Genomic DNA, 450879 nt, shown 5'->3' with positions numbered 1-450879 from the left:
GACCAGCACATCCGGGCCGACGCCCGCGGCGATCAGGCGATTGGCCAACTGATTGGCGCGGGCATCCAGCTCGGCGTAACTTAGGCGCACATCGCCGAACACCAGCGCCTCAGCGTCCGGGGTACGCGCCACCTGCGCCTCGATCAAGCGTTGCACCGGGGTATCCAGCGGGTACTCGGTGGCGGTGGCGTTCCAACCGCGCAGTGCCAGCTCGCGTTCTTCGGCGTCGAGCATCGGCAACTGATCGATACGCCCCTGCGGGTCGGCGATGATGCTGTGCAACAGGTGCAACCAGTGCTTGGCCAGCCGTTCGACGCTGGCCGCCTCGAACAGATCGGTGGCATAGATCAGCACCGCGCTGAAAGCATCACCGTGATCGTAGGTTTCCAGTGCAAGATCCAGCTGCGCGGTCTGGTTGTCCAGGTTCAGCGCCTCGACCTGCAGGCCAGGCAACTGCTGGGCGATCCGGCCAGTCCCGACGTGCTGGTGGTTGTACATGACCTGGAACAGCGGGTTGATGCTCAGGCTACGCTCGGGCTGCAAGGCCTCGACCAATTGCTCGAACGGCAGGTCCTGATGGGCCTGGGCGCCCAGGGCCATCAGCCGGACCTGTTCGAGCAACTGGTCAAAGCGCAGGCCCTGGCTAATCTCGGCACGCATCACCTGGGTGTTGACGAACAGGCCGATCAGGCCCTCGGTTTCCAGGCGGTTGCGGTTGGCGTTAGGGACCCCCACACGGATGTCGACCTGGCCACTGTAGCGGTGCAACAGCGCCTGGAACGACGCCAGCAGCAACATGAACGGCGTGGCCTCATGGGCTTGGGCCAGTTCTCGCAGCGCATACCCAAGCGTGCTGGGAAGCGCCACCTCCAGACGCGCACCCCGGTAGCTCTGGCGCGGCGGACGGGCGTGGTCGGTGGGCAGTTCCAGCACAGGCCGCTCGCGACCCAACGCCTGCATCCACCAGCCCAACTGACGCTCACGCTCACCCGACTCCATCCATTCGCGCTGCCAGTGCGCATAGTCGCCATACTGGATAGCCGGCGCCGGCAGTACCGGTTCGGTCCCCATCGCGAAGGACGCATACCCACCCAGCAGTTGCTCGACCAGCACACCCATCGACCAACCGTCGCTGATCAGGTGATGCAGCGACAGCAGCAACAGGTGGTCGTCATCTGCCATGCGCAGCAAGCGCACCCGCCACAGTGGGCCTGCGGTCAGGTTGAACGGTGTGCAAAGCTCAGTCGCCACGCTGGCCTGGACCTTGCGCTCACGCTCGGCGCTCGGCAACGGGCAATCCTCGACCTGCAACAGGGCGATGCCATCTTGATCGAAACGCTGGCGGACTTCGCCCTCGACCTCTTCCAGCCGAGTGCGCAGGCTAGCCTGTTGGCGGCCCAACCAGGCCACGCTTTCGGCCAATGCCGCGACGTCCAGCGCCCCGCGCAAACGCAGGGCCGCAGGAATGTTGTAGGCGCAGCCGTCAGGTTCGAGTTGCCAGAGGAACCACTGGCGCTGCTGGGCATACGACAGCGGCGTATCGCTGCCGTCGATGGCGGGCACGATTGGCAGTCGGGCAACCTCGATCCCCATCTGTTGCAGACGGGTGAACAATTGCCGGCGCTTGCCGCTGTCCAGCCCCCTGATCCGGCTGACCAGTTCCTCGGTGCGTGCGGCCCCCTGCTTAAGCATTGTGTTCCTCCAGTTCGTCGAGCACACCAAAGATCAGGTCGAGCTCTGCTTCACGGTCGTCGCTGACCGTCGTTGCCTGTATGTGGGTCGCCTGCGCACCCAGCGTGCGCAAGGCTTGAATGTCTTTGAGTTGCACATCGGCGCCGAACGCTGCACGCAGGCGCGATTGCAGCATCACCAGTTGCAGCGAATGACCGCCCAGCTCGAAGAAGTCGTCGTCCAGGCCAATGCGCTCGACGTGCAGCACCTCTTGCCAGATCGCCGCCAGGGCTACTTCCAGGTCGGTGACCGGGACGCGGTAGTGGCTACGCCCTGCCCCGGCTTCGGGGGTAGGCAGCGCGCGGCGTTCGAGCTTGCCGTTGGGGCTCAGGGGCATTTGTGCCAGCGCGACCCAGTGGGTCGGGATCATGTAGTCCGGCAGGCCAGCCTTGAGGCGGACCTTGAGGGTGTCGCGTAGCAACAGCGGGTCGGCATCGACTTCGCTCGGCACCACATAACCTACCAGTTGCAGGCTGCCGACCAATTCCACGGCCAGCACCACCGCTTCACGTACCTCGGGCTGCTCCATCAGCCGCGCCTCGATCTCACCCAGCTCGATACGCAGGCCGCGAATCTTCACCTGATAGTCGATACGCCCGGCGTACTCGATCACCCCGTCCGCGCGCTGACGAGCCAGGTCGCCAGTGCGGTACAGCCGCTCGCCATTGCCAAACGGGCTGGTGGCAAAGCGTTCGGCGGTCAATGCCGGGCGGCGGTGGTAACCGCGCGCCAGGCCTTCGCCGCCCAGGTACAGCTCACCGATTACCCCGACCGGCACCGGGTTCAGTTCGGCGTCCAGCACGTAAGTCGTAAGGTTGGCGATCGGCTGGCCAATAGGCACCGTGTCGGTGCCCTCCTCGCGGCAAGTCCAGTGGGTCACGTCGATGGCCGCTTCGGTCGGGCCATACAGGTTGTACAAACCGGCCTGCGGCAGCTTGGCGAAGACCTGCTGCTGCGCATCCACCGGCAACGCTTCACCGCTACAGACGATGCGCTTGAGGCCGGTGCAACTGCTCACCTGGGCATCCGTCAGGAACGCCTGCAACATCGACGGTACGAAGTGCAACGTGGTGACCTGATACTGGTGAATCAGCTCGACCAGCCGGGCCGGGTCGCGGTGGTCGCCCGGACCAGCAACGGCCAGACGTGCGCCGGTCATCAGCGGCCAGAAGAACTCCCACACCGACACGTCGAAGCTGAACGGGGTCTTTTGCAGCACCGTGTCGCTGGCATCCAACTGATAGGCCTGCTGCATCCAGCACAGCCGGTTGGTCAGCGCGCTGTGGCGGTTGCCTGCGCCTTTCGGCTTGCCGGTCGAGCCCGAGGTGTAGATCACGTAGGCCAGGTTTTCCGGGGCCACGGCGATGTTCGGGTTGTTGCTCGAATAGGCGCTCAGGTCCAGCGTGTCCAAAGCCAGGACCGTCAGCCCTTCAGGCATCGGCAGGCTCAGATGGCTCTGGGTCAGCAGCAGTTCAATGCCGCTGTCCTCGAACAGATAGGCCAGGCGCTCGCTCGGCAGCTCCGGGTCCATCGGGACATAAGCACCACCGGCCTTGAGGACTGCCAAGAGCCCAACCACCATCTCGACGCTGCGCTCGACGGCAATCCCGACCAGCACATCCGGGCCGACGCCCGCGGCGATCAGGCGATTGGCCAACTGATTGGCGCGGGCATCAAGCTCGGCGTAGCTCAGGCGCACTTGGCCGAACACCAGTGCCTCTGCATCCGGGGTACGCGCTACCTGCGCCTCGATCAGGCGTTGCACCGGGGTCGCCAGCGGGTACTCGGTGTCGGTGGCGTTGAAGCCTTCGAGCAGTTGCCGACGTTCATCGGCCGCCAGCAAGCCCAGGTTGCCCAGCAGCTGCGCGGCGTCGGCGCAGAAACCATCGAGCAACTGCACCAGATGGCGCGCCAGCATCGCCACCGCCGCATCGTCGAACTGGCCACGGTCGAAGCTCAGGTGCAACTCCAGCCCGCTGCCCTGCCCCACGGCCAGGGTGAGCGGATAGTGGGTGTGCTCACGCTGCTCCAGACCTTGGAAGCGCACCTCGCCACCGGCCTGACGCAGCGCATCGGCCACCGGGTAGTTGTCGAATACCACCAAGGTGTCGAACAGCGCATCGCCGCCCTGGCCATGCCAGCGCTGCACCTCGGCCAGCGGCGTGTATTCGTGCTCGCGCAGATCAAGGTTGAGTGTCTGTACCTGCTGCAACCACTCGGCCACAGTCTGGGTAGCGCCGGGGCTGGCGATCACCGGCAGGGTATTGATGAACAGGCCGATCTGACGCTCGATACCGGGCAGTTGCGCTGGGCGGCCTGCCATGGTGGCGCCGAAACACACGCAAGGCTGCCCGGTGTAACGCTGCAACAGCAGCAGCCAGGCGGCCTGGATCACGCTATTGAGGGTGACCTTGTGCCCACGCGCGAACGTATCCAGGCGTTGCAACGCCGTAGCCGACAGGCGTTGGTAGTGATCGCCGAAACCTTCGCCGCCAGCCGCCCGAGGCAGTGCCAGCGCCAACCGGGTGGGGCTGTCCAGCGCTGCCAGCCGGGCACGCCAGAAGGTCTCGCTGGCGGTGCTGCCCTTGGCCTGTAGCCAGCCGATGTAGTCACGCAGGCGCCCTGGGCCAGTATCGACCGTCTGGCCCTGGTAGCGTTGCAGCACCTCGCCCAGCAACTGGGCGTTGCTCCAGCCGTCCATGAGCACGTGATGGTGGGTATACACCAGCTGGCACAGCGTATCGCTCAGGCGCACCAGCACGACCCGCAACAGCCCAGGCTGGCGCAGGTCGAAGCCACGCTGGCGCTCCGCTTCGGCCAGTGCCTGGACGGCCGTCTCGGCGTCTTCGCGGTCGCGCCAGTCGAGGTAGGTGAACGGCAACTCGACCTGGCGCTGTACCGCCTGCAACGGCTGGGTCAGGGTAGCGTCCCAGATGAAGCCGCTGCGCAGGATATCGTGGGCATCCACGCTGGCCTGCCACGCCGCGCGCAAGCGCTCGGCCTCCACGCCTTCGACCTGCACGCTGAGCTGATTGATGTAGCTGCCGCTGTCAGGCGCGAGCAGGCTGTGGAACAGCATGCCCTGCTGCATCGGCGACAGGCCGTAGAGGTCCTCGACCTCGGCCAGCGGCAAGCCCAGGGCGTCGAGCCCGGCCTGGTCGATGCCGGCCAGCGGAAAGTCCGACGGCGTGGCCTGCGGCGCCGGCAACGCACAACAATGGGCAACCAGCGCATGCAGACGGCTGCGCACGCCTTCGAGCAGCCCGGCAATCGTCGCCTCTTGGTACATCTGCGTACTGAAACCGAACTGCAAGCTCAGCTCGCCGCCATACACCTGCCCTTCCACCGTCAGCCAGTTCGCCAGTGGCGCGTCGGCATCCTGGGCCGCGCCGCTGCGCTCGGTGGCCGGCTCCCACAGGGCGCGCTCGTCGAACTGCTGGTCGAACTGCCCCAGGTAGTTGAAGGTGATGCGTGGCGAGCGCTGCCCGGCCAGCGCCTGACGCTGCTCGACGCTGCCCAACTGGCGCAGCAGGCCGTGGCCCAGACCTTTGTGCGGCACGCCGCGCAATTGTTCCTTGATGGTCTTGAGCGCAGCGCCGGGTTCGGCGCAGGGCGTCAGGCGCACCGGGAACAGCGTGGTGAACCAGCCCACAGTGCGCGACAGGTCGATATCCTCGAACACCTCTTCGCGGCCATGGCCTTCGAGCTGCACCAGTACCTCGGCTTGGCCGCTCCAGTCGGCCACGGCCTGGGCCAGGGCCGTCAGCAGCAGGTCGTTGACCTGGGTGCGGTAGGCCGCTGGCGCCTGTTGCAGCAACTGGCGGGTGAAGGCCGCATCGAAACGGGTTTGCAATGTGCAGGCATGGCGGTTGCTAGCCTGGCCTTCGGGATTGTCGCAAGGCAACTCGCCAGCCACGGTCTGTGCGCACCAGTAATCGAGTTCTTCTGCGTGACGCTCGGCCAGCGCCGGCAGGCGCGCGGTCCAGGCCTGCCAGGCGCTGGTCTTGGCCGGCAAAGGCTGCTGCTGGTAGGCCTGCTGCAGGTCTTCGAGCAGCACCCGCCAGGACACGCCATCGACCACCAGATGATGGATCACCAACAGCAGGCGCTGGCTGCCATCCGCCAGTTGCGCCAGCACCGCACGCAGCAACGGGCCCGCCGTCAGGTCCAGGCTGCACTGGGCCGCCTGGCACAGCTCGGCCAGCGCTTCGGCGCTCGCCACGGCATGCTCGCTGAACACCTGTTGAGCATCAGCATGCCAGGCCTGCCATTGGCCCTGGTGCTGGCTGAAGTGCAGGCGCAGGGCATCGTGCTGGCGCAGCAGTTGCGCCAGCGCAGCGCCCAGGCGTTCGCCATCCAGAGGCTGGCGCGGGGTCAGCAGCAGCGACTGGTTCCAGTGGCTACGCACCGGCATGGCCTGCTCGAAGAACTGCAACTGGATCGCGCTGAGCTGCGCCTGGCCCTGTACTTGCCCCTGTTCGGCCTGCACCGCCAGCGCATGCCCGGCCGCCGCGGCGAGGCTGCGCACGGTCTGGTACCGGAACAGGTCGCGCGGGCTGAACTGCAAGCCCTCGCGGCGCGCGCGGCTGACCACCTGGATGGCGATGATCGAGTCACCGCCCAGCTCGAAGAAGTTATCGTCGATACCGACCTGGGCCAACCCCAATACCTCGGCCCAGACCTGCGCCAGCAGGCGCTGGTGGTCATCGAGCGGCGCTGCATACGCTTCGCGCGGCGCGGCCTCGGGCTGCGGCAGGGCCTTGCGGTCGAGCTTGCCGTTAGGCGTCAGCGGCAGGCTGGGTAATGCAATCAGGTGGGTCGGCAGCATGAACTCAGGCAGCGCCTGTAGCAGCCAGTCCTTGAGCGCCTGCTGCCAACCCTCGCCCTGTTGCGTGAGCACCAGGTAGCCCACCAGTCGCTTGCCATCGAGCGCCAGCACCACCGCCTCACGCACGCTCGGGTGCTGGGCCAGGCGCGCTTCGATCTCGCCCAGCTCGATGCGCAGGCCACGAATTTTCACCTGATGGTCGAAGCGCCCAAGGTATTCGATGACCCCATCGACACGCTGGCGCACGCGGTCGCCAGTGCGGTACAGGCGTTCACCCGCGCTGAACGGGTCAGCGACGAAACGCTCGGCAGTCAAGCCGGGGCGACGGTGGTAGCCACGGGCCAGGCCAATACCGCCCAGGTACAACTCGCCAGAGACCCCAGGCGCGACCGGCTCAAGCCCTGCGTCGAGCACGTAGGTGCGCAGGTTGGCGATGGGCTGGCCAATCGGCACGCTGTCGCGGCCTTCGTCGCGGCAGGTCCAGTGGGTGACGTCGATGGCCGCCTCGGTGGGGCCGTACAAGTTGTACAGGCCGGCAGCTGGCAGCCGGGCGAACACGTGCTGCTGGGCGTCCACCGGCAGCGCCTCGCCGCTGCACACCACCCGGCGCAGGCTGCTGCAAGCTTCGACGCCCGGCTCATGGATAAAGGCCTGGAGCATCGACGGCACGAAATGCAGGGTGCTCACCTGATAGCGCTGGATGCTCGCGATCAGCCGCGCCGGCTCACGGTGCTCGCCGGGTGCGGCCACCGCCAGGCGCGCGCCACTGATCAGCGGCCAGAAGAACTCCCACACCGACACATCGAAGCTGAACGGGGTCTTCTGCAACACGGTGTCGCTGGCATCGAGCTGATAGGCCTGCTGCATCCAGCACAGGCGGTTGGTCAATGCGCGGTGGCTGTTGCCAGCCCCCTTGGGGCGCCCGGTGGAGCCAGAGGTGTAGATCACGTAGGCCAGTTGCGCCGGATCCACCGCCAGCGCCAGCGGCGTGGTGGGCTGCGCGTCCAGGTCCAGGGTATCGAGGGCGACGCAGCGCACCTGGTCCGGTAGTGGCAGGCTGGCCAGCAGCGCCTGTTGCGTCAGCAGCAGGTCGATGCCGCTGTCCTCGACCATATAGGCCAGGCGCTCGGCCGGGTACTCCGGGTCCAGCGGCACATAGGCGGCGCCGGCTTTGAGGATGCCGAGCAGGCCAACGACCATCTCTACGCTGCGTTGCACGCTGATACCCACCAACTGGTCATTGCCGACGCCCTGGGCCCGAAGGTAATGGGCCAGGCGGTTGGCCTGGGACTCCAGCTCGGCGTAGCTCAGGCGCTGGTCGCCAAACACCAGCGCCTCGGCGTCGGGGGTGCGCCGGGCCTGATCTTCGATCAACTGGTGCACGGCGCGCTGCAACGGGTAGTCGGTGGCGGTAGCGTTCCAGTCGTGCAGGACACGCTGCAAGGTGCCGTCATCGAGCATCGGCAGTTGCCACAAAGCACGCTGCGGCTGCTGTACCAGCGCGGCCAGCAAGGTTTGCCAGTGAGCGGCCATGCGCTCGATGGTGGCAGCGTCGAACAGGTCGCTGGCATAGGTGAAGGCCGCACGCAGCACGCCGCCCTTTTCATAGGTGTCCAGGCTCAGGTCGAACTGGGTGGTGCGGCTGCGCCAGTCCAGGGACGACAACTCCAGGCCCGAGGCCAGGGTCACGGCGGTCAGGTCGGTCACTTCGGGCTGGTGGTTGTACATCACCTGGAACAGCGGCGCGTGGGCCAGGCTGCGCTCGACCTTGAGCGCATCGACCAGGCGCTCGAACGGCAGATCCTGATGGGCCTGGGCGCCGAGCACGGTCTGGCGTACGGCTTGCAGGTAGGCTAGGCCATCCTGATGCGTATCCGGCTGCACGCGCAGCACCTGGGTGTTGACGAACAAGCCGATCAGGCCTTCGACCTCGCTGCGGTTGCGATTGGCCACGGGGCTGCCGATGCGCAGGTCGGCCTGGCCGGTGTGACGCTGCAACAGCAGGCCGAAACCACCCAGCAGGAGCATGAACAGGGTCAACTCGTGCTGACGGGCAAACCCGCGCAGTTGCTCGGCCAGCACTGTGTCCACGGCAAATTCCAGGCGCCTGCCACGAAAGCTCGGGGTCGCCGGGCGCGGATGGTCCAGCGGCAGTTCCAGCACTGGCTGCTCATCGCCCAAGGTGGCTTGCCAGTAGGCGAGCTGACGCTCCAGCTCGCCCGCCTCCAGCCAGCGGCGCTGCCACAGGGCGTAGTCGACATACTGGATCGGCAGGGCCGGCAACTGCGGCAGCTGGCCTGCGGCGAACGCGTCATAGCAGCGGCTGAACTCGTCGATCAGCACGTTCATCGACCAACCGTCGGAAACGATATGGTGCAGGGTCAGCAGCAACACATGCTCCTGCTCGGCCAGCTTGAGCAAACGGATGCGCAGCAGCGGGCCGTGCTCCAGGTCGAACGGACGCAGCGACTCGGCCTCGACTTCGGCGCGCACCTGCGCTTCACGCTCACTGGCTGGCAGGTCGCGCAGGTCAACCCGCTGCACCTGCGGCGGCGCCGGGCGATGCACCTGGGCCAGACGCTGGTCGTCCTGCTGCTGGAACACGCAGGCCAACGCCTGATGGCGCTCGATCAGACGGGCGAATGCCTGTTCCAACGCGGCGTCGTCCAACGCGCCCTTGAGTCGCACCGCTCCGGGCAGGTTGTAGGCCGCGCCCTGCGGGTCGAGCTGCCAGAGCACCCACATGCGCTGCTGGGCGAAGGATGGCGCCAAGCGGTCGTCGGCCACTACCCCGGCAGGGATCGGGAACTGGGAAAAGTCGATGCCCTCCCTGGCCAGGCTTTCAAGGAACACGCGGCGCTTTTCCAGCGGCAGTTCGATGAAACGGCGGGCCAGTTGCAGGGACTTTTCGGCATTCATCAGGTTGCTTCCGTACAGGTGGGGTACCACGGGCAGTGCCCGGCTATCCCTACGAAACGGATACAACCTGAAAAAAGTTAATGGCTCGCGCCGCAGCCAGACCGGCGCCGGGCGAGCCTTGAAACATTTTCTTTCATTTGACCTGACAGGTTTCTCATTCTCATCCGTCCTATTAAGTGCAGCCTTCACGGTTGAGCCGCGCCTCGACCGCACTTTTCATGCAGAAGACCGACCGATGGCCCGACACGCGAAAAAGAAATCCAACTCAAAACTGTGGTTCCTGGTACACAGCTGGCTCGCCCTGCCGATCTGGTTCTTCGTCCTGATCGTATGCTTCACCGGCATGCTCGCGGTGGTCAGCCAGGAAATCGTCTGGCTGGCCAACCCGGACGTGCGTGCCAGCCAGCCCGACGACGCCCATGCCGAGCGCCTGAGCTTCCAGCAGGTGCTCGACGCCATGCACAAGGCTAAGCCGGAGTTGGCCGTGAAGTTTCTCAGCCAGCCCGACGGCTCGCACTTTGCCCTGAACGCCTCGGTGACGCGCCCCGATGGCACCACCGCGCTGCTCTACGTAAACCCCTACACCGGCGCGATCCAGGGCCAGCGCCCGGACTTCGACTTCGAAGCCTTCACCCGCGCCCTGCATGGCTGGTGGCTGGTGCCGTTCACCCAGGGCTACAGCTGGGGCTGGTACTTGGTGTCGCTGCTCGGACTACCGATGCTGGCTTCGCTGGTGACTGGACTTGTGGTGTACAAGAAATTCTGGCGCGGGTTCTTCAAGCCGGTGCGCACCGGGCACGGCGCACGGATCTTCTGGGGTGACCTGCACCGCCTGGCCGGGGTGTGGTCGATCTGGTTCATCGCGGTGATCTCGATCACCGGCACCTGGTTCCTGATCCAGGCGATCCTGGGCGATAACCATGTGACCATTTCCAGCGAGCCGATCGTGCCGGTGATCGCCCGCGAGCAGGTGCCACAAACGCCCGACGGCAGCCCGGCGCCGCGCATCGACCTGGACGAGGCCGCACGGATCGCCACCCAGACCATCCCAGGCCTGGACATCAGCTTCATTTCGCTACCGGCCACCGCCTACAGCCACATCAGCATGGGCGGGCGCGGCTGGTATCCGCTGATGTTCCAGACCGCCGAGGTCAATCCCTACACGCGCAACGTCGATAGTCAGTTCCTGCTGGGCGACCGCTCCCCCCTGGAGTTCGTCACCGAGTCGATGCGCCCGCTGCACACCGGCGACTTCGGCGGCCTGGCGATCAAGCTGATCTGGTTCTTCTTCGGCCTGGTGCTGACGCTGATGGTGCTCAGCGGCCTGTTGATCTGGACCAAGCGCACTGCCCAGGCCACCGCCGCCGCCCTCAAGCGCAGCGAGCGCCCGGCGCGGGTGAAGCCGCACCGTGAAACCACCGTGGAGGCCCAGCCATGAGCCAGGCGAATACCCTGCCGCAAGGCGGCCTCAAGCAGTGGTGGCTGAAATGGCGCTTCCACCTGAACATCCTGCTGATCCTCATCCCGCTCGGATTCATGCCCAAGTACTTCGCCGACGCCAGCCTGTTCCGAGGCGACAGTGGCCTGGGCGCCAACATCGTCAAGGACATTCAGGTCGGGCGCTGGCACCTGGATCTGGCCGAGCTGCGCGACGAGCCACCGCGCGCCGACGGCCCGGCGGGCGACTTCAAGACCTTCAACGCCGCCCTGTGCGCCACCTGCACCGAAGGCGTCAAGGCCATCTACCTGCGCATCGGCAAGCCACGCAGCCTGCGCGCCGCCGGCACGATCTTCTTCGGTGCGCCGGCACGCATGGTCACCAACCTGCCAATCCCTCCGCGCACCCGCCCGGATGCCGACATCTGGATCACCGTCGAGGGCTGGGACGGCAAGCTGTATCAAGCCTCGGTGCCACTGGCCAAGGCATCCCCGACCACTGCGGCTTGGCTCGAGAAACAAGGAGGCAACAAATGAAACACCTGATGCGCAGGCTCGCCCTGCCCCTGACGCTGCTGGCCGCGACCCCGGTGCTGGCCCACAACCCGATGTGCGATTGCACCGAAAGCGGCGATCAGATCACCTGCAAGGGCGGCTTCTCCGACGGCAGCGGCGCACCGGGGGTGACCTTGGATGTGATCGGCTATGACGAGCAGGTGCTGATGGCCAGCAAGCTGGGCGATGACTCCACGTTCACCTTCAAGCGCCCGGACGGCGAGTTCTACGTGTTGTTCGATGCAGGCCCAGGCCACGTCGTCGAAGTGGATCATGCCGACATCGGTGCGCCATGAGCCGCGCACAGATCGTGCGCCCGGCCGGTGCCGGGCATGAAACCCTCTATGTGCTGCTGAGCGCCCTGCTGATCGTGGTGCTGGCGGCAAGCGTGGTCGCGCTGCGCGGTGAGCGCGAGGACGAACAGTCCGTCGAAGCCCACCAGCTCGACGCCCGGCGCGACCTCAACGCCGCCGAGCAGGGCATCCATACCGACCTGTGGGTGGCGGCGGACGAGGTCCGCGTACTGCGCGAAGAAAGCGGCGCCATGCCCTCCGCCGAGGCCCTGGCCGAGGACGGCCTACCACCCTTCGTGAACGACGCCAGCAGCCAGGCCCGTGGCCGCCACCAATGGTCGCAACTGGGCGGCAATGCCTACCTGGGACGCAGCCGGGACGTCGGCATCGCCGGCAGCTTCCTGCTGATCGTGCCCCAGGCCGCCGACGCCCAGCCCGATGTCTGGCTGCGCCGCGACAGCGCTGCGCTCGCGCCCGACGCCCTCGACGCGAATACCCTGATCGCCGCCGGCTGGCAGCAGATCGCCACCCATTTCGATGCCGGGGTTACCCGCCAGCACCGTCACTGACTTCAAGGACCCGCCCATGCTCCGCTTCGCCCGCACCCTGGCGCTGCTGTTGGCCGCCACCCTGCCCGCCCTGGGTTTCGCCGACAACGGCAAGCCACTGCGCATCGGCATCACCCTGCACCCCTACTACAGCTACGTGAGCAACATCGTCGGCGACAAGGCCGAGGTGGTGCCGCTGATCCCGGCAGGCTTCAACCCCCACGCCTACGAACCGCGCGCCGAGGACATCAAGCGCATCGGCACACTGGACGTGATCGTGCTCAACGGCGTGGGCCACGACGACTTCGCCGACCGCATGATCGCCGCCAGCGAAAAACCTGATATCAAGACCATCGAATCGAACAGCAATGTCCCCCTACTGGCCGCCACCGGCATCGCTGCGCGCGGCGCCGGCAAGGTGGTCAATCCGCACACCTTCCTGTCGATCAGCGCCACCATCGCCCAGGTCAACAACATCGCCCGCGAGCTGGGCAAGCTCGACCCGGATAACGCCAAGTTCTACCAAACCAATGCCCGTGCCTACGCCAAACGCCTGCGTGCCCTGCGCGCCGAGGCCCTGGCCCAGGTCACCGAAGCCCCCGGCACGACCTTGCGCGTGGCCACCATCCACGCCGCCTACGACTACCTGGTACGTGACTTCGGCCTGGAAGTGACCGCCGTGGTGGAGCCGGCCCACGGCATCGAACCCAGCCCTGCGCAGTTGAAAAAGACCATCGACCAGCTCAAGGCACTGGATGTGAAGGTGATCTTCTCGGAAATGGACTTCCCCTCGGCGTATGTCCAGACCATCCAGCGCGAATCGGGGGTGCGTCTGTATCCGCTGACGCATATCTCCTACGGCGAATACACCCAGGACAAGTACGAGGTGGAAATGAAGCGCAACCTCGACACCGTGGTGCGGGCCATCCAGGAGAACCGCGCGTGACCGCCGCAGCCCACCTGAGCGCCGCCTACGGCCCACGCATCGCGTTCGAGGGCATCGACCTGACCCTGGGCCGCACGCGCATCCTCGAGAACGTACGCTTCGAGGTCGCCCCCGGCAGCGTGCATGCGATCGTCGGGCCCAACGGTGGTGGCAAAAGTTCGCTGATCAAGACCCTGCTTGGGCAGATGCCACACCAGGGCCAACTGACACTGCACTGGCCCGGCGCGCGCGAAGTGATTGGCTACGTACCCCAGGCGTTGGAATTCGACCGTGGCCTGCCGATGACCGTGGACGACTTCATGGCCGCCATGTGCCAGCGGCGCCCGGCGTTTCTCGGCCTGTCGCGGCGGGTACGCCCGGACATCGACGCGGCCTTGGCCCGGGTCGGCATGCTCGAAAAGCGCAAGCGCCGCATGGGCGCGCTGTCTGGCGGTGAACGCCAGCGCGTGCTGCTGGCCCAGGGGCTGATCCCCGAGCCGCAATTGCTGGTGCTGGACGAGCCGATGTCGGCCCTCGACGAAGCGGGCATCCAGGTGTTCGAGCAACTGCTGCACGGCTGGCGCCTGGCCGGCACCACGGTGCTGTGGATCGAGCACGACCTGGAAGCGGTGCTGCGCCTGGCCGACCGGGTCACCGGCCTGAACCGCCAGGTGCTGTTCGATGCCCCGCCCGCCCAGGCCCTGACCCCCGAGCGCCTGCTCGGGCTGTTTTCCGTCCACCCACGCAGCGAGAGCCTTGCCTGATGAATTACGACGCTTTCCGCGAGATGCTCCAGCAGTGGGCCAGCGCAGGTTACCTGCCCGAGGCGCTGGCCTACGGGTTCGTGGTCAATGCCCTGCTCGCCGGGTTGATGATCGGCCCGGTGCTGGGTGGGCTCGGCACGCTGGTGGTGGTCAAGCGCTTTGCCTTCTTTTCCGAGGCGGTCGGCCACGCCGCGCTGACCGGCGTGGCCATTGGCATCCTGCTCGGTGAACCGTACACCGGCCCCTACGGCAGCCTGTTCGGCTACTGCCTGCTGTTCGGCATCCTGCTCAATTTTCTGCGCAACCGCACCGGGCTTTCGCCGGATACGCTGATCGGGGTGTTCCTCTCGGTGTCCCTGGCGCTGGGCGCCAGCCTGCTGCTGATGCTGGCCGGCAAGATCAACGTGCACATTCTGGAGAACGTGCTGTTCGGCTCGGTGCTGACGGTCAGCGGCCAGGACCTTATGGTGCTGGGGATCGTCGCGACGCTGGTACTGGCGCTGGCCGTGCCACTGTACAACCGCATCATGCTGGCCAGTTTCAACCCGCAACTGGCGGCAGTGCGCGGGGTGGCGGTGAAAACCCTGGACTACTTGTTCGTCGTGCTGGTGACCCTGGTGACGGTGGCCGCAGTGAAGGTGATCGGGGCGATTCTGGTCGGCGCCCTGCTGGTGATCCCCGCTGCCGCCGCGCGCCTGGTAAGCCAGTCGCTCAAGGGGTTTTTCTTCGTGTCGGTGCTGATCGCCACCCTGAGCACCCTGCTCGGCATCCTGCTGCCGATCGTCCTCGACCTACCGGTGCCCTCGGGCGCGGCGATCATCCTGGTCGCCGGGATCTGCTTCGCCCTCGCCGCCCTGGCCCGCGCCCTCGTTCCACGCCTGCAAGGAAACCCGGCATGACCCCGATGCTCAAACGCCTCACCCTCGCCGTCGCCCTGGCCGGCCTGCCGGCCCTAAGCCTGGCCGCGCAGCCCGCTGCCAAGCCCGCCAACGTCCAGGTCCTGACTACCCTGCCACTGACCCACAGCCTCGCGGCCGCGCTGCTACAAGGCACCGCGGTGCAACTGACCCGCGCGGCACCGGCCGAGTTGCCGGCCAGTCGCCAGCCGTCGTACTTCAGCGGACGCGGTGGGCCCAGCCTGCACAAGGCCGCGCTCAAGGCCGACGCGGTGATTGGCGTGCGCTCGATCTGGCGCGACGACCCGCTCTACCCCATGGCCCGACGCAGCAATATACGCATTGTCGAGATCGACGCCGCGCGCCCGGTGGACGGCGCCCTGCCCGGTATCGCGGTCACCGGTGACGAGGCGTTCGGTGCCTACCCGTGGCTCAACCCGACCAATCTGGGGCGCATGGCCGATGTGCTGGCCAACGACCTGGAACGCCTGTCGCCTGCGGAAAAACCCAAGATCCAGGCCAACCTTGCCGCCCTCAAACGGCAGATGCTGGAGCTGACCGCCAGCAGCCAGGCACGCTTGGCCGAGGTGGACAACCTCAGCGTGGTCAGCTTGTCCGAACGCCTGGGGTATCTGGCCAGCGGGTTGAACCTGGATCTGGTCGAACAGCCCCTGCCAGCCGACGACAAGTGGGACGACGCGGCGCTCAAGGCGCTGACCGACAACCTCAAGCAGCAGGATGTGGCGTTGGTGCTGCATCACCGCCAGCCCGACCCGAAGGTAGCCGCAGCCATCCAGGCCAGCGGCGCCAGGTTGCTGGTGGTCGACGCCGATGCTCAGGATGCCGTGGCCGGGCTCAAGGCCAGCGTCGAACAGGTAGTCGAAGCGTTGGCGAAGGGCTGATCGCAACCCCTTGTAGTAACGGTCTTGCTCAGTAATTGAAAACTGGCGCGCCCCCTGTGGGAGCGGCTTTAGCCGCGAACACCGGCAAAGCCGGTGCCATCCACCGCGTCGTCTGCTTCGCGGTGGTCCGCCACTCCGGCAAGCCCGCTCCCACAGGACTGTGCAAAGCCTGAATCCAGCGCTGCTCCTGTAGGAGATCACCCAGCCCTTTGGGCTGCGCTGTCGCGCAGAGAACTGATTTCGCAAGCGCTCCGCGTACCCTGTGGGAGCGGCGGTTCGGCGCCCCGACTTGCCCGCGAAGCAGGCGACTCGGTGTATGGCACCGGCTTCGCCGGTGTTCGCGGTGGTCCGGCACTCCGGCAAGCCCGCTCCCACAGGTCCCTGCTAAATCAACAAGTTATGTGTAGCTCTATGAGAGCGGCCTTGTGTCGCGAAAGGGCTGCGAAGCGGCCCCAGGACTTGTGCAGCGGCCGAGACTTTTGGGGCTGCTGCGCAGCTTTTCCGGCCGGTACGGCGCCCCGCCAAGGCCGCTCCTGAAGCCCTGCACGCCTCATGATCAGCGCTTCATGCAGCGCTGATAGCGCTCATCCACTCGACCCGCGAACCATGCCGTGGTCAGCTTGCGCGTAATCTTCGGGCTCTTGAGTTCGATCCCCGGCAATACCGCACGCGGCAGCGCCTTGCCCGCCTTGCTCTCAGCCAGACGGAACACCCCCTCGTACAGCGCAGTCTGCTCCAGCGCCAGGCTGCTTTCCTGTTCCAGTTGCGAGCGGATCTGCGGATTACGCAGCCCCAGCGCCGGCCCCAGTTTGCGCGCAGCCGTTTCGGTCTTGCCGGGCAGCAACGCACCCGGCGCGATCAGGTCGCCGTCCAATGCCAGCGATGCCCCCGTGACGCGGCTGAGCGCTGCCTGAAACGCCGCATTGCGGCTGGCGTACCAGCCCGCATTGAAGTCGGCGAAGCGGTACAACGGGCGCTCGTAGTGGGTGGGGTAACCCAGCAGGTGGGCGATGCCGAAATACATCCCGCCACGGCGGGTGAACACTTCCTGGCGCAGACTGCCGGTGTAGGCATAGGGGTAGCCCTTGGCGTGCTGCTCGGCAAAGTCGATGCTCACCTGCATCGGCCCGCCTGTGTGCACCGGGTTCAGCCCGTCCAGCAGCGTGCGTCCCAGCGGCAGGCGACCGATCACCTCATCGTACAGTTCGCTGAGCTGACGCTCGCTGCGCACGGCCAGCAGGCGCTGCTGGTAGGTCTTGCCATTGCTCGAGGGGGTCTGCAAGGCGCCGTCGACCAACAGTTTCGGGATATGCAGGCGCGCCGCGCGGCGGTCGATCTCCTGGCGCGCGATGCGGCCCAGGTTGGGCACCTGGGGGTCGGCGCTGAACGTCGACTCCTGCTCGGTCACCGCCAGCACCGCGCACAGGTTGCGCTTACTCGGCTCCAGCGCCTGGGCCTGGAACGCCACCTGGATGTCCTCGGCCCAACCTTCGCGGTCCTTGACCTGCGCAGGCAGCAGGCGCAGCAGCTGACTGCGGACCTGGGCCGGGTCGGCCTCGGGGGCTGCCTCGCGGCGCCCCACACAGCCTTGCAGCGACGCCAGGATGAACACCGCCAGTAGCGCTAGCCGTCCGCTCATGATCCACCTTCTGTGCCTATGACTCTACTCAGCCTAGCGGCACCGGGCAGTTCGTTTCAATCAGCAGTCCGGGGTGTTCAGGTCGGTGCCGATGGTCACCGCGCTCACCCGTACATTGGCGAAGGCCTGCATGGCCTGGGCATCGAAGGTGCGCTCGCAGTTAAAACGGGCATCGATCACATAGTCGCTGCCTTTGGATCGGGTCATGGCCGCGCGCCACTTGTGAGCCGCCCGGGTCGGCGCGTCCTCGACCAACTGCGCCTGCACCAGCACCTGCACGAAGCCGACCGCGCGTGGCCCTTCCCACAAGCCGTAGACCGAGGGATCGCCGACGTTGCCGCACAGTTGCAGGCAGTCGGCATAGAACGCAAGCCCGCCGCCACCGGCCGCGTCCAGCGCACCGAAGGTCAGCGGGCGATTGGCCGGCGGGGCGTACTTGCCGATGAAACTGTGCAGGTCGGCCAGGCAGGTCGGCGACAACGTCAGGCGCAGCTCATTGACCGAGCCGCCTGCGACGTTGGCAACGATTTCACACCCTTGGACCCGGTACGTGCGGCTCTCGCCATGGCGCGCCTGTGCGGCCCCAGCCAAGGCCTCGAAACGGCGCAGGTGGGCACCGAGCATGTCGCCGTTGAACACATCGGCCAGCCTGCCGGGCGCGGCCCAGGTGTTCGGCGCACAGGCGCAGGCCACCAGCAACAGCGACACTAAGGCGCGGGTTTTCATTGCAACATCCTTGTAGGCAAACATAGAAACCGCGCGCACTGTAAAACACATAAGGGCCAAACGCCATTACTGCGGCTGTTCACCCACCAGGTAGGTCTTGCTGATGTGACGGAACAGCGGGTGGCTGGCACTGCCCAGCAATTCGAACAGGACCATCTCGCGCGTGACGACCTGCGCCCCGGCGCTGCGCATACGCGCCAACCCCGCCGCCTTGCTGGCGGCAGTGCGGCTGTCGCAGGCGTCTTCGACGACGAACACCTGCTTGCCCAAGGCCAGCAGCCCGAGCACGCTTTGCAGCACGCAGACATGGGTTTCCATGCCACACACGATCACCTGCTCGCGGGCCATCAGTTCAGCCGGCAGGCACTGGGCGCTCACGCAGGAAAAATGCAGCTTTTCCACGATCAACGCGCCAGGCGCCGCAGCTGTCAGGGCTTCGAGGGTGTGGCCAAGGCCTTTGGGATACTGCTCGGAAATCACCGTCGGCAGTTCCAGGTCAGCGCACGCCGCCAGCAACCAGCGCGCCCGTGCGGCAGTGCCGAGCGGATCGCTCATGGCGTGGATGAGCTTTTCCTGGATATCGACCACCAGCAACGTGGCCTTGGATGAATCGATCAACATGCGCTGCTCCTTGCCTGGGAAAGCCCGCAGCCTCCCCCAGGGACAAGCGCACGTCAATCAGGCCGACAGTCGAAGAGGTTCGAGGGTTGTGCCCAACAGGCTGAGCACGCGGTCTTCGTGTTCGTGGATGAAGAAGTGCCCACCGGGGAACATCTGCAGGCTGAACGGACCCTGGGTTTCCTTGCTCCAGGCCTGCAACTGCTCGTGGTTGGCGCGGTCAGTCTCACCGCCAAGCACATGCAGCGGGCAGCGCAGCGCGGGCCGCTGGCGGTAGGCATAGCGGCCGCATAGCAGAAAGTCCGCGCGCACCACCGGCAACGTCAGGCTCATCAACTCTTCATTGGCCAGCACCGCCTCGGGCGTACCACCCAACTTGCGCAGTTCGGCCACCAGTTCCTCGTCGCGCTTGGGCTCGCGCCAGTTCTCGCCCTCGTAGTCTTCACGCCGGGTGGGCGCCGCAGTGCCACAGGCGAACAACGCTACCGGTGGTGGGCACCCGAGCGCCTGCAACTCGTGGGCTAGCTCGAAGGCCACCAGCGCACCTAGGCTGTGCCCGAGCACGGCGTAGGGCGCACTGGTGGCCAGGCGCTGCTCGTGGGCCAGCTGCCGGGCCAAGGCCTGCATATCGGTATGCAACGGTTCAGCCAAACGCGCACCGCGCCCAGGCAACTCCACCGGACGCACCTGCAGCCAGGCTGGCAGCTTGCGCCGCCAGCGGCTGTAGACCATGGCGCTGGCCCCGGAATACGGCAGGCACAGCAGATTCAATGTGGTCACCGGGCCCGCCTCACTGCCCAGCGGCGGCGGCCATCTGCTGACGCAGGCTCAGCGGGCGCATGTCGGTCCAGACTTCGTCGATGTAGGCCAGGCACTCCTGCTTCAGGCCGCTCTTGCCCACCGCGCGCCAGCCGTTGGGGATGGCCTTGTAGTCGGGCCAGATGGAATATTGTTCTTCGTGGTTGACCACTACCTGGAACACGATGTCGTCGCGGTCGAATACGGAAGTCATTGCCTGTCTCCTTGGATGATGAGGGCCGAATGCGCGTGCGCAGCGCGGCTTTCAAGGAGACGAAGCAACGCCTGGAAAAATTAACCGGGCGTGGGCGATGACTGCCTGGATAGCCGCGCGGGCCTGGGGGCTGTTCTTCCAGCAACTGGAACCCAGCAGGCTGGCGGCGGCCTGGACGATGTGCCCGGCGTCGGCCTCGGCCAACTGCGCCAGATTGTGGTAGCCCAGTTGCTCCAGGCGCTGCAATACAGTCGGGCCGACCCCTTTGAGCGCAAGCAACTGGCGACGCTCCTGTTCGGTAAATGCCATGTGCACCTCCCTGTGGGCATTGGCTTTGCAAGTGGCGCGGATGATGGCATATATCAACCTTTGCCTGCCAACCTGGACCTGGAGAACCGCCCCAATGCTCGGTGTGACGGACTATGGCGCTTTCGTGATTGCCTTCATCATCCTGCTGGCGATCCCGGGGCCTGGGAATTTCGCCTTGATCACCGCCACAGGCAAGGGCGGCATCAAGGGCGGACTGGCCGCGACCTGCGGGGTGATTCTCGGCGACCAAGTGCTGATGTGGCTGGCGGTAGCCGGTGTTGCCACGCTGCTGGCAGCGTATCCGGCGGCGTTTCATGGGGTGCAGTGGGCAGGCGCGGCGTACCTGGCCTGGCTGGGCCTGCGCATGCTGCTGAGCAAGCCCGGCGAGGCCCCGCGTGACAGCGGCATGAGCAACGGCCATTACCTGCGCCAGACCCTGATGATCACCCTGCTCAACCCCAAAGCGATCATGTTCTACATGGCCTTCTTCCCGCTGTTCATCGACCCGGTGAAGCACCAGGGCATGCTCACCTTCGGCTTCATGGCGCTGACCGTGGCCACCCTGACCTTTGTCTATGGACTGGTGGCGGTGCTGCTGACCCATCACCTGGCCGAACGCATGCGCGCCAGTCCACGGTTGAGCCACCTGCTGGAGCGGCTGGCCGGGGCGTGTCTGGTGGGGTTCGGAATCAAGCTGGCGGCGATGCGCTAGGCATCGCGCAGCAGGTCGTGGGCATCGAGCAGGCGGAACGCCACTTCGGGGTTACGCTCAAGCCCCCGGCGAATGGCCGCCGGGATCGACTGGCGGGTCTTGCGGCACAGCCCTGGCAGTGCTTCCAGCTCAATGGCGATACCGCGCATGGTGCGTACCTCGTTGGAGCCTGGGGCGATATGCACACGCAAGCCGAGGTTCTGGTACATGAGCTGTTGAAGGCGTTGCAGGTGTTCGAGGTCCTTGAGGTTTTCCAGGCGCTCGATCAGGCGCTTTTCTTCTTCGCGGGTCAGACGCAGGATACGCTGGCCGTCCACCGGACCGTCGAGCAGCCGCTCGCGACCGCAGTCGCAGGCGCCGGGCGGGCATGGGTGGCGTTGGGCAGGTTGGCTGGTCATGCGCCAAGCATAGCCTGAAAGCATGCTACCAATTGTTACGCGCCCACCAGCAAGGGGACTGACCTGCTAAAGTGCACGCCCTCTTCGGTTACAACGACGGAAACACGCTGCATGCACAAGATGATCGAGTTCCTGGCAGTGGTCGTGGTCTGCACGATCATTGGCGTGGTGTGTGAGCACCAGGGCGTCAACCAGTACCTCAAGTGGCTGCTGATGACGCTGCCCGCAATCGTCTGGGTGCGGATGCGCAAGCCGTTCGTACGCTGAGCACCGCCCTACCCGTCTCGCTCAGCCCAGCGCCTCACGGAAACGCCGGGTGCTGGCGATTGCCAGCAGCAGCCCCACCACCGCCACGCCGCCGCCCACCAGGCCGATGTCAGCCACCCCCAGCTGGCTGCTGACGATGCTGCCCAGCAGCGCTCCACCGCCGATGCCGATGTTGTAGATGCCAGAGAATAACGCCATGGCCACGTCGGTGGCGTCCGAGGCGAGTTTGAGCGTCTTGGACTGTAGCGCCAGGCTGAAACTCAGGATCGCCACGCCCCACAGCATACTCAAGGCCGCGAACACGTAGAAGTTGCCCGACAGCGGCAACAGCAACAGCAGGCACGCCGCCAACACCCCGATCGACACCACCAGAAAGCCATGCGCGAAGCGCTCGCTGTAGCGGCTGAACAACACTGAGCCAAACACCCCGGCGCCGCCGAACAGCAGCAACAGCAAAGTAGTGCGCTCGCCGCCGATCTGCGCCACGTGCAGGGCGAACGGCTCAATGTAGCTGTAGGCTGTGAACTGCGCGGTAATCACCAGGGTCACCAGCATGTAGGTGATCACCAGTGCCGGACGTTTGAACAGGATCGGCAGGCTGCGCAGCGAACCTGAGTTCTGGCTCGGCAGCAACGGCAACGACTTCATCAGGCACAGCAGAGTGGCCAGCGCCACCCCGGCAATGCACAGGAACGTCACCCGCCAGCCCAGCGCCTCGCCCACCACCCGCCCCAGCGGGATGCCCATGACCATCGCCAGGGTGGTGCCGGTAGCTAGCAGCCCGAGGGCCTTGGCCTGTTGGCCCGGAGGGGCCACGCGCACCGCCAGCGAGGCGGTGATGGCCCAGAACACGGCATGCGCCAAGGCGATGCCGATGCGGCTGACCAGCAGCATGGCGAAGCTCTGCGACAGCCACGACAACAGATGGCTGACGATGAACACCACAAAGACCACCAACAGCAAGCGACGCCGCTCGATGTTACGGGTCATCAGCATCATCGGCAGCGAGGCCAGCGCCACCACCCAGGCATAAATGGTCAGCATCAGCCCGACCTGCGCGGTGCTCATCTCGAAGCTGTGGCCAATGTCGCTGAGCAACGCCACCGGGACGAACTCGGTGGTATTGAAGATGAACGCCGCCAGTGCCAAGGCGATGACGCTCAACCAACTGCCGCTGCCAGCGGTGGGTGGCAAGTGGGGGGGGATAGGTCCATTCATGAACAGCGCGTGGCTCCAGGGCAAAGCGACGGGGGCGCGCATCGACGGCCGGCACGGGGCCGCTCAAGGCACGTTGAATGTATTGGAAGGATGAGCGCATGGTACGCATCAAGCCGCAGGCTCACAACCTTGCCGCGCACCTGCCCCTGGTGCCATGGCTGTTCAGCGCCGAGCGGGGCAGGTCCGAATACCGAACCGCCCCGCAATGGCATCAGCCCTGCAAAGTCGCCATGTCAATCACGAAGCGGTACTTCACATCGCCGACGATCATGCGCTCGTAAGCCTGGTTGATGTTGCGGATGTCGAGCATCTCGATATCGCAGGTGATGCCGTGCTCGGCGCAGAAATCCAGCACTTCCTGGGTTTCGGCGATACCGCCGATCAACGAGCCGGCCAAGACACGGCGCTGCATCACCAAGTTGGCCGCATGCACCGGTGGTTCGACCGGTTCGATCAGGCCCACCAGAATGTGCACACCGCCGAACTTGAGGGTTTGCAGGTACGGGTTGAGGTCGTGCTGGACCGGGATGGTGTCGAGCAGGAAGTCGAAGCGCCCCGCAGCGGCACGCATCTGCTCGGCGTCGGTGGACACGATCACATGGTCTGCGCCTTGACGACGGGCTTCCTCAGCCTTGCTCGCCGAACGGGTGAACAGGGTCACCTCAGCGCCCAAGGCCTTGGCGAACTTGATCCCCATGTGGCCCAGACCGCCCATGCCCAGCACGCCGACCTTGTGGCCAGGGCCTACGCCGTGGTGTTTGAGCGGCGAATAGGTGGTGATACCGGCGCACAAAATCGGCGCGGCGCTGGCCAGGTCCATGCCCTGCGGGATACGCAGCACGAAATGCTCGCTGACCACGATGCTGTTGGAGTAGCCGCCCATGGTGTTGCTGCCATCGACGCGGTCCGGGGTGGCATAGGTCATGGTCGGGCCTTGCACGCAGTATTGCTCGACGTCCTGGCGGCAGGCCTCGCACTGGCGGCACGAGTCGACCATGCAGCCGACGCCGACCAAATCACCGACCTGGTAGCGGGTGACCTTGTCGCCCACGGCGGTGACCCGGCCGACAATCTCGTGGCCTGGCATCAGCGGGTACACGGCAATGCCCCACTCGTTGCGCGCCTGGTGGATGTCGGAGTGGCACACGCCACAGTAGAGGATCTCGATGGCCACATCGTCGGCACGTGGGCTGCGACGCTGGAAGGTCATGGGGGCCAGCGGGCTGGTGGGGGACTGGGCGGCGTAACCGATGGCGGTATACATAGGGACCTCGCAAAGTGAAACGGTTCAGTGGCTACCATTGTGCGTACCATCGCCCGCTTCGCCCACCGACGATTCTCCGGCATACTTGCCTGATTCTCCGAGATCACCAATCGCCTCTGGCACACAGCGCCTATTCTGCGAAGATTGCACTGTCCGATTCTCTGCCCTGGTTAGACCATGCACTTGACCCGCCACGTGGATGCCAACGCCACGCTCTGCTCACTGATCCGCAGCCTCGCCACACGCCCAGGCTTCGTGCCCACCACCCTGCCCCAGGTGCAGGTACTGACCTGGGACCACTATGTCGCCAGCAGCCCGCAGATCTACGAGCCGAGCCTGATCATCCTCGCCCAGGGCAGCAAACTTGCGCGCCTGGGCCCGCGCACGCTGGAATACGGCGCCGGACATTACCTGGTGCAGGCGTTGAGCGTACCGTTCATGTGCGAGACCTTCGCCACCCCCGAGGTGCCGCTGCTGGGCGTGGCGGTGGACATCGACCGCGCCCTGCTGGGGGAGCTGGTGCAAAGCATGAACCTGGCGCCAGATCCAGAGGTTCAGGTGCAGACCCCGCAGTCGATGAGTTCGGCAGCGCTGGATGCCGGCATGCGCGCCAGCGTCGAGCGCCTGCTCGAATGCCTGCAAGACCCGCTGGATGCCAAGGTGCTGGGCCCTGCGCGCATACGCGAGGTGCTCTATACCGCCCTGCGCGGGCCACAGGCCGGGGTGTTGCGGGCGCTGGTGGAGCAGCAAGGCCACTTCGCGCGCATCGGTGCGGTGCTGGCGTTTTTGCGCGAGCACTACGCCGAACCCTTGGGCGTGGATGAACTGGCCAGCCGCGCCAACATGAGCGTGTCGACCTTCCACGAGCACTTCAAACGCGCCACCGACCTTGCGCCGATGCAATACCTCAAGCGCCTGCGCCTGCTCAAGGCGCAGCAGATGCTGATCGGCGAAGGGCTGGGGGTGGCGCAGGCGGCGCACCGGGTTGGCTACCAGAGCACCTCGCAGTTCAGCCGCGAGTACAAGCGCGAATTCGCACGCAGCCCAGGGGAGGAGCAGGCTTACCAGAGCTTGCCGGTCTGACACTTGCCTGTGGGGCAAGCCGTAAGGGCGACTCATCCGCACCGCCACACCCGCGAATGCGCGAGCTAACCCAACACCAAACGCCCGCCCTCAGTTGAGCGGCCACTGCGCCAGTGGCCAGTACTGGCCCTTGCGTGATTCGTACAAGGTGAACTCACGCGCCAGCAGATGAAACTGCGGCGCCTCCATCGCCTCCGGCACCTGGGTGCGAAAGTCCCGTGAGAGGGTCAGGTGCGGGCGGTAATCCCGCGCTTGTGCCTCGATGCCCAGCGGCAGCAAGGCCTGCTGCAGGGCGTACACCAGCTGGCGCAACGCTGCCGGGGCCTGCTCGGGCTCGAGCACCAGCGCGCCCGCGCGAGGCCACACCTGCAAGCGGTCGAGCAACAGGCGCAGCGGGGCCTTCGGCCGCTGCAGGCGCTCCACCGCCGCGCAGATGGCCGGCAACTGCGCAGCGTCCACATCGCCCAGAAACAGCAAGGTTACGTGAAAGTTGTCGGCCGGTATCGGCTTGCCGCTGCGCAGGTTCAGCCCGCGTCGCCAACGGGCCAGGTCACGGCGCTGGCCCTCGCCTACCGGCAAGGCGAAGAACAGGCGTTTGAAGGGGGTGCCGCTGGGGCGGGAATCCTGTGGCATGGGGCGCTCCTTGGGGGTATGCCTGAGCTTGAATCGTTTGCGCAGCCTATAGGCCATTACACCTAAGTCGCCCGGAATTGTCTTAACAAGTCCGACCACGACGTTTATGCTGGCGGGCTCGTGCCATGGCGCATGGCCATTTTTTCGACAAGTAAACGTCCATGAAAATTGCACTCGTACTGATCTTCGTCCTCTCGATCGCCTATGTTCACCTGCGCGGTCGAGTGCGTCACAAGCTGACCCGCCAGCTGGGCGACCACTCCAGCTTCCTCGCCCCGGTCAATAGCTTCCTCTACCTGTTTTCCAAGCTGCCGGCCAAGCCATACCTGCCGGTCGAAGCATTCCCCGAACTGCAACCGCTCAAGGACAATTGGCAGGAAATCCGCCAGGAAGCCCAGCAACTGCTGCACGCCGGCGAAATCAAGAAGTCCGACAACTACGACGATGTGGGTTTCAACTCGTTCTTCAAGACCGGCTGGAAACGCTTCTACCTCAAGTGGTACGGCGAAAGCCACCCCTCGGCGATGAGCCTGTGCCCGCGCACCACCGAGCTGCTGCAAGGCATCGGTACGGTCAAGGCGGCGATGTTCGCCACCCTGCCGCCGGGTGCCAAGCTGGTGCGCCACCGCGACCCGTACGCCGGCTCCTACCGTTATCACCTGGGTTTGGACACGCCCAACGACGACGGCTGCTACATCGACGTGGACGGCGAGAAGTATTCCTGGCGTGACGGCGAAGCGGTGATGTTCGACGAGACCTATATCCACTACGCAGCCAACACCACCGAGCACAACCGCATCATCCTGTTCTGCGACATCGAACGCCCGCTCAAGTACCGCTGGGCGAGCGCCTTCAACCGCTGGTTCAGTCGCAACGTCATGGCCGCCGCCGCCGCCCCTAACGATGCCAACGACAAGACCGGCGGCATCAACCGCCTGTTCACCCGCATCTACCGCATCCGCGAGCGTGGCAAGGCATTGAAGAAACGCAACCGCACCCGTTACTACCTGGAAAAATGGGCCGTGGTCGCGGCGCTGGTGCTGGTCTTCATCTATATCTGACTCCCCATGGGGGCGGCCGACTGCCGCTCCCGTCGGCGCAGCACCGCAGCACAAGACCCGCGCCGTGATCTTCGACTAGCCTGAAGGCTCCTGTTGCCAACCTGACAAGGTGAAGACGATGAGCATGATGGACTGGGACGCCTACCGTAAGCAGTTGATGGCCGGCATCGGCGATCTCAAGCAACTCTCCCCCGACACCGTGGCCGGCTACATGACCGCCAGCGGTGCCGGCGCCAAGACCCACCACCTCGATGCCAAGACCCGCGAGTTGATCAGCCTGGCGGTGGCCGTGACCACCCGCTGTGACGGCTGTATCGCGGTGCATTCGCAGCAGGCGCTCAAGCATGGCGCCACCCGCGAGGAAATCGCCGAAGCGCTGGGCGTGGCCGTGGCGATGAATGCTGGCGCGGCGCTGGTGTATTCGGCCCGCGCGCTGGATGCGCTGGGCAAGGCCTGAAGCGTGAGCGGCGCCTGCGCCCTTGCGCGCAGGCGTCGAGACACCCAGACTTGGCGCCCCAGCCTGCGCAGGAGCCGCCATGATCCACATTCGCCCCATGACCCCGGAAGACTTCCCGCGCTTCTGGCCGACCTTCCAGACCATTGTCCAGGCCCGCCAGACCTACGCGTTGGACCCCGCCCTGAATGAACAGCAGGCGCGCCAGTTGTGGCTGGAAGTACCGCTGCACACGCTGGTGGCCGAACAGGACGGTGAGTTGCTTGGGTCCTACTACCTCAAGGCCAATGCCGCTGGCCCCGGCTCACATGTGGGCAACTGCGGCTATATGGTCTGCGAGCAGGCCAGGGGCCGCGGCGTGGCGCGACTGATGTGCGAGCACTCGCAAAAGCTGGCACGCCAGGAGGGGTTCCTGGCGCTGCAATTCAATTCGGTGGTGGCCACCAACGAGGTCGCCGTGGCGCTGTGGCACAAGCTTGGTTTCGATACCGTCGGGCGCCTGCCCAAGGCCTACCGGCATGCCCAGCAGGGGCTGGTGGATTGCCTGGTGATGTACAAGTGGCTGGCCGACGAGCCCGTGGTGGAAAAACCACCGCTGTTGATCGGGCGCAAGAACATCGAGGCACGCGTATCGCGCCGGCGCGGGCGCTGAACCACTGCATCTCTAAAATTGGCACCATTCCCTGTAGGAGATCACCCAGCCCTTTGGGCTGCGCTGTCGCGCAGAGAACTGATTTCGCAAGCGCTCCGCGTACCCTGTGGGAGCGGCGGTTCGGCGCCCCGACTTGCCCGCGAAGCAGGCGACTCGGTGTATGGCACCGGCTTTGCCGGTGTTCGCGGTGGTCCGGCACTCCGGCAAGCCCGCTCCCAAAAATTCCTTCTAAATCAACAAGTTATGTGTAGCTCTATGAGAGCGGCCCTTCGCGGCACAAGGCCGCTCCTACACCGATCAGGTCAGAACGCCAAGCCCACCTTCACACCAAACTCGTCACGCTTGAGTTTGTCGTTGTCCAGCACGGCCGAGTTCTCATCGGCCTGGTATTCGGTGCGGGTGTAGTACACCCCGGCCTGCACCGGCATACCGCCCTGGCGATTCATCAGCAGGGTGACTTCGGCATACGGGTTGGTGCGGTCCTTCAGGTCGATGCTGTCGCTGCCAAAATCATCCACCTTGACCCGTGCACGACCATCGATGGTGCGCCGGGCGCCCACTTCGACGCGCAGGGTAGCGGTGTCGAACTGGTGGTTGTAGCCCAGTGCCGCCTTGGCGAACGGCGACTTGTAGGTCAGCCGGGTGTCGAGGTCGTTGATCTCAGGCTCGAAGCGCGTCCAGCTGTAGCCAGCGCCCACACCGATATCGACGAAGTTGCGCGCATCCAGCGCTGCGCGCCAGCCCAGGTCCAGCTCGGCCTGAGCCTCCTTGAGCTTGTTGTCGTTCTTCTTGCCGTACTTGGCTTCGGCGCCGAGCTGGTAGATCAGCCCGGATTCGGCGGTCATCTTGTTACCGAAGCTGGCGAAGACACCGCCCTGCCCCATGTGTTCCTTGTCCGAGTCGCTGCCACCTTCGAACTTGAAGCTGTCGTAAGCACCCAACAGGCCGAAGGTGAACAACGGGTCGGTGCTCGGCGCCGCGCTGGCGGCAAGGGGGGTAGCGATCAGGGCCAGCAGGCAGGCGTGAGGCAGCAGGTTGCGGGTCGACATTGGCAAAGGTCTCCATGACGTAGATGAATGACGAACGACCCCTTCGAGACCACAGCGGCGGAAAAAGTTCGGAAAAAAATCAGTAAAAAAGCGCTTAAACCGTTGCTGTGTCACATTTTTGCCAATCCGATGCGCGCCCGACTCGGTGACCTTGTAAAAGCGTTCGGCGTGATGATGCCTATGCGCCGAATCCATTTGTCGTCCCTGGCGAACCCGTGGCATAGATACACGTCACACCCCCACGTCACGACATTACGCTGCCAAGGAGATAACGCCCATGAGCACTTCCCCCTACGTCCCGCCCAAGGTCTGGCGCCACGAAGCCGCTTCCGGCGGGCAGTTCGCCAGCATCAACCGCCCGGTCGCTGGCCCCACCCATGACAAGGCCCTGCCGGTCGGCAAGCACCCGCTGCAACTGTATTCGCTGGCCACCCCCAACGGCGTGAAAGTCACCATCCTGCTCGAAGAGTTGCTAGCCCTCGGCCACAGCGGCGCCGAGTACGATGCCTGGCTGATCCGCATCGGCGAGGGTGATCAGTTCGCCAGTGGCTTCGTCGAGGTCAACCCGAACTCCAAGATCCCGGCCCTGTTCGACCACAGCCAACAGCCGCCGGTGCGGGTGTTCGAGTCAGGTTCGATCCTGTTGTACCTGGCCGAAAAATTCGGCGCTTTGTTACCCAAGGATCTCGCGGCACGCACCGAGACCCTGAACTGGCTGTTCTGGCAGATGGGCTCGGCCCCTTACCTGGGCGGCGGCTTCGGGCATTTCTACGTGTATGCGCCGGAGAAGTTCGAATACGCCATCAACCGCTTCACCATGGAAGCCAAGCGCCAACTGGATGTGCTTGAGCGCCGCCTGGCCGAAAGCGCCTACCTAGGCGGCGACGCCTACAGCATCGCCGACATCGCCGTATGGCCCTGGTACGGCCAGCTGGTGCGCGGCAACCTGTACGGCGCGGCTGAGTTCCTGGCTGTGCACGAATACCCGAACGTGCAACGCTGGGCCGAAACCATCGCCCAGCGCCCCGCAGTACAGCGCGGTACCCGGGTCAACCGGACCTGGGGCGATGAAGCCAGCCAGGTGCCGGAGCGGCATGCCGCTGCCGACCTCGACTGAGCCTGACACCCGCCCGGCAGTGCGTCGGGCGGTGCCTGTCGAGACGAGTAATTAATCCTAAAGATTTGCCTGCGCCCGCCGTCACCCTGGGTCAGGCTATCTGGATCAAGGACGATATTTCGTGAAGCAATTCCTCCAAGCCACCGTCATCGCAGCCTTGCTGTCGATGACCGGTTGCGTTTCATACAAAGTCACAGGCCCCGTAGGCGCCCCGGCCCACCCGGCCAGTATCAGCAGCCCACGCAGCGCCCAGGTGGCCGATGTGCAGGTGTCCGCCCCCGGCATCGACAAGCCCACTGGCCAGGCCATCAGCCGCTCGCTGACCCAACAGCTGAACCGCTACGTCGAGCAAGGCGGCTACTTCAAGCAGGTCACCGAATACCCAACGCGCCTCGGCGAGCAGGACGTGCTGCTGAAGTTCGACATGACTTCGCTGGAAGGCCATCGCGCACCACACCCGGCCTACTTCCCCGGCGCCCTGCTGACCCTGACGTTCTGGATCTGGTTCAACGGCCCGATCTACGTCGACAGCTTCGATGTGGCCGGCAACCTGGTGGTGGTCGACCGCGACGGGGTCGAGCTGGCCCGGGCCAAGGACCAGCTGCGCTTCGAGCACAACGTCGGCCTGTACGGCGGCGAATACTGGGCGCCCTCGATGGGCGGCCAGCAACTGACCAAACTGGTGGGCAAGCTGCTCGACGACGCCACCGTGCAATTGGCTAATCGCTAGAACAAGGAACGATCGATGAACATCCTCAAACACGGCCTGCTGCTGGGCGCCCTGGCCCTGGGCGGCTGCGTCTCCTACTCCACCGGAGACCTGCCAGAGGTCGGCACCTGGCCCCCTGCGCCCAGCAGCGCCGCCGACAAACCCACCACCTACCTGCGCAGCACCGCCCTTTACCAGGTCAACGACGGCGCGCAAGTTCCGGTCAGTGGCGCCCAGGCCGACATGTGGGAAAAAGCCATCAGCGAGACCTACCGGCAGTCCGGCCGCTTCGCCCAGGTCAGCACGCAGAAAGGCGATGCGCAGCTGTACGCCGAATCGACCCTGACCAACCACGAGCAGTACGTCCCGGCCTCGGCGTTCATCACCGGTTTCACCCTGTTCCTGATTCCATCCACGGCCAAGAACACCTTCACTCTGCAGACCGTGTTCAAGGACCAGGATGGCAAGGAGCTGGGCCGCATCAGCAAGAGCGAATCGGTGCGCACCTGGATGCAACTGGTGCTGATCGTTGGCCTGCCGTTCCAGGCAGACACCCGTGATGTGGTCAGCGCGCTGACCCGCAGCACGCTGGACGAGGCCGTGCAGCGCAAGCTGCTGTAGCCGCGACCTGCCCGACCCGCTCCCGGCGTGGGGGCGGGTCCGGCGCGAAACACACCCCGCCTCCCGACGCCCCCTGCTTGCATCAACGCCCGCCAAACCGCCCCGCAGAATGCCGCGCTGCAACGAACCATTTCCCCGCTGCATGCCTGCGTCCGACAAGACCTTCTTGCTACACTCGCCGGCATGATTTTCCACCTGCACAACTGTGGTGACAGCATGATCGAGGTAACCGAGGTTTCCATTGCCGAGCTGCGCAACGCGCTCGAGACCGGCCGCACGACCGCCGTGGCGCTGGTCAAGGCCTACCTGGCACGGATCGACGCCTTTGATGGCAAGGACACCGCCACCGCCCTGAACGCCGTGGTCGTGCGCAACCCCGAAGCGCTCAAGGAAGCCGAAGCCTCCGACGCACGCCGCGCCCAAGGCCAGACCCTCGGCCCACTGGACGGCATCCCCTACACCGCCAAGGACAGCTACCTGGTCAAAGGCCTGACCGCCGCCTCCGGCAGCCCGGCATTCAAGGACCTGGTCGCCCAACGCGACGCCTTCACCGTCGAGCGCCTGCGCGCCGCTGGCGCCATCTGCCTGGGCAAGACCAACATGCCCCCGATGGCCAACGGCGGGATGCAGCGTGGCGTCTATGGCCGCGCCGAAAGCCCGTACAACGCCAACTACCTGACCGCCCCCTTCGCCTCGGGCTCCTCGAACGGCGCCGGCACCGCCACCGCCGCCAGCTACAGCGCCTTCGGCCTGGCCGAGGAAACCTGGTCCAGTGGCCGCGGCCCGGCTTCGAACAACGGACTGTGCGCCTATACCCCTTCGCGTGGGGTGATCTCGGTGCGCGGCAACTGGCCACTAACGCCGACCATGGACGTGGTGGTGCCCTACGCCCGGAGCATGGCCGACCTGCTGGAAATCCTCGACGTGGTGGTGGCCGACGATGCCGACAAGCGTGGCGATCTGTGGCGCCTGCAACCGTGGGTGCCGATTCCGGCTGCCTCCAGCGTGCGCCCAGCGTCCTACCTGGACCTGGCCGTCAAGGCCGACGCGCTCAAGGGCAAGCGCTTTGGCGTACCACGCATGTACATCAATGCCGACCAGGACGCCGGCACCTCGGAAAAACCCGGTATCGGCGGCCCGACGGGCCAGCGCATCCACACCCGCGACAGCGTGATCGCGCTGTGGCAGGACGCCCGCAAGGCGCTGGAAGCGGCAGGTGCCGAAGTCATCGAGACCGACTTCCCGCTGGTCTCCAACTGCGAGGGTGACCGCCCGGGCGCGCCGACTGTGTTCAACCGAGGCATCGTCAGCAAAGCGTTCCTTCACGATGAGCTGTGGGAGCTGTCCGGCTGGGCTTTCGACGATTTCCTGCGCGCCAACGGCGACCCCAAGCTCAATCGTCTGGCCGATGTCGACGGCTCGCAGATCTTCCCTCATGATCCAGGCACCCTGCCCAACCGCGAGGACGACCTGGCGGCCGGTATGGACGAGTACGTCAACATGGCCAAGCGCGGCCTCAAGAGCTGGGACCAGATCGCCAGCGTGCCGGATGGCCTGCGCGGCCTGGAAGCGACCCGCAAGCTCGACCTGGAAGACTGGATGGACGCGCAGGGCCTGGACGCGGTGCTGTTCCCCACCGTGGCCGACGTCGGCCCGGCGGATGCCGACGTGAACCCCGCCTCGGCGGACATCGCCTGGAGCAACGGGGTCTGGGTGGCCAATGGCAACCTGGCGATCCGCCACCTGGGCGTGCCGACCGTGACCGTACCGATGGGGGTGATGGCCGATATCGGCATGCCGGTCGGCCTGACCTTCGCCGGGAAAGCGTACAGCGACAACGACCTGTTGAAATTCGCAGCCGCGTTCGAAGACACCGGCTCGCGCCGGATGATCCCGCCGCGCACCCCAAAGCTGGGCTGATCGTCGGCTGAGGCTGTGCGCTCTCTGTAGGAGCGGCCTTGTGTCGCGAAAGGGGTGCCCCCCCCGCGATTTGCGCATCATGCGGGTATTGCTGGGGCCGCTTTGCGGCCCTTTCGCGACACAAGGCCGCTCCTACACAGTGACGGGCCGCAAGCTCGGCATCCAAAACCCTGGCCAATTTCAACAGCGCATGCAAAAATCAACCAATTGTTGATTTTTGAGTGCCCGCCATGATGACGCCCGCCGAAGAGCGCCAGCTCACCTTCGCTGTGCTAAAGGCCGCCTTGCAGGCCTTGGCCAGCGTTGCCCCCAGCAATGTCGAAATTCTCCTGCATGACCTTGAGCAACCCGAACGCTCGGTGGTGGCGATCGCCAACGGCCAAGTGTCCGGTCGCCAGGTCGGCAGCCCGATTATTGCCGCCCCCGAGCAGGACCAGGGCTTCAAGGCACTGCTCCAGGCTGCCCGCGACCAACACGGCAACACCCCGCTGGTGCTGCCCGACTACCCCACCGCCCTCAAGGGTCGCAGCTTGCGCAGCGCCACCGCCATTTTCCGCGACAGCACCGGCCAGCCGTTCGCCAGCCTGTGCGTGAACACCGATATCACCGGCCTCGATGCCGCCGTCGCATTCCTCCAGCATTTCCAGGCGCTCGGCGCGAACCCCACGCCGCTCACCCACGACGCACCCGCCGACATGCCGGTGCTGATGGCCGAGATCATCCAGGCCGCGTTGCAGCGCAGCGGCCAGGGACGCATGAACAAGCAAGCCAAGGTCGAGGCCGTGCGGATGATGCAGGATCGCGGCCTGTTCATCGTCAAGGGCGGCGTGGAGAAAGCCGCCGAGGCCCTCGGCGTGACCCGCTACACCATCTACAACTACCTGGAACAGCTGCGCGGCGAGCACGCGCCGGCTGTCCGCGACTGAGCACCGGAGCCGCCATGACCCTGCACATCCACACCCCACTGATCGAATCCCGCCCGCTCTCGCTGAGCACCGCCCGTTCGATCTGGCTCAAGCTCGAAGCCTTGCAGCCATGCGGCTCGTTCAAGCTGCGCGGGGTCGGCCATGCCTGTCAGACCCACCACGCCCGAGGGGCACGCCACTTCGTCTCGTCCTCGGGCGGCAATGCCGGGCTGGCGGTGGCCTACGCCGGGCGCCAACTGGGCGTGCCAGTGACCGTGGTGGTACCCGAGACCACCACCGAGCACGCCAAACAGCTGCTGCGCCTGGAGGACGCCCGCGTGGTGGTGCGCGGCAGTTCGTGGCAGGAGGCCAACGCCCACGCCCAAACCTTGCTCGGGCCTGAAGATGCCTTCATCCACCCGTTCGACGATCCGCTTTTGTGGACAGGCCATGCCAGCATGATCGACGAAGTGGCCGCGACGGGCATGAAGCCCGATGCGCTGGTATTGTCGGTCGGCGGCGGCGGCCTGCTCAGCGGCGTGGTCGAGGGCCTGCGGCGCAACGGCTGGACGGATGTACCGGTGCTGGCGGTGGAAACCCACGGCGCGGCTTCGCTGCATGCGGCAATGGCCGCCGGGCACAGCGTCGAGCTGCCGGGCATCACCTCGGTGGCGACCTCGCTCGGCGCCAAGCGCGTGGCCGATCAGGCGCTGGCCTGTAGCCGCGAGCATCCGCTGTACAGCCACGTGGTCAGCGACCGCGAGGCATTGCAGGCCTGCGAACGCTTGCTGCGCGATCACCGCCTGCTGGTGGAGCCAGCTTGCGGCGCAGCCCTGGCGCTGCTGGAGCGGCCAGAGGTGCTGGCGCCCTATCGCCAGGTACTGGTGATCGTCTGCGGCGGCGCCACAGCCACCTTGGAGCAGATCCGCGCCTGGCGGGAACAGGCGTAAGCCGTCCACCTCTGCGCGATATCCGAATCCAGCGCCCCCCTGTAGGTGCAGCCTTGCCGAGGCGCACCTACAAGAGCTTGCCCCCTGAAATCGGCAAAACTTTCCTCACAGGATAAAAAATTTCACAAACCGCTGGACCTCCTACCCCCACTTCGCCTATAAATCTCCCAAGGGAAATTTATATTCCCACCAAGAAAATATCTCCGCATCGCCCCTTTCGCCCTTGTGCCAGCCCTGCCCCCCTTCACGCCACGAGGACACCCCCATGCACCCCGCTCCCGACCATTTCATCCTGCGCGTCAGTTGCCCGGCCGTGTCCGGCATCGTCGCAGCGGTCACCACCTACCTGGCCGAGCACGGTTGCTACATCAGCGAGATGGCGCAGTTCGACGACGAGGATAACGGCCGCTTCTTCATGCGCGCGGTGTTTCGCTACAACACTGGCGTGAGCGGTGACACCCCACAACTCGAAGCAGGCTTCACCGACGTGGCCCAGCGCTTTGCCATGGATTGGAGCCTGCACAGCAGTGCCAAGCCCATGCGCGTGCTGCTGATGGTGAGCAAATTCGACCATTGCCTCAGCGACCTGTTGTACCGCCACGCCAAGGGCGAGCTGGACATGACCATCACCGCCGTGGTGTCCAACCACCTTGACCTGCGCGCCATGGCCGAACGCCAGGGCATTCGCTTCGTCTACCTGCCAGTCAGTAAGGAAACCAAGGCCGACCAAGAAGCCGCGCTGATGCGTATCGTCGAGGAGACCGGCACGGAATTGGTGGTACTGGCGCGCTACATGCAGATTCTGTCGGACGACCTGTGCCGCCAGCTCAGCGGCAAGGCGATCAACATCCACCACTCCTTCCTGCCCGGCTTCAAGGGCGCCAAGCCTTATCACCAGGCCTACCAACGCGGCGTGAAGCTGATCGGCGCCACCGCCCACTACGTCACCAGCGACCTCGACGAAGGCCCGATCATCGAGCAGGAAGTACAGCGCGTGGACCATGCCTACACCCCCGACGACCTGGTGGCCATCGGCCGTGACACCGAAACCATCGCCCTGTCGCGCGCGGTCAAGTACCACCTCGAACACCGGGTATTTCTCAATCACGACCGCACGGTGATCTTCAAATGAACGCCCTCTCCAGCGTCACGCTGATCGACGGCAAGGCCACCGCAGCGCGGGTCCTGGCCGAGGTGCGCGAGCAGGTCGGCAGCCTGCGCGACAATGGCCTGCAACCGGCTCTGGCAGTGGTGCTGGTGGGCATGGATGCGGCCAGCCAAGTATATGTGCGCAACAAGGTGCTCCGCGCCGAGGAAGTGGGCATTCGCTCGTTGGAACACCGCCTGGCGCCGGACACTACCGAGGCCCAACTGCTGGCGCTGATCGAACGCCTGAACCGCGACCCGGATGTCAACGGCATCCTCGTGCAACTGCCGCTGCCGAGACACATCGACGAACACTGCGTACTGCAAGCCATCGACCCACTCAAGGATGTCGACGGTTTCCACAGCCAGAATGTCGGTGGCTTGGCCCAGGGCCGCGACGTGCTCACCCCTTGCACCCCCAGCGGCTGCATGCGCCTGCTGCGTGATACCTGTGGCGAGTTGCGCGGCAAGTACGCGGTGGTGGTGGGCCGCTCGAACATCGTCGGCAAACCCATGGCTGCCTTGCTACTGCAAGCCGACTGCACGGTGACCGTGGTGCATTCGCGCAGCCGCGATATGCAGGCGCTGTGCAGGCAGGCCGACATCGTGGTGGCCGCGGTGGGCAAACCGCGCCTGATCGACGCCAGCTGGCTCAAGCCTGGCGCGGTGGTGATCGATGTCGGCATCAATCGCATCGAGGAAAACGGCCGCAGCCGCCTGGTCGGCGATGTCGACTTCGACGCAGCCCTTTCCCAGGTTGCCGCCATCACCCCGGTGCCCGGCGGTGTCGGCCCGATGACCATCGCCTACCTGATGAAAAACACCCTGCTGGCCCTCGACCTGCAACAACAGGCCGCCCACCTGGAGCGCACCGCATGCCCTTCGCCCTGCTGAAACACGGCCTGAGTGCCGATTACCCGGTGGACGTCGACCTGCCGCCACCTTGCGAACTCAAGCCGCGCTACGACGTGGTGATCATCGGCGGCGGCGGCCACGGCGTAGCCATCGCCTACTACCTGGCCAAGTACCACGGCATCACCAATGTCGCGGTGCTGGAAAAAGCCTACCTGGGCGGCGGCAACACCGCGCGCAACACGGCGGTGATCCGCTCCAACTACCTGACCAGCGAGGGCGTGCGCTTCTACGCAGAATCCGTGCGGCTGTTCCAGAACCTGTCCAACGAGTTCGACTTCAACATCATGTACTCCGAGCGCGGCCAGCTCACCTTGGCGCACACCGACGCCACCGTGCGCGCCTTCCGCCAACGTGCCGAGGTGAACAAGCACTTCGGCGGGCGCACCGAGATGATCGACCGCCAGCAGATCCGCGAATTGGTCCCCAGCCTGAACCTGGACCCCGGCCACCTGCCAGTGCTCGCAGGCCTGTGGCACATCGACGGTGCCACCGCGCGCCACGACGCCGTGGCCTGGGGCTATGCCAAACAGGCGGCCAAGCGCGGCGTGGAAATCCATCAGCTCACCGAAGTGCAGGAGCTGGTGATCCGCAACGGCCGCATCGAAGCGCTCAAGACCAACCGTGGCAACGTTCAGTGCGGCTGCGTGGTGCAGGCGGTGGCCGGGGCCAGTTCGCTGCTGATGGCCAAGGCCGGCATCCGCGCCCCGATCCACACCTACCCGCTGCAAGCGATGGTCACCCAGCCGTTCAAGCCGTTCCTCGACCCGCTGGTCAGCTCCTCTGCACTGCACTGCTACGTGCAGCAGACCAGTCGTGGCGAGATCGTCTTCGGCGGCGGCTCCGACCCCTACCCGCTGTACAACACCCGCTCGACCCTGGACCTCAAGGAAAGCCTGCTGGCCCACGCCATCGAGATGTTCCCGTTCATGGCCAACGCCAAGCTGATGCGCCAGTGGGCCGGCAGCACCGACATGACCCCGGACTACAGCCCGATCATGGGCCTGTCGCCGATAGACAACTACTACCTCGACGCCGGCTGGGGCACCTGGGGCTTCAAGGCAACGCCCATCTGCGGCAAGAGCATGGCCGAGCTGGTCGCCAGCGGCGGCAAGGTTCCCGAACTGATCGCTCCGTTCGCCCTGGAGCGCTTCAGCCGCTTCCAGCAGGTCAACGAAATGGGCGCCACCGCGGCCAGCCACTAAGGAGCACACCGATGAAGATCCTCACCTGCCCCTTGAACGGCCCACGCAACATCAGCGAGTTCACCTACGGCGGCGAGTTCAAGCACATGCCCGACCCCGCCACGTGCAGCGACGCCGAGTGGGCCGACTACGTGTTCAACAGCGAGAACCTCGCAGGCGTGGTACTGGAGTGGTGGCTGCACAACGCCTCCAGCTACTGGTTCCTGGCCGAGCGCCACACCGTCAGTGACCAGGTGCTGCGCACCTTCGACCCCAAAGACGTATTCGACCAGCGCGTCGACTTCACCCCCGCCGCCAGCCCGGAGATTGCCGGATGAACAGCCACACTCGCCTCCCCGCGCCCATGGGCCTGCTGATCGACCGCGAGCGGCCCGTGCATTTCAGTTTCGACGGCCAGCGCTACCAGGGCTTTGCCGGCGACAGCATCGCCAGCGCGCTGCTCGGCAACGGCCGCTGGCTGCTGTCGCGCTCATTCAAGTACCACCGCCCGCGCGGCCCGCTGAGCCTGGCCGGACAGGACGCCAACACCCTGGTGCAACTGCCCGACGAGCCCAACGTACTGGCCGACCTGCACGCTGTCAGTGATGGGCTGGTGGTCGAAGGCCAGAACTTCAACGGCAGCCTCGACCACGACCGCGACGCCTACCTGGGCACGTTCTCGCGCTTCATGCCGGTGGGTTTCTACTACCGCTCGTTCTACAAGCCCAAGGGCATGTGGAAGGTCTGGGAGCCGCTGATCCGCAAGAAAGCCGGCCTGGGCGTGCTCAACCTCGATTTCAAGCCGCAGTATTACGACAAGGCCTATCTGTTCGTCGACCTGGCGGTGATCGGCGCCGGCCCCGCCGGTCTGCGCGCCGCGCTGGATGCCGCCAATGCCGGCGCCAAGGTGCTGCTCATCGAACAGCAGCCTATACTGGGCGGCTCGCTCAACTACGCGCGTTTCGACATCCAGGGCGAGCGCGCTGCCAGGCTGCGCCAGGAGCTGCTGGGCGCCATCGAAGGCCACCCGAACATCCAGGTACTGTGCGAGGCCACCTGCAATGGCTGGTTCACCGACAACTACCTGCCAGTGATCCAGCACCGGCGCATGTACAAGGTGCGTGCCACACGCTGCGTGGTGGCCGCCGGTTCCTTCGACCAGCCGGTGGTGTTTCGCAACAACGACCTGCCCGGGGTCATGCTGACCAGCGCCGCGCAGCGCCTGATGAAGCTCTACGCGGTCAAGCCCGGCCAGCGCGCAGTGCTGCTCACCGGCCACGACGACGGTTACCTGGCGGCCCTCGACTTGCAGGAGCAAGGCGTCACCGTCGCCGCCCTGGTCGACCTGCGCGCCGCCCCGGCCGACCCGGCGCTTGCCGCCGAACTCAAGCGCCGCGACATCCCCCTGCACCTGGGCAGCACCGTCTACGAGGCGCTGCATGAACGCGGCATGCGCCACGTCAGCGGCGCCGAGATTCGCCCGATCACCGGGCAAGGCAAGGTCGGAGAGCACGGCCTGCGCGTCGCCTGCGACCTGTTGTGCATGTCAGCCGGCTACATGCCGGTGTACCAGTTGCTGTGCCAAGCCGGTGGCAAGCTGGCGTACGAGGTCAACCGCGACGCGTTCACCATAAGCGGCCTGCCCGCAGGGTTGGATATCGCAGGCTCGGTCAATGGCCAGCATGCCCTGGATAACGTGCTCACCGACGCCACCCGCGCCGCAGCCCAGGCCCTGGCCGCACTCGGCCTGCCCACCCCGGCGCAGGGCACCTTCGGCCCCGAGGCGAAGGTCAACTTCCCCTGGCCGATCTTCCCCCACCCCAAGGGCAAGGATTTCGTCGATTTCGACGAAGACCTGCAAGTACGCGACATCGTCAATGCCACCCGCAGCGGTTACCGTGACGTGCAACTGGTCAAGCGCTTCTCCACCGTCGGCATGGGCCCCTCGCAAGGCCGCCATTCGGCGCTGCCCACCGCGCGTCTGGTGGCCCAGGCCACAGGCCGCAGTATTTCAGAAACGGGGGTCACCACGGCGCGTCCGCCGTTCCAGGCGGAAAAACTTGCGCATGTGGCCGGTCGTGCCTTCGACCCCTACCGGCAAACCCCGATGCACCGCCGTCACCTGGAGGCAGGCGCCAAGATGATGCCCGCCGGTATCTGGCAGCGCCCCGCCTACTACGGCAAGCCCGACGCGCGTGAGGCGTGCATGCAGGCCGAGGCGCGCCAGGTGCGCGAAAAAGTCGGGCTGATCGACGTGTCCACCCTCGGCGGGCTGGACGTGCGCGGCGCGGACGCTGCCGAGCTGCTCGAACGCCTGTACACCTTCGGTTTCGCCAAGCTGGCCATCGGTCGTACGCGCTACGCGCTGATGACCAACGAGCATGGCGTGGTGATCGACGACGGCGTGTGTGCTCGGCTCGGTGCCCAGCATTTCTATGTCACCGCCACCACCAGCGGCGTCGATCGTATCTACCAGCAGATGCTCAAGTGGAACGCCCAGTGGCGCCTGGACGTGGACATCACCAACGTCACCGCCGCCCTGGCGGCCGTCAACCTCGCCGGTCCACTGTCGCGCCAGGTGCTGGCCAAGGTGTGCGACGACGTCGATTTGTCAGCTCAGGCCTTCCCCTACCTCGGCGTGCGTCTGGGCACGGTGGCCGGGATCCCGGCGCGGATCATGCGCGTGGGCTTCGTCGGCGAGCTGGGCTATGAAGTGCACGTGCCCGCACGCCATGCCGAACGCCTGTGGGACGCCCTGATGCAGGCCGGCCAGGGCGAAGGCATCCGCCCGTTCGGGGTCGAGACCCAACGCCTGCTGCGCCTGGAAAAAGGCCACGTGATCATCAGCCAGGACACCGACGGCATGACCCACCCCGGCGAGATCGACATGCAGTGGGCGATCGGTCGCAAGAAGCCGTTCTTCGTCGGCAAGCGCTCCATCGAGATCCTCGAGGCCCAGCCGCTCAAGCGCAAGCTGGTCGGCTTCACCCTGCCCAAGGGCGTTACCCAGCCATTGGAAGGCCATTTGGTACTGGATGGGGCGCACATCAGCGGCAACGTCACCTCCTGCGAATACTCGCAGACCCTCGGCCGCATCATCGGCCTGGCCTACGCTGGCGCAGGCCAGGCCACCCCCGGCATGCACATCCCGATTCGCGTGGAGGGCGGCGAGATCGTCCAGGCGCAGGTGGTGCCACTGCCATTCTTCGACCCCGAAAACGCCCGTCAGGAGGTGTGAGTGATGACCCGTCCATTGAAAGCCGAAGCGTTCGATGAACGCCGCCACCCCTCGGTGTTGCTGTCGCCGTGCACCCTGACCGACCTGACCGAGTTGCCCCGCGTGGGTTTTCGCGGCGCCGACAGCGCAGCCTGGCTACAGGCCCGAGGCTATCGCCTGCCGGCCCGGCCCAACCATGCCGAGCGCCAGGACGACGGCGGCTGGGTGGCGCGTTTGTCGAACACCGAATACCTGGTGCTGGGAGCCCTCGCCGAGCGTGGAGCGCGCGTAGCAGCACTCGAAACCGAGTGGACGCTGGACGATGACACGCGCAACTACCTGCTACCGCGCCAGGACAGCCACGCCTGGGTGCAACTGGCCGGCGACCAGGTCAGTGCGCTGATGGCCAAGCTGTGCGGGGTGGACCTGCGCGACGGCGCATTTGCCGTGGGCAGCGTGGCACAGACCTCGGCGGCGCGGATCAACGTGATCGTGGTGAATGTCGGTGGGGCGCTGCACGTGTTGTTCGACCGGGCGTCACGGGCGTACTTCCTTGCGGCATTGAAGGATGCAATGGCTGAATTCGAGGGGGTGGTCGAATCCCTTGAGAAATCGTTGGGATGAATGGATCGTCTGGCGAGACCTATCGCAGGCTTCGCCAGCTGCCCAAAGCCGGCACTGATTTCAAGCCATTGGCCGTGGCGGTGAGCGCTGGCAAAACCTGCAATGGGGTCAACGCGCAGGGCAACCGCTTTTGTGCATTCCCCTGTGTGCATCGTCCATCAGTGCCTTGGCCATTTCGCCAAGGTAGTGGGCGGCCCAGACCAGAGTGGGTTCGTTGTCCATCACCCCAATAAACGAAGCACGCCGCGCACTGGCGAGCAGGATCGAGGCTTGCTCCAGGGCGTGATCGGCGCAGTTGCCCGGCACCACCTGGAACAGTCGCTTGCCTTCGACGGCGCCCTCCATGCAGGTGGCGGTGCCGACGGTCCAGCCAAGTTTTCCCAAAGGGTCCAAAGTGTGCTCGCTCATGAGAACTCCTCTTGTCGAATGACACCAAAGCGCACGCGTGCGAGCGCCGAGGTCAATGCAGCGTGCAGGTGTCACGTCGCGTCTTGAGCTGCACCTGCGCCAGCGCGCACTCCACCAACGTGCGCACGGCATCGAGTTCGTGCATCACGCTCAGCAGCATCATCGTGGCGGGTGATCTGGGCAGGAAAGCCAGGGATTGCCTACCAACGGCAAGGCCACATTGGGTGTATTCCAGGGCTTCGGCCAGGGTGTCTTCGAGGTAGTGAGGGGTATCGGGGAATTGGGGTGGATCGGGGACGGGTTTGAACATGGCATAGCTCTCTAGTTGCACTGATCGGGCCGCTATCCATTCACTTGCAGGTGAAGGGTGGCGGCTACGTACGGGCCTGCAAGACCGGGGCAACTAGAGAAAAGCCCGGCTGGCCCGAAGGCCACCCGCACGCAGCCACCATCAAGCCAAACCAGACTTATAAAGCCTTGGTTCTGGTGGTACTGGTTCTAGTTGTCCCGCGCAGGCTTGCAGACCCGGCCGCTGTTTTCGCAGCGACTTGGCGAGACTAGACCTCAGTACGATGATGCAAAAGGTGGCAAAGCATGGTTCGGAAACGGCCTACACGGAATAGGGAAAATCTGATTAATTTCTGTAGGACCACGCAAGAAAGTTGCTCTCACGATCAAGGTTTGCAACGTCTGCGGTAGGAAGTGGATGGCATTTCCCCCAAGGGAATGGCCAAATAGCATCATCCGTTTTCCATTCCGCAAGACACTGGACTGTCCTTGATGCTCATCAACCTGCTTACCAGCCTGCAACCCGCCCTCTGCGTCCAAAACACCAAGGTGCACCTGGCGCAGCACAATGGCCACGATCACCCCATGGACGTTTACCTCGCGGGCGAGTTTGACGACTGGCAGTCATGGCAAAGCCGCAGGAACTTCGAATGCGACTACCTGCTCGGACTCGTGGAAATACCTGGCACACACAAATGGCTGCTTGCCGGGGTCTACGATTGCTTGACGCTCAATCAAGAAAAATCCAAGCCCGAGAAACGCGAGTTCGTCTACCACTACCGCCGCATACCAGAGTTCGCCGAATTGGAAGGCCGCCTGATCCTCGACTATGTCAAACCCCGGGGCAATTACCTTTGGTTGGAAACCTGCCTCAGGAGCATGGTCATTTCCTCGATTCTTGAAAAACCCATGACCGTCGGCAAATTTCCCGGCTACAAGGACGTGGACATCAGCCACGTCGAGCTCAAGACCATCGTAAGGGAGGGTCTTGAGTCGTGGCATACAGCGCTTTCGAACGTCGCGGGCGTCTATTTGATTTCCGATCGGACAAAGGGCGAGGAGCAACTCTACGTGGGCTCAGCAACCGGCACAGGCGGCCTTTGGGACCGTTGGGCAACCTACGCCCATAGCGGCCACGGCGGGAATGTCAGGATTCGCGAGCTGCACAAACGACGCGGCGATTCATTTGCCGAAAACTTTCGTTTCAGCATCCTGGAGATCGCTGACAAGCACACAGGCAAGGATGAAATGATGCTCAAGGAAATCCACTGGAAGCGCAGGCTGCTGACCCGGGACAGTGGGTTGAATGGGAACTGAAGCCCAAAATTGGGGGGATTGCCAAGTAGGCCCAATGCGAAGGGCAAGCGATGCAGCAACTGAATCGCCCCCTCAGGGCGGTTCAAGCCGAGACAGCCAAGGTCAACGGCCAGGAACCCTATACGTGGCTGCGCCACGTAATGGAGCGGTTGCCCCATCCTGTGATAGGTGGGGTTAATGGTTCGCACTCCCTCAAACACCTGATCGATCCGAACATTTCTGGCCCCAGCGCGCGGATGATATGCCTATCTCATCCATGAAATCCGCCAAAAAAACCTTCAGCCGCCCATGCCGCACCTGCGCAAGACGCGCGCCCTCCGTGGTCTGAAAACCCTCGGCCAGCTTCAGCAGCTTGGTGTGGAAGTGCTCGATGGCAAATGCTCGATCCCGATAATCGCGACCCTCGGCGGTGGGGTTCTCGACATCGTACAGCGCCGACCCCATGCGCCCGGACACATAGAAACAGCGCGCCACGCCGACCATGCCGATGGCATCCAGGCGGTCGCTGTCCTGCAGAATCCTGGCTTCCAGGGTCAAGGGTTCGAAACCAGCTGAAAAACTATGGCTGAGCACTGCATGGGTCACTTGATCGATACGCGGCGCCGGCCAGGCCATGCCGGCCAGGATGACCCCGGCCCGTTCGGCCGAGAGCGTCGAGGCCTGGGCGCGCAGGGACGAGTTTTTCTCCACTGCCACGCAGTCATGCAGCAAGGTGGCGGCCAGCAGCACCTCCAGGTCCCCGCCTTCCACAGCCTGTATGCGCCGGGCGTTGGCCCAGACCCGCTGCAGGTGCGACAGGTCGTGGGAGCCGTCCGCCTGGTCAGCCGGCAGGTAAGCGAGCAGCTCGCCGGCCAATTGCGCAAACGGCTGGAACGCCGTGCCGGACATGCCCTCAGCCCTCGACCGGCGGAGTCGCCTGGGCGGCGGCCTCATCTGCCATGCGCTGGCGCTCGGCCTTGCAGATGTACTTGTCCTTGCTCTTGGGTGCCAGCTTGGCGCTGGCCTTCTTGGCGTGGGCCTTGAGCAACTGGTTGATCTTCTTGCGGCGGTTCATGCTTGGCAGCCTCCTTCGGGCGGGTCGGGGCGCACGATACAGCAAGTGCCGGCGCCGTGCATGAGGTGGCCGGCGCTCATCGCGAGCAACGCGCGGTTGAGTAAAATGCCGGGCAAGCCGGCCTTGGATGGCACCGGTTTGCCCATCCACTCAAAAAAGGAGCACACGACATTGAGTGAACGCAAAAAAGCACTGCTCAAGTACCTTGGCCTGCTTGCCTGCCTGTGGCTGGCGGCACGCCTTAGCCCTGAGCACTTCACCGTGCTGATGTACGCCGTTGTCACCCTTACCTGCCTCGCTGGCATCGTCTACGGCGTGGCGAACCGCAAGCGGATCCTGACGTTCATCAACCACTGGCCGACTTCGTTCTTCTGCTCGGTGGTGATTTTCTTCATCTGCAAGCTGTCTGCCGAAAAGCAGATAAACGCCCAACTGGGTATCGAAGCCGAATACATCCGGCAATCGGCGAGCGTGGGTGGCGTGCTGCTGGCCATCCCGCTGTCGCTGATGCTCATCGGTTTGTACCTGCTCATCACCAGCGCCTACCGAAAGGTCGTCCAACCCGTGTCTCGCGCCAAGCCAGCCCCCACGGAGCAAGGCCAGACGCCGCCCGAATCGCTTGCACAGCTCAGGCCGTTCTTCGCCATCGCCGTGCTCACGTCCAGTCTGTTTCTGTTGACGCAGTCCGACAACAGCGTGCGTTATTGGGTACTGGTCGATGCGATGCTGTACTCCGACTGCGGCCCGCCTGAAAAACCATGGGGCTACGTGCGCAAGAACCTCGACAGTTGTTACCGCGTAGATACCCGCCTCTTTCACGGCGCCGAGTTGATCGCGTTCGCCAGCCGCAAGCCGGGTTGACGCACCTGGGTGAACCTGGCCGAAATAATGGCAAACTGCTACTTTACTAGCCGTTTTGCTCTCAAGGATTTGCCGCCGTCATGGACCGCGCCTACAACACCGCACCTGCGCACACCGAGCCGCGTCGCTCGTACCTGTCCCGTCACTGGCGTGGCGAACTGTCATTGACTCGCACCTTCTGGCTCAACGGCGTTGCCGTACGCCTGTTGTTCGACGCTCTGGCAACGCCGCAGGTGGAAACCCTGCTGGGCAACCCCTCGCGCGACCCGATTGATTCGGCCTACCTCGCCGGGGTGCTGATCGGTATAAGCCTTATCCTGTGGTTGTGGCAACTGGTGGGGCTGTGGCGCTGCGCGCGACGCCACAGCGAGTTTGTCGGGGTGGTGGTGCCATTGTTGATCGTCGCGGTTCTGGCTCACTACACCTACACCTTCACGCAAGGTTTCATCCCAGGCTTTATCAAGAGCTTCAACGAGCAGCTCGAATACAGTCGTCAGTCGCGTTAATCGGCAAGCCGCGTCCCGGCGATACGCCAAGCGGTCGAAGGACCTCCCGAGCCCGTCGCAAAACACTGCTACGCTTGCTGAACACAAGATGAAAAACATTTCATCTTGGTTCATCCGAACCTGGCATGGCAGCCCGGACACCCCCCTTGCACGGAGCCCTAAAGCGGAGGAGCGCCATCATGGCCCTTGCCGAGGATCTGGCCTTGTTGATCCGTCAGGAACAACTGCTGCAATTCGAACACTTCGACGAAGCGGTCGCCTGGCAGTTGGGCTCGCGCCTGCACGCGCGCGCCGAGGCGCAAGGCTGGGCGCTGTTGATCGAGGTCAGACGCTTCGACCAAGTGCTGTTCCTCGCCGGCCGGCCTGGCATCACCCCGCACAACCACGACTGGATCCGCCGCAAGCGCAATACCGTGGCGCGTTTTCTGTGCAGCTCGTACCGTATTGGCCACCAGCTGGCATTGGACCAAAAAGACATCACCCAGCGTTACAATCTTCCGCTCTGCGACTACGCCAGTGCCGGTGGCAGTTTCCCGATCACCGTCAAGGGTGCCGGGGTGATTGGTTGCGTGACCGTTTCGGGGCTGCCGGAGCGGGAGGATCATCAGGTGATCGTCGATGCGCTGTGCGACCTGCTCGGGCACGACCGCGCCGCGCTGTCACTGGCGGCCCCGGCCAAACGCGCCAGCGAGAAGGCCGCGCGTGAACCGGTGAGCGGCTGAGCACGCCAGTGCGTGTGAACGCCGCCCTACCCAGCCTTGGGCAGCGAGCGACACCTAGTCTGCCCTGGCCGTGTGCTCGGTCAGGCGGATGATCTGCCGCGCGATGAATGCCCCGGTCAGAATCACACCGAACAAGCGCAGTGTCTGCATCGCCAGCACCAGCCCCACATCGGCGCGGGTTTCCACCGCGATGATAGCCATGGCATCCAGCCCGCCGGGACTGGTGGCCAGGTACATCGACAGGAAGTCGGTGCCGGCCATGCGCGCCAGCAACCAGGCACAGCCAGCATTGAGCACGATCAGCACCAGCGCCCCGATGATCATCGCCGGCAGCCGCTTCGCGACATAGCGCACGGTCTGGCGGTCGAAGCGTAGCCCGATGTAGCAACCGATAGCGCCGTAGGCGAACGCCAGCAGTGGCTCCGGCAACCTGATGTTCAGCAACCCCGCCAGTTGCAGGCTGCCGCCCAGCAACAGCGGCACCAGCAGCGCGCCTGCCGGCAGCCTGGCGCCAGCCAGCACGCCCACACCGATCACCGCCAGCCCCAACAGCAGGTTGACCACCTCCAGTGGCGCCGCGCCTGGATGCTGCACGCTTGGTGCGGCCACACCCTGGCTAGTACTTAGCCAATGACTGACCAGCGAGCCGGCCAGCACCACGCAGACCACGCGCACGTACTGCATGGTCGCCACCACGCGTGGGTCGGCGCCGCTCTCTTCGGACATCGACACCATCGCCGACGCGGCCCCCGGCGCAGTGCCCCAGGCCGCCGTATTGCCCGGGATGCCGCCAAAACGCACGGTGCCCAGCCCTACCACGGCACTGAGCAACACCGTCAGCAGCGTGGCAAACAGCATCAGGTGCCAGGACTGCGCCAGCGACACCAACACCGCCCAGGAGATCGAATGCGCCACCAGCAGCCCGACACAGCCTTGCCCGAAGCGAAACACCTGCCGATGCAGGCGGATTCGCGCCCCACTCACGCCAAAGCCAATGGCCACGATCATCGGCCCGAGGAACAAGCCTGCCGGCACTGCTAGGCGGTGCAACAGTTGCCCGGCAGTGGCCGCCAGTACCACCAGGGCCAGCCATTGAAACCACGTGCAGCGCAGCCAGTGAGCGGGTAGAAGCAAGGTCTGGATCCTCGAACAGGGCGATACAGTGAACAAATTATCGACGGCGCAATCGATCAGGTCTATTTTCCACTTTCGATGAATCCATAACTGAAATTCATGAATCATGGACCTTCGCGACCTCACGTATTTCGAAACCATCGCCGAACTTGGCCACCTCGGCCGCGCCGCCGAAAAGCTCAACCGTAGCCAGCCAGCGCTGAGCAAGAGCATCCAGCGCCTGGAGGAATCACTTGGCGCCCGGCTGTTCCAGCGCGATGGCCGGCGCATCAAGCTCACCGATGCCGGTGCGCTGTTGCAGGCCCGTGGCCGACAGTTGCGCCTGAGCATCAGTGAAACCGAACGCGAGGTGCGCGACTTCGCCAGTGGCCTGACCGGCAACATTCGCCTGGGCTGCGCGGCGAGCATGGCCGAGCACCTGTTGCCGCAGTTGGCGGCCAGCTTGCTGGAGCGCGCGCCGGCGATCACCCTGAGCCTGTCCATCGCCCAGGACGATGTGCTGCGCGAGTCGCTGCGCGCCGGGCGCCTCGATGCGATCATCTGCCCACTGATGGTCGATGACCCGCAGTTTCTCGCCTACCCGCTGATCCACGACGAAGCGGTGGTGGTGGCCAGTGCCGACCACCCGATCTTCGAAGGCAGTGTCGAACTCAAGGACCTGTGCCAGTACCACTGGGTACTGGGCGCCCCGACGGTCAACGCGCGGCGCTGGATCGACAACGCGTTCCTGTCGCGCCAGTTGCCAGCGCCACGGGTGAAGATCGAGACCAATGCCATCTCGCTGCTACCCCGCCTGATCGCCCGCACGCAGCTGCTGAGCTTTCTGGCCCGGGAAACCCTGGAGCATGGCCACGGCATGTCGCAGCTACGCGAGGTCCGTCTGGCCGAGACCACCATGCGCCGCACCGTGGCAGTGTGGCTGCGCGCCGACGGCTACGTGCCGCCGGCAGCACAGGTGATGGTGGAGTTGCTCAGAAGCGGCGCAGCGCTGGCCGGACAGGCGTAGCGCCGCGCCGCTTCAGCCAGCGCCCGAAGTGCGTCCCCCATGTGCTCTGGCGCCTGCGGCATGCGTCTATCAGGACTTCCCCGAATGCGCCCATCCCTCACACCAGGCCCTAGCATGCAGGCACTCCTCGAAGACATCCTCGACCACGTACGCCCCTTGCTCGGCCAAGGCCAGGTGGCGCAGTACATCCCCGCCCTCGCCCAAGTCGATCCGAACCAGCTGGGCATTGCCGTGCAAAGCCTGGATGGCCAGTTGCACTGTGCAGGCGATGCCCGTACACCGTTCTCGATCCAGAGCATTTCCAAAGTCTTCAGCCTGGTGCAGGCGATCAGCCACAGCGGCGAGGCGATCTGGCAGCGCCTGGGTTATGAGCCCTCGGGTCAGGCGTTCAACTCGCTAGTACAGTTGGAAGTGGAAAAAGGCCGCCCACGCAATCCGTTCATCAATGCCGGGGCGCTGGTGATCTGCGACATCAACCAATCGCGCTATGCCACCGCGACCTTGTCGATGCGCGACTTCGTCCGGCGCCTGGCGGCCAACCCCCGGCTGGTCAGCGATGCCGTGGTGGCCGACTCGGAGTACCAGCACCGCGCGCGCAACGCCGCCATGGCCTACCTGATGCAGGCCTTCGGCAACTTCCACAACGAGGTCGAAGCCGTGCTGCGCAGCTACTTCCACCACTGCGCACTGTCGATGAGCTGCGTGGACGTGGCCCGTGCCTTCGCCTTCCTGGCCAACCGCGGCCACTGCCCGCACAGCGGCGAACAGGTGCTCAGCCCGCGCCAGGCCCAGCAGGTGAACGCGATCATGGCCACCAGTGGGCTGTACGACGAGGCCGGCAATTTCGCCTACCGCGTGGGTTTGCCGGGCAAGAGCGGCGTCGGGGGCGGCATCGTGGTGGTGGTGCCGGGGCGCTACAGCATCTGCGTGTGGTCACCGGCGCTGAATGCCTCGGGCAACTCGCTGGCGGGACTGCGCGCACTGGAGTTGCTCAGCGAGCGGCTGACCGGGTCGGTGTTTTCGCCGGTCGGCTGAGCGCCGCTGCCCGACCCTGCGCGCAAGGAATGAAACCTGGCGCGGAATTATTTTGCGCACCCGAGCCTCTGATCCCATAGGACACGCAAGGGACCCTGTCATGACTACCAGCAAGCAACAGCCTATCCGCCTCAAGGACATCACCATCGTCGACGACGCCAAGATGCGCAAGGCAATCACCGCCGCAGCCTTGGGCAACGCCATGGAGTGGTTCGACTTCGGCGTCTACGGCTTTGTCGCCTATGCCTTGGGCAAGGTGTTCTTCCCCAACGCCAGCCCCGGCGTGCAGATGATCGCGGCGCTGGCGACCTTCTCGGTGCCGTTCCTGATTCGCCCGCTGGGCGGTTTGTTCTTCGGCGCCCTGGGCGACCGCTATGGGCGCCAGAAGGTGCTCGCCGCGACCATCGTGATCATGTCCCTGAGCACCTTCGCCATCGGCCTGATCCCCTCCTATGCCAGCATCGGCATCTGGGCGCCGATCCTGCTGTTGATCGCCAAGATGGCCCAGGGCTTTTCGGTAGGCGGCGAGTACACCGGGGCGTCGATTTTCGTCGCCGAATACGCCCCTGACCGCAAGCGCGGCTTCCTCGGCAGCTGGCTGGATTTCGGCTCCATCGCAGGCTTCGTGCTTGGCGCAGGCGTGGTGGTGCTGATCTCGACGATCCTGGGCGAGGCGCAGTTTCTCGAATGGGGCTGGCGCCTGCCGTTCTTCCTGGCCCTGCCATTGGGGTTGATCGGCCTGTACCTGCGCCATGCGCTGGAAGAGACCCCAGCCTTCCAGCAGCATGTCGAGGCCCTCGAACAAGGTGATCGCGAAGGCCTGGCCAGCGGCCCGAAAGTCTCGTTCAAGGAAGTCGCCACCCAGCACTGGAAGAGCTTGCTGACCTGCATCGGCGTGGTGATTTCCACCAACGTCACCTACTACATGCTGCTCACCTACATGCCCAGCTACCTCTCGCACAACCTGCACTACAGCGAGGACCATGGCGTGCTGATCATCATCGCGATCATGATCGGCATGCTGTTCGTACAGCCGTTGATCGGCCTGCTCAGCGACAAGTGGGGGCGCCGGCCATTCATCCTGCTCGGCAGCATTGGCCTGTTCGTGCTGGCGGTGCCGGCGTTCATGCTGATCACCAGCGGCAAGCTGGCAGTGATTTTCGCTGGCTTGCTGATCCTGGCGGTGCTGTTGAACTTCTTCATCGGTGTAATGGCCTCGACGCTGCCTGCGATGTTCCCGACCCACATTCGCTACAGTGCCCTGGCCAGTGCGTTCAACATCTCGGTGCTGATCGCAGGCCTGACCCCGACCCTGGCCGCTTGGTTGGTCGAAAGCACCGACAACCTGTACATGCCGGCCTATTACCTGATGGTGGTGGCCGTGATCGGGCTGCTCACCGGGCTGACCATGAAGGAAACCGCCAACCGTCCCCTGCGCGGTGCGGCCCCGGCTGCATCGGACCTGCAAGAGGCACGCGAACTGCTGCGCGAGCACCACGACAACATCGAGCAGAAGATCGAGGATATCGACGCGCAGATCGCCGAGCTTGAAGCCAAGCGCCAGCAACTGGCGCAGCAGCATCCGCGTATCGACTGAGACAGGACACTAGCGCAATCCCCCGAAATCCTTGCCTGATCCTGCGAACCTGCCGGGCCCGACATGGGAAACACGCTACATGCGCGCTAGAGTCTTTGATCTGTACCCTCCCGAGCCGCGCCTCGACGCGCGGCAGGTCAAAAAAACCACGACACATCGACCGATGATCAGCAGGTGAGCCATGGAACTACGAATCAACCAGAAGACCTATCAGGTCGAGGCTGACGCCGACACGCCCTTGCTCTGGGTAATCCGCGACGACCTCGGCCTGACGGGCACCAAGTACGGCTGCGGCTTGGCCCAGTGTGGCGCCTGCTCGGTGCTGGTGGATGGCAACGTGGTACGCGCCTGCGTGACCCCGGTGGCCGGGGTGGTCGGTCGCGAGGTCACCACCATCGAGGCGATCGAGGACGACGCGGTCGGCAAACGCGTGGTGGCGGCGTGGGTCGAGCATCAAGTGGCGCAGTGCGGCTACTGCCAGTCCGGCCAGGTGATGGCGGCCACCGCACTGCTCAAGCACACGCCTAAACCGAGTGCCGCGCAGATCGACGCGGCGATGGTCAATCTGTGTCGTTGCGGCACCTACAACGCCATCCATGCCGCCGTGCAAGACCTGTCCGAAGGGGGTAACGCCTGATGAACGCTCCCCTGGACACCCCCGCCGACCTGCTGCGGCTGCCCGCTGGCGAAACCGTCAACCTGTCGCGCCGACGCTTTCTGGCGGGTACCGCCATCGGCGCACTGGTGCTGGGCTTCGGCCTGCCGGTGGGCACGCCACGCGCCCACGCCGCCGCCAGCCCTGAGCGCGGCACCCAGGTGCCGGCGTTCCTGGAAATCCGCCCGGACGGCAAAGTCCGCCTGCTGTGCCCCTTCATGGAGGGCGGCCAGGGCACCTACACGGCAATGGCACAAATCGTCGGCGAAGAGCTGGATGTAGACCCTGCCGACTTCCTGGTCGACAGCGCCCCGCCTGGTGAAGCCTATGTGGTGATGGAAAACGGCATGCGTATCACCGGCGGGAGCATGTCGGTGCGCATGAGCTATCCGACCATGCGCCGCCTCGGCGCACTGGCCCGCGCCATGCTGCTGCAAGCCGGCGCCGCGCAACTGGGTGTGCCGCTGAGCGAGCTGTCCAGTGCGCCTGGCAAGGTGCTGCATGCTGCCTCTGGCCGTACGTTGAGCTATGGCGAGCTGGCTGGCGCTGCGATGGACCTGCCAGTGCCGGATCCGGCCAGCGTGCAACTGCGCGACCCCAGCCAGTTCCGCTGGATCGGCAAGCCAGTGCGCCGCGTGGATGCCTACGACAAGTCCACCGGCAAGGCGATCTACAGCATCGACATCAAGCTCGACGACATGCTGCACGCCGCCGTGCAGCACGCTCCCCGCCTGGGCATGACCGTGGCCGAGGTGCGCAACGAAGCGCAGGTCAGCGCCATGCCGGGTGTGCATTCGGTACACCGGTTGCCCGGCGCAGTGGCCGTGGTGGCCGAGCGCTGGTGGCACGCCAAGCGTGCTGCCGAAGCCTTGCAGGTCGACTGGCAGGCACCTGCCGCCGACAGCCCGCTGCGGGTGATGCCGGCAGACTTTTCAAGCGATGCCTGGCGCGACCACCTAGCCGCCCAGACCGGACCGGCCCGCGATGACGAGCGCGCAGGCGACATCGCCGCTGCCCTGGCCGGGGCCAAGACCACCGTTGAAGCCAGCTACCGCAACCAGTACCTGAACCACGGCCAATTGGAGCCGCCCTCGGCCACCGCCCGCTTCAACCCCGACGGCAGCCTGGAGGTCTGGCTGCCCAACCAGGCGCCAGACATGTTCCGCGCCGACATTGCCAAGCGCACTGGGCTGGCGCCCGAGCAGATCACCCTGCACTCGCCGCTGCTGGGCGGCTTCTTCGGTCGGCATTTTTTGTACGACTCGGCCAACCCCTACCCGCAGGCGATTGCCCTGGCCAAGGCGGTTGGACGCCCGGTCAAGCTGATCTGGAGCCGTGAGGAAGAGTTCCTGCGTGATGTGCTGCGCCCGGTGGCGGTAGTCAAGTTCCGCGCCGGCCTGGACGAAAAAGGCCTGCCCGTGGCCATCGAGGCGATCAGCGCTACCGAAGGCCCGACCGAGGCCCTGGCCGGCAAGCAAGGCGAAAAAATCGACCCCACCGCACTCGAAGGGCTGTCAGGCAAGGCCTACGCCATTGCCAACAAGCGCATTGCGCAGATTTATGTCAAAGGCCCGGCGATGCTCGGCTACTGGCGATCAGTGGGCAATTCGCTCAACGATTTCTTCTATGAAAGCTTCCTCGACGAGTTGGCTGACAAAGGCGGGCATGACCCGTTCGAGCTGCGCCTGCACCTGCTGCGCGACAATTCCCGCCTGACCACCCTGCTGCGGGCGGTGGGCGAATTGTCCGGTGGCTGGAAGCGCGGCCCGTTCACCGCCGCAGACGGCAGCCAGCGCGCCCGTGGCGTGGCCATGGCCTCGCCGTTCGGCTCTCAGGCAGCAGTGATCGCCGAGGTGTCCATCGACAACGGACAGGTCAAGGTGCACGACATCTGGCAGGCCATCGACCCTGGCAGCATCGTCAACCCGGCGATCATCGAAGCCCAGGTCAACAGCGCGGTCGCGCTGGGCTTGTCGCAAACCCTGCTGGAAGAAGCGGTGTGGCGCAACGGTATGCCGCAGGCGCGCAATTACGACCTGTACCCGATCCTGCCGCCTGCGCGCATGGCACGGGTGCATGTACGCATTATCGAGAGCGGCGAAAAAATGGGCGGCATCGGCGAGCCACCGTTGCCAGCAGTGGCACCGGCCGTGGCCAATGCGGTCGCGCGGCTGACCGGGCAACGCATCCGCAGCCTGCCACTTGACCGCCATTCGTTCAGCTAAGGAGCGCCCATGAGCAATCGCCGATTCGCACGCAGCGCGACCTGGCTGGCCGTGCCCTGCCTGGTCGCCGCCGGCCTGCTGGCCTGGTATGTCACCCGCGAGCCCGCCTCGCCGTTCACCGCCGACGCCGGGGTGGACACAACGCTGGTCAGCCGTGGCGAATATGTCGCCCGGCTCAGCGACTGCGTGGCCTGCCACAGCCTGCCAGGCCAGGCGCCCTTCGCAGGCGGGCTGGAAATGGCCACGCCGCTGGGGGCGATCCATGCCACCAACATCACCCCCGACCGCGAACACGGCATCGGCGCCTACAGCCTGGCCGACTTCGACCGTGCCGTACGCCATGGCGTGGCCCCGGGCGGGCGCCGCTTGTACCCGGCCATGCCCTACCCGTCCTACGCCAAGCTCAGCGATGACGATGTGCGCGCGCTGTACGCGTTCTTCATGCAGGGTGTGCAACCGGCGGCCACCGCCAATGTGCCCAGCAGCATCCCCTGGCCGCTCAACCTGCGCTGGCCGATCGCGCTGTGGAACGGGTTGTTCGCACCCACCAACGCCTATGCCGACAAGCCCGGCCAGGATGCACTGTGGAACCGTGGCGCGTACATCGTCCAAGGCCCCGGCCACTGCGGCAGCTGCCACACGCCGAGGGGCCTGGCGTTCAACGAAAAAGCCCTGGACGAGGCCGGCGCGCCGTTTCTCGCCGGCGCACTGCTCGACGGCTGGTACGCACCGAGCCTGCGCCAGGACCACAACACCGGCCTTGGTCGCTGGAGCGAGCCCGAGATCGTGCAGTTCCTCAAGACCGGACGTAACCAGCATGCGGTGGTCTACGGCTCGATGACCGAGGCGTTCAACAATTCCACCCAGTTCATGAGCGACGATGACCTGTCCGCCATCGCCCGCTACCTCAAGTCGTTGCCGGGCGATGCGCAGCGCGACGGCGCACCCTGGCAGTACCAGGCCGTTTCCGCGAACGAGCGTCTGGACGCACCGGGCGCACACACCTACGTGACGCGCTGCGCCAGTTGCCACGGCCTGGACGGCAAGGGCCAGGCCGAATGGATGCCACCGCTGGCCGGGGCCACCTCGATGCTGGCCAGCGAAAGCGCCTCGGCGATCAACATCACCCTCAACGGCTCGCAGCGCATCGTCGCCGCCGGGGTGCCGGACGCCTACCGCATGCCGGCGTTTCGTGGCCAGCTGTCCGACCAGGAAATCGCCGATGTGCTGAGTTTCGCCCGCACCACCTGGGGCAATCAGGGCGCAGCGGTGCAGGCACAGGCCGTGGGCAAGTTGCGCGGGCATACCGACCCGGCCAGCAGCAGCCCGATCATCCTGCACATGCGCTGACAGCCGCCAAGCGTGATCAAGCAACATTGAACGAGGTGTGAGCAAACCATGGAAAGCATCGACCTGCTGGTGCTACGCACCGCCCACGACTGGCTTGCCGACGGGCATCGCGTATTGCTGGCGAGCGTTGCCCATACCTGGGGATCGTCGCCGCGCCCGGTGGGTTCGATGATGGCCCTGCGCAGCGATGGGCGGGTGGTCGGGAGTGTGTCTGGCGGCTGCATCGAAGACGACCTGATCCACCGCTATACCACCGCCTACGGCGGCCAGGCGTTCGTCGATGGCCCGCCCGAGCGGGTGCGCTACGGTGTCAGCGCCGACGAGGCGCATCGCTTCGGGCTGCCCTGCGGCGGCACCCTGGAGTTGATCCTGGAGTTCAACCCCGCGCGCGCGGCCCTGTGCCAATTGCTCACGCTGCTGGACGACGGGCAACTGGTGTGTCGACGCCTGGCCCTGGCCGATGGCAGCGTCAGCCTCACCCCCTGCGCCAGCCCGGCGCCGTTCGACTGTGACAGCCACTACCTGCGCAACACCCTCGGCCCCGGTTACCGCATGCTGCTGATCGGCGCCGGGGCGTTGGCCGAATACCTCGCCACCATGGCGCTGTTCAACGGTTTCCGTGTGACGGTGTGCGACCCACGCCCTGAGCACAGTGCCAGTTGGGCGGTGCCGGGGGTGGAGACCCTTCAGGGCATGCCAGATGATGTAGTGCGCGCATTTCGTGTCGATGCGCGCACCTGCATCATCGCCGTCAGCCACGACCCGAAGCTGGATGACCTGGCTCTGCTGGAGGCCCTGCAAGGCCCAGCGTTCTATATTGGCGCGATTGGTTCGCGACGCAACAGCCAGCTGCGCCGCGAGCGGCTGATCGAGCATTTCGGCCAGACCGAACGCAGCCTCGAACGCCTGCATGGGCCGATCGGCATCTACATCGGCAGCAAGACCCCGGCGGAAATCGCCGTGAGTGTGATGGCCGAGGTGTTGGCAGCGAAGAATGCGGTGACGCTACCGGGAGCGGTGAGTGTGTTGCAGGCCAAAGCGCAGCACGAATCAGCGGCCTGAGGCTTCGAGCGACGATCCGCCGCGAAGCAAGGGGCGCAGTGGATAGCACCCGAAGCAAGCGCGGTACCTGTAGGAGCGGCCTTGCCGGGACGCCGGACCGGCGAGGCCGCTCTCATAGAACTACACATAACTTGTTGATTTAGAAGGAATCTGTGGGAGCGGGCTTGCCGGAGTGCCGGACCACCGCGAACACCGGCAAAGCCGGTGCCATCCACCGAGTCGCCTGCTTCGCGGGCAAGTCGGGGCGCCGAACCGCCGCTCCCACAGGGTACGCGGAGCGCTTGCGAAATCAGTTCTCTGCGCGACAGCGCAGCTTAAAGGGCTGGGTGATCTCCTACAGGTACAGCGGTGGATTTGGTCGGCGATCATTTTGGCTCGAACAACGTCACCGCCCGCGCATCCACCGCCTTGGGCAGCAGACCTTCGCGATAGAACGCATCGGCGATGCGCTGCTGCTCGGCCAGGTTGTCAGCCTTCACCGGCTGCACGTCATAGCTGCGCCGCGCATTGGCCTGCTGCACCGTGGCGCTGTCGAGGTTGCCCCACAGCGGACCGAGGATGCGCGCCGCCGCCACCGGGTTGGCCTTGGCCCAAACCCCTGCTTCGCGCAAGGCCTGGTAGACCTGCTCCAGCACCTCGGGATGCGCCTTGGCGTAGTCGCTGCCGGCCAGGTAGTAGCGCTGGTAGCTGGCCAGCTCCCGGCCATCGGCGAGAATCCGTGCGTTCTGCTGACGCTGCGCACTGGCAACATAGGGGTCCCAGGTCACCCAGGCATCGACCTTGTGGTTCTCGAAGGCCGCACGCCCGTCAGCAGGGATCAGGTACGCCGGCGTGATGTCCTTGAAGCTGAGTCCGGCCTTGGCCAGGGCCTGGATCAGCAAGTAATGGCTGCCGGCTGCCTTGGTCACCGCCACGCGCTTGCCCTTGAGATCCGCCAGGGTCTTGAGCGGCGAGTCCGCCGGCACCAGGATCGCCTGGGCGCTGGGCGACGGGGTCTCGCGGGCAAAATAGGTAAGCTTGGCGCCAGCGGCCTGGGTGAACACCGGCACGGTATCGGCTACATCGGCCGAGACATCGACATTGCCCAGGTTCAGCGCCTCCAACAGCGGCAGGCCGCTGGGAAACTCGTGCCAGCTGATGCGAATGCCTTCAGCCTGAAGGCGCTGCTCCAGGGTGCCGCGGGCCTTGAGCAGGGTCAGCAGGGTCGAGGATTTCTGGTAGCCGATGCGCAAGGTCTGCTCGGCACTGGCAAGGCTCGGCAGCAAGGCGCTGGCCAGCAGCGCCAGGGCGACACGGCGCAGGGGTTTGAACGTCATGGGGCGAGTCTCCAGGTCAGGGTTGCGCGGCCAGCGTGGCGTTGCTCGGCACGCTAAAGCCGCTGGCGAAGGTCGGGGCTACGTCGAGGCGTTGGTTCATCAGGCCGTGGGCGTGGTAGAAGTCGGCGGTTTCCTGTTGCTCGGCCACGGTGCGTGGCTCGATCACTTGCCAACGCAGTTGGCGCCGTTCGAATTGCAGGCGTGCGGCTTCCTCGGGGAAGCCAATGATCGCGGCCAGGGTCTTGGAGTAGCTGTCCAGGTGCTGGTTGGCCCACACCTGGGCGCCAGCCAGGCGGTTGAGGTAGTCCTGCAACGCGGCGCGTCGGGCAGGCTCGCCCAGGGCCTTGTCGGTGGCGGCGAGGAAGCTGTTGCCGCTGGACAGGCCACGACCGTTCACCAGCACCCGCCCCTGCCCGCTCAACTCGGCCAATGCGGTGTAGGGCTCCCAGGTCGACCAGGCGTCTACCGAGCCGTTGGCCAGGGCGATCTTGGCGTCTACAGGGCCGAGAAAGCGAAACTCCACGTCCTGTTCGCTCAGTCCGGCCTGGTCCAGTGCCTTGAGCGCCAAGTGGTGGCCAATCGAGCCGCGTCCGGTGGCAATGCGCTTGCCCTTGAGGTCGGCTGCGCTGCGCAGGGGTGCCTCCGGGCGGACCAGCAATGCGGTGCCGTAAGGGTCGGACTTGTCCACCGCGATGGCCTTGACCGGCGCCCCGGAGGCCAGCACGAACAGCAACGGCGCATCGCCAATGATCCCAGCATCGATGGCACCGGCATTGAGCGCCTCGGCCAGGGGGGCGGCGGCAGGAAACTCGGCCCAGCGGATGTCGTAGGGCAGATCGCGCAGGGCGTCGGCCGCTTCCAGCTGGGCGCGCATGTTGCCCTTCTGGTCGCCGATACGCAGGGTCAGGCGCTCGCTGGCGGCAGCCTGGCTGGCCAGCAGCACGGCTGCGGCGAGGGTCAGCAACTTCGAATAGATGGACATGGCGCTCCTCGGGGTCGTGGCGGGCGGCGTCTTGCGGCCCAGAAGCTGCGACTGTAGCGAGAAGCGATTAATAACAAAAAGTGATTTTAGGAATAACCTAATATGCAAAATATAGAGCACCCACTAGGAGCGGCCTTGTGTCGCGAAAGGGCTGCGTAGCAGCCCCAGAAATTTCGCATGATGCCGAGATCCTGGGGCTGCTACGCAGCCCTTTCGCGACACAAGGCCGCTCCTACAGGAATCTATGGCATTACATACAACCAAGATTATGCTAATACCTTATTTTTCGTTCCCTTGCGTGAGCGCCGAACATGAAAATCGATGACATGGACGCCTTCGTGGCGGTCATTCGTTGCCAGTCGACCAACCTCGCCGCCGAGGCCCTGCAACTGACTCAGCCGGCCATCACCCGCCGCGTGCAGAACTTCGAGCAAGACCTCGGCGCGACCCTGCTCGACCGCAACACCAAACCGCTCAAGCCCACCCCCATGGGCCTGCGGGTGTACGAGCAGTGCAAGGCGATCCTGCGCGAGATCGACTCGTTGCGCGAACTGGTGGCCAATGACGGCGCGCCCTCCGGCACCCTGCGCCTGGGCGTGCCGCAAACCCTGGGCGACGTGGTGCTGCTCGATGCCCTGGCACAAATCCGCGAGGTCTATCCGCAGTTGCGTACCCAGGTCAGCAGCGGCTGGGGCAGCAGCCTGATTGCACGCATGCAGAACGGCGAGCTGGACGCCGCCGCCGCGCTGTTTCCGCCCGGCAAGATCTTCCCCGAGGGTATCGCCAGCCAGTCCATCGCGCGCATGCCACTCAAAGTGGTGGCGGCCAGGGGCAGTGCCGGCAAGCGCAGCTACAAGCTGCGCGACTGCTACACCCGTGGTTGGGTGCTCAACCCTGATGGCTGTGGTTTCCGCGCCGGCTTGCAGCGGGCGCTGAGCGAACAGGGGCTGAGCCTTTCGATCAACCTGGAGACCTTTGGCACCGAGCTGCAACTGGGGCTGGTGGCCAACGGCCAAGGCCTGGGGCTGGTGCCCGAACCGCTGCTGCTGGCCAGCCGCCACCGGGATGCGCTGGAGGTGCTGAACGTCAGTGACTTCAAGCCGCAGGTGGACCTGTGGCTGTTCCATCCGCGCTACCTGGGGAATCTGCAAGAGCCGGTGGAGTTGTTCGGCGAAGTGGCGGGGCACAGGTTGCTGGGTTGAGCGCACTGGGGCCGCTTGGTGGCCCCAGGCAATAAATGCAAAATTTGCATAACAAAAAACCAATAAATTCTCAAAACTGATAATTAGCATAGAACCAAAAAGACTTTTACAGCGTTCATTCATACGAATACGGTCTTAGCCACACACCGTCATTCAGGGATGAACCCCCATGAGTCACCCTTCCGACAGCGCCCTGGCCGAGCTTACCGAGGCCCTTGCGGCCAATGCCGAGCGCTACGACCGCAGCGCGCAGTTCCCACACGACAACTTCGACCTGCTGCAGCGCCACGGCTTGCTGGCCCTCACCGTACCGCGTGCCCTGGGCGGCGGCGGTGCGGACCTCGTTACCGCGCGCCGGGTGATCGGCGCAGTCGGCAAGGGCGACCCGGCCGCCGCGCTGATCCTGGTGATGCAGTACCTGCAACACTTTCGCCTGCAAGACGACGCACGCTGGCCCGCCCACCTGCGCCAGCGGGTCGCCGAAGAGGCGGTGCGCCACGGCGCGTTGATCAACGCCCTGCGCGTCGAACCCGAACTCGGCACCCCCGCGCGTGGCGGCCTGCCGGCCACCGTCGCACGGCGCAGCGCCGAAGGCTGGCGCCTGAGCGGGCGCAAGATCTACTCCACCGGCAGCCACGGCCTGAGCTGGTACCTGGTGTGGGGCCGCAGCGACGACAGCGATCCGCTGGTGGGTGGTTTTCTGGTACACCGCGACACCCCCGGCATCCGCATCGTCGAGGATTGGGATCACCTCGGCATGCGCGCTACGTGCAGCCACGAAGTCCGTTTCGACGACGTGCTGATCCCCCTCGACCACGCCGTCAGCGTCAGCCCCGCCAGCGCGCCGCGCGCCGAACTCGATGGCGAAGGGCTGCTGTGGATGGGCGTATTGCTGCCAGCGGTGTATGACGGCGTGGCGCGTGCCGCGCGCGACTGGCTGGCCGGTTTTCTCAGCGCGCGCACGCCGTCCAACCTCGGCGCGCCGCTGGCCAGTCTGCCACGCTTTCAGGAGGTGCTCGGACGCATCGACACCCTGCTGTTCGCCAACCAGAGCCTGCTCGATTCGGCCGCCGCCGGGCACATCGACCCGCGCCATGCCGGGCAGATCAAGCACCTGGTCAGCGCGAATGCCATCCAGGCCGTGGAACTGGCCGTCGAGGCCGCCGGCAATCCGGGGCTGTCACGGCGCAACCCCCTGGAGCGGCATTACCGCGACGTGCTGTGCAGCCGCATCCACACCCCTCAGGACGACGTGGTATTCGGCCAAGTCGGCCGCGCCGCGCTGACGGAGGTGGCGGCATGAGCCATTCGATCATCGCCAGCCAGCTCGACGCCCAGGCCAACCAGACCTTGCGCGATCAATTGGTCGATCACCAGGTCATCGACATCGCCCCCGGCCAACTGGCCCTGGACGTACCTGCCGACGTGTTCATCCTGCGCCCGATCAACGTGCGCGGGGCGCGCGTCGACACGCCACCAGCCGGCTGGCCGTGGGGGTTGAAGTGGGTGCAACTGGTGTCTTCGGGCATCGACTTCTACCCCGACTGGGTGTTCAACGGCGCCCCAGTGACCAGCGGCAAAGGCGCCAACGCCGAGCACGTAGCCGAGTTCGCCCTGGCCTTGGTGTTCGCTGCGGCCAAGCAATTGCCTGGGCTGTGGGTCAAGGACGCTGACTGGCGCTTGACCCCGCTGGCCCCAGTGCGCGGGCGCACCCTGGGCATTCTGGGCTTTGGCAGCATCGGCCAGTGCCTGGCACGCAAGGCACTGGCTCTCGGCATGCGCGTGCTGGCCCTGAGCCGCCCCGGCCAGCCCATCGCCGAGGTTCCAGGGGTGACGCGCGCGGCCGATCTGCGCGAGCTGTTTGCCGGTAGCGATCATCTGGTCCTGGCAGCCCCGCTGACCCCCGCCACGCGCGGGCTGATCGATCATGCGGTACTGGCCCACGCCCGCCCCGGTCTGCATCTGATCAACATTGCCCGCGGTGGCCTGCTCGACCAGCAGGCGCTGCTCGACGCCCTGGACAGCGGCCTGATAGGCCGCGCCAGCCTGGACGTCACCGAGCCTGAACCACTTCCGGCCGGCCATCGGCTGTACCAGCACCCACGGGTGTTCCTGTCACCGCATACCTCGGCCATATCCGATGAAGGCTACCCGGCCTTCCTCGACGCGTTCATCACCAACTTCCACCGCTACCGCGAGCAGGCGCCCTTGGCGAACCTGGTCGATACCGCACGCGGCTACTGATCACCGGAGAGCACACCATGAGTTCACTGTCTGCCGTCACCACTCGCCCCTCCCCCAGCGTGCGCGAGCGGGTCAGCGCCGAGGAATGGGAGGTCCGCGTCAAGCTGGCCGCCGCCTACCGCCTGGCCGCCCAGCTGCGCTGGACCGACCATATCTACACGCACTTCTCAGCCCGTGTACCGGGCCCGGAGGAGCATTTCCTGATCAACGCCTTTGGCTTGTTGTTCGATGAAATCAGCGCCTCCAACCTGGTCAAGGTGGATGTCGATGGCACCCTCATCGACGACCCGCTGGGGCTGGGCATCAACCAGGCCGGCTACGTGATCCACAGCGCCATCCACCGTGCCCGCCCCGACCTCAAGGCGGTGCTGCACACCCACACACGTGACGGCGCGGCGGTCTCGGCTCAGCGCGACGGCCTGTTGCCGATCTCCCAGCACGCCCTGGCCTACTACAGCCGGGTGGCCTACCACGACTACGAAGGCGTGGCGCTGGACCTGGACGAGCAGCAGCGGCTGGTGGCCAACCTGGGCCAAAGCAACATCCTGATTCTGCGCAACCATGGCCTGCTCACCGGCGGCATCAGCGTGGAGCACGCGTTCCGTGAGCTGCATGGATTGGAGCGGGCCTGCAACATCCAGGTGGCAGCGCAGGCCGGGGGCAATGATCAGTTGCTGCATGCGACGCCTGCGGCAATCGCCAAGGTGCATGAGCAGTCCAAGCGGTTTTCCGATGGCCAGGGCGAGGGTATCCAGCGGCACTGGGATGCGCTGATTCGCCAGCTGGAACGGGAGGGGCGCGATTACCAGGATTGACTGAGATCCTGTACTGGCCTCTTCGCGGGTAAACCCGCTCCCACAGGGATCTCACCGCTCTCGCCAGCAGCGCCGTACCTGTGGGAGCGGGTTTACCCGCGAAAGGGCCGGTACAGGCAACCCAAACTCCAATGAAGGACCACCCCATGCCCCCACTGCACCGCCTGTTCGCCATCGGCGCCCTGGCCTTGGCCCTCAATGCCTGCTCCCCCGCCGACGACACCTCGGCCAGCAAGACCCTCAACATCGCCTTCTGGGGCGACAACACCACCTTGGTCAGCGTCGACCCGTTCCAGGTCTACTGGCTGGAGCACCGCGTTCTGCTGCGCAACGTTGCCGAATCGCTCACCGACCAGGACCCGGACACCGGCCGCATCATCCCCTGGCTGGCGAACAGCTGGGAAGTTGCCAGCGATGCGCTGAGCTACACCTTCCACTTGCGACAGGACGTCACCTTCAGTAACGGCGAGCGCTTCGATGCCCACGCGGTGAAGACCGCCTTCGACAGCAACAAAGCCTTCGCCACCCAGCTGCCAGCCACCTTCGGCGCCACCTACCTGGCCGGTTACGATCACGCCGAAGTGGTCGACGACTTTACCGTGCGCCTGGTGCTTTCCAAGCCCAACGCCGGTTTCCTGCAAGCCACCTCCACCACCAACCTGGCAATCCTCGCGCCCGCCTCGTACCGGCTGACAGCCCAGGAGCGCTCGCTGGGCAAGATCATCGGCACCGGCCCGTTCGTGCTCGAACACTACACCCCGGAAGTCGGCGCCAAGCTGGTCAAGCGCGCCGACTACGCCTGGGCCTCGGCCAACGTGCGCAACCGCGGCGCCGCCCACCTGGACAGCGTGCAGGTCAGCTACATCCCCGAGGAAAGCGTGCGCAACGGCCTGTTCCTGCAAGGCAAGGCCGACATCCTGTGGCCGCGCAACCCGTTCTCGGAGGTCGACCTCAAGCTGTTCCAGTCCAAGGGCGCGACCATCCAGAGCCGCTCACTGCCAGGGCCTGCACTGAACCTCTACCCCAACACCCGCAACGACCGCTTGCTGGGCGATCGCCAGGTGCGCCTGGCCTTGCAGAAGGCCATTGACCGCACCAGCTACGCGCACACCGTCTACAACGCCGAGTTCCCGGTGGTGAGCGGCGTGTACGACGTGACCACGCCGTACTTCAAGGCCCAGGCCGACAAGCTCGCCTATGACCCCAAGGGCGCCGAGCAACTGCTCGAAGCCGCTGGCTGGCACAAGGGCGAGGACGGCTACCGGCACAAGAACGGCCAGCGCCTGACCCTGCGCTACAACCTCACCCCCGCCGAAAGCGCAGGCGATGTGCTGGTGCAAGATCAGCTGCGCAAGGTCGGCATCGACCTCAAGCTCAATGTGCTGACCCGCGCCGAGTGGGTCGCCGGCAACACCTCGGGCAACTACGACCTAACCTCAACCTACATGACCCGCGCCGATCCGATCATCCTGCAAACCATCCTCGACCCACGCGCCGCCAACAGCGCGACCCTGGCCACCAACAGCTACGAGCCGCACACCCTGCCCAAGGTCCAGGCGCTGTTCGACAGCGGTATCACCGCCACCGCCGACACACAACGCGCCGCCGCCTACGGCCAATTGCAGGACCTGTTGGTGGATGAAGCAGCAGCCTTCCCGCTGTACGAGCGGGTCTGGCAGGCGGCCACCGCGCCGCGCGTCAAGGACTTCCGCTGGACCGCCGAAGGCTTTGCCTTCCTCAGCGACATCCAGGTCGGCCAGCCATGAAACGCTACCTGATCGGCCGCATCGGCCAGGCGCTGCTGGTGCTGTGGGGCGCCTACACCATCAGCTATTTCATCCTCTACCTGCTGCCCGGCGACACCTTGGCGATCATGCTCAGTGCCTCGGGCATGGAGGCCGACGGCCTGTCGCCTGAAGACCTGGCCAAGGCCCGCGCCTACTACGGGCTGGACAAAGGCCTGTTCGAGCAGTATTTCGACCTGCTCTGGCGCGCCCTGCAAGGCGACCTGGGCCAGTCTCTGTCGCTCGGCCGGCCAGTCACCGCGCTGCTGGCCGAGCGCCTGCCGCAGACCCTGGCGCTGGCAGGCCTGGCGATAGGCTTGTCGCTGCTCGGCGGTGTAGGCCTCGCCTACCTGACCGCCTACCTGCAATGGCGCCCACTCAAGACCGCGCTGACGCGCCTGCCGTCGCTGGGTTTCTCGGTGCCGGTGTTCTGGATGGGGCTACTGTTGATCCAGGTATTCGCCTTTGGCCTGGGCTGGTTCCCGGCTACCGGCAGCCAGGGTCTGGCCAGCCTGGTGCTGCCGGCGATCACCCTCGCCATCCCCAGCGCCGCGGTATACGCCCAGGTCCTGCAACGCGGCTTTCAGGGCGTGTGGCAGGAGCCGTACATTGCCACCGCCTTCGCCAAGGGCCTGAGTCGGGCCCAGGTGCAGGCCCGCCATGGCCTGCGCAATGCAGCGCTGCCGTTGCTCACGCTGGTTGGCCTGCAAGTCGGCAACACGGTGTCCGGCGCGGTGCTGGTGGAGACCATCTTCTCGCGCAACGGCGTCGGCCGCCTGGCCCAGGAAGCGGTGTTGCGCCAGGACATCCCGGTGGTCCTGGCCATCGTCGCGGTGTCTGCCGCCGCCTTCGTGGTGGTGAACCTGATCGTCGATCTGCTGTACCCGTGGCTCGATCCACGCATCACCCATACCGCCAAGGTGAGCTGACATGACCTCCGATACCACGCGTACCCTGTGGGAGCGGGCTAGCCCGCGAACACCGGCAAAGCCGGTGCCAAACACCGAGTCGCCTGTTTCGCGGGTAAACCCGCTCCCACAAAAAACGGGCTCTTTAGCGCCCCCTGACACCGGCATCACTTCCGATGCCACACGTATCCTGTGGGAGCGAGTTCACTCGCGAACACCGGCAAAGCCGGTGCCAGGCACCGAGTCGCCTGATTCGCGGGCAAGCCCGCTCCCACAGGGCCCTGCCAATTCAACCGGTTTCGTGGCGTCGCATGACACCGGCACCTGGCAACGCCGCAGCCGCTGGCAACGCCTGAAACAGGCTACCGCCCCGCTGCTGCGCCGCCCCGGTTTCAGTCTGGCCCTGCTGGTGGTGCTGTTCGCCCTGCTGGCGGCGCTGGCACCGCAACTGCTGACCAGCTTCGACCCCTACGCCACCTCCCCCGCCGACAAGCTCAGCACCCCGAGCCTGGCCCACTGGTTCGGCACCGACGAGTTGGGCCGCGACCTCTACACCCGGGTGGTGTATGGCGCGCGCCTGAGCATGCAGGCCGCACTGCTGGCAGTGGCCATCGCCCTGGTCGGCGGCCTGGGCCTGGGGGTGTTGGCCGGCTTCGCCGGTGGCCGCCTGGACGCGGTGCTGATGCGCCTGATCGACGTGCTGCTGGCCTTGCCCGGCTTGCTGCTGGCCCTGGCCATCGTCACCGCCATCGGCTTCGGCACGGTGCCGGTGGCCATCGCCGTGGGCGTCGGCATCATTCCGGGCTTTGCCCGCACCACCCGCGCCGAGGTGCTACGCATCAAGACCTTGCCGTATGTCGAGGCCGCACGCCTGGGCGGCGCCAGTTGGGTACGCACCCTGCTGCGCCATGTGCTGCCCAACGCCTGGGGGCCGGTGGCGGTACTCGCCACGCTCGACGTCGGCGCCGCCATCCTGGCCACGGCGGGCCTGAGTTTCCTGGGCTTTGGCGCCGCGCCACCGGCAGCGGAGTGGGGCACGCTGATTGCTAATGGTCGCCATTTCCTCATCACCGCGCCGTGGGTGTCCCTGTTGCCGGGGTTGTTCGTGGTGGCCGTGGTGTTCAGCCTCAATCACCTGGCGCGCAGCGTCGAGGAGCATGCCCGATGAGCCAACCCGCGTTGATCGAGGTCCGTGACCTCAGCGTCAGCTACCACTTCGCCGGGCAGCGTACCCAGGCGGTGCGCCAGCTGTCGTTCACCTTGAAGCAGGGCGAAACACTGGCCATCGTCGGCGAGTCCGGCTCGGGCAAGTCGACCCTGGCCAATGCCCTGCTCGGCCTGCTGCCAGGCAATGCGCAGATCGATCAGGGCCAGTTGCTGGTCGCCGGGGTCGATGTGGCCAAGGCCAGCGAACAAGCCAGGCGCCAGTTGCGTGGGCGCACCGTCGGGCTGGTACCGCAGGACCCGATGGTCAGCCTCAATCCGACCCTGCGTATCGGCCAGCAAATTGCCGAAGCCTTGGTGCTGGCGCGTGGCCGGCGCTATCCGGGGCTGGACGCCGATGTGCTGGAACTACTGGCCCAAGTGGGCCTGGACGACCCGGCGTTGCGCGCCCGCCAGTACCCCCACGAACTGTCCGGCGGCATGCGCCAGCGGGTGCTGATCGCCATCGCACTGGCCGGCGAGCCACGCCTGATCATTGCCGACGAACCCACCAGCGCCCTGGATGTGACGGTGCAACGCCGCATCCTCGACCACCTGCAACAGCTGGTGGCCGAGCGCGGCATCGCGTTGCTGATCATCACCCACGACCTGGGCATGGCCTGTGATCGCGCCGACCGCCTGCTGGTGATGAAACACGGCGAGCAAATCGAGCACGCCTCGCCGCGCCAGGTGCTGTGGGGCACCCCGCATCCCTACACACGCGACCTGCTCGCCGCCGCGCCCGCATTCGTGCCGCGCCAGCGACCAAGCACGGGCCACGGCGCAACAGCGCTGTTGCGCCTAGGCAATGTCAGCAAGCGTTTTGCGCTGCCAGGCAAAGCCGAGCCGTTCACCGCCCTGCACGACCTGAGCCTGGAGGTCAGGGCCGGTCAAACCTTGGCGATCGTCGGCGAGTCAGGCTCGGGTAAAAGCACCGCGCTGCGTATCGCCTTGGGGCTGGAGAGGCCCAGCGAGGGGCGCGTGGAGTTTGCCGGCGAGGACGTCACCCACTACAGCTGGCGGCAGTTCAGGCCGCTGCGTCGGCGGATCCAGTTGGTCCAGCAGAACCCCTTCGCCGCGCTAGACCCACGTTTCACGGTGTTCGACAGTATCGTCGAGCCGCTGGTGGCGTTTGGCGTGCTCAAGGGCCAGGCACTGGAGCGCAAGGCCCGCGAGCTGATCGCACGGGTGCAGTTGCCGGTGCACTTTCTTGACCGCCTGCCCCGTGAGCTATCCGGTGGTCAGCGCCAGCGGGTCGCCATCGCCCGGGCGCTGGCACTGGAGCCGGAGGTGTTGCTGCTGGATGAACCGGTGAGCGCTCTGGATGTGTCGGTGCAGGCGCAGATCCTGGCGCTGCTCGATGAGCTGCAACGCGAGTTGGGGATCGCCTATGTGCTGGTGTCCCACGATCTGGCGGTGGTGGCCAGCATGGCCGACCAGGTGCTGGTGCTGCGGCGTGGGCTGGTGATTGAGCAAGGGCCGGCGCTGGAGGTGCTCAGCCGACCGGCCAGTGCCTATACCCGCGAGTTGATCGCGGCGATACCTGGGCATTCGCGCAGTGTGCTGCCGGTGGCAGTGTAGCCATTGCCCGAATGGCCGGGGCGCGTGGGCGCAGGTCCGCTCCCACGCCAATCAAAATCAATTAATTGCATAGTAATAAAAATATATATCAGCCTCACACATAATTAGCTTAGAACCACAAAGCCTTTCACAAGCCCCTCTCCCCCACGCTAACGTCCCCCTTACCAGTCCGACCCCACACCCGGCGGAGGCCTCCATCACCTGATTGCAGAAGGACTCCCCATGAGCAAGCGACACATCAAACTCGGCGCGATGATTCACGGTGTCGGCCACGGCTGGGGCGAGTGGCGTCACCCAGACGCCCTCGCCGATGCGAGCGTCAACTTCAGTTTCTACAAACAGCAGGCGCAACTGGCCGAGGCGGCGAAGTTCGACTTCGCCTTCATCGCCGACAGCCTGCACATCCATGCCCGCTCCAGCCCCCACTACCTCAACCGTTTCGAGCCGCTGACGATTCTCTCGGCATTGGCCGCCGTCACCTCGCACATTGGCCTGGTGGCCACGGTCACGGTCAGCTACACCGAGCCCTTCCAAGTCGCCCGCCAGTTCGCATCGCTGGACCTGATCAGCGGCGGGCGCGCCGGCTGGAACGTGGTGACTTCATGGTTGTCGGGCACCGCCGACAACTTCGGTAAGGCCGAACACCCGCCACACGCCGTGCGCTACCGCATCGCCCGCGAGCACGTCGAAGTGGTCAAGGGCCTGTGGGATTCGTGGGAGGACGACGCGTTCACCCGCGATAAACAGTCCGGTGAATTCTTCGCCCCCGACAAGCTGCACACCCTCGGCCACCAGGGCGAGTTCTTCAAGGTCAAGGGGCCGCTGAACATCCAGCGCTCGCCCCAGGGCCAGCCGCTGATCTTCCAGGCCGGGGTGTCCGAGGACGGGCGCAACTTTGCCGCGCAAAACGCCGATGCGATCTTCGTCAGCCCCGAGTCGTTCAGCGATGCCCGCGCCTACTACCAGGACCTCAAGCAACGCGCCGCCAAGCATGGCCGCGATCCGCAGCAGCTGTTCATCCTGCCGGGTATCCGCCCCATCGTCGGGCGCGACGAGCAGGAGGTGGAGCGCCGCTACCAGCAGGCCGTGGATCTGGTGAGCATCGAGGATGCCCTCGTTGCCTTGGGCCGGCCCTTCAACGACTACGACTTCAGCCAGCACGCGCTGGATGCGCCCTTCCCTGACCTGGGCAGCCTGGGTGACAACAGCCACAAGGGCACCGCCGACCAGCTCAAGCAACTGGCCCGTGACGAGCAACTGACCCTGCGCGAACTGGCGCTGCGCTTCTCACGCCCGCGTCGTGACTTCGTCGGCACTCCCGAGCAGGTAGCCAACGCCTTGCAGGACTGGTTCGAGCACGAGGCCGCCGACGGTTTCATCATCAACCAGTTGCTGCCCGATGGCCTGCAGCACTTCACCGAGCTGGTGGTGCCGCTGTTACAGGCGCGCGGGCTGGTGCGCAGCGAATACACCGGCAACACCCTGCGCGACAACTTCGAGCTGCCGGTACCGGCCAACCGCAACACCCTGCGCCGCGAGCACAGCGCGGTGGCGTGAGATCGCCGGGGCCGCCTGGCGGCCCCCTGCCCATGAACCCATAAAAGGAAGTTTGCTCCATGCCCCTCGAATTCATCGGCCTCATCGGGCCCCAGGAAGGCAGCGAATCACAGGCACCTCGCGGTCCGTTGGTGGACCTGGAATTCATCAAGGCGTTCGCCCAGGCCCAGGAGTACGGCGGCTTCGACAAGGCACTGCTGGCGGTCAACACCAGCGCGCCCGACTCGATGATCCTGGCCAGCTATGTGGCCGCGCTGACCGAGCGCATCGGCCTGCTGGTGGCGCACCGCCCAGGCTTCCAGGCGCCGACCTTTGCCGCCCGTCAGTTCGCCACCCTCGATCAGCTCAGCCGTGGCCGCGCCTCGATCAACGTGATCACCGGTGGCGACAGCGGCGACTTGCAGCGCGACGGTGACTTCCTCGACAAGGACGCGCGCTACGCGCGCACCGACGAGTACCTGGACGTGCTGCGCAACACCTGGACCCAGACCGCGCCGTTCGACCACCACGGTGCGCATTACCGCGTCGAAGACAACCTGACCCTGGTCAAGCCGGTGGACAAGCTGCCGATCTACTTTTCCGGCGCATCGGATGCCGCCGTGGAGGTCGCCGCCAAGCACGCCGACGTGTACATGATGTGGGGCGAGCCCCTGGAGCAGGTGCGCGAGCGCATCGCCAAGGTGCGCAAGGCTGCCGCCCGCTACGGGCGCGAAAAGCACATCCGCTTCAGCCTGTCGCTGCGACCGATCCTCGGCGCCACCGAGGACGAGGCCTGGGCCCGTGCCGAACGCATTCTGGCCGATGCCAAGCAGCGCATCGGGATCCGCCAGGGCAACCGCCGCGAGAAGAACTTCGGCAAGAGCAACGTCGGCTCCGAGCGGCTGGTGCAGTTGGCCGGCAAGGTGCACGACACCCGCTTGTGGACCGAAATCGCCGCGCTCGGCGGCGGCGCCGGCAACTCCACGTCACTGGTGGGAACGCCAGACCAGGTGGCCGAGGCGGCGTATGCCTACCATGAGCTGGGGGTGAGCACCTTCCTGTTCCGAGGCTTCGACCAACTGCGCGATGCGGTGGAGTACGGGCAGGAGCTGATTCCCCGAATCAAGGCGCTGGTGGCGCAAACGGAGTCTGCGCGCGATCAGCGAAGAGCCTGACTTGTACCAGGGCTGACAACCATGGCCTGACAGGTACAGATGTGGGAGCGGGCTTGCCCGCGAACACCGGCAAAGCCGGTGCCATCCACCGAGTCGCCTGCTTCGCGGGCAAGTCGGGGCGCCGAACCGCCGCTCCCACAGGGTACGCGGAGCGCTTGCGAAATCAGTTCTCTGCGCGACAGCGCAGCCCAAAGGGCTGGGTGATCTCCCACATGTGTTGCAACGTACCAAACCTGTCAGGCAATGGTTGCCAGCCTTGGCACATGTCTTAAGACAACCGTTGCTTTCGGCTCGAAACCATTAAATGCACTAATTACATTTTATAAGAAAAATAAAATCACAAAAACACATAATTAACTTAGAACAAAATAGCCTTTCACAACCCCCGTAAAGACCATTAAGTTCTGTAAACCGACCCCGACATGGCGGAGGCAAATGGATTCGTGCCAACCGTCGTCGGGCCTCGCCATGCGTCCGCCTGCCCTGTTGCGCACATCCGAACCAACCTTCTCGGAGACCGTGACATGGGATTGTCCCGTAGAGATCTGATCGCCCGCCTCGCCGCCATTGGCGGCTATTCGGCGGCACTCGGCGCGCTGGGGCAGAACGCCCTGGCCGCCACCTTCGAACCCCTGCAACTGGCTGCCAACGGCGGCAACGGCAAGCGCGTGGTGATTGTCGGCGCAGGCATATCCGGGCTGGTATCGGCCTACGAGCTGCGCAAGGCGGGGTTTTCGGTCACCGTGCTGGAGGCCCGCGAGCGGGTCGGCGGCCGCGTCTGGACCTTGCGCCAAGGCGACCGTATCGAACACAACGATAGCAGCAGCCAACGCGTCGAGTTCGACCAAGGCCAGTTCTTCAATGCTGGCGCTGCGCGCCTGCCCAGCCACCACCTGACCATTCTCGGCTACTGCCGCGAGCTTGGCGTCGAATTGCAGGTGCTGGTCAACAGCAGCCGCAACGCCCTGGCCCAACCCGATCTTGCCCGCCCGCCGCTGCTGCTGCGCCAGGCGGTCAATGACACCCGTGGACACTTCAGCGAGCTGCTGGCGCGCAGCGTCAACCGCAACAGCCTGGATGCTGAACTCGACAGTGGCCAGCGCAAAGCGCTGTTGGACTTCCTCAAGGTCTACGGCGACCTCGACAGCCAACAGCAGTACCGCGGCTCGGTACGCGCCGGCTACACCCGCTTCGCCGGTGCCGGCGACCAGACGCCGATCCAGCGTCAACCGGTGCCGCTGGAGCAGTTGCTGGACAGCAACCTGCTGCTGCCACTGGTGTTCGACGAGATCCCCGAGTTCTCCTCGACCATGTTCCAACCGGTGGGCGGCATGGACCAGATTCCCAAGGCGTTCTACCGCAAGGTCCAGGACAGCGTGCGCTTGGGCGCCGAGGTGCTGGGCGTGGAGACCGGCGAGCACGGCAGCAAGGTGGTGTGGCGTGACCGCAAGAGCGGCCAGCAGCACGTCGAGCACGCCGACTACGCCATCGTCACCCTGCCCCTACCGCTGCTGGCCAAGTTGCCGAACAACTTCGATGCGCCGTTCAAGCAGGCCATCGCCAGTGCCGAGGGCGACAAGGCCAACAAGGTCGCCTGGCAATCGCCACGCTTCTGGGAGACCGACTTCCAGATCTACGGCGGCCTCAGCTACATCAACCACGAGGTGCGTACCCTGTGGTATCCCAGCGACCGCCTGAACAGCGCCGAGGGCGTCCTGGTGGCCACCTACAACACCGGCAGCGTGGCCGAGCAGTTCGCCGCCAAACCACTGCAGGCGCAGATTGCCTCGTCGCGCCAGGCCGTTGAGTCGCTGCACCCTGGCCACAGCCAGAAGCTTGGCCGGCCGGTGGTGGTGAACTGGTCGAAGATCCCCTTCAGCGAAGCGCCCTGGATCGTCCACGACGAAGTCGCCCAGCCCGGCTACGACCGGCTCAACCAGCCCCAGGGCCGCACCTGGCTGGCCAGCGATGCGCTGGCCCACGGCGGGGTCGGCATCTGGCAGAACAGCGCCGCCGAATCCGCACGCCGCGTGGTCAGCCTGATCGCCCGGCACGCCAGCCAGACCACCCGCGGCGCTGCCGCCTGACCCCTTCAGGAAACCTGCCCATGCCTCGTCTTCTTCTGCTTGCCGGAGTGCTCATGTCCCTCTCCCTCAACGCCCAGGCCGACGCCATCAAGCGTGTCGCCCCACCCGGCTCGAACTTCCCGATCTCGCAACTGGTCACGCTGCCGGCTGGCAGCCAGCTGACCTTCATCAGCGGCACCCTGCCGGATGTGGCCGACCCCAAGGCCCCCAAAGGCAGCGTCGCAGCCCTGGGCAACACCGAGACGCAAACCCGCTCGGTGCTGAAAAAACTGCGCGCAGCGTTGCACAGCCAAGGGCTGGATCTGGGCGACATCGTCCAACTGCGGGTGTTTCTGGTGGGCGATCCCGCCAACGGTGGCGCACTGGATTTTGCTGGGCTGCAAGCGGCGTACACCGAATTCTTCGCCACCGCCGAACAACCCCGCACCCCGACCCGCACCGCCTTGCAGGTGGTGGCCTTGCCACTGCCAGGTGCGCTGGTGGAAATCGACGCGATCGCGGCCAAGGCGCCTTGAGCGCGCCACCCCGCTCAACAAGGAACAGCGTGCATGAAGCCAGTCTTTACCTCTGCCTCGTTGCTCCCCGTGGCCTTTGCCGCCGGGTTGCAAACCTCCCCGACCCTGGCCGACGAGCCTAGCGCCCAAGCTTTGGGCACGGTCATCGTCACCGGCAACCGGGGCGCTGAAAAACGCACCGTCACCACCAGCCCAGTGCCGATCGACGTGATCAGCGCCAAGCAATTGCAGGACACCGGCAAGCCCGGCCTGATGGAGGCCCTGAGCGCCAGCGTGCCGTCGCTCACCCTGCCGGAAAAGACCGGCTGGGACGCCAGCGGTATGGCCCGTGCGCCCAACTTGCGCGGGCTCAATGCGGCCCAGGTGCTGGTGCTGGTCAACGGCAAGCGCCGCCACACCAGTGCCACGCTGAACATCAGCGGCATCAACGCCGGTGCCGCGCCGAGTGACCTGGACCTGATCCCGATCAGCGCCATCGACCACGTCGAGGTGCTGCGCGACGGCGCTGCTGCCCAGTACGGCTCGGACGCCATCGCCGGGGTGATCAACGTGATCCTCAAGGCCGATACCCGTGGCACTGCCGTGACCACTGCCGGCCAAGGCTACGACGGCAAGAAACAGACCGTGCAGCAAAGCCTGAACAAAGGCTTCGAGATCGGCCACGACGGCATCCTGCAACTGGCCCTGGATGCGCGCAGCCAGAACGACGACAACAAGGCCAGCGCCAACGGCTACAGTCAGGCCGAGGCGCTCGGGCAGGCGGGCAAGGTCACCTACGGCGGCTACGGCACGCCGAAGATCAACCTGCTGACCCTGGGCTACAACGCCGAGTTGCCGCTGCAAGATGACCTGAGCCTGTACTCGTTCAGCACCTGGTCGTACCGCAAGGCCGAGCAAGGCCAGAACTTCCGTCTGCCGACCATCGCCAACACCGTCACCATCGGCCCCAACGGTCGCCCCTATGGCTACACCCCCACTTGGTACATCGAGGAATACGACTACCAAGCCGCGTTCGGCGCCAAGGGCCTGGCCGGTGCCTGGGACTGGGACCTGTCGAGTACCTACGGGCGCAACCAAGCGGCCCAGGGCACCTGGAACAACCAGAACCCATCACTGGGCGCCGCCACGCCCAACCACTTCGAATCCGGCACCTGGGTCAGCTCGCAATTGACCAGCAACCTCGACCTGCGGCGCAGCTTCGAGGTGGGCCTGAGCAAGCCGCTGGATTTTTCCTGGGGCCTGGAGCAACGCCGCGACACCTATCAGGTGCAAGCCGGCGACTGGGCCAGTTGGGCCGACGGCGGCTACTGCCCTACGCCCGGCAACTGCGCCGCCTCCGGCGCCCAGGTGACCAACGGCATCTCGCCGAACGACGCCACCAGCGCCAGCCGCAACAGCTATGCCGGATACCTGGATGTGGGTTTCAACCCGTTGCCGCAGTGGTACTGGGGCGCGGCGGTACGCTATGAGCACTACGACCGTGGCATCGGGGCCACCCGCAGCGGCAAGCTCACCACCCGCTACGAGTTCACCCCGGAACTGGCGCTGCGGGCCACGGTAAGCAACGGTTTCCGCGCACCGTCACTGGCCAACAGCCTGTTCAGCGCACGCTCCACCACCTACGGCGTGGTCAATGGCGTGTACCAGTCGATCAACTACGGCGTGCTGCCGGTGGATTCGGCGGCAGCCAAGGCGCTGGGTGCCGAGGCGCTGAAACCGGAGAAATCCACCCACTACAGCCTGGGCCTGACCTGGCAGCCCAGCGAGCGCCTGAGCTTCACTGCCGACGCCTACCTGATCAACGTGCGTGACCGCATCACCCTCACCGGCACCCTGCTTGGGCCAGAGGTCACCCAGGCGCTACAGGACAACGGCATCGACTCGACCTCTGGCGGCCAGTACTTTACCAACGGCGCCGACACCCGCACCAAGGGCTTGGACCTGGTGAGCAGCTACGATCACGACCTGGGCCGCGCGGGCACGCTTAAGTGGACTGCGGCGTTCAACTGGAACGACACCGAGATCCTCGACTACAAGGAAAGCGTGAACATCCTCGGCACCCCCTATGAGCTGATGAACCGCCAGGCGCGCAACCTGCTCACCGAGGTACAACCACACACCAAGCTGATCCTGGGTGCCAACTGGCGGTTGGATCGCTACCGGGTCAACCTGGGGCTGACCCGCTATGGTTCCTGGCGCGAGGTCAACGCCGCCAACGACCGCTCGCTGGACCGCGAGTACAAGGCCCGCTGGATCACCGACCTGGATGTGGGCTACCAGCTGACCAAGGACCTGGAACTGGCGGTGGGGGCGCGCAACTTGTTCGATGTGTACCCCGAGCGCCAGGCGCCAAGCAGCAAGACCATGCTCAAGGGGTATGGCGTGTACTCGCCGTACGGGTTTACCGGGGGGTATTACTTTGGGCGGATGACGTACAGCTTCTGAACCGCGTACAGCGCGGTACCTGTAGGAGCGGCCTTGCCGGAGCGCCGGACCGGCCAGAAAGGGCTGCAAAGCAGCCCCGGGATCTCGGCCAAGGCACATATTGTCGGGGCCGCTACGCGACCCTTTCGCGGCACAAGGCCGCTCCTACAGGGTCGTGCGATGTCCAAATCAACACCGGCTTAGCCGGTGCCATCCACCGCGTTGCGTGCTTCGCGCCAGCCCTCCCACACGCGTACCTAGCGACTGAAGCGCGGAATCGAAAGCCCCAGGCTCTCGCGCAACGTGCTGCCCTCGTACTCTGTGCGGTACACCCCGCGCTCCTGCAACAGCGGCACCACTTCCTGGGTGAAACGACGGAACTGCCCGGGATGCCCGATATAGATATTGAACCCGTCCAACGCCCGCGCCTCGAACCACTCGGCCATCTTCGCCGCCACCGTCTGCGCAGAGCCGACGAACGCGCCGGGACGCAGCTGGCGCCCGAACTCCACTGCCTGGCGCAGGCTGAAGCCCTTGTCGCGGGCCTGGTCGGCGATGCGCTTGGCATTGGTGAAGAAGCTGCTGCGGGCGAACTCCAGGCTCTGTTGCGGGAACGGCGCATCCAGATCGTACTGGCTAAAATCGTGCCAGCCGAAATTGCGCCCGAACTCCTTGAGCGCCAGCTCGAAGCTGTGGTCAGCCTGGTGGTAGTGACGCTCGATCTCACGGGCGTGCTCGTCGGTATCGCCCACGTAGATCTCAGCGCCCGGCAGCACCAGTAACTGCTCAGGATCACGGCCCAGGCGCGCCGCGCGGCCCTTGATGTCACGGTAGAACGCCTGGCCCTGCTCGATGCTCGCGGCATGCGTGAACACCACATCGGCGGTGGCTGCACCCAAGTCGCGGCCTTGCTCGGAGTCACCGGCCTGGAAGATCACCGGCTGGCCCTGGGGCGAGCGCTGGATGTTCAGCGGCCCGACCACCGAAAAATGCTCGCCCTTGTGGTTCAACCCATGCAGCTTGGCGGGGTCGAGGAAGCGGCCGCTGGCGCGGTCGCGGGGGAAGGCGTCGTCCTCGTACGAATGCCACAGGCCTTGCACCACCTGCACGTGCTCCTGGGCACGGGCATAGCGGGTGTCATAGTCGTAGTGCTCGTCCAGACCGTAGTTACCGGCGGTGCCCGCATCGCCGCTGGTGACCACGTTCCAGCCGGCGCGGCCCTTGCTGATCAAGTCCAGCGAGGCGAGCCGGCGGGCGACATTGTAAGGCGCGTTGTACGAGGTGGTGAGGGTGCCGACCAGACCGATATGGCGGGTACTCACGGCCAGGGCCGAGAGCAGGGTTAGTGGCTCCAGGCGGTTGAGGTAGTGCGAGGGCGAACCCTCGGTGATGAACTGGCTGTCGACGATGAACATCAGGTCGAACAGGGCGGCCTCGGCCTGACGGGCGATGTCGATGTACCAATCGATGTTGACGCTGGCATCGGCGGGCAGTTCGGGGTCCAGCCACAGGTTGTGTCGGCCGGGGCCGCCGCAGCCCATGGTCAGGGCGCCGAGCTTGATTTTGCGTTGGGTCATACGGGGGAGTCCTTTGCAATCAAGGGGAGGCCTTCGCGGGCAAGCCCGCTCCCACAGGGATTTACGCTCGGCCTGTAGGAGCGGGCTTGCCCGCGAAGGAGTCGACGGAAATCGTCAGTGCTGGCTGACAGTCGGCTGCTCGATGGCCGCGCCAAACGAGGTGTCGAACAGGTCGGCGGCCGGGTAGGCCTGGATCAGCCCGAGCCCGGCGAAGAAGTCCACGGTCTTCTGCGCGTCGACGATGACCTGCGGGTTCAGCGGCGCCAGGTCGGTACGCGCACGCGCAAACCAGGCGCGGGCAATGTCACGGTCGGCGCGCGTGCGCTTGGCCCAGGCATCGGCGTAGGCCTCGGTGTGCGCCGGGTCGCTCAGGGTCCACTCGCGGGCCTTCTTCAGGCGTTGTAGAAAGTCGGCAATCTGCGCCCGCTTGGCCTGCACCGCCTTGCTGTTGGCGACTACGAAACTTTGCGCAGGAATGATCCCTTCGGCGGTGGCCAGCACCCGGGCCCCCTGGCGCTCCTGCTGGGTGACATAGGGTTCCCAGGTGGCGATCACGTCCACCGCGCCCCCGTCCAGCGCGTGGGAGGCGTCCAACGCGCTGAGGTAGCGCAGCTCCAACGCATCACGCGGTACGCCGGCCTTGTCCAGGGCACTGAACAGCAACTGCTGGCTCCAGGAGCCCTTCCAGATTGCCGCACGCTTGCCGCGCAGGTCTTGCAGGCTGTGGATTGACGAGTCCTTGCGGGCCAGGATGGCCACCCCTTCGAGGTTCTGCCGGCTGACGGCAATCACCTTGATCGGCGCGCCCAAGGCGCCCAGGAACAACGGCGGCGCATCCCCCAGCAGGCCGATGTCGAGGCTGCCGACGTTAAGCGCCTCGGCCACCGGGGAGCCTGCGGTGAACTGCTTCCACTCAAGCGTATAAGGCAGGCCATCGAGTACTCCGGCGGCTTCCATCACCGCACGGGCATTGTAGCTTTGGTCGCCGACCACCAAGGTTTGGGCGGCGGCGGCGAGGCTGAAGGTGGTAGCCAGCACAGTGGCGGCCAGTTGCTTGAAGTAACGCACGGGGGTCTCCAGATGCCCGCCTGGGGCATGTCAGGGACGATCCGCGCGTGCGGTCTCGTGGCAATTGTTTTATATCTTTTAGGTCTTACTTAGCTGATTTTTATAATCTATAGATCAATCATGCGGCTGTGAAATGCGCTTTGGGCATAACCTCATGCCTTTGGCGCTGGCTGGATTTGAAAGCAGAATCGCTTTTGTGTAAATGCACTATTTGCATATTAGCTTATGATAATTTTGCATTTTACGAATAGAAAAAGGCTTTGCTAGGGTGACAACAAACCCGAACGCCGAGCCTGAACCATGAGCCAAAACCCGGCGCGCTTGCGCCACTTCATCGAGAGCCTGGCCGGGCTGCTCGACCAGCAGCCCGACGAAGCCACCCTCCTCGACCGCGGCCAGGGCCTGCTGGCCAGCCTGGTCGCGCATGACGACTGGCTGGCGGAAGAACTCGCCCAACCCGATGCGCAGCGCTATCAGCAGTACCTGCTGCACTGCGACTCGCGCCAGCGCTTTTCGGTGGTCAGCTTCGTGTGGGGGCCGGGCCAGCGCACGCCCATTCACGACCATCGGGTCTGGGGGCTGATCGGCATGCTCCGCGGCGCCGAATACTCCCAGGGCTTTAGCCGTGACGCCGCGGGCGCGTTGCAGCCGAGTGGCGCACCGCTGCGCCTGGCGCCGGGTCAGGTGGAGGCCGTATCGCCGCGCATCGGTGACATCCACCAGGTCAGCAATGCCTTCAGCGACCAGGTATCGATCAGCATCCACGTCTATGGCGGCAATATCGGCGCAGTCAAGCGCGCGGTGTACGCCGAAGATGGCAGCGAAAAACCGTTCATTTCCGGCTATTCCAACAGCCGCCTGCCCAACATCTGGGACCTGTCCAAAGAGAACCCTGCCCCATGAGCACAGTCACCACCCGACGCTACCAAGACATCCGCCGCGCCCTGCTGGACCGCGAGGAGCTGGCCCTGATCGATGTGCGCGAAGAGGACCCGTTCGCACAGGCCCATCCGCTGTTCGCCGCCAACCTCCCACTGTCGAAACTGGAGCTGGAGATCTACGCCCGAGTGCCGCGACGTGACACCGAGATCACCGTCTACGACGATGGCGAGGGGCTCGCCGCAATCGCCGCGCAGCGGCTGCTGGCGCTGGGCTACAGCGATGTGGCCGTGCTCGAAGGCGGCCTGGCCGGCTGGCGCGCCGCTGGCGGCGAGCTGTTTCGCGACGTCAACGTCCCCAGCAAAGCCTTCGGTGAGCTGGTGGAAAGCGTGCGCCACACTCCATCGCTGGCGGCCGAGCAGGTACAGGCGCTGCTCGATGCAAAGGCTGACGTGGTGGTGCTCGACGCGCGGCGCTTCGATGAATACCAGACCATGAGCATCCCCGGCGGCATCAGCGTACCCGGCGCCGAACTGGTACTGCGCGTAGCAGAACTGGCACCGGACCCAGCCACCCAGGTGATCGTCAACTGTGCCGGACGTACCCGCAGCATCATCGGCACCCAGTCGCTGCTCAACGCCGGTATTCCCAACCCGGTGGCGGCCCTGCGCAACGGCACCATCGGCTGGACCCTGGCCGGGCAACAACTGGCCCACGGCCAGGACAAGACCTTCACCCAGGTGAGCGCCGGCACCCGCGCCAACGCTGCCCGCCAGGCGCGTGCGGTGGCCGAGCGCGCCGGCGTGCAGCGCCTGGACCACGCCGGGCTCAAGGCCTGGCAGGCGGACGCCAGCCGCACCACTTACCTGTTCGATGTGCGCACCCCCGAGGAGTACGCCGCAGGCCATCTGCCCGGCAGCCGCACGGTGCCCGGTGGCCAGCTGGTGCAGGAGACTGACCATGTGGCCAGCGTGCGCGGCGCGCGTATCGTGCTGCTGGACGACGATGGCGTACGCGCCAACATGAGCGCATCGTGGCTGGCGCAGATGGGCTGGGAGGTGGCGGTGCTGGAGGGTCTGTCGGCAGCCGATTTCAGCGCCAGGGGCGATTGGCAGCCGCCGCTGCCGGCGCTGCCCACGGCCAACGCGATCAGCGTCGAGCAGTTGCAAGACTGGTTGCAGGAGGACGGCACCGTGGTGCTGGACTTCACCACCAGCGCCAACTACGTCAAGCGGCATATCCCCGGCGCACATTGGGTGATCCGCGCGCAGTTGGCCGCTGCGCTGGAGCAACTGCCGGTCGCCCAGCGCTATGTACTGACCTGCGGCAGCAGCCTGCTGGCGCGCTTCGCCGCGCGCGACCTGCAAGCGCTCACGCGGACTCCGGTGTACCTGCTCGAAGGCGGCACCGCGCGCTGGATCGCGGCCGGGTTGCCACTGCAAAGCGGCGAGACCCACCTGGCCGTAGCGCGCAGCGACCGCTACAAGCGCCCGTACGAAGGCACCGACAATCCGCGAGCGGCCATGCAGGGCTACCTGGATTGGGAATTCGGGCTGATCGCTCAACTGGAGCGTGACGGCACCCATGGGTTCGTAGTCCTGCCCTGACACAGTCCGCGCCTGACGTGCCGTGGGCACCGGCACGTCAGGCGCGGTCGCATACAACTTTCGCCCGCCGCGCGCATCCAAGCCCCTGTAAACTGCCCTTTTCCAGGAGGTCACCATGTCGATGCGCACTGCCCTGCTGTTATCGTGCTTCACCTTGGCCCTGGCCGGCTGCTCAAGCTCCAGCACCGAGCACCTGCCAGCCCCCACCACCCAGCAGGTCGACCTGCAACGCTACCAGGGCACCTGGTACGAGCTGGCGCGGCTGCCGATGTTCTTCCAGCGCAACTGCGTGCAATCCGAAGCACACTACGCCCTGCGCGAGGACGGTCGCATCGATGTGACCAACCGCTGCAAGGAGCAGGATGGTCAATCCAACCAGGCCCAAGGCATCGCCGAACCGCAAGTGCCGGGGCGCACCGACAAGCTCTGGGTACGCTTCGACAACTGGTTCAGTCGCCTGGCGCCAGGCCTGACCAAGGGTGAATACTGGGTCCTGTATGTCGACCCGGACTACCGCGTGGCGTTGGTCGGCCACCCCAACCGCGAATACCTGTGGATGCTGTCGCGCACCCCGAGCGTAAGCCAGCAGACCCGCGACCAGCTCCTGGAGATCGCCCGCAAGCAGGGTTACCCCACCGAGCAGCTGATCTGGCGCCACGCCGATACCCCGTGACGCTCGCCCTGCACGTCTGTAAGGTGAGCCTCCCCAGGCTCACCCAACGGATTGCGTGCAATGGTCACCTGCCACCTCAAGTACATCATCGACCCCTACCAAGTCCCGGCCTTCGAGGCCTATGCCAGGCTGTGGATACCCATCGTCAACCGCATGGGCGGTAATCACCACGGCTACTTCCTGCCCAGCGAAGGGGCCAACAACGTAGCCTATGCGCTGTTCAGCTTCCCCAGCCTGGCGGCCTACGAGCAGTACCGCACGGCCTCAGAAACCGACCCTGAGTGCATCGCCGCGTTTGCACTGGCCACCGAGCAACGCTTCATCCTGAGCTACGAGCGCAACTTCCTGAAGCCAGTGCTCGGATAAACGCACCGTGCAGATCGAGGCGACGGCTCGGCGCCCTGAACGGCGTGCGTCTGCCTTGATCGGGCCGATCGCAGCGCCGCTGGGCTGAAACACATCCAACTGAACCAATCCGCTCCTGCGGCACTCCTCTGCAAGGCGCCTAGCGCCGAACCCAAGGATCGCCGACGATAAGGAGTGCCCGTGACCACCACCGCCCCCCTCTACCGCAGCCTGCCCGGCACGCTGCACACGACCTTGCTGGCCGGCAGCGTGCCGCTGTTTCTTGGCGGGCTGCTCAGCGACATCGCCTACTACCAGAGCTACCAGATCCAGTGGAGCAACTTCGCCTCATGGCTGATTGCCGGCGGCCTGCTGTTCAGTGGCCTGGCGCTGCTGTTCGCTCTCGTTGGCGTGCTGCGTGGCGCACGCAAGCGGTACTTCGTGGTACTGCTGGCGGCCTGGTTGCTGGGCCTGGTGAATGCCTTCGAACACGCCAAGGACGCCTGGGCGGTGATGCCGTCGGGGCTGGTGCTGTCGCTGATCGTCAGCGTGCTGGCCTGCGTGGCCACCGGAGTTGGCCTGCGCACGGAGGTCGCGTCATGAAAATTGCACTGAGCGCCCTGAGCATGGCCCTGCTGCTGAGCGCCTGCGGCGGTGACGGCGAGCCGACCCAGAGCCGCGGCCCAGAGCCAAAACTGCCCGCCCCCGAACGCGGCCTGCTGCCGAGCATGAAGATCGCCGAACCGGCTGCCTGGGGCGACGCAACGCCCAAAGTGCCCGAGGGCTACCGTATCCGCGCCATCGCCAAGGATTTGAAGATCCCACGCCAGACTCTGGTACTGCCCAACGGCGACATCCTGGTCGCCGAGGGCCGTGGCGGCAACGCTGCCAAACTCAAGCCCAAGGACGTAATCGCCAGCCAGATCAAGGCCAAGGGCAATACCCAAGTCAAAGGCGGCAACCGCCTGACCCTGCTGCGCGATGCCGACGGTGACGGCACCTACGAGTTGCAGACGGTGTTCGCCGACAACCTCAACGCGCCCTACGGCCTGGCCTTCTACGCCGGCAAGCTGTATGTGGCCAACCAGGACGCGCTGGTGCGCTTCGACTACCAGGACGGCCAGACCCAGGCAGGCGGCCCGCCGACCAAGGTCACCGACCTGCCCGCGCAGATCAATCACCATTGGACCAAGTCGCTGGCGATTAGTCCCGATGGGCGCTATCTGTACGTGGGCATCGGTTCGAACAGCAACATCACCGAGCGCGGCATGGAGGCCGAGGTGGACCGCGCCATGGTCTGGGAAGTAGACGCAGCGACCGGCGCCCACCGCCCCTACGCCACCGGCATTCGCAACCCCACCGCGCTGGCCATCCAACCGGGCAGCGGGCAGCTGTGGGCAGTGGCCAACGAGCGCGACGAGCTGGGCCCGGACCTGGTCCCCGACTACCTCACGTCGGTGCAGGACGGGGCGTTCTACGGCTGGCCGTACAGCTACTGGGGCCAGCACGTCGACGACCGCGTGCGCCCGCAGAACCCGGACAAGGTCAAAACCGCGATAGCACCCGACTACAGCCTGGGCTCGCACGTGGCGGCGCTTGGGGTCGATTTTTCCAACGCGGCCATGGGGTCAGCGTTCGCCGACGGTGTGTTCGTCGGCGAGCACGGCAGTTGGAACCGGCCGAACCCGGTGGGCTACAAAGTGATCTTCGTACCGTTCAAGGCGGGCAAGCCGGCCGGTGACCCGGTGGACTTCGCCACCGGTTTTCGCGGCGAAGATGGCAAGACCCGTGGCCGCCCAGTGGGCGTGACGGTGGACCCGAAAGGCGCACTGATCATTGCCGATGACCTGGCCAACACGGTATGGCGCGTGACGCCTGCCCGCTGAGCACCCGCAGGCCGCGATGCGAGGCGATCTGCTGTACGCCTCGCAGCCGCTGCCAACAGCCTGACCAGGATGCCCCTCAGGCGCCAGGCCAGGCGCGCAACAGGGCGATGAAGCGGTCCAGCGGCAAGTGCTGGGCCGGCATCTTGCGCTGGCTATACCACTCGATGATCACATCCTCGTCCTCGAAACTAACCGTGTAGGCGTTGCCTCGGTAGGCGTCTACCAGGCGGTTGCGCCTGGCCGCCAGGGCTTTTTCGAGCAAGTGCGCGAGGGCTTCGCACGTGCCTTCTTCGTCGAGAAAACGTTGCAGGTCGGGTGCGGCGGGCACATCGGCGGGGTAGGACATAGGCAGGTTCCTTCTCTCAGCGAACCGGCACGCGGGCCGGTGCCGGATTGCGGCTTCACTCACTAGGATAGGTCGATAATGGCTATTTGCCAGTCATGCTGACTCAACGCTTGTACAAGACCCAAGTGCCGCCAAGCAGGCTACCTATTCCCCGCCCGATCGCGCACCGGACACTGCGCCCGATACAGATTCAATGCCGTATTGATGATCCCGATATGACTGAACGCCTGCGGAAAATTCCCCAGCATGCGCCTACCCGCCGGATCGTACTGTTCAGCCAAAAGCCCGACATCGTTGCACAGCCCGCTCAGCCGCTCATACAGCGCCTGAGCCTCCTGCTGGCGCCCCAACAGCACATACACATCCGCCAGCCAGAACGAACACACCAGGAACGTCCCCTCCCCCGGCGTCAGCCCGTCGGCAGCGCTGTCGCTGTCATAGCGCAGCAGCAAGCCGTTGCGCAGCAGGCGTTTCTCGATCTGCTCAAGGGTGCGCAAAAAACGCGGATCGTGCGCCGGCAGGAACCCGGTCAGGGCAATTTGCAACAAGCTCGCGTCGAGCGCTTCCGAGCCATAGGCCTGCACGAAATGCTGGCCATTGGCATCGAGCCCCTGGGCGCACACATGCTCATGGATCCGGTCGGCCACCTCGCGGTAATGCCGCGCGTGCTCACGCCCTTGTTCGGTGGTGTCCGCCAGCCCCGCTGAACGATCGAAGGCGACCCAGGCCATGACCTTGGAATGCACGAAATGCTGGCGCGGGCCACGCACTTCCCAAAGGCCTTCGTCCGGCTCACGCCAGATGCGCTCCAAGTACGGCAAGATCGCACGGGCAATCGCGGCGCTGCGTGGGTGGCGCGGCAGGCCACCTCTGATGGCCTGGGTCATGGCATCGGCAAGCTCGCCATATATGTCCAACTGCAACTGATCGGCCGCCGCATTGCCTACCCGTACTGGCTGCGAGTGCTCGTAGCCGGCCAGCCACGGCAAGGTAAATTCAGTCAGGTCACGCTCGCCGGCCAGGCCATACATGATCTGCATCTGCTCGGGGTTGCCGGCCACCGAGCGCAACAGCCACTCGCGCCAGGCCTGGGCCTCGTCGAAGTAACCCAGGTTCATAAGGGCCAGCAGGGTCATGGTGGCGTCGCGTAGCCAGCAGAAACGGTAATCCCAGTTACGCTCCCCGCCGACCCGCTCCGGCAACGAGGTGGTCACGGCAGCCACCATGCCACCGGTGGGCTGGTAGGTCATGGCCTTGAGGGTGAGCAACGAGCGGCGCACCTGCACCGTGTAGGGGCCGACGTCGGGGCAGCGATCAGCGAAGGCTTGCCACTGCGCCAACGTGTCGGCGAGGGCCTGTTGGGCATCGGTGCCAGGCTGCACCGGCAGGTGCGAAGGTTGGTGGCACAAGCTGAACACCTGGCGTTCGCCTGCGCGCACGCGAAAACGCGCAACGCTGTGGTGATCCTCGCCATGGATCTCGCAGGTGCTGCGCAGGATCAGCCGATCGGGGCCGGCGACCGCGCTGAGGGTCAGCGGGTCGAGCTTTTCCACCCAAGGCACGCTACGCCCGTAGTCAAAGCGCAGCACCAGATCCAGTTCGAAGGCGGTTTCGCCGTCCAGGCCTTCGACGATACGCAGCACCTCGTTGCGCTCGCCCAGCGGCATGCAGTCGAGCATCCGCGCTCGGCCACTGGCAGTGTTCCAAGTGGTTTCCAGCACCAGGGTGTCGCCCACATAGCGGCGTGTGCACTGCTCGACCGGATCGCTTGGGGCGATGCGCCAGCGGCCGTTGCCAGCATTGCCCAATAGCGCGGCGAACACCGCAGGGGCGTCGAAACGCGGCAGGCACAACCAGTCGATGGCACCGTCGCGGTTGACCAGCGCCGCGCTGCGGCAGTTGCCGATCAGCGCATAGTCTTCGATGGGGGCAGACATCCGGGCTCCTGCGGTAGGTGGGCTTCGCAGGGTTGGATGCCACAGCGGGCGTGGTCGTTCCATGGGAAAGACTGCTCTCATAGAACTACACATAACTTGTTGATTTAGAAGGAATCTGTGGGAGCGGGCTTGCCGGAGTGCCGGATCACCGCGAACACCGGCAAAGCCGGTGCCATCCACCGAGTCGCCTGCTTCGCGGGCAAGTCGGGGCGCCGAACCGCCGCTCCCACAGGGTACGCGGAGCGCTTGCGAAATCAGTTCTCTGCGCGACAGCGCAGCCCAAAGGGCTGGGTGATCTCCTACAAGTGCACGTGCAAGTGCAGGTGCAAATGTTCAGCCCAGGCGGTGCCACTCGCGCTTGTCACGGCTGAGCAATTCATTGCCGGCCTCGGGCCCATCCTCGCCCGCCGCATACTCATGCACCTCCCCCGCCCCGTTGGCCCAGGCATCCAGGAACGGCTGCACCGCGCGCCAGCCATTCTCGATGTTGTCGGCGCGCTGGAACAGCGTCTGGTCACCGATCAGGCAGTCATAGATCAACGTCTCATAGCCAGTGGCCGGGGTCATCTTGAAGAAGTCCTTGTAGGCAAAGCCCAGCTCAACGTTCTCCATCACCAACTCCGGCCCCGGGCGCTTGGCCTGTAGGTCGAACCACATGCCCTCGTTGGGCTGGATCTGGATCTTCAGGTAATTGGGCTTGGGCCGTTCCAGCTCACTTTCACGAAACTGCGCATAGGGTGCGGGCTTGAAGCAGATAGCGATTTCAGTGTCGCGTACGCTCATACGCTTGCCGGTTCGCAGGTAGAACGGCACCCCGGCCCAGCGCCAATTGTCGATCATCACCTTGAGAGCAACGTAGGTTTCGGTCTGGCTGGCCGGGGCGACATTCGCCTCTTCACGGTAGCCTGCCACCGCCTTGCGGCCCTGCTTGCCACGGGTGTACTGGCCACGTACCGAGTGCTTCAGGGCCATTTTTTGCGACCAGGGGCGAATGGCACCGATCACCTTGGCTTTCTCGCCACGTACGGCATCGGCGCCGAACGCCGCCGGCGGCTCCATCGCGACCATCGCCAGGAGCTGGAACAGGTGATTGGGGACCATGTCGCGCAGCGCGCCAGTGCTGTCGTAGAACGCGCCGCGCGTCTCCACCCCCACGGTCTCGGCGGCGGTGATCTGTACATGGTCGATGTAGTGATTGTTCCAGAACGACTCGAACAAACCATTGGAGAAGCGGCTGACCAGGATATTCTGCACCGTCTCCTTGCCCAAGTAATGATCGATGCGGTAGATCTGCCGCTCGCTCATCACGTTGAGCAGGCAGGCGTTGAGGGCCTCGGCGCTGGCAAGGTCGGTGCCGAACGGCTTTTCCACCACCACCCGACGAAAGCCACCTGCCGACTCATCCAACAAGCCTGCTTCGCCCAGGCGCTGGGCCACTTCGGGGAAGAAGCGCGGGGACGTGGCAAGATAAAAGATCGCATTGCCGTGTGCGGTCTTGTCGATGCGCTTGGCCAAGGCCTGGTAGGTCTGGGGATCGAGAAAGTCGCCAGTCTGGTAGTCCAGGCGCTTGGCCAGGCGTGCCCAGAGTTTTTCGTCCAGGCACTTAGCCGCGCCCTCGCCGCCCTGGTCGCGCGTCTGCATGAACGCGTGCAGGCGCTCTGCGAATTGCTCGGCGCTGGCCGGGTTGTGGTCGACGCCAACGATACGCAGGTTGCGGTCAAGCAGGCCGTCGCGGCTAAGGTTGTACAGCGCCGGCATCAGCAGGCGCTTGACCAGGTCGCCGTTGGCGCCGAACAGGAACAAGGTGCAAGGCGGTGCAGCCGGGATTTTCTGTTCGCTCATTGGGCCTTTTTCTCCACGTGGCCACCGAAGCCCAGGCGCATGGCCGAGAGTACCTTGTCGCCGTAGGTGCCCTGCTGCTGACGCGAGCGAAAGCGCGCGAACAGCGCGCTAGATAGCACCGGCACTGGCACGGCCTGCTCCACCGCGGCATCGATGGTCCAGCGCCCCTCGCCGCTGTCGGACACCGAGCCGCTGAACTGACTGAGCTGCGGGTCGGCTACCAGGGCATCGGCGGTCAGGTCCAGCAGCCAGGAGGTGACCACGCTGCCGCGCCGCCAGACTTCAGCGATCTCGGCCAGGTTGAGGTCAAAACGCTGGTCTTCGGGCAACTCATCACCGCCCTTGCTGCGCAGCAGGTCGAAGCCCTCGGCATAGGCCTGCATCAGGCCGTACTCGATGCCGTTGTGCACCATTTTCACGTAATGCCCGGCACCGGGCGGTCCGGCGTGGATGTAGCCGTGCTCGGCCCGCTGGTGCTCGCCGCTGCGGCCCTGGGTACGCGCAATGTCGCCAACGCCGGGGGCCAGGGCCTTGAACAGCGGCTCCAGGCGCTCGAACACCTCCTGCTCACCGCCGATCATCATGCAGTAGCCGCGCTCCAGCCCCCACACACCGCCCGAGGTACCCACATCCAGATAGTGCAGGCCGCGCTGGGCCAACTGCGCGGCGCGGCGCACGTCGTCTTTGTAGAAGGTGTTGCCACCATCGATGATGGCATCGCCCGGCTCCAGTAATTCGGCCAGTTGGGCAATGGTCTGCTCGGTCGCCTCGCCTGCCGGCAGCATCACCCACACCGCGCGCGGCGCCTTGAGCTTGTGCACCAGTGCGCCCAGGTCATGGGCACCTTGGGCACCCTCGCCTTCCAGCGCACTGATCGCATCGCGGCTGCGATCATGCACCACCGTGCGATGGCCGGCGCGCATCAGGCGCCTTGCGATATTGCCGCCCATGCGGCCCAGCCCGACGATTCCCAGTTGCATGTGCCGACGCTCCCGATAGAAATGGATGACAACCGTTGAGGATTTCAGATTAGTCCAGCAGACCGCCCGAGGGTTCACCGACGAACGGCGCGACCACCATAAACAAAAAAGTTCCATTGCACAGGGAAAGAATTCAGAATGCGCGCCGCATGAAGCGACTACGCTTTGAAATGTCACCAGCCTGAAATGCGAGGTGTACTCATGGGTACTCTGATGCCGTCCACCCCCACCCAGACCCTCTACGTCACTATCCGCCGTGACGAGCTGCGCCAGCTGAAGGACGAACGCGAACAACTGCGCCTGCAGGTCGCTCAACTGAGCATGTTGCTCGAACAAGCCAACCTGGCCGACAAAGCCGTCAACCGCTAATAGCCCCCTGCCAGGTTCTCCCGGCGCTGCTTCTCGAAGAGGCCGCGCCGCCGCTCTATCCCTTGCCCTGCCCTCGCGCAGGTCGCGTTTGCTTCACCGCGTTTTGCCTCTCCCCTCGTCGATTACCCCACCCGCACAGCGCCAACGTTTGCGAGGACGAACGGTCGAGCATTTTCTGACCAATCGGTCACAAGCATGTCGTTTCGTCGCCTACACTCCGGGTTCGGCCCGCGATTTGCTCGGGAAAAAGTGACGTAAAAAAGTCGAACTTTCCGAAATAGCGGCCGGTCAGGAAGTAAGTAGGCCAATGCAAAGGGACTTCCCCGCTCGGCCAACCTCTCCCATACAGTCCACACGTCTCAGGCCGGAGTGCCAGACGTGCCGTGTGTGCGCACGGAAATGGGGCAAGGACCGCACTACGAAGATGCAGTACCGAAAAAAGAGAGACCTAACCAGAACGAGCCAACACAAACGCATCCCGCATGAACAAGGGACGGAGAGACGTATGATCAGTGCCGCTGTCGAACCTCACGTAGAGTCATTCAACCTGGATAACCGCGAGCCGGTGCCGCCGAGCCTCGTACCGACAGCCAAGGCACCCGGCGTACAGCGCCAGCAGAACCCCAACAAGTGCAAGGTATTGTTCGTCACCTCGGAAATCGCCGACCTGGTCAAGACTGGCGGTCTGGGCGACGTTTCTGCCGCACTGCCCAGGGCCCTGGCCCACCTGCATGATGTGCGCGTGCTGATCCCGGGCTACCCGCAGGTGCTCGAAAGCGACAACCCCATTCATATCGTCGGCGAGCTGGGCGGTCACGCGGCGCTGCCAGCGTGCAAGATCGGGCGCATGGACCTGGCCGATGGGCTGGTGATCTACGTGCTGATCTGCCCCGAGCTGTACCAGCGCGATGGCACGCCCTATGGCGCTAACAATGGCCGCGACTGGCCGGACAACCACATCCGTTTCGCCCGCCTGGGCCTCGCTGCCGCAGAGATCGCTGCCGGCGAAGGCATGGCCCACTGGCGCCCGGATCTGGTGCACGCCCACGATTGGCCGGCAGGGCTGGCGCCGGCCTACATGCACTGGCGCGGCCTGAGCACTCCGACCCTGTTCACCATTCATAACCTGGCCTACCAGGGGGTGTACAGCCGTGCTTGCAGCCCGGAGCTGGCGATCCCCGATCACGCCATGCAGCAGGAAGGCATGGAGTTCTACGGCAAACTGTCGTTCCTCAAGGCAGGTCTTGCCTATTCCAGCCACATCACCACGGTCAGCGCTACGTATGCCCGTGAGATCACCACTCCGGCGTTCGGCTGCGGCCTGGATGGGTTCCTTGCCAGCAAGGCCCAGCAAGGCCTGCTCGGCGGCATCCCCAATGGCATCGATGAAAGCTGGGACTCGGCCACCGACCGGCACCTACACCACAACTTCAGCCTCAACGACTGGGACGGCAAGGCGCGCAACACCCAGCAGGTGCGTGAGCTGTTCGAGCTGGAGCCTTGCACTGGGCCGCTGTTCGCGGTGGTCTCGCGCCTGGTCTACCAAAAAGGCCTGGACCTGACCTTAGGGGTGGCCGACTACATCGTCGAGCAAGGCGGCCAGATCGCGATCATCGGCCGGGGTGAGCCGGAAGAAGAACAAGCCATGCGTGAGTTGGCCCTGCGCCACCCAGGCCGCATCGGCGTGCGCATCGGCTTCAACGAAACCGATGCGCGGCGCATGTTCGCAGGTTCGGACTTCCTGCTGATGCCATCGCGCTACGAGCCCTGCGGGCTGAGCCAGATGTACGCGCAGCGCTTCGGTTCGCTGCCGGTGGCGCGTAACACCGGCGGGCTGGCCGACACCATCGAAAATGGAGTAACGGGCTTTCTGTTCGACGATTCCACCGTCGAGAGCTACCGCGAAGCCCTGAGCCGGGCGTTCTACGTGTACGCTAAGAAAGACCTGCTCAATGCCATGCGCTGCCTGTCGATGACCCAGCCGTTCAACTGGTGCCAGGCGGTGGAGCCTTACGCACGCCTGTACGAGGAACTGGTCAAGCAGACACAACAGGCTCACTACTGAAGGCGGGGGCGATAATGCACAAGCATGGCGCACACCTATTGGACGCCGGGAGGGCGCAGTTCGCCCTATGGGCCCCGGATGCGCAGCGAGTGAGCGTGCTAGTCGAACAGCGCGCACCGGTCGAGCTGTCGGCCGATGCCGGTTGGTTCAGCGCTGTCGTCGCCGCCCAGGCAGGCGAGCGCTACCGCTTCGTCGTCGATGGACAGCTGCACGTGGCCGACCCGGCTTCGCGCTATCAGCCCGAAGGCGTGCACGGCCCCAGCGAGCTGGTCGACCTGGGCGCCTACCCCTGGCGCCATGACTGGCAGGGCCGGCCCTGGCACGAGGCGGTGATCCAGGAACTGCACGTGGGCCTGCTCGGTGGCTACGACGGGGTCGCGCAGGTGCTGCCGCGCCTCGCGCAACTGGGCATCAGCGCCATCGAGCTGATGCCGTTGGGGCAGTTTCCGGGGGCACGCAACTGGGGCTACGACGGGGTGCTGCCGTTCGCCGCGCAGCACAGCTACGGCACCCCGCAGCAGCTGTGCGCGCTGATCGACCAGGCCCACGCCCAGCGCCTGATGGTGCTGGTGGATGTGGTCTACAACCACTTCGGGCCCGACGGCAACTACCTGCACCAGTACGCCAGCCCGTTCTTTCGCGAGGACCGCCAGACCCCGTGGGGCGCGGCCATCGATTTTCGCCGCACCGAAGTGCGCGAGTATTTCATCCAGAACGCACTGATGTGGCTTTGCGACTACCGCTGCGACGGCCTGCGCCTGGATGCGGTGCATGCCATCGACCAACCGGACTTTCTGCACGAGCTGGCAGGTCGGGTGCGTGCCGCCGTGGAGCCAGGGCGCCAGATCTGGCTGGTGCTGGAGAACGAACACAACCAGGCCGGGCTGCTCGAACAAGGCTTCGATGCCCAGTGGAACGACGATGGCCACAATGCCCTGCACGTGCTGCTGACCGGCGAAACCGAGGGCTACTACGCCGACTACAAGGCCCAGCCGATCGAGCAACTGGCACGCTGCCTAGCCGAGGGGTTCGTGTTCCAAGGCCAGGCTAACCGGCATGGCGTGCCGCGTGGCGAGCCCAGCGCGCACCTGCCGCCAAGCGCCTTCGTGCTGTTCTTGCAGAACCACGACCAGGTCGGCAACCGCGCTCTGGGCGAGCGCCTGAGCTGCCTGTGCCCGCCGCAGGCATTGCGCGCCGCCACCGCGCTGTTGCTGCTGGCGCCCATGATCCCGCTGCTGTTCATGGGCGACGACGAAGGCTGCCGCACACCGTTCCTGTTCTTCACCGACTTCCATGATGAGCTAGCCGATGCGGTGCGCGAAGGTCGGCGCAGCGAGTTTGAACATTTCCAGGCTTTTGCCGACCCCGAACAACGCCAGCGCATCCCCGACCCGAATGCCGTGAGCACCTTCGAACACTCGCGCCCCAACCACCAGGCGGTGCTGGCCGGTTGGCACGGCCTCTACCAGCAACTGCTCGAGCTGCGCCACCGCCATGTCATCCCACACCTGCCCGGCACCCGTGCCCTGGGCGCTGACGTGCTCGGTAGCCAGGCGCTCAGCGCCCGCTGGGAACTGGGCAACGGTCAGCGACTGCGCATCGACCTGAACCTTGCCGCGCACCCCCAGCCGGTGCAACTGCCGGCCTTGGAACACCGCCTGTACGACAGCAGCAACAACGCCCACCCCGACTCGACGCTGGCCGCGCACAGTTGCGTGGTCAGCCTGCTGCCCCCCGCACAGGAGACGCCATGAGCGAACACCCCTTGCACCGCCTCGCCGCCCGGGTTGGCGTGGCACGCGATTGGATCGACGCGAACAACCGCCCGCAGCAGGTCTGCGACGAGGTGCTGCGCCAGGTGCTCGCAGGCCTCGGCCACCCTGCCCACGACAACGCCGCCATCGCGGCCAGCTTACGCGCGGTGGAGCAAGCCGAGGACAGCGACCACCTGCCGCCGCTGCTGACCGTCGAAGTTGGCCAGGCGCTGGCGCTGCAACGCTGGTTCAGCGCCGCCGCCCAGGTGCGCTGCAACCTGGAAGACGGCAGCCAACGCAGCCTGCAACTCGACGCTCAGGCATGCCTGCCGGGCGAGCTACCGATCGGCTATCACCAATTAGCCATAGACGGACGCCCCTTCACCCTGGCCGTGGCCCCCTCGCGTTGCCATGCCCTGCAAGACCGGGTCAGCGAACCACCGCCACGCTGCTGGGGGCTGGCGGTTCAGCTGTATAGCCTGCGCCGTGCGGGCGATGGCGGTTATGGCGATTGTCAGGCCCTGGAACAATTGGCACGCAGCGCCGCCGAACGCGGTGCCGATGCCCTGGCGATCAGCCCGATCCATGCCCTGTCGAGCTTCGATCAAGCGCACTACAGCCCCTACTCGCCCTCCAGTCGCCTGCTGCTCAACAGCCTGTATGCCAGCCCAGCCGCGATTCTCGGCGAACGGGCCGTGCGCCTGGCAATCGAGGCCTGCGCCCTGGAGCCGATCTTCGACGACTTGCGCCAGCAGCCTTTGGTGGACTGGCCGCGTGCAGCCCATGCGCACCAGCAACTGCTCGAGGCTCTCTACCAGGACTTCATCCACGCCAGCCACCCACTGCGCGAGGACTTCGACAGCTTCCGCGCCAGCGCGGGGGAAGGCCTGGAACACCATTGCCGTTTCGAGGTGCTGCAAGCGCACGCGGTCGAGAACGGCCTGGGCGCCGACTGGCGCAACTGGCCAGCCGCCTGGCAGGATCCCGAGCACCCTGAGGTGCACGCCTTCGCTAACGCATACCCGGCACGGGTCGAGTTCCATGCCTTCTGCCAGTGGCTCACCGAACGCAGCCTGCAACGTGCCCAGACCGCTGCGCGTGGCAACGGCATGGCGGTCGGGCTGATCGCCGACTTGGCGGTCGGTGCCGACGGTGCCGGCAGCCAAGCCTGGAGCCGTCAGGACGAACTGTTGGCCGACCTCAAGGTGGGCGCACCGCCGGACATCCTCAACCGCGCAGGGCAAGACTGGGGCATCTGCGCATTTTCCCCCGACGGCCTCAAGCGTAATGGCTACCGCGCGTTCATCGAGATGCTGCGGGCCAACCTGGCCCACGCCGGGGGCCTGCGTATCGACCACGTCATGGGCCTGCGCCGGCTGTGGCTGATCCCGCGCGGCGCGGCCCCCCGCGAAGGTGCCTATGTGGATTACCCGCTGGACGACCTGCTGCGCTTGCTGGCACTGGAGTCGGCACGCCACGAGGCGATCATCCTCGGTGAAGACCTCGGCACCGTGCCTGAAGGCCTGCGCGAGCGGCTGGCCGACAAGGCGGTATTGGGCATGCGTGTGCTGCCTTTCGAGCAAAACGCACCCGGGCAGTTCACAGCGATCCTCGACTGGCCTGACAACGCACTGGCCACCACCGGCACCCACGACCTGGCGCCATTGGCCGGCTGGCTGTCAGGCCGCGACATCGACTGGAGCCAGCGCCTGCACCTGCTCGATGCGCCCAGCGAGCTGCACTGGCGCCAGCAGCGCCAACGCGAGCGCGAGGGCCTGCGCCGCACCCTGGAACACAACTATGGCCCACAGCGCGATGACCCAGCGCTGATCGATGCCGCGATCCGCTACGTCGGCCACACCCGCGCACCGCTGGTGCTGATACCGCTGGAGGACCTGCTGGGCTGCCAGGAGCAACCTAACCTGCCGGGCACCACCAGTGGCCATCCCAATTGGCAGCGGCGCTTCAGCGCCGCGGTGGATACGTTGCTCGATGACCCCGACGCCGCACGGCGCCTGGAACTGCTGGCCCAGGCCCGCGAACAAGCCTGGGAGCGTGACCGATGAAGCCCTTGAGCGCCACCGTGCGCCTGCAACTGCACAGCGATTTCAGCCTCGACGATGCCGTACCCCTGGTGCCTTACTTCGCCCGTCTGGGACTCAGCCATGTGTATGCCTCGCCGATCCTCACCGCCCGCGCCGGCTCCCGGCATGGGTACGATGTAGTCGATCCGACCCGCGTCAACCCCGAACTGGGCGGTGAAGCTGCGCTCGAACGCCTGGTGACGGCCTTGCGCCAGCACGGCATGGGCTTGATCCTCGACACGGTGTCCAACCATATGGCCGTGGGCGGCGCCGACAACCCCTGGTGGCAAAGCCTGCTGGCCTGGGGTCGGCGCAGCCCGTATGCCGAGTTCTTCGATATCCAGTGGCACTCCAGCGACCCGCTGCTGGCCGGGCAATTGCTGCTGCCGTTTCTGGGCAATGACTATGGCTTGGCCTTGCAGGATGGGCAGATCCCGCTGACCTTCGATGCTCAAACCGGCGTGTTCGAGGTGGCGCATCACGCGCATCGCTTCCCCATTTGCCCGCTGGACTACCCGCGCATCCTCGAACAGGTCATCGACCCGCGCCTGCACGCCCTGGCCCAACGCTTCGCGGCCCTGAGCGATGCCACCGAGCCGCTGGCCGAGGCCGCCCCGCTGCACCGCGAACTGGCCCGCCTGGCCTGCGCAGGGGCACCGCTGGACACGGCCCTGGCGGCCTTCGACAGTCGCACGCAGGCCGGTTTCCAGCGCCTGCACCAGTTGCTCGAACGCCAGAGCTATCGCCTGGCCAGCTGGCGCACCGCCGCCGACGACATCAACTGGCGGCGTTTTTTCGACATCAACGAGCTAGGCGGCCTGCGCGTGGAGCGCGCGGCCGTGTTCGAGGCGACCCACGCCAAGCTGTTCGAACTGATCGAGCGCGGCTTGGTGGACGGCCTGCGCATCGACCACATCGATGGCCTGGCCGACCCGCGCCGCTACTGCCGCAACCTGCGCCGCCGGGTCAACGGCCTGTTGGCAAGGCGACCACTGCATGCTGCGGTGGCGCATTTCCCGATCTACGTCGAGAAGATCCTGGGGGCCGGCGAGCACCTGCACCGCGACTGGCTCACCGACGGCACCACCGGCTACGAGTTCATGAACCAGGTGTCGCTGCTCCAGCATGATCCAGCCGGTGAGGCGCCACTGAGCGAACTGTGGAGCAGCCTCAGCGAACGCCCGGACTTCGCCGAAGAGGTGCGCATCGCTCGCCACCTGGTGCTCAATGCCAGCCTGGCCGGCGACTGCGAATCAGTGGCCCAAGCGCTGCTGCAGGTCGCACGCGACGACCTGATGACCCGCGACCTGACCCTGGGCGCCATCCGCCGGGCGCTGCAAGCGTTGGTCCAGCATTACCCGGTATACCGCACCTATTTCAATGCCTGCGGGCGCCCGGCCGAAGACGAAGGGTTCTTCCAACAAGCCCTGGAAGGCGCCCGGCAGACCCTGGGCGAGGCCGACTGGCCGATGCTCGAACACCTGCAACGCTGGCTCGGCGGGCAGCCCTGGCGTCAACTGCCACCGGGCAAGCCACGCAAGCACTTGCGCCACGCCTGCGTGCGCTTCCAGCAACTGACCGCACCCAGCGCCGCCAAGGCGGTGGAGGACACCGCGTTCTATCGCTCGGCCCGGCTGCTGTCACGCAACGACGTCGGCTTTGAAGCTGAGCGTTTCAGCGCCGAACCCGCCGAATTCCACACTCAAGCCCAACGCCGCCTGCGCGACTTCCCCGACAACCTGCTCGCCACCGCGACCCATGACCACAAGCGCGGCGAGGACTGCCGCGCGCGCCTGGCCGCTCTGAGTGAACGCGCGCCCTGGCTGGCCAGCCGGGTGGAGCACTGGCGCGAGCTGGCAGCACCGCTGCGCCAGACGCTGGACGACGGCCCGGCACCAAGCCCTGGCGACGAGCTGCTGCTCTACCAGACCTTACTCGGCAGTTGGCCACTGGACCTCGACCTGCATGATCCCGACGCCCTGCGCCGGTACGCAGCACGCATCGGCCAATGGCAACAGAAGGCCCTGCGCGAAGCCAAGCTGCGCAGCAGCTGGGCAGCCCCGAACGAGGCCTATGAACAGGCCTGCGCCGATTACCTCGACAACCTGCTGCTGGGTGCGCAGAACCAGCAGTTACGTCAGTCGCTGCACCAGTCTGCACGGTTGCTCGACTGCCCCGGTGCGCTCAATGGCCTGGTCCAATGCCTGCTACGCCTGACCACCCCTGGGGTGCCCGACCTGTACCAGGGCAACGAGTACTGGGACCTGAGCCTGGTCGACCCGGATAACCGCCAGCCGGTGGACTACGCTGCAAGGCGGTCCAGCCTGGATGACCGCGCGCCACTGGCCGAGTTGCTCGCCAACTGGCGCGATGGGCGTATCAAGCAGGCGCTGATCGCACGGGTGCTCGATGCGCGTCAGGCTCACCCGGCGCTGTTCCAGCAGGGCGACTACGTGCCGTTGCCGGTGCTGGGGCGCTACGCCAATCAGGTGCTGGCCTTTGCCCGAGTGAGCGAAGGCGTACGCGCCATCATCGTTGTACCGCGGCTGGCCAGCGCCCTCCTGGGCTCGGCCAGCACCCCGCTGATCCCAGCGCAGAACTGGGACGATACGCGGCTGGTATTGCCGTTTGCCTTGTCACCTGCCAACTGCCTGGGACTTTTCGGTGGCGTTGCGGTCAGCCCTTCAAGGGAGCTGAAAATCCGCAACGTGCTGGCGGAGTTTCCGGTCAATGTGTTGATCGATCATGCCTAACTGCATTCAGGAGCGTCGTGATGAGTGTCGATGAAAAGCGTATCCGTGAGTTCGCGTATCAGATTTGGGAATCGGAGGGTAAACCCGAGGGGCGTGAGGCCGAGCACTGGGACAAAGCCCGCAAGCTGGCCGAGGCCGAAGCGCTCGCGCCCAAGGCGCCACCGCGCAAGAAGGCCGCCGCCAAACCCAAGGCCGCAGCACCTGCCGAAAAACCCGCAGCACTGAAAAAGCCCAGGGCCGTGAAAAAGCCAGCCGCTGGCTGATCCTGGCCAAGCCCTTTCGCGGGTCGCCCGCGTTCGACCAGCGCTAGCGCTGGCGGCGTGCATCGACCCGCGAAGCGGCCGTTGCAGCACACATCCAGCTTCCGCTTCAACCACGGCGACACGAGGACTGCCATGAGCCCGCGCACCCCAAAAAAAACCCGATCCGTCGCCCCATCGCGCATCCGTGAAGGGCTGCCGTTCCCGCTTGGCGCCACCTGGGACGGCCTGGGGGTCAACTTTGCCCTGTTCTCGGCCAATGCCACCAAGGTTGAGCTGTGCGTGTTCGACTCCACCGGCGAGCATGAACTCGAACGTATCGAGCTGCCCGAGTACACCGATGAGATCTACCACGGCTACCTGCCCGACGCCCACCCTGGCCTGGTCTATGGTTACCGCGTGCACGGTCCGTACGAGCCGCGTAACGGCCATCGTTTCAACCCTAACAAGCTGTTGATCGACCCGTATGCCAAACAACTGGTCGGCAGCCTGAAATGGTCCGAGGCGCTGTTCGGCTACACCATCGGCCACCCGGACGACGACCTGTCGTTCGACGAGCGCGACAGTGCGCCATTCGTGCCCAAGTGCAAGGTCATCGACCCCGCCTTCACCTGGGGCCGCGATCAGCGGGTCTCGGTCCCATGGGAGCGCACTATCCTCTACGAGGCCCACACCCGTGGCATCAGCATGCGCCACCCTGCGGTGCCCGAGCACCTGCGCGGCACGTTCGCAGGGCTGGCCAACGATGAACTGCTGGGGCATATCAAGGCGCTTGGGGTGTCGAGCATCGAGCTGTTGCCGATCCATGCGTTCGTCAACGATCAGCACCTGCTGGACAAAGGCCTGAACAACTATTGGGGCTACAACAGCATCGCCTTCTTCGCCCCGCACCCGCGCTACTTGGCCAGCGGCAAGATCGCCGAGTTCAAGGAGATGGTCGCGCACCTGCACGACGCGGGTCTGGAGGTCATCCTGGACGTGGTCTACAACCACACCGCCGAGGGTAACGAGCGCGGCCCGACGCTGTCGATGCGCGGTATCGACAACGCCTCCTACTACCGCCTGATGCCAGATGACAAACGTTACTACATCAACGATTCCGGCACCGGCAACACCCTCGACCTGAGCCACCCTTGCGTGCTGCAACTGGTCACCGACTCGCTGCGTTACTGGGCAGGCGAGATGCACGTGGACGGGTTCCGCTTCGACCTGGCGACCATTCTGGGTCGTTACCACGACGGCTACAGCGAACGTCATGGGTTTCTCGTGGCCTGCCGGCAAGACCCCATGCTCAGCCAGGTCAAGCTGATCGCCGAACCCTGGGACTGTGGCCCTGGCGGCTACCAGGTGGGCAACTTCGCCCCCGGCTGGGCGGAGTGGAACGACCGCTTCCGCGACACCGTGCGCAGCTTCTGGAAAGGCGACGAAGGCATGCTCGCCGATTTTGCCGCACGCATCACCGCCTCGGGCGACCTGTTCAACAATCGCGGCCGACGCCCCTACGCCTCGGTCAACTTCGTCACTGCACACGACGGTTTCACCCTGCGCGACCTGGTTTCGTACAACGACAAGCACAACGAAGACAACGACGAGAACAACCAGGACGGCACCAACAACAACCTGTCGTGGAACTGCGGCGCCGAGGGCCCCACGGACGATCCTGAGATCAACGCCCTGCGCATGCGCCAGATGCGCAATTTCTTCGCCACCCTGCTGTTCTCCCAAGGCACGCCGATGATGGTGGCCGGCGATGAATTCAGCCGCACCCAGCACGGCAACAACAACGCCTACTGCCAGGACAGCGAGATCGGTTGGGTGAACTGGGACCTGGACGAGGATGGCAAGCAGCTGCTGGCGTTCGTCAAGCGCCTGATCCAGCTGCGCCTGTCCTACCCGATCCTGCGCCGTTCGCGCTTTCTGGTGGGCGACTACAACGAGGCGATCGGCGTCAAGGACGTCACCTGGCTGGCCCCGGATGGCCGCGAGATGAGCGTTGAGCAATGGGAAGATCCCCATGGCCGTTGCCTGGGCATGCTCATGGATGGCCGCGCCCAGGAAAGCGGCATCGCCCGCCCCGGCGCAGAATCGACCTTGTTGCTGATCGTCAATGCTCACCATGACAAGGTGCCGTTCACGCTGCCGACGGTGCCGGAAGGAACCCACTGGAACTGCCTGGCCGACACCGACCGGCCACAGCTGCGCAAAGCCCAGCATTTGCCGTTCGACACGGTGTTCGAGGTGCAGGGACGCTCGTTGCTGTTGCTGGCCTTGCAGCGCGAAGAAGACTGAACCTGGCTGGCGCGGGCCGGTCCTAAGCATTACCCAGGATCACCCGCGCGCCTGTGGAAGCGGGGTTACCCGCGCCCACCAGGATCGCGTGAACCACGCCAGGAGCCCCCGTGAACCCCGAAGCTGGGCATTCAAGTTTCAACCGCGTCAACCAAGCCCCTGCCGTGCGCCGGGTCAAGGTTCTGACGGTTAATACCCACAAAGGCTTCACCGCCTTCAACCGGCGCTTCATCCTGCCGGAACTGCGCGAGGCGGTGCGTACCACCCAAGCTGACCTGGTGTTCCTCCAGGAAGTGCTTGGCAGCCACGATCGCCATGCGGCGCGTTATCCCGGCTGGCCGCAGACGTCGCAGTACGAGTTCCTCGCCGACAGCATGTGGAGCGACTTCGCCTACGGCCGCAACGCGGTGTACCCCGACGGCCATCACGGCAATGCCCTGTTGTCCAAATACCCGATCATCGAGCACCGCAACCTCGACGTATCGATCACCGGCCCCGAACGCCGGGGGCTGTTGCACTGCGTACTGGAGCTGCCCGGTCAGCGCAATGTGCATGCCATCTGCGTGCACCTGTCGCTGCTGGAAAGCCACCGGCAAAAACAGCTGCAACTGCTGCGCACACTGCTCGATGCCCTGCCCGCCGAAGACCCTGTGATCATCGCAGGCGATTTCAACGACTGGCAGCTGCATGGCAACCGCACCCTGGGTCTGCAACGCGACCTGCATGAAGCGTTCGAACGCCATCAAGGGCGCCTGGCGCGCACCTATCCGGCCCGTTTGCCGCTGCTGCGCCTGGACCGCATCTATCTGCGCAATGCCAACAGCCATGCACCACGCATTCTCGGCCACAAGCCCTGGACGCACCTGTCGGATCACCTGCCATTGACGGTGGAAGTGCAGCTGTTGTGAACCCAGCTCGGCGTATGCGATGCAACGATTCGGCATAGCGCTCTACGGGCAAATCGCCAATACCGCTATATCAGAAAATAAACTCATTGATATCAGTGATATAGCGACTCCAATACGTTTTTCGCAGGGTTTTCACATCTTCTTGACGCAAGCCCCGACGTCTCCTTAGCTGAACAGAACCAACAGACGTAAACATGCGTGCCAAGCCCCTCGCGCTCACCCTCGTGCCTGCGCTCGGCGGCTGGCGCACTGGTGTGTGTCGCCCTCTGTTTTGTCGTCAGCCCGTGACATCAGGCCAGGCCCCAGGCTGTAGCAAGGTCGGGTTGCGCCGACAAGACAGGAGATCCACCATGAAAGCCGCCGTCACTCCCACGCGTTTCGATACCCTGTTCTGCGCGGTTTCAACGTCACTGCTGCTCGCCAGCCCATTGGACGTCTTCGCCTTCGAACCGCGAGAGGACGACCCATTCACGCAGGTGTTGGTCAGCCCTCGCCTAACGTCGCTGTGGCGAGCGCCATCGAATGCCAACGGCCTCAGTCAGGACGCACTGGCAGCGTTCAGCGAGCAGATGAGCGAACGCCACGGCCTCGGCGTAGCCGACCTGGTGGCCCAGCAATGGGCACAGTACGCTCCGGGCGCGGCGCGCCCTGACGCTCAGGAGCCTGCGCAACACGGGGCGTTTGACCCGCAACTGATGATCGCCCCAGACCTATTCGTACGGGAGAGCGCCGCAGGCAATGTGCACCGCGCGGGGATCTTCGTCGGCCACAGCAACCTGCAAAGCCAATTCACTCGCCTGCGCCCGCTGCTCGGCAACCCGCCGCGTAGCGCGGTGAACCTCAGTGGCGAGAGCCTTGGACTGTACTGGAGCATGGCCCATGTCCAGGGCTGGCACGTGGACGCCGTGGCGATGGGCACGCGCATCGACATCAGCGGGCGTTCCGACAGCGGCCAGCGGCTCGACGACAGTGGCCATGCCATGACGTTTTCAGTCGAAGGCGGCTTTCCGATTGGGCTGGGTGGCAACTGGGTGATCGAGCCTCAGGCGCAGTTGATCAACCAGCAGTTCTTCCCTGGCAGCCAGACCGAGCGGCAAACCTTGCACGTCTTCGACAACGCGCCAAGCTGGAGTGGCCGGGTCGGCGCCAAGCTGTCGACGCGCTACGAAGTCCGCGGCATGCCGATCGAACCCTACGTGCGCACCAGCCTGTGGTACGACTTCAGCAACTACGAAACGGTCAAGCTCGATCAGGTGGACAAGATATCCAGCTCGCGCAGCTCGGCCACCGTGGAACTCGGGCTGGGGCTGGTGGCGCGGGTGACGTCGAACGTGGCGCTGTTCGTGAGTGCCGACTACAGCAGCGACGTGGATGACAATGACCTCAATGGGCTGATCGGCAGCCTGGGCGTGAGGATGCGTTGGTAGCGTCAACCTTGCCTGGGATGCTGCCCAACGGAGCATGGCTCGGCGCCTAAGGGCGCCGGCCAAACGCCTTCACGCCGGCCTCTCGCTGCTAGGCCGACTGCTTGCGCGCGGCGGCATCAGGCTGGTTTCATCAGCAATACCCCAAGCGGCGGCAGGTTCAACGACAGCGACACCGGCTGTCCGTGGCTGGCGATAGGATCGCTGGCCACCGCGCCCAGGTTGCCCACGTTGGACCCGGCATACTGCTCGGCGTCACTGTTGAGCAGCTCTTGCCACTGCTCGCCGAACGGCACACCAATGCGATAGCCGGTGCGCGGCACCGGGGTGAAGTTGGCTACCACCAACACCGGCTCGCCCTGACGGCTCCAGCGCAGCCAGGCGTACACGCTGTTGTGCGTGTCATCGCCGATGAGCCACTGGAAACCTTGGGGCTGGCAATCCTGCTCGTGCAGGGCCGGCAGGTCGCGGTACAACCGGTTCAGATCGGACACCAACTGCCGCACGCCCTGGTGCTCGGAATACTGCAACAGGTACCAGTCCAGTTGGTGATCATGGCTCCACTCGCGCCACTGGCCGAACTCGCAGCCCATGAACAGCAGCTTCTTGCCGGGGTGGGCCCACATGAACGTGAGGTAGGCGCGCAGATTGGCGAACTTCTGCCAGCGATCGCCGGGCATCTTGTCGATCAGCGAGTGCTTGCCATGCACCACCTCATCGTGAGAAATGGGCAGGATGAAGTGCTCGGAATACGCGTACATCAGCCCGAAACTCATCTCCTTGTGGTGGTAGCCACGGTGGACCGGATCATTCTGGATGTAGTGCAGGGTGTCGTGCATCCAACCCATGTTCCACTTGTAGGCAAAGCCCAGGCCACCTTGCTGGGTCGGCTGGCTGACGCCGGGCCAGGCCGTGGACTCCTCGGCGATGATCAACGCGCCGGGGGCCTCGACCGCTGCCACACCGTTGAGGTGGCGGATGAAGTCGATGGCTTCGAGGTTTTCACGCCCGCCGTGGCGGTTCGGCACCCACTCGCCGGCCTTGCGCGAATAGTCCCGGTAGAGCATCGACGCTACGGCATCGACGCGCAGTCCATCGATGTGGAAATGCTTGAGCCAGTGCAGCGCCGACGCCAGCATGAAGCCGCGCACCTCGTTGCGCCCCAGGTTGTAGATGAGCGTGTTCCAATCCTGGTGGAAGCCTTCCAGGGGGTTCTCATACTCGTAGAGGGCGGTGCCATCGAAACGCGCCAGGCCGTGTTCGTCGGTGGGGAAATGCGCCGGGACCCAGTCCAGGATCACGCCGATGCCGCCTTGGTGGCAGGCATCGATGAAGTAGGCGAAGTCCTCGGCGCTGCCATAGCGCGAGGTGGGCGCGAACATCGACAGTGGCTGGTAGCCCCAGGAGCCGCCAAAGGGGTGCTCCATGATCGGCATCAGCTCGATATGGGTGAAGCCCAGTTGCTGCACGTACGGCACCAGGCGCTCGGCCAGCTCACGCCAGTTGTAGAAACGCGCGACCTCGCCGGCATCGTCCACCTCGCAGCGCCAGGAGCCGGCGTGCAGCTCGTAGATCGACAGCGGTGCGCTGTAGGCATGACGTTGTGCGCGCTCAGCCATCCACTGCCGATCGCCCCACTCGTGGGCCAGGGCGCCAGCGACCTTCGAGGCCGTGCTGGGGGGCAGCTCGGTGGCCCGCGCCAATGGATCGGCCTTGAGCGGCAGCACGCCGGCCTGGCCGAGCACTTCGTACTTGTAGGTTTCGCCGACGCCGAGCCTGGGGATGAACAGCTCCCACACCCCGGCACCGTGGCGCAGGCGCATGGGGTGGCGGCGACCGTCCCAATTGTTGAAGTCGCCCACCACCGAGACACGCCGTGCGTTCGGCGCCCAGACCGAGAAGCACACTCCGTCGACACCCTCGACCTGCATGGGCTGAGCGCCGAAGCGGCTGGAGAGATCGCGGTGATTGCCCTCGGCGAACAGGTACATGTCCATCTCGCCCAATTGCGGACCGAAGCTGTAAGGGTCCTCGGTGACCTGCTCGCCACTGGCCCAGCCGATGTGCAGCAGGTACGGCTGGTCGTATTCCAGGTGCGCGGTGAACATACCTGGGACACTCGCTTGACGCATGTCGGCCAGGACGCGCCCGTCGTCACGGGCCAAGATCCGTACATGCAGGGCGTTGGGCAGGAATGACCGAATCCACAGGCCGCCTGCACCATCAGGGTGCGGCCCAAGTACGGCAAACGGGTCGGCGTGCTCGGCGCGGGCCAGGGCATCCAGGTCCCGTTGCCGAAGGCCGCCAGTGTCACGCGTGGTTGCATTCATCTTACTGCCCCTTCCATGAATATATGAACGGCTTCGCTGCCCTCAGGCAGCGTTGTGGGAGCGAGCTGGGCGTAGCGCCAGCCCACCGCGAACACCGGCACAGCCAGTGTGATGCAACGCATTGCCTGCCGCGCGCACAGCCAACGCCAATCGTCTGTCGAGAGGCTCACGCTTCCCCCCAGGTACTGATCAACCCATGCAGTCCATGCAAAGGGACGGCCAGCCAGCTGGGCCGGTTTTCAGCTTCGTAGGCGATTTCGTAGGCGGCTTTTTCCAGGCAGAACAGCTCCAGCGCGGCACGCTCGCCCTCCGCGTGCTGCCAGGCATGCGGCATCGCGGCACTGGCCAGGCCATAGGCCTCGACGAACGCATGGCGCGACTGGTGCAGGTACTGCCGGGCGACGCGCTTACGCGCCTGCTGCTCAGCCTCGCAAAGGTCCGCCGTAGAGGCGCTACGCAGGATCATCGCAGCAGCATAGTCGAACGAACGCAGTACGCCGCTGACATCCTTGTACGGGCTGTGCTTGGCCCGACGTTCTTCAAGCGGCCGAGCCGGTTCGCCTTCGAAATCGATCAGGTAGGCATCACCCTGCACCACCAGCACCTGGCCCAGGTGCAGGTCGCCATGCACTCGCATCAACAGGCCGCCGCGCGCCTTCTCGGCCAGATTGGCGACCTGCTCGCGCAGGCCAGCACGCTGTTGCTGGAGGTCGTCCAGCATGGCCTGGCTGTCAGGATCGAGGGTGTCACGGTGCTGAACCAGCAGGTCCAGGGCATGCTCAAGTTCAGCGCCAATCTGCCCGCCCCAGCGTTGGCTGTCGGCCTGCGCGCTGACACGCGGCTCGAATGCCGGGTCTTGACTCGGCGCCGCCAACAGCAGGTGCATCTCGCCCAGGCGCTGACCGAGCAAGGCGGCGAACCCTGCCAGTTCGGCGAGGGCATCGGCGTGGGCCTGGGGCTCGCCACTGTCGGCGTCCCTCTCGTCGCGCACAGCCCGCTCCAAGGTGTTCTGGGTCCAGTCCCAGGCATCGCCCTGGTTGCTCAAGTAGCCTTGGGCAATCATCAATAGGTGCGCCTGATCGTGCGCATCGACGCGGCTGACCCAGGCCAGCAGCGGCGAGATGTTAGCAAAGCCCGCCGCGCTGAGGTAGGCGCTCATTTCAAGCTCAGGGTGCACGCCTGGGTTGACCCGGCGGATCAGCTTCAGGACAAGCCTGTCGCCCACCACCACTGAGCTGTTGGATTGCTCGGCCCCCAGGTAGCGGACCTCGCTCTGCTCGTTCAAGCCCAGCGCCGCCAAGGCCTCGGTACTGTGGAACTGCAACTCGCCCAGGTGCTCGCCGCACGGTAGGCGCACGCCATCCTGGCAGCCACGCAGCACACTGCGCACGAACGATTCGAGCACGAAAGCGTCGGTGATCAGCCCCACTTGGCGGCCACGGCGTACCCGTGACAGCGCCAGTTGCTGAGGCAGCGCCGCATTGATCTGCTCCTCGGGCAATAAACCGAACGGCAGTTGATAGGCACTGCTCTGGCCATCGCTGCGCACCTCGATTTCGGCCAGCAAAACCGGAAACGTGGCGGTGCCCATGCGTACGCCGTAGCGCAGCCGGACCTGCTCGATAGGCCCCTGCTTACCCGCGAACCAGCGCCGCTTTGGCAGGTACTGAGGCAACACGGTGCCTTGCAGCACATCGCGCGACGGCGCTTCCAGCAGCTCTTCCATGCGCTTGCGCAGGACCAACGTGGTCAGCTCCGGCAGGCTCTCGGCAGGCTGGACATGCCAGCTGGGCATGCGTTCGCGGCTGGCCAGCACGAACCAGTAGAAACCGTAGGGCGCCAGGGTGAGCAGGAACGGCAGTTGCCCGATGGGCGGGAACGCGCTGCCGCCCAGCATCTCCACCGGCACCCGGTCGACATAGTGCGTAAGATCCAGCTCTGCTGCCTGCGCGGCGCGCGAGACATTAGCCACGCACAGCACGATCTCGGTATGCCCATCGTCGCCGGTGTATTCGCGCAGGTAGGCCAGAATGCGGCGATTGCTGGGGGTGAGCATTTTCAGCGTGCCACGCCCGAAGGCCTTCTGCTGATTGCGCACCGCCAACAGGCGACGGTTCCAGTTGAGCAGCGAATGCGGGTCGTGGGCCTGGGCCTCGACGTTGACAGTCTGGAAGCCGTACAGCGGATCCATGATCGGCGGCAGCACCAGGCGCTGCGGATCGGCCCTGGAGAAACCACCATTGCGGTCGGGCGACCACTGCATGGGGGTACGCACCCCATCGCGGTCACCCAGGTAGATGTTGTCGCCCATGCCCAGTTCGTCGCCGTAGTACAACGTCGGCGTGCCGGGCATCGACAGCAGCAGGCTGGTGAGCAGCTCGATGCGTCGCCGATCCCGCTGTAGCAGCGGTGCCAGGCGTCGACGAATGCCGAGGTTGATGCGCGCACGGCGATCCTCGGCGTAGTAGTTCCACAGGTAGTCGCGCTCGCGGTCGGTGACCATCTCCAGGGTCAACTCATCGTGGTTGCGCAGGAAGATCGCCCATTGGCAGTTGGCGGGAATTTCCGGGGTCTGGCGCAGGATGTCGGTGATTGGGAAGCGATCTTCCATGGCCAGGGCCATGTACATGCGCGGCATCAACGGGAAGTGGAAGGCCATGTGGCACTCGTCGCCATCGCCTTCGCCGAAGTACGGCCGGGTATCCTCTGGCCACTGGTTGGCTTCGGCCAGCAGCATGCGGTCCGGGTAGTTGGCGTCGATCTCGGCACGGATCGCCTTGAGCACCGCATGGGTCTCGGGCAGGTTCTCGTTATTGGTGCCATCACGCTCGATCAGGTAGGGAATGGCGTCCAGGCGCAGCCCATCGACGCCAAGGTCGAGCCAGAAACGCATGACCCCGATCACCGCTTTCATCACTTGTGGGTTGTCGAAGTTCAAGTCTGGCTGGTGAGAGTAGAACCGGTGCCAGAAGTACTGCCCGGCCACCGGGTCCCAGGTCCAGTTGGACTTTTCGGTGTCGAGGAAAATGATCCGCGTGCCATCGTACTTCTGGTCGTCATCGGACCACACGTAGAAGTCCCGTGCCTTGCTACCGCGCTTGGCGTGACGCGCCCGTTGGAACCAGGGATGCTGGTCGGAGGTGTGGTTGATGACCAGCTCGGTGATCACACGCAGGCCACGCTTGTGCGCCTCGGCGATGAAGCGCCGGGCATCAGCCATGCTGCCGTAGTCGGGGTGCACGGCCTTGTACTCGGCGATGTCATAACCATCGTCGCGGCGCGGCGATGGGTAGAACGGCAACAGCCAGAGGGTGTTGACGCCCAGTTGGGCAATGTAGTCGAGCTTGCTGATCAAGCCTGCGAAGTCGCCGATACCGTCGTTGTTCGAGTCGAAGAACGACTTGATATGCAGCTGGTAGATCACCGCATCCTTGTACCACAGCGGATCGTCGATGAAGGCTGCCGGGCGGGAACGCTTGGCCATGTACGACTCCTTTGATTTTCCGGTTCGGTACGCTCCCAGTAGGAGCGGCCTTGTGTCGCGAAAGGGGCGCGCAGCGGCCCCGGGATCTCAGCGACATGACACATTGCTGGGGCTGCTTCGCTGCCCATTCGCGACGCAAGGCCGCTCCTGCATCAGTCAGTGGTGCTTGCTGATGCGCCAGATCCCGAACGGTTGGTGCCAGGGTTCGATGCGCATCCATTGGGTCTTGCCATGCCAGGTCCAGCGATGGCCATTCATCAGGTCTTCGCCTTGGGTATCGGCATTGTCGTCCAACCCCAGTTCCCACAACGGCAGCTCGAAGCTGGCCTCCTGGGCATTGAACGGATCGAGGCTGATGGCTACCAGGATGAAGTTGTCGCGCTCGGGGGTGCGCTTGGCGAAATACACGATCTGGTCGTTCCAACAGTTCAGGAACACCACCCCCAAGTGCGTTTGCAAGGCGCGGTTGTCGCGGCGGATGCGGTTGAGCTGGGCGATCTCGGCAACGATGTTGCCGGGCGCGGTGTAGTCGCGTGGGCGAATTTCGTACTTCTCCGAATCCAGGTACTCCTCCTTGCCTGGCAGCGCTTCGCTCTCGCACAACTCGAAACCCGAATACATCCCCCACAGCCCCGAACCCATGCTCGCCAGGGCGGCGCGGATGAGAAACCCGGCACGGCCACAGGTGTGCAGAAAATACGGGTTGATGTCGGGGGTGTTGACGAAGAAGTTGGGCCGGTAGCACAGGCTCCAGGGCGGCTGGTTGAGCGTTTCGAAGTACTCGCGCAGCTCCTGCTTGGTGTTGCGCCAGGTGAAGTAGGTGTAGCTCTGCGCATAGCCGACCTTGCCCAGGCGCGCCATCATCGCTGGCCGGGTGAAGGCCTCGGCGAGAAACACCACCTCGGGGTACTGGCTACGCACATTGGCGATCAGCCATTGCCAGAACGGCAGCGGCTTGGTGTGCGGATTGTCGACGCGGAAGGTCTTGACCCCCTCCTCCACCCAGCCAACCACCACGTCGCGCAGCGCTAGCCACAGGCTTGGCACTGCGTCGGGGGCATAGAAATCGACATTGACGATGTCCTGATATTTCTTCGGCGGGTTCTCGGCGTAGCGGATCGTGCCGTCGGGACGCCAGCTGAACCAGCCGGGGTGTTGCTTGAGCCAGGGATGGTCCTGAGAGCACTGGATGGCAAAGTCCAGGGCGATTTCCAGGCCATGCTCGGCGGCAGCGGCCACCAGGCGGCGGAAGTCCGCGTGACTGCCCAGTTGCGGATGGATGGCCTCGTGCCCGCCCTCGGGACTACCGATGGCGTAGGGACTGCCGGGGTCGCCCGGTTGAGCCTGCAATGCATTGTTGCGGCCTTTGCGGTGCTGCATGCCAATGGGGTGGATGGGCGGGAAGTACAGCACATCGAAGCCCATGTCACGGATCATCGGCAGGCGCTGGTGCACGTCGTCAAAGGTGCCGTGGCGCTCCGGCGAATCGGTGCACGAGCGCGGGAACAACTCGTACCAGCTGGCGAACTGCGCCGCTTCCCGGTCGACATCCAGCGGGTACTCACGGCTGCGGGTCAGGTAACTGCGGTGTTCGGCTTCGCTCATCAGGCGTGCGGTGTAGGGGTTGAGCAGTTGGGCCACCTGATCGTGCACCGACAGGCTCGGCAAGCGCTGTTGCAACTCCAGCAACTGCTCGCTGAGCAGGCCTTCGCTGCGCTCGACGCCTTTGCCCAGCATCAACCGACCTTCCTCCAGCTCCAGCTGTATATCCTGGCCAGCGGCGTATTTCTTCTCCAGGTCGTAGGCATAGGTGGCGAACGGGTCGATCCAGGCCTGGAGGCTGAACAGGTGCAGGCCCAGTTCGTTGGGGCTGAATTCGGCCAGCCACAGGTCGTTGCCCGTTGACTGCATCGGTATGGTGTGCCAGCGCCGACTGTGGGCCTGGCGCCAGTACAGCATCACCGCCATGCGGTCGTGGCCGTCGCTGTAGACCTTGGCGCTCACCGCTACGCGTTGCCCGCGCACGGCCTTGGCAGCGAAGGCACCACCGTCCAGCTGCGGGCTGACGTCCTCGATCACGATACGCGGGGCCAGCAATGCCTGGGAGAGGCTGATGGCCTGGTCCGGGTGATCGCCTGCCAAGGGCACGCTTTCGAAAGGCTCGTTACCTGACATCGCACTCGCTCCGTTGAGATTGTGGCGGTAAGGGTTCAGAGCCGTGTCACGCACGTGGGTTCAAAAAAATGAGCGAATGGCGCATCGCGCAGGTCCAAGCCTGCAACGCCGCTTCATCCACCACGCGAGGTCAGGCCCATGAGTATTCCCATTCCACCGGAAACGCCCGATCCAAATATCGACGACCCGGCGCTGCCACCGCCGGTGCCCGAAGAAGAGCCGGACGAGTTGCCGATCGAGCCGAGTACACCGCCCACGGTAGGCGATCCGCCGAGCGAGGCGCCGCCGGTGAGAGGTAGAGCATAGACAAGACGCAAGGACTGCCAGGGTTGGCCGCTCGTTTCATCGGCAAGACTGCGTGCATGGGTGTCCATCAGCGCACCCGACCTGCCGGGCCAGGACTTCTGCACGACCGACACAAAGCCTGGCTCGACGCACTTTCCATTTTTGCCACGTACTGCGCCAGCTGTAGCGCACCACCAAGACTTCGCGTTCGGCATGGCGAACTAAGCTGGCGTCGCAGGCTTGGCCAACGCAGAGGATGGGCAGCGGTTGCGCCTGAAGAGCTTGGCTGAGGCACGTAAGTGCTTTCTTGCGACTGCTCTGGATAGGACTGAAGCAAGCGCGTTCAGGCTGGAGCACATTAACGTTTACGTAAAGGCTACTAGACAAGCGACGGCGCGAAGCTTACGTTAACGTAAAGGTGAAAAGCAAAACCCGGTCATTCTGACCTGCCCCACAGGTAAGGCGGCAGGTTTATCGACTAGGGTGAAACCCAATTTCAAGAACAATAAGGTGCACCGTCCATGTATTACCCGACCTTGAACTTCGCCCTGGGCGAAACCATCGACATGCTGCGTGACCAGGTGCGCACCTTCGTGGCCACGGAACTGGCCCCGCGCGCTGCGCAAATCGACCACGACAACCTGTTCCCCGCCGACATGTGGCGCAAGTTCGGTGACATGGGCCTATTGGGTATCACCGTGCCAGAACAGTACGGCGGGGCAGGCCTGGGCTACCTGGCGCATGTCGTGGCAATGGAAGAAATCAGCCGCGGCTCGGCCTCGGTGGCGCTGTCCTATGGCGCCCACTCCAACCTGTGCGTCAACCAGATCAACCGCAACGGCAATCACGAGCAGAAGCTCAAGTACCTGCCCAAACTCGTCAGCGGCGAACACATCGGCGCGCTGGCCATGAGCGAACCCAACGCCGGCTCCGACGTGGTATCGATGAAATTGCGCGCGGAAAAACGCGGTGACCGCTACGTGCTCAACGGCAGCAAGACCTGGATCACCAACGGTCCCGACGCCAACACCTACGTGATCTATGCCAAGACCGACCTGGACAAGGGCGCGCATGGCATCACCGCGTTCATCGTCGAGCGCGATTTCAAAGGTTTCACCCGCAGCAACAAGTTCGACAAGCTGGGCATGCGCGGCTCCAACACCTGCGAGTTGTTCTTCGATGAGGTCGAGGTGCCCGAGCAGAACATCCTTGGCCAGCTCAACGGCGGCGTGCGCGTACTGATGAGCGGCCTGGACTACGAGCGCGTGGTGCTGTCGGGCGGGCCGACCGGCATCATGCAAAGCTGCATGGACCTGGTGGTGCCCTACATCCACGACCGCAAGCAATTCGGCCAGAGCATCGGTGAGTTCCAACTGATCCAGGGCAAGATCGCCGATATGTACACCCAGCTCAACGCCAGCCGCGCCTACCTGTACGCCGTGGCCCAGGCCTGCGACCGTGGCGAGACTACCCGCAAGGACGCAGCCGGGGTGATCCTGTATACCGCCGAACGCGCCACGCAAATGGCCCTTGAGGCGATCCAGATCCTGGGTGGCAACGGCTACATCAATGAATTCCCGGCCGGGCGCCTGCTGCGCGATGCCAAGCTGTACGAGATCGGCGCCGGCACCAGCGAAATCCGCCGGATGCTGATCGGCCGCGAACTGTTCAACGAAACGCGCTAGGCGCAGTTGCAAGCCTGAAGTGGCAAGCTGCAAGCACGAGCAGCCTTGCGTACGACCCATTCTTGCCGCTCGACGCTCATGGCGTGAAGCGGCCGAAGGCACAACGATGATTCTCAAATCCCAGTTGAACACCCGCGCCCCGGACTTCATGCAGAACAGCGCGGCCATGTTGGAGCACGTCGACGCCCTGCGCACCCTGCTCGCCCAGGTGCACCAGGGCGGTGGGCCCAAGGCCCAGCAACGGCACACCGCGCGCGGCAAGCTGCTGCCCCGCGAGCGCATCGACCGGCTGCTCGACGTCGGCTCGGCGTTTCTCGAAATCGGCCAACTGGCCGCCCATGAGGTGTATGGCGAGGACGTGCCAGCTGCTGGCGTGATTGCCGGCATCGGTCGGGTCGAAGGCGTCGAGTGCATGATCGTGGCCAATGACGCCACGGTCAAAGGCGGCTCCTACTACCCACTGACCGTGAAAAAGCACCTGCGCGCACAAACCATCGCCCTACAGAATCGCCTGCCGTGCCTGTACTTGGTGGACTCCGGCGGCGCCAACCTGCCGCGCCAGGACGAGGTATTCCCCGACCGCGAGCACTTCGGGCGGATTTTCTTCAACCAGGCCAACATGAGCGCCCTGGGCATTCCACAGATCGCCGTGGTGATGGGCTCGTGCACCGCTGGCGGTGCCTATGTGCCAGCCATGGCCGACGAGGCGATCATGGTACGCCAGCAAGCGACCATCTTTCTCGCCGGCCCCCCGCTGGTCAAAGCCGCCACCGGCGAGGTGGTCAGCGCCGAAGCGCTGGGCGGGGCCGACGTGCACTGCCGCACCAGCGGCGTGGCCGACCATTACGCCGACAACGACGAACACGCCCTCGCACTGGCCCGGCGCTGCGTGGCCAACCTCAACTGGCAGAAGCTGGGCAGGCTGCAATGCAGGATACCGGTCGCGCCGCTGTATGCCGCCGAGGAGCTGTACGGCGTGGTGCCGGCCGACGCCAAGCAACCCTTCGATGTACGCGAGGTGATCGCGCGGCTGGTGGATGGCTCGCAGTTCGATGAATTCAAAGCCCTGTTCGGCACCACCCTGGTGTGCGGCTTTGCGCACCTGCACGGCTACCCGGTGGCGATCCTGGCCAACAACGGCATCCTCTTCGCCGAAGCTGCGCAAAAGGGTGCGCACTTCATCGAACTGGCCTGCCAACGTGGCATCCCGCTGCTGTTCCTGCAGAACATCACAGGTTTCATGGTGGGCAAGAAGTACGAAGAAGGCGGCATCGCCAAGCACGGCGCCAAGTTGGTGACCGCCGTGGCCTGTGCCCAGGTGCCGAAGTTTACGGTGATCATCGGCGGCAGTTTTGGCGCTGGCAACTACGGCATGTGCGGGCGCGCCTACGACCCGCGTTTCTTGTGGATGTGGCCCAATGCGCGCATCGGCGTGATGGGCGCCGAGCAAGCCGCCGGGGTACTGGCCCAGGTCAAGCGCGAGCAGAGCGAGCGCAGCGGCGAGCCATTCAGCGCCGAGGATGAGCGCCAGCTCAAGCAACCGATCCTTGATCAGTACGAACGCCAAGGCCACCCCTATTACTCCAGCGCAAGGCTGTGGGACGACGGCGTCATCGACCCGGCGCAGACCCGTGATGTCCTGGGCCTGGCCTTGTCAGCCGCACTGAACGCCCCGATCGAACAGAGCCGCTTCGGCATTTTTCGGATGTGACCCATGACCGACTTCGACACCCTCGAACTGCACCACGACCCGCGCGGTTTCGCCACCTTATGGCTGAGCCGCGAAGACAAGCACAACGCCTTCAATGCGCAGATGATCCGCGAGCTGATCGTCGCCCTGGACCACCTCGCCGAAGACAGCAGCCTACGTTTCGTGATCCTGCGCGGCCGTGGCCGACATTTCAGCGCCGGTGCCGACCTTGCCTGGATGCAGCAGTCAGCGGCGCTGGATTTCAACACCAACCTGGACGACGCACGCGAACTGGGCGAACTGATGTACGCCCTGCACCGGCTCAAGGTCCCGACCTTGGCGGTGGTGCACGGTGCAGCTTTTGGTGGCGCGCTAGGGCTGATCAGTTGCTGCGACATGGCCATTGGCACCGAGGATGCCCAGCTGTGCCTCTCGGAGGTACGCATCGGTCTGGCCCCGGCGGTGATCAGCCCGTTCGTGGTCAAAGCCATCGGTCAGCGCGCCGCCCGGCGCTACGCCCTTACCGCCGAGCGCTTCAGCGGCGTGCGTGCCCGCGAGCTGGGCCTGTTGGCCGAGGTGTATCCCGCGCAGGCACTCGAAGCGCACGTCAATGCCTGGATCGACAACTTGCTGCACAACAGCCCCCAAGCGCTACGCGCCACCAAAGATCTGCTGCGCGAAGTCGATGACGGCGAACTGAGCCCTGCTCTGCGCCGTTACTGCGAGAACACCATCGCGCGCATTCGGGTGAGCGCCGAAGGGCAAGAGGGCCTGCGCGCGTTCCTCGAAAAGCGCGCCCCCGCCTGGCAATCCGTACACGAGCAGGAGCCGCGCCCATGAGCCGCCCCACCCTCACCACCTTGCTGGTCGCCAACCGTGGCGAAATCGCCTGCCGGGTGATGCGCACCGCCAAAGCCATGGGCCTGACCACCGTGGCCGTACACAGCGCCATCGACCACGACGCACGGCACAGCCGCGAAGCCGATATCCGCGTCGATCTGGGCGGGAGCAAGGCCGCCGACAGCTACCTGATGATCGACAAGCTGATCGCCGCCGCCCACGCCAGCGGCGCCCAGGCCATCCACCCGGGTTATGGCTTCTTGTCGGAGAACGCAGATTTCGCTCGCGCCGTGCAAGCGGCCGGGTTGCTCTTCCTGGGGCCACCTGCCAGCGCCATCGACGCGATGGGAAGCAAATCGGCGGCCAAGGCCCTCATGGAGGCCGCAGGCGTCCCGCTGGTGCCGGGCTACCATGGGCAAGCCCAGGATCTCGACACCTTCCTCGATGCAGCCGCGCGCATCGGCTACCCGGTGCTGCTCAAGGCCAGTGCCGGAGGTGGCGGCAAGGGCATGAAAGTGGTCGAAGCACCCGAGCACATGTCCGACGCCCTGGCCTCGGCGCAACGCGAGGCCCAGGCCGCCTTCGGCGATGCACGCATGCTGGTGGAGAAGTACGTGCTCGCGCCACGCCACGTGGAGATCCAGGTGTTCGCCGACCAGCACGGCCATTGCCTGTACCTCAACGAACGCGATTGCTCGATCCAGCGTCGCCACCAGAAGGTCGTCGAAGAAGCTCCAGCGCCGGGGCTGTCCGCCGAGTTGCGCCGGGCCATGGGCGAAGCGGCGGTACGCGCCGCCCAGGCCATCGGCTATGTCGGTGCCGGCACGGTGGAGTTCCTGCTCGATGCACGGGGCGAATTCTTCTTCATGGAGATGAACACCCGCTTGCAAGTCGAGCATCCGGTCACCGAGGCCATCACCGGGCTGGACCTGGTGGCCTGGCAGATACGTGTGGCCTGCGCAGAAGCACTGCCGATCAGCCAGGAAGAGGTCGCGCTGAACGGCCATGCCATCGAGGTGCGGCTATATGCCGAAGATCCTGCCCATCAATTTCTGCCGGCCACAGGCACACTGGCCGTGTATCGCGAATCGACGCCCGGCCCGGGCCGCCGGGTCGATAGCGGGGTCAGCGAGGGCGATACGGTGTCGCCGTTCTACGACCCGATGCTGGGCAAGCTGATCGCCTGGGGCGAAGATCGCGAACAGGCGCGCCTGCGTCTGCTGGCGATGCTCGACGAATTCGCCATCGGCGGCCTGAAGACCAACATCGCGTTCCTGCGGCGCATCCTCGCCCATCCGGCGTTTGCCGCGGCCGAGTTGGACACAGGCTTTATTGCGCGTCATCAGGACGAGCTACTACCCGCGCTCGATGCACGGTCCGCGTCATTTTGGGAGGCCGCCGCCCATGCCTGGCTGCAAAGCGAACCACAGGCACCCCGCCAGGACGACCCCACCTCGCCCTGGGCCACGCACAACGGCCTGCGCCTGGGGCTGCCGGCACGCAGCTGCGTGCACCTGCAATGCGCCGGCAGCGAACAGGCGGTAGCCCTGGAGCGCAGCGCGCCCGGCACCTGGCGCCTGGAGGGCGAGCAGTTGTGCCACGACCACGATGGCCTGCGCCAGCGCCGCCTGGCCGTACGTCGCGGCGACAAGCTGTACCTGCAATGGCAGGGCGAGCTGCATGCCATCAGCCGGCACGACCCGATCAGCGCCGCCGAGGCCAGCCACATCCACCAGGGCGGACTGAGTGCGCCCATGAACGGCAGCATCGTGCGGGTGCTGGTCACTCCCGGCCAGGCGGTACAAGCCGGTACGGCGCTGGTCGTGCTGGAGGCGATGAAGATGGAACACAGCATCCGCGCGCCGCAGGATGGCACGGTGAACGCGCTGTTCTGCCAGGAAGGCGATATGGTCAGCGAGGGGGCGGTGTTGGTCGAGATGCAGGCGTGAGGCCTAGGTGTTCGCCGAGAGCTCTTGGGCGCTCGATCTCATGGGCGCTGAAAAACCTCCGGCGAACACCTACCTTGAACGCGATACGCCCTCAAAGCACCGCCTGCATGCGCACCACAACCCCCAGAAACTCACACCCCTCTTCGCACACCAGGGTCGGGTAGCTGTTGTTGAGCGCCTTCAAATACCACTGCCCACCCTCCTCGGCCACCTGGCGGAAGATCGGCGATTTGCCCGGCAAGCGAGCGATCACCAACTTGCCGGGCTCGGCCTGCAGCCCATCATCGACGAGAATGCGCACCCCTTCAGGCACGCTCTTGCCACTGCTGGCGCTCATGCTGTCGTTCTCGACCGTCAGCCAGAACGCCTTGCCTTGGGCCATGTACTCGGTCTGCTCGAACCCATTGGGCGTCTCGGCTTCAGGCTGGCCTAGCGCTGACCAGGCGAGCACCGGGTAACGGAAACACACAAAGTATTTCGCCTGTCCCTCATCGTCATCATCATCGTCGCCAGCCGAATAGCGGGCGCGCTCCTCGCCAACCTGGCCAAGCACGCGCAGTTGCAGGCTCACCTGGTAATGCGGCATGCCCAACTCGACGAACACCCGGTTCATCGAATCGACCCGTGGCTGGCGCCGTTTGCGCAGCCAATGCCCGACGCTGCCTTGGGAAACCCCAACACGTTCGGCCAGCTGCTCCTGGGAGATATCGAGCTCCTCGATCCGGTCTCGGACGAGTGCAATCCATTTGTCCATGTTCATCGCAGGCACGATACGGACTACCCCCTCATGCTCAATACACATCAAGTATTATTTCTTGAATCACAGAAAAATACTTCTGGTATTAATATCCCCCTGCACCCTTTCCCGATTGGTATTGGCAGGTAAATCAGGATGAACAGTTCGAATAAAACGGATACAGATCTCGACGCCGAGGCTGCCCGCCGTGCGCTGGACTACTACCTCAACCCCACCCCCACCACCCCCAACCTCGAGCACACGCTCTGGACCCTGCGCGAAGGCGTGACCCACCAGCAGGCCAACGATCACGCATTGCAGTTACTGCGCTGCGCTGCCGCCACGGCTCACGAAACCGGCACCCACCTGCAGGGCACGACGCGGGAAGTGATGTTTGCACTGATGCACATGATCAACATGGCCCGTGCCCTGCTGGAGCAGCGCAACGCCATGACGGCGGAATGAACAAGAAGGGAGACGTGACAGCCGAGACCCAGGGCGCCCGGGAATGAGGCGTGCAACCAGCCAGTTTTTTACCGTTTTCGGCAAAAAACATTTGACTGGTAAATGATAACCATTATTATCGCACTCAGCAGGTCGCGAGACCCGCTGGATAACCTGCAAAGTCCTCAGGTCGGACTCTCAGATTATCTCCTCATCAGGCTAATCACGGTTTTTGACCCGGCTTTTTGCCGGGTCTTTTTTTTGGCTCTTCAGGCTAATGAAGATCGTTGATGGGCGCGATCATAGCAAAAATGTTTCAGGGCATGAACGCTCATTACAAATCTTTGCCGAATCAGCACTTGAGAATCAATCTCGTTAAGATTAAGCTGACTTTGCGCCACGGAAGATGCGCCCCCTTTTCACCGCGCGAGCAAGGAACTGTCCATGAGCCGTCTGTTACTGCGCCTCCCGCACGATCCACACGCCGCCGAACAGTCTGTCGAAGACACCTTGCTGCACAGCCTCAAGCGCCTGCCGCGTCGGGTGCAGCAAGTCTTTCTGCTCAACCGCCTCGACCAACTGGGCTTCGCCGACATCGCCGTTCGCCTGGATCTGCCGCTGATGAGCATCGAACGCCACATGAACCAGGTCCTGCAAGCCACCAGCAGCCCAGCCGACAGGCTAAGCCGCATTGCCGGGCACTGGTACGTGCGCCTGCAAAGCCCACAGGTGACCGCCAGCGAACGCATCGATTTTCGGCGCTGGCTGGATGCCGCCCCCGAGCACCTGCAGGCCTTCCAGCGCACCGAGCTGTGCTGGCGCAGCCTGCTTGCCCCCGCTCGCCAGCTCGGGCATGACCGCTGGTATCGTCAGGGGCGCGCGGCGCTGTCGCTGGGCGGCTGCTCACTGATCGTCGGGCTGGGCCTGGCGGCGCTGCTAGCACTCGGCCTGTAGGCCTGATGCAACACCGCGCAACGTTCCAGGCACAGTGCGCGCGGGCCGGCAGACACAATCTGCGCCACCTTGGGTGTTAAAGTAGCGTCACAACAACGCCAAGACAGGAGCCTGGCAATGACCGCGACGCTGTCCCCGCTGCATATCGACTGCGATTTCGACTCCGGCAATATTCTGGTGCTCGATGCCAGCGATCCGGCGCACGTGCACCTGAACATCCGCCCCGACACCCACAGTGAACATTTCCAGTGGTTCCACTTCAAGGTCAGCGGCCTCACCCCTGGGCAGGTCCACCGCTTCAGCCTGGACAACGCCTACCAGTCGTCCTACAAGAACGCCTGGAGCGGCTATAACGCGGTCGCCTCCTACGACCAGCAGACCTGGTTCCGGGTACCCAGCACCTTCGACGGCAAGGCCTTGGCATTTGAAGTGAAGGCCGAGCACGCGCAGATCTGGTTCGCCTACTTCGAGCCTTACCCACGCGCGCGCCACAATCAGTTGATCGAGCGCGCCCAGCAAATCGACGGCGTCGAGCTACTGGCCCATGGCCGCAGCGTCCAGGGCCGGGACATTCCACTGCTACGTGCAGGTCATGGCGAGGCCGGCAAGCGCAAGCTATGGATCATCGCCCAGCAGCATCCGGGCGAGCACATGGCCGAATGGTTCATGGAAGGGGTGATCGAGCGTCTGCAAGCCAACGATGAGGTCATCCAGCAACTGCTGGCCATGGCCGACCTGTACCTGATTCCCAACATGAACCCGGACGGTGCTTTCCTCGGCCACCTGCGCACCAACTTCAAAGGCAAGGACCTCAACCGGGCTTGGCAGGATGCCAGTATCGAACTCAGCCCCGAGGTGTTCTTTGCTCAGGCGCAGATGAAGCAGTACGGCGTGGACGCCTTCATCGACGTCCACGGCGACGAGGAGATTCCCCACGTGTTCACCGCCGCCTGCGAGGGTAACCCGGGCTATACCCCGCGTATCGCGCAGTTGGAAGAGCAGTTCCGGCGTACTCTGTGCGGCTTGACGGCCGACTTCCAGACCCAGTTTGGCTACACCCGCGATGCGCCCGGGCAGGCCAATACGACACTGGCGTGCAACGCCGTGGGCATGGCCTACGACTGCCTGTCGCTAACCCTGGAGATGCCGTTCAAGGACCACGACGACGCGCCAGAACCGATCGCCCAATGGTCAGGGGCACGCTCGAAAGCCTTGGCAGGCGCCGTGCTGGAGACGTTGCTGAAGATGGTCGACGACTTGCGCTGAACAGGGGTGTTGGCCCACGGATGGGCCACCTCGGTCAAAACGCGACATCCAGAATCACATTGTCCACGTAGCTACCGGCCGGCGGCGTCGCCTGGTCGGTATAGACCTTGGCGTTGTAGTTGAACACCTGGCTGCCGGTGCCCGTACCGTTGCCGGGATTCACATCGGCATCGCTGCTCGAACGCCGCGCCGCACCCACCGAACCCCAGCGGGTAGTGCCGGCACTCTTGAAGATGTCGTAGGCCAGGTAGTTGCTGGTGCCGGACTTCATCCTGCGCCGCCCACCTGAAACGTTCTGCCCATCATCGAGCCCCACGGTGTAACTGCTGCCCTTGGTGCACGACAGGCTCACGCTCTGGCTCACCGTGCCAAACCCGGCGACCACCGGGGCGCTACCAAAGGCGATGTTGGGGGTGGTGATCTGGCAATCGTTGGTCACGCTGAGGCTGACCGTGAGGGTCTGGGTGCCGCTGCCAATGTCGCGGCCCAGGACACACGCGCCCAAGGCGCCGACGCCTGCGCAGTAGTTCCAGCTCCAGGCAATGCTCAGTGTCTCCTGGTACAACCCAGCGGCCACGTTGGCCCCCACCGTGGTGCGCAGGTACAACGGCACGGCCTTTGGGGTACTGCTACCGAGCAACCCCAGGGCATCGATGACACCGTTGCGGGCGAAGTCGAACTGTACGCCACGGGTGATCGGGTAGCTGGTCGTGGCATCGGCGTAGAGGGTATAGGGAATGATGTCGCCGGTCGGCCCCACCAGCCCGCTGGTGGGGGCCGTGATGGTGGCATAGAAATGATCGTTGCTGGCCAACAGCGTCAGCAATGATCCGGTGCACTGTAAACCGGCATTGGTGGTCGAGCCGCTCTGCACCGTGGTACGCACCAGGGTTGAGTTGAGTGAGCCGAAAAGCACCGGCGTGGTGGCCACCGAACTGCACAACGCCCAGGCCCCGCCAGGCAACCCCAGCAGCGCCGCCAGCATCGCACGCAATGCCACGCTCATTGGCACACCAGCGGGCCGATCAACGGAATGGGCCCCTGCCCTTCAGGCAAGGCGAATGCGACCTGGCACTGCCCGCCGCCCTCGGCCTTGTCCACGCGCAGGTGATTGTGCGGTGAAAGGTTCTCCAGATACACCAGCCCGTCCCACCCCACCACCGCCTCGGCGCCGCTCTCCTGATGCGAGACACGGCTGCCCAGCTTGAGCACCTGCTGATTGCCGTCCACCAATACCAGGCTCGCAGCCAGTACCTGGCGCAGCGGAAATTCCAACAGGTAGCCACTGCCACGGCGCACCGCCACGCGCTGCTCCACTTGCGGCGCCAGGACATCGGCTGGCAGCTGCATGGGGTCGATTTCGTATTTGCCGCGGTAGTAACCGCTGCTGTAGGGCACCAGCAGGTGCCCGTTGCGATCGGTGCGTCCGACCGGTTGATTCTCGTAATGCACCGGCACATCGGCGTAACCGTTGGTGCTGACTACCACGAACGCATCGTCGATGCGATTGGCAGCGAACAGTCCGGCATCCATCAGCACCAGCGAGCCGCTGGCGTCCGCCCAGCGGGTCATTTGCTCGGCGGTGCCATACACGCCGGCTTGCACCTGCACCGACTGCAAGCGCCAGGTCAGGTCGGCCTGGCGATAGGCGCCGGCGCTGCCGCCGCTGGCGTAGCCGAGGTTGTAGCCGACACCGCCGCCCACCGGCACCGCGCGGCTGTAGTTAACCCGCTGCAGATCCTGGCCGTCCTTGCCGCGCTCGGCGCTGAAGGCCAGGGTGCCGTGCACGTCGAAGGGGATCACCCACTGCGCCTGCACCGCCCAGGTGCTGTCGCCGACGTCGCGGTTGGCCGACAGGTACAGGCTGCTGTTGCCCCACAGCGGCTTGCTCCAGCTCAGGTTCAACAGTCGGGTGCGCGCCCCGTCGCCGGCACGGATATCGAAGTAACCCGCCCCGAGGCTGCCATAGCGGTCCAGGTTCAGGCTCACAGTGGCCTGCTCGCTGCGCCGGCTCAAACGCGTGTAAGGGCTGTCGACCAGCGACAGGTCGGCGTACTCGCCGTGACGCTCGATACGCTGGTAGTTGAAGCCGATGCGGTTGCTGCTGTACTGGTAGCCCAGCGCCACCTGCTGACCTGTGTCGCCGGCGAAGCGGCTTTGGGTCAGCGCGGCATTGACCACGCCGAAGGTGCCGATGCGCAGGTTACCGCCCAAGCCACCGAGCATCAGCGATTCGGACGTTTCGGCGTGGGTTTCGAGGGTGAAGGCGTCCGACAGCCCATGACGCAGGCTCGCCGTGGCCACGCCCGGGCCGTAGGCGAAATCGCGCACACCGTAATCACGGCGCAGGTTGCCCGCAGCCACGGAAAAGTCCGAGAGCCCCTTGGCCAGCAAGCTGCTGGTGACATAGAACGGCAAGGTGGTGGAAACCTGCCGACCCAAGGCATCGGTGGTCACCACCACCGCTTCCCCTGCGCCGTTGATGAACGGCACGTTGGTCAGGGTATAGGGGCCTGGCTGCAACTCGGTGCTGCTGCTTTTATAGCCGTTGATGAACAAATCCAGGGAGGTCGGCACCGCCGCTTCGCCGGCGAAGGCTGGCAGCGGGTAGGTGACCAGGTCGGGACGTGCGCCGAAGTCCCGCGACAGTTGCAGGCCACCTAACCTCACCGAGGTCGTCCACGGCAAGGCGCCGCTGACCACATCGCCCACCTCATAGCTGAGCAGGCGTTGCTCGTCGGTGTAGCGAAAGGTCGTGTCGTAGCGCAGGTAGCCCTGGCGGCCTTCGTTCGCGACACCCTGGAGCGACTGGCGCCATTGCCCGGTGCTGGAAAGCGTGCCCCAGGTGTCGAACAGGCGCAACTCGTTCCAGGCCGCCAGGTAGGTACCGCCATCGTCAGTGTCGTTGAGGTAAGCGTCGTAGTTGAACAGCGCACCGAAGCTGATGCGCGTATCGCTGGCCGGGTACAGCCCACGCTCGCCCACCTGCTGGTGAGGCAACCAGGCCGGCGGCACTTGCAGCAACAGGCGCTGGTTCTGGCTGTCGTAGTCGCTGTGCAAGTCAGGGATGTCATCCAGCGCCACTTCGCCTTGGGGGTCGCCGGGCAAGTGAATACCCGCTTCGCGCAGCACCTCGCTGGGCAGGTACAGGCGCCCCGCCCGCTGCTGCACCGGCACCAGCTCAGCCTTGCCGACCTGGTTCACCAGCAGGTCCAGGTACAGCGTGGCGTCGGCAATCGCCGCACTTTCGCTGGGCAGCGGCGGCAGATCGTCGGCCGCGCACACGACAGCGCCGAGCAGGGTCAGGCCCAGCCACAACCGATAGGTTGTCGCCCACATCCAGCTCACACACGATGTCCAACCATTGACGGGTCCTCCCTGGCCCCTGACGTTCGTGTACCCGGTTCGCTACTGGCCTTGGCGTATCGCCTGTGCCACATCCTGGCCGTTGACCCGCCCCTTGAGCAGCGTGCTGGGGCCAGGGGTGGCGGGCGCCGGCCAGCGCATGCTGGCGCCGGGCAGTACATAGCCGAGCAAACCTTCCACCACAGGCCGTTCCTGACCGCCCTGCTGCAACACCACATCGGTCAGACGCGCATGCACAGGGCCCGTGTTACGCAGCTCCAGGTACGGCTTGCCTTGTACCGATACGGCGCGCCAGCTCAACTGGGGCTTGCCGACACCCTCGACGCTGCGCCGGCCCTGCGGGTCAGGCTTACCCCACAACCCGTCGCCGTAGACGAACAGTGGCACCGAGTAGCGCATCTGCAAGCGGATCGCAGCCTTGGGGCCCTCAGTGGACGGGTCGACCGGCAACGGCGAGGGGATCTCGTCGATGATGATGCGATAGGCCTGCTCCTGCCCCGCCGGCGACTGGCCGGTGCGCGTCAGGCGGATCAGTTGTTTCTGTCCGGGCGGGATGTTGGCGACTGGCGGACTGCCGATGATCTCGCGCTGCGCCTGGAACTGCTCCTGGTATTCACCCTGGCGCCAGGCGAACACCCGCACTTGCAAGCTGGCTGGGGCGCTACCGCGGTTTTCCAGCCACAACGCACCGGCCTTCTGGTCGGCCTCAAGCACAGGGTCGATCGGCCAGATCAGCACCGAGGTGGCAGCGCTGACCTGCGCGCTGGCCATCAGCATCAGCCCAAGGATCGTCCACATCCGTAAAACGCCTGCCTGCATGCCCCTCTCCTCGGTTCTGTTCGCGGCGCACCTGGACTCACCAGGTCACCGTCACCTGCACGACATCGGTATAGGTCCCGGCCGGCAGGTTGCCCGGCAAGGTGGTACGCCCAAAAACCGGCAGTTTGATGGCCGTCGGGTCGCTGTAGCTCAGCGTGATGCTGCTGCCGACCCCCAGCACCTGGCTGAACGCCGCATCGCTATACAGCTGATAGGCCAGCAGTTGCGTACCCCCGCTGCGCTTGAGGTAGCGCGTGCCGCTGGCGGGGTTTTGGCCGCCATCAAGGCTCATGCTCAAGCCAACTCCGGGTGTGCACTGGAACGTCACCGTGGTGCCCCCCAGCGAGGTACTCACCACGCCCGTGGCCAACGCCGAACGCGTGCCATAGTCGAGCACCCCGTAGGCGGTCACCCCTCCGACCACCAGGCAGCCATTGGCGATGCTCGCCGACACTTGGAAGGTGCTGCTGGTCACCGCCTGCGCAGTGGGCACCAGCGCCAGCGCAAGGCCCAGGCCCAGCAACCGCAGCGCGCACGGCATGGCTCAGAAACTCAGCTCGACCGCTACCGTGTCGGTGTAGACCCCGGCGGGCAAGCCAGCCTTGCCCTTGGCCTGGCCGTACAGGTTGACCGTCTGTGCCGCCCCGCTGCTGGTCGGCAGGGTGATGGTGCCGTCGATGGCCAACAGTTGAGTGCGCCCAGCATCGGTGTAGAAGTCATACGGCACGAAGTTGCCGGCACCATCGGCCAGGGCACGAGTACCGCCGCTGGACTGACCATCATGGGCCCCGGCCCTGACCTTGATCACCGGTACAGTGCCCGAGGAGCACAGGATGCTCATGGCGCCGCCACCACCACCGAGCACCTGGGCGTTGGCGCTGGTGAACAGCGAATCCTGCGTGCCAAAGTTCAAGGCGCCGAAATTCAGCCCCGAGGTGCCCGAGGTGCCATTGACCTGGCAGGCTGCGGTCAGCGTCAGTGTCGAGCTGATGGTGCCGGTGACGGTGGCCGCCTGGGCGTGTAGCGCCAGGCCCAGGCCAAGGCCTGCGAGCAGGCAACGGGTAGAAAGCGTGGTCATGCTGAGGTCTCCTTACGTGTTACCAGTCCAGGGTCACTCTGAGGGTGTCGCGGTACAGCCCGGCGGGCAGCGCGCGCGGCTGCGCGACCACCACGCCGTAGATGGGCACAGGTACTTGCTCGGTGCTGTTGACCGTGAAAGTGCGCGCTTGGCCGATCGCGTAGCGGCTGCGACCGCTCGGATCGATCGCCAACTGATAAGGAATGGTTTCGCGGCCGTTGCTGAGGCGGCGTACGCCGTCACTGCCATTGAGCCCTTCGTTGATGCGCACACTGAAAGCACGCACCTGGGGCGAGCAACTGATTTGCAAGCTGCCCTCACCACCGGCTTCATCCACGCGCCCGCTCAACGGCTGGTCCCAGGTAGGTCCCTGGGCGCCGAAGTCGATCATGCCAGGGTTGCCCAGGGTCGCCGGTTGAGGATTGCTGCTGACCTGGCAGGCGGCGCCAATCACCAGCCGTGCCTGGATGAAACCGCTGCTACTGCCATGCGCCATGCCACCGGGCAGCAGCAGCGGGCCCAGGGACAGCAACAGCAGGGTGGTACGTTGCAGCGCATCCTTGTGCATGGCAGCTCCTTACCAGGTCACGGTGACTTTGAGCAGATCGGCGTAAAGCCCGGCGCGAGGCACCCAGGCCAAACGGTCGATCCGGGCATACAAGGGCAGCTCCACCGACCCGCTGTCCGGCACGCGTGCCGACTGTGCCACGCCAACCTCCAGCGGCTCGCGCCAGGCGGCGTCACGGTAAACGCGGTACGGGATCGGGCGGGCACCGGCATCGCTGCTGACCAGGTAGCGCACCTGGCCAACGCCGCCATGCTGGCCGCCGTCGACGCGGATCTGGTAAGGGGTGTCGGGGTTGCACTCAAGCCGTGGGGGGCGCGGGCTGTACAGCACCCCGCTCAATGTTGGATACGCGCCATCCAGGCGCGCGGAGCTGCCCAGGTCGATCACCCCCGAGGCCTGAGGGCCAGCGTCGCGGGGCTGAGTGACCAGCATGCAGCCACGCTGCACGCGGACTTGCACATCGACGAGAAAGTCCGCCGCTCCGGCACTGCCGCTCAACCACAGGCCTAACAACCCGGCCACCCAGCGCTCCGTCACCTTTCAATCCTTGTTTTGAAGGGATTAACAGCAGTGTAGCGGTGGGAATTGATCGCGCCGCACGCAAGATATCTCTCTTTAGCACTAGTCAGAAGGCGTGATCGACTGCACAAGGACGCCCACATTCTCTGCTCAGCCAACGAAACCCCTGAACTTCCTGCCGCTCAAATAGCCATAAGCCGGTAAATCCATTCATCTTCTGATACCGTACGTGACAACCTTAGCCAGCTACCTGATTTCATGCCCGGACGGACCCTACAGGAGAATCCCTTGAGCACTGCCCCGACCCCGCTCGATAAGGCCGTCGAACGCTGCGCCCAAGAGCCCATCCAAATTCCAGGCAGCATTCAGCCGCAGGGTTTCCTGCTGGTCGTGGAAGAGCCAGGCCTGACCGTTCTGCAGGCCAGCGAAAACGTGCAGCAATGGCTCGGCCTGACAGCCCCCGACCTGCTCGGCAAGCCCGTGGTGCAACTACTGGAGGCGGGCCAGGACCTGCCCGCGCTGCTCACCAGCATGCCGGCCGATGAGGTCTTCCCGTTTCATGTCGGTGATCTGCGACTGCACCCCGAGGCGCCCTACCGGGAACCGCTTCGGGTACTCGCGCACCGCCACGACCAGGTGTTGCTGCTCGAATGCGAACCCCGGCACAAGACCGGCCAAGGCGCCAGCGACTACTATCCACTGGTGCGTGCCTTCGTCAGCACCCTGCACCAGGCGGGCAGCATCGAAGAATTGCTGCAACACTCGGTACGGCAGATCAAGCGCATCACCGGGTTCGGCCGCGTCAAAGCCTATCGCTTCGACGAGCAAGGCAATGGCACGGTACTGGCAGAGGACGCCGAGCCCGACTATGCGCAGTACCTCGGCCTGTGCTTCCCGGCCTCGGACATCCCGCACCAGGCGCGCGAGCTTTACTGCATCAACCGCATCCGGGTAATCGAGGACGCCAACTACCAAGCGTCGCCACTGATACCCAGCGCTAACCCCCGCACCGGCCGGGCCCTGGACCTGAGTTTCGCTTCCTTGCGCAGCGTCTCGCCAGTGCACCTGCACTACATGCGCAACATGGGCACCCTGGCATCGATGTCACTGTCGATTGTGGTCGACGGCAAGCTCTGGGGCCTGGTGTCGTGCCACCACGCCACACCGCGCCCGGTGGACTTCCAGACCCGCACCGCCTGTGAGTTGCTGGCCAGCATGCTGTCGTTGCAGATAGAAGCCCTCGAAACCCACAACAGCACGCACTTCATGCTCGAAATGCGCCAGCGCATCGTGCGCATGCTCGCCTCGATGGCCGACCACGACAGTGTCAGCGATGGTCTGCTTGCACTGCCCGAGGTGATGCTGCGCTTTGCCGGCGCCTCGGGCGCGGCGGTCATCAGCGCCGATCGCTGCGACCTGATCGGCAACACGCCACCGGCCGCGCAGGTCAACGCCCTGGTGCACTGGCTGGCGCAGCGCGGCGACCAGGCGGTGTTCCACACCGACAACGTCCACCGCGACATCGAACTGCTGCCCGAGCTTGCCCAACACATCGGCGGGGTCCTCGCGGTGGCCATCTCGCAGATCCATTCACATTATCTACTGTGGTTCCGCCCCGAACAGGTACGCACGGTGAACTGGGCCGGCGAGCCGCAAAAGCAACCCGACGCCCAGGGCAACCTCAACCCGCGCCACAGCTTCGCCCGCTGGCAACAGGCCTTGCGTGGTTTTAGCGCGCCGTGGGAGCCGCTGATCGTCGACGGCGTGCTGGAGCTGCGCGGTGCGGTACTCGGCATCGTGCTGCGCAAGGCCGAGGAAATGGCGCAACTGGCGGGCGATCTACACCGCTCGAACAAGGAGCTGGAGGCGTTCTCCTACAGCGTCTCCCACGACCTGCGCGCACCGCTGCGCCACATTGCCGGCTACAGCGAACTGTTGGGCGAAATCGAAGGCGAACACCTCAGTGAGCGTGGCCTGCGCTTTCTCACCCACATCGAAGAAGCCGCGAAGTTCGCCGGCACGTTGGTCGACAACCTGCTCAACTTCTCGCAGATGGGCCGCGCAGCGCTACGCTTGTCCGATGTGGACCTCAACGCGCTGGTGCTCACCGTGCGCCACGAGATGGCCCCGGACTATGCCGGGCGCACGATCGACTGGCGCATCCAGCCATTGCCCAAGGTCTTCGCCGACCCGGCCTTCATCGCCATGACGCTGAACAACCTGATCGGCAATGCTGTGAAGTACACCCGCGCACGCGAATTGGCGGTGATCGAGATTGGCGCAATCGAGCACGACCATGAGATCGAGATCTACGTGCGCGACAACGGCGTAGGCTTTGACATGGCCTACGTCGACAAGCTGTTCGGCGTGTTCCAACGCCTACACCGCATGGAAGAGTTCGAGGGCACCGGTATCGGCCTGGCCAGCGTACGGCGGATCATCGAGCGCCATGATGGCCGGGTCTGGGCCAATGCCCAACTCGGCCAAGGCGCCAGTTTTCATTTCACTTTGCCGCGCAAACCGGCGGCACACTGAGGCTTCGCGCAACATGCTCAAACCCATCCTGCTGGTCGAAGACAACCCCAGGGACCTGGAGTTGACCCTCCTTGCGCTGGAGCGCAGCCAGTTGGCCAACGAAGTCATCGTGCTGCGCGACGGCGCCGACGCCCTGGATTATCTGCTGCAACGCAACGCCTACGCCGACCGCGATGGCGGCAACCCGGCGGTCATGCTGCTGGACCTGAAGCTGCCCAAGGTCGATGGCCTGCAAGTGCTCAAGGAGGTCCGCGCCACGCCGCAATTGCGCAGCATTCCCACGGTCATGCTGACCTCCTCGCGCGAGGAGCCCGACCTGCTGCGCGCCTATGAACTTGGCGTCAATGCCTACGTGGTCAAACCGGTGGAGTTCAAGGAATTCGTCGCGGCGATTTCCGACCTCGGGGTGTTCTGGGCGGTACTCAACGAGCCGCCACCCGGTTCGTTGCGGCTGAACCGCCGTAGCGGCAACTGAGGGCGCACGATGCAGCACACGCCGTTACACCTGCTGATGGTCGAGGACAGCAGCCTTGACGCCGAACTGACCTTGCTGAGCCTTGAGCGCAGCGGTTTGCAGGTGGTATCCAAACTGGTATTCGAGCATGTCGGTGTCGAACACGCCCTCACCACCGAACGCTTCGACCTGATCCTCTGCGATTGCGTACTGCCAGGCTCCTCCGGCACCGACGTGCTGGCCATCGCCCAGCGCCTGGCGCCGGATGTGCCGTTCATCTTCCTCTCCGGGATCTACGGCGAAGAACACGCGGTAGAGATGATCCGCCTGGGCGCCACCGACTACGTGCTCAAGAAGAACTTGCCGCTGCTGCCCAAGGCCGTGCGCCGGGCGCTGACCGAAGTGCATGAGCGCCAGCGCCGTCGGCGTGCCGAAGAAGCCCTGGCGCAGGTCGAGGCTCGCGCACGCATCGCCATTGATGCGGCCGGCATGGGCACCTGGGATTTTCACCCTGAACAAGACCTGTTGGTCTGGGACGACCGCTGCAAGAATCTGTTCGGCCTGCCCCCCGATACCGAGATAGACCTTGATGTGTTCTACGCCGGGATCTACCCCGATGACCGCGCCAAGGTTCGCGAGGCCGTCGAGCGGGCCATGCGCCCGGACAGCGACGGCTTGTATCGCATCGAGTTCCGCAGCGCCCCACCCGGCGGCCTGGAGCCGCGCTGGCTGCTGTCCAGCGGCCAGAGCCAGTTCATCGACGGCCGCTGCGTGCGGTTTTCCGGCGTACTGCAAGACATCCACCAGCAGCGCCAGGCTACCCGCGCGCTGGAGCAGCTCAACGAAATGCTCGGCGAACGCGTGGTACGCCGTACCCGCGAGCGCGACCGCGCCTGGGACCTGTCCCAGGACCTGTTGGCCGTGATCAACAAAGACCTCACCCCCGTGGCGCTGAACCCCGCCTGGGAAGCCACCCTGGGCTTCACCCGCGAACGCCTGACGCAAAGCTCACTGTTGCAACTGCTGCCCGAAGCGGACCAGGAGGCGCTGCTGGCCGAGCTGTCTGCGCTGTCCCTGGGCCGTACCAGTGCACGCTTCATTGGCCGCATCCTGCACGCCAGCGGCCAACAGCGCTGGCTGTCCTGGGTGGTGGTGCCTGATGAGAACCTGCTGTACGTCGTGGCACGTGACATCACCAGCGAGCGCGAGGCCGTACTGGACCTGGCCGAAGCCAACGATCGCCTGCGCGAACAGATCGCCGAGCGCGAACGCATCGAGGCTGCGCTGCAACAAATGCAGCGCCTGGAGGCGGTCGGCCAGCTCACCGCCGGGGTCGCCCACGACTTCAACAACCTGCTGACAGTGATCCTCACCGGCGCCAGTTTTCTTGCCCGCGACCTGGACAGAGGCAAGTTGGACAAGGCCCACACTCGCCTACAGCACATCCGCGAAGCGGGTGAACGGGGCGCCAAGCTCACCGCGCAGTTACTGGCCTTCTCACGCAAGCAGCGCCTGGAGCCGGTAGCGCTGAACCTCAACAGCACCCTGGCGGGCCTCGAAGAGCTGTTGCGCCGCACCTTGGGCGGCAGTATTTCGGTGCGCCTGGACCTGGACAACGACCTCTGGCAAGCACTGACCGACCCCACCCAGACCGAGATGATCATTCTCAACCTGGCGATCAACGCCCGCGATGCCATGCCTGGCGGCGGACAACTGACCCTGGCGACCCGCAACACCCGTGTCAGCAACTGCCCGCACCGCCCCGAAGACCCGGAACCCGGCGAATACGTGGTGCTGAGCATTCGCGACACCGGCTTCGGCATGAGCGAGGAGGTGCTGGCCAAGGTGTTCGAGCCATTCTTCACCACCAAGGACATCGGCAAGGGCTCAGGCCTGGGCTTGGCCCAGGTGTTCGGCTTTGCCAAACAATCCGGTGGCGGCGTGCGCATCGACACCACGCCAGGGCACGGCACCCAGGTCAGCGTGTACTTGCCTGCCGTGCGCCAACGTGCAGCGGACGTGCCCAACGTGCAAGTGCGAAGCGCCCCGCCCTCGCGCGATACACGTGCACGCAATGTGTTGTTGGTGGACGACGACCCGCTGGTGCGGGAAATGATCGGCGATGTACTGCGCCGCAGCGGCTATCAGGTGCGTCAGGCTCACAGCGGCGAACAGGCACTGGCCTTGCTGGATGCACAGGTGGAATTGCTGCTCACCGATTTTGCCATGCCTGAGTTCAATGGTGCGCAACTGGCACTGGCAGCCCGCGAACGCTTCCCGCGCCTGCCCGTGGTGTTCCTGACCGGATATGCCGACTTGCAGGGCCTGGAATTGCCAGACAGCCTGGTGATCCAGAAGCCCGCCAGCGAAGACACCTTGGTCCAAGCGTTGGCAGAACTGATGGAAAAGCGCGGGGCAGAATGAAAAAAATCGCCATTAGGCGATTGGGAGGGGGTGTTTTGAATAGGCTTGGAGAGTAATGGCAGGGGCGGCTGGATTCGAACCAACGCATGGCAGGATCAAAACCTGCTGCCTTACCGCTTGGCGACGCCCCTGTATCGGATGTGGCGGTTGCTGAATGAACCGCTGATCTGACTATTGACTGCCAGCTTCGTGTGTCGCTGTGCAGCAATGGCCAGCACTTTACCAGCGTTGCGTTTGGCTGCAAAGCTTTTTTTTGAAAAAAATGCTGAAAAACAGCAAGTTAGTTCAAGGCCTGGCGTGCAGCTTACCGTTCGTCGTTTTTTTCCCGCTTCGCTTCAACCCCTGCGCGATATCTCCTTCCAAACAGGTAGACCTATTAACCTGCGCATCACAAGGAGGGCGCCATGCCAGTTTCCCATGACCTCTACCAAGACCTGCATTACCCACGCGAGATCGTTCAGCAACGCCGCCAACAAGACCCGCAACTCGACCGCCTGCTCGATGAATACGTCGACATCGACAACCAGGTCCTGGCTGCCGAGGCGATCTCGGCAGGCAATTTCGTCGACGAAGACCTGCGTCACCTCAAAGAAAAGCGCCTGGCGGTGAAGTACATGATCGAGCGCCGTCTCGAGCGCAAAGACTGAAGGGCCGTTCAGCGCCATCGCAGGCGCACGCCTGCGATCAACGCACCTATCGCATTTCACGATACCTCTGCGGCACAATCCCGATTGCTCGAAACCTCGCGCTTCGCGCAAGCTGCACCCTGCCCTGCCGTGCCCTTGAGGAGCCTATCCGTTGTCTACCTGGATTCCCGCCACGTTACGCCGCCGGCGCCCCCCAACACGGCACGACAGCCTGTTGATGACGCACTTCCAGACCCGCGCAGCCGAGCGCGGCTACACGCTGAGCGAGGGCCAGTGCCGGGTGATCGCGGCCATGGCCGAGCAGCTGGCTACGCTGGAGGCGGGTCAAGCAACAAGCCTGTACCTGTACGGCGCGGTGGGGCGCGGTAAAAGCTGGTTGCTCGACGGTTTCTTCGAGGCGGTCACGCAGCCCCACAAGCGCCGCCTGCACTTCCATGATTTCTTCGCCCGATTGCACCAGGGCATGCACCGCCACCGGGGGCTGGACGATGCCCTTGGCGCCACCCTCGACGAGCTGTTGGGCGAGGTCAGGGTGCTGTGCTTCGACGAATTCCATGTGCACGACATCGGCGACGCCATGCTGCTGACGCGTCTGTTCAATGCCCTGTTCGCGCGTGGCATCCTGCTGCTGGTGACCTCCAACTACGCCCCCGAGGGGCTGCTGCCCAATCCGCTGTACCACGAACGCTTCCTGCCGGTGATCCGCCTGATCAACGAACGCATGCAGGTCCTGGAAGTAGGCGGCGATACCGACTTTCGCAGCCTGCCAGCCAACCGTGCGCACCAGCGGTTCACCCAGGGACACTATGTCTGGCCGGGCGATGCCGCGCAGCGCCAAGCCCTGCGCCTGCCTGCACCGCACGCGCAGGTGCTGCAGATCAACCAACGTCCGCTGCGCGTGCTGGCCGAGGACGGCGAACAGGTGATGTTCGCCTTCACCGACCTGTGCGAGCAAGCAACCGCCGTGATCGACTATCTGGTGCTGGCTGAGCGCTACAGCCACTGGGTCATCGATGGGCTGGATGACCTGGGCGAGTGCTCGCTCGCCGCTCAGCAACGCTTCGTCAACTTGGTGGATGTGCTGTACGACCAGGACCGACAGGTCACGGTGATCGGCAAGCGTGCACTGGCCGACAGCCTCGATGGGCCACTGGCCGACCTGATGCGCACCCGTAGCCGGCTGGGGCAACTGCATCAGATCGGGCCGCAGGCCTGAGCCCGGCACTGGGCCAAGGGTTGGCCGTGGCCATCTAGCCTGCGCGGGGCAGATCCGCCAGTACCGCCTCGATTTCACCCAGCACCGCAGGGTCGTCCAAGGTCGAAGGCGGCGTGTAGTCCTGGCCATCGGCGATCTTGCGCAAGACTGCCCGCAGGATCTTGCCCGAGCGGGTCTTGGGCAGGCGCTTGACCAGCCTGACCCGATTGAAACAGGCCAAGGCGCCGATGTGCTCACGCACGCTGGCCACCAACTCGCCCTGCAGTTGCGTTTCAACGATGCCCTGGCCGTCCTTGAGCACCACCAGCGCCAGCGGCACCTGGCCTTTGATGTCATCGTGCACACCAATCACCGCGCACTCGGCCACAGCCGGGTGGCGTGCCACCAGATCCTCCATCTCGCCGGTGGACAGGCGATGGCCAGAGACATTGATCACATCGTCGGTGCGCCCCATGATGTAGACGAAACCGTCGTCGTCCAGGTAGCCGCCGTCACCGGTGTGGTAGTAGCCGGGATAGCTGTGCAGGTAGGCCTCCAGGTAGCGCGGGTGATCGCCCCACAAGGTCTGGCTGCACCCTGGCGGTAATGGCAAGGCGATGACGATGGCGCCCTGCTGGTTCGGCCCCAACGACTTGCCGTCGTCGTCCAGGACCTGCACGTGATAGCCCGGCACTGCACGGTTGCTCGACCCCGCTCGCGCCGCGCTGCCCTCCAGCCCAACACACGGCGCGGTGACCGGCCAGCCGGTCTCGGTCTGCCACCAGTGGTCGTGTACCGGCTTGCCAGTGACCCGTTCCAGCCATTCGTGGGTACTGGAATCGAGCTTCTCACCGGCCAGGAACAGTTGGCGCAACGACCCCAGGTCGTGGCGGCGGATCAATGCCCCCTCGGGGTCTTCCTTGCGAATCGCGCGCATGGCGGTGGGCGCGCAGAACAAGGCATTGACCTGGTACTGCTCCACCACCCGCCAGTACGCCGAGGCGTCCGGGGTGCGGATTGGCTTGCCTTCGTAGAACACCGTGGTACAGCCACTCATCAGTGGACCGTAGACAATCAGCGAGTGCCCGACCACCCAACCCACGTCGGAGATGCCCCACCACACATCGCCCGCCTGCATGCCGTAGATATGCCGCATGGCAAAGCACAAGGCGACCGCGTTGCCGCCATTCTCGCGCACGATGCCCTTGGGTTTGCCGGTGGTCCCGGAGGTGTACATGATGTACAGCGGATCGCCCGCCGCCAGCGCCACCGGCGCGACCGGCTCGGCGCCGGCCAACGCCTGCTGCCAGTCCAGATCGCGACCCGCCTGCAACGATGCGTACGCTTGCGCCCGCTGTAGCACCAGCACATGCCGAGGTTGGTGCCGAGCCAGTTGCAAGGCGCGGTCGACCAGCGGCTTGTATTCGATGACCCGGTCGAACTCCAGCCCGCAAGAGGCCGTGAGCAGCAATGCCGGACGGGCATCGTCGATGCGCAGCGCCAACTCGTTGGCCGCGAAGCCACCGAACACCACCGAATGCACCGCGCCGATGCGCGCGCAGGCCAGCATGGCCATGGCGGCCTGGGGCACCATGGGCATGTAGATGATCACCCCATCGCCCTTGCCCACGCCGAGTGCGCGCAGCAGCCCAGCCAGGCGCGCCACTTCATCGCGCAGCTGATGATAGGTGAACGTCTGCTGAGTGCCCGTCACGGGGGAGTCATAGATCAGCGCCAGTTGCTCGCCACGGCCCTGCTCGATCTGGTGGTCGAGGGCCAGGTGGCAGGTGTTCAAGCGACCGTCTTCGAACCAGCGGTGAGTGCCGTCGGCGTTCTGTTGCAGGGTGAGCGTTGGTTTGCGCTGCCAAGCCAACTGATCGGCCTGGGCTTGCCAGAAGGCTGCTGGGTCGGCAATGGAATGGGCGTAGCTGTGCTGATAGGTCATTGGTTCGCAACCCGGTACTTGTTGTTATTGAAGGGCGGACCTTGAGTATGGCTGCCCGAGGCCGGGCCGCCATGGGACTTACGTCGTAACGGTTATGCACAATTGCGAGGGGTATATCCGCCGGTACAGCTTCAAGCACTCGGCGCGCTCAAGCAGGCTGGCCGACTATCCAAAGCCCCATTTCGGTGCAATCCGCCCTAGAATGAGCCCCCTCCCCTCATCAGAGCAGGCACATGGACATCGATCAGGCCCGAACCTTCCTGGAAATCATCCGCAGCGGCAGCCTGGCCGCCGCTGCCGAGCGCCTGTTCGTATCCCAAACCGCCATTACCGCACGGGTTCAGCGCCTGGAACAGCAACTGGGCTGCCAGCTGTTCGTGCGCAGCCGCACCGGCGCGACGTTGACCCGCGACGGCGAAGCGTTCATCACCTATGCCAACCAACTGGTACAAACCTGGGAAGCCGCGCGCCGCGACCTGCCGCTGCCCCAGGGTTGTCAGCAGGTGCTGCATGTCGGCGGCGAGGTGAGCCTGGGCAATCCGATGATGCTCGATTGGGTCAGCGCCTTGCACCACGCGCTGCCCAGCCACGCCATCCGCAGCGAGGTCAGCGACGGCGAATCACTGCTGCGCAAGGTGGAGATGGGCCTGCTCGACGCAGCACTGGTGTACCAGCCCACCTATGGGCCGGGGCTGCAAGTGGAACAGCTGATGGAGGAGAAGCTGATCCGCATCCGCCGCGCCGATGCACCCGAGCCGTACATCTACATCGACTGGGGCGAGGCCTTCCGCCGCCAGCATGACGCCGCCCTGCCCGAACTGTCGCGCCCGGCCCTGAGCTTCAACCTCGGACCGCTGGCGTTGCAGTTCATCCTCGACCAAGGCGGCAGCGGCTACTTCCGCACGCGCGTGGTGCAAAGCTACCTGCAAGGCGGGGTGCTCGAACGGGTCCCGCAGGCCCCGGAATTCACCTACCCGACCTTCCTGGTGTACGCCCGCAAGTGCGACAGCGAAGCACTGCAACAGGCCTTCGGCGTGCTACGCCGGCTGGTGGCGGCCGGCCAGAGCGACTGGTCACAGCGCTGGGACCCGCTGATCTGAGGCCTGCCCGGAGGCGCTGAGCAACTGGCGCTTGAGGCCGGCAATCAGGTCAGTCTGGGTAATTACCCCCACCAGCCGGCCCTCGTCGAGGACCGGCAGGCAGTGTTGGCCCTGCTCGCCCAACAGCGGTAGCAAGCGCTCCAGCGGGTGGCGGCTACTGACACTCACCACCTGCCGGTTCATCACCTGCTCCAGGCGCACGCTCTTGCGCCGTAGCACCGCGCGCCAGCTGAAACATCCACGCGCCATGGCCGGGCCGATCAGATCGCCGAGCCCGACCACCCCGACCAAACGACCGCCTTCAAGCACCGGCAAGCTTTTCAGGTGATGGTCCGCGAGCAGCTTCCAGGCCTGTTCGAGGGTGGTGCGCGGGGTCACCGACTGCACGTCGCGGGACATCACGGAGGCGGCGGTGATGCCGTTCAGGCTGCGTTGCAACGCGTGCTGCTCGGTTGCCAGGATGATACGTTCCAACTCGTCGCGGGTGACGTCGACGAATTCGCCTATGTCTTCCAGGGCTTGGTCGAGGTCCTCGCCGCGGATGCCGACCCGCTCGTCCGGCAGCGGATCATGGGTGTGATGGGGCGTCTTGCGTGGCGCCGCACCTTTGGGGTAGCGCACCCCGGTGAGGCGGTTGTAGAGCACCGCCACGATCACCAGTATCAGCGCATTGAGCATGACAGGCTCGATCAGATGGTCGCCCATGGCCACCAGCCCCGGATCGGCCAACACGGCGCTCACCGCCACCCCGCCTCCAGGCGGATGCAGACAGCGCAACAGCCCCATCACCAGGATGCTGAGGCCCAGCGCGGCGGCGGCCACCCAGGCGCCATCGCCAAAGCCGTGACGCATGCCAAGCCCCACGGCACAGGCCACGCCATAGCTGCCCAGCACCGGCCAGGGCTGGGCCAGAGGGCCGGAGTGAACGGCAAAGACCAGCACCGCCGAGGCTGCCAATGGGCCGAGCAGATGCAGGGCGATGGCCGGACCAAATGCCAGGCTGCACACGTAACCGGCCAGAAACAGGCTAACCAGCGCACCAACGCCGGCACGCAGCCATTCTTTCGCAGGCATGTTCAACGGTGCTGGCAGCAGGCGCTGTAAGCGATTTTCATAACGCGAGGCAGACATCGAATTAAGCGGGGTCGACTGTTTGATTAAAAAGAAAAGCCCAGCACAACCGGCCTGGGCCCTGTATTGCCAAGGCAATAACGCAAGGGGCTCCGTCCATGGAGAGATGGAAACCGCGCAGGTTTCGTGGGTAGGGATTGTGCCGGGCGGGCCGGACGGGGGCTAATTCAAAAAAGTGCGTTTGAAGTGCAATTTTTTTGCAGGGTCGATGACGTGACCTGTATGCCTCGCCTACAGGGGCGTACCCAATCAACGCTGCCTGCGCGGCAACTCGATACTCACCCGCAAACCGCCCAGCGGACTGTCGAGCAAGGCCATGCGCCCGCCCCAGGCCTCGACGATATCGCGCACGATGCCCAGGCCCAGACCGTGACCATCGACCTGCTCGTCCAGCCGTGAGCCACGCTCCAGCACCTGTAAACGCTGGCCTTCGGGGATGCCTGGGCCATCGTCATCGACCCACAGGCGATAACCGTCTGGATTCGATTCAACCCCCATACGCACTTCGCTGTCGGCCCACTTGCAGGCGTTGTCCAACAGGTTGCCCAAAAGCTCCAGCAGATCTTCGCGGTCCCACGGCAACAGCAACCCAGGCGGCACATCATGGGCCAGCAGCAAGCCTTCGCCATGGATCATCCCCAATGTGGCCAGCAAACCCGGCAACTCGGCGTCGCAGTCGAACTGCGCACCCGGTAGCGCGTCGCCGGCCAGGCGCGCGCGATTTAGCTCACGGGCCAGGCGTTGCTGAATCTGCTCCAACTGCTCGCGCAGTTGCGCCTGCACCTCGGGCAGCGCTTGCAGGCGCTCGCTCGCCGCCAGGCTCAACAACACCGCCAGCGGCGTTTTCAGGGCGTGCCCCAGATTGCCCAAGGCGTTACGCGAACGGCGCAAACTGTCCTCGGTATGCGCCAGCAGATGGTTGATCTGGTCCACCAAGGGTTGCAGCTCCACTGGCACTTGGGCATCCAGCTGCGAGCGCTGGCCCTGCTGCAATTGGGCGATCTGCTGGCGCGCGCGTTCCAGCGGACGCAACGAGCGGGTCACGGTGATGCGCTGCAACACCAGCACCAGCACCAGCGCCACCAGCCCCAGGCCCAGGCCAATCTGCTGCATGCGCCGGAACCCGTCACGCACCGGCGAATAGTCCTGCGCCACGCTGATGGAAATGTCCTGGCCCAGACGCCGGTAGTCTCCGCGATAAGCCAGCAGTTGCTGGCCCTCTGGGCCTAGCTCGTGGCCATCGTCCAGGCCCGGGCGTTGTGGCTTGGGCATGTCCAGATCCCACAGCGAGCGCGAGCGCCAGGTGCCCTTGTCGAAATCGATGCGAAAGTAGTGGCCCGAGAACGGCCGTTGATAGGCCGAGGAGATCCGTCGCTCGTCCAGTTGCAAGCCATCCGGGCCACGCACCAGCGCCACCAGCAGGTTCTCGCTTTCCTTGCGCAGGCCGGTTTCCAGGTAGCGTTGCAGACCGGCCTCGAACAGCCACAGCGTCAGTTGCGCCAAGCCCAGGCCCACCACCACCAACACGGCTACCAAGCCCAGGCTCAGACGCGCCTGGATCGACTTCACGCAGGACTCCCAGCGTACACGTAGCCCTGGCCACGGCGGGTCTCGATCACGCTGCGGCCAAGCTTGCGGCGCAGGTGGTTGACATGCACTTCGAGCACGTTGGAATCGCGCTCGGTTTCACCGTCGTAGAGGTGTTCGGCCAGGTGGCTCTTGGACAGCACTTGCCCTGGATGCAGCATGAAATAACGCAACAGGCGAAACTCGGCGGCGGTCAGCTGGATGTCCACCCCTTCACGGCTCACGCACTGCCGCGATTCGTCCAGATGCAGGCCCGCAGCCTCAAGCTTAGGTTGGTTGGCCAGACCCTTGGCCCTGCGTAACAATGCCTGCAAACGCAGTTGCAGCTCTTCCGGGTGAAAGGGCTTGGTAAGGTAGTCATCGGCCCCCGCCTTGAGCCCTTCGATACGCTCGGCCCACGATCCCCGGGCAGTGAGAATCAGCACTGGGGTTGCCAGGTTCGCGGCACGCCACTGGGTCAGCACCTCGAGCCCGGGCAATCCCGGCAGCCCCAGGTCGAGAATGATCAGGTCGTAAGGCTCGCTTTGGCCCTGGTATACCGCATCGCGGCCATCGGCCAGCCAGTCCACCGCATAGCCCTGGCGCTGCAGGGCGGTGGTCAGTTCGTCGGCCAGGGGCACATTGTCTTCGACCAGCAACAGGCGCATTCAGTCGTCTTCCTCGTCTTTGAGCAACGCACCGGTACGGGCGTCCAGCTTGATCTCGCGCACGACACCCTGGGGCGTGAGCAGCTCGACTTCGTACTCGTAGCGGCCATGCTTCTCTTCCAACTCCGCCTCCAGCAAGCGCGCCCCGGGGTAACGCCCCAGGGCACTGTCGAGCAAGTGCTCGAACGGCAGGATGACGCCCTTCTGGCGCAACGTCAGGGCTTCATCCTGGTCCAGGTCACGGGCACTGGCCAGCGAACAGACGGCCAGCAGGGCCAAGGCCAGGTAGCGCGCCGTTCGCGGTAACTCGGTCATCAGTTGTCTCGCTCGTCCTTCAGTACTTCGCCGGTCTTGGCATCGAGGTCGACGTCCCATTCGACGTTCTGCGCGTCACGCAGTTCGACCTTGTAGATATAGCGACCGTATTCGTTTTCCAGCTCCGAATCCGTCACGCTAGCGCCGGGGTGTTTGGCCACGGCACTGGCCTTGAGTTCATCCAGCGACTTGATGGTCTTGGCGTTCACCAGCTTGACCACTTCATCGGGCTGCACGTCCTTGGCGAAGGCGGCGTTGGCACCGAAAGTCAGGGCAGCGGCAGTGAACAGGGCAGTCAAAGTCTTCATGGGGTCTCTCCTTCACAGGGGTGCAAGTTGTCTACGGGGTTAAGATTAACCAGCCGTGCTTAACTCAACCTGAAAACAGCTGGCGCCATGATAGCGCAGCTGCGCAGACAGCCTGAACCAGCCCAGGCACGGCTGCGCGCCGTGCGCCAAGGCAATCTGCCTTTATACTGCATGGCCTGTTACCCAAGGGACCTGCCATGAGCGCCATCCACATCAAATACCCCGCGCTGACCTTCAAGGCCGGCCAACGCGCCTTGCAGCGAATCCGCGAGCGTGGCTTGCAGGCGCAGGATGTCGGTGTACTACCCGGTGCTGCGGGCGGCCCCAAGCCCCTCGGCATCCAGGGCCTGGACTTGGCGCTGTTCGGTGAATGGCTGCCGTCGGCACCGCGCCAACGCGCGCTGATCGGTGCCTCCATCGGCTCCTGGCGGTTCGCCAGTGCCTGCCTCGACGACCCTGTGGCGGGCCTGCGCCGGCTCGGCGAGCTGTACACCGAGCAGGACTTCGCCAAGGGTGTCACGCCGCGCGAGATCAGCCAGAGCTGCCAGCGCATGCTCGACGACCTGCTGCAAGGCCGCGACGGGCAGATCCTCGCCAGCCCCCATTACCGCCTGAACATCCTGGTGGTCAAAAGCCACGGCCAACTGGCCCACGACCACCGTGGCCGGCTCGGGGTGGGCCTGGGTTCGGTGCTGGCCAGTAACCTGCTAGGTCGCGCCAACCTGGCCCGGCACTTCGAGCGGGTTATCCTGCACGATGGGCGGGCCGCACCGCCCCTGCAAGCGCTCACCGACTTCCCGTCACGCTGCCTGCCACTGGACTTGGCCAATCTGCGCCATGCCCTGCTGGCCTCAGGCTCGATCCCGATGGTCATGGAGGGGGTGCGCGACATTCCCGGCGCTGGCGCCGGCACCTACCGCGACGGCGGCTTGCTGGACTACCACCTCGACCTACCCTACCTGGGCGACGACCTGGTGCTGTACCCGCATTTCACCGACAAAGTGGTGCCCGGCTGGTTCGACAAGGCCCTGCCGTGGCGCCGAGGCGATGCCACGCGCCTGCAGAACGTGCTGTTGATGACGCCTTCGCCGCAGTACCTGGCCACCCTGCCCTACGGCAAGCTGCCCGACCGCCAGGATTTCAAGCGTTTCATGGGCGATGCACCTAGCCGCAAGCGCTATTGGTACAAAGCCATCGCCGAGAGCCGCAGGCTGGGGGACGAACTGCTCGAATTGATTGCCACCGGGCAGTTGCACGATCGCCTGCAAGCCTTGTAGCGGGCATGCTGGTAGACTGCGCGCAACTTCGTTACACACAGAGTCATGACAGCGTGGAAATCTTCAAGGAATTTACTTTCGAATCGGCCCACCGCCTGCCCAACGTCCCGGCTGGCCACAAGTGCGGCCGCCTGCATGGCCACTCGTTCAAGGTTGCCCTGCACCTGACCGGCCCGCTCGACCCGCACACCGGCTGGATTCGCGATTTCTCGGAGATCAAGGCGATCTTCAAGCCGATCTACGAGCAACTGGACCACAACTACCTGAACGACATCCCTGGCCTGGAGAACCCCACCAGCGAAGTCATTGCCAAGTGGATCTGGGAACAGGTCAAGCCGCTGCTGCCGGAGCTGTCGAAGGTGCGTATCCACGAAACCTGCACCAGCGGCTGCGAGTACACCGGCGACTGATTCGGGTTTTCAGCGCGCCTGTCGCGGGCTTGCCCGCGACAGGCGCGCTGCGTTTGGCGCAACGCCTCAATCCGGCCCGCGATCCAGTGCATCACGCAGAAAGCTCGGGGCGATATAGCGCTGATAGTGCGCTTGCGAGAGCAAGAAAAACTCCCGATCGATGGCGTCTCGCAGTTGCGGCAGCTCCCAATTACGGAACTCCGGCAGCAGCACCATCCCGTAGGCTTCCAGCTCGCGGATCATCCGCGCGCCACGGGCGATCAGCTGGTAGGCCCAGCAATATTCCGACTGATGCCCGACGAAACGGATCGAGCGCTGCTCCAGCTGCTGGCGCAGCAAGGCTTTGTCGAACACTTCGAGCTTGGCCATCATCACCTGCACCAGCAACTGCTCCAGGCGCAACCAGACGGCGCGCTTCTGCTCCTCGTCGTAGCCGTTCCAGTGGATCACTTCATGATGGAAACGCTTGCAGCCACGGCACACCAGGTCTCCATAAACGGTGGAGCACAGGCCGACGCAAGGGGTCTTGATGGACTGGTTGGACATGGGTGAACAACGGTCTGACAACGGAACACCGCGCCATGTTAGCCCTTTGTCTAACCAGGGTCATCCGTTAAAGTCATGTTCGCCGCCTTACCAACTGGCTTTTTTTGCCGTAGAATCGTTCCGCCTTTTCAAGGCAACAATGTCCGTTGGAAGCTGTTTTCAAAGCGTCACGAGCACAGTTCATCCGGTAGAACGGCGTTGGTTCGGGCCAGGCCTTGCGCATGTCCCGCACCAACCCCTCATCAGCCTTCCGTTCTACAGGCGTAAAACTTTGAAAACAGCTTCTGTAAGGATTCTCTGCGACCCTGGTTGGGCGGCTCACAAAGCCGTCGCCGCGCATGGGTGCATGGAATGCTGGATGAGCGTCCCGGACCCCCTTTAGGGACCACTGATGAGGGTAATAACTGTGCTTGAAGCCTACCGCAAACACATCGAAGAGCGTGCCGCTCTGGGTATCGTGCCCCAGCCGCTTAACGCCGAACAAACCGCAGGCCTGGTCGAGCTGCTGAAAAACCCGCCGGCCGGCGAAGAAGCCTTCCTCGTAGACCTGATCACCCACCGTGTTCCGCCTGGAGTCGACGAAGCTGCCTACGTCAAGGCCGCTTTCCTCTCTGCCCTGGCCAAGGGCGAAGCCACCTCGCCGCTGATCGACGCCAAGCGCGCCACCGAGCTGCTGGGCACCATGCAGGGCGGCTACAACATCGAAACGCTGGTAACGCTGCTGGATGACGCCAACCTGGGCGCCGTCGCGGCTGAGCAGCTCAAGCACACCCTGCTGATGTTCGATGCCTTCCACGATGTCGCCGAAAAAGCCAAGGCCGGCAACGCCCACGCCAAGGCCGTGCTGGAATCCTGGGCAGCGGGCGAATGGTTCACCTCGCGTCCCGCCATCGCCGAGAAGTACACCCTGGCCGTGTTCAAGGTCCCGGGCGAAACCAACACCGACGACCTGTCGCCGGCACCGGACGCCTGGTCGCGCCCTGACATCCCGCTGCACGCCCTGGCCATGCTGAAAATGGCCCGTGACGGCATCGAGCCTTCGCAACCCGGTTCGGTCGGCCCGCTGGCCCAGATCGAAGCGGTCAAGGCCAAAGGCTACCCAGTAGCCTATGTCGGTGACGTGGTCGGTACTGGTTCGTCGCGTAAATCGGCGACCAACTCGGTGCTGTGGTTCTTCGGCGACGACATCCCGTACGTACCTAACAAGCGTGCCGGTGGCTTCTGCTTCGGCACCAAGATCGCCCCGATCTTCTACAACACCATGGAAGACGCCGGCGCCCTGCCGATCGAGTTCGACTGCACCAACCTGGCCATGGGCGACATCATCGACGTCTACCCATTCAAAGGTGAAGTACGCCGCAACGGCAGCGACGAACTGGTCACCCAGTTCGAGCTGAAAACCGAAGTGCTGCTCGACGAAGTCCGCGCTGGCGGCCGTATCCCGCTGATCGTCGGCCGTGGCCTGACCGAAAAAGCCCGCGCCGAACTGGGCCTGGGCGCTTCGGATCTGTTCAAGAAGCCAGAGCAACCTGCCGACAGCGGCAAGGGCTTCACCCTGGCGCAGAAAATGGTCGGTCGCGCCTGCGGCCTGCCAGAAGGCCAGGGCGTGCGCCCAGGTGCCTACTGCGAGCCGAAGATGACCACCGTCGGCTCCCAGGACACCACTGGCCCGATGACCCGTGACGAGCTGAAAGACCTGGCGTGCCTGGGCTTCTCCGCCGACCTGGTCATGCAGTCGTTCTGCCACACCGCGGCCTATCCAAAACCGATCGACGTCACCACCCACCACACCCTGCCAGACTTCATCCGCACCCGTGGCGGCGTGTCGCTGCGTCCAGGCGACGGCATCATCCACAGCTGGCTGAACCGCATGCTGATGCCTGACACCGTGGGTACTGGTGGCGACTCGCACACCCGTTTCCCAATCGGCATCTCGTTCCCGGCCGGTTCCGGCCTGGTCGCCTTCGCCGCAGCCACCGGCGTCATGCCGCTGGACATGCCGGAGTCGATCCTGGTGCGCTTCAAGGGCAAGCTGCAACCCGGCATCACCCTGCGTGACCTGGTCCATGCCATCCCTTACTACGCGATCCAGAAGGGCCTGCTGACCGTCGAGAAGAAAGGCAAGAAAAACGCCTTCTCCGGCCGCATCCTGGAAATCGAAGGCCTGGACGACCTGACCGTCGAGCAAGCGTTCGAGCTGTCCGATGCGTCGGCTGAACGCTCCGCTGCTGGCTGCACCATCAAGCTGCCAGAGAAGGCCATCGCCGAGTACCTCCAGTCCAACATCACCCTCCTGCGCTGGATGATCGGCGAAGGCTACGGCGATGCCCGCACCCTGGAGCGCCGCGCCCAGGCGATGGAAGCTTGGCTGGCCAAGCCTGAGCTGCTGTCGGCCGACGCCGATGCCGAATACGCCGAGATCATCGAGATCGACCTGGCCGAAGTCAAAGAGCCTGTGCTCTGCGCACCGAACGACCCGGACGATGCCCGCCTGCTGTCCTCGGTACAGGGCGAGAAGATCGACGAAGTGTTCATCGGCTCGTGCATGACCAACATCGGCCACTTCCGTGCCGCTGGCAAGCTGCTGGAAAAGGTCAAGGGCGGTATTCCGACCCGTCTGTGGCTGGCACCGCCAACCAAGATGGACGCCCACCAGCTGACCGAAGAAGGCTACTACGGCATCTACGGCAAGGCTGGCGCGCGCATGGAAATGCCAGGCTGCTCGCTGTGCATGGGTAACCAGGCACGTGTGCAGACCGGCTCCACGGTAGTGTCCACCTCGACCCGTAACTTCCCGAACCGTCTGGGCGATGCCACCAACGTGTACCTGGCCTCGGCAGAACTCGCTGCCGTCGCTTCGATCATCGGCAAACTGCCGACCGTCGAGGAGTACATGCAGTACGCCAAGGATATCGACAGCATGTCTGCCGACGTCTACCGCTACCTGAGCTTCGACCAGATCGCCGAGTTCCGTGAAGCGGCGGCCAACGCCAAGATCCCGGTCGTTCAGGCGTAATCAGCGACAAGCTGTAAGCTACAAGCCGTAAGCTACAAGCGGCAAGAAGAAGCCCCGGTGAGAGCCGGGGCTTCTTTTTTTTGCCTTGGAATCGCTGGGAGGGCGGCGTTGATTCGGGCATCGCGCAGTTCTGGCACGACCCCGGTGTAGGAGCGGCCTCGTGCCGCGAAGGGGCGCGTAGCGGCCCGAGGCTTCAGCCGCACGCACGATCTGCGAATGGATTCAGCAGAGGCTACAAGGCGCCCCGGCACGCCCCTAGAAGCAGTCGCCTGGCACCCTCACCCACCCCTCCATCAACACCCGCGCGCTGCGGCTCATGATGGCCTTGGTCACCGTCCACTGACCGTCCACCTGCTGCGCTGCCGCGCCGACACGCAGCGTGCCCGATGGGTGCCCGAAACGTACCGCACTGCGCTCACCGCCCCCAGCCGCGAGGTTGACCAGCGTTCCAGGAATCGCCGCCGCCGTACCAATGGCCACCGCTGCCGTGCCCATCATGGCGTGATGCAGCTTACCCATCGACAACGCACGCACCAGCAGGTCCACGTCTTCTGCCGCGACCGGCTTACCGCTGGAAGCGGTGTACGACACAGGCCTGGCGACGAACGCCACCTTCGGCGTGTGCTGGCGCCCAGCCGCCTGGTCGATGTGCTCGATCAGGCCCATACGCAGCGCACCGTATGCGCGAATGGTCTCGAACCGCGCCAGCGCCGCAGGGTCGCCATTGATCGCCTCCTGCAGCTCGGTGCCGCTGTAGCCAAGGTCTGCCGCATCGATGAAGATGGTCGGGATGCCAGCATTGATCAACGTCGCCTTGAACGTACCGATGCCCGGCACTTGCAGCTCATCCACCAGATGGCCAGTGGGGAACATCGCCCCACCGCCGCCCTCTTCGTCTGCCGCAGGGTCGAGGAACTCCAACTGCACCTCGGCAGCAGGAAAGGTAACGCCGTCCAGCTCGAAATCGCCGGTTTCCTGCACCTGGCCGTCGGTGATCGGCACATGCGCGATGATGGTCTTGCCAATGTTCGCCTGCCAGATCCGCACCGTGGCGATACCGTCGCGCGGCACGCGCTCTGGCGCGAGCAGACCGTTGGCAATCGCGAATGAGCCCACCGCAGCGGACAGATTGCCGCAGTTGCCACTCCAGTCGACGAACGCGGTATCGATCGATACCTGGCCGAACAAGTAGTCGACGTCATGATCGGGCTTGATGCTGGAGGAGACGATCACCGTCTTGCTGGTGCTGGACGTCGCGCCGCCCATGCCATCGATCTGCTTGGCATACGGGTCGGGGCTGCCGATTACCCGCAGCAACAGCGCATCGCGGGCCGGCCCCGGGATTTGCGCGGCCTCAGGCAGGTCTTGCAGACGAAAGAACACACCCTTGCTGGTGCCACCGCGCATGTAGGTGGCAGGGATTCGGATTTGTGCAACGTGAGCCATGGTCAATTCCCGTCTTGCACGGCGCCCAGCAGGCGCGGACGAACCTGCTCCCACTGGGGCCATGTCGCTAGTTGATTAGGCGGTGCCTTCCAGGAAATCCTGGGCGAAGCGCTGTAGCACCCCACCGGCCTCGTAGATCGACACTTCCTCGGCAGTATCCAGGCGGCAGGTCACCGGCACCTCGACCCGCTCGCCATCACCCCGGGTCACCACCAGGGTCAGCGTGGCCCGTGGCGTGCGCTGGCCGACCACGTCGTAGGTCTCACTGCCATCGAGCTGCAAGGTCTTGCGATTGGTGCCCGGCTTGAACTCCAGCGGCAGCACCCCCATGCCCACCAGGTTGGTACGGTGGATGCGCTCGAAGCCTTCGGCGACGATCGCCTCGACACCGGCCAGGCGCACCCCCTTGGCCGCCCAGTCTCGCGACGAGCCTTGGCCATAGTCGGCACCGGCGATGATGATCAGCGGCTGCTTGCGCTGCATGTAGGTCTCGATGGCCTCCCACATCCGCGTGACCTTACCTTCGGGCTCGATGCGCGCCAGCGAGCCTTGACGCACGCTGCCGTCGTCGTTGCGCACCATCTCGTTGAACAGCTTGGGGTTGGCGAAGGTCGCGCGCTGGGCGGTCAAATGGTCGCCACGGTGGGTGGCATAGGAGTTAAAGTCCTCCTCGGGCAGGCCCATCTTGGCCAGGTACTCACCAGCGGCACTGTCCAGCAGGATGGCATTGGACGGCGACAGGTGGTCGGTGGTGATGTTGTCCGGCAGCACCGCCAGCGGGCGCATGCCGCGCAGGCTGCGTTCGCCGGCCAGCGCGCCCTCCCAATACGGCGGGCGGCGGATGTAGGTGCTCATCGGGCGCCAGTCGTACAACGGCGCGACTTTCGGCCCGCGATCCTCCTCGATGGCGAACATTGGGATGTAGACCTGGCGGAACTGCTCAGGCTTGACCGCCGCACGCACAACCGCGTCGATTTCCTCATCGCTGGGCCAGATATCCTTGAGGCGGATTGGCTGACCATCGACCACACCTAGCACGTCTTTTTCGATGTCGAAACGGATGGTCCCGGCGATGGCATACGCCACCACCAGCGGCGGCGAGGCCAGGAACGCCTGCTTGGCGTAGGGGTGAATGCGCCCATCGAAGTTGCGGTTACCCGACAACACGGCAGTGGCATACAGGTCGCGGTCGATGATTTCCTGCTGGATCCGCGGATCCAGCGCGCCGGACATGCCATTGCAGGTGGTGCACGCGAACGCAACGATACCGAAGCCCAGTTGCTCCAGCTCCTTTTCCAGCCCCGCCTCTTGCAGATACAACTGCACAGCCTTGGAGCCCGGCGCCAGGGAGGACTTGACCCAAGGTTTGCGCATCAGCCCGAGGCGGTTGGCGTTGCGCGCCAGCAGGCCTGCGGCGATGACGTTGCGCGGGTTGCTGGTGTTGGTGCAACTGGTGATGGCCGCGATGATGACCGCACCGTCGGGCATCTGCCCCGGCACCTCCTCCCAGGCCCCGGCGATGCCCTTGGCCGCCAGCTCACTGGTGGCCACGCGGGCGTGCGGATTGGACGGACCGGCCAGGTTGCGCACCACGCTCGACAAGTCGAAGCTCAGGGTGCGCTCGTACTCGGCCTTGGCCAGGCTGTCGGCCCACAGGCCTGCGGCCTTGGCGTAGGTTTCCACCAGTTGCACCTGCTGATCGTCGCGACCGGTCAGCTTGAGGTAGTCGAGGGTTTGTTGATCGATGGCGAACATCGCCGCCGTGGCACCGTACTCAGGCGCCATGTTGGAAATGGTGGCGCGGTCGCCCAGGGTCAGTGCGCGCGCCCCTTCACCGTGGAATTCGAGGTAGGCACCGACGACCTTCTGCTTGCGCAGGAACTCGGTCAGGGCCAGCACCAGATCGGTGGCGGTGATGTTCGGCGCCAGGCGCCCGCTCAGCTCGACGCCGACGATTTCCGGCAGGCGCATCCACGAAGCACGCCCGAGCATCACGTTCTCGGCCTCCAGGCCGCCGACACCGATGGCGATGACCCCAAGGGCATCGACATGCGGGGTGTGGCTGTCGGTGCCGACGCAGGTGTCCGGGTAAGCCACGCCACGGTCGCTGTGTACCACAGGCGACATCTTCTCCAGGTTGATCTGGTGCATGATGCCGTTGCCCGGCTGGATCACGTCGACGTTCTTGAACGCTTGCTTGGTCCAGTTGATGAAGTGGAAACGGTCTTCGTTGCGCCGGTCTTCGATGGCGCGGTTCTTGTCGAACGCCTGCGGATCGAAGCCGCCGCACTCCACGGCCAGCGAGTGGTCGACGATCAGTTGCACCGGCACCACTGGGTTGACCTGGGCAGGGTCGCCGCCCTTGTCGGCAATCGCATCGCGCAGGCCGGCCAGGTCCACCAGGGCGGTCTGGCCAAGAATGTCATGGCACACCACGCGCGCCGGGAACCATGGGAAGTCGAGGTCACGCTTGCGCTCGATCAGTTGGCTGAGCGAGGCATCGAGGCTGGCCGGATCGCAGCGGCGCACCAGGTTCTCGGCCAGCACGCGGGAGGTGTACGGCAGGCCATCGTAGGCGCCGGGCTTGATCGCCTCGACCGCAGCACGGGCATCGAAATAGTCCAGGGCGGTGCCTGGCAGGGGTTTGCGGTATGCAGTGTTCATCATTCAGGCTCGGTCACAGGGTTCGGAAGGTTCTACCGCCCCTGTGGGAGCGGGCTTGCCCGCGAATGCGTCAGCAGGTCCACAGACGTTACCCATCCGGGCGCATTCGCGGGCAAGCCCGCTCCCACAAGGGAACGGGTTGCCTCTCTGTTTCTATTCAACGCCGCTCGATCGGCACGAACGCGCGCTGTTCAACGCCGACGTACTCGGCGCTCGGGCGGATGATGCGGTTGTTGGCACGTTGCTCGAACACATGCGCGGCCCAGCCGGTCAGGCGCGAGCACACGAAGATCGGCGTGAACAGCTTGGTCGGGATACCCATGAAGTGGTACGCCGAGGCGTGGTAGAAGTCGGCATTGGGGAACAGGCGTTTCTGCTCCCACATGGTCTTGTCGATTGCTTCGGAGACTGGGTACAGCACCTTGTCACCGACCTCATCGGCCAACTGCTTCGACCAGCCCTTGATCACCTCGTTGCGCGGGTCGGACTCTTTGTAGATCGCATGGCCAAAGCCCATGATCTTGTCCTTGCGCTCGAGCATGCGCAGCAGCTCGGCGGCAGCCTCCTGCGGGCTCTGGAAGCGCTCGATCAGCTCCATCGCCGCCTCGTTGGCGCCACCGTGCAGCGGGCCGCGCAACGAACCGATGGCAGCGGTGATGCACGAGTAAAGATCCGACAGGGTCGAGGCGCACACGCGGGCGGTGAAGGTCGAGGCGTTGAACTCATGTTCGGCGTAGAGGATCAGCGACACGTTCATCACCTTGACGTGCAGCGCGCTGGGCTGCTTGCCATGCAGCAGGTGCAGGAAGTGGCCGCCAAGGGTGTCTTCGTCGCTGTTGCAGTCGATGCGCACGCCATGATGGGTGAAGCGGTACCAGTAGCACATCACCGCCGGGAACAGCGCCAGCAAGCGGTCGGTCTTGTCGTGTTGGGCGCCGAAGGTCAGTTCAGGCTCCAGAGTGCCGAGCACCGAGCAGCCGGTGCGCATCACATCCATCGGGTGGGCGTCGCGAGGGATGCGCTCGAGCACCTCCTTGAGCGCTTGGGGCAGGTCACGCAGACCTTTGAGCTTGCGCTTGTAGTCGGCAAGCTCAGCCTGGCTGGGCAGCTCGCCGTACAGCAGCAGGTAGGCCACTTCCTCGAACTCGGCGCCAGCGGCCAGGTCGCGCACATCATAGCCGCGGTAGGTCAGGCCGGCGCCGGCCTGGCCGACGGTCGACAGCGCGGTCTGGCCGGCGACCTGGCCACGCAGGCCCGCGCCACTGAGTACTTTTGCTTCGGCCATGGGGTTTCTCCTTTCTTGAACTTGTTATGGAAGTCTTTCTGGCTAATTCGGATGGCCTGTACCGGCCTCTTCGCGGCGCAAGCCTGCACCTACACCTTGCATCAGTGATAACCCTGTGGGAGCGGGCTTGCCCGCGAAGAGGCCAGCCGCTCCAACCAAAATCTTGAATCTTCAGCCCTTCTTCTGCGCGAACAACGCATCCAGGCTCTGCTCGAAGGCGTGGTAGCCAATGGCGTCGTAGAGTTCCATGCGGGTTTGCATGGTGTCGATCACGTTCTTCTGCGTGCCGTCACGGCGCAGCGCGTGATAGACGTTCTCGGCGGCCTTGTTCATGGCGCGGAACGCCGACAGCGGGTACAGCACCAGCGACACGTCCACCGAGGCCAGCTCTTCGGTGGTATATAACGGCGTCGCGCCGAACTCGGTGATATTGGCCAGGATCGGGGCCTGCACGCGGTCGGCGAAGGTCTTGTACATCGACAGTTCAGTGATGGCTTCCGGGAAAATCATGTCGGCACCGGCCTCGATGCAGGCAGCGGCGCGGTCCAGGGCGGCGTTCAGGCCTTCGACTGCCAGGGCATCGGTCCGCGCCATGATCACGAAGCTGTCGTCACTGCGCGCATCCACCGCAGCCTTGATGCGGTCGACCATCTCCTGCTGGCTGACGATCTCCTTGTTCGGACGATGGCCGCAGCGCTTGGCACCCACCTGATCCTCGATGTGGATCGCCGCAGCGCCGAACTTGCTCATCGAGCGCACGGTACGCGCGACGTTGAACGCCGAAGCGCCAAAACCGGTGTCGACATCCACCAGCAACGGCAGGTCGCAGACATCGGTGATGCGCCGCACATCGGTCAGCACATCGTCCAGGCCGCTGATACCGAGGTCCGGCAAGCCCAGCGAGCCTGCCGCGACACCGCCGCCGGACAGGTAGATGGCCTTGAACCCGGCGCGCTTGGCCAGCAGGGCATGATTGGCGTTGATCGCCCCGACCACCTGCAACGGATGTTCGGCGGCAACCGCGTCGCGGAAACGTTGGCCGGGCGTGCTCTTGACTGTCATGACTCACCTCGTGGGCTATTGTTGTCGGCGCCTTGATAATGACGCTCGATATTGCGCTTGGACGCGCCAATGTGGCGGCGCATCAGGAGTTCGGCCAACTCGCCGTCACGGCTTTCGATGGCATCGAGGATGCGATGGTGCTCGGCGAAGGCCTGGCGTGGTCGGTTGGGCGTGCTGGAGAACTGGATGCGATACATGCGCACCAACTGGTACAGCTCGCCACACAGCATCTTGTAGAGGGTCTGGTTGCCGCTGCCCTGGATGATTCGATAATGGAAGTCGTAATCGCCTTCCTGCTGGTAGTAGCCCTGCCCAGCCTGGAACGCGGCGTCGCGCTCGTGGGTGTCGAGCACGTGGCGCAACTCATCGATGGCGGCCTGAGTCATGCGTTCGGCGGCCAAGCGGCACGCCATGCCCTCGAGCGACTCGCGAATTTCGTACAGTTCGATCAACTCGGCATGGCTCAGCGAAACCACCCGCGCGCCCACGTGCGGGACCCGCACCAGCAGGCGCTGGCCTTCGAGCCGGTGAATCGCCTCGCGCAGCGGGCCGCGACTGATGCCGTAGGTACGCGCCAACTCTGGCTCGGAGATCTTGCTGCCAGGCGCGATCTCACCTTTGACGATCGCCGCCTGGATACGCCGGAAGACGTTCTCCGAAAGTGTCTCGGTCTCCTCGGGCGAGGCGGCAGCGGCGGAAGCTACATCCAACATGATTGTCGACACCTTTAACATCCATGCGGGCAAAACTAGACAAACATAAGCTCCACGTCAAAGATAAAAACAACATTGTCGACAATTGTCTAATAACGAACTTACCCCGCTGTACTGTGGTCTGAACGCGGGCGCGCTGGCGTCAGCACATCGGCGTGATAGAATGCCGCGCTCTTTAATCGGAGCATGGATCGTCTGCCTGTCATGTTTTCATGCTTGACAGTCAATTAAGGATGCTTGGCCAGTCGCCTTGCCCAGAACCCCGCACAGCACCGCGCCAGGATTATGAGACCCATACCCGCTTCACTGCTGCTCTGCCTCGCTGTGCTGCCGGCCCTCGCGCCCGCAGCGCAGAAGACCGTCTATGGCCTGAACGAATACGCCCGCCTGGGCGAACTCGACCTGGAAGTGGCGGCCAAGCTCGACACCGGGGCCAAGACCGCCTCGCTCAGCGCCCGTGACATCAAGCGTTTCAAACGCAACGGCGAAAGCTGGGTGCGCTTCTACCTGGCCATCGACGCCGCCCACGAACACCCTATCGAACGCCCCCTGGCCCGCGTCAGCAAGATCAAGCGCCGCGCCGGGGACTACGACGCCGAATCCGGCAAGGCCTACACCGCCCGACCGGTCATCGAGCTCGATATCTGCATGGGCCAGACCCAACGCACCATCGAGGTCAACCTCACCGACCGCAGCGCCTTCCAGTTCCCGCTGCTGATCGGCTCCGAGGCCCTCAAGCACATGGACGCACTGGTCGATCCAAGCCTTAAATACGCGGCCGGCAAGCCTGCCTGCGCCACCGAAGCTCCTAAAGCAGAGTAACCCCGATGCGCTCTCTTACCCTTCACCTGAAAGTCCTGATCACCGTCCTGGTGCTGCTGGGCGTGGCCATCACGGCTTATCAGATCTTCGCCCTGGGCATCCCGGTGACCGAGGACGAAACCGACGATCTGTGGAACATCGACGCCAAGGTCGAGTTCGTCGCCAGCGCCAAGGACCCGGTCAAGGTGCAGATGTTCGTGCCCCCGCTGAACCGCGACTACGTGAGCCTCAACGAGAGCTTCATCTCCAACAACTACGGGGTCAGCGTCAACCGTGCCGATGGCAACCGCAAGGTCACCTGGTCGGCGCGCCGCGCCAGCGGCAACCAGACTCTGTACTACCGCCTGGTGCTGACCAAGCGCTACAGCAACGAAAAAACCAAGGTCAAGGGCCCGACCTTCCGCGACAGCCTGGCCGTCGAGGGCCCCGAGAAGATCGCCGCCGAAGCGCTGCTGGCACCGATCCGCCAACACTCGGCCGACGTCGAGACCTTCGTGGGCGAGACCATCAAGCGGGTCAATAACCTCAACGACGACAACGTCAAGCTGCTGCTGGCCGGCGACACGTCGTCGATGAAAAAGGCCCAGGTCATCGACCTGCTGCTGTCCATCGCCCACGTACCGCTGGAGAAGGTGCACACCATCCGCCTGGTGGCCGACACCCCACAAACCCCGGAACTGTGGCTGCGCAGCTTCAACGGCAACGACTGGCTGTACTTCAACCCGGACACCGGCGAACAGGGCCTGCCGGCTGACCGGCTGCTGTGGTGGACCGGTGACGAGAACCTGATCAGCGTCGATGGCGGCAAGAAGGCCAATGTGACCTTCAGCATGAACAACAGCGAGATGAACGCCATCCGCCTGGCCAAGCTGACCGACGAGAACACCGACGCAGACTTCCTCGAGTACTCGCTGTACGGCCTGCCGCTACAGACCCAGCAGACGTTCATGATCATGGTGATGATCCCGATCGGCGTGCTGGTCATCCTGATCCTGCGCAACCTGATCGGCATCCAGACCCTGGGCACGTTCACCCCGGTACTGATCGCCCTGGCCTTCCGCGAGACGCAACTGGGCTTTGGCATCATGCTGTTCACGGTGATCACCGCGCTGGGCCTGTCGCTGCGTTCGTACCTCGAACACCTCAAGTTGCAGATGCTGCCGCGCCTGTCGGTGGTATTGACCTTCGTGGTGGTGCTGATCGCCGCCATCAGCCTGTTCAGCCACAAGCTGGGGCTGGAGCGTGGACTGTCGGTGGCACTGTTCCCGATGGTGATCCTGACCATGACCATCGAACGCCTGTCGATCACCTGGGAAGAGCGCGGTGGCGGGCATGCCATGAAAGTGGCCATCGGCACCCTGTTCGCCGCTTCGTTGGCGCACCTGCTGATGACCGTACCGGAGGCCGTGTACTTCGTGTTCACCTTCCCGGCCGTGCTGCTGATCCTGGTGGGCTTCATGCTGGCGATGGGTCGCTACCGCGGCTACCGCCTGACCGAGCTCGTTCGCTTCAAGGCATTCCTGAAGAAGGCTGACGGCTGATGTTCGGACTGATCAAGACGTGGAAGGCCCTGGAAGCCCGGGGCATCATGGGCATCAACCGGCGCAACGCGGACTATGTCCTGAAGTACAACAAGCGCCACCTGTACCCGATCGTCGACGACAAGATCATCACCAAGGAGCGCGCCCTGGCGGCCGGCATCCATGTGCCGGAGATGTACGGCATCATCGAGACCGAGAAGCAGATCGAGAAGCTCGACGAAATCATCGGCGGGCGCAGCGACTTTGTCATCAAGCCCGCGCAAGGCGCAGGTGGTGACGGCATCCTGGTGATCGCCGACCGCTTCGAGGACCGCTACCGCACCGTATCGGGCAAGATCATCAGCCATGAGGAAATCGAGCACCAGATCTCGAGCATCCTCACGGGCCTGTATTCGCTTGGCGGGCATCGCGACCGTGCACTGATCGAATACCGCGTGACCCCCGACCAGATCTTCAAAAGCATCAGCTACGAAGGCGTACCGGACATCCGCATCATCGTGCTGATGGGCTACCCGGTGATGGCCATGCTGCGTCTGCCGACCCGTCAGTCTGGCGGCAAAGCCAACCTGCACCAGGGCGCCATCGGCGTGGGCGTGGACCTGGCAACCGGCGTCACCTTGCGCGGCACTTGGCTGAACAGGATCATCAGCAAGCACCCGGACACCACCAATGCGGTGGACGGTGTGCAACTGCCGAACTGGGATGGTTTCATGAAGCTCGCCGCCAGCTGCTACGAGCTGTGCGGCCTGGGCTACATCGGCGTGGACATGGTGCTGGACCAGGACAAAGGGCCACTAATCCTGGAACTGAACGCCCGCCCCGGCCTGAACATCCAGATCGCCAACGATTGCGGGCTGACCCAGCGCACCCATGCCATCGAGGCGCACCTGGAGATGCTGGCCAAGGAGGGTCGCAGCGAAGACGCCGAGCAGCGGATCAAGGTCGCACAGGGCTTGTTCGGCCACGTCCAACCGAATTGACACACGCCCCCTGTAGGAGATCACCCAGCCCTTTGGGCTGCGCTGTCGCGCAGAGAACTGATTTCGCAAGCGCTCCGCGTACCCTGTGGGAGCGGCGGTTCGGCGCCCCGACTTGCCCGCGAAGCAGGCGACTCGGTGTATGGCACCGGCTTTGCCGGTGTTCGCGGGCAAGCCCGCTCCCACAGATTCCTTCTAAATCAACAAGTTATGTGTAGCTCTATGAGAGCGGCCTCGTGTCGCGAAGGGGCCGCAAAGCGGCCCCAGAATTTTGGCTTTATCCAATATCGTCGGGGGCTGCTGCGCAGCCCTTTCGCGACACAAGGCCGCTCCTACAGGATTTTTGTATTGATCCTCGGGCCACGCGTCTTCGCCCAACACATGAATGTCGCCCGCAGCGCTAGGCGCGTTTCCTACACAGGTCTACAATCGCCCTCCTTGCTTTTTCATCGCCGTCCATCCTGATGCCGACCTGTACCCTCCATCCCCTGCCCTACCAAGCCGACCCAGCCTGTTATTTCGCACGCCTGCGCAACGCACCCGGCGCGATCCTGCTCGACAGTGCCCGCCCCGGTGCCGAGCGCGGCCGCTTCGACCTGCTCAGCGCCTGGCCGCTGCAGCAGTTGCACACGCAACCTGGCGAAGATGGCCGCGACTATCTGCAACGGCTGCGCCAAGCGCTGGCCGACCTCGGCGAAGCCCAGTTACCGCCAGGGTGCGAGCTGCCATTTGCCGGGGGCCTGATCGGCTACCTCAGCTACGATTTCGGGCGTCGCCTGGAGCCATTGCCAGCGCTGGCGGTGGACGACCTGGGGCTGCCTGACGCACAACTGGGCTTGTACGCCTGGGCACTGCTCTGCGACCACCAGTTGCGCACCAGTCATTTGGTGTTCCATCCCCGCCTGGACCAGCCTGAGCGCCAGCGACTGATCCAACTGTTCGAAGCCCCTGCCGAGGCTCCCGCTGAGCCCTTCACGCTGCTCGCGCCAATGACCGGCGACCTGTCCGCCGAGCAGTACCGTGCAGCCTTCGACCAGGTACAGCGCTATATCCAGGCCGGCGACTGCTATCAGATCAACCTCACGCAACGCTTCCGCGCCCCCTGCCAGGGCGACCCGTGGCACGCCTACCAGGCCCTTCGGGCCGTTTGCCCGACGCCATTCTCGGGCTACCAACAGCTGGGAACCGACAGCGCGCTGCTGAGTTTCTCGCCCGAGCGCTTCATCCGCGTCCACCAGCGCGAGGTCGAGACCCGCCCGATCAAGGGCACCCGTCCGCGCGCCAGCGACCCGGCAGAAGATGCGCGTAACGCAGCCGAGCTGCTGACCAGCCCCAAGGACCGCTCGGAAAACCTGATGATCGTCGACCTGCTGCGCAACGACATTGGCCGGACATGCGAGATCGGATCGGTGCAAGTGCCCGAGCTGTTCAGCCTGGAGAGCTACCCGAACGTTCATCACCTGGTCAGCAGCGTCACTGGGCGCCTGGCCACCGGCAAGGACGCGCTGACCCTGATCGGCGACAGCTTCCCGGGCGGCTCGATCACGGGCGCACCGAAGATCCGCGCGATGCAGATCATCGACGAGCTGGAGCCTGCGCGCCGGGCACTGTACTGCGGCTCGCTGCTGTACGTGGACGTACGCGGCGAGATGGACAGCTCCATCGCCATTCGCAGCCTGCTGATCAAGGACGGACAGGTGAGCTGCTGGGGCGGGGGCGCGGTGGTGGCTGACTCGAACTGGCAAGCGGAATATGAAGAATCGATCGCCAAGGTACGGATACTGATGCAGACCCTGCAGGGCTTGTGATCGCAGGCGCCTGCTTCGCGAGCCAGCCCGCGCCCACAGGTTCAGCCGGTCTACTCCGACTTTTTTTGTTACCATTTGCCCACTACGAGCGCACAGCGCCACTTAACCGATGGAAACCGCCTGATGAGCCAACCCTTCGACGTCGCCGCCCTGGCCGCGACCTACGCCAGCAAGTCCCCGCAGGAGATTCTCAAGCTCGCCTTCGAGCACTTTGGCGATGACCTGTGGATCTCCTTCAGTGGCGCCGAAGATGTGGTGCTGGTGGACATGGCCTGGAAACTGAACAAGCAGGTCAAGGTGTTCAGCCTCGATACAGGGCGCCTGCACCCAGAGACCTACCGTTTCATCGACCAGGTACGCGAGCAGTACAACCTGCCCATCGAGATCCTCAGCCCTGACCGCGACAAGCTCGACCCATTCGTCAAGGAAAAGGGCCTGTTCAGCTTTTACAAGGATGGCCACGGCGAGTGCTGCGGCGTACGCAAGATCGAGCCGCTACGCCGCAAGCTGTCCACCGTCAGCGCCTGGGCCACCGGCCAGCGCCGCGACCAGAGCCCGGGTACCCGCAGCCACGTGGCAGCACTGGAGATCGACAGCGCCTTCTCCACCCCCGAGCGTACCTTGTACAAGTTCAACCCCCTGGCGCAGATGACCAGCGAGGAAGTCTGGGGTTACATCCGTATGCTTGAGCTGCCCTACAACAGCCTGCATGAGCGCGGCTTCATCAGCATTGGCTGCGAACCCTGCACGCGCCCGGTGCTGCCGCGCCAGCACGAGCGCGAAGGTCGCTGGTGGTGGGAAGAGTCGACGCAGAAGGAATGCGGGCTGCACGCCGGCAACCTGATCAGCAAGGCTTGAGGGCCGCTGCAAGCTGCAAGCAAAAGCAGACCGCACAACACCTGCGTTCTGTTCCTGCTCCCTAAAATTTTTAAGCAATAAAGTAAAAAGCAGCCTTCACACGGGCTGCTTTTTCTTGAAGCTTGAAGCTTGCTGCTTAACCCTCAGTGCACTGGCAGCTCAACGCCCTCGAACAGTGCTTCAAGCTCCTGCTTGTTGTGGCACTGGATGGCCTTGGCCATCACTTCACGGGTCAGGTGCGGGGCGAATTTCTCGATGAAATCGCACATGAAACCACGCAGGAAGGTGCCGCGGCGGAAGCCGATCTTGGTGATGCTGGCCTCGAACAGCTCGCTGGCATCCAGGCAGACCAAGTCACTGTCAAGCTTCGGATCGACCGCCATCTTGGCCACGATACCCACGCCCAAACCCAGACGCACGTAGGTCTTGATCACGTCGGCATCGGCAGCGGTGAACACCACTTTCGGGGTCAGGCCACGGTGATTGAACGCCTCGTCGAGCTTGGAACGGCCAGTGAAACCGAACACATAAGTGACGATTGGGTACTCGGCCAACGCCTCAAGGGTCAACTTGGGCAGCTTGGTCAGCGGGTGCCCTTGCGGCACCACCACGCAGCGATTCCACTTGTAGCACGGCATCATGATCAGATCGCCGAACAGCTCCAACGCCTCGGTGGCAATGGCAAAGTCGACGGTGCCGTCGGCAGCCATCTCGGCGATCTGCATCGGCGAGCCTTGGTGCATGTGCAGCGCCACTTCCGGGTACTGCTTGATGAAATTGCTGATCACCGGCGGCAAGGCATAGCGCGCCTGGGTGTGGGTCGTGGCGATGGACAGTGTGCCCTTCTTCTCGTTGGAGAACTCTTGCGCGATCTGCTTGATGCTCTCGACCTTGCGCAGGATCTCGCCCGCCGTGTTGATGATGCGCTCACCGGCCGGCGTGACGCGGGTCAGGTGCTTGCCACTGCGGGCGAACACTTCGACACCCAGCTCGTCCTCGAGCAGGCGGATCTGCTTGCTGATCCCAGGCTGGGAGGTATACAGGCTCTGCGCCGTCGCGGAAACGTTGAGGTCATGGTGCGCCACTTCCCAGATGTAGCGCAGTTGTTGAAGCTTCATAGATATCCCTCAAAGACGGTGAGTCACCGGCAGCTGGCCGCGACGAGTTATAACTATATTAGTGGCTCCAGCAATAAATCTAGAACTATTTTGTTACATCGATTCCTACAGGCAGGGTTATGTTTTCCTACGCCCAAGGTGCTGCGCCAGCGGCACCATGTACACCGGCACCGATGCCAGCTGCAACAACCTCACCGCCGTGCGCCCCAGCGGCACATCCACGCCCGCGCCGGCACTGTGGCTACCGAAGATCAGTAGGTCGACCGCCAGGCGCCGGGCCTGTTCGAGGATCACATGGGCCGGATCGCCCTGGCGGACCCGCACCGCACGAATCAGTGCAAGGTCGGCCTCCTCACCCAACTCATCACGAAAGCTCTCCAACACCCGCTGCTCGATGTTGGCCATGACCGTATTGACGCCCTCGCCGTGCAAGGTGTCCAGGGTCTGCTCATCGAGGTAGCTCTGCAGCAAGGATTCGGCAAACTGCCCCATGGGCTCTACCGCATGGATGACATACAGTTCAGCGTTGAACGTCCGCGCCAGCGCCAACGCGTGCTGCAGGACAAACGGCGCGTACACACCGAGGTCGGTGGCGTAGAGCATGGAGCGGATCATTCGACCTCCTCAACAGCCATGGCGGCAGAGCAAGGTTGAGCTTAGCAGCGCGCAGCCCACGCGCCTCGCCGTCTGGCGCTGCTTGATTGGGCACGGTTCAGGCCGCCAGGTTGCGCCGATCGAGGAACGCCAGCGCCTGATACAACGCCTGCATGCGCGGCAGATGGCAACCGGCCGCGGCAGCCCTGCGCAGGGGCTCGGCGTAGATCGCCTGCAACTCCAAAGGACGCTGGTGCACATGGTCGTGGTACATGCTCGGCCAATAGTCCGGCATCTGCTCGGTGATGCGCAGCAGGTGCGCGGCATAACCTTGCGGCAGCACTTGACCGCAGGCCCTGGCTCCCTCGACCACCTCGTCCATCAATGCCTGGACCAACCCACGGCTGTCCACATCGGCCATCAGTGGCGTGGTGCTGGCCTGCAACAGCACCGACAGGCCGTTGTAGGGCACGTTCCACACCAGCTTCTGCCAGCGCGCCTGATCGAGATCAGTCATGGCCTGGGAGTCGATGCCGGCGGCGCGGAACAACCCAGCCCCCGCCTCCACCAGTGCGGCACTGTCATGGCCTGCCGGGCCGCTGTGGTAACCCAGGTTGACCGCACCCAGGGCCTGATGACGGATCTGACCCGGCGCCTGGCGATGCACGCAGATAAAACACAGCCCACCGAGCAGGTGCATATCGGCCCGCAACGCCGGGCGCAGCTGCTCCTCGACGCCCAGGCCATTTTGCAACAGCACCACCTTGGCGCCGGGGGCTGCGGCCTGGACGATCAGCGGTGCCAGCTCGGCATTGTTGGTGGCCTTGGCGCCCACCAGCAGCCAGTCGCAAGGTGGCATGTCGGCCGCAGACGCATAGGCCTGCACCGCCAATTTCACCTGTCCATGCAGGGCACTGTCGAGGGTTAGCCCGTGCTCCTGCACGGCGAGATACTCGCTGCGCAATAAAAAGTGCACATCGAAGCCAGCACGGGCCAGCATCAGGCCATAAAAACCACCGATGGCCCCACTGCCAATGATACCGATGCGGGTACTGCGAGGATTCATACGGTTCTCCTGGGCGTGAGTCATGTTGTTCGTCCGTTTTTCTACACGCAAATCAGCCGGTTTTTGATCGGTCACTATACTGGGGGAAACAATGTCAAATAATCGACACGGAGTCGACAATGTGCGGATACCTGCCCCACCCCGACGACATTCCGGTCGAACTCACCTTGCGTGCGACCTCGAGCCTGTACCGCCGCCACTTGCACACCCAAGGCCTGGGCGGCATCGCCTGCCTGCAATCGCGCGCCTACCGGCCCGGCACGGCGGTGGAGGTATTCCTCCCATCGCTTGGCCTGGACGCCCGCTACCCAGGCTACGTGGCATGGTGCCAGCGGCTGGAACAGGGCTACCGGGTGGGCATTGCCTTCACCGACAGCCAAGCGTTGTTCGGTGCACGCATGGGCGAGCAGGTCTGCCAGATTCATCGCTATTGCCAACTGCACGCGCATGACACCCCAGCCAACGGCGATGCGCAACAACTCGCCGCGCAATGGGTAAGCCTGCACGCCGAGGCGTTTTCCGAGGCCAGCCTGCGCGCGCCCGAGGGCTGAAAAAGCCGCAATGCCCGTAAAAACCCCGTATCGACGGGGCCCAGCCCATTGTCGCGCCCCCGCTAACGCGCTAAGGTTCGGCCTCCCCGCTGCGAACAATCTGCTGCTGGGCCGCACGGGGGATCGCTGGCGGCCGGCACCCGTGACCTGACGAGTAACACGATGGCTGATTTACCGATCGATGACCTTAACGTTGCCTCCAACGAGACCTTGATCACCCCCGATCAGCTCAAGAAGGAAATCCCTCTCAGCGCCAAGGCCCTGCAGACCGTGACTGCCGGCCGCGAAGTGGTGCGCAATATTCTCGACGGCAAGGACCATCGCCTGTTCGTGGTGGTCGGCCCATGCTCGATCCATGACATCAAGGCGGCCCACGAGTACGCCGAGCGTCTGAAGGTGTTGGCCGAAGAAGTCTCCGACACCCTGTACCTGGTGATGCGCGTCTACTTCGAAAAACCGCGTACCACCGTCGGCTGGAAAGGCTTGATCAATGACCCGTACCTGGACGACTCGTTCAAGATCCAGGACGGTCTGCACATCGGCCGCAAGCTGCTGCTGGACCTGGCCGAAAAAGGCCTGCCCACCGCCACCGAAGCCCTCGACCCGATCTCCCCGCAGTACCTGCAGGACCTGATCAGCTGGTCGGCCATCGGCGCGCGCACCACCGAATCGCAAACCCACCGCGAGATGGCCTCGGGCCTGTCCTCGGCAGTCGGTTTCAAGAATGGCACCGACGGTGGCCTGACCGTGGCGATCAACGCCTTGCAGTCGGTGTCCAAGCCGCACCGCTTCCTGGGCATCAACCAGGAGGGCGGCGTCTCCATCGTCACCACCAAGGGCAACGCCTACGGCCACGTGGTACTGCGCGGCGGCAACGGTAAGCCGAACTACGATTCGGTCAGCGTCGCCCTGTGCGAGCAGGATCTGGCCAAGGCCAAGATCAAGGCCAACATCATGGTCGACTGCAGCCACGCCAACTCCAACAAGGATCCGGCACTGCAACCGCTGGTGATGGAAAACGTCGCCAACCAGATCCTCGAAGGCAATCAGTCGATCATCGGCCTGATGGTCGAGAGCCACCTGAACTGGGGCTGCCAGGCCATTCCAAAGAACCTGGACGAGCTGCAGTATGGCGTTTCGGTGACCGACGCCTGCATCGACTGGGCCGCCACCGAGAAAGCCTTGCGCAGCATGCGCGCCAAGCTCAAGGACGTACTGCCGCAGCGCCAGCGCGGCTGAGCTTGACGCACACGAAAACGCCGGGCAATGCCCGGCGTTTTCGTATCTGCAATCGCCGTTTCAGGCTTTGCTGGAGTGGCGCTGTTGGCGCTCCATGTAGCGCTCCACATAGGAGCACGACGGAATCACGGTGTAGCCCATCTGCTCGGCGTACTCCAGGGCCTTCTCGGTCAACGCTGCGGCGATGCCACGACCACGCAGAGCGTTGGGCACGAAGGTGCGGTAGATATCCAGCGTCTGCTTGCCCAGGTCCATGTACGTGAGGTAGGCCCGGTGACCGTCCACATTGGTCTCGAACTGATGACCGGCCTGGTCATGGTGGATGGTCAGCGTCTCGCTCATCACTATTCCTCACAGGTCTTGGGCAGACCCTTGCCTTACCAATGGGGTTATTCAGCGCAGGTTCCTCTGCACCACCTCTGCCCCTTGGACAATTGCGCGATCAGGATCGTTCTTGCCGTGGGAGCACCTACAAATAGTAGGCGGCGCGTGCGGGATTGCTCAAGCGGCCCTTGAGAAAATGCCACGCATAGGTTTAATCGACCTTCGCCAGAGGAGCGCAACAGTAGCCTGATGCTCTTTGGGCTATGACGCTGACTGACAGTTAAAGTCACCTTTAGTTCACAAAAAAGTTCCCCAGCTACAACCAGTTGCGTGCGCACCACAGCATGTTCATCGGTTACTCGCAGATCCCGTCCTGGCGAGCTTGCAACGACATTTTTTTTGCAGTTCTTGCGCTCAGTCAGTTTACTTACTACAAGTAATGGGTACTATGTACGCCGGCCAGTTTCTCTTTTCCGAGAGATGGCTCTTTTTATAGAAAGTCCTTGAAGGGGAACACGATGAACAACGTTCTGAAATTCTCTGCTCTGGCTCTGGCCGCCGTTCTGGCTACCGGTTGCAGCAGCGTATCCAAAGAAACCGAAGCTCGCCTGACCGCTACCGAAGACGCAGCAGCTCGCGCCCAAGCTCGTGCAGACGAAGCTTACCGCAAAGCTGACGACGCTCTGGCAGCTGCTCAGAAGGCTCAGCAAACCGCTGACGAAGCCAACGAGCGCGCTCTGCGTATGCTGGACAAAGCCAGCCGCAAGTAATAATCCTCACGGATTGTTATGGAGCCGACCCACCTGTGGGTCGGCTTTTTTTTGCCGTGCAAACAGCCTGCCCGACAAATAAAAAGGGCCTGCACTAAGGCAGGCCCCCGCAACACAAGGCACTCGCGCAGGCTTACTGCAATTCGGCCGGAATGCTCGAAACGACCGGCGCTGGTGCACCGGCAGCGGCGGGCACGGCGATCTCGACCGGCATGCCATCTTCGGCGGCCACCACATCTCGCACCATATCCCAGTTCATGCGCAAGTTATTGGCCAAGTCGTCACGCTTGAGCAGCGCATTGATCACGGCCGTATGCTTGTCGACCACCGACGGATCGCCGTGGTCGTCCAACGGCGTGTGGGCTTCCAGATAGACCTTGCCAGCGCTGATACCGAATTTATAGGGCTCATTCATAATGCGCACAGGCGTGCCCACCGGAACCATCTTCGACAGCTCCAGCACATTGTTGTTGAGCATACGGAAGCAACCATGGCTGGTGCGCATGCCAATGCCGAACTTCTTGTTCGACCCATGGATCAGGTAACCCGGTACACCCAGGGTGAACTTGAACGGCCCCAGGGGGTTGTCCGGGCCGGCGGGCACTACCGCAGGCAGAATATCGCCGTCAGCGGCGTGCTCGGCACGGATCGAGGCCGGCGGGGTCCAGGTGGGGTTGGGCGTCTTGGCGGTGATCTTGGTGTTGGCAATCGGCGAGCCCCACCCTTCCCGACCGATACCCAGCGGGAAGGTGTGTACCACGTTCTGCCCCTTGGGGTAGTAGTACAAACGGTACTCGGCAAGGTTGATGACGATACCCTCGCGCGGGCCAGGCGGCAGGATGTAGCGCGTCGGCAAGACGATCTCGGTGCCAGCACCGGGCAGCCACGGGTCGACGCCCGGGTTGGCGGCGATCATCTCCAGATAGCCCAGATCGTTGGCGGTACCGATATCAGCGAAGGTGTCTTCGTATTTGGCCTTGATCACACGGACCTGCCCCACGACGTCCTCACCGGGCGGCGGCAAGGGCAGCTCCAGCGCGAGCGCAGGGCCGGCGACCAACAGGGCAGCCAGGCAGAGGTGACGGGTGACGGCAGGAAAGCGCGACAACATCCGGGAAGTCCTTCGAAAGATCAGTCAAGGGAAACGATTGTACACCTGCCCCGAAACAAGCGGGAGACGTTGGCGGCCTGCCAGATTTTCAGATGATGAAAGGCGCTCAGAGTTCCGGCCATATCGGCCGCATGCCACGCCGCTGGGCGTCGAGGATGGCCTTGCACAACGGGCACAGGCGCCCATCACGATAGATGCTGCGCTCTACCCCAGACCAGCGCGGCTGCGCGGGCAGCAGGCCACCGCACAGGGTACGATCCACCGGTACGCCCAGTTCGAGTTGGCGGGCAGCCAGATGCACACGCACTTCCTGGCAGGCGAACAGGTCAAGTTGTTCGTCAGGCTCGATCAGTTGATAGGCGTACAGGGACCAGGCGGGGCGGGGCATCGGGGGCACTCGAATCGGGGGGCGCAACATTAGCCGAAAGCGGCCCCCGATAAAAGCATCACAACAAGGGTTTTATCGTCGGCCAGGCATTTTCCAGCAGCCGCTGCTGAGCCCCGGCAGCCGGGTGCAGTCCATCGGCCTGCATCATCTCGGGAACACCCCCGACCCCCTCTAGGAAGAACGGCACCAGCGCAACCTTTTTCTGGCTGGCCAGCTGTTCGTACACCTGGGCGAACGCGGTCGTATAGCGCACGCCGTAGTTGGGCGGCAGGCGCATGCCCAACAGCACCACGCGCGCGCCGGCCTCGCGGGTGCGATCGATCATCGAGGCAAGATTTTGTTGCAATTGTGCCGGCGGCTGTCCGCGCAGGCCATCGTTCCCGCCCAGTTCCAGCACCACCAGGTCTGGCTTGTGCGCTGCAAGCAGCGCCGGCAGGCGTGCCTGGCCGCCAGCACTGGTGTCACCGCTGATCGAAGCGTTGACCACTTGAGCGTCGAAACCCTCATCCTTCAGCCGCTGTTGCAGCAGGGTGACCCATCCCTGGCGGGTATCCAGGCCAAAACCGGCGCTGATACTATCGCCGACAACCAGCACGGTTCCTGCCGCCGCCCCTTGGGCCAGGCAACACAAGGCCAGGCCGGCACTCAACCACCACATTCGCATCGGATTCTCCATGGGCCCCAGCATTCTCGTTGCGCAGAACCTTAGCAAAGTGGTCCCCAGCGCGGAAGGCGACCTGACCATCCTCCACGCCCTGTCCCTGGATCTGGCCCAAGGCGACAGCCTGGCTATCGTCGGTGCATCAGGCTCCGGCAAGTCCACCCTGCTTGGCTTGCTCGCCGGCCTCGACCGCCCGAGCGCCGGAAAGGTCGTGCTGGCCGGCAACGACCTCGGCCCGCTGGATGAAGACCAGCGCGCGCGCGTGCGCGCCGAGCACGTCGGTTTCGTGTTTCAGTCGTTTCAACTGCTCGACAGCCTCAATGCGCTGGAAAACGTCATGCTGCCCTTGGAACTGGACGGGCGCCGCGATGCCCGCGAACATGCCCGCAGCCTGCTGGAGCGGGTCGGCCTGGGCAAGCGCTTGAGCCACACCCCACGTCAGCTGTCCGGTGGCGAGCAACAGCGGGTGGCGATCGCGCGAGCCTTCGCCGCGCAGCCTGCCGTGCTGTTCGCCGACGAGCCTACCGGCAATCTCGATAGCCACACCGGCGAGCGCATCAGCGACCTACTGTTCGAGCTCAACCAGGAGCGCGGCACCACCCTGGTGCTGGTGACCCACGACGAACGCCTGGCGCGGCGCTGCCGACGCCTGATCCGCCTGGATGCGGGGCGCCTGGTCGCGCCCCTGGAGCCATGATGAGCCGCCTGTCGTTGATGCGCCTGTGGGCGCTGGCGCTGCGCCAGCTACTGCGTGATGCCCGCGCCAGCGAAGTGCGCGTGCTGTTCTTCGCCTTGCTGGTGGCGGTCGCGGCGAGCACCGCGATCGGTTACTTCGGTGCCCGCCTCAACGGCGCCATGCAGCTGCGCGCCAGCGAATTCCTCGGCGCCGACTTGGTGCTGCAGGGTAGCGCGCCGGCTAGCGAACAGCAGCTCGCAAACGGCTTATCACGGGGCCTGCTGCATGCCAAGGTGGTGGAGTTCACCAGCGTGGTCGGCGCCGAAAACGGCATCCAGCTGTCGAGCATCAAGGCCGTCGATGCCACCTACCCCCTGCGCGGCCAGTTGCGCAGCGCCCCCGCCCCCTTCGGCGCAGAGACAACCGGCGGCGGCCCTGCGCCTGGCCAGGCATGGGTCGAGCCGCGTCTGCTGGTAGCCCTGGGGCTGGGTATTGGCGACAGTATCGATGTCGGCATGAAGACCCTGCGCATAACCCGCGTGCTCACCTATGAGCCCGACCGCGCCAACAACTTCTATAGCCTCACCCCACGCGTGCTGATCAACTTGGCCGACCTGGAAGCCACCGGCGTCATCCAGCCCGGCAGCCGGGTCAGCTACCGCGACCTCTGGCGCGGCGAGCCCGAGGCACTGGCGCAGTACCGCAAGACAATCGAGCCGTCGTTGGCAGCCAACCAGCGCCTGCTCGACACCCGCGACGGCAACCGCCAGATCGGCGGCGCACTGGGCAAAGCCGAGCGCTACCTGAACATGGCCAGTCTGGTGGCGGTGTTGCTGGCTGGCGTGGCCGTGGCGCTCTCGGCCAGTCGCTACGCTGCACGGCGCCTGGACGCCAGCGCCCTGCTGCGCTGCCTTGGCTTGTCGCGCCAGCAGACCCTGGGCCTGTACTGCCTGCAACTGGCCATGCTCGGCGTGGTCGCCGCACTGGGCGGTGCGCTGCTCGGCTGGCTGGCTCAACTGGGCCTGTTCCGCTTGCTCGAAGGCTTGCTGCCGAGCCAGGTGCCGCCAGGCGGCCTGACCCCGGCGCTGGCCGGCATCGGCACTGGCCTGGTGGCCCTGGCCGGGTTCGCCCTGCCGCCACTGGCGGCACTTGGCCGGGTACCCCCGCTGCGGGTACTGCGCCGTGACCTGTTGCCGATTCCACCCAGCAGTTGGCTGGTGTATGGCGCCGCCTTGCTCGCCCTCGGCCTGATCATGTGGCGCCTGAGCCTGGACCTGCTGCTCACCTTCGCCTTGCTCGGCGGCGGCCTGATCGCCGCACTGGTGCTCGGTGGCCTGTTGCTGCTCGGGCTACGTAGCCTACGCCAGTTGCTGGCTGGCGCCCCCCTGGCCTGGCGCCTGGGCCTTGGGCAATTGCTGCGTCACCCGCTGGCAGCGGCCGGGCAGGCCCTGGCCTTTGGCCTGATCCTGCTGGCCATGGGCTTGGTCGCGCTGTTGCGCGTCGAACTACTGGACAACTGGCAGGCACAACTGCCCAAGGACGCGCCCAACCATTTCGCCCTGAACATCCTGGCCGACGATCGCCAGGCGTTCGCCGAACGCCTGGCACAGCTCAACGCCAGCTCGGCACCGCTGTACCCGGTAATCCCTGGCCGCCTCACGCAGATCAATGACCAGCCGGTGCGTCAGTCCGTGAGCAAGGAGTCCACGGGCGAACGCGCCGTGCAACGCGACCTCAGCTTGACCTGGGCCGCCGAAATGCCCCAGGGCAATGCCCTGACCGCTGGCAGCTGGTGGCAGCAAGCCCCGAGCCCAGACGCGGTGCCCGGTGTGTCAGTCGAGGCGCAGTTGGCGCAAAGCCTCAAGCTTCAACTGGGCGACCTGCTGACCTTCGACATCGCCGGCCAGCAGCGCCAGGCGCGGGTCAGCAGCCTGCGCACGGTGCACTGGGACAGTTTCCAGCCGAACTTCTACATGATTTTCCAGCCCGGCACACTGCAAGGCTTGCCCACCACCTACCTCACCAGCTTCTACCTGGCGCCCGGCCATGATTCGGAGGTGGTCGCGCTGTCACGGGCCTTCCCGGCAGTGACTATCCTGCAAGTCGATGCCCTGCTCGCGCAACTGCGCAGCATCCTCGCGCAAGTGACGCTGGCGGTGGAGTACGTGCTGCTGTTCGTGCTGGCAGCCGGGATGGCCGTCCTATTCGCCGGGCTGCAAGCCACGCTGGACGAACGCATCCGCCAAGGTGCGCTGCTGCGCGCGCTGGGGGCGGCGCGCCCGTTGCTGGTGACGGCACGGCGCATTGAGTTCGGCTTGCTCGGGGCAGTCAGCGGCTTGTTGGCTGCGCTCGGCTGCGAGCTGATCACATGGGCCTTGTACCGCTATGCCTTCGATCTGCAATGGGCGCCACACCCATGGCTGCTTTTGCTGCCACTGGCAGGCGCGGTACTGGTAGGTGGGGCCGGCGTCCTGGGCACTCGCCGCGCGTTGAATGCAGCACCGCTGGCGGTGCTGCGCGAGGGATGAGGCTGGAGTGCGTGCAGCCCCCTCGCAAACCCAGTACTAGGGAGTATAGCGAATGCTGTTGACGTACCAGGTCGCTTCACCGGTGGGCGTATTCACACGCACTTCATCGCCCTCTTCTTTCTTGAGCAGTGCGCGGGCCATGGGCGAGTCGATGGAGATGTAATCGTTACGCCCATGGATCTCGTCATAGCCAACGATGCGAAAACTCAATTGTTCGCCGTCGTCGTTCTCGATTTCCACCCAGGCACCAAAGAACACCTTGCCTTCCTGCTGGGGTGAATAGCTGACCACCTTGACGTCTTCCAGGCGCTTGCGCAGATAACGTACACGCCGGTCGATCTCGCGCAGCAGTTTCTTGTTGTACTGGTAATCGGCATTCTCGCTGCGGTCGCCCAGCGAGGCCGCCCAAGTCACTTTCTGGGTGATCTCCGGGCGATAGACCCGCCACAGATGGTCGAGCTCCTTTTTCAGAGCCTCGTGTCCTTGCGTGGTGATGATGTTGGTGCTCAACGGCGTTCTCCTCAGTGCATCCACAGCAGGCGCCAGGCGCCTGCCGAGTGACCGAGCTTAGCGAAAAAACAGCCGTTCAACGACGGGTGATCAAGCCTTGGCGCGCAATGCGGGTGAGTTGACCGATCACCTCGGCAGCATCTTGTGCAGCCGGTGCCTGGATCACCGCCAGGTCGAAACGGTCGTTGCCGTACTGCTGCAACTGCGCGCAGGTCTCGTAGAACTGAATGAGGAAGGCACGTGCCTGACCCTTGCGACGGGAGAAACCGTCAAGGTTGCGCAGCAAAGTCGGTTGGTGCTGGCCACCGAGCAGAATGCGCGGTGTACGGGAGGCCTGGTCTTTAGGCAGGGGGGTTAGGCAAACACTGGTACGTGGACAACTCATGGAGTCTCTCTCGCCTCGCTGATCCCGCTGGGCAGCGGTGGGAGGCGTCACCGAACCAGCGCTTTAGCGGTATTTCGGCAGACCCGGTGGGGCCAAACCTGCGCCCCGCAAGTAGCTGTTTAAATCGGCGCAATCGGTATGCTAGAGCCTGGAGCCATAAGTTACAAGCCACAAGCTGCAAGTTGATCACATGACCGACTTGCAGCTTATGGCTTGCCGCGATGACTCAGCGAGCGATCAGGCGATCCAGCGACAGGCGACCAGCGCCCTCGATCAGCACCGCGACGCTACCAGCCAGCAATGCCAGGGCGAACTCGTAGCCGTTGTTGGACATGAACAGACCATTTCCAATATGCACCGAGAAAATCGCCACGATCAGCGTGACGCTCAACGCCAGGGCTGCCGGGCGGGCCAACAGGCCAATCACCAGGGCCAGGCCGCCAAAGAACTCGGCGCTGCCGGAGAGCAGAGCCATCAAGTAGCCGGGCGCCAGGCCGATGCTTTCCATCCACTGGCCAGTGCCCTCCAGACCATAGCCACCAAACAGACCGAAGAGTTTCTGTGCCCCGTGGGCCATGAAGATGATCCCGACCAAGATGCGCACGACACTGAGACCGTAGCCGGCGCGGGTGTTCAGCAGAGATTTGATGGCGTTGCTCATGATGTTGCTTCCTTGTTCAAACGGGGAGGTAAGTGTTGATGAGCGCTATCTTAATCAATTCATCGAATAAGAAAATCGCAAAAAACCCGTTTAAACAATCGATAAAATAGATTTGTTATCGCTTACTACCCCGCTCCAGCGCAGCGCGTTCACGATTGAACGCCAGGTAATACTTGTTCACGCTGTTGACGAAGTTCACTGGCCCCATGCCCACCTGTTCCATGGCGATACGTTCGGTCTGGAAAAACCACTGGTTGCCATTGAGCCCGCGCCGACGGGCTTCGGTGCGCATGGCCTGCACCCGCTCAGGCCCCAGGTTGTAGGCCGCGAGGATGAATGCCATGCGCTCGCGCTCGTTGATCGTGGGGCTGGCGAAGAACTTGCGACGGATCAGCGCCAGGTAGCGGGCACTGGCCTGGACATTGCCATCGAGCGTGCTTGTGTTGCTCACCCCCACCCGCTGCGCGGCCGATGGGGTGATCTGCATCAGCCCGTGGGCGCCGCCGGTGCCGCGCGCCTTGGTGTCGAGACTGGACTCCTTGAACGCCAGGGCAGCCAGGTTCAACCAGTCGATCTGCTGATCGGCGCCGTGCTTTTGCAACACAGGGCGCAGCGCCGCCAGACGCTGGCGGTCCTGGCGCGCCAAAGGGTTGTGCACCCGGTACTGACGACGGTAAATGCGCTCGAAAGCCGCATCCTGGTTGTCCGGTGCGCGGTAACCGGCCAGAAAACGGTCCACCGCAGCGCGGAACATCGGCGCATCCTGACGCACGTACCAGCGCATGGCGCCGGGCTGGGCGAGGCGTAGCTTGCTGTCCAGGCGCAGGCGCGGCATCACCCGCGCCCAACGCTGGGCAATCGGCCGCTCGACCACGGTGAGCGGGTAGATCCCGGCCTGAACCATCTCCAACACATCCTCCACCGCCAGCGTCGGGTCGACCCACTCGACCTTGATCGGCGCCCGCTTGCGCAGGGCCAGTTGCTGATTGATAGACTCGATCGCCGCCCCCGCGGCACTGGCGCTGGTCAAGGCAACCGTACGCCCCGACAACTGCTCCACCCGGCTATAGGCGCGCTCGCCCTTACGCCCGACCAACAGCAACGGCACCTGGTCGACCACCGGCGCGCTGGCCGCGACCCCGTGCACCAACGCCGGGTCAAGCAACTCGCCGGGGGCAGCCAGATCGCCCTCGCCACGCTGCAATGCACCAAGCAGTTGCTCCTTGGCGCGAGGAATGATCTTCAAGGTCAATTCCTGGCCATCGCCGACCCGGGCATTGAGCGAGTGCTCCAAGGCTCGCAGCCGATAGTACTCGACACCCACCGGCTCGCCTTTGACCTCACCGGAACTGTTGCGGCTCTGATTGACCAGTACCCGCAGTACCCGGCTCGAACGTATCTGCTCAAGATCGCGCACCTGGCTCGCAGGCAGGTGCTGCTGCGGACCTGGCTCGGCGGCTTGCGCTTGCACGATGGCCAGTAGCCCCAACAGCAGCAATGGAAATAGTCGCAGCATGGAAACAGAGGTCCGAGGGGCGGTAGGCGCGCACTCCATACAGAAGTTCGCTAGGTGATGAAGACGCTTAAAGACCACGGCAACCGTTTGAGGTTCTTGGCTTTTTGGCGTTTTCCCGGTTTTTGCTATGCTGGCCGCCCTGCGGCACGAGGTAGCACCATGCAACTGATCGATATCGGCGTCAACCTGACCAACAGCAGTTTCCACGAGCAACAGGCGGCCGTGGTCGAGCGCGCGGTACACGCGGGCGTCGTGCAGATGGTCCTGACCGGTACCAGCCTGGAGGTCAGCCACCAGGCGCTGGCCCTGTGCGAACAGCTGGATGCTTCGGGCCAACGCCTGTTCAGCAGCGCCGGGGTACATCCCCATGACGCCAGCCATTGGAGCACCGACAGCGAACGTCAGTTACGCCAGTTGCTGACCCAACCGCGGGTCAAGGCTGTGGGTGAGTGCGGCTTGGACTTCAACCGCGACTTCTCCCCTCGCCCAGCCCAGGAAAAAGCCCTGGAGGCGCAATTGGCCTTGGCCGCCGAACTACGCCTGCCGGTGTTCCTGCACGAACGCGAAGCCAGTGACCGGCTGCTGGCAATCCTCAAGGCGTACCGCGACCAACTGCCCGCCGCCGTGGTGCATTGTTTTACCGGCGAGCGCAAGGCGCTGTTCGCCTACCTGGACCTTGACCTGCACATCGGCATCACCGGTTGGATCTGCGATGAGCGCCGTGGCACACACCTGCACCCGCTGGTCAGCAGCATCCCCAGCGGCCGGCTCATGCTCGAAAGCGATGCGCCTTACCTGCTGCCACGCAGCCTGCGCCCGAAACCGAAAAACGGCCGCAACGAGCCAGCATTCCTGGTCGAGGTGCTGCATGAAGTGGCCCGTCACCGTGGCGAAACGCCCGAGCAGCTTGCCGCTCACACCAGCGCCTGCGCCCGAGCGTTCTTCGACCTACCCGCGATTTCTTGATACACATCAAGGCACCCCCTGACATAGGTGGACACAATGATGGCACCTTGCCAACAATCCGTCCGCCAACTCAGAGAAGACCTACCATGGGTGCCTGGCTTAGCAATGTTTCCCTGAAGTACAAGTTCTGGGCCGTCAATGCGGTGGCGTTCGTCACCACCCTGCTGCTGGTGCTGTATGCCGTGCACCTGGAGCAACAAGCGCGCGCCAACAGTGCCCAAACCATGGCCCAGGCCCAAGCGCAGTTGCTGAGCACCTGGCCGGCCGGGCAACCCTTGCCCGCCCAAGCCAACCTGGTTACCTGGCGCACAGGGCAAACGCCGCAGTTCGCAGGCGCCCCCCTCGAAGCCCTGCGCAATGCCCAGGGCTGGGTGGATTTACCCGCCGCCTCGATCCTCGGCGATAACCCGGCCGTCGGTGCCCAGGTGTTCGGCCAAGGCGAGCAGCGCCTGGCGGTGATCGCCCAGGCGCCAAGCCTGAGCCAGGTATTTTTCGATCGCTTCAGCAACTACGCGCTGTGCGTGCTGATCCTCATGCTGGCGATGCTGGGTGCCTCGCAGCTACTGATCCGCTTCCTGCTCAGCCAACTCAATACCCTCAAGGACGTGATGCTGCACGTCGAGCGCACCGGTGATCTGTCGGCACGGGTTCCGCTGGCCTGTGGCGACGAGGTCGGCCAGATGGCCGGTGCCTTCAATGCCATGCAGGCGACCTACCATCGGGTGGTCAACACCGTGGCGCGCACCGCCGCGCAGCTCGACTCGGGTGCCGCACGCCTGGCCGGGAGCATGGATGAGGTACGCCACGGCATGATCGGCCAGCAAAGCGAGACCGACCAGGCCGCCACTGCGATCAACGAAATGACCGCCACTGTGCACCACATCGCCCAGCACGCTGGCGCCACCCGCGACCTCTCACAAACCGCCGACACGCTGGCCGGCAGTGGCCAGGCAGTGGTCAGCCGCGTGCAGGATTCGATTGCCAGCCTGTCCAGCGGCGTACAACAGACCGCTGAAATGATCCGGCAATTGGCCGACGACAGCCAGAAGATCAACGGTGTCGTCGGGGTGATCCACAGCATCGCCGAACAAACCAACCTGCTCGCCCTCAACGCCGCTATCGAAGCCGCCCGCGCCGGCGACCTGGGCCGTGGTTTCGCCGTGGTCGCCGACGAGGTACGCAACCTGGCCAAACGCGTGCAAACCTCGACCGACGAGATCACCACGATGGTTTCCGACCTACAGTCTGGCACCCGCGATGCCGTGGACTTCATGCAGGAAAGCTCGTTCAAGGCCGATGATTGCGTGCGCCAGGCCCAGGAGGCCGGCGAGGCACTGGCCGAGATCACCAGCGCGGTGGCGCAGATGCGCGAAAGCAACACGCAGATCGCCGTGGCCGCCGAACAGCAGAGCCAGGTGGCCGAAGAGATGAACCGCGCAGTGGTAAGCATTCGCGATGTCACCGAGCAAACCGTACAGCAGACGGTGGGCTCGGCCACCACCAGCAGCGAGCTGGCGACCCTGGCCGGCGAGCTGAACAAGGTGATTGGCCAACTCAAGCTCTAGCGCCCTGCCCTGCAAACACGCTGTTCACGTTTGACGGCGCGCCGTGGCGGCCGCCAAACGTGCACACGGTTGCGCCACTGAGCACCCCGAACACCACGCTATGACCATCATAGCCAACCTCGATTGGCCCGCTCTGGGTGGCAGCACTAAGCTTGGACCATGTCTGAGAGGAACTGTCCATGAGCAAACGACTGCCCAACCTCCCCGCCTGGCAATGGCGCGGCTATCACCATAATCACCGCCACCCGGCCAACCTGGTTCTGCACCTGATTGCCGTCCCACTGTTCATCATCGGCGCGTTGCTGGTGCTGTCGGGGCTGTTCGACCTAGATCTTGTGCAAATCGCGGTCGGCCTGATTGCCCTGGTTGCAGGGCTAGGCCTACAGCGCCAGGGTCATCGCCTGGAAGCCGAGCAACCCGAGCCCTTCGCCAACCGTCAGGATGCGATACAACGGCTACTGACCGAGCAATTCATCACGTTCCCCCGCTTCGTGCTCAGCGGCGCGTGGTGGAAAGCGTGGCGGGAACGGCATCAGCATCGACCTTAAGGGTGAACGCAGGCTTAAGGGTGAACGCAGGCTCTGAGCGGCTTTTCATCAGGCAAACACGGTGACCGTTTGCCGACTCAATGCCACCAGTTCACCCTCGGCGCTCCACAGCGCGGCAGCGGCGTGCCCATAGCCATCTCTCGCGTGTTCGGTCTCAACCACATAACGGCACCAGTCCAGCGTCGAAAGCGGCGGCGCAGGTTGAATGAACTCGATGGTCCACGTCAGCGTACTACCAGCCGCCGGCTGCTTGAGATGCGGCAGCAGGCTCGGCGGCCAGGCATCAACCAGCGCCAGTACATGGGCCGCTTCGAGCGGTGCCTCTTCGATATCGCGCAAGCGCACCCAGCCGCCCATCTGGCGTGAAGTGTCACCACTGAACGGCAAGCCACCCACTGCCCAGCGTAACGCCACATGGCGCATGAATGCCGGGGTGACCCCTTGGATGAAGGGCAGCTCTGGCGCGGCGTGTTCAAGCGGGGTGATCGGCGCCGCAGGGTGCGCCTCGACCGCCACGACCGAGGGCCGTCCAGCGCCAAAACTGCCCTGCATCAGCGTGACAACCTGGCCATTTTGCAGCGCCCGACCCAGTAGCGTGCTAACCGCCTTGCCCTCGCGCAGCACCTCCACTTCCAGGCTGATCGGCACCTCGGGCGTCGCCGGGCCAACAAAGGTGATGGCCAGCGAACGCACCGGACGCTCATCACCCAGCTTTAGACGCATCGCCTCATACAGCATGGCCGCCATCAAGCCGCCGAACACCGCGCGCCCTTGGGCCCAGTCGGACGGCACGCTGAGCGCATCAGGGTGAGCACGCGCTGCGGCGAGCAACTCGGTAAAGTTCATGGGCATTGGCTCCAGGGCAAAAGTCTTGATCTTAAACAGCTACCCCGGACTCGGCAGCCCGCATATCGGTCATTTGCAGGGGCTATCGACGCGCCAACGCCTTGCTCAACGCCTCTAGGATGATGTCGGACCGAGCCTGGGCTGCTTGCAGTTCGTGCTCCCAGTCGACCTTGCAGGCGGCCAGATCGGCATGCGCGGGCACCTGCTGCAACCACTGCCAACGGTCATGCCAGTCCCCCAGTACCGCTTGGGCTTTCTTGAGCAGACCTTTGAGCTTGGGCCCGGCATGCTGCAACTGCGGATAGGCTTCATCGCCGTAGCGCACACGCTTGATCAGCAGGCGCATGCGGTGACGATCATGCTCTGGATCGTGCAGTGCTGCGCTCAGTTTTTTCCATTGCTTTTCCAGGCGCTTGTCGATGCGTAGGCGCAACCGCCGCACCAGGCCTTCACGCTCCGCCGCACGCAGAAACACGCTGAACGCGTCGAGAATCATCAATACCCGCGTAAGCTGCGCACTCCCCGCCACACTGGCAAAGCGCTCAGCCTGGCCGTCCAAGCGTCGCTGACCGGCCTGCTGCTGACCGCGAGCAATCAGTTGCGCAGCCAGCACCTCTTGGTCACGCAGCGGCGTTGTCAGGGCCCCCAACGAGCGGGCCGCCTGCTCGAGCTGATCGACCCCAGGCAGACCGCGCAGGGGCCGCAACAGACTGCGCAAACGCCGCACGCTGGTGCGCAGGTCGTGTAGCGCCTCGCTATCGGTATTGGCCGCCAGGCGCTCGCGGCAGGCCAGCAGGCGTACCTGCAAGGCAATGACTTGCCCTACGACGTGGTCGAGCATCGCGGCCATCTAGCACTCCTCGGTCAACGTCCGGCACGCGATTCACGAATATAGAAACGCGCCTTCTCCGCCTTGGCGGTGCAGCTGTCATAGCCCTCCAGCTGTTGCTGAGTCTTGGCCCCGGTGAGCAGCGACAAGGCCTTGGCGTAACTGACGGCACCGGCAAAACCTTCGGACTTGGCCAGGTCCAGCTCTTTCCAGGCGGCATCCAGTTGGGTCGCACAGCTTTCGCGATAGGCCGTCTTGCCAGCGCAGCCAGCCAAGGCCAGGGCAATCAGAGGAACGGTGATCCAGGCTTTCATGGGGGTAACCTCGAAGAAGGGTAACGGTATGGCCGTTCGACGCTGCGGCAAACGAAAAGTGCCCTGCTCAGCGTAGCCCAGCACGCGCTGCATTGAAGCGCAGCCAGCATCCGTGCATTGTGGGCGCATGGTGGCATGAACGCAGGGGAATAGCATGAGCAAACGCGTGGCATTGGTGCTGGGATCGGGCGGCGCCCGGGGGTACGCGCACATTGGCGTGATCGAGGAAATCGAACGACGCGGCTACGAAATCGCCTGCATTGCCGGATGCTCCATGGGCGCGGTGGTCGGCGGTATCTATGCGGCCGGCAAATTGGATGAGTATCGGCGCTGGATCGAGAGCCTGGACTACCTTGACGTGCTGCGCCTGGTGGATGTCAGCTTCCGCTTGGGCGCGATCCGTGGCGACAAAGTGTTCGGACAAATCCGCAAGATCGTCGGCGACATCAACATTGAGCAACTGCGCATCCCCTACACCGCCGTGGCCGCCGACCTCACCAACCAGCAGGAGATCTGGTTCCAGGAAGGCTGTCTACATCAGGCCATGCGCGCCTCGGCGGCGATTCCCAGCCTGTTCACCCCGGTGGTACAAGGTAACCGCATGCTGGTGGACGGGGGGATTCTCAATCCGCTGCCGATCGTGCCGGTGGTTTCCAGCCATTGCGACTTGATCATCGCCGTGAACCTCAACGCCACCAACCAGAAGCAGTATCAACTGCCGGTGATCGAACGGCCCGCGGCCTTCCGCATGCGCTTCGACGCGCTGATCGACTCGCTGGGCTCGCGCTTGCCCTTTCGCCGCAAGCCTGCCGAGCAGCTCCTGCGCCTGGATCAGGAGATCAGTGCCGAAGGCCTGGCTCCGCCCAATCCCTGGCTGGCCGAAGGCGCCGCGCCTGAAGCCCAGCAACCGGCAGCAGCGCCCGAGAGTGAAGGCGCGCCAAAATCAGCAACCGGCTCGTTCATCATCGACAACGTCGGGCCCGCATCGCTACTTGACTTGATCAACCAAAGCTTCGAGGTGATGCAGACATCGCTGGCACAGTACAAGATCGCGGGTTATCCGCCTGATGTACTGATCAACGTACCCAAGCGCGTCTGCCGCTTTTTCGAGTTCTACAAGGCGCCCGAGCTGATCGCCCTGGGGCGGGAAATTGCCAGGGATACCTTGGACAGCCACGAGGGCGTAAGGCACTAGCCCGCCCACGCGGTCTGCAAGAGGCCAGTACCGACTGATGCCAGAAACGCAACAGGCCGCATAAGCGGCCTGTTGCGTCATTGCTGCACCACTCAGTAGCGCGTGATGTCAGCTTTGCCTTCCAGCAGCTTGCGGTACGCCGCGAAGTCCTGGGAGCCCGCACGCGAGGCGAGGTAGCGGCGAATTTGCGCCTTCTCTTCCTCGGTCGCGGCGGCGCCTTCGTTGACACCCCTGAGCTGTAGCACGACCAGGCTGCCATCGGACTGGACCACGCTGGCGTAAACCGGCTTGTCCTTGGACTCAGGCTTGCCCAGACGGAACACCGCCTGCAACTGCGCAGGGTCGATGCCGTCCTGGCCGCGGGTGACCGCTTCCTGGACTTTCCAGTTCTGGCTGGCAGGCTTGACCGAGCCGTCACGCAGACCGGCGATCAGCTTGTCGGCCTTGGCCTTGAGTTCGGCGGTCGCCTTCTCCTTGGCCAAGTGCTCGCTGATGTTCTTCGCAACGGCCTCCAGCGGCAGTTGCTCAGGCTTGCGGTGTTCCTTGACGCGCAGCACCACCACCGTCTCCGGGTCCAACTCGATGCTGTTGCTGTTAGCGCCTTCGTCCATCACTTCTTCGCTGAATGCAGCCTGGATCACGGCGCGATTGGCGGTAACGCCCTCGCCCCCCTCACGGCCGAACGGCGCCGAGGTGTGCACCTTGAGATTCAGGTCCTGGGCCGGCTGGGCCAGGTCGGACGCCTCGAAAGCGGAGTCCTGGAGCTGCTTGGTCGCCTCGACAAAACGCTGCTCCACTTGCTGGGTCTTCAGCTCGTGGGTCAGCTTGTCCTTGAGGCTGGCAAAGCTTGGGACATCCGGCGCCTGCACGCCCAGCAGCTTGATCAGGTGATAGCCGAATTCGGTACGCACCGGCGCGGACACCTGATCCTTGGTCAGCTTGTATAGCGCGTCCTCGAAGGCTGGGTCATAGACACCAGGGCCTGCGAAACCGAGGTCGCCACCGGTGTTGGCCGAGCCTGGGTCCTGGGAGAATTCCTTGGCCAGCTTGGCAAAGTCTTCACCCTTGCCCAGACGCTGCTGGATCTCTTCGATACGGGCCTTGGCCTGGGCATCGCTGGTCTTGTCGTTAACCTCGATCAGGATGTGCGCAGCATGACGCTGCTCGGCAAGGTTGGCGATTTCTTTCTCGTACAGCGCCTTGAGTTCGTCATCGCTGACTTTGACCTGATCAAAGAACGCCGCCTTCTTCAGCTCGACATAGTCGATGACCACCTGGTCGGGAGTCATGAACTCCTTGGCGTGCTGGTCGTAGTGGGCCTTGACCTCCTCGTCACTCACCTTAATGGCGGCCGGGTCGGCCTTGAAGGTCAGCGAGGCGAAATCACGGGTCTGCTTCTCCAGTCGCGCGAATGCCTCTACCTGCTTGTCGGTCACGAAACTGCTGCCGGCAATGCCGGTACGCAGCTGGCCGATCAGCATTTCCTGAGCGAGCATTTCGCGGAACTGCATGCGCCCGTAGCCCATCTGGCGAATGACCGAGTCGAAGCGCTCGGCGCTGAACTTACCATCGACCTGGAACTCCGGCGTCTGCAGGATCAATTGATCCAAGGCGGCGTCGGAGAACGCGAACTTGGCATCTTCGGCGCCCTGCAACAGCAGCTTGCGTTCGATCAGCCCTTTGAGCGCAGCCTCGCGCAGCATTTTCTCGTCCAACAGGGCAGGGTCGAATTCCTTGCCCAGTTGTTGCATCAGCTGACGGCGCTGCATGTCGACGGCCTGGCTCAGCTCATTCTGGCTGATGGTCTGGCCGTTCACCTTGGCGGCGTCCTGGCTATGGCTGGCTGCCTGGAAGATGGCCTCGAAGCCCGTCAACGCCATCAACACGACGATGAGGCCAATGATGGTCTTGGCAATCCAACCTTGTGAATTGTCCCTGATATTTTGCAGCATGCGTCCCCCAGAAACGGTTGTACCACTGCGTCGACAACCGCGGAGCGTGGGTAGAGTCCTGATAGAAGAAAGGCGCATCCAGTGGATGCGCCTTTTCGAAGCGAGCGTGCCAGCGGGAACGTTTGCGACCCGCCGTCACGCGGTCGGCTCAGGCATGGCCCGGGCCGGCTGAAAGACGACTTAGTTGACGGCGTCTTTCAGGCCTTTGCCAGCTTTGAAACCTGGAACCTTGGCAGCGGCGATCTTGATTGCCTTGCCGGTTTGAGGGTTACGGCCAGTGCGCTCTGCGCGCTCTTTGACCGAGAAAGTACCGAAGCCAACCAGAACGACGTCGTCGCCTGCTTTCAGGGCACCGGTCACGGAGTCGATCACAGCATCCAGAGCCTTGCCAGCGGCAGCCTTGGAAATGTCAGCAGATACGGCGATAGCGTCAATCAGTTCCGACTTGTTCACTCTAAGTCCCCTTATATCTCTATTGAGTTTGTTTCTAAGTATGTAATGAAAAGCTTATGAAACGAGCGTTAGGTGGCCTGGTGACAATGGCGTGGCGCTTTATAGCAAGGCCCCGAAAATGCTGTCAACCAAAGCCCCCCAACGGAATACGTACTAGTGCGTGCTAATTCTTTCCTTAGCATCGCCGTCGCGCTTTTCATCTTTCGCGACAATCTCCGGAGCCACATCTGGCAAGGGCTCCGGCGCGTATTGCAGCGCAATTTGGAGGACTTCGTCAATCCATTTGACCGGTTTGATCTGAAGATCCTGCTTGATGTTTTCTGGAATTTCCTTGAGATCGCGCACGTTCTCCTCAGGAATGATCACTGTCTTGATGCCGCCACGGTGCGCGGCCAGCAATTTTTCCTTCAACCCACCAATGGCCAGTACCTGCCCACGCAGGGTGATTTCACCGGTCATTGCCACATCGGCACGCACCGGGATCTGGGTAAGAGCCGACACCAATGCGGTGCACATGCCAATGCCCGCGCTCGGACCATCCTTTGGGGTGGCCCCTTCGGGCATGTGGATGTGAACGTCGTGCTTCTCGTGGAAATCTGCGGCGATCCCCAGGCTACGCGCACGGCTACGCACTACCGTCTGCGCGGCCGTGATCGACTCGACCATCACGTCACCGAGCGAACCGGTCTTGATCAACTGGCCCTTGCCAGGGATGACCACCGACTCGATGGTCAGCAGCTCGCCGCCCACTTGGGTCCAGGCAAGGCCGGTGACCTGGCCGATCTGATCCTGCTGCTCGGCCAAGCCATAGCGGAACTTACGCACGCCCAGCAGGTGCTCGAGCTGCTCGCCCGTGACCTTGACCTTCACCTGTTTCTGCCCGGTGTGCTCCTTGACCACCTTGCGGCAGACCTTGGCGATCTGCCGCTCAAGACCCCGCACGCCGGCTTCGCGGGTGTAATAACGGATGATGTCGCGAATCGCCGAGACATCGACCTGCAACTCGTCTTTCTTCAGACCGTTGGCCTTGACCTGCTTGGGCACCAGGTACTTGACCGCGATGTTGATCTTCTCGTCCTCGGTGTAACCCGGCAGGCGGATGACTTCCATACGGTCAAGCAGCGCCGGCGGGATGTTCATCGAGTTCGAGGTGCACAGGAACATCACGTCCGAGAGGTCGTAATCGACCTCCAGGTAGTGGTCGTTGAAATTATGGTTTTGCTCGGGGTCAAGCACTTCCAGCAGCGCCGAGGCCGGGTCGCCACGCATGTCGCTGCCCATCTTGTCGATCTCGTCGAGCAGGAACAGCGGGTTACGCACGCCCACCTTGGTCATTTTCTGAATCAGTCGGCCCGGCATCGAACCGATGTAGGTGCGGCGGTGACCACGGATCTCGGCCTCGTCACGCACGCCACCGAGGGCCATGCGCACGAACTTGCGGTTGGTGGCGGCAGCAATCGACTCGGCCAGCGAGGTCTTGCCTACACCAGGCGGACCGACCAGGCACAGCACCGGACCGCGAATCTTCTTCACGCGCTTCTGCACGGCGAGGTATTCAAGGATGCGCTCCTTGACCTCCTCCAAGCCGTAGTGGTCCGAATCGAGGATCTCTTCAGCCTTGGCCAAGTCCAGACGCACTTTGCTCTGCGCCTTCCACGGCACCTGAACCAACCAGTCGAGGTACGACCGCACCACGGTGGCCTCGGCGGACATCGGCGACATCTGCTTGAGCTTGTTGAGTTCGGCCTGAGCCTTGGTGAGGGCGTCTTTAGGTAAACCAGCGGCCTCGATGCGCTTTTTCAGCTCTTCGATTTCGTTGTGGCCTTCGTCGCCGTCACCGAGCTCTTTCTGAATGGCCTTCATCTGCTCATTCAGGTAGTACTCGCGCTGGCTGCGCTCCATTTGTTTCTTGACCCGACCGCGAATGCGCTTCTCGACCTGCAGCAGGTCGATTTCTGCATCCAGCAGGGCCAGCACGTGCTCGACGCGGCTCTGCAGGTCGACGATCTCGAGGATTTCCTGCTTCTGCTCGATCTTCAGGGCCATATGGGCGGCCATGGTATCAACCAGACGGCCCGGCTCTTCGATGCTATTGAGCGAGGACAGCACTTCAGCGGGGACTTTCTTGCCCAGCTGCACGTATTGCTCGAACTGCGAGAGCAGCGTGCGCACGAATACCTCGGACTCGCGCTCGGCGGCCTCGGTTTCATCGATCAGGCTCACCTGGGCCCGCACATGCCCTTCGACCTCGACAAAGCGCTCGACCGCGCCGCGCTGCTCGCCCTCGACCAGCACCTTGACGGTGCCATCGGGCAGCTTGAGCAGTTGCAGAACGGTGGCAATGGTGCCGACGCGGTACAGGGCGTCTTCGCCCGGATCGTCGTCAGCGGGGTTCTTCTGGGCCAGCAGGAGGATCTGCTTCTCGCCCGTCATCGCAGCCTCAAGGGCTTCGATGGACTTCTCACGCCCCACGAACAGCGGGATAACCATATGCGGATAGACGACGACGTCGCGCAATGGCAAAAGAGGCAAGTCGAGGGTGGTCTTCATGATTTCGCCTCTACAGCGGCCTTGTGGCCGGAAACCGGTGGAAATAGTGCTTGGGGCTAATGTGGGGGCAGCCCCCGGAAAATACAAGCGCCGAGTCCCAGAAATGCAAAAAGGGGCCAAAGGCCCCTTCCTGCTTGGCTAACCCCTACCCAATCAGGCGTCGGGGGCGGCCTTGGCTTGCGGCTCGCTGTTCTCGTAGATCAGCAGCGGCTGTGATGCGCCATCGATGACACTCTCGTCGATCACCACCTTGCTGACGTCCTTCTGCGAAGGAATCTCGTACATGGTGTCGAGCAGCACGCCTTCGAGGATCGAACGCAGGCCACGGGCGCCAGTCTTGCGCTCCAGGGCCTTGCGCGCAACAGCCTTGAGCGCATCGCTGCGGAACTCCAGGTCGACGCTTTCCATCTCGAACAGCTTGGCGTACTGCTTGGTCAGGGCGTTCTTCGGCTCGGTGAGGATCTGCATCAATGCAGCCTCGTCCAGCTCGTCGAGCGTGGCCAGTACCGGCAGACGACCGACGAATTCCGGGATAAGGCCGAACTTGACCAGATCGTCCGGCTCGACCTCACGCAGCGACTCGCCGACTTTCTTGCCTTCTTCCTTGCTGCGCACTTCGGCGCCAAACCCGATACCACCTTTGGTGGAGCGGTTCTGGATGACCTTTTCCAGACCCGAGAAAGCGCCACCGCAAATGAACAGGATGTTGCGGGTGTCGACCTGCAGGAACTCCTGTTGCGGGTGCTTGCGACCACCTTGCGGCGGGACGGAAGCCACGGTGCCTTCGATCAGTTTCAACAGCGCCTGCTGCACGCCCTCGCCCGAGACGTCACGGGTGATGGACGGGTTGTCCGACTTGCGCGAGATCTTGTCGATCTCGTCGATGTAGACGATGCCCATCTGGGCCTTTTCCACGTCGTAGTCGCACTTCTGCAGCAGTTTCTGAATGATGTTCTCGACGTCTTCACCCACGTAACCGGCTTCGGTCAGGGTGGTGGCGTCAGCGATGGTGAACGGTACGTTCAACAGGCGTGCAAGGGTTTCGGCGAGCAGGGTCTTGCCCGAGCCCGTCGGCCCGATCAGCAGGATGTTGCTCTTGCCGAGTTCGACGTCGTCGCCCTTCTTGTCACGCTGGTTCAGGCGCTTGTAGTGGTTATACACCGCTACGGCAAGCACCTTTTTAGCCCGCTCCTGACCAATGACGTACTGGTCCAGGATTGTGCTGATTTCTTTCGGCGAAGGTAGTTTGTGCGCGCTGCTCTCGGCCTGGGCTTCCTGCACCTCCTCACGGATGATGTCGTTGCACAGGTCGACGCACTCGTCGCAGATAAATACCGAGGGGCCGGCAATCAACTTGCGCACTTCATGCTGGCTTTTGCCGCAGAAGGAGCAATAGAGCAATTTGCCGCTGTCCTCGCCGTTACGGGTGTCAGTCATTCGATCGATCCAATCCGGTAGGCTTGAAACACAAGATGAAGGCAATCGCAGGCTTTTTCAAGTCCGCGGGCGGGCGTATTCCGTGCCCACCCGCTCTGGCGCATTGCTTCAGGATGCCAGTTGCCGCTTGTCGTATACCGAGTCGATCAGGCCGTACTCGGCCGCGCGCGCAGCGCTCATGAAGTTGTCACGCTCGGTGTCGCGCTTGATCGTTTCGAGGTCCTGGCCGGTGTGATGGGCCAGCAGCTCGTTCAGGCGCGCCTTGATGTTGAGGATTTCCTGGGCGTGGATCTCGATGTCGGTAGCCTGGCCCTGGAAGCCGCCCAACGGCTGGTGAATCATCACCCGCGAGTTCGGCAGGCAGTGACGCTTGCCAGCGGCACCGGCAGCCAACAGGAAGGCACCCATGCTGCAGGCCTGGCCGATGCAGATGGTCGAGACGTCCGGCTTGATGAACTGCATGGTGTCGTAGATCGACATACCCGCAGTCACCGAACCACCCGGCGAATTGATGTACAGATGGATGTCCTTGTCCGGGTTCTCCGCTTCAAGGAACAGCAGCTGCGCCACGACCAGGTTGGCCATGTAGTCCTCTACCGGACCGACCAGGAAAATCACCCGCTCCTTCAGGAGGCGCGAGTAAATGTCGTAGGCGCGTTCGCCACGGGCGGACTGCTCGATAACCATCGGGACCAGACCGCCTGCGGCCTGGATGTCAGAGCTCTGCTGAATATAAGAATTGCGGGACATGTCCTGCGCTCACTCCCAAATAGTCATGGCTTGAATACGCACAAGCCAGCGCGAAGGCTGGCTTGTGGAGGTTTCCTACGAGAGTAGCCTGTTACTCAGCAGCGGCAGGAGCCTGTGCTGGTTTGACAGCGTCTTCGTACGAAACCGACTTGTCTGTCACAGTCGCTTTCTGCAGAACAGTATCTACAACTTGTTCTTCCAGTACAACCGAACGGACTTCGTTCATTTGCTGGTCGTTCTTGTAGTACCAGGCGATGACTTGCTCAGGCTCTTGGTAAGCCGAGGCCATCTCTTCGATCATTTCGCGCACTTTGCCTTCGTCAGGCTTGAGATCGAACTGCTTGACCACTTCGGCGACGATCAGGCCCAGGACCACACGGCGCTTGGCTTGCTCTTCGAACAGCTCGGCAGGCAGTTGGTCAGGCTTGATGTTGCCACCGAACTGCTGAACAGCCTGGACGCGCAGACGGTTGACTTCGTTTTCCAGCAGGGCTTTCGGCACTTCGATCGGGTTGGCGGCCAGCAGACCGTCCATGACCTGGTTCTTGACCTTGGCCTTGATGGCCTGGCGCAGTTCACGCTCCATGTTCTTGCGAACTTCGGCGCGGAAGCCTTCCAGGGTCGACTCTTTGATACCGAACTGGGCGAAGAAGTCTTCGTTCAGTTCTGGCAGCACAGGGGCCGAAACGCTGTTGACGGTGATGGTGAACTCGGCGGCTTTGCCGGCCAGGTCCAGGTTCTGGTAGTCCTCAGGGAAGGTCACGTTGACAACGCGTTCTTCACCGGCCTTGGCGCCAACCAGACCGTCTTCGAAGCCGGGGATCATGCGGCCGGAACCCAGTACCAGTTGGGTGCCTTTGGCCGAACCGCCAGCGAACGCCTCACCGTCGACCTTACCGACGAAGTCGATGTTGACCTGGTCGTCGTTCTGGGCGGCGCGCTCGGCCACTTCGAAACGGGTGTTCTGCTTGCGCAGGACTTCCAGCATGTTGTCCAGGTCGGCGTCGGCCACTTCGGCGCTCAGCCGCTCAACGGCAATCGACTCAAGGCCAGCAACGGTGAACTCAGGGAAGACTTCGAAGATGGCGACGAACTCGAGGTCCTTGCCTTTTTCGAACGATTTTGGCTCGACCGCCGGAGCACCTGCTGGGTTCAGCTTCTGCTCGACGATAGCTTCGTAGAAGGAGGCCTGGACCAGGTCACCGAAAGCCTCTTGGCGGACATCGGCTTCGAAGCGCTGGCGAATAACGCTCATGGGCACCTTGCCCGGACGGAAGCCGGCAACCTTGGCGCGCTTGGCAGTCTGCTGCAGACGCTTGTTGACTTCGTTCTCGACGCGCTCGGCCGGAACGGCGATGGTCATGCGGCGCTCGAGAGCGGAAGTGTTTTCAACAGAAACTTGCATGGATATTCCTCGTTGCACAGACGTTAGCCGGCGATAGCCCGACTCCAGAATCAAGGGCAAGCATTCTAGTGACTCACGCACCAGAAGTCACCCCACCCGAAATGTCGGCACGCTACACCGGTCGATTTCCCTGAAAGGCCCGCGCCCCTTGGCGTCGAGCCTATTGATACGAGCCCCGCGCGGCAGCACTGATGCCACGCGACTGTAAAACCTTGTCAAACAAACGACAGCTGGCTGAGATATGGGATTTTTGCCAGAAAATTCAAGGGCGACCGCATAAAAAGCCTTACTGCGGATCGATCTCGTTGAACTCGCAATATGCTTCCCACTCCAGCCCCAGCGCTTCGGCCACCTCGCGGTGGGTTTCCAGTCGCATGGCCTTCAGTTGCTCCGGCGACTCAGCGATCAATTGCAGCGCATACTCCCAAGGCTGGATACCCAGCTCATCGGCAGCATCCTCGAATGCCCACTCGATCTGCTGTGCCTGCTCGCGCGCATCCTGCTCGCGGATTTCTTCGAGCAGTTGCGGATTGGCTTCGGCGAAGCGTTGCAGCGCCAGTGCCTGGCGCGCTTGTTTTGCGATCATTTAAGGTAATCCTCGGCCAACTGTTCAACCAGACCTTCAACCGACTGAAATCTATCAGATTTCATTGCACCACCAGCACAGATATAGATCGGCGGAGCACAGAAACGACAAAGGCGCCCGGTCTACGACCAAGGCGCCTTCGAAAAATATGGGGTGGACGATGGGAATCGAACCCACGACAACCGGAATCACAATCCGGCGCTCTACCAACTGAGCTACGCCCACCATGAAGCGGTGCTACGTTGTACAACCTGATTTACTGAAACATGGTGCGGACGAAGAGACTCGAACTCTTACAGCTTGCGCCGCTGGAACCTAAATCCAGTGTGTCTACCAATTTCACCACGTCCGCATGCAACTCAAAAACAAAGGCGCCGGATCATTCAATCGAGGCGCCCCTGAAAAATCTGGGGTGGACGATGGGAATCGAACCCACGACAACCGGAATCACAATCCGGCGCTCTACCAACTGAGCTACGCCCACCATAGTACGGCTGCTGCTTACTTGCCCAGGCCTAATGGCGCACCCGGCAGGACTCGAACCTGCGACCATCCGCTTAGAAGGCGGATGCTCTATCCAGCTGAGCTACGGGCGCTTAAGCTTACGGTTCGACTGAACAAACTAACCGCTTATTCTGCCTGACCTTGCCAACCCGTGCCAGGCAGTGCCCGACAAGTGCGGCGAATCTTATAGACGGCCCCACGGGTCGTCAACAGGTTTCTAGCAAAAATTTAAATTATTGAAGGGCTTAGGGCATTTGCCCGACCACGCGCCTTTGCCCTCGCCGCGTGTCGTGCGAGAATGCGCGCTTCTTCATGTTTCCTTCTCGATGGTTAATCACGCGTCTATGACTGCACACCTTATCGATGGCAAGGCGATCGCCGCCAACCTGCGCAAGCAGATCGCCCAACGTGTCGCCGAGCGCCGCGAGCAAGGCCTGCGTACACCGGGCCTGGCCGTGATCCTGGTCGGCACCGACCCAGCCTCCCAAGTCTATGTCTCGCACAAGCGCAAGGACTGCGAAGAAGTCGGTTTCATCTCGCAGGCCTTCGACCTGCCCAGCGATACCACGCAGCAGGCCCTGACCGACCTCATCGACCGCCTCAACGACGACCCGGCCGTCGACGGCATCCTGCTGCAATTGCCACTGCCGGCGCATCTGGACGCTTCGCTGCTGCTCGAACGCATTCGCCCAGACAAAGACGTCGACGGTTTCCACCCCTACAACATCGGCCGTCTGGCCCAGCGTATCCCGCTGCTGCGCCCGTGCACCCCGAAAGGCATCATCACCCTGCTGGAAAGCACCGGGCAAGACCTGTACGGCATGAACGCCGTGATCGTCGGTGCGTCCAATATCGTCGGTCGCCCAATGGCCATGGAACTGCTGCTGGCCGGCTGCACCGTCACCGTCTGCCACCGCTTCACCCAGGACCTCGCTGGCCACGTCGGTCGCGCCGACCTGCTGGTGGTGGCCGCCGGCAAGCCGGGCCTGGTCAAGGGTGAGTGGGTCAAGGAGGGCGCCATCGTCATCGACGTGGGCATCAACCGCCAGGAAGACGGCAAGCTGGTCGGCGATGTGGTCTACGAGACCGCACTGCCCCGCGCTGGCTGGATCACCCCGGTGCCAGGTGGTGTCGGCCCGATGACCCGGGCGTGCCTGCTGGAGAACACGCTGTATGCCGCCGAAGCGCTGCACGCGTAAGGCAGCCTGAAATGAAAACGGCACCTCTGGCAGGTGCCGTTTTTTATGCGTGAACGTTTCTGACACCCCCAGGCGACAAGCCCTGGTTACCGATTGAAGCGCTCGACCAAGGCACGCAAACCGGCACAGATCTGTTCCAGTTCACGCCCCCGCGATGCCGCAGCATTGGCGCGACTGGCGCTCTGCTGCACGGTGCCGGCCACGCCGTTGATCTGCCGCGACACATCCTCGGCCACGTTCGACTGCTGTTGCGACGCCGCGGCCATTTGCTGGCTCATGTCACTGATGCGCTGCACCGCCTGGCGAATCCCCTGCAACGCCTGTTGCGCCTCGTCCACCTGGGCCACCCCACGGTCGGCGCCGGCAATGCCTTGGCTGGCGATGTCCACCGCCTGCTCGGCGCCTGTGCGCAGGTTATCGGTGATGGCCTGGATATGCAGGGTCGACTGCCGGGTCTTGTCAGCCAGGGCGCGAACTTCGTCGGCCACCACGGCAAAGCCGCGACCATGCTCGCCTGCGCGGGCGGCCTCGATGGCGGCGTTGAGCGCAAGCAAGTTGGTCTGCTCGGCGATGGTGCGGATCATTCCGGCGGCGTCGGCAATCGCACCGGTCTGACCGGCCAACGCATTCACCGCCTGGTTGATCTGTCCGACCGTGTCCGCCAGCCCGCGAATCGCCGCGCCACTGGCATCGGCCACCTGGCTACCCTGCTCGGCCAACAGGTGCGCGGTGTGCGCTTCCTGGGCGGTCAGTTGCACGTGACCCGCCACTTCGCCGATGGACACCGCCATTTGCGTCATGGCAGTGGCGGTCAGGTCGGTTTCGGCACGCTGCTCAAGCAAGGCCGACTCCGTACCACGCGACAGGTGCCCGGCATCCAAAGCCGCCTCGGCCATTTGCGCGGCAAGATCACCCAGGCGGGCCAGCGCGGTCTTAAGGCGTGCCTGCTCGCTGAGCAAAATCAGCTCGAGCTGCCCGGCTGCCCCGACCTGGTCGCTGTAGGTCAGCGCCGCCACCGCGTCACCAAAGGTATTTTGCGCCCCCTCGGCGATGCGTCGCAGATGCTGTTCCAGACGGAGTTGCGCCCACACGCCAAGCCCTGCGAAGAGCGCCAGCGTCACCGCCTGGGCGGTCAAGCCCGGCCAAGCCTGGTTGACACCCAGCGCCAGCGCACCTGCACACAACGGCAGCGCCATCGCACGGCCCACCAACATCAGGCGCCGAGCGGGCGCCAGCGCCGCCTTGCCCGCCCGCAGGCGCGCGTACAGCGCATCGGCGCGAGCCACCTGCTCACGGGTCGGGCACACCCGCACCGACTCGTAGCCTACCAGCCGGCCATTCTCAAGGATCGGCGTGACGTAGGCGCTGACCCAATAGAAATTGCCGTTCTTGCAGCGGTTCTTGACGATACCCATCCAGCTGCGGCCGGCCTTGAGGTACTGCCACATCAGTTCGAACACCGCCTCGGGCATGTCCGGGTGGCGCACCAGGTTATGCGGACTGCCGATCAGTTCCGCCTCGCTGTAACCGCTGATCGCAGCGAACTCGGCATTGCAATAGGTAATCAGGCTGGAGGTGTCGGTGGCAGAAATGAGCCGCTGGTGCTCGGGGAATCGCTGCTCGACCGTATTGACTGGCAGGTTCAGACGCAAGGTGGGGCTCCATTCTCGATCAGGGAAACAGTCAGCAAGGCCTGCTGCCCCGGAGCACCGCGCCGCCCGTCCTACAGGCGTCGTTTACCCAAGCGATGGAAAGCAGCCGAAAGATGACTAAATCACTCGGGATATTTTTTTGAATGACTATTCAGTCAAAGAAGAATTCTACGGTGTCCGGCACATATTGCAATGCGCCCAAAGGAGGCTTGGCGCAACCTTTGCAACGTCCGCCAGGCGACCAACCTCACGCGGCCTTGCTGCGCGATTCGGCGCACCAGCGCAGAGCCATTGCGGCTTTTTCGCACCACAACTGGTCAGACCGGTAAGGCCAAAATCGCTTGCAATGTCCGAAAAATCGGAGTTTTATGGCCCTCGCAGTGAACAAACCGGTAAGACCACAATAATTAAGTCCTGCGCTCTTTCGCTCCGTGTGGCTATGGGGGCAAGGACACCGACCAGAGACTCCTCCCATGCTCAAATGGTGTTCGCGTTCAATATTCCTCCAGGTTGTAATTGGCCTTGCCCTCGGCATCGTCTGCGGCCTGAGCTTCCCCGACCTTTCCTTGCAGCTCAAACCGCTAGGTGATGGCTTTATCAAGCTGATCAAGATGCTCATCGGGCTGATTGTGTTCTGCGTGGTAGTCAGTGGCATTTCCGGCGCAGGCGACCTGAAGAAGGTCGGGCGTATTGGCCTGAAGTCGGTGATCTACTTCGAAGTGCTGACCACCCTGGCCTTGGTGATTGGCCTGGTGTTCGCCTTCACCAGCGGCATCGGCACCGGCGCCAACATTCATCTGGACCAACTCTCGACAGCCGATGCCGGCGCCCTGGCCGACCGCGGTGCGCACATACACGGGACCACCACCTTCCTGATGGACCTGATTCCAACCTCGGTGGTGGGCGCCTTCGCCGACAACAATATCCTGCAGGTGCTGCTGTTCTCGGTGCTGTTCGGCAGCGCGCTGAACCTGGTGGGTGAATCGGCCTCGGGCATTTCGCGGCTGATCAACGAGCTGAGCCACGTGATCTTCCGCATCATGGGCATGATCGTGCGCCTGGCGCCGATCGGTGTATTCGGCGCCATCGCCTTCACCACCAGCAAGTACGGCCTGTCCTCGCTGCAACACCTGGGCGGCCTGGTGGCGCTGTTCTACCTGACCTGCGCAGGTTTCGTGCTGATCATCCTGGGCACCGTGATGCGCCTGTCAGGCCTCAAGTTGCTGCCACTGATCAAATACCTGCGCGAGGAACTCAGCATCGTGCTCGGCACCGCCTCCTCCGACGCAGTGCTGCCACAGGTGATGCGTAAGCTCGAACACCTCGGTATCGGCAGCTCCACCGTGGGCCTGGTGATCCCGACCGGTTATTCGTTCAACCTCGACGGTTTCTCGATCTACCTGACCCTGGCCATCGTGTTCATCGCCAACGCCACCGGCACGCCGCTGGCCATGAGCGACCTGCTGACCATCCTTCTGGTTTCGCTGGTGACGTCCAAGGGCGCCCACGGCATCCCAGGCTCGGCCCTAGTGATCCTCGCCGCCACCCTGACTGCGGTACCGGCGATCCCGGTGGTGGGTCTGGTGCTGGTGCTGGCGGTGGACTGGTTCATGGGGATTGGCCGCGCGCTGACCAACTTGATCGGCAACTGTGTCGCCACCGTGGCCATCGCCCGCTGGGAGAAGGACATCGACCTGGAACGTGCCAACAACGTATTGGCCAACAAGCCGGGCTACGCCCCGGCACCGCGCAAGCAGGGCCAGGCCCATCAACAGGAATTCTAAGCCCCCGGCGGGCGGCGCCAGGCGCCGCTCCGCCCATTGCGGCGACAGCGCGTCAACTCAGGAGCGAACCGTGATCAGCTCATCGACCGTAGTCAACTCAGTGGTGGAGAAACTCCGCCAGGCCCTGGCCCGTGGCCAGTGGCGCAGCGGCGACATGCTGCCCGGCCAGCGCGAGCTGGCCGAACAACTAGGGATCAGCCGCCCCAGCCTGCGCGAGGCGGTGATCGTGCTGGAAACCCTGGGCCTGGTGCGCTCGCTGCCCGGCAAGGGCGTCCTGGTGCTCGACGCCGACCTCGCCCAGGCGCAGACCCCGGAAGCCGTCGCCCAGGCCAGCCTGGCCGATGTCCTGGAGCTGCGCTACACCCTCGAACCGTTCATCGCAGGCCTGGTCGCGCAATCGGCCGGCAGCCACGACATCGGCCAACTGCGCCTGACCCTGATGGACATGCGCGAAGCCCTCGACAGTGCCGACAGCGAAGCGGGCTTCACTGCCTACATCGCCTTTCACGAGGCGCTGTTCGCCCTGACCACCAACCCGATTTTCCAGAGCGTGGTGCAACAGACTGGCAATGCTCTCAAGCAGAGCGCCGACATGTTGCGCAATTCGCCCGAGCACCTGGCCGCCCGATTGAGCGAGAACGAGGCCGTGGTAAAGGCCATCCGCGATCGCAACAGCGCCCTGGCCAGCCTGCAGATGCGCCGCCATATCCTCGCCGAGGGCGAGCGCATGGGCATTGCCTTGAACATTCCTGACGACCACCCAGGCCCCTGATACAAAGGAGAGCGCCCATGACCGCCTGCGCCCAAGCTTCCGTGCACCTGCCAGCCCTGCTCGGTGCTGGCGAAACCCGCCTGTCGGCAGAACAGATCTATCCTCGGCTGTTCGACGCGATTCTCGAACAACGCCTGCCGCCTGGCAGTGCCTTGCCCGAACAGGCGCTGGGCAACGCGTTCGGTGTCAGCCGCACGGTGATCCGCCGGGTACTCGGGCGCCTGTCCGACCAACAGGTGGTGGTACAACGTCCCAGTCACACCGCGCACCTGGCCGCGCCGGATCCACAACAGGCCCGCCAAGTGCTGAGCGCACGGCGCCTTGCCGAAACCACGCTGATCGGCCTGGCCACCCAGCGCGCCCGCCCGGCGCAGATCCGCCAGTTACGCCAGTTGGTGGAACGCGAACGCCAGCACCATGAGCAAGGCGCGCGTTGTACGGCGATCCGCCTGGGCGGCGAGTTCCACATGAAGCTTGCGCAAATGGCCGCCAACGCCCCGCTGGCGCGTTTTCTCAACGGCTTGGTGCCGATGACCTCGCTGATCATCGCCCGCTACGAGTCGCGCTGCTGCGATCACTGTGCGTGGCAGGAACACGCGGCGATCATCGACGCTGTAGAACAGGGCGACGGCGAGACTGCGCTGGCACTGATGCACCAGCATCTGGACCGGCTGGAAGCCAAGCTGGACCTGGATCAACCCGTCTGACCACAGCCCTGCCCAAGCCGGTCCGACGGCGCAGAACGCAGCTGCCGCGACGCTGATCGCGGTGGCGATGCCCCGCTCAGGCAGGCTGCCCCACGACCGCGAACCGCCGCAGCGGTCGAGCCACTTCGCACAATCCACGGCAAAGTCCTGAGCCCGTCATGACAGCCCCTCGCGGCTGCCCCACCCGGGCAGTGCACGCGCGCCCTACCAGTCATCGCCTGCAACAGGCCGATCTTCAACAATTTTCCGGTACAGCCGATACCGTGATGACTGACTTCGCCTTATGCGCCAAAAGCGCAAGGTGACCTCCCTTCCCTGGCTCAAGGTCTCGAAACATGAACCTGAAATTCCGCCATAAGATCCTGCTCAGTGCCTGTGGCGTGGTCGTCCTGGCCTTTGCATTGTTCACCCTGTACAACGACTACCTGCAACGTAACACCATTGGCCAGAACATCGAATCGTCGGTGCGCCAAGCTGGCGCGCAGACTGCCAGCAGCGTCCAGAACTGGATGAGCGGGCGCATCCTGGTGCTGGAAAACCTGGCCCAGGACATCGCCCAGCAAGGCGCCGGCACGAACGTACCGGGTCTGATCGACCAACCGTCCTACACGCGTAACTTCCAGTTCACCTACTTCGGCCAGAACACTGGCCTGTTCACCCAACGCCCCGACGCAAAGATGCCCGACGGCTACGACCCACGCCAACGCCCCTGGTATGGCCAGGCCGTGACCGCCAACCAGACGCTGCTCACCCCGCCCTATCAAGCCTCGGTCGGTGGCCTGGTGGTGACCATCGCCATCCCGGTCAAAGCGCGTGGCACCGGCGAGCTGCTCGGTGTGGTCGGCGGCGACCTGAGCCTGGACACCCTCAGCGAGATCCTCGCAGCGGTGGACTTCGGCGGCATTGGCCACGCGTTCCTGGTCGATCGCGACGGCCAAGTGATCGTCAGCCCTGACAAGGGCCATCTAATGAAGAACCTCAAGGACATCTATCCCGGCGCCAACCTGCGCATCGAGCCGGGCCTGCAGGATGTGACGCTCAACGGCGAGCAACGCATCGTTTCGTTCGCGCCAGTCAGCGGCCTGCCGTCGGCGCAGTGGTATATCGGCCTGTCGATCGACAAGGACAAGGCGTATGCAGGGCTCAGCCAGTTCCGCACCTCGGCGATCATCGCCATGCTTGTGGCCGTGGCCGCCATCGCCGGCCTGCTGGGCTTGCTGATCCCGGTCCTGATGCGTCCGTTGACCACCATGGGTCGCGCCATGCAGGACATCGCCGAAGGCGAAGGCGACCTCACCCGGCGCCTGACGGTGGCCAACAAGGACGAGTTCGGGGAACTGGCGGCTGCGTTCAACCGCTTCGTCGAACGGATTCACGCCTCGATCACCGAGGTGTCTTCCGCCACCCGTCTGGTGCACGACCTGTCGGAAAAGGTCGTGGGCGCCTCCAATGCATCGCTCAGCGGCTCTGAAGAGCAAAGCATGCGCACCAACAGCGTCGCCGCCGCGATCAACGAGCTCGGCGCCGCGACGCAGGAAATCGCGCGCAACGCCGCCGACGCCTCGCAGCACGCCAGTGGCGCCAGCGAGCAAGCCCACGATGGCCGCGAGGTCGTGGAGCAAGCGATCAGCGCCATGACGGCTCTCTCCCAGCGCATCAGCGAGTCCTGCGAGCAGATCGAGACGCTCAATGCCAGCACCGACGAAATCGGCAAGATCCTCGACGTGATCAAGGGCATCTCCCAGCAAACCAACCTGCTGGCACTCAACGCAGCCATCGAGGCGGCACGCGCTGGCGAGGCCGGTCGCGGCTTTGCAGTGGTCGCCGACGAGGTGCGTAACCTGGCCCACCGTACCCAGGAATCGGCCGAAGAGATCCACCGCATGATCACCAGCCTGCAAGTCGGCTCGCGCGAAGCGGTGCACACCATGAACACCAGCCAGGTGTCCAGCGAGCAGACCGTGCAGGTCGCCAACCAGGCCGGTGAACGCCTGGCCAGCGTGACCCTGCGCATCGGCGAGATCGACGGCATGAACCAGTCGGTGGCCACCGCCACCGAGGAACAGACCGCCGTGGTCGAAAGCCTGAACCTGGACATCACCCAGATCAACGCGCTGAACCAGCAGGGGGTGGAAAACCTCAACGAAACCTTGCGCCACTGCGACGCCCTCAGCCAACAGGCCGGACGTCTGAAGCAGCTGGTGGGCAGCTTCAGGATCTAAGCGCCCGTAAGGGCCGCAACCCGCGCGGGCAGGTGCTCTGCCCGCGCGACGGTCAGCAGCTTGTTATAACCTAATAACCAACAAGTCTATTTGGCTATAAAAAAATCTATATGCTGGCAAGCATCCGATCACGGGCAAGCTGAGCACTCGAGTAGCGTATGGATGTAGGTTCTTTCGGTTTCACCCTTGCAGGACTGATAGTGGGTTTCATCGTCGGCATGACCGGCGTCGGCGGCGGTTCGCTGATGACCCCGATCCTGCTGTGGTTCGGCATCAACCCTGCCACCGCCGTGGGCACCGACCTGCTCTACGCAGCTATCACCAAGGCCAGCGGTGTCTGGGTGCACGGACGTAACAAGAACATTGACTGGAAGATCACCGGCTGGCTGAGCCTGGGCAGCGTGCCGGCCGCAGCGCTGACGCTGTGGTTCCTCAGCACCCTGCACGCCGACACCTCCGCGCTCAACGCGATCATCAAGCAGGGCCTGGCCGTGGTCCTGATCCTCACCGCCCTGGCGATCCTGTTCAAGTCCCACTTGCAGGCGTTCGCCAACCGGCACGCTGGCGACCACTACCACCTCAGCGACCGGACCTTGAACGTGCTGACCGTCATCACCGGCGTCGTGCTGGGGGTGATGGTCACGCTGACCTCCATCGGTGCGGGCGCGCTAGGCACCGTAGCACTGTTCCTGCTCTACCCGTTCCTGGTCACCCGCCGCCTGGTGGGCACCGAGATCGCCCATGCCGTACCCCTGACCCTGGTGGCCGGCCTTGGCCATGCCGGCATGGGCAACATGGACTGGTCGCTGCTGGGCTACCTGCTGCTGGGTTCGCTGCCAGGCATCTACCTGGGCAGCCACTTGACCGGGCGCATCTCCGACCGCGTGCTGCGTCCATGCCTGGCGACCATGCTGCTGCTGATCGGTTACAAGCTGGCCTTCTGAGCACAGGCCGCAGGGGCTGCGCAGAGCAGCGCGCAGCCCCTGCGGCGCTGGCGGTCGGCGCTGTAGCCGGGCAGTAACAGCGTTTTGCCACCCTTAATTGCCCCCGCAACCATTCGTCACTAGTTCAACTGCCACCTAACAGGGAAGTTGAACATGACAGATCTTTCACGTCGTTCACTGGTTGGGCTGGGCTTGAGCCTGCCGCTGCTCGGTCAACTGAGCTGGGCCAGCCAGACACCAACGTCGGCCTCGCAGGACGGCCCGGTACAGATCAATTTCAACGAAAGTCCTTGGGGCCCCTGCAGCGCCGCACGCAAGGCGATGCAGGACGGTATCGCGCAGAGCGGCCGCTACCCCTACAAGGCCCAGTACCGGCTGATCGACCTGTTCGCCGAGCGCCACGACCTGCCGTCAGCGCACGTGGGCGTCTTCTGCGGCTCGAAGCTCGCGTTGCAGCACGCCGTCATGGCCTTTACCGGCCCACGCAGTCTGGTGATCGCCGAACCGTCCTACGAAGCCCCAGTCGAAGCAGCCAAAGGCCACGGCGCACCGGTGCATAGCGTGCCGCTGAACAAGCACCATGCCCACGACATCGACGCCATGCTCGCAGCCGACGCTCAGGCCGGGATGATCTACGTGTGCAACCCCAACAACCCCACCGGCACCCTTACACCACGCCGCGACATCGAGCGCCTGCTGATGCGCAAGCCGGCCGGCAGCGTGGTGGTGATCGATGAGGCTTATATTCATTTCAGCGACGCGCCAAGCTGCCTGGATCTGGTCAAGGAACATCCCGACCTGCTGGTGCTGCAAACCTTCTCCAAGCTCTATGGCATGGCCGGCGCACGCCTGGGCCTGGCCATCGGTCAAGCACCGCTGTTGGCCAGGCTCGAAGTATTCGACGGCGACAACGTCGCCCCCGCCTCAACGCTGCTGGCAGGCTTGGCCAGCCTGCAAGATCCCCAACTCGTGGCGCAGCGCAAGCGTGACAACGCGCGCCTGCGCGATCACACCATCGCCTGGCTGGGCGAGCGCGGCTGGCGCTGCACCGCCTCCCATGCCAACTGCTTCATGATCGACTTACGCAGTCACGCACAACCGCTGATCGAGCGCCTGGCACGCGAGCAGGTGCTGGTGGGCCGTGTGTGGCCAAGCTGGCCGCACTGGATGCGCGTAAGCGTCGGTGACGAGAACGACATGCGGCGCTTTCGCGAAGCGTTCGCCAAGGTGACCGCTGGCTGAGGCCAGCGCGTTGCCGAGGGTTTCGATCGGCACCCTGACCTGAAGATCAAGACAATCGCTCACATTCTTGTACACGAAATTTCTACTAAAGGTTTATATTCGAGCCGCCGAAACAGACATAGATAGCAACAGGCCAGCCTGCCTCGAATTCGGCCTTGCGTTCCTCCACTCTCCCGGATGGGTGTCTCGATGAAGATAAAAAATAAACTGGTCCTGGCCTTCGTGCTGGTGGCCTTTATCCCGGTTGCATTGGTGGGCGGTATCTCGGTGCTGAATATCCGGGCCGATGCAGTGGATCAATTCCTCGACAGCAGCACCCGTGAAATTCGCCAGATCGACGGCAACATGCGGCAATTCTTCGACGCGACGTTGCAGAACGTCGATCAAATGTCCAAGGATCCTGTATACAATTCGGTCGATACACTTAAAGACTACACAGCGGCCGATGCGCCCAGCAAACCGATGCCGGCCAGCGCACAGCGGGTCATCGACGCCTTTGCCCGCTACGGCACCACCCACCCGGCCGCCGCGATCCTGTCCATCGGCCTGGAAGACGGCACCTACGCCAAATGGCCCGACGACCCGCAACTGGCCAAATACGATCCGCGTGCCCGCCCCTGGTACAAGGCCGCGATGGCCACCCCCGACAAGACCGTACGCACGGCAGCCTACTACTACGACAAGGATGACGTCGCCCTGGTCGGAACTGCCCGCGCGCTACTCGATCCGGCCGGCAAGCCCCGTGGCGTGTTCGTGGTCAGCGTATCGCTGAAAAACCTCACCGAGCTGATCAAGAGCATCAAGCTGGGCGACAGCGGCTACGTGATGCTGATCGAAGACAGCACGGTGCTGGTCGACCCACGCGATGCCGAGCATAGCTTCAAACAGCTCAAGGACCTCGGCGCACCTTACGCACAACTGGCAGCCACCGCACAGGGCTCCACCGAGGTGGTGATCGACGGCGTGCGCTACATGGCCAATGTCTGGACTTCGCCAGGCCTGGGCTGGCGTTTCGTCGGGCTGATCGAGTACAACGAGGTGATGGCCGCCGCCACCCACATGACCTACACCATCACGGTCATCGTGCTGGTGCTGGCACTGGTCTTCGCCTTGATAGCGGCAGCCTTCTCGCGAGTGATCGTCAAACCGATCAGCCAAGTCAGCGTTGGCCTGCAATCGATCGCCGAAGGCGAAGGCGACCTGCGCCGCGACCTGCAGGTTCAGGGCCGCGACGAAACGGCTGAGTTGGCCGGCTGGTTCAACAAGTTCCTTGCGGCCATTCGCCAGTTGATCCAGCGCATTGGCGCGGCCTCCACCAACCTTCACGAAGCGTCCAAGGCCAACAGCGCCATGGCCGGTGACATGAACGAGGCAGCAGGACGCCAGCGCGAGGCCGTCGAGCTGGTATCGACCGCCTTCAACGAAATGGTCGCCACTGCCAACGAAGTGGCGCGCTCTTGCAGCAGCGCAGCTGACGCCGCCGAGAACGGCCACCGCCGGGTCGCCGAAGGCAAGCAACAGATCGAGGCCACCACCGACAACGTCAACCGCCTGGGCGTGCGCCTGAGCGAGTCGTCCCAGGCCATGGTCGAGCTTGAGGAAGGCAGCCGCAGCATCAACCAGATCCTGGGCACCATCCGCGCCATCGCCGAGCAGACCAACCTGCTGGCGTTAAACGCCGCCATCGAGGCTGCCCGTGCTGGCGACCAAGGCCGCGGCTTCGCCGTGGTGGCCGATGAAGTCCGTGCCCTGGCCAAACGCACCTCGGACTCCACCGGCGAGATCGACCAGTTGCTCAACACCCTCGGCGTCAAGACGCAGGAAGTGTCGAACAAGATGGACAGTTGCCTGGACCTGTCGCGCGCCAGTGTGTCGTCAATCGAAAGTGCACGGGAGAGTTTCGAGGGCATCCAGCTGTCGGTGAACGAGATCCGCGACCAGAACCTGCAGATCTCTGCCGCAGCCGAAGAGCAGCACAGCGTAGCCGAGGAAATCAACCGGCATATCCAGCAGATCTACGACGAAGCGCGGCTGGTGGAGGGCCTGGCCAACTCAGCGCAGTCCGACTCCGGGCGCCTGGCGCAGTTGTCGGATGAACTCAATGGCCTGGTTGGACGATTCAAGTCCTGAGTAAGCAGCGAATCGATGCAGCAAGCTCGATAGGCTCTGGCAGCCAAGCCGCCTGAGCCTATCGAGCGAGCACCGCCACACGCGCCTATCGCGAACACCGCCTCATACCGGCAGCGGCGCAGCCTGCTGTTCGAGTAACGTCCACCCACCCTGCCCGTCCACCTCCAGCCGATGGCTGTGCAACTGCGCCAACGTGCTGCGATGCCCCACACTCACCAGCACCGCCTGCGGCATCTCGCTACGCAGCAGTGCATACATCCCATGCTCCAAGCCCTCGTCCATCGCCGAGGTGGACTCATCGAGAAACACCATCTGCGGCTGGTTGAACAGCACCCGGGCAAAGGCCAGGCGCTGCTGTTCACCCAACGACAAGATACGCGACCAGTCACAGCGCTCATCCAGGCGTTGCGCCAGGTGCGCCAGGTTCACCTGACGCAAGGCCTGCTGCACGCGCGCATCGTGCGCAGGCGAGGCTTCGCCGGGGTAAGCGATAGCCGTACGCAAGTCGCCCAACGGCAGGTACGGGCGCTGTGACAAGAACAGCGCCTGATGCCCCAACGGCCGGTGCACGCTACCGTCGGCGTACGGCCATAGCCCGGCCAGGGCGCGTAACAGCGTGGTCTTGCCGCTGCCTGAAGGGCCTTTGATCAGCAACGCCTGGCCGGCCTGCAAGTGCACGTTCAGGTCGCTGATCAGCGCATGACCGTCCGGGCGCCTGACCTGCAACGCACTAATGACCAACGCACCGGACAACGCTTCGGCGTGTACCTTGGGCAGTGCGGCGGCTTGCCGGTTGGCGTCGAGAAAATCGGTCAGCCGGTCCAGGGTGGCACGGTAGCTGGCAAAGGTGTCGTAGGATTCGCGGAAGAACGACAGTGAATCCTGCACCTGGCCAAACGCCTGGGAGGTCTGCATCACGTCGCCCAGCTTGATCGCACCGCTGAAAAAACGTGGCGCCTGCAAGATGAATGGAAACACCACCGCCACTTGGCTGACCCCAAGGTTGAACCCGCTGAACTTGAGGTTCCGGTATACCAGCGCCCAGGCGTTGCCGATCAGCGCGAAAAAACGTCCAAGCAACGTTCCGCGCTCGACCTGCGCGCCCTGGTAGAACGCAATGTTTTCGGCGTTCTCGCGCAAGCGCATGAGCGCATAGCGAAAGTTGGCCGTGAGTTGTTCATTGAGAAAATTCAGGCGGATCAGTGGCTGACCAAGGCGGAACGCGATCCAGGTGGCGATCAGCACATACACGTACACCGCGAACACCATCGCCCGAGGCACCTCGACCCCCGCCACCGTCAGAGGCGCCGACAGGCCCCAGAGGATCCCGGTGAACGCCACCAACGACACCAGCGCGCTGACCGCACCCAAGGCCAACGACAGCGAACCGCTGACAAACGCGTTGATGTCCAGCTCGATGCGCTGGTCGGGGTTGTCTACCGGCTGGGCGAGGAACTGGCCACGGTAGTAGGCGTCGCCGCGCATCCAGTCAGCGCTGAGGCGTTCGGTCAACCAGACCCGCCAGTGGATGTTGAAGGCCTGGGTCAGGTAGAAGTTGAACAGCGCGCGCAGTACGTGGATGCTGGCCAGCACCGCGAACACCCCGAGCAGGTACCAGAACGCGCTTTGGTCAAGGCCCTGCAAGGCGCTGTAGAAGCCGTTGTACCAGAACGAGAACAGCACCTGCAGGCGTACCGCGAACAACGCCAGCACCAGCAGCAGCGCGACCCCCAGCAATGGCCGCACACTGCGCCGGACACTGAAATACGGCCCGGCCAGTTGCCAGAACTGCCGCCCCCAGCGGGTATGCCGCGCGGCAAGCCAGGCGGCGGCGGTAAAACTGACGAAGGTGATCAAGGTGGCAATCGCCAGCCAGCTCAGGCTCTCTTGCAGGGCCTGGTGCCAGTTCATGTGCATGATGAGGTGTCCGTGCCGGGGTTTTCGCGAGGTTAGCACCGGCAAGGGCAAAACCCGGCGAACATGACGGACATTTCATTTTTCGCCAGGCCAGCCCGCGCCCACGGTTCATGCCGGGCGCGGGCGACCCCGCGAGGGCGGCGCAGCGGGGCGGCTAGCTCAAAGCCTCCTTGACCTTCTCATCCACCCCGTCGCCCGGATGGCGCTCAATCCACTCACCCAACTGCCTGAGCATTGCCGGGGTCCAAAAGCTCTTGAGGTGCTGGCGCACGCCCTGCACCGCCGTGGCGCGGTCCGGTTCGCTGTCGAAGTAATGCGCGATCTGATTGGCCATTTTCACCAGGTTGTCGTCGCTCATCGGTGCACCTGCTCCTTGTCTTCAGCCTGGCGCCGCTGCTCCAGCAAGCGGCGCTGTTCGTCACTGAAGCGCTGGTAACGCTTCTGCCATTGCGAGGGTTGGAACACCTTCGCCACCTCCACAGCGGTGACTTTGTATTCCGGGCAGTTGGTGGCCCAGTCGGAGTTGTCGGTGGTGATCACGTTGGCCCCGGACTCGGGGAAGTGGAACGTGGTGTACACCACCCCCGGCGCCACCCGGCTGCTGACCTTGGCGCGCAACACGCTCTGCCCTGCGCGACTGGACACCCCGACCCAGTCGCCCTCCTGGATACCACGGCTTTCGGCGTCGCTGGGGTGGATTTCCAGGCGGTCTTCAGCGTGCCAGGCGACGTTGTCGGTGCGCCGGGTCTGGGCGCCGACGTTGTACTGGCTGAGAATGCGCCCGGTGGTCAGCAGCAGCGGGTAGCGGCCATTGACCTTCTCGTCGGTGGGCACGTACCCGGTCAGCATGAAACGCCCCTTACCCCGCACGAACTGCTCGATGTGCATGGTCGGCGTGCCATCGGGCGCGGTGTCGTTGCACGGCCATTGCAGGCTGCCGTGCCGATCCAGCTCGGCGTAGCTGACCCGCTGGAAGCTCGGCGTCAGGCGCGCGATCTCGTCCATGATCTCAGACGGGTGGCGGTAGTGCATCGGGTAACCCAGGGCATTGGCCAAGGCCATGGTGGCCTCCCAGTCAGCCTTGCCGGCCAACGGCTCCATCACCTTGCGCACCCGCGAAATACGCCGCTCGGCGTTGGTGAACGTGCCGTCTTTTTCAAGGAACGAACTGCCCGGCAGGAACACATGGGCAAACTTGGCGGTTTCGTTGAGGAAGATGTCCTGCACCACCACGCATTCCATGGCCAGCAGCGCTGCGGTGACGTGCTGGGTGTTGGGGTCGCTCTGGGCGATGTCTTCGCCCTGGCAGTAAAGGGCCTTGAAGCTGCCGTCGAGCGCAGCCTCGAACATGTTGGGAATGCGCAGCCCAGGATCAGGCTGCAACGTCACGCCCCAGGCCTGTTCGAACGTGCTGCGGACGCTGTCGCCAGAAATATGCCGGTAGCCGGGCAACTCATGGGGGAACGACCCCATGTCGCACGAGCCCTGCACGTTGTTCTGCCCGCGCAAAGGGTTCACCCCGACCCCTTCGCGGCCGATGTTGCCCGTGGCCATGGCCAGGTTGGCGATGGCCATCACCGCGGTACTGCCCTGGCTGTGCTCGGTCACCCCCAGGCCATAGTAGATGGCCGCATTGCCGCCCGTGGCGTACAGCCGGGCGGCAGCGCGAATCTGCTCGGCCGGTACACCGCACACGGGCCCCAACTGTTCGGGCGCATTATCGGGCTGGGCGACGAAATCGCGCCAGCGCTTGAAGTCTTCGGTTTCGCAGCGCGCATCGATAAAGCCCTGATCCAGCAGCCCTTCGTTGACGATCACATGGGCCAACGCATTGAGCATGGCCACGTTGGTCCCTGGGCGCAGTTGCAGGTGCAGCTCGGCACGGGCATGCGGCGAGTCGACCAGGTCGATACGCCGCGGGTCGATGACGATCAGCCGCGCGCCCTGGCGCAGGCGGCGCTTGAGCTGAGAGCCGAATACCGGGTGCGCATCAGTGGGGTTGGCACCGATCACCAGCACCACGTCGGCGTGCATCACCGAATCGAAGCTCTGGGTCCCGGCAGACTCGCCCAAAGTCTGCTTGAGGCCGTAGCCGGTCGGCGAATGGCAGACCCGCGCGCAGGTATCGACGTTGTTGTTGCCGAATGCGGTGCGCACCAGCTTCTGAACCAGGTAGGCCTCTTCGTTGGTGCAGCGGCTGGAGGTGATGCCGCCAATCGAGTCGCGCCCGTACTTGAGCTGAATGCGACGCAGCTCACCGGCGGCATAGTTCACCGCCTCGTCCCAGCTGACCTCTTGCCACGGGTCTTCCAGGCGCTTACGGATCATCGGCTTGGTGATGCGCTCGGGATGGGTCGCGTAGCCCCAGGCGAAACGCCCTTTCACGCAGGCATGGCCGTGGTTGGCGCCGCCTTGCTTGTCCGGGACCATGCGCACCAGTTGGTCGCCCTTCATTTCGGCACGCAGCGAGCAGCCCACACCGCAATACGCGCAGGTGGTGACCACAGCGCGCTCGGGCTGGCCGAGGGCGATCAGACTCTTCTCGCTCAAGGTGGCCGTCGGACAAGCTTGCACACAGGCGCCGCAGGAGACGCATTCGGAGGCTAGGAAATCCTCGCCCCCGGCCGCCGCCACGCGCGACTCGAAGCCGCGACCGGTGATGGTCAGGGCGAAGGTGCCCTGGATGTCTTCACAGGCGCGCACACAGCGGCTACAGACAATGCACTTGCTGGGTTCGTAGTCGAAGTACGGATTGGAGACGTCCTTGGCCTCGGCCAGGTGGTTGGCGCCATCGTAGCCGTAGCGCACCTCGCGCAATCCGACTTGCCCGGCGACGGTCTGTAGCTCGCAGTTGCCGTTGGCCGAGCAGGTCAGGCAATCGAGCGGGTGGTCAGAAATGTACAGTTCCATCACGTTGCGCCGCAGATCAGCCAGGCGCGGGGTCTGCGTGTTCACCACCATGCCCTCGGCCACCGGCGTGGTGCAGGAGGCCGGGTAGCCGCGCATGCCCTGGATTTCGACCATGCACATGCGGCACGAGCCAAAGGCTTCGAGGCTGTCGGTGGCACACAGTTTGGGGATGGCGGTGCCGAGCAAGGCGGCCGCGCGCATCACCGACGTGCCCGCCGGTACGCTGATGACGCGCCCATCGATGGTCAGGCTGACCTGCACCGCGTTGCTGCGTGCGGGAGTGCCCAGGTCGGTACCAGGGTCGAAGTACTGGATCATGGTGCGGCCTCCAGGCCGAAATCGGCTGGGAAGTGCTTGAGGGCGCTGGTCACCGGGTACGGGGTCATCCCGCCCATGGCGCACAGCGAGCCGTATTGAAGGGTGTCGCACAAATCGCGCAGCAGGCTGGCTTGGCTGTCGCGATAGGCCGGGTCGGTGCTGGCGATCAGCCGGTCGATCACCTCCACCCCTCGGGTGGAGCCAATGCGACATGGCGTGCACTTGCCACAGGACTCTTCCGCGCAGAACTGCAGGGCGAAGCGGGCCATGCTAGCCAGGTTCAAGGTGTCGTCAGCCAGCACCACACCACCGTGGCCAAGCATCGCGCCCAGCGCTGCGAACGCTTCGTAGTCCAAGGGCGTGTCGAACTGCGAGGGCGGCACCCAGGCGCCCAACGGGCCACCGACCTGCGCCGCCTTGATTGGCCGACCGCTGGCAGTGCCGCCACCGTAGTCCTCGACCAGCTCGCGCAAGGTCAAGCCAAAGGCACGCTCCACCAGCCCGCCGTAGCGCACGTTACCCGCCAGTTGGAACGGCAAGGTGCCCAGCGAGCGGCCCATGCCGAAATCGCGATAGAAGCTCGCGCCACGGGCCAGGATGATCGGCACCGAGGCCAGGGTCAGTACGTTGTGCACCAGCGTCGGCTGGCCGAACAACCCCTCCAGGGCCGGCAGCGGCGGCTTGGCACGCACCTGTCCGCGCTTGCCCTCGATGGACTCCAGCAACGCGGTTTCTTCACCACAGATATAGGCACCGGCGCCTACCCGCACTTGCAGGTCGAAGGCCAGCCCCTTGCCCGCGACATCCAGGTAACCCGCCTCGCGCGCCAGCACGATGGCCTCATTGAGCACACGAATGGCGTCGGGGTACTCCGAGCGCACATAGATGTAGCCCTGACTCGCCCCGACGGCCAGCCCGGCGATGAGCATGCCCTCGATCAGCAGGAACGGATCGCCTTCCATGAGCATCCGATCGGCGAAAGTACCCGAATCCCCCTCGTCGGCGTTGCACACCACGTACTTCTGCACGGCCGAGGCCTGGCGCACGGTACGCCACTTGATACCCGCCGGAAACGCCGCGCCGCCGCGGCCACGCAGCCCTGAATCGAGTACGCTGGCGACCACCTCCTCGGCATCAAGCAACGACGCCTTGCGCAGCCCCTCGAAGCCGCCGGTGGCATGGTAATCGTCCAGTGACAATGGCCGGGTGATGCCGGCACGGGCGAACAGCAGGCGCTGTTGGCTTTTCAGGTAAGGCATCTGCTCGACCGGCCCCAGCGCCAGCGCATGGGGCGTACCCTCGACCAGCGCATCGAGCAGGGCTGGCACATCCTCGACGGTCACTGGGCCGAATCCGAGCCGGCCTGCGTCCGTGTCCAACTCCACCAGCGGTTCGAGCCAGTACAGGCCACGCGAACTGGTGCGTTGGATACGCAGCGGCAAGTGCCGATGCTGCGCTTCGCGGACCAAGGCCTCGGCCACCTGATCGGCACCCACCGCACGGGCGAGCGAATCGCAGGGAATGCAAAGGTTCAGCATGCCTTGGCCTCCTCGCGGCAGCCTTCGACCAGCGCCCGCAGACGCTCGGGGGTGACCCGCGCGTACAACTGGCCGTCCAGCTCAAGGGCTGGCGAGCAGGCGCAAGCCCCCAGGCAGTAAACCGGGCGCAGGCTGAGGGCACCATCGTCAGTGGTGCCATGGTCGTCCAGGCCCAGTTGCTCGCGCAGCTGCGCAGCCAGGGCCTCGGCGCCACGGCTCTGGCACGATTCGGCTCGGCACAGGCGCAGCGTGTGGCGGGCTGGTGGTGTGGTACGGAAATCGTGGTAGAAGCTGATCACCCCACGCACTTCGGCGAGGCTCAGGTTCAGGGCATGGGCGATCTCGCCGACGGCCACGTCGGGGATGTACCCGACACCGGCCTGAATGGCGTGCAGAATCGGCAACAACGCGCCGGGAGTGGATCGTTCATGATCCAGCACACGCTGGATCAAGGGCAGGTGGTTCAAGTCATCAGGCATACAGCAGACCTCGGCAGCCCGGGCCGGCCCGTCTGGCGGGCAGGTGTCCGGCGGGTTTCAGCTGCGGTGCATCGCCGTCTCACGGTGAGCGATAGCGAGCACCCTCGTACGCCGCCGGCCATGCGTCTGGATGCGCGCGGTCCGATGGCATCCTCAAAGCATGGCAGGTCTTTGCCGGGTTGGTAGTGCGGTGGCGACCCGGTACGTTCTGAAACCGACGACAGGGCCAGCCTGTCGCTGCGAACAGCCAGCCGCAAGCGGCTGGCTGATGGCCGGTCAACTCAGCCTTGGACAGCCGAGTGGCGCGGTTTGACGAAGGACTTCTTTTCGGTGATGTAGGTATGGTCGGCCGGGATGCTCTTGTTGACGAAGCTCATGGCCCCGATCACCACGTTGTCACCGATTTCGATGCCGGTACCGATGATGCAGCTGTTGGCACCGATGTCGACGTTGTCACCAATGATGATCGGCGCATCGCCCTTGCCATCAATGCCGATGGTGGTGTTCTGACGGATCTGGAAATGTTTGCCGATACGCACGTTGCGGGTGATCACGATACCCATGCCATGGCCCACCGCCAGCCCTTCGTCGATCTGCGCACCGAGCATGATCTCGGTGCCGTGACGGCTGATCAGACCATTGTTGATGCCTTTGGCAAACGACATCAGTGTGCGGCTGCCGGTACGCGACAGGTGATCGGCCAGGCGAAACCAGAACAGAAAGTGCGACTCGCGGCTACGCCGCACCCGGCGCCACAGGCGCAGCCAGGAGAACGGTTTGTCCAGTCCGCCCAGGACTTCGACGTGCCAGTAGTGTTTGAGGGGCTTGCGCTGCATGGGGTGTCCGGGGCGAATAAGGGCTGATAGGGAACCAGGTAAGGCGGCCTATAGCCGCGTTAAACCCGGTAATGGCGCGGCTGCATGGTAGCGGCGGTGCCGCAGCATGGCAAACGGCTGGTACCGCGACGCCCCCGGCGCCAGCGGCCTGCCGGGTGATGAAGCAGCGATTGAGGTCCAATCGGTCAATCGGTATTGAACTGCAACGCCGCCAGCCGCGCATACAACGGGCTCTGCTCGATCAACTGACGGTGCGTGCCCATGGCAACCAACTGCCCATGCTCGATCACCGCAATGCAGTCGGCATGCTGCACGGTCGCCAGGCGATGAGCGATGACCAGTGTGGTTCGCCCGGCCATCAGTTGCGGCAAAGCCTGCTGGATCAGGTGCTCGCTTTGCGCATCCAGGGCGCTGGTCGCCTCGTCCAACAGCAGGATCGGCGCGTCCACCAGCAACGCCCGGGCAATCGCCAGGCGCTGGCGTTGGCCGCCTGACAAGCCGACCCCACCCTCCCCCAGCGGCGTCTGGTAGCCTTGGGGCAACTGGGTGATGAACGCATGCGCATGGGCACTGCGCGCCGCCGCTTCGACCTCGGCCAGGCTCGCCTCGGGCCTGCCATAGCGAATGTTGGCCTCCACCGTGCCGCGAAACAGCGCCGGCTGCTGGGCTACCAGGGCGAACTGGGCACGCAGTTCGGCCAGCGTGAGGTCGGTGATCGCCTGACCGTCGAGCAGGATGCTGCCGGCCTGAGGGTCGTAGAAGCGCAGCAGCAGGTCGAACAAGGTCGACTTGCCGGCTCCCGACGGCCCCACCAACGCCACCGTCTGGCCCGCGTGCACGTGCAAGCTCAGACCATCGATGGCCGCCACCCCAGGCCGCGACGGATACGCAAAGCGCACTTCGCGCAGCTCGATCTCGCCCCGTGCGCGTGCGCCATTGAGTGAGAGCGCTGTTGCTGGCGCAACAATCGCGCTGCGCGCCGCCAGCAGCTCGGCGATACGCTCGGCGGCGCCCGCCGCGCGTTGCAACTCGCCGATCACCTCGCTCAGGGTGCCGAAGGCGCTGCCGACGATCAGGCTGTAGAACACGAACGCCGCCAGTTCCCCGCCACTGATACGCCCGGCGATCACATCCATGCCGCCGACCCACAGCATGACCGCCACAGCGCCCAACACCAGCACGATCACCAAGGTGATCAGCCAGGCACGCTGGGCGATGCGCCGCCGCGCCACGCTGAACGCTGCCTCCACGGCAGTGGCGAACGACAGTCGGTCGCGTGTCTCGTGATTGTAGGCCTGCACCGTCTTGATCTGGCCCAGGGTCTCGGCCACATAGCTGCCGACATCGGCCACGCGGTCCTGGCTCTGGCGCGACAGGCTGCGCACGCGCCGGCCGAACAGCAGGATCGGCGCCAGCACCAGGGGCAAAGCCAGGACCACGATGCTGGTCAGCTTGGGGTTGGTGATGAACAACAGGATCACCCCGCCAATCACCATCAACGCGTTGCGCAGGAACATCGACAGCGACGAGCCGATCACCGATTGCAGCAGCGTGGTGTCGGCGGTCAGTCGCGACTGGATTTCGGAGCTGCGATTGTCCTCGAAGAACCCAGGATGCAGGGTGAGCAGGTGATCGAACACCGCACGGCGAATATCGGCCACGCAACGCTCGCCAATCCACGACACCAGGTAAAAGCGCGCGAACGTCCCCATCGCCAGCGCCACCACCAGCAACATGAACAGGCCAATGGTCTGGTTGAGCTGGTGCGCCGAACCGGTCATGAAGCCCTGATCGACCAGCAGCTTGATGCCTTGGCCCATGGACAGGGTGATGCCCGCGGTAACCACCAGCGCCAGCAAGGCCAGCAGCGCCTGGCGCCGATAGGGACGGATGAACTGCCAGCCCAGGCGCAGGGCGCGGCGTTGGCGGGGAGAAACCGGATCGGGCATGGCGCTGAACACCTGACGCTGGAAAACGCCAAGACTACCACTGGTCCAGGTCCGCGGAACCCGCGCAGCGGCTACGGCGTCGCAGCACAGGCCAGTCGGCGTGCGCGGTCGCTATGCACATTCGATCTAATGGCTCACTGGAGCTTTGCCGCGCTTTCTGGTGCACTGTCCTGGCCGTGGTGTGCACAAGGACCTGTCACAGGCCAGTCACGGCGCAGGGTTATCCTGAAGCTTGAACCTGAAGAGGAGACCGTCCATGAGCTTGCAGCAAGGTAACGACAGCAACACCGCCGCTAAACGTGCGCCATCGCAGGTCTGCGGTTCGATCATCGACGCCCAGGGGCGCGAGATTCCAATCACCGAGCAGATGATCCAGAAGGCCTGCAAAGAGCTCGAAGCGAGCCGGGTGAAGAAAGTCCAGAAGGGCTGAGGCCAGAATTGATTGCAACCCGGCGCTTGCGCCGGGTTTTTATTGCCTGGTGCAAAGCCTGCGGCCCAAGCGCAGCGGCTCGGCGCTCAGGCCTGCACGGCGCCCAACGCACTCAGCACCTGCGCCAGTTGCGCCGATTCGCCACGCAGGCGCACAGCCAGCCCTTCGATTTCCCGCCGCACCGGGTAGTGCTTGCGCAGCAGGTCGAATGCCGCTTTTTGCTCGGCCGGGTTCTCGCTCAAACTGCGCCGAAAATCCGCATCATCCCGGCGCGGGTCGTACACCGCGCGGCATACAGTCGCCAAGGCCCATGCTGGATCCGCGTCAGCGTGCAACTCGATCTGCGCCAACGCCTGTGCAGGTAGCAGATCAGCCAGTTGCACCTGTTCCGGCCGCCCCAGCACGCGGCACAGCGCCTGGTAGATCTGCGCGGTGCCGCGCTGCTTGCCATCGAGGCTGTAGCCGGCGATGTGCGGGGTGGCCAGTGTGCACAGATCGGCCAGTTGCAAGTCGACCTGCGGCTCGTGTTCCCACACATCCAGAACTGCGTGCACATCTTCCCGAGCGAGCAACAGCGTGCGCAAGGCAAGGTTGTCCACCACCGGACCACGGCTGGCGTTGATCAGCCAGGCACCCGGGCGCAGACGCGCCAGGCGCGGTGCATCGAGCAAGTGCCAGGTGGGGTGTTCGCCACCGCGCTGCAACGGCGTGTGCAGGCTGATCACATCGCACTGCGCCAGAATCGTCTCAAGACTGACGAAATCGCCGCCCTCTTGCGCCTGGCGCACCGGGTCGCACACCAGCACCTTCCAGCCCAGACCGTGCAGCACCCGCACCAGGCGCCCACCGACCTCGCCGGCCCCCACCACGCCGTAGGTTTTGCGGCCCAGGTCGGCGCCTTCAAGTTCGGCCAGGGTCAGCAGGCTGCCAAGCACGTAATCGACCACGCCACGGGCATTGCACCCCGGTGCACTGCTCCACTGGATACGGGCCTGGGCAAAATAGTCCAAATCCAGGTGGTCGGTACCGATGGTGCAGGTGCCCACGAAACGCACCCGGCTGCCTTGCAGCAGTTGCCGATCGACGCGGGTCACCGAGCGCACCAGCAGCACGTCGGCGTCCTTCACGCAGGCGGCGTCGATGGCCCGGCCAGGGTAACGGCGAACCTCACCGAACCCGGCGAAGAAGGCATCGAGCAGGGGGATGTTCTCGTCGGCAACTATCAGCATGGCGCTCTCCTGTCAGGGGGAGCGCAGTGTAGCGCGATCGGTGCGGCTCAGTCGGCCTTCTTGCGGATCCAGTACAGGTAGGTGCCAGCCTCTTCCTGCTGCCCGACCAGCTCATGGCCAAGGAAAGTACAAAACTTGGGAATGTCGCGGCGGGTCGAGGGATCGGTGGCGATCACCTTGAGCAGGCCACCGGCGACCAGGTCGCGCACGTGCTGATGCAGCATCATCACCGGCTCCGGGCAGTTCAGGCCAGTGGCGTCAAGAATGGCGTCAGGGGTCAGTTCGGTCATGCAGCGCTCCGCAAAATTCGGGTCATTGGGGATCTCAACGCGGTTTGAGGTCGAGCCGGCGCAAGTGGCAGGTCACCTCCTCGCGATCGTGGTACAGCTGCTTGCAGGCGATCGACACCTTCACCTTGCGCGCTTTGAAGCCTTCCTCGATACGCTCGAGCAGCTTGCGCACCTCGGCATGGCGCTGCTTCATCGGCAGCTTGAGGTTGACCACCGCCTCGCGGCACAGCCCCTCGCCCAGCCAGGTCTCGATCAACGAGGCGGTGCGCGCGGGTTTCTCGACGATGTCGCAGACCATCCAGTCCACGGTCTGCTTGGGCTTCCAGGTGAAGCCATCGGCCATCAGGTGGGTCACCAGGCCTGTGTCCATCAGGCTCTCAGCCATCGGTCCGTTGTCGATGGCGGTCACCAGCATGCCGCGCTTGACCAACTGATAGGTCCAGCCACCTGGCGATGCGCCCAGGTCAACGCCGGTCATGTCGTCATTCAGGCGTTGATCCCACTGATCGCGGGGGATGAACTGGTGCCAGGCTTCTTCGAGCTTGAGGGTTGAGCGGCTGGGCGCCTCGCGGGGGAACTTCAGGCGTGGGATGCCCATCGGCCACAGCGCCGAATTGTCTGACTCGGCCAGGCCCACGAACACCCGGCGCCCGCTGATGAAGGTCAGCAGCAGGCGTGGCTGACGTGCGTCGTTGACCAACCGGCCGGCTTTCTCCAGCGCCTTGCGCAGGGGCACCTCGAACTTGCGACAGAACGTCGACAGTTCCTTGCCCTCGTTGCTGTCGAGCACCTCAAGCCACAGGCTGCCGCACACCGGCAGCTCAGCCAGGTGCTCCAGCAGCACGCTGATGCGGTCGCTCTCCGGCAGCTCCAGGTAGGTGCCACGGGCCCACTGGCGAGGAAAGATCAGCTGGGCGAAACGCCGCTCACGCATCAGCCGCTCGGCAGCGTCCGGCTCCAGGCCAACGAACTCGGCGCAGGCACTCTGCGGCTTGCTCCGGGCGTAACCGGGCACGCCCAATTGGGCGGCGTGTTCGCTGATTTCGGCGCAGACCTCGCCTTCGAAGCCGGGTCGGCAATGCATGAACAGGGTATTCATTTCTCACTCCACATCACTGGCGCAGAGCGCGCCAGGGCGGCGAATGATAAAGGAAGATCGGAACCTGCGACACGTCCCGCCGGTCCAGAACAGGGGCGGCCCCGGTAAATGGGGCTACCCTGACTGTTCAGCCAGGTCCGTGCCGTGCGGACCGATCCAGAGCGGTGGCACCGGAACACCGAAGCATTGCCGGGCCACCGGAGCACAAGGAGTTGTAAATGCCCTCGCTCGATAGCCTGAAAACCCTCAAGACCCTCCAGGTGGCAGGCCACACCTACCACTACTTCAGTCTCACCGCTGCCGCCGATGCGCTTGGCGACCTGCAACGCCTGCCCATGTCGCTGAAGGTGCTGCTGGAAAACCTGCTGCGCTGGGAAGATGGTCGCAGCGTCACCGGCGACGACCTGAAAGCCCTGGCCAGTTGGCTCAAGGACCGGCGCTCCGAGCGCGAAATCCAGTACCGCCCGGCGCGGGTGCTGATGCAGGACTTTACCGGTGTACCTGCGGTGGTCGACCTGGCGGCGATGCGCGCGGCCATGGCCAAGGCCGGCGGCGACCCACAGCGGATCAACCCGCTGTCGCCGGTGGACCTGGTGATCGACCACTCCGTGATGGTCGATCACTACGCAAGCCACGCGGCCTTCGCCGAGAACGTCGACCTCGAGATGCAGCGTAACGGCGAGCGCTATGCCTTCCTGCGCTGGGGCCAGAGCGCGTTCGACAATTTTCGCGTGGTGCCACCAGGTACCGGCATCTGCCATCAGGTCAACCTTGAATACCTTGGCCGCACGGTCTGGACCCGCGAGGAAGACGGGCGTACCTACGCCTTCCCCGACACCTTGGTCGGCACCGACTCACACACCACCATGATCAACGGCCTGGGCGTATTGGGCTGGGGCGTGGGCGGCATCGAGGCGGAAGCGGCCATGCTGGGCCAACCGGTGTCGATGCTCATCCCCGAAGTGATCGGTTTCAAGCTGACCGGCAAACTGCGTGAAGGCATCACCGCCACCGACCTGGTGCTGAGCGTGACCCAGATGCTGCGCAACAAAGGCGTGGTGGGCAAGTTCGTCGAATTCTATGGTGACGGGCTGGCCGACCTGCCCTTGGCCGATCGCGCCACCCTCGCCAACATGGCCCCCGAATACGGTGCCACCTGCGGCTTCTTCCCGGTCGACGAGATCACCCTGGACTACCTGCGCCTGTCCGGGCGGCCTACCGAGACCGTGGAACTGGTCGAAGCCTATTGCAAGGCGCAAGGCTTGTGGCGCCTGCCGGGCCAGGAGCCGCTGTTCAGCGACAGCCTGGCGCTGGATATGGGCGAGGTCCAAGCCAGCTTGGCCGGCCCCAAACGTCCTCAGGACCGCGTGGCGCTAAACCAAGTCAGCCAAGCCTTCGAACAGTTCATCGCACTACAGCCCAAGCCACTGGCCAAGGAGGTCGGCCGCCTGGAAAGCGAAGGCGGCGGCGGTGTAGCCGTGGGCAACGCCAACCAAACCGGTGCAATCGACTACACACACGCAGGGCAAACCCATACCCTGCACGACGGCGCCGTGGTGATCGCTGCCATCACCTCATGCACCAATACCTCCAACCCGAGCGTGATGATGGCCGCCGGGCTGCTGGCGAAGAAAGCCGTGGAGCTTGGCCTGCAACGCAAACCGTGGGTCAAGAGTTCCCTGGCTCCTGGCTCGAAGGTGGTGACTGAATACTTCCAGGCCGCCGGCCTCACGCCCTACCTCGACCAACTGGGCTTCGACCTGGTCGGCTATGGCTGTACCACGTGCATCGGTAACTCCGGGCCACTGGACGCGGCCATCGAAACCGCCATTGCCAGCGCTGACTTGAGCGTCGCCTCGGTGCTCTCAGGCAACCGCAACTTCGAAGGTCGAGTGCACCCGCTGGTGAAAACCAACTGGTTGGCCTCGCCGCCCCTGGTGGTGGCCTACGCCTTGGCCGGCACCGTGCGCACGGACCTGAGCCAGGACCCCTTGGGCGTCGGCAAGGATGGCCAGCCGGTGTACCTGCGCGACATCTGGCCCAGCCAACACGAGGTCGCCGAAGCGGTGGCCAAGGTCGATACCGCGATGTTCCACACGCAATACGCCGACGTGTTCGCAGGTGATGCGCAGTGGCAAGCAATCGAAGTGCCACAAGCGGCGACCTATGTGTGGCAGGACGATTCCACCTACATCCAGCATCCACCGTTCTTCGAACACATCGACGGCCCACCACCGGCAATCGGCGATATCCAGGGCGCTCGCATCCTCGCCCTGCTGGGGGACTCGGTGACCACCGACCATATTTCCCCAGCGGGCAATATCAAGGCCGACAGCCCTGCCGGACGTTACCTTCGCGACAAGGGCGTGGCACCGCACGACTTCAACTCCTACGGCTCGCGGCGCGGCAACCATGAAGTGATGATGCGCGGCACCTTCGCCAACATTCGTATCCGCAACGAAATGCTCGGTGGTGAAGAAGGCGGGAACACCTTGCACATCCCCAGCGGCGAGAAGCTGTCTATCTATGACGCGGCCATGCGCTATCAGCAGGAGGGCACGCCACTGGTGGTGATCGCAGGCCAGGAGTACGGCACCGGCTCCAGCCGCGACTGGGCAGCCAAGGGCACCAACCTGCTCGGAATCAAGGCCGTGCTGGCGCAAAGCTTCGAACGCATCCACCGTTCCAACCTGGTGGGCATGGGCGTGCTGCCGTTGCAGTTCAAGGCCGGTGACGACCGCAAGCAGTTGGGCCTGAGCGGACGCGAACGCATCGATATACTAGGGCTGTCCGAAGCGACCTTGCGCCCTGGGGCAAGCTTGCAACTGCGCATTACCCGTGACGATGGTCAACAACAGCAGGTCGAGGTACTGTGCCGGATCGACACCCTCAATGAATTGGAATACTTCAAGTCAGGGGGAATTTTGCACTATGTACTGCGGCAACTAATAGCAGCCTAATACAGCTCCTTCGGTTCGCGTCGCGAACCTGCCCGGATGCCTGGAGTGATGGCGAACACGTCGCATCACTCCAGGCCCCTGCATCAAGGAGTTGTCATGTCCGCGCCCTACTGGATAACCCTGTTCCTGCTCACACTCGGTTATGCCCTCGCGCTGACCTACGGCAGTCTGGGGTTGAGCGCAGCACCCTTGTTATTGACCCTGGTCTGCTCAGCGCTGCTGGTCCAACGCCCCGTGCGCTGGCAGCAGGTGCTGGGGCACGGGCTGTTCATCTTCCTCGCCATCGCCTTGGCCCTGCACTGGCTGCCTGGGTTCAACAACGCCAAAGTCATCGACAACATCGTGTTCAGCGAGGGCGCGCTGCCGTTCTCCATGTCGCTGAACCTGGACAAGTCATTGATCGGCCTATGGGTCATGCTGGCCTGCCCGTGGCTACTGCTGCTGCGCGGCAAGGGCGTGGTGGTGAGCCTGGCAGTGATCCGTCCACTGACGCTGCTCGCCTGCCTGGGCAGCGCGTGGATCCTAGGGGTGGTGGCATGGGCACCGAAATGGCCACAAGATGCCTGGCTGTGGCTGGCGAATAACCTGCTGCTAGTCAGCCTGACCGAAGAGCTGCTGTTTCGCGGCTATATCCAGGGCGGGCTTGAGCGCTTGCTGGGCAATCAGAACCTGGCCCTGGGCCTGGCCGCTCTGCTCTTCGGCCTGGCACACCTGGGCAGCGGTTGGCAGTGGTTCTACCTGGCAACCCTCGCCGGCATCGGCTACGGCATGGCCTATCGGTATGGCGGCTTGCTGACAGCGGTGTGGTGCCACGTGTTCGTCAACGTCGTGCACTTCACCGCCTTCAGCTACCCGATGCTGGCCCCGACGTGAACATTCGGTCATGATCAGACCTAGCTGTCATGATTTCTTAATGAAACTGCGACAAAGACCGTCTGTAAGGGAACAGGGGTAGACGCTCTACGTCAACGGTAAGCGCCTTGCGTTGCGCCACATCAACGTTGTTTAAATATTCATTCAATAAAAAAATGGGCGTGCCGATAACCATCGAAAGCCTTGCGGATTGAAAAGCCAATGCGTAACAACCAGCCGATTACCCAGAGAGAACGGACTTTCCCTGCCCAGCAGCGGTTGATTTCCACCACCAACACCAAAGGCGTGATCACGTACTGCAACGATGCCTTCATCGAGATCAGCGGTTTCTCCCGCGAGGATCTGATGGGCGCGCCGCATAACCTGGTGCGTCACCCTGATGTGCCACCGGCCGTGTTCGCCCACATGTGGCAGACCCTCAAGCAAGGCCTACCATGGATGGGCATCGTCAAGAACCGCTGCAAGTCGGGTGATCACTATTGGGTCAACGCCTACGTCACGCCGGTGTTCGAAAACAATCAGGTGATCGGTTACGAGTCGGTACGGGTCAAGCCCACTGCCGAACAGATCCGCCGCGCCGAGGCACTTTACCAACGCATAAACCAGGGCAAATCGGCGGTGCCGCGCCGCGACAAGTGGCTACCGGTGCTGCAGGACTGGCTGCCATTCATCCTGATCAGCCAGATTGGCTTCCTGATCGGCAACTGGCTCGGCCACTCCTGGGGCTTCGCGCTCGCTGCGGGCCTGTCGGTGCCGTTGGGCCTGTTGGGCCTGGGCTGGCAGCAGCGGGGTATCAAGCGCCTGTTGCGCCTGGCCGAACAGACCACCTCCGACCCCCTGATCGCACAGATGTACACCGACAGCCGCGGTGTGCAGGCACGCCTGGAAATGGCCATGCTCAGCCAGGACGCACGCATGAAGACCTGCCTGACCCGGCTGCAAGACAGCGCCGAACACCTGAGCGACCAAGCGCGCCAGTCCGATACCCTGGCCCACCAGAGTTCCTCGGGCCTGGAGCGTCAGCGCGTAGAAACCGAGCAGGTCGCCGCCGCAGTCAACCAGATGGCCGCCACCACCCAGGAAGTGGCCAATCATGTGCAGCGCACCGCCGATGCCACCCAGGAAGCCAACCGCCTGACCAGCCAGGGCCGCAACATCGCTGGGGAGACCCGTGATGCCATCGAGCGGCTGTCGGCCGCCGTGGGCGAGACGGGCCTGACCGTCACCCAGCTGGCCAAGGACAGCGACGAGATCGGCGGTGTAGTGGACGTGATCAAGGGTATCGCCGACCAGACCAACTTGCTGGCACTCAACGCCGCCATCGAAGCCGCGCGCGCTGGCGAGATGGGCCGAGGCTTCGCCGTGGTTGCCGATGAAGTGCGCCAGCTGGCCCAGCGTACCGCCGAGTCCACCGGGCAGATCCACAACCTGATCGCCAAACTGCAGCAAACCGCCAACAATGCGGTGCAGACCATGGAAACCGGTCATCGCCAAGCCCAGGAGGGCGTAGAACGGGTGATGCAGGCCGATCAGGCGCTGGTAGGCATCAGCGAAGCGGTGGCCAATATCACCGACATGGCCACCCAGATTGCCGCTGCCACCGAAGAGCAGACCGCCGTGGCCGACGAGATCAGCCGCAATATCGCCACCATCGCCGACCTGGCTGACCAAACCGCCGGCCAGGCCCAGCGTTCGGCCTTGCTCAGCGAAGAGCTGACCAGCACTGCCAGCACCCAGTACTCGCTGGTGGAGCGCTTCAACCGCTGAATCTGCCGCGGGGCACGTCAGCGAACCGACGTGCCCCGCAATGGGTTTACCACTCCAGCTTCAGCCGGCTCTCGAAGTCGCGCTGCTGACCCGTTAACGGATCACTGAAACGCAGGCCCTGGGCCAGCAGCTTCAGTGGCCGCGCATAATCGTCCTGAGTGTCGAGCAACTGCGGATAGAACGGATCGTTACAGATTCCCGCCCCCAATGCTGCCATGTGCACCCGCAACTGATGGGTCTTGCCCGTGACCGGCGACAGGCCATAGCGCCACAGATCAGCGTTTTTCTCCAGCACGCAGGCGTGGGTCTCGCTGTTGGCGACCCCCTCGACCTCGTGCATGCGGAAGAACGGTTCGCCGTGTACCAGGCGGCTGCGATGCACCCGTGGAAAGGTGTGCTGCGGTAGCGCAGCGGCAATGGCCTGGTAGTGCTTGTCGATTCGCCGTTCAGGGAACAGGCGTTGGTAAGCGCTACGGGTTTCGGGGTTGGCCGAGAACAGCACCAACCCGGCAGTGTGCCGGTCGATGCGATGCAGAGGCACCAGATGCGGGTTGTCCAAGCGGCGAATCAACCGGCGCAGCAGTGTCTGCTCGACGTACTCGCCGGTGGGCGTGACCGGTAGGAAATGCGGCTTGTCGGCCACCACGAGATGTTCGTCCACGTACAGGATATCCTCCTGTACCGGGATTGGCTTTTCGTTGAGCACCTCGCGAAAGTAATGCAGGCGCATGCCAGGGCGGTACGCGAGGTCGGCGGCAACCGCCTGCCCTTGGGCGTCGAGCACGCGGCCACGGGCAAATCGGTCAAGCCACTGCTCGCGACCGATCGCCTTGAAGTGATCGCTCAGGCAGTCAAGCACAGTGACCCACTGGCCGGGCGGCAGGCATACGGTGCTGGCTTGCTGGCGGGCGGGGTCGAAAGGCGTGGTCATCGGCAGGCTCGGTTGATCGCAGGGCGGGCATTATCCCCTCCTCAACCGACCTCGCCAACCGGTTCGCAGCGCGCCTTGAGCCAACGCAACACCTGCACCGCCTCCCAGCGAGAAGGGTCGAACAGCGCATAGCTCAAGCCCTGATAGCCGACCACATCCAACGGCCGGTGAAAGCCCGCACGCTGGAACAACGCCTCGATCTCGGCGAAGCAGGTGTTGAAATGCACCTTGCCAAACGGGGTATGCGCGTCGGTGACGATGCCGTCGAGGCGCAGTTCCAGCACGGCGTCGCACACCCGCTCCGGGGCCATGTGATTGATGCTGTACTTGAGTTGCTCGACATTGAGCATGGCTGTCACCTCGATACTGTATTTATATACAGCATACGAAGCGAAGCGGACCTGCGTCAATGCACAGGTCAGCGCAGGAAGGCCACGATCTGTTGCGAATCGAACGGCCAGGCCAGCTCCGCGCCGCTATCGCAGCGGCGCAGCACCGGGATACTGAGAGCATAGCGCTCGTACTGCAGCGGATCGTCGGCAATGTCGACCAGCTCGACCAGCAGGCCATGCTCGACGAACGGCATCAGCACAGCCTCGGCCACTTCGCACAAATGACACCCCAGGGTGCCGAACAACTGGCATTCAGGAAGCATGGGCAAACCCAGAAAGTCGCAAGAACGGAGACTTATTCTAGGTCCACCCTGCTGATCACGCACTGTCGGACATCAATCCTGACTGGTGGCGCCAATGCGATGCAACGACAGGTCGGCGCCTTGGAACTCCTGCTCGTGGCTCAGACGCAGACCGAGCACAGCCCGCACTAGCCCATACACGGCAAAGCCGCCGACCAGCGCCACCGCAACGCCGCCCAGACTGCCAAGCAACTGACTGGCCAGGCTGACACCGCCCAAGCCACCCAAGGCGGCTTGGCCGAACACACCGCATGCGATACCGCCCCATACACCGCACAACCCATGCAGCGGCCACACGCCCAGCACATCATCGATTTTCCAGCGGTTCTGCGAGGCGGTGAAGCACCAGACGAACAGCCCACCGGCAACCAGCCCGGTGACCAGCGCACCAATCGGGTGCATCAGATCCGAGCCTGCGCAGATCGCCACCAACCCAGCCAGCGGGCCGTTGTGCAGGAAGCCTGGGTCGTTGCGCCCAGCCACCAGGGCCGACAAGGTCCCGCCGACCATCGCCATCAGCGAATTGATCGCCACCAGGCCACTCACCCCTTGCAGCGTCTGCGCACTCATGACATTGAAGCCGAACCAGCCGATGATCAGGATCCACGAACCCAACGCCAGGAACGGGATGCTCGAAGGCGCGAAGGCCACTAGCCGGCCATCACGGTAACGACCACGCCGCGCACCGAGCAGCAGCACAGCCGCCAACGCCAACCAGCCGCCCATGGCATGCACCACCACCGACCCTGCGAAGTCGTGGAAAGGGGCACCGAAGCGCGCCGCTAGCCAAGCCTGCACACCAAAGTTGCCGTTCCATACCACGCCTTCGAAAAACGGATAGATGAACGCCACGATCAGGGCAGTGGCGCACAACTGTGGGGCGAAGCGCGCGCGCTCGGCAATCCCGCCGGAAATGATCGCCGGGATCGCAGCGGCGAAGGTCAGCAGGAAGAAGCATTTGACCAACCCGTAGCCGTGGTCGGCGGCCAGTGTCGCCGCTGGCTGCAAGAAGCTCACGCCATACGCAATCCAGTAGCCGATGAAAAAGTACACCAGGGCCGAGATCGCGAAATCGCTCAGAATCTTCGACAAGGCATTGACCTGATTCTTGTGGCGCACGGTGCCCACTTCCAGAAACGCGAAGCCGGCGTGCATGGCCAGGACCAGAATGGCCCCCATGAGAATGAACAGGGTATTAGAGCCGTGGAGCAGAGAGTCCATCGCGCTGTGCATGTTTTCCATGTAGTGGCAGACCTGAAAAAGGCACCATGACAGTTCAAGTACCGGCATCCTTGCACCGAATCGGTGCCAGACCCCTGCCCTCTTTCAGCGAGGTACGAGCAGCCTGTGTGGTTTTTTCTTGGGTTTGTCGTGGATTGGGTTAAGGTTTATCGGTATTTGCGCAAGCCGTGCACAGGTTCGGCGCAGTCACGGCACTGACGCACCGGGAGTAAGCAAAGGCTGTACCAGCACATCATGCTGAACCTTCGCAGCCGCGCAATACTCGAAATAGCCACACACATCCACAGGGAGAGGCCCATGGCCAGCAAATCCGCAAAGACTGCACAAGACATACTGATGGCTGACTTCCAGGCGCTGGTGCGCGACACCGAGAAGCTGCTCGCCGACACTGCCAACCTTGCCGGCGACCAAGCCGATGAACTACGCGAGCAGATCCACGAGCGCCTGGCACAAGCCCGCGAAAGTCTGCAACTGACCCAGGAATCGGTACGCCAGCGCGGCCAGGCTGCCGTCGGTAGCGCAGAGCAGTACGTACAGGAGAACCCATGGCAAGCGGTCGGTATCGCCGCAGGCGTAGGCCTGCTGATCGGCCTACTGGCCAAACGCTAAGGAGCGCTCATGGACAACGACGCCATTGGCACCGGCGCCTCCGGCAGGCGTCTGGGCGCAGCCGTGTTGGGCCTGTTGCACAGCCATATCGAGCTGTTCGGCATCGAGTTGCAGGAACAAAAGGCCCGCACCCTCAGCCTGTTGCTGTTCGCAGGCTTGGCGCTGGTCTTCGCTCTGTTGCTGCTGACCGCCCTGTCGGGGCTGGTGCTGGTGCTGCTGTGGGATAGCTACCGCCTGGCCGGCATCATCGGCCTGTGCGTGTTCTACAGCTTGGCTGCGCTGTTCTGCGCACTGCGCCTCAAAGCCGCGGTGTTCGATGAATCCTCGCCATTTGGCGCCACGCTCGAAGAGCTGGCCAAGGACCGGGAGCGATTGTTGCCATGAACCTGCCAGAACTTCCCGACACGCGTAATCCGCGCGAGTTGCGTAAGGCTTTACTGCGTCTGCGCATGGAGATGCACCGCCAACAGATCCGTCACGAATCCGGGCAGATGCTCGAGCCGATCCGCCGCCTGCGTGGCAGGGGCAGTGCGTTTGGCGAAGGTCTAGGCATCAAGCACGGCTCGCTGTGGGGGCTGGGCGCCGTAGTGGCGATGGGCTTTTTCACTGGCAAGGGCGTGCGCAGCGGCAATCTGGCACGGCTGGTCCGTCTGGGCACCACGCTGGTGCCGCTGATTCGCTTGTTCATGGGCCCCAATCGGCGTCCCTGAATCCCGTGTGGCGCGCCCTTGCCACGGCGCGCCACACGGGAGAAGCTATGCCCTCTCATTGACCGGAGATCACGCCTTGGAATGGCAGACCCTGCTGACGCGCGAACGCTTGGGCAAGGCCCTCTACAGCCCCGAGGAGCTGGGTCGCAGCCCGTTTCACAAGGACCACGACCGCATCATCTTCTCAGGTGCCTTCCGGCGTCTGGGACGCAAGACTCAGGTGCACCCGGTTACCAGTAACGACCATATCCACACCCGCCTGACTCACTCGCTCGAGGTCAGTTGCGTGGGCCGGTCGCTGGGCATGCGTGTAGGCGAAACCCTGCGCGAAGCGCTGCCAGATTGGTGTGAGCCGAGTGACCTGGGAATGATCGTGCAGTCCGCGTGCCTGGCCCACGACATCGGCAACCCGCCCTTCGGCCACTCTGGCGAGGATGCCATCCGTCACTGGTTCCAGCAGGCTGCCGGACGCGGTTGGCTGGACGACATGAGTGACGACCAACGCGCCGACTTCCTCAATTTCGAAGGCAACGCCCAAGGTTTCCGCGTGCTGACCCAACTGGAGTACCACCAGTTCGACGGTGGCACCCGACTGACCTACGCGACTCTGGGTGCCTACCTCAAGTACCCCTGGACAGCGCGCCACGCCGACGCTCTGGGCTACAAGAAGCACAAGTTCGGCTGCTACCAGAGCGAACTGGGCCTGCTTGAGCAAATCGCCAGCAAGCTGGGCCTGCCACAGCTAGAGCACCAGCGCTGGGCACGCCATCCGCTGGTCTACCTGATGGAGGCCGCTGACGATATCTGCTATGCCCTGATCGACCTCGAAGACGGCCTGGAAATGGACTTGCTGCAGTACGCCGAAGTCGAGGCACTGCTGCTGGACCTGGTAGGCGACGACTTGCCGGAAACCTACCGGCAGCTCGGCCCACGCGACTCGCGCCGACGCAAGCTGGCGATCCTGCGCGGCAAGGCCATCGAACACCTGACCAACGCCGCTGCGCTGGCCTTCGTCGAACAACAGCAGGCGCTGTTGGCTGGGCGCCTGGCAGGCGACCTGGTCGAGCACATGCACGGCCCGGCGCAACGCTGCGTGCTCCAGGCCAAGGACATGGCACGCAAGAAAATCTTTCAGGACAAGCGCAAGACGCTGCACGAAATCGGCGCCTACACCACGCTGGAAATTCTCCTCAACACCTTCTGCGGCGCCGCACTCGAGCAGCATGGCGGGCGCACGCCGTCGTTCAAGAGCCGCCGAGTGCTGGACCTGATTGGCAACAATGCCCCTGATCCACACGGTTCGCTGCATGCCGCATTCCTGCGGATGATCGATTTCATCGCGGGTATGACAGACAGCTATGCCAGCGAAATGGCCTGCGAGATGACCGGCCGCTCAACCCCGACCTGAAATCTGCGGACGATGACCGCCTCAAGCTCAAGGTCGGTCATCGCTTCAAAAGTAAGAAACTTCTTACTTTCAAATTTAATATTGAACACCCACACAATAAAAAAAGTAAAACCTGACCAAAGTGCCAACATCAGCACAAAACATTTCACAACTTGTAGCATCTCATCGGGCTCGACGTAGGACATTTCCTATATAGTAGTTTTCGACCAAACTTCGCTGCCCCACCGACATCCAACTGAGTTAATGTTTCCACTCTTTCGCCAAGCCGACTGGAATCTTGAACATGCACTCAGTATTTATTGTCGACGACCATCCCGTCATCCGACTGGCTATCCGCATGTTGCTGGAAAACCAGAATTACCGGATCGTCGGCGAGTCAGACAATGGCGTCGATGCCATGCAGATGATTCGCGAAGCCCGCCCGGACCTGGTCATACTCGACATCAGCCTGCCCAAACTGGACGGGCTCGAAATGCTCTCGCGCTTCCAATCCATGACCTTTCCCTTCAAGGTGCTGGTGCTCACCGCACAATCGCCAGCGCTGTTCGCCATCCGCTGCATGCACTCCGGCGCGGCCGGTTATGTATGTAAACAAGAGGATCTCGGTGAACTGCTGAGCGCGATAAAAGCAGTCCTGTCTGGTTACAACTATTTCCCCAGCCTGGCACTCAAGCCCACTCAAACGGCACAAAGCGACGAACTCGCACTGTTCCGTCACGTCAATGACCGTGAACTGATGGTGTTGCAACTGTTTGCCCAAGGGCGTAGCAACAAGGAAATCGCCAAAGGCATGTTCCTAAGCAACAAGACCGTCAGCACCTATAAGAAACGCCTGATGCACAAGTTACGCGCGAGCACACTCGTGGAACTGATCGACGTCGCCAAACGCAACGCGCTGGTCTGAGGGCATCATGCAAAGGCCATTGGCAACCTCTCTGTTGTGCCTGTGGTTATGGCTGGGCGCGTGCACGCCATCTAGCGACGCAGCCATCGACGACGGCAAAACATTCACGCTACTGAGCCGCTTGACCCGCACCTCGCAGCAGCCCACCCTCTCCCTGGAACAACGTCAATGGCTGGCGACGCGTCAGGAACTGGTACTGGGCACCTCGGCCCCGGACTACCCGCCATTCGACATCACCACCGGTGGACGTGAATATCAGGGCCTGACTGCCGACTACGCCGGCCTGATCGCCAGTGCGCTGGGCCTGCCGGTGCGGGTGCAGCGCTTCCCAAGCCGCCCAGCGGCGGTCGCCGCGTTGAAAAGCGGGCGGATCGACCTGCTCGGCAGTGCCAACGGCTACGAATCCGCCCGCCAGGGGCTGGTGCTTTCTCACCCCTATGCCGTCGACCAGCCGGTGTTGGTAACCCGCGAGGACGAAACCCGTGCCCTGAACACCGGCCTGGACGGCATGCGCCTGAGCATGCTCTACCACTACCTGCCATCGCAGGAGATCCGCGCAAGCTACGCCGGCGCGCAGCTGATCACCTTCGAATCCTCGACCCAGGCCTTGAATGCCGTGGCCTTCGAACAAGCCGACGTGTTCATCGGCGATACCATCTCCACCCATTACCTGATCAGCCGGGGGCACCTGCCGCGCCTGCGCATGGCCAGCTTCGGCAAACATGAAATGGTCGGCTTCAGCTTCGCGCTGCGCGACGACAACCCGATGCTTCTGAGCTTGATCAACCTTGCCCTGGAAGCCCAGGGTAAGGTTAGCCGCAGTGACATCTTCAAGCGCTGGAGCGCCAGCAGCGGCAGCCTGCTGACCGACCTCAAGCTCCAGCTGTCACCGCTCGAGGAACGCTGGCTTCGCGAGCACCCGAAGATGCGTGTGGTGGTCAACGATACCGCCGCCCCCCTGACCTACTTCGACAGTAACGGACGCCTGCGGGGCATCGTGGCCGATCTGCTCGAAGTCATTCGCTTGCGCACGGGCCTGCATTTCGACATTCAGCGCGCCAGCGGCGAAAGCGACATGATCAATCAGCTCCTGACCGAGCGCGCAGACATCATCGCCACGCTCCCGACCGACACCCACCGCAACCTTGCACTGCGCGTCAGCAGACCCTACCTCGAAAGCGCCTACGTACTGGTCAGCCGTGAAGGCACCGATCAACCCACCAACCTCAAGCAACTGATCGACAAACATGTCGCGGTGCCACGCGACAGCGACGTGGCAGCGTTGCTCAACCGCCAGCATCCGCACATTCACCAGGTCGCCACCGACAGCACGTTCTACTCCATGGCTCTGCTGGGCAGCGGCGCGGTGGACGCCGCAGTCGCGACCCTCATCGATGCCAATCACATGCTGGCCAGCAACGATCGACTGGTGATCCGCACCACCGTCGGCACCGAACCCGCGACATTCTCGATGGCTACCCGGCCACAGGCCGGGGAGCTGGCATCGATTCTGGACAAGGCCCTGCTCAGTGTTTCCCCTGAAGAACTGGGGATCATCAACAGCCGCTGGCGCAACCATGACGTGCACAACGATACCTACTGGCGCAACTCGCGCAGGCTGATCCTGCAAGTGGTCACGATCATCGCTGCGCTGCTGGTCGTGGCACTGGTCTGGAATGCCCGCCTGCGGCGCCAGATCAAGCAGCGCCAACTGGCCGAGCGAGCACTGAGCGATCAGCTGGAGTTCATGGGCGCCCTGCTCAACGGCACGCCGCATCCAATGTACGTGAGAGACCGCGAAGGCCGCCTGAAGAGCTGCAACGACAGCTACCTCGAGGCCGTTGGCACCAGCCTTGAGCAGATCCTCGGCAAGCGTCTGCAAGACACCCTGTTCAGCCAGTGCACGTACGTCCATCAGATCCAGGATGACTATCGACGGGTAATGGAAGAGGGGCGACCGATGATCCTCGACCGCCCGCTGCGACTCAAGGAGCAGGAACTGACTATCTACCACTGGATCTTGCCCTATCGCGACTCGCTGGGGGAAATGCAGGGCATCATCGGCGGCTGGATCGACATCAGCGAACGCCGCGCACTGGTCCAGGACCTGCGCCTGGCCAAGCAACAGGCCGATGACGCCAACCGTGCCAAGAGCACGTTCCTGGCCACCATCAGCCACGAGATCCGCACGCCGATGAACGCCCTTATCGGCATGCTCGAACTGGCACTCAAACGTGCCGAGCATGGCCAACCTGACCGGCCAGCGCTACAAGTGGCTCACCACTCGGCCAAGGACCTGCTGGCCTTGATTGGCGACATCCTCGACATCGCCCGCATCGAGTCCGGGCAGCTGTCCCTGGCACCCGAGCCGGTCGACCTAGCCAACTTGATCGAATCAGTAGGCCGGGTATTCGATGGCCTGGCACGGCAGAAGGGCGTGACACTGAAGGTGGTGGTCGCCCACGAAGTCCGTTGCCACGCGATGCTCGATCCACTGCGTTTCAAGCAGGTACTGTCCAACCTGGTGAGCAATGCGATCAAGTTCACCGAACAAGGCCAGGTCCGAATCAGCGCCAGGCTCGACAACGGTGGAGAACCGGGCAAGCCCATCCTCGACCTCGAAGTCCGCGACAGCGGCATCGGCATCCACGAGCACGACCTGCAACGTCTGTTCACCCCGTTCGTACAGGCAAACCCCTCCAGCGACGGCGCGCGGGCCGGCAGCGGGCTGGGCTTGGTGATCAGCCGCAACCTGTGCACCATGATGGGCGGCGAGATGACCCTGCAAAGCCTGCAGGGCGTTGGCACGCGGGTCAGGCTGACGATGCCTTTGCAGTGCGTCGAGCCGCCCGCCCCGCCATCGACCGACGACGCAGGCATCGATCGCCCCGACATCTGCCTGAATATCCTGGTAATCGACGACCACCCGGCCAATCTTCAACTGATGACACGCCAACTGAGCTATCTGGGGCTGTGCCAGGATAGCGCCCGTGATGGCAACGAGGGCTTGTGCAAGTGGCGTGCAGGCAACTATGACGTGCTGATCGTCGACTGCAATATGCCGCACCTAGACGGCTACGAGCTGGCACGCAGGGTACGCCGGGAGGAACGCCTCGATGGCAAGGCGCCTTGTGTGATCCTCGGCTACACCGCCAACGCCCAGCCCGAGGTCCGCCAACAGTGCCTGGACGCCGGCATGGACGATTGCCTGCTCAAGCCCATCGGCTTGCAGGCACTAGGTCGACGCCTGGCAGCCCTGACCCACGGTCTGCATCCCACCCGTTGCGGCACGGGTGAACGCGCGCCGTGCTGCGACCTCGACGGCCTGTGCGCCATCAGCGGCGGCGATCCCGATGACCGCGAACGGCTGCTCGACACGCTGCGCCAGAGCCTGCGTGAAGACCTGCAGATCCTGATGGCGATCGACCTGCAACGCACTCCCGAGGCAGGTGCCGCCCAGGCGCACAAGATCCTCAGCGCCGCACGTATGCTGGAGGCGGCGTCATTGATCGAGGCGTGTGAAGCGCTACAAGCACCGGGGCTGACCGTGGCCGAGGCTAAAATGCGTCGCCAGGTACTGGCGCGGCACATGCGCCGCGTAGAGAACACCCTGGCCAGGCTGAACGACAGCCCGACCGAGGGGGAGTGAAGCGGCATACAGCCAGGTATGCCGCCACCGGTATCAGGAAGCCGGGTTGATCGGCTTTTCCGGGTACCAGGCATCCAGCAGTGGGCTGACTTCGATGTTGGTCAGCTCGCTGCGGCCTTTGAGCCACGCTTCGACAGTGGCGCGCTGCTCTTCGCTGACCGAGCCACGCTTGGCCAGGCAGACCAGGCCAAAGTCGTCACCGCCGACGTAGTCCAGGCCATTGGCATCCATGGCTTCAGCCAGGAAGGCGTCGAGGAAGGCATCGATGGCTTCATCGGACAGGTCTTCCTTGAAGCCCAGGTTCAGTTCGAAACCCAACTCCTGGAATTCATCCACGCACAGCTTCTTGCGCAGACGACGGGAACGGTTGGTAGCCATGGAACAATCCTCTCAAGTAATTACGGCCGGCACTTTACCAGTTTATTGGCGCTAAAGGCGCATTTGCATCGAACAAGGTCCCAGTCGCCTGCGCTTGGGGCATAATGCGTACCTTATTTCCGTCTGGGGCCACCATTTCTTACAGCCCCTTTGTCTTTCCCCTCGCCAGCAGGGTATTCGTATCCATGATCAAGACGCTTCGTCCACTGCTGCTCGCCAGCCTGTTCCTACCCTTCTCGCTGACCAGCCAAGCCGCCGCCGTCAACACCAGCCTGCCGCCAAAGGTGCAACAGGCCCTGGCCAAGAACAAACTGCAAGACTCAGCCCTGTCCCTGGTGATGCTGCCGCTCGACGGTCCTGGCAATGCCACGGTGTTCAACGCCGATGTGTCGGTGAACCCGGCCTCGACCATGAAGCTGGTCACCACGTATGCCGCCTTGGAGCTACTGGGCCCGACCTTCCAGTGGAAGACCGAGTTCTATACCGACGGCACCCTGAGCAACGGCGTGCTCAACGGCAACCTATATCTCAAAGGCGGCGGCGACCCCAAGCTGAACATGGAAAAACTCTGGCTGCTGATGCGTGACCTGCGCGCCAACGGCGTGCGCACGGTGACCGGCGACCTGGTGCTGGACCGCAGCCATTTCGTGCAGCCCAACCTGCCGCAGTTCAATGACGACGGGGGCGACGAAAACAAGCCATTTTTGGTCAAGCCCGACTCGCTGCTGGTCAATCTCAAGGCCCTGCGCTTCGTGGCGCGCAACGATGGCGGCAAGGTGTTGGTGTCGGTGGAACCGCCGATCGCCAACATCCGCATCGACAACCAGGTCAAGGCCACCCCCGGCAAACAGTGCAGCGGGGATGTGCGCTACAACCCGGTCCCACAGGCCGACGGCGTCAGCGTGACGGTCAGCGGTCAGCTCGGCGAGGGCTGCAACTCGCAGACCTATCTGTCTCTGCTGGACCACTCCACCTACGCCGCCGGCGCGGTGCGCGCCATCTGGAGCGAGCTGGGCGGCAGCATCCAGGGTCGTGACCGCATCGAAGACGTGCCCAAGTCGGCGCGCCTGCTGGCCCGGGCCTTCTCGCCCGACCTGGTGGAAGTGATTCGCGATATCAACAAATACAGCAATAACACCATGGCCCAGCAACTGTTCCTGAGCATCGGCGCACAGTTCCGTAGCGACGCAGACGGCGACGATGCGCGTGCAGCCCAACGTGTCGTGCGCCAGTGGCTGGCCAAGAAAGGCATTACCGCACCGCATCTGGTGATGGAGAACGGTTCGGGTCTGTCGCGCGCCGAACGGGTCAGCACCCGGGAAATGGCCGCTCTGCTGCAGGCTGCATGGAAGAGCCCCTACGCCGCCGAGTTCATCAGCTCGATGCCGTTGGTGGGGATGGACGGCACCATGCGCAAGCGCTTGAAACGCACCGCCATGAGCGGCGAAGGGCATATCAAGACTGGCACGCTCAACACGGTACGGGCGATCGCAGGCTTTAGCCGTGACAGCAATGGCCACACCTGGGCCGTCGCGGCCATCCTCAACGATCCAAAACCCTGGGGGGCCTCGCAGGTGTTGGACCAAGTGCTGCTGGAGCTGTATCGCCAGCCGAAGCTGACTAGCGGCACGGCAAACATCGCGCCTTGAGCCCTACCACATGCCTGGCTAGCCGTTAGTCAGGCAGCGTCTGTTCTGGCGCCGTCGCGGGTGTATTCGCTCGCGATGGCGATCCAGTCAGTCGCGTGAACGAATACACAACTTCCTCGAAATACGCAGTGACACCCCGCACCTCAAGGCAATTCTCCTTCGACCCGATCCCGCCCAGCCTGCTTGGCCGCGTAGACCCCGGCATCGGCGCGTAACAGCAAGGCATCCGCCCCCTCGCCTTCTCGCCAGCCCGCTACCCCGAAGCTCGCCGTTATTCGCCCAACGCCCTCCACCGGCACACCGCGCACACCTTGCCACAGCTCCAGGGCCAGTTGCTTGGCCTGCTCGGCATCGCTGCCCGGACATAGCACCATGAACTCTTCTCCCCCGAGGCGACAAAACACATCGGTACGTCGCAACCGGTGGCTAATGCGCTGGCACAAGCTACGCAGAACCACATCACCCACCGCATGCCCGAACTGGTCATTGATCCGCTTGAAGTGATCGATATCCAGCATGATCACCGCCAGATCCAGACGCTCGCGGCGTGCGCGATCCAACTCGATACGCAGCCGGTCCTGAAAATAACGCCGGTTGTAGATCCCCGTCAGCACATCGGTGATGGCCAAGGCACGCAACTCCTCCTCCACCCGCTTGAGGTCGGAAATATCCGTCAGGTAGCCATGCCAAATCGTACAGCCGTGCTCGCCAATTTCCGGTGTCGCCTCTCCACGAACCCAGCGCAGGCCGGCTCGGGGCAGACGCACCCGATACTCTTCGCGCCACGGGGTCAGGTGCTCGGCCGAGTAACGCACCGAAAGCCGAACCCGCTCCAGATCATCAGGATGGATCCGCTCGAACGCAGCGCAGGCATCCTCACGCAGCACGTGCAGATCGATCTCGTAGATATCCAGCAGGCCCTCGCTGGCGTAGGGGAAGCACGAATGGCCATCGGCATCCAAGCGATACTGGTAGATCCCGCCCGGCACTTCGGCACTGAGTTTTTTCAACAACCGGTCGCGGGCTGCCAGCGCCTCGTGCACCCGGCGCTGCTCGGTGACGTCGATGCAGATCGCCAGGTAACCGACCCACAAGCCCTGTTCGTCCAGCACAGCGGTCACCAGCATGTTGGCCAGTAAGTGGCTGCCGTCCTTGCGCACCAAGGTCCACTCGCCCGACTGTACCCCTCCCTCCTGCAAGGTCTCGGCGAACATCGCCTGACCGGCATTGATGTCGCGCCCATGACGCAGGCTCAGGGCATGCGCACGTCGATGCAGCTCTTCGGGCTGGACGAGATCTTCCAGGGTCAGGCGCCCCAGCGCCTCATCGGCCGCATAGCCGAGCATGCGCTCAGCGCCGGCATTGAACGTCCCGATCACCCCCTTGAGCGTGGTGGCGATGATCGCCACCTGAGTCGCGGCGTCGAGCACGTTACGCAACTGGTTATGCGTCTCGCGCAGCGATTGCTCGCTCACCCGCAGCTCGGCCGTGCGCCGCGCTACGAGTCCGAGGGCGCGCTGACGCTGGCTGAACAAGCTGTACAGCAGCACCGCCAGCAGCACACTCAGCAATCCGCCCAACAGGCTCACCACAGGCACCGCCGAGGAACGATTGGCCAGCAGGAAGTCCTGGCTGGGGCGGATGTCCAGTTGGAAGTGGTGATCGGCCAGGCGTAGCAGTTGGCTGCTGACCAGCGCCATCGGTGCTGGTGCGTTGCCTGAATCGAATAGCACTTCATGGGCATTGTCGGTGGACAGGTCGTAGATACGCACCACCAAGTCATCGTCGGCCTCGGTCGGCAGGCTCTCGGCGATCAGTTGGTGCACGCTGAGCAAAGCCATCACATAACCGCTGGGCGCGTCGCCTGCAGAGTGCGCGCCAGTGAACACCGGTGCGACGATCAACAAGCCAAGGGTGTAGCCGGACTGGACATGCACGCTGAGCATGTCCATCGGCGCCGACACCGCCATGCTGTCAGGGCGAGTGGCACGTGCCAGGGTGGCTGCACGCAGCGGCTGACCCAGCAGGTCCAAACCATAAGGTTGGTCCTGCCGGTTGACCGCCTGGGTGTAGAGGATCGGGTAATACACCTCACGCGGCGGCGCGACCTGCCAGCCGTCTTCGGCGCTACGATCACGAATCGCGTAAGGCTGCCCTAGACGCTCGCGCGCCTGGCGCTCGAAGACCTGACGCTGCTTGCCCTCCACCCGCGGCGCCCAGGAGAACGCCTGGGTACGGCGCAGCAACGGACGGGTGTAGCCGGCGAACTCGCTGGGCGTGATTTCGGTGGAATAACTGACGAAACGGCGCAGCCCGTCCAGGCGCTGCTCCTGCTCCTCGAAACGTTCGGCAATACGGCTGTAGCGCTCGCTGGCCAACAGCTCGAAGCGCTGGCGCAACTGCTGGGTATAGAACGACTGGGTGGCGAGTGCCAGCGCGCCGGTGAGCAAACCACCAGCGACCAGCGCGGCCATCGCCACGCCCCAGGCCGACAACTCGTCACCGAGCGGGCCAATCCACTTTGCAGGTACCTTCCACATAGAGGGCTCTCAGCAACTTCAGCTTCAGCGTCCTGCGAATGGTTCAGCCCTGCCCTACTTATAGCCAATGGCCAGCAGCGACGCCAGCCCCTTGTGACTCACCGTAGGCGTAATTGCCAGGCGCGGTGAATGCGGTTGTTACGCGCGAAGTCCGGGTCCAGCGTCTGGGCGCTGATTTCCTCCACCGCATAGCGCGTCGCCAAGTGCTCATCGAGCTGGAACTTGCGGAAGTTGTTGGAGAAGTACAGCACGCCGCCAGGTGCCAGACGGGCCATGGCCAGGTCGAGCAACTCGACATGATCACGCTGCACATCGAACACCCCTTCCATACGCTTGGAATTGGAGAACGTCGGCGGGTCGATGAAGATCAGGTCGTAGCTGTCGGTCGCGTTCTGCAACCAGGCCATGACATCGCCCTGCTCCAGGCGGTTGCGCTCGGAGAAACCGTTAAGCGAGAGGTTGCGCCGCGCCCAGTCCAGGTAGGTCTTGGACAGGTCGACGCTGGTGGTGCTGCGCGCACCGCCCTTGGCCGCATGCACGGAGGCGGTGGCGGTGTAGCAGAACAGGTTGAGAAAACGCTTGCCGGCGGCCTCGCGCTGGATGCGCATGCGCATGGGGCGGTGGTCGAGGAACAGACCGGTATCCAGGTAGTCGGTCAGGTTGACCAGCAGCTTGACGCCGCCTTCGCTCACCTCCTGGAAACGCCCCTCGGTGGCCTGGCGTTCGTACTGGCGAGTGCCGCTCTGGCGCTCGCGGCGTTTGAGCACCACGCGTTGCTGGTCGATGCCCAGCGCCTGCGGGATCGCCGCCAGGGCGTCGAGCAGGCGAGCCTGGGCCTTGTCCGGGTCGACCGAACGGGGCGCGGCGTATTCCTGCACGTGCACCCAGTCGTGGTACAGGTCCACTGCCAGGGCGTACTCGGGCATGTCGGCGTCGTACACCCGGTAGCAGTCCACCTGCTCGCGGCGGGCCCACTTGCCCAACTGCTTGAAGTTCTTTTGCAGGCGGTTGGCGAACATCTGCGCACCTTCGGACAGCCGCGCCGGCTCACTGGCCAGCGGCGCCTGGCGTGGCGCCTCGCCGTCTTGCGGCTGGGCCGCACGCCGCTCGCCCGTGACGAACTGATCAGGCTGCACCTTGAACAGCAGCAGCTTGCACGGCAACGCGCCGTTCCAGAACGCGTACTGTTTATGGCTGCGGATACCCATGCGCTTGCCCAACTCCGGCGCGCCAGTGAACACCGCGGCTTCCCAGCCCATGCAGGCCTGACGCAGGCGCTCGCCGAGGTTCTGATAGAGGTACAGCAGGCTGGCCTCATCACCCAGACGCTCGCCGTAGGGCGGGTTGCTGATGACCAGGCCTTTCTGGTTCTGGTCTGGGCGCGGCTCGAAGCTGGCCACCTCACCCTGATAGATCTTCACCCAATCGCCCAACCCGGCACGCTCGACGTTGTTGCGCCCCGGCTGGATCAGCCGTGGGTCGGCCTCGTAGCCGCGAATCCACAGCGGCGGCTTGGCCAGTCCGGCCTGGGCACGGGCCTGCGCCTCGTCGTGCAGCTTGCGCCAGAGGGCCGGCACATGCCCGAGCCAGGCGCTGAAGCCCCAGCGCTCGCGCTTGAGGTTGGGCGCGATGTCGGCGGCGATCATCGCCGCCTCGACCAGGAAAGTACCCACGCCACACATCGGGTCGGCCAGGGCGCCACCCTCAGCCGCGATGCGGGGCCATCCGGCGCGGATCAGCACGGCGGCAGCCAGGTTCTCCTTAAGCGGCGCGGCACCCTGCTGCAGGCGATAGCCGCGCTGATGCAGGCTGTGGCCAGACAGGTCCAGCGAGAGGATCGCCTCGCCTCGGTCCAGGCGCAGATGCACCCGGACATCCGGATCGAGCTTGTCTACGGACGGGCGCAAGCCCTCGCGGTTGCGCAGCTTGTCGACGATCGCATCCTTGACTTTCAAGGCACCGAAATGGGTGTTGTCGATGCCCGAGCCATGCCCGCTGAATTCCACCGCCAGGGTCCCGTCGGCGGCCAGGTGATCGGCCCAGTCGAACCCGTGGACACCGTCGTACAGGTCGTCAGCGTTCTTCATCGAGAAGCGCTTGAGCACCAGCAATACCCGGTTCGCCAGGCGCGACCACAGGCACAGGCGGTAGGCGGTTTCCATGTCGGCATCGCCGCGAATGGCCGAGGTGTGTTCACGCACCTCGCTCAGCCCCAACTGACGGGCCTCATCGGCAAGCAGGCCTTCAAGGCCTTTGGGGCAGGTGAGATAAAGTTCGAAACGGTCCGACATGTGTCATCCAGAGCCATGGGCTAGGTAGATGGCAGGCCGACGCATCGGCTGCCGCTGTTTGCCTGCGCGGCCTTTCGACAGACCCGCAGGTGGCCTGCGAAGCACTCGCCAGGCCAGGCCACCGGACAGTGGCAACCTGTCGCGCGGTGGCGCGCAGGCTTTGATCATCCGGCAGTACGAAAATTTCCTCGACGCAGCGCCAGGATATGACCCTTCGTCGTATTACTGATTATTACCGCCAGCGACTGACGGCGCTGGCAAAATGACGTCAACTTCGCCAGAAGCCCAATCTTAGCTGGGTTAGCCGCGAACGCGGTTCAGTCGCATTCGTTTACTTATCCCCGTAGCCACGAAAACGTTACGTCCTTATGACAAATCGATCATTCCCACTGTGACGCTCATTCGTTAGAACTGGTCTCAGGCCGTTCCGCAAAGGGGCGGCACTTTCAGCCCGCCACGCCGGCAGCGGGCGCACACCGGCAGAACGATTCTGCCCGGCCTCGGAGAGGCCGACGGGACATTACAGTCAACAAGTGAGGGCAACACCCTATGAGAAGACTTAAGCGTGATCCGTTGGAAAGAGCATATTCACGTGGCTACCAGTATGGGGTCACCGGCAAATCCCGCGAACTTTGCCCCTTCAATCTTCCCTCTGTTCGCCAAGCCTGGATCAACGGCTGGCGTGAAGGTCGCGGCGACAACTGGGACGGCATGACCGGCACTGCTGGCATTCATAGACTCAACGAAAATCACGCCGTTGGCTGAACGAGGACACTGAATTCGAGTCACCATGCGCGCACTATCCGTGCGGCGGGCTGCGGCCCAGGGGGCCCCATACGGGGCCCCTTTTTTATCGCGCCTCACACCGCTTTGCAGACGCCCGCCCTCAACGCGGCATCGCTGCGATCGCATCCACCGCTTCGCGGATCAGTGCCGGGCCCTTATAGATGAAGCCCGAGTAGATCTGCACCAGGCTCGCACCGGCGGCGATCTTCTCAGCCGCATGGCGACCCTCGGTAATACCACCGGCTGCGATGATCGGCAGTTTACCGCCCAGCTCGCCTGCCAGCACTTTTACCGTGTGCGTGCTCTTTTCCAGTACCGGTGCCCCCGACAGGCCACCCGCTTCAGCGCCGAACTCCAGCCCTTCGACCCCTTCACGACCCAGCGTGGTGTTGGTTGCGATCACTGCGTCCATGCCCGACTCAACCAGCGCAGCGGCCACCAGGGCAGTTTCTTCATCGCTCATGTCCGGGGCAATTTTGATGGCCAGCGGGACACGCTTGCCGTTGGCGCTGGCCAACTGCTCGCGGCGCTCGGCCAAGGCATCGAGCAGTTGCTTGAGCGAGTCGCCGAACTGTAGCGAGCGCAGGCCCGGGGTGTTTGGCGAGCTGACGTTGACCGTGATGTAGCTGGCGTCGTTGTAGACCTTCTCCAGGCAGATCAGGTAATCATCCTGGGCGCGCTCGACCGGGGTATCGAAGTTCTTGCCAATGTTGATGCCCAGCACGCCGTTGTAACGGGCTGCACGTACCCGTGCCAGCAGGTGATCGACCCCCAGGTTGTTGAAACCCATGCGGTTGATAATCGCCGTCGCCTCCGGCAAGCGGAACAGGCGCGGCTTGGGGTTACCTGGCTGCGGGCGCGGGGTGATGGTGCCGATTTCGACGAAACCGAAGCCCAGTTGGGCAAAGCCATCGATGGCCGCGCCATTCTTGTCCAGCCCTGCGGCCAGGCCGACAGGGTTGGCGAAGTTCAAGCCCATGACATTGACCGGCAACGCCGTAGGCTGTTTGCACAGCAGGCCGTTGAGGCCCAGACGGCCTCCAGCGCCGATCAGGTCCAGCGACAGGTCGTGGGAGGTTTCCGGGGAGAGCTTGAACAGCAGCTGGCGGGCCAGGGTATACATGGGCGGGCGGACTCGCGGTGTGTGAGGGGGCGATTATAGCCAGCGTGCCGCCAGGGCGACAGGGCCCTGGCACATGGGTTGCTTCGAAGCCGGTATGCAGCCCCATCCGAAACCCCGAGGTTTTCCTTGAATACCCCCCTCCCGACATCACCGCTGGCCTGGGTCAACGGCAGCGACGCGCCGGAAAAACCCAGCCTGGACATCGGTTTCATGGCCTTGAGCGACTGCGCTTCGGTGGTCGTGGCCGCAACCCAGGGCTTTGCCCAACAGCAGGGCCTGACCCTCAACCTGCACCGCCAGGCATCCTGGGCCGGGCTGCGCGACAGGCTGGTCAGCGGCGAACTGGATGCCGCCCACTGCTTGTACGGGTTGGTGTATGCCGTGCAACTGGGGATTGCCGGCGGCCCCGCCCGCGACATGGCGGTGCTCATGGGGCTGAACCAGAACGCCCAGGCCATCAACCTGTCGGCATCCCTGCAACGCAAGGGCGTGACCAATCCCGAGGCGCTAGCCCGATTGGTGCACCAGGGCGGTGCGCGCCTGACCTTCGCCCAGACCTTCCCCACCGGCACCCACGCCATGTGGCTGTATTACTGGCTGGCCAGCCAAGGCATCCACCCGCTGTTCGACGTCGACAGCGTGGTGGTGCCACCGGCGCAGATGGTCGCCCACCTGCAGGCTGGGCGTATCGACGGCTTCTGTGTGGGCGAGCCGTGGGCGGCCAACGCCGTGGCGCAACACCAAGGCTTTACCCTGGCCACCAGCCAGTCGATCTGGCCGGACCATCCAGAAAAAGTCCTGGCGTGCGCGCGTGGCTTCGTCGAACAGTATCCCAACAGCGCGCGAGCCCTGATCAAGGCAATCCTCAGCGCCAGCCGATTCATCGAGGGCAGCCTGGAGAACCGGCGTGGCACGGCCCAGCTGCTCAGCGCCAGCGGCTACCTGGACACCGCCGTGGCGAGCATCGAAGGACGGCTGCTGGGCGACTATCAGGATGGCTTGGGCAATCACTGGCAAGACGCCCATGCCCTGCGCCTGTTCGACCAAGGCCGGGCCAACCTGCCGTACCTGTCCGATGGCATGTGGTTCATGACTCAGTTCCGCCGCTGGGGCATCCTGCGCGAGGACCCGGACTACCTCGGCGTGGCGCAGCAGGTCCAGCAACTGGACCTGTACCGCGAGGCCGCCGACGCACTGGACGTGCCCTGCGCCCAGGCGCCGATGCGCAGCAGTCTGCTGATCGATGGCAGCCGCTGGGACGGCAGCGACCCTTATGGCTACGCACGCAGCTTCAGCCTGCATGCACTGGACGCGGGCGCCCCTGCTCGCGTGGGGCGCTGAGGAGATGGCCGTGCTACGGGTTCTGTTGATCGACGACACCGAAAAGAAAGTCGGCCGCCTCAAAGCCGCGCTGGTCGAAGCCGGCTTCGAAGTGATCGAGGCCACCGGACTGACCATCGACCTGCCGGCCTGCGTCGAAACGGTGCACCCGGACGTGGTGCTGATCGATACCGAGTCACCGGGACGCGATGTGATGGAACAGGTGGTGATGGTCAGCCGCGACCGTCCCCGCCCCATCGTGCTGTTCACCGACGAGCATGATCCAACGGCCATGCGCCAGGCGATCCAGGCCGGCGTCAGCGCGTACATCGTCGAAGGCATCCAGGCCACACGCTTGCAGCCAATCCTCGATGTGGCCATGGCCCGCTTCGAGAGCGACCAGGCGCTCAAGGCCCAACTGCTGGCGCGCGACCAGCAGTTGGCCGAACGCAAGCGCATCGAGCAAGCCAAGGGTTTGCTGATGAAGATGAAGTCGTGCAACGAGGAACAGGCCTACACCTTGATGCGCCGCCAAGCCATGAGCCGTCAGCAGAAGTTGATCCAGGTGGCCGAGCAGATCATCGCCATGTCGGAGATGCTCGGCGGATAGCACATCTGCCGAGCCATCGAACCTGCCACGTGCAACATTGGCCCGGCTCTTGCTCAGTGAACCTCAGGTAGCCAACGGCGGTTGCCCCACACTCTCCGACAAAGACGTCGCTCCCCTCCACGCAAGTGGACCGGGTAGCGGCGTCTTTTTCGTTTCCGCCCTTTACGTTGTACGCCGAACGAGGTGTTCGATGAATACGAGCTTCTGGAAATCCGGGCATGTGCCCACGCTGTTCGCCGCCTTCCTGTACTTCGACCTGAGCTTCATGGTCTGGTACCTGCTCGGCCCCCTGGCGGTGCAAATTGCCGCCGACTTGCACCTGACCGCCCAACAACGCGGCCTGATGGTGGCCACGCCGATCCTCGCGGGTGCCGTACTGCGCTTCATCATGGGCTTGCTGGTCGATCGCCTGTCGCCCAAGACCGCCGGCCTGATCGGCCAGGTGGTCGTGATCGTCGCCTTGGCCTGCGCCTGGAAACTGGGCGTTCACAGCTATGAACACGCCCTGCTGCTGGGCGTGTTCCTCGGCGTGGCCGGCGCCTCGTTCGCCGTCTCCTTGCCGCTGGCCTCGCAGTGGTATCCCCCCCAACATCAAGGTAAGGCAATGGGCATCGCCGGGGCCGGTAACTCGGGCACGGTGTTCGCCGCCCTGCTGGCGCCAGTGCTGGCGGCAAGCTTTGGCTGGAACAATGTGTTCGGCTTCGCCGTGCTGCCGCTGCTGCTGACCCTGGCACTGTTCGCCTTGCTCGCGCGCAACGCCCCCCAGCGTCCCAAGCCCAAGGCTATGGCCGATTACCTCAAAGCCTTGGGTGATCGCGACAGTTGGTGGTTCATGTTCTTCTACAGCGTCACTTTTGGCGGCTTCATCGGCCTGGCCAGCGCCCTGCCCGGCTACTTCAGCGACCAGTACGGCCTGAGCCCGGTGACCGCTGGCTACTACACCGCCGCTTGCGTGTTTGCCGGCAGCCTGATGCGTCCACTCGGTGGCGCGATGGCTGACCGCTTCGGCGGCATTCGCACGCTGCTGGCAATGTACAGCGTGGCGGCCCTGTGCATCGCTGCGGTGGGCTTCAACCTACCCAGCGCAGCCGCCGCCCTGGCACTGTTCGTGAGCGCCATGCTCGGGCTGGGCGCCGGGAATGGCGCGGTGTTCCAACTGGTGCCGCAACGTTTCCGCCAGGAGATCGGGGTCATGACCGGGTTGATCGGGATGGCCGGTGGTATCGGCGGCTTCCTGCTGGCCGCAGGCCTTGGCGCGATCAAGCAGCACAGCGGCGACTACCAACTGGGGCTGTGGCTGTTCGCAAGCCTCGGCGTGCTGGCCTGGTTCGGCCTGCACGGCGTCAAGCAGCGCTGGCGCACCACCTGGGGCTCGGCAGCAGTCACCGCAGCACGGGTATGAACTTGCGCCTGAGCTTCGCCCAAGCCAGCGCCACCGGCCCTCGCGAGGAAAACCAGGACGCCCTGCGCCTGGTCACTCCGGCGCCGGAGCTGGCGGCCAGCAAGGGCTACCTGTTTGCCCTGGCCGATGGTGTGAGCCAGTGCGCCGACGGCGGATTGGCGGCGCGCGCCAGCTTGCAGGCGCTAGCCCTGGACTATTACGCCACCCCCGCGACCTGGGGCGTGGCACAGGCACTGGACAAGTTGCTGCTGGCGCAGAACCGCTGGTTGCGCGCCCAAGGCAACGGCCAGCCTCTGCTGACCACCCTCAGCGCCTTGGTGCTGCGCGGACGACGCTTCACGCTCGCCCACGTCGGCGACTGTCGGGTCTACCGCTGGCAGGCCGGACGCCTGCAATGCCTGAGCGAGGACCACGTCTGGGACCAACCCGGCATGCAGCACGTGCTCAAGCGTGCCCTGGGCCTGGACCAGCACCTGCTGGTGGACTACCGCGAGGGCGAGTTGAACGAGGGCGAACGCTTCGTGTTGCTCAGCGATGGGGTCTGGGCCTGTTTGGGCGATCAACGCATCCAGACCATCTTGCGCGAGCACCCCGATCTGCAGGAGGCCGCCGATACCCTGGTAGCCACCGCTCACCACGCAGGTAGCCAGGACAACGCCAGCGCGCTGCTGGTCCAGGTCGATGCCGTGGGCGCCGCCAATCTCGGCGATACCCTTGCACAATTGCAGCACTGGCCGCTGCCCGGCGCCCTGCGCGAGGGCCAATTGATCGATGGCTGGCAGGTTGGCAGCCTGCTGGCCCACAGCCGTCAGGCGCTGCTGTACAGGGTCCAGGACAGCCAGGGCCAGCCCTGGCTGCTCAAGACCCTGCCCCAGGCCCGCGACCAGGAACCCGGCGCGGCCCAGGCACTGTTGCTGGAGGAGTGGTTCCTGCGTCGGTTGGCGGGCCGCCACTTTCCTGAAGTGCACCCCGCCGGGCAACGTCAGCACCTGTATTACCTGATGCGCGAGTACCCCGGACTTACCCTCGCCGGGCACCCGCCGATGCCGCTGGCCCAATGGCTGGAAGTCGCCCGGCAGCTGTTGCAGGCGGTGGGGGTGCTGCACCGACGCAACCTGCTGCACCGTGACATCAAGCCCGACAACCTGCACTTGGGCAGCGATGGTCAGTTGCGCCTATTGGATTTCGGCCTGGCCTACTGCCCTGGCCTGTCCGAAGATCCGCCCAACGCACTGCCCGGCACCCCGTCGTTCATTGCCCCAGAGGCCTTCGAAGGCGCCCCTCCAGGCCCCCGCCAGGACTTGTACGCGGCGGGCGTGACACTCTACAGATTGCTCACCGGACACTACCCCTACGGCGAAGTCGAAGCCTTCCAGCGCCCGCGCTTCGGCGTGCCGATCAATCCCGCGCGCTACCGGCCGGACCTTCCAGAATGGCTGCAACGCAACCTGTTGCAGGCGGTGGCCGCGGAGCCTGCACAGCGCTTCGAGACCGCTGAGCAATGGTTGCTGTTGCTCGAACGTGGCGATCGCCAGGAATCGGTAGAACGTCCACGCCCGCTACTGGAACGCGAACCGCTCAAAGTGTGGCGCACCATCGCCCTGCTGGCGCTGGCGCTGAATCTGCTGTTGCTGCTAGTGCTGCTCAAGCACTGAATAAGTAGACACCGCGCCCCTGTAGCAGCGGCCTCGTGCCGCGAAGGGCTGCGCAGCAGCCCCAGGTGCATGGGGCTGAGATCCTGGGGGACGTTGTTTGCCTTGAGAAATTTCACGCAAAGAAAAACCCGGCCAAGGCCGGGTTTTTCGTGAAGCATCAAACCAATTACTTGGCCTGGGCTTCTACCTGAGCTTCTACGCGACGGTTAACGGCGCGGCCAGCTTCGGTGGCGTTGTCGGCGACCGGACGGGTCTCACCGTAGCCAACCGAGTCAACACGGCTCGATTCGATGCCGTACTGCTGGGTCAGGACTTGTTTGACAGCGTTGGCACGACGCTCGGACAGCTTCTGGTTGTAAGCGTCTGGACCAACGGAGTCAGTGTGACCTTCCACGGTGGTGGTGGTCTGTGGGTACTGCTTCATGAAGTCAGCCAGGTTCTTGATGTCGCCGTAGCTGTTTGGCTTGACGACCGACTTGTCGAAGTCGAACTTGACGTCCAGCTCAACGCGAACGACTTCGGCAACAGCCGGGCAGCCGTCAGCGTCAACGGTAACGTTGGCTGGGGTGTCAGGGCACTTGTCGACGTTGTCGCAGACGCCATCGTTGTCGCTGTCGGAGCAGACTTCGGCAACTGGAGCAGGAGCAGCTTCAGCAGTGCGCTGTGGGCTGCCACCGAAGTTCAGGCCGATACCAACGCTCGGGGCCCACTCGGTGTCGCCCTGGTCGATGTTGTACTGGGCTTCAACGCCAGCACGGGCGTAGAACATGTCGGTGATGTACCACTTGGCGCCAGCGCCAACGTTGGCGAAGGTGGACTGGTTACGACCACCACGGCCGGTCTGGCCCAGGGACTGGTGCGAGAAACCAGCCGATACGTACGGACGGATGGCGTCGTACGGGTTGTTGAAGTGGTAAACGGCATCCAGGGCGGTGTTCGAGCCCTTGATGTTCTTGCCGTCTTCGCCACGAGCGTTGTGTACTTCGTCGTAGCCCAGACGCAGTTCAACGTCGTCGGTCAAGAAGTAACCGATCGAGCCGCCGAACAGGTTGCCGTCGTTTTTGAAGTCGCGCTGGCTGTCGAAGAATTCTTTCTTGTAGAAGCCTTCAACTTCGACGGCGCCTTGACCTTGTGCCAGAGCGCCGAACGAAGCGGCGGCTACAAGCGAACCAATGGCCAAGCCCAAGGTGTTTTTCAGTTTCATCCGTTAAATCCCCATCTGGTGATAGTTAAGCAGTCCCACCAAAATCCGGGGGACAACTCGACGGCTAGTCTAGCAGACCCAGCCGAATCGTTAGAGATATTTGCTGGCGACTAAGTTTCAGTCAAACCTGCAAATTTCTCCCGAAGCTTGTCGAGCGCACGTTTGTATCGCATTTTCGTGGCGCTCAGGCCCATGTGCATGATGTCGGCGATCTCCTGGAACTCCAGCTCTGCGACAAATCGCAGCACCAGGATCTCGCGGTCGATCGGGTTGACGTGCACAAGCCATTTATCCAGCCCGCCTTTTTCTTCGACTTTCGGTGCCTTCTCCTCGGACGCCTCTTCTACAGGGTCCAGGCTCAAGGCATCCATCAGCCGACGTTTACGACGCTCCTTGCGGTACTGGGTGATGCATTCGTTGTAGGTGATGCTGTAGAGCCAGGTCTTGAACTTGGATTTGCCCTCGAAGTTCTTCAACCCGTACAGCACCTTGAGCATCACTTCCTGACAGACATCGTCGGCATCGCGATCGTTCCCCAGATAACGCGCGCACACATTGAACAGCGTGCGCTGGTAACGGCGCATCAGCTCTTCGTAGGCGCGCGTCACATGGAACAGCTCCTCATGCGAACGCGCCACCAGCTCCTCGTCGGTGAGTTCACGTGGGTCGTAGCGCATGGGCGGCGTGTGGACTTTATTCAAAACGGATCGGGCCGACAGTCAGGTCAGTGTCGCCGCTCAGCCCCAGGGGCCGATTTTTGCGGCGGCATACATTAACAGCTTTTGGGCGATTAGCGGCTTTTCACACGCTGCTCGAGCAGGACACGATTAGACAGCGAGACCAGTTCGCCCTCATCGGTCAGCAGGGTCGTCTTGACCGTGCCGATCTCTTCGATATGGCCTTCTACCTCGCCAATCTGCACGTGTTGGCCGACCTGGAACAGTTCGCGCACGTAGATACCGGCCAGGATTTGCCCGGCAATTTCGCGGCTACCCAGGCCCATGGCCAGCGCAACGGCCAGACCAACGGTAATCAAACCGATCACGATCACGTGGTTGAGCAGGTCGGTCTTGACCTCAAGCTGACTGATCGCCACCGAAATACTGATGATGATCACCAGGCCCTGGACGATACGCCCAAGCCCTGCGGAATACTCAAGACCGATCCCCTCGGCCGCGCCGCGCACCAAGCCGTTGGCCACTTGCGCCAGCAACACGCCAGCCAGCAGCACGAGGGCTGCGCCAAACACCTTGGGCAGGTACAGGGCGAGCATGTCGAGGGTCGCCGACACGCGCTCAAGGCCCAGGGATTCGGCCGCCGAGACCAGGAAGATCAACAGCACGAACCAGTACACGATCTTGCCGATCAGGGTGGAAATCGGGACCTGGATGCCCACCCGGGCGAGCATCTTGGTCAAGCCGGTGCCGCTCATCAGGCGGTCCAGGCCGAACTTGGCGAGCAGCTTGGACAGCAAGGTGTCCAGCAGCTTGGCAACGACGAAGCCCAACAGCACCACGACCAGCGCGCCGAACAGGTTGGGGATGAAGTTCGCCACCTTGGTCCAAAGGGCAGTCATGGCAGTGACCAGACTCTGGGTCCAGAGATCGAGTTCCATATTCAATCGGCCTTATCTACAGTTTTGCGGGTAGCGGTGCGACGCACCGGCGCGACATGCGCCGAGCCATTATTGACAGCGATCAGCAGCGCCTGGCTCCAACGGCCCAGCAGACTGAACAGATCACCCGCACCAACCTGACGGTTGGCGGTCTTGAGCACGCGACCCAGGCATGCGGCATCGTCACGGTCCTCACCGGACGGTGACGCCTTGAGCAGGTCGCGCAGGGATTCTTCAAACGGATCGTGCATAGGCACCTCGCGCAATGTGAGTCAGAGACGAGATCGCCGCGCAATCGGTCACACATTGCCCTGCGGCATCTGTGCCAAGCGCGCACCTACCTGCACGCACGCTCTTTATACCCACTTCAATGTACGCAGCAGCCACCACTGCCCCAACGCCAATCCCAGCACGATCAGGCTGGCGACCAAAAACCCATAGGGACTGCTGGCGCCAGGGATGCCGCCAACGTTGATACCCAGCAACCCGGTAACGAAGCTCATGGGCAGGAAGATGCAGGTGATGATGCCGAAACGGTACATGGTGCGGTTCATCCGCTCGCTGCGCCGCCGGTCTTCGCTCTCCAGCACCAATGCTGCGCGCTCACGTGCCAGCTCGAGTTCTTCGAGGTAGCGGATCAGGCTGTTGTTCAGCTCGTTCCAATAATCGGCAGCAGGGTCGGCGAACCAGCTGCACTTGTTGCGCGACAGCTGCGCGTAGATGTCCCGCTGCGGGGCGAGAAAGCGGCGTAGGCCTGCGGCCCGGCGACGGATCTGTTGCAGGCTACCGTGCTCAGGGGAATACCGTTCGTCGGTTTCCACCTTCTCTTCTTCCTCATCGACCGCCTCGGACAATTCGCTGACCAGCGCTTGGACCTTCTCGGTCAACAGCTCGCCCATCAGCAGTAACAACTCGGACGACGACTTGGGCCCGCGCCCTTCATCCAGTTGCTGGAGCACCTCGTCACTGGCGCGCAACGGCCGCAGGCGCAGCGAGATAACCCGCTGCGCCTCGGCGAAAATACGCACCGAGACCATGTCTTCAGGCTCGGCGCCAGGGTTGAGGTTGACCCCACGCAGAAACAGCAGCATTTGCTCGTTGGCCATCTGCAGCAGCCGCGGGCGGGTATTTTCCTCCAGCAGCAAGTCGCAGGCGAACGCGCTCAGGCCGCTGTCTTGCAGCAGCCAGGTACGGGTCTGGGGATGACTGCGGTCCCAGTGCAACCAGAGGCTTTCCTGCGTCTGCAATTGCAGGCTGTCCAATTCGGTACGGGCGATCGCACGTGCGCCCCCCTTACCATCGAGCACCAAGGCATGCACCAGCCCCCACTGCGCGTTGTCTTCCTCGAACATCAAAGCTCCATCAGCGCACCTGGCGCATCACTCCGGCATTTTCAGCGGGCTTGGCGAGACGATCACGCCATTGTTGTCGGCATACACGTACTCCCCCGGACGGAACGTCACCCCGGCGAAGGTCACGGCGACGTTCAGATCGCCAACGCCGCGCTTGTCGGTCTTCATCGGATGGCTGGCCAGGGCCTGCACGCCCACATTGGTCTGGATCAGCACATCCACGTCGCGCACACAGCCATAGATCAGCAAACCTTCCCAGCCATTCTTGGCCGCTTTCTCGGCAAGCATGTCACCCAGCAGCGCGCGGCGCAGCGAACCGCCACCGTCGACCACCAACACCTTACCGGTGCCGTCGAGTTCGACCTGCTCCTTGACCCGCGAGTTGTCCTCGAAGCACTTGATCGTGACGATCTGGCCACCGAACGAATCGCGGCCACCGAAGTTGCTGAACATCGGGTCGAGCACCTGAACCAGGTCCGGGTAGGCGTCGCACAGGTCGGGCGTTACGTAATGCTGCATGGCAAGCTCCTGTCAGTCATAACGAAAGCGGGTGTGAAGCCAAGGCTACACCGCCCGCCCCCGCCAGTCATCCAAGACCCAGCAGTCAGCTCGCTGTTCGCCCGTATCGGTCCTTCGCGCAGGCGGCCTGCGTCAGGCCGCTGCCACCGGCTCAGCCGCCACGGTCGAGGGATGCACGGCCAGCAGTGGATCGTGCAACCAGCGCTCAACCAATGGCCACACCTGGGCCTGCGCGGCCTTGCTGACCAGCATGTCGACATGCCCGAATGCCTCGAAGCCTTCCTCGCGCCCCAGGCGCAGGAACTGCTTGGCATCGCCGCCGAACTGCTCGAACAGCTTGCGACACGCCCACACCGGGTCCTGGAAGTCCCCCGCACCGGCCACCGCCAGCAACGGCACTTCGACCTCGGCAAGACCCGCCCACCAATCGTGGTCCTTGTCGCCAAAGCGGCCGAACAGGCTGTTCCAACGCAGGCTCTCCAGGGCCAGGCCGATTGGCTCGTCCTCCGGGCCCCGTTTGAGGCGCGAGCCGGAAATCTGCGCGAAGCGCTTGAGCAGCAGCTTCGCGCCCCACGCCACCGGCGGCACCTTGAGCGGCCAATAGACGCGGCTGACCTGGCTGCCGAACAGCGCCACACTGGCCACGCGCTCACGGCCCAGGTAACCGCCACCCAGCGCCGCCGCCAGGGTCGTGCCGCCCAGGGAATGGCCCAACCAGTGCGGCACCTGCCGGGTCTGTTCATGGACGAAGGCGCCAATCACCGGCAGGTCGTAGCGCGCGTAGTCAGCCACGCGGTTGTGCCGCCAGTCGCGATTGCGCGGCGACAAGCCATGGCCACGCATCTCCGGGATCCATACATCGAACCCGGCGCGGGCCAGGGCCGCCCCCAGGCCGATACCCTTGGGCGAGAACCAGAAGCGGCGATTGGAAAAGCTGCCGTGCAAAAGAATGACCGGCACGCCCTGAGCACGCTGCTGGTCGGCAAGGCCCAGACGGGTGACGGCGATTTCGACGCTCGCATCGGGGCTGTTGCCGGCCTTGATCCGGTAGACGTCTTCACTGAGGTCGCCACGGCGCTCGGCACTGAGCAACGCGACGGGAAATTGGGTACTGCTGCTTTGCATGAATTCACGAACTTGTAGGGGATGAAAACGTGGGAGCGGCGGTTCGGCGCCCCGACATGCCGGGCGATAGCATCAGGCCAGCGCCCTAGTGTCTGCGCTGACGCCATCGCAAAGCAAGTCGCAGCGTCGAACCGCCGCTCCCACGAATCGCTGCACGGGCGCCAACGGCACCCGTGATCAGTCCATCAGGCCGCGCCTTGGCCCTCGGCCAGGAAGAACCACGTCTCAAGTACCGAGTCCGGGTTCAGCGAGACGCTCTCGATGCCTTGTTCCATCAGCCATTTGGCCAGGTCCGGGTGGTCCGAGGGGCCTTGGCCGCAGATGCCGATGTACTTGCCAGCCTTGTTGCACGCGGCGATGGCGTTGGCCAGCAGCTTCTTGACCGCAGGATTTCGCTCATCGAACAAGTGGGCGATGATCCCCGAATCGCGGTCCAGGCCCAGGGTCAGCTGGGTCAGGTCGTTGGAGCCAATCGAGAAGCCATCGAAGTATTCCAGGAACTCTTCGGCCAGGATCGCGTTGGACGGCAGCTCGCACATCATGATCACACGCAGGCCGTTGTCGCCACGGGCCAGGCCGTTCTCGGCCAGCAGGTCGACAACCTGGCTCGCCTCGCCCAAGGTGCGCACGAACGGCACCATGATCTCGACGTTGGTCAGGCCCATTTCGTTGCGCACACGCTTGAGCGCGCGGCATTCGAGTTCGAAGCAGTCACGGAACGACTCGCTGATGTAACGCGAAGCGCCCCGGAAGCCCAGCATCGGGTTCTCTTCTTCGGGCTCGTACAGCTTGCCGCCGATCAGGTTGGCGTATTCGTTGGACTTGAAGTCCGACAGGCGCACGATGACCTTTTTCGGGTAGAACGCCGCCGCCAGGGTACTGATGCCCTCGACCAGTTTCTCGACGTAGAACCCGACCGGATCGTTGTAGCCGGCGATGCGCTTGTCGACACTGTCCTTGAGTTCCGGCGGCAGTCCGGCGTAGTTGAGCAGCGCCTTGGGGTGCACGCCGATCATGCGATTGATGATGAACTCAAGACGCGCCAGGCCCACACCTTCGTTGGGCAACTGGGCGAAGTCGAAGGCGCGGTCCGGGTTGCCGACGTTCATCATGATCTTGAACGGCAGCTCCGGCATGGCATCCACCGAGTTCTGCTTGACGTCGAAGCCCAGCTCGCCTTCGAAGATGAAGCCAGTGTCGCCCTCGGCGCAGGACACGGTCACGCCCTGGCCGTCCTTGAGCACCTGGGTCGCGTTGCCGCAGCCCACGACCGCCGGAATGCCCAGCTCACGGGCGATGATGGCGGCGTGGCAGGTACGCCCGCCACGGTTGGTGACGATGGCGCTGGCACGCTTCATCACAGGTTCCCAGTCCGGGTCGGTCATGTCGGAAACCAGTACGTCGCCGGGCTGGACCTTGTCCATTTCCGACACGTCGTTGATCACGCGGACCTTGCCGGCGCCGATGCGCTGGCCAATGGCACGGCCTTCGACCAGCACGGTGCCCTTCTCTTTGAGCAGGTAGCGTTCCATGACATTGGCGCTGGCGCGGCTCTTCACGGTCTCGGGACGCGCCTGAACGATGTACAGCTTGCCGTCGTCACCGTCCTTGGCCCACTCGATGTCCATCGGGCGCTGGTAGTGCTGCTCGATGATCATGGCCTGCTTGGCCAGCTCGACGACTTCGGCGTCGGTCAGGCAGAAGCGCGCACGCTCGGCACGGTCGACTTCGACGGTCTTGACCGAACGACCGGCCTTGGCTTCTTCGCCATAGACCATCTTGATCGCCTTGCTGCCCAGGTTGCGGCGCAGGATCGCTGGGCGACCGGCCTGCAGGGTCTGTTTGTGCACGTAGAATTCGTCGGGGTTGACTGCCCCTTGCACCACGGTTTCACCCAGGCCGTAGGCGCCGGTGATGAACACCACGTCGCGGAAGCCCGACTCGGTGTCGAGGGTGAACATCACACCGGCAGTGCCGGTTTCCGAACGCACCATGCGCTGCACACCTGCGGACAGTGCCACCAGCTTGTGGTCGAAGCCCTGGTGCACGCGGTAGGAGATGGCGCGGTCGTTGAACAGCGAGGCGAACACTTCCTTGGCCGCGCGGATCACGTTGTCGACGCCACGGATGTTGAGGAAGGTTTCCTGCTGCCCGGCGAACGAGGCGTCCGGCAAGTCTTCGGCGGTGGCCGAGGAACGCACGGCCACGGCCATGTTGTCGTTGCCACCGGCCATTTCGGCGAAGGCTGCACGGATTTCAGCGTCCAGGCGGGCCGGGAAGTCCGCCTCCATGACCCACTGGCGGATCTGCGCGCCGGTCTTGGCCAGGGCGTTGACATCGTCCACGTCCAGCGCGTCGAGAGCTGCGTGGATCTTGTCGTTCAGGCCACTTTGTTCGAGAAAATCACGGTACGCCTGAGCCGTAGTGGCAAAGCCACCCGGCACCGAAACGCCGGCACCGGCAAGGTTACTGATCATCTCGCCCAGGGATGCGTTCTTGCCCCCCACATGCTCCACATCATGGACGCCGAGCTTATCGAGGGAAACTACGTACTCTACCAAGGTGATCTCTCCACTAACTGTGTTGGAAAAGCTCAAGGGCGTGCGCCTGTCGGTTCTGCGACTGGGCCGCACGCAGGTGGCCTGGACCTGGAAAATAAGTGAGAATGCCGAGCAACCGCGTTCGGCAAACCGAACCTATCATATCCAGAAACATTCAGCAGCTTAAGGCCCCTGGCGCAAATGAAACGAACCGCGTTCTTCATCTCCGACGGCACCGGTATCACTGCAGAAACCCTGGGGCAAAGTCTGCTCGCGCAATTCGAGAGCATTCCGTTCAATAAATTCACACGCCCCTATATCGATTCGCTGGACAAGGCCCGCGCCATGGTCCAACAGATCAACGCCGCAGCCGAGCGCGACGGGGTGCGTCCGATCATCTTCGACACCATCGTCAACCAGGACATCCGCGAAGTCCTGGCCACCTCCAATGGCTTCATGATCGACATCTTCTCGACGTTTTTATCCCCGCTCGAGCAGGAATTGACCGCCCATTCATCGTATTCCGTGGGCAAGTCCCACTCCATTGGCGGCAACTCCAACTACATGGAGCGCATCGAGGCCGTCAATTTCGCCCTGGACAACGACGATGGCGCGCGTACGCACTATTACGACAAGGCCGACCTGATTCTCGTAGGCGTGTCGCGCTGCGGCAAGACCCCGACCTGCCTGTACATGGCCATGCAGTTTGGCATTCGCGCCGCCAACTACCCGCTGACCGAAGACGACATGGAGCGCTTGCAACTGCCGGCAGTGCTGAAGAAGTACCAGCACAAGCTGTTCGGCCTGACCATCGACCCCGACCGCCTGACCGCCATCCGCCACGAGCGCAAGCCCAACAGCCGCTATTCGAGCTTCGCCCAGTGCGAGTTCGAGGTGCGCGAGGTGGAAAACCTGTTCCGCCGCGAGAACATTCCCAACATCAACTCCACGCATTTCTCGGTGGAAGAGATTTCCGCGAAGATCCTCGTGGAAAAAGGCGTGGAGCGGCGTTTCAAGTAAGCGCTGCGCCAACCGGCGCACATCCGCTGCAAAAACTGTTAACGACCTCAGCCAAAGCCGGGAACCCCCGGGCTTGAGCGCTGTCCCACTGTTCCCCATCAGCGCGGCTATAACGCCTGGACGAAAGCCATGGATTGGCCCGCGAAGTTTTCATAAGGAGGTGTTGTGTGTCGAGTGTAATGAAAGGTGCCGCCGTGGGTGCACTGGCAGGCCTGGCCATTCCGGTGGCTGGAATTTCCGGCCTGGCAACCGCAGGGCTTGGTCTGTCGATGCTGCTGGCGCTGTTCGATGTCGGGCCTGCGAAAATGCCGTACGCCTCGCTCTGGCAGCTGCTGACCAGCGGGACCATGCTGGCGCTGGTGATTGCCGGGGCGATCTTTGCGGTTTCCTTCAGGTTCCTTGCTAAGTTGCAGCTCAAGAGTAAGGCGCTGGTGGCCAAGATCAACGCCAGCGAAGGGCTCGCGCTCGATGCCGGGCACCTGCTGGGCTATCCATCCCCGGGTTTCCTGGTGTTCGACCCACAAAACCGCAAAGTGGCGGTGTGCTCGCTGATCGACGACAGTTATCGCATCCATGACTACGCCTGGGTCATCAGCTGGCAGGTGACTTGGCGCGAATCGCAAAGCATGGAAATGGGCGGTGGCACCCGCAAGGTCAATGCCACCGGCATGAGCGTGCCGACTTTCGAGCGTACCGTGCAGCTCAAGGATTTCGCCATCGAGTTGACCGTGGCCGACCCCAACCAGCCGCTGCTCAAGTTCCCGATGAGCCGCAAGGCCACCCACGTATGGACGGCGCGCCTGGCAGCGTTCTTCAACTGACGTCCTAGTACCAGTTCCCGCCAAAAACAAGCCCCGGCATCGGCCGGGGCTTGTTCGTTTCAGCTCACGCTCAAGCAGGTACCGCCGCTTGCCCGCTCATCGCCAGGTCGACCAGCTCGCGGTTGGCCACCGCGTACATCGCATAGTCAGTCCCGGTAGCGTTGCGCAGGTCGTCGAGCATGGCACGCCAGCGCTCCACCATCACCCGATGCTGCTCGCACCACAGCGCGACGCGGGCATCCATGTCATCGGGCGCCTCGGCCATCTGCAACACCGAGATGGTGATCGCCCGCTGCTGCAGATCGATGTCGTCGCGGAAGGCTTCGCGGGCCAGGGCCTGCCAGTTGTTCTCCACCGGCAGGTTGCCGATTTCCTGCAAGTACCAGGTCAGGTCCAGCGAGCTGCCCACAGCGAAGAACGCCTTGGCCACCTGGGCCGGGTCATGACCGGTCACGTCCGCCGCCTCGATGATCGGCAACAGGGTGTACAGATGACTGGTCCCCGCCACCATGCGCGCCAGCAACTCCGGCACACCGGCATCGACGAAGCCCTGGTAGCGCTGCGTCCAGCGCTCACGGGTCGGCCCCTCCAGCAACTCGTCGAGCTTGAGCCCCAACTGGGCGATTTTCGGTCCGAAGTGCGCCACGTCACGCCCGGCGTCCTGCTCGTTGCGTCGGCTACGCAGGAACCAGCGAGTCGCACGGCGGCCCAGGCGCATCAGTTCATCCATCAGCGTCAGCTGGATCTCGGCAGGCACCTGGTAGTCCAGTGCCTCGATCTGACGGAACCAGTGTGGCAGGTGGAAGATGTCGCGCACGATCACATACGCACCCGCCACGTTGGCCGGGCTCATCCCGGTGGACTCCTTCAGGCGCTGCACGAAGGTGATGCCCATGTTGTTGACCAGGTCGTTGGCGATCTGGGTACTGACGATCTCGCGTTTCAGGCGATGACGGCGCATGGATTCGGCGAACTTGCTCACCAGCGACGGCGGGAAGGCCGTCTCCATGTCACGGGTCAGGTAATCGTCGTCCGGCACCTGCGACTTGAGCAACTGCTCCTTCAGGTCGATCTTGCTGTAGGAGATCAGCACCGACAGCTCGGCGCGGGTCAACCCATGACCTGCGGCCAGGCGCTCGGCCAGTTGTTCTTCGGTGGGCAGGAACTCGATGGCGCGATCCAGCTTGCCACGGCCTTCAAGGTCGGCCATCAGCCGCTTGTACTCGGCAATCCGCTCGCGGGCACGGCGGGCGGCCAGCGACAGCGCCTGGGTCTGCTTGTAGTTGTTGCCCAGCACCAAGCTCGCGACCTCATCGGTCATGCTGCCCAGCAACTGGTTGCGCTGCTTCTCGGTCATGTCGCCACCCTGCACCACTTCGTTGAGCAGGATCTTGATATTGACCTCGTGGTCCGAGCAGTCCACGCCGCCAGCGTTGTCGATGAAGTCGGTGTTGGTGGCGCCGCCGTTTAGGCCGAACTCCACCCGACCGAGCTGGGTCATGCCCAGGTTGCCGCCCTCGCCCACCACCTTGCAGCGCAGCTCGTTACCATTGACGCGCAGCGCATCGTTGGCCTTGTCGCCGACATCGGCATGGCTCTCGCTGCTGGCCTTCACGTAGGTGCCGATGCCGCCGTTCCACAGCAAGTCGACCGGTGCCTGCAACAATGCGTGCAGCAGCTCCGTCGGGGTCAGGCGATCGGCCTCGATGGCGAAGCGCTCTTTCATCTGCGCACTGATCGCAATGCTCTTGGCGCTGCGCGGGAAGATGCCGCCACCTTCGGACATCAGGCTGACGTCGTAGTCGCTCCAGGCCGAGCGTGGCAGGTCGAACAGGCGCTGGCGCTCGGCGAAGCTCACCGCAGGGTCCGGGTTCGGGTCGATGAAGATGTGCAGGTGGTTGAACGCGGCCACCAGCTTGAGCTTGTCGGACATCAGCAAGCCGTTGCCGAACACGTCGCCGGCCATGTCACCGATACCGATCACCGTGATCGGGTCCTGCTGCACGTTGATACCGCGCTCACGGAAGTGACGCTGCACCCCGACCCAGGCGCCACGCGCGGTAATGCCCATCTTCTTGTGGTCATAGCCGGCCGAGCCACCGGAGGCGAAGGCATCGCCGAGCCAGAAGCCGTAGTCGATGGCGATACCGTTGGCAATGTCGGAGAACGTCGCGGTGCCTTTGTCGGCGGCCACCACCAGGTACGGATCGTCGTCATCGTGGCGCACCACGTTGGCAGGTGGCACCACACCGCCATCCTTGAGGTTGTCGGTGATGTCCAGCAGGCCAGAGATGAAAATGCGGTAGCACGCCACGCCTTCGGCAGCGATCTCGTCGCGGCTGCCGCCCAGCGGCAGGCGGCGCGGCAGGAAGCCGCCCTTGGCGCCCACCGGCACGATGACCGAGTTCTTCACCTGCTGCGCCTTGACCAGGCCGAGCACCTCGGTGCGGAAGTCCTCTTCACGGTCCGACCAGCGCAGCCCGCCGCGGGCGACGTTGCCAAAGCGCAGGTGCACGCCCTCGACCCGTGGCGAATAGACGAAGATCTCGAACTTCGGCACCGGCTTGGGCAGTTCGGGGATCAACTTGGGGTTGAACTTGAAGCTGAAGTAGGACTTGTTCTGGCCGTTGGCATCGGGCTGGTAGAAGTTGGTGCGCAGCGTGGCCTTGATCAAGTCCAGGTAGCGACGCAGGATGCGGTCCTCGTTGAGCACCTGGACATCGTCCAAGGCGCTGAGGATAGCCTGTTCCAGGCGCAGTTGCTTGTCGTCCAGGTCTTCCTGGGTGAGCTTGCGCGCCAGGTAGAAGCGGGTCTTGAACAGCCGGGTCAACTCGCGGGCGATGTCGGTGTGGTTGTTCAGGGTGCTGGCAATGTAGCCCAGGTCGAAGCCCAGGCGGATCTGCTTGAGGTAGCGAGCATAGGCGCGCAGAAGCGCCACGTCGCGCCACGGCAAGCCGGCGGTCAACACCAGGCGGTTGAAGGCATCGTTTTCGGCATCGCCGTTGACGATATGCACGAACGCATCCTGGAAGGTGTCGTTGAGCTGCTGGATATCCAGGTTCAAGCCTTCGCTGTAGGTAAAGGCGAAGTCGTGAATCCAGAACTCGCGGCCATTGGCGTGGCGCAACCGGTAGGGGAACTCACCGAGTACACGCAAGCCGAGGTTTTCCAGAATCGGCAGCACATCCGACAGCGCCAACGGCGTGTCGGCGTGATACAGCTTACAGTGCAACTGACGCTCGCCCAGTTGCGTCAACGGCTGGTAGAAGCTCATCGCCAGCGGCTTGGCTTCGGACAGCCCGAGCACATGCTGCATGTCGACAACCGCCGAATGCGCGGCAAACCGTTCGCGGTAACCGGCCGGGAAGCCTTTGGGGAAGTCGTCGAGAATGCTGGTGCCCTGGGCCTCGCCGAAGTTTTCCACCACCAGCGTGGAGAAGTCGTCCTGCCACGAACGGCAGGCCTGCACCACCTCTTTTTCCAGCTGCTGCGGGTCGATGTCGATGCGGTTTTTCGGGTCGACCCGCAGAATCAGTTGTACGCGAGCCAGCACCGACTCGGAGAAGAACGTCCAGAACTCGCAATCGGTGGCCTTCAGACGCTCCATCAACACTTGCTGGATCTTCTGCCGCACCTCGGTGGAGTAGATCTCCCGCGGCACATACGCCAGGCAATAGCAGAAGCGCCCATACGGGTCCTTGCGCAGGAACACGCGGATCTTGTTGCGTTCCTGGATCTGCACGATCGACATAGCGGTGCTGAACAGCTCATCGATCGGGGTCTGGAACAGATCGTCGCGCGGCAACACCTCAAGCACCTGGGCCAGTTCTTTGCCCAGGTGCGCCTTGGCGTCGAACTGCGAACGACGCTCCACTTCGGCCACTTTGCCGCGAATGTAGGGGATGGTATGCACGCTCTCGCCGTACACCGACGAGGTGTACAGGCCCATGAAACGGCACTCCTTGAGCACGACGCCGTTTTCGTCGATCTGGCGGATCGACACATAGTCGGGATAGGCCGGGCGGTGCACGCGACTCGGCTGCGAGGCCTTGGCGAACGACAGCAGACGCGGCTCGCGCAGGTAGGCCACGGCGTAGCCCTCGATGCGCAGATCATCGGCGGTCAGACCCGTGCGCAACAGTCGAGTCAGGCCGAGGAACGAACCTTCGTCGTAGACCAGGTGGCCGCCGTCTGCGTCGGACTGTACGGTGAACTCTTCGTAGCCGAGGAAGGTGAAGTGGTTATCCAGTAGCCAGGCCAGGAAGCTCTTGACCTCGGCCTTGTCGTTTTGCGCCGGGCCAAAGGCGTTGTGCTCCACCAGTTCGAGCAGTTCGTGGAGCTTGGCTTTCATCGGCTCGAAGTCGGCGACCACCCCGCGTACCTCGGCCAGCACCTGCTCCAGCTCCTTGGCCAGCGTGATCAGTTCGGTCGGGTTGGAGCAGCGGTCGATTTCCAGGTACATCAGCGACTCATGGCTGACACCTTCGCCCTGGGTGCCCTTGGGCAGCAGCTCAAGCAGTTCGCCCTTGGCGCCACGCCGCGTGCTGAGCACGGTGGTCTGGAGCGTATGGATGCTGTAGCCACAGCGATTGAGTTCGGTACGCACCGAGTCGACCAGGAACGGCAAGTCATGGTGCAGCACCTCGACCACGGTATGGGTCGACTGCCAGCCGTGACGTTCGTAATCGGGGTTGTAGACCCGCACTTGCGGGTTCTGCGGGTCGAAGCGCTCGATGATGCGCCAGGCGGAGAGCGTGCAGCCGGCGAGGTCCGACAGCCTGCGCTGGGTGAGTTCGTCCAGAGAGATGATGCCGAAGAACTGTTCGGCGAACAGCGCCACTTGTGGCAGGGACTGTTCGCTGATGTGCTGCGCCAGGGCTGCTTGCAGTTGGTGCTGGAAGTCAGCTTTGCTGGCTGCGGTGAAAAACGCCATCTGTGGTACTCCGCTTAGGCTTTGTCGTAGTTGGAGCGTCGCGTAGGTCCGCCTTGTACGGATCAACGATAGCCAACCCGTAGCAAGCCGGACGGTAAACCAGGCGTTGAATGTGACTGGGCACATTCATCGATTGGGCAGCTTAACGACTCAGCGGTCACCACGGCTTGCAGCGCTGCGACATATTCGTTCAAGACCGCAACGCTACAGGGTGATCGCACCCTGTAGCGGCGATGCGGTAGCATGCGTGCTCTTTCCCCGGACACTGGTCAATCGTCATGCAGCTGAAAACCGCCCTGCTCTTCGCTACCCCTTGCGATGATGAGGAAGACAACATGGCGACCTTGTGCTGCCATAGCGACAAGGGCCAGATGTTCCTGCTCACCCGTTACCCGGACGAGGACACCGTCGACCTGACCCTGGACGACGAACCGTCCACCCTGGACGGCCTGAAAGTGACCCTGAGCGCGCAACGCCTGCTGATCGAGGTAGCCGCTGGCGACCGCGACGCGCTCAAGGGCGATGCCAGCCTGGAAATCCTGCTGACCTCCACGGGCACCGACCTTGAAGAGGTCGCCTTGACCTTGCGTAATATCCTCGACGGCACCGGGACCTTCGTCAGCGAGCTGTGAAATCCCACCGGCACCGTGGTTCACCCGACAGGATTGTCATGAACGATCCGCCCCGCCTCGCCGGGTCGATCGATGTACAAAGCCTCCAGTGCGCTGTCGCGCATGCCCAGCGGGGTATTCCAGTGCGCTGAGGTGTGCAGGTAGCGCCTGCGAAGCAGGGCGTGTTCGGCCTCAGTCAAGGGCACCGCCGAGTGCTCGCCCAGCGCCTGCGCATGCAGTTTGCGGCTGATCGGCAGCAGTTCCTGAGGCAACCGATGCGCAGGGTCCTGCCCAAGTGCCGCGAACGGCACCCCGACGCGCACCGCCAGCTCACGCATGATGCTCAGGTACACCCGCGACAGGTGCCCGCTCACCTCGCGCTCACGGTAGACCGCAGCGAAGACCTCCTTCTGCGCCACCTCCCAGCGCTCGGGACTAGGCGCCAGGGGCCTCTCCCAGGTCAGCACCGCAGGCCTGGGATGCTCCAGCTGGGCGAAGTTCGATTCCAGCAAGGCCAAGGCCTCACGGTAGACCGCCGTACGCTCGGCCGGGGTCGCCTGCGCGACGCGGTTGGCACGCGGCTTGGTCAATAGCACCTGCTCGCGCATCGATTCCAGGTAACCGCCGCCGATGTCCGAATGCACCCCTGGCATGACGATGTCGTTGCCACTGCGCAGCAACGGGAAGTTGCGTCGCCGCTCATTCGCGGCCACCAGTTGCACCTGATGCCTGGCCAAGCCATCGCGCAGTCCAAGGCGCAGGCCTGCGTAGCGTGTGTTGGCCGGGTCGAAGTTCGCGCTTAGCGGCGCGACGATAGCCGCCACCGTGTCGAACAGGCCAATGAAATGGATGATCCGTTCCCCTTCCAGCTCCATCGGCAAGCGAGCAGCGCTCTGCGTCAGCAGGTTGGCCAGGTGCCGAGCCGCCGCCGCACCGCGACTGAAGCCAAACAGGTCGAACACCAGCGTAGCGTCTTCGCTCTGCGCTTGTCCGGCGCGGTACTCGCGCAACACCCCCGCGATGTGCTGCAACGCCTCGGACACGCGCGCCATGACGCCGTGCGGACCTCGGCCAGTGGCCTGACTGAACCACGAGTCGGCCTCGCCCTCAACGGTGCCGACGCCTTGCACGTAACACTTGAAATAGACACATCCCTGCACAAGCCCGCTTGGGTACAGCGCATGCAGGAGCGCGACGTTGCTGCGCGCATTGGCATAACTGCCCAGCGCAGGCCTGTCGGACTGGTCAGGCCGAGTAGCGGCATTGCCTTGATTGTTACCGGTGCCATCGAAGAAGACGCCCACCCGCAGTGTGTTGGTGTACTCCATTGCCCTGCCCCTCGTGGATTCGAAGGTATGCAGCAAGCAACGAAAGGCGCTGTCGATGAATCAGCAAACCCGCAAGGTAAGCGCGGACTTTTCGCGTTTTTTACCCAACGCCATTGGTCGGCGCCCCCCCGGATGCATTAAAGTATCACCCCTCTGCCCGGCGACCGCCCCTGCGCGCCCAGGCCCATCTCCAGGAACCGTCTACGATGGAACACCGTGAAGCGCTGATTGCGCTGCGCACCTTTCTTTCTTCCCAGATTCTCGGCCAGGAAAAACTGGTCGAGCGACTGCTGATCGTGCTCCTGGCCGACGGCCATATGCTGGTGGAGGGCGCGCCGGGCCTGGCCAAGACCAAGGCCATCAAGGAGCTGGCAGAGGGCATCGAGGCGCAGTTCCACCGTATCCAATTCACCCCTGACCTGCTTCCGGCGGACATCACCGGCACCGAAATCTACCGCCCTGAAACCGGCAGTTTCGTGTTCCAGCAGGGGCCGATCTTCCACAACCTGGTGCTGGCCGACGAAATCAACCGCGCACCGGCCAAGGTGCAATCGGCACTGCTCGAAGCCATGGCCGAGCGCCAGGTCAGCGTGGGGCGCAGCACCTATGAGCTGTCGCCGCTGTTCCTGGTCATGGCCACCCAGAACCCAATCGAGCAGGAAGGCACCTACCCGCTGCCCGAGGCCCAGCTCGACCGTTTCCTGATGCACGTGAAGATCGGCTTCCCCGACGCTGCGGTAGAGCGACGCATCCTCCTGCAGGCGCGCGGCGAGGCCCTGGGGGGTGAGGTCAAGCCCGAACGCCGGGTCAGCCAGCAGGCGATTTTCGCCGCACGCAAGGAAATCCTCGGTCTTTACATGGCCGATGCGGTGGAGGAATACCTGGTGCAACTGGTCATGGCCACACGCACCCCGGCCAAGTTCGACAGCGAACTGGCCGACTGGATCGCCTACGGCGCCAGCCCGCGTGGATCGATTGCCCTGGACCGCTGCGCACGTGCACACGCCTGGCTGGCCGGACGCGACTTCGTCAGCCCCGAAGATATCCAGGCGGTACTGTTCGATGTGCTGCGCCACCGGGTCATCCTGTCGTTCGAAGCCGAGGCCGCCGGGGTCGACCAAGACCGAGTGGTGCAACGCATCCTCGACGTGGTCGCCGTGGCCTGACGCCATGCCCACCACCCACCTGGCCGAACCCGGCATCCGCATCGGCCTGTCCGAGCTGATCGACATGCGCCACCGCGTGCGCGAGATCCAGCTGTTTTCCAGGCCCGGCCAGCGCAGCCCGCTGGTGGGCCTACACCACTCCAAGCTGCGTGGGCGCGGCGTGGACTTCGACCAGGTGCGGGTGTATCAAGCCGGCGATGATGTGCGCAACATCGACTGGCGCGTCACCGCGCGTACCCAGGAGCCCCACACCAAGCTGTTCCACGAAGAGCGCGAACGGCCGATATTCATCATGGTCGAGCAAAGCCAGCGGCTGTTCTTCGGTTCGGGCCTGATGTTCAAGTCGGTGCTTGCAGCTCAGGCCGCCGCGCTGTTCGGTTGGGCCGCGCTGGGCCACAACGACCGTATCGGCGGACTGGTGTTCGGCGACAACGAAAACCACGAGATCAAGCCACGGCGCAGCAAGCAGAGCCTGCTGCAGTTACTCAACCGCCTGGCGCGGATCAACCAGGCCCTGCACACCGAAGCTGCGCCCCAACCCGACAGCCTGGGCCTGGCGCTGCGCCGGGCGCGCGAGGTGCTACGCCCAGGCAGCCTGGCCATTGTCATCTGCGACGAACGCGCCTTGAGCGCCAACGTCGAGCAACACCTGGCCATGCTTTCGCGCCATTGCGACGTGTTGCTGCTGCCGGTCAGCGATCCCCTCGACCATGCCCTGCCCGCCGCTGGCCTGCTGCGTTTCGCCCAGCGCGGTGCCCTGCTCGAACTCGACACCCTCGACCCCAACCTGCGCCAGGCCTACCGCGAACAGGCCGAAGCACGCATCGAGCGCTGGGAACTGCTGGCGCAGAAGCTTCGGGTGGTGCTGATGCCACTGAGCACGCAAAGCGAGATGATCGAGCAATTGCGCGAGTACCTGAATGCCCAACGCCCGCGGAGCGCATCATGATGAGCCGCAGAAGATGAACCCGTTGGATCAGTTGCAACCGCTGATCAGCCCACCGGCAATCGGCCTGTGGCCACCGGCGCCTGGATGGTGGCTGCTGCTCGCGCTGCTGCCGTTGCTGGGGTGGGGCCTGTGGCGGGTGCGTCACTGGCGGCCGGGCAAGCGTAAAGTGGTACGTGCCGAACAACCCCTGGACCCGGTGCGCCTGGAAGCCCTGGCCGAGTTGGCCCGCCTGCCACGCCCCTACGACGGTGCACCAGCCGGCGCCTGGCTGCAGCAGATCAACGCCCTGCTCAAACGCCTGTGCCGCAACCACTACCCAGGGGCCAACAGTCATACCCTCAATGGCCGACAATGGCTGGCATTTCTCGATAACCGCTGCCCCGCCGCCGGACTGACGCGCTGGATGGTATTGGTCGAAGGCGCCTACAAACCTGAGTGCAAGCTCGACGACAAAGCCATTGCCGGGCTCGCCCAGGCGGTGGAAACCTGGATCCGCAAGCATGTTTGAACTGGCCTGGCCCTGGCTTTTCGTGCTGTTACCCCTGCCGTGGCTGGCACGCCTGGTGCTGCCTGCTGCCGACAGCGGGGAGCCGGTGCTGAAGGTGGGCTTTCTCGATGAACTCGAAGGCCTGGCCGGGCGTCGCGCCCGGCTGAACCTGCCGACCTGGCGGCAGCAGGCGCCGTTCATCCTGATCTGGCTGCTGCTGTTGCTCGCCGCCGCCCGCCCGCAATGGCTCGGTGAGCCGGTTCCCGTGTCGGCCAGCGGACGCGACCTGCTGGTGGCGGTGGATGTGTCCGGCTCCATGGACTTCCCCGACATGCAGTGGCAAGGCGACGAAATCAGCCGCCTGGACCTGGTCAAGGCGTTGATGGGCGACTTTCTCCAGGACCGCCAGGGCGATCGAGTGGGCCTGATCCTGTTCGGCAGCCAAGCCTACCTGCAAGCTCCGCTGACCTTCGACCGACGCACCGTGCGCACCTTCCTCGACGAAGCGCAGATCGGCATTGCCGGCAAGAACACCGCCGTGGGCGATGCCATTGGCCTGGCGGTCAAGCGTCTGCGCCAGCGCCCGGCACAAAGCCGCGTGCTGATCCTGATCACCGACGGTGCCAACAACGGCGGGCAGATCCACCCACTGACCGCCGCCCGCCTGGCCGCGCAGGAAGGCGTAAGGGTCTACACCATTGGCATCGGCGCCAACCCCGAAGCCAGTGGTACCCCAGGCCTACTGGGGCTGAACCCGAGCCTGGACTTGGACGAGGCGTCACTCAAGGAAATCGCCGACATCACCCACGGCGCCTACTTCCGTGCCCACGATGGCGCCGAACTCGACGCCATCGGCGACACCCTCGACCAACTGGAGCCGGTGGCCCAGCAGCCCACCCAGGCACGCACCGCCAAGGAACTGTACGCCTGGCCACTGGCCTTGGCCCTGCTGTTGAGCCTGTTGCTGGTGATTGCCGTGCAATGGCCCGACAACCGGTTGCAGCGCCTGCTACGCAAGCCGCGCTTCCTGCAACCTCACCCGGAATGGCGCCAGCGCCTCAAGCGCCTGCGCCTGAGGAGGCGGCGATGATCGACCTTTGGCCGCAATGGCTACGCCCACTCTGGCTGCTGGTTGTTCCGCTGCTCGGCTGGCTGCTGTTCAAGCTCTGGCACCGGCGCAAGCGCGCCGGGCGCTGGCAACTGATCCTGCCACAGGCCTTTCACGCGGTGCTGCTCGGTGGCGGCAACGGCAATACCAGCAAGTTGCCGTGGATCGCCCTGGGCCTGGCCTGGCTGCTGGTCGTCCTGGCCCTGCTGGGCCCCAGCTGGCAACGCCTGGAAGATACCCGGCAGCGCCCGGCCGATCCATTGGTGATCCTGCTCGAACTCACCCCGCAGATGCTGGCCGAAGACAGCCCCCCCAGTCGCCTGGAGCAGGCCCGGCGCAAGATCCTCGACCTGCTCGAACACCGCAGCGACAGCCAGACCGCGCTGATCGTCTATGCAGGCTCGGCCCACACCTTGGTGCCGCTGTCGGACGATCTGGGCACTACCCGCAACCTGCTCGAAGCCATCGATCCATCGATCATGCCGCAGCCCGGCCAACGCGCCGACCTGGCCGTGCAGAAAGGCCTGGCACTGCTGGCCCAGAGCGGCCTCGGCCAAGGCCGATTGTTGTTGATCGGCTCCTCGCTGAGCAACGCCGAGCGCGACGGCATCGTCAAGGCTCTTGGGCGCCAGGGCCCGAGCCTGCTGATGCTGGGCATCGGCAGCGCCGAGGGTGCGCCGGTGCGCCAAGCCAATGGTGAATACCTCAAGGACGAGCATGGCGGCATCCTGCTGCCACGCCTGGACAGCGCTTCGCTCAAGGCCTTCGTCAGTGGCACCGGCGGGCGCTACCGCCACGCCCGCATCGACGACCTCGACCTGCGCGGCCTAGGCCTGTTCGACAACCCGCGACTGCTGCGCGATGACGGCCAGACCGTGCAGTTGGACAGCTGGGCCGACCAGGGCTACTGGCTGCTACTGCCCCTGCTGCTGCTCGCCGCCTGCGCCGGCAGACGCGGCTGGCTGTTCTGCCTGCCGTTGTTGCTGGCCCTGCCACAACCGAGCCAGGCCTTCGAGTTCAACGACCTATGGCTACGCCCCGACCAGCAGGGCCAACGTCTGCTCGAACACCAGCAGCCACTCGCTGCGGCGCGCCACTTCGAGAACCCGCAGTGGCGCGGCATGGCCCTGTACCAAGCGGGTGACTTCGAAGGCGCCGCTGCGGCATTCGCCCAGGGCAACAACGCCGCCGCCCACTACAATCGAGGCAACGCACTGGCCCGCGCCGGTGAGTTGGAAGCGGCTCTGGACGCCTATGAACAGGCCCTGGAGCGCCAGCCCGAACTCAAGGCCGCGCTGGACAACCAGGCCCTGGTGCAACAACTGCTGCAACAGCGTCAGGCCAAGGCCGAGGCGCAGCAACACAACGACGCTGACGCCCAAGGCAGCCCCGGCAAGCAGACCGAGGGCAACAGCAGCTCGTCCAGCGGCCAAGCCGAAGGCTCACCGGGCAACGACGAGCAGGCCCAGGCGCAAGGTTCGAACAACAGCACCAGCACGACCCAGGCGCCACCGGGTAACGCCGATGGCAATGACGACAGCGTCACCCAGCCGCCTCAACGGCCGGCCTCCACCAGCCTCGACGCCGAACAGCGCCAGGCTCTGGAACAATGGTTGCGGGAAATCCCCGACAACCCGGCCGAGCTGCTACGGCGCAAATTCTGGTATGAACAGCAATTGCATCAGGAAACCCCACGATGAGTCGCCTCGGCGCCTTACTGCTCGGTCTGCTGTGGAGCCTCGCGGCCTTGGCCGACCCCACCCTGCAGGCCAGTGTCGACCGCACGCGCCTGGAGGCCGGTGAAACCCTGGAACTCACCCTCGAGAGCCAGGACGTCACCCAATTCGGCAAGCCCGACCTGCGCGCCCTGGACAGCGACTTCGAGGTGCGCGGCACGCGCCAGCTCAACAGCCTGCACAGCCTCGATGGCGAAACCCGCGCCAGCACACGCTGGATCATCACCTTGCTGCCACGGCGTAGCGGCAGCCTGCGTATCCCCGAACTGCAACTGGGCCAGGCACGCAGCCAGGCGATCGAGCTGCAAGTGCAGCAAGCCGACAGCCAGCGCCCGGACATCGCCTCGCAGGTGTTCATCGAAACTACCCTGGACAGCACCGAGGTCTACGTCCAGGCCCAGGCCGTACTGACCGTGCGCATCTACCATTCGGTGGCGCTGTACGACGACAGCAGCCTCACCCCGCTACAGTTGGACAATGCCAAGGTCGACCCACTGGGCGAGTCGCGCACTTACGAAAAAGACATCAACGGTGTGCGCCACGGCGTCATTGAAACGCGCTACGCGATCTACCCGCAGCAAAGCGGCGCGCTGGAAATCCCGCCACTGACCTTTACCGCCACCGCCGCCGACAACGGCGAGCAACCTGCAGGTACACCACGGGTCGGGCGCCAGGTGCAGGTCAGCTCGCAGCCCCTGCAATTGACCGTCAAGCCGATTCCAGCCAGCTATCCAAAGAATCGCCCGTGGTTGCCGGCGCGCAGCCTGACCCTCGAAGAGCGCTGGAACCCGGACCCAGCCAGCCAGCCCACGCAGATCGGCGATTCGCTGACACGCAACGTGACGCTGCGCGCCGAAGGGCTGTCCAGTACCCAACTGCCGCCGCTGCCAGCCACCGAGGCAGTAGGCCTGCGCCGTTACCCCGACCAACCCCTGCTGCGCAACGAGATCAGTGAACGCGGCATGCTCGGCAACCGCGAGGAACGCGAGGCTCTGGTGCCGACCCACAGCGGCGAACTGAGCCTGCCTGCGCTGGAGGTCAGTTGGTGGAATACCCTCGAAGACCACCTCGAACAGAGCAGCCTGCCAGCGCGCACCCTGAACGTGCAGGATAACCCCGCGCTAAGTGCCGACACGCCGGTCAGCGACGGCAGTACGCGCCAGCACCCGTTGTGGCCTTGGCAACTGGCCACGCTGCTGTTCGCACTGACCAGCGTGCTCGGCTTCGCCCTGTGGTGGCGCGCCCGCTCGCAGCCGGCGGTGCTGCGCGCCGCACAAAGCGGCCCGAGCCCGCGCACCCTGCTGGACGATCTCAAACGTGCCTGCCAGGCCAACGACCCGCAGGCGACCCGTCAGGCCCTGGATGCGTGGGCCCGGCAGCAGCCGGAAACCCTGGCCGAGATGGCGGCGCGCTTCGTGCCGCTGTCCGATGCGCTGGATGGGCTGAACGGGGCGTTGTACAGCGAGACGGGCCAATACTGGCAGGGCGATGAGCTATGGCGGGCGATTGGCGCCATTCCGCCTGCCGAGCAGGTGAAGGCGCCGAGCGGCGAGTCGGGCAACCTGCCCCCGCTATATCCGAAGTGACAGCGCGGCGGCAAGTACGCTCAAGGCTTGGACATGGTTACTTTTCGAACGGGTTCCAGCCCTGCCGGCCCTTCACCTCTTTGAGGTAATAGGCATAGTTGGTCACACTGGCCCACATCATCGCAAAGGCAATGTTCAGACCGGTGTCCAGGGCACGCGGCAATTCGGTCTCGGTAAAGACTTCGTACATGCCGAGCCCCACGCCCACCACCATGGTGATGCCCAGCAGCGCTAGATTCTTCTTCCACAGGCCCAGCACGAACAAGTAGATCGGGCCAAAGAAGAGTGCGATGAAGTTCAGGTTGAGCAACAACCGCTTGCCGGCAGGCAGTGCCTTGAATGCCTCATTGTAAGCCTGGCTGCCAGGGTAGCCATGCGCCTCGAAGAACGCGAAACGCTCCTGCCATTTGGGCTTGTAGCGGTTCAAGTCGAGCTGAGGTTGCGGAATACTTTCCATTTTCTTTCCTTTCAAACACTGTTCAGTGGAAATCGACGGCCGCCAGATCCGTGGTGCCGAGCATTGCGTTTGCCCCCTTGGTTGCTTCACCCACGACAACATCTCGGGCCATTGCATCCGAAGGGCATCGAAGAAGAGGTGGGAGACAGCGAGGGTGCATCATCAAACATCCTTGTTTCAAAATATTTAACCATCTCGCCGGATAGCGAACAACCCGAGGCGTGCGCATGCCAGTGCGCAGGCCCAAGTTGGGTTACCATACGCGCCCTTCCGAGCACCTTTCAGGCCTTGCCTGACTCGACACCTACAGGTCATTCATGCGTCTGTTTCACACTTCCGACTGGCACCTGGGCCAGAGCCTGCACGGCCAGGAACGCGACTTCGAACATGCCTGCTTCCTCGACTGGCTGCTGGGCCAACTGCGCCTGCGCCAGCCCGATGCCTTGCTGATCGCCGGCGACATTTTCGACACCGTCAACCCGCCGGTCAAAGCCCAGGAGCGCCTGTACGACTTCATCGTCCAGGCCCACGAACAGCAGCCCAAGCTGGACATCGTGATGATCGCCGGCAACCACGACTCCGGCTCGCGCATCGAGCTGCCGGCGCCGTTGATGCGTCGCCTGCGCACGCATGCCCTGGGTCGCGTGCACTGGCTCGACGAAGGCCGCTTGGACGCCGAACGCCTGCTGATCCCGCTGAGCGATGCACGCGGCAAGGTCCAGGCCTGGTGCCTGGCCCTGCCCTTCCTGCGTCCGGCCGAGGTCACCGGCCCCGGGCTTGGCGACGATTACCTGCAAGGCATCACCCAGGTGCATGCACAACTGATCGAAGCGGCGCTGAAAAAACGCAAGAAAGACCAGGCACTGATCGCCATCAGCCACGCGCACATGGCCGGCGGCAGCGTCAGCGAAGACTCCGAGCGCAGTCTGATCATTGGTAACGCCGAAGCCTTACCGGCGCGGCTGTTCGACAAGGCCATCGGGTATGTCGCCCTGGGCCACCTGCACAAGCCGCAGAAGGTCAACCGCGAGGCGCGCATCCGCTACAGTGGTGCGCCGATCCCGCTGTCGTTCGCCGAGATCAACTACCCACACCAGGTACTCGAAGTGGAATTCTCCGGCAGTCAGCTGGTCAGCGTCGAGCCGCGTCTGGTGCCGCGCGCCGTGGCCTTGCAACGCCTCGGCCCAGCGCCCCTGGCCGAGCTGCTGCCCCTGCTCAACGACCTGCCGGTGATCGATCTGCTCGAAGACCCCAATCGCCAGCCCTGGCTCGAAGTCCGGGTACGCCTGGATGAACCACAGCCCGACCTGCGCCAGCAGATCGAACGCGCCCTGCACGGCAAAGCCGTGCGTCTGGTGCGCATCAGCGCCGAGTATGCCGGGAGCGGACGCGAGGAGGACGACGAACAGGCGTTCGTCGAACTTGCCCGCATGACCCCACAAGACCTGTTCGGTCGCGCTTGGGAGCAAGCCTATGGCGGCCCCGCCGACGCAAAGGCCCTGGCCGACTTTGCCGAACTGTTGCAGGACGTGCTGCAAGCCGAGGAGCAGCCATGAAGATTCTTGCCATCCGCCTGAAGAACCTGGCGTCCCTGGCCGGCCCCATCGACATCGATTTCAGCGCAGAACCCCTGGCCAGCGCCGGCCTGTTCGCCATCACCGGCCCCACCGGTGCCGGCAAGAGCACCCTGCTCGATGCCCTGTGCCTGGCACTGTTCGGCAGCGTGCCACGGCTCGGCGGCATCGCCCAGGAAGCCAAGGTGCCCGACGCCGACGGCGAAATTCTCACCGGCGACCCACGCAACCTGCTGCGTCGTGGCACCGGCAGCGGTTACGCCGAGGTCGACTTCGTGGGTGTGGACGGCCGACGCTACCGCGCCCGCTGGGAGGCCAACCGCGCCCGCGACAAGGCCAATGGCAAGCTGCAACACAGCCGTCAGAGCCTGTACGACCTGGACAGCGAGCAACTGCTGGCCAGCGGCAAGAAAGAATACAAACCGCTGCTCGAAGCGCGCCTGGGGCTGAACTTCGAGCAATTCACCCGAGCGGTGATGCTGGCTCAGAGCGAGTTCGGCGCGTTCCTCAAGGCCGAGGACAAAGAGCGCAGCGAACTGCTGGAAAAACTCACCAACACCTCGATCTACAGCCGCCTGGGCCAACGCGCGTTCAGCAAGGCACGGGAAACCGCCGAGGCGCACAACGAGCTGAAAAAACAGGCCGAGCACCTGTTGCCGATGGCCGCCGAAGAGCGCGAAGCCCTCGATCAGGCGCTGGAGCTTGCGCAGCAGCAGCTCAAGGCCGACCAGGCGCGCCAACGCCAACTGGAGCAGCAGCGCGCCTGGCTGAATGAACAGCGCCAGTTGCAGGCCCAGCACACGCAAGCCCGCGAGGCGCTGAGCGAGGCCGAAACCCAGTGGCAGCAGCTCGGCGAACAGCGCCTCGACCTGCAACGCTTGGAGCGCCTGGCGCCCCAGCGCCACCAGTTCCACCGCCAGCAGCACCTGGCCGCGCAGATCACCCCGTTGCAGACGCAGATCGCCGAGCGTCAGCAGCAGCAAGCCGCCCTGGACAACCAGACGCGCACGCTCGAACAAGCCCTTGAAGACGCGCGTCAGGCCCTCGCCCAGGGCCAGGCCGTGCATGCCGAAAGCGCTCCGCGCCTGCGCCAGGCCTTCGCCGCCCAAGGCGACCTGGCACGTCTGGATCAGGAACTGGGCGAGCACCGCGCAGCCTGCCAGCAGGCCGACCAGGCCCTGGCCGAGGGGCAGGAGCAGTTGCAGCAGTTGCAAGACCACCAGCAACGCACCTTGCAGCAGTTGGCGCAGATCGACGCGGCACTGGCCGACAGCGCGCATCTGTCAGGCCTGGCCGATGCCTGGCAGGCCTACCTGCCGCAGCTCAAGCAAGTGATGCTGGTCGGCGGCCGTCTGGCCAAGGCCCAGGAGGAACTGCCCGGTCTGCAAGCCCAGGCCAGCCAGGCCAACGCGCACCTGCAAGCGCAGCGCGACAGCTTCGAGCTGCTGTTCCGCGAAGCTGGCGCCGAGCCCCAGGCGCTGGCCGAGCAGATCGACCTGCTCGGCGGCATGCTGCAAGACAACCGCAAGCAACAGCGCGCAGTCGAAGAGCTGTCGCGCCTGCATGGCCGCGAACTGGAAATGCGCCAGCAGCTCAACGCCCTGCACGAACGCCAGCAGCAAGCCATGCAGCAGCGCCAGCAATTGATCGGCGAAGGCACCGCCGCCAAGGCTGAACTCGAAGCAGCCGAACAGGCCCTGACCCTCACCCGCCAGTTGCTCGAACGCCAGCGCCTGGCCCGCAATACCAGCGTCGAGGAACTGCGCGCGCAGTTGCAGGACGGAGAGCCCTGCCCGGTGTGCGGCAGCGCCGAACACCCGTTCCACCAACCCGATGCGCTGCTGCAAAGCCTCGGCCGGCATGACCAGGCCGAAGAGGCCGCTGCCCGCCAGCAGGTCGATAGCCTCAATACCCGCCTGGTGGACCTGCGTACCCAGCTGGGTGTGATCAACGCTCAACTCAAGGATGCCCAGCAACAACAGGTTCAACTAACCGAGCAACTGCAAGCACTGACCGCGCAACTGCACGCCCACGCGCTGTGGCCAGCCCTCGCGCCCCAGGATGACAACGCCCGCAGTGCCTGGCTGGAGGCACAACTGCGGCGCCTGGGCGATGAGATTGAGCGCGACGAGAAACGCCAGGCCACCTTGCTCACCCTGCAAAAAGACGCGGCGCGCCTGAACCAACAGTTGCAAGCCGCCAGCGACGCCCAGCAGCAAGCCCAACGCCACCTGGAGCACCAGCACCAGGCCATGGCCGGCGACCAGCAACAGCTTGAGCAGAGCCTGAATGACCTGGCCAGCGTGCTGCCCCAGGAAATTCTCCAGGCCCTGCGCGACGATCCGGCCAACGCCTTCCTCGGCCTCGACCAGCAGATCGCCCAGCGCCGCCAACAGCAGGACCTGCGCAAGGACGAGCAGCAGGAGCAGTTGGCCCGCCAGGTGCAGTTGGACAAGCTGCACGATCAGCAGCAGGCCCGCCAGCTCAGCCGGCAGCAGATGCAGCAGAAACAGGCCGCTGTCCAGGCTCAGCACCAGCTCATCCAGGCAACCCTGGCCGAGTTGCTCGGCGGGCAGCCCAGCGCCGAAGCCTGGCAGCAACACCTGGACACGCACCTGGAGCAGGCCCGCCAGGCCGAAGCGCAGAGCGCAGGGCAGTTGCAGGAATTGCGCACCCAGGGTGTGCAACTGGCCAGCGAACTGAAGGCCAGCCTCGAACGCCAGCAGGCCTTGGCCCAAGAACACCATCAATTGCAAGGCGACATCGCCCGCTGGCGTGCCGAGCACCCCGAGCTGGACGACGCCGGCCTCGACCGCCTGCTGGCCTTCGAGGACGCCCAGGTCGCCGACCTGCGCCTGCATCTGCAACAGGCAGAAAAAGCCGTCGAGCAGGGCCGCGTGCTGTTGCAGGAGCGTGAACAGCGCCTGCAACAGCACAGCACCCTGGCCCACGACGAAGTGCCCGAACACACCCTGGAGGAACACCTCGACGCCCTGCAAGGCCAATTGGCAGCCCAGGAGCAGCAGTGCGCCGAGCTACGCGCCCAGCAAGCCGACGACCAGCGCCGGCAGCAGGCCAGCAGCGCGCTGGCCGAGCAGATCGAGCAGGCCTACCAGCAGTGGCAGCGCTGGGCACGCTTGAGCAGCCTGATCGGCTCCGCCTCGGGCGATGTATTCCGCAAGATCGCCCAGGGCTACAACCTCGACCTGCTGCTGCACCACGCCAACAGCCAACTGCGCCAGTTGGCCAGGCGCTACCGCCTCAAGCGTGGCGGCAGCGCCTTGGGCCTGCTGGTGCTCGATACCGAGATGGGTGACGAGACGCGCTCGGTGCATTCGCTGTCAGGCGGCGAAACCTTCCTGGTCTCGCTGGCACTGGCCCTGGGCCTGGCGTCGATGGCCTCGAGCACCTTACGCATCGAGTCGCTGTTCATCGACGAAGGCTTCGGCAGCCTCGATCCCGAGTCGCTGCAACTGGCCATGGACGCACTGGACGGTTTGCAGGCTCAGGGCCGCAAGGTGGCGGTGATTTCCCACGTCCAAGAGATGCACGAGCGAATCCCGGTGCAAATCCAGGTGCGCCGCCAGGGCAACGGACTGAGCGATGTCGAGGTGTGTGGGTGATTCTCTACTCGTTCCGGCGCTGCCCGTGGGCCATGCGCGCGCGCCTGGCTCTGCACTACGCCGGGTGCGCGGTACAGGTTCATGAGGTGGCGATGAAGCACAAGCCCGCCGAATTGCTGGCACTGTCGCCCAAGGGCACGGTGCCGGTACTCGATACCGGGAGCGTGGTGCTGGAAGAGAGCCTGGATATCATGCGCTGGGCGTTGGCCCAGCATGATCCGCAGGACTGGCGCCTGCTCGACGACCCCGCAGCGGCGCAGCAGGGTGAGGCATTGATCGCGCGTAACGACAACACGTTCAAGTCACAGGTGAACCTGTACAAATACGCCGAGCGATACCCCGAGTACACCCGGGCGCAATACCGCCTGCAAGCCGAGCCTTGGCTTGCCGAGCTGGAAGGCCTGCTAAGCGGGCGGCCCTACCTGCTGGCCGACCACCCAAGCCTGGCTGACGCCGCCCTGCTGCCCTTGCTGCGCCAGTTTGCCGGGGTCGAACCAAAATGGTTCGCCGAGGCGCCTTATCCGCAGTTGCGCAGCTGGTTACAGGGCTGGCTGGCGTCAGACGTGTTCAAGGCCGTCATGGCCAAAACCGATTGAATTCAGATCGCCAGGATCGGCGCGGACATTAGCAACAACACGACCGCCGTGATTCGCCACATCATGCTCTGCCCCTTCGGAGAGTCAAAAATACAGCGTCAAATTAAATCACATGGCTTTGTGCTATTACCAATGGCTTTACACAGTTAATGGCTGTGCTTGCTCAGGGCCGCATGGAAGTGCGTGCTCTGTTGCAGGTATTTTTCGGTGTAGCTGTGGGTGCTGGAGGCTTTGCCGGAGTGTTCGGCCTGGGCCTGCGCGGGCAGTACGACCGAGGCGGAAATGGCGGAGGCGGCAATGAGCGGGAACAGATTGAAGTTCATGATGGCGGACCTCGATTTCGGTGGATTGACGTTGGCCCGTCGGGGGCCTTGGGTCAAAACTTACGCCGATGCAGCCGCTGGCTGAAATTCATTGGGGCAGTAGCCAATATCACCCGGATCGATAATAACGCTGCCCCAGGCTAGTTCTGCTTTACGCTGAAAACCTGGCGTCACTCGATGAACTTGAGGTCCGACGGCGCTGGCTGGTCGAACTTCTGCACCGTTTCGCCCAGCTTGCCACTGCGCGGGTCGCGCTGTAGCACCACGATCTGGTCGCTTTTCTGGTTGGCCACCAGCAAGAATTTGCCACTGGGGTCCAGGGCGAATTCCCGTGGGTGATCACCCTCCACCTCTCGGCGCTGCAAGAGGGTCAACTGCCCCTGCTCCTTACCCACCGCATACACCACGATCTGGTTGGCGGTGCCGCGATTGCTGACATACAGAAAACGCCCGTCCGCCGACAGGTGCAAGCCACCAGCGGCCTTGGCAGCGGGGTCCTTGAGGTCAGTCAACGGCAGACGTTGGCGCTCCAGCAGATCACCGTCGCGCACCTCGAACATCACCACTTCGGCGCTCATCTCAAGGGTCAGATAGGCGTGCTGGCCCTTGGCGTCGAACAGCAGATGGCGTGGGCCACTGCCTGGCGGCAAGGCGACCGCAGGCGGTATCGCCGGGCTCAGCGGGTGCTCGGGGCTGGCCCCGTCGTAACGGTAGATGAACACCTTGTCCGCGCCCAGGTCGCAGGCATACAGGTGCCGGCTATCGGGTGACAACACCAGCGCATGCACATGGGCACCGGCCTGGCGCTCAGGGTTGACCTGGCTGGGCACATGCCGGACCTGCTGTACCACCGGCTTGAGCGTGCCGTCCCTGGTTACCGGCAACACCACCAGGCTGCCTCCGGGATCAGGGGCGACAGCGTAGTTGGCGACGAACAAGTAGCGCTGGTCATGGCTGAGGCTGGCGTGGGTAGGCTCGTCACCCTGGCTGGGCACTTGGTTCAGCGGGCTGATCTGGCCGCTGGGAGCCAGGGCGAAACTGCTGACCTGGCCATTGACGGTTTCGTTGACCGCAAACAGCAAGCGCCGGTCGGCCGACAGCACCAGCCACGAGGGGCTGACGCTCTTGACCACCTGCTGCGGCGTGGCATCGATATGGCCGGTGCGTTCGTCGAAAGCGTAGCGGTAGATGCCCTGGCTGGCACCGTCGGTGTAGGTGCCCACCAGCAATGTGGCGCCGTGGGCCTGGATGGAAAACATCAGGCTAGCGATCAGCAGGTTCGTCCAGTGGCGGTTCATCGTCGTCTTCGTCCGGGGCACGCAAAGCACTCATACAGACTAGACGATGCTCGGCCTCGCCCGTGCTCAGTTGCCAGTCGTCACCCGCCCCCGTGGCGGCGGCGACCTGCTCGGGGCTGAAGGTCCAGCGACGTAATTGACGGCCATCCATGCACTCGATCACAAGGCCGGCGTCGTCGAAGGTGAAGTCGAAGGCGTGCAGGCCGTCGATCAGAAGCATGTCGCAAGCTGCGAGGGCGGTGGCTAGGGTCATGGGAATGTCCGGGAAAATGAGTCGGCCATTATAACCAATGGGGCCGCGCTGCGGCCCCAGAGGTCTCAATGCGCGAAAATCGACCCGCCGGCCTTGCCCGCCAGCTTGTCTGGCTTGATCAGGAACCGCGCCAGCGCCGGCAGCAGCCACAGCGCACCGAACATGTTCCACAGCAACATGAAGGTCAGCATCAGGCCCATGTCGGCCTGGAACTTGATCGCCGAGAAGATCCAGGTGCACACGCCGATCGCCAGGCACAGTCCGGTGAACAGCACCGCCTTGCCGGTGGAGCGCAGGGTCTCGTAGTAGGCCTCCTGCAAGGGCAGGCCGGCGCGCAGGAAGCTCTCCAGACGGCTGTAAATGTAGATGCCGTAGTCCACGCCGATACCGACGCCCAGCGCTACCACCGGCAGCGTCGCGACCTTCACGCCAATGCCCATGAACGCCATCAACGCATTGCCCAGCACCGAGGTCAGCACTAGCGGCAGCACGATGCACAGCGTCGCAGCGAAAGAGCGGAAGGTGATCATGCACATCACCGCCACGCACAGGTAGACCAGGATCAGAATGGTCAGCTCGGCCGACTTGATCACCTCGTTGGTGGCCGCCTCGATCCCGGCATTACCAGCGGCCAGCAGGAATTGCAGGCCTTCCTTGTCGTGGCTGTCGGCGAATGCCTTAGCCGCTGCGGTCACCCGCTCCAGGGTTTCGGCCTTGTGGTCGTTGAGGAACACCAGCACCGGCGCCAGCGAGCAATCGGCGTTGTACAGGCCGTCGGCACGGGCGATAGAGTTGTTGAGGATGTCCGGGTTGCGTGACAGCGTTTCCCACTTCAGGCTGCCCTCGTTCATGCCCTTGATGACCTGCTTGGAGACGGTCACCAGCGAGATCGTCGACTGCACCCCAGGGGTGTTGTCCATGGCCCACATCAGCTCGTCGATCGGCGCCATGGTCGCGTGCACCGAGCACTGCTCGGCCGGGGTCTTGACCATGATCACCAGTACGTCGGAACTGGTGGAGTAGTTGCTGATGATGAAGCTGTTGTCCTGGTTGTAGCGCGAGTCAGGCCGCAATTCGGGCGCACCTTGGTCGAGGTCGCCGATCTTGAGGTTCTGGCTGTACCAGAGCCCGCCACCAAAGGCCAGCAACGCCAGCACGATGGAAACCGGCGCCACCTTGGGGCTGGCGAAGTTCGACAGCAGGCGCCAGAACGGATGCTCGCAGGTGGCGTCCTTCTTGCTACGGGCGATGGCCTTCTGGCTGATGCCGACGTAGCTGATGGCCACCGGCAGCAGGATCAGGTTGGTGAAGACAATCACCGCCACACCGATGGACGCACCAATGGCCAGCTCGCGAATCACGCCGATATCGATGATCAGCAGGGTGATGAAGCCCACAGCGTCCGCGAGAATCGCGATCATCCCCGGCAGGAACAGCTGCCGGAAGGTGCGCCGGGCGGCGGTCAGGGCGTTGTCGGCGTCGCTCGACTGCAAGGCAATGCCGTTGATCTTCTGCACCCCATGGGAGATGCCAATGGCGAAGATCAGGAACGGCACCAGCATCGAGTAAGGGTCCAGCCCGAAGCCTACCGCGTGCATCAGCCCGAGTTGCCAGACCACCGCCACCAGGGTGGTGATGAGCACGGCGATGGTGCTGCGAATGCACCAGGTAAACCAGTACAGCAGCGCCCAGGTGATCACCAGCGCCACGCCGAAGAACATCGCCACCATCACCAGGCCGTCGATCAGGTCGCCGACTTTCTTGGCGAAACCGACGATATGAATCTTCACGTTGGGGTTTTGCGCCTGGAACTTGTCGCGGATCTTCTCTTCGAGCTGATGGGAGAACTGCTGGTAGTCGAGCTTGACCTGCCGGCCTGGGTCCTGCGGGTCGGGGTAGCTTTCCAGCAGCGGGATATCGACGATGCTGGACTTGAAGTTGTTGGCCACCAGGCGCCCCACCTGGCCAGACTTGAGCACGTTGTCACGCAGGGTATCGAGGCTGTCCTGGGAGCCGTTGTAGGTGTTGGGGATCACCTCGCCACCGGAGAAGCCTTCTTCGGTGACCTCGCTCCAGCGCACGCTGGGGCTCCACAATGACTTGAGCCCTGCCCGATCGACGCCGGGGATGTAGAACACCTCGTCGTGGATCTGACGCAGGGTCTCCATGTAGTCCTTGTCGAAGATGTCGCCCTTGGTCGACTCCACCGAAATACGCACGGTGTTGCCCAGGTTGGCCAGGTCGTTGCGGTGCTCCATCATTTGCTCAATGAACGGATGCTGGAGCGGGATCATCTTCTCGAAACTGGTGGAAGGACGGATCTGCGTGGCCTGCCAGAACAGGAAAATGCTCACCAGCACACAGATGGCGATGACCACCGGGCGATTGTTGAAGATCAGCCGTTCCAGCAGGGTGGCCTTGTCCTTGTGCTGCATGTCGAAGCTCTCCCGGCTGGTCATGGGCGTACCTCCTCTACACCATCGGCCGTGGCCAGGTGCACACCACCCTGCCCCACCAGCAACAGGCCGCCATCGGCAAGCCCGCTCACCCCAGCCAGGGCAATGCGGTCAGCGCGGTTGCGCACGCTGAAGGTCTGCCCGTCATCGACGCTGCGCAGCACGCTGCCACCGTTGCCGACAAGTACCAGGCTGCCGTCCCCCAGAAGCGTAGCGCTTGCCAGGCCGAATTCGAGCGGACCGCGCTCGGCCATCAATGCGATGGGTTGCCAGCTGTCACCGAAATCGGTGGAGCGCAGCAGGTTGCCGCGCAGCCCATAGGCCAGCAGGGTATGTGGCTGGGCAGTGCCGATCACACCGAACAGCGAGCCCTCGTAGGGGCCTTGGACCTTGCTCCAGGTCTGGCCGTCGTCGGCAGAGCGGAACATGCTGCCCTGCTCGCCAACGATGAACAGGCCGGCATCCTTGACCTGGGTGATGGCGTTCAAGTGCAGTTGGTCAGGGTTGTCCAGGCGCTCGCCGACGTCTTGCCAGTGCTGGCCGCCGTCGGTGGTCTCCAGCAGTGCGCCATAGGCGCCGACGGCAAAGCCGTGCTGGGCATCAAGGAAACGCACATCGAGCAGCGGCGCCTCGCGCGACAGGTCCTCGAACTGTTTGCTCCAGGTCGCGCCACCATCGTTGCTGGCGAGGATCTGCGCGTCATGGCCGACCGCCCAGCCGCGCTTGTCGTCGAGGAAGAACACCGCGGTAAGCAATTGCCGGGTGGGCACGCGGGCCTGGGTCCAGGTCTTGCCCTGGTCGTCGGAGAACAGGATGTGGCCACGATCACCGACCACCACCAGGCGATTGCCAGCATGGGTGGTGCCGATCAGCAGGCTCTGGGCAGCCTTGGCCGACTCCACCGAGTACGCCTCGGCGGCCACTGCCGCTCGCACTTCGCTGGCGCCGATGCCCAGCACCAGCGCCAGCATGGCGCCGACCGCAAGCCTGCGGCGCGGGTTGATCCGCTCTCTCATGACTGCCCCCTGTTGTGTTCTTGTCGCGGGTCAATCTATTGCCAGGCACTGCGAAAACCCCGTTCCAGAGCCCTGGAATAGCTTTCGGCCATGCTAGCGGGATTGTCCGACAGAAAACAACGCGCGGGACGTTATGTTTTGTTAACCGCCAAGATATTCGGCGGGCCGGCACGATACCCGCCCTTATCTAGGGAAGTTTCCTACGACCACCTCGGAATTTCCCGGCATTACTTCCTAGCTACTCGTATTTACCGTCTTTCTCCGATGTTCAACCGAGCGCCCATGCCAGAACTCGCGCTCGTTGTAATCTGGACAAGGAGCGGTCAATGCGACACCCAGCCAATCTGCACTACAGCTTCGAGCCGCTGAGCAGCGGCGCCGAATTCGATGTGGTGACATTCAAACTTACGATTGCGCGCGTGTTTTATCCACATGGACGCAGGAGAAACTGCCATGCCAACACCCGCTTACATCAAGATCGAAGGTCAGACCCAAGGCAACATCACCGCGGACGACTGGCGTAAACCGATCGTCTAACCCGGCTGCCCCCCCTGGCAGGGGTGTTTGAACTCTCGGACGGCGGAAGGATTTTTCATGCCCAGCCAATCTGATTTGCGGTACACCTTCGAGCCACTCGTTGGCAATGCCGAATTTGAAGTGGTGTCGTTCGAACTCAAGGAAGCGATCAGCGCGCCTTTCACCCTCGAATTGCAACTGATCAGCTTCGATCCCGACATCGATTTCGGCCAACTACTGGATAAACCCATCGTGTTCACGATCTGGGATGGCAAAGGTCCGGTGCGCCACGTGCACGGGCTGGTCAGCCGTTTCAGTCAGGGAAACTCCGAACAAGTTGCTCATCAGTCGAAAATGGGCAGCTTAGGGATGTTCCGATCAAGTCAGCACAGACCATCTGACCTGTGCTGACTTGATCGGAAAATCCCTAGGCCTACCTACACCCTTCATCGATCACCCCCTAATGAAAACCCCTTACGCAGCCCTGACCCTCCCACCCAATACCCGCCTAGAACCAGACGAACTGCTGGAAAACTTTCTCAAAGCCGCCTGCAAGCTCAACCCCGAGGCAGTGCCGGAGGGTTTGTATGAAGCGGTGGTGAGGACTTGGACGGAGCACTGAGCATGCCCGGACATGGAGCCATTCGCCTGGGCGATACGCATTCGGGCGGGGGAAGGATGATCGAAGCCAACGGCGTGATGATCGACGGTCAAGCGCAGTGCGTGCTGGGCGACAACGCGCAGTGCCCGCTGCATGTGGGGATTTATCCGCTGGTCAGCGGCGGCGACGGCAGCGTGCTGTTCGAGGGGCAACCGTTGATCTTCGAGCCAGCGGAACTGGCGTGCGGCTGTCAGGTGTTTTCAACGTGTACGCGGGGGCATGCAAAAGCGTGAGAGGCCAGCGTTACTGGGGAAAACATCGTGGAGATACCACGCGCGGGACGTTATGTTTTGTTGACCGCAAAAACGGGGGCCGCTTTGCGACCCCCGTTCAACCTGGCTTACGCCAAGCTCTTGCTCACCACTTCATACACATCGCTGGACAGCGCCCCGGACGCCAGGATCCGCTCCAGCTCGCCCTTCATCAACACCTGCCGCGCATCGTCGTACTTGCGCCAGCGGGTCAGCGGCGCCAGCTGGCGCGAAGCGATCTGCGGGTTGAGCGCGTTGAGTTCGATCACCAGGTCCGCCAGGAAGCGATAGCCCGAGCCGTCGGCAGCGTGGAAGTTGACCAGGTTCTGCCCGGCAAAGGCACCCACCAGCGCACGCACCTTGTTCGGGTTCTTCAGGGTGAAGGCAGGGTGCTGCATCAATGCCTGAACCCGCGCCAGACCACCCGGCAAGCTGCTGGCAGCCTGTACGCTGAACCACTGGTCCATGACCAGCGGATTGTCCTTGAAGTGCTCGGCGAAGCTTTCCAGGGCCTTGGCCCGCTCGGCCTCGAACGGCGAGTTGACCAGCACCGCCAGCGCCGTGAGGCGCTCGGTCATGTTGTCGCAGTGCTCGAACTGCTCCAAGGTCGCCTCCAGCACCTGCGGCTTGCCGGTCAGCATCAGGTACGACAGGGCGATGTTCTGCAAGCTGCGGCGGGCGAAGTGCTCGGCGGCAGCCACGTAGGCGGTGTTGCGCGACACCTCGCGGTTGGCCTGGTAACGCGCCCACAGGGCGTCGAACAGCTGCTCGGCGATCTGCTGGCGGGCGAACTCGCGGGCAGCATGGATAGCGTCCACATCCGCCACCTGGCTGATTTCGGTGAGGTAGGCCTCGCCCGGCAGCGAGAGCATCTCGGCGACCATGGCGGCGTCCAGCGCTTGATTGCCCAGCACGGTGCCCAGCGCGGTGATCAGGCGCTGGTCGAGCGTGAGGGCCTGGCCACGCTGGTACTGGCCGATCAACTCTTGCAGGACCTGCACCGACAGCTGCTGGCCAGCCTCCCAACGGTTGAAACCATCGCTGTCGTGCTGCATGAGGAACATCAGCTGGTCGCGATCGTACGGGAAGCTCAGCTTGACCGGCGCACTGAAGCCGCGCAGCAGCGAAGGCAGCGGCTTGGCGCCGAGCCCTTCGAAGGTGAAGGTCTGTTCGGCCTCGGTCACCGACAGCACGCGGCTGGTGCCCACGGCCGCGTCCTCGCCGACCAGGCGCAGCGGCAGGTCGTTGCCTGCGGCATCCAGCAAGCCCAGCGCCACCGGGATCACGAACGGCAGCTTGTCCTGCTTGTCCGGGGTCTGCGGGCAGCTCTGGCGGAAGGTCAGGCTGTAGCGCTGGGCGTCGGCGTCATACTGCTCGCTCACTTCCAGGCGCGGGGTGCCGGCCTGGCTGTACCAGCGCTTGAACTGGGTCAGGTCGACGCCGTTGGCATCTTCCATGGCCTTGATGAAGTCGTCGGTGGTTACCGCCTGGCCATCGTGACGTTCGAAATACAGGTCGCTGCCCTTGCGGAAGCCCTCGGCGCCCAGCAGGGTGTGGACCATGCCCACGACTTCTGCGCCCTTCTCGTACACGGTCAGGGTGTAGAAGTTGGAGATCTCGATGAAGCTGTCCGGGCGCACTGGATGCGCCATGGGGCCGGCGTCTTCGGCGAACTGGTGGGTACGCAGGTAGGCGACGTCCTCAATGCGCTTGACCGTGCGCGAGTTCATGTCGGCGCTGAACTCAGCGTCGCGGTAAACCGTGAAGCCTTCCTTGAGCGACAGCTGGAACCAGTCGCGGCAGGTGACGCGGTTGCCCGACCAGTTGTGGAAGTACTCGTGGGCGACCACCCCTTCGACACGCTGGTGCGCAGCGTCGGTGGCGGTTTCGGCGCGGGCCAGCACGCAACTGGAGTTGAAGATGTTCAGGCCCTTGTTTTCCATCGCGCCCATGTTGAAGTCGTTGACCGCGACGATCATGAAGATGTCCAGGTCGTACTCGCGCCCATAGACTTCTTCATCCCAGCGCATGGACTTCTTCAGGCTGACCATGGCGTGGTCGCACTTGTCGATGTTCTCGGGCTCGACATAGATGCGCAGGGTCACATCGCGACCGGACTGGCGGGTGAAGCTGTCCTCGACGCACCACAGGTCACCGGCCACCAGCGCGAACAGGTAGGCAGGCTTGACGAACGGGTCTTCCCAGGTTGCCCAGTGACGGCCGTCCTCGGCTGGGCCGCTGCCCACCGGGTTGCCGTTGCTCAGCAGCACCGGGTAGCGGTGCTGCTCGGCGATCACCGTGGTGGTGAAGCTGCTCATCACGTCCGGGCGGTCGAGGTAGTAGGTGATCTTGCGAAAACCCTCGGCTTCGCACTGGCTACAGAACATCTTGCCCGACTTGTACAACCCTTCGAGCGCGGTGTTGCGCTCAGGGTGGATCTTCACGCTGGTATCCAGGGTGAAACGCTCGGCCGTGGGCTGTACGGTCAGGCTGCTGTCGTCGAGCTGGTAGTCACTTGGCTGTAGCTCTGCGTCGTCCAGCGACACCCGCAGCAGTTCCAGTTGCTGGCCGTCCAGCACCAAAGGCGGCAATCCGGCACCACGCGCGGGGTTGCGGCGCATGACCAGTTGCGCATGCACAAGGCTGTGATCCTCGAACAGCTCGAAGGTCAGGTGCGTCTCGTCGATCAGGTACTCGGGGGCCTGGTAGTCCTTGAGGTAGATCACTTGCGGTTGTTCAGTGCGCATGGTGACGATCCTTTACTGGAGCACGGCCAATTGGTAGGCCGTGTACTTGCGAATGTTGATCACGCCGGTATCGAAGATCAGGTACTGGCCCTTGATGCCCAGCAGCGTGCCCTCGACCACCGGGTCCTTGTCGAGGTTGAAGCTGACGATCTTTTTCGGGTACGCCTGGACCGGGTACTTGATCTGCACCACTTCGGCGTCCGCCAGCGGCTGGATGGCCTGCAACCCGAAACGCGCCTGGAGATCGCCAATGCCCTCGGCGCAGGCGTCGAAGATCTGCTCGCGGATCGCCACAAGGTCGAGCGCCTCGGCATCGCCCTTGAGCAGCGCGCGCCAGTTGGTGCGGTCCGGCACCTGGCTACGCAGGATGTCTTCGACCAGGCCCGATTGCTGGCGCGTGGCCACGCGCATGATCGGCAACGCCTGGCTGGCGCCTTGGTCGAGCCAGCGGGTCGGCAGTTGCGTGGCGCGGGTGATGCCCACCTTGATGCCCGACGAGTTGGCCAGGTACACCACATGGTCGGTCATGCAGAACTGTTCGCCCCACGACGGCTCGCGGCAGGTGCCTGCGTCGTAGTGGCATTTTTCCGGGGCCATGATGCACACGTCGCACTGCGCCAGCTTGGTCATGCACGGGTAGCAGTAACCCTGGCTGAAGCTGGTCTTGGTGCGCTTGCCGCAATGGGTGCAATGGATGGCGCCGAGGTACTCCAGGCGGATCGACTGGCCGATCAGCGGGTTGACCGGCACTTGCGTTTCATCGAGGCGGAAACTGTACTGCACCACCGGTGCTTCCAGACGCACCGCCATCTTGCTCAAAGAGCCACGAGCGAGTTCGATCAATGTACCGAGTCCGACTTGAACAGGATGTTGGGGATCGGTGCGGACTTGGACGCGCATTCCTGCGGGCCCATGTAACCGGTGCGCTGCTCCTCGGGGAGGTTCTGCATCTCCCAGGCGATCACCGCCTGCAGCGACAGCTCCTTCTGCTCGGTGGTCAGCTTGCGGCCGTCGGACCATTTGCCGATTTCCACGGCCGTCTTCAGGCTCTCGTAGATTTCCGGGGTAATGTTTTCGATCATTTGCGCGAATGTGGACATGCGGTCTCCTCAGTCAGGCGGCTAGTTTACGCCGGGCGATCATTCCACCCAAGAGCCCCGTCAGGCATCCGATGAGCAGGCCGCCGACATGCGCCGCGTTGGCGATCTCGCCAAAACCCAGCTTGCCGACCACGCCGCTCAGGCACACCAGCAGCCAGATCAGCATCATCGCCAGCACGCCACGGGGCAGTTTGAACAGCGGATTGGGCGCCAGCCAGTGGTACAGCCAGACATGCCCGAGCAGACCGTAGAGCACCCCGGAAAGCCCGCCGAACAGGCCAGGCCCGCTGGTCAGATGCTGGGCGAGGTTGGAAACCAGGCTGAACAGCAAGGTCAGCCCAAGCAACATGCCCGGGCCCTGACGCAGCTCGATTCGCCGCCCCAGTTCCCAGAACCACATGCCGTTCATGGCCAGGTGCAACACCCCGAAATGCAGCAGCATCGGCGATACCAGGCGCCACCACTGGCCCTGTTCCAGGCTCTGCGTCAAGCCTGTGAAATACAGGTATTCGCCCTGTACCTGAAACGGCAGGAAGGTGAACCAGCCAATGGTCGCGAGGTTATCGCCCAGGTTGGTCACGCCCGCCACCAACAGGCATAGCAACAGCACGCCTGCGGTGACCTTGCAGGCCAGCGCCTGCGCCTTGAGCGACGGCCGGGTAGGCTCGGCGACTGGCTGCGCCAACTGGATCTCGTCACTGCCCTCGGGGTAGCGGCGATACAGTTCCAGTACATCCTCGGCCACCGCCGGCGGCACCCAGAGCACCTGCTCTTCGCCCTCTTCCACCACTCGATGCGGGATCTGCAAGCGGCGCAGCAAGGCGACGAAGCCGGCCAGGTCCACGCTCACTGGCAGGCGCAACACTTCGATCACGTTCATTGATTGGCCTGCGGGCGTTCGACATCTACCCACACGAACTTGCGCGGATCGATGCGGGTTTCGTCATCCAGCCGGTAGGCGGCCAGCTTGCCGTAGAGCACGGCGCTGTAGTCCAGACAGGCCAGGTTGTCGCGGATCGGTGCCGGGCGACCGCTGCGCCAGTAATGGCCGACGAACAACAGGGGTTCAGCCTCCGAATAACGCAGCAGGGCGTTCTTCTGGCTATGGCTGAGCGGCGTGCGGGCCACTTCGTCGGGCAAGGCATCGGGCTGGAATACGATATCGCCGTAAGTCTGCGGATCTTCCTCCCAGAACTTGGTGCGGAAGAACGCACGGGTCAGGCCGTCACCACCGGTGAGCGTCAGACCATCGGGCAGGCGCATGTCGGTGCCACGCAGCAGGCGGTTGCACACGGTCGAGGCAAAGCTGCCGGAGACCGCCGACGCCTGGACGAAGTGCTCGTCGATGCAGCCATTGGGGTATTGCCGACGCAGCGGCTCGATCAGTTGAGGATCCCAACAGGCATGTACCAAGCGGAAACGCCCTGCATCGACGAACAGCGGCAGCTCGTAGAACCACTGGATGAAATCGTGCCAGTCACCGGGATACTGGGCGAACTGCGTGAGCGTCTCGTCGATCAGCCGGGCGTGGCGCGGGGTATGCTCGCGCACAAACGCCTTGCCGCTTCCAGGCAGCGCCGGCGTGACCCAGCCCAGCGCGTTGTATTCGTGGTTGCCCATGATACAGAAGGCCTGCCCGGCCTCGACCATGTCGTGCACGATATGCAGCGCCTCGCGAATACGCGGGCCTCGATCTACGATATCCCCGAGGAACAAGGCCTGGCGCCTTGGGTGGCGCCAGACGCCGGAAACCCGCTTGTAGCCGAGCGCGTCGAGCAGCCGCTCCAGCGTGAGGGCACAGCCATGCACGTCACCGATGATGTCGAAACTGCGCGCCGGATCAAGCATCAGTCGTCCCTGCCGCCCAGGCGGCTGCCCCAACCGAGCTTGGTGCGGCAGACCTCGTAGTAGTTGTGGCCCAGCGGATGGATCAAGCGCAGCTTCTGCGGTTTCTTGCTCACCGTGATGGTATCGCCAGGGGCACAGGTGAAATGGTTCTGGCCGTCGCAAGAGACTTGCGGGTAGATCTGCAAGTCATTGGACACCACGATTTTCAACTCGCTGTTGCCGTCTACCACGATCGGCCGGCCCGACAGGGTATGCGGGTACATCGGCACGATGACGATGGCGTCGAGCTTGGGGTGCATGATCGGACCGCCGGCAGACAGCGCGTAGGCCGTGGATCCGGTAGGCGTTGCGACGATCAGGCCGTCGGCCTTCTGGCTGCAAACGAACTGGCCGTCGATGTGGATTTCGAACTCGATCATCCGGGTCGACTTGCCCGGATGCAGGACCACATCGTTGAGCGCATCGCCCTGGCCAATGGCCTCGTGATGGCGGCGCACCTCGGCCTGCAGCAGAAAACGGTTCTCGACCAGGTAATGGCCATCGAGCACCTCGGCGACCTTCTCTTCCAGCTCGTCCGGGCGGATGTCGGTGAGAAAGCCCAGGTTACCGCGGTTGATGCCCAGTACCGGGATGTTGTGACGGGCCAGGGCGCGAGCGGCGCCCAGCAGACTACCGTCGCCGCCGACCACGATCACCAGGTCGCAGACCTCGCCCAGCAGCTTGCGCGTGGAGGTCTGCAAGCCGTGACCAGGCAGCACCTCGGCGATGGTGTCCTCGAGAATCACGTGCAGGTGGCGCTCAAGCAGGAATTTTTTCAGTCGGCGAATGGTGTCGAGCACCTGGGAGCTACCAAGGCGTCCGATGATACCGATATTGCGAAATTGCTCCATGGTGCTCCTGCAAGGCTCTGCGGCGGGTAACGATGACAGGATTATGGGCGAAACGACCGGCTAGCGGCAAACCGGCTATGCTCGCTGGATGACGCCTTTCGCCGCCCTCGAACCCCTGCCCCGCCAGTTGCACCATCCTGCGGTGCGTGACCTGGCCTGGGTAATCGTGTCACCGCCGCTGCTGGGCCAGGCCCCGTGGCCGCAGCGCCACCCGCTGGCGGGCAGTGCCTGGGCTGACGATCCGGCGCACCTGGCCGCCTGGCTAAGCACCCTGGACCACGACCCTACGCCGTTGCTGACCTGGCTCACGCGCCTGGGCAGCCGTCGCCTGGGGCTGTATTACGAATGCCTCTGGCAGTTCGCCTTGCAGCAGGCGCCGGGCATCGAGCTGCTGGCAGCGAACCTGGCGCTCCGTGACGGCGGACGTACCTTGGGCGAACTGGACATCCTGCTGCGTGACCGCGACGGCGACCATCACCTGGAGCTGGCGATCAAGCTCTACCTGGGCCCCCAGATCGGCGCCGGCCAGGACCCTGCGCAGTGGCTCGGCCCCGGCTGCCATGACCGGCTGGGCCTGAAGCTTGCACACCTGGCCGGCCACCAGTTGCCGATCTCGGCGAAGCCGCACGCTCGTGCAGCCCTGCACGGCCTGGGTATCGACCACGCCCAGGCACACCTGTGGCTGGGCGGTTACCTGTTCTACCCCTGGACAGGCTCTGCCACGCCTCCCACAGGTGCCCATCCAAGACACTTGCGCGGCCACTGGCTACACCGACGCGACTGGCCAGCTGGGCCCGGGCGCTGGCAACCGCTGGCGCGGCACAACTGGCTGGCGCCCGCACGGATCGAGGCGGACCGTTGCTGGACACCGGCGCAGTTCGAACACTGGCTGCATGCACTGGACGACACGGCACCAGCTTATTTGCTGGTGAACGTAGAAAAAGAAGCAGACGGCGCCTGGCAGGAAACCGAGCGGGTATTCCTGGTGGCCGACCGTTGGCCACACCTGAACCCAGCCGAGCCCTTGCTCGCACCAACGTCCAATCCTTGATCGCGGCGTCAGGCCAACACATTTCTGGCATACCGCGCTACGCTGACAGCAGCAGGCGCCAGCAAGAGCGCCCCACCAACCTGATGACGAGGACCGACTATGGTTGAATCCACCCCCGCGGCGCACTATGCACGCGCATCGATCGTGCTGCACTGGCTGATGCTGGTGCTGCTGGCCGCCGTCTACGCCTGTATCGAGTTGCGCGGCCTGTTCCCCAAAGGCAGCGCCGAACGCGACGTGATGAAAGACCTGCACTTCATGCTCGGCTTGAGCGTATTTGTGTTGGTATGGCTGCGCCTGGCCCTGCGCCTGTCGCGCCCCACTCCGGCCATCGTGCCCAAGCCACCGGCTTGGCAGACTGGCCTTTCGCACCTGATGCACCTGCTGCTGTACCTGATGATGATCGGTCTGCCGCTGGCCGGCTGGACGATCCTCAGCGCCGCAGACAAACCGATCCCGTTCTATGGCCTGGAATTGCCCAGCATCGTCGCTCCCGACCCAGACCTGGCCAAGTTCGTAAAAGGCTGGCATGAGCGCATCGGCGGCTGGGGTTACTGGCTGATCGGTCTGCACGCCCTGGCCGGGCTGTACCATCACTACGTACGCCGCGACAACACGTTGCTGCGCATGCTGCCTTACAAGTAACCGCGCCGCCCCTGTAGCCCGCCGGTGTGCACGAACACCAGGCGGGTGCCCGGGGTGAAATGCCCAGCCTCCACGTACTCACGCAACGCCAGCAAAGCCTTGCCGGTGTACAGAGCCTCCAACGGCAGGCCGGCCTGGGCCTCGCTCTGCCCAATGAACGCCAGCAGTTCGTCGTCAAGGCGGGCGAACCCGCCCCGGCAAGCGGCATGCAGCTGATAACCCATAGGCCCGGCCAGGGTCAGCACGTTCTCGCGCACACCATGATCCAGCGGAACCGCTAACGCACCATGCACCGGGCGCCGACCGGCTTCGGCGAGCACCAGGCCAGCCAAGGTGGTGCCGGTCCCGGCAGCCAGCCACCAGGCATCGTAATCCTCCCAGCCCAGCTCTGCGAGCTGCGCCTGGCACTGCTCGACGATCAGCGCACACCCGCGTGCACCGGCCAGGCCACCGCCGCCTTCGGCGATACAATGCCAGCCGGGGTAACGCGCCTGCCACGGCTGCCAGAAATCAGCACGGTGGCGCTCGCGATAGCCCGCATAGCCAAGCCAATGCAAGGTCATGCCAAAAGCCCGCAAGTCACGCACCGTGGGGGTGTCCTGTTCATGCCCGCGCAACAGCCCGACGCTGCCCAAGCCAAAGCGCCTGGCAGCGGCGGCCAGGGCATGCAGGTGATTGGAGTGGTTCCCACCCAGGCTGATCAAGCCCGGCGCTTGCGCTTGGCGCGCGTGCAGCAGGTGGTGGCGTAGCTTGAACCACTTGTTGCCGCTGATCAGCGGATCGACCAAATCCAGACGCAATACCGCAGCCTCGACCCCGGCTAACCGGAGCCAGGGCAGTTCGAGGCGTTGCAGAGGGGCTTGGGGCAGACTGAATACGGACATGGCGCGAGTCTATCAGTTGCCGGGCTGTATCGCCGTGGCCCGGCACTCTGTTAACCGCCCCCCACAGGATTGCGGCAAGCCTGAATCCAGCGCCGCCCCTGTAGGCGCGGCCTCGCGCCGCGAACACCGGCATAGCCGGTGCCATCCACGGCGCTGCCCGACAAAGCCTTGTACCGCCTATAGGTCTAGCGCTTGATCACAACTCGGCAGCCAGCCGCGAACCTTGGTTGATCGCCCGCTTGGCATCCAGCTCGGCAGCCACATCCGCTCCACCGATCAGGTGCACCGACTGCCCGGCCGCAACCAACCCGTCGTACAACTCGCGCAACGGCTCCTGACCTGCACAGATAACGATGTTGTCCACCGCCAGCAGTTGCGGCTCGCCGTCGGCGATGCGCACATGCAGGCCGGCATCGTCCACCCCCAGGTACTCGACGCTGTTGAGCATTTGCACGTGCTTGTTCTTGAGTCCGGTACGGTGGATCCAGCCGGTGGTCTTGCCCAGGCCGTCGCCCACCTTGGTTTTCTTGCGTTGCAGCAGGTACACCTGGCGCGCTGGCGCAGAAGGCTGAGGTTGAATGCCGGCTACCCCGCCACGTGCTTGCAGGTGCGTGTCGATGCCCCATTCCTTCCAGAACGCCTCACGATCCTGGCTGCTGGCAACGCCCTGATGGACCAGGTACTCGGACACATCGAAGCCAATGCCTCCCGCACCGATCACCGCAACCCGCTGGCCCACAGGCTTGCGCTGCAACAGCACGTCGAGGTAGCTGAGCACCTTGGAGTTGTCGATACCGGGTATCGCCGGCGTGCGCGGAGCGATGCCGGTGGCCAGGATGACCTCGTCATATCCCCCGGCCTTGAGGGTGTCGACATCAACACGGGTGTTCAGGTGCAGCTCGACACCGGTGCTGCGCAGCTTGTTGGCGAAGTAGCGCAGGGTCTCGAAGAACTCCTCCTTGCCCGGCACACGCTTGGCCACGTTGAACTGCCCACCGATCTCGGCACCTGCGTCGAACAGCGTCACCTGATGGCCGCGCTCAGCCGCCACGGTGGCGGCCGCCAATCCAGCAGGGCCTGCGCCGACCACCGCAATACGCTTGACGATACGCACCGGCAGGTAGTTGAGTTCGGTCTCGTGGCAAGCCCGCGGATTGACCAGGCAACTGGTCAGCTTGCCGCCAAAGGTGTGATCCAGACAGGCCTGGTTGCAGCCGATGCAGGTGTTGATTGCGTCGCTGCGCCCTGCGGCAGCTTTGTTGACGAACTCAGGGTCGGCCAGGAACGGCCGGGCCATGGAGACCATGTCGGCGTCGCCCTCGGCCAGCACCGCCTCGGCCACCTCCGGGGTGTTGATGCGATTGGTGGTGATCAACGGAATGCTCACCGCGCCGCGCAGCTTGGCGGTGACCTTGCTGAACGCCGCGCGTGGCACCTTGGTGGCGATGGTCGGAATCCGCGCCTCGTGCCAACCGATACCGGTGTTGATCAGTGTGGCGCCGGCCTGTTCGATGGCCTTGGCCAGTTGCACGATCTCTTCCCAGTTGCTGCCGCCCTCGACCAGGTCAAGCATCGACAGACGGAAGATGATGATGAACTGCGCGCCCACCGCCTCGCGCACCCGGCGCACGATCTCCACCGCCAGACGCATACGGTTCGCGTAGCTGCCACCCCAGCGGTCGGTGCGCTGGTTGGTGTGGGCGGCAAGGAACTGGTTGATGAAATAGCCTTCCGAGCCCATGATCTCGACACCGTCGTAACCGGCACGCTGGGCCAGGCTTGCGCAGGTGACGAAATCGGCGATCTGCTTCTCGATCCCTTCCTCGTCCAGCTCACGCGGCTTGAACGGATTGATCGGCGCCTGGATGGCGCTCGGCGCGACCTGTTTCGGGCTGTAGGCATAGCGCCCGGCATGCAGGATCTGCAGGCAGATCTTGCCCCCGGCAGCGTGCACCGCCTCGGTGACGATACGGTGCTTTTCGGCTTCTTGCTCGGTGCTGAGCTTGGCCGCCCCCGCATACACCCCGCCCTCTTCGTTCGGCGCGATACCGCCGGTGACCATCAGCCCCACCCCGCCCCGAGCCCGCTCGGCAAAGTACGCCGCCATGCGCTCGAAACCGCCTGGACGCTCCTCGAGGCCGGTGTGCATCGAGCCCATCAGGGTGCGGTTACGCAAGGTAGTGAAGCCCAAGTCGAGAGGGGCCAGCAGGTTTGGGTAGCGGTCGGTAGCCATGGAAGGACTCCCCAGGTGGCGTGATCACGGAAGTGCGGGCGCCTCTGCATGCTCGGCGGGGCCCGTCGTAGGTCTGAGGTGGACATTAAACAGGCGTTTGAATGCGCTCAATGATCGAAACTGACAACTTATTGATCCCGCTGCACAGCAGGCTTACCCTAGGGCACTGGCTCGCAAACTGCCGATGTTTAGCGCGCCAGGACACCATAACCCTTATTGCCTACGGTACTGACTGCCTCCTTATGCGAAAACTGCTTGCCAGCGCGTTGCTGCTGGTCACCCTCGCCGGCCTCTGCGGCTATGGTTTCTGGACCTTGCAACGCCCGGAAGGCCACTATCTGTCAGACCTGCGCATCGAGTTGGCGCTCAACCAGGGCGTGCCAGGTGAGCACGGCAACCTGCTGGGGATCGAGCCTCTGCTGTTCCCCAGCGACTACCAGAACCTCTCGCGGCTGCACCGCAAACTCTCCGCCTACCTCGAACACGCTCGCGCCCAAGGCCTGGTGAATACCCGCACAGTGGTGGTGCTACCCGAGCATATCGGCACGTGGCTGTGGGCCCGAGGCGAGAAAAAAGAGCTGTACCAAGTCACCCAGCGCCGCGAGGCTTGGCAATGGCTGGAGTTGAGCAATCCGGTACGCTATGGGCTGGCACTGCTTGGCGCCAACGGCGACGACCGGCGCAGCGACGCGCACCTGCGCATGAAAGCCGCGCAGATGGCCGCCGACTACCAGCACCTGTTCGGCGGCCTGGCACGGGAGTTCGGCGTCACCCTGGTGGCCGGTTCGATCGTTCTGCCTGCCCCGTATGTCGAGCATGGCGTGCTGCACGTCGGCAGCGGCCCACTGTTCAACACCAGCCTGGTGTTCGCCAGCGACGGCAGCGTACTGGGCCAGCCGCAGTATCAGCAGTACCCGGACAGCGAAACGCGCCGCTATGTACACGGCGGCCAACAGCACCCGTTACACGTGCTGCAAACCCCTGCCGGGCGCCTGGGCGTGCTGGTGGGCAGCGACAGTTGGTACCCAGCCAATCACCAGCAACTGGCAGCGCAGTCGGTGCAACTGATTGCCAACCCGGCGTTTCTCAGCGGCCGCCAGAGCTGGCAGACCCCCTGGCGCGGTAACCGCCATCAACGCGCCGCAGCCACACTGCCGCTGCGACGCGGTGAGGTCAGCGAACAGATCGCCTGGCAACGACTTACCCTCGACGCCAGCCAAGGCATCAGCAGCATGAGTGTGTTCCTGCGCGGTCAGTTCTGGGAGCAGGCAGGCGATGGCCAAGGCTTTGCCAGCCAGGCCGACACGCTCTGGGCCGGCAGCGCCAACCCCGGCGCACGTCTGCTCAACTTGTGGCTGTAGCATGAGCCGCGCACGGGTACGCCTGGGGGACCTTTCGGTAGGGTTCACCCAGCCGCTGGCCGAGGCGCTGCGCGCAATGGGGCATGACCCTCAACCGCTGCTGGCGCGCTACGGACTGGATGAGCGGCGCCTGGGCGAACCCGGCGCGCGCCTGTCGATTCCGCGCTACATGCACCTTGGTCACGCCGCCATAACGCTGTGCCAGGAGCCGGCACTAGGCCTGCGCATGGGCAGCTTGAGCCGTCTGGCACAAGCCGGGCTTGCCGGCGTCACGGCAGCCCAGGCGCCCACGCTGGGCGAGGCGGCCCACACGCTGCTGCGCTTCGAGCCGCTGTATGCAGCGAATTACCGTGGCCATTCGCGCTTCATCGAAGATAGCCACGGCGCGTGGCTACGGTTCTACTCCATCAGCCCCTACAACCACTACAACCGCTTCGTGGTCGACTCGCTGCTGGCCGGCTGGCTGGCGCAACTAGGGGCATTGGTAGGCCGGCCAGTGCGCGCCGAGCGCCTGGAGATCGAGTTCGATGCCCCGGATTACGCCGGGCAGTATCAACACCTGAGCTGCGCACCCGTGCAGTTTGGCGCCGCCGCCAACCAATTGCGCCTGAGCCCTGCCACCTTGGCGCAGGCCAATCCCCAGCATTGCCCCAGCACCTGGAGCCACTTGCTGCAATTGTGCGAGGCAGAGCTGGCGCAACGCACCCGTGTCCGCAGCCTGAGCGAGCGTATCGTGCATTTGCTCGGCCCACTGCTCAATGGCGGCCGCGAACCGGACCTGGAAGAAGTGGCGCAGCATCTGCAACTGCCCACCTGGACGCTACGCCGCAAGCTCGCCGAGGAAGGTACGCGCTTTCGCGACCTGCTCAACGACACGCGCCGCGACCTGGCCGAAGCGTACATCCGCGACACCGAGCTGGCGTTTGGCGAGATCGCCTATCTATTGGGGTTTGCATCGGCTGAGGCCTTCCAGCGCGCATTCAAGCGCTGGACGGGCCTGACGCCGGGGGAACATCGCCGCAAGCAGCGACGGGTGGGCTAGAGTTCGGTGGCATCGTCTGCCGGTTCCGGGGTGTCCAGCTCGTACGCCTGGAATTCCAACAATTCTTCCTGATAGTCGTCCATTGGCCTGTGTCCTCTTTCTTCGCTCATCGTTCATGGGTCTGACCGCCACCCTATGTCAGGTGAGTGACGGCTTGATGACAGGCCCTGATGGATAAACGTAGCAGCCGCTCAGGCAGTTATCGACCTATTACAGCGACGCTGGCGCCTGCTCGGCCTCAGGTGCCTGCTGCTGTACCTGGATCGGCGCTGCCTCAGCGGGCGGCGCGATCGGTTGCGAGCCCTGACTGTCATCGACCACCGGCGCTGCGGGCGCTTCACTGGCCGGCACTGCCACGGCAGGCGCAGCGCTCTCTGGAGCCGCTGGAGCCGCGACCGCCGCCTCTGGTGCGCTGAGCGCAACCGGCGCAGACGGCGTCAGCGACGCAGGGGCAGGCTCAGGCAGGCCCAGATCCTGGGCGGGCTGCTCAACCTTCGGCGGCTCGGCGGGAGCATCGGCTTTTTTGACCTTCTTCGGTTTTGGCAGGTAACTTTCGACCAGCGCGAAGTAGCGGTCATAGAACTGCGGCGCCGACACGGTCTCGCTGGCCACCTTGACCATCGAATCGTCGGTAGAGCCGATTGGCATCGACACCGAGCCGAGCACGCCAACCCCCAGGCTGGCCGAGGTATTGGACTTTTTCAGGGCGTAGCGATCCTGCAGCGCGTTGGCGAACATGGTCGAGCGCTGCTTGTCGCTCATGTCGGGCACGCAGGTGATGTTGAAGCTGATCTGGATGTGGTTTTCGGCGTTCTGCTGGAAGCTCTTGTTACCGGCTACCTGGTTGGCATCGGCGCTGGTGATGATATAGCCCTGGCTGAGCAGCGCACGGCGCGCCGCCTCGCAAGAGCCGGCCTCACTGACCGAAAAACTGCGCGAGAACGTGCCCGAGTCGTCGAAGTTCTCGTGCTCGTAGATGGCGGGCTTTTTCGAAGCGCAACCCGACACGCCCGCCAGCACCAGGGCCAGCCCGAGCGCACCATAAAAGGATGATCTGGACATCGTGAATTCCGGGGTAAATCGAACGGCGCCTATTGTGCAACACATCCACAAGGCACTGAAACCTTCAAGCTGCAAGGTTCATGTAAAGTCAGATTAAAAGATGGCCCAACATTGACGACTATTCCCACAACTGAATGCGAACAATCCCACACAATATGTATGGACGGTCTGACCGAACACTCGGGATTTCCTGAATAGACTTGAGCCCCCAGCTCGAATCCAAGGAGCCACGAGATGAAACACCGCCCCGTCCGTCAAAAACTCCTGTTGAGCCTGACGCCATTGCTGCTGGTCACAGCGCTCCTGGCACTCACCGGCGTGCACAGCTTGAAGACCCTCACCCATCGCGCCGAACGCCTGGTCTCGGTGAACTACATACTCGACGACCTCAACGACATCCGCGCGGCCCAAATGGCGTATGCACTGAACGCAGACCCGGCAGAACTCGGCGTGCTGCGCAAGGCGCATCGGCGCATGAACGACCTGATCGATGAAAACCTGGCCAAGATGCCTTACCCCCAGGCACAGGCTAGCCTGCCGGCCATCCGCCAGATCATGGACCGCTATGCGGAAAACCTCGAAGCAGGCCTCACGCAATTGGCAGGCCCGCGAGGCAGGCAATTGACCGAGCAGGTACTCAAGGCCATCGAGCAGGTCAACCTGCTGATCAGCGAGCAGAACGCGCGCAGCGCCCGCGAACTCCAGCAGCGCTCGCGCATGATGATCGGCATGCTGTGCGCAGGGCTGCTGCTGGCTGGGCTGGCGGCCTGGATGCTGATCCGCCAGATAGGCCAGCCGCTGCAACAGGCCCTGGACATGGCCCGACGCATCGGCGAAGGCAACCTGAGCGCGTGCGAGCTGTCGCCACGCCGCGATGAATTCGGCCAACTGCTGCAAGCACTGGCGCGCAGCGGCGAGAATCTGCGCGGCATCCTGCAACAGATGGATCAGGTCAGCGCGCGCCTGTCGGCGTCAGCCAGCGCCTTGACCGGTGTCATCGAACATACCAGTAACGGCGTCGCTACCCAGCAAGCCGAAACCGCCCAGGTCGCGGCGGCCATGGGGCAGATGGCCACTGCCGTACAGGAAGTGGCGCAGAATAGTTCGCAAGCCAGTGAGGCCACACGCCAGGCGACTGACAAGGCCAACCTCAGCCATCAGGTTGTATGCGCTGCGCAGCAACAGATCGACCAATTGGCACGGGATATCGAAAGCAGCGCCGATGCGGTGCAACAGCTGTCGAGTTCTACCGAACAGATCAGCAGTATCACCACGGTGATCCAGTCAGTGGCCGAGCAGACCAACCTGCTGGCACTCAACGCAGCCATCGAAGCCGCTCGCGCGGGCGATGCGGGACGCGGCTTCGCGGTGGTAGCCGACGAAGTGCGCAGCCTGGCCCAGCGCACGCAGAACGCCACTGCCGAAATAGAAACCCTGGTGGCATCACTTCAGGACAGCGCCCGACATGCCGTACAGCGCATGCAGGGCAGTCGCAACGTGGCCTGTACCACCGTGACCCTGGCCAATCAGGCCAGCGAAGCGCTACAGGTCATTACCACCAGCGTGGACGATATCCAAGGCATGAACCAGCAGATCGCTGCCAGCACCGAGCAGCAAAATGCGGTGGTTCTGACGATTCATCGCAATGTGCAAAGCGTGCGGGATGTGGCCGAGCGCTCGCTGAGCGCGACCCGACAAGTCGAAGACGCCTCGGCCGAATTGGAGGGATTGGGACGCGAACTGAAGGGTCTGATTGGTAACTTCAGGTTATGATCGGCCACAAACTAAAAAAGCGACCCTAAGGTCGCTTTTCAAGACGCTTCGAGCTGTTCAAGGGACTCGAAGCAAAAGATGGCGCAGCGGACGGGACTCGAACCCGCGACCCCCGGCGTGACAGGCCGGTATTCTAACCGACTGAACTACCGCTGCGTATCGCTCGGGCTTGCACCCGAATGAAACTGGGATCTGAGCTTTCAAGCGATGAATCGCGAAAGCCAGACACAAAAAAGGCGACTTTCAATCGCCTTTTCTGGTTTGCTTCAAGCTGTTCAAGGGGCTTGATGCAGAAGATGGCGCAGCGGACGGGACTCGAACCCGCGACCCCCGGCGTGACAGGCCGGTATTCTAACCGACTGAACTACCGCTGCGTATCGTTCAGGCTCGCGCCTGATTGAAACTGGGATCTGGCCTTTCGGCCTCAGACCGGTGCAAGCACCCATCTGGATAAAATGGCGCGGCGGACGGGACTCGAACCCGCGACCCCCGGCGTGACAGGCCGGTATTCTAACCGACTGAACTACCGCCGCGCATAGTTGGACTTGCGTCCTGTTCCTCTCTGCCAATTTGCTTCTTTCGAAACACTTGAACCAGGAACGTCTCAGGAAGTGGTGGGTGATGACGGGATCGAACCGCCGACCCTCTGCTTGTAAGGCAGATGCTCTCCCGGCTGAGCTAATCACCCCCGCGATGTTGCTTGTTGCGTTTGCTTCGCTGAGGCCGCGAAATTTACGCAGGTACCGATGCTAAGTCAATAGCCCCATTGAAGTTTTTTTAAAAAAGATCAAAAAGCAGTGGCAAGCTTCGAGCAGCAAGCACCAAGCAAAAGCCGGGGGCCCCACACCGACACATCAGCGCTTGAAACGACGAAGGGACCTCGCGGTCCCTTCTTGCAGCTTGTTACTTGTTGCTTACCACTCAGGTGTAAATCATCTTGCGCGTCATGCCGCCATCGACCACGAACTCCTGGCCGGTGACAAACCCCGCCTGGCGCGACAGCAACCAGGCCACCATCGCCGCCACGTCTTCCACCGTCCCTACCCTGCCCGTCGGGTGCTGGGCATGATCGGCGTCGCTCAAGGGCTCTGCGCGACGCTGCGACGGATCGCGCGCATCGATCCACCCAGGGCTCACCGCGTTGACGCGGATCTCCGGGCCCAGGCTCATGGCCAAGGCGTGGGTCAAGGCCACCAGACCACCCTTGCTCGCTGCATACGCCTCGGTGTCCGGCTCCGATTGTCGGGAACGGGTCGAGGCAAGGTTGACGATGGCCCCGCCGTGGGCACGCAGGTACGGTGCGCAATGCTTGGCCAACAGCATCGGTCCACTGAGGTTGACCGCCAGCACGCGGTTCCACTGGGTAAGCGACAGACTCTCGAGCGTCTGGTTATGCGGATTGGCGATGGCCGCATTGCACACCAAGGCATCCAGGCGACCGAATTGCCCCAGCACTTCGGACACCCCGGCACTGACTTGCGCTTCATCGGCTACATCCATGGCGATGAACCAAGCGTTATCACCCAGCGCCTTAGCCACTTTGCTGCCACGCTGGCGATCAAGATCGCTCAGCACCACCTGCCAGCCCTCGCAGATCAACCAGGCAGCGATGCCTAGACCGATGCCGCGCGCGGCACCGGTAACCAGGGCCACCCGGCCGTTATGGCCCGGCTCGCCACCTGTCCAGTCGATCACAGCGCTGCCAGACCGCGCGCGAGGTCGGCTTGCAGGTCAGCTACGTCTTCCAAGCCGACTGCGACGCGGATGAGGCTGTCACGGATACCCGCCGCTTCACGCTCCTGGGGCGACAGACGGCCATGCGAGGTGGTGGCCGGGTGAGCGATGGTGGTCTTGCTGTCGCCCAGGTTAGTGGTGATGGAGATCACCCGAGTGGCGTCGATGAAGCGCCAGGCGCCCTCTTTGCCGCCCTTGACCTCGAAGCTGACCACCGCGCCGAAACCGCTCATCTGGCGCTTGGCAAGCTCGTGCTGCGGATGGCTTGGCAGGCCGGCATAGTGAACCTTCTCCACGCCATCCTGCTGCTCCAGCCATTCGGCCAGGGCTTGGGCGCTCTGACAGTGCGCACGCATGCGCAGCTTCAGGGTTTCCAGGCCTTTGGTGAAGATCCAGGCGTTGAACGGGCTGAGCGTCGGGCCTGCGGTACGCAAGAAGCCCACGACTTCCTTCATCTGCTCGGCACGACCGGCGACCACGCCACCCATGCAACGGCCCTGACCATCGATGAACTTGGTTGCCGAATGGAACACGATGTCGGCACCCAGCTTGAGTGGTTGCTGCAAGGCCGGGGTGCTGAAGCAATTGTCCACCACCAGCATCGCGCCACGGGCGTGGGCGATTTCGGACAGCGCGCGGATATCCACCAGCTCAGCCAGCGGGTTGGACGGCGACTCGACGATCAAGAGCTTGGTGTTGGCCTTGATGGCTTTTTCCCAACCGCTCAAGTCGACCAGCGGCACATAGTCCACCTGCACACCGAAACGCTTGAAGTATTTCTCGAACAGGCTGATGGTCGAGCCGAACACGCTCTGCGACACCAGCACGTGGTCGCCAACGCTGCACAGCGACATGACCACCGCAAGGATCGCCGCCATACCGGTGGAGGTGCCCACGGCCTGCTCGGCGCCTTCCATGGCCGCCAGGCGCTCCTCGAAGGCGCGCACGCTAGGGTTGGTGTAGCGCGAGTAGACGTTGCCCGGCGTTTCGCCCGCAAAGCGCGCAGCCGCGTCGGCGGCCGTGCGGAAGACATAGCTGGAGGTCAGGAACAGCGCCTCGCTGTGCTCGCCCTCCGGTGTACGGTTCTGACCGGCGCGCACCGCCAGGGTGTCGAAACCGACACCCTCGAGGTCACTGTCCAGTCGTCCGGCATCCCATTGATCCGTCATGCCGTCGCTCCCAAATCAGTTGTTGTAGAGGTCGATGATCGCGCTGACAGCCTGGGTCTTGACCTTCGCCAGGTCGTTACGGGCCTGTTCGATGCGGTTCAGGTAGGCCTCATCGATGTCGCCGGTGACGTACTCACCGTTAAACACCGCGCAATCGAATTGCTCGATCTTGATCTTGCCGCCACCGACCGATTCGATCAGGTCTGGCAGGTCCTGGTAGACCAGCCAGTCGGCGCCAATCAACTCGGCCACCTGTTCGGTGGTGCGGTTGTGGGCGATCAGTTCGTGAGCGCTCGGCATGTCGATGCCGTAGACGTTGGGGTAGCGCACCGCAGGGGCTGCGGAGCAGAAGTAGACGTTCTTGGCACCGGCTTCGCGGGCCATCTGGATGATCTGCTTGCAGGTCGTGCCGCGTACGATCGAGTCGTCCACCAGCATCACGTTCTTGCCGCGGAACTCCAGCTCGATGGCGTTGAGTTTCTGGCGTACGGATTTCTTGCGCGCCGCCTGGCCGGGCATGATGAAGGTACGGCCGATGTAGCGGTTCTTGACGAAGCCTTCACGGAACTTCACGCCCAGGTGGTTGGCCAGCTCCAGCGCAGCGGTACGGCTGGTGTCCGGGATCGGGATGACCACGTCGATGTCGTGCTCGGGGCGCTCGCGCATGATCTTGTCGGCCAGCTTCTCACCCATGCGCAGACGCGCCTTGTATACCGACACACCGTCCATGATCGAGTCCGGGCGGGCCAGGTAGACGTGCTCGAAGATGCACGGCTTGAGCTGTGGATTGGTCGCGCACTGTTTGGTGTACAGTTGGCCGTCCTCGGTGATGTACACCGCCTCGCCCGGCGCCAGGTCGCGGATCAGGGTGAAGCCAAGCACGTCGAGCGCCACGCTTTCCGAGGCGATCATGTACTCAACGCCCTCGTCGGTGTGACGCTGGCCGAACACCACCGGGCGAATGCCGTTGGGGTCACGGAAGCCGACGATGCCGTAGCCGGTAACCATCGCGACCACGGCGTAGCCACCCACGCAGCGGCTGTGCACGTGGGAAACCGCCGCGAACACGTCCTCTTCGGTGGGCTGCAACTTGCCGCGTACTGCCAACTCGTGGGCGAACACGTTCAGCAGCACTTCGGAGTCGGAGTTGGTGTTGACGTGACGCAGGTCGGACTCGTAGATCTCCTTGGCCAACTGCTCGACGTTGGTCAGGTTACCGTTGTGCGCCAGGGTGATGCCGTATGGCGAGTTGACATAGAACGGCTGTGCTTCGGCCGAGGTGGAGCTACCTGCGGTCGGGTAGCGCACGTGGCCGATGCCGATGTTGCCCACCAGGCGCTGCATGTGGCGCTGCTGGAAGACGTCGCGCACCAAGCCGTTATCCTTGCGCAGGAACAACCGGCCGTCATGGCTGGTCACGATACCGGCAGCGTCCTGGCCGCGGTGCTGGAGGACCGTAAGCGCGTCATACAGCGCCTGATTGACGTTCGACTTACCGACGATACCGACGATGCCACACATGCGACGCAACCCCTACTTTGATGAAACTTGAGTGAAAAGCGCTCAGGGCTTGAGAGGCCCGAGCAACTGTTCCTTGAACGGAAGGTCAGCAGGTGCGCTGACCGCATTGGACATCCACTGGCCGGTGAACCCGAGTATGAGGTTCTTCGACCAGTCGGCCACCAATAAAAATTGTGGTATCAGGCGAGACTCCTGCCACCACGGATCCTGTTGTACCGGCCCCAGGCTCAGCAGCCCGACGGCCACCACCACCAGCAGCCCACCGCGGGCAGCGCCGAAGGCCATGCCGAGAAAGCGATCGGTGCCGGACAACCCGGTCACGCGAATCAGCTCGCCGATGAGGAAATTGAGCATCGCCCCCACCAGCAAGGTGGCGACGAAAAGAATGGCGCAGCCGGCGATGACCCGGGCCGATGGCGTCTGGATGTAGCTTTCCAGATACTGCGCAAGCGAACCGCCGAACATCCAGGCAACCGCACCGGCGACAATCCAGATGAGCAGGGACAAGGCTTCCTTGACGAAGCCGCGCTTGAGACTGATCAGTGAGGAAACGGCGATGATCGCGATGATCGCCCAATCAACCCAGGTAAATGCCACGGTGCTGCCTGCCGACGTTTGAGGCGGCGCATTTTAGCAGAGCGCAGGCCTTGGGGTAAGCGGAATGTCACGTCGTTGAAGGGCTGCAGCCTGACCCAGGGGACAGCTTTGAGCCAGCAGGCCGTGCCGCCCACCCCACGTGCACGGCGATAAACCACCAGCACTGGCGTGGGCGTGCCCAAGCATGGATATCAGCCGCGCTCGGGCTGGAAACGCACCACGATACCCTTGAGGTTCTGCTGACGATTGATCACATCACGCAGGCGCTCGGCCTCGGCTCGCTCGATCAGCGGCCCGACATATACCCGATTCATGCCACCCGCCGAACGGATATAGGCATTGTAGCCTTGGCTGCGCAGCGTCTTTTGCAAGTTTTCGGCGCCGGTACGATTGGACAGGCTGGCAAGCTGGATCGACCAGCTGACCGGCAGGCCATTGGCATCGATCTTCGAAGCAGCCGTCGGCTTTGCCGCCGGGGCAGGCGTCGCAAGCGTCGGGGCTGGCGCAGACGCAGGCGGCTGCTCAACCTTGGGCGTTGGCACCGGGGTCTGCGGCTTGGGCTGCACAGGCGCCTGAACCTGCGGCGACGGCGTGATGGGCTGGCTCGGGGCGCTCACCGGCGCGCTGGACTCATTCACCACCACTGGCGCTTGCTCTGCCTGATCAGGCAACGGTTGCGGCTCCGGCACCTGGACAGGTTCAACCTGCACCTGCGGCAGGCTCGGCATGGCCGGCGCTTGCGGCGCCTCGACGCGCACCTGGCGCATCTCGTCTTCGCGGGTGAACAGCATCGGCAGGAAGATCACCGCCAGCGCCACCAGCACCAGCGCACCGACCATACGCTGTTTGATCCCTTTATCCAGCACTGCCATCTACTCCATCCTCGGGGACATGCCGCTCAAGCCAGGCCAGGGCCTCGCCGACACAGAAGAACGAACCGAACAGCAAGACCTGGTCATCCGCCGTCGCCTGCGTGCACTGCGCTTCAAGCGCAGCACCGACGCTGACATAGGACTTCACCGTCGCACCGAGGTTCGCCAGCGCCTGCTCAAGCTCGCATGCAGGACGGCTACGCGCTGTGCCCAAAGGCGCCACCGCCCAGTCATCGACCAAGCCCTGCAGCGGTGCGATCACACCCTCAAGGTCCTTGTCGGCAAGCAGGCCGAACACGGCAAGACGCCGCCCCTTGGGCGCACGCGCAGCCAAGCGGCGCGCCAGGTACTCAGCAGCATGCGGGTTGTGACCGACGTCGAGCAGCAACTCGACAGGCTTGCCAGCGAACTGCGCCACGCGCCGGTCGAGGCGACCGGTGATACGTGTATCAAGTAGCGCCTGGCGAACCTGCCCTGCATCCCACGCCAGCCCCGTGAGCAGGAAGGCCTGCAAGGCGAGCGCCGCGTTTTCCATCGGCAGGTCGAGCAGCGGCAGGTCATGCAGCTCGACCTGCGTACCGTCAGGCGCGGTACCGCGCCACTGCCAGTACTGGTCGGTGTTCGACAGGTCAAAATCGCGACCGCGCAGGAAGAACGGGCAGCCCAGCTCGCGCACTTTGTCCAGCAATGGCTGCGGCGGATCCAGGTCGCCACACAGGGCCGGTTTGCCCTGGCGGAAGATACCGGCCTTCTCGAAGGCCACCGACTCGCGGGTATCCCCCAGATAGTCGGCGTGATCGACACCGATGCTGGTCACCAGCGAAACATCGGCATCCACCAAGTTGACCGCATCCAGTCGGCCACCCAGCCCTACCTCGAGCACCACGGCATCGAGCGCCGACTGCTTGAACAGCCAGAACGCCGCCAGGGTGCCCATTTCAAAATAGGTCAGCGAGATTTCACCGCGCGCCGCCTCGACGGCAGCAAACGCCTCGCACAGTTGCTCATCGCTGGCTTCGACGCCATCGATGAGCACCCGTTCGTTGTAGCGCAGCAAGTGCGGCGAGCTGTACACCCCAACCTTGAGCCCCTGCGCACGCATCAGCGCGGCTACGAAAGCACAGGTCGAGCCCTTGCCATTGGTCCCGGTGACGGTCACCACACGCGGCGCCAGGGCGCCCAACGCCAGGCGCGCGAGCACCTGTTGCGAGCGCGCAAGGCCCATGTCGATGGCCGAGGGGTGCAGCTGTTCGAGGTAGGCGAGCCAGTCGCCCAGGCTGCGCTGGTTCATCACGCGACCGGAGCGAGCTCTTTGGCTTCGTCCGGTGTGGCTTGGCCGGTCATCTGCGCCAGCAGGCGCGCCAGACGCACGCGCAGTTCGCCACGCGGGATGATCAGGTCGATAGCACCGTGTTCCAGCAGGAACTCGCTACGCTGGAAGCCTTCCGGCAGTTTCTCGCGTACGGTCTGCTCGATCACGCGCGGGCCTGCGAAACCGATCAGTGCCTTCGGCTCACCGACGATCACGTCACCGAGCATCGCCAGGCTTGCAGAAACACCGCCATAGACCGGGTCGGTCAGTACCGAGATGAACGGAATGCCTTCTTCACGCAGGCGCGCCAGTACCGCCGAGGTCTTGGCCATCTGCATCAGCGAGATCAGCGCTTCCTGCATGCGCGCACCGCCCGAGGCGGAGAAGCAGATCATCGGGCAACGGTGTTCGAGGGCGTAGTTGGCCGCGCGCACGAAGCGCTCACCGACGATGGCACCCATCGAACCGCCCATGAACGAGAACTCGAACGCGCTGACGACCACAGGCAGGCCCATCAGGGTGCCGCTCATGGAAATCAGGGCATCTTTTTCGCCGGTCTGCTTCTGCGCTGCGCTCAGGCGATCCTTGTACTTCTTGCCATCACGGAACTTCAGGCGGTCGACCGGTTCCAGGTCGGCACCCAGTTCGGCACGGCCGTGCTCGTCGAGGAAGATGTCGATGCGCGCACGCGCGCCGATGCGCATGTGGTGGTTGCACTTAGGGCAGACATCGAGGGTCTTTTCCAGCTCCGGACGGTACAGCACGGCCTCGCAGGACGGGCACTTGTGCCACAACCCTTCAGGTACCGAACTCTTCTTCACCTCGGAACGCATGATCGAAGGGATCAGTTTGTCTACCAACCAGTTGCTCATGCTTTCTTTCTCCAGTATTGGCCGGCGGGAGGCGTTGCCTGCCCGCCCCTGCCCTTGAGCTCAAATTCTGCTTCGAAACGACGATGGGCCGGCCATGCGCTGGCAACGTACCGCCCCACCTTCAATAGTTACGCCGACACCCTGCACAGGCGCTACCTGGCAGCATCGGGCTGCGAAACCTATGGACGATGGCGCGCGGCCAGCCGTCACATCCACACTCATGCCTGCCTCACCGCCCGCATGAAGGCCTCGATCTTGGCGGCATCCTTGATGCCCTTGGCGTATTCCACGCCGCCGCTCACATCCACTGCATACGGGCGTACCTGGGCAATGGCCTGGGCGACGTTGTCGGCTGAAAGCCCCCCGGCAAGGATGATGGGCTTGCTCAGCCTTGCCGGCACCAACGACCAGTCGAAGGCTTCGCCGGTTCCACCTGGCACACCAGGCACGTAGGTGTCGAGCAGAATGCCGCGGGCACCGGCGTAGCGCTGGCAAGCAGCCTCCAGGTCGTCGCCTGGACGCACCCGCAAGGCCTTGATCCAGGGCCGATGATAGCCCTCGCAGTCGGCTGGGGTTTCATCGCCGTGGAACTGTAGCAGGTCCAGGGGAACCGCTTCGAGGATCTCGTTAAGCTCGCAGCGCGAGGCATTGACGAACAAGCCTACGCAGGTCACGAACGGTGGCAGCTCAGCCATGATCGCGCGGGCCTGGCGTACATCCACCGCCCGTGGGCTTTTGGCGTAGAAGACAAAGCCAATGGCATCAGCGCCCGCTTCGGCGGCGGCCAGGGCATCTTCGATACGGGTAATCCCGCAGATCTTGCTGCGCACGGTGCTCATGGACGGGGATCCTTTGATCGGTGAAGGGGCGGATGTTAGCAAAGGCCAGCCCCCCCGTCAGTTGCCCAAGGCTTCGTAGCCGGTGAGAAAGTGTGGGCCGATGTAACGCTGGGGCAAGGCGAACTCCTCGGGATATTCCACCTGCACCAGGTACAGGCCATAGGGATGCGCTGTCACCCCACCCTCGCGGCGGTTGCGCCCCTCCAGCACCTCACGAGCCCACTGCACCGGGCGCTCACCCGCACCGATGGCCATCAGCACGCCAGCAATGTTGCGCACCATATGGTGCAGGAACGCGGTGGCCCGCACGTCCAGCACGATCATCTGGCCATGGCGAGTGACACGCAGGTGATGGATATGCTTGATCGGCGACTTGGCCTGGCACTGGCTGGCCCGGAAGGCGCTGAAGTCGTGGGTGCCCAGCAGGTCTCGCGCGGCCAGGGCCATGCGCTCGACGTCCAGCGGGCGATGATTCCAGGTCACCTCTTCGGCCAGGTGCGCCGGGCGGATCGGGTCGTTGTAGATCACGTAGCGGTAGCGCCGCGCGGTGGCCTTGAAGCGCGCATGAAAATGCGCCGGCATCGGCCGTGACCAGACCACGCTGATGTCATGCGGCAAGTTGAAGTTGCTGCCCAGGGTCCAGGCCCGCTCGTCGCGCACCGCACGGGTATCGAAATGCACGATCTGTCCACTGCCATGCACGCCGGCGTCAGTGCGCCCGGCGCAGATCACGCTGATCGGCTCGTTGGCCACCTTCGACAACGCCTCTTCCAATGCCTGCTGCACACTGGGCACGCCACTGGACTGGCGCTGCCAGCCACGGTAGCGCGAGCCTTTGTATTCCACGCCCAGGGCGATACGAGCGTAGCCTTCGGCAGCCGATTCGGCGGCGGTGTCGATGATGTCCAAGAGAGGAAAACCTGTGAGCTGATACGAAACGGCCGGGATTATAACGGCAACGGCAGCCTGGGTGGGCTGCCGTAAGGTGCGTGCTGCCTGTGCCGACCTCTTCGCGGCTCAACCCGCCCCCAGGCGACTGCGAGCCACCTGCCAGGAACGGGCTCAGCCCTGAGGCAGCCTCAGACCAGGCGCGAGAGCATGTCGCTGGCTTCCTGGCGCTGGATGTGGTCGCCATCCTTGACCACTTCGTCGAGGATGTCGCGAGCCCCTTGGTGATCGCCCATGTCGATGTAGGCCCGGGCCAGATCCAACTTGGTGGCCACCTCATCGGTCCCCGAGAAGAAGTCGAAGTCCAGATCGTCCAGCGGCTCGGGCTCCAATGCAGCGTCTTCTGCGGTGAACTGCGGCTGCGCGGAAGGCACGTCGAGGTCCGACGACAGCTTGTCCAGCTCGGCATTGACGCCATCGAGCTCCGAAGCGAACTGCTGGTCGGCTGGCGAGCTGTCATCCAGCGACAACGACAGGTCGAAATCCTCAGGCAGCTCCAGCTCGGAAATCGGATCGAATGCCGGCATGGCTTCGAACGCGGCCAGCTCCGCGGCAACGTCCACGGGCGCCTCCTCGTTGCTGGCAGCGGCCGCGGGCTCGGCGATGTCCAAGTCGAAATCGGCCAGGTCATCGAGTACTTGAGGCTCTGGCGTCTGGGCTTGGGCTTGCGCGAGCAACGCTTCGAAATCGTCGTCCGCATCGGTTTGAGCGACTGGCGCGGCGGTGTCGGACGCAGGCTGCGGCTTGATCGGCGCAGCCTCTTCGAGCACAGGCAGATCCAGCGGATCGTCCAGCGGCAAGTCATCGTCCAGGCTCAGGTCGAAGGCACCGTCCAAGTCGTCATCAGCGCTCTGCGCAACCGGCTCGGGCTCGACGCCCGCGAGTGCATCGGGCTCAGGCTGCACCTCAGGCTCAGGCTGCGGCTCGACCACAGGCGCAGGCGCGTCCTGGGCAGGCTCTTGAAGCAACGCCTGGACGAACTCCTCGTCGAGCCCGGAAGCGGCGGCACCGGCTGCAACCGCAGCCACACCCAGCATGGCTGGGAAGCGCTCTTTGAGCGCGGCCACTTCGGCTTGATTCTGCTCGTTCGGCGCCAGCTTGCGCTCCTGGCCTGCGAAGGCGTCCTGATCCCCCTGGCGGGCGTAGACCTCCATCAGCTTCAAGCGCAAGTCGCTGCGCTGAGGATCGGACGCCACCGCCGCTTCCAGCAGGTCGGCAGCGTGGTTCAAACGACCGCGTGCCAGACTCTCATCGACTTCGGCCAGTAGCGCTGCGCGCGGATCGACGAACGGCGCTGCCGGCTCGGCGACCGGCGCAGGTTTTTCGGCTGCCGCAGCAGCAGCGGCCGATGCGGCCACCACGGCAGGCGACAGGGTCACGCTGGGCGCCGAGACGTCCAGGCCATCGAAACTGTCCGCAGGCAGATCCAGATCCGGCGCGCGCTCACCCTCCTCGGACAACGCCCGGGCCATGCGCAGGTGTTTCTCGGCTTCTTGCTGGGCCTTGCGCTTGCGCGCAAGGAGCAAGAGCAGCAGCAACAGCACGAGGAACGCGGAACCTGCGATAAGACCCAGCAACAGCGGGTTGCCCAATATCTGGTCGAGCACGCCCTGTTCCTGGCTAGCAGGGGCTTCACTGGCAGCCGGTGCCGTATCGACCGCCGCCGGAGCAGGTGCTGCCGCAGGCTCAGCGGGGGTCAATTGCGCATCGATTGCAGGCTGGGCTGGTGCTACCGACTCCACCGGCGGCGTTGCTGCAGGCGCAGGCTGGGGCGCTGCTGCCTGGGCTTCGAGACGCGCCAGCTGATCGTTTTTCATTTCGATCAGGCGCTGCAGCTTGTCCAACTGACTCTGCAGGTCGGTCATGCGGCTCTTGAGTTCTTCGTTGTCACGACGGCTGGTGTCTAGGCTTTCCTGGGCCACCGCCAGCTTGTCGTTCAACGCACGTGCATCACCGACCGCGCCCTTGCCGCCAGGCGACACCAGGCGCAAGTTGTCACCCTGGGCGATACGCGCTGGCGCACTGCCGGCCTCGCCACGTCGGGTCGCATCGAGCTGCCGAGCTCGCGGGCCGAGGCGGCGACCTTCACGCCAGGCCGCATACTGCTCGGCCACTTCACGATTGGCCTCTGGCCGAGAGATGCTCTGGATCTGCTGCTGGTCGGGCAGGCGCAGGACCTGGCCGACCTTCAACTGGTTGATGTTGTTGCCAATGAAGGCGTCCGGGTTGAGCGCCTGGATCGCCAGCATGGTCTGTTGGACCGAGCCGCCGTGGGTGTTGCGCGCAGCAATCTGCCAGAGGGTGTCACGGCGCTTGGTGGTATAGCGCCCGGCACTCACCGCGGGGTTGATCGCGGCGCGCGTCGGCTGGTCGGCCTGAGCCTGGGCCTGGTCGAGCAACACGCTGTAGTCGCGCAACAGGCGGCCCTGGGGCCACATGACCTGCACCAGGAACTTGACCACCGGTTCCGCTAGCGGCTTGCTCGAGGTGACCCGCAGCACACTGCGGCCGTTGGGGTTGATCACCGGAGTGAAGGTCAGGTCTTCGAGGTAGGTCGGAAGTGGGACGCCAGCCCTGGCGAAATCTTCCGGCGACGCCAGGCTGGGCGACATTTCGGCGGCCTTGAGGTCGCGCACGTCGAGCAGTTCGATCTCGGCATCCAGCGGCTGGTTCTGCGCCGACTTCAGGGTCAGCTCCCCCAACCCCAGGGCGTTGGCGACACCCGACGACAACGCCGAGGCGGCCGCGACAGCCAGAACCAGTTTGCGAATTCGAAGCATGAACTCTTCCCTTGTATGAATCGTCCCAAAAACCCTGTTGCGGTGTAGGACAAAATTGCTGGCCAGTATCTTTTACGCCATGTGTTTTATCAACAATTGCGCCACCTGCACGGCGTTGAGCGCCGCCCCCTTGCGCACATTGTCGGTGGTCAGCCAGAGGTTGAGCTGTTCAGCCTCGTCGATACCACGTCGTACACGACCAACATAGACCACGTCCTGACCCACTGCGTCCCCTACAGGCGTCGGATAATCACCCGGCTCGACCCGTTCGATGCTATCAGCGCCGTCCAGAGCGTCATTGACGGCCTGCAAGTCGACCGGGCAAGTGCTCTGCAACGCCACACTGAAGCTATCGCCGAAAAACACCGGTACTTGAATACAGGTCACGGAAATCTTCAATTGCGGCATCTCCAGCAGCTGTCGCAACTCGCCCACCAGACGTTGTTCGACCAGCGTATGTCCCTGCTCGTCGGCGGCGCCGACCTGTGCCAGCAGGTTGAAAGCCATCTGGCGGTCGAAAAAGCGCGGCTCAAGCGGGCGCGCGTTGAGCAGCTCGGCGGTCTGGCGAGCGAGCTCGCTAACGCCCTCGCGACCTTGGGCCGAGACCGCCAGACAGGCATTGACCTGCAAACGCTCGATCTGCACCAGCCCCTTGAGCGGCGCCAAAGCCACGGCCAGGGCCACAGCGCCTGCACAGGGGCTGGTGATCAGCGCAGGCTGGGGCAGTTCGGCGATGCGCTGGCCGTTGGCTTCCGGGACCAGTGCGATTGCGTTTTCCAGCGCGCCAGACAGGTCAATGACGGTACAGCCAGCTTCGTGCGCCTTAGACGCGAAGCTGCGGCTGACGGCTGCACTGGCGGCGAAGAACACCAGCTTCACCTGGCTGAAATCGAAGCTGTCCACTTCGCGAACCTTGAGTTTCTTGCCCGCGAACATGACGCTACTGCCCGCCGACTCCATGCTTGCCAGCAGGTGCAAGGTGGCGACCGGGAACGACAGTTCCTCAAGAATCTGCACCAGGGTTTCACCTACGCTGCCAGTGGCGCCTACTACGGCGATGTCGAGTGCTGAGGTCATGGGATGGCTCCTTCTGCTACAGGGGGCTTGCGGCGGGGTGCGGCACTTTACTTGGAATGTGGGGAGGGGGATAGGGTTGGGTAACGATTGTATTCGCTCAGCGGCCTGGATGCGTTCCTTGCACGCCAAACGAACACAAAACCCCGCCCAATAAAAAACCCGTACCTCTTTAAAGGCACGGGTTTTCTCGCATCAATACTTGAACCTGCGCAATCAACGCTCCAGCAGGATCCGCAGCATCCGACGCAGCGGCTCGGCAGCGCCCCACAGCAACTGGTCGCCCACGGTGAAGGCACCCAGGTACTGCGAGCCCATGTTCAGCTTACGCAGACGGCCAACCGGGATATTCAGCGTACCGGTCACCTTGGTCGGGGTCAGTTCCTGCATACTGATTTCACGCTGGTTCGGCACCAGCTTGACCCAAGGGTTGTGCTGGCTGATCAGCCCCTCGATATCGGCCAGCGGTACATCCTTGTTCAGCTTGATGGTCAGGGCCTGGCTGTGGCAACGCATGGCACCGATGCGCACGCAGATACCATCCACCGGGATCGGGCTCTTGAAGCGACCAAGAATCTTGTTGGTCTCGGCCTGGGCCTTCCACTCTTCGCGGCTCTGGCCGTTCGGCAGTTCCTTGTCGATCCACGGGATCAGGCTACCGGCCAGTGGAACACCAAAGTTCTCGGTTGGGAACGCCTCGCCACGCATGGTTTCGGCCACCTTGCGATCGATGTCGAGGATGGCGCTGGCCGGGTTGGCCAGATCGTCAGCCACCGCGGCGTGGGTCGCGCCCATCTGCTTGATCAGCTCACGCATGTTCTGCGCACCGGCACCGGAGGCCGCCTGGTAGGTCATGGCGCTCATCCACTCCACCAGACCCGCTTCGAACAAGCCACCCAGGCCCATCAGCATCAGGCTGACGGTGCAGTTGCCGCCGATGTAGTTCTTGGTACCGGCGTCGAGCTGCTGATCGATGACCTTGCGGTTGACAGGGTCGAGCACGATGACCGCGTCATCCTGCATGCGCAGCGACGAGGCAGCGTCGATCCAGTAGCCCTGCCAGCCGGCTTCGCGCAGCTTGGGGAAGACTTCATTGGTGTAGTCGCCGCCCTGGCAGGTCAGAATGACGTCGAGGGTCTTTAGCTCTTCAATGTTGTAGGCATCCTTGAGCGGCGCAATGTCCTTGCCCACGTTCGGACCCTGGCCACCCACGTTGGAGGTGGTGAAGAACACCGGCTCGATCAGGTCGAAGTCCTGCTCTTCGAGCATACGCTGCATGAGCACGGAACCGACCATTCCACGCCAACCGATCAGACCTACACGTTTCATCGCAACTACACCTTTACTAAAAAGTGGGCCGCTACCGGGAGTTTTTGGTAGCGGGCCAGAGAGATTACAGATTCCGCAGCGCTGCGACTACTGCGTCGCCCATTTCCTGCGTTCCGACCTTGCGGCAACCTTCCGAGAAGATGTCGCCCGTGCGCAGCCCCTGGTCCAACACCAGGCTTACCGCCTTCTCGATGGCGTCGGCCGCGGCTTGCTGGTTGAAGCTGTAGCGCAGCATCATCGATACCGACAGGATGGTCGCCAGCGGGTTGGCGATGCCAAGCCCTGCGATATCCGGCGCCGAACCGTGGCATGGCTCGTACATGCCCTTGTTGTCGGCATCCAGCGAGGCCGACGGCAGCATGCCGATCGAACCGGTAAGCATGGAGGCTTCGTCCGACAGAATGTCGCCGAACATGTTGTCGGTCACCACCACGTCGAACTGCTTCGGTGCACGCACCAACTGCATGGCGGCGTTGTCGACGTACATGTGGCTGAGCTCAACATCCGGGTAGTCCTTGGCCACTTCCTCGACCACTTCACGCCACAGCTGGCTGGAGGCCAGGACGTTGGCCTTGTCCACCGAGCACAGCTTCTTGCCACGCACACGGGCCATGTCGAAGCCGACGCGGGCAATGCGGCGCACTTCGCTTTCGCTGTACGGCAGGGTGTCATAAGCCTGACGCTCGCCGCCTTCCAGCTCGCGCTGGCCACGTGGGGCGCCGAAGTAGATGCCGCCAGTCAGCTCACGGACGATCAGAATATCCAGGCCCGCAACGATTTCCGGCTTGAGCGACGAAGCGTCGGCCAGTTGTGGATAGAGAATGGCCGGACGCAGGTTGGCGAACAGGCCCAACTGCGAACGGATTTTCAGCAGGCCGCGCTCCGGGCGGATGTCGCGCTCGATCTTGTCCCATTTCGGGCCACCCACGGCGCCCAGCAGCACGGCATCGGCCTGGCGCGCGCGCTCAAGGGTTTCGTCGGCCAGTGGTACACCGTGCTTGTCGATGGCAGCACCGCCGATCACGTCATGGGCCAGGCTGAAACCGAGCTGGAACTTGTCATTGGCCAGTTCCAGCACCTTGACCGCCTCGGCCATGATTTCCGGGCCGATGCCATCACCTGGGAGAATCAGAATCTGCTTGCTCATGCTTTCCTCTATTCATTCAAGCGGCGTGGCAGGTTGCGCCACGCCGTAAACAATCAACGCTCAGCCCACAACACCAGCACATCGGTGCTGAACGAGCCGTCGGCTTCGATCTGGTAATACTGCCGTACTTCCTCGCCCATGGCTTGCTGCAACTGGCGAATGGCCACGCACAGCGGCTCTGGCGTGCGCATACGCGCCACCCAGGAGTTCCATTCAAGGCGCAGGCGCTGACGGGTGTGGCTGCGCACGTGCAGGCCAGCTTCGCTGACCTGGCGCTGCCATTCGGCGGCGCTATAGTCGCGCACATGGCTGGTGTCGCGCAGCACCTCGACGCTCTGCAAATAGGTGTCGAGCAGTGGGCTGCCCGGCGACATCACGTCGATGAACGCAGCCACCCCGCCAGGCTTGAGCACCCGGCGCACCTCGCGCAGGGCAAGACCCAGGTCGCTCCAATGGTGCGCCGAATAACGGCTGAAGACGAAGTCGAAAGTTCCCTCGTCGAATGGCAAGCGCTCTGCGGCACCGTGCTCGGTACGGATATTGGCCAGGCCGCGCGCATTTGCCGCAGCGGCTACCACATCCAGCATCGATTGCGACAGGTCGTAGGCCACCACTTCAGCGACCAGCGGGGCGACGTGGAAACTCACATGGCCAGCACCACAGCCCAGGTCCAGCACGCGGGCCTCGCGCTGCTCGGCCAGCGCGTCCTGCAACAGGGCGAACTCACGGCCCTCGGCGTGCACGGTGCTGCTGAGGTAGGCACTGGCCTGTTCGCCGAACTGGCGCTGGACCACATCGGTGTGGGTAGTGCGGGTCATGGGGTCAATCCTTTAAAAAGTTGCTAGCCAGTCCGACCCCTTCACGGGCAAGCCCGCAAAGAGGCCGGAACAATCATCTACAGACTTCAGGCATCACGGAACAGCCACGGCTGGCTGGCGCGGTGCTTGCCCTCGAACGCCTTGATCGCGTCGCTGTCTTGCAGGGTCAGGCCGATATCGTCCAAGCCGTTGAGCAGGCAGTGCTTGCGGAAGGCGTCGATCTCGAACTTCAGCACCTTACCGTCCGGACGGGTCACCGCCTGGGCTTCGAGGTCGATGGTCAGCTGGTAGCCTGGGTTGGCCTCGACTTGCTTGAACAACTCGTCCACCTCGGCGGCATCGAGGATGATCGGCAGCAGGCCGTTCTTGAAGCTGTTGTTGAAGAAGATGTCGGCGAAGCTCGGCGCGATCACGCTACGGAAGCCGTATTCGTCCAGCGCCCACGGGGCGTGCTCGCGGCTCGAACCGCAGCCGAAGTTCTCACGGGCCAGCAACACGCTGGCGCCTTGATAACGCGCGTGGTTGAGCACGAACTCTTCGTTCAATGGGCGCTTGCTGTTGTCCTGGTAAGGCTGGCCAACGTCAAGGTAGCGCCACTCGTCGAACAGATTCGGACCGAAACCGGTACGCTTGATCGACTTCAAAAATTGCTTGGGGATGATCTGGTCGGTGTCGACGTTGGCACGATCCAACGGGGCGACCAGGCCGATGTGCTGGGTGAAGGCTTTCATGCTGCGCTCCCTTGGATCAACTCGCGGACATCGATGAAGTGGCCGGTCACGGCGGCAGCCGCAGCCATGGCCGGGCTGACCAGATGGGTACGACCACCGGCGCCTTGACGGCCTTCGAAGTTGCGGTTGGAGGTCGAGGCGCAGTGCTCTCCGCTCTCCAGGCGATCCGGGTTCATGGCCAGGCACATGGAGCAACCAGGCTCACGCCATTCGAAGCCGGCTTCGAGGAAGATCTTGTCCAGGCCTTCACGCTCGGCCTGCGCCTTGACCAAGCCCGAGCCCGGCACGACGATGGCTTGCTTGACGCTGGCGGCCACCTTGCGCCCCTTGGCGATCTCGGCGGCGGCACGCAGGTCTTCGATCCGCGAGTTGGTGCACGAACCAATGAACACGCGATCCAGACGGATATCGGTAATCGCCTGGTTGGCACTCAAGCCCATGTACTTCAAGGCGCGCTCGATCGAGCCACGCTTGATCAGGTCAGCCTCGGCAGCCGGATCCGGCACGCGCTGGTCAACGGCCAGCACCATTTCAGGCGACGTGCCCCAGCTGACTTGCGGTTTGATCTGCGCAGCGTCCAGCTCGACCACGGTATCGAACACAGCGTCTGGGTCGGACACCAGGTCTTTCCACGACTCGACCGCACGCGCCCACTGCTCGCCCTTCGGCGCATAGGGGCGGCCTTGGACATAGGCAACGGTGGTCGCATCGGTTGCCACCAGCCCCACACGGGCGCCGGCTTCGATGGACATGTTGCAGATGGTCATGCGGCCTTCCATCGACAGCTCGCGGATCGCGCTACCAGCGAATTCCATGGCATGGCCGTTGCCGCCAGCGGTGCCGATCTTGCCGATCACGGCGAGCACGATGTCTTTGGCGGTGACGCCGGCGGACAAGCTGCCCTCGACGCGTACCAACATGTTCTTCATTTTCTTGGCGACCAGGCACTGGGTCGCGAGCACGTGCTCGACCTCGGAGGTGCCAATGCCGTGGGCCAGCGCACCGAAGGCGCCGTGGGTAGAGGTGTGCGAGTCGCCACAGACCACGGTCATGCCCGGCAAGGTAGCACCCTGCTCAGGGCTGATGACGTGAACGATACCCTGGCGCTCGTCATTCATCTTGAATTCGACGATGCCGTATTCGTCACAGTTCTCATCGAGGGTCTGCACTTGCAGGCGCGATACCTGGTCGACGATGGCCTCGATGCCGCCCTTGCGCTCTGGCGTGGTCGGTACGTTGTGGTCGGGGGTGGCGATGTTGGTATCGATGCGCCACGGCTTACGGTTGGCCAGGCGCAGGCCCTCGAAGGCCTGGGGCGAGGTGACCTCGTGGATGATATGGCGGTCGATGTAGATCAACGAGGAGCCGTCGTCGCGGCGCTTGACCTCGTGAGCATCCCAGAGTTTGTCGTAGAGCGTTTTGCCAGCCATTAGACTGTTCCTCATCAGCGTCTTTCTATGCCAAAGACCCCTTGGCTTGTACGGACGATGCTATGGCGATAGATTGAATAACTCAAATTCATAATTTTCATGCTTTGCATAACCATCAGGAATTCGAACCATGGACCTGGCCAACCTGAGTGCTTTTATCGCCATCGCCGAGACCGGCAGCTTTTCCGGTGCCGGGGAGCGCCTGCACCTGACCCAACCGGCCATCAGTAAACGCATCGCCGGCCTTGAGCAGCAACTGGACGTTCGCCTGTTCGATCGCCTGGGCCGTGAAGTGACCCTGACTGAGGCCGGTCGAGCCCTGCTGCCACGCGCGTACCAGATTCTCAATGTGCTCGATGATACCCGCCGCGCACTGACCAATCTGACTGGAGAGGTGAGCGGTAGACTGACCCTGGCCACCAGTCACCACATCGGCCTGCACCGCCTGCCTCCCGTACTCCGGGCGTTCACCCGCCAATACCCGGCCGTGGCGCTGGATATTCAGTTCCTGGATTCAGAAGCCGCCTACGACGAAATCCTGCATGGCCGCGCAGAAATTGCCGTTATTACCCTGGCGCCGGAACCTCACCATCTGATCAAGGCCACCGCAGTGTGGGAAGACGCCCTGGATTTCGTCGCCGCCCCCGAGCATCCACTGGCGAGCAACGGGCACGTCAACCTGGCGGACGTGGCGCGCCATCCGGCGGTTTTTCCCGGCGGTAACACCTTCACCCACCACATCGTCCAGCGCCTGTTCGAAAGCCAAGGCCTGACGCCCAACATCGCCATGAGTACCAACTACCTGGAGACCATCAAGATGATGGTCTCCATAGGCCTGGCGTGGAGTGTGCTGCCACGTACTATGCTGGATGAACAGGTGGCGCCCATCGCCTTGCCCGGCATACAGCTGTCGCGCCAGCTAGGCTACATTCTGCATACCGAGCGCACGCTATCGAACGCGGCCAGGGCCTTCATGGCCCTGCTCGATAGCCATGCAGGGTCTACCTGAGCGTTCGTCAGTACGGCATTCAACTACGAGGATTTGTGCCAAATGGCCGTTCAACGCCGGCCTTTCGCACAAAGCCAGGGACGCGTCATCCGCCAAAGGTCTGGTACAGATGCCCAAATCAGCAAACCGCTTTCCGCGTCTGCCGCGTATCCCAGCGGTCGATCCTCAGGAGTCGGAACAGGCCTGGCAGAATGCCCCGCAGTTGCTCGCCGCGCTCAATGGTGCGCATCTGGGCGCCTGGCTGTGGGACATCGATACCGGTAGGGTCAGCTGGTCACGGGGAACCCAGGCGCTGTTTGGCTTCGACCCGCACAAGCCGCTGCCCAGCGACGTGGACTACCTGGAGCTATTGCCAGAAGAGGACCGCGCGCGGACCCGCCAGGCGTTCCAGGCGGTGGTCAACGGCGAACCGGTCGAGCAGGCCATGCGCCATCGCATCCGCTGGCCCGACGGCAGCATGCATTGGCTTGAAATCAATGGCAGCCTGACCTTCGATGCCCACGGCCGGCGCCAGATGATCGGCGTGATCCGCGAGATCAGCCGCCAACGCGAGCGGGAAACCGCCCTGATCAACTCGGAAAAGCGCTTCGCCACCCTCTTCCACCTCAGCCCCAACGCGATCTTGCTGACCCGTCGCCACGACGGTCTGATCATCGAAGTCAACCAGCACTTCGAGGACACGTTCGGCTGGCCGGGCTCTTACGTCGTGGACAAGACCAGCATCGAACTGGGTCTATGGGTCAACCCCGAGCAGCGCCGCCACGTACTGGAGGCCACGCGCGCGGGTAACGGCCCGCTGATCATGGAGGTGCAGTTCCGCGCCAGCAGCGGCAGGGTCCATGACGGCATCCTGTGCACTCAGGGTATCGAGCTGGAAGGCGTCACGTACCTGATCAGCACCTTCGTCGACACCACTGAGCGCAAGCGCGCCGAACAGGCACTCAAGGACAGCCAGGAACGCCTGGACCTGGCATTGGACTCGGCCCAGCTGGGTACCTGGGACTGGCACATCCCCAGCGGCATGCTGTATGGATCGGCCCGTGCGGCCCAGCTGCACGGCCTTGATCCGATCCCCTTCCACGAGTCGTTCGACGCCTTCTTCGAAGGCGTGCCCGAACACGAGCGCGACGCCATGCGCCACGCCTATCGCAGCTTGCGCGAGGGGCCGGCGGGCAACTACCAGATCACCTACCGGGTAGAGTTGGAAAACGGCGGCTCGCGCTATATCGAAAGCCGCGCCCGGCTGTACCGCGACGAGCAAGGCAACCCCTTGCGCATGGCCGGGACGCTGCTCGACATCACCGACCAGGTAGAGCGCGAGCAGCGCCTGAGCGCCTCGGAAGAGAAGTTCGCCAGCCTGTTCCAGGTCAGCCCCGACCCAATCTGCGTCACCCACCAGGACTCCGGCCAGTTTATCGAGATCAACCCCGCCTTCAGCCAGACCTTTGGCTGGAGCCCCGAGCAAGTGCTTGGCCGTACCGCCGAGGAGCTGGGGTTATGGGTCGAATCGTCGGCACGCGCCCAGCGTATCGAACGGGTGATCCGCGACCAGGCCCTGAGCAATGTGGCGGTCGGGGTCAACCACCGCAATGGCACGCCGCTGACATGCGTAATCTCCAGCCGCCTGATCACGGTCGACAATCAGCCCTGCAGCGTCACCACGCTGCGCGACATCACCCAACAGCAACGCGCCGAAGCGGCGCTCAAGGCCAGCGAGGAGAAATTCGCCAAGGCCTTCCACTCCAGCCCCGACGCCATCACCATCACTGAGCGCCAGAGCGGCCGCTATCTGGAGGTCAACGACGGTTTCAGCCGCCTGACCGGCTACAGCGCCAGCGAGGTGGTAGGCCAGACGGTATACGACCTCGGTATCTGGGCCGACAGCAAACAGCGCACCGCCTTGCTCAACGAACTGCGCGAGCAGGGCCGGGTGCACCATCGAGAGATGCTCGGGCGCAACAAGCGCGGCGACATTCTCACCGTGGAAGTGTCGGTGGAACCTATCAGCCTCAACGAAACCGACTGCTTGCTGCTAACCGCCCGGGACGTCAGCCTGCTCAAGAACGCGCAAGCGCAGATCCGTCATCTGGCCTACCACGACCCGCTGACCAACCTGCCCAATCGCGCCTTGCTCATGGACCGCCTGAGCCAGCAGATCGCGCTGCTCAAGCGCCACAACCTGCGTGGCGCCCTGCTGTTCCTGGACCTTGACCATTTCAAGCACATCAACGATTCGCTCGGCCACCCGGTAGGCGACACGGTGTTGAAGATCATCACCGCACGCCTGGAAGCCAGCGTGCGCCTGGAGGACACGGTGGCACGGCTGGGCGGCGATGAGTTCGTGGTGTTGCTCAGTGGCCTGGAGGGCAGCCGCGAGCTGGTGGAGAGCAAGGTCCGGGAACTTGCCGATACCCTGCGCGAGCTGTTGGCCGAACCCATGTCGCTGGATGGCCAGCGCCTGCAAGTGACGCCGAGCATCGGCGTGGCATTGATCCCCGACCACGGCACGACCCCCGCCGATCTGCTCAAACGCGCCGACATCGCCCTATACCGCGCCAAGGACTCGGGGCGCAACACCACCGAGCTGTTCCACACCACCATGCAGAAAGCCGCCAGTGAGCGCCTGCGCATGGAAAGCGACCTGCGCCTGGCGCTTGCCCGGGGTGAACTGGCCTTGCACTTCCAGCCCCAAGTGGACGCCCGGGAGAACCGCATCGTCGGCGCCGAAGTGCTGCTGCGCTGGCAGCATCCACAATTGGGCCAGCAGCCGCCTGGGCAGTTCATTCAGGTACTCGAAGAAAGCGGCCTGATCCTCGAAGTTGGCTCCTGGATCCTCGATGAAGCCTGCGACGCCTGTGCCCGCCTGCTTGCGGACGGGCTGATCGACGTCGACGATTTCAGCCTGTGCGTGAACATCAGCCCACGCCAGTTCCGCCAGAACGACTTCGTCGAACGGGTGCTGCGCAGCCTGGACGACTACCGCCTGCCACGTCGCCTACTCACACTTGAGATCACCGAAGGGATCGTCATCCAGAACCTGGAAGACACCATCAACAAGATGCGCGAACTCAAGCGCTTCGGCGTGAGCTTCGCGATGGACGATTTCGGCACCGGCTATTCATCGCTGACCTACCTCAAGCGCCTGCCGGTGGATGCGCTGAAGATCGACCAGACCTTCGTGCGTGACGCCCCGATCGACCCGAACGATGCCGAGATCGTCCGCGCTATCGTGGCCATGGCCCGCAGCCTGGACCTGGCGGTGATCGCCGAGGGGGTCGAGCTGACCGAGCAACTGGAGTTTCTGGAAAAGTTGGGGTGCCACCTGTACCAGGGCTACCTGCACAGCCGACCACTGCCGTTGCAGGAGTTCAGGCAAATGCTGATGGAGACGCCGGCGGACTTTTGACCAACAGCCACCCTCATAGGACAGCACATAACCTGCTGATTTAGCAGAGACTTGCGCGAGCGCAGTGCTACGGGCTGAATGAGCTTCTGAAGGATGATCCGCACAATGCAAACACAAAGGGCACCCGAAGGTGCCCTTTGTTTCATCCCGCCGAACTCAGTTCAGCGCAGGCTTTTCGCCGTTGATCGGGATGCGCTTGGCCTTGGCTTCTTCCGGCACAACCCGCAGCAGTTCGATGCTGAGCAGACCGTTGGCCAGCCCTGCGCCCTTGACCTCGATATGGTCAGCCAAGCGGAACGAGAGCTTGAAGGCGCGCTGGGCAATGCCCTGGTGCAAGAAGGTCACCCCCTCCTTGCCAGCCTCGCGTTTGCCACCGGTCACGGTCAGGACGCCTTTTTCGACTTGCAGGTCGAGGTCCTCCTCCACGAAGCCAGCGGCAGCAACCACGATGCGATAGTGGTCATCGCCATGCTTTTCCACGTTGTAGGGCGGGTAGCTGCTACCGGCCTCATTACGTGCGGCGGCTTCGAACAGGTCGTTGAAACGGTCGAAACCAACGGAGTTACGGAAAAGTGGAGCGAGAGAGAAAGCGGTAGTCATGGTCATAAACTCCTGAAATTCAGCAAGTAAGTCACTCCGCGACCCGAGTTCGGCATCGCGTACTCAAAGAGATATGGCCGGGTAAAACGCTTTCAAGGGCGCCTCGAAAAATTTTTTCACGCTTCCTCGAGAACCCCCGCAAAACCTGCCGATGGCCGAGCGAAAGGCCCGATTCAGGCAACACAAGCTGGCGCGAACGACGCTTGTCCCTGCAACAGCTCACTGATGCGCTGGCAATCGTCCTCACGCCGCAACTGCGCAAACAACGCAACCGCCTCGGGGTAGCTGCGCGTGAGCATCGCCAACCACTGTTTCAGGCGCCCTGGGGCGTAGCGCGGCGAGAGCTTGTCCTGGGCTTGGCGCCAGAATTCGCGCAACAGCGGCAACAGTTCGTCCCAGCGCAGCGGTTGATAGTCGCGACCATCGCGCGCGGCGGCGATCTGCAAAGCCAGATCCGGGCGTGACACCAACCCGCGTCCCAGCATGATGTGCTCGGCGCCGCTGACCTGACGGCAACGTCGCCAGTCATCGACCGTCCAGATCTCGCCATTGGCGAACACCGGCACCTGGACCACCTCCTGCACCCGGGCCACCCACTCCCAGTGGGCCGGCGGCTTGTAACCGTCAACCTTGGTCCGTGCGTGCACCACCAAATGCGCAGCGCCCCCTTCGGCCAAGGCGATACCGCACTCCAGGGCACCGTCGGGGCTGTCGAAGCCCAAACGCATCTTGGCGGTCACCGGAATGTGCGCCGGCACCTGGCGACGCACTTCGCCCACGATGGCATGCAGCAGCTCGGGCTCCTTGAGCAGCACGGCCCCTCCGCGCGACTTGTTCACCGTCTTGGCCGGGCATCCGAAGTTCAGGTCAATCACCGGCGCCCCCAACTGGCAGGCCAACACGGCGTTCTCGGCCAGGCACACCGGGTCCGAGCCGAGCAGTTGCACGCGCATCGGTACACCGGCAGCAGTGCGCGCCCCCTGGCGCAGCTCGGGGGCGAGCTTGTCGAACGAGGACTCCGGCAGCAAGCGGTCACACACGCGGATGAACTCGGTCACGCACCAGTCGATACCGCCCACTCGGGTGAGGACGTCGCGCAGGATGTTGTCGACCAGCCCCTCCATTGGGGCCAGGGCAATTTGCATGTAAGGGGTCTCAGGGCGAAAAAGGCCGCAGTCTAGCAAAAATCGGCCGCTGTTCAGCTGCCGATCAGCGCCGCGCCATAACCGTCGAGGAACTCTGCCGGCATACGTCGGGGCTTACCACTGGACAGTTCGATGCAGGCGAACGTGGTCTGCGCACGCAGCAAAGTAACGCCATCGCTTGGGCGCTTTAGCTGAAAACGTCGGGTCATGCGCAGGCGTTGGTCCCAGTCGATGATCCAGGTGGCCAGTTGCAGCTCGTCCTCTTCGTAGGCGGCAGCGAGGTAGTCGATTTCGTGACGCACCACCGCCATGGCGCGGTCCAGGCGCCGGTACTCGGCCAGGTCCAGCCCCAGGCGCTGGGAATGGCGCCAGGCGCAGCGCTCCAGCCAGGTGACGTAGACTGCGTTGTTGGCATGGCCAAGGCCGTCGATGTCCTCGCTGCCAACGCGCAGGTCGATGATGAATGGTGCTGCCAAATCCCAGCTCATGCCCGCTCCAAATGTCTGTGAACGGGCAGAGTGTAACGGATGCTCAAGCGCTTTGTAGGGTCTGCTGGGCGGTGCGTGCCAGCAGCTCCAGCACCGCCTCGCCCACACGCGGGTCGGCAAGCACCCGTTGATGACCGCCTTGCTCAAGCAGCAGCAGGCGACTGTCGAACCAAGCCTTGTGGATCACCTGCGCCTCGCTGGCCGGCACCAGCCGGTCGTCACCGGCATGTACCACCAAGCCCGGCAGCTCCAGCTGGTAAACGCTGACATCCAGGCGCGACACCTGCACACCGACATCACGCTCGACCTGGCGAATGAACGCCGCGCGGGCGCGAGCCGGCAAGCCCAGGCGCCGGGCGAAGCCACGCAATACGCCGAGCAGTTGCGCAGGCGCAGCGATACTCACTGCGGCATCGACGCGCAGCCCCCATTGCAGAGCCAGCATCACGCTAGCGCCGCCCATCGAATGGCCGATCACCGCGCGCAGTGGTGGCAGTTGTGCAGCCGCCTCCAGCAGTGCCCGGGCAAATGCTGCCACGTGCGCCTGCTCACCCGGCGAACAGCCATGTGCCGGACCTTCCAGGGCAACCACCGTGTAGCCGGCTTCGACCAGGATTTCGATCAAGGTCGCGAACTGCGTCGGCCGCCCTTCCCAACCATGCATCAGCAGCACCGTAGGCCCCTGCCCCCAACGCAGTGCCGATAAACCGAAACGCAGGGTAATGCGTTCAGCCCTGGCCAGTAGCGGCAACTCCCAGGGCCTTGGCGGCAGATTGCGCGGCGTCATGAAGGCGCGACGCATGCGACCGGCAACGTGCTCAGGGGCCAGGTGGCCAAGGGTGCCGTTGACGCCGCGAATCCAGCTCAAGTTAGTCATCAGCGTGCTCCAAGGGTCAGGTCATTCAAATAACCGCCGACTTGGCGGCGCGCAGGATGCGGTCGGACAGGTCGCCACCGCCCAACGCGCGGGCAACGGCAAGCCCCCCTACCATCAAGGCGAAGTCGGCGAGCGCCTTGTCGATGTCTTCAGGGCGGTCGACCATTTGTGCCGTCATCAGCTCGATGTGCTCGATCAGTACCTGGCGAAAGGCCTCTGGCAGCCGGTGCATCTCGCCGAGCGAATTGGGAATCGGACACGCCTGAACGTCGGCATCACGGTGCTTGCGCGATAGGTAGAAAGCCGCCAAGAGCGCCCGACGCCCGGCACCGTCGAGGCTGGGATCGACCCCGGCCAACAGCGCACGACGCTCGGCGAGCAACTGGCTGAAAGCCTCCAGCATGAGTTCATCCTTGCTCTCGAAATGGGCGTAGAAGCCACCCACGGTCAAACCGGCAGCGCCCATCACCTGGCTTACGCTCGGCTCTGCAGGGCCCTGCTGGATCAGCGCACTACGCGCGGCGTCGAGAATACGTTCGCGGGTTTTAGCCTTTTTGTCGTTCATGGCTCACCTCATGAATATTATGATCAACATATTATATTCATAATATTTTCTGGCAAGCGAAATCCGCGATGCTCGATCGATTGCAGGATTCATCAGGAGGGATAAAAACAAAAGGCCCATTCAATAATCGAATGAGCCTTATAAGCCCCGCAAAACGCGGGTAAAAAATTGGCGTCCCCTAGGGGACTCGAACCCCTGTTACCGCCGTGAAAGGGCGGTGTCCTAGGCCACTAGACGAAGGGGACGTAACCTTCGTGCCGACCCGCTTACGCGAATCGCGGCAAATTGGTGGAGCTAAGCGGGATCGAACCGCTGACCTCCTGCATGCCATGCAGGCGCTCTCCCAGCTGAGCTATAGCCCCAAGATAAAACAAAAGACCCATCCATCTGGTGATGAGCCTTTTAACGCCCGCAAAACGCGGGTAAAAGTGGCGTCCCCTAGGGGACTCGAACCCCTGTTACCGCCGTGAAAGGGCGGTGTCCTAGGCCACTAGACGAAGGGGACGTAACCTTCGTGCCGACCCGCTTACGCGAATCGCGGCAAAATTGGTGGAGCTAAGCGGGATCGAACCGCTGACCTCCTGCATGCCATGCAGGCGCTCTCCCAGCTGAGCTATAGCCCCGGATTTCTAGCCTCTCGGCCCAGCGATGCGAACATCGCTTGTGCAAAACTGGCGTCCCCTAGGGGACTCGAACCCCTGTTACCGCCGTGAAAGGGCGGTGTCCTAGGCCACTAGACGAAGGGGACGAACCTTCTTACCTTCAAGACCTGGCTGCTTTAGCCCGATCTTGCTTGCCAGCCTTGGCTGACAAACGGAATTTGGTGGAGCTAAGCGGGATCGAACCGCTGACCTCCTGCATGCCATGCAGGCGCTCTCCCAGCTGAGCTATAGCCCCACAATGTCGCTCTGAACCGAATCGCTGGCTGGGTGCCTGACGCTTCGTTTTCGTTCATCGCTGTGGACGGGGCGCATATTAAGTTCCGATTGCTAGGCTGTCAAACTTATTTTTGAAATTTTTCAAAATTTTTTTCACAGATAACAATCACTTACCGCCCTGCCCTGCCCGCTCAACGCGTTGCAGTGCCCTGGCAACGGACTTGCCCTACGATTGCGATGGTGGATTAGCCACTGCGATCACGGGGCAAGCCTGCTGCCAAGGCCGGAAACAGCTGCCGTCAGGCGATGTTCGCCAGCAGCTTTTCCCACTCTTTGTTTTCTTTCTTCGACACGCCACCGAGCAAATCGATGGCTTGGCGCAGACGGTAACGGGTCAGGTCGGGGCCGAGGATTTCCATGGCGTCGAGCACCGAGACCGAACTGGCCTGGCCAGTGATCGCAGCGAACATCAGTGGCATGGCATCGCGCAGCTTGAGTTGCAGCGACTCGACCACCGCCTGGATGCAGCCGGTAATACGATCTTTTTCCCACTGGCGCAGGCTTTCGAGCTTCCACAGGATCAACTGCATGACCTGACGCACCTGGTCAGCCGAGAGTTTCTTGCTTTCGAACAGTTTGGCGTCCAGCTTCAAGGCGCCTTCGAAGAAGAAACCACCCAGCGGGGCGATCTGGCTGAAGGTTTCGACACGGCCTTGCACGTGCGGCGCGATCTGCATCATGTAATCGCTGTTGAATGCCCACTTCTGCACCCGTGCCGCGAACTCATGCACCGGCAGCTCCCGCAGCCATTGGCCGTTGAGCCAGCTCAGCTTCTCGATGTCGAAGATCGGCCCGCCCAGCGAGATACGCGACAGGTCGAAGTGCTCGACCATCTCGGCCAGGGAAAACTTCTCGCGCTCGTCCGGCATCGACCAGCCCATGCGGCCCAGATAGTTGAGCATCGCCTCAGGCATGAAGCCCATGCGCTCGTAGAAGGTCACCGACGTCGGGTTCTTGCGCTTGGAGAGCTTGCTCTTGTCGGGGTTGCGCAGCAGCGGCATGTAGCAGAGCTTGGGCTGCTCCCAGCCAAAGTACTCGTACAGCTTGATCAGCTTGGGCGCCGAGGGCAGCCATTCTTCGCCACGCAGCACATGGGTGATGCCCATCAGATGGTCGTCGACCACGTTGGCCAGGAAGTACGTCGGCAGGCCGTCGTTCTTCATCAGTACCTGCATGTCCATGCGGTCCCATGGGATCTCGACATCGCCACGCAGCATGTCCGGCACCACACAGATCCCTTCGCTGGGCACCTTCATGCGGATCACGTGCGGCTCGCCGGCCGCCAGGCGGCGCTGGACTTCCTCGTCGCTCAGCAGCAGTGCGCGGCCATCGTAGCGCGGGGTTTCGCCACGCGCCATCTGCTCGGCGCGCATCTGCTCCAGCTCTTCAGCGGTGCAGAAGCAATAGAACGCATGGCCGGCATCGACCAGTTGCTTGGCGTACTTGGCGTAGATCTCGCCACGCTCGCTCTGCCGATATGGGCCATGGGGGCCACCGACATCCGGGCCTTCGTTCCACTCGATGCCGAGCCAGCGCAAGGCGTCGAAGATCTGCTGTTCCGACTCGCGGGTCGAGCGCAGTTGGTCGGTGTCTTCGATACGCAGGATGAACTCACCGCCGTGCTGCTTGGCAAAGCAGTAGTTGAACAGGGCGATGTAGGCAGTGCCGACGTGGGGGTCGCCAGTGGGCGAAGGCGCGATGCGCGTGCGAACGGTGGTCATGGGAGTCTCGAACGAAGATTGAAACAAAGGCGGGATGTTAGCAGGGAGCGGGCACCGGGCTCCAGCAATGGCGCTATTGCCACTTGTGACGCGGCCGTCGGGCACTGTTAAATTTGTTTACATTTCTGGAACGACAGTACCCATGCCTGCCCAACTCAAACGCCGTTTGCTGGTTTTCATCACCCTGGTAGGCCTGATCGCCCTCGCCTTCCTCGCCCACTGGTATTTCAAGGGGCGCTTTTACGAAAGCACCGACAATGCCTACGTTCAGGGCGAGATCACGCGTATTTCGAGCCAGTTGGGCGCACGCATCGACCAGGTGCACGTGGAAGACAACCAGCACGTGAACAAAGGCGACCTGCTGGCTCGGCTGGAAGTGGCCGACTTCGAACTGGCGGTGCAACGCGCCCGCGCAACACTCGCGACCCGCGAGGCAGAGCTTGTGCAGGCGCAGAGCCGGTTGGTGCAACAAGGCAGCCTGATCGCTGCGGGCCAGGCCCAAGTGGCTGCCAGCCAGGCCACGCTGAACCGCTCGCAACTTGACCTTGATCGAGCCCAGGCCCTGCGCAAGCCGGGCTTCGTCTCCGAAGAGCGGGTCACGACCCTGTCAGCAGAAAGTCATGTGGCCCGCTCCCAGGTGGACAAGGCCCAGGCCGATCTCAAGGGCCAGCGCCAACAGGTCGATGCGCTGAGCGCCGAACTCAAGCGCCTCGACGCACAAATCGCCAACGCCCGCGCCGACCTCGCCCAAGCCGAGCTCAACCTGACCCGCTGCGCCATCTACGCGCCGATCAGCGGCACCATCGGCCAACGCAGCGCACGCAACGGCCAGGTGGTGCAGGCCGGGGCTTACCTGCTGTCGATCGTGCCGGATGAAGCTATTTGGGTGCAGGCCAACTTCAAGGAAACCCAAATTGGCAAGATGCACCCCGGCCAGCGCGCACAACTGACCTTCGACAGCTTCCCCGACACGCCTATCGATGCGCGTATCGACAGCCTGTTCGCCGCCTCCGGCGCGCAGTTCAGCCTGTTGCCACCAGACAACGCTACCGGCAACTTCACCAAGGTCGTACAACGCATTCCGGTCAAACTGACCTTCGCCACCGACAACCCACTGCATGGCCGTATCCGCCCAGGGATGTCAGTCACCGCCACGGTCGATCTGCGCGATCAGGACGCCGGCCACGATGGCCGGTGATCAACTGCTGCGCCCGACCGCAGAGCCCACCCGGCGTGACTGGATTGCGGTCATGAGCGTGATGCTTGGCGCGTTCATGGCGGTATTGGACATCCAGATCACCAACTCGTCGCTCAAGGATATACAAGGCGCGCTTTCCGCCACCCTGGAGGAAGGCTCATGGATTTCCACGTCCTACCTGGTGGCGGAAATCATCATGATTCCGCTGACGGCGTGGCTGGTGCAGTTGCTCTCGGCACGGCGCCTGGCGGTATGGGTGTCGCTGGGCTTCCTGGCCTCCTCACTGCTGTGCTCGATGGCCTGGAACCTCGAGAGCATGATCGTGTTCCGTGCACTGCAAGGCTTCACCGGCGGCGCGCTGATCCCTCTGGCCTTCACCCTGACGCTGACCAAGCTGCCCGAGCACCACCGCGCCAAGGGCATGGCCATGTTCGCCATGACTGCCACCTTCGCCCCGTCCATTGGCCCGACCTTGGGCGGCTGGCTGACCGAGAACTGGGGCTGGGAGTACATTTTCTACATCAACATTCCCCCGGGACTGGTGATGATCGGCGGGCTGCTGTACGGGCTTGAAAAGAAACAAGCACACTGGGAACTGCTCAAGAGTACCGATTACGCCGGTATCGTCAGCCTGGGACTGGGACTTGGCTGCCTGCAAGTCTTTCTCGAGGAAGGCCACCGCAAGGACTGGCTGGAGTCGAGCCTGATCGTCAGCCTGGGCAGCGTGGCGCTGCTCAGCCTGATCCTGTTCGTGATCCTGCAACTATCGCGCGCCAACCCACTGATCAACCTACGCATACTCGGCAACCGCAATTTCGGCCTGTCGAGTATCGCCAGCCTGGGCATGGGCGTGGGCTTGTACGGGTCGATCTACCTGTTGCCGCTGTATCTGGCGCAGATCCAAGGCTACAACGCCCTGCAGATCGGCGAAGTGATCATGTGGATGGGCATTCCGCAGTTGTTCCTGATTCCGCTGGTGCCACAACTGATGAAGGTGATTTCGCCGAAGCTCCTCTGCGCCCTGGGCTTTTGCCTGTTCGGCCTGGCCAGCTTCAGCTCGGGGGTGCTCAACCCGGACTTCGCCGGGCCGCAGTTCAACCAGATCCAGATCATCCGCGCCATTGGCCAGCCAATGATCATGGTCACCATCTCGCTGATCGCCACCGCCTACATCCAGCCACAGGATGCAGGGTCAGCGTCGAGCCTGTTCAACATTCTGCGCAACCTGGGTGGAGCGATTGGCATCGCCCTGTTGGCCACGCTGCTCGATGCCCGGGCCAAGGTGTACTTCGACTACCTGCGTGAGTCGGTGGTACCGAGCAACCCACAGGCGGCCGAACGCCTGGCGCAACTGACCGAGCGACTGGGCAATGAGACTGCGGCGTTGGGCAAGCTGAGCGAGATCACCCATCAGCAGGCGATGATCATGGCCTACAACGATGCCTTCCACTTCGTCGGGATCGGGCTGGCGGTGAGCATGCTGGCGGTGTTGCTGACCCGCAAGCTACCTCAAGGGCTCAAGGCTGGAGAGGCGCACTGAGCGTGCTCGGCGGGGGAAATAGCGCGTGCTTCTTCGCGGGCAAGCCCGCTCCCACAGGCACAGCGCCAATCCTGTGGAAGATCACCCAACCCTCTTGGTGCTGCGCTGTCGCGCAAAGAACTGATTTAGTAAGCGTGCCGCGTACCCTGTGGGAGCGGCTTTAGCCGCGAACACCGGCGAAGCCGGTGCCATCCACCGAGTTGTCTGATTCGCGGTGGTCTGGCACTCCGGTAAGCCCGCTCCCACAGGTCTCTGCTAAATCAACAAGTTATATGTAGTTCTATAGGGGCGAGCTTGCCGCAATGCCGGACCACCGCGAAGGAGCACGCACCGATGCTGACCTTTCAACTGGCGATCAGCCGCTCACGCAGCTTGCCGATTTCGTCGCGCAACTGCGCAGCGGCCTCGAACTCCAGGTCGCGGGCGAACTGGAACATTTTCTCTTCAAGCTGCTTGATGCGCTTGGTGATCTCCCCCGGCGTCTGCAGTTCGGCCTCCAGGCGCCCGGCCTCTTCCGCTGCCTTCGCTTGTCCCTTGCGCTTCTTGCTGCGAGCACCGGGCACGGTCGCGCCTTCGAGGATGTCGGCGACGTCCTTGACCACGCCCCTAGGCACAATGCCATTGGCTTCGTTGAAGGCCACCTGTTTTGCCCGACGGCGTTCGGTCTCGTCAATCGCGCGCTGCATGGAGCCGGTGATGTTGTCGGCGTACAGAATCGCCTTGCCGTTGAGGTTACGCGCAGCACGCCCTATGGTCTGAATCAGCGAGCGCTCCGAACGCAGGAAACCTTCCTTGTCGGCATCGAGGATAGCCACCAAGGACACTTCGGGCATGTCCAAGCCTTCGCGCAGCAGGTTGATGCCCACCAGCACATCGAAGGTGCCTAGACGTAGGTCGCGAATGATCTCGACCCGCTCCACGGTGTCGATGTCCGAGTGCAGGTAGCGCACGCGCACGTCATGGTCGGCGAGGTAGTCGGTGAGGTCCTCGGCCATGCGCTTGGTCAAGGTGGTCGCCAGGACGCGCTCGCCCAAGGCGACGCGCTTGCCAATCTCCGAGAGCAGATCGTCCACCTGGGTCAGTGCCGGGCGCACCTCGACCTGCGGGTCGACCAGCCCGGTGGGGCGCACCACCTGCTCGACCACGCGCCCGGCATGTTCGGCTTCGTAGGGACCGGGGGTGGCCGAGACGAAGATCGTTTGCGGGCTTACCGCCTCCCACTCGTCGAAGCGCATAGGGCGGTTGTCCAGCGCCGAAGGCAGGCGGAAGCCGTATTCCACCAGCGTTTCCTTACGCGAGCGGTCCCCCTTGTACATGGCCCCCACCTGGGGAACGCTGACGTGGGACTCGTCGATCACCAGCAGCGCATCCGCCGGCAAGTAGTCGTAGAGCGTTGGCGGTGGCGCGCCAGCCGGACGCCCGGAGAGATAGCGCGAGTAGTTTTCGATGCCGTTGCAGTAACCCAGTTCGAGGATCATCTCCAGGTCGAAACGAGTACGCTGCTCCAGGCGCTGGGCCTCGACCAGCTTGTTGGCCTTGTGCAAGAACGCCAGGCGCTCCTTGAGTTCCTCCTTGATACCCTCCACTGCGTCGAGCAAGGTTTCGCGCGGCGTGACGTAGTGGGACTTGGGGTAGAAGGTGAAACGCGGCAGCTTGCGGATCACCTCACCGGTCAGGGGGTCGAAGGCGGCGATGTTTTCCACCTCGTCGTCGAACAGCTCGACACGGATGGCTTCGAGGTCCGATTCGGCAGGGAAGATATCGATCACATCGCCGCGCACGCGAAACGTCGCACGGGCGAAGTCCATCTCGTTGCGGGTGTACTGCAGGTCGGCCAGGCGCCGCAGCAGCGCACGTTGGTCGAGCTTGTCACCGCGATCGATGTGCAGGACCATCTTCAAATAGGTTTCCGGGCTGCCCAGGCCATAAATGCACGAGACAGTGGTGACGATGATCGCGTCGCGCCGTTCGAGCAGCGCCTTGGTCGCCGACAGGCGCATCTGCTCGATGTGGTCGTTGATCGAGGCGTCCTTCTCGATGAAGGTATCCGATGAAGGCACGTAGGCCTCGGGCTGATAATAGTCGTAGTAGGAGACGAAATACTCGACGGCGTTATTCGGGAAGAACGCCTTGAATTCGCCATACAGCTGGGCCGCGAGGGTCTTGTTGGGCGCCAGCACCATGGTCGGGCGCTGCACCTGCTGGATCACGTTGGCGATGCTGAAGGTCTTGCCCGACCCGGTCACCCCGAGCAGCGTCTGATGCGAAAGGCCGGCTTCGATACCCTCGACCATCTGGCGGATGGCCTCGGGTTGGTCGCCGGCCGGCTGGAATCGGGTGACGAGTTGGAACTCGGACATGACGGACCTCGTGGATGCTGCGGCAACTGTAAATTTAGCCAGTAGTTTATACCCAAACGCCGACACCGGGCGCTCGTTTCAAGATAAAGCTGTGATCAGTTACTGCAGTGGACCGGGCAATTCGACCAATGGTCGAAAAATATTTGCGCAAACAGCCGTAAAAGCTGCGCCAGACTGTCGCAGTGACCAGGCGGTATCACTATACTGACTCCCCGTTTGTGCACCGCTTCAGTGCATTCGGCTGGAGCGTGGCAACCCCCTTTCACTCTCCAATCAGAGCCAACGTAACAATGAGCCTGTTTTCCGCTGTCGAGCTGGCACCCCGCGACCCTATCCTGGGCCTGAACGAAGCATTCAACGCTGATACCCGCACCGACAAGGTCAACCTGGGCGTGGGCGTTTACTGCAACGAGGAAGGCCGCATCCCGCTGCTACGCGCGGTGATCGAGGCCGAAACCGCGCGTGCCGCCCAGCACGCCTCGCGCGGCTACCTGCCGATCGACGGTATCGCCCAGTACGACCAGGCCGTGCAGAAGCTGATCTTCGGCAACGACTCGCCGCTGCTGGCCGCAGGCCGCGTGGTCACCGTGCAGGCCGTAGGTGGTACTGGCGCCCTGAAAATCGGCGCCGACTTCATCAAGCGCCTGTCGCCGAACGCCGTGGTTGCCATCAGCGACCCGAGCTGGGAAAACCACCGCGCACTGTTCGAGTCCGCAGTCTTCCCGGTCCAGACCTACCGCTACTACGACGCCCCGAGCAATGACGTCAACCGCACCGGCATGCTCGAAGACCTCGACGCCCTGCCGTCCGGCTCGGTGGTCGTACTGCACGCCTGCTGCCACAACCCGACCGGTGTCGACCTGACCCTGCAAGACTGGAAAAACGTGCTGGAAGTGGTCAAGGCCAAGGGCCACATCCCGTTCCTCGACATGGCCTACCAGGGCTTTGGCGACGGCATCGCCGAAGACGCCTTCGCCGTGCGCCTGTTCGCCGAGTCTGGCATGGCGTTCTTCGTCTCCAGCTCGTTCTCCAAGTCGTTCTCGCTGTATGGCGAGCGCGTTGGCGCGCTGTCGATCGTCACCGGTTCGAAAGACGAGAGCACCCGTGTGCTGTCGCAGGTCAAGCGCGTGATCCGCACGACCTACTCCAACCCGCCGACCCACGGTGCCAGCATCGTCGCCGCCGTGCTCAACAGCGACGAGCTGCGCCAGATGTGGGAAACCGAGCTTGGTGAGATGCGCGAGCGAATCCACGGCATGCGCAAGCAGATGGTCCAGTTGCTGGCGCAATACGGTGCCAGCCGCGACTTCAGCTTCGTCGGCCGCCAGGTGGGCATGTTCTCCTACTCGGGCCTGACCGTTGAGCAGGTGGCACGCTTGAAGAACGAGTTCGGCATCTATGCCCTGGACACCGGCCGCATCGCCGTCGCCGCGCTGAACCAGAGCAACATTCACGTGGTCACCAAAGCCATCGTCGAAGTGCTGTAACTGCTTGATTGTGCAGGGGGAAGCTTGACTTCCCCCTGCCAGTCGCTAAGATACGCGCAGATTCCGCGATAGCTCAGTCGGTAGAGCAAATGACTGTTAATCATTGGGTCCCTGGTTCGAGTCCAGGTCGCGGAGCCAAACATCGAAAAACCTCCAGATGCGCAAGCACTGGAGGTTTTTTATTGCCTGCCAGATAGACCCAGGCAGGTTTCAGGTACTGCGCCCAATGGGGTAGAACTGACCCTGGCTCCACACCCCAAGCCACTCCTGGCCATCGATCAGGCGCGGCACTGCCAGCTCCACCAACTGGTAGAAGACGTTGCGATGGATCAACGCCTCGAGATTGCCGCGCACCCGCACATACGGCGCCGGCTCCCCGCTATCAGGATCGGTCACCACCCGCAGCGGATGGTCTGCGCCGGCCTCGAGTGTATCGTCCACATTGGTGGTGAAGCGCAGGACCTGCTGCTCACCCTGCCCTTGCACATCGAGTAGCACCGCCACGAACGGTGCGTCATCTACGCGGATGCCGACCTTCTCCACCGGCGTGACCAGGAAGTAATCATCGCCATCGCGACGAAGGATGGTGGAAAACAGCCGGACCATCGGCTTGCGGCCTATCGGCGAGCCCAGGTAGTACCACGTACCATCGCGGGCGATGCGCATGTCGATGTCGCCGCAAAAATCCGGGTTCCAAAGGTGCACCGGCGCCGGCCCCTTGGCTGCGGGAATTTGCGCCAGAAGATCGTTGGCCTTGCCGGTGTCGGTCATTGCATGCTCGCTCAGCGGCTCATACCCAGGAGGCTACGAGCGTACTCGCGCATGGGGGCAGCAAGCAAATCCTGGGGCGTATTGTCGTGGAACGTCAACAAACCGCCACGGCTCTTGATGCGGGCGGTATCGATCAGATAACGGGTATTGGTCTCGATCAACATCATCTGCACTACGCCCGAGTCCCAGCCCAGTCGATCCACTGCCTGCTCGTCGTACCACTCGTCGCCATTGCCGATGCGGTCATCGGTACGCGCGAAACGGGTGTACAACACGTAGTCGGCGCCGACCGAACGGGCCTCGGCAATGGCTTGCTCCAAGCCCAGCGGGCCTTGCGCGCGGCGCACCAGCGGGAAGTACTCGACGAAGCTCTTGAAGGCTTCTTCGGCCACCACGTTCTGTTTGGGCAGCGGGCCCTTGCCCGGCGGCATGAAAGCGCCTTGGCCAATGAAGATGAACGAGTCAGGTTGCAAGCGCACCGACAGGGTACGGGTGGTGTCGCTGTGGTCCAGCAAGCCCGCATCGCTCATGTGATAACGGACGCCCTCGCCCATATCGCTGACATTCATGCAGCCGCCCAACGCCATCAGCGCCAGCAGCAAGACCAGGCTACGCATCTTTCCTCCAGAGGCCGGTGACGAAAAACCGGCGAACAGCCGCGCTGATGCAGCTTTTGCGCCAGAGTCAGCCGCCGATCACCTTCATGACCATCACATCACCGGAAAACGCCAGCGCCTGCTTGTCCGCCAAGGCCTTGACCAGCAAACGCTGCAAGGCCGGCAGCGCTTGGTGGCGCGGCTTGTCGAACAGGTCGGCGACAAAATGGCGGCTGCCGGACGAGAGGCAACCATGCAGCCAGCCGGTCGAGGACAAACGCAGGCGCGAACAGGCTCGGCAAAACGGCATGCTTTCGTTGGCGATCACGCCGAAATGGCCTTTGTCAGAGATTCGGTAACGCAGGGCCGTGGCATCCACTGGCCGCGGCGCCGGCTCGAAGGGGTGCGCCTGGCCGATCAGCGCCAGCAAGTGCTCAAGGCCGACGAACTGCTGAAGGAAAGCGTTGGTATCCCGGGCCAGATGCCCCATGCGCATCAGTTCGATGAAACGCAGCTCGTAGCCCTGTGCCAAGCAATAGTCGAGCAGCGGTACAACCTGGTCGAGGTTCTGCCCGCGCATCGGCACCATGTTGACCTTGATCGCCATGCCCGCCGCCTTCGCCGCCTGCATGCCCTCCAGCACGCAGGCCAAGTCGCCGCCACGGGCGATACGCCGGAACGCGTGCGGGTCAAGGGTATCGAGCGAGACATTCAAACGACGAATGCCGGCGTGCAAAAGCAGTGGGAGCTTACGCCAGAGCAACTGGCCGTTGGTGGTGAGACTGATGTCTTCCAGGCCGAGGCCCGAAACACCGGCCAGGAAAGCCTCCAGACGCGGGCTCACCAGCGGTTCGCCGCCCGTGATGCGCAGCCGCTCGATCCCTGCCGCCTCGACCAGATAGGCAACGCCATGGGCCAGGACGTCGGCCGACAACTCGTCCTGCGCGGCCACAAGGCGCTTGCCATCGGGCACACAGTAGGTGCAGGCATAATTGCAGGCAGCGGTCAGGCTGACGCGCAGGTTGCGAAAGCGCCTGCCGTGACGATCGACGATCATGGGTGACTCCGGCGTGGAAGAATCGAGGCCGGCAAAACCTGACTTAAAAATCAGGTTTTTGCAAGCCCCTTACGCCGTGTCGGACCCACCCCAATGCGCACCCAGGTCAGGTGCACATTGCACCAGCGGCTTCAGTTGGCGGGTTCTGGGTCGCGCTTACGCTTGTTGCCCATGCGCACGCCAATATCCATGAGGAACTGGAAGAAGCCTTCCTGATCTTCCAGGACATTGCTCCAGAACGGCGAGTGATACAGCGCCACGGCGCCGTGCACCAGAGCCCAGGCCGCGCAGTAGTGGAAGTACGGGGGCACGTCTTCGAGCTTGCCCTCGCTGATGCGACCTTTGATCAGCTGGGTGAGGCGATCGAAGTTGGACGCGCGGATGCTGTGCAACTGCTCGACCATTTCCGGCACCTGGTTACCCTTGACCACCTTCTCTTCGAGGCGGTCGAACAGCCGGTAACGCTGCGGATCACGCATGCGGAACTCAAAATAGGCGCGCGACAGTGCTTCCTTGTCACGGTCGACGTCAGCCGAGTGCAACAGCGCATTCAGATCGCGCTCGTAGTCGAGCATCAGGCGCAGGTAGATCTCTGCCTTGGATTTGAAGTGCTTGTAGATCGTGCCTTTGCCGATGCCCACGGCGTCGGCGATCATCTCGACGGTGACACTGTCTTCGCCCTGTTCGAGGAACAGTTTGAGCGCCGTGTCGAGGATCTCTTGCTCGCGGCGGCGAAACTCACGGACCTTACGAGGTTCTTTCTGCATAGGAAGGACTGGGATGACAATCGAAGCGCATTATTATGCCTAACTGGTGGCAAATTGCACGGATCTTGCGCAATGTGTCTTGTTTCACGATACGTTCGCCAGCGCCGCAGGCGCAGGACCCGCAACCTGGCCGACTCCCTGTCGGTTTTTCCCCGCCAGTCACCACCGATACCTGCCTGATCGACGACGCTGCCTCTAAGCTTGGCTGATGGCCATGCCCTCTGTGCTCAAGCAACGGCCGACGTATTCCAAATCTGTTTAAAAAACGACCAACTGCTGCTGGAAGTGCGCCAAACCTGACCAATACTTGAAGTGTTGGCGCGGCGCATCCCCCCGAGTGGCGCGCCAATAAAGGTGCCCAGGGACCGCGTACCTTTGTTTTACTCCTAATGGTCTTAACCCGGATTCCCCCCCCAGAACCCGGGTTTTTTTTGCCCGAGGTTCTGAAGGCGGTCTGTCACGCGACCCGCGCCAGCGGGAACAGGCGCTTGAAGTTGGCAGTGGTCTGCTCGGCCAACTGCTCATAGCTGGCCCCACGCAACGACGCCACGTACTCAGCCACTTCACGCACATATTGCGGCAGGTTCGCCTTGCCTCGATGCGGGATCGGCGCCAGGTACGGCGAATCAGTCTCTACCAACAGGCGCTCGGTCGGCACCTGGCGAGCCACCTCGCGCAGCGCATCGGCATTTCGGAAGGTGACGATGCCCGACAGCGAGATGTAGTAGCCCAGGTCCAGCGCTGCCTTGGCCATTTCCCAATCTTCGGTGAAGCAGTGCAGCACACCGGCCTGCGGCAGGCTGGCTTCGCGCAGCAACGCCAGCGTGTCGGCGCGTGCGGCGCGGGTGTGCACGATCACCGGCTTGCCGGTCTGGCGCGAGGCCTCCAGGTGCAGACGGAACGAAGCCTGTTGCAACTCGGCGGCCTCGGGTTCGTAGTGATAGTCCAGGCCGGTTTCGCCGATCGCTACCACATGAGGATGGGCCAGCTCGCGCAGCAGCCATTCCAGTGCCGGGGTTTCGCCGGGGGCCAAGTCCAGCGGATGCACGCCGACCGAACAGTCGACATCGGCGTAGCGCTCGCTCAGCGCCTTGACCGCGCCGGCATTCTCGGCGCTCACGCCGATGCACAGGAAGTGCCCCACGCCACGCTCACGCGCCGCCTGGAGGGCAGCATCGAGGGAGCCTTGGTGGGCGCTCAAGTCAAGACGGTCGAGGTGGCAATGGGAGTCTACGAGCATGGGAATCCGACACACATGAAGTTACGGTAAAAATCAGCGCATGCCCGGCAACTGTACCCAATGGGCCAGCATCGCTTCGAGCAACAACACGCGGTTGAGGTTGGCCTTGCCGAGCACTTTCTGGCGCTGTTCAAGGAGCCATGCCTGGATCTCCAGCACCTTGGCCGGGCGGCTTTTCTGCGCCAGGTACTGTACGACCTTGCGCATGTCAGCCAAACCCAGGCCGTCTTCGTCCTGGGTCAATTGATAGCGCAAGATCAGGTGCGACCAGTCGCAGAACCAGTCGAACAACAGCAACAACGGCACATCCTTCCAGGCCTCGGCCAACTGGCTGGGGGCTTGCTGCTGCTTGAGCAGCTTCTTGACCCCGTCGGCCACCAGCGCGCGCTGCTCACGCACGCCCTGTGCCTCCAGGCTCACGGCCATCAACGGCGAACCCGCGGCCAGGCTCAGCAGCTCTTCACGCGCCTCGTCACTGCTGTCGGCCAAGGCCGCCGCCAGCCAGGCGCGGCTTTGCGCCTGGCTGGGCTGCGGGCATGCCACCTGCTGGCAACGGCTCTTGATGGTTGGCAGCAGGCGGCTCGGCTGGTGGCTGACCAGCAATAGAACCGTATCACCCGAGGGTTCTTCAAGGCTCTTGAGCAAGGCGTTGGAGGCGTTGATGTTCATCGCCTCGACCGGCTCGATCAATACCACCTTGCGCCCACCTTGCTGGGCAGTCTGCACCACGAAAGACACGAGTTCGCGCACCTGGTCGATCTTGATCGGCTTGTCGGCCTCTTCAGGCTCCAGGATGAAGTTGTCCGGGTGACTGCCAGCCTTGAGCAGCAAGCACGCCTTGCACTGGCCGCAGGCGTCCAGTGCATTGGGCTGCTGGCACAACAAACGAGCCATCAGGCGCTCGGCCAACGCCCGTTTGCCGATACCCTGCGGGCCATGTAACAGGTAGGCATGAGCATGCTGGCTGCGTCCTGCCAGTTGCTGCCAGAGCGCCTGCTGCCAGGGATAGGCCTCAGCCACGGCAACGCCCCAGGATGCCCGGCAGCAGCGCGTCGATAGCGCGCTGCACCACATCCAGCGGCTGCGCGGCATCCAGTAGGCTATAGCGCTGTGGGTGTTTGCGCGCGCGCGCCAGATAGGCCTGGCGCACCGCCTCGAAGAACGCCTGACCTTCCTGCTCGAAACGATCGAGCCGACCACGCGCGGCGGCACGGGCCAAGCCCACCTCCACCGGCAAGTCGAACACCAGCGTGAGGTCCGGGCGCAACTCGCCCTGAACGAAAGACTCCAGAACCGCAATGCGCTCGACAGGCAGGCCGCGCCCACCGCCTTGGTAAGCATAAGTGGCATCTTGTATTCGTTTTGAAGAAGATGTAAACATCAAGCTAGTATACGTTCCTTTCAGTCAGTGTAAACATATATACTTTCTCCATTAAACCCAGCAAATTCGCGGCTTGGAGCCCAATATGCCCACCATCATCGGCCTAGCCGCCGTCGCAAGAAGTGGTAAGGATACAGTAGCCTCAATGCTCCTAGAGCACCCTGAAGTAGCAGCGTATGCCCTAGCAGACCCACTCAAGCTAGGGTGCCAAGCTCTATTTGGTCTAACGGATGATGAAGCCTGGCTGGACGAGATCAAGGAAACGACTATTGATCTGTGGGGAATGTCCCCACGTCAAATGTTCCAGCGCGCAGGCACTGAATGGATGCGGCATGATAATCCAGACCACTGGCTACTGCGAGCGGACAAGCAGCTAAATCACGCTGCAAGCCCCTCCTCCCCACCCACACCAACCGACCTAGATTCCCCATCCGCCACTATCTGGCTGGCAGTGCAAGCCTTTTGGGGGCTGAGTTACGACCAGACCTGGACCGCCGGCTCTCGCAGCGAGAAGGACCGTTTCTGGGGGCGAACCCCACAAGAAATGTTTTCCGTTCTTCAGGGCTACGTTCTGAGAGATTTCCCCCAGTACAGCGACCTACGCCCCCGCCGCCCCGTGCAGGGCCCGACCCGCAGCCTCATAGATTCCAGCGGAAAGTCGATTTTTATCATCAAGGATATCCGCTACGAAAATGAAGCATCTTTCTGGCGCTCGCACGGTGGAGTTATATGGCATATAACCCGAAATAACGCCAAGAAGGTCAACGCACACTCTTCGGAAGATGGAATTTCGCTCTTGGGAGTTGATTTCCATATAGAAAATAATGGTACACTTGAAGAACTGAGACATAAAGTCCAACACGCTTGGAAGAGCGTGACCAGTCTTTGAGTATGATTAATGCTAATTCCCGAATCACTATCCACCCAGGAAATAGAGGCGCGCTGCGGTAGAACTGTCCGCGCGCAATACCTAGAGCACGCGTATTTCGACTCTAACTCGAACTTATGCCAGACGCTTCATTACGTGTTTCTTCGCTATACGCCTGGGGTAGTGTTTGCCAACGGATGGATGCTCGCCAAGGGAATTAAACATTTCTTCGATTACTTGGTTGAGCATGCAAGCATCAACCCCGAGGAGCTACGACCCTCTACGTTCGGCGACATCACAATCGAGATTTTCCTGGGCTTCCAGGATTTCTTGCTCCGAAAAAAAGAGCGGATCGTATACGCAGAGAAGCTGAAAAGCGCCTTTGGAGTTGTGGCCAAGCAGCATGGCACCATCCCTCTGCTGCTTTTTCCAATTGTCGCCCGCCCGCAGTTCAACAAGACCGAACCTCTAGGCGATGATGCGTTCAACGATCTGGAACGGGGCCTGAAAGCACATATTGACCAGCTTTATAAGAAACTTGCTTACCGAGAGGTGGTAGCCGAAGCTGAACCCTACCACTTTGACTCCATTCCACCTAACGACTCAACCAATCCCCTTCTCATTGGAAAGTGGGAAATAGATCACGCCAGAAGCCTTCGCACATTGTTGGATTATGGCTTTCCAATGAGCCAATCGCTAGAAGAGCTAGCAGCCATGATGAGCCCGACGAACATCATGAGTTTCGAAAGGGACTGCGATACGATTCTTAAGACAATTTTCCACAAGTACACGCTGCGCAATAAAAATTTCAGGCTCGATAATCTGTTAGAAATGTACTTTCCAACAACCACAGATCAAGCCGCGATTATTCTCTTCCTCCTTCTCCAATCGGGATGGAACAAAGAATCTGTAATCGATATTGATGGTGATGATTTCGAGCACATCCTTTCTGGCTCTGTCGATGAGAGCCTGTCAGTGATATTTTCTGAGAAGAACAGGTCTCAAGGCTTAGATCTCCCTTACGACGCCCCGAAACAGATTACGGCATTCAGTGATCGAGAAGATCCGTATTCGATCCATAACTTGATTTTGCTGGCTGGACGGCTCTCTGCTCCGCTTAAGGGGTACGAGTTTGATACAGGACCAGGGGTGTCCACACCAGGAGAGCGCAACGAACTCTACCTTTGCTTACGAGCGTGGGGGGACTGGTTCAGGGTTGGGAGCCGCCACACCTCTGCCTCTGTCATGATCGCCTACACCAATGGCGTTCAGCAGTTCCTGAAGAAATATCAGGTACTTGAAAATGGCAAACGACTTACCAAGTCAAAAGATGTCACTACCCGCCTGCGACCAACGTGGCTTCTGAGAAAAAAGATAACTACCGCTCTGAGTATAATCAGTACCCATTTCGGGCACGCTGACAGTGGAACCACGGATATTTACTACGACTCCAGCGGCGCTGCCATGCAGGAACGTAAAGGGCGTTTGCGCGATGAGCTTGAGGCTATCACAGGCCTGCTTATCTCCCGACAGTTCAAGGGGCTTCTGAGCAAGCAAGCGAATGAGCAGGCAAGCTGCGAGGTAAAAATTTTCACCCTACCAGGTAAAGACCGCCCACTTTGGGGCTGCGAGAACCAATTGGCACCTGACTGGCCTGGTCACGAGAGTTACGTCCGGCCTGGCCAGAAGTGCTTCCAGCTGGAGAAATGCCTTGGCTGCTCTAAGGTTCGAATTTTTGAGGACTCGCTGCCTTATCTGATGGAGCGCATGGCTCACGTTGAATATGAACTCGAAGTCGAAAGCGACGGCCCTCGCAGTGCTGAACTCTATTGGGAGATGCACACCCTGGACTTTCTGATCAACTACTCCCATGAGGAGGATGAGATCAAAAAAGCTGCGCGATATCGTCGCCGCCACGCACCGCTGCTACCCCGAGATCTGGCAAGTCTTCGCATTATTTTTGAGGATGAGGCATTAAATGAGTAAGGACAACATTGACGAGCAGGATCGCCTCATCGCCGAATTTGAAAAAGACGAACAGGAAGCGGCGCTAGCGGAGTTTGAGGGCTTCCTTCAGGAGACCCAGGGAAAACTTGAGTCTTCTAAAAGCGGGTTATTGGCTAAGCTGAAATCATTCCCGGATGGAGACTTTCCCGTTTCTCTCTTCTCCCAATACCACCAGCCCTACTGGACCTTTCAAGATGGGGGGCGCGGTAGGACTGTGACTATATATTTCGATTCTGATCTTCCTGGCTCCGGGGAGCTTAAACGGTCGATCGTTTATCACCTCGTACCATCATTCACACCCTTTGCGCGAATCAAAGCCTTCTCTTCGACCAAGCAGAGAGCGTACGAGTACAGATTCATCGAAGAGTATGTATTGAAGCCGAATAAGCTTTCGGCGATCCCAGAACACATCGCCATGATCACTACGCCGATGCTCAACCAAGCATTGGATGATGCAAAAATGAGCGGTCAACCGAGTCATTACTCTGGACTTTTTTTCACTCTACGATTCTGGCTGGCGATTTCGGCACACAGATTAATTCCAGATCATCTCCGTCTGCCCGAGCAAATTTCTGCAATCGATACGCGCGAAAGGCACCAAGATGTCTTAAAGCATTTTGAAGGCTCACTTCAAGCATGGCTACCGTTTTCGGAACAAGAGCTTGAACAGCTTGTGAACCATGCATTGTTTTGGCTGGAGCAAGCCTCCCCCCGGCTACTGGAGACAGCTAATTATCTGAAGGAGAGTGGCTTCGAGCAACTCGGTACGGTGAGGCGCGCCGATCGCCAACTCGACCTTGAACGCATGACTGACATCGAAATTGACGGCAGAAGAGTCATGAATTACTCCAGGACTTACGGAGTAAGGACTAAAGGTGGACAGGCGTATCGCTACTACTGGATTTCAGAATATGCACAGGCAGTCGATAAAGTTAGAAATGCTGTGTTCATATTTGTGGCCTTAGTCACTGGACTTCGCCGCAACGAGATGGGCGCGCTAAAGTTCGATCACGTGACTAAAGATGAAGCCGGACGGTATAGTATAGATGTTATTAGATTCAAGACATCTATTGACCCGAATTATAACGGGGAGAGCGATTCTTTACCTCTACCCACGTATGTTGGCGAGATTATTGAAAACCTCAAAAGCTTGCGTTCTATTCATGGTTTTTATCGCCAAGGTTTCATTTTTCAGACTGCATACACAACGACACCTGTAACGCATGAGCATCCTGATCTACCTCCTAAAATCTTGTTGGATTTGGAAGATGCGACTGGCATTGAGCGAATTCATGCACACAGGTTTAGAAAAACCATCGCGGAGATTCTGATCCATCGAAGCGAGCGAAACATTGATGTTATCAGACTCCTTTTTGGACACCACTCTTACGCAATGACGCTGCGTTACATCAGTCGCAACCCCTACCTTGTGCGTACAGTCGCAGTGGCCTTGGAGCAAAGCTATTCAAAGGAATTCCACGAGATCGTTACCGCGGTCCGTGATGGCGGTTATTCTGGACCAGCCGCAGAAAGGCTGCATGCTCAGATCTCCAAACGCCCGGACGCGTTCAAAGGCAAGCGGCTCAAGGTTTCGATCCTGGTCTACGTCAGCCACCTGCTGACCGCTGGCTCCCCTGTCTACATTGGACGCACCGCGGTAGGTACGTACTGCGTCACAGGAGAGGAATTTGATGAGGACGCCCTACCGCCATGCCTAGCCGGTCGTGGCCGCCCTGAAGGTCGAATATTCCCAGACCCCAGCAACTGTCAGATCGAGTGCCGCAACGCCGTTGTGCTCGCGAAAGCGGGGACGTCAATGCAGGAAAGCATCACCTTTTACGAAACACTGCTGGAAAACGGTGGTGACTCCGTAGGCCAACGTGCGAAACGCAAGATTTTGATAAAAATTGACGCTCTCAAACGCCACCTGGCCAACCTGCATGATACCGAAGCCACCAGTTCGCTGCGCATTCCTCTGCTTGAGGTGTCCTGATGGAGATGAATGCTACACGCCGAAAGCTGATGGACCTCATCATCGCCCATCATTCCAGCTATCCAGGCAAAGCACTGACCATTAACAAGCTTTCTGAGATGGCTGGAATCTCTCGTCAAGCCTTCAACCGCTATTACGCGGATCTTAAGGACTATGCCGCGGGTAAAAAGGCCCTGGCTGACCTTATGGGTGACACCTCCAGCAGTCAGACCAAGGAACTCATCAACCAGTACCACTCGTCGCTAGTCGAACTCCAGCAGAAGCTCGACCAATCTGATTCTGATCACGAAAAGGAGATGAAAAAGACGCTAGATAGCTACATCTCATCGCTCATGATGAATGATTTGACGATTCATGGTGCGAACGATTTGCGCGTGACTGCGGAGAAGCGAGCACTCCACAATGCAGAGTTAATCAAGCAGATAAATCAGCTAGAGATCGAATTGACTCGCGCAAAGCAAGCGGTGGGACCTGGTGCGGCAAATGGCACCCGACCCGAGCAAGGTATTGGCGAGAAAATCAAGGTTGACGTTGATCTGAGCAAGGCGATTAAAGCCTATGAAGCCTCGAAAAACGAAGATGATTTTGAAGACAAAAAAGACTTGGCAATCAGTGCAGCACTGAATAGCGTGAAAAAGCTCGCCTCAGACAAAAATTGCCATATCGTACTCTTTGCAGAAAGGTACCTCACTCGCTTCTCAATCTTCTTCGACAACTTCACGTGCCCGGATGAACTTCCGCACATCATCGTACGATTCCCAATTTTTGATCGAACTGAAGTTACCGCTTTCATCGACAAGCTACCGCCCACCAGATCCCTCTCCATCTACATTCCTTATTTGAAATCTAAAAGCGAAACCAAAGCCCGGCGCAGCTTCTTCTTTAACAACGTCCCCGAGATAGAGACAAGAAACGCTGATGATGCTGATCCATTGACAATGAATCTTGATGTCACCCGCATCGTTCATTACCGAGCCACTCAAGGTGATTAAGATGCTAACCATAGAGCGAAAGGTAGTGAAGTACATATCGCCAGAATTAGGCATCCCGGTGAGTCACTATGTGCTAATCGCTCATACGGGGCAGAAAAGCCAGCTACTGAGCTTTCCAAATCTTTTCCTTTACTCCACCAGCAGACTGTCAATCAGCACATCTTCACGCTATTCGAGCATCATCTCGATGTTCTATCGGTATTTGGCTACTGAAGAAAATTTCAAGGAGCATGACCCATCCGTCTACCACGCCATTGTGACCGACCGTGAAATCAAGCGCTGGCAGTACAGCCGACAGACTGCGCGTGTTGCCGCCCAAAGCCTAAAACCGACTACCGCGACCATCTACGAAGACCTTAAAATTCTTCTGAAATATTTTCAGTGGCTCAACACCTCAGGCTACGGCACGAACATCAACGTTGAAACTCGCACCTCCGTTGCCAGGTTCAACCGCACCAAGCTGCTGAGCTACATTCAGGCAAAAGCACGGACCACGATTGATGCAAAAAACTACCGAATGCTTGATAAAGAGGCTAGGCAAAAGCATCGTCGAGCCCTAATTACCAATAGCGAAATTAAAACCTATTTGCAGTGCTTTATCGATCCTGTGTACGCCACCCTCTTCAACCTAGCGCTCGGCACGGCCATGCGCCCGATGGACTTGTGCAAATTCCCATTCTTAGGAAACGGCGCCAACTCGCACATTATGCCATTTTCCGAAATGGATAAGACTCCAGAAACATTTGAGTACACTGTCTATAACAGCAAGGGAAACAAAACTCGAACAATCGTGATTCATAGGGACGACCTTAAAGCACTGGACGAAAGCTACATCAAGCCGCATCTCAACGAAAGAAGAAGGAAGTATCAAGAAAGATTTGGCCACGAGTGCCCATTATCAATTCTGTTTCTAAACAAGCATGGCGTACCTGTTACAGCCGCAAAAATTGCGTCGCGAGGCAACGCTGCGAAGACTAGAGCCCTAGAAATAGACGAAAACTTCCGAGAGTCAATTAACTTCTACGAATCCCGACACTGGTGGCCGACCATGTTCCTTATTCGCTTCTTCGGCGAGAAAATATTGACTGAATCAGCGGACGTTATGTGGGCGGCTGCCGGAGAAGTCCTGCGCAATCAGATGGGCCACGAAGATCTCGAAACAACCTTCGAGCACTATATAGATATGGCTCGGGTCGTTACGCTTGCGAATAAAGGTAGGACCACTGAGCTGTTAAAGCACGCTCATAGCGGGGTGCACAGCTTCATCGAACAACTGAATCGCGGAGAGATTGCGCTGAACGAGTGAAGTCGCCTAATTAGACCCAAGGACGCCCATTCTCGCAGGGAATTGTGACGTCGGCTGAGCGGGCCTTCACGCACCTTGATCAAGCCAAACTCCTCTCGCTGCGCTTACGAAGCACATCAACCAGTGGCCGCTTTTGGGCGGACACGCCCGGTAGATAATCGTGCCTCCTCTTTGCAAGCCTTGCAGATGCCGCTCTCGCTCAACTCGCGACGCCAAAACTCAACCCTGATGGCGAATCTTAGCGATTCGGCCGCTCAACTCAACCTTCAGCCTCTCAATGCCCTCGCCGTTGTTGTGGTACCTAATGTTCCGGAGATGAGCTAGGTCGAATGGAATATCAGCAGCGTTCTGCGTGATCAATATGACTTCCTTACCTAGTGCATGAGCTATGCCTATTTCATAGAAAACGTTGGCGTTCCGACCAGTACAATCACCAACGATCACCGCCGACCTGTCGATCAACGCTACTATGTCCTGGATGATTTCCTGATGCTCCCAGATGCTGTCCGCTCTATCAGCCTTCATTTGGCTGTTTTCACCCACCTGCTGAATGGCAGCCCAGACAGGGTCGAAGCCCGCAAAAGGCATCATGGCCGAAATAAGATTGGAATCGATAGTTTGTGACGGCGGCAGCTTGAAGACCGTTGGTGACCGCTGATTACGCAAGGTTTCCGTCAAAAGCACGTGATAAATATCAATATCTTTGATCGACCAATGCGTTCGCGTGTAGTGGCCAAAGCGACCTGACGGCATTCCTAGCAAAGGAGCAAGCCTGATCAAGTCCTTTTGGGGAATTGGCGGTATCGCCGGATCAAAATGATATTCAAGCGTAATCTCGTCACCGCCGTTTCGCACCACCCTGCTGATACGCCCTACTCTCCCGTACTGCTGACGATCGCGACTGGTTTCCTCAATGAACAAAGCAGGATGTTTTATTAGCGACTCGAAATCAGGAACATTATTTATGGTGAACTGCCCCTTCAAATCGTCGTTTGTATACTCAAAAACCCTGCTCTTCCAGAAAATGTCTCTGCCTTCGCTCCACTCAGCAGCTTTTATCAACATGTTGAACATTTGCGGCACCACCCTGTGACCTAACAGACTACTGAATTGGAGGCTAGTGAAACACAAACCTCCAATAGCCAATTCGAATCAGCTGATCATCCGAAGTTTTTTGACCAGATCTTCCTGAAGCTTGGCAAGGCCCTCGCCGTTTTTCAAGTAGATAAGCGCTCGGTGGTGGACCATGTCCGATGGGATGTCTTGGACTATTTGAGCGAGAGGCACGACCGTTTTCCCAAGCGTGTGTGCAATGCCTGTTTCATACATCACGTTTGGGTTTTTACCTGAGAAGTCAACAATCACGATCTTCGCACGGTAAATTAGGCTAAAAATATCCTGAATGATTGAGGAGTTGTCCCAGATATCATCAGCGCGCAGGCACCTGAAGCCGACCTCTTTGCAAGCGCCCTTGATCGCCTCGTAGACACCATCAAAACCAGCGAAAGGCATCATCACGGTAACCAAGTCATCTTCTACATCCCCATCAGGGATAGAAAAGACGTTTGGTGCAAAAGAAATCTTTCGCTCTGAGGGCTTTGCGGAGATGTAGGTAACGTTTTGGTCTGGATACCACTGGTCCAAGTAGTCCTTGACCACGGTCAATGCGCCCGGATTGTGGTCCGACATAGCCCTGAGCACAGAAATGATGTTCCCACCGTAATCTGAATCTCCGAAGCTCAAGCTTCTCAACAGCCTGGAATGCCCAGTGATGATGTGGGAACTGTCCGTGAGTAAGCCTACCTCTTCCCAATTGGTGGACGTGAAGTCTTCTTCGATGCGTCGCTTCAATTCAAGAATCAATGGTGCGTTGTACTGATTCATTGCTGCCTTTCCTTGGATGGGTGCGATTGCAGTTCGAATTTAGCCTGCTAGGTAGCCATACGCCACCACTTCATATGATTGACTTCCCTTACCTTGGCTCTGACGAGGAAGGTGCGCTCCACTTGACCGGGTAGGCTTCCCCTTAGGTCCAGACGAGCTTCTGGGCAACGCTAGCAGCTGCACTCCCCGCTCCAGGCAGGCTGCTCGAAAAGGCCACGGCACACCAAGACAGCCAGAGTACAAATGTACTCAAAGCCCACACTGCATCCCCCAGCTTGCCAATTGGAACCGCCGTAACTCAATGAACGCGAGACCGCGCCGGATATGCAGCATGGATGTCCCACCTCAAAAGCGCCCCACCAAGGTTGAGACCTGCCCAAGAGATGGTGAGGCGCAGGATGCGCGGTTTACTTCTCAGATTCGCTCAAGGTACCAAGCCAGAAGTACACCCCATTCAACAATGCTGCCATGACCCCTAGCATTGCCGCCTTGGTGTTCAACTTTGCAGCCGCAACCGTGATTGCGACAACCATGGCCTGGTCCGGATTTTGGACCTGGGCGATATCTTCTTGCCAGGTCGCCGAAATGTGCCACAGCACCGCAGATGCGATGGTGATGACGATGCTGAAAACCACCAACAGCTTCTTGAAAGCAGGTATGACCCAAGGGTTATCCAAGCAGTAGTTGCGGACGAGGGAAACGAGCCCATCAGCAATGCTGGTAGCGGAGCGGAACAGCTTGTACAGCTTTTTCATTCTCTAGCCTTATCAGGTGAAACGGCGGCCGATTTTCGGCTCGCCCCACCACACTATTCGGCACAGTCAGGCATAACATTTACTGTCTTTCGAAAATTTTCTCACCACCAGTACTTCGCTAGCAGGTGGACCTGTCCACATAGGTCCAATGCGACGTTCGCCGCCGATTTGTGCCAAGAATTGCTCCGAATGCGACTCCGAGTGTCTGACACGCGCGGCAGGCCAAATGGCTCCCGCATTCAAGAGAACCGCTTATAACTCCTCAAACCCTATCAACTGAAACCACGGTGACATACCTAAACTTCTTTTTGTACTTCTTCTGCGCTTCAAGCTCCACAACCAGTCGACTTAAATTACTGCCATCATAAGTAACCACCTTATAGTCACCTTCATACTCGTTGGTCACATGCAATGTAACGCGAATCAACGAACCAAGCCGAGCCGCGACTGATTTCTTTAAAGGACCATCACTACTTCTGGAATCAATCTGCGCAGGCGTACTAACGCCAAACAGTGCCCGGCGCATATCTTCTTCATTCAACTCGTTGCTCATAGCTGCGCTCTTTGCTAAATCTGATACTGGAAGCACTCAGGGTTATAATAGCAAATAACATTCATAAACGTGCAGGGCCTACCGGCCATACAATCCATGTGTGCAAACCCGGGAGAACTGCCAGGCCTACACTGGACGCGCGGGCCTAGCTCAACGAAAACCTGTTAGAAAGCATTTCAATTCACCTGCTCACCCTAATTGGCCGTAGTGCTGTACCCGGCCATCACAGAGCTGGCCGAGGTACTCAGAGAGAGCAACCTTGCGATCCGAGTAGCCCTTCCCCTGACCGAGCAGCAGTACATCCCTATTTTCCATCAGTGTAATCAGTTCAAGCTCAGCGATTGTCAGCTGGTTTCGGTCCCTGCCTTGGAAGACTCCCGTGAGCACCTCGTTGATGAGCCTGGCCTCATTCATATAGTGATGGGCTTTCGTTTCCTTCCCTACCGCTCGATGAGTGATCACCAAAGCTTCGCAGAGGCTTCGATAGCTCGTCGAAGCTTGGCGACGTGCCGCTTGAACGGCCACAGCATCTCTCGATGTCAGAGCCTCTACTTGATCCTCGAACCAGATCTCAAAATCGATCGAAAGCCAGCGAGCAAACTTAGCTGCCAGTTTAGGATGAAGCCAGAGCCCACGAAGCCTCTCATTCCCACGTCGGCTCACCATCAACGTCTCCAGCGTCAAGGCTCTCCTGCTGGCCAATCCAGTGATGTACTGCTGAGTCAAATCAAGCCCAAACCAGTGCCCAGGCTCTTTCCCAAACAAACCGCCGGCATGCGACGCATTCATCCACCCTTCCATATCGAAGCTTACTGGCATGCCTTCGTACTCGTGCGTCACGATCTTCCGCATTTTCATGCAATACCTCCTGGCAAAATATCATTGCTTTTCAAATTGGCTTCGGAGACGCGTGAGCCTGCGACAGCCCCGCAGGCCACCACTGTTGGAAGGTCTCTTTGAGCGTTCAGACTCCTCGTCTGCTGAGGCTTCTCCAGCACGGAGAGAGAGGGACTAGGTATGTAAAGAAGGGGCATCGCAACGTCCTCCAGACGTCAAAATGTGATTGACGACGAGGATGCTGGCAGGGATATCCAACGGTTAAAACTGCTGAACGGGGCCGGAAAACTACATATCCGGCCGGATGTGTAGTTTATTTATTTGGATCAGATTTCGAAGGCCTGCCTCGACGCCTTGCTGAAGGCGGGGCGACATCCGACGACAACCACTTGGCCAGTGAAATGTTCGTCGCCGGCAAAAGCTCTGCGTATTTGGCATCTATGTGATCTCTGACCAGCTGGGCCATTTTGCCGGTACGGCAGGCGGCAAGATCTGGGCTGGCCCAAAGCGCCATCGCGAGCTTCGCTGCCTCGCACCGGGCCTCACGGATAGCCAAGTTACGCATCTCGACATTCGAAATGGGACGCTCCGCTGGTCGCACTGCTTCCACGAAGGCCGGAACCACTCTAGACGACACTGCTTCTTCCCTGGTTTTACGAAGCTGATCATTCTCCAAGGTCAGCATCTTCAGAGTCATAGCCTGAGCGGTACACAGCTCATCGCTCTGCGACTTGGCTTCTTCCAGGCTGGTCAGTTGGGCTCGAAGGCTTTCGATTTCTCGGTCGCGCGCATCCTCTCCAGGGAGGACAAGACTCCTCTCTATCTGGATTTTGAGTCGCTTTAGTTCGGCACGAACTGAATCAGGAGTTTGATCTTCGAGCTGCGGAAAAAGCGGAGTGACGCTGGCCTTCTGTGTCCCGAAGGAACGCAGTGCTATGGGTTGTGCTACACCCGGTTGCAGAATCGCTAGCTCATTAAGCGCCATCAACCACCTGCGATTGATGAACACATTTTCGGCACGGAAAACTCCTGCTTCCGTCTCGATGAAGACCCCTGCATGCTTAGTGACAGCGAGGTCAAGGTAGTCACCTAGGTGGGAGTAAGTCAGAGTGAAGCCGGGAATCGGTTTGCCGTATGCACGAGAGCTGACCAGCTCGCTCGACACCACATCAGACTGTCGATACGTCCTAACAGCGCTAGCAATGGCCTTGAGGAACGCTGGAGCGGTCTGCCTCAGCGATCCGATTGCAGACTCCAGAGGGACGAAGTCATCAGTTGAGTGCATCCACTGGCCTCCCACATCTAGCTTGAATGATCGGGTCCAAGAGGCACTGCTTCCCTCTCAAACTGTATGCCTATACACACCCGGATGTTAACAGGACCAAAATGCGACACCAAGCGTCATTGAGCGAACGAAATGCAATTTGAGTACAAATGTACTCCTGGCTGCATCTTGCTACTGGAGCAGCCTCAAAAACCGCTCGCCCCCTCATCACCAAGCACGAGCCAGTGGCCATCACAGCCACTTACCTTTACCCTGACCGCTTGCGCTTCAAAGGCCTCTGACGGGGGATCGATATGACTGCATCATGTCTTGAGAAGTACCGAAAGGATTTGGACGCCCTGGTGGCGGAAGCATTCTGGGTAGAACAATCCCTTACTCTCATGTACACCGACAGAGACAAATACGTCGCAGACCTGACCAACTCTCTAAAAGGGGATGCAGAGAAAGTCGCTGTTTTCATGAAAAAAATTCAGCCGTTTCCCACGGCATATCAAGAGTGGTATTCGGAAGCCGTTACCTTGGTCAGGCAGTTAATGCCAGATCGGCTTAATGACTTCATCAAGCTTTACGAAAAACCTAAGGCACGAAAGGAAGTGTCTGCGGAAAGCTATCGCATCGAAGATGCTTGCCAAGGCCTGAGCGCAAGCTTCGCAGGTGTGGTCAGGGTTGATGCGAAGGCAGCATCTGTTTTACTTCGGCAGCAGGTTGCGATCGTTAATGCGATCAAACGACGCTTCGAAAGCTCACTTTTTGAAATCAAGCAACTCGTACAGGCAGACGTCTTCGATGACGAACTGGATAGCGCAAGAAGCCTTTTGAAAAATGGTTATACCCGCGCTGCCGGCGCCGTCGCCGGGGTCGTCCTCGAAGGTCACCTCAAAGAGCTAGCGGCCAAGCACAACCTGCCCAAAACAGCAAAAACCATTAATCCGATCAACATCGCGCTGAAAGCGGTAGATGTGATTGACCTTGCGCAGTCCAGGCACATTGATTTCCTTGGAGACATCAGGAACAAATGTGGCCATAAAAATGCTGCCGAACCTACACCAGGGGAGGTAGAAGATCTCATCGCTGGGGTGGAGAAGGTGATTAAGACAATTTTCTAGCGCCGTAGGAGCGCGCTGTTTAGAACCGCCCCATTGAAAACTGGACGCGAGCTACTGACCCAAATGGAACATCAGGAGAGAGCAGCTTCTAACGCGACGGTCAGCCCCCTCTTTCTGTACCCGACCTTGCGCGTTGACTGTTTTTGCCTGCAAGGTGCAATGCCGGGTCAGCAGGATGGCTACTAAAATTCCGTACAGCGCCGAGAAAGCCACACCCGATTGGACCTCCGTCAACGCGTGTAGCGCGGCTTCGCTTCAATCCTCTCAGCACCACACCGATCATCAATCTTTTGACGAGCGTCAGCATCAAAAATTGATCCGATGCAAACAAGGCTGTTTACCTCGTTGCCGGAATGCACATTTATCGAGCCGTCGTGGTAGATCAAAGGATAGGTCGAGCGGCGCCGCAATTGTTTAGTCACTTCAACAACCGTGGTGCCTGCGCCACTAGCGATGATGCTAGCCTCCTCTGCCCTCACAGCGAATTCTTCAGCGGAGGCTTCGTGCCTCACAGCAACTGCCTGTGCAGGCCCGAGTGGCCAAAATTGATAGATGCTCCAGCCCCAAGGCGCAAGCGTGCGTACTAAACGAGCAAGTTCGGGTAGTTCGGACACGTTCTGGCTTGAGATCATGGTGTTGATCTTCACCCTCGTGCCTAAGCCCTTAAGCCAGCCCAGCCTCTGCACCACGATATCGAAATGACCAATGTAGCCGCGCATGCGATCATGGATAGCTGCCGAGGCGCCGTCCAAAGGTAAGCCGATCAGATCTACACACTCGGTGATCAGCTCAGCGTTAGCCCGCGTATGGCGGAGGGATCGCGCGTGCGTATCAAGGTGGACATTCAACCCGAGCTGATCGGCCAGGCGAACGACGTCGCCAATGAAAGAGTATTGAAATGGATCACCACCCCCTAGCGTGATGGAGGTGAATCCAAGCTCAACAACGCGTGACACGACAGCCAGGACGGTATCCCGCTCAGCTTTCGGAGATCCGAAGGGCACGTAACACCACTCACAGTTGAGCGAGCACCTGTGAGTGAAATTAAGCACGACGCGGCTTGGTCGATTGGCCTTATCAAGCGGACCAGAACGGTGCATAAGCCCTCTACGCCGGGTGATTTTGGCGGAGCTTACGAGGTTTTACCTGTGGCAGTCCTGGAGGCAACTGGTCCTTGCAGCGCACCAGCCAATGTTCCAGCGACTCCCCAGATCCTAGAAGAGTAACCAGATGGCTCCTGTAGATACGGTGCAGGCTCGGGCCGTCAGTAGACTGACAGTTTTCAATCTTCAACGTGAAGCTGCGGTTTTCGATTCGATCATCGATCACCCCTACGGTGTAAGGATCGACGTACAAAACATTGTCCGCGGCAAAGACAGTCGTATGCATGCCAAATTTGACGAACTGAATTTCAAGGTTGGGGTAGCGGTTGTGCAGGTTGATGAGATTGGCCAAATTCATCTTTGAACCAAACTGATCACCGCTGACGTTGAGATCATTCCGATACTGCTTTTCACCTGAGTATGGGTCCAACATCACGACCCGGAACTCGACCCCCTCGTTCAGTCGCTTTTGGATCGCCGGCCAGTGCCGGTAGACCCCCTGATCAAGGTAAGAAGCGCCAGAGTTCGCACAGAGCAGCATCGATGATGCTTTAGCGATGTCAGCTTGAGTTTCAGCGTTACGCCTAGCCTGCTCAGACGCATTCAACATGTCAAAATAGTCGACAACGCCTCGCTGAAGAGCAGAGGAAGCGATCTTGCCCGCTAGGGTCTCATGCACCCAGATTTCCTTGAACCTCGGAAAGGCTTGGGCGATTTTCAGGCCCAGGAAGGCCACACAAAGGATGATCGATATGCTAAAGAAGGGCCCCCAGTAGCCCTTCGAGCTAAGGTAGGTGGTAGCTATCGCCCCGACAAAAAGCAACAGTTCGATGACAATGAACGTAATTTCGATACCTTTTCGCTTGGAATGCGACATCTATCCTTACCTTAAAGCTTTTGTCTTTATTAATTATGCAAGGGCGAAAATTTGTGCTTACGAACGTGAGCACAGATCTCGGCGCTCTCGGGAGTGGGACACCCATCTGAACGGTGAAGGGAGCACATCCAAGCCAATCCCTGCCACAGCAGCACCTGTCCTCTGGACCTGCTGCGGAACCAAACCCTTAGCACCCAGGCCGGGCACTATGATTGGCGATAACGCTTCGAAACGCCACTATTTTGGCATGATTGTGAAATTCTGAGCCGCTTCTGAAAAATCTAACCTCGCTTCTGCATCGGAGACCGGGCCAGTTCGTGCTCGATAATCCGCGCCAACTGAATCGGGCTCCTCGTCGCCGCAGCTAGTTTGCCCCTGGACGGCGAGCCGGAGTCAGTATGATCAATCTCCTTGTGCCTTCACAGAGCTGATAGCCCGCCAGACCTTTGCCCAAAATCCCGCCTTGGCATTCTCCAATTCGCCCTTCAAGCTTTTGATCTCGTTGCCCCTGCTCATATACGCCGCCTTGTATTTTCCCAGCTCGACATTCAGTTGTTCCACTGTTTGCGTCAGACCATCATTTGAAGCCAATAAAGCAGCCTTGTCCTTTGCCAGCAAACGTTTCGCTTCAGCAATACTGTCTCGCTGCTTGGAAACATCAGAAGCAAAAGATTCCGTCTCACGGCACTTTCTGACAGCCGCCAACATATCCTGTCTGGTTTTCTCTGCCAGCTCCACTCGATCCTTGTCAGCTTGCCTAACATAATTCTGATGATATTCAATACTCACTGGGTCAGAGAGGACTCTGCAAAATAACTGGGTTGAAGCGATATCGTTAATTTTCCGGTAGCCCCGCTCAATACTTCCCTCAATGTCATTTTTATCATAATACGTCTCTATATTAATGCTTTTGGCAATCTTGATTTCGATAATGGGGATTCCGTGGTCACGGAAATCGACAATCTTTTGCATGCTGCACGGATTGGAGTAGCAGACCTCAATCGCCAGCTTCCCTCCCCACTTCTTGTAGAACGGGTTGTCAGAGGTGAACTCGCCATACAGGTCAGGGACATAGACATTGCCGTTCCCGAATCGCAGCCGAGTTTCCTCCGCTACAAGGCGTGTGAACGTGAATGGGACGACTTCATCACCAATCTTGAAATTGATCGTTTGAAGCTGTGAGAGGATGGCTATCAGATAGGCGTGTGGAAGGGACTCTCCATCGCTATCACCAGATCGAGTAGCCTGAACATCGGCGCTCTTGTACCGAAAATACCCATTCTTGACGGCGATCATCTCGCGGCGCTTCTCTACGCGGGAATGGGTACTGAAGAAAGTAAGCGCGCTAAATTCGGCAGGGTTCAGGCGGCGAATCTTGAGGACTTGCCAAATGAAGAACAGTTTGTACCGACCATCCTCCCGGTTTATGAAGCCGTTAGCATCCTTTGCACACGCCCAAATCTTCATGCCTCTCCCTTACCATGAAACGCTCTAGATCGGACCATACCAGTGCTCGACGGAGATTTCAAAGCGTGGCAGGCTCACAAAATCTGCCCTGCGGGAGGGCGAACACAGAAACCTGTACTAAGGTGCCGGATCCACACGCAGGCAATGCACTTGCCTACCACAACATAGGGAGATTCGAACGTGAAGCATGAGGAACTGAACTCAATCTTTGCCAAAATAGATGATTGCGACTTTGTTGGTGCCAAAGCCGAGCTTCACGCGCTGGCAAAAGAATTGGCACTCAAGGGAGAGCTAGAATATTCTGATTTTCTTGCCGACTATGCTTATCGAGCATCAAGAAATTTTGGAAACTCGCAACAAACGATGCCAAGATCTGAAATAGAAAAGAAATTTAAAATTCTCGATCAAGAATTTCACAACCTGATAGAAAAACAGAAAAGCATTCTTGTAAGCGCATATGACTACTTCAAAGAATATGAAAAAATAGCGACGACAACACCTTCATATAGAACGTATTTTTCGTGGTTTAACATAGAGCACGACGATAATTTTCCATTTATCGACGCCTTCATGAAAAACGAACCGCAAACCCAGATAACGAACAAGAACATTTCCACCGTCTTTATCAACCAACTTAAATTTTACGCACGCTTAAAAAAAGCAGGGACTACGACCTTCTTAAATCACGGCCAAAGAATTACAAATATTGAAGCGGGTAAGTTTTGGAGATATGTAGAGCTTCGAAAAACCTCCATGACACAGAAAATTGCACTAGACGAAATTGATACGATTTCTGAAAGACTAAATGGGCTAGAAGCCGAAGCAAATGAAATCCGCAGCTACTATTGGATAAACGATCGTAACTCTTCAGAATTCAGGAATGATTTCACAGAATGTCTTGAAGCATTCCATAAGGCGTCGGCAAATAGCTCAAACCTGCTAGGCAATGACAATAACAGACTCTGAAATCTTGCCGGATAACCCCCTACGAAAGGCAGAACGTCACTCATGATCTGCCTTTCATTGAGCGCGAGTCAGTAGCCAAGCGTGTCCTTGGCCTGCTCACAGGTTCCCAACCGACCACGGACCTGATCAGCCAGCATACGTGTCTGCATCGACTGATAGGCTTTGGTCGAACCGTACTGCTGCTTCACAGTATCTAGTTGTTCTTCGCCTCAGTCATCTGTGTCACGCAATCATTAATGTATTTATTCTATTTATTCGACAAGGTTCGCGTGCCCACCTGATTAGGTGCGCCTTGAGTGCGATTCTCGTACATCTTCTGGACCTCAGTGAGGCTTGCCAGCGCAGCGGCTTCATCCTGCTACACACTGCTTAATCAATGGAATTTTCCTTTGTCATTGATGAGGTTTTCCATCCTACCGGCAACCGTCACCTACGGGCCACCTGAAAAGTCAACCGCACGCAATGCAAGCCATAGGCTATCATCAACAAATGCTGCGTCTGAAAGCATTCAACGCAACCTCGTACAGCTTAAAAACAAGGAATGTATGATGAGCAAAGTTTACCCCATTGAAGATGCTGTTCCACTGCCATCTGATGAAGACGAGAAAAAACCGGAGAAGAAGGTTTTAACCAAGGACGAAAAAATTGAGAAGGAGAAAAAAGAGCTTCTATCTTCTGTAGCTGCCGCCGACTTCTCCTCCTTGAAGCCAAGGGTTGCATACGTATTAAACCTTTACCCTCACACTCGAAATAGCGACATTTCGCTTTCATTGAAATACTGGGAAATATTCCAACCGGACCTTTACAAAGAAAGCGGGATTCAACCGAAAGACCTATTCAGGCTGGAAAGGCTTCACTACATAGTCCGTGCCCGCGCTAAAATACAAAACGAGTACGAACTATTTTTAGCGGATACTGAAATCAAAAAAAGGCGCAGACGAAATGAGGAAAAAATGGAAGGTGCAGTCATTGATGACTCACCACCCGTCAAGAAGGTGCATATATTTTCAGATGAAACAGGAAAAACGCACAAATTCGTAATTGTCGCATCTGTGTGGATTCTCAATGGCAGAGCAGTATTCTCCACCAGCAAAGCCATAAGCGATTGGAAAGCGAAATCTGCCTGGAAAAACAGAGAAGTTCACTTCACCAAATTTGGTAAAAGCGATTACGAAACTCTGAAATCCTACCTTGGAGTGATTGTAGAAAATCGTGAGTATCTAGGTTTTAAATACATAGCAGTCGAGCGGGCGAAAACCAATCGTCCGATTGAAGAAACAATTCTCAAGCTGCATGAGCTGATGCTTGCGCGTGGTGCTGCTCATGAGCTGGAAAGCGGAAGGATAGATCTACCAAGAGAGATGGAGGTAACTGTGGATGAAGAGCAATCGCTGGACTCCTTTGTTATTTCCGACCTAAGAGACCGCGTAGGGGAAACCTTCAGAAAACGGTATGAGGATAAGCTGCAACTGACCTCGTTGCAGACCGCCTCATCAAAAAACAGTGCTCTTATCCAACTGTCAGATGTGATCGCTGGAGCGATAGGTCGAATTCTTAACCATGACGGTGAACGTAATTTTAAAGACGACATGGCTGATCTCGTTATCCAGATGCTAGATCTAAAACTCGAAGAAGGTGACATTGGTGGACTTGATTCAGCGGCACGGTTCAACGTCTAAGGTCGAAGGGCAAGGCATGCTCAGGGTATGGGTATGTCCGTCACCGCCCGGCCACTTGCATAGCCTGCACTTCTTCACCAAGAAGCGCCTTGAGTACGTTCGTCTTTTCAGATTCGAGCATGGTCAAGGGACCGCCACTTACCGCCAGATCTAACCGAGTACCGAAGCAGGAGTCTCGCGTGCACCGACAGCAATCGACTGGAGTCAATTGCGGCTACGCCGCAGTATGTGAGCAACCTGAGCACGATGCGACGGTAAACATGTTACCGTCTTTTTGGATCAACATCAGTCGACTTCGCAGCAAACCCCGATATTTCCTAAAGGCTCAGCTGCTGAAAAACTTTAACTAACCTAGAGGAACCCTGCCAGAGAGCCCGAAACTAGAAATTTTCTTCTCGTGCATACAATTTTTTTGTGGACTCTGAATCAACCTATGAATTGGCGCGAAAGGTAGTCCTACGCACTGGGTGCAAGCTATCAGCTGGCCCCTGAGTTGGTGCAGCGGGCAGGCGTCGCGCTGATGACTCACCAGCTGGCAGCACTCAGAACGCTCGTTTCCCAATTGCTGACCGCAAAAGCCTCAGCATCGGCGCTGGCTGGAAGGCATGTGATCAGATCACTGTCGATGTCGCCTATCGCGTGGCCCCGATGTCCATCGAGGAAATGCACGATATCTACGACGCCAGGGCCAATCTGGAAGCCATGATTCTTCAGCTGGCAATTGAACGTTGTGATGATTCGTGGGAAGCGATGATCCTTGCAAAGGCACACACGCTGTCGAAGGTGGTAGAAGTGCAGCCCCAAGAACAGATGCTGCAAATGTGGGACGACCGGCACAAGGCTTTCCACGCCTCCATTGCTTAGGGGTGCAGCTACCAGTCGGAGCGGTATCGCCACCTCTGGCTCAAGAGCACTGTACTGTCTCCTGAGGCCTTGGAAAAAAGCGTGTTGAGCATGAAAAATTGGTGTGAGCAATCCTTGAGCGCGATGTTCCACTGGCAACGACGTTGATTCGTGATCACCTGCTCACCCCGCTCCCGATTATCACAGATATCATCAAGAGTTCGCGATCAATCGACTTCTGAGATACTGAGCGGCGGCTGCTGATCCCGGAGGTCCGGCAAGCCACCCTTGGGGTAATTCGCGGCGGCTGCCGCGGCATTCAGAGAGGGTAGTCACCACCGATGAGAATGGACCTGGTTCTGATCCGCCTGCGCCCACTGGAAGCGACTCACAGGTCCTAAATGCTCTGCTCAAAACTTTTTAGCAACACACTTCTGAGGAGTCACCATGGATTGGAATCGTGTTTACGTATGGACTAGGACCTTTTACGCAATCGTACACTCACTCCATATGGCTAAAGAGGAAAAATTCGGCGATCTCGCCTCGCTAGACGCAAGATTTCGTGACGCAAACAACTGGGTATCACCAATTTGCTCCTACAACTCAACACTCTTGCCCACTAAAACGGAAGGTAAAGAATTAACGTTTAGGCGCGACCCAAACGCATACTTCGGAGAAATCTCTAGCCAGCTAATTAAGATGTTACTACAGGACCTGACAGTAATTTTTGATGAAATGATGAGCGAGGCCTTAATCAAACTTAAGCTACAAGCTGGGGACATGCCGCAATCTAAAGTTGAAAAACTTGCCACTCTCGTAAGCGCAGAATACAAATGGGCAAATCAGGGGTGCTTGGAGCTAATTGCAGTCAGAAACTCTTTGTGCCACGCAAATGGCCGATGGAACGAAAAATCGTTAAAGATAATTGAAGGTTTCGTTAAACCCCTTCCAGCTGTAGGCGATGAAATAATCGTCGGCTTTGAGATGCTTTTTAATTATCGAAAGGCTATGCGTACTTTCCTCAACGATGCATGCCCACCTGATCCTAAGCCGAAGGCAATTAAGACAAAAACCAAAGCATTAAGGTCTAAACGGAGTGAGGCTCGTAGCTTAAAAGAGCGTCGCAAGGCCCTTGTGAGAGAGGTCATGCAACCGACGTGATGCATAGGCAAGATTTCTAGCGCCACGCTGATGGTGCCAAAAAGGAGAAGGGGCCGGAAGCTCTATCACCGGCCCGCGTTTTGCCCCATCACGACTTAGCCAGAAACAACGCCGTAGGGGACCAGAAAACTTAATTAAAATGGCAAGCGCATCGAAAACTTCACACCATCTATAGTGAGACCAGATCCCCTTTATAAGGCGATTCGTAACGAGAGTCGAACACAACTGCTGCAAACTTGGTCTTTTCAGGAGGCAAAATGGTTATGAGATCGGCAACGTGCACAGCTTCAGCTAAGCAGTCAGCCAAATCAGACAGATACATCCCTTTTTTTTCTCGCACTTCGTGCCAGTGAGAAAGCCCACCGCCAATGTACAAGAACACTCCATTTGTAACAGCCGCACATCGCAATTTTGAGACTGCGCCAACATGATCAGCAATTAGCTGTATCTGGTGGTAGTTCTCGACGAGAATGCTTGCACCCTTGTCCGCACTGCTGATGAGGGTGAGTAAATCATCGAGTGAAATGGGGTCAATTTCCCAACGCAACCAAGGCTCATAATCCTGGACTGAATCATCGGACACCCCAATCAGGTTTACACCAGTCGTCAAACGTGGCCAGTCGTCATCTTCCAACGCACATTCATCGATAGTGATGAAATCAAGCTTGCTCATCGTCGCAAGCATCTGTCGAACGAAGGCGTGTGGGCTTTGGTTTGGAATGATGATCAGCGATGAGGTCGCGTCATCACTTTTAGCATGAGCCCTCTCCAGCAAGATTTGGTTCGCAATTTCGGCGAGAAGCTCACGCCTCGGAGCATGGCTGCGAGAAGCGACTAAGCACAAACCTGGGTACTCAAGCTGAGGATGGTTGATCCACGCCTTTCTTCGGGACTCTCGCTCACTGAGGAGGTCATCGAGGCGGTCAATCTCAGACGTCAAGAACTTGTTGAATTTTGAAGCCGTCACAGTGCCCTCTGATCCTTTCGATCTATAAATCTTGCACCGCGAGCTATCCTGCGGTGCAACCTTGATTCCAGAGGGCATCAACCCTCGACTAAATTTTCACTAGAATGCAATACGGAGCGCGTGCCGCGGATAGCCCCATGAAGGATTATTCTTTACGGTTCCTCCCATTCCAAGCTTGTGTGACCTCCAGAATAGAGCCTCTCTGATTCGACATTCGCAGCTCAATCATCGGGAGTGCTGGTGTGAGGGCCTTAGAACTCTGGTGCGTCAGGCAGTTGATCAGGATCGTCTCCCCGCATAAGCGGGTTTTCAGCTAGTGCACACGGGTGGAAGGTGTCCATGATGACGTGTGCATCATCCAGTTGCTCGATGAGCCGTCTCATTTCGCTTTCGGCCAAATCACTAACTAGCTCAACCTCAGCGTCTGGGAACCCGGCATCAGGCAAGATCGTTAGACGTCGTACAGCTCGCATTCCAGGTAGCAGCATCAGATCAAACACGTCTTGGATATGGTCTGCTCTATGTTCATTGGATTTGAGGTTCTACTTGATCGTTGGTGGTAAGGGCATGCGCGGCTTGATCCACACGCAACAACGCGGAAGCGAAATCGAAGCCCGGTAGCGCACGCTCAAGGTATTTCAGGGTTTCTTCCTGATGCGCAACCAGCGCCTGAGGATGGAGCGCCTGAATCTCGGAAAGGCGCGGTTCTCGACCAAGCCTTTGCGCATTGATGAAATCACATAAGTGATTCCGGATGGAGGCGGAGTGCTTCTTGGGATGAAGTCGGTCTGCAACAGAGTTACGAATTTGGAACGTGGGGAACGCATTCCGGTACTCATCAACAAGGAGGCTCCAACGGCGATCCACGACCTCCATTCCTACGAATTCCTTGACCGAGCGAGATGTAGCCTTCCGAATGTTGTACCGTGCCTGGTCTCTTTCCCAAATCCGTTCGTGCTCAGCTTGGCTCTCCTCCTCCAATACATCCTCTCGCTGGTCAAGCCACGCCAGAACTTGATCGGCAGCGGCAATCAAGGGCCCGTCGCCATGCATGGTGGCGACGTTCTTGGCAAACTGCGCCGCGCCTTTGAGCTGCTCTGCATAGCCGCTGAATTTGGATGGATTACGCCGGTGGCCATCAAGCTGCTCTTCCAAGACCAAGCGCATGGATTCAAGAACGCTCATCCTTCCTTCCCTCTCCGTTTTCTCTAATCCACCTGGCAGTGTCGGCGCGGAACGTACCACGATCGGGCTCTCTCTCAAAGCCGCCGAATAGAGCTATCCATCAACCCCTGGGCACATCCGCTTGCGGTATGACCCAGTGTGAGCAGCGCAGAGTTCCCGAGGCGATATGTGTTGCTCCCACACGAAGCATAAGCCTTCAAGCCACACGATTAGTCGTAGTTGAACCGCTTCGGCGGTGGCGCATCTGCGTCTTCAACCGGCCGATAGAGCTTCTTACCAACCCTGACCGCATAGCCCTTTTCCTTGATAGTGGCGAATGCCATGGCCACGTTAGAACGCCACTCAGCTGCCGTGACGTTCTTTAGTGACTGGTAGCGTTCGTAGATCTCGTCCGCGATTGCGTCCACGGAGAGCGTCCCCCCAGCTAAACAGGTTGCGATCCTGGACTGAGCAAAAACAAAAGCCGTCTCATACAATTGACGGCCAGAAGGCATTGCAAGCAGCAAAACTCTATCTCGAACTCGATGCTTTTTAGCATGCAGGAACGAAGCAACAGCGGCCACTTCAAGAGGCAGCTGTGACCTAAGTTCAAGGCTGCGTTCCCTCGAAAACTGGGAGGTGATAGCACCATCATACGTACAGACCTGGGCCAGGATGTGCGGGTCTGGTGGTAATAGCCTGCTTTCCACAGTGGCACAAAGCACGCAGTGGCTTTCCGGCGAACTAGTGCAGGGAGTGATGCTATCGCACTCCTTACACTTCCCCATGACTAAAGGAAGATTGTAGTACGATTCAAATTCACCATCCGTAACGGTTGCAACCGCATAGAATTTATTAAGTGTGTCTTTGAACCATACAAAAACAGGGTGACTAATTACCCGGTTCAAATAGTTGACCCATAAGCGCATTTGGCTTTCATGCGTTTCCAACTCAACAAGCAAGGTCTGCCAGTCCTCGGCCCACATCAGATCTAGACTTTTCGTTCCTAAGCTTATTGTGCTAGTACTAGCTTGCACCAAACTCCTTATGCGGAGAGGCTCTTGAGCCTTTGTCAAGATCGCTTCACTCTCTGAGTTTTCTTGAAGTCGAGCCTGGAAACCTAGGTGCCCCTTCCACTCAGGGTTTGTAGCGTTGTAGATAGCGATAAATTTAGTCGTAGCTCGGGAGTAAGCACTAAATAGCTCTGCGGTATCGAGCGCTTCAGCCCCTAGCACGATTACAACTGGCGATTCAAGCCCGCGATACTTTGCGATACCCTCAACAGTTAGGTTACTAGAACCTAACATTTCGATGTATTTTCTAGGATCCCTTGAACCGACTAAAATTACAATGTCAGCGGCATCCACCCCACCAGCCATCAATCTTTCTTTAATACCAAAAAGCTCTTTTCCGGGATCTATCGTAACAATCTCAAGTGCTGTGTCCGCCTCAGACAAGCGAGGAGATGATAGCTGGAATTTCGGAGGCATCACTTCTGACAAGATTTCCGTAACAGCCTTTGGCATTCGCAAGACGATAGTGAGCGTAAATACATCAACAGCAAGAATTGCTTTCAGTCTCTCAAGAGGTACGCCATTGCGCTCAAAATTAAAAACCTGCGTCTCGTCACAGAAAAACACCTTAGGCCGTTGACCAAACCAATCGATTAAGACTTGGCACCACGACTCTGCCAGTGCTTGAGACTCATCAACAATCAAAGCATCAAAGTCACCAAGAAGACCCTGACTAATCGCCAGCTTAAAATCCTCCAGACACTGGACCCTAAACCAGGCCTCGCCTTCGAAAGAACGCTCCAGTGCCCCTGCTGCCATCCGACAAAGCCCATGCCACGTCAATACGGTGCAGCCATCATAGCCGTCTAGTTGATTCCGAATATGGTCAGTGAGTTTTCCATTGAAAGAAAGTAGCAGTACCCTTTTGCCCTCGGCAGTATATTTTCTGGCAGCTTCGATGGCTAATACAGTTTTTCCCGTTCCCGGCCATCCAGTAATCAATGAATTCTGACTTTTTAGCACATTTCTGACCACGGCGCTTTGCTCAGCAGTCAATTGAAGCCATGTTTTATTGTCGTATCGAATTCGGCTTGCCCATGTGGGCTGGCCATCTACCTTGGGCGCGAGATAATCGATCAGGACATCAGCTCTGGAACGTCCCAAATCAGAGTTTTGAAGCGCTCGCTTCCAATACTTCATTAACCCGACGATCTTGTGGGCTACGTCAGGATAGGCCTCAAAGTCAATGTAAAGCGGCTGAGGTGGGTTTGCCCGCGTGTCGTACATCCCTGGAATATTAGATTTATCAAAATCTGAATCAGGGAAGACAAATCCGTAACCGATCTTTAGTCGCAGGGACGGATCAGCACCAAGCCATGTAGCAAAACCGTGGACGTTTCTTTTCGTTTGGTTTAAGGGATCTATTTTAAAGCCGTCTCTAACGTGCACAAAAACGGAGTTCTCAACACGATAAACTCCACTTTTTACCTCTAAGGCTAGAACACCATCCTCAGGATGAATTATAAGAAAATCTATCTCGCCCGTGGGCCTGGCACGACCGTCGAGTTTGTTAACTGCGGAGCACAACCACGGCAAACTATGAAAAACAACATAGTCATCGGACAAATTTGATTTTAGTACCGAATAAAGATGGCGCTCACCATGGCTTTCTGTAAGGTTCGGTCCATGCTCCGGTATCATCCTTGCCATCTACATCGCTCACTCAATTCAAATCTTCTAACGATTTTGTATCAATTTCAAACATCGCAATCGCGTAACGCATCAATTCAGCCCAGTAGTACAAAACCGGGCGAATTGGCGTTCACGCACGAAAACTGCCAACCTGCGCAGCCTATCAATACTCAGATATGTAAGACTCTCGCAGAGTCCTAAGGGTATCAGCGTCATCTATCCAATAACGCGAGGTCAATTCGATTGCAAGGTTCTTTGCAAGCTCACTTACCTCATCCCTGAGCAACTTGATGGAATTGAATTTCTCATCAGAGTCGATAACTTTGCGAATGCCATCCGGCGTCAACAGGCTCATGGTCCAAGGCTTATTGTCAATAAAGCGAGTGAGCTGCTGCTTGGTCGCCGCCACCAGCGCTAATTCATTGTAGCCGGGCACTGATATCGGCAAATCCTCAAAGTGATACACCAAACCCGCAATCTCATAGCTATTGACCAAGATTGATGCGGGATTATCACTATCGGCTTTTAGGTTTTTCAACATGCGAATAACCTTCTTTGCTCCCCCGTACGTACGCGTCTCCTTTTGATTAATTTTATCAATGTGAAGGAATGGGCGGTTCAAGAAAGTATTGAATGTGTGCTTCTGGAAAACCTTCACCTCACGATCTTTTTTATCTTGGCTGATCTGGTAAGCCGCCGAGTCGTGCCAGTGGGACGGAACGACATCCACATTTCTGGACAGGCTGCCACCAGACAAAGCAATAGCTTTGTCCTTAGAGATGTCTACGGTCGCCGCAGGAAATGCCGCTTTCAAGGCCGTTTCTAGCTCGCTCCTCAAGGTCGAGAGCTGAGCGACTCCACTCGGCCCGACCCAATCGCTGTAATCATTCGTGTTGGCACGCGCCCCTTGCATATCGATGGTCAGATAGCGATCCAGCAACACCAGGATATCGATGTCGCTTACCCCACGAATGTGGACATTCAAGGGCACAGAGCCCTGGTACTCGAACCGAACTCCGGTGGCGACGCGGTTGGTGATCTGGTTTTTGACCCTCTCCCCTTCAGCCACCGAGTTCTTGGTGTACGTAGGGTCAACCTCTTGCATGATGCCAAGGGCATATTTAGCCCACTGCCCCGTCGAACGGGTCTCAAATTTTTCCTGAAGAGACCTGGCGTTGGTTACGAGGCTGTCCATCGCAAACGTACTGCTACTACCTTGGCGCCTTGACTTGAGATCTGTCAGCCGCCGATTAACATCTTTGCCCATCCTTTATCTCCTGGTAAATGTCATGGTGCCAGCAGTACCTCGCCCTTTCGCTGTGAAGTACTCACCCTTGGCAGTCTTCAGATTTTTGACCACCCTCATCTCGCAGTAGCCTTGGTGGGCATCGAGGTGTCCGTTGCCCACCTTGGGCTTATTGATGTAGCTATACATCAGCATCCAGCAACCATCCGGCTCGGGGATTAAAGCGACTGAAACGCTGTGTGAAATGGAGGACTTCGTTTCGAGGCGAACCCTGATTTTTTCCCAAGTCTGGGAAATCGAAAGCTCGGCTACCCAATCGTGAGCCACGGAACCGTCGTCGTTGAGCGTCTGCCCCACACAATTCCAGTCCCCGGAGATATTGGGGACCTGTGCTATGAAGCTGAGCGGACGCCAGCCGTATTTGTTGAAGAACCAGTGCAGGGCCGTATAGGTGAGGCTGGCGGTGATGGGGATGACAACGAAGTACTTGCCCCACTCGGGAACGCCCAGCTCAGCCATCAACTCAGAAAGGCCAAACCCCACCGCCGGGAGAAAGGAAACAACAATGGTCGCCAGCATGCCGAGATAGCGGCCAACAGTGCTCCGGCGGTGACCTATTACCGAATATTCGTGATCTTGCATGCCATCCCTCGCACTTGCAGCCCCTAATCCAGCGACCGATGATAGCACTATGAAATTGAGGGAATCTGCGATTTCTTCTGAACCAATGGTAGAAGCGCACGTTGCTGCGGGTTCCTCCACAGACTCCCCTATCGGGGAAATGAGCCCAAGCATCTGGTTAGGGTGGTGCAGCGCTACATGCTCACCCCACTGCCCCCGCTGGCCCCATCTAGCCGCAGGCTAATCTGCTGTGCCACTTTGCCTTCAGCTCAAGCGGCACTGCGTTGAGGTAGGGCCGCCGACCGACCAAGGATTCGGTAGAGGGTGGCACGATGTACGCCAAGCAACGCCGAAACTTGTGCCACTGGTTTGCCCTCTGCCACCAACTCCTGCGCATGGGCTATCTGATCAGGACTAAGTGACGGCTTCGGCCCAAACTTGATCCCCTTACGCCTAGCAGCTTCCCGTCCCGCTCGTGTGCGGTCGACGATGAGACTACGTTCGAAGGCAGCTATACCAGAAAAAATGGTCATGATCATTTGACCGGCTGGAGAGGAGGTATTAAGCCAAGGCTCCGCTAGAGACCTAAGACCAGCGCCAATCTCATTCAGACGATCTGCGATCTCTAGAAGATGGAGAGTTGATCTCGCAAGCCGATCAAGACGCGTCACCATGAGCACATCTCCCTCTCGCAAGTGATCCAACATTCTTAGCAGTTCAGGACGGTCATTCTTGGCGCCACTTACTTTTTCTTCAAAAATCCGCGCACATCCCTCTTGACTAAGAAACTCTCTTTGCATTTGCAAATCTTGGCCAGTCGTTGAAACCCTCGCATATCCAATATTCATATCTCTATCTCTTCTGTCGCGTTTATTCTTTCAAGTATAACATCATTTGCGACAAACTTATGCGACACCCAAGCCCCAATGAAATCATGAAAGAAAAAACTGTCGCACAACTTAATACTCATGCGACATTTCGAAAACATAGTGCAACAACAATACGACAAGCGCTTCTTAACCGAAACACTCCAAATGCGCCATGTAGCCACCAATGCCCCCGAGATTTCACAGCCACAAACATCAAAGGGTCACTTACAGCGACGCGCCTGTGGAACAAATAATTGAGAAAACCTAAAATTCGTCAGCATAATATCCAAAAGGGGACATTAATTCATTCACAGCTGAAGAAATTCTAGACTCTGCGAGCAATTCCGAGCGCTTATAACTCAGAGCAACTCCAACCCTCATAGAAAACGGATTTAGAACCAACGGATCAACAGACCAAACTTGAACCTTCATCACAGACTGATCACGAAAATCACAGCACTCCACATACTCTATCTTTTCCTCGATCTGCTCCCACTCATCACAGAATATTGCATAGGTCTTTTGCATGCTATCCGCCAGCATCGTATAAGCATCTAGAAATGAATCACCAGCCAAGACTAACTTAGGATGACTAAACGCTTTTACTGCGAATGACATTAGCCTTGGTGACGAGACAAACTCGCGCACGACTGCAAAATCGACCGCTCCTATTTCAAACTCCCACGTCAGACTACTTTGGAGGAATTCCTCCAAACACGGTCGATCAACCTTAACCATCATGAACGAATTTAAGTTCTTCAATTAAACAAGCACTCCATGCTCAAGCCTCTTCAAAAGATCGTGTACTGCTTGACAGCCCTGAACAGTGGTTAGTGCCTCAACAGGCCGGACACGCCCCAATGCTGCACACTCCTGATTCAACCAAGCTGCGTAATTTTCTTTGAAGAACCAAAGGACTAGAGAAACTGATTTTGCGAAACTTTCGGCATAGGCCTCATTGTGACCAAATCCCACTCCCTCAAACTGATTAGGAAGCTGATGATGGAGACAGCGCACTTGGAGCCATCCGTTAATTTCATAATATCTGCCAGATCCCCCACAGACCTCACAAGTACAGCTTGAAACTAACTCAGCAACGTCTAGGATCCAGTCGACGACGACATCACCACCCCGAACATACGCTCGAAGGAGGCCGAACTTTTCTTTCACCTGTTCGACCTGAATCTCTAAGCAATGCTCTGCACTGTATCTACCGACTAAACGCAGCATGCCGTCGATCAGGGAAACCCAACCGTCGCCGCATTCGAAATCGAACAGCTGGCCAGGAACCATGACGCCACAAAGCAGTTTTCGATGTCGATCCGACAGGGTCCGCTCATTAATACTATCCATCGCTCCTGCCCTCACTCCGCCACATTATCTTCGATGGCTGCTCGGCTAGCTCTGATGGATAGAAATTGCCGTCACTAAGCTCGTAGCAAAAGCGCCTCCCGACGATGCGAATTCCGGTGAGCGGCTCCATCCTCCACGCCCCGTCTTCGTTCAACCAGGGTGGTGATACAAGCTGCACCTCTCTGACCGCTTCATCAGGGCCGTCTCGCGACGTCAATCCCAGTAGATACTGAGGTCCGGGGATCAGCAACTGCTGCGTATGCACCGTCTCATCTTGCACAACATCATAAGTCACGAAAAACCATTCGTGATTCGACGTCAGGGCGACATAGGCCCACCGATGCGATCCTGGTTGCGGAGGAAAAAAAGGGCTCTCTTCTAGACGACCGGAATCGTTGGTTTCAAACATATTATATGTCTCCTGAAGGGTCATGCGTACTATAGTACGCTGAAACTCAAGAGACAATGTGGCTACATACCCTCTTTTGGCGGAGAGTACGTGTGCGCGACCTGAAAGCAGCGTTTGGGCTGGCATTGAAACAGCTACGGATGCGGGCCGAGCTAGCACAGAACGACTTCCCCCCTGAAGTGAGCAGAGAGTACGTGAGTCTGCTAGAGAGAGGTCTGCGCGCCCCAACGCTTGAGACGATCGACTCTTTGGCAAAGGTAATGGGCATCTCACCCTTAGCGCTGGTGGTACAGTGTTACATGTGGCGTGAGCCGGACAGGAGCCTTGAAGAGCTAATGGACGAAGCGGGGCTTCAGGTAAGGCGGGATCTGATTGAACCACCGCCAAAGAGCACCAAGGACTGAGATTCGTGAGCAGTCACACTCCTTGCCGCTGCCGCGGAATCGGTGCGCCAGGATGGCTAACGGAGACGTAGGAACGGGATGTTTACATTCCGCTCTCAGCCTGAAGGCGGAATACTCGATGACAAGCGATATTTCTGTTTACATCAGCCCGACTCAGCCAAAAAATCAGGCCTTGTTTACATTTTTCAGTCTTACATCGATCTTGAAACCGCTTCAGAACGATTAGCCCCTCGAAAACTATGGCTTCGCGACTGGTTTATCTAGCCCTGATAGAGATAAGGGGCAAAGCGGCTAGGTTTACACCATCCTGTAAAAAAATATAGAGCTTGGGTGAACCGGTCACACAGCACCACCGCACCTCGGGCCAACGCCGGACGGATGACCTCAGCCAGATGCTGTGCGCGGGCAGCGAACATCAGCAGCAGTTCGGTGTCAACCGCCATGCGCTCATCGCTGGGAGCCAGCAGCAGCTCGCGGATGCGCTCGGCCAGTGGGGTACCGCCAGGCTCACGGGTCATGACAACGTCGATGCCCTGCTCACGCAGGCGCGCAGCGAGGTATTCGCGGTTGGTGCTCTTGCCGGCGCCTTCGGGCCCTTCGAGGGTGATAAACAAGCCGCTCACAGGCGTTCCTTACTGTTGCTCAGGGGCCGGCGCATCGGCCGGCGCGGATTCATCGGGGGCAGCGCCCGGCGCTGGCGCCTCACCCGCACCGGGCTGAGCCTGCGGCGCGGGGCTGGAGCGGTAATCGGCACGGCGCTTGAGCTGAAACTCGCGCACCGCACTGTTGTGGTCATCCAGATCGTCCGAAAAAACATGACTGCCATCGCCACGGGCGACGAAATACAAGCTTGAGCCGTCGCTGGGGTTCAGTGCGGCATGGATCGCCTCGCGGCCGACCATAGCGATCGGTGTCGGTGGCAAACCGGTCATGGTGTAGGTGTTGTAGGGGGTTGGCTCGCGCAGGTCGGCACGGGTGATCTTGCCGTTGTAGCGCTCGCCCATGCCATAGATCACGGTAGGATCGGTCTGCAGCATCATACCCAGGCGCAGGCGACGCACGAACACCCCGGCGATTTGCCCACGCTCCTGAGGGATACCGGTCTCCTTTTCCACCAGCGAGGCCATGATCAGTGCTTGATAAGGGTCGCGGTACGGCAGGCCGCTACTGCGTTCAGCCCACTCTTTGGCAAGCACCTCGTCCAGGCGCATGTAAGCCTGCTGCAACAGCTCCACATCGCTCATGCCACGCACGAAACGGTAGGTGTCAGGGAAGAAGCGGCCCTCGGGGAAGACTCCGGCATGACCGAGCTTGTCCATCACTTCTGCGTCGGACAACCCCTCCAGGGTGTGGCGAAGCTTCTCGTGCTTGGCCACGGCAGCCCGTACCTGACGGAAGGTCCAGCCCTCGACCAGGGTGATGTTGTACTGCACCACATCGCCGCGCTGCCAGGCATCGAACAGTTGACCCACGGTCATGCCCGGAGTCAGACGGTATTCACCGGTGTGCAATGCGGTACCGGCCATGTTGAAGCGCCAGTAAAGGCGCAACCAGACCGCGTCATCCAGCAGCCCTTCGCGCTGCATGCGATAGAACATGCGGTTGGGTGTGGTGCCGCTGGGCACATCGATCAGGCGCTCCTGCGCCACTTGCAGAGGCTGCTCCAGGACCGAGTTGATCTTCCAGGCGGACCAGCCCAGCACCAGGCCAGCCAGGATCAACCCCATTTCCAGCAGCAGCAGGAATTTACGTCTCACGAATCAGGTATCCAGTAACGTACGGGCAACGGCCTGCAGTTTACGGGTGAGTGGCCCAACCGACCAGTTCAGCACGTTGAATTCACGTACCGGCCAGATGCCATAGACACTGTTGCAGACGAACACTTCCTCGCTTTGCTGCAGGTCGTCAAGGCTGAGGTCGCGTACGTGCATCGCAACGCCCAACGACGGCGCTTGCGCAAGCAATGCTTCACGCATGACACCCGCCACGCCACAACGACTCAGATCGGCGGTCAACAACGCACCGTCACGCACCAGGAACAGGTTGCTGTACACGCCTTCGATCAAGTGTCCCTGGGTGTCACACATCAAGCCCTCAGCGTAGGCGCCGTCCTGCCATTCGGCACGTGCCAGCACCTGCTCCAGGCGGTTGAGGTGCTTGAGGCCGGCCAGCAGGGGCTGTTGCGCAAGGCGGGTCTGGCAGGGGAACAGACGCACGCCGACTTCGGCGTTTTCTGCAGGATAAGTGGGTAATGGGCTGCCCTGCAGCAAGCGACGGGCCTGCACACCTGGGGCCGGTGCGTAGCCACGCTGGCTGTCGCCCCGGGTCAGCACCAGCTTGGCGACACCCTCGCCCAACTGCTGGGCAAAGCGCAGCAACTCGTCCTCGACCAGCGCAAGGTCGGCCTGGATCGCCAGGCGTTGGCAGCCCCGCGCCAGGCGATCGAGGTGACGTGACAGCAGGCTGGGCCTGCCGCCACGCACGGCGATAGTCTCGAACAGCCCATCGCCGTAGGCCAGGCCACGGTTCTGCAGATTTACCGCAGTGCCTGGCTGGCCGTCGATCCAGCTGTGCATCAACCGGCGAACCGGCGGAACACCAGCGAACCGTTGGTACCGCCAAAGCCGAAGGAGTTGGACAGCACCACGTCGATCGGCATGCTGCGCGCCTGATGCGGTACGAAGTCCAGGTCGCAGCCTTCGTCGGGCTCGTCGAGGTTGATGGTCGGCGGCGCCATCTGGCTGTTGATGGCCAGCACGCTGAAGATCGCCTCCACCGCACCCGCTGCGCCCAGCAAGTGGCCGGTCATCGACTTGGTCGAACTGACGGCCAGCTTGTAGGCATGCTCGCCGAACACGCGCTTGATCGCGGCAACCTCAGCCACGTCGCCAGCCGGCGTCGAAGTGCCATGGGCGTTGATGTAGCTGACGTCCTCCGGGGCGATACCGGCATCGCGCAGGGCATTGGCCATGCAGCGGGCAGCGCCTTCACCGGTGTCGGGTGGCGAGGTCATGTGGTAGGCGTCGCCGCTCATGCCAAAGCCCACCAGCTCTGCATAGATGGTGGCGCCGCGGGCCTGGGCGTGTTCGAGTTCTTCGAGCACCAGGGCACCCGCGCCATCGGACAGCACGAAGCCATCACGCCCCTTGTCCCATGGGCGGCTGGCACGCGTGGGCTCGTCGTTACGCGTCGACAAGGCACGGGAAGCCCCGAAGCCACCCATGCCCAGACCACACGCGGCCATCTCGGCACCGCCAGCGATCATCACGTCCGCTTCACCATAGGCGATGTTGCGCGCGGCCATGCCGATGCAGTGGGTGCCAGTGGTGCAGGCGGTCGCAATGGCGTAGTTAGGCCCTTGCACACCCAGGTGGATCGACAGGAAACCCGAGATCATGTTGATGATCGAGCCCGGCACGAAGAACGGCGAAATACGACGCGGCCCCTTCTCGTGCAGGATCTTGCTGGTTTCCTCGATATTGGTCAGGCCGCCGATGCCCGAGCCCATGGCCACGCCAATGCGCTCGCGGTTGGCGTCGGTCACTTCCAGGCCGGCATTACGCACCGCCTGGAAACCGGCCGCCAGGCCGTACTGAATAAACAAGTCCAGCTTGCGGGCCTCTTTCTGGTCGAGGTATTGCCCGACCTCAAAGCCTTTCACCGAGCCGCCAAAACGGGTGGAGTAGGCAGACAGGTCCGTATGCTCGATCGGCCCGATGCCACTGCGGCCAGCCAGAATGCCCTGCCAGGTGCTCGGTACATCGGTACCCAGTGGCGACAGCATACCCATACCGGTGACCACGACGCGTCTACGCGACACAGTACTCTCCTCTTTCCTGATAACAGAGTTTCTTGCCAGTGCACTTGCCATGGCGAATGGAATGGCAGCAAACCCCGATCCTTGCAAAGAAAAAACCGCACGCCAGCAAAGGCAGTGCGGTTTTCCCCGACAAGAAGCGTCGACTGAAACGTCTTAGGCCTGGTGGTTTTTGACGTAGTCGATGGCAGCTTGAACGGTAGTGATCTTTTCGGCTTCTTCGTCAGGGATTTCGGTCTCGAATTCCTCTTCCAGAGCCATCACCAGCTCAACGGTGTCAAGCGAATCGGCACCCAGGTCATCGACGAAGGACTTCTCAGCGGTCACTTCCTCTTCCTTGACGCCCAGTTGCTCGGCGACGATTTTCTTGACGCGTTCTTCGATGGTGCTCATACCTAGTTTTCACTCCTAATGGACATATGTCAGGCAGCTGACCGGTGCCCAAGTTTATAGAAAGACGCCTGCTTTTCAAGCGGAACACGCCTTCGACTTGGTCACCCGACCCACTGCCTGGAATCTGGTTGCAGCTTTATAACGGATTTTAGGCTCGCAGTATGACTGTTTTTTGAAGCAATCCGTCACATCGCATTGCGGTTTTTACATGTACATCCCGCCGTTCACTGGCACGGTAGCGCCAGTAACGTAGGCTGCGCCATCAGATGCCAGGAACGAAACCACCTTGGCGATCTCGTCGGCCTGACCCAGACGCCCCAGCGGAATCTGGGTCTGCAAGGCTTCACGCTGCGCCTCTGGCAGCTCGCGGGTCATGTCGGTATCGATGAAACCTGGCGTCACCGAATTGACCGTGATACCACGCGATCCCACTTCACGAGCCAGCGCACGACTGAAGCCTTCCAGGCCTGCCTTGGCAGCTGCATAGTTGGCTTGACCCGCGTTGCCCATGGCACCGACCACCGAGCCAATGCTGATGATACGACCCCAGCGCGCCTTGGTCATGCCACGCAGCACGCCCTTGGACAGACGGTAGAGGCTATTGAGGTTGGTGTCGATCACATCAAACCACTCGTCGTCCTTCATGCGCAGCATGAGGTTGTCACGCGTGATACCAGCGTTGTTGACCAGGATGGCCGGGGCGCCGAACTGCTCGCCAATGGCGCTGAGCACCGCGTCCACGGACTCGGCGCTGGTCACGTTCAGTTCCATGCCGGTGCCGGCGATGCCGTGCTCCTTGAGGGTGGCGGCGATACGCTCGGCACCGGAGGCCGAAGTGGCCGTACCGATCACGGTGGCGCCTTGGCGACCCAGTTCGAGGGCGATGGCCTGGCCGATGCCACGGCTGGCGCCGGTAACCAGTGCAACTTTACCTTGCAGGCTCATGCAAGCGTCTCCAGATTCAGGCCAGCGCCGCACGGGTGGCGGCGACAGCGTCAGGGGTATTGAGGTTGTAGGTGGTCACGCCGTCAGCGCAACGCTTGTTCAGGCCGGCCAGTACCTTGCCTGGGCCGCACTCGACCAGGTTGACCGCACCATGGGCAGCCAGGGCCTGCACGCATTCGACCCAACGCACCGGCTGGTACAACTGCGCCAGCAAGTCCTGCTTGAGGGTATCGAGGTCGGCAGCGATGGCGGCAGTGACGTTCTGCACCACCGGGATCTGCGGGGCCTTCCATTCGATGGCGTTGACCGACTCGGCAAAGCGTTCGGCAGCCGGCTTCATCAGCGCACAGTGCGACGGCACGCTGACCGCCAGAGGGAGGGCGCGCTTGGCACCTTTGGCCTTGCACAGCTCGATGGCACGGTCCACCGCAGCCTTGTTGCCAGCGATGACCACCTGGCCAGGCGAGTTGAAGTTCACCGCACTGACCACTTGATCTTCGGCAGCTTCGGCGCAGATCTCGACCACCACGGCGTCGTCCAGGCCAAGAATCGCGGCCATGGCGCCATGCCCGGCCGGCACGGCCTCCTGCATCAGCTGGCCACGGCGCTCGACCAGGCGAACGGCGTCCTTGAGCGACAGGCTGCCAGCGGCGACCAGGGCGCTGTACTCACCCAGGCTGTGACCGGAAACGAAGGCCGGCTGCGCGCCGCCCTCTTCGAGCCAGAGGCGCCACAGCGCGATGGACGCGGTGAGGATCGCCGGCTGGGTCTTGTCGGTTTGATTGAGTTGTTCTTCAGGGCCTTCCTGAACCAGTTTCCACAGGTCGTAGCCCAGGGCCTCGGAAGCTTCCTTGAAGGTCTCGACGATCACCGGCTTTTCGGCGCCGAGTTCGGCGAGCATGCCCAGCGACTGGGAACCTTGGCCGGGAAAGACGAATGCGAGGGATGCAGACATTGAACAAGCCCTTATGATCTTGTCGTCGGATAGGGTGCGCCAAGCCAAAGGCTGGGCGCGCAATCTGAACACTTGGATGGATACGCAGACCAAGCGGTCACATTTAAGCACTTCATGGGCGTTCTGCCCAAAGTCTTTGTTTTTCCACGAATGACCGCACCTACGGCAACAGGTCTTCGAGCCGCCCGTGCAGGCGCTGAGGCAGGTTCTCCTGGATTTCAATCAAGGCTCGCTGAATCGCACTCTGCAAGCCTTGCACACCTGCCGAGCCATGACTCTTGATGACGATGCCCTGCAACCCCAGAAAACTCGCACCATTGTGCCGCGCAGGCGCAAGATCAGCCTGAAGACGCTTGAGCAGCGGCATCGCCACCGCACCCGCGACCCGCGACAACGCGCCGCCCTTGAACAGTTTCTCGATACGCGCAGCGATCATGGTCGCCAGCCCCTCACTGGACTTGAGCAGGATGTTGCCGACGAAACCGTCGCACACCACCACATCCGCTTCGCCCCGGTACAAACCGTCGCCCTCGACGAAACCGACATAGTTGAGACCACGGGCGTTTTGCAGCAACGTAGCCGCAAGTTTCACCTGCTGGTTACCCTTGATGTCCTCAGTGCCAATGTTCAGCAGCGCCACCCGCGGGCGATGAACCCCCAAGGCCTGGGCCGCCACCGAGCCCATGACGGCGAACTGATAGAGGTTCTCGGCACTGCAATCGACATTGGCACCCAGATCGAGCAGTTGGCAGTAACCCGTCTGGGTCGGAATCGCCGCCACCATCGCCGGGCGATCGATACCGGGCAAGGTCTTGAGCACGAAACGTGACAACGCCATGAGCGCGCCGGTATTGCCGGCACTCACGCAGGCCTGGGCCTTGCCGTCACGCACCAGTTCCAGGGCGATACGCATCGACGAGTCTGGCTTGCCCCGCAGTGCCTGCGACGGACGCTCGTCCATACCCACCACTTCGCTGGCCGCAACAATCTGCAGGCGCGCGCGATCGGCAGCCGACAGGCCGCTGACAAGATCTTCAAGGAGGGAGGGTTGACCGACGAGGGTCAGGTGCAGCGAGGGAGTAGCCGAAAGGCAGGCAATGCTAGCCTGGACAATGTTGCGGGGACCGAAGTCCCCGCCCATTGCGTCGATCGCGATGATCTGAGCGGACAAGGATTACTCGTCAGCGCCCTTGTCGATCACTTTGCGACCACGGTATACGCCTTCTGGCGAAACGTGGTGACGCAGGTGTACTTCACCGGTGCTCTTCTCTACCGACAGGGCGTTTTCCGACAGGGCGTCGTGCGAACGGCGCATGTCACGGGCAGAGCGGGATTTTTTGTTCTGCTGAACAGCCATAATTGATTAACTCCTAAACGTTTGGGTCACGCTTTAACTGCGCCAAAACACTGAACGGGTTGGACCGCGATACCTCGTCCTTGCTCGGCTCGGGCTCATCTGCGCCCGCCGGCTGCTGGCATTCTTCCGGATGATGAGCAGGCACGATCGGCAGGGCAAGCAAAAGCTCTTCCTCGATCAGCGCCTGCAGATCCAAAGGATCTTCGCCCAGTTCCAGCACGTCATAGCCTTTCGGCAACGACTGGGTATTCGCACCCTCCTTGACCACCGCGTATGTGCATTCGCTGTGGATTGGAAGGGTGACCAGCTCAAGACAACGCTGGCAAACCATCTTGACCTCGACGTCCAGCTCGCTGTGGATAACCACGACATGCTGTTCATCTCGTTCAAAATCGAACTTCGCCTGCACCGTACCGACATTGTCGGAAAGCGGGTCGCAGAGTCTTTCCAAATCAGCGAGTTGCAGCGAACCGTTAAGGGTTACGCCACGATCAGCTAATTTGCGCGGGTCAACGTGAGGTGGAATCGGGTCATTCAACATAGGCGCAGCATTCTATTTACGCACCCCTCCCCTGTCAAAGGAAATTAGGCGCTAATCGCATGGTAGGATTCGGGTCAAACGCCAAGGAGTCTATCATGCTTCCCCTGTTACTGGCTTCCAGCTCCCCCTACCGACGCGAACTGCTCGCTCGCCTGCGCCAGCCGTTCACCTGGGCAAGCCCTGATCTAGACGAACGCCGCCTGGCGGACGAGCCCGCCACCGAACTGGTCCGGCGCCTGGCCAGACAAAAGGCCCTGGCCCTGGCCGCCAGCCACCCCAATTACCTGATCATCGGCTCCGACCAGGTCGCCGTGCTGGGCGAGCAGATCCTCGGCAAGCCGCACACCTTCGAGCGCGCCTGCGAACAATTGCTCGAATGCAGCGGCCAACAGGTGACCTTCCTGACCGGCCTGGCGCTGCTCAACAGCGCCACCGGCCACTGCCAGGTCGATTGCGTACCGTTTACCGTGACCCTGCGCGAACTGGACCGCGAGCGCGTGGAGCGCTACGTGACAGCCGAGCAGCCACTGGACTGCGCCGGAAGCTTCAAGGCAGAAGGACTGGGAGTGAGTTTGTTCAAGAGCACCCATGGCTGCGACGCCACGAGCCTGATAGGGCTACCACTGATCCGACTGGTGGACATGCTGCATCAAGAAGGGGTGCAGATACCCTGAAAGCATCGCGGGGCCAACTTAGCCCCGCCCCCTTCAGGCATGCCTCACCGCAGCGAAGGCCCCTGCATGCCCATGTAAAGCGCCAGACGCTCAGCCACACTGGCGCCGATACGCTTGGAGAAGCGATCGAATGGCGACTCCTGCACGGTAAAGTCCACCAGATCCTTCTCCCCAACGATGTCACGGGCGACATAGCTGGCACTGCCCAGACCATCCACCAAGCCCAGCGCCTTGGCCTGCTCGCCCGACCAGATCAGGCCACTGAACAGCTCGGGATGGTCCTTGTCCTTCAAGCGCTCACCGCGCCCCTGCTTGACCATGGCGATGAACTGGCGATGGGTGGTATCCAGCACACCCTGCCAAAATGCGGTCTCTTCCGGCTTCTGCGGCGAGAACGGGTCGAGGAAAGCCTTGTGCTCACCTGCGGTATAGGTGCGTCGCTCCACGCCCAGCTTGTCCATGGCACCGACAAAGCCGTAACCGGCCGCCGTGACACCTATCGACCCCACCAGACTGGCTTTGTCGGCATAGATCTCGTCAGCCGCACTGGCAATGTAATAGGCACCCGAGGCGCCCAGGTCAGCAATCACCGCATACAGTTTGATAGACGGATACTCGGCGCGCAGGCGCCGGATCTCGTCATACACATAACCCGCTTGCACAGGACTACCGCCCGGACTGTTGATGCGCAGCACCACGGCCTTGGTCTTCGGATCCTTGAACGCCTCACGCAGGCTCTTGATCAAATTATCGGCACTGGCAGGCTCCTGATCGGCGATCACCCCACGCAACTCCACCAGCGCGGTGTGACTGGCACTGCGCGAGGCGGCCTTGTCGACATCCATCAAAGGCGTGAACAACACCAGCATGCCGAACAGGTAGACGAAGGTCAGCAGCTTGAAGAAGATCCCCCAGCGGCGCGCCCGGCGCTGTTCCTGAACGCTCGCCAGCAGCGTCTTTTCCAGCAGCTTCCAGCTCTTGCGCTCTTCGTCGCCCGAAGCATCGGACTCCGGCGCCTTCCATTCGTCAGCCATGCTCACCTACCCTGGGAGTTGAACTGCACCGGGGCTGCCAGCCACTCGCGCAGTTGAGAAAAATGATCGATACATACCTGCGGCCCGAACTCGGCAAGGGCTTGCAACGACATCGCGCCGTAACCCACCGCCACCGAATGCATGCCAGCATTGCTGGCCATCTGCAGATCGAATGCAGAATCTCCGACCATCAGCGCCCGCCTCGGTTCGACCTGGCAATGCGCGAGAATCTGCTCGAGCATCAGCGGATGCGGCTTGCCCCGCGCCTCGTCGGCACCGCGCGTAATGTCGAAGTAGCGCTCCCAGCCATTGACCTTGAGCACCCGATCCAGCCCGCGCCGCGCCTTGCCGGTGGCCACCGCCAGACGGTAGCCCTCTGCACGAAAGGCCTCGAGCGACTCTACCACCCCCTCGAACAGCGGCGAAGGCTGCTGATCCAGGGCCATGTAGACCTCAGCATAATGCTGACGAAACGCTTGCACCTGCGCCACCGCCAGGTGCGGGTACAGCACACTGATCGCCTCATCGAGAGCGAGCCCGATGATGCCTTTGATCGCCTCTTCACTACACGACGCCTCGCCCGCGCGCTCGGCGGCTTGGTTCATGGCCTCGACGATCCGACCGACAGAGTCCGCCAACGTGCCATCCCAGTCGAAGATCAGCAGGTCGTAACGCTTGCTCATGAGCCAGACGCCAGACGCTCGACGGTCTTGGCCCACATGTCATCCACCGGAGCCTCCAGCTTGAGCTCGCCGCCATCGGGCAGCGGCACCGTGAGCTGGTAGGCATGCAGGAACAGGCGCTTGCCGCCGAGGTCGCGGATTTCACGGGTGAAGTCTTCGTCACCGTACTTGCTGTCGCCGGCAATCATGTGCCCGGCGTGCAGGGTATGCACACGAATCTGGTGGGTACGTCCAGTGATCGGCCGCGCCTCGACCATCGTGGCGAACTCGCCGAAGCGGCGCAGCACGCGGAACATCGTCAGCGCCTCCTTGCCCTCCTCGCTCACCTCGACCATACGCTCGCCCGAACGCAGATTGCTCTTCTGCAACGGCGCATTGACTTGCTTCTTGGCGGTAGGCCAATGACCGCGAACCAGCGCCATGTAGCGCTTGTCCACGCCATCGCCACGCAGGGCAGCATGCAGGTGGCGCAGCATGCTGCGCTTCTTGGCGATCATCAGCAGGCCCGAGGTGTCACGGTCCAGGCGGTGCACCAACTCAAGCTCCTTGGCATCCGGGCGCAGCTGGCGCAGCGCCTCGATTACGCCGAAGCTCAGGCCGCTGCCGCCATGCACGGCAATACCGGCGGGCTTGTTCATCACGATCAGCGCCTTGTCCTCGAAGACAATCGCAGCCTCCAGGCGCTGCAGCAGCCCTTGGGCCACTGGCGCCGGCTCGTCGCGCTCGGGCAAGCGAACCGGCGGCACGCGCACGATATCACCGGCCTGGAGCTTGTATTCAGGCTTGATACGCCCCTTGTTCACCCGCACTTCACCCTTACGCAGGATGCGGTAGACCAGGGTTTTGGGCACGCCTTTGAGGGCGGTGATGAGGAAATTGTCGATGCGCTGGCCGGCAAGCTCGGGCGCCACTTCGATCAGCTGAACGCCGGAAGTCGGGGGGGTATTGGTCGTCATGGCGGGATCATAACAATTTTTTATGGAATTGAAGCACTTAATCATTGCTGCTATAGTCGCGAACGCCGCCAAAAGCGGCAGGCCAGCGGCAACAGGCTCTACGCCGGCCCTGACCATCGCAATTCCCGAGGACGCGAGGCCGTCCTACGGAGCGCTCGCCAGTTTAATGAATGCCTGGAATCGCCACCAGCGCCGTGTAGAGAAGACCGAAAAAAAACGACAAGTGCGGTGTTTCACCTGCTTACCCGATTCTTTTCGCAGCACCTCTGCCCGCCACCGACGTTTCCGCGCATTCCGGGCGAATGCTTCGGAAATACCTGCCTTGGATATGTTATGGCGCCAGCTCGTGACGGAGCTGGCGAAAAATGCAACCCGTTGCGGATTCAGCGCGCGGCAGCACCGAATTTTCAGGGATACGTGCAGGGTGGAGATGCACAGCCCTCGGAACGTGTGGCACGGCGTCCAGCCACCGACCACTGGTCGGCAAGCGGACAATGTCCTGAACAGACGCTCGACGAGCATCCACGGCCGACGGTTGATTCCTCCTCCTGACTGAGTGCACCAGGCCTGTCGGTTGCTTCTGATACCACAGGTTCCGGTCTGCACCGCAGCAAACAGGACGCGTCGTCGCGACAACGGCAGGCTGGGTAACCGGCTGGTGCCGAACGTTGCTCGACACGGGGGTGGCACACCACCCTTTGCGCACCTTGGCACCTATCATGACAAGTCGTGTGGGCCGAACGCCGTTTCCGGCAGCCCGGAAACCGACGGTACAACATGAAAAGAATGCTGATTAACGCGACTCAACCCGAAGAGTTGCGTGTAGCACTGGTGGATGGCCAGCGCCTCTACGACCTGGATATCGAATCCGGCGCCCGTGAGCAGAAAAAGGCCAACATCTACAAAGGCAAGATCACCCGCATCGAACCTAGCCTCGAAGCCGCGTTCGTCGACTTCGGCTCCGAACGTCACGGCTTCCTGCCGCTCAAGGAAATTTCCCGCGAGTACTTCAAGAAGGCCCCCGAAGGCCGAGTCAACATCAAGGAAGTGCTGAGCGAAGGCCAAGAGGTCATCGTCCAGGTCGAGAAGGAAGAGCGCGGCAACAAAGGCGCCGCCCTGACCACCTTCATCAGCCTGGCCGGTCGCTACCTGGTGCTGATGCCCAACAACCCACGTGCTGGCGGCATCTCCCGCCGCATCGAAGGCGAAGAGCGCAACGAACTGCGTGAAGCGCTCAACGGCCTGACCGTTCCCGGCGACATGGGCCTGATCGTGCGTACCGCTGGCCTTGGCCGCAGCAGCGAAGAAATGCAGTGGGACCTCGACTACCTGCTGCAACTGTGGACCGCCATCAAGGAAGCCTCGCAAGACCGCGCCGCGCCGTTCCTGATCTACCAGGAAAGCAACGTCATCATCCGCGCGATCCGCGACTACCTGCGCCAGGACATCGGCGAAGTGCTGATCGACAGCATCGATGCCCAGGAAGAAGCCCTGACCTTCATCCGCCAGGTGATGCCGCAGTACGCCAGCAAGGTGAAGCTGTACGAAGACAGCGTACCGCTGTTCAACCGCTTCCAGATCGAAAGCCAGATCGAGACCGCCTTCCAGCGCGTCGTCGACCTGCCGTCCGGTGGCTCGATCGTGATCGACCCGACCGAAGCCCTGGTTTCCATCGACATCAACTCGGCGCGCGCCACCAAAGGTAGCGACATCGAAGAGACGGCGCTGCAAACCAACCTGGAAGCCGCCGAAGAGATCGCCCGCCAACTGCGCCTGCGCGACATCGGCGGCCTGATCGTGATCGACTTCATCGACATGACCCCAGCCAAGAACCAGCGCGCAGTCGAAGAGCGTGTACGCGAATGCCTGGAAGCCGACCGTGCACGCGTGCAAGTTGGTCGCATCTCGCGCTTCGGCCTGCTGGAAATGTCGCGTCAGCGCCTGCGCCCATCGCTGGGCGAAAGCAGCGGTATCGTCTGCCCACGCTGCTCCGGCACCGGCATCATCCGTGACGTCGAGTCGCTGTCGCTGGCGATCCTGCGCCTGATCGAAGAAGAAGCCCTGAAGGACCGTACCGCCGAGGTACGTGCCCAGGTGCCAATCCCGGTGGCTGCATTCCTGCTCAACGAGAAACGCAACTCGATCACCAAGATCGAATTGCGCACCCGTGCGCGCATCATCATTCTGCCCAACGATCACCTGGAAACCCCGCATTTCGAAGTCCAGCGCCTGCGCGACGACAACCCGGAAGTGCTGAACAACCAGTCCAGCTACGAGATCGCCGCCTCCGAAGCCGAAGAGGCCCCGCAGCCGACCGCCACCCGTACTCTGGTTCGCCAGGAAGCGGCGGTGAAGACCGCACCAGCGCGTGCCAACGCACCGGTCCCGAGCGCCGAACAACCGCAGCCTGCCGCACCGGTCGTGGCAGCGCCAAGCGCCCCAGAGCCAAGCCTGTTCAAAGGCTTGGTCAAGTCGCTGGTCAGCCTGTTCGCCGGTAAGGAAGAGCCCGCCGCCGCCCCTGCCCCGGCCGAGAAACCGGCCAGCGAGCGCCCGGCGCGCAACGAAGAGCGCCGTAACGGTCGCCAGCAGAGCCGCAACCGCAACGGTCGTCGTGACGAAGAACGCAAGCCGCGCGAAGAGCGTGCCGAGCGTGCGCCACGCGAAGAGCGCCAGCCACGTGAAGAGCGCGCACCGCGCGAGGAACGTGCCCCGCGTGAAGAGCGTGCTCCACGTGAAGAACGCGCACCTCGCGAAGAACGCGCACCGCGCCAGCCGCGTGAAGACCGCCGTGGCAACCGTGAGGAACGCGTGCGTGAGCTGCGTGAGCCGCTGGATGCCACTCCAGCCGAGCGCGAAGAGCGCCAGCCACGTGAAGAACGTGCTCCTCGTGAAGAACGCGCACCACGCGAAGAGCGTGCCCCGCGCGAAGAGCGCGCACCACGCGAAGAGCGTGCCCCGCGTGAAGAGCGCGCACCACGCGAAGAACGTGCCCCTCGCGAAGAGCGTGCTCCACGTGAAGAGCGTCAGCCGCGTCCGCCACGCGAAGAGCGTCAGCCGCGTGCGGACGAGCAGGTTGCCGAACAGGCCGCCGAGCTTGCCGAAGAGCAACTGCCGAACGAAGAGCTGCTGCAGGACGAGCAGGAAGGTGCCGATGGCGAGCGTCCACGCCGTCGTTCGCGTGGCCAGCGCCGTCGCAGCAACCGTCGTGAACGCCAGCGCAATGCCAACGGCGAGCTGATCGAAGGCGGCGACGAAGAAGGCAACGACGAGCAGCCGCAACAGCACCAAGCCACCGAGCTGGGCGCTGAACTGGCCGCAGGTATCGCCGTGACCGCCGCCGTCGCCAGCAGCAACATCAGTGCCGAAGCAGAAGCCCAGGCTAACCAGCAGGCCGAACGCGCCAGCGAAGCCGTTGCCCAGGCCCAGGCCGAAAGCACCGAGCAAGCCACTGAACAAGCCGAAGCCGTTGCCATTGCACCGGTCGTCGAGCAGCCAGTCAGCGAGCCAGTGGCCGTCGAACCAAGCATCGCGCCTGTGGTAGAAGTCGCTCCGCAACCGGTCGTCGAAGAGGCCCCGGTGGAGCAGCCAGCCGAAGTAGCTGCCGAGCCTGCCCCTGTCGTGGCAACGCCAGTCGCTGAGGCTGTGGTGGTAGAAGCGCCTGTGGTCGAAGCCCCAGAGCCTGAGCCAGCACCGGTCGTTGAAGCGCCGGCAGCCGAACAGCCCGCCCCAGTGGTCGAGGCCAATCCTGTCGAAGCCCCAGCCGCCGAGCCAGCCCCAGTGGCTGCCGAACAGGCGCCGGTCGAGCCGGCCACCGTCATGCTGTCGAACGGCCGCGCGCCAAACGACCCGCGTGAAGTGCGTCGCCGCAAGCGTGAAGCAGAGGCCGCTGCCGCTGCCCAAGCTGCCGCCGAAGCTGCTCCAGCCCTGGAAACCACCGAAGACGAGCACAAGCCTCATCACGGTTGATTCCGGTCGCTGAATGAGAAAGCCCCGCCAGTGCGAACTGGCGGGGCTTTTTCTTTTTGGGCCTTGCGGTTAAAGGCTAACGGCTTCGCCGGGTATCACTGGCTGCGACTCAGTACAGGTTCGGCTCCATCTCAAGCGTCACCCCGAAACGCTCGAGGATATCGGCCTGGATGCGCTGCGCCAGCGCATGCAGTTGCGCACCGCTGGCCTGCCCATAGTTGACCAGCACCAGCGACTGCAAACGATGCACACCGGCATCGCCCTCACGATGGCCCTTCCAGCCGGCCTGCTCGATCAACCAGCCAGCAGCCAGCTTCACTTGCCCATCAGCCTGCGGATAAGCCACTACGTTGGGGTATTGCGCGCGGATCCTTTCGGCCAATGCACCCGTCACCACCGGGTTCTTGAAGAAGCTGCCGGCATTGCCCAGCTCGGCTGGGTCTGGCAGCTTCTCGCGGCGGATGCTGCAAATCGCCGCACTGATCGCCTTGGCGGTGACCGTTTCAACGCCCTGCTCTGCCAGGCGCTGGCGCACCGGACCATAGTCCAGGTGGGCATTGAGCGAGCGGCCAAGCACGAATCGCACACGCAGGATCAACCAGCGGCCAGGCTCACGCTTGAACAGGCTGTCACGGTAGCCAAAGTCGCATTCTTCAAGCGAGAAGTCCCGAAGCTCACCGGTCTGGCGATCAAGTGCGGTAAGGCCGGCGAACACGTCCTTGATCTCCACCCCGTAGGCGCCGACGTTCTGCATCGGCGCGGCGCCCACGGTGCCTGGGATCAGACTGAGATTTTCCAGGCCACACAAGCCCTGCTCCAAGCTCCACTGCACAAAGGGATGCCAAGGCTCGCCAGCCTCAGCCTCCACCACCACCCGCTCCCCCTCATCGCAGAGCAAGCGTCGACCACGACTGGCCATGTGCAGCACCAGCGCGTCGATATCACCGGTCAACAACAGGTTGCTACCACCGCCGATCACCAGGACCGGCAACTGCCGTGCGCCAGCCTCGGCCAGGGCCTGGCGCACCTCGTCGTCGTCATGGGCCTGGGCGAAGTAACGTGCAAGCACGTCGATGCCAAAGGTGTTGTAGGGCTTGAGCGAAACCCGCTCCTGCCAGTTCGTCGTCATAACCGCCCCTTGATTTCCAGCACCAGCTCCCGACAGGCCGCCTCGACCAAGTCGAGCACCTGCTCGAAGCCGTCGGCACCGCCATAGTAAGGGTCTGGCACTTCGTCCAGGGCTGCGCCGTAGCGGCGCAGGAACAAGTCGAGTTCGCCACGGCTACCCTGCGGGCGCAAGGCCTGTAGGTTGCCAAGGTTGCTCTTGTCCATGGCCAGGATCAGGTCGTACTCGTTGAAGTGCGCCGCCTTGACCTGCTGCGCACGCTGGCGCGAGAGGTCGTAGCCACGCGCCAGCGCGGCCTTGCAGGTACGGCTGTCGGGTGCCTTGCCGACGTGCCAGTCACCCGTACCGGCGGACGCCACCTGCACCCGCTCAGCGAGGCCTTCGGCCTGCAATTGATGGCGCAGCACGCCTTCAGCGGTAGGTGAACGGCAGATATTGCCAAGACAGACGAACAGAACGCGCATCAGGCCTCCAGCAAGCGCCGCACGCGCTCCAGGTCTTCTGGGGTGTCGACGCCCACTGCCGGCGCCTCGATGGCATCGGCGACATGGATCCGCACGCCATGCCACAACGCACGCAGTTGCTCCAGCGCCTCGGTCTGCTCGAGCCAGCACGGCCCCCAACCGACGAAGTCCTGCAAGAAGCCCACGCGATAGGCATACATGCCGATATGGCGGCGATACGGCACACCTGCCGGCAGTTGCTCGCGGTCATGGGCAAAGGCGTCGCGGGCCCACGGCAGCGGCGCGCGGCTGAAGGTCAGCGCCAGGCCGTTCTTGTCGCTGGTGACCTTGACCGCGTTGGGGTTGAACACGCTATGCGGCTCATGGATCGGCTCGGCCAAGGTGGCGATGCCGGCCTCGGGGTGCGCGGCCAGGTTAGCCGCCACTTGATCGATGATCACCGGCGGAATCAGCGGCTCGTCACCCTGCACGTTGACCACGATGGCATCGGCGGCCAGCCCCAGCTGGGCGGCGACTTCGGCCAGGCGATCGGTGCCCGACTCATGGTCGGCGCGGGTCATCAGGACTTCGCCGCCAAACGCCTGGCAGGCCTCGACGATGCTGGCATCGTCCGTCGCGATGACCACGCGCGCTGCACCACTCTTGCGCGCCTGCTCCCACACATGCTGAATCATCGGCTTGCCGGCAATCGCCAGCAGCGGCTTGCCCGGCAAGCGCGTGGAGCGCAGGCGGGCGGGAATCACCACGGTGAAGTCCAGGCTCATTTGTCCAGGCGCTCTTCGTCGGTCAGGGTGCGCGCCTCGGTTTCCAGCATCACCGGGATACCGTCACGGATCGGGTAGGCCAGGCCTGCGCCCTTGCTGATCAGCTCGGTCTTGTCGGCGCTGAGCTTGAGCGGCCCTTTGGTGATCGGGCAGGCCAGGATGTCGAGCAGTTTGGTGTCCATGCAGGTGTCCTTGAGAAAGGCATTGAAAAAGGCTCAGGGCCGGGCAGGCAGCAGGCCAGCGAGCTGGTTGTCGAACCAGGCCCTGAAGGCCGGCGACGGCACCGCATCGACCGCCAGATACCACCAGTCGTCGGCGGCGAATGGCCGGCATTTGACCGCGTCCTTCTCGGTCATCACCAGCGGCAGCGACGGGCTGAATGACAGTACCTCGCGACTGTAAGGCGCATGATCGGCGAAAGGGTGCGGCACCGGCTGCCAGTTTAGCCCCAGCAGGGTATTGAAGAAACGTTGCGGGTTACCGATACCGGCCACCGCATGCAGCGCCTGCCCGGCGGGGAACAGGTCCAGCGCGCGGCGCTCGCCGCTGCGCAGGTTGATCAGCGCGGTGGGTTGCAGGCTGAAGGCAAAGCCCTCGTCACGGTCCGCCGCAGCGCCGTTGAACAACACCGCATCCGCCTCCAGCAGGCGCTCGGCCGGCTCGCGCAGCGGCCCGGCGGGCAGGCAACGACGGTTACCCAGGCCACGCGCGGCGTCGATCAGCACCAGCTCAAGGTCACGGGCCAGGCGATAGTGCTGCATGCCGTCGTCGCACAGGATCAGGTCGGGGGCGTCGCTGTTCAGCAACGCCTGTACCGCACGGGCACGGTCGGGGTCGATCACCAACGGCACGCCGGAGCGCTGCACGATCAGCAGCGGTTCGTCACCGGCCTGCTCGGCGGGCTGGTCGGCGGCGACCCGCCAGGGATGATGGGGGGGCTTGGCGCCGTAGCCACGGCTGACCACGCCAACCTTAAGGCCGCGTTGGCGGCAGTGTTCGATCAGCCAGAGGATCATCGGCGTCTTGCCGGTGCCGCCGACAGTGATGTTGCCGACCACGATCACCGGCACGGGGGCGCGGTAGCTTGGGCTATCACCCGTGAGGAAACGCGCGCGCTTGCGGGTTACCACCCGGCGATACAGCGCCTCCAGCGGGCGCAGCAGCGCCAGCGCAGGGTGCCCGGCATACCAGGCCGCGAGGAGTCGGTCGGCGAAAGCCATCAGGGATTACCCTGCGCTGCCTCGACGGTGGTCATGCGCAACTTGCTGAAGCCGAGCTTGCCGGCCGCATCCATTGCGGTGATCACAGCCTGATGCGGGGTCTTGCCGTCGGCACTGATAGCCAGCGGCAGCGTCACATCACCGCCGGATTCCTTCTCGATCGCCTCGGTCAGGGTGTCCAGGTCGCTTTTGGGCAACAGGTGGTTGTTCACCGAGTACACGCCATCCGCGCTGATGGTGACCTCGATCAGCTTGCCTTCATCGGGCTGACCCGGCGTGGCGCTGGCCGCCTCGGGCAGCTCGACGCGCAGTTGGGTTTCGCGGGTAAAGGTGGTGGTGACCACGAAGAACAGCAGCAGCACGAACACCACGTCGATCAGCGACGCGAGGTTGATGTCGACGTTCTCACGCTGACGGTTGCGCCGGAACTTCACGCCTTGCCTCCGGCCACTTCGACCTCACGGTCGCCTTGCAGCACTTCGACCAGCTTGATCGCTTCCTGCTCCATGCCCACCACCAACTCATCGATGCGGCGCAGCAGGAAGCGGTGGAAGAACACCGCCGGGATGCCCACCATCAGGCCAGCGGCGGTGGTCACCAGGGCCTTGGAGATACCACCGGCGAGCACAGCGGCGTTGGCGGTCATCTGCGAGCCCATGAACGCACTGAAGATGTCGATCATGCCCAGCACGGTGCCCAGCAGGCCCAAAAGCGGAGCCATCGCGGCGATGGTGCCGAGGGTGCTGATGTAGCGCTCCAGTTCGTGGATGACCCGCGAGGCGGCCTCTTCGATGCACTCTTTCATGATTTCGCGGCCGTGACGCGAATTGGCCAGGCCGGCGGCGAGAATTTCGCCGAGGGGAGAATCGGCGCGCAGGGCCTTGAGCTTGTCACTGGTCAGTTGCTTGTCCTTGATCCACATCCACACCTGGCCCAGCAGGTGCGGTGGGGTGACGCGACTGGCACGCAGGGTCCACAGGCGCTCGACCACGATCGCCATGGCAACGATGGAACTCAGGATGATCGGCAGCATCATCCAGCCACCGGACTTGACCAATTCCCACACAGTTAGCATCCCCCTGGAAAAAGGCCGCCACTCTACCATAGGCGCGCCGAGGGCTCATCTGCCGGAGGTCAGGCAACAGCAACTCTAAAAACCACACGATCCCTGTAGGAGTTCACCCTGCCCTGCCGGGCTGCGCTGTCGCGCAGGGAACATTGCCAGCCGCCGCGCCGCAGTTTCCTGTGGGAGCGGGCTTGCCCGCGAAGCAAGCGACTCGGTGTGTGGCACCGGCTACGCCGGTGTTCGCGGGCAAGCCCGCTCCCACAGAGTTCTCTGTTAAATCAGATAGTTATTATTTGTTCTATAGAAGCGTGATCAGGGCCGCCAGAACCGGTGCCCGGCGCGCTCCCCGATCACCCCGTCATGGCGCCCGAGGCGCAAGCGCAGCGCCCCCTGCAATGCCGTGTCATGCACCTGCACACCCTGGCGTCGATAACGCTCGAGCACCTGCGGATGGGGATGCCCGAAGCCGTTGTAGCGCCCGCGCGAGATCAATGCGCCACGCGGCGCAGTGGCCTTGAGCAATGCCTCACCCGATGACGTGCGGCTACCATGGTGCGGCGCCTGCAACCAATCGATTCGGGGGTCGTCGGTGCTGGCCAGCCAGGCCCGCTCGGCACCCGCCTCGATGTCGCCGGCCAGCAGCAACCGCTCGCCGTTGGCCTGGACCCAGAGCACGCAGGAGCGCTCGTTGCTCGACGGTCCTTGCGGCCAATGCCAGAGCGCGAACTCGACACCGTCCCAGTTCCACCGCTCGCCGCGCGCACACAGCGCCCCTCCCGTGTCTTCGCCGCCCAGTTCGCGCAACACCGGCAGGCCCCGGCGAATAGCATCGGCACCCCCGGCGTGGTCGGCGTGGGCGTGGCTGATGAGCAGCAGGTCCAGTTGCTTGACGCCAAGCTTGCGCAAGGTCGGCAGCACCACCGTTTCGCCCAGGTCGGTAGTGCCGCGCGCAGGCCCTGCGTCATACAACAGGCTGTGCTGGTGCGTGCGCAGCAGCACCGCAAGCCCCTGGCCAACATCCAGTAGCCACACTTCGACCTGGCCAGGCGGCACCGCCTCACGCGGGGCCCACAACGCCAGCAGCATCACTGCCCCCGGCATTCTCAAAGGCACCCCTGCAGGCAGCAGCACCAGCAGCGCCCCCAGGCATACCAACAGCCAAGCCCACGTCGGCAGCGGCTCGGGTATCCACGCAGGTTGCCATTGCGCAGCCCAGCCCAAGACCGCGAACAGCCCTTGCAATGAAAGGCCCGCCAGCCACAGCAAACCCTCCCCGGCCCATGCCACCGGCAGCAGCGCGGTACCCAGCAAGGCTAACGGCAACACGGCCAGGCTCAACCAGGGCACCGCCACCAGGTTGGCCAACGGCGCGCTCAGGCTCACCGGCAAACCAAGCGCCAGCAACAAGGGCAGCAGCCCCACGGCAATTACCCATTGCGCGCGCGTCCAGGCCTGCCAGGGCCGCCAGGCGCCCAGTCGGGCCGAGAAGCACAGCACCAGCACCGCCACCGCTGCGAACGACAACCAGAACCCCGGCAACAGGCTGGCCAACGGCTCGATCAGCAACACCCCAAGCATTGCCAGCAGCAACGGCGTGCCGGCCCCCACATGCCGAAAACGCAGGCGCCACAACAGCACCACCGCGAGCATCAGGCAGGCACGCTGCACCGGTACACCGAAGCCCGCCAGCCAGCCATAGCCCAGCGCCGCCGCCATGCCGAGCGTGCACGCCCAAGGCAGCCACGCTAGCCGCGCAGGCCAAAGGCCCAGCCGCGCAAGCGCGGCCACCAGCGCATAGACCAATCCCGCCAACAAGCCGATGTGCTGGCCCGAGATCACCAGCAGGTGCACCGTGCCGGTGGCTTGCAGGGCGTTCCAGTCCTCGCGCGCCAACCCTGCGCCATCGCCCAGTACCAGCGCCACCAGGGCCGCCTCGCGGCCCCCCGCATCAGTGGCCAGCAAGCGCTGGCGAATGCCGTCTCGCCAACTGACGGCCGGCTCGCCCACGCGTTCACCGGCCTTGACCGTCCCAGTGGCGCCAATGCGCCTGGCCAACAGCGTAGCCTCACGGTCCGGGCCGTGGGGGTTGAGCAAGCCATGCGGGCGGCGCAGGTGGACGGCCAGGCGCCAGCGCTCGCCTGCACGCAACTCAGGGCCTTCGAACCAGCTCAACTGCATGCGCCGGGGCAGTTCGGCACGTCGCGCTACCGGGTGTTCGAGTTCGAAGCGCACCCCTTGGGCGGTCTGCACGGGCAACCCTACCACCCGCCCCTCCAGCCACAAGGTTCGACCATCAAGTGGCGGTGCCAGGCGGTCGTCCAGCGCCTGCTGCGCAGACCAACAGGCCCAACACAGACCCAGCGCGAAGCAGCCCAGTGGCCACAGCCGGGTGCGCAGGCACGCCAGCGCCAGCAGAACAGCAGCAATCAGCCAGCCGACCGATGGCAAGGCAGGTAGAAAACGCAGGCTGAGCAGCCCGAGCACCAGCGCAAGCATCCCTGTGCGCATGAGATAGCACTCCAGAAGCGAATAAGGCCTGTGAGGCTTAGCCGATCCTGGGGAAATGCTTGCTCAACAATTGTCACAAACTCTGAACGAGGCGCAGGTTGAATGGAGGCATACTTAGCCCCTTAAACCCGCCGGGAGCCCACATGCCGCGCCGTCTGTTCAAACGCTACATGCCGGACCCGACCAGCATCCGGGAACACAAGTCGTTACGCTTCTTCGGCAAGCTGCTGCACGACCCGAACCTCTGGCACCTCAACCGGCATTCGGTGGCACGGGCCATGGGCGTGGGCCTGTTCGCCGCGCTGATTCCCATCCCCATGCAAATGCTGCTGGCCGCCGCGCTGGCAATTCCGGTGCGTGGCAACCTGCCCATCGCCGTCAGCCTGGTGTGGTTGACCAACCCGCTGACCATGCCGCCGGTGTTCTTCGTTACCTACATGACCGGCGCCTGGCTGATGCAGGTGCCGCCGCGCAGCTTGCCCGAAGAAATCACCGTCGACTGGGTCACCGACCAGCTAGCAACGCTCTGGCAACCGTTCCTGCTGGGCTCGGTGGTGTGCGGGGTGGTTCTGGGCGTTGCCGCCTACTTCACCACCCACCTCTACTGGCGCTGGTGGGTGGGCCGGCAGTGGCGCCGGCGCCAGTGTCGCTGCGCGCCGGCAAAGGCCTCAGGCACGCATGCCACGACCGCTGACCAGCAGGCGGACGCACAGCACGTAGAGCACCGCGGTGGCCACCAGCATGAAGCTGATCGCCGTGCCAATACTGATGTCCGACACTCCTAGGATGCCGTAGCGGAACGAGTTGACCATGTGCAGCACGGGGTTGGCGAGCGACACAGTCTGCCAGAACGGCGGCAGCAGGTTGATCGAGTAGAACACCCCGCCCAGGTAGGTCAAAGGCGTCAGCACGAAGGTCGGAATGATCGAAATGTCGTCGAAGTTACGCGCGAACACGGCATTGACGAAGCCCAGCAGCGAGAAGATGGTCGCGGTTAGCAGTACCACCACCACGGTCACGCCCAGGTGATGCACCTGTAGGTGAGTGAAGAACAGCGACAGGAAGGTCACGATCACCCCCACTGCCAGCCCGCGCAGCACGCCGCCAAGCACATAGCCGACCAGGATGGTGTGCGGCGAGACAGGCGAGACCATCAACTCTTCAATCGAGCGCTGGAACTTGCTGCCGAAGAAGCTCGACACCACGTTGCCGTAGGAGTTGGTGATCACCGACATCATGATCAACCCCGGCACGATGTACTCCATGTAGGTGAAGCCGTTCATGTCGCCGATCTGCCGGCCGATCAGGTTCCCGAAGATCACGAAGTACAGCACCATGGTGATCGCAGGCGGCAGCAGGGTCTGCGGCCAGATGCGCAGGAAGCGCCGCACCTCGCGGTAGACGATGGTGTTCAGGGCGACCCAGTTGGTGCGCAGTTCCACACTCATACGGCCACCTTCGACAGGTTCTTTTCCACCAGGGACACGAACAGCTCCTCGAGTCGGTTGGTCTTGTTACGCAGGCTCTGCACCTCGATGTTGTTCAGCGCCAGTTGGCCGAACAGCGCGGTGATGCCGATGTCCTTGTCCACCTGCACTTCCAGGGTGTGCGGGGTGATCATGCGGCACGGGTAGCCTTGCAGCACCGGCGCGCCAGGCAGGTCATGCTTGAGGTCGAGCACGAAGGTCTCGACGTGCAGCTTGCCCAGCAGTTGGCGCATGCTGGTGTTCTCGACGATGGTGCCGTGGTCGATGATGCCGATGTTGCGGCACAGTTGCTCGGCTTCTTCGAGGTAATGGGTGGTGAGGATGATGGTGATGCCTTTCTGGTTAAGCTCGGTGAGGAAGCTCCACATCGAACGGCGCAGCTCGATGTCCACCCCCGCAGTCGGCTCGTCGAGGATCAACAGACGCGGTTCGTGGATCAGTGCACGGGCGATCATCAGCCGGCGCTTCATGCCGCCAGACAGCGCGCGCGAGGGCACGTCACGCTTGTCCCACAGCCCCAGTTGGGTCAGGTATTGCTCGGCGCGGGCCTTGGCCACCTTGGGTGGGATGCCGTAGTAGCCGGCCTGGGTGACGACGATGTCGAACACCTTCTCGAACTGGTTGAAGTTGAACTCCTGGGGCACCACGCCCAGGCAGCGCTTGAGCGCCGCAGGCTCGCGGTCCAGGTCGTGGCCGAACACATTGACCGTGCCGCTGGTCTTGTTCACCAGAGTGGACAAGATGCCGATGGTGGTGGATTTGCCGGCGCCGTTGGGGCCGAGCAAGGCGAAGAAGTCACCTTCGGCGACGTCCAGGTCGATACCCTTGAGGGCCTGGAAGCCGTTGCCGTAGGTCTTGGTCAGCTGTCGGATGGACAGGGCAGAACTCATAGCGGGTCACGTACCAATGCAAAAGGTTCAGGACACGCCAGGTGAAGTCACTGGCGCAGTGAGTACGGCCATGGTGCAAGGCCTGGCCGTACAAGTACAGTCACATCTATTGATAATGACTATCGAAGTGGCGTCATGTCAGGGCGGTCATCACCGCGGCCTGGTAGGCCGGGCGTTGCTTGAGGCGCTCGTACCAGGCTTGCAGGTGGTGCATCGCGGGACGCTCGATGGGCATCTCGAACCAGGCATAGGCGAAGCACCCCAGTGGGATGTCGCCCATGCCGATCTGGTCACCGGACAGGTACGGCTGCTTGGCCAGGGTTTGATCGGCAATCGCCAGCAACTGCGCACATTGCTTGTGCGCCGCGTTGATCGCCACCCAGTCGCGTTGCTCTTCGGGGGTGCGCAACAGGCCCCAGAACAACGGACGGAAGGGCGCGGCGAAGGCTGAGGTGGTCCAGTCCATCCACTTGTCGGCCAGGGCGCGCTGGCGTGGGTCTTCCAGGTACCAGCCCTGCTCGGCGCCGTATTCGGCGCACAGGTAGCGCACGATGGTGTTGGACTCCCACAGGGTCAGGTCGCCGTCTTCGAGCATCGGCACCAGGCCGTTGGGATTGCGCGCGCGGTAGTGCGGCTCGTTGACCACGCCGAAGGCGCCGCCCGCGTCGATGGACTCGAAATCCAGACCCAGTTCATGGGCGATCCACCGCGCCTTGCGCACGTTGCTCGAATTCTTGCGACCCCAGATCTTCAGCATGACGACTTCCTTATGGATGCGGAGGCTGGACAGTCTACTCCAGGCTTGGAAATTATGCGGATTGTGAAGGCGTGTGGCGTGATAGCGCCCTCAAGCTGTAGGACATTTCCCAAGCTGAAACCAAATGCTTCAGTCCTGGCGCGCCTCGGAACTATCCTACGCGCTTGCCAGAAGCAGCCGCATTGCTGGGGAAATCCCACACGGATAATTTCACCCGGTCGCCACATTTGGTGACCGGGTGTGAGAACCCGCTACTCCACATTGATCGCCGCTCTGCTATATGGCAGCCGTGCGCGGGCAGGTTCGTCCTGACCGGTTTTCCTTGTGGCCGGGTTCTCACCCCTCGCACGGTTGCCACCCAATCTTGTGAGAACGATCAGGTAGCAACTCCAGCTATTAACATAAGGAGTTCCACCATGAAAAAGCTTGTCCCAGATCCGCCCCGCTTCATCCCCGCCCCCTACCTGACCCAAGCACAACTCGACACCGAAAGAGCCAGCCTGGCCACCTGCCTGGTCGACCTCCTCGACCTGCACGCCAGCGCCGAGCCTGGGCCGAACCGCGACACCCTGCTCTTGGCCAGCACTTATCTGGCCGAGCTGTGCAGCGCCCTGAACCGCTACCAGCCAGGGGGAGACTCATGAGCGCCCCGCCCATCACCTGGGCCACTGCCGGCCGCACCGAATGCCTGGAGTTGTACCAGATCCGTCCAGGCGTGCCTTTCGAGGATGCCTTCGGCGAGCTGTCGGTGCTGCTGGGCTGCATTCGCCACCTGACCTGCGAGGCTGAAATGGAGGGTTGTGTGTTGTCGGGCAGCTCGGCGCGCGTGCTCAGCGCCCTGGCCAAGGGGTTGATCGATGACATGGAACTGGGCATGAAAAGGCGGCGTTGATTCAGCCCGCGCCGTAGGAGCAACTTTCTTGCGCCTAAGCTGTGGGAGCGGGCTTGCCCGCGAACACCGGCGAAGCCGGTGCCATACACCGAGTCGCCTGCTTCGCGGTGGTCCGGCACTCCGGCAAGCCCGCTCCCACAGAGTACGCGGCGCACCTGCAATATCAGTTCTCTGCGCGACAGCGCAGCCCGGCAGGGCTGGATGAACTCCCACAGAGATCGCGCTAGTTTTTAGATCCTGAGCAAGACAGTTGTCTGCATCGAACTTGCACCCGCCTCCCCCGGTCACTGTTCAGTCAGGCCACCCCGCGCATTACGTCTAAGCTCTGTGGGGTCGGCTGAACGCCCCCAGGGTTCATGGAGGAAAACGTATGTTGCTGTTGTGGTTGCTCGTCCTGCTGTTCGGTGCCGTGTATCTCACCCACCGGCGCCTGCCACCGTTGCAGATCCTCGCCGCAATGGCCGGGTTCACCTTGCTGATGGGTATCTTCAGCAAGGCGCCGGGCTGGCTACTGACGCTGATCTGGGTGGTCATCGCCCTCAAGGTGGCTTTCGTCACCCTGCACGAACAACGCCGCCAACTGTTCACGGCCCCGGTGTTCAAATGGTTCCAACGCACCCTGCCACCCATGTCGCAGACCGAACGCGAGGCCATCGACGCAGGCACCGTATGGTGGGACGGCCACCTGTTCAGCGGCCGCCCAGACTGGAACACCCTGCTCGACTACCCCGCGCCCAAGCTCACTGACGAAGAACAAGCCTTCATCGACGGGCCTACCGAAGACCTGTGCGCCATGGTCAGCGACTGGCAGATCGGCCAGGACCTGGACTTACCGCCCGAAGCCTGGGCACATATCAAGGCGCACGGCTTCTTTGCCCTGATCATCCCCAAGGAATACGGCGGCAAGGGCTTTAGCGCCTACGCCCATTCACAAGTCGCGATGAAACTGGCCACCCGCAGCGGCGACCTGGCCTCGACCGTCATGGTGCCCAACTCACTGGGCCCGGCCGAATTGCTGCTGCACTACGGCACCGATGAACAGCGCAACCACTACCTGCCGCGCCTGGCCCGCGGCGACGACATTCCCTGCTTTGCCCTCACCGGCCCGCTGGCTGGCTCCGACGCCGGTGCCATGCCCGACACTGGCATCATCTGCAAAGGCCAATGGCAGGGCGAAGAGGTCATCGGTCTGCGCTTGAACTGGGAAAAGCGTTACATCACCCTCGGCCCGGTCGCAACCCTGCTGGGGCTGGCCTTCAAGGCTTATGACCCCGACCACTTGCTGGGCGATGAAGAAGAGCTGGGCATCAGCCTGGCGCTGATCCCCACCGACACCCCTGGCGTAGAAATCGGCAAACGCCATCTACCGCTGGGGGCAGCCTTCATGAACGGCCCCAACAGCGGCAAGGACGTGTTCATCCCGCTGGACTTCCTGATCGGCGGCCAGGCCATGCTCGGCAAGGGCTGGATGATGCTGATGAACTGCCTGTCGGTGGGCCGTTCGATCTCGCTGCCGGCAGTCGGCACCGGCGCTGCCAAGTACACAAGCCTGGTCACCGGCCAGTACGCACGCGTGCGCGAGCAATTCAACGTGCCCTTGAGTGCCTTCGAAGGCATCCAGGAATCGCTCGCACGGATCGGCGGTAACGCCTGGCTGATGGACAGTGCCCGTTTGCTCACCGCCAAGGCCGTGGACCTGGGCGAGAAGCCGTCGGTGCTGTCGGCGATCCTCAAGTATCACCTCACCGAGCGCGGCCGCGAGTGCATCCAGCACGCCATGGACGTGCACGGCGGCAAGGGCATCATCATGGGCCCGAACAACTACCTGGGGCGCAACTGGCAAGGCGCGCCGATTTTCATCACCGTCGAGGGCGCGAACATTCTTTCGCGCAACCTGATGATCTTTGGGCAGGGCGCGATTCGTTGCCACCCGTTCGTGCTACGCGAAATGGCCTTGGCCGGGCGCCAGGACCAGGATCACGCACTGAGGGAATTCGACGACCTGCTGATGCAGCACATCCTGTTCGCTGCGGGTAACGCCGCCAGCACCCTGGTGCTGGGGCTGGGCCTGGGGCGTTTCGAAAAAGTGCCGGGCGACGCGCTGAGCCAGGGCTACTTCCGCGCGCTCAACCGCCAGGCTGCGGCATTCGCCCTGCTGGCGGACCTGTCGATGATGCTGCTCGGCGGTGCGCTCAAGCGGCGCGAGCGCCTCAGCGCTCGGCTGGGGGATGTGCTGAGCTACCTGTATTTGTCCAGCGCTGCGCTCAAGCGCTATCACGACCTGGGTTCACCCGAGCACATGCGGCCCTTGCTGCGCTGGGCCATGGAAGAAAGCCTGGGCCAAGCGGAAAAAGCCCTAGACCGGCTGCTCGATAACTTCCCCAATCGCTTCGTCGGCTGCGCGCTGCGCGTGCTGGTATTCCCGCTCGGTCGCCGTCATACCGGGCCAAGCGATGAACTGGATGCCGAGGTGGCGGCCTTGATCGGGCGCAGCAAAGGCGACCCGGCATTAGAAGAGTTGCTCGCAGGTTGTTTCCGGCCAACGACCGAGGGCGACCCGGTCGCGGCGCTGCAAAGAGCGTGCGAGTTACTGGATGCAGCAGCGCCGGTACGCGAGGTGCTGCATCAGGCCATCAAAGAAGGCCAGGTTCGCGTGGCTCCCGGACAATCGGCTATCGATGCGGCCCTCGAACAGGGCGTCGTACAGCCAGATGACGGGCAACAGTGGCGTGAAGCGGAGCAGGCACGCCGCACGGTGATCGATGTGGACGCCTTCGACAAGGAGAAGTTGCTACCACAAGCGGGCAAGGTGCGCTGATCGAGGACTTGCCCAGGTGCGGCACGTCGTCAAGACGGGCCGCACCTAGTTATTCAAGCGTGACGCGCATCAACGTGGGTCACTCGATGGGGGCGACTTTGAAAGGGTCACGTAGCAGTCCATTTGGTGGGGTGCATTGATATCAATCAGAGGAGATGGACCGTCCATTTTGGCGATCACTTTCAAACCCAGGCCCTCATTGATGAAATCGCCAACAGCATAGGTATTCAACAGATAGCTATATTCGACACGGTTAAGCGACGCGGGTCTGTGAGTGGTACGCAGTGTGATCGATGATCGCACCGTCGGGTCGTCTGGTGCGGTTCTGTAGTTCAACCTGATGGTCGAGGCAGAGGGGATATCGCTCATCTCGATACGACTGTAGCTGGCGATAACGGTCTTAGAAGCGGATTGGCCACTGCCTTCCACGGGTAAGTTGAGCCCGGTGCTGACGTCGCCGCTAGTCCAAAAGATGATAGAACCGCTCTGCTTTGGGGTGTTGTCGTTGACCATGGTGTTGACCTCGCTCAGAAGATTGTATGCCCTCGACAACGACCGCCACCTGCGCAAAGGCCGCGTCGTTGTTCTGGCTGAATCTAAATCAGCAGCGGCGAGCGCGCACCTGACAGAACTGCTAGTTAGAGCGGCATCAGGAGCAGACAGACCTTCCACAATGAGCCCAAAATCGGCGTATACTCGCGCCCCGCTTCAATCACCCCAAGGATCACCCCATGGTCAATCCCCACCTGGCGTACCACCTGCAACTGCTGAACCACCTGCGTACCATCCTGGTGGCCCTGGGTGAAGCCGAGCAGGTACCGGAGGAAAGCCACGCCCTGTTCCTCGAACGCTTCGACGAACTGCTGACCCTGCTGCCCCGCAACCCGCTGCAAAGCCAGTACCTGGGCCAGGACCTGATCTGCCAGGTTATCCAGCGCTACCCACAAATTGCCCATCTGGTACCACGCGACTTGTTGTGGTTCTTTGCCGGCGACTGCCTGCATTTCATGCCTGACGAAGAGCTCGAACTGTACCAACAGCTGGAAGAACGCCGTTACGAAGCCGAACAGAACGGCGACGCCTTTGACTGGAACCAGCAAAAGCAGTGGCTGCGCCAAGCGGGTGATGAACCGCAACACTGAGCCGGTACATCAAAGCGCCTTAGACCAAACGGCGTGGTTCGCTGCGCCGATCCTAGTAGGATCTATTGTTCTCGTCTCCATTGTGGAGTAATCCTACAGCCCCGAAACCCCACCCTGAATATCCTGCCGACCGAACATTCCACATGCTTGTTCGAACACCTCCAATACCAGGATATCAATAATGAAACGTACCCTCATCGCCCTCGCCATGGGCCTGTCGAGCACTGCGGCATTTGCAAACACCGGCACTATCAACTTCCATGGCACCATCACTCCCGGCGGCACCTGCCCTATCGAAGTGGTTGAACCAGGCACTGGCGGCGGCATCCTGCCACGCGTGACGGTCGGTAGTTATCACCCCAGCTACTTTGACAAAGTAGGCAAGCAGACACGCCATGTTCCGTTTGCCCTGCGTGTTACGCCGGGTGCTGGCTGTACCATCAATCCGGGCGAACAAGGCTATGTCACGTTCTCGGCGCTCTACGGCCCAGAAGGCGCAGACCTTTACTCGCTGCGCCCATCTGGCGCTCGCGGGCTGGCACTGGCCATTCAGGACAAGAGCCTGACCAACCTTGCTCCAGACAAGGAATCGGCCGCTTACTCGCTCGACGACACAAAACCTACCGACATGCTGTTCTACGCCATGTACCAATCTACCGCAGCCACTGTCACTGAAGGCGACGCGGCTTCGGAAGTCACCTTCCTCGTAGACATCAAGTAATTCGTTGCGCGCCAGGTGCTTCTGCGCAAGCGCCTGGATGCCATAGCCCGTCTGCCAGACGCAGCAATAGAGACGCCCCATGCACCGCCCGACCTCAATCGCCAAAAGGCTTGCCACGGCACTGGCTACCTGCCTTGCCTTGTTAGCTCATAGCGCGGCCTACGCCGCCCTGACCATCAGCTCCACCCGGATCATCCAGCCCAGCGACCGGCAAAGCACCAGCATCGTAGTCGCCAACCCCAGCCAACGCCCCTATGCAGCCCAGGCCTGGATCAATACAGAGGCCGACGACAGCACCACCGCCGTCCCCCTGATCGCCTCACCTGCATTGTTTCGCATCGACCCTGCCGGCGAACAGACGGTACAGCTCAACCGCCTGCCTAACGACCTGCCCCTGGACCGTGAATCGGTGTTTTTCTTCAACCTGCAGGAAATCCCGCAGGCGAACGACGAACCGAACAACAGCCTAACCATCGCCCTGCGCACCCGCATCAAGGTGTTCTATCGCCCAGCCCAACTCAAGGGGCAGCCACAGGATCACCTGCAAAAACTGACGTGGTCGGTGCAAACACTGGAAGGCAAACCCCACTTGGTAGTGGATAACCCATCGCCTTACTACTTCACCTTCAACCAGCTGACCCTGCGCAGCGCCAAGGGCAGCGAAAAAATAGATGCCCGGAAGATGGCCATCCCCATGGGCAGGCAACGCTACCCCCTCAAGGCCTCGACCGAGCAGGGCGAGCTGAAAGTCGAGTTCACGACCATCAATGACTACGGCGGCCTGACGCCAGAGATGTCCCGCCCGGTAGGGCGTTCGTGATGGCGCTCAAGCCCTGAGGGTGGGGCTATAACGAGGGAAATCGACCCAAGTGCCGCCATCGTCGAAGCTGACCTGCACCAGGAACGTAAACGGCTCGTTACGCTTGAGTGTCGCAAGGTATGCCTTCGGCACGGTGACTTCTTTGTTTGCCCCGAGCCCCTGCCTCACTTGCGCGGCGGTCAAGGGATGCGCGCTCAACACAGGTTGTGGGGGAGCACTCACCCCACTTTGCAGCACCCCATTCACGGTGATATTGACCCGTTGCCCGACGCTAATGCCTCTCCAGGTGCTCAGGCTGACAGGCACCTGGGCCGGTGCCGATCCCAGGCTGAAGCCGCTCGAAACAGCGCCCTCCAGCGCTACCTGGGGTAATCCTTCCTTGAACTCGGTCACCTTCAGGGTGCTCACGTCGGAAGAAAATACATCTCTGCCGTCACTGACTTCATACCGCACGACCACCGTGCGCTTGCCATAGGCCAGCACCTGCTGCTCGGGAATGGCATAGGAGCGCTCGGTCCCAGGATGCACCTCGGAGGTTGTGTAATAGCCGTAATCACCAGGCTCTCCCCAGATCACTGTAACCGTTTCATCTGGAAACCACTGCGCCGACATCGGCACCGCGACCAACAACGGCTCAATATGGTCATCCAGCTTCAGCGCAAGCGCCCCGCCCACTCCGGTAGCCTGGGCTATTTCCACCCAGTCGAACTGGCGCGGCACAGGTTGTGCCTTGACATCCAGCTCCAACGAACGCGCCAAATTGCTCAGGTTGCCCGCTCGATCCTCGATTTCGTAATACGCATAACGCACGCCATCCTTGGCCTGGCGAATCATCTCACCCTGGAAGTCGATATGAATCGGTAGCAGGCAATCGTCCCAGGTCAAGGTTCGGCTGCCGACCATCACGGAGTCATCAGGCTTCTCCCCCCAATACACTGTGATGGTATCGCCCGCCTCAGGGCTGTCGTAGGCCGGCACCAGCGTGCGCAGCCGATCACCGTGCCGCTCCAGGTAGCGGGCCGTGAGGCCATCGCGCTCGATTTCATCCGCGTCCTCAACAAGCACTAGTCTGCCGCGCTGCCCGCCTAGCACGGGCGCCGACTTGTCGATCAACAGGGATAACGCATCAGAAACGGAGGTTTCCTCGTTACCTAGCGTCACGTCGTAGTTCAAGGTGTGGCGCCCTTCACCCAACAGCGCCACGGGCACTTCCAGCTCAAGGTCCGCAAGCTGCACTGGCGCGGTCCAGGTCTTGTCTTCGAACGGCTGCCCATCCCACTTCACGATCAGCCGTTCAGGCGCATCCTCGCCGGGGTCAGATACCAACCACAGGGGGATGGTGATGGGCAAAGGCCTGCGCGTGGCCCTCACAGGCAGCAAATTGCGCTCACCCCCTTCAATATCGGGCAGCAGATCAGCCACCGTCACAGGTTTCAACGCTTGCGGCTCTCCAGGCGCTGAAACACCATTGAATGGCTTCTTGAAGAAGCCAAGGACACTGCGCAGCCATTTGCCCGGGACCTGCATGTTTATCTCTCCAAAAAAAAGGAAGACCTGAGGTCTTCCTTCTTGGCGTGATCACCAGCTGTAACGCAGCCCCAGGTTCACCCCCCAAGGCTGGTCGATATGCTCACCGGCGCTGTAATCGAAATCAGCATGCGCCTGCAGCCGCTCGCCCATTGAAACAGCCACCCCAACCCCCAGTTCGGCACGCGAACCGGACAAGTCGTTATCGAAGCGATGGTCATTAACCTTGACTTGGTTGTTATTGATGAACTCATGGGCATAGGCAGCACGTACGTAAGGTTGAAGCACCCGGGCGTCACCCAGGTCGATGTTGCGCCCCAGTGTGCTGCCGAGCTTGCCCAGCACGGAATGAACAGTGTTGCCCTTGGCTTGCAAACCGTTATCGAGCGTGTAGTCCTTACCTTGGAACTGCGCCACCGACCATTGGGTATAAGGCTCGATGAAGTAGCCGTCCTCCAGGGCGATGTGCCGCCCGAACTCGGCCGACGCTCCCACACCTAGGTTGCTGTAGTCACCTTCGGCCTCGTTGCCATCACTCAAGGCAACCTTGGCATCGTTTTCAAACCGATTCAGCTTGACCACGCTATCGAAGTAATAACCGCTCTGCTTATCCAGCCAAGTGGCGTAAAGGCCCAGGTAGTAACTGTCAACGTCACCGGAAGTACCCTGAGACAGGTCCAGATCGGAGCGGCTGTAACCCGCCAAGACCCCCAGCAGCCACTGGCCATCGCCCACTGGCAGGGGGGCATCAGCACCGAATGACAGGCCCTGCTGCACCTGCTTGTAAGCCACCCCGGAGCTGGCGGCCACATCGAACTTGTTGCCATAGGCCCGCATCCAGGCACCGGGCTGTCCATCCTGCAAACGCAACTCACCCATCCGGCTGCGTAACGAAGCCAGCTCGCCATACCAGACAGTAGGCGCCGCACTGAACAACGCCAGCGCCGATTGGGTAGCCGGACTGATCACCCTGCGCGAACCATCGAGGTACCAGTCTTCACCTCGCTGAACCAGTTCATAAGAAAACGCACCAAGGTCAACCCGGCCATTGACCAGCGAGAACACGGCATCACCGCTGCCGGCATGCACCACATGAAGCTCGTTCTCTGCCTGCGGGTCACGACCGGAGCTACCGATCAGCAAGCCGTGATTACCGGTGGCCTGGCCGGTCACATCAAGGAAATCCGTCTGCCCGGTGGAGAAGTCCGCATGCATGACGAAAATGCCGCTGCCCGACAGATTTTCAACGGTAAGCCGGTGGTACGCATCCGGCTGACCGAACTGGATGTTGCCATCGTTGAGCACCAGATCACCGACGCTCGCATCCTGGGTCATTATCCAAGTTGACTGGTCATTGATGCCAAGGCGCGAAACACCGTCCAAATGGCCAGTAAGGCTGGACTGGTTGTTCAGCGCCAATGTAGCGCTGGAGCCATCCTCAACAGTGATGTCGCCGACCAGGTGCGCATTATCGACCGTCATGTTCGCTGAGGATGCGTTACGCACCTCGAGTAACGTGCCATTACTGCCCACAAGGCGCGACCCGTTACCGACATTGATGCTCGCCGAGGCCGGCGCCGCGGCACTGCCGGCCACGACGATGGCAGCCCCTGCTTGCCCTTCGACCAGAGTATTTTGCAGGTCGATGTCCGCCTGGCCTACCACCGCAGCATCGCCGTTGACCAGGATACCTTCCTGGGCACCCATGATTTGGCTGTTGGCTGCCTCCAACTGGCCGTTGAACATACGCACACCAGCGCTTCCCGCCCCCGCCCCGCGCAACGCGCTGTCGCTGATGCTCAGCCGCGAGTTGCTGGCGATCGCAGCACCGCCTGCCTGACCTGTCACGTTGCTGCCCACCAGCTCGACCGTGGACCCCACCTGACCGGTACGTGCCGCGACAATCCCTCGACCCTGGCTGACGATGGTACTGCCCGCGATCCGGGCCATGGCATCGCTGCCCACCAGCAACGCATCACCGGTGGCGGTGATGGTGCCAGCGCTGAAACCCAGTGCCGATCCGGCTCGCAGTTGGATTTCTCGAGTGGCGGCGCCCTGCGCGGTTAGCGTGGCCCCCGCAAGCACCTGGTAACTGTCCAACCCTGCCGAAGCGTCGATGGTTTGATCATTGCTGATCGTCGTCAACGCGAACGTGGCTTCGCTCACTAGCCAGAGAGGCGCCAACGCCAGTGCAAGGGCATGCTTGCCAGTCCTGCTAGAGGGTGTAGTACGTTTTTTCATGAGTGATCCTCGCCCAAGTCGAAATTTGGCTTGTGCTATTTGAAGCTTCATCGCAGAAATTTCACACTAGACTACGAGGACTTTCCCTGTGGCTATGTAGGAAAATACCTACATAGTCAGGGAAAAAATCATCATCTGGATATTTCGATCACTCCTTGTCTAATCGCCTAGGAAAGGTCACACGCACCGGAAGGTGTATACATTGCAAGAACGATGTCACCGCGTTTGGAGCCAATCGATTCGCTACCGGCTTTGAAGCTGTAAGTCACACGCGCACGCGCTCTGTAAAACTTCGCATCATTGGGATCGAACGTCGGTGCCACGTGTTTCTCATACGGAACACGCCATGTGAAACCTGCAAGTGGATAGTCGGGTCCAATGGTCACTTTGAATGTTTGCCTTACACCAGGCACCTCATCCTCACCTTGGCTATCACTGCCCCCTTTGACAGCCCACCAAGTGATGTCAACCTCGGTAATTGGCCCATACTTTTCATAGTCACGCAGGTCCGGCACAGCCAGTTGAACTGCCCCGTTATCGGCGTGGGGTAGGCTGTTCCGGATCGAAGTACAGTTCAGTTGGCCCTGCGCATTTTTCTCCAGGAAGTCCACCGCTTCTGAAGTAATGACTACGGCGCTTACTGCAACCGGTGTCGCTTGCGACTTGATCGGGTTGTGCACGTCAGTGCGACTGACCCAATAACTCACCTCCACTGTTTTATTGCCCTCCGCTTCAATAGCGGGCCAGGGAACAGGAAACGTAGCTTTACCATCGGTTATATCGTCCGCAGTGACTGTATGGGTGGTCGCACCCACCTGGCTCCCCCAATCAAGTGTCAAAATATCTTGCTCTTGAATAAACGCGCTCAACACGATGGTAATGTCAGCGTCCTGCCCGGTATCACCACGGTCGAGTTCATCGTCACCACTGCTGCTGCCACGCCCGTTGACATGAGCAGGTTTCAGATCAGGATGCACCGGGTCCGGCCAATCGGTACCTGGCCAAGTGGGATCAATGGAATCAAAGTTCACGAAAACGGTGGTCTCTGCACCACCCAGCTTATGCGTCCCCCGATAGGCGTCATAACGCACCGTTATTTCTTCCGGGAGCGTTGTACCGTCGTATTCTTGCAACAACGTGGCACTGTCAACCTTGAACCTCAGGTGTTTACCCGGCGCACTACCAACGGGCTCCGCTGAAAATTCAGCAGTTTTCCAGGTGACCTTTACCGTATCGGTGGACTTCCAGTTCGCGAACAGGGGTACCCAGACCTCGACACCCTCCAACGCATCGCCTTGGTCAATCAGGTGGTTGTCCGCAGGTGTCGCCAAAGGCACCACGGGATCTGCAAAGACGGTAGGCAACGTATCCAGCGCAACATCAATGGCTACATAATCGGATATCGGGCTAATATTACCAGCCTTGTCCACCAGAATATAAACGGCAAACAGCCCCCCGTCGCCAATTTTACGAACAACCGCTTCCGGTACCTCCAGCTGCTGCACCTGTCCGGTACTTGCAACAGTGCCGACTGCTTCAATATCCTTGATATCGGCGGGTACTTCTTTCAGCCAGTACCAAAACACGACATCACCTTCCTGCCAATCCGCATAGGCCGGCAGTTCAAGGATGACCTTGCCACCATTTGCAGTGAGACTGGCATCTGTCACAAGCGGCACAGGATTGAACTTGGCGGGCAACGTACGGGCGTACGGAGGGACTCGGTCTAGGCGCAGAAGCAGTGAGGGTGAATGACTCTCCTCGAAATTATCGGCCAGCACATAGCTCCTGAAATAATGTACCCCTTCGGGGCTCAGTGCATCCAGAGAAGTGTCCAGTTTCACGGAGTATGGAAAGTCTGGAAAATCGTCATAATACTTGATTTCTTCTTCATGAATGACCGCAAACTCCAGATTATCGCGGGAGTGTTCAATCCTGAGGATGTCCTTGGCCGAAAAAAACCATTCGGGTACTTGAATAGAAAAACCGGGGCCGCCGGGGAACAGGTACGCGCTCTTGACGGTGCCATCGCTTTTATCCGCAAACAATTCATCGGCAACAATCAGATCGTCCAGCTGCTTCGACTCATTGGAGGCCCCTAACAATTTTGCCCGATCGAACCTGAATGCAACGCGTGCATCCAGCGACCGTTTATTCAAATCATTAGAATGTGCCACAGCCACCTCCCAAACATTGATAAAAAGCGTAGCGCTGCGCGGTCGCGTCAACGTGATACGATTCAACCCCCTCCCGCAGGGCCTGACAACTAGCATTTTTATCAGGTCAGCGGCGGTGCTGGTAAACCAGAAAAAAAGAGCCTGCACAACGGCAGGCCCAGACACATCGTGGTCTTTAAAATCAGGTAAATAGCCTACGCTTCCTGCGACGCCAAGCGGTCTAATGGGTCGTATCCGTAGTGTGCAGTAACGTCCTGTGCAGGCACATGCACACGTGCCAGCCGCCCCATTGGGTCATAGGTCAGTTCCCGCTTTTGCTCATCCAATACCAGATTGCCATCCAGGTCATAGGCCAGTTCGACTACTTCCTGTTTGAGTACGACTGGTTGCGCTTCGTCATGCGTTTGCTCGACGTCTACCCACTTCAGCACAATACTCATTAGTTGCACCGGATCTTGCTCATTGGTGAACTGATAGTCAGCATCCAACCTGCCACCTGGGAAGTCGGTCCTGACTCGGGTAATGTTGTCCCGGCCATCGAAACGGAATAACTGGCTGTCGATTCTGTTACCGTAAGGGTCGACAGGTACATAGTCATTCACGCCCTCGCAGGTATACTTCGATAACCTCGCCCGCTTATCGTACTCAAAGGTTTCATGGCGCAGCGTCTCGCCATCTTGTTCGCCCGCCGTCAATGTTTTACTGTCAATTCCATCTACTTCGTTGTACGTTTGCGTCAACGTTTGTACCGCATCACCAAAGTCGAAACGCCGACGAATTTCACGTTCGAATTCATCGTAGAACAACTCGGTTTTCAAACTGCGCCGACTCCCATCTTCATCCACGGTCTGCGTGAAGATGCTGGCGGTCCTGCCCAGTTCGTCATAACGGAAAGTACTGGTGACATTTCCCAGACTGGTCTGATACAGCTGGCCCAGCGGGTTGTATTCATACGACTGGGTTTCACCCAGCACATCCGTATACCCCAGCAAGCGACCCTTCAAGCTGTGTACATAGACCATTTCATACGCTTGCGCGTCGTCGCTGCGCTGGCGTCTTTCAACCTTCACTTCACCGGTACTGAAGTACTCACGCTCAAGCGTCTCTTCGTTCTCGGTACAATGCAACAGGCGGGCATTGTGTTCGTCATACGTGTAGCGCGCATTTTTGCCCACTGTCCTGCGGCTCAATGGCTCCTCGCCTAACTGCGGCACGTATTCATAGTCGATGCGGTGGTCCGCCGGTGTGATCACCGCTTCCGGCTGGCGCTGACCATTGCCATACAGCAGGGTACGCTTGCGCCCCCCAGTGACCGACTCGATCATGCGGTCCAGGCCATCGAAGGTTTGCGTGCCCAGCACGTATTCGATGCCATCGGTAGAGTCGAGCACCTTGATCAAGGTTGGCAAATCGGCCGGACTGTGCAACGCGTAGTCACGGTGTACCACCGAACCATCAGGCAGCGTCTGATCCACCTGCCGATCATACTCATCATAGGTGGTCGTGGTTTCATTACCCCGTGCATCCACTTCCCGCACCATGCGCCCCAGGCCATCGTTGAAGTAGCGGTGCAAACTCACCCGGGTGCCTTGGCTGTCGAGGCGTTCGACATCCACGGGCATGTCGAAAAGGTTCAGCCGGGTGCGGGTGATGCCGGTGGATTCGCTGCCATCAAGCGACTCTCGCCACTCCTCACGTACCGGCCCTAGGCGATCCGGCAACCCCACCGGGTCGATCTGCGTGCAGACACGCACCTGGTCCGGGCCTATTTCGACGTGACGCTGGCGCCAGTCGTCGTACTCGAACGTGGTGCGCAACGGCAGGTTGTTCAACTCAAGCCAATCGTACTCGACCTCCTCCACCAGGTTGCCCAGTTCGTCATAGCGTGCGGTGTAACTGAGCCGTTCTTCTTCCTTGGTTTTACGGGTCAGGCCGAAGTCCGGGTCTTGGCGTGTCATTCGTACAACGCGGTTCAAACCGTCGACATAGCTCCAGCTTTTCACACCCTTAACATCGGCCTGCATCTGCCAAGCTTGCTGGCCATCGGACGACAAGTGATAAGCATAGTCGCGTGATGCCTTGTATTGACCACTGGGATCAACTGTTTCACGGGTGACACGCCGCAATTCGTCATACGCGTAGGCAATCTGCACCTGATTGTCGTCATAGGTGAGCAGTGGCTCGCCAATCAGTATCGAATGCTGCAAGGTATTGACCTTCTGGGCATGTCGCTGCGCTTTACCCTTGGCATTGATCAACTCACGCTCTGCCAAAGGCTCGTCGTGATCGAAACCGGTCACGGTTTCCTGAGTTTGGATGGCAGCGTGGCCGTCTACCGAAACCTCGCTGTAGGCATATTCAGTATGGGTTGCCTTGCCATTGAGGGTCAGCGTTTGCTCACGGACACGACCATGTTCAAGTGGGTCGAGGGGCGTGTCGTGGTAAGGGCTCCGCACCATCGACAACAGCGCCCCATCACGCACACGCAAATGCTGCTCATGGCTACGCAAAGACGCGCCACGTGCATACTTGTCTTTATCCAATGACGTCACCAACTGGTAACCGTACTCGTTGCGCAAGGCTTCGGCGCCTGCCTCGCCAGGCCCCGGAATAACTTCTTCGGTCTTGAGCAGACTCTTGAAGTGTTCTGGATCATCGGTAGCTGGGTAGTACGACATGAGCGTGCGCCTCCCGTTGGCTTCGATTTTCTCCTCCAGATTGCCCTGCTCGTCATAGCGGGTAATCTCCACCACCTCCCGCGCAGTGCCGCCCAAACCCTTGCGCCAGGAGGTGGTGGTGGTCTCGGCCAGTTGGAAGTTGTTAGGCTGGTCCTTGAACGGCCAGTTGGCAATTTCTGGGTACGTGAGAACCTGGGTTTCGATGCAATCGTTCTGCGTGGTGATCTTCTCGACCATCAAATGGAAGCGGTTGAATGAGGTCTTGACCGTATAGACCGGGGTGTCACCTTGGTAATGCGTGGCGGTGCCGTCGTAACGGTAGTCGGCACCGGTGGCTTTGTAGAGATTGTCTTCACCGTTATCGGCCCAGGTGATACCGGTATTATTACCCAGGAAATTGTTCGAACTGAATGCGTAGTCGGTCCGCACTGGCGGCTGATTGGCCCCAGGGCTCACCACGTGGCGCTCTACATGAGGCAGCGTCCTGCGCTCGACACCAGGCAGGGCATGCCCATCATCCTTGTAGAAAACTTCTTCAAAGCCGTTGACCGGTGTCCACATACGTTCAATGCACCGCACCTGGCCGACCTTTTTGTACTCGAATGCCCAGCGGCCCTTATCTGCGGTCGACAAAACCAACTTGACCAGCTCACTGTCCTTGCCCACCAATGTATAGACAGCCTGCGCAACCGAGCCTGGGTTGACAGTGATCAGTACCTGATCGAGGTTCGAGTAGTTGATCTCGAGCAGTTTGCGCTTGCTGTCATCTTCAACCGATGCCAGACACGGCACCCCCTTGGCTGGCATGCCCGGCATCGGAGAAGGCACATTGACCTTTTGGTAGGTCAGGGTAATGCCATGCCCGGTTGGCGTCAGTACTCTGACCGGCAGTCCCACCTGTTTGCCGGGTTGCCCTGGCTCGTCGATATCGTGCAATGTAAGCACTTCAATCATCGAAGACTTGTGCGCCACGCGATAAAGCGTGGTCTTGCCATCCGGCGAAATATTCTCGAAATGGAAGCTGTCGATCTTGCGCTCCGGTATGACGGCCTGCATGCCCGGACCGTTGTCAAAGACCTTGAAACGTTCACCGCTGTGCAGGCTAAGCATTTGGCTTTGTGGGTCATACTCGCTCAAATTCAAACGCCAACCCGCACCAAAGCCTGAGTTTTCCGGATTCATCGGGTTGAAGCTGATGCGCAACGGTAAGTTGGGGCCGTTCAAGTGGTTGGCCACCAGTTCGGGCAATTCAAGAGAAACGATATATTGCCCGGTGCGTGGATCGACACCACCTTGAACGAAACTCATGAAATTAAACGCATTGGAATGAACTAAAGAATTCGTCGCCATTTTTCTTTCCTCACAGGAGGCCGCGCAGCTCGTGCCCGGCCTCAAATATAAGCCGCTCACATTTGGCGGCGCCCTGGGCGCGCGCCAAAAAGAGAATGCACGTCCGTAGATCACGTGTGAACGGGGTAGTTACTGGAACTTCCAGTGTAGGAAATTACGCACATCAACAGCACTTATCGAACCATTGTCCAACTGCCGCCCCCAGTTCATGTAGAGCTTACTTTCCGACCCATAGTTATCGATCAAGGTGAAATACAGCGGTTTTCCGAGTGGCTCGGGGAAAAGCCGCCCCCCTGGCTGGTACCAGAACTTCATGTCCGAAACCCGCTCCAGCGCCACCACCACAGTACCGGCACTGAAGTGCTCGCCTGCGGCGAATTCCCGGTTCAAGGGCGTGGATGCCCGCGTCAACGCCATCAGTTCCAGCTCCGCCTGGTATTCAATACGTCGATCAGCGGTGCGTCCCGGGAGCACTCGCGGCACGTAGGCAATCCCCACATAACTGGTGAATGTTTCGTCGAGCAACTCGCTTTCATATTTCAGGACTGAAACATGATCGAAGCGCACATCGACAAAGCTTCGCTGTCCCCTGGCGCGCAAGGTCCAGTAATCGGTGGTGAAGTGCCAGTAGTTGTGGCCGTCGACAACACCTCCGAAATCATCGAGCTTGGTAAACCCGTCCTTTTCAGCCACGCGCTTTGCGGTGAAGGGTTCCAAGTCTGCAATATCCAGTTTCCTGGGCGGCAACCCACCCAGTTCAACCTCGCCATCACCTGAAGGGTGTTTTACGAACGAGTCGAACCACTTATTGGTATGGCTTTGAAACTTGGCCCGAATCCATTGCACCTCAGCTTGGGTGGTTTGAAGGTAGACCGTAACAATACGCAAGGCCTCTTCTTCACCCTTCACCCCAATTGCCTTCGACTGGTCTTTTCTCGCCTGCTGCGCCTTCGCCTCTTGGGCCGGCACGAAACCTTCGGTAGCCGGCAAATAGTCGAAACGGTTACGAAACTTACTGCAAGCCCACTGCGCGCGGCCTGGCGTGATCGCTTCGGTATCCGCTGGCAGCCATTCGATCGGAGTGCCATCCCGATGGGTAAGCTGCAATGTCGCCAACTCCGCATCGCTCACGGGGTCATAAAGGGTGTTGCCATCTGGGTCATTGAACGGGCTGGTTTTGATATGAATATCGATGCCGACCTGTTGCCTGCCGTTTGCCCAGGCTTTCTTTCGCGATGTGTCGTTGAGAAATAGCTTGAATTCACTAAGTTCCACCCAGCGCTGGGGAACGCCTGCATGCTCCAGGCGGGTATTACCATTGTGTTCAATCACTGCAATGCCAGCTTGGCCGTCATGCACACCGGCCACCACACTAACCTGGCCAACGCTCGACGCTGGCGCTGTGTATTTCCCCGCATCCACTTCGCCTTCCCCGTACAGCACCCACTGGGTACTGTGTACAGCGGGGCTATCAGCCCATGTCTGCGCCGGGACCTGCCTAGTGAGTGATTCGGCCAGGGTGAACTGCGTGGAGCCAGATGCAGGCATGTTCGCTACGTGGAAGGGTTCTACCTGTAGCGGTGCGCGCATGGACAGGATGACCACTGTCGCAAAACCACTGCCCCCTTCCCAGGTGGTGACTTTGATCCGCTGTAGGCGAACGGGCGGATCAAACGTAGGCTCATCCGGTGTAAAAATCGCGTGTGGTGTTTCGACATCGCCGTCAGGATCCCGCACGATGCTGCCGAACTTGTCGCCTTCAGGCTCCCACTCCAGCCGCCCCCCTTGCGATGCGGTCAGCCGGATGGGCCCATCGCCTTTGACCCAGATGACCACCCGTGGTGAAATCACCACGTCCTCGCTGGAAGCGACCACCAACGCCGACGTGCTCGCCCCTTCCTGAGCATTCGCAAAGTGCGCCTTGACGTTTACCAGGCGTTGACGCAAGGGGAACGTGTTCGATGCAGGCGCGACGTAATCACCGGCCTGGATCTGGCCAGAGTCCATGGGGTTGTTCACATCGCGTGCCGTCCACGTCCTTACCGATTGGTTCGCGACGCTGAAGCGGGCGCTCTTGCCTGCGGCCACTTGGGCCATGACCGGTTGCGGCTGACGGGAAAAAGCAGCGGCCCTGACATCGCCGAACACGATCATGTCATGCGGGTTGTGCTCGTCTTTCTCCAGCACAACTTGGTAAGCATCGGGCAGCACCAGTTGCTCCAACACCACGCCAGGGCGACCTTTGGCAAGCGCCGCCCGCTCCCGGCTGATCAGCAACGCGCTGGCGTAGTTGTCGGTATCGCTATTGCGGGGCAACAAATAAGGCAAGCCAATACCTGGCTGACCCACTTCAGGGCCAGCGACCAACTGCATCAGCACCAGGACAGCCCCATCGTCTTCAGGCGACGTGCCACCGCCCGCACCGCTGGGAGCTCGCTGCGCAACCGCCTGGATGTGCCGGGTGGACAAGCCGCTATTGCCGAAAACATCGAACGCCAACAACGAGAGCGGACTGCTCAAAAGCCACTCGTATCTGAGTTGTTCAAGTATGAACTCCCCCATCCTGACGGCGGCAGTGCTGTTGCCGCCCAGCGTGCAGCTAGGCTCACTGGCTTCGGAGAGGTCAAGCACGACGTTGTACTTATCAAGGTACGGGTGCGGCTGCACTTTCAACCGGCCATAGACTTCGAAGCGATAGCCCATGCCCATGTTCAATACATGGCTTCTTCTGAGCTGCTCGACGTTGCCTGACATGACCGTCGAGGAGACGCACTGCCCAGTGAGCAGTTCCATGCTCACCCTGACCTGCCCCGAACTGCCCGAAGCGTCTTTGAAAGACAACTGAGGCGGCCCCAGGGTCAGGTACTCGAAAGCTACCCTCTCGGTCCTGGCATCAGGGTCGATAAAGTACTCACCTTCGATCACGGGTAACCCGCCACGCTGATCGAACTGCTCGACGAAGCTGGCCTGCAAAGCCCGATTGACGGCATCACGGCCCAGCGCCAACACCGCACCGCTCCCACGCGTGCTGTCGCCCTTGGCGAGTTCTTCGAACAACGCTTCTTTGGTATAGGTCGACATGGTCAGTTCCTCGCCGTACTCAGCACGCTGAAGGCTTTTTTCACGCCTTCCATTGCCTCGATTTGCTCTGCGGTGTACTCGACAGTCTCAACCTGGAGAGGCCGCAAGGCTTTTGTCACTTCTTCGAGGACCAACGCATCTTCGGCGGTGTATGGCATGGGCAGAACCACGTAATTCCACGCGCCTGTTGCCATACCGACCCCGGCAATGATCACGTAATCACCTTCATCCGCCGCTGGCTGGTAGATACCCTTGGCTTCATCGAGATTGCCTTTGCCCTTGGCCACGAACCATTTTGTCTGGTCAGGCGGCAGATCCACCGGAGCACCGCCCCACCCCTGAACAGCCAGCACCAGTTGTAGCGCCGAGCCTTGCGCCGCAACCTTCAGGGTTGCAGCAGCCGGCCCCCACAGTACGGTGATATCGATGGTTTCCGTGCGACCGCCGCCGCTAACCTGAACTTGATCCAGTTGCATGAGCGCACCCAGCACTGGCCCTGAGTCCGGGGCACGCTTGGGGGCGACGTAGACTTTGACGTTCCTGTCCCTGGGGATATTCAGCTCGCTGTATTCGGCCGGTGTCGGGTCACGCAGTTCACCTTTGAAGCCTGGTCCTTTGGTCCAGACCAATTCCGAACCCACGCTGCCGCCCTCCAGTACATAGCGCTGAGCGTTTTGGTCATTGGAATAGAGCGCATTGAGCAGGTTCGGCCTTACCGCTACAGCGCTGGGCACAACGGTAAACAAGGCGCTGCTGCTGTTATCACCCACCGTTGCGGTAATGATGACCTGGCGGAAGGTGCCACTAATCGTCTCCGCCTTGGGCGCCTTGTACACCTCGTTGACGATTTCGCCCAGTTGCGCGGCTCCTACAGGTTTTTCGGGGTCGTCCGGCAGTGCCTTCACCTCCCACGTCACTTTATCCCCTGGCTGAGGTCTGGGCGTGAGCGTGAGCTTTTGCGTACCCTCTGCGGTAAGGGACGTTTCAATCGGGTCAATCGCGAAGGCGGTCAGAGTGGGCGCCAGTTCGCCCAGCATCAAGACATCGCCGGGGGAGGCGAACGTATCAGGGACAGTACGTTGTCCCTCGCGGAAGAGCAGAGCGTTCATACGCCAGTAGTCGATAACATTCACCCGCCCTGAAATACGGCTGATGATAGATTTTATATATTCCTCGACGTCGCTTTCGAACGAAGCCCTAGCGCCTTCATGTTCCGCCGAGCCGATATTCCATTTAATTTTCATCACGATGCCTTGAGTAGAGCGTAAGCGCAACACACCGCCATCCATGTACGTCTCCATGAAGAAATCTGCACCACCCTCCATCGACAAGTCATATTTATATACTTCCCATCGACCGTTAATGCGCATACCAATTTCAATAGAACCAATTTCAGCATCACAACTCCATTTACCGACAAGCCCACCTTCAGCAACAGCAAACGATAAATGCCCCAAAACACCGAAAACATTCACAGTAAAATAATGGTCTGACTCATCAATAAGTTTGTAAACTCGGGAAATCCTAAATCCACCACCAGTAGCACGCTTGAAAAAGCCGCTGGAATCCTTTTCATATACTATGGGTACAGACTCATAGCCTGTACCTGCAATACTATCAAACAAGCTTTTCACTGCGGCCTGCACCCACGCTTGGCTGCTTAGAATGATACCGGCCGAATATGCCCCACCTGTCTTCCGGGCAGGTAACAGATACGGCATTAGATTATCTTCATCTGGAAAATCTCCGATACTTCCCCCATTTAAGGCTACCCCAACCAGGATCGCACCCTCCTCCAAATCCGCCTGTTTGGTGCTGGCTACCTTGCTCCCCGCCCTGGCCAGCGAATGCGTACGCACCCTGAACTGCGTGGGTTTCATATCCCCTTCCATAGGTGACATCCTATTCAGTTCCCACACTTGCTCCCCCCTCGCGGGGTCTTTGAACTTTTCTTCGATCAACTCACCTAGCTTGATATTCAATTCTCTCCACTGGCTTACTTCAAAGTAATACGAGCTACTGTCTGCCAGGTCCAGATATACACGCCCGTCTTCATCAACTATGCCTCCAGCGCCTTCGGTAAGTTTGATGTTCATTTTGACCCGTGGAGCGGTCAGTGGGTTCAGGTTCGAGATGCCAACCAGTGTCGGCAGCTCGGCCCCAGCTTCACGGGCCCATTCGGTCAACTTGCCGCCCACCACTGGCATGCTCAGGGCAGCCCTCGAACTGCCTATGTTCGCGTTCTCGAATGAGAGGACTGGCGCACCAAAGGTAAAATTGGACAACCGTGAAGTCTTACCGTTTTCCGTTACCTTCTCACCCGACACGGGTTCGATCCATGCCTTTTTATCCGCCCGTAGAATGTGTTCCTGCATCAACAACAGGTTAGCTTTTTGACGGTCATAGACCAAAAGCGCGCCCCACCCACGAGTGCGAGGCGCCCCTTTCATATAAGTGTAAAATTCCTCTAATGTAAGCCTAGCCATGACGATTCTCCCTAAAACTTAGGTGCATGCCCCCTTGGGCCCTGCACGAGCTAATAAGCATCACTGCAAAACTACGGATTGAGCAGCGACGACTGCGACCGGAATTTAAGATAAAACTCGCCCCCGTTAAAACTTACCCGAGCATACAAGGTAAAGTTTTCCCCTATTTTCAATTGCCGGAGCGCCGACTTCGGCAGCATTTCATTTACACCGCTGCGGGCCTCAGCTGCTGTCACCGCTTTTTTATCTCGTACGGTGTACTCCACCGGCTCGCCCACAGAGTTCACACCTTCCATGACTATCGACAGCAGTTGCCCTGGCACAATGAACGGCCAAGTACCCATGAATAACCTCACCCCCTCTTCAGGTAAACTACTGAACCTGACCGGACCATCCGGTAAATCGACGGTAGACAGCGTTGAATTATTCAATGGCTTGATGCGTAACTTGTAAGGCATTGAGTCGAAGTAGGTGGTTTCATCCCTCGACAGCCTGTAAAACACGTTGAAGCGCCACGCGGTGTCCACCGGGGTACGCCCCATATTGGCCGGTACGTGTTCGGGCGGTATCAGGAAGCGCAACGGCTTATCCGGCGAAGCCGGTGCTTTGGCCACGTACTCGCCAAGCGGCGCAGCACCAGACCAATGCACGTGCACTGTCTCACCCGGCAACGCGTTACCGGCAGGCACATTGATATAAACCCCCGAGGTCGATTGATCAGCCAGGATATGGCCGCCGTCCGGCATACCATCCGCCGAAGCGCCTTCAACCACGGGGACTTGCAGGTAACGTGCACTTTTCACATCAACCGACAGCGTTTCCGAGCGAAGCCCCGCCCCTTCGCGACTGTACAAGTAAGACAGACTCACTTGGGTGCCCTGACTGATCGCCAGGATGTCCGAGCTGACCCGAAATGCGATTGAATCGGCGGCGCGCGTACTGGGATCCACGCGCGCCGATGGCATGTATTGCACGCCCCCGGGGATGGACCACAGCAGTGTGAGGTAGTCTGAATCTGCAATGCCTGGGTAGTCAGGCAACTTGATCAGTACCCCATTGGGGAATTTCTGTGGGTCAAGCGGGTCGCCTTCGTTGTGTCCATCGATGGCGGGTTTGCCAAGATAGACCGGCAAACCACCATCTGAATCGACTTCCAACCGTTGCATCGGCGAGTTCAGGCGCCCACCCACTGCGAACTCGATCTCGTAGTACGCCAGTACATAGCCTGGATCGATCCAGTCAAAGTAATTTTTGGGCACCGTTTCGCTGATGGCATCCTGCTCGAAATGTTTTTTCTCGACGGTCACTGACTTTTTCCAAATGCCGTCCCGTGTGCCATCCGGCTCGTAACACTCTACCGTCAAAATCACTTTGTCCCCCTCCTGCATGGCCTGATAGGGGGGCACCATTACCCTCATCCCGCCGCTGGGTAACCGGCTGGGTTGAATGATCAAGCCATGGGAATTAACCACTTGCAGTACAGACGGTGTTTCGACCTGTCCTCGGGGCCTTACGCCGATATAGCAAAAAGCGCGAAACGAATTGGCCTCAGGCTTGGGGCCATCCGCCACACGGGTATAGGAATAAAAAGCCTCCCCACCCGCAGCCTCCACAATCGATTTATTGGCGATTTTAACTTCGAGCCCATGCAGCATATGTTCATCGTCAATGACATAATCTGCTACGTAATCATACGCTTCACCCGTGAGACTGCGCCCCAGCCAGCGCACCCTTACCAGATCGTTGACGACCATGCCGGAATATTTGATCAGGGTTTTCAATTCCTCATCACCAAGTACATCCAGATCGATTTCACCGAATGCTGTCAAACCCTCAATGGTGGGCGCCTCCAAAGCCTCATCTTCATCTCGCCACTCATTCATATCGTAAATTCCAAAAAATTGGCGAGCGCCGGCAGGGTGCATGAAGAACCAGGCCTACCCGTCCAGTAGATAAATCAACAGAACAGAAACAGTGCGATGCCATTGCCTGTTCCCGAATTCAGTTGCTTGCCAGAACATTTTTAGTACACCCCACCCGCGCCCACAACTAGTAAAAATAACAGGCCCACGGCACAGCGCCCGAGATGCTGGAAGCGCGTACACCTAGTAGTTTTATCAGGTGCACGTACTTGGCTTTTTTCTTAGCCTTCACGGTAGACAACTCGTCTTGGAGGCCCGCTGACACTGGGGCGCCTTACCTCCGACAACCGCCCCCCAATACAGCACCCCGCGCTGAACGCAGATGCTTCAACGCACACATCACACAGGAACCCGCATCATGGCAACCACATCGAATGCGTTCAATTTCTCAAGTTTCATGCAGAGCAGTGTCGATCCCCGCACGGGTCTGTACACCCTGTCCATTGCGCTTCCAAGTTTGAATGCCAACGAACTTTGCGGCCCAGACCTGCCCTTGCAATTGAATTTCAACCCAATGAGCAATGATAACAACGGGTTCGGCATCGGTTGGAGCCTGAAGCTCAGCAGCTTCAACATCACCACCGGCATGCTCTCACTGCACACTGGGGAATCGTTCAAAGTCGCAGACAATGGGCCTGACTACCCCGCCGTCATCGAAGAAAAAAAACTGGACAGTTTTCATTTCAGCAATATCAGCAAAGGCGACAAGAAACGCATTCGTATTGCACATAAAGGCGGCCTGTGCGAAATACTTGAGCCGCAAAAGAATGACACGACTACCGCCGTGCCCGTCCGGGTCATGGGGGCCTCCGGCCACGGCGTCAACCTCGCCTACGACACGACCAAGAGCAAGGCACGCCTGCAATCCATCGTCGATGACACGGGCCGTTTACTGCTCGACGTAAAGTACCCCACCGAGCTCCGTGCGGAGTTCACGGTCAACCCAACCTCGCGCAGCCCCGCCAAGTACATACTGAACCTGGATAACAATGAGCTCAGACAAATTATTCTGCCCACGTCAAGTGATGAATACTGGAAGCTACATTACAAAATATACAATCAACTGCCCTTCCTGATCAGCGTTGAAAACCCTGACAAAGGCATGGAGACGATCAGTTACCATGAAGGTGTCGCGGGCCATAGATACCCAGGCACCGATCGCTACTTACCTTCGGTCCATGAACACTGGGTCAAGCCTGATGTACGCGACAGCAGCACTCATATACTCACGAAATACACGTACTCCAGTAATAACTTCCTGGGCAACGGCACAGGTCTGGTCTACGGAAATGAGGACGGCACCGATCAACTCTACCGATTTACAGGCCATACGTTTACATACAGCTCCACCGCTGAGCATTACCGAGAGGGGGCCTGCTACCGAACGGTGGACAGCACGTTCAATCGCTTTCATTTAATGAAGTCACAAGTCACCACAGACAATGGCTGCATCGAGACCATTACAACGGACTATCACGAAACAGCAAACGTATCTTTCAAAGATCAACCGGAATATTTTCAACTCCCGCATATCGTGAAAAAAGCCTGGACGAAAGTGGGCGACCCTACGGTGGGCGACCACGAGCAAACCGAAACGACCTACGACAAGCATGGCAACTTGTTGACCGAGCTTAAAAGCGACGGCACGTACATGGCGCGTACGTACTACCCTGGCCAGGATGACCCAGAAGGCTTTGAACGCAATCTCAAATCCGTCGTCATCCGCCCTGCCGCCCCGTCCAGCCCAGGCGAACCGCTGGCCCAGACGCTAAGCAGCGAATACACCTATTGCAGCCTCCCGCCACTGCCACAAGCCGACCTCGACCTGAACATGCCGCAATGGCTGTCGCTGGGGAAGGAGGACACGTTCGAAGGCGAGGGCGCAGAACGCCTGTTACTGAACAGCAAAACGCGCCTCTACCTGAACAAGACCGATACCCCGTTCCTGCACGGTCGGGTTGATCGACAAGTGCTGCAGATCAACAATTTCACTAGCGCCAGCGCCTGGAAGTACGAGAAGGTCAAGGACGACAATGATCAACTCACCTGGAGCCGCAGCACCGAAACGTTCACTGACCACACCCATACACTAGAAAAAAAAACCGCTACCACCTATTCCCTGGATAACGGCCTGGTAGTGCTGGAGCATGATGCCAATGGTGTATTCACGCGCTATGAACATGATGTGCTGGGCCGCGTCACCTCAGAAATCGCCAGCCCTGGCACGCCATTCTCCACGTCACGCACCACCGCTTATACGTTGCTAGACGAGGGTGGACGTAAACGTTCTAGCGAGGAGACAACCGACAGCAAGGGGGTGATCACCCGCACCGTGTTCGATGGCAGCCGCCGCCCAATCCGGCAAGAGCGTGAAGCCAAGGATGCGTTAACCGGAAAGGTTGTAAAGCGCACGATCGCCGAGCTGAAATATGATTCGGCCGGCCGACTGGCGAGTGAAACCGGCTATGACTACCTAGCGGCCATGGACGACGCGCAAACGCCACGTGTACTCAAGCTGCAGTCGCATTACACCTACGACGGCTGGGGCCGACTGTGTGAAACAGTGCGCCCCGATGGCATCAAGGAATGTATCGAAGCGTCGCCACTAGAGCCGGGTGGCCAACGGATCACCCACTGGATCGAGAGCCCGAACGAGCCTGGGCGCAGGCTGCAGCAAACCGTCAGCAAGCTTAACCGCTTCAACAAGCCGGTGTATGAGTACCGCCTGCTGAAAGAGCCGATCGATGCCTCCCAAGGCGGCACACAACACGTTGCACGCGAGGCTGGCCGCACTGACTTTACCTACGACGGACTAGGCCGCTGCCTAAGCACAACGGAGACGATCCAGACCCCCGCAAGCAATGGCCAGACCCTACAGTTCACCAATAGGTTCACCTACGACGCCCTTGGACGCATGACTAGCAATCAGCGACCAGATGACACTATCTTGCTCCGCTCGTTCGCCCCGCACAGCATGGGCGAGCTGGTCACGGCACTGCATTTGAAAGAAAGCGGCGACAGCCCTGCACGGATGCTCTATCAGCGCAAATTCGATGGGCTTGGCCGCGTTGAACGCGTGACCGTGGGTACTCGGGTTGAGGAATACACCTACCAAGGTATGACTCAACTGATCAATACGCGCACGGTTTCTGGCCTGGAGGCGACAGGCAAGGGCACGCGCCGGCGAGTCATCGGTTATGAGTACAAGCCCGAGCTGACCGAACAGCCCAGCAAACTTGTCGCAAGGCTGGAAGACGGGGACGACCCCCTACGTCGAGAGGATCAACAGGCTGCGGATTTCGACTATGACGTGAAAAGCGCAGAAATTACCCACGCCAACAATGCGCTGGGCAAGCGCCGTTATGTCTACACCGACCAGGGCGACCTGTGCGAAGAGCACCTGACCGATACGGACGGCACGCCTTACAGCATCACTTACCAGCAGTCCTGGCAAGGCCTGCCCACCCAGCGCAAGCATAGCGATGGTTTGGCCCGTACTTATGATTACGATGAGCAAGGCCGACTCATTAAGGTGATTCAGGGCAACCTCACCTCGACGATGACCTATAACGAAGACACCGGTTTGCTGGAGACCACCGAAACCCGCGACACGACCAATCCCGCCCCTGAACAACAACCCTTCACGCTGTGTACTCAGGAGTACGACACCCTCGGCCGCGAAACCAGCCGCACCTTGAGTGTCAACGGCCAGGTACGCAAGCTGGCGCTCGTGTGGCTGGACAACGACATGCTGCACTCGCGCACCCTTTTGCAAGGCGAACAAAAATTGCGTGAGGAAACATTCGAATACGACCTTCTCGGCCGCCTGACCCGATACGATTGCCCCGTCGAAACCGCCGCAGGTCGACAGATCACGACCCAACTGTTCGGGTTTGACGCTGTAGGCAATATTCAGCGTTGCCGCACCACGTTCAATGACGGCGCCCGGGACGATGCGAAGTTTACCTACTTCGCTCACGACGGGTTCCGCCTGGAAAAGGTCACGCATACCCTGCCACCTGAAGGTTGCCCGGCAGAACAGACGTTCAGTTACGACGAACTGGGCAACATGCTCAACGATGAATGTGGCAACGCGCTTTACTACGATAGCCTTGGCCGCCTGCATCAGGTGCAAGATGCCAATGGTAAGGTCACAGCGCAGTATGGCTATGACGGGCATGACCAGTTGCTTTACTCCGGCACTGATACGCACAAGGTACAACGGCGCTACCTGGCGCATAGCCTGGACGGCATCCTGGAAGATGGTGTGCTCACCGAATACCTGCATGCAGGTGGCCAACCACGGGCGCAGCAGCACGCCGAAACCGCCACGCTGCTACTCACCGACCATGCCGGTAGCGTGAACACCGAGCACGATGTACATGGCACGCGGTATGCCCACTACGCGCCTTATGGTGAACAACGGCTCGAAGACGCGAACCTGCGCATGCGCAGCCTGCTGGCCTTCAACGGCGAAGCCCGTGAACATGCCTTTGGCTGGTACCTGCTGGGTAGTGGCTATCGGGCCTACAATCCGAGCTTGATGCGCTTCCACAGCCCCGACTCGTTACCGCCTGAAGAAGCCGGCATCAACCCCTACGTCTATGCCCTGGGCAACCCGGTTTACTGGCACGATCCGACCGGCCACCGCGGTGAACCCGTGGCGCGTGGCCGCCAGGCACCGCTGGCACGCTTGGATACGGAGGAAAAGCCCAAAGTACCCTGGTACGCCTGGCTTGGCGTCGCCGCTTCCGCCGCCATTTTCGTTGCATCGGTAATCGCGATGCCATGGTCGGCACCGGCCAGCATCGGTATCACCACCAGCTATATCGTTGGTGTGGTCGGTGTGGCGGCCAACGGTGTCGCTGTGGGCCTGCAGGCGGCAGCGACAGCAATCATGTACAGCGATCCGGAAACATCGAACATGCTGCAGAACTTGGTCGTTCCGTTCTCGATTATCGGTATGTTTGCGGGCGGATACGGAGCGGCGGCTACGAAAGCGTCGCTAGGGGCTGCAAAATCCGCAGCGGCGGGGGCAAAAGCAGCGCCTGCAATGGCCAACGCGGGAGGCAAGACGATAGTGCAGAACATCTACTCGGAATCGACGAACACCACGACTGTTAATCAAGTCAAGATAGTTACTCGGCGCCCTCGTGCGAGCTTACGCTCAAGTACCTTCGAACAACCTGCCCCATCGACAAGTTCGGGCGCAACTCAATCTTCGAGTAGCTCCGTTTCTGCCGGTACTCAAATGAGCGCCTCCAACACCGCCGCGCGAGGAACTCAGGCCATGCAGTCAGGCAGCAACACCACGACGCTTATCAAGCACCCAACCGGTGCACCGACCAAGCCAGGCTTCAATCTCGATCTGACACTACTGGGCGAACAAAACCATTTCACATTGCAAAAGCTTGACAACGGTAGTTTTGTTACTGCCCCTCCCAAGTAGTTAAACGCCTGACGTCTCGCTGCTTCTGGCAGCGAGACGCTTCTTCTGGCAACACGACAACCGCCAGAACTATGATTTATTCCAGCGAGTTTAAGGCCTTTTCCTACATCCCCAGTTTTATCCGCATTTTAATCTGCGCCTGCCTTTTCAGCGTGACCCAACGGCAATAGCTGCCATCACGCCCCCACCCTTCGCTTCAGGCGCCCACCACGAGCCTTCCTGTGCATCGTCCGTCGGCGCCGTCCAGGACACGCTCATGCTCCAGCTCGAACGGCGCAGGCTATTGCCGTTGCGCCCGCGCCTCACCCCGCTGCCGCCACTGCTTGGCAGTTGCCTGGCGCTGGCCTTTGCGCCCACTGCTCTGGCCAAGCAAACCGAGATTGCCTTCGAACCCGGCTTCATGCGCCAGGCCGCCGGCCAGGCCAGCGAAGCCGGATCATTGGCCCTGCAACACCTTGCCGCGCAGGCGCATCTGCCGCCGGGGCGCTACCGGGTGCGGCTCACACTCAACCTCAGCCCCCTGCCCGAACAGGACATCGACTTCATCGAAGGCCAGAACGGCCAAGGCCTGCAACCCTGCCTGACCAGCACGCTGCTGCGCACACTGGCGCTGCGCGAACAGGCCCTGGAAACACCACTGCCTGACGACGACAGCTGCGTTAACCTGGCGCAACTGATCCCTCACGCCAGTGCCGACTTCAACGCCACGCAGTTGCACCTGTCACTGTCGATTCCGCAGCGTGCCCTGCGCCAGGATCGTTCGGGCAGCGTGCCCGAAGCGCGCTGGAGCAACGGTATCAATGCCGCCTTCATCAGTTACCAGGCCACAGCCCAAAGCAGCAGCCAGCGTGGCGGCGGCAACCGCAGCAGCCAGGACTTGTACCTCAACAGCGGTATCAACCTGGGCGCTTGGCGCCTGCGCAGCAAGCAGGCCTTGCGCGAGGAAGTCGATGGAGCACGTCGCTGGACCCGCAGCGACACCTACGCACAGCGCGACCTACCAGGCCTGCAGGCCAACCTCACCCTGGGCGAAACCTTCACCAACAGCGACATGTTCCGCAGCGTACGCTTTCTCGGCGCGCAGGTGGCCTCCGACACGGACATGCTGCCCGATGCGATGCAGCATTACGCACCGGTGATCCGCGGCGTGGCGCAGAGCCGTGCCAAAGTCGAAATCCTGCACAATGGCTACCCGATCTACTCCAGCTATGTGGCCCCAGGCCCCTACGCCATCGATGACCTCAGCGTGGGCTCCGGCCATGGTGAGCTGGAAGTGGTCATCACAGAAGCCGATGGCCAGATCCGCCGTTTCAATCAACCTTATTCGAGCATGGCCAGCTTGCTGCGCGAAGGCGTATGGCGCTATAGCGCCACCGTAGGCCGCTACGACGGCGCCGAACAGCTTGACGACCCGTTGTTCTGGCAAGCCACACTGGCGCGGGGCGGCGCCTGGGATACCACGGTCTACGGCGGCCTGCTTGCTAGTGAATACTACAATGCCGGCGTGCTGGGCCTGGCCCGCGACATTGGCCAACTGGGCGCGCTGTCATTCGACGTCACCCGCTCATCCAGCGATCTGGGCAACCCCCTGGGTGAAACTGAGGGCCACAGTTTCGCCTTGCGCTATGGCAAGAGCTTCCACACCCGCACCAACCTGCGCTTTGCCGGCTACCGCTACTCGACGCAGGGCTACCGCGACTTTGACGAAGCCGTGCAGCAACGCAGCAACGCTAGCAACTACCTGGGCAACCGACGCAGCCGCCTGGAAGCATCGGTGTACCAGAACGTGGGCCAAAGCAGCGCGCTGAACCTGACGTTTTCCCAGGATACCTACTGGCAAACCCGCCATCAGCGCCGCCAGTACCAGCTGCAATACACCACCCGCGTCGGCAAGGTGGCGGTCAACCTGTTTGCGTCCCAGGCGCTGGACTCGAAAAACCAGGACAGCCGTATGTTCGGCCTGAGTTTCAGCGTACCACTGGACTTCAACCGTCAGCAGCAAGCCAGCTTCGACCTGCGCAACGACAACGGCCAAACCAGTGAACGCGCCAGCCTGAGCGGCGGCCTGGCGGACAACCGGTTCACCTACAGCACCTCGCTGGCCAACGATGGTCAGGGGCGCAGCAGCGGTGGACTGTCCGTCAACTATCAAGGCAGTCAAGCCACTGTTGGCATGGGCTACAACCAAGGCAACGACTACCGCAGCCTATCGGTGAATGCCAGCGGTGCCGTCATGCTGCATGGCGACGGTGTGGCGTTCGGCACCCACCTGGGGGAAACCATGGCCTTGGTGCATGTACCGAACGTGGCAGGCGTCAGTGTGCAAAACACGCCCTCGGCGCGAACCAATGCACAGGGCTATGCACTGGTGCCCTACCTGCGCCCCTATCGTCTGAATGCACTGGTCTTGCAAACCGACGATCTGTCGCCGGAAGTGCTGATTGGCAATGCCAGCCAACAGGTGGTTCCACGCCGCGGCGCGGTAGTCAAGGCCAGCTACAAGGCCGAGCACGTCGCGCGCCTGGTGCTGACACTGCTGCAGGCCAATGACCAACCCGTGCCCTTTGGCGCTCAGGTGCTCGGGGGTGACGGCCAGAGCCTGGGGATAGTCGGCCAGGCCGGCCAGGCCCTGGTGTCCACCCATACCCCTGGTCCGCAGGCGATACGGGTACTGTGGGGCGAGGCCGGTGACAACGCCTGCTCACTGAATATCGACCCGCAAGCACTCGCACAAGAGGGTGGTTACCGCCTGCAAACCCTGCAATGCCAACCACACGTGGCTAGCGGCCAGCCCCCTCAGTCCGCGAACAATACCCAGGAACTGCCTTGATGAACGCGCTTACATTCAATCTCCATCGGCGCTTGCGGTTTACCGCCTGCTGCCTGGCCCTGGGCCTTTGCTCTGGCAACGCTTACGCAAGCTGTACGTTCCAGAACGCCGCCAGGTACATGACCTTCGAGCTTGACATGGGAACATTCTGGGTGCCCCGTGATACTGTGGTCGGCACCGTGATCGGTACCGGCTCGATCACCAAAAGAAGCAACGAAGGCGCGAGGATTTCGTGCTTGCCGGACACCACCAGCCCACCTCGGGCAATCCTGCCCAACACCGCCCCGATCTTCCCTGGCACGCTGCCCCCCTTGGGCGGCAAGGACATCAATGGGCACGTCATGGAAACCAACATACCAGGGGTTGGGATATACATTGAGCTTGGCTCACCTTTTGACGGTGTAGCCGGCAACTCATTCATTCCCGACCCCGGTACCCGCCCAGTCATTCCTTACGCAGGCACCCTGCGAGACCAACCTTTCAACGTAGAAGTGTGGCTCATGACGGGGCAGGCCTGGCTCATCAAGACCGGGTCGATCGCCCCCGGCCCTCAACGCGTCAACGGCGAGATGTTTCATGGGTTCATGCATAATCTGGGCAAGGTCATGGAGTACCGCATGAGCGCCACGGTAAATCAGGCACAGTGCTCCCTGAAATCCGATGCGGTCAGCGCCGACCCCGTGCAATTGGGCAACCACAAGCTGTCGGACTTCAAAGGGGTAGGTACCACTACCACGCCCGTTCCGTTCCACATCACGCTCAGTGACTGTGAAGACGCCAGCGCCCCAAACCCCACCCCAACGAATGTCTACATCGAACTGGATGGCGCCAACGGTTCGGTGCCGACCGTTCCGGGCGAAGGACGCTTCAGCCTGGGGAGCGCTTCGAATGCTCGCGGGGTTGAAATTCAGCTACTGCGCAGCGACGGAACCTTCATGCCACTGCAATCCGATGAATGGGTCAAACCCTTGAGTATCGGGATCACCCAGCTGGACTTCCAAGCGCGCTACTACCAAAGCCAATCGGTGGTGACGCCGGGATCAGCTGAGGAAGGGCTGACCTTTACCGTGAGCTACAAATAGCGCACAGAAAAGACCGCATGGCTTAGGCCCTGCGGTCCGAGCAATGCACCTGCATTTCGTGGTGGGTGGTGAACTCACAAAACTGGGCCAAAATGAAAAAAGACGCCTAAGCGTCTTTTTTCAAAAACTTACAGATCGCGATGGGCTCTGTAAATCTATAAATGGAGCGGGAAACGAGACTCGAACTCGCGACCCCGACCTTGGCAAGGTCGTGCTCTACCAACTGAGCTATTCCCGCAAAGTGAAGCTTTACCGCATTTGGCGTGAAACGCTTGAAGCCTTTCACCACCTACACACCGCCACGGCGCTGTGCTTTGAACTGGAGCGGGAAACGAGACTCGAACTCGCGACCCCGACCTTGGCAAGGTCGTGCTCTACCAACTGAGCTATTCCCGCAATATGGCGTCCCCTAGGGGACTCGAACCCCTGTTACCGCCGTGAAAGGGCGGTGTCCTAGGCCACTAGACGAAGGGGACTAAGCCGACGCTTTTCAGCGTACCAGGTGATGAACCTCACGATTCAGCCTGGATTTTCTTTTCCTGCCCTGCCGAAGCAGTGCAGGAGAAACTGGAGCGGGAAACGAGACTCGAACTCGCGACCCCGACCTTGGCAAGGTCGTGCTCTACCAACTGAGCTATTCCCGCATTGGCGTCCCCTAGGGGACTCGAACCCCTGTTACCGCCGTGAAAGGGCGGTGTCCTAGGCCACTAGACGAAGGGGACACACTACAACATTCACTCCCTGAAGCGTTTGGCTGTGTGCTTTACGCTGCAAGTGGCGCGCATTCTATGGATGCCTCGACAACCCGTCAAGCCCTTTATCAAAATTTATTTAAATCAATGACTTCCCGTTTTCCTGGGCGCTTGCATCGGGTGTGCCCAGGGTTTGACGTTGCTATTTTGACGCCAGGTCGGCAAGCTCATGGCAAATCGCTATGATCTTGAGTAATCCTGGCGTTAGCCGATAGCAAGGGACAACGATCGTTCGCGGTTGAACCCGCTGCCGCCAGGTTCGGTTCGCACACTTGGCACATCTGCCGGGCTGCACTGTTCGCCATCGGACGAACTCACTACACTCACGTATAGATGCAACACTTCTTCTTGATGAGGCGTTAACGGTGACACCACTTCTGATCACCCTGCTTATCGTTGCGGGTATCGCATTGCTGATCGTGATCGGCTACCTCAACAACGTGGTCGAGAACGGCAAGCTCGAACGTGCCCGGCTCAAGGTGGAGCTGGCTGAGCGCCTGCGCCGCTGCGGCGAAATCTCCGAAACTTTCCCAGGTCAGTTCATGACGCCAGCGCTCAAGCTGATGCTGAGCCGCCTGGAACTGAACCTCAACCAGCGCCAACTGGCCCTGGACAAACACAACACGCCACTCAAGACACGCATTGCCGAACTCGAAGGCCTGATCGCCCTGGGCGAGAAGATCCCGGTAGGCAATCCGCCCTCGCCCATCCACACCGAAGTCAAGGCAAAGGATGTGCGTTTCTTGCTCGAACTGCTGCACAGCCAGATCGTGCGTGCCACCCAGGAAGGTTTCCTGGCCACCAACGAAGGCAAGTACTGGGTCAAGGAAGTTCGCCACATTCTGGTGCTGCTGCACATCGAGTTCTTCAACAACCTCGGCCAACAAGCCTTGCAGCAGAACCAGCCCGGCCAGGCGCGCCTGGCGTTCGAACGCGGTGTGCAGTACCTGCGCAAGCAGCCCGAGCCCAAGCAGTACGAAGAGCAGCTCACCTACATGGAAAAGCTGCTGGCACGCTCCAACGCCCAGGTACTGGACCAGATGGAGCCGGCTGCGGACGAGCAGAACGCGCTCACCGAAGGGCTGAAGACCGACGAAGACGAAACCTGGAAGAAGCGGGTCATCTACGACTGAGGTCACATCGACCGCGTTGCAACAAAAGCAAGGGGCCTGTTCAAGGCCCCTTGTTCATTTCAGCAATCGCTCAATTCAAGGAAGATGGCCGCCAGGCGTTCCAACCCAACCTGGTCGGCTGCGCTGAAGCGCGCAAGCTTGGGGCTGTCCAAGTCCAACACACCAATCAGGCGCCCGTGCTTGACCAGCGGGATCACCAGTTCGCTATTGGACGCACTGTCACAGGCGATATGCCCAGGGAAGGCATGTACATCGTCTACCCGCTGGGTCTGCCGGGTGGCTGCCGCCGCGCCGCACACACCCTTGCTGAACGGGATGCGCACACACGCCACCTGGCCCTGGAACGGGCCAAGGACCAGCTCCTCGTTGCGGTTGAGGTAGAAGCCGGCCCAGTTCAGGTCGCCCACCTGGTTGTACAGGAAGGCCGAGAACTGCGCGGCGTTGGCAATGAAGTCGCGCTCGTCGGCAAACAGCGCCTGCACTTGCGCAGCCAGCAGGTCGTAGCCATCGAGGCCTTTGCCACTGGCGTTGAGGTCGATCATTTATTTCTGCTCCAGCAATTGCAGCCCGACCCAGTAGCGGGCGAACTGATAGGCACAACGGCCATTACGGTTGCCGCGGCCAGTGGCCCAGCGCACGGCGAGAATTTCGAGTGCTTCGGTACGCTCCCAACTCAACCCGGCCGGGCGCGCCAGCTGGCCGATCCAGTGTTCGACCACGTCCAGGAAATGCGCCTGGCTGAACGGGTAGAACGACAACCACAGGCCAAAGCGGTCGGACAGGGCGATCTTGTCCTCCACCGCTTCGTTGGGGTGCAGTTCACCGTCGATCATTTTCCAGTTTTCGTTGTCGCTCTGCTTCTCCGGCACCAAATGGCGGCGATTGGAAGTGGCGTACAGCAGGACGTTGTCCGGCGCCTGCTCCAGCGAGCCGTCGAGCACGCTCTTGAGTACCCGGTAGTCGCCCTCCCCGGCTTCGAACGACAGGTCGTCGCAGAACAGGATGAAGCGTTGCGGCAACTGTTGCAGTTGCTCCACCACCCGTGGCAGGTCAGCCAGGTGGTCGCGCTCGATCTCGATCAGGCGTAAGCCGGCTGTGGCGTGCTCGGCCAGCAGCGCACGCACCAGCGACGATTTGCCGGTGCCGCGCGAACCCCACAGCAGGGCATGGTTGGCGGGCATACCGTTGATGAACTGATGGGTGTTGCGACCCAGTTGCTCACGCTGCTTGTCCACGCCGATCAGGTCGGACAGGCGCATGTCCAGGCTGACCTCCAGCGGCAGCAAGTAGCCGCTGCGGCCATCGCGCTGCCAACGCGCGGCCAGCGTCTGCGACCAGTCGATATGCGGACGTTGCGCAGGCAACAAGGGTTCAAGACGCGCGAGCACGGATTCGGCACGTTCCAGAAAAGCAGTGAGGCGAGCGTCCATCGGGGCTCCTGGCAAGTAGGGTTTCGGGGTTCGCAAGTTCGCGGGCAAGCGCGCTGCCACAGGCGTGCAGCGGTGGAAACAGGCTTGCCGACGAAGGCGCCGTACAGGCCGCCGCTGAATGTTCTACAGACCCACCAGCAGCCAGGGCTGATCGGCTATGCTTGCGCAGCGCACGGAGCAAGTAACCGGCCTGGAACCCATGGATATCAAGTTCACCCATCGCCTGTCATACAAGCAAGCCCGGTTGACAGTCATGGCCGGCTTCATTCTGGGAACATTGCTGAGTCTCATCCAGATCGGCATCGATTATGCCAGCGAAGACGCGTCCATCAACCGTGAAATTCAGGCGCTGCTGAAAATCAGCCATGACACGGCCTCGCGCATCGCCTACAACATCGACGACGAGTTGGCCCAGGAACTCACCGGTGGTTTGCTCAAGTCCCCGGCGCTGGTCGGCGCCCGCTTGATCGATAACAACGACACGGTGCTGGCCGACGTGCAGCGTGCTCGCCTGGAAAGCCGCTACCGGCCACTGTCGGACTTCCTGTTCGGCGAACGGCGCCAGTTCCAGGACCGCCTGTACCTGGCGCACATGCCCGAGGAATACCTCGGCACTTTGTACCTGGACGTCGACACCTTCGCCTTCGGCGGTCGCTTTCTCGACCGTGCCGGCATCACCTTGGTCAACGGCTTCGCCCGCAGCCTGGTGCTGACCGGCATCCTGCTAGGGCTGTTCTACCTGATGCTGACCAAGCCTCTGGTCACGGTCATCGGCGCCCTGAGTGGCAGCGACACCCGTACGCCCCGGCAGGCGCGCGTGGAGTGCCCCAAGGGTCATGAAAACGATGAGATCGGCGTGCTGGTCAAGGTCGCCAACCAGCAGTTCGTGAGCATGGCCACCGAGATCGAACAACGCCGCACTGCCGAAAACCGACTCACCCAATACCTCAACGAACTCGAAGACATCGTCTCGGCCCGCACCAACGAACTCAAGGCCAGCAACAGCCGCCTGAGCCAGTCCAACCAGGAGCTGGAAGATGCGCGCCAGCGTGCCCTGGACATGGCCCAGGCCCGGGCGGCGTTCCTGGCCAACATGAGCCATGAAATCCGTACCCCGCTCAACGGCATGCTGGGCATGATCGCGCTGGCACTGGACAGCGGCCTGGCGCCCGAACAGCGCCAGCAACTGTCGATCGCCCACGACTCGGGCAAGGTGCTGGTGGACCTGCTCAACGATATCCTCGACCTGTCCAAGTTCGATGCTGGCCAACTCGAACTCGAACGCATCCCCTTCGACCTCGCGGCGATGGCCGAGGACACCGCCAACTTGCTTTCCCAGAACGCCGCCCCCAGCGTCGAGCTGACCTGCCTGATCGCCCCGGACTTTCCCAGCACGGTGCTGGGCGACCCCACGCGGGTGCGCCAGATCGTCAGCAACCTGCTGTCCAACGCCCTCAAGTTCACACGTTTCGGGCGGGTGGATGTGCGCCTGACGCAAATCGTCGGCGGTGTGCGCCTGGAGGTCAGCGACACCGGCATCGGCATCCCCGAAGAAGCCCAGGCGCGTATCTTCCAGCCGTTCACCCAGGCTGGCGCCGGGATCACCCGCCAGTACGGTGGTACTGGCCTGGGCCTGGCACTGACGCGCAACCTGTGCATGGCCATGCAGGGGCACTTGTATATCCACTCCGAAACCGGCTTTGGCAGTCGCTTCAGCGCCGACCTGCCACTGCTCGCACACACTGAGGCAATCCCACCGACAGCACTGAGCGGCCGGGTGGTGGCGCTGGGTAACCGCGCGAGCGGCCTGGCCGAACTGCTGCAAACGCTGCTGCCATGCTGGGGCCTGGATTACCGCCATGTCGACGATGCCATGCCGTTGGCGCACACCGAGGTCGACTTGTTGATCACCGACGATCTGAACCGCGTGCTGGATTTGCGCCCGGGGATCAAGGCACCGATTCTGCTGGTGACCGCTTATGGCAACTTCCTGCCCGGTGAGCAGGCCCACCAATTGGCGCCGCTGCACCAGATGGCCCGGCCACTGGCCCGCAACGCCCTCTACCAGACGTTACGCCGCACCCTGCTAGGCGAGCCTAACGCGCCGCTGCCGCACGAGATCCCGCTGGGGCAGGAACGGCGCGCGCGGATTCTGCTGGTGGAGGACAACCCGGTGAATCAACTGGTGGCCAAAGGCATGCTGAGCAAGCTCGGCTGTCAGGTCGAAGTGGCCGCGCAGGGCGCCGAGGCCCTGGACTGTCTGGAGCAGGCAGCCTTCGACTTGGTGCTGATGGACTGCAACATGCCGGTGATGGACGGCTACGAGGCCAGCCGGCGCATTCGTCAGAGCGGGCGCTGGCCGGAATTGCCGATCATCGCCCTGACCGCCAATGCCATGCCCGAGGAGCGCGAGCGCTGCCGCGCTGCGGGCATGGACGACTACCTAGCCAAGCCGTTTCGCCGCGAAGAGCTACTGGCGCTGATCGACCACTGGGTACCGTTCAGCGGTTGAGCAGCCGTTCGATGTCGCCTTCCAGTGCCTGGGGCTTGGTGGTGGGGGCATAACGGGTGATCTGGCCACCGACCGGGTCGATCAGGAACTTGGTGAAGTTCCACTTGATTTTCTGCGTGCCAAGCACTCCTGGGGCGCGGCGCTTGAGCTCGACGAACAGCGGGTGGGCCCCGGCGCCATTGACCTCGACCTTGCGAAAAAGTGGAAAGCTGACGCCGAAGTTCAACTCGCAGAACTGCGCGATCTCATGGGCATCGCCTGGCTCCTGCTTGCCGAACTGATTGCAGGGAAAGCCCAGCACTACCAGGCCACGACTCTGGTAGTCCTGCCACAGCCGCTCCAGGCCCTGGTACTGGGGCGTGAAACCGCACTGGCTGGCGGTATTGACCACCAACAGCGCCTTGCCGGCGAAATCGCCGAGGGTTTTCTGCTCACCGCCAAGGGTGACGCAGGGGGTATCCAGCAGTGCATCGGCCATGGGGGCTCCAGTTCAGTCGCGGGGTTTGAGGTCCAGGCACACCGAGTTGATGCAGTAGCGCAGGCCGGTCGGTGGCGGACCGTCGGGGAACACGTGGCCCAAGTGGGCGTCGCACCGCGCGCAAGTGACCTCGGTGCGGATCATCCCGTGGGAGGTATCGCGGATCTCGATCATCGCGGCGTCATCGATCGGCGCATAGAAGCTCGGCCAGCCGCAGCCGGCGTCGAACTTGGTCTGTGCATCGAACAGCGGCAGGTCGCAGCAGATGCAGTGGTAGATGCCGTCGCGGCGCTCGCTGTTGTACTTGCCACTGAACGGCCGCTCGGTGCCTTTGAGTCGGCACACCTGATACTGGGCCGGGTCGAGCATGGCGCGCCATTCTTCCAGGGTCTTGTCGATCTTCTGCATGGGAACCTCGGCAGGCTTGAATTTCACCTCGCACCGTCTTTTCCCTGGCGCGGGTGGCACGTATATTAGTTGGCTTCGTGTGCCAGGCGCCAAGTCTGGCACCTGCTTCCTGCCCTTTCAAACCTTTCGCGCAAAGGCGGGCGGGCGTCTTCTCAATCGGGATCTCATCATGCAGTTCAGCAAATCGAACAAGCTCGCCAATGTCTGCTACGACATTCGAGGCCCAGTGCTCAAGCACGCCAAACGCCTGGAAGAGGAAGGCCACCGCATCCTCAAGCTGAACATCGGCAACCCGGCACCGTTTGGCTTCGAGGCGCCGGACGAGATTCTCCAGGACGTCATCCGCAACCTGCCCACCGCGCAAGGCTACAGCGACTCCAAAGGCCTGTTCAGCGCGCGCAAGGCGGTGATGCAGTACTGCCAGCAAAAGCAGATCGAAGGTGTCGGCATCGAAGACATCTACCTGGGCAACGGCGTCTCAGAGCTGATCGTGATGTCGATGCAGGCGCTGCTCAACAATGGTGACGAGGTGCTCATCCCGGCGCCCGACTACCCGCTGTGGACCGCTGCGGTGAGCCTGGCCGGCGGCAAACCGGTGCACTACCTGTGCGACGAGCAGGCCGACTGGTTCCCCGACCTTGAAGACATCAAGGCCAAGATCACCCCGAACACCAAGGCCCTGGTGATCATCAACCCGAACAACCCGACTGGCGCGGTGTACTCCAAGGAACTGCTGCTGGGCATGTTGGAGCTGGCCCGCCAGCACAACCTGGCGGTGTTCTCCGACGAGATCTACGACAAGATCCTCTACGACGAAGCCGTGCACATCAGCACCGCCTCGCTGGCCCCAGACCTGCTGTGCCTGACCTTCAACGGCCTGTCGAAGTCGTACCGCGTGGCCGGTTTCCGTTCGGGCTGGTTGATCATTTCCGGTCCGAAACACAATGCCCAAAGCTACATCGAGGGCATCGACATGCTGGCCAACATGCGCCTGTGCGCCAACGTGCCGTCCCAGCACGCCATCCAGACCGCCCTGGGCGGCTACCAGAGCATCAACGACTTGGTGCTGCCGCCGGGCCGCCTGCTGGAGCAGCGCAACCGCACCTACGAGCTGCTCAACGCCATTCCCGGCGTGAGCTGCGTCAAGCCGATGGGCGCGCTATACGCCTTCCCACGCATCGACCCGAAGGTGTGCCCGATCCTCAACGACGAGAAGTTCGCCCTCGACCTGTTGCTGTCCGAAAAGCTGCTGATTGTGCAGGGCACGGCGTTCAACTGGCCATGGCCGGACCACTTCCGTGTGGTGACGCTGCCGCGAGTGGATGACCTGGAGCAGGCTATCGGGCGAATCGGCAATTTCCTGCGGACCTACTCCCAGTAAATCACGCCCCATCGCAGGCTGGCCCCAGCCTGCGATGGCACCGAATAATTTCTTACATCCTGCAACGCTCTATCCCACAGCCCCTCTGGCATCCTCTGCCATACTCCTCCGCGTACACAGTTTGAAATAGTCGCCTGGTTGAAACGGTGACACCCTCCCCTTATATACCCCCGCAGTACGCAACAATTCCTTCCGTCAGGAGAACGTGACAACCATGATGCGCATTCTGTTGTTTGTAGCCACCAACCTTGCGGTGGTGCTGGTTGCAAGCATTACCCTGAGCCTGTTCGGCTTCAACGGGTTCATGGCCGCCAACGGGATCGACCTTGATCTTGGCAAGCTGCTGGTGTTCTGCGCCGTATTCGGTTTCGCCGGCTCCCTGGTCTCGCTGTTCATCTCCAAATGGATGGCGAAGATGAGCACCGGCACCCAGATCATCACGCAACCGCGCACCCGCCACGAGCAGTGGCTGTTGCAAACCGTCGAAGAGCTGTCCCGCGAGGCCGGTATCAAGATGCCCGAAGTGGGGATCTTCCCGGCCTACGAGGCCAACGCCTTCGCCACGGGCTGGAACCGTAACGACGCGCTGGTCGCCGTCTCGCAAGGCCTGCTTGAGCGCTTCTCGCCTGATGAGGTGCGCGCAGTGCTGGCCCACGAGATCGGTCACGTGGCCAACGGTGACATGGTCACCATGGCGCTGGTGCAAGGCGTGGTGAACACCTTCGTGATGTTCTTCGCGCGTATCATCGGCAACTTCGTCGACCGCGTGATCTTCAAGAACGAAGAGGGCCACGGTATCGCCTACTTCGTCGCGACCATCGTCGCTGAGCTGGTCCTGGGCATCCTGGCCAGCATCATCGTCATGTGGTATTCGCGCCGCCGCGAATTCCGCGCCGACGAAGCCGGTGCCCAACTGGCCGGCACCGGTGCGATGATCGGTGCCCTGCAACGCCTGCGCTCGGAGCAAGGCCTGCCGGTGCACATGCCCGATACGTTGAAAGCCTTCGGCATCAATGGCGGCCTCAAGCATGGCCTGGCTGGCTTGCTGATGAGCCACCCACCACTGGAAGAGCGCATCGACGCACTGCGCCGCCGCGGCTGATCCACAGGTGTCTGCAAAAGGGCGACTTCGGTCGCCCTTTTGCATGTTTATCGAGCAGCGCCACCGCGCTGAAGACGGTAGGCGCGCTCCACCAGGCTGTGTACACCTGCCTTCTGGAACTTCGGGCTATCGCCGATGATTTCGGGCGCAGCGAGCGTTTCCACCTGCCAGCCGGCAAAGCCTTGGCGTACTTCCTCGTCTGCCACCGAAAACGGCGGCCCACCGATCAGTGACTGGTCGTAGTCCAGCGTCACCAACAGGCCTTTGCACGCCTCGGGCAACACATCCCCCAACAGCGCCAGGTAGCGCCCGCGCATGTCCGGTGGCAGGGCAATCAGCGCCGCCCGGTCATACAACGCCGCGCACTCGCTCACATCCTCGGGACGCAGGCTAAAGATATCCCCGCACCACAGCGCCACCTCATCGCTGCGCCAGACCTCGAACGCCCCCTGCCGGGACACTTCGGGCGTTAGCCCATGCTCGGCAAAAAAACACGCAATGGCGTGCTGCGACAACTCCACGCCCATCACCTGGTACCCCTGCCCGGCCAACCAGACCAAGTCCAGGCTCTTGCCGCACAACGGCACCAGCACCTTCGCGCCAGGGGGCAGCGCCAAGCCGGCCCAATGCGTCTGCAAGTAAGGATTCACCTGCGCCTGGTGAAAGCCGATCTGATTGTCCGCCCAACGCTGGTGCCAGAACGCTGCCTGCATGATCACTCCTGGTTTTTCGATAAGTAGATATCAAAACTTAGTTTGTATATCGATCTTTACCTGATCGAAGATACCCTCATCTTACTCGCCAGGACCTTCGCGATGCTGCCCAGCCTGTTTATTTCCCACGGATCCCCCATGCTCGCCCTGCAACCGGGCGCCAGCGGTCCAGCCCTGGCCGGTCTGGCGCGCGCGCTGCCCAAGCCCAAAGCGATCGTGATGGTGTCGGCGCACTGGGAAAGCCGCGAACTGTTGGTGACGAGCAACCCCAATCCCGCCACCTGGCACGACTTCGGCGGCTTCCCGCCGGCCCTGTACGCCGTGCAGTACCCGGCACCGGGAGACCCTGCGCTGGCGCAACGGGTGGCTGAACGGCTGGGAGCACGCCTGGATGACCAACGGCCGTTCGACCATGGGGCGTGGGTGCCACTGTCGCTGATGTACCCGCAGGCGGATATCCCGGTGGTTCAGGTCTCGCTGCCAAGCCAAGCCGGGCCGGCCATGCAATTGAAGGTGGGCGCGGCACTGCGGGCACTGCGCGAGGAAGGCATTTTACTGATCGGCTCGGGCAGCATTACCCACAACCTGGGCGAGCTGGACTGGCACGCCGGGCCCGAGACCATCGAACCCTGGGCACTGGCGTTTCGCGACTGGGTGGTGGAGCAGTTGCAAGCAGGTAACGAGGCGGCGTTGCTGGACTACCGGCATCAGGCGCCGTTCGCGGTGCGCAACCATCCCAGCGACGAGCATCTGTTACCGCTGTACTTCGCCATGGGGGCGGGTGAGCGGTTCGGGATCGTGCACCAGGGGTTTACGATGGGGGCGCTGGGGATGGATATCTACCGGTTTGACTGAAGGTGCCGGTTAAACCATTGGGGCCGCTACGCGCCCCGTTCGCGACACAAGGCCGCTCCTACAATGTCCACGTGAGCCTTGTGAATGTCGGCTTACGCAGTCGTGCAGGAGCGGCCTTGTGTCGCGAACGGGCCGCACAGCGGCCCCAATGGCCTAAGCTACGTGAGGATCAATCCTCGCGGTAGCGGCGCAGCTTGAGTTGCTTGCCGGCCACGCGGGTGTCCTTGAGCTTGGTCAGCAGACGCTCCAGGCCATCTTCCGGCAGCTCGATCAGACTGAAGCTGTCGCGTACCTGGATCCGGCCGATGGCATCACGGGCCAGACCACCTTCGTTGAGGATCGCACCCAACAGGTTCTTGGCAGCGATACCGTCACGGGCACCCAGGGCAGTACGGCAACGCACACGACCTTCGGCCAGCGGCATCGGCGCACGACGCTCGCGGTCACCCGCACTGCGCTCGCTACGCTCACCACGCTCGGCGCGCTCGCCGGTACGCTCACGCGGGGTGTAGGTCGGCACCAGCGGTTGCTCGCGCTCAACGCTGGCCAGATCCAGCGCCTGACCGTTGGTGGCCTTGCGCAGCAGGGCCGAAGCCAGTGCGCGGGCGCTGCAACCCAGGTCGGCGGTCAGACGGTCGAACAACTCGCCGTGGCTGGCCTCGGACTCGGCCACCAGCGGCGCCAGGCTCTTGGTCAGCTTCTTGATGCGTGCATCGAGCACCGCTTGCGGGTTAGGCAGACGGGCTTCGGCGACTTTCTGGCCAGTGACACGCTCGATCACCTGCAACATGCGGCGCTCACGCGGGGTGACCAGCAGCAGCGCACGGCCATCGCGACCGGCACGGCCGGTACGGCCGATACGGTGAACGTAGGACTCTGGGTCGTACGGCATGTCGACGTTGAACACGTGGGTGATGCGCGGTACGTCCAGACCACGGGCAGCGACGTCGGTGGCGACGACGATGTCCAAGCGGCCATCCTTGAGCGAGTCGATCACGCGCTCACGCTGGTTCTGGGCGATATCGCCGTTCAGTGCAGCAGCCTTGTAGCCTTTGGCTTCCAGGGCGGCGGCCAGGTCCAGGGTGGCTTGCTTGGTCCGCACGAAGGCGATCAGCGCGTCGAACTCTTCGACTTCCAGCAGACGCAGTACAGCCGGGATCTTCTGGTCAGCGTGGACCATCAGGTGAGCCTGATCGATCGCGGTAACGGTCTGGGTCTTGCTCTGGATCTTGACGTGCTTGGGCTCGCGCAGGTGACGCTCGGCGATCGAACGGATCGACGACGGCAGGGTCGCGGAGAACAGCACGGTCTGGCGCGACTCAGGGATGGCATCGAAGATCACTTCGAGGTCGTCCATGAAGCCGAGCTTGAGCATCTCGTCCGCTTCGTCCAGTACCAGGTACTGCACGGTGGACAGGACTTTCTCGTCACGCCGCAGGTGGTCGCACAGACGGCCTGGGGTGGCGACAACAATTTGCGCGCCGTTGCGAATGGCACGCAGTTGTGGGCCCATCGGGGCACCACCGTAGACAGCCACTACGTTTACGCCCGGCATCTGCTTGGCGTAGGTTTCGAAAGCGGTGGCTACTTGTAGCGCCAACTCACGGGTTGGCGCCAGGATCAGGGCTTGCGGTTCGCGCTTGCTCACGTCGATCTTGTTGAGGATCGGCAGGGCGAAGGCAGCGGTCTTGCCGGTGCCAGTCTGCGCCTGGCCGATCATGTCGTGACCGGCGAGGATGATCGGGATCGACTGTTGCTGGATAGCCGACGGCTCTTCATAGCCGGTGGCCAGGACGGCAGCAACGATGTTCGGATTGAGTTCGAGAGCGGCGAATCCGCCGATTTCCTGGGTCATGGGTCTGCCTCTAGGTGCATCCGCAAAGACCCATGCTCCAAAGCTGCACATGCCTTGAAAGACCAAACGGTCACCCAGGCAGCTTTGGCGGCGGGGATTTGCGAAAACGATTGAAATAAGAAACGTGTGAGAGGGTCCGCCTAGCGGACATGCAGCCGAAGCTGGATTCGGAGGATTTGCACCACCTGATTTTAGGGTCCGCTAAAAGACCGGCGCGTACTATATACGAATTCGCCTAAGACCGGGAGAAATATTTCAGCAGGAAAAGCCAGTATGCAGGACCGGCTGAAACGATTCCTTGTAGGAGCGGCCTTGTGCCGCGAAAGGGCTGCGTAGCGGCCCCGGCAATCTTGCCTGAGGCGCAGATCCTGGGGCCGCTACGCGCCCCATTCCGGCCGGTCCGGCGCCCCGGCAAGGCCGCTCCAGGTCCAGCGTTGGGCTTGGGTGTTGCGCAGTCCTGTGGGAGATCACCCAGCCCTTTGGGCTGCGCTGTCGCGCAGAGAACTGATTTCGCAAGCGCTCCGCGTACCCTGTGGGAGCGGCGGTTCGGCGCCCCGACTTGCCCGCGAAGCAGGCGACTCGGTGTATGGCACCGGCTTTGCCGGTGTTCGCGGGCAAGCCCGCTCCCACAGATTCCTTCTAAATCAACAAGTTATGTGTGGTTCTATGAGAGCAGGGGCGGTTTTCAGGTCGCCGGCCTCACCACATTGATCAAATACTCCAGCGAATACCCCAGGCGCGGCGCGAGTGCCCCTGCCCGCTCGCGCAGCCCATCAAGATCCAGCGTCTGCTCCAGGTCCGCCGGCACCAGCAAGATCACGTTGCCCTCCTTCACCGGCAGTTCCCAGTAATGCCGGTGGTACAACCCACGCAACAACGCCGCGCCCAGTGGCCGGCCATCATCGCCGGCCCATTGGTTGATCACCAACCAACCGCCAGGGTTGAGCTGCTTCTGGCAGTTTTCCAGGAACGTCCAGGCCAGGTGGGCAACGCCCGGCCCGTGATCGGTGTACAGGTCGACGAACAACAGGTCGGTCTTCTCGGCGCTGGGCAGCAGCTCGATGGCATCGCCGATGCGTACGTACAGCCTGGGGTCGTCATCCAGCCCCATGTACTGCATGGCCAGGCGCGGCACATCCGGGCGCAGCTCGATGGCCTCGACGTCCTCCAGCGGCAGGAATTTCAGGCAGGCCTGGGTCAGGGTGCCGGCGCCCAGACCAAGGAACAGCGCGCTTTCCGGTTGCGCGTGGCACAACGCGCCGACCAGCATGGCGCGGGTGTAGTCGTATTCCAGCCAGCTGGGGTCGGCGGTAAAGGTGCAGCTTTGCTCGATGGCGTCGCCGAACTCGAGGAAACGGTAATCCTCCACCTCGTACACACTGATGACCCCGAAGGCGTCCTCCACCCGTGCCAGCAATCGCTCTTCCCTTTCCGCCGCCATGCCAACCACCGCCTGCACAAAACGGGCATTGTCCGCCAATGCCAGTGGTGCAACAAGCCGCCCGGCGGCGTTACCATGACAGACACGCCTGAACCGACACCTATTAAGAGCCTGTGATGACCCAACCCTGGAGCCCTGAAAGCTGGCGCGCCCTGCCGATCCAGCAACAACCCGTCTACCCCGACGCCGCGCATCTGGCCAAGGTCGAGCAGACCCTGGCCAGCTACCCGCCGCTGGTGTTCGCCGGCGAAGCCCGCGAGCTGCGCCGGCAGTTCGCCGAGGTCACCCAGGGCCGGGCGTTCCTGCTACAGGGCGGCGATTGCGCGGAAAGCTTCGCCGAGTTCTCCGCCGCGAAGATCCGCGACACCTTCAAAGTGCTGCTGCAAATGGCCATTGTCATGACCTTCGCCGCCGGCTGCCCGGTGGTGAAGGTGGGTCGCATGGCCGGACAGTTCGCCAAACCGCGCTCGGCGAATGACGAAACCATCGGCAACCTCACCCTGCCCGCCTACCGCGGCGACATCGTCAATGGCATCGGCTTCGACGCCGCCAGCCGCGTGCCGGATCCCGAACGCCTGCTACAGGCCTACCACCAGGCCACCGCCAGCCTCAACCTGCTGCGCGCCTTCGCCCAAGGCGGCTTTGCCGACTTGCACCAGGTCCACAAGTGGAACCTGGACTTCATCGCCAACTCGGCGCTGGCCGACAAGTACCATCAGTTGGCCGACCGCATTGACGAAACCTTGGCGTTCATGCGCGCCTGTGGCCTGGACACCGCGCCGCAGCTACGCGAAACCAGCTTCTTCACCGCCCACGAGGCGCTGCTGCTCAACTACGAAGAAGCGTTCGTGCGCCGCGACAGCCTGACCGGCGACTACTACGACTGCTCGGCGCATATGTTGTGGATCGGCGACCGCACCCGCCAACTCGATGGCGCCCACGTCGAGTTCCTGCGAGGGGTGCACAACCCCATCGGGGTCAAGGTCGGCCCAAGCATGAACCCTGAGGAGCTGATCCGCCTGATCGACGTGCTCAACCCGGACAACGACCCAGGCCGCCTCAACCTGATCGTACGCATGGGCGCCGGCAAGGTCGGCGATCACCTCCCGGGGCTGATCCGCACGGTCGAACGCGAGGGTCGTCAGGTGCTGTGGAGTTCGGACCCCATGCACGGCAACACCATCAAGGCCAGCAGTGGCTACAAGACCCGCGACTTCGCGCAGATCCTCGACGAAGTGAAGCAATTCTTCCAGGTGCACCAGGCCGAGGGCAGCCACGCTGGTGGCATCCATATCGAAATGACCGGGCAGAATGTGACCGAGTGCATCGGTGGCGCGCGCCCGATCACCGAGGATGCTCTGTCAGACCGCTACCACACCCACTGCGACCCGCGCATGAACGCCGACCAGTCACTGGAGCTGGCATTCCTGATCGCCGAAACGCTCAAGCAGGTACGCCGCTGAGCAACGCCTGACGCAGCCGGCTGCCCTCTTTACGCGGGCAGTCCAGGCGCAGCGTCGCCAGCCCCAGCCAGTTGGCCAGTTGCTGTAGCTGTTGCGCCAACGCCTGGTAGCCCGCCTCGTCCAGCCCCGGCGACTCCTCGTGAACCGCCTGCACGGCCAACTGCCCGGCTGCGCGTTCGGCACGCAAGTCCACGCGCGCAGCGATGCGCTCGCGGTGCAGGAACGGCAGTACGTAGTAGCCATAAACCCGCTTGTGCGCCGGGGTATAGATCTCCAGACGATAGCGAAAATCGAACAGCCGCTCGGTGCGGCTACGCGCCCAGACCAACGAATCGAACGGCGACAACAGCGCGCTGGCATCGATACGCCGGGGAATGCGCGGCACCTCGCGCACATAGGCCGGTTGCTTCCAGCCCTGCACCGTGCACGCTTGAATTCGCCCGTCGGCCAGCAGCGCCGCCAGCGCGGCCTTGCTCTGTTGGGGTGAGAGGCGGAAATAGTCACGCAGGTCGTGTTCGCTGGCCACCCCGAGCGCGCCGAGGGCATGCAGCAGCAAACCTTGCTGGGCTTGCGCCTCGGGCAAAGCCGGCTGGGCAAGGATGGCGGCCGGGATCACCCGTTCGGGCAAGTCATACAGGCGCTCGAAACCACGCCGCCCGGCGACCGTCACCTGGCCTGCGGCAAACAGCCATTCCAGCGCGTGCTTCTCGTCGCTCCAGTCCCACCAGGGCCCCGCACGCTGCTGACGAGTGGACAGGCTCCCTGCCCCCAACGGACCGCGCTCTTGCACCGCAGCCAACACCCGCTCAATGACCTCGCGCCGCTCACGGCCAAACACGGCCATGTGCCGATAGATACCAAGCCCTTGCGCCGCCGCATCCATGCGCCAGCGCATCAGCGGGTATAGCTCCAGTGGCAGCAGCGAGGCTTCATGCCCCCAGTACTCGAACAGCCTGCGTTGGCGCCGCTTGCCCCAGGCCAGCTGATCGAGGCTGGCCTGTGGATAATTGCCCAGACGTGAGAACAGCGGCAGGTAGTGGGAACGCACCAGCGCATTGACCGAGTCAATCTGCACAACACCCAGCTGTTGCAAGGTGCGCTTGATGGTCGCCAAAGCAGGTGTGCGCTCAGGAGGTTTGCCAAAGCCCTGGGCCGACAAGGCCAGGCGACGGGCTTGGGGAATGGACAACTCGAGGCTCACGGCGCGCCCTCCTGGAACCGGTGCAGTGCCTGCACCTTAGCACGCTTAGGTAAACCCACGCGTGCAGGCGATGCGCACGCGCGATGCCGGTGAGTCTACCCGTGAGTACCCGAGGCGCTAGAGCTCGAATCCGAGCATCACCGCGCACACCACCAGAAACGCACAAAACATCCCTCGCAGCACTTTCTCCGGCAACGCATGGGCCAGCCGCACGCCCCAGCTGATACTGAGCAAGCCGCCTGCCGCCAACGGAATACCGATAGACCAGTCGACACTGTGGTGCACCCCATAGGTCAACAGGGTCACCAGGGTGCTGGGCGCAGCCAGCGCCAGCGACAAGCCTTGGGCCACCACCTGGGTAGCGCCGAACACACTGGTCAGAATCGGCGTGGCGACCACCGCCCCGCCTACCCCGAACAGCCCACCCATGGTCCCGGCGAAACTGCCCAGTACACCCAGCCACGGCCACCGGTAGCGCAGCTCATTGCTCGGCGGCGCCAGGCGCAGGAACATCCGCACCACGTTCCAGACCGCCAGCGCCACCAGGAAACCGACGAAGTACAAGCGCATCGAATGCGCATCGATCCCTACCGCCCAGATCGACCCCAGCCACGCGAACAGGAAGCTGCACAGCGCCAGCGGCAGGGCATGGCGTAGTTCGATGCGGTTGCGCTGGTGGTAACGCCACAACGCCAGCAACACGTTGGGCACGACCATCACCAGGGCGGTGCCCTGGGCCAACTGCTGATCCAGACCGAACAACACCCCCAGCGCCGGAATCGCGATCAACCCACCGCCGATGCCGAACAACCCACCCACGGTGCCAAGCGCGGCGCCCAACACGATGTACAGCACCCACTCTATCATCCGCGTCTCATCCCACTGCTTAAACGATGCACGCATGCTACCCAGTCGTAGCTAGCGGGGAAACGCACAGCAGCGCACAATGGCTGTGCGCATAACGCACAAGCAGAGCCCGAACATGAGCCCCGACATCCTCACCGAACAACTCAGCCTGTTTCTCGATGTACTCGACACTGGCAGCTTTTCCGCCGCCGCCCGTCGTCACCCGCTGACTCCGTCGGCGGTGGCCCGGCGCATCGATAACCTCGAAGCCGCAGTCGGCAGCCGGTTGTTCGCCCGCAGTACCCATGCAGTGCGCCCCACCTCGGCCGGCAAGGCCTTCGCCGAACGCGCCCGGCGCATCATCGAGGAACTGCGCCTGGCCCGCGCCGAAGCCGTGTCGTTGAGTAACGCCCCCGAGGGGCTGATTCGTATCGACGCCCCCGCCGCGTTCGGTCGTCGCCATCTGGCACCGGCCATCGCCGACTTCCTGGTGGCCTATCCGGGACTCGACGTGCAGTTGCGCCTGATCGACAGCTTCGTCGACCTGCACGGCAGCCACCTGGGCGAGGTCGACCTGGTACTGCGCGCCGGCCCCTTGGCCGATACCCGGCTGGTGGCCACACCGTTGGCCAATATGGTGCGCATCGCCTGCGCCAGCCCGGCGTACCTGGCCAGTCGCGGCGTGCCGGCCTGTCCCAGCGAACTGCC

373 protein-coding genes, 21 tRNA genes and 8 pseudogenes (1 of these 402 only partly in view) are annotated in these 450879 nt (G+C 62.5%); 178 read left to right on the top strand and 224 right to left on the bottom strand.

The features are described from left to right. A partial coding sequence (locus tag ACNFIC_RS15820) for a condensation domain-containing protein (RefSeq protein ID WP_416781372.1) occupies window positions 1–1692 on the bottom strand: 1692 nt, incomplete at its 3' end. A gap of 73 nt (window positions 1693–1765) precedes the next feature. Next, window positions 1766–9478, bottom strand: a pseudogene (locus tag ACNFIC_RS15815) (amino acid adenylation domain-containing protein); the annotation flags it as partial. A gap of 235 nt (window positions 9479–9713) precedes the next feature. On the opposite strand from ACNFIC_RS15815, the gene ACNFIC_RS15810 reads away from it, so the two are divergent. Genes ACNFIC_RS15810 through ACNFIC_RS15775 form a run of 8 tightly spaced genes read left to right on the top strand, consistent with a single transcriptional unit; the run spans window position 9714 to window position 15798 of the window. Next, window positions 9714–10916 carry a PepSY-associated TM helix domain-containing protein gene (locus tag ACNFIC_RS15810; protein ID WP_416781371.1) on the top strand — a complete coding sequence of 401 codons (1203 nt, stop codon included), beginning with the start codon at window positions 9714–9716 and terminating at the stop codon, window positions 10914–10916. After that, entirely contained in the window at window positions 10913–11452 is a 540-nt protein-coding gene (locus ACNFIC_RS15805) for a thiamine pyrophosphate-binding protein (protein WP_416781370.1), read from the top strand. The genes ACNFIC_RS15810 and ACNFIC_RS15805 overlap by 4 nt, the downstream gene beginning before the upstream one ends. Beyond that, window positions 11449–11766: a hypothetical protein gene (locus tag ACNFIC_RS15800; protein WP_416781369.1), complete on the top strand. Its 318-nt coding sequence runs from the start codon at window positions 11449–11451 to the stop codon at window positions 11764–11766. The genes ACNFIC_RS15805 and ACNFIC_RS15800 overlap by 4 nt, the downstream gene beginning before the upstream one ends. Then, on the top strand, window positions 11763–12332 hold the full coding sequence (locus tag ACNFIC_RS15795; RefSeq protein ID WP_138221861.1) for a DUF6162 family protein: 570 nt from the start codon (window positions 11763–11765) through the stop codon (window positions 12330–12332). The genes ACNFIC_RS15800 and ACNFIC_RS15795 overlap by 4 nt, the downstream gene beginning before the upstream one ends. Window positions 12333–12348: 16 nt before the next feature. After that, entirely contained in the window at window positions 12349–13257 is a 909-nt protein-coding gene (locus tag ACNFIC_RS15790; RefSeq protein ID WP_138221862.1) for a metal ABC transporter substrate-binding protein, read from the top strand. After that, entirely contained in the window at window positions 13254–14000 is a 747-nt protein-coding gene (locus ACNFIC_RS15785) for a metal ABC transporter ATP-binding protein (protein ID WP_416781368.1), read from the top strand. The genes ACNFIC_RS15790 and ACNFIC_RS15785 overlap by 4 nt, the downstream gene beginning before the upstream one ends. Then, window positions 14000–14899, top strand: coding sequence for a metal ABC transporter permease (locus tag ACNFIC_RS15780; protein WP_138221864.1), 900 nt, complete (start codon window positions 14000–14002; stop codon window positions 14897–14899). The genes ACNFIC_RS15785 and ACNFIC_RS15780 overlap by 1 nt, the downstream gene beginning before the upstream one ends. 5 nt (window positions 14900–14904) lie before the next feature. After that, on the top strand, window positions 14905–15798 hold the full coding sequence (locus ACNFIC_RS15775) for a metal ABC transporter substrate-binding protein (RefSeq protein ID WP_416781382.1): 894 nt from the start codon (window positions 14905–14907) through the stop codon (window positions 15796–15798). A 556-nt stretch (window positions 15799–16354) separates the two neighbouring features. On the opposite strand, the gene ACNFIC_RS15770 is transcribed toward ACNFIC_RS15775, so the two are convergent. From ACNFIC_RS15770 to ACNFIC_RS15745, 6 genes are all read right to left on the bottom strand, one after another. Continuing rightward, window positions 16355–17437 (bottom strand): DUF1615 domain-containing protein, encoded by a 1083-nt coding sequence (locus ACNFIC_RS15770; RefSeq protein ID WP_416781367.1) that lies wholly within the window; start codon window positions 17435–17437, stop codon window positions 16355–16357. A gap of 60 nt (window positions 17438–17497) precedes the next feature. Further along, window positions 17498–18163 (bottom strand): hypothetical protein, encoded by a 666-nt coding sequence (locus tag ACNFIC_RS15765; protein ID WP_416781366.1) that lies wholly within the window; start codon window positions 18161–18163, stop codon window positions 17498–17500. A 66-nt stretch (window positions 18164–18229) separates the two neighbouring features. After that, window positions 18230–18784, bottom strand: a complete 555-nt coding sequence (locus tag ACNFIC_RS15760) for a hydrolase (RefSeq protein WP_138221723.1) — start codon at window positions 18782–18784, stop codon at window positions 18230–18232. Between the two features lie 57 nt (window positions 18785–18841). Beyond that, a complete protein-coding gene (locus ACNFIC_RS15755) occupies window positions 18842–19561 on the bottom strand; it encodes a thioesterase II family protein (protein WP_416781365.1) in 720 nt (239 codons plus the stop codon). Between the two features lie 10 nt (window positions 19562–19571). Next, on the bottom strand, window positions 19572–19793 hold the full coding sequence (locus ACNFIC_RS15750) for an MbtH family protein (protein ID WP_138221725.1): 222 nt from the start codon (window positions 19791–19793) through the stop codon (window positions 19572–19574). Window positions 19794–19844: 51 nt separating this feature from the next. Continuing rightward, window positions 19845–20102 (bottom strand): helix-hairpin-helix domain-containing protein, encoded by a 258-nt coding sequence (locus tag ACNFIC_RS15745; protein WP_138221726.1) that lies wholly within the window; start codon window positions 20100–20102, stop codon window positions 19845–19847. A 94-nt stretch (window positions 20103–20196) separates the two neighbouring features. On the opposite strand from ACNFIC_RS15745, the gene ACNFIC_RS15740 reads away from it, so the two are divergent. Further along, window positions 20197–20814, top strand: a complete 618-nt coding sequence (locus ACNFIC_RS15740; RefSeq protein WP_416781364.1) for a LysE family transporter — start codon at window positions 20197–20199, stop codon at window positions 20812–20814. Here ACNFIC_RS15740 and ACNFIC_RS15735 read toward each other — a convergent pair. Beyond that, window positions 20811–21212, bottom strand: coding sequence for a hypothetical protein (locus tag ACNFIC_RS15735; RefSeq protein WP_138221728.1), 402 nt, complete (start codon window positions 21210–21212; stop codon window positions 20811–20813). The genes ACNFIC_RS15740 and ACNFIC_RS15735 overlap by 4 nt on opposite strands. A 111-nt stretch (window positions 21213–21323) precedes the next feature. Between ACNFIC_RS15735 and ACNFIC_RS15730 the strand changes: the two genes are divergently transcribed. Then, window positions 21324–21479: a hypothetical protein gene (locus ACNFIC_RS15730; protein ID WP_171031017.1), complete on the top strand. Its 156-nt coding sequence runs from the start codon at window positions 21324–21326 to the stop codon at window positions 21477–21479. A gap of 21 nt (window positions 21480–21500) precedes the next feature. Here the strand turns inward: ACNFIC_RS15730 and ACNFIC_RS15725 are convergent, their stop codons facing one another. Both ACNFIC_RS15725 and ACNFIC_RS15720 read right to left on the bottom strand, forming a co-directional pair. Continuing rightward, the gene (locus ACNFIC_RS15725; protein ID WP_416781363.1) at window positions 21501–22697 is read right to left on the bottom strand and encodes a sugar transporter; all 1197 of its coding nucleotides are present in this window, start codon (window positions 22695–22697) and stop codon (window positions 21501–21503) included. Between the two features lie 211 nt (window positions 22698–22908). Then, entirely contained in the window at window positions 22909–23961 is a 1053-nt protein-coding gene (locus ACNFIC_RS15720) for an NAD(P)-dependent alcohol dehydrogenase (RefSeq protein ID WP_416781362.1), read from the bottom strand. Window positions 23962–24138: 177 nt separating this feature from the next. On the opposite strand from ACNFIC_RS15720, the gene ACNFIC_RS15715 reads away from it, so the two are divergent. Continuing rightward, entirely contained in the window at window positions 24139–25044 is a 906-nt protein-coding gene (locus ACNFIC_RS15715; protein WP_138221731.1) for an AraC family transcriptional regulator, read from the top strand. A 90-nt stretch (window positions 25045–25134) separates the two neighbouring features. Here the strand turns inward: ACNFIC_RS15715 and thpR are convergent, their stop codons facing one another. Continuing rightward, on the bottom strand, window positions 25135–25677 hold the full coding sequence (gene thpR / locus ACNFIC_RS15710; RefSeq protein ID WP_416781361.1) for an RNA 2',3'-cyclic phosphodiesterase: 543 nt from the start codon (window positions 25675–25677) through the stop codon (window positions 25135–25137). A gap of 161 nt (window positions 25678–25838) precedes the next feature. Here thpR and lpxO point away from each other — a divergent pair, with 161 nt between their 5' ends. The 3 genes from lpxO to ACNFIC_RS15695 all read left to right on the top strand — a co-directional run bounded on the left by lpxO (window position 25839) and on the right by ACNFIC_RS15695 (window position 27844). Beyond that, complete coding sequence (lpxO, locus tag ACNFIC_RS15705; protein WP_416781360.1) at window positions 25839–26738, top strand: lipid A hydroxylase LpxO; 900 nt, start codon at window positions 25839–25841, stop codon at window positions 26736–26738. A gap of 118 nt (window positions 26739–26856) precedes the next feature. After that, window positions 26857–27195, top strand: a complete 339-nt coding sequence (locus ACNFIC_RS15700) for a carboxymuconolactone decarboxylase family protein (protein ID WP_138221734.1) — start codon at window positions 26857–26859, stop codon at window positions 27193–27195. 79 nt (window positions 27196–27274) lie between these two features. Then, window positions 27275–27844: a GNAT family N-acetyltransferase gene (locus tag ACNFIC_RS15695; RefSeq protein WP_416781359.1), complete on the top strand. Its 570-nt coding sequence runs from the start codon at window positions 27275–27277 to the stop codon at window positions 27842–27844. Between the two features lie 302 nt (window positions 27845–28146). Here the strand turns inward: ACNFIC_RS15695 and ACNFIC_RS15690 are convergent, their stop codons facing one another. Continuing rightward, window positions 28147–28893: an outer membrane beta-barrel protein gene (locus ACNFIC_RS15690; protein WP_138221736.1), complete on the bottom strand. Its 747-nt coding sequence runs from the start codon at window positions 28891–28893 to the stop codon at window positions 28147–28149. Window positions 28894–29170: 277 nt separating this feature from the next. Here ACNFIC_RS15690 and yghU point away from each other — a divergent pair, with 277 nt between their 5' ends. The 12 genes from yghU (at window position 29171) to ACNFIC_RS15630 (ending at window position 42198) form a co-directional block, all read left to right on the top strand. Then, the gene (yghU, locus tag ACNFIC_RS15685; protein ID WP_416781358.1) at window positions 29171–30010 is read left to right on the top strand and encodes a glutathione-dependent disulfide-bond oxidoreductase; all 840 of its coding nucleotides are present in this window, start codon (window positions 29171–29173) and stop codon (window positions 30008–30010) included. 166 nt (window positions 30011–30176) lie between these two features. Next, entirely contained in the window at window positions 30177–30740 is a 564-nt protein-coding gene (locus ACNFIC_RS15680) for a hypothetical protein (RefSeq protein WP_138221763.1), read from the top strand. Between the two features lie 15 nt (window positions 30741–30755). Beyond that, window positions 30756–31340, top strand: coding sequence for a hypothetical protein (locus ACNFIC_RS15675; RefSeq protein ID WP_416781357.1), 585 nt, complete (start codon window positions 30756–30758; stop codon window positions 31338–31340). A gap of 216 nt (window positions 31341–31556) precedes the next feature. Beyond that, entirely contained in the window at window positions 31557–33260 is a 1704-nt protein-coding gene (locus ACNFIC_RS15670) for an amidase (RefSeq protein WP_416781356.1), read from the top strand. A gap of 230 nt (window positions 33261–33490) precedes the next feature. After that, the gene (locus tag ACNFIC_RS15665) at window positions 33491–34186 is read left to right on the top strand and encodes a helix-turn-helix transcriptional regulator (RefSeq protein WP_416781355.1); all 696 of its coding nucleotides are present in this window, start codon (window positions 33491–33493) and stop codon (window positions 34184–34186) included. A 14-nt stretch (window positions 34187–34200) separates the two neighbouring features. Further along, window positions 34201–35115 (top strand): pyridoxal-phosphate dependent enzyme, encoded by a 915-nt coding sequence (locus ACNFIC_RS15660; RefSeq protein ID WP_138221741.1) that lies wholly within the window; start codon window positions 34201–34203, stop codon window positions 35113–35115. A 265-nt stretch (window positions 35116–35380) separates the two neighbouring features. After that, a complete protein-coding gene (gene purU, locus ACNFIC_RS15655) occupies window positions 35381–36247 on the top strand; it encodes a formyltetrahydrofolate deformylase (protein ID WP_138221742.1) in 867 nt (288 codons plus the stop codon). Further along, window positions 36244–37155 carry a bifunctional methylenetetrahydrofolate dehydrogenase/methenyltetrahydrofolate cyclohydrolase FolD gene (folD, locus tag ACNFIC_RS15650; RefSeq protein ID WP_138221743.1) on the top strand — a complete coding sequence of 304 codons (912 nt, stop codon included), beginning with the start codon at window positions 36244–36246 and terminating at the stop codon, window positions 37153–37155. The genes purU and folD (ACNFIC_RS15650) overlap by 4 nt, the downstream gene beginning before the upstream one ends. After that, window positions 37137–38378: an FAD-dependent oxidoreductase gene (locus tag ACNFIC_RS15645; RefSeq protein ID WP_138221744.1), complete on the top strand. Its 1242-nt coding sequence runs from the start codon at window positions 37137–37139 to the stop codon at window positions 38376–38378. The genes folD (ACNFIC_RS15650) and ACNFIC_RS15645 overlap by 19 nt, the downstream gene beginning before the upstream one ends. Before the next feature lie 11 nt (window positions 38379–38389). Then, window positions 38390–38695, top strand: coding sequence for a sarcosine oxidase subunit delta (locus ACNFIC_RS15640; protein ID WP_138221745.1), 306 nt, complete (start codon window positions 38390–38392; stop codon window positions 38693–38695). Beyond that, a complete protein-coding gene (locus tag ACNFIC_RS15635; protein WP_416781354.1) occupies window positions 38692–41595 on the top strand; it encodes a 2Fe-2S iron-sulfur cluster-binding protein in 2904 nt (967 codons plus the stop codon). Before ACNFIC_RS15640 ends, ACNFIC_RS15635 begins: the two co-directional genes overlap by 4 nt. A gap of 3 nt (window positions 41596–41598) precedes the next feature. Continuing rightward, the gene (locus ACNFIC_RS15630) at window positions 41599–42198 is read left to right on the top strand and encodes a sarcosine oxidase subunit gamma (RefSeq protein ID WP_138221747.1); all 600 of its coding nucleotides are present in this window, start codon (window positions 41599–41601) and stop codon (window positions 42196–42198) included. 108 nt (window positions 42199–42306) lie between these two features. Here ACNFIC_RS15630 and ACNFIC_RS15625 read toward each other — a convergent pair whose 3' ends face one another. Together ACNFIC_RS15625 and ACNFIC_RS15620 are read right to left on the bottom strand one after the other, a co-directional pair. Continuing rightward, window positions 42307–42606: a DUF3077 domain-containing protein gene (locus tag ACNFIC_RS15625; RefSeq protein WP_138221748.1), complete on the bottom strand. Its 300-nt coding sequence runs from the start codon at window positions 42604–42606 to the stop codon at window positions 42307–42309. A 52-nt stretch (window positions 42607–42658) separates the two neighbouring features. Further along, a complete protein-coding gene (locus ACNFIC_RS15620; protein ID WP_138221749.1) occupies window positions 42659–42916 on the bottom strand; it encodes a hypothetical protein in 258 nt (85 codons plus the stop codon). A 470-nt stretch (window positions 42917–43386) separates the two neighbouring features. Between ACNFIC_RS15620 and ACNFIC_RS15615 the strand changes: the two genes are divergently transcribed. Beyond that, window positions 43387–44211: a GIY-YIG nuclease family protein gene (locus ACNFIC_RS15615; RefSeq protein ID WP_416781353.1), complete on the top strand. Its 825-nt coding sequence runs from the start codon at window positions 43387–43389 to the stop codon at window positions 44209–44211. A gap of 89 nt (window positions 44212–44300) precedes the next feature. Further along, window positions 44301–44369: pseudogene (locus tag ACNFIC_RS15610) on the top strand (transposase domain-containing protein); the annotation flags it as partial. 34 nt (window positions 44370–44403) lie between these two features. Here ACNFIC_RS15610 and ACNFIC_RS15605 read toward each other — a convergent pair. Both ACNFIC_RS15605 and ACNFIC_RS15600 read right to left on the bottom strand, forming a co-directional pair. After that, complete coding sequence (locus tag ACNFIC_RS15605) at window positions 44404–45099, bottom strand: HD domain-containing protein (protein ID WP_416781352.1); 696 nt, start codon at window positions 45097–45099, stop codon at window positions 44404–44406. A gap of 4 nt (window positions 45100–45103) precedes the next feature. Continuing rightward, the gene (locus ACNFIC_RS15600; RefSeq protein ID WP_416781351.1) at window positions 45104–45265 is read right to left on the bottom strand and encodes a DUF2986 domain-containing protein; all 162 of its coding nucleotides are present in this window, start codon (window positions 45263–45265) and stop codon (window positions 45104–45106) included. 171 nt (window positions 45266–45436) lie between these two features. On the opposite strand from ACNFIC_RS15600, the gene ACNFIC_RS15595 reads away from it, so the two are divergent. From ACNFIC_RS15595 to ACNFIC_RS15585, 3 genes are all read left to right on the top strand, one after another. Beyond that, window positions 45437–46126: a hypothetical protein gene (locus ACNFIC_RS15595; protein ID WP_416781350.1), complete on the top strand. Its 690-nt coding sequence runs from the start codon at window positions 45437–45439 to the stop codon at window positions 46124–46126. A gap of 80 nt (window positions 46127–46206) precedes the next feature. After that, a complete protein-coding gene (locus ACNFIC_RS15590; RefSeq protein ID WP_416781349.1) occupies window positions 46207–46632 on the top strand; it encodes a hypothetical protein in 426 nt (141 codons plus the stop codon). 179 nt (window positions 46633–46811) lie between these two features. Beyond that, window positions 46812–47354: a heme-degrading domain-containing protein gene (locus ACNFIC_RS15585; protein ID WP_416781348.1), complete on the top strand. Its 543-nt coding sequence runs from the start codon at window positions 46812–46814 to the stop codon at window positions 47352–47354. A 54-nt stretch (window positions 47355–47408) separates the two neighbouring features. Here the strand turns inward: ACNFIC_RS15585 and ACNFIC_RS15580 are convergent, their stop codons facing one another. Continuing rightward, entirely contained in the window at window positions 47409–48488 is a 1080-nt protein-coding gene (locus tag ACNFIC_RS15580) for an AbrB family transcriptional regulator (RefSeq protein ID WP_416781347.1), read from the bottom strand. Window positions 48489–48594: 106 nt separating this feature from the next. On the opposite strand from ACNFIC_RS15580, the gene ACNFIC_RS15575 reads away from it, so the two are divergent. The 7 genes from ACNFIC_RS15575 (at window position 48595) to ACNFIC_RS15545 (ending at window position 57418) form a co-directional block, all read left to right on the top strand. Then, on the top strand, window positions 48595–49494 hold the full coding sequence (locus tag ACNFIC_RS15575) for a LysR family transcriptional regulator (protein WP_138221757.1): 900 nt from the start codon (window positions 48595–48597) through the stop codon (window positions 49492–49494). A gap of 114 nt (window positions 49495–49608) precedes the next feature. Then, a complete protein-coding gene (gene glsB / locus ACNFIC_RS15570) occupies window positions 49609–50529 on the top strand; it encodes a glutaminase B (protein WP_138221764.1) in 921 nt (306 codons plus the stop codon). Window positions 50530–50629: 100 nt separating this feature from the next. Then, entirely contained in the window at window positions 50630–52126 is a 1497-nt protein-coding gene (gene proP / locus ACNFIC_RS15565; RefSeq protein WP_138221758.1) for a glycine betaine/L-proline transporter ProP, read from the top strand. A gap of 181 nt (window positions 52127–52307) precedes the next feature. Beyond that, window positions 52308–52763 carry a (2Fe-2S)-binding protein gene (locus ACNFIC_RS15560; RefSeq protein ID WP_138221759.1) on the top strand — a complete coding sequence of 152 codons (456 nt, stop codon included), beginning with the start codon at window positions 52308–52310 and terminating at the stop codon, window positions 52761–52763. Next, window positions 52763–55006 (top strand): xanthine dehydrogenase family protein molybdopterin-binding subunit, encoded by a 2244-nt coding sequence (locus ACNFIC_RS15555; protein WP_138221760.1) that lies wholly within the window; start codon window positions 52763–52765, stop codon window positions 55004–55006. Before ACNFIC_RS15560 ends, ACNFIC_RS15555 begins: the two co-directional genes overlap by 1 nt. Before the next feature lie 9 nt (window positions 55007–55015). Continuing rightward, the gene (locus tag ACNFIC_RS15550; protein ID WP_138221761.1) at window positions 55016–56356 is read left to right on the top strand and encodes a c-type cytochrome; all 1341 of its coding nucleotides are present in this window, start codon (window positions 55016–55018) and stop codon (window positions 56354–56356) included. Between the two features lie 48 nt (window positions 56357–56404). Further along, window positions 56405–57418, top strand: coding sequence for an XdhC family protein (locus ACNFIC_RS15545; RefSeq protein WP_138221762.1), 1014 nt, complete (start codon window positions 56405–56407; stop codon window positions 57416–57418). 365 nt (window positions 57419–57783) lie between these two features. Here ACNFIC_RS15545 and ACNFIC_RS15540 read toward each other — a convergent pair whose 3' ends face one another. Both ACNFIC_RS15540 and ACNFIC_RS15535 read right to left on the bottom strand, forming a co-directional pair. Beyond that, window positions 57784–58734, bottom strand: a complete 951-nt coding sequence (locus ACNFIC_RS15540) for an aliphatic sulfonate ABC transporter substrate-binding protein (protein WP_138220812.1) — start codon at window positions 58732–58734, stop codon at window positions 57784–57786. A gap of 16 nt (window positions 58735–58750) precedes the next feature. Beyond that, window positions 58751–59716 carry an ABC transporter substrate-binding protein gene (locus tag ACNFIC_RS15535; protein WP_138220813.1) on the bottom strand — a complete coding sequence of 322 codons (966 nt, stop codon included), beginning with the start codon at window positions 59714–59716 and terminating at the stop codon, window positions 58751–58753. Window positions 59717–60027: 311 nt separating this feature from the next. Between ACNFIC_RS15535 and ACNFIC_RS15530 the strand changes: the two genes are divergently transcribed. The 13 genes from ACNFIC_RS15530 to ACNFIC_RS15470 all read left to right on the top strand — a co-directional run bounded on the left by ACNFIC_RS15530 (window position 60028) and on the right by ACNFIC_RS15470 (window position 77211). After that, window positions 60028–60918 carry a LysR family transcriptional regulator gene (locus ACNFIC_RS15530; protein ID WP_416781346.1) on the top strand — a complete coding sequence of 297 codons (891 nt, stop codon included), beginning with the start codon at window positions 60028–60030 and terminating at the stop codon, window positions 60916–60918. 169 nt (window positions 60919–61087) lie between these two features. Next, window positions 61088–62221 carry an acyl-CoA dehydrogenase family protein gene (locus ACNFIC_RS15525; protein WP_416781345.1) on the top strand — a complete coding sequence of 378 codons (1134 nt, stop codon included), beginning with the start codon at window positions 61088–61090 and terminating at the stop codon, window positions 62219–62221. Continuing rightward, window positions 62218–63162 (top strand): D-isomer specific 2-hydroxyacid dehydrogenase family protein, encoded by a 945-nt coding sequence (locus ACNFIC_RS15520; protein ID WP_416781344.1) that lies wholly within the window; start codon window positions 62218–62220, stop codon window positions 63160–63162. Before ACNFIC_RS15525 ends, ACNFIC_RS15520 begins: the two co-directional genes overlap by 4 nt. 17 nt (window positions 63163–63179) lie before the next feature. Then, complete coding sequence (locus ACNFIC_RS15515; RefSeq protein ID WP_138220817.1) at window positions 63180–63977, top strand: class II aldolase/adducin family protein; 798 nt, start codon at window positions 63180–63182, stop codon at window positions 63975–63977. Window positions 63978–64123: 146 nt separating this feature from the next. Continuing rightward, complete coding sequence (locus ACNFIC_RS15510; protein WP_416781343.1) at window positions 64124–65743, top strand: ABC transporter substrate-binding protein; 1620 nt, start codon at window positions 64124–64126, stop codon at window positions 65741–65743. After that, window positions 65740–66690, top strand: a complete 951-nt coding sequence (locus ACNFIC_RS15505) for an ABC transporter permease (protein WP_416781342.1) — start codon at window positions 65740–65742, stop codon at window positions 66688–66690. Before ACNFIC_RS15510 ends, ACNFIC_RS15505 begins: the two co-directional genes overlap by 4 nt. A gap of 280 nt (window positions 66691–66970) precedes the next feature. Next, complete coding sequence (locus ACNFIC_RS15500) at window positions 66971–67837, top strand: ABC transporter permease (RefSeq protein ID WP_138220820.1); 867 nt, start codon at window positions 66971–66973, stop codon at window positions 67835–67837. After that, entirely contained in the window at window positions 67834–69453 is a 1620-nt protein-coding gene (locus tag ACNFIC_RS15495) for a dipeptide ABC transporter ATP-binding protein (RefSeq protein ID WP_416781341.1), read from the top strand. The genes ACNFIC_RS15500 and ACNFIC_RS15495 overlap by 4 nt, the downstream gene beginning before the upstream one ends. A 222-nt stretch (window positions 69454–69675) precedes the next feature. Next, window positions 69676–71010: an LLM class flavin-dependent oxidoreductase gene (locus tag ACNFIC_RS15490; protein ID WP_138220822.1), complete on the top strand. Its 1335-nt coding sequence runs from the start codon at window positions 69676–69678 to the stop codon at window positions 71008–71010. A gap of 59 nt (window positions 71011–71069) precedes the next feature. Continuing rightward, window positions 71070–72164, top strand: coding sequence for an LLM class flavin-dependent oxidoreductase (locus ACNFIC_RS15485; protein WP_416781340.1), 1095 nt, complete (start codon window positions 71070–71072; stop codon window positions 72162–72164). Window positions 72165–72688: 524 nt separating this feature from the next. Then, a complete protein-coding gene (locus tag ACNFIC_RS15480) occupies window positions 72689–74251 on the top strand; it encodes an NAD(P)/FAD-dependent oxidoreductase (RefSeq protein WP_416781339.1) in 1563 nt (520 codons plus the stop codon). 20 nt (window positions 74252–74271) lie between these two features. Further along, on the top strand, window positions 74272–74766 hold the full coding sequence (locus ACNFIC_RS15475; protein ID WP_171030987.1) for a RidA family protein: 495 nt from the start codon (window positions 74272–74274) through the stop codon (window positions 74764–74766). Window positions 74767–74799: 33 nt separating this feature from the next. After that, on the top strand, window positions 74800–77211 hold the full coding sequence (locus ACNFIC_RS15470) for a TonB-dependent receptor plug domain-containing protein (RefSeq protein WP_138220825.1): 2412 nt from the start codon (window positions 74800–74802) through the stop codon (window positions 77209–77211). Between the two features lie 236 nt (window positions 77212–77447). On the opposite strand, the gene ACNFIC_RS15465 is transcribed toward ACNFIC_RS15470, so the two are convergent. Both ACNFIC_RS15465 and ACNFIC_RS15460 read right to left on the bottom strand, forming a co-directional pair. Continuing rightward, entirely contained in the window at window positions 77448–78767 is a 1320-nt protein-coding gene (locus ACNFIC_RS15465) for an LLM class flavin-dependent oxidoreductase (RefSeq protein WP_416781338.1), read from the bottom strand. Between the two features lie 114 nt (window positions 78768–78881). After that, a complete protein-coding gene (locus ACNFIC_RS15460) occupies window positions 78882–79835 on the bottom strand; it encodes an ABC transporter substrate-binding protein (protein WP_138220827.1) in 954 nt (317 codons plus the stop codon). 300 nt (window positions 79836–80135) lie between these two features. On the opposite strand from ACNFIC_RS15460, the gene ACNFIC_RS15455 reads away from it, so the two are divergent. From ACNFIC_RS15455 to ACNFIC_RS15430, 6 genes are all read left to right on the top strand, one after another. Further along, window positions 80136–80738 (top strand): cysteine dioxygenase, encoded by a 603-nt coding sequence (locus ACNFIC_RS15455; protein ID WP_138220828.1) that lies wholly within the window; start codon window positions 80136–80138, stop codon window positions 80736–80738. After that, window positions 80735–82321 (top strand): rhodanese-related sulfurtransferase, encoded by a 1587-nt coding sequence (locus ACNFIC_RS15450; RefSeq protein WP_416781337.1) that lies wholly within the window; start codon window positions 80735–80737, stop codon window positions 82319–82321. Before ACNFIC_RS15455 ends, ACNFIC_RS15450 begins: the two co-directional genes overlap by 4 nt. Window positions 82322–82436: 115 nt before the next feature. Next, complete coding sequence (locus ACNFIC_RS15445) at window positions 82437–82994, top strand: lipocalin family protein (RefSeq protein ID WP_138220830.1); 558 nt, start codon at window positions 82437–82439, stop codon at window positions 82992–82994. Between the two features lie 60 nt (window positions 82995–83054). Then, window positions 83055–83360, top strand: a complete 306-nt coding sequence (locus ACNFIC_RS15440) for an NIPSNAP family protein (RefSeq protein WP_138220831.1) — start codon at window positions 83055–83057, stop codon at window positions 83358–83360. 180 nt (window positions 83361–83540) lie between these two features. After that, window positions 83541–83942 carry a DUF2231 domain-containing protein gene (locus ACNFIC_RS15435; protein WP_416781336.1) on the top strand — a complete coding sequence of 134 codons (402 nt, stop codon included), beginning with the start codon at window positions 83541–83543 and terminating at the stop codon, window positions 83940–83942. Beyond that, on the top strand, window positions 83939–85225 hold the full coding sequence (locus ACNFIC_RS15430; RefSeq protein WP_138220833.1) for a PQQ-dependent sugar dehydrogenase: 1287 nt from the start codon (window positions 83939–83941) through the stop codon (window positions 85223–85225). Before ACNFIC_RS15435 ends, ACNFIC_RS15430 begins: the two co-directional genes overlap by 4 nt. 76 nt (window positions 85226–85301) lie before the next feature. Here ACNFIC_RS15430 and ACNFIC_RS15425 read toward each other — a convergent pair whose 3' ends face one another. The 4 genes from ACNFIC_RS15425 to gnd all read right to left on the bottom strand — a co-directional run bounded on the left by ACNFIC_RS15425 (window position 85302) and on the right by gnd (window position 90447). Next, window positions 85302–85571 (bottom strand): hypothetical protein, encoded by a 270-nt coding sequence (locus ACNFIC_RS15425; protein ID WP_138220834.1) that lies wholly within the window; start codon window positions 85569–85571, stop codon window positions 85302–85304. Window positions 85572–85711: 140 nt separating this feature from the next. Then, complete coding sequence (locus ACNFIC_RS15420; RefSeq protein WP_416781335.1) at window positions 85712–87508, bottom strand: glycoside hydrolase family 15 protein; 1797 nt, start codon at window positions 87506–87508, stop codon at window positions 85712–85714. A 333-nt stretch (window positions 87509–87841) separates the two neighbouring features. Continuing rightward, complete coding sequence (gene zwf, locus ACNFIC_RS15415; protein ID WP_138220836.1) at window positions 87842–89350, bottom strand: glucose-6-phosphate dehydrogenase; 1509 nt, start codon at window positions 89348–89350, stop codon at window positions 87842–87844. Continuing rightward, window positions 89347–90447 (bottom strand): phosphogluconate dehydrogenase (NAD(+)-dependent, decarboxylating), encoded by a 1101-nt coding sequence (gene gnd / locus ACNFIC_RS15410; RefSeq protein WP_416781334.1) that lies wholly within the window; start codon window positions 90445–90447, stop codon window positions 89347–89349. Before gnd ends, zwf begins: the two co-directional genes overlap by 4 nt. Before the next feature lie 84 nt (window positions 90448–90531). On the opposite strand from gnd, the gene ACNFIC_RS15405 reads away from it, so the two are divergent. The 9 genes from ACNFIC_RS15405 (at window position 90532) to ACNFIC_RS15365 (ending at window position 104239) form a co-directional block, all read left to right on the top strand. Further along, window positions 90532–90699: a DUF6026 family protein gene (locus tag ACNFIC_RS15405; RefSeq protein WP_171030988.1), complete on the top strand. Its 168-nt coding sequence runs from the start codon at window positions 90532–90534 to the stop codon at window positions 90697–90699. Window positions 90700–91204: 505 nt separating this feature from the next. Continuing rightward, entirely contained in the window at window positions 91205–92764 is a 1560-nt protein-coding gene (gene glgA, locus ACNFIC_RS15400) for a glycogen synthase GlgA (protein ID WP_138220838.1), read from the top strand. Between the two features lie 14 nt (window positions 92765–92778). Continuing rightward, a complete protein-coding gene (treZ, locus tag ACNFIC_RS15395; protein ID WP_416781333.1) occupies window positions 92779–94518 on the top strand; it encodes a malto-oligosyltrehalose trehalohydrolase in 1740 nt (579 codons plus the stop codon). Beyond that, on the top strand, window positions 94515–96584 hold the full coding sequence (gene malQ / locus ACNFIC_RS15390; protein WP_416781332.1) for a 4-alpha-glucanotransferase: 2070 nt from the start codon (window positions 94515–94517) through the stop codon (window positions 96582–96584). The genes treZ and malQ overlap by 4 nt, the downstream gene beginning before the upstream one ends. After that, on the top strand, window positions 96581–99355 hold the full coding sequence (locus tag ACNFIC_RS15385; protein ID WP_416781331.1) for a malto-oligosyltrehalose synthase: 2775 nt from the start codon (window positions 96581–96583) through the stop codon (window positions 99353–99355). The genes malQ and ACNFIC_RS15385 overlap by 4 nt, the downstream gene beginning before the upstream one ends. Before the next feature lie 17 nt (window positions 99356–99372). Further along, window positions 99373–99618, top strand: a complete 246-nt coding sequence (locus ACNFIC_RS15380; RefSeq protein ID WP_138220842.1) for a DUF2934 domain-containing protein — start codon at window positions 99373–99375, stop codon at window positions 99616–99618. A 132-nt stretch (window positions 99619–99750) separates the two neighbouring features. Continuing rightward, window positions 99751–101904, top strand: a complete 2154-nt coding sequence (gene glgX / locus ACNFIC_RS15375) for a glycogen debranching protein GlgX (protein WP_416781330.1) — start codon at window positions 99751–99753, stop codon at window positions 101902–101904. A gap of 110 nt (window positions 101905–102014) precedes the next feature. Then, window positions 102015–102812, top strand: coding sequence for an endonuclease/exonuclease/phosphatase family protein (locus ACNFIC_RS15370; RefSeq protein ID WP_138220844.1), 798 nt, complete (start codon window positions 102015–102017; stop codon window positions 102810–102812). A gap of 350 nt (window positions 102813–103162) precedes the next feature. Further along, window positions 103163–104239, top strand: coding sequence for an autotransporter domain-containing protein (locus tag ACNFIC_RS15365; RefSeq protein WP_416781329.1), 1077 nt, complete (start codon window positions 103163–103165; stop codon window positions 104237–104239). Window positions 104240–104355: 116 nt separating this feature from the next. On the opposite strand, the gene glgB is transcribed toward ACNFIC_RS15365, so the two are convergent. From glgB to ACNFIC_RS15350, 3 genes are all read right to left on the bottom strand, one after another. Next, on the bottom strand, window positions 104356–106566 hold the full coding sequence (glgB, locus tag ACNFIC_RS15360; protein WP_416781328.1) for a 1,4-alpha-glucan branching protein GlgB: 2211 nt from the start codon (window positions 106564–106566) through the stop codon (window positions 104356–104358). A gap of 166 nt (window positions 106567–106732) precedes the next feature. After that, window positions 106733–110050: a maltose alpha-D-glucosyltransferase gene (treS, locus tag ACNFIC_RS15355; protein ID WP_416781327.1), complete on the bottom strand. Its 3318-nt coding sequence runs from the start codon at window positions 110048–110050 to the stop codon at window positions 106733–106735. Window positions 110051–110206: 156 nt separating this feature from the next. Further along, window positions 110207–112225, bottom strand: a complete 2019-nt coding sequence (locus tag ACNFIC_RS15350; RefSeq protein WP_416781326.1) for an alpha-1,4-glucan--maltose-1-phosphate maltosyltransferase — start codon at window positions 112223–112225, stop codon at window positions 110207–110209. 138 nt (window positions 112226–112363) lie between these two features. On the opposite strand from ACNFIC_RS15350, the gene ACNFIC_RS15345 reads away from it, so the two are divergent. The 5 genes from ACNFIC_RS15345 (at window position 112364) to ACNFIC_RS15325 (ending at window position 118674) form a co-directional block, all read left to right on the top strand. Then, the gene (locus ACNFIC_RS15345; protein ID WP_171030989.1) at window positions 112364–112531 is read left to right on the top strand and encodes a hypothetical protein; all 168 of its coding nucleotides are present in this window, start codon (window positions 112364–112366) and stop codon (window positions 112529–112531) included. A gap of 500 nt (window positions 112532–113031) precedes the next feature. After that, the gene (locus ACNFIC_RS15340) at window positions 113032–114195 is read left to right on the top strand and encodes an isovaleryl-CoA dehydrogenase (protein ID WP_138220849.1); all 1164 of its coding nucleotides are present in this window, start codon (window positions 113032–113034) and stop codon (window positions 114193–114195) included. 106 nt (window positions 114196–114301) lie between these two features. Further along, window positions 114302–115906, top strand: coding sequence for a carboxyl transferase domain-containing protein (locus tag ACNFIC_RS15335; RefSeq protein WP_416781325.1), 1605 nt, complete (start codon window positions 114302–114304; stop codon window positions 115904–115906). A gap of 3 nt (window positions 115907–115909) precedes the next feature. Then, window positions 115910–116725: a gamma-carboxygeranoyl-CoA hydratase gene (locus ACNFIC_RS15330; protein ID WP_138220851.1), complete on the top strand. Its 816-nt coding sequence runs from the start codon at window positions 115910–115912 to the stop codon at window positions 116723–116725. After that, entirely contained in the window at window positions 116722–118674 is a 1953-nt protein-coding gene (locus tag ACNFIC_RS15325; RefSeq protein ID WP_416781324.1) for an acetyl/propionyl/methylcrotonyl-CoA carboxylase subunit alpha, read from the top strand. The genes ACNFIC_RS15330 and ACNFIC_RS15325 overlap by 4 nt, the downstream gene beginning before the upstream one ends. A 91-nt stretch (window positions 118675–118765) precedes the next feature. Here ACNFIC_RS15325 and ACNFIC_RS15320 read toward each other — a convergent pair whose 3' ends face one another. Beyond that, window positions 118766–119476, bottom strand: coding sequence for a LexA family transcriptional regulator (locus ACNFIC_RS15320; RefSeq protein ID WP_240791771.1), 711 nt, complete (start codon window positions 119474–119476; stop codon window positions 118766–118768). Window positions 119477–119566: 90 nt separating this feature from the next. On the opposite strand from ACNFIC_RS15320, the gene ACNFIC_RS15315 reads away from it, so the two are divergent. The 3 genes from ACNFIC_RS15315 (at window position 119567) to ACNFIC_RS15305 (ending at window position 122074) form a co-directional block, all read left to right on the top strand. Then, window positions 119567–119875, top strand: coding sequence for a DUF6124 family protein (locus ACNFIC_RS15315; protein ID WP_138220853.1), 309 nt, complete (start codon window positions 119567–119569; stop codon window positions 119873–119875). A 423-nt stretch (window positions 119876–120298) separates the two neighbouring features. Continuing rightward, window positions 120299–120808 carry a DUF4880 domain-containing protein gene (locus tag ACNFIC_RS15310; RefSeq protein WP_416781323.1) on the top strand — a complete coding sequence of 170 codons (510 nt, stop codon included), beginning with the start codon at window positions 120299–120301 and terminating at the stop codon, window positions 120806–120808. A gap of 117 nt (window positions 120809–120925) precedes the next feature. Beyond that, entirely contained in the window at window positions 120926–122074 is a 1149-nt protein-coding gene (locus tag ACNFIC_RS15305) for a M14-type cytosolic carboxypeptidase (protein ID WP_416781322.1), read from the top strand. Between the two features lie 34 nt (window positions 122075–122108). Here the strand turns inward: ACNFIC_RS15305 and ACNFIC_RS15300 are convergent, their stop codons facing one another. The 7 genes from ACNFIC_RS15300 to ACNFIC_RS15270 all read right to left on the bottom strand — a co-directional run bounded on the left by ACNFIC_RS15300 (window position 122109) and on the right by ACNFIC_RS15270 (window position 128442). After that, window positions 122109–123080, bottom strand: coding sequence for a spore coat U domain-containing protein (locus ACNFIC_RS15300; RefSeq protein ID WP_416781321.1), 972 nt, complete (start codon window positions 123078–123080; stop codon window positions 122109–122111). Next, window positions 123077–125413: a fimbria/pilus outer membrane usher protein gene (locus ACNFIC_RS15295; protein ID WP_416781381.1), complete on the bottom strand. Its 2337-nt coding sequence runs from the start codon at window positions 125411–125413 to the stop codon at window positions 123077–123079. Before ACNFIC_RS15295 ends, ACNFIC_RS15300 begins: the two co-directional genes overlap by 4 nt. A gap of 69 nt (window positions 125414–125482) precedes the next feature. Beyond that, window positions 125483–126259 carry a molecular chaperone gene (locus tag ACNFIC_RS15290; protein ID WP_138220858.1) on the bottom strand — a complete coding sequence of 259 codons (777 nt, stop codon included), beginning with the start codon at window positions 126257–126259 and terminating at the stop codon, window positions 125483–125485. Between the two features lie 37 nt (window positions 126260–126296). Next, complete coding sequence (locus ACNFIC_RS15285) at window positions 126297–126800, bottom strand: spore coat U domain-containing protein (RefSeq protein WP_416781320.1); 504 nt, start codon at window positions 126798–126800, stop codon at window positions 126297–126299. 3 nt (window positions 126801–126803) lie between these two features. Beyond that, on the bottom strand, window positions 126804–127337 hold the full coding sequence (locus tag ACNFIC_RS15280; RefSeq protein WP_416781319.1) for a spore coat U domain-containing protein: 534 nt from the start codon (window positions 127335–127337) through the stop codon (window positions 126804–126806). A 19-nt stretch (window positions 127338–127356) separates the two neighbouring features. Further along, on the bottom strand, window positions 127357–127890 hold the full coding sequence (locus tag ACNFIC_RS15275; RefSeq protein WP_416781380.1) for a spore coat U domain-containing protein: 534 nt from the start codon (window positions 127888–127890) through the stop codon (window positions 127357–127359). A 24-nt stretch (window positions 127891–127914) separates the two neighbouring features. After that, on the bottom strand, window positions 127915–128442 hold the full coding sequence (locus tag ACNFIC_RS15270; RefSeq protein ID WP_138220861.1) for a spore coat U domain-containing protein: 528 nt from the start codon (window positions 128440–128442) through the stop codon (window positions 127915–127917). A 240-nt stretch (window positions 128443–128682) separates the two neighbouring features. Here ACNFIC_RS15270 and ACNFIC_RS15265 point away from each other — a divergent pair, with 240 nt between their 5' ends. Genes ACNFIC_RS15265 through ACNFIC_RS15255 form a run of 3 tightly spaced genes read left to right on the top strand, consistent with a single transcriptional unit; the run spans window position 128683 to window position 133837 of the window. Continuing rightward, window positions 128683–130959 carry an ATP-binding protein gene (locus tag ACNFIC_RS15265; RefSeq protein WP_416781318.1) on the top strand — a complete coding sequence of 759 codons (2277 nt, stop codon included), beginning with the start codon at window positions 128683–128685 and terminating at the stop codon, window positions 130957–130959. A gap of 13 nt (window positions 130960–130972) precedes the next feature. Next, complete coding sequence (locus ACNFIC_RS15260) at window positions 130973–131434, top strand: response regulator (RefSeq protein ID WP_138220863.1); 462 nt, start codon at window positions 130973–130975, stop codon at window positions 131432–131434. Between the two features lie 9 nt (window positions 131435–131443). Further along, window positions 131444–133837: a response regulator gene (locus tag ACNFIC_RS15255; protein WP_416781317.1), complete on the top strand. Its 2394-nt coding sequence runs from the start codon at window positions 131444–131446 to the stop codon at window positions 133835–133837. A gap of 56 nt (window positions 133838–133893) precedes the next feature. Here ACNFIC_RS15255 and ACNFIC_RS15250 read toward each other — a convergent pair. Then, window positions 133894–133968 (bottom strand) — tRNA-Gln (locus tag ACNFIC_RS15250). Between the two features lie 273 nt (window positions 133969–134241). On the opposite strand from ACNFIC_RS15250, the gene ACNFIC_RS15245 reads away from it, so the two are divergent. Both ACNFIC_RS15245 and zapE read left to right on the top strand, forming a co-directional pair. After that, window positions 134242–134484, top strand: coding sequence for a hypothetical protein (locus ACNFIC_RS15245; protein ID WP_138220865.1), 243 nt, complete (start codon window positions 134242–134244; stop codon window positions 134482–134484). A 151-nt stretch (window positions 134485–134635) separates the two neighbouring features. Beyond that, the gene (gene zapE / locus ACNFIC_RS15240) at window positions 134636–135700 is read left to right on the top strand and encodes a cell division protein ZapE (protein ID WP_416781316.1); all 1065 of its coding nucleotides are present in this window, start codon (window positions 134636–134638) and stop codon (window positions 135698–135700) included. Between the two features lie 34 nt (window positions 135701–135734). On the opposite strand, the gene ACNFIC_RS15235 is transcribed toward zapE, so the two are convergent. After that, window positions 135735–137624 (bottom strand): propionyl-CoA synthetase, encoded by a 1890-nt coding sequence (locus ACNFIC_RS15235; RefSeq protein WP_416781315.1) that lies wholly within the window; start codon window positions 137622–137624, stop codon window positions 135735–135737. 233 nt (window positions 137625–137857) lie between these two features. Here ACNFIC_RS15235 and ACNFIC_RS15230 point away from each other — a divergent pair, with 233 nt between their 5' ends. Continuing rightward, window positions 137858–138724, top strand: a complete 867-nt coding sequence (locus ACNFIC_RS15230; RefSeq protein WP_138220867.1) for a LysR family transcriptional regulator — start codon at window positions 137858–137860, stop codon at window positions 138722–138724. Here the strand turns inward: ACNFIC_RS15230 and ACNFIC_RS15225 are convergent. The 5 genes from ACNFIC_RS15225 to ACNFIC_RS15205 form a co-directional block, all read right to left on the bottom strand. Next, window positions 138698–139855: an HPP family protein gene (locus ACNFIC_RS15225; RefSeq protein WP_416781314.1), complete on the bottom strand. Its 1158-nt coding sequence runs from the start codon at window positions 139853–139855 to the stop codon at window positions 138698–138700. The two genes, ACNFIC_RS15230 and ACNFIC_RS15225, sit on opposite strands and share 27 nt — an antisense overlap. Before the next feature lie 249 nt (window positions 139856–140104). Then, window positions 140105–141424 carry a sensor histidine kinase gene (locus ACNFIC_RS15220; RefSeq protein WP_416781313.1) on the bottom strand — a complete coding sequence of 440 codons (1320 nt, stop codon included), beginning with the start codon at window positions 141422–141424 and terminating at the stop codon, window positions 140105–140107. Continuing rightward, window positions 141421–142089 carry a response regulator transcription factor gene (locus ACNFIC_RS15215; RefSeq protein WP_138220870.1) on the bottom strand — a complete coding sequence of 223 codons (669 nt, stop codon included), beginning with the start codon at window positions 142087–142089 and terminating at the stop codon, window positions 141421–141423. Before ACNFIC_RS15215 ends, ACNFIC_RS15220 begins: the two co-directional genes overlap by 4 nt. Continuing rightward, entirely contained in the window at window positions 142090–142404 is a 315-nt protein-coding gene (locus ACNFIC_RS15210; RefSeq protein WP_416781312.1) for a PepSY domain-containing protein, read from the bottom strand. Then, a complete protein-coding gene (locus tag ACNFIC_RS15205) occupies window positions 142404–142712 on the bottom strand; it encodes a PepSY domain-containing protein (RefSeq protein WP_138220872.1) in 309 nt (102 codons plus the stop codon). Before ACNFIC_RS15205 ends, ACNFIC_RS15210 begins: the two co-directional genes overlap by 1 nt. Before the next feature lie 197 nt (window positions 142713–142909). Here ACNFIC_RS15205 and ACNFIC_RS15200 point away from each other — a divergent pair, with 197 nt between their 5' ends. Both ACNFIC_RS15200 and queD read left to right on the top strand, forming a co-directional pair. Continuing rightward, window positions 142910–143989, top strand: a complete 1080-nt coding sequence (locus tag ACNFIC_RS15200; protein ID WP_138220873.1) for a patatin-like phospholipase family protein — start codon at window positions 142910–142912, stop codon at window positions 143987–143989. A 53-nt stretch (window positions 143990–144042) separates the two neighbouring features. Continuing rightward, complete coding sequence (queD, locus tag ACNFIC_RS15195; RefSeq protein WP_011533154.1) at window positions 144043–144399, top strand: 6-carboxytetrahydropterin synthase QueD; 357 nt, start codon at window positions 144043–144045, stop codon at window positions 144397–144399. A gap of 66 nt (window positions 144400–144465) precedes the next feature. Here queD and ACNFIC_RS15190 read toward each other — a convergent pair whose 3' ends face one another. Further along, window positions 144466–144945, bottom strand: coding sequence for a DUF1289 domain-containing protein (locus ACNFIC_RS15190; RefSeq protein ID WP_138220874.1), 480 nt, complete (start codon window positions 144943–144945; stop codon window positions 144466–144468). Window positions 144946–145351: 406 nt separating this feature from the next. Between ACNFIC_RS15190 and acnB the strand changes: the two genes are divergently transcribed. Then, entirely contained in the window at window positions 145352–147961 is a 2610-nt protein-coding gene (acnB, locus tag ACNFIC_RS15185; RefSeq protein ID WP_138220982.1) for a bifunctional aconitate hydratase 2/2-methylisocitrate dehydratase, read from the top strand. Between the two features lie 255 nt (window positions 147962–148216). On the opposite strand, the gene prpF is transcribed toward acnB, so the two are convergent. The 5 genes from prpF to ACNFIC_RS15160 all read right to left on the bottom strand — a co-directional run bounded on the left by prpF (window position 148217) and on the right by ACNFIC_RS15160 (window position 155131). Then, the gene (gene prpF / locus ACNFIC_RS15180) at window positions 148217–149407 is read right to left on the bottom strand and encodes a 2-methylaconitate cis-trans isomerase PrpF (protein WP_138220875.1); all 1191 of its coding nucleotides are present in this window, start codon (window positions 149405–149407) and stop codon (window positions 148217–148219) included. Window positions 149408–149482: 75 nt separating this feature from the next. Further along, a complete protein-coding gene (acnD, locus tag ACNFIC_RS15175) occupies window positions 149483–152071 on the bottom strand; it encodes a Fe/S-dependent 2-methylisocitrate dehydratase AcnD (RefSeq protein WP_416781379.1) in 2589 nt (862 codons plus the stop codon). Between the two features lie 157 nt (window positions 152072–152228). After that, window positions 152229–153356, bottom strand: coding sequence for a bifunctional 2-methylcitrate synthase/citrate synthase (gene prpC / locus ACNFIC_RS15170; protein WP_138220876.1), 1128 nt, complete (start codon window positions 153354–153356; stop codon window positions 152229–152231). 171 nt (window positions 153357–153527) lie between these two features. Then, window positions 153528–154418, bottom strand: a complete 891-nt coding sequence (gene prpB, locus ACNFIC_RS15165) for a methylisocitrate lyase (protein WP_138220877.1) — start codon at window positions 154416–154418, stop codon at window positions 153528–153530. Beyond that, the gene (locus ACNFIC_RS15160; RefSeq protein WP_138220878.1) at window positions 154415–155131 is read right to left on the bottom strand and encodes a GntR family transcriptional regulator; all 717 of its coding nucleotides are present in this window, start codon (window positions 155129–155131) and stop codon (window positions 154415–154417) included. Before ACNFIC_RS15160 ends, prpB begins: the two co-directional genes overlap by 4 nt. A gap of 285 nt (window positions 155132–155416) precedes the next feature. Here ACNFIC_RS15160 and ACNFIC_RS15155 point away from each other — a divergent pair, with 285 nt between their 5' ends. From ACNFIC_RS15155 to ACNFIC_RS15135, 5 genes are all read left to right on the top strand, one after another. Beyond that, a complete protein-coding gene (locus tag ACNFIC_RS15155; RefSeq protein ID WP_138220879.1) occupies window positions 155417–155953 on the top strand; it encodes an ATP-dependent zinc protease in 537 nt (178 codons plus the stop codon). A gap of 5 nt (window positions 155954–155958) precedes the next feature. Further along, window positions 155959–157494, top strand: coding sequence for an inactive transglutaminase family protein (locus tag ACNFIC_RS15150; protein WP_416781311.1), 1536 nt, complete (start codon window positions 155959–155961; stop codon window positions 157492–157494). Continuing rightward, the gene (locus tag ACNFIC_RS15145; protein ID WP_138220881.1) at window positions 157494–158474 is read left to right on the top strand and encodes an alpha-L-glutamate ligase-like protein; all 981 of its coding nucleotides are present in this window, start codon (window positions 157494–157496) and stop codon (window positions 158472–158474) included. Before ACNFIC_RS15150 ends, ACNFIC_RS15145 begins: the two co-directional genes overlap by 1 nt. 461 nt (window positions 158475–158935) lie before the next feature. Then, complete coding sequence (pabB, locus tag ACNFIC_RS15140) at window positions 158936–160279, top strand: aminodeoxychorismate synthase component I (RefSeq protein ID WP_416781310.1); 1344 nt, start codon at window positions 158936–158938, stop codon at window positions 160277–160279. A gap of 123 nt (window positions 160280–160402) precedes the next feature. After that, window positions 160403–161137 (top strand): phosphoadenylyl-sulfate reductase, encoded by a 735-nt coding sequence (locus ACNFIC_RS15135; RefSeq protein WP_138220883.1) that lies wholly within the window; start codon window positions 160403–160405, stop codon window positions 161135–161137. 143 nt (window positions 161138–161280) lie between these two features. Here the strand turns inward: ACNFIC_RS15135 and cysB are convergent, their stop codons facing one another. The 3 genes from cysB to ACNFIC_RS15120 form a co-directional block, all read right to left on the bottom strand. Further along, entirely contained in the window at window positions 161281–162255 is a 975-nt protein-coding gene (cysB, locus tag ACNFIC_RS15130) for an HTH-type transcriptional regulator CysB (protein WP_138220884.1), read from the bottom strand. Between the two features lie 117 nt (window positions 162256–162372). Further along, on the bottom strand, window positions 162373–162870 hold the full coding sequence (locus tag ACNFIC_RS15125) for a universal stress protein (RefSeq protein ID WP_138220885.1): 498 nt from the start codon (window positions 162868–162870) through the stop codon (window positions 162373–162375). Window positions 162871–162967: 97 nt separating this feature from the next. Then, window positions 162968–163915, bottom strand: a complete 948-nt coding sequence (locus tag ACNFIC_RS15120) for a putative 2-dehydropantoate 2-reductase (protein WP_138220886.1) — start codon at window positions 163913–163915, stop codon at window positions 162968–162970. Window positions 163916–164034: 119 nt separating this feature from the next. Here ACNFIC_RS15120 and ACNFIC_RS15115 point away from each other — a divergent pair, with 119 nt between their 5' ends. Together ACNFIC_RS15115 and ACNFIC_RS15110 are read left to right on the top strand one after the other, a co-directional pair. Further along, window positions 164035–164466: a PilZ domain-containing protein gene (locus tag ACNFIC_RS15115; protein WP_416781309.1), complete on the top strand. Its 432-nt coding sequence runs from the start codon at window positions 164035–164037 to the stop codon at window positions 164464–164466. A 162-nt stretch (window positions 164467–164628) separates the two neighbouring features. Continuing rightward, complete coding sequence (locus ACNFIC_RS15110; RefSeq protein WP_416781308.1) at window positions 164629–165705, top strand: 3-deoxy-7-phosphoheptulonate synthase; 1077 nt, start codon at window positions 164629–164631, stop codon at window positions 165703–165705. A 60-nt stretch (window positions 165706–165765) separates the two neighbouring features. On the opposite strand, the gene ACNFIC_RS15105 is transcribed toward ACNFIC_RS15110, so the two are convergent. After that, window positions 165766–166047 (bottom strand): GNAT family N-acetyltransferase, encoded by a 282-nt coding sequence (locus ACNFIC_RS15105; protein WP_110994199.1) that lies wholly within the window; start codon window positions 166045–166047, stop codon window positions 165766–165768. 500 nt (window positions 166048–166547) lie between these two features. Between ACNFIC_RS15105 and oprI the strand changes: the two genes are divergently transcribed. Next, window positions 166548–166799, top strand: a complete 252-nt coding sequence (gene oprI, locus ACNFIC_RS15100; protein ID WP_003259780.1) for an outer membrane lipoprotei OprI — start codon at window positions 166548–166550, stop codon at window positions 166797–166799. A gap of 133 nt (window positions 166800–166932) precedes the next feature. Here the strand turns inward: oprI and ACNFIC_RS15095 are convergent, their stop codons facing one another. The 3 genes from ACNFIC_RS15095 to ACNFIC_RS15085 all read right to left on the bottom strand — a co-directional run bounded on the left by ACNFIC_RS15095 (window position 166933) and on the right by ACNFIC_RS15085 (window position 168962). Then, window positions 166933–167910 carry a L,D-transpeptidase family protein gene (locus ACNFIC_RS15095; protein ID WP_138220889.1) on the bottom strand — a complete coding sequence of 326 codons (978 nt, stop codon included), beginning with the start codon at window positions 167908–167910 and terminating at the stop codon, window positions 166933–166935. Window positions 167911–168016: 106 nt separating this feature from the next. Further along, window positions 168017–168298, bottom strand: coding sequence for a hypothetical protein (locus ACNFIC_RS15090; RefSeq protein WP_138220890.1), 282 nt, complete (start codon window positions 168296–168298; stop codon window positions 168017–168019). 58 nt (window positions 168299–168356) lie between these two features. Continuing rightward, a complete protein-coding gene (locus ACNFIC_RS15085) occupies window positions 168357–168962 on the bottom strand; it encodes an arylesterase (RefSeq protein ID WP_138220891.1) in 606 nt (201 codons plus the stop codon). 10 nt (window positions 168963–168972) lie between these two features. Between ACNFIC_RS15085 and ACNFIC_RS15080 the strand changes: the two genes are divergently transcribed. Beyond that, window positions 168973–169656, top strand: coding sequence for an ABC transporter ATP-binding protein (locus ACNFIC_RS15080; protein ID WP_416781307.1), 684 nt, complete (start codon window positions 168973–168975; stop codon window positions 169654–169656). Further along, window positions 169656–172163, top strand: coding sequence for an ABC transporter permease (locus tag ACNFIC_RS15075; protein ID WP_416781306.1), 2508 nt, complete (start codon window positions 169656–169658; stop codon window positions 172161–172163). The genes ACNFIC_RS15080 and ACNFIC_RS15075 overlap by 1 nt, the downstream gene beginning before the upstream one ends. Before the next feature lie 36 nt (window positions 172164–172199). On the opposite strand, the gene greB is transcribed toward ACNFIC_RS15075, so the two are convergent. From greB to ACNFIC_RS15055, 4 genes are all read right to left on the bottom strand, one after another. Beyond that, window positions 172200–172673 carry a transcription elongation factor GreB gene (gene greB / locus ACNFIC_RS15070; RefSeq protein ID WP_138220894.1) on the bottom strand — a complete coding sequence of 158 codons (474 nt, stop codon included), beginning with the start codon at window positions 172671–172673 and terminating at the stop codon, window positions 172200–172202. 76 nt (window positions 172674–172749) lie between these two features. Beyond that, on the bottom strand, window positions 172750–173058 hold the full coding sequence (locus ACNFIC_RS15065; protein WP_138220895.1) for a hypothetical protein: 309 nt from the start codon (window positions 173056–173058) through the stop codon (window positions 172750–172752). A gap of 226 nt (window positions 173059–173284) precedes the next feature. Beyond that, a complete protein-coding gene (locus ACNFIC_RS15060; RefSeq protein ID WP_138220896.1) occupies window positions 173285–173719 on the bottom strand; it encodes a DoxX family protein in 435 nt (144 codons plus the stop codon). A 115-nt stretch (window positions 173720–173834) separates the two neighbouring features. Further along, the gene (locus ACNFIC_RS15055) at window positions 173835–175235 is read right to left on the bottom strand and encodes a transglycosylase SLT domain-containing protein (RefSeq protein WP_138220897.1); all 1401 of its coding nucleotides are present in this window, start codon (window positions 175233–175235) and stop codon (window positions 173835–173837) included. Window positions 175236–175394: 159 nt separating this feature from the next. Between ACNFIC_RS15055 and ACNFIC_RS15050 the strand changes: the two genes are divergently transcribed. The 3 genes from ACNFIC_RS15050 to ACNFIC_RS15040 all read left to right on the top strand — a co-directional run bounded on the left by ACNFIC_RS15050 (window position 175395) and on the right by ACNFIC_RS15040 (window position 178314). Beyond that, on the top strand, window positions 175395–176201 hold the full coding sequence (locus tag ACNFIC_RS15050; protein WP_416781305.1) for a TatD family hydrolase: 807 nt from the start codon (window positions 175395–175397) through the stop codon (window positions 176199–176201). A gap of 86 nt (window positions 176202–176287) precedes the next feature. Continuing rightward, a complete protein-coding gene (locus ACNFIC_RS15045) occupies window positions 176288–177766 on the top strand; it encodes a methyl-accepting chemotaxis protein (RefSeq protein WP_138220899.1) in 1479 nt (492 codons plus the stop codon). Between the two features lie 179 nt (window positions 177767–177945). Further along, window positions 177946–178314, top strand: a complete 369-nt coding sequence (locus ACNFIC_RS15040) for an Mpo1-like protein (protein WP_138220900.1) — start codon at window positions 177946–177948, stop codon at window positions 178312–178314. A gap of 48 nt (window positions 178315–178362) precedes the next feature. Here the strand turns inward: ACNFIC_RS15040 and ACNFIC_RS15035 are convergent, their stop codons facing one another. The 3 genes from ACNFIC_RS15035 to ACNFIC_RS15025 form a co-directional block, all read right to left on the bottom strand. Then, entirely contained in the window at window positions 178363–179160 is a 798-nt protein-coding gene (locus ACNFIC_RS15035; RefSeq protein WP_416781304.1) for an acyl-CoA thioesterase, read from the bottom strand. Window positions 179161–179242: 82 nt separating this feature from the next. Next, complete coding sequence (locus tag ACNFIC_RS15030; RefSeq protein WP_138220902.1) at window positions 179243–180010, bottom strand: CHAD domain-containing protein; 768 nt, start codon at window positions 180008–180010, stop codon at window positions 179243–179245. A gap of 14 nt (window positions 180011–180024) precedes the next feature. Continuing rightward, window positions 180025–180303, bottom strand: coding sequence for a hypothetical protein (locus ACNFIC_RS15025; RefSeq protein ID WP_138220903.1), 279 nt, complete (start codon window positions 180301–180303; stop codon window positions 180025–180027). A 154-nt stretch (window positions 180304–180457) separates the two neighbouring features. On the opposite strand from ACNFIC_RS15025, the gene ACNFIC_RS15020 reads away from it, so the two are divergent. Further along, window positions 180458–181498 (top strand): patatin-like phospholipase family protein, encoded by a 1041-nt coding sequence (locus ACNFIC_RS15020; protein WP_138220904.1) that lies wholly within the window; start codon window positions 180458–180460, stop codon window positions 181496–181498. Between the two features lie 92 nt (window positions 181499–181590). Here ACNFIC_RS15020 and ACNFIC_RS15015 read toward each other — a convergent pair whose 3' ends face one another. The 11 genes from ACNFIC_RS15015 to ACNFIC_RS14965 form a co-directional block, all read right to left on the bottom strand. Further along, window positions 181591–183450, bottom strand: coding sequence for a SurA N-terminal domain-containing protein (locus ACNFIC_RS15015; RefSeq protein ID WP_416781303.1), 1860 nt, complete (start codon window positions 183448–183450; stop codon window positions 181591–181593). A gap of 180 nt (window positions 183451–183630) precedes the next feature. Then, on the bottom strand, window positions 183631–183903 hold the full coding sequence (hupB, locus tag ACNFIC_RS15010) for a nucleoid-associated protein HU-beta (protein WP_054883552.1): 273 nt from the start codon (window positions 183901–183903) through the stop codon (window positions 183631–183633). 153 nt (window positions 183904–184056) lie between these two features. Beyond that, on the bottom strand, window positions 184057–186453 hold the full coding sequence (lon, locus tag ACNFIC_RS15005; protein WP_138220906.1) for an endopeptidase La: 2397 nt from the start codon (window positions 186451–186453) through the stop codon (window positions 184057–184059). 153 nt (window positions 186454–186606) lie between these two features. Continuing rightward, on the bottom strand, window positions 186607–187890 hold the full coding sequence (gene clpX, locus ACNFIC_RS15000; protein ID WP_138220907.1) for an ATP-dependent Clp protease ATP-binding subunit ClpX: 1284 nt from the start codon (window positions 187888–187890) through the stop codon (window positions 186607–186609). A gap of 108 nt (window positions 187891–187998) precedes the next feature. Then, a complete protein-coding gene (clpP, locus tag ACNFIC_RS14995) occupies window positions 187999–188640 on the bottom strand; it encodes an ATP-dependent Clp endopeptidase proteolytic subunit ClpP (RefSeq protein WP_043213484.1) in 642 nt (213 codons plus the stop codon). Between the two features lie 91 nt (window positions 188641–188731). Then, window positions 188732–190045, bottom strand: a complete 1314-nt coding sequence (gene tig, locus ACNFIC_RS14990) for a trigger factor (protein WP_416781302.1) — start codon at window positions 190043–190045, stop codon at window positions 188732–188734. A 286-nt stretch (window positions 190046–190331) separates the two neighbouring features. Then, complete coding sequence (locus ACNFIC_RS14985; protein ID WP_416781301.1) at window positions 190332–190631, bottom strand: DUF6388 family protein; 300 nt, start codon at window positions 190629–190631, stop codon at window positions 190332–190334. Window positions 190632–190780: 149 nt separating this feature from the next. Continuing rightward, window positions 190781–190856: transfer RNA gene (locus tag ACNFIC_RS14980), tRNA-His, on the bottom strand. Window positions 190857–190898: 42 nt separating this feature from the next. Continuing rightward, window positions 190899–190983, bottom strand: a tRNA-Leu gene (locus ACNFIC_RS14975). 56 nt (window positions 190984–191039) lie between these two features. After that, window positions 191040–191115: transfer RNA gene (locus ACNFIC_RS14970), tRNA-His, on the bottom strand. A gap of 35 nt (window positions 191116–191150) precedes the next feature. Further along, window positions 191151–191227 (bottom strand) — tRNA-Arg (locus tag ACNFIC_RS14965). A gap of 252 nt (window positions 191228–191479) precedes the next feature. On the opposite strand from ACNFIC_RS14965, the gene folD (ACNFIC_RS14960) reads away from it, so the two are divergent. Next, a complete protein-coding gene (gene folD / locus ACNFIC_RS14960; protein WP_416781300.1) occupies window positions 191480–192334 on the top strand; it encodes a bifunctional methylenetetrahydrofolate dehydrogenase/methenyltetrahydrofolate cyclohydrolase FolD in 855 nt (284 codons plus the stop codon). A gap of 86 nt (window positions 192335–192420) precedes the next feature. Here folD (ACNFIC_RS14960) and ACNFIC_RS14955 read toward each other — a convergent pair whose 3' ends face one another. Next, window positions 192421–193530, bottom strand: a complete 1110-nt coding sequence (locus ACNFIC_RS14955; RefSeq protein WP_416781378.1) for a methyl-accepting chemotaxis protein — start codon at window positions 193528–193530, stop codon at window positions 192421–192423. Between the two features lie 174 nt (window positions 193531–193704). Further along, window positions 193705–193986 (bottom strand): annotated as a pseudogene (locus ACNFIC_RS14950) (PAS domain-containing protein); the annotation flags it as partial. Window positions 193987–194459: 473 nt separating this feature from the next. On the opposite strand from ACNFIC_RS14950, the gene ACNFIC_RS14945 reads away from it, so the two are divergent. The 7 genes from ACNFIC_RS14945 (at window position 194460) to ACNFIC_RS14915 (ending at window position 203787) form a co-directional block, all read left to right on the top strand. Continuing rightward, window positions 194460–195770 (top strand): C4-dicarboxylate transporter DctA, encoded by a 1311-nt coding sequence (locus ACNFIC_RS14945; RefSeq protein ID WP_138220912.1) that lies wholly within the window; start codon window positions 194460–194462, stop codon window positions 195768–195770. Window positions 195771–195840: 70 nt separating this feature from the next. Continuing rightward, window positions 195841–196542, top strand: coding sequence for a FadR/GntR family transcriptional regulator (locus ACNFIC_RS14940; RefSeq protein ID WP_138220913.1), 702 nt, complete (start codon window positions 195841–195843; stop codon window positions 196540–196542). 17 nt (window positions 196543–196559) lie between these two features. Then, window positions 196560–197249, top strand: a complete 690-nt coding sequence (locus tag ACNFIC_RS14935; RefSeq protein ID WP_138220914.1) for a GntR family transcriptional regulator — start codon at window positions 196560–196562, stop codon at window positions 197247–197249. Window positions 197250–197584: 335 nt separating this feature from the next. After that, window positions 197585–199471 (top strand): methyl-accepting chemotaxis protein McpA, encoded by a 1887-nt coding sequence (gene mcpA / locus ACNFIC_RS14930; RefSeq protein ID WP_138220915.1) that lies wholly within the window; start codon window positions 197585–197587, stop codon window positions 199469–199471. 158 nt (window positions 199472–199629) lie between these two features. Next, window positions 199630–200415 (top strand): sulfite exporter TauE/SafE family protein, encoded by a 786-nt coding sequence (locus ACNFIC_RS14925; protein ID WP_138220916.1) that lies wholly within the window; start codon window positions 199630–199632, stop codon window positions 200413–200415. 153 nt (window positions 200416–200568) lie between these two features. After that, window positions 200569–201657 carry a pyridoxal phosphate-dependent aminotransferase gene (locus ACNFIC_RS14920; protein WP_138220917.1) on the top strand — a complete coding sequence of 363 codons (1089 nt, stop codon included), beginning with the start codon at window positions 200569–200571 and terminating at the stop codon, window positions 201655–201657. 189 nt (window positions 201658–201846) lie between these two features. Continuing rightward, complete coding sequence (locus tag ACNFIC_RS14915) at window positions 201847–203787, top strand: methyl-accepting chemotaxis protein (protein WP_416781299.1); 1941 nt, start codon at window positions 201847–201849, stop codon at window positions 203785–203787. Window positions 203788–203889: 102 nt separating this feature from the next. Here ACNFIC_RS14915 and ACNFIC_RS14910 read toward each other — a convergent pair whose 3' ends face one another. The 7 genes from ACNFIC_RS14910 to ACNFIC_RS14880 all read right to left on the bottom strand — a co-directional run bounded on the left by ACNFIC_RS14910 (window position 203890) and on the right by ACNFIC_RS14880 (window position 213734). Beyond that, complete coding sequence (locus ACNFIC_RS14910; RefSeq protein ID WP_416781298.1) at window positions 203890–205704, bottom strand: ABC transporter ATP-binding protein/permease; 1815 nt, start codon at window positions 205702–205704, stop codon at window positions 203890–203892. A gap of 154 nt (window positions 205705–205858) precedes the next feature. Next, window positions 205859–206062: a formate dehydrogenase subunit delta gene (locus ACNFIC_RS14905; protein ID WP_138220920.1), complete on the bottom strand. Its 204-nt coding sequence runs from the start codon at window positions 206060–206062 to the stop codon at window positions 205859–205861. After that, window positions 206059–208932, bottom strand: a complete 2874-nt coding sequence (gene fdhF, locus ACNFIC_RS14900) for a formate dehydrogenase subunit alpha (RefSeq protein ID WP_138220921.1) — start codon at window positions 208930–208932, stop codon at window positions 206059–206061. The genes ACNFIC_RS14905 and fdhF overlap by 4 nt, the downstream gene beginning before the upstream one ends. Continuing rightward, window positions 208929–210470, bottom strand: a complete 1542-nt coding sequence (locus ACNFIC_RS14895) for a formate dehydrogenase beta subunit (RefSeq protein WP_416781297.1) — start codon at window positions 210468–210470, stop codon at window positions 208929–208931. The genes fdhF and ACNFIC_RS14895 overlap by 4 nt, the downstream gene beginning before the upstream one ends. Then, on the bottom strand, window positions 210464–210949 hold the full coding sequence (locus ACNFIC_RS14890; protein WP_416781296.1) for a formate dehydrogenase subunit gamma: 486 nt from the start codon (window positions 210947–210949) through the stop codon (window positions 210464–210466). Before ACNFIC_RS14890 ends, ACNFIC_RS14895 begins: the two co-directional genes overlap by 7 nt. A gap of 281 nt (window positions 210950–211230) precedes the next feature. Continuing rightward, entirely contained in the window at window positions 211231–211785 is a 555-nt protein-coding gene (locus tag ACNFIC_RS14885) for a serine acetyltransferase (protein ID WP_138220924.1), read from the bottom strand. A gap of 185 nt (window positions 211786–211970) precedes the next feature. Then, a complete protein-coding gene (locus tag ACNFIC_RS14880) occupies window positions 211971–213734 on the bottom strand; it encodes an ABC transporter transmembrane domain-containing protein (RefSeq protein ID WP_138220925.1) in 1764 nt (587 codons plus the stop codon). Window positions 213735–213990: 256 nt separating this feature from the next. Between ACNFIC_RS14880 and ACNFIC_RS14875 the strand changes: the two genes are divergently transcribed. Next, window positions 213991–214164, top strand: coding sequence for a PA1571 family protein (locus tag ACNFIC_RS14875; RefSeq protein WP_171030990.1), 174 nt, complete (start codon window positions 213991–213993; stop codon window positions 214162–214164). Between the two features lie 86 nt (window positions 214165–214250). On the opposite strand, the gene pdxB is transcribed toward ACNFIC_RS14875, so the two are convergent. From pdxB to rlmM, 3 genes are read right to left on the bottom strand one after another with little or no spacing between them, the layout of a single operon-like run. Continuing rightward, a complete protein-coding gene (gene pdxB / locus ACNFIC_RS14870) occupies window positions 214251–215393 on the bottom strand; it encodes a 4-phosphoerythronate dehydrogenase PdxB (RefSeq protein ID WP_416781295.1) in 1143 nt (380 codons plus the stop codon). A gap of 47 nt (window positions 215394–215440) precedes the next feature. After that, complete coding sequence (tusA, locus tag ACNFIC_RS14865; RefSeq protein ID WP_416781294.1) at window positions 215441–215683, bottom strand: sulfurtransferase TusA; 243 nt, start codon at window positions 215681–215683, stop codon at window positions 215441–215443. 34 nt (window positions 215684–215717) lie between these two features. Then, complete coding sequence (rlmM, locus tag ACNFIC_RS14860; RefSeq protein ID WP_416781293.1) at window positions 215718–216782, bottom strand: 23S rRNA (cytidine(2498)-2'-O)-methyltransferase RlmM; 1065 nt, start codon at window positions 216780–216782, stop codon at window positions 215718–215720. 218 nt (window positions 216783–217000) lie between these two features. On the opposite strand from rlmM, the gene acnA reads away from it, so the two are divergent. From acnA to ACNFIC_RS14845, 3 genes are all read left to right on the top strand, one after another. Beyond that, window positions 217001–219742, top strand: coding sequence for an aconitate hydratase AcnA (gene acnA, locus ACNFIC_RS14855; RefSeq protein WP_138220929.1), 2742 nt, complete (start codon window positions 217001–217003; stop codon window positions 219740–219742). 96 nt (window positions 219743–219838) lie between these two features. Beyond that, on the top strand, window positions 219839–220615 hold the full coding sequence (locus tag ACNFIC_RS14850) for a type II CAAX prenyl endopeptidase Rce1 family protein (RefSeq protein WP_138220930.1): 777 nt from the start codon (window positions 219839–219841) through the stop codon (window positions 220613–220615). Window positions 220616–220816: 201 nt separating this feature from the next. Further along, window positions 220817–222382: a methyl-accepting chemotaxis protein gene (locus ACNFIC_RS14845; RefSeq protein ID WP_138220931.1), complete on the top strand. Its 1566-nt coding sequence runs from the start codon at window positions 220817–220819 to the stop codon at window positions 222380–222382. A gap of 46 nt (window positions 222383–222428) precedes the next feature. Here ACNFIC_RS14845 and ACNFIC_RS14840 read toward each other — a convergent pair whose 3' ends face one another. The 4 genes from ACNFIC_RS14840 to ACNFIC_RS14825 all read right to left on the bottom strand — a co-directional run bounded on the left by ACNFIC_RS14840 (window position 222429) and on the right by ACNFIC_RS14825 (window position 225249). Beyond that, entirely contained in the window at window positions 222429–223313 is an 885-nt protein-coding gene (locus ACNFIC_RS14840) for a pseudouridine synthase (RefSeq protein ID WP_416781292.1), read from the bottom strand. Between the two features lie 41 nt (window positions 223314–223354). Beyond that, complete coding sequence (locus ACNFIC_RS14835; RefSeq protein WP_138220933.1) at window positions 223355–223663, bottom strand: transcriptional regulator; 309 nt, start codon at window positions 223661–223663, stop codon at window positions 223355–223357. Between the two features lie 68 nt (window positions 223664–223731). After that, on the bottom strand, window positions 223732–223968 hold the full coding sequence (locus ACNFIC_RS14830) for a glutaredoxin family protein (RefSeq protein ID WP_138220934.1): 237 nt from the start codon (window positions 223966–223968) through the stop codon (window positions 223732–223734). Between the two features lie 72 nt (window positions 223969–224040). Beyond that, the gene (locus ACNFIC_RS14825) at window positions 224041–225249 is read right to left on the bottom strand and encodes an ammonium transporter (RefSeq protein ID WP_138220935.1); all 1209 of its coding nucleotides are present in this window, start codon (window positions 225247–225249) and stop codon (window positions 224041–224043) included. Window positions 225250–225546: 297 nt separating this feature from the next. On the opposite strand from ACNFIC_RS14825, the gene ACNFIC_RS14820 reads away from it, so the two are divergent. The 6 genes from ACNFIC_RS14820 (at window position 225547) to ACNFIC_RS14795 (ending at window position 232529) form a co-directional block, all read left to right on the top strand. After that, window positions 225547–225858, top strand: coding sequence for a DUF883 family protein (locus ACNFIC_RS14820; protein ID WP_138220936.1), 312 nt, complete (start codon window positions 225547–225549; stop codon window positions 225856–225858). A gap of 9 nt (window positions 225859–225867) precedes the next feature. Then, on the top strand, window positions 225868–226242 hold the full coding sequence (locus ACNFIC_RS14815; protein WP_138220937.1) for a phage holin family protein: 375 nt from the start codon (window positions 225868–225870) through the stop codon (window positions 226240–226242). Further along, window positions 226239–226568, top strand: coding sequence for a hypothetical protein (locus ACNFIC_RS14810; RefSeq protein WP_138220938.1), 330 nt, complete (start codon window positions 226239–226241; stop codon window positions 226566–226568). The genes ACNFIC_RS14815 and ACNFIC_RS14810 overlap by 4 nt, the downstream gene beginning before the upstream one ends. 76 nt (window positions 226569–226644) lie before the next feature. After that, window positions 226645–227976, top strand: coding sequence for a deoxyguanosinetriphosphate triphosphohydrolase (locus ACNFIC_RS14805; protein ID WP_138220939.1), 1332 nt, complete (start codon window positions 226645–226647; stop codon window positions 227974–227976). A gap of 283 nt (window positions 227977–228259) precedes the next feature. Next, window positions 228260–228880 carry a response regulator transcription factor gene (locus ACNFIC_RS14800; RefSeq protein ID WP_138220940.1) on the top strand — a complete coding sequence of 207 codons (621 nt, stop codon included), beginning with the start codon at window positions 228260–228262 and terminating at the stop codon, window positions 228878–228880. A gap of 7 nt (window positions 228881–228887) precedes the next feature. Then, complete coding sequence (locus ACNFIC_RS14795; RefSeq protein ID WP_416781291.1) at window positions 228888–232529, top strand: transporter substrate-binding domain-containing protein; 3642 nt, start codon at window positions 228888–228890, stop codon at window positions 232527–232529. Between the two features lie 33 nt (window positions 232530–232562). On the opposite strand, the gene ACNFIC_RS14790 is transcribed toward ACNFIC_RS14795, so the two are convergent. Then, a complete protein-coding gene (locus tag ACNFIC_RS14790; protein ID WP_138220942.1) occupies window positions 232563–232907 on the bottom strand; it encodes a YggL family protein in 345 nt (114 codons plus the stop codon). Between the two features lie 185 nt (window positions 232908–233092). Here ACNFIC_RS14790 and dacB point away from each other — a divergent pair, with 185 nt between their 5' ends. Beyond that, window positions 233093–234556, top strand: a complete 1464-nt coding sequence (gene dacB / locus ACNFIC_RS14785) for a D-alanyl-D-alanine carboxypeptidase/D-alanyl-D-alanine-endopeptidase (RefSeq protein WP_138220943.1) — start codon at window positions 233093–233095, stop codon at window positions 234554–234556. A 143-nt stretch (window positions 234557–234699) separates the two neighbouring features. Here the strand turns inward: dacB and ACNFIC_RS14780 are convergent, their stop codons facing one another. Then, entirely contained in the window at window positions 234700–237096 is a 2397-nt protein-coding gene (locus tag ACNFIC_RS14780) for a diguanylate cyclase (RefSeq protein ID WP_416781290.1), read from the bottom strand. Between the two features lie 98 nt (window positions 237097–237194). Further along, on the bottom strand, window positions 237195–239387 hold the full coding sequence (gene rlmKL, locus ACNFIC_RS14775) for a bifunctional 23S rRNA (guanine(2069)-N(7))-methyltransferase RlmK/23S rRNA (guanine(2445)-N(2))-methyltransferase RlmL (RefSeq protein ID WP_416781289.1): 2193 nt from the start codon (window positions 239385–239387) through the stop codon (window positions 237195–237197). Window positions 239388–239936: 549 nt separating this feature from the next. Between rlmKL and rmf the strand changes: the two genes are divergently transcribed. Further along, a complete protein-coding gene (gene rmf / locus ACNFIC_RS14770; RefSeq protein ID WP_003248687.1) occupies window positions 239937–240152 on the top strand; it encodes a ribosome modulation factor in 216 nt (71 codons plus the stop codon). A 121-nt stretch (window positions 240153–240273) separates the two neighbouring features. On the opposite strand, the gene ACNFIC_RS14765 is transcribed toward rmf, so the two are convergent. Continuing rightward, window positions 240274–241296, bottom strand: a complete 1023-nt coding sequence (locus ACNFIC_RS14765) for a quinone-dependent dihydroorotate dehydrogenase (RefSeq protein WP_416781288.1) — start codon at window positions 241294–241296, stop codon at window positions 240274–240276. A 126-nt stretch (window positions 241297–241422) separates the two neighbouring features. Between ACNFIC_RS14765 and ACNFIC_RS14760 the strand changes: the two genes are divergently transcribed. The 4 genes from ACNFIC_RS14760 (at window position 241423) to ACNFIC_RS14745 (ending at window position 246283) form a co-directional block, all read left to right on the top strand. Further along, window positions 241423–242637, top strand: coding sequence for a CmpA/NrtA family ABC transporter substrate-binding protein (locus ACNFIC_RS14760; protein WP_138220947.1), 1215 nt, complete (start codon window positions 241423–241425; stop codon window positions 242635–242637). A 10-nt stretch (window positions 242638–242647) separates the two neighbouring features. Beyond that, complete coding sequence (locus ACNFIC_RS14755; protein WP_138220948.1) at window positions 242648–243226, top strand: ANTAR domain-containing response regulator; 579 nt, start codon at window positions 242648–242650, stop codon at window positions 243224–243226. A 190-nt stretch (window positions 243227–243416) separates the two neighbouring features. Continuing rightward, window positions 243417–244628 (top strand): nitrate/nitrite transporter, encoded by a 1212-nt coding sequence (locus tag ACNFIC_RS14750; RefSeq protein WP_416781287.1) that lies wholly within the window; start codon window positions 243417–243419, stop codon window positions 244626–244628. After that, entirely contained in the window at window positions 244625–246283 is a 1659-nt protein-coding gene (locus ACNFIC_RS14745; RefSeq protein ID WP_138220950.1) for a bifunctional protein-serine/threonine kinase/phosphatase, read from the top strand. Before ACNFIC_RS14750 ends, ACNFIC_RS14745 begins: the two co-directional genes overlap by 4 nt. Window positions 246284–246449: 166 nt before the next feature. Here ACNFIC_RS14745 and ACNFIC_RS14740 read toward each other — a convergent pair whose 3' ends face one another. The 8 genes from ACNFIC_RS14740 to ppsA all read right to left on the bottom strand — a co-directional run bounded on the left by ACNFIC_RS14740 (window position 246450) and on the right by ppsA (window position 254659). Continuing rightward, window positions 246450–247487, bottom strand: coding sequence for an OmpA family protein (locus ACNFIC_RS14740; RefSeq protein WP_138220951.1), 1038 nt, complete (start codon window positions 247485–247487; stop codon window positions 246450–246452). A gap of 110 nt (window positions 247488–247597) precedes the next feature. Then, entirely contained in the window at window positions 247598–248164 is a 567-nt protein-coding gene (gene sigX, locus ACNFIC_RS14735; RefSeq protein WP_138220984.1) for an RNA polymerase sigma factor SigX, read from the bottom strand. A 113-nt stretch (window positions 248165–248277) separates the two neighbouring features. Beyond that, window positions 248278–249102 (bottom strand): mechanosensitive ion channel family protein, encoded by an 825-nt coding sequence (locus tag ACNFIC_RS14730; protein WP_138220952.1) that lies wholly within the window; start codon window positions 249100–249102, stop codon window positions 248278–248280. Between the two features lie 2 nt (window positions 249103–249104). Continuing rightward, window positions 249105–249353 carry a CrfX protein gene (locus ACNFIC_RS14725; RefSeq protein WP_138220953.1) on the bottom strand — a complete coding sequence of 83 codons (249 nt, stop codon included), beginning with the start codon at window positions 249351–249353 and terminating at the stop codon, window positions 249105–249107. A gap of 105 nt (window positions 249354–249458) precedes the next feature. Then, window positions 249459–250454 carry a CorA family divalent cation transporter gene (locus ACNFIC_RS14720; protein WP_138220954.1) on the bottom strand — a complete coding sequence of 332 codons (996 nt, stop codon included), beginning with the start codon at window positions 250452–250454 and terminating at the stop codon, window positions 249459–249461. 27 nt (window positions 250455–250481) lie between these two features. Further along, on the bottom strand, window positions 250482–250973 hold the full coding sequence (gene rraA, locus ACNFIC_RS14715) for a ribonuclease E activity regulator RraA (RefSeq protein ID WP_138220955.1): 492 nt from the start codon (window positions 250971–250973) through the stop codon (window positions 250482–250484). Window positions 250974–251105: 132 nt separating this feature from the next. Further along, window positions 251106–252098 (bottom strand): alpha/beta fold hydrolase, encoded by a 993-nt coding sequence (locus ACNFIC_RS14710; RefSeq protein ID WP_138220956.1) that lies wholly within the window; start codon window positions 252096–252098, stop codon window positions 251106–251108. Between the two features lie 185 nt (window positions 252099–252283). Further along, the gene (gene ppsA, locus ACNFIC_RS14705; RefSeq protein WP_138220957.1) at window positions 252284–254659 is read right to left on the bottom strand and encodes a phosphoenolpyruvate synthase; all 2376 of its coding nucleotides are present in this window, start codon (window positions 254657–254659) and stop codon (window positions 252284–252286) included. A 180-nt stretch (window positions 254660–254839) separates the two neighbouring features. Here ppsA and ACNFIC_RS14700 point away from each other — a divergent pair, with 180 nt between their 5' ends. Together ACNFIC_RS14700 and ACNFIC_RS14695 are read left to right on the top strand one after the other, a co-directional pair. Next, window positions 254840–255658, top strand: a complete 819-nt coding sequence (locus ACNFIC_RS14700; RefSeq protein ID WP_138220958.1) for a pyruvate, water dikinase regulatory protein — start codon at window positions 254840–254842, stop codon at window positions 255656–255658. Between the two features lie 167 nt (window positions 255659–255825). Continuing rightward, entirely contained in the window at window positions 255826–256479 is a 654-nt protein-coding gene (locus ACNFIC_RS14695; RefSeq protein WP_416781286.1) for a hypothetical protein, read from the top strand. 70 nt (window positions 256480–256549) lie between these two features. On the opposite strand, the gene ACNFIC_RS14690 is transcribed toward ACNFIC_RS14695, so the two are convergent. Continuing rightward, window positions 256550–261412, bottom strand: a complete 4863-nt coding sequence (locus ACNFIC_RS14690; protein ID WP_138220960.1) for an NAD-glutamate dehydrogenase — start codon at window positions 261410–261412, stop codon at window positions 256550–256552. 278 nt (window positions 261413–261690) lie between these two features. Between ACNFIC_RS14690 and ACNFIC_RS14685 the strand changes: the two genes are divergently transcribed. Then, window positions 261691–262044 (top strand): hypothetical protein, encoded by a 354-nt coding sequence (locus ACNFIC_RS14685; protein WP_138220962.1) that lies wholly within the window; start codon window positions 261691–261693, stop codon window positions 262042–262044. A gap of 20 nt (window positions 262045–262064) precedes the next feature. Here the strand turns inward: ACNFIC_RS14685 and ACNFIC_RS14680 are convergent, their stop codons facing one another. Beyond that, window positions 262065–263351 (bottom strand): T6SS phospholipase effector Tle1-like catalytic domain-containing protein, encoded by a 1287-nt coding sequence (locus ACNFIC_RS14680; RefSeq protein ID WP_416781285.1) that lies wholly within the window; start codon window positions 263349–263351, stop codon window positions 262065–262067. Window positions 263352–263557: 206 nt separating this feature from the next. On the opposite strand from ACNFIC_RS14680, the gene ACNFIC_RS14675 reads away from it, so the two are divergent. Genes ACNFIC_RS14675 through ACNFIC_RS14650 form a run of 6 tightly spaced genes read left to right on the top strand, consistent with a single transcriptional unit; the run spans window position 263558 to window position 270383 of the window. After that, a complete protein-coding gene (locus ACNFIC_RS14675; protein WP_134693940.1) occupies window positions 263558–264517 on the top strand; it encodes an AAA family ATPase in 960 nt (319 codons plus the stop codon). Between the two features lie 4 nt (window positions 264518–264521). Beyond that, complete coding sequence (locus ACNFIC_RS14670) at window positions 264522–265466, top strand: DUF58 domain-containing protein (RefSeq protein WP_138220964.1); 945 nt, start codon at window positions 264522–264524, stop codon at window positions 265464–265466. A gap of 13 nt (window positions 265467–265479) precedes the next feature. Beyond that, on the top strand, window positions 265480–265974 hold the full coding sequence (locus ACNFIC_RS14665) for a DUF4381 domain-containing protein (RefSeq protein WP_138220966.1): 495 nt from the start codon (window positions 265480–265482) through the stop codon (window positions 265972–265974). Further along, window positions 265967–267043 carry a vWA domain-containing protein gene (locus tag ACNFIC_RS14660; RefSeq protein ID WP_138220967.1) on the top strand — a complete coding sequence of 359 codons (1077 nt, stop codon included), beginning with the start codon at window positions 265967–265969 and terminating at the stop codon, window positions 267041–267043. The genes ACNFIC_RS14665 and ACNFIC_RS14660 overlap by 8 nt, the downstream gene beginning before the upstream one ends. Next, window positions 267040–268761, top strand: a complete 1722-nt coding sequence (locus ACNFIC_RS14655; RefSeq protein WP_416781284.1) for a VWA domain-containing protein — start codon at window positions 267040–267042, stop codon at window positions 268759–268761. Before ACNFIC_RS14660 ends, ACNFIC_RS14655 begins: the two co-directional genes overlap by 4 nt. After that, window positions 268758–270383, top strand: a complete 1626-nt coding sequence (locus ACNFIC_RS14650; RefSeq protein ID WP_138220969.1) for a BatD family protein — start codon at window positions 268758–268760, stop codon at window positions 270381–270383. The genes ACNFIC_RS14655 and ACNFIC_RS14650 overlap by 4 nt, the downstream gene beginning before the upstream one ends. A 37-nt stretch (window positions 270384–270420) precedes the next feature. On the opposite strand, the gene ACNFIC_RS14645 is transcribed toward ACNFIC_RS14650, so the two are convergent. Then, window positions 270421–270840, bottom strand: coding sequence for a DUF2628 domain-containing protein (locus ACNFIC_RS14645; protein ID WP_416781283.1), 420 nt, complete (start codon window positions 270838–270840; stop codon window positions 270421–270423). A 317-nt stretch (window positions 270841–271157) separates the two neighbouring features. Between ACNFIC_RS14645 and ACNFIC_RS14640 the strand changes: the two genes are divergently transcribed. Genes ACNFIC_RS14640 through ACNFIC_RS14630 form a run of 3 tightly spaced genes read left to right on the top strand, consistent with a single transcriptional unit; the run spans window position 271158 to window position 276633 of the window. Next, complete coding sequence (locus tag ACNFIC_RS14640; RefSeq protein ID WP_416781282.1) at window positions 271158–272396, top strand: exonuclease SbcCD subunit D C-terminal domain-containing protein; 1239 nt, start codon at window positions 271158–271160, stop codon at window positions 272394–272396. Then, window positions 272393–276037: an AAA family ATPase gene (locus ACNFIC_RS14635; RefSeq protein WP_416781281.1), complete on the top strand. Its 3645-nt coding sequence runs from the start codon at window positions 272393–272395 to the stop codon at window positions 276035–276037. Before ACNFIC_RS14640 ends, ACNFIC_RS14635 begins: the two co-directional genes overlap by 4 nt. Then, on the top strand, window positions 276034–276633 hold the full coding sequence (locus ACNFIC_RS14630; protein WP_138220973.1) for a glutathione S-transferase: 600 nt from the start codon (window positions 276034–276036) through the stop codon (window positions 276631–276633). The genes ACNFIC_RS14635 and ACNFIC_RS14630 overlap by 4 nt, the downstream gene beginning before the upstream one ends. A gap of 146 nt (window positions 276634–276779) precedes the next feature. Here the strand turns inward: ACNFIC_RS14630 and ACNFIC_RS14625 are convergent, their stop codons facing one another. From ACNFIC_RS14625 to ACNFIC_RS14605, 5 genes are all read right to left on the bottom strand, one after another. Then, complete coding sequence (locus tag ACNFIC_RS14625) at window positions 276780–276956, bottom strand: hypothetical protein (protein WP_416781280.1); 177 nt, start codon at window positions 276954–276956, stop codon at window positions 276780–276782. 170 nt (window positions 276957–277126) lie between these two features. Then, a complete protein-coding gene (locus tag ACNFIC_RS14620) occupies window positions 277127–278254 on the bottom strand; it encodes a lactonase family protein (protein WP_416781279.1) in 1128 nt (375 codons plus the stop codon). Further along, the gene (locus ACNFIC_RS14615) at window positions 278220–278507 is read right to left on the bottom strand and encodes a DUF5629 family protein (RefSeq protein ID WP_138220975.1); all 288 of its coding nucleotides are present in this window, start codon (window positions 278505–278507) and stop codon (window positions 278220–278222) included. The genes ACNFIC_RS14620 and ACNFIC_RS14615 overlap by 35 nt, the downstream gene beginning before the upstream one ends. Before the next feature lie 65 nt (window positions 278508–278572). Further along, a complete protein-coding gene (locus ACNFIC_RS14610) occupies window positions 278573–280966 on the bottom strand; it encodes an efflux RND transporter permease subunit (RefSeq protein ID WP_416781278.1) in 2394 nt (797 codons plus the stop codon). After that, window positions 280963–281979, bottom strand: coding sequence for a WD40/YVTN/BNR-like repeat-containing protein (locus tag ACNFIC_RS14605; RefSeq protein ID WP_138220977.1), 1017 nt, complete (start codon window positions 281977–281979; stop codon window positions 280963–280965). Before ACNFIC_RS14605 ends, ACNFIC_RS14610 begins: the two co-directional genes overlap by 4 nt. Before the next feature lie 594 nt (window positions 281980–282573). Here ACNFIC_RS14605 and ACNFIC_RS14600 point away from each other — a divergent pair. From ACNFIC_RS14600 to ACNFIC_RS14590, 3 genes and pseudogenes are all read left to right on the top strand, one after another. Next, a pseudogene (locus tag ACNFIC_RS14600) lies at window positions 282574–282825 on the top strand (contractile injection system protein, VgrG/Pvc8 family); the annotation flags it as partial. A gap of 133 nt (window positions 282826–282958) precedes the next feature. Continuing rightward, entirely contained in the window at window positions 282959–283117 is a 159-nt protein-coding gene (locus ACNFIC_RS14595; RefSeq protein ID WP_171031001.1) for a hypothetical protein, read from the top strand. A gap of 2 nt (window positions 283118–283119) precedes the next feature. Next, a complete protein-coding gene (locus ACNFIC_RS14590) occupies window positions 283120–283389 on the top strand; it encodes a PAAR domain-containing protein (protein WP_416781277.1) in 270 nt (89 codons plus the stop codon). A 107-nt stretch (window positions 283390–283496) separates the two neighbouring features. On the opposite strand, the gene pepN is transcribed toward ACNFIC_RS14590, so the two are convergent. From pepN to ACNFIC_RS14560, 6 genes are read right to left on the bottom strand one after another with little or no spacing between them, the layout of a single operon-like run. After that, window positions 283497–286154, bottom strand: coding sequence for an aminopeptidase N (gene pepN / locus ACNFIC_RS14585; RefSeq protein ID WP_416781276.1), 2658 nt, complete (start codon window positions 286152–286154; stop codon window positions 283497–283499). A gap of 12 nt (window positions 286155–286166) precedes the next feature. Further along, on the bottom strand, window positions 286167–286997 hold the full coding sequence (locus tag ACNFIC_RS14580) for a DUF2797 domain-containing protein (RefSeq protein ID WP_138221351.1): 831 nt from the start codon (window positions 286995–286997) through the stop codon (window positions 286167–286169). Continuing rightward, window positions 286994–287254 (bottom strand): YeaC family protein, encoded by a 261-nt coding sequence (locus tag ACNFIC_RS14575; RefSeq protein WP_138221350.1) that lies wholly within the window; start codon window positions 287252–287254, stop codon window positions 286994–286996. Before ACNFIC_RS14575 ends, ACNFIC_RS14580 begins: the two co-directional genes overlap by 4 nt. 13 nt (window positions 287255–287267) lie before the next feature. Next, window positions 287268–288134 (bottom strand): rhomboid family intramembrane serine protease, encoded by an 867-nt coding sequence (locus ACNFIC_RS14570; RefSeq protein ID WP_416781275.1) that lies wholly within the window; start codon window positions 288132–288134, stop codon window positions 287268–287270. Beyond that, window positions 288131–289102, bottom strand: a complete 972-nt coding sequence (locus tag ACNFIC_RS14565; RefSeq protein WP_416781274.1) for a metallophosphoesterase — start codon at window positions 289100–289102, stop codon at window positions 288131–288133. The genes ACNFIC_RS14570 and ACNFIC_RS14565 overlap by 4 nt, the downstream gene beginning before the upstream one ends. Further along, window positions 289102–289992, bottom strand: a complete 891-nt coding sequence (locus tag ACNFIC_RS14560) for an NAD(+) kinase (RefSeq protein WP_138221347.1) — start codon at window positions 289990–289992, stop codon at window positions 289102–289104. The genes ACNFIC_RS14565 and ACNFIC_RS14560 overlap by 1 nt, the downstream gene beginning before the upstream one ends. Window positions 289993–290080: 88 nt before the next feature. On the opposite strand from ACNFIC_RS14560, the gene ACNFIC_RS14555 reads away from it, so the two are divergent. Both ACNFIC_RS14555 and ACNFIC_RS14550 read left to right on the top strand, forming a co-directional pair. Next, window positions 290081–291043 (top strand): DUF1853 family protein, encoded by a 963-nt coding sequence (locus ACNFIC_RS14555; RefSeq protein ID WP_416781273.1) that lies wholly within the window; start codon window positions 290081–290083, stop codon window positions 291041–291043. 99 nt (window positions 291044–291142) lie between these two features. Further along, on the top strand, window positions 291143–291688 hold the full coding sequence (locus ACNFIC_RS14550; protein WP_138221345.1) for a cytochrome b: 546 nt from the start codon (window positions 291143–291145) through the stop codon (window positions 291686–291688). On the opposite strand, the gene ACNFIC_RS14545 is transcribed toward ACNFIC_RS14550, so the two are convergent. Together ACNFIC_RS14545 and ACNFIC_RS14540 are read right to left on the bottom strand one after the other, a co-directional pair. Continuing rightward, window positions 291679–292572, bottom strand: coding sequence for a 1-aminocyclopropane-1-carboxylate deaminase/D-cysteine desulfhydrase (locus ACNFIC_RS14545; protein WP_416781272.1), 894 nt, complete (start codon window positions 292570–292572; stop codon window positions 291679–291681). The two genes, ACNFIC_RS14550 and ACNFIC_RS14545, sit on opposite strands and share 10 nt — an antisense overlap. 196 nt (window positions 292573–292768) lie before the next feature. Continuing rightward, window positions 292769–294805 (bottom strand): FAD-dependent oxidoreductase, encoded by a 2037-nt coding sequence (locus ACNFIC_RS14540; RefSeq protein WP_416781271.1) that lies wholly within the window; start codon window positions 294803–294805, stop codon window positions 292769–292771. Window positions 294806–295047: 242 nt separating this feature from the next. Between ACNFIC_RS14540 and ACNFIC_RS14535 the strand changes: the two genes are divergently transcribed. Both ACNFIC_RS14535 and ACNFIC_RS14530 read left to right on the top strand, forming a co-directional pair. Beyond that, window positions 295048–296166 carry a nitrilase-related carbon-nitrogen hydrolase gene (locus ACNFIC_RS14535; RefSeq protein WP_416781270.1) on the top strand — a complete coding sequence of 373 codons (1119 nt, stop codon included), beginning with the start codon at window positions 295048–295050 and terminating at the stop codon, window positions 296164–296166. 1 nt (window position 296167) lies between these two features. Next, complete coding sequence (locus ACNFIC_RS14530; protein ID WP_416781269.1) at window positions 296168–297208, top strand: AraC family transcriptional regulator; 1041 nt, start codon at window positions 296168–296170, stop codon at window positions 297206–297208. Window positions 297209–297418: 210 nt separating this feature from the next. On the opposite strand, the gene ACNFIC_RS14525 is transcribed toward ACNFIC_RS14530, so the two are convergent. After that, entirely contained in the window at window positions 297419–298270 is an 852-nt protein-coding gene (locus tag ACNFIC_RS14525; RefSeq protein ID WP_138221340.1) for a DUF2242 domain-containing protein, read from the bottom strand. 234 nt (window positions 298271–298504) lie between these two features. On the opposite strand from ACNFIC_RS14525, the pseudogene ACNFIC_RS14520 reads away from it, so the two are divergent. Together ACNFIC_RS14520 and ACNFIC_RS14515 are read left to right on the top strand one after the other, a co-directional pair. After that, a pseudogene (locus ACNFIC_RS14520) lies at window positions 298505–299185 on the top strand (methyl-accepting chemotaxis protein); the annotation flags it as partial. 27 nt (window positions 299186–299212) lie between these two features. Further along, window positions 299213–300043 (top strand): methyl-accepting chemotaxis protein, encoded by an 831-nt coding sequence (locus ACNFIC_RS14515; protein WP_416781377.1) that lies wholly within the window; start codon window positions 299213–299215, stop codon window positions 300041–300043. 79 nt (window positions 300044–300122) lie between these two features. On the opposite strand, the gene ACNFIC_RS14510 is transcribed toward ACNFIC_RS14515, so the two are convergent. From ACNFIC_RS14510 to leuC, 20 genes are all read right to left on the bottom strand, one after another. Then, a tRNA-Asp gene (locus ACNFIC_RS14510) sits at window positions 300123–300199 on the bottom strand. Between the two features lie 141 nt (window positions 300200–300340). Continuing rightward, window positions 300341–300417: transfer RNA gene (locus ACNFIC_RS14505), tRNA-Asp, on the bottom strand. An 82-nt stretch (window positions 300418–300499) separates the two neighbouring features. Continuing rightward, window positions 300500–300576: transfer RNA gene (locus ACNFIC_RS14500), tRNA-Asp, on the bottom strand. A gap of 79 nt (window positions 300577–300655) precedes the next feature. Beyond that, a tRNA-Val gene (locus tag ACNFIC_RS14495) sits at window positions 300656–300731 on the bottom strand. Window positions 300732–300964: 233 nt separating this feature from the next. After that, on the bottom strand, window positions 300965–301738 hold the full coding sequence (locus tag ACNFIC_RS14490) for an SDR family oxidoreductase (protein ID WP_416781268.1): 774 nt from the start codon (window positions 301736–301738) through the stop codon (window positions 300965–300967). Further along, window positions 301735–302946, bottom strand: coding sequence for an O-succinylhomoserine sulfhydrylase (locus ACNFIC_RS14485; protein WP_416781267.1), 1212 nt, complete (start codon window positions 302944–302946; stop codon window positions 301735–301737). The genes ACNFIC_RS14490 and ACNFIC_RS14485 overlap by 4 nt, the downstream gene beginning before the upstream one ends. Window positions 302947–302961: 15 nt before the next feature. Next, complete coding sequence (purF, locus tag ACNFIC_RS14480; RefSeq protein WP_138221336.1) at window positions 302962–304467, bottom strand: amidophosphoribosyltransferase; 1506 nt, start codon at window positions 304465–304467, stop codon at window positions 302962–302964. A gap of 42 nt (window positions 304468–304509) precedes the next feature. Then, window positions 304510–305064 (bottom strand): CvpA family protein, encoded by a 555-nt coding sequence (locus ACNFIC_RS14475; protein WP_138221335.1) that lies wholly within the window; start codon window positions 305062–305064, stop codon window positions 304510–304512. A 191-nt stretch (window positions 305065–305255) separates the two neighbouring features. Further along, window positions 305256–305936 (bottom strand): SPOR domain-containing protein, encoded by a 681-nt coding sequence (locus ACNFIC_RS14470; RefSeq protein ID WP_138221334.1) that lies wholly within the window; start codon window positions 305934–305936, stop codon window positions 305256–305258. Continuing rightward, window positions 305920–307227, bottom strand: coding sequence for a bifunctional tetrahydrofolate synthase/dihydrofolate synthase (folC, locus tag ACNFIC_RS14465; RefSeq protein WP_138221333.1), 1308 nt, complete (start codon window positions 307225–307227; stop codon window positions 305920–305922). The genes ACNFIC_RS14470 and folC overlap by 17 nt, the downstream gene beginning before the upstream one ends. Then, a complete protein-coding gene (gene accD / locus ACNFIC_RS14460) occupies window positions 307227–308120 on the bottom strand; it encodes an acetyl-CoA carboxylase, carboxyltransferase subunit beta (RefSeq protein ID WP_138221332.1) in 894 nt (297 codons plus the stop codon). Before accD ends, folC begins: the two co-directional genes overlap by 1 nt. Window positions 308121–308338: 218 nt before the next feature. After that, entirely contained in the window at window positions 308339–308959 is a 621-nt protein-coding gene (locus ACNFIC_RS14455; RefSeq protein ID WP_138221331.1) for a phosphoribosylanthranilate isomerase, read from the bottom strand. A gap of 57 nt (window positions 308960–309016) precedes the next feature. After that, window positions 309017–309868, bottom strand: coding sequence for a tRNA pseudouridine(38-40) synthase TruA (truA, locus tag ACNFIC_RS14450; RefSeq protein ID WP_138221330.1), 852 nt, complete (start codon window positions 309866–309868; stop codon window positions 309017–309019). Window positions 309869–310038: 170 nt separating this feature from the next. Then, window positions 310039–312687, bottom strand: a complete 2649-nt coding sequence (locus tag ACNFIC_RS14445; RefSeq protein WP_416781266.1) for a FimV/HubP family polar landmark protein — start codon at window positions 312685–312687, stop codon at window positions 310039–310041. 72 nt (window positions 312688–312759) lie between these two features. Continuing rightward, window positions 312760–313764, bottom strand: coding sequence for an aspartate-semialdehyde dehydrogenase (locus ACNFIC_RS14440; protein ID WP_416781265.1), 1005 nt, complete (start codon window positions 313762–313764; stop codon window positions 312760–312762). A 213-nt stretch (window positions 313765–313977) separates the two neighbouring features. Next, entirely contained in the window at window positions 313978–315090 is a 1113-nt protein-coding gene (asd, locus tag ACNFIC_RS14435) for an aspartate-semialdehyde dehydrogenase (protein ID WP_138221327.1), read from the bottom strand. A 64-nt stretch (window positions 315091–315154) separates the two neighbouring features. Continuing rightward, window positions 315155–316237, bottom strand: coding sequence for a 3-isopropylmalate dehydrogenase (leuB, locus tag ACNFIC_RS14430; RefSeq protein WP_138221326.1), 1083 nt, complete (start codon window positions 316235–316237; stop codon window positions 315155–315157). 53 nt (window positions 316238–316290) lie between these two features. Next, entirely contained in the window at window positions 316291–317055 is a 765-nt protein-coding gene (locus ACNFIC_RS14425; RefSeq protein ID WP_416781264.1) for a class I SAM-dependent methyltransferase, read from the bottom strand. Between the two features lie 86 nt (window positions 317056–317141). Then, window positions 317142–317786: a 3-isopropylmalate dehydratase small subunit gene (leuD, locus tag ACNFIC_RS14420; RefSeq protein WP_138221324.1), complete on the bottom strand. Its 645-nt coding sequence runs from the start codon at window positions 317784–317786 to the stop codon at window positions 317142–317144. Continuing rightward, window positions 317783–319216 (bottom strand): 3-isopropylmalate dehydratase large subunit, encoded by a 1434-nt coding sequence (gene leuC / locus ACNFIC_RS14415; protein ID WP_138221323.1) that lies wholly within the window; start codon window positions 319214–319216, stop codon window positions 317783–317785. Before leuC ends, leuD begins: the two co-directional genes overlap by 4 nt. Before the next feature lie 130 nt (window positions 319217–319346). Between leuC and ACNFIC_RS14410 the strand changes: the two genes are divergently transcribed. Together ACNFIC_RS14410 and ACNFIC_RS14405 are read left to right on the top strand one after the other, a co-directional pair. Continuing rightward, window positions 319347–320225, top strand: coding sequence for a LysR family transcriptional regulator (locus ACNFIC_RS14410; RefSeq protein ID WP_138221322.1), 879 nt, complete (start codon window positions 319347–319349; stop codon window positions 320223–320225). A gap of 109 nt (window positions 320226–320334) precedes the next feature. Continuing rightward, a complete protein-coding gene (locus tag ACNFIC_RS14405; protein ID WP_416781263.1) occupies window positions 320335–323631 on the top strand; it encodes a PAS domain S-box protein in 3297 nt (1098 codons plus the stop codon). A 156-nt stretch (window positions 323632–323787) separates the two neighbouring features. On the opposite strand, the gene ACNFIC_RS14400 is transcribed toward ACNFIC_RS14405, so the two are convergent. The 12 genes from ACNFIC_RS14400 to gltX form a co-directional block, all read right to left on the bottom strand. Next, window positions 323788–324231: an Hsp20 family protein gene (locus ACNFIC_RS14400; RefSeq protein ID WP_138221320.1), complete on the bottom strand. Its 444-nt coding sequence runs from the start codon at window positions 324229–324231 to the stop codon at window positions 323788–323790. Between the two features lie 173 nt (window positions 324232–324404). Then, window positions 324405–325376: a tRNA dihydrouridine synthase gene (locus ACNFIC_RS14395; RefSeq protein ID WP_138221319.1), complete on the bottom strand. Its 972-nt coding sequence runs from the start codon at window positions 325374–325376 to the stop codon at window positions 324405–324407. 53 nt (window positions 325377–325429) lie between these two features. Continuing rightward, a complete protein-coding gene (locus ACNFIC_RS14390) occupies window positions 325430–325864 on the bottom strand; it encodes an acyl-CoA thioesterase (RefSeq protein WP_138221318.1) in 435 nt (144 codons plus the stop codon). Between the two features lie 43 nt (window positions 325865–325907). Further along, entirely contained in the window at window positions 325908–326741 is an 834-nt protein-coding gene (locus ACNFIC_RS14385) for an alpha/beta fold hydrolase (RefSeq protein ID WP_138221317.1), read from the bottom strand. A gap of 25 nt (window positions 326742–326766) precedes the next feature. Then, the gene (locus ACNFIC_RS14380) at window positions 326767–327306 is read right to left on the bottom strand and encodes a TetR/AcrR family transcriptional regulator (protein WP_416781262.1); all 540 of its coding nucleotides are present in this window, start codon (window positions 327304–327306) and stop codon (window positions 326767–326769) included. A 169-nt stretch (window positions 327307–327475) separates the two neighbouring features. After that, window positions 327476–327551, bottom strand: a tRNA-Glu gene (locus ACNFIC_RS14375). A 41-nt stretch (window positions 327552–327592) separates the two neighbouring features. Continuing rightward, window positions 327593–327668, bottom strand: a tRNA-Ala gene (locus ACNFIC_RS14370). Window positions 327669–327735: 67 nt separating this feature from the next. Then, window positions 327736–327811 (bottom strand) — tRNA-Glu (locus tag ACNFIC_RS14365). Between the two features lie 42 nt (window positions 327812–327853). Further along, a tRNA-Ala gene (locus ACNFIC_RS14360) sits at window positions 327854–327929 on the bottom strand. A gap of 49 nt (window positions 327930–327978) precedes the next feature. After that, a tRNA-Glu gene (locus ACNFIC_RS14355) sits at window positions 327979–328054 on the bottom strand. A gap of 73 nt (window positions 328055–328127) precedes the next feature. Next, window positions 328128–328203, bottom strand: a tRNA-Ala gene (locus tag ACNFIC_RS14350). A gap of 280 nt (window positions 328204–328483) precedes the next feature. Then, window positions 328484–329965: a glutamate--tRNA ligase gene (gene gltX / locus ACNFIC_RS14345; protein WP_138221315.1), complete on the bottom strand. Its 1482-nt coding sequence runs from the start codon at window positions 329963–329965 to the stop codon at window positions 328484–328486. A gap of 142 nt (window positions 329966–330107) precedes the next feature. Here gltX and ACNFIC_RS14340 point away from each other — a divergent pair, with 142 nt between their 5' ends. Together ACNFIC_RS14340 and ACNFIC_RS14335 are read left to right on the top strand one after the other, a co-directional pair. Next, window positions 330108–331163, top strand: a complete 1056-nt coding sequence (locus ACNFIC_RS14340) for an HlyD family secretion protein (protein ID WP_416781261.1) — start codon at window positions 330108–330110, stop codon at window positions 331161–331163. Then, window positions 331153–332703, top strand: a complete 1551-nt coding sequence (locus ACNFIC_RS14335) for an MDR family MFS transporter (RefSeq protein WP_416781260.1) — start codon at window positions 331153–331155, stop codon at window positions 332701–332703. Before ACNFIC_RS14340 ends, ACNFIC_RS14335 begins: the two co-directional genes overlap by 11 nt. Before the next feature lie 344 nt (window positions 332704–333047). On the opposite strand, the gene uvrB is transcribed toward ACNFIC_RS14335, so the two are convergent. Continuing rightward, a complete protein-coding gene (gene uvrB / locus ACNFIC_RS14330) occupies window positions 333048–335063 on the bottom strand; it encodes an excinuclease ABC subunit UvrB (protein WP_138221312.1) in 2016 nt (671 codons plus the stop codon). A gap of 290 nt (window positions 335064–335353) precedes the next feature. Between uvrB and ACNFIC_RS14325 the strand changes: the two genes are divergently transcribed. Both ACNFIC_RS14325 and ACNFIC_RS14320 read left to right on the top strand, forming a co-directional pair. Continuing rightward, window positions 335354–336550, top strand: a complete 1197-nt coding sequence (locus ACNFIC_RS14325) for an amino acid aminotransferase (protein WP_416781259.1) — start codon at window positions 335354–335356, stop codon at window positions 336548–336550. Window positions 336551–336612: 62 nt separating this feature from the next. After that, window positions 336613–336688 (top strand) — tRNA-Asn (locus tag ACNFIC_RS14320). 72 nt (window positions 336689–336760) lie between these two features. On the opposite strand, the gene ACNFIC_RS14315 is transcribed toward ACNFIC_RS14320, so the two are convergent. From ACNFIC_RS14315 to ACNFIC_RS14285, 7 genes and pseudogenes are all read right to left on the bottom strand, one after another. Then, window positions 336761–337321 carry a DUF1285 domain-containing protein gene (locus ACNFIC_RS14315; protein WP_138221310.1) on the bottom strand — a complete coding sequence of 187 codons (561 nt, stop codon included), beginning with the start codon at window positions 337319–337321 and terminating at the stop codon, window positions 336761–336763. 11 nt (window positions 337322–337332) lie between these two features. Next, a complete protein-coding gene (locus tag ACNFIC_RS14310; protein ID WP_138221309.1) occupies window positions 337333–337938 on the bottom strand; it encodes a DUF4823 domain-containing protein in 606 nt (201 codons plus the stop codon). 67 nt (window positions 337939–338005) lie between these two features. Beyond that, window positions 338006–338974 carry a GTP 3',8-cyclase MoaA gene (locus ACNFIC_RS14305; RefSeq protein WP_416781258.1) on the bottom strand — a complete coding sequence of 323 codons (969 nt, stop codon included), beginning with the start codon at window positions 338972–338974 and terminating at the stop codon, window positions 338006–338008. 131 nt (window positions 338975–339105) lie between these two features. Next, the gene (locus ACNFIC_RS14300; protein WP_138221307.1) at window positions 339106–339741 is read right to left on the bottom strand and encodes a TetR/AcrR family transcriptional regulator; all 636 of its coding nucleotides are present in this window, start codon (window positions 339739–339741) and stop codon (window positions 339106–339108) included. Between the two features lie 457 nt (window positions 339742–340198). Further along, window positions 340199–340981, bottom strand: a complete 783-nt coding sequence (locus ACNFIC_RS14295; protein WP_138221306.1) for a TatD family hydrolase — start codon at window positions 340979–340981, stop codon at window positions 340199–340201. 33 nt (window positions 340982–341014) lie between these two features. Continuing rightward, a complete protein-coding gene (locus ACNFIC_RS14290) occupies window positions 341015–342001 on the bottom strand; it encodes a DNA polymerase III subunit delta' (protein ID WP_416781257.1) in 987 nt (328 codons plus the stop codon). Next, a pseudogene (locus tag ACNFIC_RS14285) lies at window positions 341994–342341 on the bottom strand (dTMP kinase); the annotation flags it as partial. The pseudogene ACNFIC_RS14285 and the gene ACNFIC_RS14290, both read right to left, overlap by 8 nt. Window positions 342342–342447: 106 nt before the next feature. Here ACNFIC_RS14285 and ACNFIC_RS14280 point away from each other — a divergent pair. The 5 genes from ACNFIC_RS14280 to ACNFIC_RS14260 are packed head-to-tail and all read left to right on the top strand — an operon-like array spanning window position 342448 to window position 349528. Continuing rightward, window positions 342448–343251: a deoxynucleotide monophosphate kinase gene (locus ACNFIC_RS14280; protein WP_114942734.1), complete on the top strand. Its 804-nt coding sequence runs from the start codon at window positions 342448–342450 to the stop codon at window positions 343249–343251. A gap of 9 nt (window positions 343252–343260) precedes the next feature. After that, window positions 343261–345216 (top strand): hypothetical protein, encoded by a 1956-nt coding sequence (locus ACNFIC_RS14275; RefSeq protein WP_186721179.1) that lies wholly within the window; start codon window positions 343261–343263, stop codon window positions 345214–345216. Beyond that, window positions 345209–347230, top strand: coding sequence for a tyrosine-type recombinase/integrase (locus ACNFIC_RS14270; RefSeq protein WP_416781256.1), 2022 nt, complete (start codon window positions 345209–345211; stop codon window positions 347228–347230). Before ACNFIC_RS14275 ends, ACNFIC_RS14270 begins: the two co-directional genes overlap by 8 nt. A 29-nt stretch (window positions 347231–347259) precedes the next feature. Further along, window positions 347260–348222, top strand: a complete 963-nt coding sequence (locus tag ACNFIC_RS14265) for a hypothetical protein (RefSeq protein ID WP_205350796.1) — start codon at window positions 347260–347262, stop codon at window positions 348220–348222. Window position 348223: 1 nt separating this feature from the next. After that, window positions 348224–349528 (top strand): site-specific integrase, encoded by a 1305-nt coding sequence (locus tag ACNFIC_RS14260; RefSeq protein WP_416781255.1) that lies wholly within the window; start codon window positions 348224–348226, stop codon window positions 349526–349528. A 219-nt stretch (window positions 349529–349747) separates the two neighbouring features. Here ACNFIC_RS14260 and ACNFIC_RS14255 read toward each other — a convergent pair whose 3' ends face one another. The 6 genes from ACNFIC_RS14255 to ACNFIC_RS14230 form a co-directional block, all read right to left on the bottom strand. Then, the gene (locus tag ACNFIC_RS14255; protein ID WP_416781254.1) at window positions 349748–350602 is read right to left on the bottom strand and encodes a hypothetical protein; all 855 of its coding nucleotides are present in this window, start codon (window positions 350600–350602) and stop codon (window positions 349748–349750) included. A gap of 78 nt (window positions 350603–350680) precedes the next feature. After that, window positions 350681–351412, bottom strand: a complete 732-nt coding sequence (locus ACNFIC_RS14250; protein WP_114942729.1) for a hypothetical protein — start codon at window positions 351410–351412, stop codon at window positions 350681–350683. 407 nt (window positions 351413–351819) lie between these two features. Beyond that, complete coding sequence (locus ACNFIC_RS14245) at window positions 351820–352167, bottom strand: hypothetical protein (RefSeq protein WP_416781253.1); 348 nt, start codon at window positions 352165–352167, stop codon at window positions 351820–351822. 262 nt (window positions 352168–352429) lie between these two features. Continuing rightward, a complete protein-coding gene (locus ACNFIC_RS14240; RefSeq protein ID WP_114942727.1) occupies window positions 352430–352720 on the bottom strand; it encodes a hypothetical protein in 291 nt (96 codons plus the stop codon). 189 nt (window positions 352721–352909) lie between these two features. Then, window positions 352910–353578 carry a KilA-N domain-containing protein gene (locus ACNFIC_RS14235; protein WP_238343393.1) on the bottom strand — a complete coding sequence of 223 codons (669 nt, stop codon included), beginning with the start codon at window positions 353576–353578 and terminating at the stop codon, window positions 352910–352912. Between the two features lie 292 nt (window positions 353579–353870). Then, a complete protein-coding gene (locus ACNFIC_RS14230) occupies window positions 353871–354842 on the bottom strand; it encodes a hypothetical protein (protein ID WP_114942726.1) in 972 nt (323 codons plus the stop codon). Window positions 354843–355135: 293 nt separating this feature from the next. Between ACNFIC_RS14230 and ACNFIC_RS14225 the strand changes: the two genes are divergently transcribed. Then, a complete protein-coding gene (locus ACNFIC_RS14225; RefSeq protein WP_114942725.1) occupies window positions 355136–355948 on the top strand; it encodes a hypothetical protein in 813 nt (270 codons plus the stop codon). Between the two features lie 230 nt (window positions 355949–356178). On the opposite strand, the gene ACNFIC_RS14220 is transcribed toward ACNFIC_RS14225, so the two are convergent. The 3 genes from ACNFIC_RS14220 to ACNFIC_RS14210 all read right to left on the bottom strand — a co-directional run bounded on the left by ACNFIC_RS14220 (window position 356179) and on the right by ACNFIC_RS14210 (window position 359395). Further along, window positions 356179–357048 (bottom strand): radical SAM protein, encoded by an 870-nt coding sequence (locus ACNFIC_RS14220; RefSeq protein ID WP_416781252.1) that lies wholly within the window; start codon window positions 357046–357048, stop codon window positions 356179–356181. 7 nt (window positions 357049–357055) lie between these two features. Further along, on the bottom strand, window positions 357056–357928 hold the full coding sequence (locus ACNFIC_RS14215; RefSeq protein ID WP_114942723.1) for a hypothetical protein: 873 nt from the start codon (window positions 357926–357928) through the stop codon (window positions 357056–357058). A 402-nt stretch (window positions 357929–358330) separates the two neighbouring features. After that, window positions 358331–359395, bottom strand: a complete 1065-nt coding sequence (locus ACNFIC_RS14210; RefSeq protein ID WP_416781251.1) for a hypothetical protein — start codon at window positions 359393–359395, stop codon at window positions 358331–358333. 180 nt (window positions 359396–359575) lie between these two features. Between ACNFIC_RS14210 and ACNFIC_RS14205 the strand changes: the two genes are divergently transcribed. From ACNFIC_RS14205 to ACNFIC_RS14190, 4 genes are all read left to right on the top strand, one after another. After that, window positions 359576–360361: a hypothetical protein gene (locus tag ACNFIC_RS14205; RefSeq protein ID WP_416781250.1), complete on the top strand. Its 786-nt coding sequence runs from the start codon at window positions 359576–359578 to the stop codon at window positions 360359–360361. 548 nt (window positions 360362–360909) lie between these two features. Further along, window positions 360910–362040, top strand: a complete 1131-nt coding sequence (locus ACNFIC_RS14200) for a DUF3800 domain-containing protein (RefSeq protein WP_114942719.1) — start codon at window positions 360910–360912, stop codon at window positions 362038–362040. 648 nt (window positions 362041–362688) lie between these two features. Beyond that, on the top strand, window positions 362689–362904 hold the full coding sequence (locus tag ACNFIC_RS14195) for an FCD domain-containing protein (RefSeq protein WP_412104469.1): 216 nt from the start codon (window positions 362689–362691) through the stop codon (window positions 362902–362904). A 426-nt stretch (window positions 362905–363330) separates the two neighbouring features. Then, window positions 363331–364044, top strand: coding sequence for a hypothetical protein (locus ACNFIC_RS14190; protein ID WP_114942718.1), 714 nt, complete (start codon window positions 363331–363333; stop codon window positions 364042–364044). A 169-nt stretch (window positions 364045–364213) separates the two neighbouring features. On the opposite strand, the gene ACNFIC_RS14185 is transcribed toward ACNFIC_RS14190, so the two are convergent. The 9 genes from ACNFIC_RS14185 to ACNFIC_RS14145 form a co-directional block, all read right to left on the bottom strand. Then, complete coding sequence (locus ACNFIC_RS14185) at window positions 364214–365011, bottom strand: hypothetical protein (protein ID WP_189657718.1); 798 nt, start codon at window positions 365009–365011, stop codon at window positions 364214–364216. A gap of 525 nt (window positions 365012–365536) precedes the next feature. Continuing rightward, the gene (locus ACNFIC_RS14180) at window positions 365537–366196 is read right to left on the bottom strand and encodes a hypothetical protein (protein WP_416781249.1); all 660 of its coding nucleotides are present in this window, start codon (window positions 366194–366196) and stop codon (window positions 365537–365539) included. 209 nt (window positions 366197–366405) lie between these two features. Beyond that, entirely contained in the window at window positions 366406–368898 is a 2493-nt protein-coding gene (locus ACNFIC_RS14175) for an NERD domain-containing protein (RefSeq protein WP_416781248.1), read from the bottom strand. A 145-nt stretch (window positions 368899–369043) separates the two neighbouring features. Beyond that, window positions 369044–370147, bottom strand: coding sequence for a hypothetical protein (locus ACNFIC_RS14170; RefSeq protein ID WP_240320388.1), 1104 nt, complete (start codon window positions 370145–370147; stop codon window positions 369044–369046). 3 nt (window positions 370148–370150) lie between these two features. Further along, window positions 370151–370768, bottom strand: coding sequence for a hypothetical protein (locus ACNFIC_RS14165; protein WP_162801904.1), 618 nt, complete (start codon window positions 370766–370768; stop codon window positions 370151–370153). Window positions 370769–371016: 248 nt separating this feature from the next. Then, complete coding sequence (locus ACNFIC_RS14160; protein ID WP_114942672.1) at window positions 371017–371595, bottom strand: recombinase family protein; 579 nt, start codon at window positions 371593–371595, stop codon at window positions 371017–371019. 285 nt (window positions 371596–371880) lie between these two features. Beyond that, window positions 371881–372378: a hypothetical protein gene (locus ACNFIC_RS14155; protein WP_114942671.1), complete on the bottom strand. Its 498-nt coding sequence runs from the start codon at window positions 372376–372378 to the stop codon at window positions 371881–371883. Next, window positions 372379–372969, bottom strand: coding sequence for an MbcA/ParS/Xre antitoxin family protein (locus ACNFIC_RS14150; protein WP_114942670.1), 591 nt, complete (start codon window positions 372967–372969; stop codon window positions 372379–372381). Next, window positions 372962–373378 (bottom strand): hypothetical protein, encoded by a 417-nt coding sequence (locus tag ACNFIC_RS14145; RefSeq protein ID WP_114942669.1) that lies wholly within the window; start codon window positions 373376–373378, stop codon window positions 372962–372964. Before ACNFIC_RS14145 ends, ACNFIC_RS14150 begins: the two co-directional genes overlap by 8 nt. Window positions 373379–373470: 92 nt before the next feature. Here ACNFIC_RS14145 and ACNFIC_RS14140 point away from each other — a divergent pair, with 92 nt between their 5' ends. Beyond that, a complete protein-coding gene (locus tag ACNFIC_RS14140) occupies window positions 373471–373782 on the top strand; it encodes a helix-turn-helix domain-containing protein (RefSeq protein WP_240320387.1) in 312 nt (103 codons plus the stop codon). Between the two features lie 305 nt (window positions 373783–374087). Here the strand turns inward: ACNFIC_RS14140 and tmk are convergent. The 10 genes and pseudogenes from tmk to ACNFIC_RS14090 all read right to left on the bottom strand — a co-directional run. Further along, window positions 374088–374405, bottom strand: a pseudogene (gene tmk, locus ACNFIC_RS14135) (dTMP kinase); the annotation flags it as partial. A 9-nt stretch (window positions 374406–374414) separates the two neighbouring features. Next, window positions 374415–375539, bottom strand: a complete 1125-nt coding sequence (gene mltG, locus ACNFIC_RS14130; protein ID WP_138221303.1) for an endolytic transglycosylase MltG — start codon at window positions 375537–375539, stop codon at window positions 374415–374417. Between the two features lie 3 nt (window positions 375540–375542). Beyond that, window positions 375543–376358 carry an aminodeoxychorismate lyase gene (gene pabC, locus ACNFIC_RS14125; protein WP_138221302.1) on the bottom strand — a complete coding sequence of 272 codons (816 nt, stop codon included), beginning with the start codon at window positions 376356–376358 and terminating at the stop codon, window positions 375543–375545. Beyond that, a complete protein-coding gene (gene fabF / locus ACNFIC_RS14120) occupies window positions 376358–377602 on the bottom strand; it encodes a beta-ketoacyl-ACP synthase II (RefSeq protein WP_138221301.1) in 1245 nt (414 codons plus the stop codon). The genes pabC and fabF overlap by 1 nt, the downstream gene beginning before the upstream one ends. 153 nt (window positions 377603–377755) lie before the next feature. Then, window positions 377756–377992, bottom strand: coding sequence for an acyl carrier protein (acpP, locus tag ACNFIC_RS14115; RefSeq protein ID WP_009685065.1), 237 nt, complete (start codon window positions 377990–377992; stop codon window positions 377756–377758). A gap of 204 nt (window positions 377993–378196) precedes the next feature. Next, the gene (gene fabG, locus ACNFIC_RS14110) at window positions 378197–378937 is read right to left on the bottom strand and encodes a 3-oxoacyl-ACP reductase FabG (protein ID WP_138221300.1); all 741 of its coding nucleotides are present in this window, start codon (window positions 378935–378937) and stop codon (window positions 378197–378199) included. Between the two features lie 16 nt (window positions 378938–378953). Then, window positions 378954–379892 carry an ACP S-malonyltransferase gene (fabD, locus tag ACNFIC_RS14105; RefSeq protein ID WP_138221299.1) on the bottom strand — a complete coding sequence of 313 codons (939 nt, stop codon included), beginning with the start codon at window positions 379890–379892 and terminating at the stop codon, window positions 378954–378956. A gap of 160 nt (window positions 379893–380052) precedes the next feature. Then, window positions 380053–381063 carry a phosphate acyltransferase PlsX gene (plsX, locus tag ACNFIC_RS14100; RefSeq protein WP_138221298.1) on the bottom strand — a complete coding sequence of 337 codons (1011 nt, stop codon included), beginning with the start codon at window positions 381061–381063 and terminating at the stop codon, window positions 380053–380055. 3 nt (window positions 381064–381066) lie between these two features. Then, window positions 381067–381249, bottom strand: coding sequence for a 50S ribosomal protein L32 (gene rpmF / locus ACNFIC_RS14095; protein ID WP_008096416.1), 183 nt, complete (start codon window positions 381247–381249; stop codon window positions 381067–381069). A 13-nt stretch (window positions 381250–381262) separates the two neighbouring features. Next, on the bottom strand, window positions 381263–381790 hold the full coding sequence (locus ACNFIC_RS14090) for a YceD family protein (protein WP_138221297.1): 528 nt from the start codon (window positions 381788–381790) through the stop codon (window positions 381263–381265). A gap of 95 nt (window positions 381791–381885) precedes the next feature. Here ACNFIC_RS14090 and ACNFIC_RS14085 point away from each other — a divergent pair, with 95 nt between their 5' ends. Beyond that, window positions 381886–382464 (top strand): Maf family protein, encoded by a 579-nt coding sequence (locus ACNFIC_RS14085; RefSeq protein ID WP_138221296.1) that lies wholly within the window; start codon window positions 381886–381888, stop codon window positions 382462–382464. A 44-nt stretch (window positions 382465–382508) separates the two neighbouring features. On the opposite strand, the gene ACNFIC_RS14080 is transcribed toward ACNFIC_RS14085, so the two are convergent. From ACNFIC_RS14080 to rluC, 3 genes are read right to left on the bottom strand one after another with little or no spacing between them, the layout of a single operon-like run. After that, window positions 382509–383498 carry a S49 family peptidase gene (locus ACNFIC_RS14080; protein ID WP_138221295.1) on the bottom strand — a complete coding sequence of 330 codons (990 nt, stop codon included), beginning with the start codon at window positions 383496–383498 and terminating at the stop codon, window positions 382509–382511. A gap of 2 nt (window positions 383499–383500) precedes the next feature. Next, window positions 383501–384181: an HAD family hydrolase gene (locus ACNFIC_RS14075; RefSeq protein ID WP_416781247.1), complete on the bottom strand. Its 681-nt coding sequence runs from the start codon at window positions 384179–384181 to the stop codon at window positions 383501–383503. After that, a complete protein-coding gene (gene rluC, locus ACNFIC_RS14070; protein ID WP_138221293.1) occupies window positions 384178–385137 on the bottom strand; it encodes a 23S rRNA pseudouridine(955/2504/2580) synthase RluC in 960 nt (319 codons plus the stop codon). The genes ACNFIC_RS14075 and rluC overlap by 4 nt, the downstream gene beginning before the upstream one ends. A gap of 777 nt (window positions 385138–385914) precedes the next feature. On the opposite strand from rluC, the gene rne reads away from it, so the two are divergent. Further along, window positions 385915–389103: a ribonuclease E gene (gene rne / locus ACNFIC_RS14065; RefSeq protein ID WP_138221292.1), complete on the top strand. Its 3189-nt coding sequence runs from the start codon at window positions 385915–385917 to the stop codon at window positions 389101–389103. 109 nt (window positions 389104–389212) lie between these two features. Here the strand turns inward: rne and murB are convergent, their stop codons facing one another. The 8 genes from murB to ACNFIC_RS14025 form a co-directional block, all read right to left on the bottom strand. Then, window positions 389213–390232, bottom strand: coding sequence for a UDP-N-acetylmuramate dehydrogenase (gene murB / locus ACNFIC_RS14060; protein ID WP_416781246.1), 1020 nt, complete (start codon window positions 390230–390232; stop codon window positions 389213–389215). Further along, the gene (locus ACNFIC_RS14055) at window positions 390229–390693 is read right to left on the bottom strand and encodes a low molecular weight protein-tyrosine-phosphatase (protein ID WP_138221290.1); all 465 of its coding nucleotides are present in this window, start codon (window positions 390691–390693) and stop codon (window positions 390229–390231) included. Before ACNFIC_RS14055 ends, murB begins: the two co-directional genes overlap by 4 nt. Next, a complete protein-coding gene (gene kdsB / locus ACNFIC_RS14050) occupies window positions 390693–391457 on the bottom strand; it encodes a 3-deoxy-manno-octulosonate cytidylyltransferase (protein WP_138221289.1) in 765 nt (254 codons plus the stop codon). Before kdsB ends, ACNFIC_RS14055 begins: the two co-directional genes overlap by 1 nt. Continuing rightward, window positions 391454–391639 carry a Trm112 family protein gene (locus tag ACNFIC_RS14045; protein ID WP_125463219.1) on the bottom strand — a complete coding sequence of 62 codons (186 nt, stop codon included), beginning with the start codon at window positions 391637–391639 and terminating at the stop codon, window positions 391454–391456. The genes kdsB and ACNFIC_RS14045 overlap by 4 nt, the downstream gene beginning before the upstream one ends. A gap of 33 nt (window positions 391640–391672) precedes the next feature. Continuing rightward, entirely contained in the window at window positions 391673–392677 is a 1005-nt protein-coding gene (gene lpxK / locus ACNFIC_RS14040) for a tetraacyldisaccharide 4'-kinase (protein ID WP_138221288.1), read from the bottom strand. After that, window positions 392677–393111: an ExbD/TolR family protein gene (locus ACNFIC_RS14035; protein WP_138221287.1), complete on the bottom strand. Its 435-nt coding sequence runs from the start codon at window positions 393109–393111 to the stop codon at window positions 392677–392679. The genes lpxK and ACNFIC_RS14035 overlap by 1 nt, the downstream gene beginning before the upstream one ends. Further along, window positions 393108–393743, bottom strand: a complete 636-nt coding sequence (locus ACNFIC_RS14030) for a MotA/TolQ/ExbB proton channel family protein (protein WP_138221286.1) — start codon at window positions 393741–393743, stop codon at window positions 393108–393110. The genes ACNFIC_RS14035 and ACNFIC_RS14030 overlap by 4 nt, the downstream gene beginning before the upstream one ends. Window positions 393744–394055: 312 nt before the next feature. After that, complete coding sequence (locus ACNFIC_RS14025; RefSeq protein WP_416781245.1) at window positions 394056–396251, bottom strand: DNA internalization-related competence protein ComEC/Rec2; 2196 nt, start codon at window positions 396249–396251, stop codon at window positions 394056–394058. Between the two features lie 143 nt (window positions 396252–396394). Here ACNFIC_RS14025 and ACNFIC_RS14020 point away from each other — a divergent pair, with 143 nt between their 5' ends. Beyond that, complete coding sequence (locus ACNFIC_RS14020) at window positions 396395–397036, top strand: DUF2062 domain-containing protein (RefSeq protein ID WP_138221284.1); 642 nt, start codon at window positions 396395–396397, stop codon at window positions 397034–397036. Here the strand turns inward: ACNFIC_RS14020 and ACNFIC_RS14015 are convergent. The 3 genes from ACNFIC_RS14015 to ACNFIC_RS14005 all read right to left on the bottom strand — a co-directional run bounded on the left by ACNFIC_RS14015 (window position 396920) and on the right by ACNFIC_RS14005 (window position 399385). Further along, complete coding sequence (locus ACNFIC_RS14015) at window positions 396920–397699, bottom strand: ABC transporter permease (RefSeq protein ID WP_138221283.1); 780 nt, start codon at window positions 397697–397699, stop codon at window positions 396920–396922. The genes ACNFIC_RS14020 and ACNFIC_RS14015 overlap by 117 nt on opposite strands. Continuing rightward, the gene (locus ACNFIC_RS14010) at window positions 397696–398628 is read right to left on the bottom strand and encodes an ABC transporter ATP-binding protein (protein WP_416781244.1); all 933 of its coding nucleotides are present in this window, start codon (window positions 398626–398628) and stop codon (window positions 397696–397698) included. Before ACNFIC_RS14010 ends, ACNFIC_RS14015 begins: the two co-directional genes overlap by 4 nt. Window positions 398629–398761: 133 nt before the next feature. Further along, complete coding sequence (locus ACNFIC_RS14005) at window positions 398762–399385, bottom strand: glutathione S-transferase (RefSeq protein ID WP_416781243.1); 624 nt, start codon at window positions 399383–399385, stop codon at window positions 398762–398764. A gap of 416 nt (window positions 399386–399801) precedes the next feature. On the opposite strand from ACNFIC_RS14005, the gene ACNFIC_RS14000 reads away from it, so the two are divergent. The 3 genes from ACNFIC_RS14000 to ACNFIC_RS13990 all read left to right on the top strand — a co-directional run bounded on the left by ACNFIC_RS14000 (window position 399802) and on the right by ACNFIC_RS13990 (window position 403095). Further along, complete coding sequence (locus ACNFIC_RS14000) at window positions 399802–400029, top strand: hypothetical protein (RefSeq protein WP_416781242.1); 228 nt, start codon at window positions 399802–399804, stop codon at window positions 400027–400029. Beyond that, window positions 400026–400277, top strand: coding sequence for a DUF3077 domain-containing protein (locus ACNFIC_RS13995; RefSeq protein ID WP_138221279.1), 252 nt, complete (start codon window positions 400026–400028; stop codon window positions 400275–400277). The genes ACNFIC_RS14000 and ACNFIC_RS13995 overlap by 4 nt, the downstream gene beginning before the upstream one ends. A 370-nt stretch (window positions 400278–400647) precedes the next feature. After that, on the top strand, window positions 400648–403095 hold the full coding sequence (locus ACNFIC_RS13990) for an acyl-CoA dehydrogenase (protein WP_416781241.1): 2448 nt from the start codon (window positions 400648–400650) through the stop codon (window positions 403093–403095). 69 nt (window positions 403096–403164) lie between these two features. Here ACNFIC_RS13990 and ACNFIC_RS13985 read toward each other — a convergent pair whose 3' ends face one another. Further along, window positions 403165–403608: a hypothetical protein gene (locus ACNFIC_RS13985; protein WP_416781240.1), complete on the bottom strand. Its 444-nt coding sequence runs from the start codon at window positions 403606–403608 to the stop codon at window positions 403165–403167. A 218-nt stretch (window positions 403609–403826) separates the two neighbouring features. Between ACNFIC_RS13985 and ACNFIC_RS13980 the strand changes: the two genes are divergently transcribed. The 3 genes from ACNFIC_RS13980 to ACNFIC_RS13970 all read left to right on the top strand — a co-directional run bounded on the left by ACNFIC_RS13980 (window position 403827) and on the right by ACNFIC_RS13970 (window position 405778). Then, window positions 403827–404237, top strand: a complete 411-nt coding sequence (locus ACNFIC_RS13980; RefSeq protein ID WP_416781239.1) for a PA2817 family protein — start codon at window positions 403827–403829, stop codon at window positions 404235–404237. A gap of 181 nt (window positions 404238–404418) precedes the next feature. Next, window positions 404419–404958 (top strand): fimbrial protein, encoded by a 540-nt coding sequence (locus ACNFIC_RS13975; RefSeq protein WP_416781238.1) that lies wholly within the window; start codon window positions 404419–404421, stop codon window positions 404956–404958. Between the two features lie 79 nt (window positions 404959–405037). Next, entirely contained in the window at window positions 405038–405778 is a 741-nt protein-coding gene (locus ACNFIC_RS13970) for a molecular chaperone (protein WP_416781237.1), read from the top strand. Between the two features lie 6 nt (window positions 405779–405784). On the opposite strand, the gene ACNFIC_RS13965 is transcribed toward ACNFIC_RS13970, so the two are convergent. The 7 genes from ACNFIC_RS13965 to ACNFIC_RS13935 form a co-directional block, all read right to left on the bottom strand. Continuing rightward, a complete protein-coding gene (locus ACNFIC_RS13965) occupies window positions 405785–407305 on the bottom strand; it encodes a hypothetical protein (protein ID WP_416781236.1) in 1521 nt (506 codons plus the stop codon). 51 nt (window positions 407306–407356) lie between these two features. After that, entirely contained in the window at window positions 407357–409546 is a 2190-nt protein-coding gene (locus tag ACNFIC_RS13960; protein WP_416781235.1) for an autotransporter outer membrane beta-barrel domain-containing protein, read from the bottom strand. 167 nt (window positions 409547–409713) lie between these two features. Then, complete coding sequence (locus tag ACNFIC_RS13955; RefSeq protein WP_416781234.1) at window positions 409714–411789, bottom strand: hypothetical protein; 2076 nt, start codon at window positions 411787–411789, stop codon at window positions 409714–409716. Window positions 411790–411917: 128 nt separating this feature from the next. Continuing rightward, window positions 411918–415751 carry a sugar-binding protein gene (locus ACNFIC_RS13950; protein WP_416781233.1) on the bottom strand — a complete coding sequence of 1278 codons (3834 nt, stop codon included), beginning with the start codon at window positions 415749–415751 and terminating at the stop codon, window positions 411918–411920. Window positions 415752–415880: 129 nt separating this feature from the next. Then, window positions 415881–418832, bottom strand: coding sequence for a hypothetical protein (locus ACNFIC_RS13945; protein WP_416781232.1), 2952 nt, complete (start codon window positions 418830–418832; stop codon window positions 415881–415883). 2 nt (window positions 418833–418834) lie between these two features. After that, a complete protein-coding gene (locus tag ACNFIC_RS13940; RefSeq protein ID WP_416781231.1) occupies window positions 418835–421318 on the bottom strand; it encodes a hypothetical protein in 2484 nt (827 codons plus the stop codon). A 71-nt stretch (window positions 421319–421389) separates the two neighbouring features. Then, the gene (locus ACNFIC_RS13935; protein ID WP_416781230.1) at window positions 421390–423243 is read right to left on the bottom strand and encodes a hypothetical protein; all 1854 of its coding nucleotides are present in this window, start codon (window positions 423241–423243) and stop codon (window positions 421390–421392) included. Between the two features lie 355 nt (window positions 423244–423598). Between ACNFIC_RS13935 and ACNFIC_RS13930 the strand changes: the two genes are divergently transcribed. The 3 genes from ACNFIC_RS13930 to ACNFIC_RS13920 all read left to right on the top strand — a co-directional run bounded on the left by ACNFIC_RS13930 (window position 423599) and on the right by ACNFIC_RS13920 (window position 432601). Continuing rightward, entirely contained in the window at window positions 423599–428689 is a 5091-nt protein-coding gene (locus tag ACNFIC_RS13930) for an RHS repeat domain-containing protein (protein ID WP_416781229.1), read from the top strand. A gap of 256 nt (window positions 428690–428945) precedes the next feature. Next, window positions 428946–431519: a fimbria/pilus outer membrane usher protein gene (locus tag ACNFIC_RS13925; RefSeq protein WP_416781228.1), complete on the top strand. Its 2574-nt coding sequence runs from the start codon at window positions 428946–428948 to the stop codon at window positions 431517–431519. Beyond that, window positions 431519–432601: a fimbrial protein gene (locus ACNFIC_RS13920; protein WP_416781227.1), complete on the top strand. Its 1083-nt coding sequence runs from the start codon at window positions 431519–431521 to the stop codon at window positions 432599–432601. The genes ACNFIC_RS13925 and ACNFIC_RS13920 overlap by 1 nt, the downstream gene beginning before the upstream one ends. A gap of 162 nt (window positions 432602–432763) precedes the next feature. Here the strand turns inward: ACNFIC_RS13920 and ACNFIC_RS13915 are convergent. The 5 genes from ACNFIC_RS13915 to ACNFIC_RS13895 form a co-directional block, all read right to left on the bottom strand. After that, a tRNA-Gly gene (locus ACNFIC_RS13915) sits at window positions 432764–432839 on the bottom strand. An 82-nt stretch (window positions 432840–432921) separates the two neighbouring features. Then, a tRNA-Gly gene (locus tag ACNFIC_RS13910) sits at window positions 432922–432997 on the bottom strand. Between the two features lie 4 nt (window positions 432998–433001). Continuing rightward, window positions 433002–433077: transfer RNA gene (locus ACNFIC_RS13905), tRNA-Glu, on the bottom strand. A gap of 92 nt (window positions 433078–433169) precedes the next feature. Further along, window positions 433170–433245, bottom strand: a tRNA-Gly gene (locus tag ACNFIC_RS13900). Between the two features lie 2 nt (window positions 433246–433247). Then, a tRNA-Glu gene (locus tag ACNFIC_RS13895) sits at window positions 433248–433323 on the bottom strand. 395 nt (window positions 433324–433718) lie between these two features. On the opposite strand from ACNFIC_RS13895, the gene ACNFIC_RS13890 reads away from it, so the two are divergent. Then, entirely contained in the window at window positions 433719–434486 is a 768-nt protein-coding gene (locus tag ACNFIC_RS13890; RefSeq protein ID WP_138219436.1) for a hypothetical protein, read from the top strand. A 59-nt stretch (window positions 434487–434545) separates the two neighbouring features. Here the strand turns inward: ACNFIC_RS13890 and ACNFIC_RS13885 are convergent, their stop codons facing one another. After that, on the bottom strand, window positions 434546–435028 hold the full coding sequence (locus tag ACNFIC_RS13885; RefSeq protein ID WP_416781226.1) for a GAF domain-containing protein: 483 nt from the start codon (window positions 435026–435028) through the stop codon (window positions 434546–434548). Then, a complete protein-coding gene (locus tag ACNFIC_RS13880; protein ID WP_138219438.1) occupies window positions 435029–435916 on the bottom strand; it encodes an ATP-binding protein in 888 nt (295 codons plus the stop codon). It lies immediately after the preceding gene. 157 nt (window positions 435917–436073) lie between these two features. Between ACNFIC_RS13880 and ACNFIC_RS13875 the strand changes: the two genes are divergently transcribed. Then, a complete protein-coding gene (locus ACNFIC_RS13875) occupies window positions 436074–438428 on the top strand; it encodes a hybrid sensor histidine kinase/response regulator (protein ID WP_138219439.1) in 2355 nt (784 codons plus the stop codon). Here the strand turns inward: ACNFIC_RS13875 and ACNFIC_RS13870 are convergent. Together ACNFIC_RS13870 and msrB are read right to left on the bottom strand one after the other, a co-directional pair. After that, window positions 438418–438906: a glutathione peroxidase gene (locus ACNFIC_RS13870; protein ID WP_416781225.1), complete on the bottom strand. Its 489-nt coding sequence runs from the start codon at window positions 438904–438906 to the stop codon at window positions 438418–438420. The genes ACNFIC_RS13875 and ACNFIC_RS13870 overlap by 11 nt on opposite strands. Window positions 438907–438918: 12 nt before the next feature. Continuing rightward, complete coding sequence (gene msrB, locus ACNFIC_RS13865; RefSeq protein ID WP_138219685.1) at window positions 438919–439314, bottom strand: peptide-methionine (R)-S-oxide reductase MsrB; 396 nt, start codon at window positions 439312–439314, stop codon at window positions 438919–438921. Window positions 439315–439483: 169 nt separating this feature from the next. Between msrB and ACNFIC_RS13860 the strand changes: the two genes are divergently transcribed. Together ACNFIC_RS13860 and htpX are read left to right on the top strand one after the other, a co-directional pair. Next, window positions 439484–440695, top strand: a complete 1212-nt coding sequence (locus ACNFIC_RS13860; protein WP_138219441.1) for a pyridoxal phosphate-dependent aminotransferase — start codon at window positions 439484–439486, stop codon at window positions 440693–440695. A 214-nt stretch (window positions 440696–440909) separates the two neighbouring features. Beyond that, on the top strand, window positions 440910–441797 hold the full coding sequence (gene htpX / locus ACNFIC_RS13855) for a protease HtpX (protein ID WP_138219442.1): 888 nt from the start codon (window positions 440910–440912) through the stop codon (window positions 441795–441797). A 47-nt stretch (window positions 441798–441844) separates the two neighbouring features. Here htpX and ACNFIC_RS13850 read toward each other — a convergent pair whose 3' ends face one another. Beyond that, window positions 441845–442510, bottom strand: a complete 666-nt coding sequence (locus ACNFIC_RS13850) for a thiopurine S-methyltransferase (protein ID WP_138219443.1) — start codon at window positions 442508–442510, stop codon at window positions 441845–441847. Between the two features lie 102 nt (window positions 442511–442612). Between ACNFIC_RS13850 and ACNFIC_RS13845 the strand changes: the two genes are divergently transcribed. Further along, complete coding sequence (locus tag ACNFIC_RS13845) at window positions 442613–443365, top strand: DODA-type extradiol aromatic ring-opening family dioxygenase (protein ID WP_416781224.1); 753 nt, start codon at window positions 442613–442615, stop codon at window positions 443363–443365. Between the two features lie 169 nt (window positions 443366–443534). On the opposite strand, the pseudogene ACNFIC_RS13840 reads toward ACNFIC_RS13845, so the two are convergent. Then, window positions 443535–445254, bottom strand: a pseudogene (locus ACNFIC_RS13840) (DEAD/DEAH box helicase). A 651-nt stretch (window positions 445255–445905) separates the two neighbouring features. Next, window positions 445906–446661, bottom strand: coding sequence for a spermidine synthase (locus ACNFIC_RS13835; RefSeq protein ID WP_138219446.1), 756 nt, complete (start codon window positions 446659–446661; stop codon window positions 445906–445908). Between the two features lie 116 nt (window positions 446662–446777). Between ACNFIC_RS13835 and ACNFIC_RS13830 the strand changes: the two genes are divergently transcribed. Continuing rightward, the gene (locus ACNFIC_RS13830) at window positions 446778–448124 is read left to right on the top strand and encodes a class II 3-deoxy-7-phosphoheptulonate synthase (RefSeq protein ID WP_416781223.1); all 1347 of its coding nucleotides are present in this window, start codon (window positions 446778–446780) and stop codon (window positions 448122–448124) included. Here the strand turns inward: ACNFIC_RS13830 and ACNFIC_RS13825 are convergent. Then, complete coding sequence (locus ACNFIC_RS13825; RefSeq protein ID WP_416781222.1) at window positions 448105–449325, bottom strand: winged helix-turn-helix domain-containing protein; 1221 nt, start codon at window positions 449323–449325, stop codon at window positions 448105–448107. The two genes, ACNFIC_RS13830 and ACNFIC_RS13825, sit on opposite strands and share 20 nt — an antisense overlap. A 117-nt stretch (window positions 449326–449442) precedes the next feature. Beyond that, window positions 449443–450192 carry a sulfite exporter TauE/SafE family protein gene (locus ACNFIC_RS13820; RefSeq protein ID WP_138219686.1) on the bottom strand — a complete coding sequence of 250 codons (750 nt, stop codon included), beginning with the start codon at window positions 450190–450192 and terminating at the stop codon, window positions 449443–449445. A gap of 115 nt (window positions 450193–450307) precedes the next feature. Here ACNFIC_RS13820 and ACNFIC_RS13815 point away from each other — a divergent pair, with 115 nt between their 5' ends. Next, window positions 450308–450879 carry the 5' portion of a LysR family transcriptional regulator gene (locus tag ACNFIC_RS13815; RefSeq protein WP_138219449.1) on the top strand. The gene runs 385 nt beyond the window's last position, so only the first 572 of its 957 coding nucleotides appear in the window; the start codon lies at window positions 450308–450310; its stop codon lies beyond the right edge, outside the window.

It is taken from the genome of Pseudomonas sp. NY15463 (assembly GCF_048068415.1).
Classification (GTDB): Bacteria; Pseudomonadota; Gammaproteobacteria; order Pseudomonadales; family Pseudomonadaceae; genus Aquipseudomonas; species Aquipseudomonas mosselii_C.
The sequence above is the reverse complement of the archived record's forward strand: the minus strand, read 5'-3'. Positions and strand labels throughout refer to the sequence as shown.

Bases quoted from the DNA above. Each gene is read 5' to 3' on its own strand.
- ACNFIC_RS15065 (WP_138220895.1), bottom strand. From the start codon at position 173,058: ATGAGTTGTCCACGTACCAGTGTTTGCCTAACCCCCCTGCCTAAAGAC.
- ACNFIC_RS14835 (WP_138220933.1), bottom strand. From the start codon at position 223,663: ATGCTCAATGTCGAGCAACTCAAGTACAGCATCAATCACATGGCCCCG.
- ACNFIC_RS14590 (WP_416781277.1), top strand. From the start codon at position 283,120: ATGCCCGGACATGGAGCCATTCGCCTGGGCGATACGCATTCGGGCGGG.
- ACNFIC_RS15440 (WP_138220831.1), top strand. From the start codon at position 83,055: ATGGTCACCTGCCACCTCAAGTACATCATCGACCCCTACCAAGTCCCG.
- ACNFIC_RS14790 (WP_138220942.1), bottom strand. From the start codon at position 232,907: ATGGCTACCAACCGTTCCCGTCGTCTGCGCAAGAAGCTGTGCGTGGAT.
- malQ (WP_416781332.1), top strand. From the start codon at position 94,515: ATGAGCGAACACCCCTTGCACCGCCTCGCCGCCCGGGTTGGCGTGGCA.
- ACNFIC_RS15235 (WP_416781315.1), bottom strand. From the start codon at position 137,624: ATGACCTATCAGCACAGCTACGCCCATTCCATTGCCGACCCAGCAGCC.
- ACNFIC_RS15490 (WP_138220822.1), top strand. From the start codon at position 69,676: ATGAGCAAGCGACACATCAAACTCGGCGCGATGATTCACGGTGTCGGC.
- ACNFIC_RS14640 (WP_416781282.1), top strand. From the start codon at position 271,158: ATGCGTCTGTTTCACACTTCCGACTGGCACCTGGGCCAGAGCCTGCAC.
- ACNFIC_RS15050 (WP_416781305.1), top strand. From the start codon at position 175,395: ATGCAACTGATCGATATCGGCGTCAACCTGACCAACAGCAGTTTCCAC.
- ACNFIC_RS15105 (WP_110994199.1), bottom strand. From the start codon at position 166,047: ATGAGCGAGACGCTGACCATCCACCATGACCAGGCCGGTCATCAGTTC.
- ACNFIC_RS14635 (WP_416781281.1), top strand. From the start codon at position 272,393: ATGAAGATTCTTGCCATCCGCCTGAAGAACCTGGCGTCCCTGGCCGGC.
- ACNFIC_RS15310 (WP_416781323.1), top strand. From the start codon at position 120,299: ATGAGCCGTCTGTTACTGCGCCTCCCGCACGATCCACACGCCGCCGAA.
- ACNFIC_RS14660 (WP_138220967.1), top strand. From the start codon at position 265,967: ATGTTTGAACTGGCCTGGCCCTGGCTTTTCGTGCTGTTACCCCTGCCG.
- ACNFIC_RS13880 (WP_138219438.1), bottom strand. From the start codon at position 435,916: ATGGACGCTCGCCTCACTGCTTTTCTGGAACGTGCCGAATCCGTGCTC.
- ACNFIC_RS15505 (WP_416781342.1), top strand. From the start codon at position 65,740: ATGAAACGCTACCTGATCGGCCGCATCGGCCAGGCGCTGCTGGTGCTG.
- tusA (WP_416781294.1), bottom strand. From the start codon at position 215,683: ATGACCGAACTGACCCCTGACGCCATTCTTGACGCCACTGGCCTGAAC.
- ACNFIC_RS13830 (WP_416781223.1), top strand. From the start codon at position 446,778: ATGACCCAACCCTGGAGCCCTGAAAGCTGGCGCGCCCTGCCGATCCAG.
- ACNFIC_RS15085 (WP_138220891.1), bottom strand. From the start codon at position 168,962: ATGCGAATGTGGTGGTTGAGTGCCGGCCTGGCCTTGTGTTGCCTGGCC.
- ACNFIC_RS14935 (WP_138220914.1), top strand. From the start codon at position 196,560: ATGACCGCCTGCGCCCAAGCTTCCGTGCACCTGCCAGCCCTGCTCGGT.
- ACNFIC_RS14880 (WP_138220925.1), bottom strand. From the start codon at position 213,734: ATGCCCGATCCGGTTTCTCCCCGCCAACGCCGCGCCCTGCGCCTGGGC.
- ACNFIC_RS15125 (WP_138220885.1), bottom strand. From the start codon at position 162,870: ATGATCCGCTCCATGCTCTACGCCACCGACCTCGGTGTGTACGCGCCG.
- ACNFIC_RS14915 (WP_416781299.1), top strand. From the start codon at position 201,847: ATGAAGATAAAAAATAAACTGGTCCTGGCCTTCGTGCTGGTGGCCTTT.
- ACNFIC_RS14190 (WP_114942718.1), top strand. From the start codon at position 363,331: ATGGATTGGAATCGTGTTTACGTATGGACTAGGACCTTTTACGCAATC.
- ACNFIC_RS15575 (WP_138221757.1), top strand. From the start codon at position 48,595: ATGGACCTTCGCGACCTCACGTATTTCGAAACCATCGCCGAACTTGGC.
- ACNFIC_RS15215 (WP_138220870.1), bottom strand. From the start codon at position 142,089: ATGCGCCTGTTGCTGGTCGAAGACAATGTGCCCCTGGCCGACGAACTG.
- ACNFIC_RS14025 (WP_416781245.1), bottom strand. From the start codon at position 396,251: ATGCGCACAGGGATGCTTGCGCTGGTGCTCGGGCTGCTCAGCCTGCGT.
- glgB (WP_416781328.1), bottom strand. From the start codon at position 106,566: ATGAATGCAACCACGCGTGACACTGGCGGCCTTCGGCAACGGGACCTG.
- pdxB (WP_416781295.1), bottom strand. From the start codon at position 215,393: ATGCTGATAGTTGCCGACGAGAACATCCCCCTGCTCGATGCCTTCTTC.
- ACNFIC_RS14680 (WP_416781285.1), bottom strand. From the start codon at position 263,351: ATGGAGTACACCAACACACTGCGGGTGGGCGTCTTCTTCGATGGCACC.
- ACNFIC_RS13875 (WP_138219439.1), top strand. From the start codon at position 436,074: ATGCTTGCGCAGCGCACGGAGCAAGTAACCGGCCTGGAACCCATGGAT.
- ACNFIC_RS14780 (WP_416781290.1), bottom strand. From the start codon at position 237,096: ATGTGGAAGGTACCTGCAAAGTGGATTGGCCCGCTCGGTGACGAGTTG.
- msrB (WP_138219685.1), bottom strand. From the start codon at position 439,314: ATGCAGAAGATCGACAAGACCCTGGAAGAATGGCGCGCCATGCTCGAC.
- ACNFIC_RS15265 (WP_416781318.1), top strand. From the start codon at position 128,683: ATGCCCGGACGGACCCTACAGGAGAATCCCTTGAGCACTGCCCCGACC.
- ACNFIC_RS15625 (WP_138221748.1), bottom strand. From the start codon at position 42,606: ATGAGCGAGCACACTTTGGACCCTTTGGGAAAACTTGGCTGGACCGTC.
- ACNFIC_RS14255 (WP_416781254.1), bottom strand. From the start codon at position 350,602: ATGTTCAACATGTTGATAAAAGCTGCTGAGTGGAGCGAAGGCAGAGAC.
- murB (WP_416781246.1), bottom strand. From the start codon at position 390,232: ATGACGACGAACTGGCAGGAGCGGGTTTCGCTCAAGCCCTACAACACC.
- ACNFIC_RS13975 (WP_416781238.1), top strand. From the start codon at position 404,419: ATGAAACGTACCCTCATCGCCCTCGCCATGGGCCTGTCGAGCACTGCG.
- ACNFIC_RS14655 (WP_416781284.1), top strand. From the start codon at position 267,040: ATGATCGACCTTTGGCCGCAATGGCTACGCCCACTCTGGCTGCTGGTT.
- prpF (WP_138220875.1), bottom strand. From the start codon at position 149,407: ATGGCTCACGTTGCACAAATCCGAATCCCTGCCACCTACATGCGCGGT.
- ACNFIC_RS15285 (WP_416781320.1), bottom strand. From the start codon at position 126,800: ATGCCGTGCGCGCTGCGGTTGCTGGGCCTGGGCCTTGCGCTGGCGCTG.
- ACNFIC_RS14525 (WP_138221340.1), bottom strand. From the start codon at position 298,270: ATGTCCAGATCATCCTTTTATGGTGCGCTCGGGCTGGCCCTGGTGCTG.
- ACNFIC_RS14245 (WP_416781253.1), bottom strand. From the start codon at position 352,167: ATGAAAAAGCTGTACAAGCTGTTCCGCTCCGCTACCAGCATTGCTGAT.
- ACNFIC_RS13925 (WP_416781228.1), top strand. From the start codon at position 428,946: ATGCTCCAGCTCGAACGGCGCAGGCTATTGCCGTTGCGCCCGCGCCTC.
- folC (WP_138221333.1), bottom strand. From the start codon at position 307,227: ATGAACCAGCGCAGCCTGGGCGACTGGCTCGCCTACCTCGAACAGCTG.
- glgA (WP_138220838.1), top strand. From the start codon at position 91,205: ATGATCAGTGCCGCTGTCGAACCTCACGTAGAGTCATTCAACCTGGAT.
- ACNFIC_RS15345 (WP_171030989.1), top strand. From the start codon at position 112,364: ATGAGTATTCCCATTCCACCGGAAACGCCCGATCCAAATATCGACGAC.
- ACNFIC_RS15040 (WP_138220900.1), top strand. From the start codon at position 177,946: ATGAGCAAACGACTGCCCAACCTCCCCGCCTGGCAATGGCGCGGCTAT.
- ACNFIC_RS14895 (WP_416781297.1), bottom strand. From the start codon at position 210,470: ATGCTGAACCTTTGCATTCCCTGCGATTCGCTCGCCCGTGCGGTGGGT.
- ACNFIC_RS15330 (WP_138220851.1), top strand. From the start codon at position 115,910: ATGACCGACTTCGACACCCTCGAACTGCACCACGACCCGCGCGGTTTC.
- rmf (WP_003248687.1), top strand. From the start codon at position 239,937: ATGAGAAGACTTAAGCGTGATCCGTTGGAAAGAGCATATTCACGTGGC.
- glsB (WP_138221764.1), top strand. From the start codon at position 49,609: ATGCAGGCACTCCTCGAAGACATCCTCGACCACGTACGCCCCTTGCTC.
- ACNFIC_RS15730 (WP_171031017.1), top strand. From the start codon at position 21,324: ATGCACAAGATGATCGAGTTCCTGGCAGTGGTCGTGGTCTGCACGATC.
- ACNFIC_RS15200 (WP_138220873.1), top strand. From the start codon at position 142,910: ATGAGCGCCATCCACATCAAATACCCCGCGCTGACCTTCAAGGCCGGC.
- ACNFIC_RS15695 (WP_416781359.1), top strand. From the start codon at position 27,275: ATGATCCACATTCGCCCCATGACCCCGGAAGACTTCCCGCGCTTCTGG.
- ACNFIC_RS14720 (WP_138220954.1), bottom strand. From the start codon at position 250,454: ATGTTCGAGGAAGACAACGCGCAGTGGGGGCTGGTGCATGCCTTGGTG.
- ACNFIC_RS14180 (WP_416781249.1), bottom strand. From the start codon at position 366,196: ATGAGCGTTCTTGAATCCATGCGCTTGGTCTTGGAAGAGCAGCTTGAT.
- sigX (WP_138220984.1), bottom strand. From the start codon at position 248,164: ATGCGCTACGACCCACGTGAACTCACCGACGAGGAGCTGGTGGCGCGT.
- ACNFIC_RS14410 (WP_138221322.1), top strand. From the start codon at position 319,347: ATGGACCTGGCCAACCTGAGTGCTTTTATCGCCATCGCCGAGACCGGC.
- ACNFIC_RS15055 (WP_138220897.1), bottom strand. From the start codon at position 175,235: ATGCTGCGACTATTTCCATTGCTGCTGTTGGGGCTACTGGCCATCGTG.
- ACNFIC_RS14485 (WP_416781267.1), bottom strand. From the start codon at position 302,946: ATGACGGATCAATGGGATGCCGGACGACTGGACAGTGACCTCGAGGGT.
- ACNFIC_RS15745 (WP_138221726.1), bottom strand. From the start codon at position 20,102: ATGGCATTTACCGAACAGGAGCGTCGCCAGTTGCTTGCGCTCAAAGGG.
- ACNFIC_RS14445 (WP_416781266.1), bottom strand. From the start codon at position 312,687: ATGCTTCGAATTCGCAAACTGGTTCTGGCTGTCGCGGCCGCCTCGGCG.
- ACNFIC_RS14530 (WP_416781269.1), top strand. From the start codon at position 296,168: ATGAGCCGCGCACGGGTACGCCTGGGGGACCTTTCGGTAGGGTTCACC.
- ACNFIC_RS14295 (WP_138221306.1), bottom strand. From the start codon at position 340,981: ATGCTCGTAGACTCCCATTGCCACCTCGACCGTCTTGACTTGAGCGCC.
- ACNFIC_RS15060 (WP_138220896.1), bottom strand. From the start codon at position 173,719: ATGAGCAACGCCATCAAATCTCTGCTGAACACCCGCGCCGGCTACGGT.
- ACNFIC_RS14170 (WP_240320388.1), bottom strand. From the start codon at position 370,147: ATGGGCAAAGATGTTAATCGGCGGCTGACAGATCTCAAGTCAAGGCGC.
- ACNFIC_RS15510 (WP_416781343.1), top strand. From the start codon at position 64,124: ATGCCCCCACTGCACCGCCTGTTCGCCATCGGCGCCCTGGCCTTGGCC.
- ACNFIC_RS15725 (WP_416781363.1), bottom strand. From the start codon at position 22,697: ATGAATGGACCTATCCCCCCCCACTTGCCACCCACCGCTGGCAGCGGC.
- tig (WP_416781302.1), bottom strand. From the start codon at position 190,045: ATGCAAGTTTCTGTTGAAAACACTTCCGCTCTCGAGCGCCGCATGACC.
- ACNFIC_RS15205 (WP_138220872.1), bottom strand. From the start codon at position 142,712: ATGAAGACTTTGACTGCCCTGTTCACTGCCGCTGCCCTGACTTTCGGT.
- ACNFIC_RS15335 (WP_416781325.1), top strand. From the start codon at position 114,302: ATGATTCTCAAATCCCAGTTGAACACCCGCGCCCCGGACTTCATGCAG.
- ACNFIC_RS15260 (WP_138220863.1), top strand. From the start codon at position 130,973: ATGCTCAAACCCATCCTGCTGGTCGAAGACAACCCCAGGGACCTGGAG.
- ACNFIC_RS15420 (WP_416781335.1), bottom strand. From the start codon at position 87,508: ATGTCTGCCCCCATCGAAGACTATGCGCTGATCGGCAACTGCCGCAGC.
- ACNFIC_RS15300 (WP_416781321.1), bottom strand. From the start codon at position 123,080: ATGAGCGTGGCATTGCGTGCGATGCTGGCGGCGCTGCTGGGGTTGCCT.
- ACNFIC_RS15425 (WP_138220834.1), bottom strand. From the start codon at position 85,571: ATGTCCTACCCCGCCGATGTGCCCGCCGCACCCGACCTGCAACGTTTT.
- ACNFIC_RS14260 (WP_416781255.1), top strand. From the start codon at position 348,224: ATGCTAACCATAGAGCGAAAGGTAGTGAAGTACATATCGCCAGAATTA.
- ACNFIC_RS14955 (WP_416781378.1), bottom strand. From the start codon at position 193,530: ATGGCGCTGCCGTTGTGTGCAGGTGCGCTGGCGCTGGGTGTCAACCAG.
- ACNFIC_RS14700 (WP_138220958.1), top strand. From the start codon at position 254,840: ATGAAACGAACCGCGTTCTTCATCTCCGACGGCACCGGTATCACTGCA.
- ACNFIC_RS15320 (WP_240791771.1), bottom strand. From the start codon at position 119,476: ATGTGTATTGAGCATGAGGGGGTAGTCCGTATCGTGCCTGCGATGAAC.
- ACNFIC_RS15560 (WP_138221759.1), top strand. From the start codon at position 52,308: ATGGAACTACGAATCAACCAGAAGACCTATCAGGTCGAGGCTGACGCC.
- ACNFIC_RS15790 (WP_138221862.1), top strand. From the start codon at position 12,349: ATGCTCCGCTTCGCCCGCACCCTGGCGCTGCTGTTGGCCGCCACCCTG.
- ACNFIC_RS15445 (WP_138220830.1), top strand. From the start codon at position 82,437: ATGTCGATGCGCACTGCCCTGCTGTTATCGTGCTTCACCTTGGCCCTG.
- rlmKL (WP_416781289.1), bottom strand. From the start codon at position 239,387: ATGTCGGACCGTTTCGAACTTTATCTCACCTGCCCCAAAGGCCTTGAA.
- ACNFIC_RS15080 (WP_416781307.1), top strand. From the start codon at position 168,973: ATGGGCCCCAGCATTCTCGTTGCGCAGAACCTTAGCAAAGTGGTCCCC.
- ACNFIC_RS13850 (WP_138219443.1), bottom strand. From the start codon at position 442,510: ATGCAGGCAGCGTTCTGGCACCAGCGTTGGGCGGACAATCAGATCGGC.
- ACNFIC_RS15120 (WP_138220886.1), bottom strand. From the start codon at position 163,915: ATGAATCCTCGCAGTACCCGCATCGGTATCATTGGCAGTGGGGCCATC.
- ACNFIC_RS14230 (WP_114942726.1), bottom strand. From the start codon at position 354,842: ATGCACTCAACTGATGACTTCGTCCCTCTGGAGTCTGCAATCGGATCG.
- ACNFIC_RS13970 (WP_416781237.1), top strand. From the start codon at position 405,038: ATGCACCGCCCGACCTCAATCGCCAAAAGGCTTGCCACGGCACTGGCT.
- rluC (WP_138221293.1), bottom strand. From the start codon at position 385,137: ATGACGACCAATACCCCCCCGACTTCCGGCGTTCAGCTGATCGAAGTG.
- ACNFIC_RS15670 (WP_416781356.1), top strand. From the start codon at position 31,557: ATGATCGAGGTAACCGAGGTTTCCATTGCCGAGCTGCGCAACGCGCTC.
- ACNFIC_RS14300 (WP_138221307.1), bottom strand. From the start codon at position 339,741: ATGCAGAAAGAACCTCGTAAGGTCCGTGAGTTTCGCCGCCGCGAGCAA.
- ACNFIC_RS15495 (WP_416781341.1), top strand. From the start codon at position 67,834: ATGAGCCAACCCGCGTTGATCGAGGTCCGTGACCTCAGCGTCAGCTAC.
- ACNFIC_RS15405 (WP_171030988.1), top strand. From the start codon at position 90,532: ATGGGTACTCTGATGCCGTCCACCCCCACCCAGACCCTCTACGTCACT.
- ACNFIC_RS14605 (WP_138220977.1), bottom strand. From the start codon at position 281,979: ATGAGAGAGCGGATCAACCCGCGCCGCAGGCTTGCGGTCGGCGCCATG.
- ACNFIC_RS13960 (WP_416781235.1), bottom strand. From the start codon at position 409,546: ATGAAAAAACGTACTACACCCTCTAGCAGGACTGGCAAGCATGCCCTT.
- ACNFIC_RS15385 (WP_416781331.1), top strand. From the start codon at position 96,581: ATGAAGCCCTTGAGCGCCACCGTGCGCCTGCAACTGCACAGCGATTTC.
- ACNFIC_RS15700 (WP_138221734.1), top strand. From the start codon at position 26,857: ATGAGCATGATGGACTGGGACGCCTACCGTAAGCAGTTGATGGCCGGC.
- leuC (WP_138221323.1), bottom strand. From the start codon at position 319,216: ATGGCTGGCAAAACGCTCTACGACAAACTCTGGGATGCTCACGAGGTC.
- ACNFIC_RS14575 (WP_138221350.1), bottom strand. From the start codon at position 287,254: ATGTCCACATTCGCGCAAATGATCGAAAACATTACCCCGGAAATCTAC.
- ACNFIC_RS14340 (WP_416781261.1), top strand. From the start codon at position 330,108: ATGCCTGCCCAACTCAAACGCCGTTTGCTGGTTTTCATCACCCTGGTA.
- thpR (WP_416781361.1), bottom strand. From the start codon at position 25,677: ATGCCACAGGATTCCCGCCCCAGCGGCACCCCCTTCAAACGCCTGTTC.
- ACNFIC_RS15455 (WP_138220828.1), top strand. From the start codon at position 80,136: ATGAGCCAAAACCCGGCGCGCTTGCGCCACTTCATCGAGAGCCTGGCC.
- ACNFIC_RS15605 (WP_416781352.1), bottom strand. From the start codon at position 45,099: ATGTCCGGCACGGCGTTCCAGCCGTTTGCGCAATTGGCCGGCGAGCTG.
- ACNFIC_RS15190 (WP_138220874.1), bottom strand. From the start codon at position 144,945: ATGTCCAACCAGTCCATCAAGACCCCTTGCGTCGGCCTGTGCTCCACC.
- ACNFIC_RS15795 (WP_138221861.1), top strand. From the start codon at position 11,763: ATGAGCCGCGCACAGATCGTGCGCCCGGCCGGTGCCGGGCATGAAACC.
- ACNFIC_RS14080 (WP_138221295.1), bottom strand. From the start codon at position 383,498: ATGGCTGACGAATGGAAGGCGCCGGAGTCCGATGCTTCGGGCGACGAA.
- prpB (WP_138220877.1), bottom strand. From the start codon at position 154,418: ATGACAGTCAAGAGCACGCCCGGCCAACGTTTCCGCGACGCGGTTGCC.
- ACNFIC_RS14535 (WP_416781270.1), top strand. From the start codon at position 295,048: ATGCGAAAACTGCTTGCCAGCGCGTTGCTGCTGGTCACCCTCGCCGGC.
- ACNFIC_RS15740 (WP_416781364.1), top strand. From the start codon at position 20,197: ATGCTCGGTGTGACGGACTATGGCGCTTTCGTGATTGCCTTCATCATC.
- ACNFIC_RS14545 (WP_416781272.1), bottom strand. From the start codon at position 292,572: ATGTCCGTATTCAGTCTGCCCCAAGCCCCTCTGCAACGCCTCGAACTG.
- ACNFIC_RS14325 (WP_416781259.1), top strand. From the start codon at position 335,354: ATGAGCCTGTTTTCCGCTGTCGAGCTGGCACCCCGCGACCCTATCCTG.
- ACNFIC_RS14075 (WP_416781247.1), bottom strand. From the start codon at position 384,181: ATGAGCAAGCGTTACGACCTGCTGATCTTCGACTGGGATGGCACGTTG.
- ACNFIC_RS13985 (WP_416781240.1), bottom strand. From the start codon at position 403,608: ATGGTCAACGACAACACCCCAAAGCAGAGCGGTTCTATCATCTTTTGG.
- ACNFIC_RS15645 (WP_138221744.1), top strand. From the start codon at position 37,137: ATGCCCTTCGCCCTGCTGAAACACGGCCTGAGTGCCGATTACCCGGTG.
- ACNFIC_RS14275 (WP_186721179.1), top strand. From the start codon at position 343,261: ATGCTAATTCCCGAATCACTATCCACCCAGGAAATAGAGGCGCGCTGC.
- leuD (WP_138221324.1), bottom strand. From the start codon at position 317,786: ATGAAAGCCTTCACCCAGCACATCGGCCTGGTCGCCCCGTTGGATCGT.
- ACNFIC_RS15025 (WP_138220903.1), bottom strand. From the start codon at position 180,303: ATGAAAGCCTGGATCACCGTTCCTCTGATTGCCCTGGCCTTGGCTGGC.
- ACNFIC_RS15475 (WP_171030987.1), top strand. From the start codon at position 74,272: ATGCCTCGTCTTCTTCTGCTTGCCGGAGTGCTCATGTCCCTCTCCCTC.
- ACNFIC_RS14675 (WP_134693940.1), top strand. From the start codon at position 263,558: ATGGAACACCGTGAAGCGCTGATTGCGCTGCGCACCTTTCTTTCTTCC.
- ACNFIC_RS13870 (WP_416781225.1), bottom strand. From the start codon at position 438,906: ATGGCCGATGCACTGCTGGATACCCCCTGCGTCACCCTTGGCGGTGAG.
- ACNFIC_RS15115 (WP_416781309.1), top strand. From the start codon at position 164,035: ATGTGCGGATACCTGCCCCACCCCGACGACATTCCGGTCGAACTCACC.
- ACNFIC_RS15340 (WP_138220849.1), top strand. From the start codon at position 113,032: ATGTATTACCCGACCTTGAACTTCGCCCTGGGCGAAACCATCGACATG.
- ACNFIC_RS15760 (WP_138221723.1), bottom strand. From the start codon at position 18,784: ATGTTGATCGATTCATCCAAGGCCACGTTGCTGGTGGTCGATATCCAG.
- ACNFIC_RS15780 (WP_138221864.1), top strand. From the start codon at position 14,000: ATGAATTACGACGCTTTCCGCGAGATGCTCCAGCAGTGGGCCAGCGCA.
- ACNFIC_RS14005 (WP_416781243.1), bottom strand. From the start codon at position 399,385: ATGCTGAAGATCTGGGGTCGCAAGAATTCGAGCAACGTGCGCAAGGCG.
- folD (WP_416781300.1), top strand. From the start codon at position 191,480: ATGACTGCACACCTTATCGATGGCAAGGCGATCGCCGCCAACCTGCGC.
- ACNFIC_RS15555 (WP_138221760.1), top strand. From the start codon at position 52,763: ATGAACGCTCCCCTGGACACCCCCGCCGACCTGCTGCGGCTGCCCGCT.
- ACNFIC_RS15775 (WP_416781382.1), top strand. From the start codon at position 14,905: ATGCTCAAACGCCTCACCCTCGCCGTCGCCCTGGCCGGCCTGCCGGCC.
- ACNFIC_RS15090 (WP_138220890.1), bottom strand. From the start codon at position 168,298: ATGCCCCGCCCCGCCTGGTCCCTGTACGCCTATCAACTGATCGAGCCT.
- ACNFIC_RS14250 (WP_114942729.1), bottom strand. From the start codon at position 351,412: ATGAATCAGTACAACGCACCATTGATTCTTGAATTGAAGCGACGCATC.
- ACNFIC_RS13945 (WP_416781232.1), bottom strand. From the start codon at position 418,832: ATGTCGACCTATACCAAAGAAGCGTTGTTCGAAGAACTCGCCAAGGGC.
- ACNFIC_RS14565 (WP_416781274.1), bottom strand. From the start codon at position 289,102: ATGCTTGATCCGGCGCGCAGTTTCGACATCATCGGTGACGTGCATGGC.
- ACNFIC_RS14595 (WP_171031001.1), top strand. From the start codon at position 282,959: ATGAAAACCCCTTACGCAGCCCTGACCCTCCCACCCAATACCCGCCTA.
- fdhF (WP_138220921.1), bottom strand. From the start codon at position 208,932: ATGATCCAGTACTTCGACCCTGGTACCGACCTGGGCACTCCCGCACGC.
- ACNFIC_RS14750 (WP_416781287.1), top strand. From the start codon at position 243,417: ATGAATACGAGCTTCTGGAAATCCGGGCATGTGCCCACGCTGTTCGCC.
- lpxO (WP_416781360.1), top strand. From the start codon at position 25,839: ATGAAAATTGCACTCGTACTGATCTTCGTCCTCTCGATCGCCTATGTT.
- ACNFIC_RS13820 (WP_138219686.1), bottom strand. From the start codon at position 450,192: ATGATAGAGTGGGTGCTGTACATCGTGTTGGGCGCCGCGCTTGGCACC.
- ACNFIC_RS15045 (WP_138220899.1), top strand. From the start codon at position 176,288: ATGGGTGCCTGGCTTAGCAATGTTTCCCTGAAGTACAAGTTCTGGGCC.
- ACNFIC_RS14685 (WP_138220962.1), top strand. From the start codon at position 261,691: ATGCAGCTGAAAACCGCCCTGCTCTTCGCTACCCCTTGCGATGATGAG.
- ACNFIC_RS15450 (WP_416781337.1), top strand. From the start codon at position 80,735: ATGAGCACAGTCACCACCCGACGCTACCAAGACATCCGCCGCGCCCTG.
- ACNFIC_RS15535 (WP_138220813.1), bottom strand. From the start codon at position 59,716: ATGTCCATCTATTCGAAGTTGCTGACCCTCGCCGCAGCCGTGCTGCTG.
- ACNFIC_RS13965 (WP_416781236.1), bottom strand. From the start codon at position 407,305: ATGCAGGTCCCGGGCAAATGGCTGCGCAGTGTCCTTGGCTTCTTCAAG.
- lon (WP_138220906.1), bottom strand. From the start codon at position 186,453: ATGAAGACCACCCTCGACTTGCCTCTTTTGCCATTGCGCGACGTCGTC.
- ACNFIC_RS13920 (WP_416781227.1), top strand. From the start codon at position 431,519: ATGAACGCGCTTACATTCAATCTCCATCGGCGCTTGCGGTTTACCGCC.
- ACNFIC_RS15635 (WP_416781354.1), top strand. From the start codon at position 38,692: ATGAACAGCCACACTCGCCTCCCCGCGCCCATGGGCCTGCTGATCGAC.
- rpmF (WP_008096416.1), bottom strand. From the start codon at position 381,249: ATGGCTGTTCAGCAGAACAAAAAATCCCGCTCTGCCCGTGACATGCGC.
- kdsB (WP_138221289.1), bottom strand. From the start codon at position 391,457: ATGAGCCTGGACTTCACCGTGGTGATTCCCGCCCGCCTGCGCTCCACG.
- ACNFIC_RS14560 (WP_138221347.1), bottom strand. From the start codon at position 289,992: ATGGAGCAATTTCGCAATATCGGTATCATCGGACGCCTTGGTAGCTCC.
- ACNFIC_RS14305 (WP_416781258.1), bottom strand. From the start codon at position 338,974: ATGATCGTCGATCGTCACGGCAGGCGCTTTCGCAACCTGCGCGTCAGC.
- ACNFIC_RS14195 (WP_412104469.1), top strand. From the start codon at position 362,689: ATGTCCATCGAGGAAATGCACGATATCTACGACGCCAGGGCCAATCTG.
- ACNFIC_RS14820 (WP_138220936.1), top strand. From the start codon at position 225,547: ATGGCCAGCAAATCCGCAAAGACTGCACAAGACATACTGATGGCTGAC.
- ACNFIC_RS14335 (WP_416781260.1), top strand. From the start codon at position 331,153: ATGGCCGGTGATCAACTGCTGCGCCCGACCGCAGAGCCCACCCGGCGT.
- ACNFIC_RS15720 (WP_416781362.1), bottom strand. From the start codon at position 23,961: ATGTATACCGCCATCGGTTACGCCGCCCAGTCCCCCACCAGCCCGCTG.
- ACNFIC_RS13885 (WP_416781226.1), bottom strand. From the start codon at position 435,028: ATGATCGACCTCAACGCCAGTGGCAAAGGCCTCGATGGCTACGACCTG.
- leuB (WP_138221326.1), bottom strand. From the start codon at position 316,237: ATGAGCAAGCAGATTCTGATTCTCCCAGGTGATGGCATCGGCCCGGAA.
- ACNFIC_RS14315 (WP_138221310.1), bottom strand. From the start codon at position 337,321: ATGACCGACACCGGCAAGGCCAACGATCTTCTGGCGCAAATTCCCGCA.
- ACNFIC_RS15675 (WP_416781357.1), top strand. From the start codon at position 30,756: ATGAACATCCTCAAACACGGCCTGCTGCTGGGCGCCCTGGCCCTGGGC.
- ACNFIC_RS15470 (WP_138220825.1), top strand. From the start codon at position 74,800: ATGAAGCCAGTCTTTACCTCTGCCTCGTTGCTCCCCGTGGCCTTTGCC.
- glgX (WP_416781330.1), top strand. From the start codon at position 99,751: ATGAGCCCGCGCACCCCAAAAAAAACCCGATCCGTCGCCCCATCGCGC.
- ACNFIC_RS15255 (WP_416781317.1), top strand. From the start codon at position 131,444: ATGCAGCACACGCCGTTACACCTGCTGATGGTCGAGGACAGCAGCCTT.
- ACNFIC_RS14470 (WP_138221334.1), bottom strand. From the start codon at position 305,936: ATGGCAGTGCTGGATAAAGGGATCAAACAGCGTATGGTCGGTGCGCTG.
- ACNFIC_RS15290 (WP_138220858.1), bottom strand. From the start codon at position 126,259: ATGCAGGCAGGCGTTTTACGGATGTGGACGATCCTTGGGCTGATGCTG.
- ACNFIC_RS14010 (WP_416781244.1), bottom strand. From the start codon at position 398,628: ATGAGTTCTGCCCTGTCCATCCGACAGCTGACCAAGACCTACGGCAAC.
- prpC (WP_138220876.1), bottom strand. From the start codon at position 153,356: ATGGCCGAAGCAAAAGTACTCAGTGGCGCGGGCCTGCGTGGCCAGGTC.
- ACNFIC_RS14550 (WP_138221345.1), top strand. From the start codon at position 291,143: ATGGTTGAATCCACCCCCGCGGCGCACTATGCACGCGCATCGATCGTG.
- ACNFIC_RS15230 (WP_138220867.1), top strand. From the start codon at position 137,858: ATGGACATCGATCAGGCCCGAACCTTCCTGGAAATCATCCGCAGCGGC.
- ACNFIC_RS14730 (WP_138220952.1), bottom strand. From the start codon at position 249,102: ATGGAACTCGATCTCTGGACCCAGAGTCTGGTCACTGCCATGACTGCC.
- ACNFIC_RS15680 (WP_138221763.1), top strand. From the start codon at position 30,177: ATGACCGGTTGCGTTTCATACAAAGTCACAGGCCCCGTAGGCGCCCCG.
- ACNFIC_RS14740 (WP_138220951.1), bottom strand. From the start codon at position 247,487: ATGAAACTGAAAAACACCTTGGGCTTGGCCATTGGTTCGCTTGTAGCC.
- ACNFIC_RS15520 (WP_416781344.1), top strand. From the start codon at position 62,218: ATGAGCCATTCGATCATCGCCAGCCAGCTCGACGCCCAGGCCAACCAG.
- ACNFIC_RS14200 (WP_114942719.1), top strand. From the start codon at position 360,910: ATGAGCAAAGTTTACCCCATTGAAGATGCTGTTCCACTGCCATCTGAT.
- ACNFIC_RS14555 (WP_416781273.1), top strand. From the start codon at position 290,081: ATGACGCCTTTCGCCGCCCTCGAACCCCTGCCCCGCCAGTTGCACCAT.
- ACNFIC_RS14985 (WP_416781301.1), bottom strand. From the start codon at position 190,631: ATGATCGCAAAACAAGCGCGCCAGGCACTGGCGCTGCAACGCTTCGCC.
- ACNFIC_RS15530 (WP_416781346.1), top strand. From the start codon at position 60,028: ATGAAAATCGATGACATGGACGCCTTCGTGGCGGTCATTCGTTGCCAG.
- ACNFIC_RS15280 (WP_416781319.1), bottom strand. From the start codon at position 127,337: ATGACCACGCTTTCTACCCGTTGCCTGCTCGCAGGCCTTGGCCTGGGC.
- ACNFIC_RS15750 (WP_138221725.1), bottom strand. From the start codon at position 19,793: ATGACTTCCGTATTCGACCGCGACGACATCGTGTTCCAGGTAGTGGTC.
- ACNFIC_RS15640 (WP_138221745.1), top strand. From the start codon at position 38,390: ATGAAGATCCTCACCTGCCCCTTGAACGGCCCACGCAACATCAGCGAG.
- ACNFIC_RS15095 (WP_138220889.1), bottom strand. From the start codon at position 167,910: ATGTTGTCGCGCTTTCCTGCCGTCACCCGTCACCTCTGCCTGGCTGCC.
- ACNFIC_RS14845 (WP_138220931.1), top strand. From the start codon at position 220,817: ATGCGTAACAACCAGCCGATTACCCAGAGAGAACGGACTTTCCCTGCC.
- ACNFIC_RS14265 (WP_205350796.1), top strand. From the start codon at position 347,260: ATGGACCTCATCATCGCCCATCATTCCAGCTATCCAGGCAAAGCACTG.
- ACNFIC_RS14540 (WP_416781271.1), bottom strand. From the start codon at position 294,805: ATGGCTACCGACCGCTACCCAAACCTGCTGGCCCCTCTCGACTTGGGC.
- ACNFIC_RS13990 (WP_416781241.1), top strand. From the start codon at position 400,648: ATGTTGCTGTTGTGGTTGCTCGTCCTGCTGTTCGGTGCCGTGTATCTC.
- ACNFIC_RS13935 (WP_416781230.1), bottom strand. From the start codon at position 423,243: ATGCACCCTGCCGGCGCTCGCCAATTTTTTGGAATTTACGATATGAAT.
- pabB (WP_416781310.1), top strand. From the start codon at position 158,936: ATGCCGACCTGTACCCTCCATCCCCTGCCCTACCAAGCCGACCCAGCC.
- ACNFIC_RS14385 (WP_138221317.1), bottom strand. From the start codon at position 326,741: ATGACTAACTTGAGCTGGATTCGCGGCGTCAACGGCACCCTTGGCCAC.
- ACNFIC_RS14220 (WP_416781252.1), bottom strand. From the start codon at position 357,048: ATGCACCGTTCTGGTCCGCTTGATAAGGCCAATCGACCAAGCCGCGTC.
- ACNFIC_RS15715 (WP_138221731.1), top strand. From the start codon at position 24,139: ATGCACTTGACCCGCCACGTGGATGCCAACGCCACGCTCTGCTCACTG.
- ACNFIC_RS14045 (WP_125463219.1), bottom strand. From the start codon at position 391,639: ATGGACACCAAACTGCTCGACATCCTGGCCTGCCCGATCACCAAAGGG.
- ACNFIC_RS15160 (WP_138220878.1), bottom strand. From the start codon at position 155,131: ATGTTGGATGTAGCTTCCGCCGCTGCCGCCTCGCCCGAGGAGACCGAG.
- purU (WP_138221742.1), top strand. From the start codon at position 35,381: ATGCACCCCGCTCCCGACCATTTCATCCTGCGCGTCAGTTGCCCGGCC.
- pepN (WP_416781276.1), bottom strand. From the start codon at position 286,154: ATGCGCACTGAACAACCGCAAGTGATCTACCTCAAGGACTACCAGGCC.
- ACNFIC_RS15225 (WP_416781314.1), bottom strand. From the start codon at position 139,855: ATGTCTGCCTCGCGTTATGAAAATCGCTTACAGCGCCTGCTGCCAGCA.
- ACNFIC_RS14890 (WP_416781296.1), bottom strand. From the start codon at position 210,949: ATGCCTGATGACTTGAACCACCTGCCCTTGATCCAGCGTGTGCTGGAT.
- ACNFIC_RS14920 (WP_138220917.1), top strand. From the start codon at position 200,569: ATGACAGATCTTTCACGTCGTTCACTGGTTGGGCTGGGCTTGAGCCTG.
- acnD (WP_416781379.1), bottom strand. From the start codon at position 152,071: ATGAACACTGCATACCGCAAACCCCTGCCAGGCACCGCCCTGGACTAT.
- acpP (WP_009685065.1), bottom strand. From the start codon at position 377,992: ATGAGCACCATCGAAGAACGCGTCAAGAAAATCGTCGCCGAGCAACTG.
- ACNFIC_RS13980 (WP_416781239.1), top strand. From the start codon at position 403,827: ATGGTCAATCCCCACCTGGCGTACCACCTGCAACTGCTGAACCACCTG.
- ACNFIC_RS15515 (WP_138220817.1), top strand. From the start codon at position 63,180: ATGAGTTCACTGTCTGCCGTCACCACTCGCCCCTCCCCCAGCGTGCGC.
- ACNFIC_RS15245 (WP_138220865.1), top strand. From the start codon at position 134,242: ATGCCAGTTTCCCATGACCTCTACCAAGACCTGCATTACCCACGCGAG.
- ACNFIC_RS14145 (WP_114942669.1), bottom strand. From the start codon at position 373,378: ATGTTTGAAACCAACGATTCCGGTCGTCTAGAAGAGAGCCCTTTTTTT.
- ACNFIC_RS14885 (WP_138220924.1), bottom strand. From the start codon at position 211,785: ATGCAGCGCAAGCCCCTCAAACACTACTGGCACGTCGAAGTCCTGGGC.
- ACNFIC_RS15020 (WP_138220904.1), top strand. From the start codon at position 180,458: ATGAGCAAACGCGTGGCATTGGTGCTGGGATCGGGCGGCGCCCGGGGG.
- ACNFIC_RS14015 (WP_138221283.1), bottom strand. From the start codon at position 397,699: ATGAGTGTGGAACTGCGCACCAACTGGGTCGCCCTGAACACCATCGTC.
- ACNFIC_RS14055 (WP_138221290.1), bottom strand. From the start codon at position 390,693: ATGCGCGTTCTGTTCGTCTGTCTTGGCAATATCTGCCGTTCACCTACC.
- ACNFIC_RS14670 (WP_138220964.1), top strand. From the start codon at position 264,522: ATGCCCACCACCCACCTGGCCGAACCCGGCATCCGCATCGGCCTGTCC.
- purF (WP_138221336.1), bottom strand. From the start codon at position 304,467: ATGTGTGGCATCGTCGGTATCGTCGGTAAGTCGAACGTCAATCAGGCG.
- ACNFIC_RS15810 (WP_416781371.1), top strand. From the start codon at position 9,714: ATGGCCCGACACGCGAAAAAGAAATCCAACTCAAAACTGTGGTTCCTG.
- treZ (WP_416781333.1), top strand. From the start codon at position 92,779: ATGCACAAGCATGGCGCACACCTATTGGACGCCGGGAGGGCGCAGTTC.
- ACNFIC_RS14850 (WP_138220930.1), top strand. From the start codon at position 219,839: ATGTCCGCGCCCTACTGGATAACCCTGTTCCTGCTCACACTCGGTTAT.
- ACNFIC_RS15630 (WP_138221747.1), top strand. From the start codon at position 41,599: ATGACCCGTCCATTGAAAGCCGAAGCGTTCGATGAACGCCGCCACCCC.
- ACNFIC_RS14810 (WP_138220938.1), top strand. From the start codon at position 226,239: ATGAACCTGCCAGAACTTCCCGACACGCGTAATCCGCGCGAGTTGCGT.
- ACNFIC_RS14620 (WP_416781279.1), bottom strand. From the start codon at position 278,254: ATGAACCGCCACTGGACGAACCTGCTGATCGCTAGCCTGATGTTTTCC.
- ACNFIC_RS13950 (WP_416781233.1), bottom strand. From the start codon at position 415,751: ATGGCGACGAATTCTTTAGTTCATTCCAATGCGTTTAATTTCATGAGT.
- ACNFIC_RS15585 (WP_416781348.1), top strand. From the start codon at position 46,812: ATGGCCCTTGCCGAGGATCTGGCCTTGTTGATCCGTCAGGAACAACTG.
- mcpA (WP_138220915.1), top strand. From the start codon at position 197,585: ATGAACCTGAAATTCCGCCATAAGATCCTGCTCAGTGCCTGTGGCGTG.
- ACNFIC_RS14160 (WP_114942672.1), bottom strand. From the start codon at position 371,595: ATGAATATTGGATATGCGAGGGTTTCAACGACTGGCCAAGATTTGCAA.
- ACNFIC_RS15110 (WP_416781308.1), top strand. From the start codon at position 164,629: ATGGCTGATTTACCGATCGATGACCTTAACGTTGCCTCCAACGAGACC.
- dacB (WP_138220943.1), top strand. From the start codon at position 233,093: ATGATCAAGACGCTTCGTCCACTGCTGCTCGCCAGCCTGTTCCTACCC.
- ACNFIC_RS13940 (WP_416781231.1), bottom strand. From the start codon at position 421,318: ATGGCTAGGCTTACATTAGAGGAATTTTACACTTATATGAAAGGGGCG.
- ACNFIC_RS15150 (WP_416781311.1), top strand. From the start codon at position 155,959: ATGCGCTCTCTTACCCTTCACCTGAAAGTCCTGATCACCGTCCTGGTG.
- ACNFIC_RS14225 (WP_114942725.1), top strand. From the start codon at position 355,136: ATGACTGCATCATGTCTTGAGAAGTACCGAAAGGATTTGGACGCCCTG.
- ACNFIC_RS14625 (WP_416781280.1), bottom strand. From the start codon at position 276,956: ATGAACTTCAATCTGTTCCCGCTCATTGCCGCCTCCGCCATTTCCGCC.
- ACNFIC_RS15735 (WP_138221728.1), bottom strand. From the start codon at position 21,212: ATGACCAGCCAACCTGCCCAACGCCACCCATGCCCGCCCGGCGCCTGC.
- ACNFIC_RS15545 (WP_138221762.1), top strand. From the start codon at position 56,405: ATGGAAAGCATCGACCTGCTGGTGCTACGCACCGCCCACGACTGGCTT.
- ACNFIC_RS14270 (WP_416781256.1), top strand. From the start codon at position 345,209: ATGAGTAAGGACAACATTGACGAGCAGGATCGCCTCATCGCCGAATTT.
- ACNFIC_RS14210 (WP_416781251.1), bottom strand. From the start codon at position 359,395: ATGAAGATTTGGGCGTGTGCAAAGGATGCTAACGGCTTCATAAACCGG.
- ACNFIC_RS14690 (WP_138220960.1), bottom strand. From the start codon at position 261,412: ATGGCGTTTTTCACCGCAGCCAGCAAAGCTGACTTCCAGCACCAACTG.
- ACNFIC_RS14000 (WP_416781242.1), top strand. From the start codon at position 399,802: ATGAAAAAGCTTGTCCCAGATCCGCCCCGCTTCATCCCCGCCCCCTAC.
- ACNFIC_RS14725 (WP_138220953.1), bottom strand. From the start codon at position 249,353: ATGCACGATCCGTTTGAAGAATCCCTGCGCGACCTGCTCAAGGCGTCA.
- ACNFIC_RS14395 (WP_138221319.1), bottom strand. From the start codon at position 325,376: ATGCAAATTGCCCTGGCCCCAATGGAGGGGCTGGTCGACAACATCCTG.
- ACNFIC_RS15430 (WP_138220833.1), top strand. From the start codon at position 83,939: ATGAAAATTGCACTGAGCGCCCTGAGCATGGCCCTGCTGCTGAGCGCC.
- ACNFIC_RS15465 (WP_416781338.1), bottom strand. From the start codon at position 78,767: ATGACCCAACGCAAAATCAAGCTCGGCGCCCTGACCATGGGCTGCGGC.
- ACNFIC_RS14800 (WP_138220940.1), top strand. From the start codon at position 228,260: ATGCACTCAGTATTTATTGTCGACGACCATCCCGTCATCCGACTGGCT.
- htpX (WP_138219442.1), top strand. From the start codon at position 440,910: ATGATGCGCATTCTGTTGTTTGTAGCCACCAACCTTGCGGTGGTGCTG.
- ACNFIC_RS15305 (WP_416781322.1), top strand. From the start codon at position 120,926: ATGACCGCGACGCTGTCCCCGCTGCATATCGACTGCGATTTCGACTCC.
- ACNFIC_RS15660 (WP_138221741.1), top strand. From the start codon at position 34,201: ATGACCCTGCACATCCACACCCCACTGATCGAATCCCGCCCGCTCTCG.
- gltX (WP_138221315.1), bottom strand. From the start codon at position 329,965: ATGACCACCGTTCGCACGCGCATCGCGCCTTCGCCCACTGGCGACCCC.
- ACNFIC_RS15145 (WP_138220881.1), top strand. From the start codon at position 157,494: ATGTTCGGACTGATCAAGACGTGGAAGGCCCTGGAAGCCCGGGGCATC.
- ACNFIC_RS14175 (WP_416781248.1), bottom strand. From the start codon at position 368,898: ATGGCAAGGATGATACCGGAGCATGGACCGAACCTTACAGAAAGCCAT.
- ACNFIC_RS14875 (WP_171030990.1), top strand. From the start codon at position 213,991: ATGAGCTTGCAGCAAGGTAACGACAGCAACACCGCCGCTAAACGTGCG.
- ACNFIC_RS14830 (WP_138220934.1), bottom strand. From the start codon at position 223,968: ATGCTTCCTGAATGCCAGTTGTTCGGCACCCTGGGGTGTCATTTGTGC.
- ACNFIC_RS15690 (WP_138221736.1), bottom strand. From the start codon at position 28,893: ATGTCGACCCGCAACCTGCTGCCTCACGCCTGCCTGCTGGCCCTGATC.
- rne (WP_138221292.1), top strand. From the start codon at position 385,915: ATGAAAAGAATGCTGATTAACGCGACTCAACCCGAAGAGTTGCGTGTA.
- fabG (WP_138221300.1), bottom strand. From the start codon at position 378,937: ATGAGCCTGCAAGGTAAAGTTGCACTGGTTACCGGCGCCAGCCGTGGC.
- ACNFIC_RS15615 (WP_416781353.1), top strand. From the start codon at position 43,387: ATGCTCATCAACCTGCTTACCAGCCTGCAACCCGCCCTCTGCGTCCAA.
- ACNFIC_RS15155 (WP_138220879.1), top strand. From the start codon at position 155,417: ATGAGACCCATACCCGCTTCACTGCTGCTCTGCCTCGCTGTGCTGCCG.
- clpP (WP_043213484.1), bottom strand. From the start codon at position 188,640: ATGTCCCGCAATTCTTATATTCAGCAGAGCTCTGACATCCAGGCCGCA.
- ACNFIC_RS15770 (WP_416781367.1), bottom strand. From the start codon at position 17,437: ATGAGCGGACGGCTAGCGCTACTGGCGGTGTTCATCCTGGCGTCGCTG.
- ACNFIC_RS14910 (WP_416781298.1), bottom strand. From the start codon at position 205,704: ATGCACATGAACTGGCACCAGGCCCTGCAAGAGAGCCTGAGCTGGCTG.
- ACNFIC_RS15550 (WP_138221761.1), top strand. From the start codon at position 55,016: ATGAGCAATCGCCGATTCGCACGCAGCGCGACCTGGCTGGCCGTGCCC.
- ACNFIC_RS15540 (WP_138220812.1), bottom strand. From the start codon at position 58,734: ATGACGTTCAAACCCCTGCGCCGTGTCGCCCTGGCGCTGCTGGCCAGC.
- ACNFIC_RS14455 (WP_138221331.1), bottom strand. From the start codon at position 308,959: ATGAGCACCGTGCGCAGCAAGATCTGCGGGATTACCCGTATCGAAGAT.
- ACNFIC_RS14215 (WP_114942723.1), bottom strand. From the start codon at position 357,928: ATGTCGCATTCCAAGCGAAAAGGTATCGAAATTACGTTCATTGTCATC.
- cysB (WP_138220884.1), bottom strand. From the start codon at position 162,255: ATGAAGCTTCAACAACTGCGCTACATCTGGGAAGTGGCGCACCATGAC.
- ACNFIC_RS15480 (WP_416781339.1), top strand. From the start codon at position 72,689: ATGGGATTGTCCCGTAGAGATCTGATCGCCCGCCTCGCCGCCATTGGC.
- ACNFIC_RS15665 (WP_416781355.1), top strand. From the start codon at position 33,491: ATGATGACGCCCGCCGAAGAGCGCCAGCTCACCTTCGCTGTGCTAAAG.
- ACNFIC_RS13835 (WP_138219446.1), bottom strand. From the start codon at position 446,661: ATGGCGGCGGAAAGGGAAGAGCGATTGCTGGCACGGGTGGAGGACGCC.
- asd (WP_138221327.1), bottom strand. From the start codon at position 315,090: ATGAAACGTGTAGGTCTGATCGGTTGGCGTGGAATGGTCGGTTCCGTG.
- ACNFIC_RS14825 (WP_138220935.1), bottom strand. From the start codon at position 225,249: ATGGAAAACATGCACAGCGCGATGGACTCTCTGCTCCACGGCTCTAAT.
- ACNFIC_RS15765 (WP_416781366.1), bottom strand. From the start codon at position 18,163: ATGAAAACCCGCGCCTTAGTGTCGCTGTTGCTGGTGGCCTGCGCCTGT.
- ACNFIC_RS15325 (WP_416781324.1), top strand. From the start codon at position 116,722: ATGAGCCGCCCCACCCTCACCACCTTGCTGGTCGCCAACCGTGGCGAA.
- ACNFIC_RS14650 (WP_138220969.1), top strand. From the start codon at position 268,758: ATGAGTCGCCTCGGCGCCTTACTGCTCGGTCTGCTGTGGAGCCTCGCG.
- ACNFIC_RS15350 (WP_416781326.1), bottom strand. From the start codon at position 112,225: ATGTCAGGTAACGAGCCTTTCGAAAGCGTGCCCTTGGCAGGCGATCAC.
- ACNFIC_RS13930 (WP_416781229.1), top strand. From the start codon at position 423,599: ATGGCAACCACATCGAATGCGTTCAATTTCTCAAGTTTCATGCAGAGC.
- ACNFIC_RS15210 (WP_416781312.1), bottom strand. From the start codon at position 142,404: ATGACCGAGTTACCGCGAACGGCGCGCTACCTGGCCTTGGCCCTGCTG.
- proP (WP_138221758.1), top strand. From the start codon at position 50,630: ATGACTACCAGCAAGCAACAGCCTATCCGCCTCAAGGACATCACCATC.
- ACNFIC_RS13860 (WP_138219441.1), top strand. From the start codon at position 439,484: ATGCAGTTCAGCAAATCGAACAAGCTCGCCAATGTCTGCTACGACATT.
- ACNFIC_RS15075 (WP_416781306.1), top strand. From the start codon at position 169,656: ATGAGCCGCCTGTCGTTGATGCGCCTGTGGGCGCTGGCGCTGCGCCAG.
- ACNFIC_RS15315 (WP_138220853.1), top strand. From the start codon at position 119,567: ATGAACAGTTCGAATAAAACGGATACAGATCTCGACGCCGAGGCTGCC.
- ACNFIC_RS15590 (WP_416781349.1), top strand. From the start codon at position 46,207: ATGGACCGCGCCTACAACACCGCACCTGCGCACACCGAGCCGCGTCGC.
- ACNFIC_RS15805 (WP_416781370.1), top strand. From the start codon at position 10,913: ATGAGCCAGGCGAATACCCTGCCGCAAGGCGGCCTCAAGCAGTGGTGG.
- treS (WP_416781327.1), bottom strand. From the start codon at position 110,050: ATGGCCAAGCGTTCCCGCCCGGCAGCCTTCATCGACGATCCGCTGTGG.
- ACNFIC_RS14615 (WP_138220975.1), bottom strand. From the start codon at position 278,507: ATGACCCTAGCCACCGCCCTCGCAGCTTGCGACATGCTTCTGATCGAC.
- ACNFIC_RS15525 (WP_416781345.1), top strand. From the start codon at position 61,088: ATGAGTCACCCTTCCGACAGCGCCCTGGCCGAGCTTACCGAGGCCCTT.
- ACNFIC_RS14090 (WP_138221297.1), bottom strand. From the start codon at position 381,790: ATGTTGAATGACCCGATTCCACCTCACGTTGACCCGCGCAAATTAGCT.
- ACNFIC_RS14085 (WP_138221296.1), top strand. From the start codon at position 381,886: ATGCTTCCCCTGTTACTGGCTTCCAGCTCCCCCTACCGACGCGAACTG.
- yghU (WP_416781358.1), top strand. From the start codon at position 29,171: ATGAGCACTTCCCCCTACGTCCCGCCCAAGGTCTGGCGCCACGAAGCC.
- ACNFIC_RS15620 (WP_138221749.1), bottom strand. From the start codon at position 42,916: ATGTTCAAACCCGTCCCCGATCCACCCCAATTCCCCGATACCCCTCAC.
- ACNFIC_RS14570 (WP_416781275.1), bottom strand. From the start codon at position 288,134: ATGAACGTGATCGAAGTGTTGCGCCTGCCAGTGAGCGTGGACCTGGCC.
- lpxK (WP_138221288.1), bottom strand. From the start codon at position 392,677: ATGGCTTTCGCCGACCGACTCCTCGCGGCCTGGTATGCCGGGCACCCT.
- ACNFIC_RS13845 (WP_416781224.1), top strand. From the start codon at position 442,613: ATGCTGCCCAGCCTGTTTATTTCCCACGGATCCCCCATGCTCGCCCTG.
- ACNFIC_RS15030 (WP_138220902.1), bottom strand. From the start codon at position 180,010: ATGGCCGCGATGCTCGACCACGTCGTAGGGCAAGTCATTGCCTTGCAG.
- ACNFIC_RS14425 (WP_416781264.1), bottom strand. From the start codon at position 317,055: ATGACCCGCACTACCCACACCGATGTGGTCCAGCGCCAGTTCGGCGAA.
- ACNFIC_RS14165 (WP_162801904.1), bottom strand. From the start codon at position 370,768: ATGCAAGATCACGAATATTCGGTAATAGGTCACCGCCGGAGCACTGTT.
- accD (WP_138221332.1), bottom strand. From the start codon at position 308,120: ATGAGCAACTGGTTGGTAGACAAACTGATCCCTTCGATCATGCGTTCC.
- ACNFIC_RS13995 (WP_138221279.1), top strand. From the start codon at position 400,026: ATGAGCGCCCCGCCCATCACCTGGGCCACTGCCGGCCGCACCGAATGC.
- fabD (WP_138221299.1), bottom strand. From the start codon at position 379,892: ATGTCTGCATCCCTCGCATTCGTCTTTCCCGGCCAAGGTTCCCAGTCG.
- ACNFIC_RS14400 (WP_138221320.1), bottom strand. From the start codon at position 324,231: ATGACTACCGCTTTCTCTCTCGCTCCACTTTTCCGTAACTCCGTTGGT.
- pabC (WP_138221302.1), bottom strand. From the start codon at position 376,358: ATGCACAGCTGGATCGACGGCCAGCCAGGCACTGCGGTAAATCTGCAG.
- ACNFIC_RS14280 (WP_114942734.1), top strand. From the start codon at position 342,448: ATGCCCACCATCATCGGCCTAGCCGCCGTCGCAAGAAGTGGTAAGGAT.
- ACNFIC_RS14645 (WP_416781283.1), bottom strand. From the start codon at position 270,840: ATGGAAAGTATTCCGCAACCTCAGCTCGACTTGAACCGCTACAAGCCC.
- ACNFIC_RS14905 (WP_138220920.1), bottom strand. From the start codon at position 206,062: ATGAGCGACGACAACCTGGTGAAAATGGCCAATCAGATCGCGCATTAC.
- ACNFIC_RS15365 (WP_416781329.1), top strand. From the start codon at position 103,163: ATGAAAGCCGCCGTCACTCCCACGCGTTTCGATACCCTGTTCTGCGCG.
- ACNFIC_RS14020 (WP_138221284.1), top strand. From the start codon at position 396,395: ATGCCGCGCCGTCTGTTCAAACGCTACATGCCGGACCCGACCAGCATC.
- ACNFIC_RS15600 (WP_416781351.1), bottom strand. From the start codon at position 45,265: ATGAACCGCCGCAAGAAGATCAACCAGTTGCTCAAGGCCCACGCCAAG.
- uvrB (WP_138221312.1), bottom strand. From the start codon at position 335,063: ATGTCCGAGTTCCAACTCGTCACCCGATTCCAGCCGGCCGGCGACCAA.
- ACNFIC_RS15035 (WP_416781304.1), bottom strand. From the start codon at position 179,160: ATGAACTTTACCGAGTTGCTCGCCGCAGCGCGTGCTCACCCTGATGCG.
- ACNFIC_RS14840 (WP_416781292.1), bottom strand. From the start codon at position 223,313: ATGACCACGCCTTTCGACCCCGCCCGCCAGCAAGCCAGCACCGTATGC.
- zwf (WP_138220836.1), bottom strand. From the start codon at position 89,350: ATGAGCGAACAGAAAATCCCGGCTGCACCGCCTTGCACCTTGTTCCTG.
- ACNFIC_RS14380 (WP_416781262.1), bottom strand. From the start codon at position 327,306: ATGAACGACAAAAAGGCTAAAACCCGCGAACGTATTCTCGACGCCGCG.
- ACNFIC_RS14150 (WP_114942670.1), bottom strand. From the start codon at position 372,969: ATGGATAGTATTAATGAGCGGACCCTGTCGGATCGACATCGAAAACTG.
- clpX (WP_138220907.1), bottom strand. From the start codon at position 187,890: ATGACTGACACCCGTAACGGCGAGGACAGCGGCAAATTGCTCTATTGC.
- acnA (WP_138220929.1), top strand. From the start codon at position 217,001: ATGCCCTCGCTCGATAGCCTGAAAACCCTCAAGACCCTCCAGGTGGCA.
- ACNFIC_RS14610 (WP_416781278.1), bottom strand. From the start codon at position 280,966: ATGACCAGCCGGGAGAGCTTCGACATGCAGCACAAGGACAAGGCCACC.
- oprI (WP_003259780.1), top strand. From the start codon at position 166,548: ATGAACAACGTTCTGAAATTCTCTGCTCTGGCTCTGGCCGCCGTTCTG.
- ACNFIC_RS14390 (WP_138221318.1), bottom strand. From the start codon at position 325,864: ATGAGCTGGGATTTGGCAGCACCATTCATCATCGACCTGCGCGTTGGC.
- ACNFIC_RS14815 (WP_138220937.1), top strand. From the start codon at position 225,868: ATGGACAACGACGCCATTGGCACCGGCGCCTCCGGCAGGCGTCTGGGC.
- ACNFIC_RS14405 (WP_416781263.1), top strand. From the start codon at position 320,335: ATGCCCAAATCAGCAAACCGCTTTCCGCGTCTGCCGCGTATCCCAGCG.
- ACNFIC_RS14765 (WP_416781288.1), bottom strand. From the start codon at position 241,296: ATGTATACCCTGGCCCGCCAGCTGCTGTTCAAGCTCTCCCCGGAAACC.
- ACNFIC_RS14515 (WP_416781377.1), top strand. From the start codon at position 299,213: ATGGATCAGGTCAGCGCGCGCCTGTCGGCGTCAGCCAGCGCCTTGACC.
- gnd (WP_416781334.1), bottom strand. From the start codon at position 90,447: ATGGAACTTTTTTGTTTATGGTGGTCGCGCCGTTCGTCGGTGAACCCT.
- ACNFIC_RS14945 (WP_138220912.1), top strand. From the start codon at position 194,460: ATGCTCAAATGGTGTTCGCGTTCAATATTCCTCCAGGTTGTAATTGGC.
- ACNFIC_RS15295 (WP_416781381.1), bottom strand. From the start codon at position 125,413: ATGTGGGCGACAACCTATCGGTTGTGGCTGGGCCTGACCCTGCTCGGC.
- ACNFIC_RS15485 (WP_416781340.1), top strand. From the start codon at position 71,070: ATGCCCCTCGAATTCATCGGCCTCATCGGGCCCCAGGAAGGCAGCGAA.
- ACNFIC_RS14745 (WP_138220950.1), top strand. From the start codon at position 244,625: ATGAACTTGCGCCTGAGCTTCGCCCAAGCCAGCGCCACCGGCCCTCGC.
- ACNFIC_RS14710 (WP_138220956.1), bottom strand. From the start codon at position 252,098: ATGCAAAGCAGCAGTACCCAATTTCCCGTCGCGTTGCTCAGTGCCGAG.
- ACNFIC_RS15015 (WP_416781303.1), bottom strand. From the start codon at position 183,450: ATGCTGCAAAATATCAGGGACAATTCACAAGGTTGGATTGCCAAGACC.
- folD (WP_138221743.1), top strand. From the start codon at position 36,244: ATGAACGCCCTCTCCAGCGTCACGCTGATCGACGGCAAGGCCACCGCA.
- rraA (WP_138220955.1), bottom strand. From the start codon at position 250,973: ATGCAGCATTACGTAACGCCCGACCTGTGCGACGCCTACCCGGACCTG.
- rlmM (WP_416781293.1), bottom strand. From the start codon at position 216,782: ATGAATACCCTGTTCATGCATTGCCGACCCGGCTTCGAAGGCGAGGTC.
- ACNFIC_RS14310 (WP_138221309.1), bottom strand. From the start codon at position 337,938: ATGCGTAGCCTGGTCTTGCTGCTGGCGCTGATGGCGTTGGGCGGCTGC.
- ACNFIC_RS14665 (WP_138220966.1), top strand. From the start codon at position 265,480: ATGAACCCGTTGGATCAGTTGCAACCGCTGATCAGCCCACCGGCAATC.
- ACNFIC_RS14440 (WP_416781265.1), bottom strand. From the start codon at position 313,764: ATGACCTCAGCACTCGACATCGCCGTAGTAGGCGCCACTGGCAGCGTA.
- ACNFIC_RS15800 (WP_416781369.1), top strand. From the start codon at position 11,449: ATGAAACACCTGATGCGCAGGCTCGCCCTGCCCCTGACGCTGCTGGCC.
- ACNFIC_RS14235 (WP_238343393.1), bottom strand. From the start codon at position 353,578: ATGAAAATGCGGAAGATCGTGACGCACGAGTACGAAGGCATGCCAGTA.
- ACNFIC_RS14925 (WP_138220916.1), top strand. From the start codon at position 199,630: ATGGATGTAGGTTCTTTCGGTTTCACCCTTGCAGGACTGATAGTGGGT.
- ACNFIC_RS14795 (WP_416781291.1), top strand. From the start codon at position 228,888: ATGCAAAGGCCATTGGCAACCTCTCTGTTGTGCCTGTGGTTATGGCTG.
- ACNFIC_RS15135 (WP_138220883.1), top strand. From the start codon at position 160,403: ATGAGCCAACCCTTCGACGTCGCCGCCCTGGCCGCGACCTACGCCAGC.
- ACNFIC_RS14240 (WP_114942727.1), bottom strand. From the start codon at position 352,720: ATGAGCAACGAGTTGAATGAAGAAGATATGCGCCGGGCACTGTTTGGC.